Below are 461,373 nucleotides of genomic sequence, written 5' to 3'. Positions count from 1 at the left end.
GGCCATTGCTCTAGACAGTATCATCAACCAAAAAGATTCCGGAGTCATCTGTATTTACTGTGCCATAGGCAAGCAACGTGCTGAGGTGAACCGTGTGATTGCAGATCTGCAGAAATATGGTTCTATGGAGCATAGTATAGTAATGTCTGCCAGCAGCAGCGTTCCGGTTGGACTGCAGTACATAGCGCCTTATGCTGCAACCAGTATGGGTGAATACTTCATGGAAAAAGGAAGGGATGTACTGATTGTGTATGATGATTTGACCTGGCATGCCCGGGCATACCGGGAGTTGGCTCTTTTATTGCGCAGGCCGCCGGGGCGGGAAGCCTATCCCGGAGATATTTTTCATATCCACGCCCGACTGCTTGAGCGATCCACGCACTTAAAGAAAGAATTGGGAGGGGGCAGCCTCACGGCACTACCAATCATTGAAACACAGGCCCAGGATATTTCAGCCTTTATTCCCACAAACCTGATATCTATTACAGACGGTCAGATTTATCTTTCACCATCTTTATTTCGAAAAGACGTGCTGCCAGCTATCGATGTGGGTAAATCCGTGTCACGTGTGGGAGGCGCTGCCCAGCTGCCTGCCTACCGGATGGTTACGGGAGAATTGAGGCTGGCCTATTCCCAGTTTGAAGAATTGGAAGCATTCTCCAGGTTCAGCTCACGTCTTGATGAAGATACCAGGGAACAGATTCAAAGAGGCCGGAGAATCAGGGAAGTTCTCAAACAGGACCAATTCAATACCCTGGAGGTATTCGAACAGATCGGGCTGCTTGTTGCGGTAACGGAGGGATTGTTTGACAGGCTGGAACTACAGCAAGTTTCATCTGCGTGTGAAGTTATTCGCGAATATATGTCGCAAGAAATGGAACCGATCAGAATTAAAATCAGTGAGGGAAAGCAATTGAGCGAAGACGAGCAGCGAGAGTTGACGGAAAGCCTCAAAAATGTGCTGCAGCAAAACTTTCCCATTGAAAAATCTGAGGAGGTTACAGAAGATGCAGACCGTTGAACACTATAAAAGGAAAATAAGAAATGCTAAGGATCTACAATCCATCGTAAACACGATGAAAGTTCTGGCATCGGTTAGTATACGGCAGTTTGAAAAGGCATCAGAATCACTCGGAGAATATTACCGTACTGTTGAAATGGGTCTTCAAATTGTATTGGGGCGAACTCTTTTGGAAGAGATGCCTTATGTGAGATCAGGGAAAGAAAGCAGTTACATAGTGATTGCTGTCGGCTCGGGACAAGGGCTTTGCGGTTCATTCGATGAACGTATTATGGGCTTTATTGAACAGCAATTGCATGATGAAAATAATTCCGACTCCCGCTTCCTGGTTATGGGAGAAAGGTTGGCCTCGCAATTGGAACAGAGAGAGAATGTGGAAAAAGTGTTCAGTCTGCCGGGTTCGGTATCGGGTCTAAATCGTTTTGCCTTGCAATTGCTGGCATCTGTAGAGGAGTTACGAGAGAAACACGAAGCGGGGAAAGTGCTGATCATCCACAATAAACCGGTTGCGCGTGGCAGATATCAGCCCAGACTGCAATACCTGCTTCCGCTGGACAGGTACTGGCTAAACCGGCTTGCAAATAAAGAATGGCCTACCAATAATATACCTCAGTTTTCTATGGAGCCTACTGAATTGTTTTCCGAGCTGGTTCGCCAATATCTCCTGGTTTCTCTCTACAGAGCAATGGCTGAGTCATTGGCAGCTGAACATACCGGAAGGCTGAATTCCATGACAGTGGCGGAGCAGAAAATTGAGGAACGCCTACAGGAACTTAACAAACGTTATGCCGGTGAACGCCACAAGGCAATTACTGAGGAATTGTTGGATATTCAGTCAGGTTATAGGGCGGTGGCGGAGTAGCATTCATAAGTTAAAATTTCTACTTCCCCACTACAGCATCAAAAAAACAATAATAAGACCGGGAATAACGGATGCGACCAGCACTAAAAGTAATCGAAGACCTGTTCGCATACCGGCCACAAAGGAGAATAGGAGCCCCTTTACGATGGTATTCATAGCCGAGGCCAGTACGATTCCCGTTATGGCAACATCTTCACCAAGATCATTTTCCGCCATCCGTGAAAGGGAAAGGGTAATAGCATCCACATCAATTAATCCGGATACAAGAGATAATACATAGATACCCTGGTCTCCGAACCACTCTTTAGCAGCCGAGGAGAGCAATAGTATAAGTCCCAGCAAGAGTCCGAACTGCAGGGCGGTGGGGAGGTTAAAGGGGTTCTTTAGCTCAATCTCGGTACCGGTGTCTGAACCTGTGTGACGAAACCAGAGCCAGCTGCCGCCGGCTATCAGACAGACGAACATAACGGCTATGGGAATCCAGAGACGGTCTAGCAGGATCCTGTTTACAATAGCCACTTCTATGAATACCCGAATAAACATGATGGAAGATGCTACAACTACGCCACCCATGAATAGCGTTTTATTTTTATGCTGTTTGGCCAGCTGTGCCATACTGAGCGTGACAGCCGTTGAAGAAGCCAGTCCACCGGTAATGGCTGTTAGGAGAGTTCCAATTTTGTCACCTGCATATTTTATTGCGAAATAGCCGACAAATGATATTCCACTGATTAGAACCACCATCCACCATATCCAGTAGGGATTTAATGATTGCCAGGGACCGTAGCCTTTATCGGGTAAGAGCGGCAGCAATACCAGAGAGATAAGCAACAGTTTGATGCCGGAGTAGATCTCTTCGGTGCGAAGATTGCTGACCCATCTGTGCAAAATCGGTTTGATACCCAACAGGGCCACAACGATAGCAGTAGTAGAAAAGGCATAGATATAATACCCGAAGGCTGCCCATGCACCCAGTGAGAAGGTAAGCATCATGGCAAACTCTGTTGTTATCCCGACATCTTCGGTCTCACGTGTCCCGATGATGTGAGAAGTGACAATCAGTGCAACTACTGCGAGGAAGGCTACAACAAGTACCCATGCTTCCACAATCTCCGATAGCTGGGCCCAAACACCGCCCAATAAGCCAATCAGACTGAAAGTACGTAACCCGGCAACCCGGTCACCCTCATCTTCTTTACGTTCGCTCCAGCCGCGCTCTATACCAATCAACAAACCAACGGCTAGCGAGGCGAGTATCTGTAAGAGTACTTGGTAATCCAGGTTAGCCATCTCTTTATATTGATTCCGTTACAATTGAAAGCATCCTTAAGATGAAACTCTGTTAGGTTGATGACATAATGTAAAAATTTAATCACTTGAAAGAACAGCACTTCTATTTTTCACTGTTCGATAGGTGGTGCAGCCTTTAAGTTTCATATCATAGGCTTCTTTATAGATATTTTTAAACGATGAGTAGGAATAGCTTTCTGGCACATGTATAGTTTTTGAAATGGAGTTATCGACATGTCGTTGGAGAACGGCCTGCATTTTCAGGTGTTGTAAAGGGCTCAACTCCCTGGCCCGAACAAAAGCGTCGGGCAAATTATTGGCACTGCCATACTTTTCAACCCAGAGGCGATAGGCAAAATCCCTGACTCGGTAGTGGGAGACCGAACCATTTGGATTGAGCACATTGCGTGAATATTCGTAATCAAAAATCGGTTCAAGTCCGCTGGATACATTACCTGCCAGCAAACTGATACTCCCTGTAGGAGCAATAGAAAGCAGGTGGCTGTTCCGAATTCCGTATTTTTTAATACCCTGTTGGATAGAAGCCGGAAGCTGCTTAATAAAGGGACGTTTTAGGTACGCTTGTGCTTTGAAATCCGGAAAGCTTCCACGGGTCTTGGCAAGCTCTATGGACGAACGGTAGGCCTCGTGACTGATTTCCCTCATAATGTTTTCAGCCATTTCCCGTCCCTGATTCGATCCATAGTCTTTGTTCATCATGATCAGTGCATCAGCCAGACCGGTAATACCAACCCCAATTCGTCTTGAGCGATAAATTCGGATCTTCTGTTTCTCAAGGGGGAAATTAGAGATACTGATCACATTGTCGAGCATTCTGACGGCCAGCCTTGCTGTTTCTTTCACGCCTTCCATATCAATGGCAGCTTCTTTTGTAAACGGGCGTTTGATGAACTGAGTAAGGTTAATAGAACCCAGGTTGCATGCGCCGTAAGGGGGCAAGGGTACTTCTCCACAGGGATTGGTGCAAAAGATATCTTCCGTGTACTTCAGGTTATTTAACGCATTAATACGATCGATAAAAAGAACACCCGGTTCGGCGCAGTTATAATTGGCTTTCATTATTTCTGCCCAGAGTTTTTTGGCTTTCAATTTTCCAAAAACCCTGCATGGGACTTTTCCTTTAAATCCCGGCCATTTTCTGTAAACGGAATCCGTGTTTTGTATAGCGTCTTTATCTACTTGACCGCTTATTTCTTTCTCCGGGAAAACCAGCAGCCATTCTTCATCTTTGTTGACGGCATTTACAAAATCTTCGGTAATCAGTACCGAAAGATTGAAGTTGGTTAGAATGCCAGGCTCTTTTTTGACATCGATGAAGGACTGAATATCCGGATGATCGCAGCGCAACGTACCCATCATGGCGCCTCTTCTGGCACCGGTCGACAACATGGTATCGCACATGGCATCCCAGATCTTCATAAAAGAGACCGGACCGGATGAAATATTATTGGTACTCCTCGCCAGGCTTCCTTTGGGACGCAGCGTAGAAAAGTCACAACCGATCCCGCCACCCCACTGAAGTGTAAGAGCCCCTTCTTTAACATGATCGAATATGGAGCTGATGGAGTCATCAATAACCCCCATAACAAAACAGTTGAATAGGGTAACATTCCTTTCTGTGCCGGCACCGGCTATGATGCGCCCGCCCGGCAAAAATTTGAAGTTGCTGAGGGTTTCAAAGAATGCCTCTTCCCAGTCCACAGAATTTTGACATTCAGCTTTGGCCATTGCTGAAGCCACTCGCCTCCACGTATCCTCAATTGTTTTATCCTTTATCGATCCATTAATACTATAACGGTATTTATTCTCCCAGATATGGCGGGAAAGCTCTGTTTCTAGGTGTGCAATCTGATTTTCCACGGTAGTTTTCACTTATTTTTAATGGAATATCTGTTTTTTCGAGGGCTTAGCACAGCTGTCAAAGGAATAAAAGAATTGTAGGAAAATCTCTTACAGTGATCCTAAAGATTTTGTAGGTGTTTTAAGGGTATGGCACTACAACCTGTCTCAGATGACTTTATTAAGATTGGATTGTTATTGTCGGTTTCGTTTAGAATGAGTTGGGTCAACAATAAAGAGGTATATGATTGAATCGGCAGTTATTTGTCCTCAGAAATTACAGATGCTTCGCCGATATACTGGTGAATACAGGGTTAGCCGGTTAATCTTTTGTTATAACACAAAGGGCCAAAATGTTTAATGATATTACCGATACCCAGGTGTTGCTTAAGTTTGGATTGATCCTGCTTTTGGGATTCCTGGTTGGAATAGAGCGTGGCTGGAGTTTTAAAAAGAAAAAAGAGGGACAACGAACTGCCGGGATAAGAACCTTTACTTTAATTGCCCTTTCAGGCGGTTTATGGGGGTTACTACACAATGAGGTAGGTGATTTACTGCTGGGTATTGCATTCTTGGGATTTATTCTGATTGTTATGACAGGATATTACCAGCATGCCCGTAAAACCGGTAAATTGGGTCTTACCACTGAAATGGCAGCATTTCTTACTTTTTCATTGGGTATTGCTGTAATTAAGGGATACATCGTACTTCCTGTCAGTATTACCATTTTGATGGTGCTTCTGTTGAGTATCAAACCGGAATTGCACAAGTGGGTAAAAACCATCGAGCCAAGTGAGCTCTACTCAGGTATTGTATTTTTAATCATATCGGCCATTCTATTACCACTTTTGCCCAATCGCGGATTCGGTCCCTGGAAGGTTTGGAATCCTTTTGAACTCTGGGCTATGGTCGTGCTGATAGCAGGCATCTCATATGCGGGATATTTTTCCATGAAATATCTTGGCAGGAAAAAAGGACTGCTATTCACCTCTTTTACCGGTTCTCTGGTTTCTTCATTAGCCGTTACGGTGACCCTGGGTCGTTACGGTGAAAAAACCAAATCTACGGATATCCTGACTACCGGTATACTTATTGCGACATTTACGGCCCTTGGGAGAGTGCTTTTACTTGTGCTTTTGTTTAATCATCAGATATTTCCAATCGTAGCTCCATCGGTTGCCGCAATGGCAATTACCTCACTAATAGCTGCAGTTTGGCTGCAATTGAACAGTGAAGGTAAAACATCATCCGACCGTTTCACACTGAAAAATCCTTTGCAACTGAGTACCGCAATACAATTCGGTATTCTGCTGGCTGTGGTGATGTTTCTTTCTGAATTGAGCACTAAGTGGTTCGGTGAGCCGGGGATCTACGGCTTATCTATACTATCGGGGATGGTGGATATTGACTCTATTACCTTAACCTTATTGGATATGTCAGAAGAGAACCTGCCCGGGGAAATCGCAGCCTACGGATTGATATTAGCCACTATCACCAATACACTGGTGAAAGCAGGCATTTTCACCTATTTCATCGGTTATAAGAGGGCTAAAAAACTATTGGTTATTTGCCTGATCATTGCGCTCTCTTCCTTGCCGGGATTTTTAATCTGAATGGTTAGTATTCACAGAAATCATTGAGTCCTGCTAGCAAATAACATTAAGATGGCTAAGCTATCAGTTCATATCCTTTTTTCCGGGCATAATCCAGTAGCTGTTCTTTGAGTAGCAAACGTCCGCGGTGCAGACGAGATCGCACGGTGCCAATTGGCAGATCCAGCATGTTGGATATCTCTTCATAGGTAAAATCCTCAATATCACAGAGCACAACGACAGAGCGGTACTTTTCTTTGAGATTGGCCAGAGCATAAGAGATGTCATCATTCAACAGATCACGATAGATCATATCTTCGAGATCGGTAGTGTCTGTCCGCTGATCTCTTATAATTTCAAAAAAGGAGGATACTTCGTCATAATCTACAAAACCTGGCAGGTTAGACTTTCTGCGATAGTCATTGATATATGAGTTATTCAAAATACGAAACAGCCAGGATTTGGCATTAGTGCCCATCTCGTAGGAATCAAAGAACCGATATGCCTTCACAATTGTATCCTGTACCAAATCTTTGGCATCATTCGGGTCTGAGGTTAACTGCAAGGCAAAGTTATACAATGCATCCAGGTGAGGGTTCATTTCCTCGTTAAATCTCCTCTGCTTATCACTGTACTTATGAGCTATGTCATTCATCAGCTTGTTGTTTTTGCACTATTTACAGTAATGATGATTCTGACAGTAAGTAATAGATTTAAAGTTCATATAATCACGGGTAAACTATTGATCTGGTGTAATATAAAATCCCACATCATACCGCTATTGGTTGAGGGTGAGGCTGTTATTTATTCAACAGTTAGAGTTGTGCTGGCTAGTACCACCGATGAATTATCCGACATGGAGTCATAGTATTGAACAAAACTGTTGGTCTCCGGAGTGTCATAGGTATCCAGATTTTGTGCCCATCGATAGGCAATGGGTTGGTATATCAGCTCGGCAGTTACTGTATGCGAGCTGAAAGGCTCTTCTACCGGAATTCGGTAGGTTACAGTGTCCATGCCACCAATGAAGTCTCCATCTTTGTAAGCTGAACCCTGTACAGCGATATCTTCATCGGCCGTGGCTTTATCAAATCCACGTGGCAGAATACGGTTGTCTTTAATAAATCGAATGCCGGTTAACAGACCTGTGGTGACTTCATCATGCTGATCTGCCAGTATGGCTTCATAGATCTGGACCTGCTCTTCATTGGTAATATCGGCATAGTGCGGTTCATAGGCATTTGCCTCCCGATCATTATCGTTACCTGTTATGGAGCCGTCAGTATTCACGGCTCCTGATTCAAATACGGTGTTACCGTTTGCATCCTGTACCTTAAAGTGTATCCAGACTCTACGGGAGGGATAGGCAGTTGGGAGTTTGTGACCGGCCAAATTCTGTACAGCCAGGGCAACCAAAAGTTCACTCTCATTGATTTCCGCTTTCTCAATAAAGACCCTCGAAGATTTGGTTTGTAGATGATTGATGGTACGGTTTATTGCGGCATCCATCTCCTGGGGCAGGGCCAGCACTCCCAGTTCATCGCGATAGCGGTTTAACATACTCAACATAAAGAAATTTCCGCCTCTGAAAGAGTGTCTGGACAATTCAGCCCTTGGTTGTCCCCAGACCGAAGAAATCGGCATGCTATCTTTAACTACCGGCATATGGCAGGATTGACAGCTCTGCTCATCTACGAAACTGCTGTTCTTCCATTCCAGGTAGGGAACCTGTTCGGGCAGTTCACCGATCACTTCTCCATCAGGCCCGAGCGTATGGGTATATAGGGTGTGGCAGGTAGCGCATAATTCAGACTGCTGAATATGTTTTGACTGTGCTTGTCTAAATCCGGAGGACGAGTGCATGATCGTGGAACGCCCTACATCTACAGGGTAAGGTCCGTAAATTTTTCGCTCACCCATCGGGGTCAGTTTATCAATTCCGAAATTTCCTACAAAGCTTTCTTTTTCTCCAAAGTTTTCACCGGTGATCTGATGGCAGGTGGTGCAGGAGACCCCGTCAATAGCAAGCATGTTTTGCTGCGTGACCGCCTGGTTGGCAGGTAGGTTTGCAAAAACTTTTGCCATTTCACCATTGCTACTTACCTGATAATGCGCCATAGGCATATGACAGGTGGAGCATTCGTTTTCAATGAGAGCCTGTGATTCCGGGTGATCGGTCACCTCGCGTCGCACAGCGGCATGCCAGTAAGGGTCACGTGCAGAATTGGCCATCATGGAGGTGCGCCAGTCAATGCCAAAGGAAACATTCTCACCGGAGGGGGTAACAAGATTATTATGACAGCTCATGCATTTACCTGCCGACTGAAACAGTAACTGACGTGCCTGATTGAGGTTCATACCGTGAACTGTTTTAACCGGCAGAGGATCCGACATATTCAGGTTAAGAGTCAATCCCAGCAGTAGAACTGCTAAAGGTAAAACGGTAATGATGATCAGGTTCTTTTTCATAGTTTTATGCCTAAATTGAATCCTCGGTTATGATCTGTTTATTGAATTACCAACCTTCTAGCAGTCCCCCGTCAAACCAATCCCATAATAAATAGACCATCAGTCTCGTATCTCTTGATGGGTCATCGGCAGGGATGCGTACCCCGAAATTGAGCATAATATTTTGACGTCTGTTCAGGGTTACTTGCATTTGAGGAGCAATATCCCAATGGTTCACTGCTCCTGATTCCAGCTCTCTAGAACCTAAAAACTCAATCATCGGAGACCAGGTTGTACCCCATGGATTCGGATTGATGCGTTTACCCAATGCTGCCCTCCAAAAGGCCTCGTCACCTGCTTTATCGCGCAAGAGGGGATATTCAATGCCGGTCTGAACGTGAAGGAAGCCACCCATGGGCAGGATCTGTCCAAAAGAAGCAAATGGTTCCAGGATAGTGGTGCCGCTGCCAAAGCCGATACTTTCATCACCCGTAGGCAGGATCACTTCACCGGTAATACTGAAGATACTTCCGCTATTTATATTATGATAAAGGGTTCGTTTGACACCTATCGCCATATCTCCGAGATGTCCGCCGGTCCAGTTTCCATTCTGTTGCTCGCTGTAACCGAAAGGAAATACGATTTCAATTTGATTACGCGCTCCGAAACGGCGTTCGTAAACGATTTCATTAGTTACTGCACCTTCATTTTCTACATCAAATATGCTAGTAAGAACGGCTTCGTCTTCGGGGTAGGCTTTCTCAGTTACCAGGGGTCGTGGAAGATTCAGTTCACCCCGTGGCCAGTCTTTATCAGTACAAAAAGTGCGAATATGATTCATGATTTTTTGCAGATCTTCCCGGGAAAGGGCGTCACCAAAAGCCGGCATTTCTCTGGAAAAGCCTCGTGTAGGTCCGCCTTGATGCGCTATGGAAATCCAGTCACCATCCGGTTCACGAGTGGCAAATGAGCAGTCGGTGAAATCCGGCGGTGCGGTCTGCAAAGAAAGCTGGTTGACTGAAGCTCCTTTACCGTCAGCCCCATGGCAATTGGCGCAGGCCTGCATGTACAATTCTTTGCCGGTGACAGGAGGGATCAAATATTGAAAACCTTTTTCACTGACGTACACCGCACTGCCATACTTCGACTCTGTAACGACATTGAGGCTTTTATTTGCCGCAGTTACCGCAAAGAGAGTAAGCAATACGGCGATCGAAAATAGCCCCCTGTATGCATAATGTTCATTCTTCATATTCACAGATCGTGATTTTTAAAATGTTGTTAAGAAACAGTTAAGCGATAAAAATGGCGAACTACCCAAAAGGAAAACCCTAACTTTGTGTAAGGATTTTTCCCATAAAAGGTTTGGTCATATGAGGATAGTTAATCGATATCGAAGAACACGAAATCGAGGTTCCTGAGGAAGAGTAGGGAAACTGAAAAACTGAAGAGTATTGTCACATTCTTGGAAACTACCGGGAGGGAAAAAAGTATAAACGGTGCTCTTTCTATTTCACTTTCCGTATGAAAGTACCTTTCTCAATCCAGCTTAAAGCCTGCTCATCATTGAGATTTTTAAAATTCCTGTAGGCCTGAGAGACTGCGTGGTAAGAATCGGGTATTTCGAGGATAATCACCTCATCTGCCTTAGCTTCTATCGTTTCTAACACCCTTGACCCGGAAACCGGTGCGGCTACAATAATTTTTCCGGCTTGTTGTTTTTTACACAGTTCGATGGCAACCAAAACGGTGGAACCTGTAGCTATGCCATCATCAATTAGTATTACGGTTCTGTCTTTGAGAGGAGGAAGCGGTTCTCCTTTGCGGTAAACTTGAATGCGCCGCTTGATCTCTTTTTCCTCCTTTTTAATAACTTTTTCAATCATCTTTTTCGTGAGTACTTCCCTTACCATAGGGTTCAGGTACAGGCTCTTGTCTTCGGCAAGTGCTCCGAAAGCCGATTCCGGATGGGTTGGCAATCCCAGTTTCCTGGTAATAACAACTGAGAATTCAGCTTCGAGCTGACGGGCCACTATCACGCCCGGCACGATTCCTCCCCTGGGGATCGCCAGGATTACCGGATGCTCTTTTTTGTATTCTTTTAAAGCCTCTGCCAGTTGTAAACCGGCTTGGGTCCTGTTGTCAAACATGACTTGTATCGCTCAAATTGCGGGTTCACTACCAAAACGCAATTATCTCTAATCAAGTATAGTATCTATCTTATCAATAATTTTTTTAGCAGCTTCCCTGGATGTTTCACCGCTTTCTGTGACAGTTCGTCCGTCACTGTTTTTGACGGTTACACTTACACCGCCCCATTTCTTCTTACTCTGTTTCAGCTTGAACCCACGGTATCCTTCTTTTTCAAGCATCGATATGCGTTCGTGCAGGATGTTATCTCTTCCTTCTTCTTCCTGTGCCATACCTATCGGGTTAATTAATAATTGATATTGCTATTACACCTTGTTTGTAAATAATCATCTATTTTAAAAGTAATAATAATAGAACCCGTATATATTTTGTAGTGCAATGACTTACAAAGCAGTTGAAAAGGTTTAAAGTATTTGAACTTGTAGAAAGGTACTGCTTACCCTGTTGTTTTGACCTCTCTTATGCTGTTAAAGATGTAGAGGGTACAAATCATGGCAATAATTCCGAAGGATGGGATAATGAGAATGGCAGGCATAGTGTTCTGACCTTCTGATCCCATAATAATAATTTTAGCGGTCAGCGCAATCATTAGTAAAGAGAGAAATACATAGTAGACAGGAGTCAACAAATAGCCGAAGGGATTCTTGTTTATAAAGAGTACACCTGCGATGATGCCCAGAGGGAGTAGCAGTGCCAGGTCCAGGCCCTGAACAATGAGTGTGGTGTAATGTTCTACCTGCGGTGGTATAATTTCACCGCTGATCAGCGGCGGTATGACAACTCCAAGCCACATCAGGGAAATGGCAATACACTGGAAAATTAAAAACCCACCGGTCGACTTTACCGGCGTTTCTTCACTGAACCTTTCTGGTAGTTCGCGCGGTTCAAAAGATAGCATCGTAAGTGCAAACGCAAAGAATGACATCGACAGCAGGGCCACATAGACCAGGAATAAAGCATTGTACATGCCCATCACAAGGTAAAAAAGGTAGGTGACCAGAAAATATCCAAGTATGCCTGATAGAAAATACCGCCCTTTTAACGAGCCCTTTCGTGCCCAAATAAGAGCAATGAAAAGTAAGGGGATTGCCAGGTATAGAGTTACGTAATCCTGGGCGATGCCTTGAGGGGCTACTTCCTTAGACATATGCCGATACAACCCTTTACCGTAAATGATGACCGTTTCTCCGCGCACCGATTCAATGCTATGCGGCCCGGGTCCACCTTCTGAATAGATACCTGTATACGAAGCCAGGGCAGCAAGAACGGCAATCAAAATTGAAAGCTGGGTTACAGCAAAGGCATGTTTCATAGAATACTCTTTTTCGGCACTTTGTTGACATGATATACAAATTGAGCACGCATCAAGGGGAGGGGAAACCGTACTATCTTTGTAGGGAATAAACTTAGATTTGATTGTAGGCTGGATACTCTAGGTTAGAAGTTGGAAGTTGGAATACAAATAAATAGGCTGCCTTCTGCCTTCTGCCTTCTGCCTTCTGCCTTCTGCCTTCTGCCTTCTGCCTTCTGCCTCAAAAACCTATATGAAATTAATAGGAATTCCCCTACAATAGATCTTCAATCTGGTATGTATCATGTATGCCAACTAACCTGATTATTAAACTGATAGGGAGTTATTTATGAAGAATATATTAATAATTTTAGCATTTGCTCTCACATTAGCCGGCTGCACAAGTTCCGGAGCATTTATATCCTTTAACCAGACCAATGTGGAGCTTGGTGAGGGCAATTATTCACTGACTGCAACCGGGGTAGAGGGTCAGTCGGAAGCAGCTTATATCCTGGGATTGAGCTATTCAAACGGAGTGACAGCCAATACCTTGGCCCTGGCCAGGGTAAGCGGATCAGAAAAACTATATGCCGATGCGCTGGATGATCTGTGGCAAACCTACGAAAGTAACCACGGTGCCATAACCGATAAAAAACTGGCGCTTACAAATGTCCGCTATGATTCCGATATCATTAACCTGATCCTGTATACCAAAGTAACACTTACCGTAAGGGCAGATATCGTAGAGTTTCGGTAATTTCAAATAATCTCAGTAGGTCCCTTGATGCATCTATCGAGGGACTTACACATCAATGTCAGGCTGCTGGTTGCGCCATACTATTTGCCAGTGTTCGTTATGAAGATTAAGGACTAAGATTTCAACTCCTCCTTCGTCATAATTGGTGGTTTCTACCTTATATTTAATTCGAAAAGTGTAGAGTACTATAGCAGTATTTTCAAAGACATCTATTCGTAAGTCCTTGATGCGAAAATCAGACACATCCGCTTCTTCAATGAATTCTTGGTAGCTGTCAACCATGGCTTCTCTTCCTACTATTTTCTTTTGGGTGCCGGGCTGAATCATCACTACCTGCTTATGAAAATACCGGCTCAAGTTTTCAGTTCGATCATTCAGCCAGTCATCATTCATGCGATCGATAAACTGCTCAATATCCCTTATATGGTTATTCATGGCTTCAAATGTTGAGTTATACAGGCAAACAGTAATTAGCCTTTGTCTAATACTGCCTTCCGTGTGGTTACTGAAACGTGTAGGCTAATGCTACTGGATAATTATTTGGCCCGGAAGAAGGGTCTGCAAGGTTTAGGAATTAGGGAATTTCCTTACACAGGTATTATGTCGGTAACTAGGCTGACCTATTTTTTCCATTCCTGATCTACATAAATAACCTCTTGGTTGATAGCGGTGACTTAATTGGCAGCAGCCTGCAGGGAATCTATAACTGTTTTCGGAATTTCTATCGACCAGATACCTCGCAGATCACCTATTGAAAAGCCTGTGGCCTGATCTTCAGTATACAGCTTATTGATAAGTGCAAGATTCTGTTCTGATATATCGGTACCCGGTTGTCCATGACAGTTCAGGCAGAGACCGTTGTTGATCTTAATAGGGGCGTGATAGATATAAGTATTCTTTGAGCGGTAGGTTATGGGCTCGGGCTCCTCGTTCTGCTCAATACGTGCCATGAATTCTCTTATGCTTTTCATCTCCAGGGAATCAGCCCTATTCCGGGGATTTCGTGGCCGGTGTGAGGAGCGGCGTATCTCTATACCGGTATATTGCGACAAGGAGTCTGTCAATGGGATGGCTTTCACATTGCAGAATTCCAGGGCATAGGCAACGCCTCCTTCACTCATCGCCTGTTTCAGGTTACTGCTAAGCGTATTGAATGCCTGACCGGTAATTTCCGACCCCTTCTGTTTCACGGCCGGCAGATCTTTTCTTGCGAGAGTTTCCGTGCCGGTTTCACCGTTTGGATGACCACATCCAAACAAAAGCAGAAAGAAGAGTATGAAACAATTTCGCATAGTTTTAAACTTTATTCAGGATGTATTATTTACATAATGGGCAACGATGCGAATTAAAATACGCTCATTACTGATATTTCTGTGGTACAATTTACTACACTTGGTTATTTCAACTACCCGGAAAATGAACCAGTTAATACATATTATGGGTTCAAGACTCAAACAGGATACGAAGATCAAAAGCTGATTTATCCTCAAGAATCGGTTTTCTGTTTACTGTCATGATTCTCGCTGATTTCCCGAAAGAAATAGCCCATCAGCTTCACATAATCGTTTAGGGTAATGATTCCTACCAGCTTTGAATCTGTAACTACCGGCAGGCATCCCAGTTCATTTCTGTCCATAATTGAAAAGGCTTCGCGGGTACGGGTATCCGGGGAGACGTGCCTGATATTTGTATTCATGACTTCACCGGCCGTCAGGGTTTTGAACTCCTCATTCGACTTTGTACCGGCGATTTTGAGTATTTGATCAGCATTGAGCATCCCGATAAGTTTCCCGTTTTCGTCTTCAACCGGAATATGATGAATATCACTCCAGAGCATAATATTTTTCGCGAGTGCAACAAGATCGTCTTCCTGCAGGGTGATTAGATCTTTTGACATCAGCTGTTTCACATAGCGGAATCGGTTTCGCCACCCGCCGCCTTCCTCACGCCGCAGCTCCGACCATGTATGCACCGGATTACCGTTCTTTTGCCTTCGATAAATACCTTCCGTAAGGGTAACCGAAGCCTCTTCGGGTGAAACATTTTTTATGAGCTGGTTGTAGGAATCCATCATCCAGTGGGATCCCGTCTTCCCCTTTTTTACCCGATCTTTGATAATACCCAGGTACTTCTCAATATCCTGTTCGTTAATCTCTGCTTTTTGGAGACCGTTTTCGGCAATAGGAATCATTTCATCCAGTATGAGGTCCTGCGCGGTTACCAGGTGATCATCGAGCCAGGTGAATTGGGATTGCAAGCCCAGCTTAGCTGCCGAGAAAAAATTATTACGAACATCAGCAAAATGCATTTTCTGGTGGATATTCCGGTACCGATCGGGTATACCGTGCATAAGACCGGTCCAGAAAGCGGCATTGGCTGCCTCATCCACAATGGTTGGACCCGAAGGAAGATACCTGTTCTCAATTCGAAGGTGTGGTACACCGTCGGTAATGCCATAGCATAAGCGATTCCACTTATATACCGTACCGTTGTGGGTATTGAGGGCTTTTAAAGCTGGGATTTCTCCGTTTTTTAATACCTCCGGTGCATCTTCGGTGGTTTCGATAGGTAATAACACGGAGTGCCTGCTTACGATATCCTGGAATATATGCAGGGCCGATTCCTTTTCCCACTCTTTTCCAAAGGTAACACGTTCCTGTTCTTCGCGATAGGGACTAAGGGATTTTCGGGTATCAGCCGATTGCTGAAAAAGGGCTATACGTGTTTCCTTCCAAAGTCGCTTACCCATGAACAAGGGAGAATTAGTAGCTGCTGCTAAAACTGGGGCTGATACGGCATGAGCCCAATTATATAACATAGGTGCGTGTTCAGGCACAAGCTGGTAATGAATCTGGAAGCTGGTATTACACGATTCAAACAACACATTATCGTGACTGTCAATAAGTTCATCTATTCCGGATATATGGAATTTGAAATCGGACGCCCTGGCTGCCAATATTGCATCATTCAAACGCTTATAACGTTCTTTCGGGGAGATGTTTTCAAGCTCAATATCCCTCTTGGATATCGTAGGCAGAATGCCGGTGAGAATAATTTTAGCGCCCAATGAATGGGCTGTTTTATTTGCCTTGGTAAGCTTGCTGACGAGATTATTTTCAAGTTGTGATAGAGCGTCTTTCTGAAATTCCAGAGGATCAAGGTTTAATTCCAGGTTGAAACGGGCGAGCTCAGTTGTAAAATGATCATCATTGAGATGTTCCAGCATGTCCATGGCTTTCATGGCAGGGCGTAGGGAATATTTGATGAGGCAGAACTCCTGCTCAGCACCTATACGGGTGACATTTTTCTCAAAAAGATCCTTATCCAGCATTTCCTCCAATGCATCAAGATCCTTTAACAGGTGATCGGTAAATTGCTGCTTTAACCTAGTTTCTTCTGTCATCACAAATCCCTCTTACCAATTTTTTAAAGAATTTCACCTCTCTAAAAACCAATTAAAGAATAAAGTAAATAAGATGCGACCGGACGTAACGGAATTAAGAATCAGTTACCCCCGATGCATTTTGGAATGCCTGACCCGGTCACCGGTACTGGCATTAGTCTCTATCGTTCGCTGGTTGTTAAAGAATTTAACGTTGAAGAGCCTTTCTTCTGGTAGTGAGCCATTCTGTCTATACAGATTAACAAAGCAAAATGTACTTCAGTCTTCTCAGGGAATCTCCTACAGTATCAATGTCAGATTAATTGTATCTATCATAGAGATCTAACAAACAGGAGGTGTTATGATTGAAATAAGTGCAACTGCTATTTATTGGTTTATCACTTTGGGACTGGTAATTGGATTGACCGTTGGGGTCATAATGGGCAAGGAGGGTACCGGTGTACCCGTGAATATTATATGGGGTGTGGCAGCAGCTATATTAACAGGCGTAATAGGAATTAAGCTGAATTTCGGTGACGGGCTGCTCTTTTCAATGGCCGGCACCCTGGCAGTTCTGTTTTTGGTTAACGCATTTCACCAGCACCATGCCGAAGATATCTACGGCCATACCGACAGGGATATCCTTATAAAAAATCGTGAATAATAGCACATCAACGATTCCATTGGCTGGTATGAAAGTAATATTTGAGGTTAATTTTCCAATGACTATCTGAATCATAATAAGAGTTTATAAAGGCTTTAAAGTACTGGTAGCCAATAGTTAAAGCTTATCAGTTTAAGTAAATATTGTATCAGTTCATCCCATTAGGTTTAAGCATGTAATATATTCTCTCTCATGAGTTGTAGGTCTGACCTGTCCCAAAGTATTTGCTGTATTCCACATTATAAACCCGGAAGAGATAATCAATAACTCAAATGAGGAATAACATGGCCGTTAGAAAAATTGAAAAAAATGAGTGGCAAAGCTACTTCGACACCTTTTCAAAATTATTCCTGAAAGATGAACAGCCTGAATATATGGGTATTCAAATCCTTTCCGGTGAGTTCGGTTCCCAACCGGAGACATCATGGCTAGTCATGGAAGGTATCACCTATGATCCTAAAGGAAATTTACTGGATGTGAAGGTTGAAGACCTCAATCGCATGATTCTGAATCCCGTCGAGATTTATGTGGATGAGGACGAGGGAGGATGGATTAACAGTATGGAGATTATTGAAAAGGATGGTACTAAAGATATCATAGAGATCAGGTAACACCTCGATATCGGTTGAGCCGGTGGCGGCATATAAACCGGTTCAAAGTGCTTCAGCTGATCAAACATTAAGGGTATAGTCAAAACAAGGTTTAAATGGCACCGGAAACACAGGTACATTTTAATAAACAGTATTTGGAACAAGAGGTCAGGAAGTTGGCCTCTGATCAGGTTGTTACGCTTTCCAAAAAACCGCTTCAAAAAATCGATCCCATTCTTAGCTCTTCCCGTGAAGTACTCATTGATACTTATCGTGAACTGGCATCGGCTGCAAAAAAACAAAAAGAGCTCTCCACAGCAGGGGAATGGCTGATTGATAACTTCTACATCATCCAGGAACAAATTGTAGAGCTGAATGAGGATCTGCCATATACCTATTATGAAAAACTGCCAAGATTAAGCGAAGGAAACTTCAAAGGTTACCCTCGTATCTATGAATTGGTACAAAAGCTGGCGGCAATCAGTGATAATATTATCGATAAAGAAAATACGTTGACAGCCGTACAGGCCTATCAGAATGCCTTCACGCTAAAATTGGGTGAGCTTTGGGCGGTACCGATAATTGTTAGATTTGCACTGATTGTTCGTTTGGCAGAACGTTCGCGAGAGCTTTTGAAACAGAGAAAGCTCACTGAAAAAGCGAATAGCAGTCTTGAAGTAATTTTGAATAGCCGTTCGGATGAGCCCGGCTATGTGCTTAGGAAGCTCTCTGAACTGGACTTCGATGAATGCGATGACCGTCAGCTCTTTCTGACCATATTGGCCAGGAAACTGCAGGCAAGGGGATTATTTACGGATACCGAACGTCAATGGTTCGATTATCAATTCAGCAAGCTTGATACTACCCTTGAAAAATGCCTCCGTTCACTTGCCCAGAAAACCTCCCAGTTGCATTTGAGCATACAGAATGCCATCTCATCCCTTCGTAAGGTTTCTGAAAGCAGCTGGGCAGACTTTATTGAGCGCTGCTCAGTAGTAGAAAAAATTCTCAGGCTGGATCCTGCAGGCTATTACGCTGAGATGGACTTTAAAACAAGGGATACGTACCGCAAGAAGATTGAAAAATTGAGTTCTCACTCCAAGTTTACTGAAGATGAAGTGGCTGAAAAAATACTTCAGGTGGCAGAAAGCAGACTTGAGCCGAACACTGAGACTGCCAAGAAGGAGGCGCATGTAGGATATTACCTAATGGATGAAGGTTATGATGAAATCCTGGATGTGCTTCAATATAAAATGCCCTGGCTGGAACGTTTCCAGCGTTATATGGAGAGGCATAAATCAGGCTATTTCCTATTTATTTTTTTCCACCTGATCACGTTCCTGGCCATCGTAAGTATTTTTTCAAATTACATTGGAGCACCGTTATGGCTTACAGCTACAGCTTTGGTAGTTGCCTTTATGCCGGCTCTGGAGTTATCGGTGGTCTCCACAAATCGGATTTTGGCTTTCTTTATTCCACCCAGAATTTTGCCGAAGATGGAGTTTGCAGGTGAAATTCCTGACCGGCACCGTACCATGGTAGTAGTACCGACCCTGCTGGGCTCTGTGGAAGATGCATTGGATCAGATTGAAGCCCTTGAAATAAGAGCAATGGCAAATCCCGGTAGATGCCTTCAATTTGTTTTGCTATCCGACTATCATGATGCCCCGGAAGAGCACATGCCTAAAGATAAAGAGATATTAAACGCAGCCATAGAGCGTATTGAGGAGCTGAATCAACGCCATAACTGCAAGTACGGGTCTAAATTTCACCTTTTTCACAGAAACAGAAAATGGAATCCCGTACAAAATTCGTGGATGGGGTGGGAGCGTAAGAGAGGCAAGATTGAAGAGTTGAACCACCTATTACTGAATCCGGATGCCGAAACGGATTTTTTTCCGCTTCAGAAAGAATTCCTTGAGGGTCTCAAGCATGTCCCGGTGTCATATGTCATTACCCTGGATGCAGACACCAAGCTGCCACCGGATAGTGCAATAGACCTTGTCCGTACAGCGGCGCATCCATTAAATAGGGCAGAGATGAATGAAGCCGGAAATTTAGTGAAGCATGGATACGGTATTATCCAGCCAAGAATTTCAATTCCTCCCAAATCGGCAAATCGAACCTGGTTTTCTAAGGTTTTTTCCGGAAATGTCGGTATCGACCCATATACAACGGCTGTTTCCGATATCTACCAGGATCTGTTCGGGGAGGGGGTTTATACGGGCAAAGGACTCTACGATGTCAGGGCATTTCATGCAATTCTTGATGAACGATTCCCTGAAAACACGGTGCTTTCACACGACTTGCTGGAAAGTACCTATTTGCGGGCCGCACTGGTCACCGATATCGAGCTATTCGATGATTATCCATCCACCTATCTAAGCTTCAGCAGGCGCAATCACAGGTGGATAAGGGGAGACTGGCAAATTGCCCAGTGGCTGTTCTCGCGTGTTCCCGCCCAGGGATTGGAAAAGGACAAGAATCCAATAAATAGTATTTCTAAGTGGAAAATATTTGACAATTTAAGAAGATCACTTAATCCATTTTTTATACTGGTTTTCCTGTTGGCTGACTGGTTGTTTTTGCCGGGTTCGCCTCTGATAGGTACTATAGCTGCTCTCGGAATTATTGCCTTTCCTATCTACTCCAGTTTCTCAGTGCAGATATTCACCCGACCCACCAGGGTAGCATGGAAACTCTATTTTGAGAAAGTAAAAGCCGATATGAAGGTTAACACCCTTCAGGCCTTCACAACGCTGATGTTTATGCCTCATCAGGCATATGTGTCGCTTGACGCAATAGTACGAACAGTTTGGCGCATGGCAATTTCGAACAGGCTTCTTCTCGAATGGGTATCTGCTTCACAAACCGAGAAGCAATCCAATGCCGGAATGATTAAATATTATCGCAAGATGTGGCCTAACATATTCTGGTCATTACTCTGTGTTTCCATGGCTGTTCTATTTGCTACCCAAGTGTTGTATCTAATTATACCTTTTGCTTTGCTGTGGACATTCACTCCTTACTTTGCATGGTGGATGAGCAGAGAACTGAAATCAGAAAAGCCGGAATTAAGTAAGGAAGACCTCCGCGAACTTCGCATGTTTGGACGCAGAACCTGGCACTTTTTTGATCGATTTGTAACAGAAGAGCATTCCTGGCTACCACCCGATAACTTTCAGGAAGATCCTTACCTGGGCAGTGTTAATCGTACATCTCCTACCAATATCGGACTGTCTTTAACGGCACTGATAGCAGCTTATGATTCAGGCTATATAGCCTTAAAAGAGTTGCTAGATAAAATTGGAAATACATTGGGGAGCATGAAGTTTCTGGAAAAATATAATGGTCACTTTTATAACTGGTATGATATTGAAAAACGTGAAGTATTGCATCCAAGGTATATCTCCACCGTGGATTCAGGAAATTTGGCCGGTTCTTTGGTAGTGGTAAAGCAGGCCCTTCAACAACTCAAAAATGCTCAATGGCCCAATCCTGCATTTTGCCAGGGGCTTAGGGAAACTCTTTGGGTGCTGGAGGATATCTTAATCACCCTGCAGCAACATGTAACCTCTTCGGAGCTTTGGAAAGAGATAGAAATGACCCTTAAAGAACTCAAAGAGGCTCTACCGGGTGAAGGCGTAGAAAATATTGTCAGGTGGAAAGGAAAACTAAACCAGTTAAAAGCTATAGCGATTGAATTGGATGCCATTGAAATTAAGCAACTTATTGGTGAAAAGAGCAGTTCAAAGGTTACTGACATAGAATTTTGGTTCGGACGTCCTTTTAGCCAGATTCAGCTTATGCTTGACGAAATAAATGAAGTAGAAGATGGTGAGCACTTCGAGGGTTGGTCTGCTTATGAAGGAAAAGAGTTATTGCTAGAGGATTTAAAAGCAGAGCATGTTGTCAGTAATTGGCAGGCAAGATTACGTAAGTTTGCCGGTTGGTGTGACGAGATGATCTATGAAATGGATTTCAACCTTCTTTATAAGCGGGATCGCAAACTATTCAGCATAGGCTATAACGTTGATCGCGCTTCGCTTGATGAGTCGACATACGATCTCTTTGCAAGTGAAGCCCGAATGGCATCCTACCTCGCTATAGCAAAGGGGGAGGTGTCGCCGGAGCATTGGTTCAGTCTTAGCAGGAGGCTGACCAGTATCAACCGCAATGAGATTCTTCTTTCCTGGGGTGGTACAATGTTTGAGTACCTCATGCCACTACTCTATATGTCGCGATATGAAGATACCTTGCTTAGTAATACCTACGATAACGTTGTGAAATGGCAGGAGAATTACGGCAATTCCCGAAACTACCCATGGGGGTTTTCAGAAAGCGGATACGGTGTTCTGAACCTGGAGCTTCATTACCAGTACCGGTCATTTGGTGCACCCGGTTTGGGATTGAAACGCGGTTTGGCTGAAAATTACGTGGTTGCACCCTATGCCTCCATGTTAGCTCTGATGGTAGACCCCAAATCCTCTCTTAAAAATTTGAGAGAGTTAAAAAAAGAAGGAGCATTTAGTCTATACGGGTTCTATGAATCTATCGATTATTCAAACCGGGTAAACGAGTCAGAAGGCGACAAGACCATTGTGAAAATGTACATGGCTCATCACCAGGGAATGATTCTGCTATCACTATCTAATGTACTGAATAGCAATAGGATACAGAATTTATTTCATAATGATCCATTGGTTCAATCCTGTGATTTATTGCTGCAGGAACGCATACCCAGAGGAATACCCATTAAAGAGCCCAGACCCATTGATGTTGAGCTTGAACCCGGTAAGAAAAAAGAGGGTCAGGTGGAAGTGGAGCACGCCGGGCAGGAAAGCCTGACCGATGCACCACCCAGAACACATATTCTATCCAACGGCCACTACTCCACGGTCATCACGCATACCGGTTCCGGATATTCGTATTGCGGAAATCTTACCCTCACGAGATGGAGGCCTGACAAAGTTTATGATCCCTACGGTTTATTCTTTTACATCAAGGACCTCGAAACCAATGAATATTGGTCGATGGGCCACACCCCTGTAGGCAGAAAGGCCGATCGTTATGATTCCTGGTTTCATCCTGGTAAAGTGCAAATTGCACGTGTTGATGAATGGACGGAGTCATTTATGGAAGTTTGCGTATCTCCAGAAGACAATATTGAATTACGTAAACTTACTATTACCAATTATGCTGACCGTAAAAGAAAGTTTGAGATCTCAAGCTACACAGAGATTGTGATAAATGAACAGGAGACCGATCTGGCTCACCCGGCGTTTTCAAATCTGTTTGTTCAGACTGATCACATACCCGAACATCATGCGCTTGTTGCCCAGAGGAAACCTAGAAGTGAGGATGAAAAACCTGTCTGGCTCGTACATACCCTTGCTGCGGAAGAAAGCGACAATGGATCAGGTCCGATGCAGTTTGAAACCGATCGCGGTGCCTTTATAGGTAGGGGCAGAGATCTGAAAGAACCTGTGGCAATGGATATGGGGCATCGTTTTGAAGGGACTCTGGGCAATGTGCCGGATCCAATTTTTAGTATCAGAAAAACCATTGATTTGAAACCCGGTGAAAAAATCAGTCTGACATTTGGGCTTGGAAAGGTAAACAATAAGGAAGAGGCGATAGCTATTGCCGATCGCTACGATAACCCCTACGCCACTGATCGTGTGTTCGAGCTGGCTTCCCTTTATGGTAATGTTGAGCTTGATCACATCGGTTTGAATGGGCATCAGGCCAATTATTTCCAAAAGCTCTCCGGAGCCATGATCTATGGCTGTGAAAGGCTGAGAGCCGGTGAAAATATCTTGAAGAAGAACCGAAAGAAGCAGCCCGGCTTATGGTCTTACGGTATTTCCGGTGATTTGCCCATCATAATATACAGCATCCACGATACTGAGTATCTGCGTAATGTTGAATTGCTCTTGAAAGCTCATTCCCTCTGGCGCTTGAAAGGGTTTGATGTCGATTTGGTCATTATTAATGACCATCCGCCTTCGTACATCGATGAGTTGCAGGATTCTATCCATGACCATATACAGAAATCGATGGAGAGGCAGAGGGTTAATAAACGCGGAGGTATATTTGTCTTGCGCAGTGATGAGGTGCAGCCTGAGGACCGGGTATTACTCTTTAGCGTGGCCGAAGTAGTATTGGCAGGGCACTTGCCCAAACTGAAGTTTGGAGAGCTTCACGCTGAAAATATGGAGCGAGAATCCCCTCGGAAAACATTCAAGCCGATAGATCTTCGTGATAACGGCGGAAAGAGATTCACGGATCCCGACGAGTTGATGTTCTATAACGGGTATGGCGGCTTTACTCAAGACGGGAAAGAGTACGTCATACACCTGAACGCAAAGCGTAATGAAAAGGATCTGACCTATCCTCCGGCTCCATGGATTAACGTGATAGCTAACGAAGAGTTCGGATTTTTGTCATCTGAAACGGGCTCCGGTTATACCTGGAGCAGGAACAGCAGGGAAAACAGGCTAACTCCCTGGTCTAACGATGCGGTTATGGATCCGCCCGGAGAAGCACTATTTATCCGTGATGAAGAGAATGGCATCTATTGGTCACCGACTCCGAAACCCATACCGGGATCTGGCCACTATGAAGTGCGTCACGGGTTCGGATATTCAAAGTACAAAACCGAGACGCTGAATATCGAACAGGAGCTAACGGTATGGACAGCACCCGATGATCCGGTTAAAATCATCAGGCTTGAATTGAAAAACACCGGTTTGTACCAGCGAAAACTTAGACTCTTCCGATATCTGGATTGGGTACTCGGTGTATTTCGACACAGATCATCCAAATATGTTCATACGGAGTGGCATGGCAATACTGAAGGCATTCTTGCCAGAAATTATTACAATAACGAATTTGCCGAACAGGTGGCATTTACCGGTCAGTTTAGCTCTACGAAGCTACAGGAACTGCAATTCACTTCCGACAGGCTGCAATTCCTGGGTAAAAATCAAAGTCTTAAAAATCCGGTGGTACTTGGGCAAGATATACCTCTTAACGATAAATTCGGAATTGGATTTGATCCCTGCGCTGCAAGCAGTGCCGTAATAGACCTGGGTTCAGGGAAAAAGTGTTTGGTATACTATTTACTTGGAGAGGCCGAATCAGAGGATCAGGCCATAGAACTGCTTAAGAAGTATCATAATCAGACACAACTGGAGCAGAGCCTAACTCATGCCAAGGAGATGTGGGATACCAAGCTTAATGGCGTACAGATCGCTACCCCGGAGCTTGAATTCAATTTCCTTGCGAATGGCTGGCTTCAGTATCAAAATATTGCATGCCGTATGTGGGCACGAACGGGGTTCTACCAGTCAGGCGGGGCTTACGGTTTCCGGGATCAGCTGCAAGATTCATCCTCTGCTATATATATCGATAAACAATTGACGCGCAATCAAATAAAACTACATGCCTCACATCAGTTTGAAGAGGGAGATGTGCTGCACTGGTGGCATCCACCGACTGACAGGGGGACACGTACACGAATTTCGGATGACTTGCTATGGCTTCCTTATGTAACAGCACTCTATCTTAGAAGAACGAATGATATAAAACTGCTTAAGGAGAGAGTCCCCTTTGTTAGGACTCGATCCTTAAATGATGGGGAACAGGAAGCTTACCTGGAACCGGAGACTACTTCTCATAAGGCAAGTATATATGAACACTGCTGCAGGGCTATTGATAAATCCTTAACCAAAGGAAATCACGGGCTGCCTTTAATGGGAGCCGGTGACTGGAACGACAGTATGAACAGGGTCGGTGAAAATGGTCAGGGAGAAAGTGTCTGGTTGGGGTTCTTCTTGTACAAGATTCTTGATGACTTCCTGCCTATATGCAAAAAGCAGGGTGATGAGGATCGGGTTGAAACCTATAAATCCTTCAAAACAGAACTTAAAAAGCATTTAAACAGTGAAGGATGGGACGGAGAGTGGTATCGCCGCGCTTTTTATGACGACGGAACACCACTGGGTTCTTCAGAGAATGACGAGTGTATCATCGATGCTATTGCACAATCGTGGGCTGTAATTTCAGGAGCAGCAACGCCTGAAAAGGCAGCCAAAGCACTGGAATCAGCGGAAAAACACCTGATTTCTGAATCCGATGGTTTGATTAGGCTGCTGGTACCGCCTTTTGAAAGCACAGAAAAGAATCCCGGATATATCAAAGGCTATATGCCGGGTGTCAGGGAGAACGGCGGACAGTATACCCATGCTGCAGTCTGGCTGGTTAGAGCCTTGGCCGAAAGCGGGTACGGCAGGCGTGCGGTTGAATTGATGAAGATGCTTACCCCGGTAACACATAGTCTTAACAAGGAACAGGCTGATCGTTACAAGGTAGAGCCTTATGCTGTAGCGGCTGACATTTACGGAGAGCCTCCCTTGACAGGAATGGGGGGTTGGACCTGGTATACGGGTTCTGCAGGGTGGATGTATCGTGTGATCCTGGAATCTATACTCGGCTTAGAAATTGTAAATGAACATACCCTGTTGATTGATCCATCCATAAGTCCCGACTGGAAGGAGTTTTCGATATCGTTAAATAATCTCGAGAAAGGCACTCGCTATGATATTAAGGTCACAAATCCGGATGGGTTGGAAAAAGGAACACTGGAGGGCTCCGTAGATGGGAAACCGATACCGATTTCAGGCGGCAATTTTAAAATAAAACTTAAGCAAGACGGCAAAACCCATCACATTACCCTAAGTATTCAGAAAAAGGCCTAATGTAGGGGAATTCCTTACAGGAGGTTTATTGAGCACCGCACAGCAATTTCTTGTAGAATTCAGTACTGTTTAAGTAACAATATCATCAGGCTATTGCTTCTCAAATGTTAAGGATTAAACCGGGTAGGTAGCCATGAAACCGATCAACGTATTAATAATTGAACAGAATATTTTAGCACGACAGGCTATTAGAGGGACGCTACGCAAGTATTCCCAATTTAATGTCACAGGAGCCTTTGGCGATGTCGATCAGATTGAGAATAAAGTAAAAAATTTAAATCCGGATATTATTTTACTGGATATCGAAGCTAAAGAAGGCCTTGATTTACTGAAAAAACTGAAGACCTCTTTCCCAGATTGCCCGGTAATTGTTTTGAGTCGCCGTACTCGGGAAGGAGCAAAACTGGCTCTTGAGGCGCTCGAAATTGGGGCACTTGATTTTATTACCAAGCCGAGACTTGGGCAAAACCTACTCTTCGCCAGTGGTCATTTTAAAAAAAGGCTGGTACCCATTATAGAAATGACTGCCCGTTTGTATGCCGAGGAAGGCGAATCGGGACAAACGAGAAGAAAATTAATACAAGACTCAGGAAGAAAAAGCTTAAGAAGAAAGGATTTGAAAAGGCCAAAACCCAGGGTCCTGGTCATAGGGGCCTGCACAGGAGGTCCGGCGGCCCTATCCGAACTGATATCTCAACTGCCTGAGAATTTTGATATTCCCATTGTCATTGTTCAACACTTTCCCAAGTATTTTACTGCTGAGCTTGCAGAGATGCTCAACCGAAAGACCTCATTGGAAGTTAAAGAAGCAGTTGAAGGTGCTAAACTGGAGCCGGGCATAGTTTGGATTGCTCCGGGAGGCTACCATTGTGAAATTAGCGGATGGAGCTGCAAACCGGTCTTAACAGTTCATAAAGGTCCGCGTGAACTGGATGCACGCCCTTCAATTAATAATCTTTTCCGATCGGCAGTGAATATCTATGGTAAGGAGATTCTTGCTATTCTGTTAAGCGGCCATGGAGAAGATGGCTACGAAGGACTCAAATGCGTAAACAGGGCGGGGGGACTGGTTATGGTTCAGCACCCTGATTCCGCCTTAGTACCCGATCTACCCAGGCAGGCATTGAAATCCGGACTGGCTGATTACCAATTGAGTCCGGGCAGAATCGCGGAATTACTCACTGAGATATCAGGTGCCAAATCCTATTCCAGGGAAAAAAATGCAAATAATATAGATTCAACAGAAACACTAAATCCCCATAAAATTTCATAGAAATAATTATCAACTAAAATATAGGTGCTTACATGATTAGCAGAATTTTGGTTGCTTTGGATCTGGATATAGACACGCCCTTGGCAATGAAATATGCCTTAAAGCTGGCTAAGAAGTTTGAGGCTTCTGTATCGGGCCTGGCGGTGGTTGATACGGCCGACATAGCTGTACAGGTAGGTGGAGGGGCTATCGGCACCATCTATTATGCCGACGAAATGCGCAAGTATATGACCGAAGATTCAACCAGGGAAGCAGCTGAGCTCCTGAAGAAATTTGAAAAGCTGGCAAATAATGCCGGTGTGAAGCATAATCAACTGATGGAGGAAGGCGTACCGTACGAACGGATCATTGAAGACTTAAAATATCACGACTTGCTCGTTATAGGGAGGGAATCACATTTCTTCTACAATCGGCCGGCAAAGGAGACTGATACACTGGCAGATATCGTGAAAAAGAGTACGGCCCCCACACTGGTGGTCAATAAATCATACCGGGATGTGAACCGTGTGCTTATAGCCCATGACGGGAGCACGGCTTCGGCAAGGGCCCTTCAATGGTTTATTCAGCTGCAGCCTTTTGGAAAGGATCTGGAAATGGAAGTCGTCCATGTATGCGATCTTGATGACGAAACTACGGTTGACAAATCCAGAATGCTTTTACACCTGGTGAATGACTATTTGAAAGCACATGGCTATAAAAATATCCAGGAAAAATTACTCGAGAGAGGAGATACCGGTGAGAAGATCATCAGTCACGTTAAGGAATCCGGTGCTGACCTGGTTATCATGGGAGCCCATTCCATGAGTGCCATTCGCAGGCTGACTTTTGGGTCGACCACTCACGAGCTGGTCACTAATAGTCCTGTACCGTTGTTTTTGAGTAATTGAAACCCCATAAATATTGATTTCAACAAAAGAGGACACTACGGATACAGTAAAAGAGCAGACGGCCTCAGCAGAGTCGCTTAAACAACCTTGGGCATTACCTATTGAAGAGGTAGTAGACGGTTTGGAGGTACGCCCGGAAAAGGGTCTGAAAAAGGACCAGGTACAAAAGCGTCTCGATACGTACGGATACAATAAGCTCAGGCAACATCGCAAAAAAAGCTTATGGGCAATACTCTGGGACCAACTAAAAAGTCTGATCATACTTCTGCTCGTGGTCGCAGCGGTGGTTTCCTTCCTGTACCGTGAGATAATTGAGGCTTGGGCGATTATAGCCGTCATTATCATCAATACTGCAATAGGTTTCTTTACTGAGATCAGGGCAGTACGTTCCATGGAGGCTCTCCTGGAAATGGGCAAAGTAAAGACCCGGGTTCGCAGAAATGGCGAAATACGAGAGATTGATGCAGAGGGGTTGGTGCCGGGTGACATCGTGGTAGTTGAGGCCGGGGATATTATTACAGCGGATATCAGAATCACGGAGAGCTCAAAACTTCAGGCGGATGAATCAGCTCTTACCGGTGAGAGCATGCCGGTAACCAAAGATACGGAGCCTCTGGCAGACGAGACCATATTGGCCGAACGAAGAAATATGCTCTATAAAGGTACTGCCATAACACGCGGTTCCGGTGAAGGCGTGGTTGTATCAACAGGTTTGAATACAGAGCTGGGAGGAATCTCCTCATTGGTGGAAGAGGCCGAATCGGAACAGACTCCACTGGAAGAGAGGTTGGATAAACTCGGATATCGTCTGATTGCCCTAACGCTTCTTGTAGCCGTATTCGTGACACTGTCAGGAATTATTTCGGGCAAGGAGATCTATCTCATGATTGAGGTGGGAATTGCATTGGCGGTGGCCGCCATACCCGAGGGATTGCCCGTAGTTGCCACTATTGCGCTTGCCAGGGGAATGAAGCTCATGGCTGAAAGAAATGCACTTATCAATCGACTGTCTTCCGTTGAGACACTTGGGACTACCGGCATAATCTTTAGCGATAAGACCGGGACGCTTACCGAAAATCGCATGACGGTTACCCACTTTCTTTTCAGAGACCGTGAGATAGAACTGGAATCAGAGGGAGATAAACCTTTCAGGGAGGGAGCTGAGGCAGTTGATCCCATAGAGGATGAGCAATTGAGACTGGCTCTTATGACCGGCGCGCTCTGCAATAATGCGTCACTTACTAACAATAAATCGGAAGAGGCTTCGGGTGATCCTTTGGAAGTGGCACTGCTGAGGGCGGCAAGAAGGGCGGGGCTTGAGCGAAGTGATCTCACTTCCCGATACCCCGAGGAGCGGGAGGAAGCCTTCGATGCCGAAGTTAAAATGATGGCTACCTGGAACAAGATCGGTGAAGGTGAACATCGAATTTTTGTCAAGGGAGCACCCTCCGAAGTATGGCAGCATTGCCGTTATGTGCAGACTGCCGGCGGCAAAAAAGAGTTTGATGATGAGGAAAAGGAATACTGGCGATCCGTTAATAACCGGATGGCTGAGAACGGCCTCCGCATCATCGGTTTGGCATATCGCGATACGGATAGTACCAAAGATGATCCATATAAAGATCTGATTTTCATAGGTCTGATCACATTATTGGATCCGCCAAGGACGGATGTCAAGCCATCCATAAAAAAATGCCAGCAGGCAGGCATACGGGTGATTATGGTAACCGGAGACCAAAAGGAGACAGCCCGGTATATTGCTAAAAAAGTTGGCTTGGAAGACGATCATGAGGCCGTAGTAGTGCATGGCTCCGAACTGCCGGAGGAAGGAGACCTGGTAGATTCTATCGACGATGATCATTCTCTTAATCATGCCAATATTTTTGCCCGTATCAGTCCCGGGCAGAAACTGGATCTGATCCAGCTGTACCAGGATAAGGGAGAGGTAGTCGCAATGACCGGCGATGGTGTGAATGATGCTCCTGCTTTAAAAAAGGCAGATATCGGCATTGCAATGGGGCAGAGAGGCACACAGGTTGCAAAAGAAGCAGCTCATATGGTGCTAACTGATGATAAGTTCTCGACAATTGTTTCCGCTATTGAACAGGGACGTATAATATTCGGTAATATAAAACGATTTATTTTCTACCTGCTCTCCTGTAATGTTAGCGAGGTGCTTATTGTCGGACTTGCCACTATTGCCGGGGCTCCCTTGCCGTTGCTGCCTTTGCAAATTCTTTTCTTGAACCTGGTGACTGACGTATTTCCTGCCCTAGCCCTGGGTGTCGGAAAAGGAGAAGAGGGAGTGATGAATCGTCCTCCTCGTGAAGCGGACGAGCCCATATTGATTAATAAAGACTGGCTGGGTATTGGTGGATACGGACTATTGATTACAGCGGCTGTTCTCGGGGTTTTATTTTATGCTTTGGCTCATCCTGAGTTAAACCAAAGGGAGGCTGTCACCATGTCTTTTCTCACACTGGCATTTGCACAACTGTGGCATGTATTCAACATGAGGACGGATGGATCCGGTATTTTTGATAATACTATCACCCGGAATCCTTTCGTATGGGGAGCTTTAGCACTGTGTGTGGTTCTTATTCTTTCAGCCTTGTATATACCGATGCTTGCTGAGATTCTGCAGGTAGTACCTCCCAATTTGATAGAATGGATGATTGTTCTGGGTATGAGTATAACTCCTGTGATAATAGGTCAGTCCATAAAATGGTTATGGCATAGATCGTGATTCCTGATATATTTGTAATAGGTTTTTAGAAGGCAAATTCTAAAACAGGCTACGCTTATCTATGGATTCGAAGTTGCTTCAATTTCTGGAAAGTCCGGATTCCTACAGTCATGCTCCCGAAAGTGTCGAGCATGTGCAGACCCATATCTCCCACGTATTTATCGCAGATCCTTTTGTTTATAAATTTAAAAAGCCGGTTAATTTTGAATTCCTCGATTTCAGTACGCTTGAAAAAAGAAAGCATTACTGCCACCGGGAGGTAGAACTAAATAGGCGCTTATGTGATGATATTTATCTCGGAGTCGTTGAGATCAGAGAACAGGGAAACACGTTTATGATTGAGAGCAATGAGGAAGGGTCAATTGTTGATTATGCCGTTAAAATGAAGAAATTGAGGGAAGAATATTTTTTGCACTCACTCATTGACAGAAATGAACTTAACCGGACTCACCTAAACCGAATTACAGATAAACTTTCGGATTTCTATAATAGTCAGAATCCAGGGGAAGAGATCAGGCAGTGGGGTGAAATTGAGAAGATAAAATATAACACAGATGAAAACTTCCGGCAGACTAAGTCTTTTATTGGCGAAACCATAGATGAAAACAGCTACCGGTCTATACAGAAATATACCCGTGAATATTATGATAAATTTTCTGCACTGTTTGAAAGCAGGATCAAAAATAATTGCATCGTCGACGGACACGGGGATCTCCATCTGGAACATATCCATATAACGCCTGAGAAAGTCCGTATCTATGATTGCATAGAATTTAATGATCGATTCCGATACGGAGATACTGCTGCAGACCTGGCTTTTCTGGCAATGGATCTCGACTTCAACAGGTGTTCCGGGGAAGAACGCTATTTCATGAATCGAATGGCTGAGCTGCTGAATGATTCCGATCTGCTTGTTCATCTTGATTTCTATAAGTGCTACCGGGCTTATGTAAAGGGAAAAGTGAAAAGCCTGCAATCTACTGAAGAAGAGGTTGGGCGGGAGAACATGGAGAAAGCCCGAAACAGGGCGCGTGAATATTTTGATCTATCCCTGCATTATGCAACTTTGGGTTCAAGAGCAACAGTTCTGGTAATCATGGGACGGATTGCCTCCGGGAAAAGTACCATAGCATCAGCAATAAGTAATAAACTTAATATTGAACACTATTCTTCCGATCGCATTCGCAAAAGGATAATGGGAGTACCCCTTGAAGAGCGGGCAGATGCTTCAAAAAGAGAACAGCTTTATAGCAAAGAGATGTCCCTTAAAACCTATGAGCGGTTGCTTGAGGAAGCAAAAAAGCATCTGGAAAGCCGCGAGAGTGTAATACTTGATGCTACTTACAGCAGGAGGGAAGAACGGCAGAAATTTATTGAACAGATGGGTTCTCTAGGAGCTGACTACTGCTTCATCGAAGCCAGGGCAACCGATGAAGCCATTAAAAAACGGCTGAAGCTAAGAGAACAGGAGGAAGGGATTATCTCAGATGCTCGCCAGGAAGACTTTGAAGAGTTAAGTAAATACTATCAGTCACCTGATGAGATTGCAGAAAGCCATATCATCAGGATTGAAACAGAAAGTAGCTTGGATGAAACATTATTCAAGCTGTACGATAAGCTCATAACCCGGAACCTGAATAGCGTAATGAAAGAAATTGGGGAAAGGTTCTAATAAAAAAAAGAAACCGGAGCACACTTTAAAAATTCCTTGTTGGGAATTTATCAAAGTAACCAGCGGATCAGTTTTTCTGGTTTACCAGCTACCATACCGTAGTACAATTTCTAGCTGTGCTCTTGATAACCAATATGTCAAAACGTCTATAACCATTATAATGAAGCAAAGGGTATGCGTTTGTAGGTTTTCTCCCTGATGTGATGTAAGGTTTTACCCTAATTCAAACCCCGTAGGAAGGGTAGGCAAAACGTCCATCCGTATTGTTAAAGGCTTATTGATGGAAACCTGCGTAGAAGAAAATGCAATTTCATAAATAGAAATCATACTACAGATCCCGGAACACCAAGTAGGACGGTTTGCCAAACCGTCCCTGCCAAATTAAGGTAGTTTTGACCACCTACTCAGTCATAACTTTTCCCTTGGCCTCTTCTCAACACTTTTCTCAGGGCTCTTGGTACTGAATCGCTCCAAAATATGAATCAAGGCAGGAAGCACTATAAGAGAAGCCAGAAGAGATAGCATAATTCCCAATATGGCCAATTCCCCTATAGAACGCATTCCCGGGTGAATGGAAAAGAGAAGTCCCCCGAAACCAACTACGGTGGTCATGGCACTGACCGAAATGTGTTCTCCGGTAGACCTCAGCACTTTTTCAATCGAATCCTTTCCTTCTTCCAGATACCTGTGCACGATATGGATTCCGCTATCATCACCGATTCCAAGCACTGTCGGTAGTACCACCAGGTTATAAAAATTGAGTTTCCAGCCAAGGTCCGGCATGATACCGAACATCCATAAGAAACTGGCGCCTAGTGGAAACAAGGCAAGGAGCACCCACTTTACCTTGTGAAGAATGATCAGTTTAAAGAGAATAATTATTACTATTGTTAGCGTCACCATGAGTGGTGTTTCTTCGATCATCAGTTCCAGCATGTCCGAAGCGACGATGGAAGTCGAACCGGCATAATATACCTTCCCACCGGGCAGGGTAACTTTGCCGATATCATCCGCAAAATTCATTGAGTTCCTGCCGTCTGAGAGTCCCACAGAAGGGTAGATTATCACCAGGTTACCTACTTCCCCGTCTTTGGATGTGAACGGACTTTTAAGGAAATCGGGAACTTCTTCCAGGCTTATAATTTCCCTTGTGGTAGAGGCTTTTCTTAACCTGTCGAGCTGGTGATTTTTATTCTCCAGGAAGGGATCTGCCAGCAGATCACGAATGTCATCGATACGTTCGAGCTTTGCCCTCGCAGCTGAATCATTCATAGGGAACCGGTCCTGGAAAGTCTCAACTTCCCTCACTGTCGGACTCAGGGTATCTTCGCTTGCACGCTCTTTAAGTATCGATGCAACCAGAGGGGCGTCATCAGGTTTATCTACAATGATGTAAGCTGAGTTGCGGGTCTGTTTATTGCTGTAGGCAGTACGGGCTTTGCTGTTTACCTCGGTGAAACGTTTGTATTCGGGTTCCAGACTGCCGAAATGATACTCAAATTCGATATTCTTAACATTGTAACCGGCATATAAGATGCTGATAACCGCAAGTACCAACACGGTTACCGAGACGTAGAATGTGCGCCTGCTGCTACCCAGTTTCATTCGGTTATTTTGTGATTTTACATTATGTACCGGTGTCTTACTAAGATTCAATAGCCTCATCCTTTCGAACTGCACCAGCAGGGCAGGCAGTGAAACGATATAGGCAATAATAGCAAACAGGATACCTATGCCTGCAATGAAACCGAATTCACTGAACCCTTTAAACTCAGCTATCATCAATATGAAAAAAGCTGCTGCCGTAGTTATGCCTACTACCGTGATAGCCTGTCCCGTGGTCATGAATGTTTTGTAAGCTGAGTCCTCCACCGACTTACCATGGCCACGTTCCTCCATATACCGGGCAAAAAAATGAATGCCAAAATCAATGCCCATACCGAAAAGCAGAAGTCCCAGGGTGGAGGTCATTATATTCAGGTTGCCAAAGGTGAGATAGGCAATACCGAAGGTCCAGCAGATACTAAAGGTCAAGGGCAGGGCCATTATGATTGCGATGACGGGCATTCGCGGTAATTCCGAGACCATAAGTTTAAAAGAGATTTGAGAACCGGCCCTGATGCGATAATTACGATAAAAGAAGTAGGCGACGACTACACAAAGTAGCATGAGCACACCCGCCCCGAATGAGCTCTTTACATCGGCTGTTATGGTTTCCACTTCAATAAGGGTACGCAGGAAACGTCCTGCGAGCGTGATCTCCATTTCAGGATCATAGGTTGTTGGAGATAGGTCATCTACGACGTTTTGAAGCTCACCATAGGAACTGCGTATAAATCTGATATCCGTTTGCGACCCGTTGGGAAATAATTTAACGACCAGTGTCAGGGAATCTTCTGAGAGATAATACTCAGACCCAACCAGTTCGTCATACATCTGCTCAAGTTCCCGTCCAACTGAATCGGTTTCGCTTTCATCCTCTTCTTCAAGCTCGATATAAAAGGGATTTGCTTCTTCTTTGGCTTGTTGAGCAACATCTTTCAGATACTGTTCCAATTTATCCAGTTCTGATTCGGTTGCAAAGTATAGAGCATTATTCTGTAGGAAATTGATCTCTTTACGAAATTCAGCGCGGGTAAAATATGGCGCCGAGATCTTTGGCAGTTTGAGCTTCATCGCGCGATCAATCAAATCAGCCGCAAATTCTTTATTGGCTGGAAGAGAGGGACTCTTGATAGCCACGGCCACCTCATTCTCAGCACCGACCTGTTCGCGAAGTTTCTCAAGCGCCTGAACACTGGGGTAATCTTCCGGTATCAGTTTTGCCAGGTCATTATCAATACGGAGATTGTACGCCAACATAAATCCTACCAGCGCAGTAATAAAACTGACTGCCAGTATCCTGAGCGGGTACCTTGCAGTATACCTTATAAAAGGACCAAGGTATGCAAACAGGCGTTCAATCATGTCATTGTGCCGTACCGCTTGTTTTCTTACCGGTGCTTTCCAGCCATATGTAATAACTCAGGCTGCCCAGTCCGAAGAAGAGCAGCAAGGCATTTAGAACAAAACCGATAAACGGCAGGTTGGTAAGAATCGCAATGATGATCATTCCCAGGGCAAGTCCCCAGTAGTAGGTAGAAACCTTCGGTTCGCCCTTGAAGTATAGAATGGCCATAACGCCAAGAGTTAATGCCACGAGCAGATATCCGGTAAACAGAGCCAGGATGAAAACCAGCAATAGCAGGATAGAAAGCGGAATGGTTAGTACCGGAAGCATCAGCAGGGCCACGGCCAAGGGGACACCGATAAATGTGAGGAGACCGACCCCGGTATTTTTCCAGAATTTTTCTGTGGCAAATCGATGGATATCAATGGCCTTTTTCTGAAATATCCTAAGAAGAATCATACCGGTGATCAGCACTGATAAATAAAATATAATCTGAGATACGATGATAAATACAATGGGTGCTTCCTGAACATTCAAGGTGAGGTCGGCAGGAACTACGCCCAGATTTTCCCGGTATAACGTTTCCTCGCTGGTGATGGTTGTTCCCAAAGTAGCTTGGTACTCATCTCCAAAGGCAACATTATTGCTGTAGAGATCGGTAAATTGACCGACTTCCCCGTTTAGGGTCAGTTCTTCGCCGGCAGCCCTCAGCCACCCATCAATTTTGCCACCTTCAAGCACAATCGTTTCACCGGCTAAAGCCGCATTACCCTCGATACGGGCACCTTCGGTGATACGAATTTCTCGTGCAGCCAGAAAAGCATCTCCTTTTACAATACCGTTTATAATGATGGTTTCACCTGCAGCCATCAACAAATCACCGACTTCTCCGTCAATAATTACCTGTTGGCCTGCTATGATAGCATCGTCGCTTACCATGCCTTTCAGCATCATAAAGCGTCCGGCCGATAGAAAATCATTTCCCAGCCAACCTGACATTTCAACGGTTTCTCCGGCAGCAATCAATTGTTTTTGGATGGAATCAGCCTCCTGTACCTGCACGAGACTACCGCTCTTGTAAATACTACCCTGGGCTGATGCAAGAAACGGCATGATGATGAGTGATAACAGAACTAAACCCGACTTTTTCATAACAGATCTCTTTAAATTCGTGGAATATGAGCTGCTTAAATCCTTCCTTTGCAGGTATATATAAAAAAGCGGCAGATAGTATGGTGTAGCGATAGTGAGGGTTTTCTTGTAAGTAAATACCCTATAAAATCTTGAAACTGCATGTGACGGGGTAGAAGTGAAGAGAAATGATCAAACCTCGATAAATAAAAAAACCCCGGCCCTCTCACTGGCCGGGGTCACCCCTAACTGCTGATGCGTCTTCATCAGCACCCATGCACTCTATGCTTAATTATCCTGCATCTCTCTTATCATAAATTTTATTGAGTGCATGTACACTCATGCCTCCAATAATCATTAGTCCGATCAAAGAGATCAACATGATCTGGTCGACGTTTAAATTGATGAATAGCTCAGCCATGTATAATTCTCCTGATTATCAGATTAACGTTTCTATTTCATTTAATAACTCCGGTTGCGGTCAGGCATCCGGAATAAACCGGTATGGCAGCTCTCAATTTGCCATCAAGACCATACCTTTTTTCTTATGTGGGAATGTGACGACCGAAATCAAAAAGGTTTACATTAGAAGTTTTTTAATATCTGTAGTGGTTACGTCGTTTTGATATTTTGGCGGTATAGGAGCTTCTAGCTGCAGGGAATCAACATCCAGGGTCATGACCGCATGATGACCTAGGCAGGCATCTTGAGCAAACCCGGTGATGATTTCTAGAAATTTTCTAGCGCCAAATTCTCTCTGTTTACATATTTGCTCGATGCATCGAATCTCAGAGATCAGCTTATTGTAATCAATGCTGCCACGGGCAGCCCGTGTCTTAATGAGTGTACCCAGCTTTCGTTCAAAACGTGAACGAAAGGCAGGTTTCCCCAAACATTCCAGGTATATCCGCTTGATATCGTGTTTCATTCCAAACATATCTGAAGATAGGGAGGTAGGGTGACAGATCATGTCATCCGTATTGACATCGTTAGTGATATGAATGAATACGGTCACCGGTCGATGAAATGATGCCGTATAGCCATCATGTTTTAAATATGTATATTGTTGGCTTTGATAAACTTGTGTGCAACTAGAAACACGCGAATTGAGGGATGACAACGATCCAATGAAGGTTAATCATCATCCCTCATTATGTCTTGGTGAGGAGGGTTATTTTTATTTTGCGCTCTGTAGCACCGTCTCTTTTGATGATTCTGTTTTTCAGAATTTGAATCTATATTAATACAATTTTATTTGCATCGATAATTGATTTATGAACAGGTTCAGAACTTTTATGAACGCGATCAATCGCAGGTTGATTTTTGCTATACTGATTTGTGTTGCTTTACCTCTATTTCTCAATAGTTCCCATTCTTCCGCGCAACCATCACCTGAAATGAACGAGGGTCCTCAACTTATGAACCGTAGTCTCCTTTTTACGGATTTGGATACTACGCGAAATCGCATGTTTATTCTGCTGGAAGATGGACTTTGGGAATACCGATTAAACAACAAAACCTGGCGTTTCCAGGACTCTCTTTCTTCCTTGGCCCTTGAGATTGAGGATTATGAGTTTGGCTACGATACTGTTAATGATAAGATCAAGCTTTGGCACAGGGGTGTTGGTACTCTGTATGAAGTTGATCCGGATACTTACGAGATAACCCGTAGAGATGAATCGCATGTGCATCGGAATCAATTTTCACACCAGCCTTTTTTCAGGCATGGTACTGTTTATGCATTCGGTGGATACGGTTACTGGTTATGGAAAAATTATATAACCTATTTTAATAATGATCTTGAAGAATGGAATATCCAAAATGTACATCCTCAATCTGAGGTACCTGAGCCAAGAATACCGGAGACGGGTATTTATATTCCCTTTGAAGATGCCTTTTATTTCTTCGGGGGCTATATACCGGAAGACAAGGACCGGGCTGATGATCAATTTACGCGCAGGCTGGAACCTAATGATGTTTGGAAATTTTCATTCGAAGATGACAACTGGACAAAATTAGGATCGGTTCCTGCGGCCTATGAGTATTACCGTGGGTCAAAAAATCGCAGGTATGGACGCATTAATAAGGTGTCCGGTTCTTTTTACAGCGATTCAAGCAAAATCTGGTATATACCGACGGCATCCGAAGGTAGGGGAGATTTGGTAAATTTTGTGCCCGTTGACTTGAAAAGCGGAAAGATTTTAACCCCGATTGTATTGGATTCGGGTTTGAATTCAGATGAATTCCTTCCTGCAAATTTTCATTTTGATCAGCGAAATGGGAAGGTGATTATCGTGGGATTAAAAAAAATTACAAAGACGGATAGTTATCCCATTGAAATCGTTTCGTTCGCAGAAGATTCTATGCTCTCCGGGATTCAAGACCGGTCGGAGACATCAATCAGGTCTCAATTTCTTTATGCGGGCGGATTTATACTACTCTGTTTTGTGCTTTTGCTTTTGTATTGGAAACGAAGGAGCAGGGTGACAGTAAACCTTGATTCGATCAATAAGATGAGTGATGATTTTAAACATGAAGACTGGCTCAATAATCAAGAGAAAAAAATGCTGGATGTTCTTCTAAAATCGGACACCTTTATGGAAACCAGCGAACTGGAAGAACGAATCTGGGATGATATTGATAATTACGACTACCGGAGGAAGCTTAGAAATGAGACCATCAATGCCATTAATAGAAAATTCAAGGAGCACTATAATACCTCTGCGGACCTGATAAGCAGGATAAAAGATCCTGAAGACAACCGCAGGTTTTTGTATGGGGTCGACGAAGAGTTTATTAGAGATCGTTAATATTTTTACAATTCAATCATTGGTAAGAAGTAAAAATAATTGTTTCTTAGAGCACTACCTATCCTATAGGTAGTCTCTCTTGATGAATAGTCACCCCGGCCCAACTGATACTTGGACCGGGGTTTTTTATTTATGTTTATACAGCCTCTCTATAATTTAACCTTAAATCCTACACCTGTGATTCCAGCAGTGAATTTGAGCACCGGTTTAAAGGATCCCCTAAATTCTGAGTTCTTTATAGCGTTAACAGAATTATTATAAGTTTTTACTGCTGCTTGCCGCTTAAAATTGCCATTTATTAGAAGAGCGGAGCCTACAAAAGACAAGGGCAGACCAATGTAGGTCATCGCACTTGGAGTGAGGTCATCAAATGTTTCGGCCTGCGATATTCGTATTAATTCCCCTCCCAATAATAGTGTAGCCGGTATACTTAATGCAAGACCGGCTGTAAAGTTGTTTTGCGCTTTTCTCATTTGAGTATAGGCATCGGGATAAGGTTCCATGATGGTAAGTAGCTTGCGATTACCTAGTCTCTCACCATCCTGATAATATCCAAACACTTTTTGCTCAATAGGATTTTGAGCTAACGATACTGCACCGGAACTAATGACTAAAATTAGACTGAAAGCTAGAATTTTCATGGCAGTAAACCTGAATAAAATCTTATCTGTGCTACTTAAATGGTAACAAGCTGCCGGCTGACATGCACTCCATAACATTTCTGACTATTGTCTATATAGTTGGATAACTGCAGCCAAAAATTTCAAAAGGTCTGAGAATTTTATAGAAATCTTTATTTAGTGGAGAAGCGGACAAAGGGGGAAAATATATTTAACTCTTCTGACTTAGAGCTTTATTTACTATTCCCATCTGTAAGAAATTGCACACCAATAAAGCTATTTAGTCCGATATCTCTACCCGATTTCAGTCTTCTTTAGTTTAGGCATCCGGCATCATACGTAAGATTCTGGTTTCCGGAGGCTAGAATGAACAGAAGTAAGATGACTGATATGAGATACCTGCCGATAAACCTATTAGCTACGGGTTTTATGCTATTTCCGGTGTTATTCTTTAGTGGTTGCAACGTAAATGAAAGTGTAGAGAATGACTTCTACATAGATATAAATCTGCGCGGTAAGGTTATCAACGGGCAAACTGGAACAACTGTTACCGATGCTGTTATCTCCATTCATAAAACATTCAGAATTGGCAAAGCAAGAGATAACCCGAAAACTTTCAGCAGGTGATCATAACCATCGGTGACAATGGTGAGTATAGCATAAAAAGTCTCGTTAAAAATTGCCGGGAAAATGATAAGGCAGGTCAGATAAAGGCCGAGGCAATTGATTCAGTCGCAAGGTACCTGACTTATACCACCGTATTCAAATGCACCGAGAAGCTACAAACTATTAACCTGGTACTCCGCCGCCCGGATATTATGCGCAAGCTCATCATAAAGTAATGGCGCATTTACCCTGCAATTAGGTCCTTTATGCCTACCAATTAATCTTCATCTTGGAATTAAGACACTGGCCAAACTTGAAATCCCAAGTAGAGGCAACAGGTAAAAACAAAGAGAGGTAAACATTATGAAAAATCCAATCACTCTTAAAAAATGTACCGGCATATTCCTGGGTTTACTTATGATCTTAGGAGGATGCAACGTAAACGACGGTGTGACTGAAGTTAAAAACGTAAAAGTGAAGCTACGAGGTAAAGTATTTGACGGATCAACCGGGGAGGAAGTGCCTAATGCAATTGTGACAATCTATGAAAGCGTCCAAAACGGTGGCGGTGAATATCGTTTCAAAGATTTTGAACGCGCTACGGCTACCACCGATTCATACGGTAACTACAAACTTTCCGGCATCATAAGAAATTGCAACCTGGATGAGACAGGAGGGAGTATTATGGTCAGCAGACCCGAACATTCCGATGGATACATCTCCTACAAAGGATCATTCAGATGCACAGAACGACTTCAAGACCGAAACCTGATTATCAGGTAATCTAAAGGTTCGGAACTTAACAATCTATAAACATAGAAAGTCCCTGAAGAAAATTGCAGGGATTTTCTATGTTTTTGATATCTACTTTGAAGCGTTCAAATCATTTGGGGATTTCTTAAGGAAGCAGGAAAACCATACATGCCGGAATCATATAAACAGTGGGTGTAATCAAATTTGAAAATTACGATAAACAAGATGTAAGTCTTCAAAATGCCCTAATTGAACTGATTTGATCTTCCAAATAGAAAAAATAAGGAATTAAACCCCCGCCTTTTTCCTCAATTATTAGTAAACTTCTAATATCTAAAATGAAAAGAACCAATTTGATATGCTTTTCGGGTTCAAAAGGAGAGGGTTATGAGGTATGTTAAATAAATGTTTTTACCCCTTATTTATCAGTCTTTTTACACTATTGGTGGTTTCTTGTGGGACTGAAACTAATACTGCTACCTATACTCTTACCACTTCTGTAAATGGAGAAGGAACGGTCACTCCTTCAAGTGGTGAATATGATGAGGGCGAAACCGTAACTATCACTCCGACTCCAAGCGAAGGGTGGGTGATTCAGGAATGGAGTGGAGATGTGAGTGGAAATTCAAATCCTTTACTTATTCCAATGGGTAGAGACAAGCATATTGTTGGAAATTTCCAACCCGAAACGGATACAACACCAATATATTTAAGTGATAACGGAGTTACTATAATGTGTCCTGACGCAGAGGTTGGCGATTTCGGTATTGTAGATGGAGTAGTGTATGAGGTAGTGGATAGAAATCTACTTTTTACGAGAAGTAGAGAAGGAAAAGATTTAAATAAGCTTTGTGTTAGTCATGTTACGGACATGAAAGATATATTCTTTAATTTCCCCTTCAATCAACCCATCGGCAATTGGGATGTGAGTTCAGTTACGGATATGACCTCTATGTTTCAATATTCCAAATTCAATCAACCCATTGATAGCTGGGATGTGAGTTCGGTTACGAATATGGATTTCATGTTCGATAGTACTCCCTTCAATCAACCTATTGGAAGGTGGGATGTGAGATCAGTTACGGATATGGACTCTATGTTTCGAGTTTCCCCCTTCAATCAACCTATTGGAAGGTGGGATGTGAGATCAGTTACGGATATGGACTCTATGTTTCGAGTTTCCCCCTTCAATCAACCTATTGGAAGTTGGGATGTGAGATCAGTTACGGATATGGAATCTATGTTTCGAGTTTCCCCCTTCAATCAACCCATTGATAGCTGGGATGTGAGTTCGGTTACGAATATGGATTTCATGTTCGATAGTACTCCCTACAATCAACCTATTGGAAGTTGGGATGTGAGATCAGTTACGGATATGGACTCTATGTTTCGAGTTTCCCCCTTCAATCACCCCATTGATAGCTGGGATGTGAGTTCGGTTACGAATATGGAGTCGATGTTCGATGGTACCCCCTTCAATCAACCTATTGGAAGTTGCGATGTGAGTTCGGTTTCGGATATGTCATATATGTTCTGACGTACCCCATTTAATCAACACATGGGAAGCTGGGATGTGAGTTCGGTTACGAATATGGAGTCGAGGTTCGATGGTACCCCCTTCAATCACCCTATTGGAAGTTGGGATGTGAGTTCGGTTTCGGATATGACATATATGTTCAGACGTACCCCATTTAATCAACACATTGGAAGCTGGGATGTGAGTTCGGTTACGAATATGGAGTCGAGGTTCGATGGTACCCCCTTCAATCAACCTATTGGAAGTTGCGATGTGAGTTCGGTTTCGGATATGACATATAAGTTCAGACGTACCCCATTTAATCAACACATTGGAAGCTGGGAGGTGAGTTCGGTTACGAATATGTGGGCGATGTTCGGGGGTTCCGCATTCAATCAACCCATTGATAGCTGGGATGTGAGCTCGGTTAGTTTTATGGCATTTATGTTCTATGGTACCCCATTCAATCAATCTATTGGGAATTGGGATGTGAGTTCGGTTAGCTATATGGAGTCGATGTTCTATGAATCTCAATTCAATCAAGATATCAGCTCTTGGTGTGTAAGTCTCATTTCTTCAGAACCAGAAAAATTCTCTACGGGTTCTCCCCTAATTGAGCAAAATAAACCCATATGGGGAACGTGTCCATCAAACTAAGCTCTTTGTTAACTTTACCGAATTACTTTAATACATTAAATATCTCAATTAGACATACTAACGTAGGAAGGTTCAAGAAGCAGAGTATTTAAGCCTTCTTTAAGGACTTTTTTGGTAAAGGGCTTTGAAACAAAGGAATGCCTTTTTGTTAAAGCGAACTTAGATTTTTCAAACAAATCTTTACTTCCGGAAACGAATAAAATGGGCGTATCAGAATAGCTCCAAATTTCTTTCGCAGTATCCAGTCCATTAAGCTCACCTTCCAAAAGAATATCCATCAGAATGAAATTTGGATCCATATCTCTTTCTTTTATTTCCTGGATAGCATTTTCACCTGAAAGAAATTTATCTGAAACTCTATACCCAAGATTTTGAAGTAACCTCTCTTCCATAAGAGAGATTAGCATATCGTCTTCTACTATTATTGCGTTACCTTTCGTCACACTCATTACTACTATCCTAATATTTGTTTAGCCTAATTTGTTCTTATTGTGATTTTGTATTGCGGCTAAATTATAAGTTTGATTTGTATGTATGCTATCTATTCAAATGAAGTTTATAAGAACTCATGCTGCGTATTTAACAGCTGGAAGGTTGCCTAAGAAAGCAAACGTACGTTTATCTAACTTCCATTAGACAGATGAAAAACGAAATTGTTCCATAAAAAACCTGACCGCTCTCACAGAGGCCGGGGGTGCGTAGCAGTAAGCACGTACAGAAGAGAGGCGTATCTCGTTATGCGCCTAGTTATATTGGTTATTTAGCTCATGAAAACTTTTCAAAGTATCTAACGATCTTCAAAATTCACATTGTAATTTGCTTAAAAAACGGGATGAAATTACTTTTCCTAATTGGTAATAATAATAGGGGTGGTTGTAAACTGGTACTCATCTAAATCAAGACCATCCTGATAATAATTAATAGTAAACTGAAATATTTCTGCAGAGGTAGGGGCAGAATTTAGCAGAAAAATAATGTTATCAGGAACTGGGTTTTCATTTTCTATAAAATTCTTTAAAGCATATCGATGATAACCCGAGTCTCGATATAAGACAAAAATATCTACGATCCCTGCCAGATTATCCTCAGAAGAATAGTTGCTGTTATATGCTTTATCGCTAAAAATTTGAATATCTGTAATTGTTTCTTCAGAGGTCGGTGGATTGGGCGTACATCCAAAAGCAGGAGAAATAAAATTAAAAATGTTCTTCCTAGATAAATTCAATGAATAATATTCTTGACGTGGTTCCATTAGTATTGCGAAATCTTCATAGGAAATTGAGTCTTCCCTTAAAGATGTCAAACCAATAGATGAGGAGTCGATTTCAGATACTTTTCTTATGCTTGTGTAATAGTCGGTAACCTTAAAATGATCATAGAAGGGCGGGCAGTCAATATCATTAAAACCACAAGAGATAAAAAGTGTTAAAAACACTAGCAAAAAAATATATATAAAAGATATTCTCTTGAACATTTTTTTACTACCAAAAATCTGAAACAAAATTCAAACGATATTTTAAATGTAGATAATTCAGTAAATACTTGTGAGATATTATCTGGAAATTTCCTCTCGACCTTAACAGATGATAGCTAAGTCCATCTTTTGTTTAGCATTTCAACATTGGTATGGGATTCTAAAGATATACTATCCGTAAAGATCATTATTAACTTCAATTGGATTTAAAGAAATAGCTATTGAATATTTTCCTCTTTACAAATTGTAAGAGTGTCTACATCGATGTCTACAGGTATTAAATATTTTGACCATCCAGGTCTCGACAGAAAGAACGGATCATTATAGGGAGCATAGTAATAACTTAGCGTATAGGCATCATAAGAGGATGAGGGATGATACTTTTGTCTTGCAATACCCTTACGACTGCAATTGTCATCAACGTCACAAAAATCTAGCCAAGCCACGATTTGGCTATCATTTTTAATTACCTTCCCGTTTGAAAAACTTGTTGTACCATGGGTATAGCACTCATTTTCCGTCCAGGTATAGATGTCAGCAAACTGATAATGATAAATGCGATAATAGATCTCTCCGATCTTTTCCCCCTCTTCCCAAGAATTATCAGATGTCCTAACACCTTTAGAATCAGCGTATATCCCTTCATTAGCCTCAAAAAATGTTAGCGGTTTATTATAATCATCATTTGAAGCCACGCAAGAGGCCATAATTAAGCCAGTAATAAGAATTACATATTTCATAGTATCCTCCAAGATTTTGGTTCTACTCTAGGTTATACATCAAAGAGGTAGAATAAGCTGACATTTAGGTAGGTTATAACTGACGTTTATTTAGTCTGAAACCTGCCTGAAAAAAACGCACACCAATAAGCAGGAGCTAAACATTCAGAATAACTTTCTAAATAAAATTGAAGGTTTACTGGCGCATTTTTACCCAATACCTGTCCTTTTTGCCTACCAAAATCCATTTAAAATAGGGTACAGGTATATAAAGGAAGTCCTCATGGGAGTATCATTATAAATGGAAACACTAATTCGGATAATGGGGATTTTATGAAGGACAGAAAAATATATAGATGGAGCGATTTCTATTTAATTAAATGGTGGTAAAGAACTATTTGTGGCAATAATCATTAAAATGCTTTGAAAGATATACTCATCCATATCATTCTTATTCAACTTTTATCAAGCTGTACTGCTATAGGCATCACGATAGATTCTCGAGATAGAGCAAACAATTTAAAAGAAGCTTTAAAGGCTGATAAAATTGACAGGGAAGATCAACCTATTACAGTGATCAATAAAATGAATGGTAAAATTCAAGGATCATTCGAAGCCTTTATTTATAAATATGATTCTACTGAAAATGCTGTTAGTTCTTTAAGCAGATCAAACCCATACAATGGAATTAATTTCCCAGCTATAGGCGATTCAATTAGCGTTCAAATTGAAAATGTTGATTCACTTGAGGGAATTTTTTCTGGTATAAGTCATAAGGAAGGTACTTTTCATCTAATGGCTACTACAAAAGATTCTACTGTGGTCAAAGCCGTTCCAATTACTTCGATTACTAATATTGAGGGTAGTACAAGTAAATTTGTTTTAGAAAATCCGAAGCTTAATAACTTTTATTTAATTTGTAGCACTTCAAAAAATACCTATGAATTACCATTAACCCGCTTAAAGCATCTCAATTACAAAGAACCAAAGAGACATAGTTCAGCTACCGTAGCGGGTAAATTATTTGATCTTGGAACGATAATATATATGGGTTTGCAGGCACGTTTATGGTACAATAGGGCAAATGATAAATGAATAAGGCTTATCCCTAACTGGACTGAGACCTAAGAAATGCCAAAGATGTGGACACGAGGGGACCCGACCATGGGGCGGATGCGTGTCGGTATGGACTGCTAAGAAAGAAAAGTGTTTCGTTTAGCCCGAAGCTGGTTTAAAAAAATTTGTCGAATCTAAAATCTTATTCTATTTCCTTTAATCTAGATACCTAGTTTCAATTGCTACTTAATTTTCTTAAAAATCAGAACTGATAGCATTATTGAAAGTTTCAGCTAGTTCTAATGACACATACTCTATAACTTGACCTGTAACACCACTGTTTGACCTACCGATTCCAAATTGCACAAGAGTGTCTTCTGTTTTCCAAGATTTCGAAATAGTCACATCACCCATTCTTATTGCATAATCAAGTTCATTGTCATCATCCTTCCATGTGTCATCATGCCAGTTCTCATTTTCTTTATATGGAGAACCATATTTAGAGGTTATTTGATTTGAAATAGATTCAAATTCAGTAATAGTCATGGATGGATTCATGTATAAGACTCTAATCTTTGCTAGCTTATCATCTACGAAGTAGTATGCAACGTATGTTTCCTTACCAGCCGTTGTTTCTTGAGACGCAAGAAATACAATTTTGTCTGTTGATTTACGCTCTTCAAGATTAGGTTTTCCCAAAGCTTCTTTTACTTCTTCAACACTACTACCCCAAGTAGTATTTCTAACTTGAGCGGAAGCTGTATCATAAGATAGGTTAGTGAATACGAATAAATATAGTAGCACCTGTAAAAATAGAAAAGATGAATAATCACGTATCATATGAACACTTTTTATTTTGAATACAATAAATAAATACGCCCTCAAAGCAGATTAAATCAAGGTCGATGAATCTTTCTAATCTTGAAATAAAAGATTAATTAGACAGGGAATACTATATAAATGTTGGCTAATCAGTTAACCTTATCTTTGAAGTTCATAAAGATTGTATTCAGTGATTTCAATTAACTCTTGTATTGTCCATTCTCTAAAAATGACATCATTGCTATAATACAATTGAAGTCTAAATATCTGGTCTAAGTCATCCATATTTTTCCTTGCTACGAAAATCGCAGGACCGTTACCAAAATCTTTTACTTCACCTTGGAATAAAGGTTCACCATCATAAAAAGTATAAATATCATGAGAAGTGGTTTTTCTGGTGGCACTTCTTTTAAGATACTGCCTCTCATCCACAAACGGTGTGGGAACCTCAACTTCAACTTTGTAATCTTTTTCAATCGAGGAGCTGATATTTTCAATTATTAAGTCATATATAATTTTTACAGCGTATGTTTTTCCCTGGTCTTTTTTATCCATGGTCCTAAAATTGAAATACCAGAAATTTAATTCTGTTTTACTCTTTTGGTTATATATCCTGCGAACTTCGTACTCTTCAAGAGGTTCGGATTGAAAATTACGCCTCCCATAGTACTTGTTATCTTTAATCATGTGAGGAGCAATGCTACTAGGAGGGACCTTGACTACATAAACAGATTTAGCGATATCATCTTCAAACCTTATCGGATAAATTTCTACACCGCCAATCCTTCTGTTAATATTGGTTCCGATTATTTGTTCTAACCACTCCTTAGTAAACTCATTTCCATCAATATAAGATAGGCTATTGGCAGTATGCTCTTCTTCATTTATACCATAAATTACAATGCCACCATCAGAATTAGCGAAAGATGAGACTGTTTTAGCAATACCAAGTTTTTTACTGCTATCACTCTTTGAGAATGCACCTGAACTTTTAAATTCAAGGTGAATGTTCTCTTCTATATTGTTATCAATCAAGCTTTGGATGTCACTCTCTGAAAACTCTTCTTTTTCAAATAGATTGTTCATTTTACTTTCTTTTTATAGCGAAACCTGAAATTTCAACTCCTTGAACTCTCAGTGTGCCATTCAATCTGTCAGTAGGAGTTACATCAAAACGAGTTATTGCATCCGCTCCCATTTCGTTAGCCACTTTATAAATTTCGTCAATAGCTTTTTCAACATTTATATCTTTTGCAAAGTAGTCCTCTACTATTCGGTATCCTTTTGGAGTTTCAGAATCAGGAACTCTTCTTGTTTGTTCTCTAACGGCTGGCCATTGGGTTATAGTAATTAATCCGATTGATTGGTAGTCTCCTAGATATTGTTCTGGTGTTATTAAAAATCCTTGGTCGGTATATTCTGAAAAGTCATATCCAGTAACATTAATTACTTCGTCTCTAGCTACTGTTTGTGGTCCAGAACAAGAATAAATAAATGGTACTATGAATGATAATAGTAGTAATACTCTCATAACGTCTCTTATTTAACTAGATAGTTTAATTACTCTAAATAATTAAATGAAGGTAGGACTATCAAGTTATTTACTCTCAAGTCAAATTAAATTAAATGATGTGGGATTAGGCAAAAAAAACTCCATTGATTTAAGCCCAAAAAAAGGGCAAAAAAACCGAAAAAAAAGGTGAATTTGTGCTAATGTTGGTAACAGAAAAGCCAAACCATTGTCGCACAATAACTTAGGAAAGCAAAAGTGGGTGCTACTGGATTCGAACCAGTGACCTCTACCGTGTCGGGGTAGCGCTCTAAACCAACTGAGCTAAGCACCCAAGGGAATAAACTTCAAAACTCAAATGAACAAATACCAAATCACGACTCACGACTCACGACTAAATTCGACGTCAAATATAGCCAAATGCTTCGGTTGATAGCAACATAAACTTTAGGCCATTATACAATCCGTTGCATCTGTGGTTTCCGTGTTCTATCAAAGTACATTCTATTTTCGTTTAGGCTTTCGGCTCTAACCAAGGTTTTGTATTTTCAATTCTTTTTAAGAACGGTTTAAAACAATTGTAAATGACCCATCGACGCGAAATCAGGGAAACGGTGCTGCAGGCCTTATATGCTGAAGAATTAAGCCGTGATTCCTGGGAACACATTCTCAAGGTGATCATCAAGCCCGGGCTGAAATCAGAAAAAGATGCTCTCAAATTTGCCGAAAATCTTTTTCTGAGAACCCTGAATCATCAGGAAGAAATAGACGAGATCATCCAGAAGCATATTAAGAACTGGAAAATCGAACGTCTAACAACAATAGATAAGCTAATCCTGCGTATTGCACTGTGTGAGTTTCTGTATTTCGAGCAGATACCGACCAAGGTGACAATCAATGAAGCACTGGAGATTGCCAAAAAGTATTCAACTTCCAAGTCGAGCAATTTCGTGAACGGTATCCTGGATGCTGCACTCGAAGAGCTAAGGGAAGCCGACCGTATCAACAAAAAAGGACGCGGACTCATAGAATCTTCAATCAACTAGTTTATCAGTGTCAGAAAATAACTATGTAGCCATCGGTGACGTGCATGGCTGCCTGAAATCATTACAGGCTCTTACCGAAAAACTTGAAAAATACGGCGACCGGCAGTTTATCTTTCTGGGAGACTATATTGACCGCGGCCCCGACTCTAAAGGCGTGGTGGATTTCCTGCTGGAATACCGCGAGAAGCAAGATTGTATCTTTCTGCGAGGCAATCATGAGCAGATGCTGCTGGATGCCTATCAAAAGGATAATCTGGACCTTTGGCTAATGAACGGCGGTAGGTCTACGCTGGTCTCGTATGGGGCTAAGTACAACAAACTGGATATACCTGAGAGTCACATCGAATTCTATCAGGATACGCGAATGTATTACGATACACCGGAATTTTTCTTTGTCCATGCGGGACTTTCACCCGCCAAGACTATTGAGCAAAGCCTTGAAGATGAGGAGGAAATCGGAGATTTTCTATGGGAACGTTCCCATCTGAATGCATTTGAAACGCCCTGGGAAAAAACCGTGGTATTCGGTCACACACCGAGACCGCATCCGATTCGAAAGAAAAAAATGCTGGGTCTGGATACCGGCTGTGTTTATGAATCGGTGGGCTATGGAAAACTGACCGCTGCCGTCCTTCCCGAAAAGAAATTCGTCCAGCAGGTCTGTCTGGACAAATAATCAAATTGAAATAAGAACATCTTAAATCCGCAAAGTTAAAGGATTTTTGATTTAGCCATGACAGCTGATCATGTAAACTTTGCGAATTTTATAGAATAATAACTAAACAACCAAATGAGTCTTAAATGTGGAATCGTAGGTTTACCTAATGTTGGTAAATCAACTCTTTTTAACGCCTTAAGTGATGCCGGTGCTGAAGCGGCAAATTTTCCTTTCTGTACTATTGATCCCAATGTCGGTGTCGTCCCCGTCCCCGACGAGCGACTGGATCACCTTCATGAACTGGTGGAATCCAAGCAAAAAATTCCCACCAGCGTTGAGTTCGTAGATATTGCCGGATTGGTAAAAGGAGCTTCCGAAGGTAAAGGGAAGGGGAATGCCTTTCTATCCCATATTCGTGAAGTTGATCTTATTGTTCATGTGGTACGCTGTTTTGATGACCCGAATGTGATTCATGTGGAAGGGGATGTGGATCCTAAAAGAGATATTCGCATCATTGAGGATGAACTGATTCTAAAGGACCTGGAAACGGTTGAAAAAAAAGTGGAGAACCTGAAACGGGATGCCAAGGGAGGAGACAAGAAAGTGTTGCACAACCTGGAGGTAGTTCAGCAGTTAAAAGAACACCTGGAAGTTGGAAATGCGGCACGAACCTTTGAGGTAGACCCTGAAGACCGCCAAATCTTCCGAGAGCTTTTTCTGCTTTCTGACAAACCGGTACTTTTTGCCTGTAATGTGTCGGAAGATGATCTCGACTCTGGTAATGAGTGGGTAGATGAGGTGAAAGAGGTAGCGGCCGAATTTGAAGATGAGGTAGTCACTTTTTGTGCCAAAATAGAAGCTGAAATTGCAGAGCTTGATGAAGATGAAAAACAGGCCTTCCTGGAAGAATTGGGCGTTGAAAGCGCCGGGCTGGATCGACTGATTAAGGCAGCCTACGAGGAACTCGGACTTATTACCTATTTCACGGCCGGACCCAAAGAGACACGAGCATGGACCATTCGAAGGGGAACCAAAGCTCCGCAGGCTGCAGGTGTAATCCATTCCGATTTTGAAAAAGGCTTCATCCGTGCGGAAACAGTGAGTTATGCTACCTATGCCGAGTTAGGATCAGAAAAAGCAGTAAAAGACGCCGGTAAAATGCGGCAGGAAGGGAAAGATTATGTCGTACAGGATGGGGATGTAATGCTATTCCGCTTCAACGTCTGAGTGAAGAGAAGAACTTAGTGTAACTCAGGGTTTACTCTGAGTACCTCAGTGATATTTATATCTAATGATTTCTCTTCAGTAGTTTAATTATTTTCTTGAAGCTTTATCTTCACCGTATCTGCCGGTACATTACTTGGATCAATCCGGTCATGAACAACCCACGCTTCCGGATACTTATTCTTAATGATTCGTGAGAGATTATTTGCTTTGTCCCGATCCTGGAAGTCCCCTACGTGAACTTTATAATAGGGCTGCTTAAAAAACACATAAGCCTTGGGTGTGTACCCTGCCAGGGTAGTGTCGGCCCATAACCGGAACTGTGTGGATACTGAATCCGCAACATTCACTTCCCGGGAAGAAAGAATTTGAATGCGGTATCCCTCAAAGGGATTGTTGTAGGTGTTTTCAGTGGTATCCACCTTCAGGAAGGCTTCAGGTACATCGTGCTGTTGGGTAAAATGGATATCAGAAAGCCGGTTTCTTGTGCGCGTGAGTAGATCACTTAGGTTTTCGCGCGCGGTTTCTGCTAAATCAGGTGTAGTTTCTCTTTCAGGGCGTTCGTCTCCTCTTCGGGTTTGCTCGGTCGAGGAACAGGCCGAAATTAAAAGCAAAGCCATCATGGCTGTCACAAGGAAATAGAACGAAAATCGAAATGGGTTCATTTTATAAGGATTGATAAAACAAATTATTAAGTCTTTAGTTTTTAAAACCCAACAGGATGCCAGGTTGTCTTCGTTTCCTGTAATCCGGTGATAAGATACGGGTTTTGACTGTCATCATTGGTCCAGTCATCAATAGCTTCAAAGACGATGCGTTTGATATTTAAAGCTCCGTTCTCATCAATTTGTTTCGCATATTTTTCTTTAACGTGACTATCGGTATAGAAGAAGGCATTTACATCCATGTGAGAACTCATATGAGGGATCAACTCTTCTTTCATCCCGGTAAGAATATTAACGACACCGCCCGGAACATCCGAGGAATTCAAAACCTCACCGAGACTAACGGCACATAACGGTTTTTGTTCTGAGGCTAGAACCACGCAGGTATTTCCGCCGACAATTGCCGGGGCTATTACTGATATCAGTCCGAGCAAGGGATACTTTTCGGGAGCGAGTATACTGACGACGCCGGTAGGATCGGGTATGGAGAAATTAAAATGACTGCTAGCTACGGGATTAATCGTGCCAAAAACCTGCTGGTATTTGTCCGCCCAACCGGCATAATAGATGAGACGGTCAATAGCAGTATTGACTTCAAGCTTGGCCTGTTTGGTTTTACTTCCCATGGTTTCCAGCTCGTCGACAAACTGGGCTTTGCGGCCTTCCAGCATCTCAGCAATACGATAGAGAATCTGCCCGCGGTTATAGGCGGTTCTTCCTTTCCAGCCGGGAAGGGCGTTTCTGGCTGCTACCACAGCGTCGCGAACATCTTTTCGTGAGCACCGGCAGGCATTGGCCAACACCTTGTCATTTTCATCGTAAACCTTGTAATACCGTCCGGATTCCGTACGTGGAAACTTCCCGCCTACATAGGTTTTATAAGTTTTTAAAACATCTATTCTTTCTGCCATGGTATTATATTAATTAATGAAATCGATCTTTATTCCACTTCAAGGGATTTTCTATAATATATTTTTCAATTCTGTCAAGAGACTCTTGATTACGAACAATATGATCATAATAACCGGTATGCCAGCTAAAATCAGGATCTACTGCATTTCTGATTTGACGGGTACAAGCTCCTTTAAAACCCCTGATGATAGATGCAATATTATCCCGCTGGGGACCGAAGCTATTTTTATAATTCCAGGGAAAAGCTTTTTTACGCACAGACAGATCGCATCTGTATGTACTTTGTTCAAATCTATTTAAGCCAGCTTTAGACGCATGCGATGCGTCTGTATCAGGTTTCGGTTTAAGACCTATTAGCGCATGGAAGTGATTTGGCATCACAATCCACTCACCAAGCACGGCTCTATCCCTTTTTGTTTGTGTTCTGAGCCACTCATTGGCAACTATCTGTCCTGCAGCTGAAAGCTTCATTTTTGATTCAATGACAGATCCGAAATAATGAGTGCGATTCTTAGTACAAATCGTGATAAAATATATACCCTCACTGCTATAATCATAGCCTTTGAGTCGGATAGAGTCAGTTCGGTATTTATTCTTAAATTTTTTCAAATACTAACTAACTCCTTGGAGGGTTGGATAACCTCCAAGGAGTGTTTTATCTAATTCCTATTTCAATTTCACGTAACCTTGCAATCCCTGCAATCCGCCTTCACGGCCGACACCGCTTTCTTTGTAGCCGCCGAAAGGAGAGGTCGGATCGAACTGGTTGTATGTATTCGACCAAACCACACCGTTATCGATATTCTGGCCGACCTTGAATATTTTGGATCCTTTGTCGGTCCATACTCCGCCGGCGAGTCCGTAGGGGGTGTTATTGGCCTTCTCAATACCTTCCTCGGCGGTACGGAAGGTTTGTACCGTCAGTACCGGTCCGAATATTTCATCCTGCACAATTCGGTTTGACTGGGCCACATTGGTAAAGATAGTCGGCTTACAAAAGTAGCCTTTATCAGGAAGCTCTGAGGAGCTTTGAAAAATATCGGCGCCTTCTTCAACACCCAGTTCCAGGTAATCATTAATCTTATCATACTGCTGCTTGGAATTGATGGCCCCGACATCCGTATTCTTATCCAATGGGTCTGCTACAATAAGTGTCTCCATCCGGTCTCTGAGCTTGTCAATCACCTCATCGGCAATTCCCTCCTGAACCAGCAGTCGTGAGCCTGCACAACACACATGGCCCTGGTTAAAGAAAATAGCATTGATGATACCTTCCACAGCCTGCTCTATAGGTGCATCTTCAAATATGATGTTCGGACCTTTGCCACCCAGTTCCAGGGTGTATTTCTTATCAGTGCCTGCCAGGGTTTTCATGATTATTTTACCGACCTCCGTGGAGCCTGTGAAGGCTATTTTATCAATATCTTCATGACTCACTATATGAGATCCCGTTTGTCCTGCTCCCGTTACTATATTGACAACGCCTTCGGGCAAGCCGGCATCCTGACAAAGTTCGGCAAATTTCAGGGCAGTAATGGAAGTGGTTTCTGCCGGTTTCAGAACCACGGTATTGCCGGTCGCAAGGGCAGGGGCAATTTTCCAGGCGAGCATCAACAAGGGGAAATTCCAGGGAATGATCTGTCCGGCAACTCCTAGTGAGCTCACCTCTCTGCCCGGGAATGCATATTCAAGTTTATCCGCCCAGCCGGCATAATAAAAGAAGTGTGCCGCTGCCAGCGGTATGTCCACGTCCCGGGATTCCCGGATGGGCTTTCCGCCATCCATGGTTTCTATGACAGAAAATTCACGTGCACGTTCCTGTATCAAGCGGGCAATACGAAAGATATATTTTCCTCGTTCTTTAGCTTCCAGCTTTGACCAACTTTTCTCGTAGGCTTTGCGAGCAGCTTCAACAGCTTTGTTGACATCCTGCTGGGTAGCTTCAGCGATTTCAGCTAGGACTTCTTCGGTTGCCGGATTGACAGAAGTGAAATACCGGCCTTTTTCGGGTTCTACAAATTCACCATCGATAAAAAGTCCGTACTTGTCCGAAATGCTTACATGATCGGTGCTTTCCGGTGCCTCAGCATACTCCCAATCGGTTTTGAAATTCAACCTGTTTGTCGGTGAAGAGGGTTTAAATGGTTTTTCCTGGATGTCTATATTTTCTTCTTTCATAATATGATGACAATCAATTTGTAGTCACTAAAACCCCAAAATCAATTAGTGATTTCAGTGTCGTAGTGGTTATATCAATCGTTTGAAAAATAATTCAGACTCTGGTATACGCCGGTCTGCTGTTTTACAATTTGCATCAGAAGATCATTGGTCAGTGAACTGGCACCGAATCGAAAGTAATCAGGCGTCAACCATTCGTTGCCCAGCGTCTCTTTGACCAGCACCAGGTATTGAATAGCCTGCTTTGCCTTTCGAATCCCGCCGGCCGGTTTCATGCCGACCATCTGACCGGTTTGATAGTAATGGTCCCGGATGGCCTCTAACATAACCAGCGTTACAGGCTGTGTGGCTGCGGGCTGTATCTTTCCGGTAGAGGTTTTAATAAAATCTGCTCCGGCCTGCATAGCCAGGTCACTGGCTTTTCTGACATTTTCCAAAGTCTGCAGCTCACCGGTTTCAAGAATGACTTTCAGGTGTGCTTGGGCGCAAGCTTCTTTTACAGCCTTAATTTCATCAAATACATAGTTGTATTCACCCTTAAGAAATTTACCTCGAGATATTACCATATCCACTTCATCGGCACCTTGGTCTACGGCCTTTTTTGTCTCTTCGAGCTTTTCATCCAGTGTTGCCATTCCGCTGGGAAAAGCCGTTGCTACACTTGCCACATGGATGCCGCTTCCTTTCAGCCTTTCCTTGGCTACGCTGACCATGTTAGGGTAAACACAGACAGCCGCTACTTTCGGCAGATCGGGTAGGTTTGCATGAGGTTTTATGGCTTTCTGGCAAAGTTGAATGACTTTCCCTTCTGTATCCATCCCTTCAAGAGTGGTAAGGTCAATCATGCTCAGCGCCATCTTGAGAGCCTCGATCTTTGACTCTTTCTTAACGCTTCTGGAATTTAGCCGGGCTACCCTCGCTTCTACACCTACCTGATCGATGGGGTGCGGCTTGGATAGATCCAATGTTCTCGATGATTCTATCATGTTCCTATATAATTAGTTGATAAGAATCAAAGGTAAGCATTAGATCGTAATTACCCCAAAGCCTTCGCACTGTTTTCATTTTTTGTAGCCTGATTAACGAGTTAAAAAATCACCGTTTTTTATTTGAATAATTTTCTTAAATATAGTCTAACAGGGATGCTTTACGAAAACAATAACTTAGTCGGGGATTATTATGGATATGTCAACTCTCAACATTTGGGCAATATTAGTAGCTACACTTTCTACTTTTCTTGTTGGATGGCTTTGGTACGGACCACTATTTGGCAAATCATGGATGACAGCCACAGGCCTTAGCGAAGAGCAGCTCCAGCAGGGTAACATGGCAAAAATATTTGGTCTGGCCTTTGTTTTTGAACTCATAATGGCATTCAACCTGGCTATGTTCTTGAATGACCCTTCAATAGGCCTACAGGAAGGGACCTTATATGGATTCCTGACCGGTTTCGGCTGGGTCTTTTTTGCTCTTGCTGTCAATGCCCTTTATGAGCAAAAATCATGGAAATATATCCTGGTCAACGGCGGGTACTGGACCGTTACATTCACAGTTATGGGATTAATACTCGGCGCCTGGAAGTAGAAAACCTGACAAGTTTAGTAAAGCTTGTTTAATGAAACTACTGCAAGGTGAGGTTTACTAGCTTTACTAAACTTAAAAAATTAACCTTTTATTACTGCCGCGGGATGCATCTGGAGTACGCGTTTGGCAATGCCTGCTTTTTCTACCGTTTCTACCACCATGTCAACTTCTTTATAAGCCAGTGGCGCTTCTTCTGCGACACCGCTATGCGAAGCGGCTTGTATATGAATATCCTGCTCTTTTAGCCTGCGAATAAGCTTATTGGGATCAACCTGTTTCTTGGCTGCTGTACGAGACATATTACGCCCCGCACCATGGCAGGTGGAACCGAAAGTAGACTGCATGCCTTCAGTCGTACCCGTAAGTACATAGGAGCTGGTTCCCATACTGCCCGGTATGAAAACAGGCTGTCCGATGTCACGGTAGGCATCAGGAAGTTCTGGGTGGCCGGGACCAAATGCGCGAGTAGCACCTTTACGGTGAACCATTACTTTTTCCGAATTCCCATTGATCTCATGTACTTCCAGTTTGGCAATGTTGTGAGAGATGTCATACACAACATCAATTTTTCCGGCCTGTGTGCCCAGTACATTCCTGAAAGCCTTGCGCACCTCTGAAGTAATTACCTGGCGATTACACCACGCGAAATTAGCGCCCGCAGCCATTGCATGATAATAGTCCTTGCCATCCCGTGTATCCATTGGGGCACAGGCTAGTCCGCGATCGGGTAGATTAATTCCATATTCGTTCATTTTGCTCTGAAACTTTTTCACATAGTCGGTGGCTACTTGGTGACCAAAACCTCTGGAACCTGTGTGAATAAAGACAACGACCTGATTTTCATGCAATCCTAAGGCTTGCGCTGCCTTTTGGTTGAAAATTTTTGATACCCGGTCAACTTCCAGGAAGTGATTGCCGCCTCCCAGCGTACCGGCCTGATCTTGTCCTCGCTGTTTGGCTCTTTCAGATACAACATTAGGATCTGCATGATCCAGTCGGCCGTTGGCTTCAATGTATTCTAAATCCTCTGAGCCGCCATACCCATTTTCAACTGCCCATTCGGCTCCCCGTCGCAGCAAGCGATCAAAATCCTGTCGGTTTAAATTTACCGGACCGCTTTTTCCCGCACCGGCAGGAACATTATTGTACAGTTCAGTTGCGAGGTTCTCCATTTCGCCTTTAATCTCATTATAGTCGGCATCCGTGGCCAGCAGTCTTACCCCGCAATTAATATCGTAACCGATACCCCCGGGCGATATGACACCCTCAGGATACTTTGTTGCGGCTACGCCTCCGATAGGGAATCCATAGCCCTGGTGTGCATCCGGCATGGCAATAGCTGCTTTTTGTATCCCCGGTAGCGTGGATACGTTGATTAGTTGATCCAAAGAGTCGTCTTTGAGAATGGCCTCAAGTCCTTCTTCTGTAGCATAGACTCGGGCCGGAACCCGCATGTCTTCTCTGTAAGATTGGGGTATTTCCCAAAGAAAGTTCGTCATCTTGTTTAATTGCTCTTTCCTAATCATAATGGCAAATCAAGATTTAAGATCATTCAAAGAATACAACGAGAAAGGTGAATCGTTAAGGTTTAACTCTGTCAACCTTAGATATCAACGACAATATAGGTCTCGTATGTTTCGTCTTCCTTCTGGCGAATATCTGCCTTGTGGTATGTGACAGCCTTAATATCTTCATCAAAGTGGTCAACTTTCTGCCCGTAAACTTTGGCCCTGATGTTGGTTTCTTCCAGAAGGACAATATCTGCTTTTAGAAACACCATATGGTGTATATGGCTCAATGTTAGAACTTCGGATAGAAAATCAACCAGTAAACCTGTAACGTCTTCCGATTCCACTTCTACTATATATGATTCGGACGACGTTTCGGAGTCTTTAGCCAGATCTTCACGGGACATATGGGCTAAACCTACAACAGATGTTTCAAAAATATCCTGCAGACTTCCGCCTTCAATTTTAATACCTTTGTCCGCTGTGTGGTCGATTTCCTGAAAACTGCCCATTCTTGCTTATTACGTGATACTTGTTTCATCAAACACATCAGTAAAGACAGGTAAATAATTCCATCTCTATTCAGAGAAAAATTGCTTAACGGTTTCACGGTAGGTTGTTCCGATGGGTATAAATTGATCTCCCACTCTTACTGAGTTGCCCTCAAGATATTCTATGCTTGATACGGCAATGATATATGATTTATGAACCCTGATGAAGTCATCGGCTGGCAGTTTTGACTCCATATTTTTAAGCGTTTCATAGGTTGTAAGCCGTTGTTCTGTGGTATGGATGGTAACATAGTCACCGGCTGATTCGATATATCGTATATCCTGTGTTGCGATACGATAGGTTTTCTTGTCTGCTCTAATGGTCAAAACAGAAGTATCTTCATTGCTTGAATCAGCGTGTTTATCCAGCTTTTGAACAGCTTTTAAAAAACGTTCAAAAGAGAAGGGCTTAAGCAGGTAATCCAAGACATCCAGTTCATAACCTTCCAGTGCATAATCATCGTAGGCTGTGGTAAGGATGACGGGTGGAACTTCTGATTGGGATTTTAGGAAACTGATTCCGGACAGTTTGGGCATGTTAACATCCAGGAAGAGAAGATCAACATTGTTGTTCGCCAGAAACTCAGAAGCTGCCAGGGCATCCTCACAGCATCCTTTCAAAAACAGTTGAGGTGTATCGGCGATATACTGTTTCAATACTTCCTGCGCGGAAGGTTCGTCATCTACAACCAGGCAACCGATGGATTTATTCATGTCAACTCAATAGTTAAGCTAAGCTTAAAAAGATTTTCATCTGTATTTATGTCCAGCTGGTGACGTCCCGGATAAAGCAGCTGAAGCCTTTTATTAGCATTCTCTAGACCCAGCCCCGAGGCTTCTTCAGGCAGATCAGTAGCATCCTCCTTTGCGATATTGTTCTCGGTATGAAGGGAAAGGGTATTCCCGGATACATCTATTGATATAATAATTTTTTCACCCTCTTCGGAAATGCTGCCGTGTTTAAAGCAATTTTCAACGAATGTGAGTAACAGAAGAGGAGCTATGCTTAAATTATTGGTATCACCTTTTTGTCGAAAGTCAATTCGCTCAGGATGCTTTACTCTGTTCTTAAAAAGTTCGATATAAGTATTTATGTAGCCAATCTCCTGCTCAAGGGCTACCGTTGACTCATTGATGTTTCGGATGGTATAGCGAAGCAGATCGGAGAGTTTTAAGATCGCCGGTGCTGTTTTAGGCGATTGTTTAACCGCGAGTGAGTATACATGATTCAGGCTGTTAAACAGAAAGTGTGGATTTATTTGAGCTTTTAAAGCTCTCAACTCTGTCTCCGTCCGTGCCTGTTCGGTCTCAGCCAATTTCTGTTTAATTTCAGCCTCCCGGAACCAGCTACCGGATAACTGCAAAAGGGTCGTTACAATTAGATAAGTTGCGATGAATTGCGCGATTTCAAACCAGCCGTAATAACTGATGAAATAGTAATCAGGGAACAACCAATCTGCGAGGTATCGAAAGGTAATGATATTAAGAGCCGTACTGGTAATGAGTGTTACTATAAATAAGGCCCCAAACCGGAAATAGTTCTGTTTGGCGAGGTACTTGGGAATAAGATAGAAACTGTTAATAAGTACGGCGGCAAGAATACTGATATGGAATAGAAAAGTATAAATGAGATCTATTCTGCTGACCTCATTTTGATAGGCAAAATACCTGCTCAAAATAAAAAAAGAGAGTCCCCAGAATAATATATACTGCCCCCATCTCACAGGGGGCAGTTGCAGAAAGGTACGGTTGCGGTAATTCATAAAGTATTTTTAACCCGGTTGTACGTGTATTTATCACCATAGGCAGCTTCTTCACGTCCGTATTTCAGAATAAACTTCTTTAAATCTACACTGGGAGCCGTAAGTAAGAGGTTATCATCGGCATATTCATGCTTAATTCTAATCTGTTGATTCTCGATAAGCTCCCTGACAAAACTTTCTTTAAATTCTTGTAGCACCAATTTGTCGTCAAAAATTTCCAGTTTTGTGAAGAGATGAGTCGGAAATCGGAAAGCATCATCAATATAACTGACTTTATAAAAGTCAATGAAATATTGGGAATCTAATTGTACCAGCCCTGCGAAATAAAGGTCCAAAATTACATCATCAACTACATGGATGATATAGTATAGATTTTTAATACCCTCATCCTTTTTTTCTACTAGGTCATCTTCTATTTCATCTAGATTCAATGAAAAACTAGAAGTGCTATCATTGGTACTGGTAACAATGTTCTCGGGTAAGTTAACTCGGTTATTTTCCAGGTCATTTAAACTAAAGACATAAAATAACTCATCTTCTGAAGACCAAACTCCGGTGATATCATCATTAACGATAAGATCCTGGGGTTCATAAAGTGGGTGTACTGAAGGAATACCGCATCCTGTCAGTATAGCTCCGACAATGAGAAGGATTATATAGTTCGTTGTAGTTTTCATAGCATACAGTTTAGTTGATGTTAACTGTAACCAAAGTTATATCACCCCGTGCATTTTAAAATTTTTTTCGATGAATGCCCGATATTTTTCGATGAATACGTTCCTGGAGTAAGTTTCAGGTTCTAAACATAACTGCTTACCTTCCTCAAAAAGAAAATGTGAGTAGATTATGAAATACGTAGGAGCACATGTCAGTGCAGCAGGTGGCGTCGAAAATGCACCGGTAAGAGCTGATGAAATTGGAGCAAAAGCATTTGCACTGTTTACTAAAAACCAACGCCAGTGGGAGGGGCCACCGCTGAGTGACGAAAATATTGAGGGCTTCAAGAAAAATTGCGAAGAGCTCGGTTATTCCATGGACCACGTGATGCCGCATGACAGCTATTTGATCAATTTGGGGCACCCGGAAAAGGACAAGCTGCAAAAATCACGGGATGCTTTTCTGGATGAAATGCAGCGCTGCGAGCAGCTGGGAATCAAATTACTAAATTTTCATCCTGGCAGCCATTTGAAGAAGCATAGTCCAAAAGAGTGTCTGAAGACAATTGCAGATTCCATTAACTGGACCCTTGATAAAACTAAGGGAGTCACCGCTGTGATAGAGAATACGGCAGGTCAGGGTACCAATATGGGCTTTAAGTTCGAGCAGTTGGCCGAAATAATCGATATGGTGGATGATAAAAATCGGGTTGGTGTATGTGTTGATACCTGCCATGCTTTTGCGGCAGGCTATGATATCTCGACGGAAGATGGCTTTGATGCAACGTTCAAGGAATTTGAAGAAACCGTAGGGTTTGAATACCTAAAGGGCATGCATCTAAATGACTCCAAGAAGGAGCTGGGCAGCAGGGTCGATCGCCACGATAGCATAGGTGAGGGACTCATCGGTCTCAAAGCTTTTCAACTTCTGATGCAGGACGAACGTTTTGATGATATCCCAATGATTCTGGAAACGCCAAACACCGAAAACTGGCCCGAGGAGATCCGCATGCTTTACGACATGACCGGTAATTAATCATTTTTGCCGCAGATTTTCACAGATATAACTCTGTGTAACTTTGTGCTCCTTTGTGTATCTCAGTGGTACAACTGTAAAGCTCATACCTCTAAATCTAGGCTAACACTTTCATACTTCTTAAAAAATAACGGTACCGATAACGCCGCCAGATAACACAGCCCCCCGGTAATTACAAGTAGCACTCCGATGGTCATATCGCTCTCCAACATGCCCCAGCCGGAAAGCAGATTGTACCAATCATGAGACTCCTTTGAAAGTCCCCCAATAAGCGGCAGTTGACGCGCTCCACCATCGGCTGCATAAAAGGCAACCTGTAGAAAGGCAAAGCCTACCATGTAGAGCGAAAGCTGTATGCCTATTTTTTTCTTATTAAACCAGAAAAAGACAAATATGATAACCGGCAATAGTATTTCAAACAGAGAGCCACCCAATATTGTAATGGTGCGTATCCCAAACACAGAAAAGAAGGTATGGCCCGCCTCATGCACAATGAGCAGGAAATTATCCAGCATGAAATGAATAAAATTAACCGGAAAAGGGGTCTCATAGGTTATGGAGAAAAATATGTTGAAACGCAGCGCCCAGTATGCCTGGTGCAGGGAGTAAATGATAAAAGGGAGCAGGAGCAGGCTGCACCACCATTTCTTAAATAAGGGCAATAGAAACGATGTTATTCGGGAAATATCCATCCATAATTTGTTTAAAGCTAGTAAGTAGCTTTGCTGCTATTCAAACCATTTATAACCTAAACGGTTTATAAATGCAAAATATAACCAATTAGGTTAAAATGTAGTTAAATATGACTATTCCCATGGGTTTCATCAATCAACTCATTAAAATGCCGTTTACCTCGAAGAAAATAGTCCCAAATAAGGTTTATGGACAACATAGTCTCGGGATTGGTAGATATCTTTCTGGATTCAAGAAGCTTATTTCTCTTTTGTTGGGTTCGATGAAAATACTTCCAGAAATCTTTATGGGCACGTGCAATGGCTTTGAACTCTTCAATGTTACCGGTAAACAGGGATCGAAAAGCAGCTATGATATCCAGCTTGTACCTGATCGGAAAACGATAGGGAAGGGTCCCCGATGAAGCATTCTTCCAGATCATTCTCAGGTTATTCCGATAATTATAATAGACCTTTCGCGGTGAGCCCATGGGCATTGAACCGCCCCCGAGGTGGTAAACAACACTCTTGGGGCAATAACGTACTTTTAGGCCTTCGTTCCAGATACGCCAGCAGAGATCGATCTCTTCCATATGAAATTCAAAATCTTCATCGAAGCCTCCCATCTCCTCAAAAACTTCTTTTCTAATAGCAAGTGCCGCACCACTCCCCCAAAGTATATCGGAGGGCGAATCATATTGTCCTAAATCAGTCTCCAGAGTGTCGAAAATACGCCCCTTACAAAAAGGATAGCCGTATTTGTCCAGATATCCGCCTGCAGCTCCCGCATATTCAAAATATTCCGGATTTTCATATGACAGCATTTTGGGTTGAACCGCGGCTATTTTTTTATCTTCATCGAAAGTGTCATTGAGTCCTTGCAGCCAGTCCTGCTCAACTGCTACATCATTGTTTAAAAACAGCAATATGTCGCCATTGGCGTAAGGTACTGCCCGGTTATTGCCGCCACAGTAGCCATAGTTCTTGTCAAACGTTGCAATTTCCACCTCGGGAAACTGCCGTTCCACCCATTCTACTGAACCGTCGCTTGAGGCATTATTGGCAAGTATTATTTCATAGTTATCATAATGTGTTTTTGCCACGCTGGGCAAAAACTCCTGCAGATGATGCAAAGCATTCCATGAAACAATGATGATACTAAAACGATGCATTGGTGAATGGTTAACCGCTTTCGTGTTGTTTTAAAAGTCAAATATTTGTCATAGAAATGATTTAAAATTTGCATAAGCTTAAAACATCCCTATTATTTGAGCGAATTGTCGGCACAAAGATGTGAAAGATAAATTTATGATCAAAGTTGGACTAATAGCTGATACGCACAACTATCTTGATCCCCAGGTACACGAGTATTTCGAAGAATGTGATGAGATTTGGCATGCAGGTGATTTTGGCAATATCGGCATCGCCGACGAATTGAAGGAAATAGCTCCTCTAACAGGGGTATATGGTAACATTGACGGGCAGGATATTCGAAAGGAGTACCCGCTTCACCAACGATTTACACGAGATGGCATCAACATCTGGATGACTCATATCGGAGGTACCTTGGGTAGGTATTGTATACCGATTAGAGAAGAGATGGAAAATAATCCGCCGGATGTTTTCATCTGCGGACACTCGCATATTCTTAAAATTGGCCGGGACCAGGAGAAAAACCGGATGCTATTTATCAATCCGGGTGCCGCCGGAAAGCAGGGTTTCCAGGTATACCGAACCTGTGTTCGCTTCGACATAAGCGACGGCAAATTTCGAAATATGGAAGTCATTAATCTTGGTAAACTGGGGGAGTGAATTAGGACAGGCAGGAGTGAAAAGCAAGAAGTGAAAAGTGAAAGGAATTCTGCCACTATATTTTGTATCTAATATTATCTGGCATATTTCTCACAACTTGACCTCCGTTCGCTCCTCACTTCTCCCTTCTTACTTTTTACTTTTCACTCCTTACTCCTTACTCCTTACTCATACCTCCTAATAAGCTCCATTGCGTGAAAAGCAGACAGAATAACCAATGGAATACCCCCGCCGGGATGGGTGCTTCCACCGGTAAGATATAGGCCTTTAACTTCTCTCGACTTATTTCTGGGCCTCAGGAATGCCGCAAATCGACTGTTGGAAGAAGTGCCGTAAATGCTTCCACGGTTAGATCGATATTTTTCGCGGAAGTCTGCCGGTGTAATGTGGCTTTGATGTACAATTGAGCTACTTAGATTTTCCAGTCCGCGCTTTTCCAGTTCAGAGATTATAAAAGAGGCATACGCTTCACTGTGCTCATCCCAATTATAATTCTCACTCAGGTAGGGAGCATTTACTAATACAAAAAGATTGGAACCGCCCTCTATAGCATGTTCTGGATTTGAAGCAGAGGTATTGGCAATATAAATTGTGGGATCTTCAGGCATCACTTTTTCGCGGAATATCTTTTGAAATTCCAATTCGTAGTCCTCACTGAAGAAGATATTATGATGTCTTAGCTGCTCGTAACGTCTGTTGATACCCAACAGGAGAACGAAACCGGAGCATGAAGGCTCCAAATTTTCAATATTCTCTTTTTTGGATTCAGAGACTGCATCTTCCCCCAAAAGCTCAAGATAGGTTTCCGCTGCATCACTATTGGATACCACAAGGTCGGCGGTATGCTTTTCACCTTCACTATCTATAACAGATTCGACTTGTTTGTTAAGTACTTTAATACGCTTAATGTCAGAATTGAATCGAAATTCCACTCCCAGATCCATGGCAAGACGGTGAAGGGCGGTAACAATGGCGTACATCCCGCCGTCAACATAATAACCGCCCATGCTTAACTCTACGTAAGGTATTACATTTAGAGTTGCAGGAGCCTGATAGGGCGAAGAGCCATTATATGTAGTGAAACGTTTGAAAAATTTTCGCAGGTAAGGTGACTTAAAATATTCATCAACACGGTCCGATACCGTGTGAAATGCATCAATCCTGAAAAAGTCCAGCAGGTTCAAGTTGCCCAGATCTTTAAGTCCATATAGCGGATTAAACAGAAAAGCATCCTTTGTTCGTTGATACAGATTTGAAGAGTAGTCAAGAAATTTAATATAGTTATCTACATCTACCGGAGCTAGTTGACTTAACTCATCTAATGTATTATCAAGATCCTGATAACTGGTAAAAACTGTACCATCCTGATAGAAGTATCGGCAAATCGGTTCGACAGGTTTGAGATTGATGTAGTCTTCAGCGCGGAATCCGCATCGTTCGAATAATTCTTTCAATACAAAGGGCATTGTCATCAGGGAAGGTCCGGTATCAAAGCGAAAGCCATCAGCAATGACCTGGTTTATTTTTCCGCCGGGAGAATCGTTTTTTTCAAATACAGTGACACGGTGGCCATCTGATGCCAGCAGGCAGGAGATGGCCAGCCCACCAAGGCCGGCACCGATAACATGTATATTCTTAGCGTTCATCTTTTTTAACATGTTTTGATGAAAAGCGAGTCGGATCTTTTTGCAACTGCTCAAACCCCCGTTTATATTCGAATTTCAGATAAAGGTAGCCTAAATAGGTTCTGCTTACAAAATCATTCCACGGTAAAATAATTCTCGATATGAAAAAAGATCTAAAATATGCGAGTGTATTCTCTTCAATAATCTTGATACTCTTGATCTGCCCGCTTCTGACAACAGCTCAAGAGGTCACAATACCTGCCGATACCGCCATCAGTTCCAATCACGAAGTTACCATTAACGGTGATAATGTGCCCTATAGGGCTACCATAGGAAATCAACCGGTATGGGATGACGACGGCAAACCGATAGCCACTCTTTTTTATACCTATTATGAGCGTACGGATGTCGACGAACAGAGCAGCAGGCCCCTTGTGATATCCTTTAATGGTGGACCGGGCTCTGCATCCTTGTGGATGCACCTGGGCTATACAGGTCCTAAGAAGCTTCGGATCAGTGATGAGGGGTTTCCTATTCAGCCATACGGAATCGAAGATAATGAGCACTCCATTCTTGATGTTGCGGATATCGTCTACGTAAATCCCGTAAACACCGGCTTCTCCCGTATTTTGGATGATGAAGTGGAAAAAGAGACTTTTTTCGGAGTCAATGCCGATATTGAATATCTCGCAGACTGGATCGATACCTTTATTTCACGTCATAACCGCTGGGTTTCTCCTAAATTTCTTATTGGAGAAAGTTACGGTACCACCCGGGTGTCCGGCCTGGCAGGTGAATTGCAAAACCGAAACTGGATGTATCTAAATGGCGTAATCCTGGTTTCACCTACCGGTTTGGGAGTTGACAGAGACGGACCGGTCGGCGATGCCCTGACGCTTCCATATTTCACAGCTGCTGCATGGTATCATAACGCCCTTCCTTCTGAGTTGCAGCAACAAGACCTTTCCCAAATATTACCAGAAGTTGAAGAATACACTATCAATGAATTTATTCCCGCGCTGAGCCGGGGAGGAACGCTTACTGATGAAAAGAAGAGCGAAATTGCCGAACGGGCTGCCTATTACTCAGGACTTTCTGAAAAGGCATTTCTGAATCACAACCTGCGTGTCTCAACCTCATTTTTTTGGAAAGAACTGCTTAGGGATAAAGAGTTGACTATTGGTCGTCTGGATTCGCGCTATCGTGGCATAGATCGTGAAAATGCCGGAGATCGCTATGATTTTGATCCTGCGTTGACCGCCTGGAATCACGCTTTTGCCCCGGCTATCAACCATTATTTGCGAGATCAGCTGGGTTATGAAACCGATCTTCGGTACTGGCTTTTCGGACCGGTAAGACCCTGGGACCGATCGAACAACAATACCGGAGAGAATTTGCGGGAAGCTATGGCGCAAAATCCATTTCTGAATGTAATGGTACAATCCGGCTATTATGATGGCGGAACTCCCTATTTTGATGCTAAATATACGATGTGGAACCTGGATCCGTCCGGTAAACTACAGAACAGAATGAGCTTTAAAGGATACCGCAGCGGACACATGATGTACCTTCGTGATGAAGATATCAGTACATCGAATAATGATATCAGGGAGTTCATCAGGAGTTCCATTCCCGAAGACGGAATGCCGGCGAAGTACTAAAACCGTAATGTGAGTGCAAAATCGAAAATACGCAGGTTCTCCTATGAAATATCTCAAGTTTTTTATTCTGATTGCCCTGGTATCCACGAACGCTATTAGCTGTACACAGCAAACACAACAGAAAGAAGAATTCTATCTGTTTGTGGGTACCTATACCGGAGAGGGAAGTGAAGGCATATATTTGTATCGTTTCAATGCTGCGGACGGAACGGTTTCACCGGCAGATACCGTGTCCGGAATAGCTGACCCTTCCTACATTTATCTTTCACCGGATCATACCGCACTATATGCAGTAAATGAGCTTGCTGATTCTACTGACGCAACCGTCAGTGCCTTCTCTTTTGATGCTCAGAATGGCCAAATAAGCTTGCTAAACCGTCAATCAAGCAGGGGTGGGGCTCCGTGTTACATTAGTACCGATAAGAACGGAGAAGCGGTATTTGTAGCCAATTATCTCGGAGGGTCATTGGCTATGTTTCCTATAAATGAAGACGGTTCACTAGAAGAAGCAAAGACAGTCATAAAACATCAGGGAAGTAGTGTTAATGAAAACCGGCAGGAAAGTCCGCATGTGCACTGTACCATCATTTCACCGGATAACAGATTCTTATTTGCAGCTGACCTGGGAACCGATAAGCTGACTGGATATGCTTATGATTCCGCAAACAATAGTCTATCAAGTGAACCTGCTATTGTTTATGAGACCGAAAAGGGAGCCGGTCCGCGTCACCTGACCTTTCATCCTAGCGGGGAGTATGCTTACCTGGTCAACGAGCTAAACGGTAGCATCGTAGCTTTCAGCTACTTGGATGGAAATCTTGATGAGTTACAAACAATTAGCACGCTGCCGGAAAACTATGAAGGAGCGATCTCGGGCGCTGATATACGAATATCACCCGACGGGAAGTTTTTGTATGCTTCCAATCGTGAGGATCTGAATAACATTGTAATATACTCAGTAGACGAGAGTGGAATGCTCAGCAAAGTGGGAGAAGAGCCCTCAGGTGGGGTGCATCCAAGGAATTTTAGAATTGATCCTACCGGAAGATACCTTTTGGCTGCCAACAGGCACACTGATAATATCGTAGTCTTTGAACGGGATACAAATACCGGTCTGCTTAACAGAACAGGTACTGAAATAGAGGTTTCCCAGCCTGTCAGCCTACAGATGATCCCTGTACCGGGGAATTGAATAATTTTTCTGCTTCCGGCGTTCTGCTCCGGAAGCGAGAGGCACCGTCCATTCTGCAGCAGAGCGGCGGAATGAGAACGGGGTCGTTTAACCCATTCAATCAATTTTAATTTGGTACTTGTTTGTTATTTGACCACTGTTAATTGTTATTTTCCCTCAATCTGAGGTTAGCTACTGTCTCAATATGGTAGGTTTGTGGAAACATATCCACGGGCTGCACTTCCAGGATCTCATATACTTTATTAAGCTCTTTAAGATCTCTGGCCATGGTAGAGCTGTTGCAGCTCACATACACCAATTTGGGCACTTTTAATTCCATCAGGCGTTCGACTACATCGGGATGCATGCCTGAGCGTGGCGGATCGGTAATAATGCAGTCAGGCTCGCCATGTTCGGCTATCATGGCTTGGTTAAATTCATCTTTCATGTCGCCCAGTACAAAGTCTACATTCTGAACTTCATTTTCCTTGGCGTTCTGTATCGCATTCTCCAGGGCGACATCCACAATTTCCACTCCGACGACCTTCCGCGCAGCTTCGCTTAAATACAGGCTTAATGTTCCTACCCCGCAATAAAGATCATAAACTATTTCATCGGATTGGATATCTGCAAAATTCCTGGCTATGTCATAGAGTATCTCTGCCTGCTGGGTATTAGTCTGGAAAAATGCATTCGCGTGGATATTAAAGTGATAGGGACCGATGTATTCGGTTATATACCCCGGACCATACATTACCTTTTCGTATCGGCCTACAGCAGTCGGACTCTTGGTATCATTGATATTAACCACCAGGGTAGTGATTTCAGAAAACGCCTCGAGTAGGGCATCTGATAGTTTTTGAATGGTCTCTTCCTCGTCTTTATAGGTAACCAGGTTGACCATAAGGTCATCGGTATGATAAGAGTTTCGTACCACCACGTTGCGCATGAAGCCTTCGTTGTCGATGGTATTGTATGGTTCAATATCGTGTTCTCGGCAATAGGTGCGTACAAAGTCCAGGATTTTATAGGATATCGAATCCTGGAGATGACATTCCTGTATATTGAGTATTTTGTCGAAGCGTCCGGGTGCATGTAAACCTGCGGCAAAACAACGATCACTTACAAACTCATCCTTATTAATCTCCTCCCTGCTCAGCCATCGCTTATGCCCGATGGAATACTCCATCTTGTTCCGGTAGTGGTAGATGTCTTCACAGCCTACGGTGGGATTTACCTCCAGATGGCAAAGACCGCCGATGCGATGCATGTGATCTCTAACCTGATCTCTTTTGAACTGAAGCTGGTGCTCATAACGTACATGCTGCCAGTTACAGCCGCCGCACTCTTTGGCATGGCGGCATTTTGGTTCTATTCGATGTTCTCCTTCTTCCAGTACTTCCAGCAGCTTGGCTTCCCGGTAGCTTTTCTTCTTTTTAATAATGCGGGCCTTGACTTTGTCGCCGGGTGCCGTATTTGGTACAAACACGGCTAAGCCGTCAACTTTTGCCAACCCTTTTCCTTTAAAAGCAGCTGATTCAATTTCAAGCTCAACTTCCTGCCCTTTTTTTAAAGCCATGTAGATGTGTAAACTTAGATAGATTCTTTTTTAGAGTGATAATAACTCTGGAATTGCAGGCTGTAGGCCTCCACTTTGCCGGTGTGTTCTTGTAGTGTTTTGGTTGTAATATCCAGCTGTTTCATGGCGATCATAGCAAGCTTTTCCATGAACTTGAGTGCTATTGCCGGGTGTCTTTTCTTCAAGGTCTCAAAATCTGGTTTAAAAAATCCCAGTAAAATACAGTCGGTCATGCACTTAGCTGATGAGAACCTGCGCAGTTCATAACCGATGGAGAGCGCCCCGAAGCTTTCCGGGGATTCCAGCTTGAAGATAAAGTCATCTTTTTCAGAATCAGCCTCCGGTTCAATGATCAGTTGTACTTTTCCCTCTTCAATAAAGTACATACCGGTTCCGGGATCACCCTGGTAATAGATAAATTCTCCTTCTTTATACTTTCTGCGATGGCAAAGCTGTAGAAATTCGTATCGCTCAGCTGAAGAGAAGTTTTTCAGGAAGCGGGAGTTAAAAATAATCTTACCCTGGTTTTTAATGGATTCAAATCGTTTTGAACCTAGCATGGATTCAGATTTTGAAGGTTAAAGCGACATTTAGAAAGAATGACCGATACCAAAGCTAAAATATAGCTTTTTATTATTAAACCATCCTTGTTGCAAATCGTGTATCCGGAAGGCGAAATCAAAGCGAACCACAACGTATTCCCAGTCGAGACGCAATCCGAGCCCGGATCCTACGGCAATTTGTTTATAAAATTCATCAAAAAAGAATTTCCCCTGTTTTAATATGTTCCTGCGTTCTTCTATGGTTGCGGGATCGGTACCGGCTCCACCGCTGACTTGAGTGCGCGGGCCATACCAGATATTACCGGCATCGGTAAACCAGGCCCCGATCCAGTTAGCAGAAAGAAAGTTTTTTATTAAAGACTGACGCGTTTCTGTTTGTGCCAGCAGTTTTATTTGACCCCCGTTGATGGTTACGTCATCCAGTGGAATACCACCGGGCCCCAGGCTGTAAATGTCCCAGCCTCTGATATCATTGCTGCCACCGGCATAAAATCGCTGGTTCAAAGGAATGGAGGTGTTTTCTCCATAGGGCAGGGCAAAGCCACCGAAAGCTCGATAAGCAAAGACAGCATCATTTGAAATGGGTATATATCGCCTATAATCGGCAGTACCCTTTACAAAGCGGCTGTATGCCAGGCTATTTGAGCTGACGCTGACCGGAGAGGGCAAAGTACCTTCAATGGTGTTGGGTGTTACGATATACCGGTCTATTAGAAACGGTATGTTGCCGCCGACCGCTATCGAATATTCACTGAAATAACCATAGTTTCTTTGGATGATGTCTGTGCGCTGGCTGCGAAAGGTATAGCGAAGGATGGAGGACACTTGAGGGCGGAAATCTTCCAGTATGCGCTGCAGTTCAAATGAGTCCTCCCCAAACTCATCCTCCAATGACTGTCGAAACTGGGGGGACGGGTCGGTATCAAGCAGATCAAGTTCAAGCAAATCCAGAAAGCTTGAGAAGCGGTTGTTATGGTTTACCTCATATCTAAGATTGAAACGTGTATCCGAGTTGATATCAAAGAGCAACTGGTTAGATCTGCTGAACGAAAGCGTGTAACGCGTTCGGGCGTTTGTGAAAGAGGGCTGATCATCCAGGGATGCAAATGGAAAATTTAGCCTGGGCAGGGAGTACTCGAGTCGTGTTTCGAAACTCCTGAAAAAGCGGCTTTCAAACGAACGTTGGCTGGAATCAGGGGCTATATCGCGCAACGTTTCGGAGCTCACATATTCGAAACTACCGTTTACTCCGAGCTGAAGATTCTCCGCTTTACCAAACAGGTTGTTATTGTTATAGGTTACACCGGCACCTGAGCCGAAACCATATCTGCGCATCCCAAAGATGTTGAAATTCACCGAATGCTTTGGCAGAGTCTGCAGGGAGAACATGGTAGGAATTACATCACCGGAATAGTCAGGCTGTGAACCGTCTTCACTGAGACCGAACTGCCTGATATTCATCATACCAAGGTTCTGAAATTCATTGATCGATCTGATATAAAGCGAATTATTGAAGGTCTCGCCGGGCTTAAACAGTATCTGGTCGGTCAACAGGCTGAATTTAGTCTGTGCAGACTCCTCTTTTTGGAGATAAATTTTTGCCAATCCGAGAGTATATGGCTCTCCGCTGACCGTGTCCTGTTGCTGGTAGTTGATCTCTTCGTCAGGTCCTGCAAGACTAATGTAGAGATCACCGAATGTGTATTTCTTGCCCGGATCCACAGTAAAAAGTATATCGAGCTGTGTAGAATCCTGACCTGAACGTCTTACCTGGGCAAGTATGGAGTCACGGCCCACCGCTGCATGACCCTTGTTTTTTAAAAAGGTAATTATCCGATTTCTCTCAATAGAGAGTTCGTTCTCAATATAGGGTCGGTCGACCCGGTAGGTGGTATCGTTGATCTGTTCCCTCGTCAGTGCGCTTCTCCGGTAGAAATCAGTCAGTTCTCTCTCGGTTTCCATCTGCGGCATACCGGAATAGGCAATGGTTTCAATATGGGAACGGGGACCTTCCTCAATAAGAAATGATACTTCAATTTTGTCTTCTTTAAACTCAACGATATTGGTGTCAACCTCAGCCTCCAGGTAGCCGATGGTCTCGTAATATCTGCGAATACGCTCAACATCGGTTGCCACGGTTTGACGGTCGAGCAAGGTAGGAGGTTCACCGAATTTGCCTGTTAGCTTGTAGATAAAGTACCAGGGCGTGAAACGCGGTATCCCCAGAAATTCACGATTGGTGTGCGTTCGAACAAGGGTTTCAAGAGTATTGTGTTTGACGTGATCATTCCCTACAAAGCGAACAACCCGGATTACTTTATCAGTGGTGTCAGATTCAGCAACATTTTGAGCATGAGCAGGGGGTACTCCAGCAGAGAGTAGAATAAAGAAAGCTAGTAAACAAAATGCCGAAGATTTTTTAAGAAACAATATGCTGAGCCAAAATATTGGGAGATATTCATAAAAAACGGTTGCTCTGATTTATCAGAACAACCGAATATAATAACGCTTTTGCCGCCAATTTAATTATACATCGTCATAATCAAAGCCTTCATCTTCCTCATTATGGAAAAAGTCTTCTTTCCTGATATAGTCAGGCCAGATATCCTCTATACCTTCATAAATCATGTCTTCGCCTTCTTCAATCTCATCCAGTTCTTCGAGATTGCTTATTACTTGCTGCGAAAGACCGTTTCTTTCGGCCCATTCAATTAATTCTTCACGTGTAGCAGGGAATGGCGCATCGTCCAAAGCCGCTGCTAATTCAACAGTCCAGATCATAAAAAATGCTTCTAGTTTTTAAAGTTCTATTTTCGATTCTTAGGTTGTTATAAAAAGCTTTGTTTTATAAAATTCAAGTAATTATTCAATAAATATGAAATTATTTTGTTAACTATAACTCAAAGATCAATAAAATAATTCTTATCTTATTGTTTCTTCACTCATAAACCCAATTATAAAAGGATTATTATATGTTTGGTGGTATAGGCGTTCCCGAGGTCATGATTGTATTATTGGTTATTCTACTCTTTTTCGGGGCTAAACGAATTCCGGAACTTGCCAGGGGCATCGGTCAGGGAATCAACGAATTCAAAAAGGCTTCAGATGATATCAAAAAAGAGATAGAAAAAGGAGAGAAGGAGGGCTTCAGTTCTTCCGGAAAAACCCAGGCCAAGGACTCACAGGAACACGCAACTGAAAAATAAGTACACTCTTTGAATTTTCGAGATTTTACTGAGATTCGCGAATCCATTAAAACCGGCAATTTAACCCTTCCTGAATTAGCTCATCACTATATAAGTAACATTGATGAGACAAATAATGACATCAATGCTGTTGTCAATTACGACCGTGATGAGATTATACGTCAGGCAGAATCCATACAGAAGAAAATAGAGGATGATTCTGCCGGCCGTCTTGCCGGGATGGCTATAGGAATTAAAGACGTAATATGTGAGAAAAACAAGAAAGCCACCTGCGCATCAGCCATACTGGAAGATTTTGAAAGTACCTATGATGCTACAGTTATTGAGCGGTTAAAAAAAGAAGGTGCACTTCTGCTTGGCCGTCTGAATATGGATGAATTTGCGATGGGTTCCTCCAACGAGAATTCCATCTACGGTCCCGCAAAAAATCCTCATGATCCTGATAAAGTACCCGGAGGTTCCTCAGGTGGTAGCGCTGCGGCTGTAGCGGCCGAATACTGTACAGCGGCCTTAGGTTCAGATACCGGTGGCTCCATTCGGCAACCTGCCTCTTATTGCGGAGTCGTTGGCTTGAAACCAACATATGGACGTGTATCCAGACATGGACTGGTTGCTTTTGCCTCATCCTTCGATTGCATCGGTCCACTTGCAAATTCAGTGGCTGATGCTGCAACAATTCTTGAAGTATTGGCCGGCTACGATGATCATGATAACACCTCTTCCAGCCGGGCAGTGCCTGATTACCGTGAAGCAGTCAGTGATCCTACATCGAATATTAAAATAGGTGTACCAGAAGAGTATTTCGGAAAAGGATTGGATAAGGAGATTCGAGATGGAATACAGGAGCAGCTCAAAGATCTGGAAAACGAAGGTGCCGAATTGGTGCCCATACATTTGCCTCATATGAAGTATGGTATCGCCGCCTATTATATTCTGGCTACCGCCGAGGCTTCCAGTAACCTAGCACGCTATGACGGCATACGTTATGGGCACCGGGCGGATATCGATGAAGTGGAACAAGAGCTTCACCAGGAGAAAATGGCTATCCAGGAACAAATGGAACTGGCCACCGGTGATAAGAAGATGGAACTGAGCAAGGAATTGGAAACCACCGACTCGGCCTTGGTCAGGCTCTACAAGAAAAGCCGAACCGAAGGGTTTGGACAAGAGGTAAAACGCCGCATCATGCTGGGGACCTATGTGCTGAGTGCGGGTTATTATGATGCTTATTATGCGAAAGCACAAAAGGTTCGCCGGCTCATCAAGCAAGACTTTACACAGGCTTTTGATGATGTAGATGTTATCGTATCACCGACTGCACCTACTACGGCTTTCGATATTGGCTCTAAAATGGACGACCCGGTTCAGATGTATCTCAATGATGTATATACTATATCTGCTAATCTTGCTGGAATATGCGGTATAAACTTACCGGCCGGAAAACATTCGAATGGATTGCCTTACGGTCTTCAATTTATGGCTGATACTTTCGAAGAAGAGAAATTATTGAATGCCGCACGCCTCGTAGAACAGCTTCATGAATAATAAGGGGGCATATATCACTGGTAATTGATAGGTCCGGCCTTTGAATTAATAGTTAGATACTGACTACTCTTTTTTTAATCAATTTCACGATATGAAAAACAGACTTCAAGGTAAGTTGGTACTGGTAACCGGGGCCACTGCAGGTATTGGTGAGGCAACTGCAAAGCTTTTTGCTGAATCAAAATGTAACCTTGCCATATCCGGTCGGCGGGAAGAGCGCCTTCAAAGCTTAAAGAAAGAATTAGAAAAAGATTTTGATATTGAAGTGTTTACGGGTGCTTTTGACATTCGTGATCGGGATGCCTGCGGGGAATTTTTGGAATCACTCATCAGTCCGGTAGACATTCTGGTAAATAATGCCGGACTTGCTAAGGGCGTTGATGCGGTTTACGATGCCTCTTTTGATGACTGGGATACCATGATTGATACCAATATTAAGGGATTGTTGACCATGACTCGTCTTATTACTCCGTCAATGAAACAGCGCAATTCGGGACATGTTATCAATATCGGTTCCATTGCGGGACACGAGGCCTATCCCGGCGGATCTGTATATTGTGCCACCAAACATGCTGTTAAAGCTATTACAGAAGCGACAAAGAAGGATCTGCACGGCACCGAAATACGGGTCAGCATGGTTTCACCCGGACTGGTAGAAACGGAATTCAGTAATGTACGTTTTAAGGGAGACGAAGAACGTGCTGAAAAAGTATATAAAGGCTATAAAGCACTTACTGCTGTAGATATCGCGGAGATCGTTCATTTCATTGCCAACCGGCCGATGCATGTCAATATCATGGATACTATTGTTTTTCCTGTAGCACAATCCTCTGCCAGTATGGTTCATAAAGAAGCGTAGATGTTAGTTGGCAGGAAAAAGAGGAGAGCCAGTTCTTCGCTACTTGATTACTAAATGACTTATTATTGATGAAGATCCAAAGATTGTTTCGGTTTATCTGCATTATTTTTCCGGTTGGAGTGTTGTTGATAGCCTGCAGCAGTGAAGACACCGATAGATTGAATTTCAGGGAGAAAGGTAATGAAGTTCCGGTATTTAATGCCGACAGTGCCTATACATTTATTGATCAACAGGTTTCTTTTGGCCCCAGGCATCCCAATTCAAAAGGTCACCGGCAGACCAAGGAGTTTCTTTTGGATAAGCTTAAATCGTATGCCGGCGAACGAAGTGTATTTGCTCAAGAATTTACCGAAGCAGGGTACGATGGTGTTCAGCTGGAACTCACTAATATCATTGCATCATTTAATCCCCGGGCAGGCGACCGTATTATGCTCTGTGCTCATTGGGATACCCGTCCGCGGGCAGATGAAGATTCCCTTGCTACAGAGACACCGATACCGGGTGCTGATGACGGGGGCAGTGGGGTTGGTGTGTTGCTTGAGCTGGCTCGCATCATGAGCCATGAGCTTCCGGAAATAGGAGTAGATATCGTGCTCTTTGACGGTGAAGACTATGGAAAAAAAGGTAGTCTAGAGAAATATTTTCTAGGATCTCGTTACTGGGCCAACAATCCACCTGTTCAGAATTACAGTCCCAGATTTGGAATCTTACTGGACATGGTAGGAGGGATTAACGCCCAATTTCCCAAAGAGAAGTACTCATTGCAGTATGCCCCGGCTTTAGTAAATGAACTGTGGACTATAGCAGAAGAGAAAAATTACGGAAATTATTTCCTGGATCTACCTGGAAGTGCCATTAACGACGATCATGTGGTCATTAATCGCATTCTTAATATTCCCACCATCGATATCATCAGGCATCGGCCGGATACTGAAAATATCACCTTTGCCCCATACTGGCACACGCAGAATGATAATATGGACATCATTAGCCATGAAACGCTACAGGCTGTAGGAGACGTTTTGGTCGAACTGATCTACAATAGAATTTAAGGCTGGAAGATTGAAGTTGGAATTTAGAGGTTGGAAGCTAGAGATTGGATACACAATGATTTAGTAAAATTTATCAAACCAATTTTGAATGATGACTAAATGATTATTTTCCAGCATCCAGCATCCAGCATCCAGCATCCAGCATCCAGCATCCAGCACCTAACCTTCAACATCCAATATGAAATACATTAAGCTTGTAATATCAATACAAGATGAGTACCAGGAGACGTTAATATCCGAGCTGCTGGAGATGGAATTTGATGCCTTTGAACAGCAGGATGGCCGGATTATTACCTACGTACCCAAAGAACGATTCAGTGATGTTCATCGTGAACGAATTGAAGGGATATTAAGAGCTTATCCGGGTGACGGATTTATTGAAACAGAGGAGGTGGTAGCGGACCGGAATTGGAATGAAGAGTGGGAAAAAACCATCGTAGCACAGAATATCGGAAAATTTTATGTGAAACCTACTTGGCAGAGAGGAGAGCCTGACAACGATAGCATCCTTCTGGAGATTGACCCAAAAATGGCCTTCGGAACCGGGTACCATGAAACAACAAGACTGATGTTAAAGCTGCTGCCCTCCGTTATCGAGGGTGATGATATTGTGCTGGACGCAGGTACGGGAACCGGAATTCTTGCAATTGCAGCTATAAAGTTGGGTGCTGATAAAGCTTTTGCTTTCGATATTGATGAATGGAGTATTACCAATACCAGGGAAAATATTCTTTTGAATGGGGTTGAGAAAAAGGTTGCCGTACGGAAAGGTTCGCTGGAAACCATCCCAAGTGGTTCTCAGTACGATGTAATTTTAGCCAATATCGAACGGAATACTATTCTGGATATGCTCCCAAAGCTAAAAAGACTGCTTAAAGAAGAAGGGAGAATGCTGTTGTCAGGTTTACTTGAAAAGGATGAACCCTCCGTCACTCAAAAGCTGGAAGACCTTGAACTCAAAGTGAAAGAGATACGTCAAGAAAATGAGTGGATAGCATACTCTGTTGAAAACCGTATTGTATAATGCCTTCTGATTTGCATGCTGCCATTGATATTGGAACGAATACTGTACTTTTGCTGGTGGCAAAAAAGAATGGAGAAATTCTCACTCCGGTCAGGGAAGAGCAGCGCATTCCGCGTTTAGGGAATGGCGTGGATGCTTCCGGTAACCTTTCCGATGCCTCGATGAAGAGGGTACTGGATGCATTACAGGAATACAATGAGATTATCAGCTCCGATTATCCGCAAATTCAATCCCCGGTGGTAACGGCTACCAGTGCCGTAAGAGATGCCGCAAACAGAAGTTATTTTATTGATAAGGTACGTGAGGAAACAGGATTTGAAATTAGGTTACTGAGCGGTATTGAAGAAGCTGAATACACTTTTGCGGGTGCCCTGAGTATGCTTCCCAAGATTGATGAAGCAGTAGTCATTGATATAGGAGGGGGAAGTACTGAAATTGCTCACGGTATGAAAGGTGTGGTTAGGGAAAGCCATTCGTTTGATATGGGATCGGTACGTTTTACCGAACGATTTATTGGTAGTGATCCCCCTGAAGAATCTCAGATTAGAAACTGTAGAGAAGAGATTCGGAAAATACTGCATAACAGACCTTTTAAATTCCAAAAAGAGGATGTGCAGCCGGCGTTGGTCGGGGTAGCAGGTACGGTAACATCTCTTGCCTTTATGGATTCCGGCCTTTCTCAATATGATTCAGAACAAATTAATGACTACACGTTGTCAACCGAAAATATTTCATACTGGGTAGATAAGATTTCAAAAAATACGGTCAGGTCACTGGAAGAAACATATCCGGTGGTCATGAAGGGAAGAGCGGAAATAATACTGGCAGGATTATTAATACTGGATGAGTTTATGACGTTATATAATTTTCCAGAACTGGTTGTCTCAACAGGAGGGATCCGACATGGTGCTATTTTGAGTAAAAATTAAAAAGGGGATATCCTCCTGTTGAGAATATCCCCTCTGAAATGGTAAATATTTATCTAGTTGAGCGGAAAACGGACACCGGCTCCAATAACGAGCTGGTCAAAATCACCAATGATATATTTTAACTCTGTGAAAATCGAAAGGTTCTCCAGGTGATATTCTCCACCGCCACCTAAATTGATTCCGAGCTCTGAATTTGTATCACTGACTATATTTTTAGCAGTACTTACATTTAATCCAGCCAAACCGTAGAGGTGAAATTCATCTTCCAGCAAGAACAGATACTGCGCATTGGCATTGATTTCCCAAAAGCTGTCCAGACCGGTATCATCTCCGGGAAAATATATACCCAGATCAGCTTCACCGGCCCACTCTTCGGTGAATCTATAAACCCCATTAACCTGTAGGCCTACGCTTTCAACTTCTGTTCCATATAGTAATCCGCCTCCAAGTTTAAAATCTCCTGACTGGGCGTTAGCCGTGTTGTTCCCTAATGCTAGCAATCCTAATACGAGTACAGCTGATAATAATATTTTTTTCATGGTTATCTAATTGATTTTAAATGTTTAGAATTAAGCTGTTCGAATAAATAATCAGTTAACTTCTAATGATGACCTGTCAACGTATGTTCTCCCATTGTCATTAGTATGATAAAATGGGAAAGATGTTCCCTTGACCCGGTATTTGGTTTTCTAACTAGTAAGGTAGCAATTAACAGGTTTCGGATAATATTCATTTACTTGAATAATAAACAGCAAAATTTATTTGCCGAGGAACAAGCCTGACCGAGTGAACGGAAAACTAATTATAGGGTTAGCAGTAAACCACCGGTAATTCCGTAATCGGGAGCTGCATCATCAACACCAAGTTGCAGACCTGCCCTGAAACGCAGGTTGTCACCAAACCTGTAATCTAGTCCGCTGCTGAAAGCGGAATAATCAATGTCGGATTGAATAGTCAGTTCGCTGACAATACTAGCCCTGTCGCTAGCGGAATAAATGACTCCTGTGCCAAGATTTAGGGAGGCTTCCCGGTCTATGCCGGTTTCAAGGAAATCGATACCCAGGGTTCCTGTCAATACAATCTGTTCACTGGCAGGATGTCTCACAGCTGCGAATACTCCAAAATCAAGATCTCCTTCTGCAATAATTTCGTCACCGACTGGCAAGGTGGCGTAGGCACCTGCTGAAAATTTTGTCTCATCACTCAAAAAGTTATAGCGTCCGTAGACAGGGATATCTGCCAAGGAAGCTTCTGTTCCGGGTTCGCCGAAGTCTATGCTTTTATAATAGATTCCGGCAGCAATCTCGATATTATCGGTAAGACCGTAACCGCCTTGACCGCCCAAGGTCATGCGCTGATTGAAGTCAAAGTCCGAATAATTGAAAACCGCTTCCCCATATAAGCCGTTGGCAATAGGGGCATCTCTAAAATAGGACTGAAATAGATGCACGTCATCCATTGTGCTATTTTGTGCATTGAGATGGGAGACCGTTGAAAATATTAGTGCAATCAAAAGTGTGAGAGTAGAGAGAGAAAACTTCATGAGCGTGATATTTTGACGATTAATTACAATTTTGAATCATTGTGTTATTACCACTCAAGTTCAGCGAATATATACTACAATAACCATTCGAGGGTTTCCTTAAATGAATACGGTGCTATAACTAATAGAACAAGAGAGGTACATTTATGAATAGTTACAGTCTTCTTAATGAGAATCTTTTAACCTGATTCTATCAGCATTAATCTATTTACTATACCACGAATTATCTCTTGACGAGATATTTGATATTTTTACTTCAACTTTTGTTTCTACTGATACAATGAAAAGAGAAGACTTTAGGAATGGGAATAAAGCTTCACTTTCACTAAGTTTGAAGCCTGAAATAAATTCTGAAACGACTGACTGATACATTTGTATGTCCGGTTCGAATGATTCAAATACAGCGGCTTCCGATTCACCTAGGGAGAATGCATCGGAAAGCAGCAGGGAAGATGATGTGCTGGTTAAACGCGCCATGGGAGGGGATGAGCAAGCCTTCAGCGAATTGGTTGATAAATACCAGCGCGCGCTCTATTTCCATATCCTCAAGATGATTAAGGATAAAGAGCAGGTCAATGATCTGGTACAGGAGGCCTTTGTTAAAGCATTTGATAATCTGAATACCTACAGTACCAACTATGCTTTCTCCACCTGGCTGTACCGCATAGCCACCAATCACACCATTGATTACCTGCGTAAGAAGAAGCTGAAAACGCTCTCCATTGATGAACCGGTTAAAACACGGGACGGGGAGATGCAGATGCAGCTGGAAGATGAGTCAGCCGGTACCGATCGCAATATCATCCGCAAGCAGCGTCAGAATATTGTTCAGAATGCCATCGACGAGCTTCCTCCAAAATACCGCAAGGTCATTGAAATGCGTCACATGGAGGAAAAAAGCTACCAGGAAATTGCTGATGTACTCGATTTACCCCTTGGTACCGTAAAAGCCCATATCTTCCGCGCCCGGGAGCTGCTTTATAAGAGTCTTAAAGACAAAAGGGATAAGTTTTAGGGTTTCAAGTCTTGAGTCCTGAGTCTTGAGTCATGAGATTCATTCTTATCAGTTGGTTTTGAGCTCAACTAGAATTTCGGAAGCAGTAATATCCGATTAATGAGAGCCTAATAGCCTGAAGCTAGAAATAGAGAAAGGAATATCTCAAGACTCATGACTCAAGACTATTTCCCGCTACCGCAGCCACATTATCCTTAAATTTCTCAAACTTCGCCCGGCGGATGGCGCTGCCTTCGAATAGGGCATCGTACTGGGCATTGTCGAGCTCTTTCCAGAAATCGATATTGTGATTCAAGATCTTTTGTCGGGGCACCAGGTCATCCATTCGGGTGTAAGTAGCATCGCTATTCCAGGGGCATACATCCTGACAAATATCGCAGCCGTACATCCACTGTCCAAGATCATCACGATACTTTTCGGGAATCTGTTCTTTGAGTTCAATCGTCAGATAGGAGATGCATTTATTGGAATCGACTCGGTAGGGTTCGTAAATGGCGTTTGTTGGACAAGCATCGATACATCGGGTGCAGGTGCCACAATGATCGGTGACTTGTGTGCTATATGTGAATTCCGCATCGATAATCATCTCACCAATAAAAAAGAAAGATCCGATCTCTTTGTTCAGTAGGTTTGAGTTTTTTCCTATCCATCCAAGTCCGGAGCGTGCGGCCCATGCCTTATCCAACACGGGAGCAGAATCGACAAATATGCGCCCGTTAATGTCGCCGACCAGCTCTTTGGTAAAGTTAAACAGCTTCTTCAGCTTGCTTTTGTAGACTCTGTGGTAATCACGTCCCTGGGCGTATTTGGCAATTTTGGGTTTGTCGGATTCCTGCTGCTGTCGCTGGTGATCCGGGTGGTAGTAGCTACCGATTACCGAAACAACCGATTTGGAACCGGGGACCAGCTTGGTTGGATCAACACGCTTATCGAAATAGTTTTCCATCCAGCTCATGGTACCGTGACGCCCTTGGTTTAGCCACTCTTCCAGACGGCGCTCCTCTTTTTCCAAACGCTTTGCCTTTGAAAAACCGCAGCCGTCGAAGCCGAGCCGTAAGGCTTCTTCCCGAACTCTTTGAGTACGTTTGGCGAGATTCATTTTTGGACCAACGATTTCAGGATTTTTGCGAATTGACAAAGAAAGATAGGTAAGTAAAGCTTTTAATGTAAAAGCAGGTATTTAAACAACCAAGGTTCTATTTACCTAAAGGTTTTGTGCCTTAACTTCCTTAATGGTGCCATTATCCAGCTTAAGTGTTTTGTAGGGATACTGTTTTACTGTATCGTAATCATGAGTCACCATCAGGACAGCCATACCGCGGTTGTTTATCTGCTTCAGCAGATCCATTATTTCGGCTGAAGCACCGGGGTCAAGGTTTCCGGTTGGTTCATCGGCCAGCATGATACGGGGTTCATTGGCAAGGGCACGCGCAATAACTACTCGTTGCTGTTCACCGCCTGAAAGATCATCAGGCATGCTTTTTCTTTTATGACTTAACCCAACCATTCCCAAAACCTCTAAAGCTCGCTGCTTGATATAGCTTTTCTTTTCACCCGTAACCTGTAGAGCAAAGGCCACATTTTCGTAGACGGTCCTGTCGGGTAGCAACTGAAAGTCCTGGAATACGATGCCAAGCCTGCGTCGTAAAAGGGGAACTTTTTTATCAGGAAGATTACTGACATCCATACCGGCAACCTGAACAGAGCCGGAATCAGGTAGCAGGTCTCGGTAAATAAGTCGCAGAAAAGAACTTTTGCCGGCTCCGGTTTGGCCAATCAGGTAGACAAACTCACCGTTTCCAAGACTGAAATCTATACGGTCAAGTACAACCCGGTGATTGTAACTGACTGTAACATTGTTGAAAGCTATTACTGAATTGTCGGACATCGTAAAACCATAGTTATTCGTAAACTGTCATCATCGGCTTCGATAAGGTCGAAAGCATCGTATTTGGCAACAATCTCAAAGTCGGTTGCTTCAATAATATCCAGCATCTGCTGTAGCGTGTAGATGCGTTGTTTGTGTTGCTCAAAATGCCTTTCCGTTACCGTTTCATTGTCATCTGCCAGTTTTTCAATTTTGAAGTCATTATAATGAATTTGAAGCTCCTCATCATACCTGCTTTTTCGAAAAAAATGATAATTGTTCTCCGTGGTTCCCTCTTCATTGTCCAGGTACTCAATGGCCTGTATGGAGTTGCCCGGCGTGGTAAAGTCAAAGATGAAAAGGCTATTTCTATCAATAACCTTTTTAACTTCGTTCAATAGTTTCTTGATAGAACGTGATTTGTGCAGGTAATTGATACTGTCAAAAATGGAAACAACGGCGTCGAATTTACGGTCTAGAGAAATATCCAGAAAATCCATTTCCAGAAATCTGACAGAGGATGCCTGCTTCTGATTCTTATTACGGGCTTTTGAGATCATCGCCGGTGACTTATCGGTTCCCACAATTTCGTAGCACATAAGTTCTTCCAGGGAAAGTGAAAGAGAACCGGTTCCACAAGCCAGTTCCAGAATGCTTTGTGGATCGGGATGGTGCACCTGTATGATCTCATCAATGAAATCAGCCCACACATCGTAATCTACATTTTGCATGATGTGGTCATAGATTTCCGCAAGGGTGCTGTATTCCGGTTGATTGACTGCTTCCATATTAATTCCGTCTATTTCTCTGCTTGCGATTCTTGGCAAGTGTAAGCGCCAGATCCAAGGCAGCATTAAAAGAGGATGGATCTGCAATATTTTTCCCGGCAATATCAAATGCAGTACCGTGATCAGGAGAAGTTCTTATAATAGGCAAGCCCGCTGTGAAGTTAACGCCCGCTCCAAACGAAAGTGTCTTGAAAGGAATCAATCCCTGATCATGATACATGGCCAAAATCCCATCACAATCTTTATACTTTTTGTTGCCAAAAAAGCCGTCTGCCGGGTGAGGGCCGGACGTGCTGATACCTTCCGAATGTGCTTTTTTTATAGCAGGTTCAATTATTTCAATCTCTTCTCTGCCGATAATTCCGCCGTCTCCGGCATGTGGATTTAAAGCTAAGACTGCAATATCTGGTTCATTTATGTTAAAATCATTTACCAGGCTTCGATGCATTATTTTGATGTTGGTGTATACCGAAGATTGTGAAATCAACCCGGTAACTTTCGAGAGAGGGACATGTATACTTACCAGGCCAACTCGCAAATTTTCATTTACCAGCATCATCATATAATCGGAAGTGCCGGTATTATCTGCCAGAAATTCGGTATGCCCGGGAATATCATATCCGGCTTTATTAATAGCTTCTTTAGATATAGGAGCTGTAACGAGGGCATCTGTATGTTCCGAAAGGCATAGGTCGATGCCGGACTTTATAGCCATCATGGCAAGTTTACCTCCTTGCTCGGTAAGCTCTCCGGGATGCAAATGCACATTTTCGCCTTCATAGCAGTCCAGTACATTGATAAAACCGCTTTCAATTTCCTTCTCACTGCTAATGAAGCGAAAATTAAGTTTTGGCTCAATAAAATTAGAGTAATACTCAATGACCTGCCGGTTACCGAGCAAAACCGGAACCGTATGATTCAAATCTCTTCCAACCAGTGATTTTAGAGCTACTTCAGGTCCAATGCCATTAATATCTCCGATACTGATTGCGACTCTTATGGGCATCCGTGAAAAAACTTATAATGAATGATTCAACAATTCATAAAGGTAAAGCTATAGAGTATCAATTCCATATCGCCTGAAATCGATTATCCTGAATTCTGACTCCTGTACTCAGTATTCAGTATTCTGCCTTATCTACTTACCAGGCGAAAGTCGCCGAACCCACTCGTAGCCCTGAATACAAACTGACGATTTTCATAAGTCCAAATTTCTACTGCAGGCTCTCCTGTAGGAAACTTTCGTTCGATGTTTTTGGGCGGACCGTATTTGATATAAATTTCACCCTGGTCGCTCTCATAGCCGATATTATTTATGGTAGTAAAATGTTCGTAGGCATAATCGATTCTCCGGTAGTATTCTGCCATAAGTTCATTGTACTCGGTATTCGGGGTGGGATCCTTGCTTTCCCAGAATTCCCGGAATTTTTGCTCCCTCACTGCCTGGGAACCGGACTTAATCCGTTTTATTTCATCTTTACTCACGATAAACCGTAACATGTCAATGGCCACTTCCAGATTTAGAAGGCTGGTTGGCATCTCTATCCAAAGGGATCTGAACACCCTCTGAGCGACAGGTCGAGCTTGTCCCTCTCTCTTAACTGTGATGCTGTAGATAGAATTAGGAAAGGTGCTGTTAGGTACCTTCACTAAAGCATAGTTATGTGCATTCATTTGCTTATTCAGTGAAAGAGATATCTCATTTCCCTCTTCCTGGATTACAGGTTTAACACTATTCCGCAATTCTTCCTTAGAAATGTTTTTGGTGTAAACGTCCTGCAATCGTGTGGTATCTTCCCGGTTAATTTCAAGCTTATTAATGGTCAAGCTAAAATTTGAATCATTTTCAGAGTCCGGAAGGTGAATCAATGCATAAAAATCCTTACCGTAATACACATTTTGGGCAAAGTTCATCAATGTTAATTGTTCTTTACCATTTTCGGTTGAAACCGATTCAATAAGCAGTACATCACCCTTTTTTTGATTGTTGTACGGGTTGATCTCTATTTGACGTACCCTGGAAGTACGTTCACGGGTATCCTCTCCGGGGGTCAGCTGAAGCATGTAATTATATAGACCGGGATTAAGCTCTACCTTCATAAATCCGCTAATGAAGGATTTATTCGACTGGGTCTGTTCATAGGATTCTGCAAAAGCGGTATCACGCCATGCAGTACGAGATACTGATTCCAATCCTTCAACTTTTATGCGATCATCCGGTTTCTTTTTTTCGAGGGCTTTAAAGACCTCCATACTCAGTGCGAGTGGACTGTAGAATTGACGATTAGTACTACTTTGGTCAGATTTTTTAAAAGGCAGAAAATTGTAATCAATCCTAAAAGTCGTAACAAATTGGACGTTTCCCTCATCCTCGCTGGGTAGGGTGAAGAAATCAAAATAGAGATTCTGCTGCTGATTTCTTGCAGCAAGTTCCTGATAGGATACCCGTCCCTGTGCAAAAGAGAGGGTGGATCCCAAGGAAGTAAACAAAAGAACAAGTGTAAGTGTGGCTGATATTTTTTTTAGAATATTCACAGTGTCAGTCTCAATTTTTGATATTCGCAGTAAGGTATAATAGCCCAAATTGCATTGGGATTCGAATTTAAAGGATAAACACTTTTACGATTCCCAAAATTCTTTATTTTGCAACGCTTTAACATAGAAATCTATTACCATTTAATTTTACGGTTTTATGAACTCCCAAGGCAATGGAAATTTTGAAGTCACTCCTCTAAAAGAAATCATAAAAGAAATAAATGAAACAGAAGCTGAAATAAAAAAGGGCGGAGGAGAGAAGAGAATTGAGAAGCATCATAAAAAGGGGAAGTTGACGGCACGTGAGCGAATAGATAAGCTGATAGATGAAGAGAGCCGTTTTTATGAGCTCGGACTCTGGGCCGGCTATGAGATGTATGAAGAAGAGGGTGGGTGCCCATCAGGCGGCGTGGTAATAGGAATAGGTAAGGTTACGGGAAGAAGCTGTGTGATTGTAGCAAACGATGCAACCGTGAAAGCCGGAGCCTGGTTTCCCATTACGGCAAAAAAGAATTTGAGAGCGCAGGAGATTGCCATTGAGAATCACCTCCCTATTTTATACTTGGTTGATTCCGCAGGTGTTTATCTACCAATGCAGGATGAGATTTTTCCTGATAAAGAACACTTCGGACGTATCTTTCGGAATAACGCCGTCATCAGTGCTAAGGGCATACCACAGATTGCTGCGATTATGGGTAGTTGCGTAGCTGGTGGAGCCTATCTCCCGATAATGAGTGATGAAGCTTTGATTGTGGATGGAACAGGCAGCGTATTCCTCGCAGGAAGTTATCTTGTTAAAGCAGCCATTGGTGAGGATGTGGACAACGAGACCTTGGGAGGAGCCACTACCCATACCGAAATCAGTGGTGTTACGGATTATAAAATGGAAGATGACGAAACCTGCCTGGAAACTATTCGCGATTTGGTAGGAAAACTCGGACCCTTTGATACAGCGGGTTTCAACCGCATTGAAGCCAAAGACCCTGGTAGGGATCCGGTAGAATTACTCGATATTCTCCCGGACGATCGTACCAAAGCCTATGACATGCATGATATTCTGGAGTGTATCATTGATGAAGACAGTTTTACCGAGTTCAAGGATGGCTATGGTCAGACACTCATTACCGGTTATGCACGTATCGACGGTTGGAGTGTAGGTATCGTTGCCAACCAGCGAAAGATTACGAAGACCAAAAAAGGGGAGATGCAGATTGGTGGTGTGATCTATTCCGACAGCGCCGATAAAGCAGCCCGTTTTGTAATGAATTGCAATCAGAAAAAAATACCCATCATCTTTTTCCAGGATGTAACCGGATTTATGATTGGTAAACGAAGTGAACACGGTGGCATTATTAAGGATGGTGCCAAGATGGTAAATGCAGTGGCTAACAGTACGGTGCCCAAAATAACCATCGTGGTCGGTAACAGTTATGGAGCTGGTAACTATGCTATGTGTGGCAGAGCCTATGATCCCCGTTTTATGTATGCCTGGCCTTCTGCTCAAATTGCCGTTATGGGTGGAACCCAGGCTGCAAAAGTGCTTACACAGATCAGGGTTTCATCGCTGGAAAAGAAAGGCAAGGAAATTACGGAAGAAGAAAAACAGGAAATACTGAAAGAGATCAGGGATCGGTATGATCACCAGACGGATGTTCGTTATGCCGCAGCTCGCATGTGGGTGGATGCTATCATCAATCCGATTGAAACAAGAGAGCGAATATCACTTGCCATCGAAAATGCCGATCATAATCCCGACATTGAAGAGTTCAAAACCGGGGTTATCCAGGTTTAATAGAACAAAAATAAAACGGTTTCAGCTGATATACACAGATTAAAAAATAATCCCACATTTTATGTAAATCTGTGGCCTCCATATTCCTTTACTGTTTACATATTTTAGCTTTTACGTTCTTTAGAATGAATAACAAATTGCTCTTATTAAGTCTTCTAAACGTTAACCTATCAATTAATTAATCTATGAAGTTAGTTCGCAATCTTTCATCATGCATGCTGCTACTTCTGTTTGTTGTATCGACGTTGCCTGCTTCGGCCCAGACATCTCCGGCTCAGGCTTTTGATAATGTTATTATTCATACAGCAGACGGAGAGACGATCAACGACGGTACCGTAGTCTGGCGAAACGGTATTATTGAATCGGCAGGCAGTAATGTTACCATTCCATTTGACGCCTACGTTATTGACGGAGGAGACAGTCTTCATGTTTACCCCGGTTTTATTGACGGCTTGGCCCTCTGGGGAAGTCCTGATCTACCTGATCGCTATGAACGTCCCGATCGCCCCGGAGATCCCGGTTATGAGCGTGCTGGTATTCAGCCACAGCGTAAGCCGTCAGAATTATTAAAGAGTGATGACAAAAATTTTGAAGAGGCACAAAAGCATGGCTTCACCACTGCCGGTCTCGGTTTAAAAGGACAAATGTTACCCGGACAGGTTGATATTTTCTTTATCAATGGTGAAAAAACAGGTGATCATTTGATGAAATCATCCGCGGGCATATCAGCAAGCTTTGAGGATGCTCCAGGAGGTTTCGGTAGTGGAGCGTATCCATCTACCACTATGGGCGTATTAGCTCAGTATCGTCAGCTCTGGTACGATGCTGAAGCCCTGATGAATCAGCAGCAATATTTTGCATCTGCAGGGTCTAACTACCCGGCACCTGCAAAAGATGCTGTGCTAGAAGCTTTGTATCCGGTACTTGACATGAGCCAACCCCTTTATTTTACTGTTGATTCAAAAGAAAACATTGAGCTGTTATTGCGTCTTAAAGACGAAATAGGCTTCGATGCCGTCATTGTTTCCGGGAAGGAAGCTTACAAGATGGCTGACGAGATAAGTGATCGAGATATTCCGGTTCTCGCCAGTATTGATCTTCCCGATGAGCCTGAATGGAAAAAGAAGGAAAGAGAAGCTGAGGAAGATACTACGCAGGCTGGTGAAGAACTCGAAGAACTCACAGAAGAAATGCGGATTTTTAGAGATCGCCAACTTAGAAGCTATGAAGCCAGCATCATGAATATTAAAAGCCTTATGGATGCCGGTGTGACGGTTGGCTATGCATCCAACGGTATGAAACTCGGTGATCTTTCAGGGCATGTAAAAACACTTCTGGAAGAAGGAGGACTTGATCAGAACCAGCTTCTACGCATCATGTCTCAAAACACTGCTGAAATACTTGGCATCGGTAATCGTGTCGGAGAACTTGAGAACGGTAGAATTGCCAGCTTTAGCGTATTTACTAAGCCTTACACTGAAGAGAAGACGAAAGTTCTTTACTCAGTATCATCAGGCATGTTAACCGAATTTTAATGGATTGCTTTTCTAAGAAAAAACAAAGAAGAACAGATATGAAGAAATTACTTTTAATGCTATTAACCCTGGGTCTGGCTTCAGCTACCTATGCCCAGGAAAAAGGTTCCGTTTTGGTTAAGAACGGTACCGTTATTACGATAGCGAATGGCGATATGGAAAATACGGACGTGCTGATTCGCGACGGTGTGATAACGGAAATAGGACAAGATCTTAGGGCGCCACGGGGTGTTCAGACGATCGATGCCACCGGCAAGTTTGTAATGCCGGGTATCATCGATGCTCATTCTCATATCGCCGGGGTTGACATCAATGAAGCCACGAATCCGGTAACCGCTGAGGTTACGATGGAGGAGTCGGTAGATCCCAATGATATCAACATCTACTGGGCACTGGCAGGGGGAGTAACTTCCATTCACCTGATGCACGGTTCCGCTAATGTTATCGGGGGACAGAATGAAACCCTGAAATTACGGTACGGAGCTGGTATGGATGCCATGCGTTTCGAAGGTGCGCCCAGAACCATCAAGTTTGCCTTGGGTGAGAACCCGACGCGCGTACACGGTCAGGGCTATGATGTACAGCCTAGAACCCGGATGGGTGTTGAGCAGGTGGTACGTGATCATTTTGATGCAGCCATCGATTATAAACGTAATCGGGAGGCCTACCTGGAAGCAAAGGCAGCCTATGACAAAAACCAGCGGGGCACTCCTCCAGTACCGGTTGCAAAAAATCTCAGATTGGAGGTACTCTCGGATATCATTGACGGTGAAGTTTGGGTGCACTGTCACTCTTACAGAGCCGATGAGATCTTGATGCTGATGAGGGTGTTTAATGATTACGGAGTTGAAAACTTTACCTTTCAGCATGCTAATGAGGCCTTCAAGATTGCACCCGAGTTGCGAAAAAATGGAGCACGAACCTCTATTTTTGCTGACTGGTGGGCTTATAAATTTGAAGTTTACTATTCCACCGCATATAACGCATCGATCCTGAACGCAAATGGCGTAAATAACAGCATCAATTCAGATAGCGGCGAACTGATTCGACACCTTAATCACGAAGCTGCTAAAGCCGTGCATTACGGAGGCACATCAGAACAGGATGCCTTGAAAATGATCACCTTGAATCCTGCTATACAGCTGGGTATTGATGACAAGGTGGGTACCATTGAGGAAGGCAAGCATGGTGATATCGCCATTTGGAGCGGACATCCATTGAGCATTTACAGTATCTGTGAAAAAACCTTTGTGGATGGAAAGAAATATTTTGACCGCGAAGAAGATGCCGACGATATGCGGCTTGAAGTTAATCCCGAAGAGAATTTTGAAGAGACGTACACTCGATGGTATGAATCCGGTAAGGATGCAGACTCCTGTCTGCGAGGCGCCGAGATTTTATTCGACTCAAACGGAATGAGTTTAAACGGGGGCACTGAATAATGACAAATTTTAGATATTTACATACAATGAAGCGTTTAACAAGCATATTCATTAGCTGCCTGCTCTGTTTCTTGATAACAGACATGGTGCAGGCACAGATTACGGAGAAACCGGGTTTTGGGAAATTTGCCATAACCAATGCAACCGTCCATACGGTTACAAACGGAACTATTGAGAATGGAGTAGTACTTGTCAATGGTGAAAAAATTGAATTCGTAGGTGAGAATGCAAAAATCACCGCCGATTACCAACAGATCAATGCTGAAGGGAAGCATGTTTACCCCGGCTTCATGGATTCAGGTACTATCCTGGGTCTTCAGGAAGTGGGCGCCGTAGCGGTAACTAATGACCAGGCTGAACTGGGTGATTATAATCCTCATGTGAGGGCATTTACAGCAATTAATCCAAGCAGTGTCAGCATACCGGTTACCCGAGTGAATGGTGTGACTCATGTGATCTCAGTGCCTGTTTCAGGCAGAATAGCCGGAAAAGGAACATTAATAGATCTTTACGGGTATTCCCCGGATTCGATGGCCGTTCTTCCCAATGCCGCCTTGCATCTTACATTACCTAGCTCGCAGCAGCGAGGCTGGTGGGATGATCGCAGTGACGAAGAAATAAAAGAGGCCTATGAGAAAGGCATGAAAGAACTCAATGAGTTTTGGAAGAAAGCGGAGTTCTATAACCGAATGATGACGGCCTACGAAGAAAATCCAAGTGGCAAAAAGCAGCCTGATAAAGATGAAAAAATGGATGCCATGCGTGAAGTCGTCACCGGAGAGATTCCTATTATTATAACTGTCGACAAGAAGCAGGAAATTCTGGATGCTATTGAATGGACGAAAGATAGAGGTGATGCACGATTCATACTGGCCGGTGTTGAAGAAGGGTGGAGAGTTGCAGAAGAGATCGCTGAATCAGGACTTCCCTGTCTGGTCTCTACGCTTTACACACCTGAAAGAGATTACGACAACTATCAGCGACCTTATCAGAATCCCGGTAAGTTGCACGAAGCCGGTGTAAAAGTTGCGATTGCTACAGGAGAGTCGGAGAATGTTCGAAATGCCCCTTATCACGCGGGCTATGCCGCTGCCTATGGTATGGGTGTAGAGGAGGCCGTAAAGGCACTCACAATAAATCCTGCGGAGATATTCGGGGTGTCTGACAAACTTGGTAGCTTGGAAGCCGGGAAGCAGGCGAACCTATTCATTTCTGACGGCGATCCATTCGAACCGATGACGACAATCGAACAGGTATTTATTCGCGGATACAAGATTCCGATGGTAAGCCGCCATACACAGCTGTACGAGGAATACCTCAACAGGGATGCGGTACAAAATTAACAGTTAGTTCTTTAGGTTTAGTACACCTTGGAGGTGTACTAAACCTAATCTTTAAGGCTTTTGTCATCCTGCTCCGTCAGTTGGTGGAATAGATCATATCAGCATAATATAGTTGAATAAATACTAACGGATGCGTTCCCTTCTCTTTTTCCCGGCTGCCAACGACTGCACTGTTTAAAGCCATCCTGTGAATGTGTATGTTTAAATTAGGTTTCCATATTCTGTTTCCAACCAAATACAGTTCAATATGAAAGAGTACACAGTCGCAGCGGTACAGATGAACAGCCAGCCCGACCTGGACCTTAATCTGGAACAAGCGTACGGTTTCATTAAAGAAGCCGCCGGTAAAGAGGCTACACTGGTAGCTCTGCCGGAGAATTTTGCTTTCCTTGGAAAATTGGACGCCAGGCTGGAGGAGTCGGAAAAAATTTCAGTACAGGCGGAAAAGTTCTTAGCAGATACAGCCCGTGAATTCGGTATATACCTTCTGGGTGGTAGTTACCCCGTTCTCTCGGCTTCCGGTAAAGTATTCAACAGGAGCACGCTTATTTCACCAGATGGATCAACATTGGCGAGCTATGATAAAATTCACCTCTTTGATGTGGACCTGGAGGGAGGGGAGAGTTACAGGGAATCGGACTATGTGCAGCCCGGTGAAAATGAGCCCGTTACTTATAAATCTGAAGACCTTGGAATCATCGGACTTTCTGTTTGCTATGACCTACGATTTCCCGAACTCTACAGGGTGCTTTCAAAAAATGGGGCTGAGTTACTGGCGGTACCCTCCGCATTTACAAGAACAACCGGCAAAGATCACTGGCACCCCCTCCTCAGATCTAGAGCCATAGAAAATACCTGTTATGTTGTTGCCCCTGCCCAGACGGGTCTCCACGGGAAGAGCCGGAAAACCTACGGTCATTCCCTGGTTATAGATCCCTGGGGATCGGTTTTGGCAGATGCCGGAGAAGATACAGGGATAATTTATGGTAGATGTGATCCAAAACATCTCGAAGAAGTACGCCGGTCTATTCCTTCCTTGAAACACCGACAATTGTAGATTTCATCGCAAATAATTTATCAAAACTACATTTCATTCGTCACTACGGGACGTCCGAGAAGCCATCAATGTTGAACACGAAGCAATAAAGTGTCAACAACAAGAACCATCATCGTCATAATACCTAGGAATACTGAACTTAGAATAGGCTCCCAGATGACGAGTCCGCCTATCATACCCAACACCGCACCCAGGTACTGTATATAGTGCAGCTGCTCATTGGTGGCATTCTTGATGATATTGGAGATATGCTGCTCGTCGTAGCCTCTCAGGTTATCTTCAACGAGGGCGTGGACATCAAGTTGATTAATGAGCTTGTGCAGCAGGTTGGTGACAATATTTTCAATAGCCTCACTGTGCTTATCCAGCTTGGCCGGCAGCTGATCCAGAAGGCTGTCCATTTTATTCAGTCCGCTTTCTACAGATGTAGGAACCCTTGCCAGCGCCTCTTCAATGATATGCTGCATTTCCTGTCCCTTAATATAGGAATAGGCTTTCAGCGCCACCTTTTCAAAGGATTTCTCTTCGATGGATTCTTCAATTTCCAGGATAATTTTTTCCGCAAGGGCACCCCGAATCTCAGGGTCTGCTATCATTTCATCCACATACTGAACTACCCAACGTTTTAAATCGTACCGAAACTCAGGATCATCGATAATTCCCTTAATGTATCTGGTTCCTTGTTCCCGGTACTGCCCAATGATACCTGACTCATTGATTTTCTGCTTGATGATTTCAGGATTTATAAGATCCTCAGAAACTGCCTGCGCCATGCGAAAGGCTATGCGATCTTTTTGCGCCGGTATTAATCCATGTCCCAGGAGCGGTCTTTTTTGCGCCGGCTTAAATAACATGGTTATAGCCAGCCAGTTGGTCAGAAAGCCAATCAGTCCGCTAACACTTAGAATTTTAAGCAACCCTTCGAAGGATAGTGTATAACCATAAGCCTCCCAGTACATTCCGTTAAAATCCCAGAAAAAAGATGTAATGAAGAGCAGTGCTAGAAAATAGGGGATGATGGAGAGTACGCTAAGAAAGCCCCTGCTCTTAAATGTAAAAGTCTCCGGGGAAGCCGGTTTTACCTTGGTTTCTTCAGAAAAACGATTAGAGTTGCTGTGTTTGCTGATGATCTGCCATAAGGCCTTGGCATGATCCCTGGTTTTCTCTTTTGCAACCTCCAGGGCAGAATTGGTCTGTTCTTCTTTTTGCAAGGATTCCTCGTTCATATGCCTAATGTAGAATAATCTATTCGAAAATACAGTTCTCTTACGAAAGAATTGCAATTAGGTTGGATTGATTACTAGCGCAATCTAAATAACTCAAAAGAATTGCGACAGAACCTTTCTAGGAGGGGTAAGGCAAAGTCAGACCTTTTCCAGGTAAAAATTCTCTTTAACGCTCATTTTTTCTTTTGATTCGGCTGACTGATCATCATAACCGCAAAGATGCAGTAATCCGTGAATCAGAATGCGCTTGAACTCTGTTTCGGGATCTTCATTAAATTCAGATGACTGCTCATAAATCCTTTGTGCGCAACAATATAGTGTACCTTCGATATTATCATTAAATGTATCTTCATCATAGCGAAAGGTGATGATATCGGTTACATAATCCCTTTCGAGATACTCTTTATTGATTCCTATGATAGTTGATTCATCTACAAACACGACTTCGAGTAGGGCAAAATAACAGTTCTCGTGTTTGGCTACTTCTCCAGCACAATGGCGAACCGTTGAAAGATCTAAAGGTATTGATTCGTTTGATTCGTTAAAGAGCTGAATATCAGGTTCATTTTTTCCCATCACAAGGACTAGGCATCCTCATCAAAGGAGAAGTCATCTAAATCAACCGATTCTGTAAGCGAAAGTGCAATGGCACACATCATGAGATCTTCCGGTAACTGGGTAAAGTCACTGTTTAGAATAGTTTCGCTGACATTAGAATAGAGGCTGCAGCCTGCTCCCGTCTCAACTATTAAACCGGAAGTCCTTTCCCCTGATCGTCCAAAAAAGGTAACCTGCTTTAGCATGTCGCTGGCGATGAATGCAGTACAGTTATGTAATTGCAGAAAGGTATTTTGGGCGTACACAGAGACCATATTCATGGCTTCACCGTTAGCGTCAAGACCTAGGTGTATTTCCAGTGCCAGTTTTCGATTGTCTTCCTCATTGATTACCTCAAGTCGAAAAACATCATCGCCCAGTGGTTTTGCCTTCGTATTCAGTACTTCGGCAATTGCATCGATATTTTCTTTAGTAAACTGATGTACCATGCTTACAAATATTTGCAGCCGTTATTTGTTATTGTACCGTCAAATATACCACACCTAACTAAGAATTAGAAATAGGGAATGCCGCTATCGGTACTGATAACTTAATTAAGTCCAAATTGTTCAAACTGCTTTCTGTTTTCCTCTTCAGAAGCAGGTAAGCCAATACGCGATCCGGTTATTTGATCTACTTGCTCAACCAGGTTGGCAGCTTTCTCATCCTCATCAAACATGTAGTATATACGCTGTAAAATGGTCAGGTGGCTGATTGCAAAGTTGATGTCACGAGCCACATTATCACGCTGTGAAATCACCTGCTGAACGCGATTCCTGAGACTTTGCTGTCTACCCATATCTGCATTCATTCGGGCCTGTTTGATTTCCTCATTAAGCTCAACAATTCTGCCCTGAATAACATCATACTCATCTATCTGTTCCCGAAGCTCTTCAAGTAACTTGTCCCTGCCGGTATCCGAGAGTCGCAAGGCATTGGTGCTGTCATCGGCCCGGGCATAGCTGTAAGCATAGAGTATCATGGAGTTCATGAAAGAGTTTCCATCCACAAAATTGAATGGGATTTTTTCTTCTCCCCATCGCAGCCATTTCTGAGCACTGTCGGGTTTGCCGATAGCCATATATTTATCCGATAATTCTGTGATACTGTAACGGTAGTTACCAAGCATTCTGCGGATGTTTTCATCGAAATAGACGTCCGGGTTATTCCACTCCCGGAAACGGAAATTGCGAAGACGTTCGGCATGAATCTCTGGTTCAATCCAGCCGAATGAACCTGCTTCATGTCTTTGGGGTACTACTCGGAATGCCTTACCCTCAAATCGGAAATAAGGCTGAAGATTCAGTTGACTGGTCGTGGAAACAGTGTTGGCAAAGTAAACCGGACGCAACCAATTATTGGTTTTTAAAATATCCAGAATAACTTCGTCTTGTACCTGTGTGTAATATCGCTGGTTTCCTTGACCGTCTGCACCTGCTGATCTTCCTTCATAGTACCAGCTCACCTCATTATCCAATGAGTCAACCGGCATACCGAAGTCAACACCTTCACGAAAGAGTTCCAGTGAGGTATCAGGCTTAACCCCGATAGTCTCTTTATAGGTATTGTCACCGGAGAATGCACTTTTTAACAGGTCTTTATTAACGGGAATATTTATGGTTGTCGGCTGGTGCAGTGACAAGCTTGCCGTCATCTCTTCAATCTCCTCATCAGTTAAGGAGATGGGGAGGGGAGCTGATTCATGAGACCACTGATCACGCAGCTGCTTGATATACCAGTCGGTATTGAGAAGGCTAAGACAAACTATTCTGACATCTGTACGCACACCTTCTACTTCCTGCAAATACCATAAAGGGAAGGTATCGTTGTCACCATTCGTAAATATCAGGGCATTGGGTGCAACTGAATTTAGCAGGTTATAGGCATAGTCCGGAGCTACATAACGATTGCTGCGATCGTGATCGTCAAAATTTTGAAAGCCCATAAGAACCGGTATACTGACAAATAGTACTCCCAGAATGGCATAGGCAGCCGTTTTATTGGATTTCAAGTGTTCCTTCACAAGTTCAATCATACCTACTCCACCCATACCGATCCAGATCGCAAAAGCAAAGAACGATCCGACATAGGCGTAGTCACGCTCGCGAGGCTGAAGGGGGGTCTGATTGAGGAAAACGATAATGGCAAAGCCGGTCATGATGAACAGGGCCAGTACCGATAGCGCTCTTTTCCAGTCACGCTGAAAATGAAATATCAGGCCGAAGAGTCCCAATAGGAACGGCAGGTAAAAATAGCTGTTATGTGCCGGATTATTTTCATGCTCACTTTCCGTAAATCCTGCCTGCCAACCGGTATCCTGTATATCCGAATCCCTGCCTATGAAATTCCAGTTGAAATACCGGATATACATGTGGTTGACCTGGTAGTCGATAAAGAAGTCCCAGTCGCTGCTGTAATTGCTGTATTGCTGAAGGTGAGCGCCGCTTCCGGAATATCGACGCGGAAAGAACACTTCTTCCTGCTGATCGATGCCACCCATGGAATTGTCATAGGTATTGCCTGTTAACAGTGGGGTTTGTCCATACTGCTCACGTTCAAGGTAACTGATAAAAGCCTGAGTCGTTTCCGGATCATTTTCGTCAATGGGAGGATCAGCGATAGAACGAATGAAAATCAGGGAATAGGAGGAGTATCCTATCATTATCATAGCATAGCTCAGCATCACTATGTTGGCAACCCGCATGTTCTTCTTGTGGGTGTAATAGATCCCCCCGGCTATACTCAGTATAACCAAAACTATAAAAGTAACAGGACCGATCAAGCCGTAGGAAGCACGATTTATATTTTCCATGATTCCGGGAAGCATCTGCACCGTGAAAGGATAGATCACCAGGAAGGATGCAGAAGCTATGGCACCGGTCACCGCAAAAGAAAGCAGGGTAAAATCTCTTTTCTTGAAGTAGATGATAAGAGCAACAAAGAAAAGAGCAAGAAGATTAAGCAGGTGTACACCCAGAGCAAGGCCGAACATATACGCTATCAATACCAGCCAGCGCTCGTTATAGGGTTCGTCGTGATACTCAGACCATTTCAAAGCCAGCCAAACTACAATGGCGGTAAAAAACATGGACGGGGCATATACCTCTGCTTCAGAGGCATTGAACCAGAACGTATCGGTCACGGAGAAGGCGAAAGCACCTATAAGGGCTCCTCCGTACATACCTATTTTGTCAATAGAGGACATCTCATCGGCTGCTCCCCGAAACTCCTTAACCAGTCTTACGATAATAAGGTATAGAAGCATTACCGTAAGAGCGGATGCCAGGGCACTGATGAAATTGATACTCAAGGCTACATAAGAAGCCGGCATAAACATGGAGAAGAGTCTTCCAAGCAGGGAATAAAACGGAGCTCCGGGAGGGTGATTAACCTGCAGGCCGTGAGCTACTGCTATAAACTCTCCAGAATCCCAGAAGCTGGCCGTCGGAGCCATGGTTATCGAATAAAGAACTAGGGTGGCAAAAAAGGTAACTAAGGCTAAAGTACGATTGGTAGATTTATGATCCGAAAACATCCGAGGCCTTTTTAATTCTTACGTATTTCATATTTATAATTTAGCACGCAATAATAGCCATAGGTTCTATGGAATCAAAATAAGGAGATGCTAAATATTTCTTGATTAAGTAATTACAAGGGATGCTAACGAGCAGTTGTTAAAAGTTATTTTAAGGAAAGCTTTAGCTGCATAAAATGAACGGCAATCTTGCTCTTTGATATGATTCTATTATCTTCTGTTTTGCCTGAACAGGTGAGTCAAGTCTGCTAATCGTAATTCGTGAACTTTAGTGATGGATCAAAATAAATCCGGCGGCGATAATTTCTTTAACTCCCGACTGGGAATGATTTTAAGTGTTTTGGGAATAGCTGTTGGGACGGGTAATATTTGGCGATTTCCGCGCATCGCAGCCCAAAATGGAGGCGAGGAAGGAGCCGGGGCATTTCTTATAGCATGGATCAGCTGTCTGTTCCTGTTTTCCATTCCTTTGATTATTGCAGAATACGGAATCGGACGCAACGGTCGCAAAGGAGTCATCGGTTCTTTCATCAAATTGGTTGGGGAAAAGTTTGCCTGGATGGGAAGTTTTATCGGTTTTGTGGCAACTGCCATCATGTTCTACTACAGTGTGGTGGCCGGTTGGTGTTTATACTACCTGATTGAATCCTTGACATCGGCTCTTCCCGAAAACATGCAGCATGCAGAAACGATTTGGTACAGTTTCCAGGGTTCGGCATTGCCGTCGGTTTTTCATGCACTCATGATGGGCTTGGGCGGCATTATAGTTGTCAAAGGTATTTCATCTATTGAACGAATCAATAAGATTTTGATCCCATCCCTGCTGCTGGTAGTGGTTATTTCCCTTGTCAGAGCTGTCATGTTGCCGGGAAGCATGCAGGGAATTGAGTATTTATTTACACCCGACTGGTCAACGCTCACTCAACCGAGTGTCTGGCTGGAAGCCCTCACACAAAATGCCTGGGATACGGGAGCTGCATGGGGACTCATTCTTACTTATGCCGCATATATGCGTACTAAGGATGATATTACCATTAGTGCTTTTCAGACCGGTATCGGTAATAACATTGTATCTTTGTTAGCTGCAGCCACAATTTTTTCGACCGTTTTCGGAACCTTGGGCGCAACAATGACCAATGCCGAAGTCTTGGAGATAATGAAGACTTCGGGTCCGGCTTCTACCGGGCTGACATTTATGTGGATGCCGCAGCTCTTTAATGAGATGCCGGGAGGACAATTTTTTGCCATTCTCTTTTTCCTGGGGCTTACCTTCGCGGCATTCAGTTCACTGATCTCCATGATAGAGCTGGCCAGCCGGGTCTTTGTTGATATGGGAGTTTCCCGGAAAAAAGCAGCTGTCGGGGTATGCTTAGCCGGTTTTGCATTTGGGATGCCTTCAGCTATTTCAACAGATATTTTGGCCAACCAGGATTTTGTATGGGGCGTCGGACTTTTGGTTTCCGGGGCATTCATGTCATTTGCGATTATAAAATACGGCCCGGAAAAATTCAGATCTGAAATCGTAAATAATGAAGAGCGCACCTATACGCTTGGAAAATGGTGGGATATTATTATCAAATACGTCGTCCCGGTCGAGGTAATTTCACTATTGATCTGGTGGATGTATTTAAGTGCATCAGCCTATGCACCCGATACCTGGTATAATCCTCTGAGTCTCTATTCGGTAGCAACGGTGTTGGTACAGTGGGGAATAGCTATGGGACTGTTTATTTTTTATAACCGGAAGCTTGCAGACAAAACAAAAGGATAAGACGCTGGATTTTTTACAAATATAAATTCACATCTCTAATCATTTAATCAAAGGCTATGAAACAGTCATTATGGTATACCTTCATCATTTTGTTGAGCTGTACGTTCTTTGCCAATGCTCAATCCGGTGAGGAACCTACCACCCGGGATATGAACCTTATAAACTGGAAAGAGTTTCAAGCATATGTACCTTCACAAATTGAGACGGTATTGCTGCCGGTTGGCACGCTTGAACCTCACGGCGTGATTCCCAATGGATCTGATAACCTGGCGCCGCAGGCTATGGCTCGGGAGCTGGCTGCCGGTCTTGATGCTATGATTACCCCGACTTTGAATTATGGGGTTACCGGTGGGATGAAGGCTTTTCCGGGGGCTTTTGAAATTTCTGAGGAAGCTTATCGAATGTTTGTGACGGATATTATTAGTGGACTGGTGAAAAATAAATTTATCAATATTATTATTCTGAATGGACACGGCGGTCCTCAAACAGCTATTCTGCAAGATTTGGCCGGTCGGCTTTCAGAAAAGGAGAGGGTTCGTATTCTGGTTATTAACTGGTGGAGCCTGGCTTCTGATGATACATTTGCAGTATTTGATGAAAATGGAGGGCACGCCGGTAACAACGAAACTGCTTATGTGCAAGCTGTTGTACCTGAGCATATCCATCCCGAGTGGTATGACCCGAATATGGCAACAGCATATCCTTCCGGTACTTCATGGTCTGCTTATCCTTTTCCTTCATCCATCGGTTTGTACGAAGAAGGGCAGGGATATCCTACCTTTGATAGGGATCAGTCTCAAGAATATTACGAGAGGGTCAATAACAGGGTAGGAGACCTTATTCTGGAGGTAATCCAAAAATGGGATCTCGCCGGTTTGTATCGTGACTAAATAAGCCCGGGTGTTTGTTTAGAGCGGTTAACTTATCTAAGAAGGAGACAACCTTATATCTTTGCCTCAATATTCTTTAGCGAGTCACGTATCTCTTTTAACACTTCCAGGGTGTCCGGTTGGTCTGTGGTAGCCGTACCTCTATTCTCGGTAACATTATCTCTTTGATTCAACACCATGTTTCGGAAATTTGCTGCGTCGATGATTCCAATCAAGGTCAGATCACTCATACCCTGACCGGTGTTACCGGCTGTTTCTATTTTTAGAACATTGAGTCCAAAAGCTTTCAACAAAGGACCTTCTTTAAAGGTAAGGTCCTGAATCTTGTCTAATGGTATAGTGCGCTCCACATGAAAGATAAAACCCTTTTCAAAGCGCAGAGAACGAGTGGTTAACTCGCAATGGAGTCTGTCAAAATACTTTTGAATGAAGATGGGAGCAAGGATTGCCCAGATGGGAATGAGAACGATACCCACAATAGTGGCGACCAAAACTAAAATCCCATTGATCAGAAGATACCGCTTCATGTCCGGATTAAACTCAGCAGTAGCCAGTATCTTTGCTTTATTAGCCATAGTATTTGATTTCTATCCCTGTTTTAGCTTAAAAAATTTTAGCATTAAGCTACTTTATTTTGGGCATGAATCAAATACTCAAACCAGTGAACCCTGCAGTGAGTTTGCCGGATAAAGCCAAAGAATAAACAGTAGACTAATTTTCTTTTTCGGCAATTTGTCCGTCACCGTCTACATCAGCTTCTTCAAAATCAAGGGCAGCAGAGTTCATACAGTAGCGTAAACCGGTTGGTTCGGGACCATCTTCAAACACGTGACCGATATGAGAGCCGCATCGCGAGCATACTATTTCGGTTCGTGTCATCCAGAAACTGTTATCTACCTTTTCATCCACTACGCTATCGGCTACCGGTTTCCAGAAGGATGGCCAGCCCGTACCGGATCGATACTTAGTGGCTGAGCTATACAGTTTTTGGCCGCAAGCAGCACAGTAGTAGTAACCTTCTTTTTTGTTATCCCAATATTCGTTGATAAAGGGGATTTCAGTTCCTTTTTCGCGTAAAATACGATACTCTTTAGAAGTCAGTTCCTTTTTCCACTCTTCCGGACTTTTTTGTACTTCATATTCACTCATGGTGTCCTGTACAGTTTTAAAATGGATATCTTGGGTATGAAGTGTTGCCTTATCAATCGTGTGGAGATGCTGTTCATCACCGGTATTGCATGCCGTAGCAAATCCAAGGATGATCAAAGGAAGAATATACTTGATAGTATTCATCATCATAAGTTGTTTGTCTTTATCTGTTTTGCTGTACTAACAGATATACTATACGTAAAGTGCCCGGCACCGGATTGGTTTTCGTACTGTTGTCACATTAATATGATCTGAATAGGTCATGTACGAGGTTTGAAAGACCAGGTTATCAGAAATTCGGCAACTTTTTCACCGCTTTCATTTCTTCCTATGCTGGTATAGGTAATTTCTTGAGCTTGTTCACTAGATATACACTGCTCCAGGAGTTCATCCTGTTCTTGAGGCTTTTCACAAGTGAAAGAGATCTTTTGGGTAGCTTTTTTGGTGAATGTTGCCTCAAGACCTGTTACCAGCAATGATAAATCTGTTTCATAATTTTCTATGGTTTGAAGACAAATTATTGCAGATGAAAACTCTGCGGCCATCGCCTGGCAAGCAAAGTATATAGAACGAAATGGGTTCTTGGTGAGGTATGTAAAGGGTAAAGTAACTACTGCTTTATATTCACTAAATGCTTTGATCTTTAAACCGGATAGAAAGGCCATCGGTAAATGTCTTATGAAGAACAAACTGAGTTTCCATCTGCTCTTGAAAATGGCACTGATATTAGATGCTGCATTCAATTTCACAATGGTGACACAAATATTTTAGTTAAAAAATGGTAAGCGCAAGAAAGAAAAAACTGCTATCGATACCCGGATTTACCTGCCCGCGTTCTCCATTAGAGATGTGGAAATACTTATACCCGAATGAAAGAGATGACCTTGCGTTGAGCAGATATTCCAACCCTCCACCAATTCCTAGTGTGTAGTTAAACTTTTTTCCTCTTATGTCCGGGAATGGATCATTGAATACAATCATACCGCCACTTGCATCTAAAAAAGGCTGTAGTTTATTTCCGGCGAAAAAGTTGCTCCTTAATCCCAACGGGGTAATTCCAAATCCCGAAAGGGATGTACGATTTCTCCCGGGTTCAAATTCGGGGTAGGTAATTTTTGAGAACAAATTAAGTGTAAACCTGTATTTCAGTATCTGATTTCCAATTCGTAAAAATTTCCTGTTATATCCGATACCCAACTGACCAATGGTCGCATCCGGCGTTTTTCCCCAAAAGCGGTAGGAATCAAAGGCATATCCTCCCCATAAACTGAATTCATGTGCTTGAACTTCATCAAAACCAATCCATGAAACCCTGGTGGTTGTTTTAGCTGAATTAATAACCTCAGATTTAGATTGGGAGAAACCTAAGGAGGGTACCAGAAAAATCGTTATGAATAATAGTGGTTTAACTGTCAATTATTATACTGTTGGTAGTTTTACTCTGTTATTCTTCCGTAATCTTTAAGCAATTTAATGATTTTATCCTTCGGAATGGATTGTAATACATGACCGTCTCGCCCTTCCATGGTTTCGGCTGCAAATAAAGAATTTATGATTGCCTCCTCTGTGGCTTCGATGGCTGCCATGAAGAGGGGAGACATCCGTTCGTTTCGTAACAGTTCTACTGTTGTTATAGGTTGTTCTGCGCTATATGGAATTCTAACTGACTCGGATGTGGAAAAAGCTATTACGTAATCCCCGCTGCCATTGGATGCAATTCCGCCCGTTTTTGCCAATCCCATTACAGCTCGCTTGGCAAGTCGCTTTAGGTTCCTGGCATCTAAGGGAGCATCAGTTGCTAGTACCATCATACAGGATCCATCAGGAGACCCGTTAAGACTGTCGCTCAAATAATATTTGTTGAGTTCTTTCCCTACAGGCACACCGGCTATTTCCAGTACTCCGCCAAAATTGGTCTGCACAAGGGCGCCTACAGTATACCCGCCCAGCTTTTCGGGTAGAACCCGGGAAGAAGAGCCGATACCTCCCTTGAAGCCAAATGCACGGGTACCTGTTCCCGCTCCTACATTTCCCTGTTGTACTTTGTTGGAATCTGCTGCTTTAATAGCAGAGATTACGTGTTTTTTTGTGATATGCTGTCCACGAATATCATTGAGATACCCGTCATTGGTTTCACCCACAACGGGATTAACCGATCGAACATCCTCGTTCCCTTCCTGTGACAATGTATAATCAATAAGGGCGTCAGCAGCTGTAGGTACACTCAGTGTATTGGTCAATATGATAGGAGTTTCGATGTTCCCCAGCTCTTCTACCTGGCTGTAACCCGCTAATTTTCCAAAGCCATTACCGATATAAATCGCAGCTGGTACTTTTTGTTGAAATATATTCCCGTCATGGGCAAGTATAGCAGTAGCTCCGGTGCGTACATCACTTCCTTGAATTAGGGTATAATGGCCGACTTTTACACCATAAACATCGGTAATTGAATTCAACGGACCGGTATTTAGTACTCCAATCTCAACCCCTAAATCCCTAATAGTAGTGTCCTGAGCAATTGCAGAAATCACCGGAAGGGTCACCAATAGTAGAAAGGTGATTAATCTTTTTGTCATTCGGATGCAGATTTTGATTTCTCTGCTTCAATGAATACTCGTTTTATACTAGGATATTTCTCCTTGATCATTTTTGTTAAGTTAGATATTGCTTTTTCGATATGTTCGGCATCCAGATTGTTTTGGAAATCTACGCTCAGGTTTAAGAGCACATAATTAGGACCGACATGCATGGTTAAGGTCTCATTAACTGAACGAATGGAGTCCGTGGATTCCGCCATTTCTGAAATACCATTCACAATCTCCTTACTGGCACTCTCACCGATTAGCAGGCTTTTTGTCTCATAGGCCAACCACGCTGCAGTCACAGCCAGTATAATTCCGATTACTATAGAGGCGATACCATCCATCAGCAGGTTTCCGGTGATTTGTCCAATCCAGATTCCCAGAAATGCTACAATCAATCCGAGCATCGCTGCGGTATCCTCAAAAAGTACAACAAAGGTTGTGGGATCCTTCTCTTTTCGGACCGCTTCGTAATAGCTTCGCTCACCTTTTGCTTTTTGAAATTCTTTCCAGGCAAAATACCAGGCAAAGGCCTCAAAGATCATAGCCAGGCCCAATACAACATAATTGGTCATCGGATTCTGTATTGGATGCGGGTCCATTACACTATGAATGCCTTCATATATGGATATGCCTGCTCCAACTCCGAAAATCATTATGGCTACTATAAAACTCCAAAAATAGACTTCCTTTCCATGACCATATGGGAAACGTTCATCAGCCGGTTTCTTGGCGCGTTTCAATCCAAGAAGTAAGAGCAATTGATTCCCCGTATCAACACTTGAGTGAATGCCTTCCGAGAGCATTGCCGAACTGCCGGTAATAACAGAGGCAGCAAATTTAGTAATTGCGATTAGTCCGTTACCAATTAGCGCTGCATAAATAACTTTTTTGGAACCTGATGCCATTCGTCGAATTTTATGTGAAGTTTCCACAAATAGTACGAAAAGTGCATAGTTTTTTAAAAGTTAAATGGATGTACACAAAGCAAAGCATCTTCCGGTGTTGATAAATGGGAGGGAGAACAATAAAAAAAGCCCTAAACAGCGTTCGAGTCTGTTTAGGGCTTTATAATATGGGAATTTGTTACTCTCCGGTGCCGGTTTCTGAACCTGTATATACGACTCTCCAAACTTTTCCTTTCTGAGAATCGGTAATATAAAGTGTTCCGTCAGGTCCTTGTGCTAGTCCCATCGGGCGGTGTTCCGCAGAACCGGGCTGTGGAGATTCAGAACCCGGGAAACCTGTAGCAAATTCTTCATAATCACCCGAGGGTGTCTCGCCGCTGAAAGGTACGAATACTACCTTATACCCTTGCTGAGGCTCAGGTGCCCGGTTCCATGATCCGTGAAAGGCTATGAAAGCACCGTTCACGTAGCGTTCAGGGAAATGATTATGGGTATAAAATAACAGGTCATTAGGTGCCCAGTGACCGGGGAAAGCCATGATCGGGTCTTCATATTCGCCCTCTTCAACAGGAGTTTCTCCGTCACCGCCATATTCAGGCATCACCATTTTTTGGTCTTTTTGCCAGTCATAATAGGCATAAGGCCATCCAAAATTGTCTCCCTCGTTTACGAGAAAAAATTCTTCGGCAGGCAATGCGGCATTATCTTCGGCAGTATAATAATCAGGCCACAAAGTGTTCAATTGATCCCGGCCATGTTGCACAACATATAGATGATCTGTGGTTTCATTCCAATCCAGTGCTACGGCATTGCGAATCCCGGTAGCGTATCTCTGACCGTCTTCATTTTGTGTCTGATTCAAGCTATCAGCACTAAATTTCCAGATGCCCGCCTGTCTTTCAAGGTGTGGGCAAGGCTCCATACCCGGAGACCCTTTGGTTCTGCTCTCTTGCTGACAGGCATTGGATGGGGCACCGACATTAACATAGATATTGCCTGATTCATCAAAAGTAAATGACTTGGCAGCGTGTGAACTTTGGTCTGGGAAACCTGAAATCACGGTTTGAGGCTCGGCCGATGGAATGAGATCATCACCCGTCATTTGATACCGGTGCACAGAAGAATCGGTACTTACATATAGATATCCGTTGTGCAGCCTGATTCCGGTGTCGGTAAATTCACTGAAATACTCGATCTGCTCTGCATTTCCATCATTGTCCTGATCCCTGAGCGCTGCAATACCCTTTCCGTTTTGGGGTTCGCGTAAAACCACATAGATATCGCCGTCATCATCTACGGTTAAATGTCTTGCATAACCGATGCTGTCGGCAACAACCGATGCACGAAATCCATCAGGCAAGGTAAGACCGCCATTGTTTTCTGAAAATGTCACTGCATCAGCAGGAAAGGGAGGTTGTTGAGTACAGGAGGCTAAAATAAATAATGGTAGCAGTAAGAGGCTTAATTTTTTATGGTACATAGTTTAATAATTTCATTATCCCGATTGTTAAGAATAGATGAATGCAGAATTGCGTAAATACATTCCAATTTTGTTATGTATTTGCTTTGATCATTTATAAAAAGCTTAGATAAGCTGCATCAGAGAATAAAAGTCCCAAATAGACAGAAGAAGTTATTTGTTACCTCTTCTTGCTTCCAATTTTCTTTGTGTAAGGTATGAAAATATCCAAATCAAAGCCCAGCCTGCCGAAGCATACCACCAGGTGAAATATAGCAGCACCAGTGTATTTATGGCATAGAGTAGATGAGCAAACCAATCCGGTGCCTTATTTTTCGACTTGTTGACTATTTGCATGAAGTTGTCACTACTCAAGACAATAGTTTTTGTAAGCAGCATGATTCCGGTATAGGCCCAAACCACATATTTCATCCAGGGATCAGAGAGCAGAACTGCAGCAATAATAAACATGGTTACAGCAACATCAACAATAACATCCTTAAACCAACTCATCTATTGGATAATTTTATTAGTGGTTACAGGCTTCGAAATAACTAAAAATTATGACATAAAAAAAAGAGTTACGGATAAACCGCAACTCTTTTCATTTAAATCCGATAGGTATTACATGATATTAAAATCATTTATCCAGATTATTTCAGTCCCTTCTTTTCCGGAATCGGTACGTTTGGAAGAGCTTTTAATAGTCCATCCCTGAGTTGACTTAACATCCACGAGATACCCTTTAACCTGTATAACCTGTCCGATGCGTAAATTAGCCAGTCGGTCGGAGATTTCTTTATCTGGGGTGATGAATCTGATATTAGCTGTATGCGTACGTATTTCTTGAATGCCAATGGAGGGCTGAATCATCTCCCAGTAATAATAGCGGTCTGACTGTTTTATGAGTATCTGTTCAAGATTTCTTTCATCAGACATTGGTCCCCAACCGAGTACTATATCATACGGTGCAAATGTGGCTTCACGATCCTCATAATATTTTTTCTTCGACAGTACTCTTGCTTCTAGATCTATCTTAGCGAATGGACTTAGCTTTAAATCTTTAAAATCAATTTTCTTTACTCCATATGCCTGTTCCTGAAGTGGCTCATTGGGGGTTACTTCTCCGGGTCCGTGTACCACCGGCCTGGTGTTCCAGAAGTAATATCCCCCTGCAATCATCAGAAGTATAAAAAAGATATGCTTCACCATAATGTTCTTGCTAACCGTTAATTCAATCCTCTGTTGTTTATTTACAAGAACAAGTTAGGCTGAAATTGTTACAAAAATGCTGATATTAAGTTTAATTAATATGATTTCTTAAGTCTAGCATTAATAGAATGATATCGAGAGGCCAAACTGGAAATTTCTACCTGCAGCAGGTTCAAAATAACGATTACCGAAGGCATTTGGCACAATAGAGCCGTTATAGCGCTCATTGAATATATTGTTCACATTTAGAAAGGGTTGCAGGCGATAAAAACGGTCTCCCAGGGGACGTGCCAGGCTTATTTTAGCATCCAAAGTATTGTAAGCATTATTTTCAGCTGTATTTAAATTATCTGCAAAATATTGGCTTACATAGCTATAAGTAAGTTCACCTAAAATACTTTTATATTGATAAGAAATACTGGCATTCAGACGATGATCAGGAATTCCTGGTACATCATTGTCCTCAATTGAAGAGCCGCTGTCTGTATCTTCCCCTTGAAATGTAGCGTGGATATAATTATAAGTGGCATTAAATTGCAGCGCATCAATGGGATTAAGTGTTATACGCGTCTCGATACCGTTATGTATTGTATTCCCCTGATTACGATAAAATGTAGGCCCATTGGCCTGTAATTGATATGGAAACAGGATGTCAGTGATCCACATGCGATAGAGTGTCAACTCATAGCCCAGAATATTGTCTGCTGTCCGCCCCTTAGTTCCAATTTCAACACCTAAAGTGCGCTCAGGTTCTAGATTTGGGTTAAAACCGGATCCACCCTCAGGGCTGTTTACCAATTCAGTGGTAGTTGGGGCTTCGAAGGAAGTACTAAAATTGGCGAACCATTTGTTCGTGTTGGAGCGGTAGGTTACGCCGATACTGGGACTCAAAGCGTTAAAAGTCCGGCTGTTGGTTTGGGAAACAGAAGCAGAATCAACACTGAAGGTAAGCCAGTCGTATCGTAAACCGGCCAGCAGTTTCCAATTTCCTAATTCAACATCAGAAGTGACAAACAGGGCCTGATTAGTGACCTGCTCGAGTTGTTCAAGCGTAATGTTGCCTCTGATTCCTGTGTTGTTTTCAAATTCACTACGGTCATCGGACTGTATCTTACTGTCAAAGCCGAAATTTATATTGAGGTTGTCAAAGCTTTTTTCAAGTGTTCCTCTTAGACCACCGGCCCAGCGGTTGAGGTCAATCACTGCAAAGGGTAAAGGATTAGTGAGATCCCGGTATATACCATATCCCGTAAGAGTTATAAATCCCAGTGAAGAGTCCCTGTAATAATTTAAGCCCAGTTGACCCTGGTAAACCTGTTTTCCGGCATCATTGGTGATGGAAGAGGGGTTGGCCATTTTTGGACTATTAAGTGCATCCTCCTTGGTTAGACTGCTTGGATTCTTTGCTTCCGGCATGGCGACAAAAGCCCCTACATACTCTAATCTGCTTTTATTATTCAAATCTACCGATCCCTTTAAACCTGACCGGCTGAGTTTTACCGAACTGTGATCGCGAAAGCCATTCTGGCTTAAATAGGAACTGTAAGCTGACACAGAATGGCTGCCAAATGAGCCACTATACTGAACATCTTGCTTAAACAGGTTGTAAGATCCGGCTGTACTGCGCAGGCTCAGTGTGGGCGATTCTTGTTGTGATTGGAAGGTTGAGATATGAAGTACTCCGCCGCTACTGTTACCCCAAAAGGTAGAAGCAGGACCTCTGATCAATTCGAGCTTGTTTACAAAAGAAGGATCAACAGGGTTTAGCATAGTCTGTCCGTCTGCAACAGTAAGAGGGATACCATCCATAATCACCTGTATACCACGAACACCAAAAGAGGTACGCCATCCCACCCCTCTGATAGTGATGCGTTCACCGAGGGAGTAGTTCTCCCTGTCATTCACCCATATTCCGGGTAACTGCTCAGTTATTTTGTTCATTGTCAGTGAAGCCTCACTGTTTCTTTTAAAAACACTTCTATTATAAACAGAGAGCGACAGTGGAGCATTAGCCGGACTAATGGTGGAATAAATTGCTTCAATCCTGATGGGGTCCAACTCAGCCTTTAAGGTATCCCGTTGCTGGGCTACGGCAGGGATGGAAATAAGAACGAATAAAAACAAAAAGGCTGTAAAAAGTTTATATTGAATCTGCATGGTAATCTTAGTAATTAAAAGTAGAAAATTTGGACGGTTTTACTGATGTTGCTTGCTAATGCAATTTATATTTTTGTATTTCAAGAGCATTAAACATATGTATGGTTGAATTCATTCTTAAAAAGAACAGCATTTGATGTCAGAAAACTCAAAGGAAGCTTCTGTACTCATCGTTGATGATACAGAACCTAATGTACGTTTGCTTGCACATGTCGTAAAAAAGGAGGGGTATGAGGTGATGGCTGCATTTTCGGGCGGAGATGCACTATCATTAATTGAAAAACGTAAGCCTGATATCATTTTGTTAGACGTGATGATGCCTGAAATGAACGGTTTCGAAGTCTGTGAATACCTGAAGGATCATGAACAGTATAAAGATATTCCGGTTATCTTTTTAAGTGCCTTGTCAGAGACAGATTCAAAAGTGCAGGGATTTAATGTGGGAGGCGTAGACTACATCACCAAACCCTTTCAAAGAGAGGAGGTTCTTGCCCGCATTGATTTGCATGTGAAATTGAAAAAATTACAGGCTGAACTCAGCAATAAAGTGGAACAGCTCAAGCAGAGGGAAGAATCTCTTGAAAAACTCAATGCCGAAAAAGATGAGCTGATGCGAATTGTAGGTCACGATTTCAGGAATCCCGTAACAGGTATCATGGGGCTGGCAGGTTTTCTTGAAGACAACATTGAGAATATTGATGTTGCGGAGCAGTCCGATATATTGGGCATTATCAAAGGGAGCGGGCAAAAACTTTTGAACCTGGTTAATGGTCTATTGAACAAAGAGGAGAAAGCCAGTATCTCTGAATTGATTTTGCAAGAACTGGATCTAAAAACCACTATTTTAGACATAATCGACTTACATCGGCCTACTGCAGTTAATAAAGGAATTACGATTGAAAAAGAACTGCAGGAGATGTCCAAAAAGACGGTTGATAAGCATAAGCTTGAGCAAATATTGAGCAATCTTTTATCCAATGCTCTTAAGTTTACGCTTAAAGGCGGTACCATATGTGTGAGATTGCGAGAAGTTGAAGACAGCAACGGTGCAATAGACCTGACCGTGGAAGATTCGGGGATGGGTATACCGAAGGAACAGCTTGAAGACCTTTGGGACTCCGGAGAAAAGAAAATTCGATACGGTACTTCCGGCGAGAAGGGTTCGGGTATGGGTTTGGAACTGGTCAGGAAATTTACCAATCTGCACGGTGGTGATGTGACTGTGGATTCCGTGGAAGGAGAGGGAACCACCTTTACGGTACGCCTCTATGACCAAAAAATGAATGTGGCGAGCAACGTAACTTAATACACCTGCCTTCGTACAATTTTCAAAACGTGATCTATGCCAAGAGCATGAAAAAACTATTTAACAGACACTTTGAATGGGGAGCCTTGTCTGTCGGTCTATTACTGATGGCCCTGATGAATCCATATACCGATTATGAATCGTCTTGGTGTTTATTTGAAAAAATCGGTATTACCTTTTGCCCGGGGGAAGGATTAGGACATTCCATCGCTTTTCTGGCTAGAGGTGAATATATGAACTCATTAGAGGCTAATATAATGGGGCCCTTTGCATTAATAATTATTTCCTCACGTATAATTTACCTCTTAAACAATAAGTTTTTCAAAAGAAATAAAAAATCACTACACAATGGCTAAACTACTCGATTATTTACCCGAATTGGAAGGAGACGAGGCAGCATATATTTCTCAACTACTAAAATCAATGGATGAGGAAACCGCCGAAAAATTTTCAAAAGTATATCGTGCTCGGAGAAAAGATCCACAAATCATACTGTTCTCTGCACTTGCCGGGTTTCTTGGAGTAGCTGGAGTTCATCGACTCATCATCGGCCATATTGGAATGGGTGTACTCTATCTGCTTACCGGTGGTCTATGCCTTATCGGTACTATTGTAGATTTGATCAATTATAAGAACCTGGCTTTTGAATACAATCGAAGTGTTGCCCAGGAAGTACGCTCTCTAATCGATTAGTGGCAGGAATTACTTATTTAAAGACCAAAAATTCTGTTTACGTTGAATCCAAAACGGAAATCACCTGCCCAGAAATTCTCATCATTGTAGGAGATGATGTACTGTTCCGTATGCCAGCTTGAAGATGCAAAAAATAACTGAAATACATGTCCGCCGGTTTCGATGTTTAGACCCAATGCAAAAGCATTTATGGTATCCGGATTGCGATTTCCTAAAACCGGATAGTATTCTGCCGTAAGTGCATAACGCCGGGAAATACGAAATTCACTACCCAGCCCTAAAGCATATAAAGTGTTTTCAGTTTGTGAAATGCCGCTAACATGGTTGAAATGTGCAATCATGGGTGCAATTTGAATACTTAGGGCGTCACTCACTTTATTTGCGATAGGCAGGGAAAGCAAATAATTCATATCGTCTTTTATAGGACGATTGTTCTCTTGCGTAGTGATTCCAAGATCTCCTTTAATGGACATGCTAAATGGAACCGAGTTGTCTTTAGTCTGCCGAAATAAATTTAATTTGGATCTCAAATCTACGACTTTCCTATCGGTCATTCGTCCTATTCCAATGGACCAATTGTCGGTGATACCGTAATCTAAACCCAATCTAACATTCGGACCAATGTCGAGACCAAAGAAATTTTGAAGAGTTCTATTACTTACTATGCCAAAACTGTGCATGATAGTGACATTGAGATTCTTTGCAGAGATTTGCTCAGTAGTCTCAAGCCCGATCAGGTTGGGAGCCCAAAATGTTTCAGATATCGCTCCGCCGGGATTTACCCTTTCTCTCTCCATTTGTGCATAGGCTTGGTTTTGGTATAGCAAAAGCGATATCAGTAACAGCAAAAGTTTATTTATGCGCATAATATGTGTTAACTATTTTGAGGTTTTAGCAGCGCTTCAATCTGTATATCAATATTCTCTTCTACACGATAAAACAGTATGCCGGGGGGCTTGATATTATAATTTGTCATATTGAGTACCCAGTCGGCTTCAACGAGTAATCCTTCCGGTCTCATCTGAAGGGTACCGTTGATAGTAACCTCCCTTGAGACATCGTGTATAGTAAATGAACCTTGAACGGTTACATCCTGCTTGTTCGAAGAATCGGGATCGAAGCCTGAGATAACTTTTCCATAAAATTCGGCAAATGGATACTTGTCGGTCTCAAGCGTTTTTCTCATATCTTTGTCTCTTTTGCCGTTACCGGTGTCGAGGGTTGCCAGATCCAGGTAAAAATCTACTGTTGAATCCTGTAACGATATCCTGCCCACTAGGTTATCAGAGGTCCCCGCAAAGGAATGCAGCGGAACCGAAGATTTAAATTCAGCATTTCCTGATTCTGTTTTGAACGCTTGTGAGAGAGCGATATCGCTTGTTAAAAAACAGAATGTCAGTATGGTCAGCAGTAATCGTTTCATCGTCAGTAACTCTATTTTGATGAATTTAATTATTTGGTGCTCCATTATTAATCCATGCAACAACTGAGTCAATCTCCGCATCGCTCAGAGGCTGACGGTTTAGTGGCATTCTCTGACCAAACTGAGGATTCTCATTTGATATTTTATCAACAATCGGGCTGTTACTCGAACTACCGGGATCAATTATTTCCGTACCGTATTGAACACCTATACTGTTCAGTGCAGCATCGTAGGAAGTAAGATTAACGCCGCTTTCTTGGGTATTTGAATCATGGCAACCGCTGGTAGTACAATTTCCGCTAAAGATGGGCTGAATATCTTCAGAAAAGCTAACAGGCCTGTCCGGATTAGGTGTGGGATCGGGATCAGGGTCCGGCTCAGGGCCTGTTGAGCTTCCACCACCGCATGCCGTCATACCTGCAAGCAGCAGTATGAGCAATGAATGATGAATCCAACTGAAACGAGATCTATGATTGTGAGAGGAAGTACTTCTGTTGAAAAAGTTATCTAATAGATTATTCATAATATTATGCTATTGGTTATTGATAATATGTTACCGACACCAGATCTATTTTGCCGGCATTTTGTACTTACTTCCCTTTAGTTCCTCTGACTTATTATAGCTTATTTAAGCTGTAATTGATGGAAAAGAGGCTACCCACTGAGTATAGATCCACATTACCCCAGCCTATTTCCCTGATCGGAACCCTTAAAAACGGTTCCGCTCTTAAGCTCAAACTGTTTGTTAACTCATATTCATAACCGATAGCGATATTAGCATTGCTCATAAAATGTTTGGTACCGGTATTCTCCTTCCAGCGCTGCGGTAATTCTGGCTGTTCATAGGCATAGCTGAATCTATAATCTTCGTTTAGCATGATATAGGAAGAGAGTCCTGCACTGGCATATAATCGCGAGTGGTTTCGTCTAAAGAAACGGTAGGAAAGGTTAACAGGAATATCGATAAGAATGCAGGCCGCTCTTGTAAGGTCCGCTTCCACTCCGTTGTACCAATAGCCGGCAGGCGGGCTGTAGTCACTGCTACCTGCCTTGTAATTCACCTTAGAACGAATGGCTCCAATTGAAACCGCCCACTTTTCGCTTATGGAATAATCAACCGTTACTCCAATCTTAGAACCGGGGTTATAGAAATTGCTGAAATTACCGGCGGTACTCATATCAGGCCCTAAAACGAAGCCCAGGGTGATCCTGGATAAAGCACTTTTCGAGGAATTTATCCTTTGTGTTTCTTCCTGGGAGCTTTCCAGTCCTGTCAATTGGGCAATCGGAGTATTACGATCAGTTGCATACGTTTCGTTAGCACTGATAGAGTGAAATTCAGTCGGAGTTTGGGTAATGGTTTCCGATAAAATGCACTCTTCACAGTTGATCTCCGATATACTAATCGGGTTGGTTTTATTTCTTGCAATAGTTTGGTATTGATCAGAATTAATGTCAGTAGCTAATTCAGCTCCTGTTTCCCCTACGCGATTTTCCAACCGTTCATTCTGTGAGTTACCCTCTGACTTACCATTATTAGGATCTTCTTTTACATCTTTAAGATCAGGAACGGGTGTGCTATTTTCAGCCAGGGCATCTTCGGTTGCGCTATCAGGAACAGGATTTGTGATCGTTTGTGGCTGATCTTGTCGGCTTAGCTGTTCATTCAGTGAATTGATTTCCTGATTGTTCTGATAGATAAAGTAGGAGAGAAGAGAGATGATGATCAATACGGCAGCGGCTGCCAGTCTTCTCCTTCTTCGGGCTGCAATCTGGGCATCCAGAGCATCGAGCCGCCCCTCAAGTGATTTCCAGTCTTCTTCACGGTAAGATATGTCGTAGTCGCCCGACTTCTTTTGAAAAAACTCTTCTAATGGATCTTTGTTATTTGAATCAGACATAATATGGTTACATGAAATTCTTTTCCAAGATCGCCTGCAGGTTCCTTTTTGCCTTGGCAAGGTTTGATTTTGATGTCCCTACTGCGATACCCAGCATTTCGGCTATTTCACGGTGCTTAAATCCTTCGATGACATATAAATTAAAGACCGTGCGATAAGCGGGAGTAAGTTGTTGGACCATCTCGATAATTTCGTCGTATGAAATTCCGGGTAATATTTGCTCCCGGGTACTGAGTGATTGCTCCGCAAAATCTACATTGTCCATTTCCCGGTATTTCTTGGTTCTGTGATAATGATTGATGGCAGTGTTGATAATGATCCTTCTCAACCATGGTTTAAAGGGTTTATCTATATCGAAATCCTTGATGTTTGTGAATACTTTCATAAAGGCATCATTAAGGATTTCTGCAGCCTCTTCACGGGATTCAGCATATCTCAGGGTGATGCTCATGCCGTAGCCATAGAACATCTTATAAAGCTTCTTTTGGCTTTTTCGGCGTCTTTTGCAACACCCCTTTATGATTCTGTCTAATAAGACTTTTGATTCCAAAAGCTGAATCCCGATTTAATTACAGTGAAGCGATATTATTAGCTTCTATTTAACAATACAGAGAATTTAAGCAAAGGGTTGCCTTCGTTTTAAAATTAGTTAACTGAGATAAACCTCCATTACCATATATCTTATAATAGAACTCATTTTCATTTTGTCAGCTCTTATCATTGACAGATTCGCTAATAAATGATATTTCTTTTATCTAAATTGACTCAATATCTAATAAGTATCAGCAAGTATTATGGTTGAAAGAACAGAATCGGAAAAGCTGCTTCGAGAGTATATAGACAATGAAAATCTTAGACATCACTGCCACATGGTTGCCATGGCTACTGAAGCATATGCAAGAGATTTAAACAAATCAGAGGAAGAAATAGAGCAGTGGTGGACGGCCGGATTACTTCATGACCTGGATTGGGAGAAATTTCCTGAGGAACACCCAAATAAAGCCGTCAATGATATTTTACCGGAAAAAGGCTACAACGAGGTTATAATTAAAGCTATTGAGGCTCATGCGCCGGAAAGAACCGGAAGAGAGCCCGAAACCCAGATTGAGAGGTACCTTTTCGCTTGTGATGAGCTATCCGGGTTTATGAATGCCGTTTCTTTGATGCGTCCAAACGGTTTTCAGGATATGAAAGTGAAATCAGTGACCAAAAAGCTAAAAGATAAGAGATTTGCCGAGAGTGTACCGCGAGAAGACATCAGGAGAGGGGCAGAACTTATTGACATACCATTAAATGAACATATACGTTTCCTTATTGAAGTATTCAAAGATATCTAATTATCATCGTGTAACTTAATAAATCAATCATCGTAGACGCTGTAAGATTGTATCATCAAAGGCACAACAGCTTGAAAAAATCATTATCGGTATATCTTACGTACGCTGGTTTTTCATTGGCAGTCTTTTTTATTTCGCTATTCATGGGTGCTCCGGCTGATGCCAATCCCCTAAAATGCGACGGTGAAAAAGTGAAGGGTGAATTATGTGCTTTTGAGGCCAAACCCTATCTTACAAAAGAGTTTACACTGGACGGACCCGGAATTTTAAAAGCCTACACACTAGCCGGAAATATTGAGGTTCAAACCATTGAAGCATCCAGTAAGGTAAAAGTGGAATTGTATCTGGATAGGGGATACTCTTTCTGGTCGAACAGTAAGAATCTCGATAATTATCGCATTACAGTTATACAGCGGGGTAATGAAATCGTATCATCGGTTGAAAGGAAAAGTAAAGAGACCGGATTTTTTAGCGACCAGATGAGATTTTCTTTTAAGATCTATGTGCCCGAAGAGATGTCAACCGAACTTAAAACCTCGGGCGGGAATATTAGCGTCAGTGGGCTCAGTGGTCATCACATGATTAAAACGAGCGGCGGGAATATTGACCTGGACGAAATCAATGGCAAACTTGCTGCATATACCGCCGGTGGCAATATAAACGTCAACAAAAGCAGCGGTACTATTTACGGTAAAACCACAGGTGGCAACATCACTGTAGATCAGAGTAGCGGTGAGATCAGGTTGCTTTCTGATGGCGGACGCATAATAGCGGAACGAATATCTGGAACATTGCTGGCAAAACTGGGCGGCGGAGACATTAAAGCCCAGTTTCTAAGAGTGTCTGAAGGAATTAGCCTTGACACAGGAGCGGGTAATATTTTTCTGGAAATTCCGGAGATGGACGGTTTTGACTTAGTATTGAATGGAACAGAAATTAAGCTTCCTACCGATTTGTCAGTTGATGGGTATAGAAGCCTGCAAAGGGTGGAAGGTACGGTAAAACGTGGGGGAGCGCCTATCAATGTCAGCACCAACCACGGTAAAATTGAATTAAAAATAAATTAGGGAAAAATTGCCGGATTGTTGCACATATAAACAATCTTATCGGGTATTTGGGTTTGTGGTTATGCTAGCCGTTTTCTTACCCGGCACCATTCAGGGGCAGTTTACTGAAGAGGTGATTAATATTTCTGCATCCAATTTTTCGGTTGAAGACCAGACTATATACATCACCGATACCTGGAAATTTAAACCCGGTGACAATATTAACTGGGCTGACCCGGCACTGGAGGACAGCAGCTGGCAGCAGGTTAGCACTAAATTGGACCCATCGGAATTACCATTCATTGAATGGGAAGGCATAGGTTGGTTTCGCTTGCACATCAAACCCGATTCAAGCCTGGTTGATTATCCGCTGGCTTTGATTCCGGACCAGCACAATGGGGCATCTGAAATCTATCTCAATGGAGAAATGCTCTACCAGATGGGTCAGGTTTCCATCTTTGAAGAAGATTTTGTGCCATACAGAGATCACCAGCCACGATCCATCATTTTTAAGGATACAACCGAGCAGGTACTCGCGGTTCGTTTTGCCAATCATGATGCCCAATCCTACAACAACTATGGGTTTAACGCAGGCTTCCGTTTTCTTCTGGGTGATTTAAACTATCACGTTGAAAGTGCAATTGAAAAAGCAACAACAATCCCTTGGGCCCAAATGTTTTATGCGGGTGGCTTGCTTGCATTTACAATCATTCACTTCTTGCTGTTTGCATTTTATCCAGCTGAGAAGAGAAATCTCTATTTTGCCCTGTTCGCAGGCTTTTTGTCACTGCTTACATTTACGCTTATTAAAACAAACTTTTCCGAATCTCCTTTAATGGGAATTACCTATTTCAGGTTTTCACTGATTGCTTTGATGCTCACAGTGATTTATGCCCTTCGATTCGCCTATAGTCTATTTTACAAGAAAACACCAATTCAGTTTTGGTTCTTCCTGACAGCGGGTCTGGGTCTGGCAGTAGCAACCTGGTATAACGCATCCGGTTTGGGGATGTACCGTGATCTGTTCGTTATGCTCACTTTAGTGGAAATACTTCGGGTATTGACTATCTCATTCTACAAACGAAAAGAGGGTATATGGATCGTCGGGTTCGGGCTCATAGGTTTCGTGGGAGGGGTCTTGTTTACCATCTTAAGTAATATGGAGATTTACACGGGAAACCCGATTCTAGGTAATCTTTATGGTTCGGTGATTCTTATTCTTTCTATGTCAATTTATCTTTCCAGGGATTTTGCTAAAACTCATAAGCGCCTGGAATATAAACTGCTGGAAGTCAAACACCTTTCCGAACGTTCTCTTGAACAGGAGAGAATAAACAAAGAGAAGGAGATGGAGCGGAAACTCCTCGAGGCCGAGAATCAACGGAAATCCAGGGAACTGGAAGAAGCCCGTGCCTTACAGCTGTCTATGCTGCCTAAGCAAATACCGAATAACGATCATTGGGATATCGCCGTTTTTATGGAAACTGCGCAAGAGGTAGGAGGGGACTACTATGATTTCAGTATTTCAAAAAACGGTACGATGACTATAGCACTGGGTGATGCTACCGGACATGGTATGAAGGCCGGCATCATAGTGGCCACGGCCAAGAGCTATTTCCATACGCTGGCTAACGAACACGAAAATATGGAGATGATTCGCAGAATGTCTTCAGGAATTCGTAACATGGATCTAAAGATGATGTATATGGGAATGATGCTTCTGAAATGCGAGAAACACAAGATTAGATATACATCGGCAGGTATGCCGCCTTCCTTATATTATTGCAGTAAGAATAGGGAAGTTAAGCCAATGATCTTGAAAGGCATGCCGTTGGGAAGTAACGTCGAATATCCCTACGAGGAGAAAGAACTGAACATGAAGAATGAAGACGTTCTCTTGCTGATGAGTGACGGACTGATGGAGCTCTTTAACGAGGATAGGGAACTACTTGGTTTGGATCGAATATCCAGAACATTCCAGGAGTGTGCCGACTCTTCGGCATCCGATATCATGTCTCAGGTTACCAAACTTATTGATAAATGGTCAGGTAGCAAGGATCATGAGGATGACATTACCGTAATGATTTTAAAGGCAAAAAATTGATGAGATCATGCAACATCGTAACGTAGAATGCGTACATCGATCAGTAAATAAAGGTGTTCTATACGTATGAAATTAACCATAAAAACGATTCTGTTATTATTGTTCTCATCTTCTGTAGCTTTTGCCCAAAGCAGTGGAGATGATAAGGAGGACGAGCCTTTCAGAAATGAACCGTTCTTTTCTAAACCGGTGGAAGAACTGCTGAAGAGACCGGGAAAGGATACGTCGGGGACAGATTCTGAATCGCGAGAATACGAATACTATCTGAACAACCTGAATGAAGACGGCATAGATCTGAGTGGAGCCATAGAATCCGGGCCATACCGTTCAAATTCCCTCTATTCGGTTTATCCGAGCCTACCGATGATACACTTTAACAGGGTTGATGCACTGTTCTTAGGTTTAAAAAGAGAACGAATGCAGTGGTACAATGATGACAATTTCCTGGGAGTACCAGGCATCAACCCACATGGAATGATTGGTTATTCGTTTGGTCAGAGCGAATGGCAATATGTAGTGGGCCTTGAGAAATACCTGGGCAGAAATAACAGGGTTATTATTGGGGGTGAGTACCACAGCGCTACGACAACAGACGATTACTGGAGTGTAGGTCTTATTGAAACTTCATTAACTTCATTTATGGGGGGCTATGATTTCCAGGATTACTACAAGCAGCAGGGTTTGGGATTATATATGCTCTTTCGAACCAGGAGACTCTTTGAAGGAGGTATAGCCTACAATGACGATCGCTATAACAGCCAGCAAAGAGAAACGAACTGGGCACTGTTTGGAGCAGGAGATCGTTACCGACCCAATCCGCCGGTTGAGTTTATGAACGGAAGTGCTATTGATACAGTAAATCTTTCAAGTATTTCTATTAACGCATCTTTCAATCCGAAACGACTGGTACTCAGCAAATACTATACTTTTTCATTGAACGGTCATCTTGAATTTGGGGACTCCGGTATCGCTTCATCCGACTACTCCTACACCAAGTTTCTGGGAGAAATGATTAACTACTACAATTTCGAAAGGGGTGGCCTGTTAAAGCACAGGCTTAAAATAGGTTCTATATCGGGAAATGCACCGCTCTTCAAACAATTCCAGCTTGGAGGTATCGGTACAATGCGTGCTCTACCTTATAAGTCACTGCCGTTTGCTTCACCGCTTCAAGGCGGGAATCAGATGATTCTTAGCAATACTGAAGTTCACTTCGGTTCCCCTTCATGGAAGGGCGGTGACTGGATAGACTTTGATGATTTTTATATCAGCCTTTTCCTGGACTCAGGATGGGCTGCTTATGAATCAGAGCTGGAAGATGCTTCCGGTCCGTTTAACGGCTTCTCATCATTTAGTTTCTCAGACCTTAAGCATAATGGGGGCTTTGGTGTTGGTTCCAGCTCTATCCGGGCTGAACTGGCATGGGACCTGAATGATACCGGAAGGGCACCTGTGTTCTGGATCCGATTCAATCCTACCTTTTAGAGATATCTTAAAAAGTCTTTTGTGTCCAAACTTGTTAAGATATAACAATCTAAGAAGCACTTTTGCCAGTCATAATATTTTGAAATAAATAAAAGCTTCCGGCCGATCAGGGCCGGAAGCTTTTTCTTTAGGGCATTTGGTGCTTTGTGTAGCAACCAAATATTCTTGCTCTTCTTTCGTTGCTACGAATGATATTTTGTAAAGTTACAGGTGAATTTATTTCAGCTGAATTACTCGCTAAAATTGTTATTAAAATAGGTGTTTAACACCTATTTTTAGCTCCAATTAAATTCAATTAAACAAGTGGTATGTTTCAATCAGGGAATCCAGCTTTAAGTGAAGAGATATTTAAGAAAACGGGAGTCGCCAATTCTGCGGAAGGGACGATGACCGTTAGTAGCACCGTCAACAAAATTGGTATATTATTTTTACTGCTTCTGATAGGAGCAACCATAAGCTGGTATCAACCCTCGGAGCTTTTTATCTGGCTGGGTGCTTTGGGTGGTTTCGTTGTAGCTCTTGTAACCATATTTAAAAAAGAATGGGCACCGGTTACAGCGCCTATATATTCAGTATTGGAAGGATTATTTCTTGGGGCCATATCCATGGCATATGCAACCATGTACGACGGAATCATTTTCAATGCCGTTGCACTGACGCTTGGAATCTTTGCGGCAATGCTCATTACCTATCGATCGGGTCTGATTAAAGTTACCCAAAAGTTTCGTATGGGAATTGTGGCCGCGACAGGAGGTATTGCGATTGTATATGTAGCAAGTTTTATTCTTGGTTTCTTCGGAATCAATCTGAGCCTTGTAACGGGAACTGGGATGTTCGGGATAGGTTTCAGTCTGATTGTGGTTGTAGTAGCAGCTCTGAACCTTGTGCTTGATTTTGACCTCATTGAAAAAGGTGCAAAGGCAGGAGCTCCAAAATACTTTGAATGGTATACGGCTTTCGGGCTGATAATAACCCTTGTATGGTTATATCTTGAGATATTGAGGTTATTGTCTAAATTACAGCGTAGGTAAGCTTCCAGAGATAATTCGTCTTGATTAATAGCAAATATATACCACTGCGGGTAACAGAAGTTATATCAGGCTTGGGCCTAATGCTTTTGGTGATGGTTTTAATAGCCGGTTCAAGGCTAATGAGACTAGAGAGCGGAGATGCTATTTCTGCTGAAAAAGAGTATGAACTCTATCTGAATGACTCCATCAATCTTGAGGAGTTAACGGCTATATTTGCTGATTCAGGTATTGTTCAGGATACCTCAGAACTTAAATGGGCTGCCCGGTTATTAGGTTGGAACCGCTTCTCAAATGGTCATTACAAAATTGACGGTAACTATTCCTATGATTCACTCTTGTCAAAAATGGCAAGGGGTATTCAGGATCCGGTTACCGTGACATTGATTCCCGGATCTACAGAAGAGAGGCTTGCCGATCGGATGATTAATACCTTTCAGTTCGACTCCGCATCATTTTACAAAACGCTAAATGATTCCGTTTTCATTAAGGAGCTGAATATCGATAGAAAAGATCTGCTCGGTAGATTATTTCCCGATACCTATTCTCTCTACTGGACTACGACGCCTGAATCGGTTCTAAAACGAATATTAAATGAATTTCAGAACTCCGTCATTGAGCCCAACAAAGAGGCTTTCAGTGAAATCGATAAGACCGTAGATGAAATAGTGACTTTGGCTTCAATTATAGAGTGGGAGGCAACCAGGGATGAAGAGAAAAGAAAGATCAGCGGGCTATACTGGAACAGGCTCAATCGTGGTATGCGTCTACAGGCAGATCCGACAGTAAACTTCGTAGTTAATGAACGCAGAAGGCTGCTATACGAAGATTATGAAATTGACCATCCGTATAATACATACATGAATAGCGGACTTCCTCCCGGACCTATTACAAATCCGAGCCTAAGTAGTATTGAGGCGGCACTTGATCCGGCATCGCATGATTACTTATATATGGTTGCAAGTCCAGAAGGCACCCATGTATTTTCAGAAACTTTTGAAGAGCACAAGCGAGAAAGTGCAAAGTGGAGGAAATGGATTCGTGAACAGTATAGAGAGAAAAGAAGGAGAGAGGCTGAAGAGAACAGTCGTAACAGCCGCTAGTCTAAGCTACCTTGCATTTCACACCTGTTCTAAAATTACCGATCAAGATTCTTTTCAAGTAATTGCCCTCTTAATTAGCAGGTTGAATACCGTTATCAGCCGAGAGTCTGAAAATTTTGACCTCCTGATTAACATGGGTTCCATCGAAGCGAATATTACTTATCAACCCCTCATAAAGCGGTTGACGCGATAATGCATTTTTTAGCAAGTCAGGATTTTTAACCCTATCCAGTGTCTGAAGCAAATAGGTCGCTGCATCATAACCGATCATAGCAAACCTGTTGGCTTCAATTCCAAAACGACCACTGAAGTTCTGTCTGAACTGATCCACCTTATCGCTTTTGCTATTAATATAATAGCTCTCTGAGAAATAGATTCTGCGGTCACCAAGGCGATCTTCCGGAATAGGTGTTGCTCCCCACTCCTGAGATCCCAATACCGTTACAGGGCTATCTGTAGCTTCGAGGTCAATAAGTAAAAGATCAATTAACGTAGGTGCCGCCTGTCCGGTGAATGGGGCGTATACGGCATCAACATTATGGTAGTTACCCAATGAATCTATCTTAAGGCTGTCTGCAGTCAGGTATTTCGTGTATTCAGCTACTTCATAACCTTCAGACTCTAAATCTTCGACAAAAAAGTGGACGACTTTGCCCCCATTTTTCTCAGCTTCCTCCCGGAAGGCGAACGCAGAGGCTTCTCCCAGTGAATTGCGTTCGGCGAGAACGGCAAGGGTATCCATGTTCAATCGATTGACTGCGAAACGAGCCATCTTTTTTCCGTGAGAGGCGAAAGTGGGATTAGCCTGAAATAGGTAGGGATTATCTACATTCAGTGTATCGGAATTGGCCAGGGGCGCCAGCATGGGAATCTGGTACATCTCAGCAAGTCTTGACATTTCTCCGGCCGGTTCAGAAAATAAGGGTCCAAGAACCGCGTCTACATTATAATTCCAGGCAAAGTCAGTCATCACATATTCAGACGAATCAGTCTCAGCGCCCGTATTTTTATACCGGATGAAAGCCTTTTTGTCGTTATGATGTTGATTGTATTCTTCTGCTGCCAGCAAATAGCCGAAGTATAAACCCTGTGATATATCGAACTCACGGTCTCCGGTATCATATTCTGGAAGTGCCGCCCCGATATTATAAGTTATGCCCTCGGGTGCTTCCAACTGCCTGCCAAAGGCGATCTGCATGGCATAATTTAGTGAATCGGAGACCATGGATTGAAGCTCCTGAACTTCGGAAGACAGGCTATCTTCGGCAACTGTCTCTTTGTATTCATTTATCAGTAATCGTGCAGTGGAGTAGTTTACCTTGCCAAGTGCCGTTTTTACCAAATCAAATTTCAAGCGTTTAGATGTTACACTTTGATAAACATCCTTTCGTTGGTTCAGGGTCAGGAAATTCAAAATTTCATCATAAAGTTGAAGGGCATCAGTGACCAGCTGGGTTTTAACCTGTTCGTTCTCGAATTGCAAGAGTTTAGTTAAAGCCTGATCAAAATGGCCGAGCTGAAAATCACTCAGGGAAGAGGTATATAGAGCTTCCAGATAAATATCTTTAGGCGCATTTTGGGGAACCGAGTTCAGGTAGTCTTTAGCCCTGACGTATTTGCCCATGCTGAAATAGCTCTTCCCGGAAAATAGTTTAGCTTCCGGACTATTAAGTCTGTTAAATATAACAACCGCTTTGGTGTATTGGGCTTCTTCATACAAGGATAACCCGCCTTCAAAACTCTGAGCTTTCACTTCTACGGACACGAATGTTAATAGCGACAGGCAGATAGCGATGAAACTGGTCCGGTAAATTATTGTTGTCTTCTTATGCATGCGCTTTAAATTTTAGGGAAATTCTTTAAATATCTAACGGCAATTGGCAATAATTGTTCTCAAATAAAACTATTCCCACTCAATGGTGGAAGGGGGTTTTGAGCTTATGTCGTAGGCAACACGATTGATTCCACGAACTTCATTGATTATCCGGTTTGATACTTTAGCCAGAAAAGGGTGGGGAAGATGGGCCCAATCTGCAGTCATACCGTCCACACTTGTTACGGCTCTTAACGCTGCCGTATATTCATAAGTACGCTCGTCACCCATAACTCCCACACTTTGAACGGGTAATAATACAACGAGAGCCTGCCATACTTTATGGTACAGATCATTATTTCTCAATTCGGAGATAAAGATATCATCTGCTTCTCGCAGCATGTCCAACTTCTTTTTGGTGATATCTGAAATGACCCTGATTCCCAAGCCCGGTCCCGGGAAAGGATGTCTTTTGATGAAATGCTCTGGAATACCAAGTTTCCTGCCCACGTTTCTAACTTCATCCTTAAAAAGTTCACGTACCGGTTCCACAAGATCAAGATTCATCTCTTCCGGTAAACCACCAACATTGTGGTGCGATTTAATGGTGGCAGATGGACCTTTAAAAGAGATGCTTTCAATGACATCGGGATAAAGTGTGCCCTGAGCGAGATATTTGAAAGATTTATCTTCAGAAATTGCCTCATCAAAAACATCAATAAAGGTATTGCCGATAATTTTTCTTTTCTCCTCAGGATCAAAAATTCCTTTTAGCCTGGAAAGAAATAACTCGCTCGCATCAATACCCTTTACCGGAAGATTCAGATCCTTCTCATAAACATCGAGTACATCCCGGAATTCATTTTTCCTGAGGAGACCGTTATCCACAAAAATACATTGCAGCTGATCGCCAATTGCTTTATGTACCAGGGTTGCTACTACCGTAGAGTCCACCCCTCCGGATAACCCGCACAATACGCGGTCATCGCCGACACGGTCTCTAATCTCTTCTATGGTTGACTCAATAAAAGATTCAGCCGTCCAGCTACCGGGGAGATTGCATATATTCCGGACAAAATTTTCAACGATTTCCTTGCCATAAACAGTGTGAACAACTTCGGGATGAAACTGAACCCCGTAAATTTCTTTCTCTTTATGTCTTACAGCTGCTACCTTGGCATTGTCTGTGTGGCCGATTATCTCAAATTCATCCGGCAGCGTTATAATATGATCACCATGACTCATCCAGACGATAGATTCCTGAGGGATATTTTCGAAGAGGTCGGAACGATCATCGACGATAAGTTCTGCACGTCCGAATTCTCTACGCTCTGCTTTCTCAACACTGCCGGGGATGGAATTGTGTGCCAAAATCTGCAGCCCATAGCAGACACCAAGTATCGGGACATTATGGTTGAAGATATCCGTGTTTAAAGACGGGGCATCTTCATCGTTTACGCTTTTCGGACCTCCGGATAGTATAATTCCTTTAGGAGGATTTTCGAGAGTAGAGAGATCTTTATTGAAAGGATGAATTTCGCAATACACGTTCAGTTCACGTACCCGCCGGGCAATGAGCTGCGTATACTGGGAACCGAAATCAAGTATTAAGATCCAATCATCAGGTCGATGTTGCATGTAAGAAAGTAATTAAAAGAAGGGTGCTTGCCTAAGTAATTAGGATGGATAGTCAGGCGATAATCTCTTCGTACTCTTCCGGTGACATTAGCTCTTCCATTTCGGAGGTATCACTGATTTTCAACTTAATCATCCAACCGTCTCCATAGGGATCATCATTTACCAGTTCAGGTTCGTCCTCCAATTTGTCATTGATTTCGGTAAGTTCACCTGATACCGGTGCAAATAGTTCAGAGACGGTTTTTACAGCCTCAACGGTACCAAATGATTCGTCTTTATCAAATTCAAAACCGACTTCCTCAAGCTCAACAAATACGATATCTCCCAGTTCGCCCTGAGCAAAATCGGTAATACCTACGGTTGCTGTTCCATCGCCGTTATCGCGAATCCACTCATGTTCTTTGGTATATTTTAGTTCCTTGGGAATGCTCATATACTAAACTCAGATTTCGGGGTTAAATTTAAATTCATTTTCCAGATACTTGGTGTTGAAGGTACCTTTCTGGAAGTTTTCATCATCCATTAGCTGCAGATGATAAGGAATAGTTGTTTTGATACCTTCGACTATAAACTCTGATAATGCTCTTCTCATTCTTTTGATGGCATCTTCACGAGTCGGAGCGCTTACAATCAGTTTGGCAATCATTGAATCGTAGTGAGGAGGTATTTTGTATCCGGCGTAAGCATGAGTATCCACACGAACGCTGTGTCCTCCCGGAGTGTGAAATACGTTAATTGTTCCCGCTGATGGACGGAAATTATGAGCCGGGTCTTCAGCATTAATCCGACATTCAATCGCATGACCGCGCATTTTAAGCGGTTTGTCCTCAAGTTCTAATCCTGCTGCGGCCTTGATTTGCTCGGCAACCAGGTCATAATTGGTTATTTCTTCCGTAACCGGATGTTCAACCTGTATCCGGGTGTTCATCTCCATAAAGTAGAAGTTAAGATCATCATCAACTAAAAATTCCACGGTACCGGCACCTTCATAATTGACTGATTTGCCGGCATCAACGGCTGCCTGCCCCATCTCATTACGTAGTTCGGGAGTCATGAGGGGGGAGGGTGATTCTTCAAGAATTTTTTGATGTCGTCGCTGTAGAGAACAATCTCGCTCTCCCAAGTGTATGCAGTTGCCGTGTTGATCGGCCAGAATCTGAATTTCTACGTGGTGAGGATTCGTTACAAATTTTTCAATATAAACAGCCGGGTTATTGAATGCCGTCTCCGCTTCATTGCGACACGTATCCCAGGCCTGTTTCAGCTTTGATTCCTCCTCAACAATTCGCATGCCGCGGCCTCCACCGCCGGCAGATGCTTTAATAATTAGTGGATATCCAATGTCTTTGCATATTTCTTTGGCTTCTTCATAAGAATCAACTTCCCCGTCACTGCCAGGTACCACAGGAACTCCATTTTTAATCATGGTATCCTTGGCCACTGCTTTGTCACCCATCCGTGCAATGGAATCTGGGGAGGCACCAATAAATTTCAGATCGTGTTCTTCACATATCTTGGAAAATTCTGCATTTTCAGACAGAAATCCATAGCCCGGATGTATAGCCTCAGCATTGGTTATTTCAGCTGCTGCCAGGATGCTTGGAATTTTTAGATAACTTTCCTTGCTGGGAGGGGGACCGATACAGACGGCCTCATCGGCAAATTTAACATGCAGACTATCCTGATCGGCAGTTGAGTAGACAGCCACAGTGTTGATGCCCATCTCTTTACAAGTGCGAATTATACGAAGTGCAATTTCGCCCCGGTTGGCGATAAGAATTTTATTAAACATGAATTACAGTTGGATTAACCGATGATAAATAAGGGTTGTTCGAACTCGACAGCTTCACCGTTTTCAACCAGAATTTTCTTGACTTCACCAGAAAATTCAGATTCAATCTCATTCATAATTTTCATGGCTTCAACAATGCAGAGTGTTTGTCCTTTCTCTACCTGGTCGCCTACTTTTACGAAATCGTCAGCGTCAGGAGAGGGAGCCCGGTAGAACGTACCAACAATTGGTGAATTAACGACATTTCCATCTGTCTCGTCCTTTTCTTTGCTTTCCGTTCCGGTTGAGGCCTGTCCGCCTCCTGATGTTTGCTGTTGAGAGGCAGGCGCCTGAGCTTGAGGCGGCTGTTGTGGAGCTGCCGGCATCTGATACTGAACGGGAGCCGAGCTCTGCGTGAAATCAGGCGTTTTTTTAACCTTGATTTTAAAATCTCCTTCCTCGATAGTTACCTGATTAACTTCGCTCTCAGCTATCATATCGAGTATTTTCTTAATCTCTTTTAGATCCATGATATCAGTTAATTTGATTTTACGCGTTCAACATATTCAGCAGTTCGGGTATCGACTTTTATCTCTTCACCTTCATTGATAAATAAAGGTACTTGTACGGTAGCTCCTGATTCCAGGGTAGCGGGCTTACTGCCTCCCTGAGCCGTATCCCCCCGCAATCCGGGGTCAGTCTTTACAACCTTGGCTATGATGTGGTCAGGCGGTTCTGCATAGAGTATTCGTTCGTTGTCAACATCTACAACTAGTGTACAAATTTGTCCCTCTGTTATAAATTGGGGCTTTTCCACTTTAGATTCTTCTATCGGCGTCTGAACAAAGGTCTCCTGGTGCATAAAGTAATAGAGGTTGCCGTCTTTATACAAAAACTGATATGGCTGACGTTCTACCCGTACCTCCATTAGATTTTCGCCTGAACGGAAGGTCTTTTCAATAGTCTTCTCGTTTACAACTCCTTTTAATTTGGTCCTTAAAAAAGCACCACCCTTACCGGGTTTTACGTGTTGATAATCTACAATAGAGTAAAGTTCGTCATCTACCTCTATGACCATTCCCGTTCTAAAATCAGAAGTTGAAATTTTTGCCATAAATGATTTTCTAGTACTTCAAAAGTTTGTTGTCGAAAATACTATGCGTGAAATTGGATAACAAGGTTAATCAAAGAATAATGTAGACAGCAGATTGTAGAGTATCACAAGGGGGCAGAATATCATGATGAGGAATCTCCATACTTTAGCTAGCAATGAGTTCCCGATACCTGGATAACCGGAATCCATCTCTTCCAAGGCATTTTCAGTCTTCCATACGTAGCCTAAGAAAAGACAAATTAATATACCGCCAAGAGGCAGTCCAACCTGACTGAATATAAGATCTATTGTACCGATTAAACTGGTATTAAAAGAGATGATAAGTGATATGATCAAGATACTGCCTCCCACAACAAAAGAAGCTTTCTTCCGGGTAATTTTGTGTTCATCAATGGCATATGATACCGGAACCTCGAGCAGCGAGATTGTTGAGGTAAGGGCAGCCATACTCAGCAGTGCAAAAAACATCACTCCGAAAAACAGGCCAAGCATCCCGCCCATGCTGTGGAAAAGTTCAGGCAGTACTTGGAAAATAAGGGCAACACCGGCAATAAGGTTACCGCTTTCATCAAATATGGGAACTCCTTTTGCTTGGGCCATATACATAGCGGGCATGATCAAAAGTCCTGCAAGAAATGCTATGCCCACATCAGCAAAAGTTACATAAGCCGCCGCTTCCGGAATGTTCTCTTTTCGATCCAGGTAAGACCCATAGGTGATAAGTGCTCCCATACCTAGAGATAGGGAGAAGAAAGCCTGACCCATAGCGGCAAATACGAGACCGGGTGTTATCTGAGAGAAATCAGGATTCAGATATTCACTCAGCCCAACACCGCTTCCCGGTTGGGTCAGTGAGTATATTATCATACCTACCAATATTAAAATTAGAAGGGGCATCAATAGTTTGGTAGCCCGTTCAATGCCTTCGCTGACTCCTCCTACCACAATAGAAATGGTAGCCCCCATAAATAAGACGGCGAAGACGGCATTTATGACTCCGTTACCGGTATCCGCAATATAGGTTGACCACTCAGGCATACCCATAAAGAAAAACAGCTCTTCAAAAATATAACTTACGGTCCAGCCGGCAACAACCAGGTAAAAGGAAAGGATCATTACACCGCATAACACACCCCACATTCCGATGAGAGGGTAGAGCTTATTGTCGCTGAGCGCTCTGAATGCACCTACCGGATTTTTGCGTGTTCTTCGTCCTATACTGAGCTCAGCCATCATTACAGGAAAACCGACCAGGAAACAGCAAAGCAAGTAAATGATTAGAAAGGCGGCACCTCCGTTTGAAGCAACTTCCGTTGGGAAGCGCCAGATATTACCCAAGCCGACTGCAGAACCCGCAGCAGCCAGTATAAATCCCAATTTTGAATTCCAAGCCCCGCGTGTGTTCGATTCTAGTGCTGACAATATTCCACCTTTTTAGATAACCTGATTGTTATATTGAAACGGCCAAAATGTAATCCAAACCTATATTTTGCCAATCGAAATTCGCAAAAATATGTTAACTATATCTTAAACTTCCAATATTTAATTGATCGGACTTCCAGGTTCCGCATCCGATTCAATAAATTTTAGTGACCCGTCTTCCTCTTCCGCCATTAATATCATCCCATTGCTTTCAACTCCCATCAGGGCTTTGGGAGCCAGGTTGGCGACCACACAGACACGCTGTCCTGTCAGTTCGTCGGGCTTAAAATGATTTGCCACCCCGGATACAATAGTACGCTCTTCAAAGCCTAAGTCAACTGTTAGTTTTAGTAGTTTATCAGCTTTCGGAATCTCTTCGGCTTCGATAATTTTACCGGCCCTGATATCTATTTTAGTGAAATCTTTAAATTCAATCTCATCTTTGAGTGGTTCAAAATTCATTCCTGTTTGTGCAGCTTGTGATTTTTCTTTGAGTTTTTTCAGTTGTTCCTCGACTTCTTCGTCCTCTATCTTATCAAAAAGTATTTCTCCTTTTTGAATACTACTTCCCGCTTCAAGCATCTCGCCATTGATATCTTTCCAGTTTGGTATATCATCCAAACCAAGTTGTTTCCTCAGTTTTGGCATTCTGTGCGGAAGGATTGGTTCAAAGAGTCCTGAAAGGGCGGCTGTTATCTGCAGACAGACATGAAGCGTATTGCCGCAAATCACACGATCTTCTTTCCGTGTTTTCCATGGTTCCATTTCTGTAAAGTACTTATTCCCGATTCTGGCCAGATTCATGGTTTCCGAAATAGCATCGCGCAACCTAAAGCGTTCATAAGCTTCGGAAATTTTTTCTTTTTGTTCTGCAATCTCTTTAAGTGTACTAAGGTCTTTTTTAGATGGGTTTGTTAATTCGGGAACCTTTCCATCAAAATAGTTATCGGTAAATGATGTGGTGCGATAAATAAAATTCCCCAGTATATCTGCCAGCTCGCTGTTGACTTTATTCTGAAAATCACTCCATGAAAAATCGGAATCTTTAGTTTCCGGTAACATGGTACCAAGTACATAGCGGAGCAGATCGGGTTCGAAATCATCAAGATACTCATTAAGCCATACCGCCCATCCCCGAGAAGTAGATAGCTTTTTACCCTCAAGATTTAAAAATTCATTGGCCGGTACATTCTCAGGTAAAACATAATTGCCTTCAAGCATAAGCAGGAGTGGAAAGATAATGCAATGGAATACGATATTATCTTTACCGATAAAATGGAGCAACTCGGTTTCTTGATCCTGCCAATACTCCTTCCATTTATCCTGCTGTCCTTGTTCTTTGGCCCATTCTTTAGTAGCTGATATATAACCGATGGGTGCATCGAACCATACATAAAGCACTTTATCTTCAAACCCCTCAATTGGAACCGGTACACCCCATTTTAGATCTCTGGTCATAGCCCGGTCGCTAAGCCCGTCATTCAGCCAGCTTTTGACCTGACCCAATACATTCGGTTTCCAATCTTCATGTTTCTCCAACCATTCTTCAAGCTTCGGCTGGAAGGTGCCGAGTGGCAGGTAAAGGTGCTCTGTTTTCCTGCCAACGGGTTTATTTCCGGTAATAGCACTGATTGGATCAATCAATTCGGCAGGAGACAAAGAAGTACCACAGTTTTCACATTGATCTCCATAAGCCTCCTCATAACCACAATTCGGACAAGTTCCTTTTACATAACGGTCCGGCAGAAACATATCGGCTTCTTCATCATAAAGCTGCTCCTCGGTTTTTCGAACAAATACATTCTTATCATACAACTCTTTGAAAAACTCCTTAGCAGTCTCATAATGGGTAGTAGAACTGGTTCTACCATAATAGTCGAAGGAGATTCCGAACTTTTCGAAAGCCTCTTTGTTCATTTCATGAAACTTATTGACGACCTCCTGTGGAGTAATTCCTTCTTTCTCTGCAGCCATTGTGATCGCCACTCCGTGTTCATCCGATCCGCAAATATAGACTATGTCGTCGCCTTTGAGTCGTCGATACCTTACAAACAGGTCAGCAGGTAGATAGGCACCCGCAAGGTGTCCAAGATGCAGCGGTCCATTAGCGTAAGGGAGTGCAGAAGTAACAAGCGTGCGTTTCGACATGTACAAAAAATTTGTGGATTATAAGTAAACGACGAAAATACATGGTTGGAGGTAAAAATAATAATAAATGAGGAAGTATTTCAGCCCCAGTACTTTTGAAGAAATGCATACAGTGTGACACCGACTGTAACCGACACATTTAGCGAATGTTTATTGCCGTACTGAGGAATCTCCACAAATGTATCTATCATAGGAAGGAGGGACTCATCAAGTCCGGTGACCTCATTTCCAAATACCAGGCAGATATTCTTGATGGTCGGAGGTTGGTACTCAGTGATCATGACACTTTGATCGGTCTGTTCCAGTCCAACAACGTGATAACGTTCATTTTTTAATTCGCGTAATCTATCAGTGATTGAGTCAGTGGATTCCCATTCCACAAACTCTTCTGCTCCTATAGCAGTCTTGGTAATCTCAGGCCTCGGGGGACAGGGGCTGAACCCGGACAGGATTAGCTTTTTAATTCCAAAGGCATCGGCGTTGCGAAAAGCTGCACCAATATTGTGCATGCTGCGCACATCATGAAGTACCGCTACTAACTGCTGCATTTTTTCCGGGGCACTTCGCTTCTTATTTTGGGAAAGTATGTCTTTGGTAGTGAGTTTTCTTACGTCAGTCATTCGGATTTCATTATTTCGTTTTTCTACCTCACAAGATATTAAATTCGATTCTTTTTGTAAGAGAATTCCGGTATTCTTGTCCAGATTATCATCCATAGTTTACGCCATTCCAAACCTACTATGTAAATATTGAATAACTTTCCATTTTTAGGTTTTAATAATACAAGCAATAGTAAATTTAGAGTTGGTAAAAGAGTTAAAACCATAGTATTTTAGGACGCTTTATAGAAATGTATATCTGTCAGCCAAGTGCTGACATTTTTATTTAGTGAAAGAGTGATTTTGAATTAAATCAATGAAGCTGTGGAAAAGAATTATCTATCACGAGAAGGTTATGAAAAGCTCGATAAAGAGCTAAGGGATTTAAAGACAAGAGGTCGAAAGGAGATCGCAGAAGAGATTGCCGAAGCACGGGCTAAAGGCGATCTAAGTGAAAATGCCGAATATGATGCTGCCAAAGAGGCCCAAGGCATGCTTGAGAAACGTATTGCTGAACTTGAAAATGCTTTAGCTAATGCCCGCATCCTTGATGAGGATGATATCAATATTGATAAGGCTTATTTGCTCTCTACCGTTACGATTTACAATCACAAAGCGGATAAGGAGGTCAAGTATACGCTGGTTTCTAAAGACGAGGCAAATTTTAATAAGAATAAAATTTCTGTAGAATCACCGATTGGCAAAGCAATATTGGGCAGTGAAGTAGGAGAGATTGTAGAGGTCGAAGTCCCGGCTGGAAAATTAAAACTTGAAATCAAAAATATTGAGCGATAATGAATATTGCTGTTGTAGGAACAGGATATGTAGGACTTGTTTCCGGAACCTGCTTTGCAGACTCTGGAAACGACATCACCTGCGTGGATATAGATGAAAACAAAGTAAAGCAACTAAGGGATGGAGAAATTCCGATTTATGAGCCGGGCCTGAAGACTATTTTCGATCGCTCTATCCGTGAAGGACGGTTGCGATTCACAACCGACCTGGAAGAGGCAGTTAAAGATGCAGAAATTATCTTTTTGTGTTTGCCTACTCCTCCGGGAGCCGATGGCCAGGCGGACTTGTCAGCTGTTCTTAAGGTAGCCGGACAGCTTGGCAAAATGATTACCGACTACAAGGTAATCGTCAATAAAAGCACGGTTCCTGTTGGAACTGCTGATAGGGTTCGTGAGGCTGTGGCAGAAAATACCGATGCCGAATTTGATGTTGTTTCCAATCCTGAGTTTCTGCGTGAAGGTGCTGCTGTAGAAGACTTTATGAAGCCCGAGCGAGTTGTAATCGGTACTTCCAGTGAACGTGCTGCGGAACTGATGACAACGCTGTATGAACCATTCGTTAGAAGCGGTAATCCGATTATTGTCATGGATGAGCGAAGTTCAGAGCTCACCAAGTATGCAGCCAATGCCATGCTAGCAACGAAGATCACGTTTATGAATGAAATAGCTAATATCTGTGAAAAGGTTGGAGCTAATGTGGATAACATCAGGAGGGGAATAGGAACCGATTCCCGAATTGGAAAACGATTTTTATTTGCGGGTATCGGTTATGGCGGAAGCTGTTTCCCCAAAGATGTACAGGCCATACATTACACAGCCGGACAGAATGGCTATGATTTCAAAATTCTGGATTCGGTAATGAAAGTAAATGAAAAACAGAAAGTGTCTATCGTTAAGAAGATGGAAGACTATTACGGCACTTCTGACTTCAGCGGCAAAACATTCGGGATCTGGGGTTTGTCATTTAAACCTGAAACCGACGACATCAGGGAAGCCCCCGCTTTATACATTGCCGAGGAGCTTGTTGAACGTGGAGCTAAATTGATTGCCTACGATCCGGAAGCTATTGAGACTTTTAAAAAGGCCACGACAAAGGAAGTACTCGACAACACAACCTTTGTATTAAACCAGCAAGATGCACTTGTTGATGTCGATGCCTTGGTTATTTGTACGGAATGGAACGAATTCAGAAGACCGACGATCGACCGTTTCCAGGATCATATGAAAAAAGCTGTGATATTTGACGGAAGAAATCTCTATGATTTAAACCGGGCTAAAAAATCAAATATAACATACATTAGCGTGGGGCGCCCAAGTATAAATGTCTAAGAAAAGAGTATTAATAACCGGCGGTGCCGGATTTTTAGGCTCACACTTATGCGATCGTTACCTGAATGAAGGGTACGAAGTTATATGCATGGATAATCTGATTACCGGTTCAGCCAGGAATATTGAGCATCTGTTTGGAATTGAGGATTTCTCTTTCATCAAACATGATGTGACCAATTTTATACATGTTAATGGTGATCTCGATCTGATTCTGCATTTTGCCTCGCCTGCTTCGCCAATTGACTACCTGGAAATGCCCATACAGACTTTGAAGGTGGGATCTCTTGGAACACATAAAGCTCTCGGACTGGCTAAAGCCAAAAATGCCCGTTTCCTTCTTGCCTCTACCAGTGAAGTATATGGCGATCCGCTTACGCACCCCCAGAAAGAAGACTACTGGGGTAATGTAAATCCTATAGGTTTCCGCGGTGTTTACGATGAAGCCAAAAGGTTTGCCGAAGCTATGGCAATGGCATATCATCGCTATCATGGCATCGAAACCCGGATTGTACGTATTTTTAATACCTATGGTACCCGGATGCGACTAGAAGATGGTCGCGCGCTGCCAACCTTCATGACTCAAGCGCTCCAGGGTAAAGACCTCACCGTTTATGGTGACGGTTCACAAACCCGTTCTTTTACCTATGTTGATGATCTCGTGGAGGGAATATTCAGATTATCTCAATCCGACTTTGTGGAACCGGTTAATATCGGTAACCCCCAGGAAGTTACAATACTGGAGTTCGCTAAGGAGATCATTGAGCTTACGGGAAGTAAAAGCGGAATCATTTTTGAGGATCTGCCCAAAGATGATCCGCAGGTTCGTCAACCTGACATTTCCAGGGCTAAAAAAGTACTTGATTGGGAACCTAAATATGACCGGAAAGAAGGATTAAAGAAGACTCTGGACTATTTTAAACAACAAGTTTCTCAATCCGATTAGATCCACCAATGAGGCTTGTAGATGTATATCCATATCGAATGCAAGCCTCTGAAGTTGAATTTCTGATTCTAAAAAGATCTTCTCATAAGATTTATGCAGGGCAGTGGAGGATGATTGGCGGCAAAATAGAAGATAATGAGCAGGCGTGGGAAGCAGGATTGAGAGAACTAAAGGAAGAAACAACACTCTCACCTTTACTTTACTGGGTAATTCCCTCAATTAATCATTTCTACAATCATCGAAATAATGAGATTGAGTTGATCCCAGCTTTTGCCGCGGAACTTCAACCGGAATCAGAGATCAAACTCAATGAGGAACATTCCGAGTACAAGTGGATAGATAGTTGGGATGTCGATGATTATTTACCCTGGCCTGAGCAGAAAAGACTTTTAAAGCTGGCTCACGAAATAATAAGTAATCAAAAAATTTTAGAAGATTGGATAATTTCAATTTGAAAAACTTTTCTATAGGCTGGATTTCCCTGCTGATCGTGGCAATTTGTACCATCATGCCCCAAGAAGTTGCAGGTCAGGAATCAGGGAAAAGTTATGAATTATTACCGGCGCCTGATTTGTGGTATAATGACGTTGATGGTATTCGTGTTGGGTTTAGAGTTAAAGGACAGGTACCGGGCTCATTTGATGACGGTCCACATAGGTTGGATTTGGGTTTATGGCTTGCAACATGGTTCCCGGAAACTCCCGTATCGTATTTTGTATCATTCACCGAGCCTATCGCTTCTATTTCTGACTTTGGCAGTGAAGGTAATATCCAGCTCTTCAGTTCCATAAGAACCGGTTATCACCGACATGGGCTTTCATTTAATAAGCGTTGGCAGACAGGTTTTAACGAACAAAATTTTAAAGAGCTTTCGGTTTCTTTCAGTGCCGAAGATCGATTTGAGAGCGAATACCTTTTGTATCCTCAGCTGTGGCAAAATGATTGGCTCTATATGGTGGGTATTCAATTCAGTGTGCAGGATCAAAATAAACTCGGTAGATATGTGGCGGATTTGTCCAATTCGATCAACACTTTTGGCTCTGAGGCCTCATTTATCAGAAGCAGATTCCAATTTCAACAGTTGGTAGATATCGGTAAGGGATTCTCGATTCGGTCCCGCTTATTTGCTGGAATTTCCTCTAACAAAACTGCTAACCAGTATCTCTTTTCACACAGTTTTAAGCCTGCAATAGGGTGGATGGATAATGGACTGACAAGAGCCAAGGGAACCATCCCAACAAACTGGATGGAAGAGGGGGTGTTTCAGGTTTCAGGTGGAGCCAACCTAAGAGGTTACCTGAACCAGGATTTTGAAGCATTAAATCAGGGCAGTGCCCCGATATATACATCAATGGGTGCGATTAATCTTGAACTTGATTATCCTAATCCATTGGACAAAGCTATTGGAAATATACCCGTTGTCGGCAGTGTATTAAAATTACGTTCCTACCTGTTTTTTGATTCAGGTACTTCACTCGGGCTTACTGATTTTGAAGAAGATCGTATATTATCAGATGCAGGTCTTGGCTTTATGTTTTCCCTTAATATTCCGGATTATCTTGGTAAATCAAGAGGAATTCGAATTAGATATGATTTGCCGCTTTGGCTGTCCAATCCAGGTGACGAAAATCATATTAAATTCAGGAATATAATTGGTATCGGAGCTGTATTTTCACTTTAAAGGAACAAGCGTTTGAAAAGGTCATTCAATATTTTACTCATCTCGCTTATAGCATTTTCGGGATTGGCCTGTACCGGTGCTAGATGGACAGTAAAAGATAAATCGGCTGTTGACCGCGATGATTACAGTGTAATTAGTACAGAGGAAATCCTGGAAGTGAGTTCTCCGGTGACTCCCGAAAGTCCCAATCTTAAATTACAAATGCTCTCCAATACCAAATACGAATTTGCGGAAAAGGTATTGGTGCAACGTTCCATCCAAGACTATAAACTTAAGCCGGGCTTTGTTGCACTTGGTCTGATAGGTGCCTGTCTTGCAGCCTACGCAGCTAATTCAAACGCAATTAATGGGGGACAGTCTTCAGCTGCCTCACTTTCATTGAATTCAGCTGCCGTAATCATTGCCGGGGCTACAATAATGAATCTGAATCCTGCCGGTAATCCACGAGAGACAGGTGAAGAACGTTTCTTGAGAAAAACCGGATCATTCATTGAACAAGACACTCTGCAGGTAGAAAGCACTGAAGAAGATTCGGCATTAATCGATATTAGATATGGCGAAGAAATATTAGTACAAAATGAAAATCAGGAATTCCGAAACGGCGAGCTTTCTGTAAATTTAGGCAGCCTGCTAAGTTCCCTTGAACTTCAAGGTATAGATACGAAAGAGGTCAGGGTTGACGTCACCTATGCCGATTCCGTTTATACATTTAAATACCCTTTAAACCAGATACTTCAGCCTTTTGCAAGAATTACTTCACCTGTGGCTGAACTTCGTAGTAAACCGGACCAAGACCCCGGTAACATTCTTGCGGAACTTATTCAGGGCAGTCAGCTGCAGATATTGGAGAATGTTGAGCCGGATTGGTATAGAATACTATATGGTATTTCCGAGAATTATATAGCCAGGGAAGATGCGGAGTTAATTTGGCGTAACTCTGATTTTTCTAGAGAAAGTGAAGTGGTCGCCGTACCTATAGTACCTTTTGGGAATGTTGACGTAGAGAGCAATATTCCAATACTATCCGGCGTGAACCCCAATTCCAGGGCATTAGTGATCAGCAATGAAAACTATAGTGCACCATTTGAAAAAAGATCGCATGCCCATAGGGACGCGCGTCTGATTAAAACCTATTTGGAAAATGCAATTGGGCTGATTCCTTCAAATATCTATGAACTCAAGGATATCACCGATTGGCAAAGCGTTGAAAATATCCTATCAGAGATAAAATCCAGTACCGGAGACAGCACCGATGTTTATGTGTATTTGAACGGTTATGGAACGGTTGAGAAGCAGAATGATGAGTTTGACTTAGGCTTTAAAACTACAGGCAGTGAGTCAGATAAAATTAATATGGGCCGAATATTTAACGGCATATCGACATTGACAAACGATAAATTAATACTTCTGGCCGACATAGAATTCCGAGCATTAAATGAGGACTCACAAATTTCCGAGAGTGAGATTGATCTTAAGCAGCCTTTGCGTGGCATTTCTCAAGCAATAACCGGAATGAATTCAAATGCCACTGTAATTTTTGGCTCTCAAATTAACCAACAATCAGAACTGTATGTTTCTGATGCAGGAGAGGATAAGAAACATCATATTTTCCCCTATTTCTTTGCGAGGGCCTTACAGGAAAGAAGAACAGAGATGGGATCCATTTTTCAATTCCTTCAGAGAAATATTCCCTACACTTCACGGAGGTTGCATGACCGTTCACAGGATCCTCAAATGTACGGCAATACATCACAAGAGCTGATTCCTGAAAGGTAATGGCCTATCTTTTTATATTTTTAAGTGCTTTTTGTTCTCTTTTAATAGCTCATTTTCTAAAGGTTACCGAAGTAAAGCAGCTACGAACTCTAAATACGCTTACTGCAAATTATTTGGTGGCTGCATTATTTGCATTAGTCTGGGGTACATTGAAAGCAGGCTTCGGTTTTCTTAATACCGATCTACTCTTTTTTGGATTTTGCCTTGTGGTAGGCATCTTTTTTATTGCCAACTTTATTGCCTACAGCAAGTCAGTACATACCAATGGTGTGGGGGTCACGATAACGGCAATGAGACTATCACTTTTGGTACCAGTTTTACTATCTGTAATTCTTTATAGTGAATACCTGACATTTTTAAAAACTATCGGCGTAATATTGGTTTTTGCTTCTCTGATTTTGCTTAAACCCAAAAAAACCGAAGTCAAGGTAGGAACTATTAATGCAGGATGGTTACTACTGATTGTATTTGCATTATCAGGATTTGCGGACGCCTCACTTAAGGTCTATGAAGAGGAATTCAGTACTGAATTAAATGAATTGATATTTATGGGGTTGGTCTTTCTGGGGGCTTTTTTTATAGGCTTTATCTCCAGCATTTATAGAAAGGGACAGCTATTCACTCGTGAAGAGTTTAAGCTTGGTACGCTGATAGGGCTTCCTAATTTATATTCCTCGATTTTTTTAATTTATGCTCTTGCTGACATCTCAGGATCAATTGCTTATCCAATGGTAAATATGTTGAGTGTAGCAGGTGGAACGGCATTGGGATTATTGCGATGGAATGATTCTGTAAGCACTATGCAATGGATAGGACTATCTATAGCACTCGTTGCAATTTTAATATTACTATAATGGATCTGATAAAAGAGGTTACTAAAAGAGTAGGAAAAAACAGTGCAAGAATTGTATTTCCCGAGCCTGAAGACCGCCGGGTTTTAAAGGCAGCGGAGTTTCTAAGTCAAAAAGAAATCTGTTCTGTAATTCTTATTGGTCAAGAGGAAACTATAATATCGAATGCCAAGAATTTGGGCATTCATTTAGCTGAAGCTATTGAATTTATTGATCCGGCCTCTCTTCCTGAAAAAGCCCAGCTGGTATCGGCATATGTTGAACGAAATAAAACAAAAAATGTAACTGAGACAGATGCTGAAACGGCTTTAGAATCGCCTCTCTACATTGCGGCCTCTCTGGTAGCTGCTGGTCTTGCGGATGGATGTGTTGCAGGATCTGTTGCTACAACAGGTGATGTGATTCGGTCAGCATTAAAATGCATTGGTTTAGCCCCTCATTCTTCCATCGTGTCCAGCATATTTTTAATGAATTTGAAGGATGGAAAAACGATCACCTATGGTGATTGCGGTGTGGTGCCTTATCCTGACAGTGACCAGTTAGCTGATATTGCCATTGATTCGGCCCGAACACATACATTGTTGACCGGTGCAGAGCCAATTGTTGCCATGCTTTCATTTTCAACCAAAGGCAGTGCCAGTCACGAAAGTATTGAATTGGTCACCAGGGCACTAAGTAAGGTTAAAAAGAAAAATCCGGATCTAGTCATCGATGGAGAGCTGCAATTTGATGCAGCATTTGTACCTGATGTAGCTCAAAGAAAAGCGCCCGATTCCAAGGTTGCCGGAAAAGCCAATGTATTTATTTTCCCCAATCTTGATGCAGGAAATATCGCATATAAAATTACGGAGAGACTTGCAGGAGCAGAAGCAACTGGTCCTATTCTGCAGGGGCTCAATAAGCCTGTGATGGATCTCTCTCGAGGCTGTGATTGGAAGGATATTGTTAATGCCGCTTGTGTAGCAATTTTAAAGAGTGTCGGGTAAAACTAGTCTACCATAATAATTTCTGGTCCGCTCTTCTTGTACACATGGCACTTGTTCTGGGCAAATACAAAGTCTTCACGGAATGAATCCTGTTCTGTAATTCCGTTAACGGTAAAGGGTTCACCTTCAAAACTTACCTTCTCCATAAGGCCATCATGAAAGATGGTATAGTTGCCCATATCACCCTCTAAACACTCATAATTTTCACAGACTTGTAAAGTATCTCCGCTATTCGCATGAATCACATGGACAGTAGCATTATTAACGGGCTGTCTGCTTGCATCTGTTATTTTTAAATCTATCATTACAAACTCAGCTGTACACAAAGGAGGGTTTACAGGACTGTCCTTGCAACTTGTAATAAATAATACTAGGAATACCGAAAATAAATAGATCCAAGCTTTTGAAAACATAGGAAAAACTGATAATTATATCTTGAATACTACATTCGTCCATCCACAGTACTGATTGCCTATAATAGAATAAAACATCATACAAATCTTTGTGAAATGAATAAAGAGCGCGTAAAAGATGATTTTGCTGAATCAACGAAGAGTTTAATGAACATATTATCATCGGTATCCCAGGAGAAATTCAATAAGAAGCCAGAGGAAGGTGGATGGACGGTAGGTATGACAGTGGAACATTTGATCAAAGTTGAATACGGTACATTAAAACTTTTTTCGGGTCCGGTGGAAAAGTCAGGAAGGAATCCAAAACAGAAAATTGAAAAGATACAGGAAAGACTTCTCAATTTTGATACCGCAATGACTGCTTATGGACCTATTATTCCTGATGAGAAACCTAAAGATAAGTCGAAAGCTCTTGGCAAGATTCAGGATATACGACAGAAATTAACCGGATTAATAGAGATTGTGGATTTAGAAGAAATGTTACCGGTTTTGAACACCCGCTTTTTGGATATTTAACCCGCGTTGAATGGATTTACTTTAATATTTACCACAGCAGGCGTCATATTAATCAAATAGAGAGAGTTATTTCTTCTATTGAATAGTATGATATAGATAATCAACCTAAAGCTGCTTTTAAAGAAGGGGATATCTTGCATAAGCTAAATTTCAAATTCTCAATGAGAAAAACCAGGCAGGCAATGATAATCTGAGTATCAGAAAGAATAATTGCAGCAAGGATTGCGATATATTCATTTAATCTGTGCTTCATAATATACTGATACTTCAAATTTTATGTGAATAATATGAAGAATACTCTCATTATTATTGCAATAGCACTTTTGGCTATGCAATGCACTTCTCAATACGAAGATCAAAGCATCGCCTGGTTGATGGAATCAACCGAGTCTGCCGAAGGCAAAAGCGAGTACCTTGAAAGCCCCTATGTTACTGCCGGGGATAAACTTTATATGGTCGGACACCAGAATGGCAGCTTTCCGGATTTGGGATGGCATGTTGAAGGAGAAATGGGTGGAATTTGGAATCATCCCATCAAGTTAATGGATGGCTTCTCAATTTCTGTGACGGAAGAGGATAATGAAATAGTGTGCCTGGATGATGCCCATACCTTTATTAACCATCCTACCGGTAATCGCCATTTATTCACATATTCCGATAATATCAATATAACCCGCACTCAGTTTGTTCCTGACGGTGAAGAAGGAGTGGTCATAGAGCTTGCTATAGACAATAAATCCAATAGATCCAGAACATTGAATATCACTTTTAACGGGAAAACTGAATTACTGCCGGTTTGGTTATCGGATAGTCTCAATATTAAAGATGGCCCGGATAAGGTGGAATGGGATGAATCAAATCAATTCTACGCGGCAGTCGACAGCCTGAATTCCTGGCATGTAATCTTTGGAAGTAATCAAGAGAACTCAATACGATCACCGGAGGAAAATACATGTAATTTAGACACAATAGGTAGAGGGGATAATGCGGCTTTTACAAATCAGCTCTCCGTAGAACCTAATGCAACGAAAACAATTCAATATGTCATTGCGGGTTCATCTGATTCTAGAGAGGAGGCTCTTGAGACGTATAAATATATTTCAACTGAATCGAAATCTCTTCTAACAGAAAAAATGAACAGGTTTGCTGAGTTGAAGAATCAGTCCAGGTTAGAAATTCCTGATAAAGATATTGAAAAGATGTATACATGGATGAAATACAACACCGATTGGCTTATTAGGGATGTAGAAGGTGTAGGAAGAGGCCTTTCAGCCGGTATTCCCGATTATCCCTGGTGGTTTGCAGCCGATAATGCTTATGCTTTGCAGGGATGGCTGGCAACCGGTCGATTTGAAGATGTTCTCTCCACCATCGATCTGCTCTATAAATTGTCGGGAAAAGTGAATGGTAATGGACGGGTCATCCATGAAGCTTCAACAAACGGGGTGGTTTATAATAAAGGGAATACTAATGAGACACCTCATATCATTTACTTACTGTGGAAGTATTACGAATGGACCGGTAACAAAGATGTATTAGAACGATATTATGATCGGGTAAAAGCAGGACTCAATTATCTTCTGGAAGAGCGTGATCCCGATGGTAATAGGTATCCTAACGGACACGGAATGATGGAAATCAGAGGTCTGGATACGGAAATGATTGATGTAGCGGTCTATACTCAACAGGCTTTGGCGGCTGCTTCAAAAATGGCAGAAGTTTTGGGTTTTGAAACTGACCGACAGAGATATGCGAAACTTGCAAGAGACCTGGAACATAAAATTAACGAAGAGTGGTGGGTGCCGGAATCCAATTCATATGCAGATTTTAGAGCCACTAAATCGGAGACCCTAAGTCTCATTGAGGATGCCATCGTCAGGTCGGATACATTGGATAAACCGTGGGCTGTTGAAGAATTAGAGAAGATTCGCCAGCAGGTTTTCAGCGATAGTGAGAACGGTGTTAACCCCTATGTGGTGCACCATAACTGGGTGGTAAATACTCCTTTGGAAATGGGTATTGCTGATTCCGCAAAAGCCCAACATGCACTGGAAACTGCCAGAAACTATACGAGCCGTTTTGGAATGTATGTGACAGGTATTGACCGTGATGAAGACAGGGAGGAGTCTAACAAATGGGAAGTATTCAGTTATGTAGGTGCAGTGATGACACTTCCAACGGGGGTTCAGGCTATTTCTGAAGTCAATTATGGGAATATTGAAGAATCATATAACTATCTCCACATGCTTGAAAACTCCTTCGGTTACGCACTTCCCGGTTCTATGTATGAGGTGAGTCCCGATTATGGTATGATTGTTCAGGCCTGGAATATCTATTCAGTGTCGGTACCCATTGTTGAACACTATTTTGGCATTAAACCCAAGGCTTTTGATAAGGAGATTATAATAAGACCAAATATGCCGGACGGCTGGAAAAATGCATCACTTAAAGATGTCAGAGTTGGTGATAATTCAATTGGAATATCCAAAGTGACAGAATCAGATTCTGTTACCTATATTATCGAACAGGAAAAAGGTGAATGGAAACTGCGCCTGGAATTGTCATACAGAGATTCTATGCAAATAATGGTGAATGGCAGTGATGTTGAACCTGAGATTAAAAAAGGTTTATTTCAGGTGTCCTTGGAAGGAGAGAATAACAGGATTACTATAATAAACAGGAATAACTAAACATGCATACACATCTATGAAAGTAGCAGTTATTGGTGCCACGGGTACTATTGGACAAGCTGTTTCAACCTTATTAGAGAATGAAGGTCACGAAGTAATAAAGTCATCAAGAAATAATGAGCCTAAAATTAATATTGACAGGCCCGGTTCAATTGACGAATTCTATGATCAGATTGATAATGTTGATGCAGTGATATGTGCCGCGGGGATTGCCAATTTTGGTGCACTTCAGGAACTGACCGACCAGCAAATTCAACGGGGTATACAGAGCAAATTAATGGGTCAGGTGAATCTGGTACGTAAAGGAATTGAACACCTCAATGAAGGAGGTGTTTTTATTCTTACCAGTGGCATGCTGGCCTCTAAACCTTGGCCAAAGACATCAGCCGTGGCCATGGTGAATGCGGGCCTTGAAGGTTTTACCCGTGCAGCAGCGCTGGATTTGCCGGATAATAAACGTATATGTATTGTTTCGCCGCCTCTCATTAGTGAAACAGCAAAGAAAATGGGTAGAGATTCAGATCCATGGCCGGATGCGGATAAAGTTGCACAAACTTATTTGAGTACTCTAAACAGTGATGCCAACGGGGAGGTAATTTATGTACCCGGCTACGAATATTAGAATATATAGCATTCCAAAGTACAATCGGCCTGATATACGATCTCAATCTTCATCATAAGACCTATCGATTGGCAATAATCTTATGGAAATAAGACTTTAAGATTGATAAGTGATTGTTGTGAGGAGTCAGATTTATGACTCACAAATAAGTTTATCTTAGATCGAACTTTCCTTATATTTGCACCTAATGTAGATTTAGTCCAAGTTAGCATTGAACGGTTCTTTACAACCGCATGTTATTATTTTTGATACGAACTTTTTAAACAATACGGCAGAACACATTTATGAGTGAAACGCAAGCAATGGAGTCTATGATTGGAGGTGAATACAAGTATGGATTCACCACCGATATAGAGTATGAAGACTTTCCAAAAGGAATAAACGAAGACGTTATTCGCGAGATTTCCCGCCGAAAGAATGAACCGGAATGGGTTTTGAAATTTCGTCTGGAGGCCTATGAAAAATGGCTGGAGCTTGAAGAGCCGGACTGGGCAAATATTGAATACCCGAAACCCGATTTTCAGGATATTCAATACTATTCTGCAACCAAAAAGAAGAACGATAAAAAACCGGAAAGTCTGGATGACATTGATCCACAAATAAAAGAAACGTATGACAAGCTCGGTATTCCGTTGGAAGAGCAGAAGATGCTCTCCGGTGTTGCTGTTGATGCTGTATTCGATAGTGAGTCAATATTTACTACTTTCAAGGAAAAACTGGCAGAAGAGGGTGTTATATTTTGCTCCATTTCTGAGGCTATTCAAGATCATCCCGAGCTGGTAAAGAAATATCTTGGATCAGTTGTTCCAAAAGGGGATAATTTCTATGCCGCACTCAATAGCGCAGTATTCTCTGACGGTTCTTTTTGCTACGTACCGAAAGATACGATTTGCCCCATGGAACTCTCTACCTATTTCCGTATCAACAATATGCAGAGCGGCCAGTTCGAGAGGACATTGATCATATGTGAAGACAACAGTCAGGTGAGCTATCTCGAAGGTTGTACCGCACCGATGTTTTCAAAAACCCAGATGCATGCTGCAGTTGTTGAACTGGTAGCTCTTGAAAATGCGGAAATCAAGTATTCCACTATACAGAACTGGTATTCCGGTGATGATGAGGGAAATGGCGGTATCTATAACTTTGTGACGAAACGCGGACATTGTCGGGGAGACAACTCCAAGATTTCTTGGACCCAGGTTGAGACGGGCTCTGCAATCACGTGGAAATATCCGAGTGTAATTCTTGCCGGAGATAATTCAATAGGTGAGTTTTTCTCTGTTGCAGTTACTAACAAGCGGCAACAGGCGGATACCGGAACCAAAATGATTCATGTCGGAAAGAATACAAAGAGCACCATTATCTCAAAAGGTATTTCAGCCGGTGAATCAAATAATAGCTACAGAGGATTGGTGAAAATCAGTCCGCGTGCCGAGAATGCTCAAAATTATTCCGTTTGCGACTCCATGTTAATTGGTCAAACATGTGGTGCACATACGTTTCCCTACATCGAATCCGCAAATCCCACTGCAAAGGTTGAGCACGAAGCAACTACCAGCCGTATAGGTGAAGACCAGATATTTTACCTGCAACAAAGAGGAATGGATGAGGACGATGCCATTTCTATGGTAGTCAATGGTTTTGCCAAAGAAGTGCTAAAGGAATTGCCTATGGAATTTGCTGTTGAAGCCGACAAGCTTTTGGGTATTAAACTCGAGGGAAGCGTCGGTTAGAATATTACGCTCTTTCAACCATAAAGTGGATGAAGTGAGTTTGAACACGATGCAACTATACTTTTAAACATTATTAAAACATTTATTTAACGTGCTAGAGATCAAAGACTTACATGTTGTCGTTGAAGAGGATGGAACTGAAATCCTAAAAGGCGTCAACCTTACAATCAATAAAGGTGAGATCCATGCTATTATGGGTCCGAATGGAAGCGGAAAGTCAACACTTTCAAAAGTGGTTGCCGGTCACCCCGCATATGAAGTCACTTCAGGAGATATCTTGTTTGAAGATGAGAGCATCCTGGAGCTGGATCCTGAAGAACGTGCCCATTTGGGAATCTTTCTTGCCTTTCAATATCCCGTAGAAGTACCCGGGGTAACCAACAAAACGTTACTTCGACAGGCCTACAATACAATAGCCAAGGAACAGGGCAGGGAAGAACTTGATCCGCTAGAATTTGAAGATTATGTGGAAGATCGTCTCGAAATAGTTGAGATGAAAAAAGAGTTTCTTGACAGAAGTGTAAATGCCGGTTTCTCTGGCGGTGAAAAGAAACGCAATGAAATTTTTCAGATGGCAGTTCTGAATCCCAAGCTTTCATTTCTGGACGAAACTGACTCAGGTCTTGATATTGACGCTTTAAAAGTAGTTGCAAAAGGTATCAATCACCTTGCGGATGAAGATAAAGCAGTATGCCTGGTTACGCACTATCAGCGTATACTTGACTATATCGTGCCCGATCATGTTCACGTCATGCTAGACGGTAAAATTGTAAAGTCTGGCGACAAAGAACTGGCAGTCAAGCTCGAAGATAAAGGGTATGATTGGCTAACCGACCTGGCATCTGTATCAGTTAACGGAGAATCAAATTAAGTAATGGCTAAGATTAAGCATCAGACAAACGAATTTTTACCTGAACTGTTAAAATTTCAGGGTTCCCTGAACGGAAAATCTAAACTTTTGGATGATCTGCGTTTAAAGGGGGCAGAAGAAGTTAAGAATACGCCATTTCCAAAACCCAAAGATGAGGATTGGCGCTTCATCAGCTTAAAAGAGTTATATAAGGATAGCTACGTTCTCGCACGAAATCTCAAGGTTGATGTCCCGGATATCAGTGAGTATTTCATTCCAGAGAGCAGTGAAGCGAGATTGGTCTTCATTAACGGTCTCTTTTCCAAAAAGCACTCTTCCGTAAAAGGCCTGCCTGAAGGGGTCATCATCGGGAATCTTGCTGACCTGGCAGCCAATAATAATCCCCTAATAAAGAAACATCTCAACCAGTATGCAGATTTTCAGGGAGATGTGTTTACTTCTTTCAACAATGCTTTTCTGCAGGACGGCGCATTTATCTACGTGCCCAAAGATCTTCAAGTAGATACACCCGTGCAGCTGCTCAATATTCAAACAGATGCAGAAGAGACCTATTTTACCACCTCTCGATGTTTGGTAGTTGCTGATGAACGATCGGAAATAACTATAGTAGAAGAACATGTGGGTCTGGGCGATAACAAGTATTTCAATCTGCCCGTAGTGGAAGTAAATCTTGAAAGAGAGTCCCACGTAAAGCACACTAAAATTCAGCGTGACAGTAAGCAATCCATTCACATTGCGCGAACCGGGGCTCATGTTAAACAGCACGCTAATTACGAATCATATACCATAACCCTGGGAGCTAAACTATCGCGAAACGAACCGCGAATTACCCAGCTAGAAGAAGAGGTAGAATTCACTGTTGACGGTCTGGTACTCATTGACGGGGATCAAGTTTCTGATACACACTCTGTGATGGATCACAGATTTTCTCACTGTGAAAGCCACCAGCTTCACAAATGTGTGATAAACGGAAATGCGCACTCCGTGTTTAACGGTAAGATTTTTGTGCGTAAAGATGCTCAAAAGATTGACTCATTCCAGGAAAATCGAAACCTGCTTCTTTCTCGTAAAGGACTGGTAAATACCAAGCCGCAGCTTGAAATTTTTGCAGATGATGTGGTTTGTACCCATGGCGCAACAGTCGGTCAGTTAGAAGAAGACGAGGTCTTTTATCTTAAAAGTCGAGGGTTGAGTGAGAAACAGGCGAAAGAACTATTAGTTTATGCTTTTGCTCTGGAAACCATCGAGAACATTACGGTGGATTCCGTGCAAAAACTTCTAGTCGATGAGCTGCATGGGTTTACCAATCGAGAATTAGATTACGAGCTTATAGCTAAATAAATGCCAAATACCGTTGACACCATATCGGATAAGAAAGTCGACTTTGACTTGATCCGCAAAGATTTTCCGGTTCTCAAAAGAACCGTGAATGGCAACTTATTGGTGTATCTCGATAATGCGGCATCCAGCCAAATGCCTGAACAGGTAGCCGACCGTATTGACTATTATCACAGGCACGAACATGCTAATGTTCATCGTGGTATACACACGTTAAGCCAGGAGGGTACTGATTTTTACGAATCCACCCGTGAAAAAACACGGGCTTTTATCAATGCGAAAGAACAACGCGAAATCATCTATACCAGCGGAACTACAGATTCCATAAATCTGGTGGCAAGCAGCTTCGGTAAGAAGTTTATTGGCGAAGGTGATGAAATTTTGCTCTCCGAGATCGAACATCATGCCAATATTGTACCCTGGCAGATGATAGCAAAAGAAAAAAATGCCCATATCAGGGTTATTCCTGTTGATGACAAGGGAGAGTTGATTTGGGATGAATATCTGGATCTTTTGAATGAACGCACGGCAATTGTTGCTGTTGGACATGTCTCTAACGCACTTGGCTCGGTGCATCCTGTCAAAGAGATGATCGCTGAAGCTCATAAGCTTGATATACCGGTTCTAGTAGATGGGGCACAGGCTGTGCCTCACAGTGTGGTAGATGTGCAAGATTTAGATGCTGATTTTTATGCATTTTCATCCCATAAGATGTGTGGACCTACCGGTTTTGGCATTCTTTACGGTAAAGAAAAATACCTGGAAGAGATGCCACCATATCGCGGTGGAGGTGACATGATCGATAAAGTTTCTTTTGAGGAAACCACCTTTAACTCTTTGCCTCACAAGTTTGAAGCAGGTACGCCACCGATAGCTGCCGGTATTGGCCTTGGAGCAGCCATTGACTACCTGAATGGTATCGGTATGGAATCAATAGCGAAGAGGGAGCATGAATTACTTAACTATGCAACTGATGAACTTTTGAACATCGAAGGACTTAAAATAATCGGTACCGCTGAAAATAAGGCTTCGGTTATTTCATTCGTCTTCGATGATATTCATGCGACCGATATCGGTACCATATTAGACCAACAGGGAATTGCGATTCGAACCGGTCATCACTGTGCACAACCAACGATGAAGCGATTCGGTGTTCCCGGTACGGCACGAGCTTCCATTTCCTTCTACAACAATGAACATGATATTGACAGGCTTGTAGAAGGTGTCAAGGAGGCTAAGAAGTTCTTCTAGTGTATTGCTGACTAATAGTGATAACTTCTGAAATAGTTTGTTGTTCGGTCGGCATGAAAAGTAGGCAAGGGAAGTGATGTTTACTGGATACTATTAATTATTTATATTCGTTCTAAACAAAGAAAATAAGCACAAAGGTAATCAACTGATATTATGCCAAAGATTAAAGAAATTGAACGAACACCAAATCCCGATGCCATGCGGTTTGTACTGGGTGAACCGTTGACTAACGGTGTAACAAAATCGTTCGAAAATGCGGGTGAAGCTAAAGACGATGATTTGGCTTCAGCTTTATTTGCTATCGAAAATGTGATTAACGTCTATTACGTAGATAAATACGTCACTGTAACCCAGGATGGGGAAGCGGTATGGTCTGAACTCCTCCGTCAGCTGGCTCCTCCGATTCGAGAAGCCAAGCCCCAAACAGATGCCATGGAAGATGATGAAGTACATGCAACCAAAGAGGTGCAGGAGTCTGATGATCCCCGACTTGTCGAAATTAACAAAATGCTTGATGAACAGGTACGACCTTACCTGCTGGCAGACGGCGGAGGCCTCAAAATTCTTGGATTGGACGGAAACCGTCTTAAAGTACACTATCAAGGAGCTTGCGGAACCTGTCCAACGGCTACATCAGGGACACTTTATGCTATTGAAAGCATGGTGAAGCGTGTAGATCCTGAAATACAGGTCGTTTCTGTTTAATCTAGCTAAGGAAGTAAGATAATACATGTCCATAACTATCAGTGACAGGGCTGCCCAACGAATCAAAGAGATCAGGGATGAAAAACATCTTCCTGATGATACCGAACTACGGGTAGGAGTGGTCAGTGGAGGATGTTCGGGCTTGACCTACGAACTGGATTTTGATAATAATGATTCTGATGGATCGGATAAAGACCAGCTCTTCGAAGACAACGGAATAAAGTTAATCGTTGATATGAGAAGCTTTCTGTATTTATCCGGAACGGAGCTGGATTATACGGAGGGATTGGAAGGAGAGGGTTTCCATTTTCAAAATCCCAACGCTTCAAGAACCTGTTCTTGCGGAGAATCATTTTCAGTATAGAAGTCTATGTCTGAACAACAAGGTGAGATCGTAAATAAGGTAAAACAGTCGAATAAGCTGGTCACTCTGGACCTTCAAAAATATTTTGACGACACGCCCATCCTGGAGTTTGATATCAAAGATTATCTTTACGAAGGTCTTATACTGAAAGAAAAAGAGTTTCGCGCCCGTCTCGAAAATCATGACTGGGAGCAGTACGCCGGTAAGTATTTAGTAGTTTATTGCTCTTCTGACGCCATCATCTCAAAATGGGCTTATATGCTTATTGCGGGCCACGCATCCTCTTATGCAAAAGATATATTCAAAGGGACAAAAGAGGATTTTCTCTTCGAATTGTACCGCAGGAAACTTGAAAACGTAAATTGGAAGGATTATAAAGATAAATTTGTAATCTTAAAGGGTTGTAGCAGTAAGGATAAACCTGTCCCCGAAAGTGTTTATCTTTTTGCTGCCAAGAAGCTTGTTCCTTATGTCAAGAAATTGATGTATGGTGAAGCTTGCTCCAATGTACCCGTTTACCGCAGCTAATCCGGAAGCAATTTTGTTTCCTGCACCGCTCTTCCTTTTATTCAATATAGGTAAACCGGCATTCAATGTGACAAGATCAAACATACGGATGACCGGGTCATAATAAACATTCCCAAATATTTAGGTCTTATTTCATGAATGAGAATACCTATGCTCTCGTTACGGGAGCTTCACGAGGGATCGGAAAATCCATTACTGATAAATTGTTATCTCAGGGTGCACGTGTAATCGGTACCGCACGCAGTTCCGAGTTTGATCCTGAATTCCTATCCAGCGATAGATTTGAAGGACTTCATGTGGATCTTGAGTATCCGGAAGCAATTAAAGAAAAACTGGAGCCTATTTTTCAGCGTGATCATGCACCGAATGTGCTTATAAATAATGCCGGAATTTTTATTGAGAGCGGTTTCGACAAATCGGATGACTTTTGGCTGGATAGCTGGGACAAAACGATGCAGGTTAACTTGAGAGCTTCAGCAATACTTTCAAAATGGGCCTTAAAACGGTGGAAGGTCGATGAGGGTGGTATACTGATCAACGTCTCTTCAAGAGCAGCTTACCGGGGAGATACTCAGGAATACGCCGCCTACGCCGCTTCCAAAGGCGGGATGGTAGCCTTTACCAAGAGCATTGCCCGTGACTTCGGCAAACATAATATATCAGCTTATTCCATAGCTCCCGGATTTATTAAAACGGATATGGCTTTGGATTCCATAGAAGTGTACGGTGAAGACTATCTGACGGAGGGGATGGCGTTTGACGAGATTACCTCACCTGAGGAGGTTGGCGAGCTGGTTGCATTTCTGGCCTCCGGAAAAGTCAGGCATATGACCGGTGCCACATTTCACATTAACGGTGGATCCTACATGATTTAAATCAGTTATCGTGGGTAATATCAGCACTTAGTTATCACAATACAATGAAGGAGCATATCAGTACTTCAATACCTGAATTTTCCATTCGCTTTGCTTCTGATAATGATACAGGTTTGGTCCTGAGTTTTATCAAAGAGTTGGCTGCTTATGAAAAGCTGGAACATGAGGTTGAAGCTACGGAAGAAAACCTTGCGAAGTATCTTTTTGGAGATAATCCTAAAGCCGAAGTAATTTTTGGTGAGTATCAGAATGAGCCGGTAGGTTTTGCACTTTTCTTTCACAACTTTTCTACCTTCTTAGGTAAGCCCGGTATTTACCTGGAAGATTTATTCGTAAAACCCGATCAGCGTGGTAATGGTTATGGGAAAGTGATGCTCACATATTTGGCATACACGGCAGAGAAAAGAAACTGTGGCAGGCTGGAGTGGTCGGTCCTCGATTGGAATGAGCCGGCAATTGGTTTTTATGAAAAGCTTGGAGCTGTGCCGATGGATGAATGGACGGTTTACAGGGTGACGGGACTGTCACTAAAGAATCTTGCAAACGATTTCAGGAAATGATTATTCGTAACTCCCCAAATAATTCATGCAATTATGACCATCAAACAACGAAAAAAGGATCATGTTGACCTGACGATTTCCGGGGATACTTCCTACACCCAGCAAACCGGATTTGATCGGTATTATATGTGTCACAATGCCTTACCGGAGGTGAACTTTGATGAAATTGATACCCATGCTGAATTTCTGGGCCGGCAATTTTCATTTCCTCTTTTTATCTCATCCATGACTGGTGGTTACGCTGATGCAGGAGCGGTGAATGCCATTATTGCTTCTTTTTGCCAGGAGCATGACTTACCGTTTGGTGTAGGGAGTCAGAGGATTATGCTGGAAAATCAGGATGCTATAGCGACATTCTCTATAGTCAGGGAAAAAGCTCCGGATGCCTATATCGCATCCAATATTGGAGGCCAACAATTGATCGGAGGTTTGTCGGATGACCATTATGAGTCAATGGTAAATTGCATAGCTGCCGATGCTATCATTGTTCATCTGAATCCCCTACAAGAGTTGATGCAACCTGAGGGTGACCGGAATTTTAAAGGTATTCTGGATGGGATATACAAATTGGTAAATCGGTCGACTATACCCGTTATTGTTAAGGAAACTGGGGCAGGTATTACAAGTGAAACGGCCGATAAATTATTGAATGCCGGAGTTTCTGTGATTGACATCTCAGGAGCAGGAGGCACCAGTTGGTCAAAAGTGGAAAATGCCAGGCCTTCAAATTCAAATCCCGAATCTCTTTTTAATGATTGGGGAGTGCCCACCGAGCGATGTCTGCGAGAAGTTGTACAGCTAAAAGGCAGCTATGACTTTGAAATTATTGCCTCCGGGGGCATACGTAACGGACTTGATATGGCAAAAGCACTCTGTCTTGGGGCTGATTTTACAGCTTCGGCCCAGCCCGTTATCAAGGCAGTTGTTGAAAAAGGGCAGGAGGGGCTGGAAGAATTGTATCTGCAGTGGATCAAACAACTGAAAATTACTATGGTATTAACAGGCTGTGAACAGGTTTCTGATCTGGATATCAGTCATCTCAATCTAAAGGATTCTTAGTCATAACATCTTTGTGTAAAATGCTTATATTTGGCCTTTCTGAAAAGCAGCAAAGAGATTTTGAATATCACCGAAAGCCAAAAAGAGCTTAAATCGCTCATCCATAAAAAACTAAGGGAGCTTGAGTTTCCTGAGCGTCCGCACTCTCTATATGATCCGGTTCGCTATACCCTTTCTTTGGGTGGGAAACGTATTCGTCCCTACTTTGCACTGATTGGTTGTGGCTTATGTGGTGGAGAGCCTGAAAATGCTTTGCCTGCGGGGATGGCAATTGAACTGCTTCATAATTTTACCCTGCTTCATGATGATATCATGGACGCCGCTGATAAAAGAAGGGGTAAAGACAGTGTCTTCAAAAAATGGGACGCCTCAACAGCCATTCTTTCAGGAGATGCCATGTATGCCTGGGCATTTGAACAGCTGCAGTATTACGGTAACGATGATTCGTTTACCAAAAGGCAGTATGCTCTTATCATGGATATCTTTCTCGAAAGCGCACGTAACGTTTGTGAAGGGCAGGCATATGATCTTGAATTTGAGGAAGCCGAAATGGTTTCCATGCAGAATTATCTGAAAATGATACGAGGTAAAACTGCTGCTCTGATCAGTGCCTCATTTAAAATGGGGGGAGCAGTGGCAAGCGGTAATGACCGACAACTTCGCAATCTCCAGGAGTTTGGAACCGAAATAGGCACTGCTTTTCAAATTCAGGATGATCTATTGGATGTAATCGCAGACCCGGAGAAGTTCGGGAAGAAGCAAGGCGGAGATATTATTGAAGGCAAGAAAACATATTTGTCTATTCTGTCGTTAGAGAGTGGAAACAAGGAAGAGACAAAGATTCTAAAAAATGTATTGCAAAAACCGGTCTCCGGAAAAGAGGATGTAGATAAAATTATTGACATCTACACAAGCCTGGGTGTGATCGAAAAAACCAAGGCTACGATAAAGCATCATTATGAAAATGCATTAGAGCACCTGGAAGTTTTTGAAAGCTCGATTTATAAAGATGATATTATTGATTATTTAAACAAGCTAATTAATCGCGAATACTGAAATTTAAATTGAATGAATACTCATATATTGAAATACATTAAGTCAGGTTTTGTTCTCTTGATCATTGCGCTGGTCGGGATTTCCTGTGCACGAAAAGATTTAATTAAGCCTGGTGACACATTACCTCAGGCTTTTGGTAAAGCCAGCAATCTTTTTGACAATGGGAAGTACGGGGATGCTGTACAGGCTTTTGAAACGGTGATACGCATCGGAAGGGGAACAGAATATGCACAAGACGCACAGTTTCTACTGGCTGAATCTTATTTCAATGACGAGCGGTATCTATTGGCTGCTTCAGAATATGAGCGGTTCCAAACCTTGTATCCTAATTCTCCTAGAAGAGAGGAAGTAGATTTTAAAAACGCTTACTGCTACTACAAACTGAGTCCTCGATTTAAGCTTTCCCAGCAATATACACGCACAGCCATCGAAAAATTTCAGTTATTTAACAGTCGCTATCCCGATTCGGAAAGGGTTCAGGAATCAGCTGAATATATTACCGAAATGCGGTCCAAACTGGCCAGAAAGCTCTACAGTTCCGCTGATCTCTACATGCGCACCGACAGGTACGAGGCTGCAATTATCTATTATGACTTAACTATCGACCGTTACCCTGAAACGGAATGGGCTGAACGGGCGCTGGTAAATGAAATTAATGCTTATGTCATTTATGCCGATAACAGTGTCACTTCACGACAGCGTGAACGCTATACCATGGCCGTTGATAGCTATGAAAAATTCCTGCAGCTTTTTCCCGAAAGTGATCTGCGCAGCAGAGCTGAAGACTATGTGGACGAAGCACGCGTGGCACTTGCTGAAATGGGACCTGAACCTGATGATTCAACAGTTACAGCCTCCAAAGACGGCCGCTGATGTCTTCAGACAAACGGGGCATAGGTTTGCTTGGCGGTACGTTTGATCCGGTTCACAACGGGCATATTGCCATTTGCCGGTCTTATCTTGATTCTGGGTATATAGACAAGCTTTACGTTGTATTGACACCCAATCCGCCACATAAAACTGACAGGGAACTCACTGATTTCAATCACCGTCTCAATATGCTCAATTTAGCGTTGAATGATCTCTCTAATTTATGGGTATCGGCTATAGAGGATAAATTGTCTAGGCCATCCTATACGGTGAATACGGTTATGTACTTCAGGAATGAATTCCCGGATGAGCAGCTTTATCTATGCATTGGCGAGGATTCCTTTAACCATTTTACAGAATGGTATCACTGGGAAGAAATCATAGAAAACTGCACACTTTTGGTTGCCAGGCGACCCAATACTGATGACAGTAACTTGCCGGAAAAGCTGAAAAACAATGCCCGCTTTATTGGACATGAAGAAATTGGGATATCTTCAAGCGAAATAAGGGATCGGCTTAGTGATGGAGAAGATGTAGCACAAGAGTTGCCTGAAGAGGTCATGAATTATATTAACGATCACCACTTGTACCAAACCGCGACATAGGGAACAATGAATTGGAGTAGAAAGACATTTTTAAAAGCGTTGAGCTTGGGTGGAGTATCCACTGCGTTGAATCTGACTTCCGATTATTCACTGCGCTCTGCAAATTCTTTAGTAAAGCCTAAACGAATTATGCCGGGCGATACCATTGGTTTGATCAGTCCCGGAAGTATACTGCCTGAAAGTGAAAAATATGATGAAATTGTACAGACTATAACGAATCTCGGTTTTCATGTTGTCGAAGGGCCAAATGCAAGAAAAAGCTACGGTAATCTGGCAGGTCCCGATGAGGCAAGGGCATCTGATCTGAATGAAATGTTCCGAGATCCTGATATCGATGCCATCATCCCATTTCGTGGGGGGTGGGGTTCTAACAGGATTCTGGATTTGGTTGATTTTGACAGTATTAAAGAAAATCCCAAGGCTCTAATCGGTTTTAGCGACATTACCTCACTGTTGATCTCTATTTATGCCAAAACAGGACTCATTACCTTTCACGGACCGGTAGGAAAATCGGAATGGAATGAATTCACAGTTTCAAGCTTTAAAGATACCTTAATGAGTGGACAAAAGTCCGAATATCTTAATAAGCCGGATACTTCTATTGATTTCAATGTGATAACTCCTGGAACAGCTGAAGGTAGATTGATTGGAGGAAACCTAACAGTTTTGACATCCATGCTTGGATCTGATTACCTTCCGAACTGGGAAGGAGCCATATTGTTTGTTGAAGATGTGGGAGAAGAAGTTTACAGAATAGACAGGATGTTGACTCAGCTAAAGCTGAATGGAATCCTCAGTAAGCTATGCGGGTTTATATTTGGTACATGTGTAAATTGCGAAAAGGGAAATAAAAATAGTTTAAGTCTGGAACAAGTTTTAAAAGATCATATACAAGTACTGGGGGTACCATCGTATTATGGGTCTATGATCGGACACATTGATAATATGTTTACGCTTCCAATAGGAATTTCAGCCAAAATAAATTCACAAACTGGATCAATTAGATTACAGGAAATTCCAACTAAGTAACCATAACAAATAACGTCAATTAAATATATACGTAATATCATGAGAAAAGCTGCCAATATTTTATTATTAATGTTCACAATCACAGCATTTGTTGCCTGTTCCGGTGCAAACCAGTTGTCCACGAATCCGGCAGATCTTCAGGGTGACTGGCAACTGACTTCAATGGACGGTAGCCAGGTTCAAATGAGTGAAAATTATACCGTAAGTTTCAATACTGATGGAACCGTAGCCGGTAAAGCCGATTGTAATTATTTCACCGGTGAATACAGTGCAAGCGAAGGCGGTTCTGTAAGCATGAATGGTGTTTCAACTACAAAAGTAAACTGTAGCTCAAACTCCATGTCTAATTCTTATCTGAATGCTGTTTCCGGATCACAATCTTTTCAGGTTCGAGGAAAGAATACCTTGACCCTGAATACCGGTTCCGCACAATTAGTTTTCAGTAAAGTAATGTCTGAAGAAGGGTAGTACCTTATTTAGCACCTTAGGATAAGGCAAAATATTTTCTGGTAATCCATTCTGCAGTTAGCAGAGTGATTATCAGGATAAACCAAAAGGAATGTTGGTAAGGGAAGAATAAAGTGGTTTCAACTTTTTCTTCCCTGCTCAGCATTCCTTTTTCATTTAGGGAGTCATTGAAAGCAGCCAAATCAGCGAAGGTAAAATAGGAGCCACCTGTTCGTGAAGAAATTTGTTTAAGCAGATTATCATTTCTTTCCGTATTCACGAATTCTGTATTGGTGTTGCTTACCGATAACTCACCTTGTTGTGTATCAATGATTCTGTTTCCTTTCTTAGCAGTAGCCTCGTAGCGATAAATGCCCATTGGAAGAGCATTGATGGTAAGCTGATATTGTCCATCACCAATATTGGTCATCGAGTAAAATCTGGTTTCAATTCCTTCTCCTTCAAATTCAACATCAACAGTACCATCGGTAACTTTCTCCCCACTTTCATTGGTTAGAAATGCATTTAAAATAATCGGTTCAGTACCTGTAAATACTTTTTGACTCGGTTGTACTTTGAGTCTTCTGTTATCCGGCTTGGTAGCAGTCCAGCTTACAATATTATAAAATAGGTTTTCCCAGTACTGCCTGATACTTCGGTTACTGCTTTGGGCCAGGCGGTGCCAATTGTAGCCTGACAATTGACTCTGACGACTGTTTCCAAGCTCTTTAATGGTTATTAAAGGCTGATTGGTGTTTGCTCCCTGAAATTCACTGACAAACAAAATTGTACTGCCAGGGGTTGCGTCGACAATACTTCGAACTGGTGCTTTTAACGGGGGTAACAAGTCATAGGAGATTTCAGGTAATTCCATGATAGGATGATCGGTCGGCTCAGCATCGGGCAACAGACGAACAGTTTGTGCATTTGCATACCTACCCAGAGAAACCGGTAAAATGTTTTGGTTAGACTCCTGCAAAGATCTGAAGTCAGATAAAGGTGTAGCTATTATAATGGTGGGCACTTCAGTCAGCAAGTTGCCAACTTTTGTATCTACCTCTGCCGGCAAACCTCTGCCCGGATAGCCATGGAGTATGAGCAGTTCAAGAGTATCTGCCGAAAAGTCGAGGTCACCTTCTATAAATCTATCGCTACCAAGCCAGGTTCTCGGAATTAGCCGTGTATTTTCATCCTCAAGAAGTAGTGAACGAACGGCCTTAACATCCGGGTGAATCTCAAAAGCGAGGGAAAGTATCCGCTGCTTGTCGTTCAAAACATCAATAGCAAAGGGCTGTATATTATTAGTAGCTGTCCATTCTCCTTCAACGGAGGGTATTACTATCTCATATTGCTGTAGACCTTCTTCCTGCAGGTTGATATCAAAATTAAGGGTATGAGATGTTCTGTTTTTAGCCGGACTAATGCTCTGACGTTGCAGTATTTCAGAGCCTTTTCTTAGTTCTACCTGAAAATTTCTACCGGTAAAACCGTTGGTGGTTATTCTGGCCTCTAAGGGATGAAGTGTTTCCAGGTATCCGGTGTCGTTTGTTCTTACTTCTTCTACAATCAGATCCTTCTGGTCAACCGTATCGCCAAGTGCCACTGTCATCACCGGTACTGAAATATTTCCTGCTTCGAAAGCCGGATTACGCCCCTGATTGAAAATCCCGTCTGTAATCATAATAGCTCCGGAAATATCATCACCTTGGTTTTTAATTGCTTCGATGCCATTGTAAATATTGGTTCTGGAGTCGTTTAAAGGCAGAGAGTCGAGTGATGAAGGCTCCACTGCAGATCCCATAGAGTACAAGCGATAGGATGCAAGAGTCGTATCAGAAATACCAATTTCGCGGATCACATCCAGGTAGGTTTCACGCCCATTATAGCTGCCTTTTTCAATGGTTGCGCTTTCAGAGTTATCCCAGAGCACCATGATCTCCGGCTTTTCATAGCGAGTTTGTTCAGCTTTGTAATAAGGATTAACAAGCAAGGTCAGAAGTATCAAAAAAACGAGACTTCTGAGTGTAATTAAACTATATCGAACAAAAGGTGAGGTGGATCTCAGGTCACGATACGACCACCAGCTGAGTGCGGTGGTCAAAAAGAATAGAATCAGATATAGCCAGATTGGCAGATGCGATTGAAAGCCTTGAAAAATGAAATCCACAGCAAAACTTATCTATTTGTTATGATCTATAAGCATTTCAATTAGCTTGTCAGCCGTCAACCCTTCAGCCTCTGCTGCATAATTGTTCACCAACCGATGCCGTAACACGGGTTTCGCCAACTCTTTAATATCATCCTGGGTCACATTATACCTGCCATTCATAAGTGCCCGTGCTTTCCCACCCAATATCAGAAATTGGGATGCTCGCGGTCCGGCTCCCCAACTCATATATTTGTTTATGAAATCAGGTGCAATGTCAGATTTGGGACGTGTCATGCCCACCAATTTAACCGCATAGTTTAGTACATTTTCAGGAACCGGAACCTCGCGGACAAGTTCCTGCAGTTCCAAAATCTGCTTGGCATCAAGAACCGCCTCGACATTTACTTTTTGTCTGGAAGTAGTCTGGCTCACAATATCCATCTCTTCTTCAAGGCTAGGGTAGTCGAGCCAGAGATTGAACATGAATCGGTCGAGCTGTGCTTCCGGGAGGGGATAGGTTCCTTCCTGTTCAATTGGGTTCTGAGTGGCTAGTACAAAAAAGGGTAAGTCGAGATCGTATTGGTTCCCGGCAGCAGTGACATGATATTCCTGCATGGCTTCAAGTAGCGCTGCCTGTGTCTTTGGTGGTGTACGATTTATTTCATCCGCCAATATGATATTGGCAAATACAGGCCCCTTGACAAATTTAAACGCCTTCTTACCCGTTTGGTGGTCATCCTCAATTATTTCAGTACCCGTAATATCACCGGGCATCAAATCAGGAGTGAACTGGATGCGACTGAAACTCAGATTGAGAGTTTGAGCTACGGTTCTTATAAGCAAGGTTTTTGCCAGGCCCGGAACACCGATGAGCACACAATGTCCGCGTGAGAACAAACTGATGAGAAGGCGGTCAATGATCTGTTTTTGACCAACAACCATTTTGGAAATTTCACCTTTGATATTGTTTACCGAATCCTGAAAGAAGTCAACTGCCTCTACAGGTTCTTGAGGTATGGTGCTCATATTTTACACTGTTATGATTGTTCTACATTTTGAGGGATAGGAATTTTATATTCAATATAGACCTGATCCTTAAGGTTACTTATCCACTCCGCCAGAATGCGATACTGTTTCTGCTGTAAAGCCACTTCTTTTATACGCTCATAATCCTGGTCCAGATTGGCAATATGTTCAGGAACGCTTCTATCAAGACGTACAATACGGTAGGCTTTCTTGGAATTGTTCTGGCTGCCAATATTGAACTGTTTTGGTTCTGAGATATCACCTTCCTCCTCAAGCAGTAATACAATACGGTAAAGGGCAGGATCAAGTTGACTTAGCGCAATCAGACGCTCTCCGGTCTGTGGATTTAATATTCTTCCTCCTTGAGGTGCTGTATTTGGATCTTCGGAATGTTTTCTGGCCAGTTCGGCAAAGGTCACTTCATTGTTTGTCAGTACGCTGTCACGATACTGTTCAAGTTTGCTGATGGCTGCCTGATCATCATAACTCTCCTCATCTATGCTTATCAGAATATGGTTGGTATCAATTTGGTCACCCCTTCGTTCGTTCAATCGTATTACATGAAAACCAAAAGAGGTTTCAACTACTTTTGAGATTTCGCCCGGCTGAAGGGCAGAAGCAGCAGCTGAATACTCGGGAACCAAATCGTTAATGGGAATCATCCCTAACCTGCCTCCTGAGGGGGCAGAAGGTCCGTCACTGTGCCTGCGCGCAAGTTCTTCAAGCGTTTTACCGTGATTTAGCAGGGAGTCTCTGAGTTGTCTTGCAAGATTCAGCGCTTCCTCGCGAGCGTTCTCGAGGGGAGGAGGGGTCGCTACAATCTGTGAAACTGCTACTCGCTCAGGTATAGTTGGGAGAGAGTCGCGTGGTATTCTTTCAAAATACTCTCTCACCTCCGGACGTGTTATGTCTATATTGCCTATTCTATTTCTCCGGTATTCGCTTACAATCATCTCGGTACGGTAATCTTCACGCAATTCAGCTCGCAGCTGAACTATGCTTTTCCCAAGTTCGCGTTCAAGGGCTGCCTCAGAACCAACTTGACTTACATACTGGTTGATTCTGTTGTCAATGGCTTGGTTTACCTGCTCATCGGTCACTATTACCGAATCTTCTTTGGCTTTGTCCAGCAACACGTATCGCTCCACCATCTGTTTTAAGACCGAGTACCACATACCTTCATTAAAAGTAGGGGCCTGGTTATTCTGTTGTCTCATCTGCATCATGTAGTCTGTTACTTGCTGGTCGACATCGGATTTCAGTATTACATGATCATTAACTACTGCAACAATTTGATCTAAGGTTTCACCGCTCGATTGAATTTGTGCGAGCAATGGAGTTGAACTTATAAGTAAAAGAATCAGCAAAAATGATAGGCTGTAAATCTTATTCATTAGTTTCGGTGTTTTGAAGGGTATCAGTACGGTTGGGTTGTGTATTATAATTTGTTTGAAGAACGTTGAAGGTATCCACTTCATTATTCGATTGGGCTTTAAGATAAAGATTCTTTACGTATGAACTGAAATGTCTCCGTCGTTTATCCAACAGTAACCAATCTTTAATTTGTTCCATCAGCCAATCCAGGTCAGGATGTTCTCCTTCTGCTCTTGACTCCATGAGCTGAACAAAATGATAATTGCCGTTCACTCTTTGAATCGGTGATATTTCACTTTGTCCGATAATATTTAAATAACGATTCATAATCTCGATATCTGAAGCGGCCATGGAGATCGGCCAAAATTGTTCCGATTCCGTAATTTTTGCTTCTGCATTGATCGAATATTTCCTGGCCACTTCAGGCCATGGAACAGCCTGCATGAGCTCTCGTTTGGCAGCTCGAGCCGATTCAATATCTTCGGCAATAAGGTGGCGGAACTGTACGAAACGTTCATTTAATACAAATTGATCTTTGTGAGCCTGGTAGTAATTTCGAGCTTCTTCATCGGTTACTACCAGTTCTTCTTCGTAATCACTGATTACGGCATCTTTCAGTGCCTGCGTTAATACTTCCTGCTGAGCATGCTGTATTTTTGCCTGAACCTCATCGTCCTGTCTCAGTTGCAGTCGTTCTGCCTCCTGCAGCATCAGGCGATTCTCTATCCATCTTTCACGATACGTCTGTAATGCTCCGATGCTGTCTTGCTGAAGCATAAAATCAGGTATTTGGGTTCTGGCATGCTCAAGTGTCAAGTACTCATTGCCAACCCTGGCCAGTCTTTTGATTTCTTCGCCGTCTTGCGGTGACGTGCAAGCAGAGAATAAAAATATTGCAAGCAAGACGACAATGAATAGGTTAGAATATGTTGCATTTGAGTTGTTCATGAATAAGCGACAATCGGACTGAAAAATAACACCGGATGTAGATTTTAATTACGAATGGAAATTTAAATACTGCTTAAAGTAAGAAATTTACTCGTAATGATCGTAACAGCCGACAATTAGAATAACATGCCTGCAATAGTAGCAGTCATCAAGTTAGCCATGGTTCCGGCAATGACTGCTTTGAGTCCCAATTGGGCTAGGTCTGACTTGCGACTTGGTGCCAATCCCCCAATACCGCCGATCTGAATTGCTATAGAGGAAAAATTAGCAAAACCACAAAGGGCAAAAGTGGCCATGGTTATCGTTTTCTGTGAGATGATATTACTGCTCACCATATCCGAGAGCTGCAGATATGCCACAAATTCATTTAACACCACCTTGGTACCTAAGAGAGAGCCCATACTTGTTGCATCCGCCCAAGGTACTCCTACTATATAGGCAATGGGGGCTAGTATCCAACCCAGAATAGTTTCTATCCTCAGGTCGCCTCCAGGTATGAGGGTATTGATTCCGGTAATTCCGCCAAACCATTGAAAAAAGTAATTTCCCATGGCAAGTAATGCAATGAATGCCAATAACATAGCACCGACATTTGCTGCCAATTTTAATCCGGTACCGGCACCGCTCGCTGCAGCATCAATACCGTTTGCATCCGTTTTTTCAATTTCAATATTTACATTGCCTTTAGTAGCCGGTTCACCGATTTCCGGGAAAAACATCTTGGCAATAACCAAGGCTGCCGGTGCCGCCATGAGACTAGCTCCCAGAAGCTGTTCGGCAAACAATAACCTACCCACATCCAGGGCTACATCATTTGCCTGGGCATAAGCATTGCCCAACATCTGCACATATGCTGCCATAACACCGCCTGCTATGGTAGCCATGCCGCCGGTCATCACAGCCATTAACTCAGATCTGGTCATCTTTTTAATGTAGGGTTCCACTACTAGCGGAGCTTCAGTCTGTCCGACAAAAATATTTGAAATAACAGAAAGGGATTCAGCACCCGATGTTCCCATAAGTTTCTGCATCCCTTTGGCCATATACTCAACCACTCGCTGAAGGATGCCATAATGGTAGAGGATAGCGGTAAGTGAGGCAAAAAAGACAATGGTAGGCAGTACCTGGAAAGCAAAAAAGTTCCCCATACTACCTTCCATACCGGGACTCTTTGCAAGGTCGCCGAAGATAAATTCGGCTCCCTGGGTTGTAAAATCCAATACAATGACAAAAAAGGAGGATACCCAACTGAAAAAAGCTTTTGGCCAGCCGAGGGGAGTCCAGTACTCAGCCATATCCCTTCCTTTAAGAATAAAAACGGCAAGTATAAACTGTATACCCAGTCCGGTAGCCACCATTCTCCAGTTAATACGCTTCTTATTTGTACTGAAGGCATAGGCTATCCCAATGATGGCTGCCATGCCAATTAAACCGCGGATAATATCCATTAAAGCTCTGTATCTTTAGATTCTTCTTCCAGTTTGGGATGATGAAATTGTTCAATAGGTTTTCCTCTTCGCTTATCAACAGGTGGGCGGAAGCAATGCCGTGCCCGGGGCTCATAGGCCTCATTTTCACCGACCAATACCCTGTCAGTGCTTTCAATAACTCTTTGGGAATAATGGGCCATCATACCGCTCTCGGCGCAAATGGCATGTAGCTTAGTAACATATTCCGCTATTGCCAATAATTTAGGCATTGGTTCAAATGGGCGTCCCTCAAAATCCATATCCAGACCTGCACATATAACTCTCTTACCGTCATTGGCTAATGTATTAGCTACGTCGACCACACGCTCATCAAAAAATTGAGCTTCATCAATACAAACGACTTTAGCTCCGGAGGTCAGTAAAATAATTTGATCTGCTGTATCCACCACAATGCTGGGAAGGGCATTTTCATTGTGAGATACAATCTCATCCTCGCTGTATCGATTATCAATCGCGGGTTTTACAATAATGACTTTTTGTCCCGCAATGTGCGATCTTCTGGCCCTGCGAATCAACTCTTCGGTCTTGCCGCTAAACATACCGCCGCAGACTACCTCAATCCAACCGGTTTGCTGAGGTACAAATGAGGGTTCATTGAGCATATGTGTTTAGTAGAAATATTTATAACAGTTATTTATAAAACAGTGAATATATCTGTGTGGTATTTAAAATGAAAAGAAGAATTCTATTTAATCAGAAATAGAAAGCTAGGACTTCATCATGTTTACTGTTACTGGAGGAGGGTATCGTAAATAACCAGAGAAAGCTACTGGTTCTTCAAAAATTGGATGGAGAGACGGTTAAACACATTGGGTTGTTCGACATTACATACATGACCACACTCTTCAATCACTTGCAAAACGGATTGCTTGTGATCCGATACAATCTTTCTGACAGGTGGCAGAAACAGGTAATCTTCAGAGCCCATGACATATAGGGTAGGTATAGGAAGTTCCTTTTCCCTGAAATAGCGCAATAGGGGGTTGATATCTTTCGTCATATTGAACCATTTTAGAAATTCTTTTTGATAAAGCTTTTTGGCCTCACGGATGAACAGCAGTCTTGATTCTGAATGACGTTTTCTTGGTAAAATAATCCAGGCAAATAATTTGTAGAGCCACATAAATGGTACAACCTTTTTGAATAGGTGTCCGACCCAGACCAGGAATCGCGATCGGATATTAAGGCGCATTACGGCACCGCTCATGACCATTGACTCTACACGGTCGGGGTCGATCTCACCGATGGTGCGAATTATGATGGTACCCAGGGAAACTCCCACGAAGTGTGCTTTTTCTATTCCAACCTCATCAAGTACATTGAGAATGTCTTTGCTGATTAGCTGAAAAGTATATTGATCCTCATAATATTTCTGCATGAGGTCTTTTGACTTACCATGACCCCTGAGGTCCACAAGCAATACATTGAAGTGCTTTTTATAGGCTTTAATCTGCTTGAACCAAATAGAAGAACTCCCGCCTGCTCCGTGAACAAAAACCACCCAGTCCTTCTCAGGACCTAAATAATATGTTTGATAGTGTAACATTCTAGTAATTTGATTATATGGGTGTTAAACGCCTTAAGAACAAGGAAAGTTTCAACAACACAAAGTATTATTTTTGATAATAATCGCAAATAAGTATACAAAACCTTAACATTCGCCGATCTTTGCCCAATGGTTTATCTGATTAGCCTGATCGATCAACAATTTAACTAATCTTCCTTATGAATAAGTTAATATCGGTATTACTTCTCCTAGCTATATCTATCAATGTCCAAGCACAAGAGAGCGATGAAAAGTGGGACGTAAGCGATCCGGGCGGACCCTATAAAGAGTTCGGCCTCAAAACCGACGAGGGTACCTGGATGAATATTGATGTAAGTCCCGATGGTAGTAAAATCGTGTTTGATATGTTGGGTGATATTTTCATCATGCCGGCACAAGGCGGAAAGGCAAAGGTTCTGAGAAGCGGGATGGCTTATGAAATACAGCCCCGATTCAGTCCCGACGGTAATAGCATACTCTTCACCAGTGATGCGGGGGGCGGTGACAATATTTGGGTCATGAATAGTGATGGTTCCGATGCAAGACAAATAACCAAAGAGGATTTCAGATTGCTTAATAATGCATTTTGGTCTCCTGATGGCAACTATTTTGTAGCCAAGAAACATTTTAGCTCAACACGCTCTCTGGGATCCGGAGAGTTATGGCTTTATCATAAAAGTGGCGGATCAGGGATACAGCTGGTAGAGAAGCCTAATGAGCAGCAGGATTTGGGACAGCCTTTTATTTCACCGGATGGCAGATATGTATATTACAGCCAGGCGGTATACCCCGGCGGGTACTTTCAATATAATAAGGATCCCAATAGCCAGATATATGCTATCAATCGTTATGATAGGGAGACCGGGAAGATTGAACGAGTCACCGGAGGCCCGGGTGGAGCAATTAGTCCGACCATATCACCTGACGGTACGAGGATGGCCTTTATTCGCCGCGTAAGGACCAAAAGTGTTCTTTATGTACGAAACCTTGACACCGGGATTGAGAAGCCTGTATTCGAAAATCTCAGCAAGGATCAGCAGGAAGCGTGGGCAATATTTGGCCCTTATGTAAATATCGATTGGATGCCGGGTAATCAGCACTTGGTATTTTGGTCAAATGGTAAAATAAATAAATTGAATATTGAGACGCAGGAGACAGAATATATACCTTTTGAAGTTGAAGTAACCCATAAGCTTGCTGCTGCAGCAAATTTCAAACAGGATCCGGCCCCGGACACCTTTACAGCCAGAGCTATCCGTCATGCTGTAACTGCTCCCGGTGGAGATTATATGGTATTTAATGCTGTGGGTTATCTTTGGAAAAAAGAACTCCCGAATGGTGCACCTGTCCGGTTGACTAAAGGAGAAGCTTATGAGTATGAACCCTCTTTTTCACATGATGGCAATAAGTTAGTATATGTCACCTGGAGTGATTTAGAGAAAGGGACTATTAAAGTTTTGGATATGAATAGCGCTAATAGCGCTCCTAAAACTGTTACCACAGAGAAAGCAATTTATCGGGATCCTTCATTCTCTCCGGACGGTAACACCATTCTTTTTCGCAAGGAAGATGGAAATAACCATCAGGGCCATGTTTATACCACTGAACCCGGAATATATTCTATGCCGGCTGCCGGAGGAGTAGCTAAGCAAATAATCGAAGAAGGTACAAATCCAATATTCAATGCAGAAGGAAACAGGATCTACTTCCTTGGAGGCTCTTACCTGGATAATGCTTTCAAAAGCGTTGATCTGAGTGGGAATAATGAACGAACCCATTTCACGAGCAAATACGGAAACAATTATGTGGTCAGTCCCGATAACAAATGGGTCGCATTTAACGAGCTCTTCAAAGTGTATCTGGCCCCAATGCCAGAAGCAGGTACAGCTATTGCACTCAGTGCAGATACCAAGGCCATTCCGGTCACACATGTTGCCAAGGATGCCGGTATAAATCTTCACTGGTTGGATGACGGCAATAGTCTCGGCTGGACCCTAGGGGACAGATATTATACAGTGAAACTTAACGAGGCTTTTGATTTTCTTGATGGACAATCGGAAAAAGAACTTCCAATACCTACCCGGGAAGGCATTGAAATCGGACTTGAGCTGAAACAAGATAAGCCTAATAGCACCATAGCTTTAAAGGGTGGACATATAATCACAATGAATGATCAAAGAGAGGTAATTGAAGATGGCTTGATTTTGGTCAGGGAAAATAGAATTTCGTTTGTTGGAGATATGGATGAAAGTCAGATACCCCCGGAGGCCACGGTTATAGATCTTGATGGCAAGACAATAATGCCGGGCATTATAGATGTTCATGCCCATATTGGCAATTTCCGCGAGGGATTGGATCCACAGCAGCAATGGGAATACTTTGCGAATCTTGCATATGGCGTTACTACAGCTCATGACCCATCTTCCAATACAGAAATGGTATTTTCTCAAGCTGAAAAGATTAAGGCTGGGAATACAGTAGGACCTCGTTTGTTTTCAACCGGTAGAATTCTCTATGGGGCAGATGCAGATTTTAAAGCAGTTATAAACGACTATGAAGATGCCTTGTCAGCTATTAGGCGTACCAAAGCTTTCGGGGCCTTTTCTGTAAAAAGCTATAATCAACCTAGAAGGAACCAACGCCAGCAGGTAATGAAAGCTGCAAAAGAACTTGAGGTGTTGGTGATGCCTGAAGGAGGTTCTACCTATACGCATAATATGAGTATGATTTTCGACGGTCATACCGGCATTGAGCATAATATTCCTATATTTCCGGTGTATAACGATGTTAAGACGCTATGGAGCAACAGCAGTACAGGTTATACACCGACGCTGGTAGTGAATTACGGAAGTGTAAGTGGTGAATATTACTGGTATCAGAATACTAAAGTGTGGGAAAAGGAACACCTGTTGAAATATACCCCAAGATCAGTAATTGATCCCCGTTCCAGACATCGCACCATGATTCCACAAGAAGAGTATGAAATAGGTCACATCTCAAGTGCTTCAATGGCTAAAGATTTGCTACGAGAAGGCGTAAATGTAAATCTGGGAGCCCATGGTCAACTGCAAGGTCTTGGCGCCCATTGGGAACTCTGGATGTTTGAGCAGGGGGGAATGACAGAAATGGAAGCTTTACAAGTCGCTACGATAAATGGGGCCAAATACCTGGGTCTGGACCATGAACTGGGCTCAATTGAAACCGGTAAGCTTGCAGACCTCATTGTATTGGATGGAAATCCTCTTGAAAACATCCGGGAAACGGAAAACGTAATTCATACAATGGTCAACGGGCGATTTTATAATACGGCAACCATGAATGAAATGGCTAGCCGGGAAAAAGAACGTCTTCCTTTCTGGTGGGAATTAGAAGGGTACAGCGGTCAGTTTGATTGGCATGCTCAATCAGATGCACATGGTCATGTACAGTGCAGCTGCGGAATTCATATAGAGTGATAACTCATTTCTGAGAATAGAATATTAAGTGAGACCCGATTAATCTATAGGGTCTCACTTTTACACCTCATTTACCTAAACTGGGATAAACTCATTAAAGGCCATTCAAGGAAATGAACAAAGTATTTTGCACAGAGTTGTTATAATTGACATGATTTCATCAGTATCCCCAATAACATCCGAAATTGACATTTCTGATTTCAGGTCATTCTTCATTCATAAGGTCTTCAATTTCTTTCATCTTCTCACCGAATAGCTGCCAATTTCCATCCCTTAAAGCCCGTTGAGCTTCACTCCAAAGGGTTTTAAACTCTTCCAACTGGGGACCTGTCGGGGTCTGAGCCGGCCCCTGAACTTGGGCCTGCGAAGAATCTTGACTAATTACAGTTTCGGTAGCCGCCATAATTCGTTCTTCCGGTCTTTGGCCAAACAGTGATTCAAGTGCAAGTCCCAATGTGGGCTCCATAACAACTTTTTCACCAACCGTCACAATTACCCTTTGCAGTTGGGGTATATCTACTCCCTCCGCAATCAGGAATACGGGCTCTACATAAATGAAGGAATCTTCAATAGGAATAATCATCAGGTTACCCCTAATCACACGTGAACCCCGTTGATCCCAAAGAGCAAGCTGTCGTGATATTTCGGTATCCTGGTCTATTCTGGCCTCTATTTGGGCAGGACCAAGAATGAGCCGTTCTTTAGGCAGTTTGAAGACCTCCACTTCACCGTATTGAGGAAAATCAGATTTTGCAGTCATCCACGCTATCATATTATCCCGGTTATTGGGCGTCAGGGGACTGATAAGCATATATTGAAGATTATCATCACCCGGAAGCTTGCTTAACACATAGTATGGCTCCATTTTAATTTGCTGGCCGCCATATTTTTCATTCGGGCGCTCCCACAAGTCTTCGTTGTTATAAAATACCTGTGGATTCGTCATATGGTAGGTATTATAAATATCCATCTGTATTTCAAACAATGTTTGGGGATACTTGATATGTGCTTTTATAGCCTCCGGCATCTCATTCAAAGATTTGAACATATCAGGAAAGATATCCATGTACACGTCCAGAATGGGATCTTCCTCATCAATGGCATAAAAATCCACGGTGCCGTCATAGGCATCAACAACTACTTTAACGGAGTTCCGAATGTAGTTTAGTTGACCATTATAACGTTCAGAGTAGGGGTAGTGCGGGGAAGTAGTATATGCATCTTGAATCCACTTTAAATCACCGTTTACCAATATCATGTACGGGTCATCCTGAAACTGAAGGAAGGGGGCCGTTCTCCTGACTCTTTCACGAATACTTCTCCAAAACTGAATCTTACTACCTTCGCGAATATAATCGGTCAATAGTATATTTATATCACTAAACTCCCATGCAAAAAGCAATTTGGAGAAGAAACCATCAATGGAAACACCGCCATTACCATCGTAGTTATTGTAAACATTCTGATCGCCTCTCGGGTAATCCAATTCCTCAATATCGGTATTTACAATTTTATAGCTTGGATCATGATCCCCATAATAGATGCCGGCTTGGTCAACATTTAGACCCATTTCAGAAACAGGCGGTAGGTCTTTTATAGTAAAGATAGGATCGCCCTGTGTTCCGATTTGAGCCACCGGACTCATTACCATTCCATAACCATGTGTAAATTGAAGATGTCTGTTTACCCAGGTATCTGCCTGCTCGGGCATCTCCTCGGACAACTCCCTGGCTGATACCATCATCTGCATATAGCCTTCTTCAGTTTGATAGCGATCCAGACTTACATTGTAGAATTGATAATAAAGGCGAATTTCCTGCAGTTGCCGGTAGGTTTGAATAACAAGCCTAGGATCCCATAGCCTTATGTTCTGAAGGGTAGAGGTATTATTTTCCAGTTTCTCCCATGTAAGAGTGTCACGGGCATTATATTCACGCTCATTGATTCTGTTTAGCTTGTAAGCTTCCCTCGTCTGTGAAATATTATGCTCCAGAAAGGGAGTTTCCAGCTGTAACTCATTAGGTTCTACCTGAAATTTCTGAATTGCGGTTGGAAGTAATCCCTGACCAATGATACCCACTGCTGCAGTAGCAACACCTCCGATTATGAGCCATCTGAAGTTGGATATAAAATATTGCATAAACGCGAGTACAGAAAGTACCAGACAGAATATTACCATAATCCAGAGCACAGGGAGTACTACATGAACATCGGTATAACCTGCTCCAAATACCGTACCGTTCGGATTATATAATAGCTTATATCGCTCCAGGTAGTATCCCCAGGAGAGCAGAAGCAGCCAGACTCCCAGGTTAAGACTTAAATGTTTCTTTACTGAATCTCGTGCACTAATTCCAGATGATCCCTGCAGACTTAATGAACCTGAATACAGGTAAAAAACCAGCATGAGCAGGGTGACAAAGAAAACCAATATGGAAAGGCTATTTTGAATGGTCTCAATAAAAGGAAGCCGGAAGAGGTAGAACCCAATGTCCAGGCCAAATATGGGGTCTACTTTATCAAAAGTCTCATTCCAGTGGAATCGGAAATAGGAATCCCAACGCATATAATAGGCAAAGGCGAAAAAGAGACTGAATAAAACACCAAAAGAGTAAAATATAGTCTTAAACTGTTTATGGGTGAATTGCTCTAAATTCAACTGCCCCAAGGGACTTTGGCTGAAGTTAATCGTCTTTGATTGATTGGCCAAAAAGTGCATGTTGGGCAGAATGTATAACAATGCGACCAGTAGAGCTCCTCCTAAAAGAAGAAATTGTGTTCCTTTTATTGTCCAAAATACCTGCTCATAGCCCAGACTTCCCAGCCATAGCCATTCAATAATCCAGTCGGAAAATGCAGCAATTAAAAATCCGAATACCAGTATTATTCCAATCCAAAACCGTGATTTACCTTTACCTTGAAGTAATTTATTCATGAAGGATCTATAATTTTAAAGGATTATGGTCCGAAAGAAGGAACTGTAACCTAAGGAAAAAAGCGCTCAAATTTTATTGCTTTTCGACCAGATTGCAACAGCATCCAAATAACTATTGACAATCAGGGGTAAGCGATGAAGCTCTAAATCACGATATGCTGCTCGTACATTTTCCAGAGAATGCAGAGAGCTCTGTTGATCAGTTTCTTCGAAGGACATACTTTCTAAAGAAATACTATTTAGTGCCTGTGGTTCATAAATACAAGTCCACTCAACAAACGTTGAATCATTATTACTGTTTAATTTGCGGATTTCCCTTGTCTTTTCAACTTGAATGATCCGGCAACCGATTTCTCTGAGCCAAGCCAAGGTATCTTTGCTGCTATGAACTTTCGAGGGTATCGATTTAATTGGACCCAACTCCGATTCATTCAGAGTCTTTTGTAATAAATCCCGGGCACTAGTTGAAATAGGGAAGTCAAACAATTCGTCTTCGTACTCACTCCATAGCTCAAATTCTCCTTCATTTTTGTTGAATTGTTTAAATTTTAGTCCACTCTCTTCGCCATTTCGAATTTTAAGATTGGTTTTAAGCCCAGGTACATAAATATATTGATCCACCTGACGATGTACCTCGGAAACTATAGGGAGAGCACTATAACAATCCACAAATACTCCATCAACTCCGCCAAAACCTCTCCACTCCCAATGTGACCCGAATGCCATAGACTAGAAACTAATCAGCGATTAAATGCAAAGTCGCAAAGCGGGCATTTTCCTTGATATTACAACCATTAGTTGGAACCTGAAAATTGATTGATATTTCGTCCACGCTATGATCAGGTGTCAAAATGCGAGAATTGGCAATAATACCTGCTTTCGATGCATGCTCATGCAGTGAAATAGCCACAAGAGTATCTTCAAGGTTATGAAGGCTTTCATTAAATATTGCTTGATAGGTGCCTTCTTTCAGTATCCACCATCCGTAGTCGGCATTGGTAGACTGTTTGACCGGTTCAATATATTTACCTCCTGCTTCTTCAAACTCGCTTCCTCCGAAATCTAGAGAACCGGCCTCCGTAAAAGAAAAAATCTTTGATATGGTCAGGTCGAGATTCAGTTTTTGCTTTTGTGTATCCTCATGAACAATATTGGAAGTATGTTCAAGTAGTTCATCAGATTCCAATAAAAACACAATGCTCAGTTTTTGATTATATATAACAGTTGATAACAGTAGTCACACTACTATTCATTCAAAGAGGGAATGTTGCACCTCTTTCAAACCTTTAAAGGTTACTCATCGCTATAAAGTGATTGAGGTTTCATGTAATCCTGAACGTATTCACGTTTCCACCAGTTTCCGGTTTTCTTACGCTCTTTATGGCTGGTATATTCATATTTAAATAATCTAGCCCTGATGGAGAGAGGCGGGTCTTCTGGGAAAGGATTCTCTCTAAGTAAATTTAGAGTTGACTCGTCGTTTTGCAGTAATCTTGCTATTAAAGATTGAAACCATGGATGCCGTCTGGGACTTCTGCTCATTGCTGCAAACCACATTTGCCAATCCAGCCTTAGGTGGTACGGGGAAACAAGCGGTGGTCTGCGTGCAGGATTACCGGGTTTGCCTTTGAATTCGTATGCCTTCCAGGTTGCGTTTTCATCTGGAAACTTGTCATCGGTACCTTCAATAATAATTTCGTATCGCTCTTTAGTGACACTGCCAAAAGCTCCATATGTATTAACAAGATGAATGGGATTAAAACTAAAGTTCATTTTTTGGCTTTTTGAAAGCATATTTCTCACGGGATCGAAACTTAAATAGATCACAATTAGTGTCAGTAATACAACGAGGGTTTCAAAATAGAAAGGAACTGAAGTAACAGACGGCACGGCCATTCCTGTAAGTGAATTTAAAATCTCATCACTGAATCCACTGAATGCAAGTATAATAGTTAACCAGTTTAGCCAGGAATAGTTACCGCTTATAATAAGATAACCTTGGGACAGGATGATAAGCCCCGCTGCAATTGAAGCTACAGGTTGAGGGAAGAAAAGTCCCCAAACTATAACCAGCTGAACCAGATGATTAAAAAAGGTTTCAGCCTTGTGCAATGGCTCCGGAAGCTGGTGAAAAAACCAACTCAGGGAATTGGGTAAAGGCTGTGTTTCATGATGATAATTGAGGCATGTAAGATCTCTCCAGCATGAATCACCACGCATTTTAATCAGACCGGCTCCGAACTCCACCCGAAAAACCATCCATCTGAAAATCCAGATCATAAGTATTGGAGTAGACCAGGATAACGGGCCAAGAAAAATGGCGTAGAATCCTGCTTCCAACAGCATAGATTCCCATCCGAAACCGTAAAATATGTTTCCAACATTTACAATGGATAAGTAAATGATCCACAATAAAAACCAGACAACCATTGATGCCCAAACCGGACCCGAATCGGAAATACCAGAAAGTGCCAGTAGGGAGAGAAAAAAGCCAATGTATGCAACGGTCTTAAAGTACGTATCAGAATAGTGCCAGTGAAACAGACTGGGTTTCTTCTTAAAGCTCATCCGTTCGAGGAACTGTGGAACAGGTAATAAGCCTTTGCTACCCAATAATGGGATAAATTGATTCAGAGCATTAGTAAATGCCAGGAGATAAATAAGAGCCAACCCCCTTTGTAAAAGAAACTTGCTGAACCAATAATTTGAGGAGTAGAGACCTTCAAATAATTCTACCATTGGTTTATGAACCGTTTTATTACAGTTCCTGAATGGATAACGAATTGTACACTCTCAGCAATCCGAAAGAAAGCTACGGATTACTGTAGTAAGTGCGATCTTATTCTTTCATAAGCCTCTTTTGTCGATACATATCATAGAGTAACCAGAAGAAAGGAAAGGGAGGAAATAATGCGGAGACTACAAGTTTGAGATTTTTATTCTGTTCTTCAGGGAGCTGGGCAATACCGGCAATTCCCGCAATCCAGAAAATAAAGATAAGAAATACCAGGAAAGCCAGGCAGATTGAACCGAAAAATCCAAAATTGTTATAAAAGGTCTGAAGCATGTGAATTAATACTCTACTTTGAGCTTTATAATCGTTATTTTCATCGCTTTCGAATCAAAACAAAATAACAAGAATATAATCAACATGCTCCCCGTAGTTTCAATAGTAGGAAGGCCAAATGTAGGCAAGTCTACCATCTTTAACAGACTTATAGGAAGTCGCAAAGCCATTGTTGATGATCAGTACGGGGTTACCCGTGACCGTCATTATGGGGAGTCGCACTGGAACGGCCGAGAATTTACCGTAATTGATACAGGTGGATATCAACCGGATGCAACCGACGTTATGATTGAAGGTATCCGAGAGCAGGTGCACATTGCCCTTGACGAGTCGGATATTATTCTGTTCGTAGTTGATACCGAAGCGGGAATTACCAGCCTTGATATGTCGGTGGCAAATTTACTTCGTCAACAGGAAAAACCTGTTTTGTTAGTTGCGAATAAGTCTGATAACGAAGAGAGGGCATTAAATGCCACAGAATTTTACAGCTTGGGTTTTGAAGAACTTTTTCCTGTCTCAGCAATTAATGGCACAGGTACCGGTGATCTTTTAGATCGTCTCGTGGAACTACTTCCCGAAGAGACAGAAGAACCCGAAAGTAAATATCCAAAACTGGCAGTTGTCGGTCGGCCGAATGTAGGCAAAAGCAGTTTTGTGAATGCCATGCTGGATGATGAACGCTGCATCGTCACGGATATACCCGGTACTACGCGCGATTCCATTAACAGTAAGCTGGTTTATAACGATAAGACCTACATATTGGTGGATACGGCCGGGCTCAGAAAAAGAAGAAAAGTAGAGGAAAATGTTGAGTTTTATAGTGCTGTAAGAACCGACAGAGCTTTAAGGGATTGTGACGTGGCAATTATTATGCTCGACGCCATGAGGGGTTTTGAAGCACAGGACAAGCACATACTCAGTGAGGCAGAACGTTTTAACAAGGGAATTGTAATCGTTCTGAATAAATGGGATCTGGTTCCTGAAAAAGACACGAATCTGCTCAAAGAATTTGAAGAATATATCTATGCTGAAGTGCCCAATATGAAATGGGTACCCATTGTGAGCATATCAGCTACGAATAAAAAACGTATCGGTAAAGTTATTGAGGTAGCAGAAGAAGTGATCCAGGAACGAGAAAAAGTTATCAGTACACCCGACTTTAACGATTTCTTGCAGCGGATTGCTAAAGAACGTCCGCTTCCTATTAAAAGGGGACATGCCTTGAAGATCAAATATGCTACACAGGTAAAATCAGCTCCGCCTGTATTCAAATTCTTTATGAATACGCCATCTGAGCTTCCGGCCAATTATCGGCGTTTTATTGAGAAACGGATCAGGGAAGAGTTCGGTTTCAAGGGTGTACCTATTACCATGACGTTCAAACAGAAATAAAAATTTTTACTTTTGAAGTGAACCACTTAATAAGTTATTTTTAGCTGGTTCTTATTACCTCAAACTATTTAAAGCGGCTCAGAACTTACACATGGCTCAAATTGAGAATCTAGATAAACCACGTGCCAATGCGCTGAATCAGAATTACGAGCGGGAGCGTAAGCTATCCTTTTCAGAAAGTCTTTATTTGCCGGAAATTCTGAAGGCTCTTTGGTACTCTTTTAAACAAATATTTCAGCCCACCTTTACACTAAATTATCCGGAAGAAAAATGGGACCCTCCCGCAATTTTCAGAGGAAGACCGGTACTAGTAGAAGACGATGGTAAAGAACGCTGTGTGGCTTGCGGACTCTGCGCCCGTGCTTGCCCGCCGCTTGCTATTAGCATGCAGGCAAACGAAGATGCAGATGATCCTAAAGAACGATATCCCGACTTCTTTGAAATTAATATGTTACGCTGCATCTACTGCGGTTACTGTGAAGAGGTTTGTCCTGAAGAGGCAATAGTTATGTCCAAAGACTATGATATTGTCTTTGAAAGCAGGGAAGAAGCTATTTATGATAAACAACGTTTGTTGGTTCCTAAAGAAGATTTGAAGGAAAGACTTGATTTTCTGAGGGAATACAAAAACAGGCAATTCGGAAAGTTTTGGGATTTCCAGGAGGAGAACAACATACATTCTGTACGAGACCGGGATCGTGAATTCAATTCAGGCTTATCATTGGTCGAGATGCTGGAGCAACAGAAAAGTAACGATAAGACGAAAGCTGATTCTGATTGGGCCAGATAAACAAGATTTATAGATATTCATGACAGACCGGGAAATTACGCAGGAACAGCTTGACACACTGGTAGAAGATGCTGCATATCTTGAAGATGAAGCAGAGGCACTTAAATATGTTATAGAGAATGTGCCGTACACGGAAACACCACCCGACGGCAAATCCATTGCTGAAATGCTGCTGCTCATAGATCATGCACAGCTATCATACTACCGGCCAATCTTGGAACAGGCTTTTAAAAATCCAAGACCTACCAGACTTGGTGATTTTGAGCATTTTCGTGAAACATTTGAGGTAGATCAAGAGAAGCTAGACGATATACAAAAGTTGCTCAGCAAACTCGCCAAACATCGGGCGGGTGTTGTAAATGTCATAAAAAATATTCCGCTAATTGACTGGGAGATAGTTATTTATGACGACAATAAAGAAATTACCTTATACGATTTTATGCAGCAAATGATACGATTTGATCGATCTATGCTCAAGCAAATAGCAGATCTGGTCATGGTATTTGAACAAGAGAAGCAAACCCGCCGGGAAATTGAACAAAAACAGGCCGCCCGATCCAGACAAGAACCCGAAAATTCCTGAGATCCTAGTATTTTATGGCATGGGATGCATTACTACTTAGTTTCGTCGGTTTTTATTGCGGTTATAGGTGTTATAATTATGCAGAAGGTAGCGATAGATTAAAGTTTCTGGGATTGAGTATTGCGGCCCTGGTATTTGCCACTACCCAGGCTAGTGTAGTGGTTGATGGGTGGCTAGATGCCATTGATCTTACACTATATTCAGATATAGTTGTAGAATGGGGACATATTATTGCGCTGGCATTCGTTTTAAGCGCTTTGGCAGTGTTTATCCGACAGTCTAAGCCCGTATTTGCCCAATTTCCACTAGTTTATGCCGCTTTACCGCTTTTTATAGTCTTATCTTATGTATTGGTAGCCAACACCTATGCCTTGAAGGATTGGTTACTTAGTATTTACCAGGGAGGAGCCATTCTGGTTGCATTGCTGATGTATTCGGTTTATACCTACAGAGAAAAACGATATATGTACATCCTGGTGGGAATTATTTTATTCCTGATAACCTTCATCATCTATTGGTATATACCCGGAGTGAATGAGAATACAGGTTGGTTATGGAAAACTTTGCTTATTAGCAGCCTTCTCATGACTCTATACGGGTATGAATATGCCAGAAAAAAGAATCCTTCAAGCAAGGATACCATTCAAATATAAACCTTATACAACATATTATGTCTATAGATAGTGGGGATACTGCGCCCAATTTTGAATTGCAAAATACAGAAGGAGAACCTGTCGAGATATATAATTATCTAAATGGGTCTAAAGGCTTATTGCTATTTTTCCCATTAGCTTTTTCTAGTAAGTGCACAGAAGAACTTTGCACAGTAAGAGATAATATGAAACTATATAATTCATTGGATGCCAAAGTGATTGGCATTAGTGTAGACAGTTTCTTTACGTTAAAAGAGTTCAAGAAAGCCCAAAATTTGAACTTCACACTTTTAAGTGATTTCAACAGGGAAGTATCTGAAAAGTACGACGCTCTATATGATGATTTCTACGGAATGGTAGGTGTCGCCAAAAGAGCTGCCTTTGTAATAGGTGAGGATAAGCAAGTTGAATATGCAGAAGTTTTAGATGATGCTAGCCAGGTTCCTGATTTTCGTTCCATTAAGGAGGCATTACAGCAGTAACATTTTTAAAGTATTGTTTGATAGTGTAGTGAATAAGGGAATAGATAGATTTATTTAAACTTTACATAATATAAATTATACGACATATATATACTCATTAGGCCAAAATTGTCATTTCAATAATTAATAATGAATTCGGCGTTGTAATAAATAGTATGACAGGAATTACCCATTTATCTGCTTTAGATTTATTGAAAATGTATGTTTTTCCTACTTCCTCTCTATAAACAATTCCAGCATGTCGAATAATGTAGTGAACCATTCCCGAGTCATACATTGATGCCTTCTAGTTAATATTCCGTATTTGTAAACCTTTATAAAGTATTGTCGGTCATTAACTTACCTTGTATTTTTTAACAAATTTAGATTATTTGTGGAGAAATTAAATAGATTGGGCGCATATGAAGATTCTTATCATTGAGGATGACCGGCTTATATCCCTTATGCTTACAAAAATGGTCCAAAAAATGGGTCATGAGGTTCTTGGCGCCTATGCAAAAGGAGAAGCAGCGGTTTCAGCTATCGATGAAATGCATGTTGATCTTATCCTTATGGATATTATGCTTGAAGATAATATGGACGGGATCGAAGCTATGCAAAAGATCCAATCAAAGAATGACTCCATCCCGGTAATCTATATTACCGGTAATTCAGATGAATCCACAAAATTAAGGGCTTCTAAGACCAATTATGAAGCTTACCTGGTAAAGCCTGTCACCTTTTCTCAGTTGCAACAGATTATCGGTGCACTATAAAGCTATCTTGTTGCCTATTACATTTTTTTTTAGTTGGTTACAGCTAAGATTTATTTCATCTAAGTATCTACAGACAAATATTCGGCTTTATTCAACAGTAATTAAAGTCATCAATAAAATGAATATTAACAGAGGGATAGGCCTCCTTTTAGCTGCCTTTTTACTAATGGCGAATCCTGAATTGGCAAATTCCCAAAAAATCATGACGGTCATCAAGAATCATAGCAATCTCAGCTCCTTTGCAGCTGCTTTGGAAGCAAATGGGATTGATGAAGAACTATCAGGTAACGGCCCCTTCACCATATTTGCCCCAATTAACGAGTCATTTGATAGAGAAACTTCAGGTAAGAACATTACTTCATCATCAATCAGGAATCTTTTACTGAACCATATCATGACCGGTTATGCTACTGAAAGAAATATGAAAGTGATGGCCAGGGCTACTTCAATGGGTGGCGTAACACTTGTTTTAAAACCTGGCGAAAATCCGGTAAAGATAAACAATGCAGAAGTCTTGAAGATGAATATAAGAGCTCAAAATGGCGTACTGCACATAATAAAAGGCATTCTCAAGTAGCAGTTATTTTACCTGCATATCACTTCTAATGACTTGGGATATAGTGTAATATCAAACTTTGTATCGTTACTGGTGATTTGTTCACCGTCTGTATGGATGTAAACCGGCCTATTGAATTCCAAAAATGCCTTTTTAGCCTTACGGCACTCGTAATAAGGAAGCCATTCCTGCTTGCCAATTAGAAATAAGGGTAATAAGAAAGGCAAAAGTCCTTTTGAAATAGATCTGATCATTACAATCCGTAACAATTCATCAAAGGGATTAGCATCCTGTGCAATCACAAAATTACCTCCTTCTACCCTTCCATTGGCAGCTGTAATCATGATCCAGTCACTTTCATCCAACAAAGTTCCGTCAATAGAGATGTTTACCTTAAATGGACTACGCAGAAAATTTGCTTTTAAAGCGGACAGAGCATAGCGTAACGAGCCAAATCGTACTTTGCTCGCCATGGCATATCGGTTGGTTTGTCCGTCAAAACCAAAACCAAGAGTATTTATGAAATGAAAATCATTGCACTTACCGACTGAAATATAACGGGTTTTTCTTCTTTTCAGTACCTCGACGGATCTTTCAAGATCTTTGTCTAAACCAATACTCTTTGAAAAGTCATTACCACTGCCCAAAGGTATCACACCCAGGTTAGCCTCAGACTTTAACAAGGCTACGGCAACATCTCTGACGGTTCCATCACCACCGCAGGCAACTACGGTATCGTAACGAAGTGCTGCTTTTTTTGCTTCCGATTTTAGGTGCAAGCGCGATTCTGTGCTGATAAATCGTGTATCTCTCCAATCGGCAGTCAGCTCCTTTAGCTTCAGAAAACTATTATATGACCTATTTCTATTGGATGACGGATTGTATAAAAAACAGTAGCTCATTAAGCAACTGAATTTAGATAATCCGCTAATATGTTTAGAACTCGTTCAATGTCCTTCTTGTACACTTTTTCACCTTTTTGGTGATATGGATAGATGGCGGGTTCCAAAGCATTTGATACCACAGGTTTATCACTGTTGATATTAAATTCGTATCCATAGTGAAGGTAATCATTGGTGTTATTATCCAAATGTATCTTCGAATCGATCTCCTTAAATCTGTTTTCTGCTTGAGTGGTCTTGTTTTTGAGTTCTTTATTCGGATCCAGGTCATTTAATTCCCAATGTTTCGAATAGAGAGCCACGCCGGATTCTCCTTTAAAGAGCGGAGTGGTGTCTACAGTTATAATTTCATCAGGAATAAACTCATTTTGAAGACAAGTCTTAGATATGCGTTTGGCCCCGATCCCATGTTCATAACCTTTGCCTATATTCCGAAGTAGTTCCGGATGCTCTTTAAGGCCTTTGCTTTCCTCCATTTCTGAAAAGAAAAACAAAAAGTTGGGTACCTCACCTATCGAATCCAAGTGCTCGGCAATAGATAATATGATGCCTAAACCTGCACAATCGTCCATTGCTCCCTGAATATGTGATTCAGTGACTTTAACCGGCAGTTCAGCCGGGTGTTTGTTACCAAAGTGATTGATTTTATCCAGGTGAGCTGCAAGTGCTACTGTATAATTAGATTGGGCATTCGGAACGCTAAAGATAAGACTGTTTCCCGGTACACGGATCTCTTCAGCGTGTGGTATCGATTTAAATACACTTCTTATATAAGGATGTATTCTCTCTTCATAGGTGCTGAAGGAAGGAATTTTAGCCGTCTCGCATATATGATTTAAAGCAGCTTCAAATAATGTCATGTCTAATTCTCGGAAAAAGATATTTTATAACTTCCGTCATCTTCGCTTGCCAGTTCAATTTTATCAATTACAGCGTCCATATTCAAAGGCCCATAAATATGTGGGTATTTGATATCCGAATTTCCACAATTTTCATATCTTATTTCAGGATCAACCAGTGTAGTATTGATGATAATCAGCAGAATATCATCTTCTCCACTATACAATCTATTGGTAACTTCCTCAATATTTCTGCCTGTCGAACAATGTATAAACCCTTCGGTATCAATGGTTTCGGGGTGATATCTTGAGTCTTTTTTCTGTGTTTTCCAATCTTCTTTTTTTACAACGTGAAAGATTAAATCGTCTTTCATAACTATCTGTAGGTATTCTTATTTATTGAGATTATAAGCCAGATGAACCAGGGCATCCCCCTTATGTACCACCGGCGTATTGTTTAAGCCTATTACTCGTCCATTTTGGGGACTCATTGATTTGAACCATTCTTGCCCGAAGGGATCATTTATATGGCCCAAAACTTGTCTTTTATTAACTTTTTCACCCAATTCTATTTTAGAGCTGAATAGTCCGGCATATTTGGCCCGCACCCAGGTTGTTTTATAAAATACTTCGCTATCATTGGGATCAGGTGCCGAATCAATCATATCCAGGTGCTTCATCACGCGCATCGTACCGTTCATACCTTCTTCGATGCCAGATTCATCATATCTGAGCGACTCTCCCGATTCATACACCAGTATATGCTTACCTTTCTTCTTAGCGGCCTTTCTGAATGATTTATTTATGAGAGCAGAGTTAATAATGATAGGCGGAGCAAAAGCTTTGGCCAGCTCTTTGTTCTTTGGAATATTTAGGGTGCAACGTATTTGGGGAAAGTTGGCTCTTGCTGAACCTCCGGTATGAAAATCAATTCCGTAATCAATTTGCGGTATGATTTCATTCATTAACGTATAAGCCAACAATTTGGCTAGTGAGCCTCCTTTAGAACCCGGAAAACTGCGATTTATATCTTTACCGTCAGGTAATCCCCGCACATTTTGAATAAACCCATATACATTCACTACAGGCATAGCTATAACGGTACCTCGCTCAGGTACAATCTTTTCCCTGTCAATTAGCCTTCGGATAATTTCAATTCCGTTGATTTCATCCCCGTGCAACCCTCCTGTAAGAAGTAGCACCGGTCCGTCCTCTTCGGCCCGATACACATATACCGGTAAATCGATGTTGGTATAGGTTGGCAGCCGGGCGATGTTGAGAAAGATCTCAGCATGTTCTCCCAGCCCGATTTTTTTCTTATTGATCGTTATTGAATCAGGCATCGCTTTTAATCTTCCTGCGCGTACTTTTATTATCTCGTTGTTGTTGTACTTTTTTTTCAATGAAACGGATGATCTGACCGGCAATATCTTTTTGTGTTGCACGCTCAATTCCTTCAAGTCCCGGAGAAGAATTTACCTCAAGGATTAACGGTCCTCGATCGGACTGTAACATATCTACACCTGCAATAGATAGTCCCATTGACCTGGCGGCAACTAAAGCAGCTTTTCTCTGTTGTTTATTCAATTTGATGAGTTCCACGCTGCCGCCCCTGTGAACATTGGATCGAAATTCGCCGTCTTTCCCCTTGCGTTTCATTGCACCAACAACTTTTCCATCCACCACAAACGCTCGGATATCTTCGCCTTTGGCTTCCTCGATGAATTCCTGCACGATAACACGTGCCTTCATGCTGTGAAATGCCTGTATAATCGATTCTGCAGCTTTCTGAGTCGGTGCAAGGACTACACCCACCCCTTGTGTTCCCTCTAACAGTTTGACGATCAGAGGCGGACCTCCTACTGAAGCAATCACTTTTTTCACTTCCGAAGAGTAATTCGTGAACACTGTTTTGGGCATACCGACCCCTGCCCTTGCTAGAATTTGCAGACTTCTCAGTTTGTCACGAGACCTGACCAGTGCCTGGGATTCTACTGCTGTAAATATTTTCATCATTTCGAATTGACGTACAACGGCAGATCCGTAAAAAGTAACCGAAGCCCCTATTCTTGGAATCACTGCATCTACACCTTCAATCTTGGTACCACGGTAATAAATACTCGGGTTATCTTTTTCAGATACCAGATCACACTTCAAATGGTCAAGAACAGTTGCTTCGTGACCGGACTCTTCGATAGTTTCAACTAGTCTGCTTGTGGAATATAATTTTGAATTACGGGATAAAACTACAATGTGCATGTATAACTATTATTCTTGAATCAATTACGGTTCTGAAATTTCTTGGTAACATCAACAATGAAATGTCCCTTTATCAACTTACGGCCTATCAGAACGGGATATCTCATCTCTGATCTGTCTGTCAGCGATAGTTCCGCTTCCAGCGTTTTACCAAGTACAACGAGATTCGTTTTCACGATGAATCGTTCTTCTGATACCCCGTTGGAACTTTTTACAGTTTTGGATTTATGAATGGGCAGTTCAAAAAGTTTTTCATTATATGTTTCATGTGATGGGTCAAGCAAATTAAAACGAACGTACTTTTTTCCATCTTTATGAATACGTTCAATATGATGACAGTGAAGACTTGAGGTGTAAGCACCGGTATCAATTTTAGCATTTATATCGTAAAGGTCCCATTCAGGAAAGTCAACAACCTCTACCCTTCCGATAATGCTAAGATCGTCTGTCACAGTTATTTTTCATATGTTAAAACGCTTGATTAATGAGACCAATAATACAAGATATTCTTCACTCTATCATCCTGTAAATGAGTTAATAATCTAATTAATCGAATCAGAATATGATTTCTAAATTAAAGACATGTACAGACCCTTCATCTTCAAATAATAGGTATATCTGCAATTACGTATTACTTATATTGCTTTCTATATTATTTATTTCATGCGCTCCCGGAAAAGAGATTAGTGATCACCCTACAACTCAGGCTACTTTATGGGTACAAAATGCAGCTGAGTACCAGGCATTAACCACGATGGTCTATCAGACTGCTGCTTCCAATATTGCTCTGGCTAAGGAGGACTCCTACTGGTCTGCTATCCCATCCCAGGATAATAATTATCATAACCTCCCTCCTGCTGTAATCTTGGATGTAGATGAAACTGTTCTTGATAACTCAGCCTTTCAGGCAAGAATGATTAAACAGGGCGCAGAATTTGATTTAGCCCAATGGAATGAATGGGTGATGGAAGCACAAGCTGATCCGGTTCCGGGATCACTCAAATTTACTCAACAGGCTGCAAAAGAGGGAATAAAAGTCATTTATCTGACCAACAGGGAAGCCTCCGTTGAAGAAGGTACCCGGAAAAATTTACAAGAATTAGGTTATCCACTACCCGATAGCGGAGATGTTATACTCAGTAAAAACGAACGGAAAGAATGGACATCAGATAAGATAAACAGGCGAAATTTTGTTGCAGACAATTACCGGGTTCTTATGCTGTTCGGGGATGATTTGAATGATTTTATTCCTGCGAAGGAAATTAGTGAAAGTGAAAGAATGCGACTTATAAATGACAACCGGCAACGTTGGGGGCAAAAATGGTATATCCTGCCAAATCCTGTATATGGATCTTGGGAGCAAGCACTGTATAATTTTAACAGTTCGCTAACCGACGAAGAGAAAGAAGAGATCATTTTGCAAAAGCTGGAGACAAAGAATGTTAAAAAATAAACACGTAGTCGTTACTTTCGTCATTTCTATGGCATTTTTTCTCTATGCAAAGAGTATCGATGCCCAGAAACTTGATCGGAATATACATCTTCAGACTATTGTCAATGCACCAATACAAGATGTTTGGAAAGCCTGGACTACCGAAAGTGGGCTGGAATCATTTTTGGCACCTGACTGTGAGGTGGATCTGCGTGTAAACGGTTCAATGGATATCTTTTTTTATCCTGAAGCACCTGAGGGTCAGAGAGGAGCTGAAAATCTTCATATACTCGCAGTCGAAAATTACCGTCTGCTCTCGTTCACCTGGAATAATCCGGCTGAACTTCCCGGTATTGGAAACCAGCAGACCCATGTTTTACTAAAATTGTTTCCCGCGGGTAAATCCGCCAATAAAACCAAACTTGTATTGATACATGACGGATGGGGAGATGGAGAACTCTGGGATCAGGCTTACCGGTATTTCTCTAAAGAATGGCAAAATACCGTGCTGTTTCGACTTCACTACCGATTTGATAAAGGTCCGGTAAACTGGAGTTATCCACCTAAAAATACGGGTAAATACCATATCCTTGTTCAATAGCTCCTATTCATCACTTGCTTATCTATTTAGAAGTCCCGGTAATTATTACAAAATGATCAAATAATTAATATTTACTGTGCTTTTTGAATTTTATTTTCTATAGTTAATTAGATGTGAGAGTTCAGCAGTCGCATATCATAATAGTGTATCAGAGAGAGCGATATTTAAAATAGTATGAAAGCAAGGATCATTATATTAGGTCTATTTTTGTTGCTTGGGGTAAGTTCTACCTTATTCGCCCAACCTTTTGAAAAACCAAGCAATTATGAAATACCAAAGCAAAGTATTTACCTGGAATTGGGTGGAAACGGAATATTTTACTCACTTAACTATGATGTGCTATTTAAAAATGGCTATGGTATTCGCTTGGGTGGTTCTTATCTATATAGCAGTTTTGGAAGAACTATTGGTGGGGAAAGAGGCCCTTATTCTAGAATAGGAGAATCTAATGCACTTATTGGACTCGTCATGGGTCAGAAATTGATCGGCGAAAAAGCCAGTAAATTTGAGCTGGGGGCAGGTTTTATGTTTGGAACTATTTATGATGCGGAAAACTGGGATTATGTCAAGCCGCCCAGTTTGACCTTTTCAGCAGGTTATCGATTTTTTCCTGATGATCCGGGAAAGTTTACTTTTAAAGCAGCATTTACCCCAATCATTGATCGTAATGGGTTTCATCCGCGATTCGGCTTGAGTCTTGGAGTTACTTTGACTCCGGAAGGCAACACACGTTGAGATAATTTCTTTTTTATAGTCTACTTATCTGGCTATACTGAATTGCGATTCAACCCTATTTAAATTAACAGATATAAAAATGGACGTCAATGCTTCGGAAGATCAGATAACCCTTCAAAATATCTCTGTACTACAGGGTGAACTTCTATCCGATACGGTAAGTAATATGGCTTCAGATATGAAATTCTATGCGATATTTTATTTAATCGTAGGGATATTTTACTGTTTTACGATTTTTGGAGCTCTGTACGGAATACCTCTAATCATTTACTGCATCAAATTAAAAGACTCGGCAGATCAGTATAGAGAATTTGTCAGAGATAAAGATTTTACTCTATTACTTGAGGCTATGGAAAATCAACGTAAATTTTTCTTCTTTAATAAAATAGTAATTATCATTGGTATACTATTCACGCTTCTCTACGTGTTATTGATCTTTTGGTTCGGTTCTGCTCTATTTTTTGATATGCCATCCAGAAGTTTTGCCTAACTAAAAAAACCCTGCAAGAGTTTGACTTACAGGGTTTTGTTATAGTGACTTTAAAATAAAGTTTATTCTTTGGGATCCTTCTTTTCTCTTGCCAGCATAATTCCGAGTGCAACGATAGCTAAGATGCTGAATCCAAGAAGGTAGACCAGCAGGTTATTAGAGTCGGGTTCTGCATTTGACGCCCAAATTGATAATTGATTATCAATACTTGCCATCTGTTCATTACTCAATACATTAGCTTCTATAATATAAGGTGTCCAGTCCGCTTGTACCCTTCCTGACCAGAAGTTACTGAAAGCTTTGTAATTTTTTAATGAAGTTTCGCCACTACCCTTTTCGCTTGCCTTAATAGATTCGGCAAGATAGCTGTCTAAAGTCTGATAGAAGGTTTCATTGTCATTGAATTTGGGCAGGTCGATTCCTGCACTGTCAAAAGAAGCATTAATTGAAGTCCAGGTCTTTGCTGAAACCTCTTCATTCCACTTGGAAATCGCAGAACCAATATTTTCCCTGGCTTGTTGCTTATCGCCTTCCGCATAGATCTCCACCAGATTTTCCCCGACTTTATCCCACATATTCTCAAATTGCTGCTGCACGGCATTCATTCGCAGGTAGTCACCGGCGGTTAGATCTTGCCCGGAATTGAGAATAGTCAGGTTTTCATCGGCAATATTCATGACCATCTTCAAAGCATTACCATCAGCGTTAAACCTTGCACGTTTTTTGGCGTTTTCAAGATCCTGCATGGTTTCCACCTTAAGTTTCTGATAGGTAATCATTACCGAGTCAACAAAAGAAAGGATGAGCTCATCCCGCTGTTCCAGGCTTTCCCGATATCTTCGTACCATGCTTGTTAATTGCTTCTCGCTTTGGAGTGACTTCTGCATAGCCCTTCTCAATGAATCGGTGCGATCATTTAAATCATCGAGCCTGGTATCGTAGGAAGTCATCTGTTGGGTGAGTTCCTGCAGTTGTTCTTCCTGCTGTTCAATCGTGGTAATCTGATTTTTTGATGCCAACACGCGACGCTTAAGCCCATCCATTTTATCACTGAATGTTTCAGGATAAAGTGCAACATCTAACAGCTCCTCATGCTCACTAAAATTTTGTTCCAGTGTTTTAACCCTCTCAATTAATGCATTGACAGAATCTGTACTCTGGGTATTTGTAAGCTTGCTGTTTATGTCATTGTACTGATTTTTGAAGTTTTGCTGTATTTCGTAGTCGGACTTCACTTCCTGTCCCATTGCTGTGTAATTACAGCTTAATAAAATACCAACAAGTACGGCAAATAACGTTTTACGAACGGTTATCGAATTATTCATTAATCTCATAATTAACTGGCTTCCTCTTCAGTGTTTTCATTTGAATCGGGTTTCTGAATACCTTTTTCCGTCAGTGCATAGTTTTCCCCGGTTTCACGATTAAGCAGTTGCACATAAGGATTTCTCTGATTGAAGGCAGGTTTTGAAATTCCTCCCTCTTTTATCAGAATCTTATTCTTAAGTTTCAGAGTACTTTTTTCCGGTGCCATCACGTACACATTTTGATAGCCAGGTGAAGTGATGTAATAGTATCCTTCATTGCCACGTATCATTCGTACTTCCTCAGTTGTCACTGAACTGCTATCCTGAGTTTCTGCATATTGTAGAGGTAGAATATTAAAGGAAAGTCCGGTTCTAACATCATTGACCGTTCCATTTTCATCGGTCTCCAAAACCGATTCAATTGGCTGTGAATAATCAACGTCACTGATAACTAGTGTCTGTTTGCACCCCATGAAAACAGTAACACAAATAAGCAGCAGTGCTTTTAATAACTTGCTCAAACGCATCATTATGCCATCTTTTAATTAATTGTTAAATATCACTCTTCAATTAATTATAGATGTCAGATTAACAAATGTTCCCGCTGTTTTGCCTATATGCTTACTAATATGTCTATGTCGGTGTCAGGTTTTAGAATATCTTTACCTTGAAGCGCCGCCAGCTCAATAATGAATGAGTAGCCTACTACAACAGCTCCCAGCTTTTCAACCAGTTCTGTTGCCGCTTTCGCAGATCCGCCTGTAGCAATCAGATCATCATGAATAATGACGCGATCGCCTTCACTCAGAGCATCTGCATGCATTTCAATGGTATCTGTACCATATTCCAATTCATAACTGGAAGATATGACCTCGGCAGGGAGTTTATCAGGTTTTCGAATGGGCACAAATCCGGCATGAAGATCCTGAGCCAGATTTGTGCCGAACAAGAAACCCCTGGACTCCAGACCAATGACATGGTCAATGTTACTGTGCCTGAAGGGTCGGGCCAAGACCTGGGAAGTTAATTCCAGGGTGTCTGGATTCTTGAGCAGTGGAGTAATATCCTTAAATTGTATGCCCGTTTTGGGGAAATCGGGTACATTCCTGATATGTGATTCCAGCAGTTTTACAATACTTTCTTTTACAGCGTCCATTCTTGTATTTTTATGCTTTGAAATTTGCATCTGATTATAGCTATTAAAATTTATAAGAATCAAATGCCAACACTTATGAATATGATATTTAGAGTATGAAGAACATACCTCCTATGAAAAAGCATCAACAGCATATGCAAAAAGCATTTCTGCTGGCTGAACAGGCATATGAAGAAAAAGAAATTCCGGTAGGGGCTATTATTGTAAAACAAGACCGCATCATCGGAAAAGGATATAATCAAACAGAGCGATTGAAAGACGCTACGGCCCATGCTGAGATGCTGGCAATTTCAGCGGCATGCTCTACCCTCGACAATAAATACCTTGAGGGATGTACACTGTACGTAACTTTGGAGCCCTGCCCTATGTGTGCCGGTGCGCTGGTTTGGTCAAAAATTGACCGTATTGTATTTGGGGCAACAGATTCAAAAAGCGGTGCCTGCGGATCATTGTTTAACCTTGCCGCCAACAATAAACTCAACCATCAGGTTGAAGTAATACAGGGTATTATGGAACAGGATTGTGAATGGCTACTTAAGCAGTTTTTCCAAGAGCAACGATCTGACAATAACGGAAGTGATATCTAATTGATTATTAAAATCTTATGTATTATCAAGCTTACCCTGATTTATTATTCATATAGGGCGTAATAACTTGACTCACTTTCGCTTGCAATACTCATCAATGATACTCATAAGTAAATAAAATTCACCATTGCCTGGCAAAAAAGCCTACCACTCAACCTGTATCTCGGGTGGAGTGTCGCCTTCAACATACATACTATCAGCCAAAACAAATATGGCATATTCAATTACCCTGTATGGTGCAGTTCTTTTTACAACGAGTCTTAAAGAATCCCCGGCCTTTAAATACTTCAGATAACCATCCGTCAACTTGTCTTTTTGGTCATTTAATGGTTCTAAGAAACGACTTATATTTCCCGGGAACTGAAAACTCATGTCTGAGGAATCAGGTGCGACCCAAACCAATGTGTCCCCCCTTGTTACCCTTGGCTTTCTTACTTTCCATTTGTTTTGATCTTTTTTGAGAACCAATTCATGTTTTATCGGTGGTGCCGGCCGATCATCAGTGCCTTTCTTATAATCACTGCAGCTTATAAATAATAATATTGAAAGCAACAGCGTGAAGATTATTTTATATCGTAACATACCTATCCCTCCTTTTTTGTTTACTGCAATTGATGAGAACGTATCTCTCATATTTATTAGCTGTGATCTTCAATTATTTTTTTAAATTTAGGATCTTCAATCAGCTCCTCAAGCTCTGGTTGTGAAATAACATCTGCTAAAGGATACCCATTTTCCAGAGCACTTTTGATCCAGGCAATTGCCTCTCTTCGATCTCCCAGCCTCTCGTAAGCAGCACCGATCATAAATTGATTTGTCATAGTCAGGTCATCCCCCCCTTTTGAAACAGCCTTATTGAGATAGCTGACAGCTTGAACTGAGTCTCTTATTTCAGCATAGTAGTTGCCTAAAGATCTCAATGTTGTGACATCATTCGGATTAACATTCAAGGAATTTTCTGCTATTTCAATCGCTTTCCGGAAATATTTATTGGCTTCCTCGCGTTTTCCTGTACTCCAGTAATGAGCATTTCCCAAATTAGCCCATAAGCTGTATCTATTAGGTCTGAATTGAAGCGCTACTTTGTAGTTTTCAGCTGCCTTTTCGTAGTTCTTATTCATGTAATAAATAGTTCCCAGATTGGATGCCGCACTCCCGGTCTGTTTAATACTCATTGACTTTTCATAGTTCTTAGCTGCTTTTACTAACTCATTTTTCCGGTAAAAAGAATTACCCAGATTCAAATAGCCACGATAATTATCGGGTGACAGTTCTATCACCTGTTTGAATTGTGCAATGGCATCGTCATACCGGCCTGTCAATAAATAAAAATTTCCTAAATAGTTATAGTTTGCCCAATAGGCAGATTTTTGCTTAATGGCTTTCTTGAATGTTTTTTCAGCTTTATCCATTTCTCCCATAGCCATATAGGCTCTTGCAAGTTCTCGATAGGCACTATCATTGGTCGTATCGATTCTTATAACGTCCTCAAATTGGTTTACTGAAGCTTCATATTTCCCTGTACCCCTGTACAATATTCCCAAAGCTACTTTCACACCTTCCAGCTGATCATTTATTTGCAATGCTTTATTCATCGCCTTTCTTGCCTCAGAAACATAGGTAGTATCTCTGGTTAACTCATATTTTTTCCAGTAACTTTCTCCGATTTTAGCATAAGCAAGTGCATAAGATGAGTCCTCGGAAATCGCTTTGTTAAATTGCTGTATGGCAAGGTTAATCTTTTCCTCATCCTGATAGTCATGCAAATATCCCATTCCGCTGAGGTAATAATTCATTGCTTCCTGCTTCGTAGTACCTCCTTTAGTAATTGGTTCTTCCAATTCAGAATTGAATTCCTGACCTAACATGTTATATATATTTTCTACTGCTTTATTATGCAGCAATGCAAATTCATTTACTTCTGCATCAATAATACCTGCCTGTATTTGTTCCAGTTCGACAGCGTCCCAAAGATTAAGAGTAAGTCTTATATTGTCATCACCAAAGGGTTGAATACTGCCATCTAAAACTAGTGTTGCATTCAATTTATTTCTGGCTTCACGTGGATTACTGATATTTTGTTCTAAGATATCAGCCATTGGGAGTACAGAAAAAGATGGAATTTGATCAACATTAACTAAGGAACTTGTCAGCGTTTCGTATAAACCGTCAACCAATAACTGGTTCGTAGTATCTGCACCAATATTTCTAAAAGGTAAAACCACCAGTCGTATATCCTCGGGCAACTGGCGATTAGTAAACCACTCCCATCCATAAAATTTTGAAACCGGATAAAGTAATAGCAGGATAAGTACTACAACTACTGCAAATCGAGCAGGCGTGTAACTTCCTGACCCTAACAAATCCGGCCAAATTTTCAATGAACTGCGGCGCCTGTATTGAATTTCGGTATTCCGAAAGCTTTCCAATATATCGTCAATTGATTGAAACCTGTGCTGTGGTTCTTTTTCAAGACACCGGTGAATGATATCTTCTATATAATTGGGTATTCCCGGAACAAGTTCGGATACTTCAGCTGGTTGCTCATTCAATATTGCATAGCTTGCAGCCTCATCATATACAGCATTAAAAGGTAAGCTGCCGGTAAATAACTCATATAAAACAACTCCATAGGACCAAATGTCAGATCTTCTGTCAATTTCTTTTCCTAAGAGCATTTCCGGTGCCATATAAACTGTTGTGCCAAGAGTAACTCCGGTTTTTGTTATATGAACTGAGCCCTGAATTCGTGCCAGTCCGAAATCCATGATTTTAACGTTTCCCTTTTCATCAATCATGATGTTGTTAGACTTGATATCCCTGTGAATAATACCCTTGTCATGAGCAGCTTGCAGCCCTTCTGCTATCTGTCTGGCAATTTTAAGCTTATCATCCATGGACAAATTTTCATTACGGATGTGCTCAGAAAGTTCTTTGCCGTGCACATATTCCATAACGAGAAAGAGTTCATCATCGGATTCCTCAATGGCATAAATCTGTGCGGTGTTTGCGTGATTCAAAGCAGCGGCTGCCATAGCTTCGTTGCGAAATCGTTGTTGCACGGACTTATCATAGGTGGAGTAAGCCGGCAAAAATTTTAGAGCCACTTTGCGATTGAGCTTGGTATCCCTAGCGAGATAAACCACCCCCATTCCTCCCTCACCCAGTTTGTCAATGATCTCGTAATGTAGAAATGAAGACTTCATAACCTAATTTGCACCCCTGCATAATTGATTATTTACCTTCTATAGCAATTTCCCGGCTGGCTATAATACATAGTATGAATAATTATAATATATATACTAATAAATAATAAATATTTAGAGGTACATACTTTTACATGTGTGCTACTTATGGCTTTTAGAACAAAATATAACCTGCTGTTAAATAGCGGATGCAAATGCACTAAATAACAGTTCTTAGAAGCTTATATTTATTTCGGGATTCGTAAAAATATTACGATTCTGCTGATTTAGATAATGGGTAAGTTTAAATACTTCAAAAACAAGGCCATAATAAAAATTGAGCTCTGCAAATATTTCGGTAGATTAACGCCAACTCAAAAATTAATGATATGGATAACGAAACAACGCGAAAATTAGCGGTTTTAATTGATGCTGATAACGCTCAGCCTTCGATTATTGAAGGACTTCTTGCTGAAATTGCTAAGTACGGAACTGCAAATGTCAAACGTATTTATGGCGACTGGACATCTCCACATTTAAAAAGCTGGAAAGATGCTTTACTTCAACACTCTATTCAGCCTATTCAACAATTCGGCTATACCAGGGGTAAAAATGCAACTGACAGTGCCATGATTATTGATGCCATGGACCTTCTTTATACTGAAAAGTTTGACGGTTTCTGTCTTATATCGAGTGACAGTGACTTTACCAAGCTTGCAGCCCGCATAAGGGAATCGGGATTGGTTGTGTATGGTTTTGGGGAGCGTAAGACCCCTGAACCATTTGTCGCTGCCTGTGATAAGTTTATTTATACCGAAGTGTTGCGACAAGATGAAGATGAGGTAACAGGTTCTTTAGAAAGAAAAAACACCAATCAGCTTAAACAAGATACAAAACTGGTTAACCTGCTTCGCAATGCCGTCAAGGCTGCTTCTGATGAGAGCGGATGGGCTCACCTGGCACCAGTGGGAAGCTATATTGCTAAACAGTCTCCGGATTTCGATCCACGTAATTATGGCTATTCCAAGCTGGGTGAATTAGTAGAAGCAACTCATTTATTTGAAATGGAACATCGTCCGGTTGGCGAGGGGCAATCCAAAGCTATTTATATAAAAGATAAGCGCAAGTAATATTTCACAACATCTGGTTTATAATCATGGGATTTTATAATTGTCTCTCTAATTATTTTGGTGTCAGTACAATTAGTATCCATTTCTTTAAAAGTACTTTTAAAGAAACAATTAAACGCTAACTCAGCCATTTCTTAACCGAAGTACTCAGCTCTGCCCGCCTGATCCACAGAATTGCACAACATGAGATAAATACCGTCGTAGCCAGATAAAAGAGAGCCCCTCCATCCCCCATTACCTCAAAACCTAGTACAGTGATATGAAGTAATAGTGCTACAGTGATAATTGATAAACCCAATAGTGCTCCCAACCAAGATAAACCAGGTACCAAAAGTAATAGACCGGCGATAAACTCAACAATACCTGAGGCAAATCGTCCCCAAGGTTCCATACCGACAGTTTCAAATATTTGTACCGATTCTGGTGAGCCTGAAAATTTGAAATAAAGTGTCTGCAAAAGAATTATCGCAGAAAGAATCTGAAAAAGCCAGGAGATGAATCCGGCGGATCTGCTTATTTGTATATCCTCCATGTGAGATATATAAAGGGGAATGGTTTCCGTAAACTAGCTAGATTGAATTATAAATCATTTTTATATCACAATTTGGATATAATGATAAGAATCTAGCTGAAGCCTATAATTTCCTGATAAATAACTAAACTGTCTATGAAGTGAATTCTTTTTAAGACCAGGAGACTTGATTTTATTGAGATCCTAATTATGGGAGAGGAGATTTTTTTATAAATGATTTAGAATGAAAACCGTGTACTTAGTTATCTTCCGGGGGAAATTAATCGCAACCACGGCTTTCAAGCCATAAATAGATTGCATGATTTACCAAAGTGGAATAGTACATTTTTCGTTCTTCTGCTACTCTCTTTAGTCGATCAATGAGCGGTTTTTCCAAATAGTAACTTACTATTCGTTTTTCAACATCTTCAGTAGACTCTGAGGAATTAGTTGAGTGTACATTCCCGCTGTTTTGATTTTCGACAACCATTGAATCGGAGCTGAATGATTCTTTAGATGAGGATTCTTCCGATTTATTGATGGTCGGTATAAAACCAAAAGATTCTCTACCCAAACTGCTGTACCCTATCGGACTGCTTCCCAAGCTTTTCTTTTTTGACATAAAACTTCTTAGTGTCCGTTGCGGATCTCTTTAGAAAGAGCCAAATAGTCTTTGGCACCGTAGCTTTCTGAATCGTATTCAAAGATTGTTTTGTGATGGCTGGGTGCCTCTGCCAAAGCGACGTTATCCCTTATGATAGTTTTGAACACCTTATCACCAAAATAATCTTTAATGTGGTCCACCACTTCCCTATTCAAATTCTTGCGACTATCAAATAAGGTACAGATGATACCGCTTATGGCAATATCCGGGTTCAAACGTTCCTTAACTACCCGAATTACGTCCATCAATTTAGACAAGCCATGAAGCGCCAGGTATTCTGATTGTAACACAATGAAAATCTCTTTGACGGCAGTAAAGGCATTTAATGTCAGCAGACCTAAATTTGGAGGGCAATCAATCAGAATATAGTCATAACCGGTACCGAGCTTTTCCAAATTATTCTTAAGGAGTGTTTCTCTTGCCGGTTCATTGACAAACTCCATTTCAGCTCCGGATAAGTCGATTGATGAAGGCAATATATCAAATCCGTTATGACTGATAATAGCTTCATCAGGTGAAATCCTTCCTTTAAGCACATCATAGATAGTATTATCGATGCGTTGTGAATTCATTCGTAATGAATAGGTCAGATTTGCCTGTGGATCCAAATCCACCATCAAAACTTTTTTGCCTTGCAAACATAATCCTGCCCCGACATTTATTGTGGAGGTTGTTTTACCTACTCCGCCCTTTTGGTTAGTAAAAGCAATTGTTTTCATATTGATTTTTCCGCCTGCTAGATGTTTTAAGATGTACCCAGTATTCCTATGCTATGGGACAAAAGATGATATTTATTACATAGAGTAGCAGAAGAGTGTAATGTTACAATTTTTTAATAAAAAGAGGTGGAATATCAGTGCCACAAAAAAATACAAGAAGTGATGCTATCTAACCACAAGTGTGGCCTAAATTGGATTACTTTGAAAGCAACACATTAATACTTTTGGGTTTACAAGAAGGCTCTAAATTTCAAGAAATAAATATCCTTAAAGTAGGCCCGGGAAAAAGTATGAAATAACCAACTTTAACAAATAGCCTGCTGCAATAACACCTACAGTTAAGAGTAGGACTGAAAGTGCAATTGCTTTTCCTTCTGACATCTCTTTTTTAGGCGGGTTCGTTTTGGCTTTTCCCATGATGGCTAGGATTAGTTTGGGATTCATTAATTAATCTAGTTGATCAATTGCTATGTTGCAATTAACAATATCACATATTTAATGTTTACATCTTTTGCACTCAAGAATACATTTAATTAGTTATAATAAGTTGAATTACAAATTCCGATTAGTTATTTGTTTTGAATGGAAAATAGTCTGGTCTTAGAAGAAAAGTATTCCAGATATTGGAAACATGCTCTTGCCTTATCTTTAATTGTGTCATTAATTACGTTTCTTATTTATCTATATATAGATGATGCAGTTCTGGCCGGTATCTCCAGGCTTGTTGCCTTTATTTCTTTATCACTGGCCATATTTTGTTTACTTAAAGTAATGGAAGGTGCTAAAACCTTCGAAGTAACGATCTCTGACGGCTTACTCAGGGTTACCTATTTTAAAAATGAAAAAGCAATAGGAACTGATAAGTTGAACATCAACGACATTGAAACTATATACAGTGAACCCTATCAAATAGAATTACCAATTTCTGACTATAGAATTCAACTATCCAACAACAGAACCTTCCGGGTGAACTTTAAAGAAAATAACGAAAATGATATTTCTCTGTTTAAGTTTGGTGGCAGAGTATTGACATTAGATAAAAGCTCAAAAGAACGGCTAGAACATTTTCTTAGTCATCACGATCTTCTTTCATAATTCAAACTTCTTGTGAGGAAATTCTATGAAACGCAGTGATTTTATGAAACTTATGGCCGCAGGAGCCGGTATATTTGCACCTATCGGACTTACTGCGAAAACTTCTTTAAAACCATCCGGTAATTCATTCTCTTCTCCTCTTGTGGTTTCAAGCGGTAATGGGCTACCTGCCACTCAAAGAGCAATGGAGATGATCATGGAAGGTTCTGATGTGCTTGATGCCGTTATTTCCGGTGTAAATATCGTTGAGGATGATCCGGAAGATATGAGCGTAGGTTATGGCGGACTGCCCAATGAAGACGGCATCGTGGAACTTGATGCCTGCTGCATGCATGGACCAACACACAATGCGGGAGCTGTTGCATCACTTAGAAATATTAAGAATCCCTCAAAAGTTGCTCAACTTGTAATGGGACGTACTGACCATGTACTTCTAGTCGCAGAAGGTGCCCTGGAGTTTGCAAGGGCACATGGTTTCCAAGAAGAAGACTTACTTACCGATAAGGCCCGAGAATACTGGCTGAGATATAAAGAAAATCTCAGCGATAAGGATGACTGGTTTTCTGCCGAACAACAAAAAGAAATGTCGCTCAATGGACTGGAAGTCATAAAAAATGGTAAGAAAAAGAGGATCACAGGGACGATAAGTTGTCTCGGACTTGACAGCGATGGTAACATTTCAGGTGTCACTACCACGAGCGGACTATTTTTTAAAATTCCAGGTAGAGTAGGAGACAGCCCTATAATTGGAGCCGGCTTATACGTTGATAATGAAGTCGGAGCTTGCGGTTCTACGGGACGTGGTGAAGAAAACTTAAAAAACTTGAGCTCATTTCTTGCGGTAGAGTACATGCGTCAGGGAATGTCCCCAACGAATGCTTGCCTTGAAGTATGTAAAAGAATAGTAGATAAGGCCCGGTTACCCAACTTATTAGATGATAAAGGGATGCCTGATTTCAATGTGAATTTTTATGCCCTTAATAAGAAGGGTGAATACGGTTGCGCCAGCATTTATGGTCCGTCATCCTATGCTGTAAATGATGGGAAAGAGAATACAAGAAAAGAAGGGGCATATCTGTACAGTAGAAATTAGTATTTTTTTTAGGATTAACTCACAATCATAATAACAATATTTAAGGGGATTAGGATTATGAAAAAGTGGATCTGTGGTATATTTCTAATATTTATCAGCATAAGTGCTACTTGTACTACCCAAACAGACTATTCAGAAAAAGCGAGTGAACTGGTGCAAAACCTTATCATCGTCGATACGCATGTAGATGTTCCCTATCGCTTGAAAAACAGTTGGGCAAATATTTCAGAACAGACAGAAAGTGGTGATTTTGATTATGTAAGAGCAAAAAAAGGCGGACTCGATGCACCCTTCATGTCAATCTATATTCCCGCAGAATACCAGGAAACCGGTGGAGCAAAAGCTGTTGCTGATAGTCTTATTGATATGGTAAGAGGCATTGCAGAAGATAATCCGGAAAAATTTGCAATAGCTACCTCTCCTGAACAAATAAAAGAACAACATCAGAAGGATCTCATATCTCTACCAATGGGCATGGAAAACGGGGCTCCCATTGGTCAGGATTTAGAGAATATCTCATATTTTTTCGACCGTGGAATACGATATATAACCTTAACTCATTCTAAAGACAATCAAATAAGTGATTCTTCATACGATACCACCTATACTCATAACGGGTTAAGTGATTTTGGAGAAGAGGTCATAAAAGAGATGAATCGCATCGGGATGATGGTGGATATATCACACGTATCAGACAGTGCTTTTTTTGATGTAATGGATATTACCCGGGCTCCTGCCATAGCTTCACATTCTTCAGCAAGGCACTTTACTCCCGGATTTGAACGAAATATGAGTGATGCAATGATTGAAAAATTGGCCGAAAATGGCGGTGTTATCATGATCAATTTTGGTTCTACGTTTCTTGATTCTGAGTCCAGAGAGAGTTCATCAAATATAAGAGAACACATTGGTGATTGGTTGGAAGAAAATGATCTTGAACAAAGTGACTCAACCGCTCAGGCATATATTGAAACATACCGGGCAGAGCATTTTAAATACAGTAATGTCTCTAAAGTAGCCGATCATATTGATCATGTAGTAAATCTAGTCGGTATTGACCATGTCGGACTCGGTTCTGACTATGATGGAGTAGGTGATACTTTACCTGTAGGACTGAAAGATGTCTCTGAATATCCAAACTTAATCGAGGAGTTACTTAGAAGAGGTTATACTGAATCCGAAATCAGACAAATCTGTAGCGAAAATATCTTTAGGGTTTGGAATGAAGTCACCCGAGTCGCAACTGAAATGAATACTCAGTAGGTAAAGAAAATCATCCATGATAAATTCCCCTACCCTATTGGTTGATGAAGAAAAGTGCCGAGCAAATATAAAGCGGATGGTTCAGAAGTGCATCAAGCACAATTTAGAATTCAGACCTCATTTTAAGACGCATCAATCATCTGATATCGGGAGATGGTTTAAGGCAGAAGGTGTAACAGGCATTACGGTATCTTCAGTTAAGATGGCTAATTACTTTGCTGATAACGGTTGGAATGATATCACGATTGCTTTCCCTGTAAATATCCGAGAGGTTGATGCAATTAATGCACTATCAAATGAGATATCTCTTACCATTTTAATCAGTGATTCGGTAGCTCTTGAAAGCCTTAAAACTTCTATTACAAATCCGACCGGCGTTATGATTGAAATTGATACCGGTTCCAATAGAACTGGTTTTAACATAAATCATGAAGCTGAAATTAGTGATGTTATCACAGAGATTTCAGAGGTTAAAAATCTTCTTTTTAAAGGGTTTTATTCTCATCCCGGCCACTCCTATAAAGCCAGGTGTAAATCAGAAATTCACGAAATACACAAAGGAGTTTTATTAAGTATTTCAGACATAATTTCTGGTACCAACCTAAATAGAGAAGAATACAATATTTGTATTGGTGATACTCCATGTTCATCCGTAGCTGCAAATTTTACTGGAATAGATCAACTCAGTCCAGGGAATCTGGTTTTTTATGATCTGATGCAGGTACAAATCGGGGCATGTACCTTAAGTGATATCGCAGTTGCTTTAGCATGTCCGGTCGTTGCAAAATATCCCTCACGAAATGAAATCGTGATTCATGGAGGCGCCGTACATCTATCCAAGGATGTTATTGATCATGAAAGCATAAAGCACTATGGATATCCTGTAGAACTAACTAAAAATGGGTGGAATCCGACTAATAAGAATGGTTACGTTAAAGCCTTATCTCAAGAACATGGTATTGTAAAATGTACAAATGAGTTTATGAGATTTATTCATGTTGGTGACATAATTGGCGTATTACCTGTTCACTCCTGCCTCTGCGCTGATCTAATAGGCAGTTATCAGACCTTAAAAGGGAAATCTTTAAATCATATCAGAAGTAGCAGTATACAATATTATGGATAGTATTTTTGAAACAATTAAATTGGACGTCATTTCTCTAAGCGAAAAATTACCTTTGCTAATTTATGCCATCCTAATTTTTGCAGTATTTGTCATTTTGGGGAAGCTTGTTTCAAAGGGGATTAAGAAAGGTATAGAGCGTGGTGATTTTACAACTACCTACCAAACCTTTTTCCTTAAATTGGTAAGGGGATTATTTTACATATTCGGCTTTTTGATAGCTTTAAATACACTTGGTTTTACATCAATTGCCACCTCATTGTTAGCGGGTGGGGGTATAACAGCTGTAGTGATCGGTTTTGCTTTTCGCGAAATTGGTGAAAATATACTCGCAGGATTTTTTCTTGCTTTTAGTCGTCCATTCAGTATAGGAGATTTGATACAATCAGAAGGACTTCAAGGTCGTGTGAAAGGGGTTGAACTCAGACACACTCATATCCGTACAGCCGAAGGATGTGATATTTATATTCCCAGCTCTCAAATATTCAATAAACCACTGCACAATTATACAAGGGATGGACTGAGACGAGCAGGTTTTATTATCGGTGTAGATTATGAGGATAACATACAAAAAGCCCTTGAACTACTCGTAAACGAATTGGCATCTATTGAAGAAATACTTAAAAATCCGAAACCAACCCTTCTAATATCAAACTTCACCCCTAATTTCGTGGAGATTCAAATTTATTTTTGGATAGATACTTTCAATCAAGAGATTTCCTTAGGTAGAGTTCGGACTGAGGCTATGGAAGCCTGCCGCACCTTACTAATAGAGAATAATTTCACTTTAAGTTCAAGCGTCTCAACTTCTTTAGAAATGGATAAATTGAACATAGTGATGGAAAAGAAAGAGTAGTAACGAATCCATCCCATATGTGTTTTTCCTTTAGAAACTAAAGAAGAATTAAATAATTTCAGTATAAGTAAATATTAAATCGAAGTTAGAACAATTCTAAAGAAAAAGCCGCAACTATACATTGATAGTAGCGGCTTAATAATATTGTGATAAGGATACTTCAGTTTACTGCATCTTGTAAATCCAGGCGCCATCGTTTTCATTCTGAACAATATCGGCTAATGCTGCTTTAGCATGATTTAAATTGCTGAATCTGTCGTAGGCAACGAAGAAGAAATCAGAATCAGGTTTATTGAACAATACCGCAGGATAGTTATTTGTAGCAAGTCTATCCTTAAAATCAACCGCATTCTGCTCATTCTTAAACGAACCTGCAATTACATAATAGGTATCACCGTTAGTGTACTTTTTCTGATTTTTATTGGTCGTATTTTGAGTCGATTCATCCGATGAATTGGCGGCTCCGGAAACAGATGAACCTGAAGTATCACTTGTCATTTCAGCTGCTCCACCTTCTGAATCAGCGTCCTGGTCCTGATTTTGATCAGTAGCTTCCTCTTCATCATTTAAATCAAAATTCAGAGTAACCGGTTCGGTTTTTACTTCCGGATCAGTGTTCATATTCATCTGATTATTAGAAGTTTCCTGTGGCTCTTCAGGCTCTTCTGCCTCAGGTTCCTCCTGTTGTTCTGGTTCTTCTTCCATCATTGGTTGAGTGTCATTCATACCTGAACCTTCCTCTTCTTCTTGCATAGTTTCCGGAGGTGCGGGCTCTTCTTCCCGTTCAATGAGTTTATCGGTATTCATAGTACTCTTACGCAGTTCTTCTCTTATCCTTTCGCGCTCTTGCCCAAGAATTTCAAATTTATCCTTGTATTCCGTTTTAGCAAAGCGTTCAGGAATTGAAGGCTCAATGGAAGCCTGTATAAGAATAACCAATTCTCTCATTTGGTAATCAGTAGAATTGTATCCAAATAGATAGCGCAGACCGAAAAACCATGGTGGGAGATCCTTAAGTACCGGTATACCTCTTCTAACCTCGGAAGACTCCGTTCTATACAAACCTGCAATTACTGTAGCCTCTCCATCCATTAGTACAGACTGGGTTGTCGCCTGCTGTTTATTAATGACAGTACTTACCGGGTCGGGTTGAGCGGATGAGCGTTCAGCCTCAATGGTTAGGTGAATAAAAGTGGTATCCTGTTGTTCAATAATCTGGGGAGTCACCTGAAGGATAGTACCAACGCTAAAGAATTGATCGGTAACATTGCCGGCAAAATCACGCTGTTTGATAGAGAAGTCCTGACCTACCTGTATACGTCCTTCCTGACCATCTAATACCTTTACTGTTGGAGATGCTAAAATTTCACCCAAGTTATCAGCTTCAAATGCACTGAAAAGAGCTTGTACTCGTATACCGCTACCTCCTATCTCTCCAAAGTTTACAATAGAATTAAATACATTTTGAGATACACTTGAAGCACCCTTTGAGTTCACAGATACAAACTGATTTTCGAAAGTAGTTGATGGCAATTGACCTTCATTCTGTCCACCGGCTCCACCACCTCCTCCTCCTGAAGCGCCACCTTGTTGTGGATTTGCGAACTGGCTAATATTTTCGGGAACATTTTCAGTCAGTGTTGACCAATCAACCCCAATTTCCTGTAGGGCACGTTTATTACCTTCAAAGAATATAGCATTTATTCGAACTTCACGTGATCTAGTAGTTGCTGCAGGACCTTCTTCATCTCCCCCCGAACCTTGTTGGGCACCAGAGCTTTGTTGTGTGGTTGCTCCAGCTGTTTGAGCTTGTACAATTTCGAAGAATTTTTCTCTTTCAAGAAGTACCAAACCATTGACCCTAAGTATAAGATCTAAAGCATCTTCCCAGTGCATAGCAGGAACAGAAATACCAATTGATCCACTTTGCCCGGTCCTGTCAATAATAACTTTCCCTCTTGCTTCCTGAGAAAACTCATTAATAATATCCAAGGCACGTTCGAATGGAGTAGTCCTATCGAAAGTAACTACTTCTTCCGGGTTTGTGTATTCCCTGACAGGTATTTTATCCTGACTCACACCCTGAGCAGGCAGCAATAATAGCAGTGCTAATAGAGAGAATGTATAAATGATGATATTCTTATTAGTCATGTCTGTTAATTTATTGTTCCTCATTTTCATTGTTTACCTCCAGGGTAATACGCTCGATAATGCCACCTTTGTTCAACTGAAACGTAGCTGAACCCTCTGATAGATTAATATTGGTTAAGTTTCCTAGATATACTTCTTCTCCTAAGCGAATTTTCTGTAATTCACCATTCTGGTCAAGTAGAAATACTCTATTACTACTTAAAGCTAGTAATTCACTTGCTTCAATGTTTGTCAAGTCTTCTTCATTGGGCTCAATATCTCTAATAAGCGGGAAAAACGGATTATGCAAGGATGTATAAGTGGGACTAGAAATATCCATAGATGGCGATCCAAATTCGGTTCCACGGTTATAGTAACTCTGCAAACGATAACTGTAGCTTACCCTCCCGTAATTCTCGAGATCATTTATAGGAGTAACATCCAACTCAACTACCTTATTGAGAGGTTTGCTGTATTCAAGTTTGCGAATAAAATTAACCAGGTAACGATAATATCCTTCCCCTGAAATATTCATACTCATTATTCCGTATGGCCCCTGAGCAGTAGAATCATTAAATGAAAAAGCAAAGTCGGTATAAGAATTACCGGTATTCAAGGTATTCATAAAGTCAAATACCTTGTCCTCATTGCTGTCTGTGTATAAAGTCTTCTCAAAATTGTTAATAAAGAAGGTAGCATTTTCGAACTGTTCTAATACAATACTATAGCGATTTGCAATTGCCCGTTTTTCACGAAGTTCCTGACTTTTTTCACTAACCTGCTGTTCTAGTTTTTCTATTTCCGGATTTTGCACGAAATAGAAATATGACCATCCTCCTCCCACAAAGAGAATAAGGACCACAAGTAAAATTAATGAGTTTCTTACCGCGTATGACATAAATTATTGGTTTCCGCCCGTTAATATTTCTTTTAGCTCATCAGTTTTGGGTAATGAGTAAACGGAATCGTCTACGGCAAATTCATTAACCAAAATTGAAAATCTGAAGACTTCCTGTTCTCTTATGTCTTCTATGGTTACGTTTAATAATGTCGCATCAGCAAATATGTTGACTACTCTTGGTATACGATTTCGATACAGGGAATAACCCTCTACAAAAGTACCACTCTGTGCCTGGGTCATAGAAGTAATCCATGTATTCTCAATAGGACGCATGCCTTCGTTTAAAATATCCAATTTAGCCTGCCACTCTCTGCTGCCATTACTAAGGGTATCAAGTAGTACTAGTTTTTCCCTTAATTGAGCCAAATCATTACTAATTTCGTTAGTAGCCTGAACTGTTGGTTCTATTTGTGCAATTTGTGCATTAATAGTTTCTAGTTCAGAAGAGAGGTTTTCAATTTGCCTAGCCTTTTGCTGATAAAAATAATTGAAGGTGATAGGTGCCAGAAATATGAGTGCTAATAGAATCACACCATGCCATTGTAACTTAAATATCTTCTGTCGTTCAACAACATAAGATGGTAATAAGGAAAGATTCGGAAAACTTTTCTTCTCAAATTCTGAAGCAGCCCAAGCTAAACTGATTGCCGTTGTAAATGAATTTGCAAGAGACTCATCAACATCTTCATAATCAAATTTCTCTTCATTAAACCTGAAATTAGTGACAATTACATCACTAAAATTGTTTTGAAGGAAATCTATAGCATCATCACCGATAGTATTATTGGCTAAGATGATTCTATCAAGATTCGGAACTTCTCCGGTATCTAATTGAAATAGTATTTTACTGAAGAGTGTATTTAAAAATGATTTACTGTTGGTGCCTTCATTTATAATTGGTGAAACCTGCCAAATCTCATTACCGGTCATAAAAACAACGCGGCATTTTTTCGGACTAAACTGAATAATACCGGTAATTTCATCGGGTTGGAGGTTATAATTAGCCCTTACCAATCCAACCAAAGCCGCTTCATCAGGCAGTACTTCCCTTACTGTGAGCTTACCGGAATAAAGATCATCAGCACGGTTAACTAATTTCAATAATGCAGATTCTTCCTCAACAGATGCAAGAACCAAAGAACCGTCATCCCTTACCTCATAAGAATAATTGTCAGATGACTTAGCCTGACCATATATAGATTGGAGCTTGTTTTCCAGATCTTCTATTAAATCTTTTTTCTTTACATCTTTAAAATTAGTGTCACGAATAATCTGGAAAATAGTGTTACCGGCAGGTACATTTAAACCTACATTTACATTTTGGTTATCAATGCCGTTTAAAATATTATAAAGTAATATTTCATTGGACTGGGCTCCACCTGCATCAGCTTCCTCAACCATATCAAGAGACATCACATCCTCTTCAGACTCCTCTTCGTCATCCAGGTTGTCCAGATCCAAATCAGCTAGTTCATCCTCATTGTCATCCTCTTCTTCATCTTCGAACCCAAAAATAGAATCAGCATCCATTTCCTCTTCAAAAGAACCTGTTTCTTGTACAGATTCTCCCTGAGTAGGACTTTTCTCTTTTATGGGTTCAACTAATGAAAATTGGTCCAATTTTAACAACCGAAGCTTATTAGCTTCAACTTTGACTCTTGCCATTTTGATGGCATCGCCTTCTAAAACTAAACCGGTAAATTCTTTAGGTCCGAACATTATATACTGTTATTAGAAATAAGATTTCATCAAAGGTCAACGTCTGTAATAAGTTGCATCAATCGCTTCTTATTATTTGCGTTGTTAATCGCCTCTTCACGGGAAATTTTCCCTTCATCATAAAGTCTTTTGAGATCTTGCTCCATAGTGTTCATTCCCTTCTCTCCACCTTCCATTAGCATCTGATAGATCTCGCCAACATTGTTATTACGAATAGCTGCTTTCACGGCACTTGTTACTAAAAGAACCTCTTTGGCCAAAACCCTTTTACCATCGAGACTGGGAATCAGTTTTTGACTAATAACACAAGTTAAAACATCTGCAAGTCGGGTACGAACTCGATTTTGTTCATTTGGTGGTACCTCACCCAGAATACGTTCAATACTCTCCATGGCTGAAGAGGTATGGAGTGTACCAAAGGTTTTGTGACCTGAGTCAGTTATTTCGAGTGCAGTCATTATAGTTTCAGGATCACGAAGCTCACCAATAACGATAACGTCGGGATCCTGACGCAATGCCTGCACAGCACCGTTTTTAAATGAGGTTACATCCCTTCCTACTTCCCTATGTCTGATGACTGATCGTATGGGTTTATGAATCAATTCAACTGGTGAGGCAATAATCACTATGTGAGAATCAACAGTTCGGTTATTGGCATCAATAACAGTATCCAATGTAGAAGATTTACCTGATCCCGTAATTCCTGTTACTAAAGTAAGTCCGTATTTGTAATATTTAAGGCTTAATGCTTTAGCAACTTCAGGATGGAGCGCCAATGTTTTAAATGGTCGGATAGTATTATCGATCTTCCTCATGTTGAGGGCAAGATGTTCAAGATCGAAATAAAGGTCAGCCCGAAATCTTTTATCTAATTCGTCTTCGGCTGAGTCTATGCTGTAAGAAAAGTCAAGATTGAGATCCTCGAAAAGATGCTCCCGTTGACTTGGCATTAAGATATTATGCAGGAGGAAATCTGTTTCAAGCAAATTCATTTCAATATCATCAACCGGCGACTTATCGCCATGAATACGATACCAAATCTGATTGTCGCAACCTGGCCCACCCAAATCAATATCGGAGGCTTCGTTTCGATACATCTCGTGAAGAAATCCATCAAGAATGGATTTAAGTTCCAGGCGTACTTCTTTAGGTTGGTCTTCAATAATTTCACCGATCTCCCTATGTAACTCAATTCCCTTATTTGTAGAACTTAGCCGGTTGGCCATAGGTTCTATGAGTTCAGTAATTCTATTTGTTTGTACAGCCTGCATACCCCGTTTAATTAATGATATTTATATTTTAAGCAAGATTTTAAATTATCCTGTAGTGTATATAGATAGAACAAAGAGCCAATTGTTACGCAAATGAAGTAAATTTTACAGAATAATCGGTAAATATCTTGATTTAATATTATGAACTATTATAGAAAAAAAGAGAACTATTCAAAAGTTTTAATGCCAAATTGTAAAAATCAATTAAGCTTAGAGTACAGCTACTATAAAAGCCTTTTGATTACCATCCATTATCATTGAGAAGGCGCTTCTTTAGCTGCAGAAGCTGTACATTCATGTTACTTATTTTTTTCTGCTGTATCTCTATTATATTCCTAGTAAATATATTGAATAGTTTTTCCGGTTTTTTACGAAAGAAATTAAGTGCTTCATATCTCTCAAAACGAAGCAATAAACTGTCTCCCTCAGATACAACTTTGGCCATCCGGTTATTTTTACTAAATAGAAAGGTTTCACCTATAAAATTTCCATCCGATAATATCGCTAACTGTATGTTGTCCTTCCAGATAGCAACTTTCCCCTCACATATAAGAAAAGCGGAATTTACATACTCGGATTCATTTACAATGATGTCATCCTGGAGATATCGCTCTTCAACACCAAGATTTAAAAACTCCATGATGTCTTCATAGTGAAAATTTTTAAGCAAGAGCGGAGGCTCTTTTAAAAATCGCCGTATATATTCCGGCGTGGTCTCGTTTTCTGTCTGATTTTCATTAATCATAATTGAATACCAATTTACACTCCAGTTGTGAATTTACCCTTTTCTATTGCCTCTGTAATACTTTGTGTATATATGATGTCTATCAGAGGTTACCATACGTTCTTAGTCTTCAATAGTAATGGCAACAATCTCTTCTATGGTTGTAGTACCATTTTTTATACGTTCACGCCCCGATGCACGCAAGCTTAACATGCCTTGGCTGATGGCATGCTCTTTAATTCGTGCTTCATCAATTTCACTTCCGGATTCAAGTATCATTTTCCGGATTTCTTTATCAAAGTAAAGAGCCTCCATAATCGCAGTTCGCCCTTTATAACCGTTTGTGCACTTATCACAACCAACCGCCTTATAAAAGGTTGTCTCCTGGATCTCTTCTTCAGTGAAGCCAATTCCTTTCGCCACTTCCGGATGCGGCTCATATTCTTCCTTACAGTTCTTGCATAAACTTCGGACCAATCGCTGTGCCATAATAATATTTACGGCGTTTGCAATTAGGAATGGCTCAACACCCATTTTATAGAGTCGAGATACAGCACTGGGAGCATCGTTGGTATGAAGGGTTGAGAAGGTCAAGTGACCGGTATTAGCTAGCTTTATAGCAATTTCAGCAGTTTTAAGGTCTCGGATCTCACCTACAAGTACAATATCGGGGTCATGACGCAAAATACCTCGCATAGCTTGGTCAAAAGTCATATGATGACTAAGCTTAAGCTGTCTGGCTCCTTCAATGAGATATTCAACAGGTTCCTCAACCGTTAGGACATTAACTGATGGATCAATCACATAGTATAGAGCAGCAACAAGTGTAGTAGACTTACCACTACCAGTAGGCCCGGTAATAATTACAATACCCGATGGCTTTTCAATAGCTTTAACAAAGTCTGCTTTCGCTTTCTCTTGAAGACCGAGCACATTAAGATCTGTAATTACTTTTCGGTCATCAAGGACCCTAATTACAATAGACTCAAATTTTCGATCGAATTGTTTTCCGACCATTGGCATAATAGATACACGATAGCGGATACTGTGGTTATCAACCTGGCGTTGAATAAACCCATCCTGAGATGCATCCCTTTCAAAACGATCTACATTTCGAGTTTTATCTTTTACAACGGCCGATATAGCTTCAGGCTTTACATTCTGCTGTTGGTACCACAAATCTAATTTACCGTCAATACGAAATCTGATATCCGTTGTGGTTGGCCCACTTGGAACTATATGAACGTCACTTACACCCTGCCTGACGGCTTCAACGAGCATACCCTCAACGAGTGAATTAAGCATGCTCTGATTGATTTCTGCATCAATCTCGTCTTCGTCAATCTTTTCGTCGGTCTCTTCAAAATCAGGATCCTCGTAATCTATTTCATCTAAGAGATCCAAAAACTCATTCTTTTGCTCGTAAACCTGGGTAAGAATTTGTTCAACCAAGTCATATTTACAGTAAACGAGCTCGTAGTGTTTGAAATTGAGACCGGATATGATATTGGTTAACGTGGGATCGGATGGATCGGCAGCAGCAATCGTCAAGGAGTTGCCGTTGGAGCGAAAAGGAATGGCCTTTTGATGTACAAGGCTATCCACAGCTTCGTGTGGCAAATCATCAATGTTATTTTTTATTTCATCGATGATGCCTTGGTCTACCTTGTCGACATTAACCAGTACCTCATCGAAGGCATAGATACTGGCTATCTCTTTCATAATCTTATGGCGATCAAGTCCGAGATCCTGGTAAAGTATCTGACCGAGTCTTCGATTGGTAGATTCCGGTTCTTCCCGCAATATTGCCAAGGCCGTCTGAAGTTCACCGGCGGATATAATATCCCGATTTACCAGTATATCTCCTATATGCCTTCTCGTATTTACTTTACCCATTTTATGTTTTGTAAGAATTAAGCTAGAATCTACTCTAAGACTTTATAGCTTATGAAACCAATTACATCGTTGATTTAGGTTTAATAATAGCAGCTTCCGAAGATACAATTGTAATAGCAATCAAGGCGATCATAATAAACAAATTAATAAACAAGTTTATCATATCAATTACTGATTCCATCTTATAGGTCGTCTGAATTTCGTAATACTGGGCCAGTTGTTTGGCATTTTCACGCAATGCCCCAGACTCAGCACCTAATTTAAATCGACTTATTGCTGTATTGGTAAAAACGCCTGTAGCTTTTAATGATTCGATAAGACCGGCACCTTCTTTAAGCATCATCTTGATGGCCACCTCTTTAATCTGTTTCTCCATGTATTTATTCCGACATGCTTCAGCAGCGACTTTAATTACTTCAATATTCTGACCGGAACCGCTATATAAGGTATAGAAAACGCGAGAGAAAATTTCAATACTCGTTTTATGTAGCAAATCGCCAATAACCGGTACCTTAATAATATTTCTATCCAGCCACAGTGCCCCTTTTGGAGTTTTAATGAAATAAATGAAGGCTGCAATGGGTAAAACAAAAGAAAGAGTAATCGTAATCCAGTTTGCTTGCAGCCAGTAACTCAATTCCAGGGTTGCTGCCGTCATTGGGGGTAATTCAATATCAAACTCAACAAAAAGCTCAGCGGTCGCTGGGAAAATATAACCGACGTAAAATAGAATAACCCCTATTACAGCAAGTACAGTAATAGTAGGCATCATTAATGAGCGTCTTAAATTCTTCTTGAATTCTGCATCTCTTTCCAGAAACTTTGCCGTACTCTCAAATACCAAGGCCATGTTACCACTGGTCGATGCTACACTTAGCATATAAGCCGCAAACTTTCCAAATACATCTTCGTGCTTGCCATACACCTCATCACCTTCTTTACCATCCTTTAGGTCCTTTTGAATCTGCTTGATGACTTCTTTCATCTTCGCATTCTGGGTGTCCTCATATAATAAACCAAGAATCTCATCAAAACTTAGTTTTTGCTTAAGCAGGTCGGCCGACAAACGTATAAACGTTACAACCTCCTGCATGGGGACGCCGCCTTTAAAATCGAACCATTTTTTATTTACACTTATTACCTTGTATCCCAGCTTTACCAGAGCCTTTTCCACTTCCTCTTTACTATAAGCTTCCTGCTCCCCGGTAACAGGCTTCTTTGCTCCTTTTTTAACCTTATACTGGTAGGTTTCCTTTTTCTCAATGGCTTTTACCTGGAAACCATTCTTACGAGAGACTTTATCGACCTTTTTTTGGGCTTCCTTCTTTGAATCAGATTCAAACTCTGTTTGGATGAGCTTGCCCTGCGGCGATACGGCTTTAAGTCTGAATTGTGGCATGGGTAATATATACTAAATTAGTGTTGTCGTTACTGCAGATGATGAAATATAAAAGTAGATACTAATTATAAAGGAAAATAGCATCTCTTAATATTAAAGAGAGAAACTATTCCAATACGTTACGATTTAATTTATTCCCAAGTGATACTGTCTTCGTATACTACCAACACTATGGGATCTCCTCCACTCGTTGGTGTACCAGTTAGCTTAAATGAATTTTGTGATGGTTCACTGATCGCATATGTAGCATTTTCATTAGAAGCATTAAGTACCAAATCATCCATACCAATATTTGCAAAAGAGTTTCCCCCACCTCCTAACATAGTTGGCTTCCTGAAGTATGCACGAGCATCAGGTACAGCCGAAGTCATATCCAAAATAACTGCCTCCTGGTTTGATTGCTCCTGAGCTTCCGTGAAAACATTGATTGCAACTACCGTCGCAATGCCAACCAATATGGTTACCAGTATTATGAGTAATAATTGTTGTTGTCCCATAGCCTAAATTGTAGATAATTTGTTTTAACCAAGCTTAATAAAAATTATTTCCATTTGTGTGAAAATGAATTACTTCTAACCTAGTTAAGGAGATTCCAATAGTAGATCAGGGTGAACAGTATTCTGTGAAATAGCTGTTTATGCACTATAAAATATTATTCATCCCGACCATCTAAATATTTGCCTTCCCCTTCATTTTTTATGTCATTATCCTTTTCATAAATCATGCCTTGGTTCCAAAATCTGGGATAAAGGGTCAAAGAGCGATATTTTTCCATATAATCCGTTTGACGTTCACTAAGATGTGGAATGTCTGATATTACCTTATAAGCTACAAATGATGTATTTATAAAAAGTAAAATTATTAATGGATAAACCGACCAAGATATTTTCTTTCTTGTCTGAAATAGTTTTTTATTTGAGTTAAGAAAGTAATCTCCAAAAGCTGCACCAAGTATAATTACTCCTAACAACTGGCTTAATTGTGAATTAAAAATTCCCGAAAACATTGAGTGTACCAATGCAGCCGTTATAGAAGCAACTAATGCAATTCTCCAATTAATAGCGGTGACATTTTGATCCCGCTTTGAAATTGACTGAGATTGTTTTAAAAAGTGAAAGTAAGCATATACCGAAAAGCCAATAAATATTGTGATTGCCGGTATTCCCCATTCTGAAGCAGACTGTAGTATGAAGTTATGCGGAGTTGACCAGGGAGGATTGATACCCATATAAGAAAAATGCATAGGTCCCAAACCTAACCAAGGATTCTGGACAATTTGCTCCAAGCTGAATACCCAAACCTCTAATCTACCGCTGTCACCAAATCTTGTCAGAATTTCTCGAGATGATTCTTTGGGAAGCAAAAATAAAATAACATACAGCATCAAACCGGCTAATGCAGTAGTACTGTAAGTTTTAAAGAATGAGATTGCCTTCTTTCTGAACAATAGAAGTATAACTATAATACTTATGATTGAAGAAAGGATGGTTCCTCGAGCATCGGCTGCGAAAACCAGCATCCACCATGAAGCAATAAAAAATAATAAGAGATATTTAAGACCAGGTATTAGATTATTCTTAAAGTAGAGATAGGCGTAAACTAATAGCGGCAATGACCAAGTTTGTAGGTGGTTAAAAAAACGTACATGGCCGAACCCTAAAAACCCATTTGGAGTAATATCTTGCCCTTTATAAAAATATCGTACATTTAATTGCTCCGGCCATGTCGTCCATTCATCTTTAATTGTACCAACCAAGTAATCAGCAAATACTCTTGATGAGTATAGAACGCATAAAGCAATTAATCCAAACAACAGGGTCTTAATAAACTTTTCTTTTTCAACTATAAAGAAATATGCACATAGGATTAGTAATTCAGTAAGTAACAAGTACCATCCAATTTCAAGAAATGCCCAGGTACCCAATGGTGATAAAATGGCTGAAGTAATAAGTAAGCATAAGAAAACAGGGAAACCAGTTTTGACGAACTTATTTAGTCCAACTAATTTATTTTCATATAAAAAAGTCAAAAAAATTAATGAACTAAGAACAAGAACTGCGGACTGCACAATTCTTTTTTGATCAAAAAATCTATAATGAGATATGGAGAATATCGAAGTACTTACAACTACAAATAAAATTGATATAAGCAATCCCCAAATAATCTTATGTTTCTGCATCATGAAAACCTTAGGTAAAAAAAAGAGTCCTCACTTTTCAATGAGGACTCTAATTAATCAGCAACTAAAATTTAGAAGCTTAAGTTATCAGGTAATATCGTAGCTGTAAGTGTGTTGTCAGCATTACCAGTCTGACCTTCGATATACCCAGTTCCTGAAGCTGGATCAGCAGTTAATGATATGCTAGCAGCCGAACCAGTTCCAAGTTCATATGTTCCATTTTCATTGTAAGCTACAGTATTAGAAACAATAGTTCCACCAAATGCTAAATCATTAAATGACATATCTGCAAATGATTTTCCACCACCACCGAGCATCTCAGGCTTCATGTAGTAACCCTGAGCTGAAGCAGCAATAGAACCCATATCCTGACGAACAGCATCCAGGTTAGCGGAATCTGCGGCAGCGCCGAAGGTGTTAATAGCTACGACGGTTGCAATACCGACGATAATTGTTACAAGTATAACGAGAAGTAATTGTTGTTGACCCATAATAGATCTCCTTTATTGTGTTTTGTTTGTGTTAGATGATAAATCGTTTTGTTGTTTAGAACGAAAAAGCCGTCTGTAGTTTAGGTCTTTTCCAATTCCCTTTCGAAGTATAAGACTCTACGAAAGTTTGTTTGTTACAGTTTTTTTGTTTCAACAGAAGATTAGCAGTTCTGGAAGTTTCTTACAAGTTAAGTTTCCCTAACCACTATTAAAGAATCTTTAGGAAGTAAATGACTTCTCCTAAATTCTTTTTAAAGGTAATTCAACTACTATTTGAATTACAAGTTAGAGTTCCTTAACCATCCTAAAATATATTGCTAATAGATTAGGTATATAAATTTTAAAATGAAAGTTAAATATTAGCTTTCATTAATATTTCTTTGAATAATAACCTGCAATACTGTTAACAAGTTTGTGTAGACGAAATCGAAACATAAACACTTTCACGGTAACACAGAGGTTCACTAAGTAGCTCAGAGTTTCACAGAGAGGATCTCATAACTATAAGTAATTTTACTGTATTAATATTAAAGGTAACCGAAATCCCGTATCCCCTTTCCTGCTTTCATCTATATAAGTATATTCAACCGAAATTTTCCTCACACCTATTTATGATAATATATGGAAGCACCTTATATACCTGATAATTATGATGAGAAGCTAGATCGTATTAACTGGGTTAGCGGTAGCGGTTTTATTCTTTTGCATCTCTCCTGCATTTTGATTTTCTGGGCCGGGTTCAGCTGGATTGCTTTAGCAGCATTATTAATAAGCTACATCGTCAGGATGTTTGGCATAACAGCCGGTTTCCATCGCTATTTCTCACACCGCACTTTCAAGACCAGCCGGTGGTTTCAGTTTGTGTTGGCTTGGATTGCCACAACCTCTGCACAAAAAGGTCCACTTTGGTGGGCTGCCCATCACAGGCATCACCACAAATATTCTGACACCGAAAAAGATGTGCATTCACCAGTTAAAAGAAGCTTTTGGTGGTCACACGTTGGATGGATTCTTAGCGATCGTTTTAAGGATACCAATACCAAGATGGTAAGGGATCTATTGAAATTCCCCGAGCTTCGATTCCTGAACAACTACCACCTTCTCCCTCCTATCTTGCTTGCTGCAGCAACGTATGGCTTGGGAGAACTGCTTTATTACCTTTTTCCTGAATCGGGGACCTCAGGTTTTCAAATGCTGGTTTATGGTTTTATAATCAGTACAGTATTGCTTTATCACGGAACCTTTACAGTAAACTCATTGGCTCATGTATTTGGCAAGAGACGTTTTGAAACTAATGACGATAGCAGAAACAACTGGTTTATCTCTCTGATTACACTTGGTGAAGGTTGGCACAACAACCATCACCGGTTCCCTTCATCTGAACGACAAGGATTTTACTGGTGGGAGTTTGATCCATCACACTATACTTTAAAGATATTATCTTGGTTCAGGATAGTTTGGGACCTTCGCACTCCGCCGAAAAGAATCTATTCAGAAGCCAGAGTGTTTAAACGTCCTCCTAAACAGATTCGTCGTCCTCAAGACCGTTTTAATTAATAGTTTACACATTAACTGATTTTCAATTTTCACTTTAAAGTAACTTCTATGAAACGTTCATATGTTCTCATTACTATTTTAACTGTTCTCTTTCTAGGTAAATCAGCTATTGCTCAAAACACTTATTTACATTGCGGTAATGTGATAGATGGAGTACAGGATGAATTACTCGGAGAGCATACCCTGATCATTGAAAATCAAAAGATAACGGCCATTGAAAAAGGGTATCAGTCTCCTACTAATAATGCAACGGCTATCAACCTGCGCGATAAAACCTGCCTACCGGGACTCATTGATATGCATGTGCACTTGGAAGGACAAACTAGTCCTGATAACTACATCAAGCAGTTTACATTGAACACATCAGATGTTGCTTTTAATGCTATTGGTTATGCCAAGACCACACTTATGGCCGGATTTACGACCGTAAGGGATGTCGGTGGTTCAGGTGTAAACATATCTCTAAGGGATGCGATCAACGCAGGTAAGGTTGTAGGACCTAGAATATTTACTGCGGGCAAATCTATTGCTACAACCGGCGGTCATGCTGATCCGACTAACGGGTGGAAGAATGAGATTGAAGGAGATCCGGGTCCCAAAGAAGGCGTTGTCAATGGGGTCGCCGACTCAAGAAAGGCAGTTCGTCAGCGATATAAGGATGGGTCTGATCTAATCAAAATTACCGCTACCGGTGGTGTTTTAAGTATGGCAAAAAGCGGTACGGCTCCTCAGTTCAAGATGGATGAGCTTGAAGCCATCATTCAAACTGCCAATGACATAGGCTATCATGTTGCGGCTCATGCACACGGTGTTGAAGGTATGCAAAGGGCAATCAAAGCCGGAGTGACTACTATTGAGCACGGCACACTTATGGATGAAGAGACTATGAATATGATGAAAGAGTATGGCACCTACCTGGTTCCTACAATTACTGCCGGTAAATCGGTAGCTGATTCTGCCAAAATTCCCGGCTACTATCCGGAAGTGGTGGTACCCAAAGCCAAAGCTATCGGACCTGAAATTCAAAAAATGTTTTCAAGAGCCTATAAGAACGGGGTAAATGTTGCTTTTGGAACTGATGCCGGGGTATTTGCACATGGTAAAAATGCTAAAGAGTTTGGCTACATGGTAGAAGCGGGCATGCCGCCTATGAAAGCCATTCAGTCTGCAACACTTACGGCAGCTAAAATTTTAAAAATGGATACCCAAATAGGTACACTTGAAAGTGGTAAACTGGCTGACGTCATAGCAGTCAGTGGAAATCCAATAGAAAACATCAGTACACTTGAAAACGTATCTTTTGTTATGAAAGAAGGTGTTATTCATAAAAATCAATAATGTCACCAAATACAGTTTGTGATGAATAAATTACCCTCTTTATTAGAGAATAATCGTAATTGGGCTAAGCAAATAAAAGAAGAGCGCCCTGATTTTTTTGAGAATTTATCTCAAGGTCAACAACCGGAATACCTCTGGATCGGATGTTCCGATAGCCGTGTCCCGGCTACTGAGATTGTAGATCTTGCCCCGGGTGACTTATTTGTACACAGAAATATTGCAAACCAGATTGTGCACTCAGACCTGAATAGTCAGTCTGTGATACAATATGCTGTTTCCGTATTAAAAGTAAAGCATATTATAATTTGTGGGCACTACGGTTGTGGCGGTGTTAAAGCGTCTATGCAAGAAGAACGTTTGGGTTTGATCGATAACTGGCTTCTACACATCAAGGATACTTTCCGAAAATATGAAGAAGAGCTCTCTAACTATGAGTTCGAAAGTGAAAAGGTTAATAGGCTTTGTGAACTCAACGTAAAAGCTCAGGTTGAGAACGTATGCTATAATCCATTTGTACAGCAGGCATGGAATGATGGGCAATCTCTGACAGTGCACGGTTGGATTTATAACCTGGAAGACGGACTGCTAAATAATCTTGACATATGCATCGGTTCACTAAAAGAAGCGAAGGAAAACTTATAATTCATCATACCTGTTCAAATGCAGAGTATTTTTTATATTTAGTTTAATTTTTGAATCTACAATTCAATGTAATGGATATAGCAACGCCAGCGGAGAAGTATCAAAATCTGACTTATAAAGATGACACATTTGAGGATGTTGTTGAAGCATTGGTGCAAAGTAGTAATGAATCAGGCCATCATCTCTCGCTTTTTTTAGGGGTATACTTATCGGATAAGAAAAAAGCATTAGAAAAAATATCAAATGCCACCGGATTATCTGTAGAACACGTTGATTTCAATGATGTGGTTTCAAAATCGGAAGACGAGACATTTAAAAATATTGATGAGGTATTTGAGAAATACCAAAGCTCACATTCGATACTCTATTTTAAGAACGGCGACAAACTTTGCGGGGCATATACCGGCTTTACTCACTCAAGAGTTAAATACGCCACTCCCCAGGAACGTTACTTTCTAAAAAAGGTTCAGGAGTATGAGGGTGTCGTGATCGTTGATATTACCCAATATACAGCAGCCGATAAGACCTTGCGACGGGCTGCCAAATCAGTTATAAGTTTCCCCCTTCCTGACTCAACGATGAAACGTTTTTTCTGGCATCTCAAAAACTATACGCTGCATGGGTTCGAACTCCGTTCTAAAAGACCGGAAGCTTACGGGGAAGCTTCCTAAAATACCAAACTGTGTATTTAGAGTAATAAAGTAAGTAGTAAAGTTTTTTATAGGGATTAAATTTTGCCCAATAGAAGTAACAGGCAAATTGATATTCAGCAACTTTCTCCTATAAGTCTGATCTAATTTATGAAGAAGCCACTAAAACCATTGCCAACTGATTGTTGCGGTACCGGTTGCCGGCGATGCGTTTATGAGATTTACGAGGAACAGATGGAAAAATACAATCATTGGAAAGCAGAAAACGGTAAAGAGATATCTGAACAAGTATCAAATAAACACTAATAAACTTACTTATGGCGGTTCAAGTTAAGCTAGACAGAAGCGGAAGACGTGGTAAAGAGGTAACTATGATAACCAATATTCAACATAACCCTCAGGTAATTGAGGAGCTGGAAAGCAAACTAAAGCAACATTGTGGTGCCGGAGGTACCAGCTATGCAAAAACTATTGAGATACAGGGTAATCAGGTGGAGAAAATTAAGAAGTTTCTAAAAAAAGAAGGCTTTGATGTTAAGTAAGTTGCTGGTTGCTGGTTGCTGGTTGCTGGAAAATGACATTATATTTGAATTAAAAAAGTTTGTGAATCCGCGTTCAAAATCACCGACAAACTCTATATTTGAATGACAAATTTTAAAAGAGTGATATGAACCTAGAAATATCTGATAAGGAGTACGAAGAGTTATTGAATGAGATAAAAAGTGAGGATAGTCCGGTGGGCATTGATGCCGGAAAGACACATGTACTTATCCTTTATAAATTATTGCAGATTGAAAGCCGACTGGAACATTTAGAATCCTATTTCCATGATGAGGAAGAATGACTAAGAAATCTTTTTATTACACCGCCCTACTTTTATTCATCTCCCTCGCCTCTCTTGTAAATTGCAGCGATCAAAATTGGCAATTATCATCTTTCCAAAAGTACGATAAAAATCCCATAATCACTCCCAGAGGCAATAGCTGGGAATCTAAAGATGTGTTTAATCCTACGGCCTGGAGTGATGGCTCAACTATTTACCTGCTCTATCGTGCAGAAGATTCAACAGGCATAGGTCAATGGAATGGCACTTCTCGTCTGGGTTTGGCCACAAGCACGGACGGTATCAATTTTAAGCGTAATGAGAAACCGGTTCTGGAACCTACCGAGCCATGGGAATTGCCGGGCGGAGTAGAAGATCCACGGGTAGTAAAAATCGAGGATACTTTTTATCTGACTTATACAGCCTATGACGGTGAAACCGCCCGATTGGCGATGGCAACCTCGCCGGACTTAAAATCATGGAAGAAACTCGGACTAGTTTTTCCTGACAGCGGTTGGACAAAATCCGGAGCTATATTACCGCATAAAGTGAATGATAAATGGTGGATGTACTATGGCGACACCAATATCTGGGTTGCATATTCAGAAGATCTTATCCATTGGCAGCCCATTGAAGAACCGGTACTAAAGCCCCGTAAAAATTATTTTGACAGTCGTTTGGTAGAACCGGGTCCCCAACCCCTAATGACTAATCGCGGTATTTTGCTGCTATATAACGGTGCTAATGAAAATCTTGTTTATGAAACAGGCCAAGCACTCTTTGATGCCAATGACCCGTCAAAGTTGATTGCACGTTCAGATTCCTCTTTCCTGAAACCCAATACTCAACTTGAACAAGAAGGACAAGTACCCAATGTCGTTTTTATTGAAGGACTCGCCAGACTCGAAAATACCTGGTTCCTATATTATGGTATGGGAGATTCCGGAATTGGTGTTGCCTTTTCATCCGGGTGGTAAATAAGATTTTACTACAGCTATTAAAAAATTGCGTATTCCATATTCCGATTGTGAAATAGGAAATACGCAATACGGTTGCTGACCTACAAACTCACCTTGCTTTCTCTTTTTGGATCAAGGTCATACAAAGAAGAAACAGTCGCCTGTACCGTCTTATACCACTCATTGCCGTATTTGTCATTTATTTCATAATAATCAGCAAAGTCAGGACGACGTACTTTCATCTTCCATTCTTGGTTCTTGGCCTTGTAAACGGGATCTACATGCAATAGTTGATTAAAAACCACCATTTCCCGTGTCTTTTGATCAAGCATATCCCACATTTCGCCGGAGATTTCTATGAGATAATCATTACCGGAGTAGTACTTAACTTCTCTGGAGGCTTTTACACATTTCGCTGCTTTGTATTTGGATAAATTAGGATATACCAAGAAGTATCCAATTTCTGCAGGACCAAATTCGAGAGATTCTCGCTCGATGATCTGTCTGGCTATCTCTTCTACTTCCGGTGACTCCATAAGTTGTTTGTCACTATGACTAACAGTATCACCTGGTTTTAGGAAATCATTATCTTTCATCAAACTTAAACTAATCGTTAAATTTCTATTTCAAAGGGGCTAAAGGTATAGGTCTGTAAGGAGATTTTCAGCTTTCTTTTTCACTTAATATTCTCCGCAGATAATTAACCTGTCCAAGGTGATAGCTTAAGTGTCCATAAAGATGTATCAGAAATTTATGAATAGTGTAATCCATAGGTATATCCATCGGATACGAATCATTCAACTCTTTTTCTTTCAAACCATCAAATACCTTAACAATCATTTTTGAGGTCTCATTGACATCATCAATCAATTTATCAGCAGAGATACCGGTTTTGGTAAATTCCTTATCACGATTGCGGATATATTCTGTATTACCCAGTGCTGTACCGATAAAATGATTTAAATTTCCAACGATATGCTGAGCCAATACCCCTACACTGTTAACCACTCCTGGTATTGTTTTCCATATATCTTCTTTTGGTATGTTGGTCAACTCAGACTCCAGACGTTCTAAATCGCGGATGAATAATTCCTTAAGCTCATCAATATTTTTCGTCATAATAGATAAGGTATAGTTGTTAATTCAGACCATACAGCAGTATAAACAACATAACTATAGTAGATTCCAAACTGAAGTTTTTTGAACGACAAAATATATTATGAATGAAGTAAATTACGCAGTTGGCTTAATTTTAAATTGCGATTTTAACTGTCACAAAGTTATTTTTCCTGGCAGTTTGGACAGTAATAGACCTTTCTTCCTCCAGTTTTCACTTCCTGGATCTCGTTACCGCACTTATGGCAATAGCTACCCGTTCGGTTATACACAAAGTGACGAAACTCTTTTCTACTCGCTCCCTCCCTTTTTAAGGCTTCAACAATTTCGGGATCGTTTGTTATGCCTTTAGTTTCATAAGATCTTCTAGATAAGGTTAAGGTAGCATCTGCCAGTTTCTGGACCTGTTTATCTGTACAATCACGAAGTTTCAACGAAGGGTGAACACCTGAATAAAAGAGAATTTCACTTCGAAGATAATTGCCAATACCGCTGATAAATCCTTGGTCCAGTAACAACGTCGTCAGCTTTCTGTTTATAAACTTTTCATTTCTGTACCTATCAAGAATATCATTAGGAGTCGTTTCAGGATGAATGACATCAGGTCCGAGTTTTTGTATGTATTGGTGGTTTTCAACTTCCTCATCTTTTAGCATCTCTATATCGGAAGCAGAGTAAAGGAAAGCAGACTTCTTTTCATTGTGAATTGCCACTCTAAGCTGCCGATTATTATTGGGAACGTTGCCCCTGTTCCGTATCATCCACTTGCCATAAAGCTGGTTGTGTGAATACATGGTGAGATTATTACCAAAACTGGTTAAAATAGCTTTGCCACGCGGCTCTACCTTCTCAACAGTTAAACCAATCAGCTCTTTTTTAAACTCGTTCAGACTATCAAAGGCAAAAAAGAGATCATCAATTACCTCACCAGCAAGTGCAATATTAAGTTTGTCTGCGGCTCTCCAAATTTCCGGACCTTCAGGCATATTATTTTTTTACTTTATGATTCATCTGTTGTACAATAATTGTCCAGAACCCGTTCAGAAAAATCTATGATACGTAGTATATCAGCAATTTTTATTGGACAGCTTACAATCATTCTGCTTAACAGCATCGTCAGGATGGCGGTCGGACTTTACCTCGGTATTGAATTTACTCTATCAGGTATCACCTATCTGCCGGGATTCCCATGGGAGGTTTTGATAGTAGCACTTAGTGTAGTATATGGTTTTATTGCCGGCATCCTTCTTTGCCTGATATCTACGGATAACAGCAGATTAGAAATTTTAGGCTTAACTCTAATTATCACAGGTGTAGGCCTATTCGATTATTACTACCTTGGAGCTTCTGAACCGTTATGGTATTTTCTGATAAATACAGGACTTCTGATTGCAGGATTGTTTCTCAGTTATAGGTATATGAAGACGAATGATAATATTCTTGAACAAAAAATAAGTTAAGTATCTTGAAAAAATTAATTACGGTACTGTTCTCATTGATAATCACAGCTGTACTTATCTCTTGTAGCAGTCAAATCGATCGTGGACCTGTAATATTGGAGAGTCCGGCAAAAAGCCAGAGTGAATTACCATTTTTATTTGCTGATAACTCTGGAAAACTTTTTATGAGCTGGGTAGAAAAAGTTTCCGGATCTGAGCGATATCTATTGAAATATTCCACATGGAGTGATGAAAACTGGTCTGAAGCCAATGATATTACAAGTAGTGACAGCTGGTTTGTTAATTGGGCTGACTATCCTTCAGTAGTTGCTTATTCCGGTCAGGCCAAGGCAGCCCATATGTTAAATAAGATTCCCGGTAACACCTACTCGTATAATGTAAACATAGTACTTAATAAGGACGGTGAGTGGTCACAACCCTTCGCCCCTCACAACGACAGCACCGCTACCGAACACGGTTTTGCCTCCTTAATTCCGCTAAATGAACAAGAACTACTGGCTGCCTGGCTGGATGGAAGAAGAACCGAAGATCGAAAAGACGAAGAATATTTCGATTTAGACAAAGCAATGACATTACGATCTGCAGTTATTGAACAGTCCGGTGAAATCACAAATAGAAAACTGTTAGATGCCAGTGTATGTGACTGCTGCCAGACATCAATGACTTTGACTGATCAAGGCCCTTTTATAGCCTACAGGAACAGAACTTCAGAGGAAATAAGAGATATTTACTATTCCAGATATCAGTCGGGAGAATGGACAGAACCACAACCCGTATTTCGCGACAATTGGAAAATCGGGGCATGTCCGGTTAACGGTCCCAGGGTAGCTTCAAGAGACTCCCTGGTAGTTGTAGCCTGGTTTGCAGGTGCAGGTAGCATGGAAACCGTTAAAACAGCAGTATCAACCGACTATGGGGTTTCATTTAATGAACCGATAACGGTTAACCAATCAGGTACTTCAGGTAGAGTCGATGTGGAAATCGCTGAATCAGGACTTCTCTACATTAGTGAGCTGGTTAAGGAAGGTGACAATTATTACCTGAAGCTAAATGAAGTTAATTATAGAGATGAAACCGTAAATACTAAAAATGTTGCTGAAATGAGCGGCTCTAGAAGGAGCGGCTTTCCTCAAATGGAATTAACAGACGGGAGGTTATTTTTTGCCTGGACGGATGTCAAAGATGATACGCTAACGCAGATAAAAACGGCTTCATTAGAGCTGTGACTCAATCAGCTCTCAATCATTTTAGATTATCAATAATTTCAACAGGTTCGCCTCGCCATTCGGAAAGCTGCTGAAGAATACTGGTGCGAACAATTTCTTTTAGTTTCTGCGCATCCTCATCTGGAAATGACTCTATAGATACAGGTTCAAGTACCTTGAGCTTTATATGTTTGGCAGTACCAAATTTCCAACTCTTTTTAGGGAGGCATGTCTGTGTTCCCTCTATCACCAACGGTAAAATGGGTACTTTCTCCCTGATGGCCAGTTCAAAAGCTCCATTGGTAAACGAATTCAATTTACCGTTGCGGGATCGGGTTCCTTCCGGGAAAAATATGACTGAACATTTTTTTGATAGGTAATCGGCCGCAGCGTTCAGAGTTTTTCTGCGCCGGTTCAAAGCTTTTCGATCAACCGAGATATCTCCTGCAAGCTTCATCATCCAACCAATAACAGGTGTATCAAAGAGTTCCTTTTTTGCCACCCACTTCATCTCCCAGGGTAAGTTGGAAATCAAAGGAATATCAGCCTGTGACAGGTGGTTACAGACAATTACGTAGGGCATGCGATCATCTATATCTATCCGGCCTGAAATGGTGATCTTCCAGTTCGGATTAATGTTGGATATTGCTTTACCTAATAAGCGAAATAACCTCCCTGTCCTGTAATGAGCGGGATCCGTATCAAAGAACCTGCTCACCGCAAGTAATGGTAGCCAAATTAAAATTAAGACTGCTACCCCAAACCAGATAAGGATAGACTTGACAGAATCCATACTAGGAACTGAATATCTTTGGAATAAAACTTTTTATGATACCCCAATAGCCTTTTGCCGGTTTCAAAGATCTCTTATTTCTCTTAACTGCTTTCTGAATTATTTCAGGCTGAAATCGGTGTTCATCGTATTTGAAGACTGATCGATATGCTGACTTTCCAGCTGCAGTGGCTGACTTATCTTTTACGTAAACAATTTCCGGTTCCGGCTCTTTTTCTTTTTCTTTCTTTTGAGGTGCACCATTATCACGGCTTTTGTCAAGATCAGCTTCCTGTTTTTCGGGTTTAGATTTTTGTTTATCGGATCCGCCCCTCGGTTTTCGCTCTTTTTTTTCGGTTTCCTTTGGTTCAGCAGCTTTTGTTTCCTTTTTCTCCGGCTTTTCTTCTTTAGAAGGCCTGCTCTTCTTTTTCGAACTACTCCCTGACCTCATAGATTCAGGCAGCTCTTTTTCGGTAATCTGATTGCCGACAGCTCTGTGTATATCCCTGTAATAACTTTCCCCGGAATTGGTTACAAAAGTTATGGCCGTACCCTTCTTGTCATAACGGCCTGTCCTGCCGATCCTGTGGATATAATCGTCAGAATTGTTTGGGACATCATAGTTAATAATCAGTGAAACGTTATCGATATCAATACCTCGCGCCAATACATCGGTTGCCACCATGACCGGGTAAATCTTGTTCTTGAACAATCTAAGTGCTTCATTGCGCTCTTCCTGGGTACGATCACCATGCATACTTACAGCTTTGACACCTCGTTTTTTGAGCAACTTTTCAAGTTCATCAGTGCCGCGTTTAGTAGCAGTGAATATGATGGCAGTACTCCAGTCAAGATCGTCAAATAGTGCTTCAATCAGTTGTAAGCGTTTGTTGCCAGGTACACGATATACCTGCTGTTCGACATTGTCGGCAGGTTTTGACCCCTCAATTTCTACCCTTTTAGGGTCTTTCATGATCTTCTTTACCACTTTTTGAATAGCTTCCGGCATGGTGGCTGAGAATAAGAGTGTCTGACGTTCTTCGGGCAGCCCTTCCACAATCTTTGAAACATCCGGGAGGAATCCCATATCCAGCATTCGGTCTGCTTCATCAAGTACAAGGTATTTGAGATGACTGAAATCAAGATTCAATACGTTCATCTGATCAAGCAGTCGACCGGGAGTTGCTACAATAATATCTACTCCTGCCCTGATCGCTTTGACCTGCTCCGAAAAATCACTACCCCCGATTACGGTTGCCGATGAAATGCCGGCATGATAACCTATGGCAAAAATCTGTTCATCGATTTGACGGGCGAGTTCCCTGGTTGGTGTTAAAATTAGTGTCTGGGTGTGACCGGTACGGTCTCTGAGTATTTTATCCATCAATGGTATAACGAAGGCACCGGTTTTGCCTGTTCCCGTCTGGGCCGCACCTATAACGTCTTCTCCCTCAAGAATAAGAGGTATGCTTTTTTCTTGTATGGGAGTGGGTTCTTCGTATCCAATATCTCGTAAACCAAGATTCAGTTCCTGGCTCAAATTAAACTCTGTAAACTTCAAAGGGGTATCTGTTATGATTAATAAAAAGTTGGATTTAATATAAGGTAGTTCTGACTAATAAACGATTATTATACAACGAGCGGGAACAAATGAATATTTGTTTTCTATACCATTAAAAATTGAATACCTTCAACGGGTAATAACCATAAGTTCAAAGACACAAAGATATAATGATTAATAAGATTTCTACAACTGCTGCTGTATTATCTGTAGCATTAGCACTCATTCTTACCGCAGGTTGCAATAACGGTCAAGAATCCGGTTCCGATGCACCCGAGGCTAATTTATCAACTAATATTGATAGCGTTAGCTACGGAATAGGATATATGAACGGACAGAGCATGCGCCAGCAGGGAATGGATGACATTGAAGCTGAGGATTTTGTTGCAGGGCTCAGACAGGCCATGAATGAAGAAGATCCTCAAATATCTCAAAACGAGATCAATCAGCTGCTGCAGCAGTATCAAATGAAAGCACAACAAAAGGCACAACAAATGAAACAGGAAGAAGCACAATCCAACCGAGAGGAAGGAGAAAGTTTTCTAGCTGAGAACAGAAATAAAGAAGGCGTTCAGGTAACTGACAGCGGCCTGCAGTATAAGGTACTTGAAGAAGGCAGTGGAGAATCTCCAGCCGCAACTGATTCCGTTACGGTTCATTACGAAGGTACCTTAATCGACGGCACTGTATTTGACAGCTCCTACGAACGCGGAGAACCGGCCACATTTCCTCTGAATAGAGTGATTGAAGGATGGACTGAAGGTCTGCAGTTAATGAAGGAAGGTGCTACCTATCGGTTCTATATACCAGGAGATCTTGCCTATGGCATGAATCCTCGTCCGGGCGGACCTATAGGACCAAATGAAACACTTATTTTCAAAGTTGAACTCTTAGAAGTGAATTAAGTCAACTTAGAAGTAGATATTCCTACTGAAAAGCCGGTCGTCTTTATGACAACCGGCTTTTTTTAGTACGAAGCAGATGCATCAAGGTGGAGCACACGGAAGTAACAATTTCCAAAAATCAGGTCAAACCTTTTTGGATCATGGAAAACAGTTCTTGTTTGCTCTCATTGAAAGCATCTCGATAGTCTTCCATGCTGCGCTGTATTACCGAAAATGCTTCTTGCTTGTTATAGGTGTCGGTAATTTCTGAATTTCTGGACTCCTCTTCCCCTGGCATATCTTTGTAGGTCAGGAAATAGTGAAATAATCGCTCCACAATTTGTTCGGGTATGTCTGAAATATCCTCAGCACCACCATACAATGCATCCCCTTTCATTACAGCGATAATTTTATCATCGGCTTCATTACCGTCTATCATTCGGAAGCCCCCTACCGGAATCGCATCCAATATTAAATTACCGTGCGGTACATTTCTTTCGGTAATGACACAAATGTCCAAGGGATCACCATCACCTTTGATATCTGTCCTGCCGGTCTTGTCCATACAGTACTGCCCGACACGGTGTTCACAGAGCGTTTGTGGTACAAAACCATATGGCACGGGACTGATGCTTGAAAACCGCTGAGGGCGATCTACTTTCAGATAACCACTCTCCTTATCAAGCTCATATTTCATGGTATCACCCGGTACTATTTCTATATAAACTTTTATAATATCAGGAGCTTTTTGACCCACCGATATTCCGTGCCAGGGATGCGGTTTTGAAAATAGTTTACTAAGCTCCAGGAAGCGATGTATATTCTTATTCATATCTGTTGATTTAGGTCCCCATTTCTCGTGATTCTGTGCTAAATATAAACTAAATTATGATAGGATAGATACCGGGGCTTTTCAGGGTACAAAATAAAAGGAACCGGCTATCAACCGGCTCCTTCTGATACGTTGGCTTTTTCGGGGTACAACAAATTCTAAGAGGTAAAGAAGTCAATCGTAATCGGCGTTCACTTTTTTCAGATCTAAATTTAGAATCTTCGTTTGACTCCTTTCATTCTGCTTGTTTTTACTACAGCCTTTCAGGAAAGTTCCGAGAAAAATAGTGCTTCTTATGGACCTCCTGATTCAGATTATCAGAGTATCTTAATTTTGAGTCCAATGAGTAAAAGAATAGCTTACATCCGGGCTGCAATATTTTGGGTATCAATCCAAATCGGGCCAAAGTAGTTCTTTTAACCCTGATGATCGCATAATTTTAGCATTTATCATCTCTCTGAGTACCGTTTCTTTTCCAACAACGGTAACACTACTTCTGGAACGGGTTACAGCAGTATAAAGAAGTTCCCTTGTGAGAATGCCGGAGGACTTTTCGGGAAGGATTATTTTTATATGCTCAAATTCGGAGCCCTGACTTTTGTGTACCGTCAAAGCGTATGCGGGACTAAAGTCAGGCAAGCGAGAAGGTGCAAGGCTGTTAAAGCCGGAATCAGATTTAAATAGTACATGATACCCGTCATTTCCATCACGGACACAAATCCCGATGTCACCATTATTTAAGCCCAGGCTGTATTCATTTTGGTTGACAATTATAGGTTTGCCATGGTACCAGTGATCAAATTTTGAAATCAAGCCTTCTTTCAGCAGTATTGAGTTTACTTTTTGATTGAGGTATTCAACTCCAAGAGGACCCCTTCTGTGCGGTGACAAAAGCCTAAAGTGCTGAAATTTGTCAAACAGTTCATTGACGTCAGCGGTTTGCAATAGCGGTATGATGTATTGACGGACATCTTCTTTTAAATTTTCTTCAAATTGCTCAAATGATTTAAATTTCTGGAAAGAGATACCTGCCAGTTGTTCATCATTTAAAAGACTTAGAGCTTCATCCACGTTTCCATTGTTTATTGACGCTGAAAATGATGGAATACCACTCTCTTCCTTAAAACGGTAACTCTTTTCCAACAGAATGATTCCATCCGTAAGCTTGCCGGGATTGTTCTCAAGAATATTGTCCGGTACGTCCAACCCAAATTTGTTTAACCGTTTCGCGAATGATGGGGATATTTTATTGGTATCCATTGCACATATACTTCCAAGTACTGAACCGGCCTCAACAGAAGCAAGCTGATCCTTATCTCCAATCAGTATTAATTTCGCATCATCAAGCAGCGCATTCACCAGTCGACTCATCAGAGCCTGGTCAACCATAGAGGCTTCATCCACGATAACAATATCATATGGCAGCGGATTATCTTCGTTGAAACGAAAGGTCGAAGAGTTCCTACGGGCTCCCAGTAACTGGTGTAAAGTCCGGCCTTTAAGGGGGATTTTTTCTTTAATTATTTCTTTTGTATCAAGTGACGCAATCGAAGATGTTATAGAATCTTCCAGTCTTGCTGCTGCTTTTCCGGTAGGTGCACACAAAGCAATGGAAAGGTCATAGGAGCTATCTTCATGCTGTTCCAGAATCAAAGCCAGTATTTTCAGTACTGTAGTTGTTTTTCCGGTTCCCGGTCCCCCTGAAATCACGGTCAGATTGTTATAAATAGCCGCAATTGCTGCAACTGCCTGCCAGTTGATCTCCTCCTCTGTTAAGTCAAATAATCTTTTGATACCGCTACCAAGCAGTTTGATGTCAACATCCACGGATTTTTTTTGTGATCTGGCGATGATATTTTTTGCAAGTTCCTGTTCATAATTCCAGAGTTTGTGCAGGTAAAGCCGGTTGGATTCATCCAAAATCAGCGGCTTATATTCTCCGGGACGTCCAATGACTTTTGCATGTGCTAATTTATTTACCCAATCTTTCTGTTCAGGAAATTTCACATTGGAATCCAAAATGATCTGTTCCATGGATTCCTGATCCAGGGAGATGCAGATATTCCCCTGTCGATAGGCATAGCTGGTTAAGCCTGCAGCGAGGAGAACTTCAGTGTTAATTTCAGGGTCCACCTCTTCAAGAAAACGGCAAAATTCCAGATCAATATCGGAAAAAACATGCTCCTCTCTGAGTTTTTGGATAGGTGTCATTTGTTCTGACATTAAATAATTACCTCCTCAAATATTCATCAAGTTTATGTATCAAAGAAGAGTCAGGGTGATCGAAATAGATCCCTTCCCGGCCTTGCTTATTGATTCCCCTGATAAACAGATAAAAAGCTCCTCCTATGTGTGTATCATAGCTATATTGCTCTATTGATTTAGTCAGATACCTATGCAAGGCAAGGATATAGAGGTGATACTGCAGGTCATACATGGCTTCCTTGATTTCACTTTCCAGGGCCTCTCTTCGGTACTTATCCGTTTCATTACCTAAATGGTTTGTTTTGTAGTCAAGAATGTAGAATTTGTTATTGAATCGGAAAGTCAAATCAATAAAACCTTTGATATATCCCTCTTCTGACATTCCAGAAATTGTATCGGGTATATGATTGGTACCCCGTATGATCTTAAGTAAGTCCGGGAGTCTGGCATGCCCACTGCTGAAGAAAAACTCCATTTCAGGCATGATATATTCCGGTTCAATGTCCTCCAGATGTAGCGGTCCACCCTCCCCCAAAAGGTTTTTAGATAAGGTCTGTTTGATCATTTTGAAAACTACATCTCGCCACTTTGGATCTATGTCCTGCCGGTTCAGTGCCTCCTCAATGATATTTTCTGCATTCCCGAGATCACCAAAAGAAATTTCTTCGAAGATATGATGAATAGCTGTACCCGGGTTTGGACCCTTTGGAAAGTTAAATATTGTCAGTTCTATTTTTGCAGAACTTTCAGCCACCTCATCGGTTTCATTTTCTAATAAAATATCATAATCAATCTCAAAATCGTCATCACGGTTTTGTATCAGGGAAGAAAAACTTGAGATAGAGTACCCGGCCTTTAATGGAGCCTGGCGTTTAAATAGCCTGGCTTTATCCAGCTTTTCACTGCTAGTATCCAAGAAAAGTTGTTGTTGCCCTCCATCAGCTGAATGACGAAAACTGAAAAGATGATCATGCCTCCTCATTAATTCATTAATGGTGTTTTTAAACACAGTAGTCTCAACTGTTTTTTTACCATTCTTCTTAATGACCCCTTGCAAAGCACCAAAAGCCTTCTCCTGCCCAAGCAGTAAATAACCAAGAGGAGAAAATTCAGATTTTTTGGCATGCACCCAACTGATAAAACATTTTTGTTCCGCACGTGTGATGGCCACATAGGCAAGCCTGACGCTTTCAGCCAAATCTTCCTGTGCCATTTGGAACCGTTTAATGCCGCGATCAGGATCATCTTTACCGTAAAAGTCCAGGTTTACTTTCGTTTCGTTGTTCCGGTCATGATAAATAATAGGTCCACCCTTATCGTCGTATTCAGGACTATGCCATAGAAATGGACAAAAAACGATGGGATACTCAAGTCCTTTACTTCGATGCATGGTTACCACCTTTACGAGGTTTTCATCGCTTTCCAGCCTTAGCTGTTCTTCCTCCCGGTCTTTATCTGTCTCATTTCTTTTTCGTGCCAGCCACTGGAGAAGGCTACGGGTACCAGTCTTACCCTCTTCTTCTTTGTTTTGCAACAATTCTGAAAGATGAATAAGGTTTGTAAGTTTACGTTCACCATCCCCTCTTTTGATAACCTCTTCAGCAATGTTCTCCTCATGCACAAACTTTCTAAACATGTATCCGAATCCGTTATTCTTCCAAGCCTCATGCCACCCATTGAACTGATTCAGCTTTTCAACCCATAACGAATCATCGGCCTCAAATTGCAGCAATTCTTTAGCGTTGTAGCCCATGGCTTTGGTAGCCAATGCCGCACGTACAAACCCCTCCTGTGCCGGCTCAGCAATTGCTTTCAAAATAATTTGAAGATCTTCGGCCTCTTCACTCTTAAATACACTATCCTGACTGTATTGAACACTTTTAATGCCTCTTGTTTTTAATGAATCGCGAATCATATCAGCCTGATAGTGCTTACGTACCAACACAGCAATATCCGCTGCTTCAACAGGCTTCTCACCTATCACAGCACGACCTTCTTTTGACTGACGTAATAGCAACTCTATTCGGGAAGCGGTATCCTCAGCGCTTCTTTGTTCTGCAGTTTTTTTGTTGACGGGGGTATCATCCGTACTGCTATGCAATTCCCTGAATTCAATTGGGATTGCAGGTTCGTCGTCAATATTTAGCCGTTTGTATTTATCGCTCTGTTTTCCCGCTTTTACTGCTGAATAGGGAATATCATCTAGTATAAATGGGTTATCCCTGTAGCTGAATAAATGATTGGTAGCATCGATAAGCTCTGGTATGGATCGGAAATTGCGATTCAGACTATAAGTCCTATCAGAAGGAGCGTCTTTCTTTGCTTCCAAATATGAGTAGATGTCAGCTCCCCTAAAACTGTAAATAGACTGTTTGGGATCGCCGATCATAAATAGTGCAGCTTTTTTGCCTGATTCGCGATAAATGGTTTTAAATATATTATACTGGATTGGATCCGTATCCTGAAATTCATCCACCAGAGCTATCGGATAGGCTCTTCTAAGGCTCTGAGACAACCTTCTCCCCCTGTCACCATCGGTTAGTGCTTCATTCAGGCGTGTCAATAGGTCATCGTAACTAAGTTGTCTCAACTCTTCCTTCTTTCCAAAGAGTGACTTTTTTAGGTGTTTAAACAGATCCAGCCGGAAGGTGATATCGTATTTATTTAGCGTTTCTGCGATATCTTTAAATGAATCGGCTAACTCAAAAAAAGGATGATTGGGTGGGCTTTTTCCTTTTTTTATACTGGATTTCTTTAGACTATCATCAATGACTGACTGTGTAAACTTTCTAAACTGGTCAAACAGTTCAATGGGCGCAACTTCAGAACTTATCCATTGATCCATCTTAGCCACCCATCCCTCCAACCATCCGGTTCGGTAATTACTGAGATGTCCCTCATCCAGCATTTCAAAAATCTCTTTTCTGGATCCTTCCCACTCTTCTTTCATCTGCTCGAAAATTTCTGTTAAGCGAATCAGACTTTCTTCCAGGTTTTCAGGTTCGAACTCTTTGGGATAGACATTTAAATAGGGTTTTCCTACGTATGAAGAGAATTCCTGAGTTAGTACGTCGGGATTAAACCCTTTATCCATTACAAATTTCAGTAAGGGCCTATATTCCCTTTTATCAGTAGTTCTTCTGACGAACAACCGCCAGTAATCATCAATAACTTCACGTATAATCTCTTTATCGTCTCCTATGAGCTCTGCATCAAACATTGCTCTGCTCTCAAAAGCCTGTTCCTGCAAAGCCTGGAAACAAAATCCATGTATCGTATAGATGGCTGATTCATCAAAAGATCGAATGGCTTTCTTAAGCTTTTCTACTGCAGTCTCATGATCAACGACCGTTTCTTTTAAGTCAATTAAAAAATCATCGTTTAGAGGATTTTCATTTTCCAGAGCAAGCACAGATTCTCGAAGTCGCGACATGAGTCGCTCTCTTAGTTCCTTGGTTGCTGCCTCTGTGTAGGTAACGACCAGAATATCCTTGACTGCAAGGTCCATTTCAATAAGTGAACGAACATATATAGAGGCTATATTGTAGGTTTTTCCTGTACCGGCACTCGCTTCAATAAGATGAATTCCTTCAAGAGGGATATCAAAAACATGTAGTGGATTCTTGCCCATCATATTATGCATCTTCCGTTATCAGATATGAAAAGTAAGGCTTCCAAAAGCGTTCTGAATTATCCATGAATATATTGCTATCCAATGGATTAGCATCTTTCATCAAAAGCTTATTATAAGGGTCGTCTCCTTCTTTTGGATAAGGTGTATAGTTATTCTTCCACTCTTTTGAGGCGTTATCTAAAGCTTTTTCAGCATCGTTACCTGATACAAATAAATTATCCGCGTAGGTATAAGACGTATCCGGGAAAAAGAATATATTCGCTCGCAGTCCTTTGTGATATAATTCCAGCAGATCCGACAATGTACTTTTGTAATCCTCTACAACAGGCAAAAGCACGGATCTCACTCCTTCCTTATTACTGTATGCATACATTTTACTTGTGCCCTTATGATTCATCGGTATAGTTTCCTGGAGCACGAGATGTTTAATCCATAATTCTATCTGCTCTTTGGAACGCATTCTTCCGAACCGATAGAAAATCTGTTCTTCTTCATATACATCCTGCAATTTCCCGGTAATTCTGAAATCTCCAATTTCAAAATCAACTTCAATGGCTTCCAGTTTCTTCTGATCAAATATTTCTCCTATTTCATCAATGAAAAGTTTTACTTCAGACGATTTTTCATAATAGGCTTCTTCACCCGGAAACCCATCGGGAAGAAATGAAGTAGATTCCGCAACTTTTTTAAAAGCCTCCAGTGATTGGTTATTTATGTTCCGATTAAGCAACTCCTGTCCCAACTTGTACCCTTGTAACCCGTCCAGCTGAAATGGTTCTCGGTCTTCATCCAGGATGTTATCCCGTTCTAAATAGATTCCAAATCGATTCTGTAACAGGTATTTGGCAGGATGCTGGAAGAAACGCACTAACTCGGAAACCGACACTCTCAAATATTCTTCGCCCGGCTGAGGCAATTCAGTATCAATAAATGGCGGACTTTCACCATCTGAATGCAACAGTTGGTTAGCAACGGTACGGTTTGAGGAGGAATAGCTGAAAATTCCCGCTTTTCTTTCACTTCTAAAATATTTTGGACTAAAGGACTGTAGCGGATGCTTTGTGATAAATTCTTCTTTCTTGAGATCGTAAGCATCCTGGAAATAATCCTGCAATTCTCTCAGTACTACGGAGGGAGGAAACTCGGTATCTTGCAGATTGCTTTGTCCGGTATAACTGATGTACAACCAATTTCTTGCCGCCAATATAGTCTCCAGAAAAAGTTGACGGTCTTCATCACTATGCGAGCGATCACCAGGCCGGGGACTTTTATTTATAAGGTCAAATGCCATCGGCATTTTAGAGCGGGGAAATATTCCATCGTTCATCCCAAGCAGACATATGACCTTTGCGGGAATATTGCGAAACGGTATCATAGAGCTGAAAGTAACACCTTTACTACTTCTTCCTCCCCCACTCTTCTGTTCTTCCAATTCCGAAATGAGATAATCCTGAACAACTTTAAAAGGTATTGTTTCACTGAATCCGGAAAGAGTTTCCATTTCCTCTAATTTTTCCAGCTGATTTCGTATCCGCTGGGCAGCATGGAAGTAATCTTCATCCTCCGGGATAAAGTCAAATATCCATGATCTTATACGTTTTGCCCACTCTGAGACGGATTTAGCTTCCTTAATATCATCGTGAAATTTGAAAAACAGCGACATTAGCTTGCTGAACCTACCGGCCAAAAGGGCATCCTCTGATCTTTCTATTTCTCTATAAGGAAATATCCCTTCAAAAAGACGGTCATCATCTTCTTTCATAGCGTAACCGAGCATCATTCGATTAATTCCTGATCGCCATGTAAAACTTTCCGTTTCAGGAAGGCCAATTTTTCCTTTGGAACTTTTATCTATACCCCACCGAATGCGTGTATCATCAATCCAGCGTTCCAACGTATTTAGATCATCCTCGGTGAATTGAAACTTATGCTGCAGAGGTTTCGAATCCAGCAGATCTAAAATCTCAGTAACTTTGAAACGACTATTTACAAGCTCCAAAAGTTTGACCACAGTTTGGGCAACAGGATGTAACCGGCCAATATTCTTTTCGGTTAAATGGAAGGGTATTTCGGGTAAGGATTCTTCAACCGTATCAAAAACGGCTTTGATTTCGGAAGCATAGGATGCGAGGTCAGGAGTCAGAACCAATATTTCGGATGGATTCAGGTTTTCATCCTCTTCAAGCATACCAAGTAGTTGATCATAGAGTACCTCCACTTCTCTCCTTGCACTATGGCAAGAGTGAATACTTAGAATATGTTCATCAGTGCTATCGGCTTTATCTGTATCATATCCCAGCAGGGAGTTTTGAAAGCTAGCTAATAACGAATGGTGAGTGTCTCTTTTCTTCCTTCTGTCTAAAATTTTCGGTTCAATTTCATATTCGGTCATATAAGATTTTAATAGCGAACGAAACTCCTTACCTGTTTTCCCCATCGATTCATAAATGGGATGATCACCCCGCCCTGCAGGCTCCAGAACATAAAAGTAGACATCCGTTAGTCTTGAAAGTTTGACTAAAATTCTGAGGTAAATAGGCGGCATGGTGGAAACACCGAATACCGAGATGCGTTGTGGAAGCTTTTTTAAATCTATAATATCTGCCTTCAAGCCTTTCAAAAGCTGCTGCTGAAGTTTTGCACGATGCTTGTGCTCGGTTTTCGAAGAACTGCTCCAATATTCCATCAGATTACGCCACAAATGGGCTTGCCATCGCTCTTCCCGGTAATCGGTGACCGATCGCCCCTTCTCCCAAGAGGTAAGCATGGTAGGCCTATAAGTAAGGTACTGATCAAAGACGTCGGCAATACGCCCAGCCAGTTTCCATCTACGCATTTCTCGCTTTACAGGATCCTCTTCTTCTACATATTCATTTAAAATATCGAGTTCTTTATCATCCTCATTTCTCAGGATATTTAATAAAGACCACGTCATAGGAAGGCGATCTGAAGGCAAGGTATCGGGTATATCAGAATTCACCATTCTGATAAGATTCCAAATGCGTTCAGCCGGAAACTCAAAACTCATGTTAGCCGCTATGCCATTCTCTTCGGCCATATAGAGAGAAAGCCAATGAGCCATTCCGTGATTCTGTACAATAAATATCTCCGGTGAGAGGGGATTCTGCAGAGGATCGGCATCAAACTGTTTAAGCAGTTCATCTACAAGATCAAATAAATCAGTACCGCTGCAGTATGTAAGCATTGGTATTCGGGGTATACACTTTTGGAGTTAGTTCAACTTTTAGATTACTCTCTAAAGACAATTCATAGGAAAATAATCCAGGTGATTACCTTCCTCTCACTGAAAAAAAACGAGTAAGACTTATTCCTTTTCAATCTCTGCTAAATAGCTTTTTATCCTGTCGGCATTCACACCCAAGTCACCTCTGCCAACTCTTGAGACGGACCTAACATCGATTTTACTTCCGTTGTCAGTAGTATCCACCCTGATTACCACATCATCAATAAACCCAAACCAGGGTAATTTGTGAAAGGCTTCGATACGTAAATCTTCTTTACTTTGTGCTACAATTTCCCATGGCATCTGTTGTGCTGCTATGAGCGCCTTGTCATAAGCCTCAGCAGGTGCAACTTCCAATCTCATAGTCTCTAAGCCGTCATAAAATGCCTTTTGGGCTTCCGCTATTTCCTCTCCGCCATACTCTGTCTTGTTAGGAGCATCGGCACGTAATGGAACAATAGCTTCAAATTCGGGTGGGTTTTCTGTATCCGTTGTTATGTCGTGAATCGGAGGATACCCCTTCTGAATCTCCAGGTACCAGTACCCAAAATTTCCCAATACAGCGAGACAAAGAATGACCGATGCATAAATCATCCATGATCCTTTATAAGCTTTGCTCGATTTGCTTTTTCGAATGCCATATACAATAAGCAAGATAAGGCCCAGTAAAGCTGCCAAAGCAGCACCGGGAATCAATCTCTGAAATGCGAATCCCAATTCCCACCAGCCCCACTGGTACCCGTAACCCGAAAGCAGAAACATCAATGAAGCGATAATGGCAAGAATAAAAGAGGCGACTGATATTTTGGAGTAGGACTTCATATAAATGACTAAGATTATCTGTTGACAAATATGGTATGCAAATCACTTCTGTTTCACAAACCTTATGGCGTTCTCGCGACAGTTTTTCTCTTTTTACCTTTGATCTGCAATATAATGACGGCCGAAATAATCAGAAATATGCCCACTATTTGAAACCCGGTTAGAACTTCATTAAACATAAACACACCTAAGGCAGTGGCAATAACCGGTTCCATAGTAGCTGTAATAGATGCTTTTCCACTCTCTATCATAGACAAACCTATGGTATACAATAGATAAGCTAGTACAGTTGGAAAAAGTCCTAAGCCAAGAATTGTTATCAAAATGTTTGGTGAAAACAAAAGGGTACTATCTAATGTCAAACCGCTTGTCGGAAGTAACGCCAATGAGGCAAATACAAATGTATAGGTTATAATGGTGATCGGTGGATGTTTACGCAAGGCGACTTTACCGAAAATAGAATAGAGCGCATATCCAAATCCGGAACCCAGACCAACCAGTACGCCATAAAATGAAATGGTTTTGTTGCTCAGTGGAAATAGTTGAATTACCAGCATGCACCCTACTGCCGTAAAAAGTAAAGCAATAATTTTGGGGTAGTTAAAGTACTCTTTAAAAAAGATACGCGATAATAAGATGACAAAAGCCGGACCGGTATAGAGCAACATAACCGCAATAGACAACGAAACCTCCTGAATTGCTGTAAAATAACACCAATTGAAAAAAACAATGCTCATTATGCCGGTACCTGCAAAGACAGGGGTATCTTTCATGTTAATCTTAAGAAGTTGAGCATCTGAGATGAGTAAATAAGAGACCAACATTATGGCTGCCGATACGACTCTAAGAGTAACGATTTGAAGAGACGTGAAACCAGCATTCGATAATTCATGAATAAATATACCTATGATACCCCATAGTGAGGCTCCGATTACAACTAATACATATGCCAGCTTGTTTTTCAGAGTTGCAATAGGTTGAAGAATTGGATTTTAACAGTTCACATTGGCTCATGCACTGTCATAATGAAATATTGAAGAAACCTATATAATATCCTTTACAAAATTGGGCAGTGCAAAACAGCCACTATGTATCTCTTCGTTGTAATACCGAAGGTGAGAACCGAAGCGGTTCATACCACTTTTGACTCTTTCAATTACCTCCCCGTCTTTTGGTTCAATGCCTTTACTGGCGTATGCAAAAGACCACATCCCAGCCGGGTACAATGGTATAAATGCCAGATACATCTTAGATACTTCGTATATGGCGTCAAGAGCGGTAAATACGCGGTTCATGCTACTGTGGTAACCTTGTACCCAGGGGCTTTCGGTTTGAGCCGTTAGAATACCATTTTCGGCCAGCCCGTCATAACAAGCCTGAATAAAATCTTTCTTGAATAGGCCTTCAGCGGGACCAACCGGATCTGAACCATCAATGATAATTACATCATAAGGTTCCTCAATATTCTGAACAAACTTAATTCCATCCTCAAAAAGGACGTTGAGCTTTGGATTTTTCCAGTCACCGACTTCAGGAAGAAACTCTTTTGATGCTCTTACAACTGTCTCATCGATTTCAACCATATCAACCCTTCTTACAGAGTCGTGGCGAAGTACTTCCCTTGCAGTCCCCCCATCCCCACCCCCTATAACTAATACTTTCTGGGGATCAGGGAGCGCAAACATGCCCACATGGCTCAGCATTTCATGGTAAACAAATTCATCCTTTTCCGAGAGCATGACCATGCCATCAATGGTCATCAAATTTCCCCAGGTATCGGTCTCATATACCTCCACCTGTTGAAATTCAGATTGCTCTGAAAAAAGCAATCTATCAACACCTACCGTTAAGCCGGTTCGTTCGTTGTAGTATTCGTTATAGGATAAAGGCATGATGCTTTAATGCAATTTATTTGTAATCAGTGGTTTAGTTGGCTAACCTTTAAATTCAAGTCTCAAAATGCAGAAGGCAGAAGGTAAAGTTAAATTTAGACCTGCATCCTGCATCTTGAATCCTGATTTACTCATACCAGAGCACTGCTGCGGCAAAAGTCGCTCCACAGGTTTCCACACGGTGTTCTATTCCAATTGACTTGATCTCCCTTAGTTTCCTGTTCCTATAATCAAAAGCATCGACAACCATTTGACGAACAATATTCTCCACGTTATCCAACTTGCTGTGATCTTCAAACTCCATGATTACACCCGGTTCCGTTTCATCTTCGGGAATACCAACTGCGATGGCAGAAGAGATATATCGTCCCGGCGTGGTTGAGTCTATAGTAGCATAGGCTAAGGGTATAAGTCCACCTTTAGGCAGGTCAAGATCATCAATATTTTTTTGATTAGCACCCGGTGGCAGAATACTGCTCATACGCATAAGATTAGTGTCGCCTACCCCGGCATTTAATAATGAATTATCAAAAGCATTTAGCCTTGTTCTTCCCTCTGATGCCCCTCTTACTAATGCAAATACGTTAGGGGTATTAACCATCATAAATTCCTGCATACTTGTCTGTGGTGATTCTTTCATTGGCCTCAATTAGTTGGATGATACTTTTTGTGGTTTAAATAAAAGTCGCTGTCCCGGTTGTACTTTAAACAGTCCTCTTTTCATCTCCATAGAGGAAATATTTTTCGATTCAAAAGCCTCTTTGAGATATTCCTGTATCACCCATGGGTCTATGGTATCACCACAGGTGAAAATATCCACCGCTGCGTAGTTGTATTCGGGCCAGCTGTGAATGGTGACATGGGATTCGGCAATTACTACCACACCGCTGATCCCATGAGGACTGAACTTGTGAAAGTTGTGAGATATTATCGTTGCTTTTGACTTTCTGGTTGCTTCCAGAAAAGCCGATTCAACAAAAGAGACGTCATTTATTTTATCAGAGTCACAATCATAAAATTCAACGAGAATTTGACGACCAAGTGCTTCCATTTATTAGGTATTCCTCTACGGTATTAAGTGAAATTGAATTATCTGCTCAAAATTAAAAATGCGACCGAACCAACCATTATTTTAACGGTTAAGTTGATGTCGCATTTGCCAAATCATCAAAACATTCAGGCGATCTAAATATGAAGCAGCTAAGTGATCCAATGCATAAAGTTGATATAAAAAACGGTTACTACTTCTATGAAATTCCTTTTGGATACGATCTTTAAAAAAATGATTTTATCCATATTCTACAAGAACGCGCATATGAAAGTATCACAGAAATATAAATTACAACATTTTGCGAAATAATTAATGATTCAACCTCAAAAAAATATATCTGATAAAAAAGCTCTATCTCTATATCGTGATCTACTACTCCCCCGCCGCATCGAAGAAAAAATGTTGAATCTGCTTAGGCAGAATAAAATTAGCAAGTGGTTTTCAGGGATCGGACAGGAAGCAATTGCGGTGGGTATTGCCAACGTGCTTCATGATGAAGATTACATTTTACCCATGCACAGAAATCTTGGGATATTTACCACGCGTGGAGTGGATTTCTATAAACTATTTTGTCAGTTATTCGGTAAAGCCGATGGGTTTACAGGAGGGCGAGATCGCTCTTTTCATTTTGGGGATATGGAGCATCGCATTTCAGGAATGATATCGCACCTTGCCGCAACCATGCCGATTGCAGGCGGTCTCGGGTTGGCATCAAAACTAAAAGAGAACAATTTTGTTGCTTTAAGCTTTTGCGGTGACGGAGCTACCAGTGAAGGCGATTTTCATGAGGCATTGAATCTTGCCGCTGTATGGGAATTACCGGTCATATTTATTATTGAAAACAATGGCTATGGACTCTCCACGCCTACCAGGGAGCAGTTTGCCTGCGAGAGTCTGGCTGACCGTGCTGTGGGATACGGAATGAATGGAATCAGCATTGATGGCAATAACCTATTTGAAGTGATGGATACCGTGGCGCAGGCCCGTAAAGATGCCTTAAAAGGAAAACCCACACTGATCGAAGCAAAAACTTTCAGGATGCGAGGTCATGAGGAGGCATCAGGCACCTTCTATATACCTGATGAAAAATTTGAAAAGTGGAAAGAGAAAGATCCCATTTCCCGTTACGAAGAGTGGCTTTTAAAAAATGAAATAATTGAAAACAAGGAGCAATTTGAGGAGCTAAAGTCGGAAATCGATCAACTCATATCTGAGCCGCTTCAGAAGGCACTTGAAGCCGAAGAACCAAGGTTTGATCGTGATAAGGAACTGTCTGATGTTTATACCTCATTTAAACCCCAACCTTCTAATAAGAATAAGAGTACGGTTTCTGAGAAAAGATTTGTTGATGCCATCCAATTTTCCCTGAGAAAGGCTTTCGAGGAAGATGACAGTTATATCATGCTCGGGCAGGATATCGCTGAATATGGAGGAGTATTTAAGGTTACAGAAGGATTTGTTGATCAATTCGGCAAGCAACGAATACGTAACACGCCTATTATTGAGTCCGGTGCTATTGGTTGTGCTATCGGTCTTGCACTGGAAGGATTCAAGCCGATAGTTGAAATTCAGTTTGCTGATTTCATTTCCTGCGGCTACAATCAGATCGTTAATAACCTCGCCAAAGCTCATTATCGCTGGATGCCACCGCTGAATATTACCATCCGCGCTCCTCATGGTGCCGGTGTGGGTGCCGGGCCCTATCATTCAGAATCTACCGAGGGATGGTTCATGCAACATCCCGGCTTAAAGATTGTTGTTCCCTCCACTGTAAAAGACGCTCAAAATCTACTTTACAGTGCTCTTCAAGACCCAAATCCCGTACTGTTTTTTGAGCACAAGAAACTCTATCGCAGTATTCGTGAGACTACCCCTGATGATTGTAAGGTAGAAGAGCTCGGAAGAGCCCGGATCAGCAGAGAAGGCAACCGGGCCAGTATTATAAGCTATGGCATGGGTGTACACTGGGCTTTAGAAGTAGCTGAAAAGTACGCAGATAAAGGAATAGAATTGGAAGTGGTAGATCTAAGGAGCCTTGTTCCGCTTGATATGGAGACCATCAAAGAAACCGTTGCAAAAACACACAAGGTGTTGCTGCTGCAGGAACCATCTCAAACATTGGGACCGATGAGCGAGATATCCTCATTAATCGGAGAGGAGTGTTTCGAGGATCTGGATGCACCAATTATGCGCTGCTCATCATTAGATATGCCAATACCATTCAATACCGAACTGGAAAAAGGCTACCTGGCTAATTACAGGTTAGAGGAAAAGCTGGAAAATTTACTCGCTTATTGAGTCAGTTCGAGTTTCCGTAGCAGACTGTTGAATAATCTCTTGTTATTCTATTTCAATCAGGTTCTCTTTCTCTTGAGCTATTCGCTTGGCCAGTTTTTCTTCGAAGTCGTTAGCCGCTTCAACCTTATAATGATTTCTTAGAGACTGACGGCCTTTCTTTGCTTTAACAGCAAATGTCCTCACGGGATCAGAAAATTCCAGATATTCATTGAACACTAGAAGCTCAATCCCATCCAGATTGCCATCCGAGAAATCTATAATAAAATCGTTAAGCTGACGATCATGTGCGTAGTCAACGGTCTCCATTTGATAAAGGGTAATACATTAACAGGTAATTGTATACCCTCTTACTTCACTACGCGGAAATTGTTTCAGGATAAACGTAACTTTCCAATAAATCCTGCAATTGTGCCCTCCCACGGTTTATACGGGACTTTACCGTACCCATTGGCAGGTCGGTAATTTCGGCAATTTCGTCGTAAGCCAGCTGCTGCACATCACGAAGTACTACGACCTCTTTAAAATCATCACTGAGCTTATTGAGGGCTTTTTCAAGATGATCCATGCACATTTTCTCATGCAGAGAGTCATCTTGCAGAATATCGTTATCCTCCAGTTTCATCGGGCGGTCTTCCGGATCACTGTCATCCTTGTGGATGGTCACCGTCGTCATACGCTTTTTCTTTTTGTAAAGGCTTTTTGCCAGATTAAGCGCAATGGTATACATCCAGGTGGAGAATTTAGCTATTCGCTCGTAAGAATGGCGGCTCCTGTATACTCTTAGGAAGGTTTCCTGTACCAGATCCTCGCAATCCTGGTGATCGTGAGTATAACGGTATAGGAAGTTGTGAAGCCTGTCTTTGAAGCGTGAGACTAGAATATTAAATGCTTGTTCGTACCCTGCTTGAAAATATTCCATTAGATCTTCATCGGAACATTGTTGCAACTTTTTCTTGGAAATAGATTCCATCTGTGAGATTCCCTGATTAACATATTGCCGTTATAGTTAAACGGGGTCACCAACGTATTTTATTAATTCAGTTGATAATCCGTTTGATCATCAGGAGAAGAATCGTTGCGGGGTCCATTTTAGTAAAGCCTTTCGCAGCTCTGTCTGCATCAAGCAGTGCCTCAAAAACAACCGGCATATCATTAAGTCTGTAGTATGAAGCGTCTTCCCACAGCTTGTTGAAGTACCAGCTGTTGTTAATTCCCATGGAGTTTTTGACCTGTTGTTTTGTATTACCCTGGGAAATAAGACGGCGAATCTGCCAGATGTTTGAGAACATATTGTAAAAGAACCCCACGGATCGAATAATTTCTCCCGTGTCTGCTTTAGATTGTTGCAACATCTGTTCCGCAATGAAGAGGGAGTTTTCAAGATTGCGTTCAATGAGGGCGTCTTTTAGCTCAAACACCGAATATTCGCGATATAGGCCAATAACTTTTTTTATGTGGCTCTCTTTGATGGATTCAGAAGTGTCCACAAAAGTACACACTTTATCTATTTCTGTGGACAGTAGCTGTAGATTGCTGCCTACATACTGGGCCAGCATCTGTGCGGCAGCAGGCTCAATCTGTTGTTGATAATGGTCTTGCACCCATTCCAGGATCCAATCCGGAAGGCGATAGTCGGGCACTTCCTGGAACTCATAAAGCTTGGCTTGTTTGCTGCTATTGATAGCTTTGCCAAGCTTTGTTCGACCTGATGGTTTTTTTGAGTCAAAAAGTACCAGAAGGGTGTTCGGATTTGGCTGTTCAAAATAAGGCAGAAAATCATCCAGTCCCCCTCCTGTTCCGGTCTGGTTGTAGGAACTAATATTAAGGCTCAGAAAATCCCTGACAATGACGATGCGTTTGTCGGCCATCATCGGGTAGCTGCGTGCAATGCCTAGCACCTGTTCAGGTGTTTTATCACGCGCATAAATTATATCGAGATTGAAGTCTTTATGCTCAGGAGGCATTAATTCTTCAACATGTTCCTGCATTTTGGCCAGGAAGAACTCCTCTTCACCGCAATAGAAATAGATAGGCTTGCGGCTTTCAGACTTAAGGTCTTGCAAGGCCTCGTTATAAAGTTCTATGCTCGTTTTTTTAGCCAAATTGTTTAAATAGCAAAATTCAAATTACAAATGACAAACAAATCCTAAATTCCAATTTCTAAACCAAATTGTAATGATATACCTTTTAAAGCATTCAATATTGAAGCTTTGAATTTGTTTGTGCTTTCTCCAAAGGATTGCCTTCGGCAGGGTTTTGTTCTTTTGAAATTTCTTCTAGGGTGTTAGTCTTCCCATCATGCGGGGAAATGGAATAGTTTCTCGTACGTGGCTGATTCCGCATAACCAGGCAACGGTTCTCTCCAGGCCAAGTCCGAAACCGGAGTGCGGCACGGTGCCGTATTTGCGCAGATCCGTATACCAACTAAAAACATCCTCAGGAAGATTATGTCCTTTTATACGCTTTTTAAGGACTTCCAGGCTATCCTCGCGTTCACTACCACCGATGATCTCACCATACCCTTCCGGTGCAAGTACGTCCATAGCTAAGGCAAGCTTATTATCTTCAGGGTCCCGTTTCATGTAGAAGGCCTTAATCTCTGCCGGATACCTGTGAACTATAATTGGAGTCTCATATTTCATGGTGAGAATTGTTTCGTCACTTCCACCGAAATCCTCTCCCCATTCAAAGTTCAGGGCCGACTGTTTCCAGGTAGGGATATTTCGCAGATCTTCCTCAATCTGGTCAACCCTGCCTGCGATCTCCTTGATACGCTGATCTATCTGTGCTTTTCTCCACTTTTTCGCCGACCCATGTTCTTTCTCAATTTCCTCACGCTCTTCCATCAGTTCTTTGCGCTCTTGCTTTCTGGATTCCGCCATTTCATCCAGCATTTGGGCCGTTTCTTCACTTTTAAGGGTTTCTACGGCTTCACTGTACGATATGCGTGGGAAATCATCGGAAATGGTTTTCTCAAGATTTTCGGTATCCCGTTCCAAAATTTCCAGTTCTTCAGAACGGCGTTCCACTACCTGCTTTACAATAAATTTGATAAAATCTTCCGCGAGGTCCATATCCATGTTCAGGTCATAAAAAGCCATCTCAGGTTCTATCATCCAGAATTCTGTAAGATGCCGGCGTGTTTTGCTTTTTTCAGCCCGGAAGGTAGGACCAAACGTATAAATCAGTCCGTGAGCCATCGCCATTGCTTCACCATAAAGCTGCCCTGACTGAGTCAGATACGCTTTTTCATCAAAATATTCGGTTTCAAAAAGATTGGTGGTTCCTTCGGCCGCGTTTCCTGTAAAGATGGGAGCATCCATTTGAACAAAACCACGCTCCTGAAAAAAAGTATGGATGGCATATATAATCTCATTACGTACCCGCATTGCCGCCCACTGCTTCTGACTGCGTAGCCACAGGTGTCGATTCTCCATCAAGAATTCAACGCCGTGTTCCTTAGGGGTAATGGGATAATCTTCGGCGACCTGAATAACATTAATATCGGACACCTGGAGTTCATATCCCCCGATGCTGCGTTCGTCTTCAACGACCTTACCGGTAACTTCCAGCGAGCTTTCTTGGCGAAGGGTGTCGGCCGCTTCCCATGTATCTTCACTCACATCATCTTTTGAGACAACACACTGGCAGATTCCGGAACCGTCGCGAAGTTCCAAAAAGTATAGATTTTTACTGCTTCTGTAGTTATACACCCAGCCTTTTAGGGTTACCTCTTCATCGACATGCTCGGAAAGTTTGTTTATATAGATCATTTTAAATCAAAATATACTGTTGTACCACAGAGAACTACAGAGAAGTTCAATGTTTCGCAAAGAAATATTCTTCGTCGCTTATAACTTTTCTGTACCTCTGGGAAATAGTTAATTTTCTGGTAATAAAATTGCTTCTGAAAATTGGTCCTTATCAAAAAAGTTTTGGGCAAAAGATTGCACCTCCCCCGCCTCAACACCGTCAATATTCTGTGTAAGCTCATCGAGGGTAACAAAACGGTTAAAATACAATTCACTTTTGGCCAATCGGGACATGCGATTACTCATGCTTTCAAGTGATAGCATAAGTTTACCCTTTAATTGTGATTTGGCCTCCTGCAGCTCTTGTTCGGGAATCTCTTCTTGCTGCAGTTTTTGCAATTCATTCTCAATAAGCTTTCTCACATGTTTCACATAGTCCTTATCCGTTCCTACGTAAACACCGTAAACCCCGGTATCCTGATAAGACTGGTTAAATGTGTTAATAGAATAGCAATAACCGTATTTTTCCCGGACGTTTTGATGCAGCCTCGAACTCATACCACCGCCCAATACCGTATTGGCAAGCAACAGGCGGTACTTATCATCGTGATCATAATCCAGCCCCCTGCGACCCAATATGAGATGTGTCTGTTCAATATCTTTAGTGAGACGCTGGTTAGAGACCTTGTAAGGGGTTAAGCTCTCATTATCTGAATCTTCGCCTTTGGCCGGAAGATTGCCAAAATAGTCGGATACCATATCAACCACTTTCTCGTGATCGCTGTTACCTGCAACTGCTATAAGCAAGTTCCAAGGTTGGTACCGTTCTTCCATATACTCATACAGATCATCTCGTGTAAAAGCTGAAACCGTCTCCTCAAAACCGATGATAGGTCTACCCAGTGGATGCCCTTCAAATAGCTTGTTACTGAACTCCTCAAAGAGGTAGTCGTCAGGACTGTCGCGGTACATTTTCATCTCTTCGATGACCACTTTCTTCTCCTTCTCAACCTCTTCCTGCGGAAATGATGGGTGAAGAACCATGTCAGAAAGCACATCCAGGGCTTTATCCATTTGGGTATTCAGGCACCTGGAATAATAACATGTGTATTCTGAGGAGGTGAATGCATTCAGATAACCTCCTACCGATTCCATACTCATGGCTATGTCGTAGGATGAGCGCGTTTCGGTGCCTTTAAAGAGCATGTGTTCCAAAAAATGAGTAATGCCTGCCTGTTTGGCCGTTTCATTTCGACTGCCGGTCTTAACCCAGATACCGACTGATACACTTTTTACGCTTTCAACCTTCTCGGTGACTACCTTCAAGCCGTTATCCAGTTTTGTTTTTTCTACAAAATCAATTTCCCTAAGGTTCTGCATGTGTTTATGTTACAGTAATATATTAATCTAAATTTCAGATAAATTGGGTAAAGAGTTGACCTAAGATAGGTCCAAGACTCTTTAGCCAGTTACAAGGACTTAGCTATTGCTGTCAATTAAAAGCGCCACCTTGAATTAACAAGATGGCGCTAAATATACAAAGCTTACCTTGTATCTTGTAATGATTTCTATTCTTCTTCTCCGTTTTTAGGAATAAGTGCTTTTCTGGAGAGACGAAGCTTACCACCGTGTTCAACTTTCAGCAGCTTGACTTCAATTTCATCTCCAACGGAGAGCACATCACTAACATTCTTAACATGCTCGTGACTGATTTCCGAAACGTGAAGCAGTCCGTCTTTTCCGGGGACAATCTCAACGAAAGCTCCGTATTCCTTGATGGCTTTAACCACACCTTGATAGGTAGCTCCTTCATCAAGCTGTCCGACTATGCCCTGAATTCTCTTCTTGGCTTCTTCAGCTTTGGCAAGATCATTAGCTGTAATGGTAATTTTACCCTTACCGGTTTCATCATCTTCTTCAACCCAGATCTCCGTATCAGTCTCTTTCTGGAGAGTCTGAATAACTTTACCGCCAGGACCAATAACTGCACCGATTTGGTCACCGTCAATGGTCATATTGATGAACTGAGGAGCATATTCTGAAATGTTGTCTTTTGGTCGAGAGATTGTCTCGGCCATTTTTTCGAGGATATGCAAACGACCCTCGTGAGCTTGTTGCAATGCCTCTTCAAGTACTTCAAAGGAGATGCCTCTGACTTTCATATCCATCTGGCAGGCTGTCAATCCTTCGGAGCTTCCTGCAGTTTTGAAGTCCATGTCGCCCATGAAGTCTTCTTCCCCGCGGATGTCGGATAGTACAACCTGGTCATTTTCTCCTACAATCATACCCATTGCAATACCTGCAACAGGCTTTTTAAGAGGAACACCGGCATCCATAAGGGCCATTGAACCGCCACAAACAGAAGCCATGGAAGATGATCCGTTGGATTCGGTGATATCAGAGATCACACGAATAACGTAACCGAAATCCTCAAAGGACGGCATCAGTTTTTTGATAGCCCGTTCTGCAAGGTGTCCGTGACCGATTTCACGTCGTCCGGGTCCACGAAGGAATCCGGCTTCACCTACGCAATACGGGGGGAAATTATAGTGAAGGAAAAAGTTTTTATCCTCTTCCACCAGCAGCGTATCTACTGCCTGGGCGTCTTTCTTGGTACCCAGTGTTACAGAAACCAGAGCCTGTGTCTCGCCCCTGGTGAAGATTGCAGAACCATGAGTTCTGGCAAGATAGCCTACCTGGGTCCAGATATCACGGATATCTTCAGGTGAACGACCATCGATGCGACGTTTCTTTTCAAGTACCATGTTTCGAAGCTGATCGGTTTCAATATCACCGACAATTCCTTTAATGGTATCTCCTTCTTCTTCATACTCTTCAAGCTCGGTTAACTCTTCAGCTACCGAATCTTTGATATTCTTAAGGCCTTCATTGTATTCTTCTTTTCCAAGACCGGTATTGACCAGCTCACGTACCCGGTCTTCCGCTTTCTCATGAACTTTAGCTTTCAGATCCTCATCAACGGGCTCAGGTTCAAATACCCGCTTTTCTTTACCGAATTCTTCGCGAAGCTCTTCCTGGAATTCACAAAGCTTTATAATGGATTGGTGGGCCGCTTTTATGGCGTCCAGCATTTCGGCTTCAGATATCTCTTCCATCTCGCCTTCCATCATCAACACGCTTTCGGCAGTACCGCCAACAATCATGTCGATATCACTTTCCTTGAGTTCAGATACGGTAGGGTTGATGACGAATTCTCCGTCAACACGTCCTACTCTGACTTCAGCGGAGGGTCCGTCGAAAGGTGCATCTGAAATGTGCAATGCGGCTGAGGCGCCAAAACCTCCCAATACATCTCCGTCGTTTTCTCCATCGGAAGAAAGCACGGAACAGATAATTTGTGTTTCACATCTGTAATTTTTGGGAAACAACGGTCGGATGGTGCGGTCAATCAACCGACTTGACAAGATTTCCTTTTCCGAAGGACGTCCTTCCCGCTTAATAAAACCGCCTGGAAATTTACCGCCTGCAGAGAAACTCTCTCGCAAGTCTACGGTCAGAGGGAAAAAATCCTGTCCCGGTTTTGGTTCTTTTGCACTGACAGCGGTGCAAAGCACCATTGTATCGCCCATTCGAACGGTTACGCAACCGTCAGCTTGTTTTGCAATTCGTCCTGTTTCCACTGATAAGGTTTTACCAGGAGCGAATTCTACACTTTTAAATTCTTCTTTCATCGTATTTACCAATAACTTCTATTCTAATTTATGTTCTGTCTTGTTGACTGCGAGGTTTCAAACTGAAACCTTCTGCTACAATTGATTGAGGAAAATCAGAAAGGATAATATCCCTCAAACCATGCGATATGCCAGTGATGTACCAATATAAAAAAGGCACGTATTAAACGTGCCTCAAATAATTACTTCCTGATACCAAGATCACCAATAAGTTCACGATATTTCTCAATATCTTTTTTCTTGAGATAGTTGAGCAAACGGCGACGCTTCCCAACCATTTTCAGCAAACCTCTGCGAGAAGCATGATCCTGCTGATTATCTTTGAGGTGATCGGTCAAATCGTTGATTCTAGCCGTGAATATGGCTATTTGAGCTTCGGTAGATCCCGTATTTTCTTCGGATCCGCCGTATTTTTTAACAATTTCTTCTTTCTGTTCTTTAGTTATCGACATGTGTTATCTAAGTTCTGATTTTCTTTACGTAAACGACACGTTTCTATTATCATTATAGCGTGCAAAGATAAGATTTACCGGGCAGGTTTGCAATATTTTTAATGCCTCTCAAGTATTTCTTTTGCCTCTTTTTCATCCTTCTGCAACTGGCTTATAAGTTCGTCCACACTTGAGAATTTTTTTTCATCCCTGATCCTTTTAACGAACCGTACCTGCACTTCCTTACCATAGATTTCTTCATCAAAATCAAAGAGGTGAACCTCCAGGGAACGTACTTGTTCATCGAAGGTCGGTCGCGTACCTATATTCATCATACCGTGGTACCATTTTCCCTCATAGCGAACATCGACCGCATAGACTCCGTCTTTTGGTATAATCTTCCGGCTATCCTCAGGTTTGATATTGGCCGTTGGATATCCGATCTCCTTCCCTCTTTTGTCTCCATGAATAACTGTTCCGTTTAATCGGTAGAGCCTTTGCAGAAATTCTGCCGCTTCTTCAACATCCCCCTTCTCGCTTATTGCATTTCTGATTGCCGTACTGCTAACGGTTTTTGCTCCTACTTCTCTTTTTGATACAACATAGGTTTCAAAACCCAGCTCTTTGCCTAGTTGCTCCACCGTTTCGATAGACCCTTCCCTATCCTTGCCAAAATGATGGTCGTAACCGATAACAAATTCAGCGACACCAATTTTTCCATAGATGATATCCCTTATAAACTCTTCTGAGCTCAATAATGAAAAATCCCGATCAAAAGGAATTACCACCATTCGGTCGATACCCAGTTCTTCCAGTATTTCCCGGCGCTCCGGAAGTGTGGTAAGCAATTTTATCCCTGCATCTCCGGGATTGATAATCTCTCTGGGATGAGGATCAAAAGTTACGATAACGCTGCGGGCATTACGCTCCTCAGCTTTTCGAAGCACAGTATCCATAATTGCACGATGACCCGCGTGTACACCGTCAAAGGTGCCAACGGTAACCACAGAATTAGCATCATGCGTTACATCATTCAGGTAAACAAGATCTGCCATTTCTAACGATTAAATTCAGATGTTGATTTAATTTACTTATCCAGAAATATCGCATTTAATTTCTCTATGCTAAGTGCATCCTCATTTTGAAAATCACCGATGGAAGTACGTTTCAGACCGGTTAGATGAGCCAAGGAATCCACAGCTTTTCCCAGATCATATGCTAAGGTTCGAATATAGGTGCCTTTACTGCATTTTACATATAAGGTCAGTTGAGGGTTCCGGAATTCTAAAATCTTCGTTTCATAAATAATAACCTGCCTGGGAGTTCGCTTAACCTCTTTGCCTTTCCTGGCCAACTTGTACAAAGGCGTCCCATTATGCTTCAAAGCAGAGTACATGGGTGGAATTTGAATAATCTGTCCGCTAAAGCGGTTCTCCAGGGCTTTCTCAATCTGTTCCCTTGTTATGTGATCAAATTCTGCTCTATCCTCAATTTCTGTTTCGGCATCATGGCTGGGTGTTGAAGCGCCGAAAGTAATCTCACCGATGTATTCTTTAGGCTTCGATTGAATCTCTGATATCGATTTTGTGCCTTTACCTGTGCAAAGTATTAACAACCCGGTAGCCATTGGGTCAAGTGTTCCGGCATGGCCGATTTTTCTAAGATCCACACATTTGCGTAAATGTTTTACGACATCAAAACTGCTCCACTTTTTAGGCTTGCTAATAAGAAAGGCAGCACCTTGTGAATAATCAAAAGCAGGGTCCGGCAGGTTTTGTTTAGAATAGACCGGCAGTTTATCAATGGGAATGGCTCTTGCCATGCTGGTGGGTGAGAATATGGATTACTCTTCCTCTCCGGTTGAGCGCTGTTTTCTCTCCTCTCGGATCTGATCAAAGAGATTCTCCATTTTATCCACGTACTCGGCACTTTCATCCTTATTGAAATGCAGTTCCGGGATGCGGCGAACCTGGTGTCTTATTTTAGAGGCCAACTCTTTACGGATGGAGGCATTATGCTCAACCAGATTGGAGAAAATGGCGTCTTCATCTTTACCCGGTGCATAAATACTGAGAAATACTTTCGCGATAAGCAGATCCTGAGTCACCTCAACCTGGGTGACGGTAATAAATGACCCGCTCTTCTGATAGCTCTGTTGAATAATATTTCCAAGGTCACGCTGTATGACAGCAGCAAGCCGCTCAGTTCGAATACTCATATATATCTTAGGATTTAAACTTCAGCGTCATCGAAGCTTCGTGCATCTTCAAGCTTTCTCTTCTCTTCAACAACTTCGTAGTTTTCGATGACGTCTCCTACTTTCAAGTCGTTGTAGTTGACTATGCTGATACCGCACTCATATCCGGTTTGTACTTCTTTGACATCGTCTTTAAATCGCTTGAGGGCATCGATTTCCCCATCATAAATAACGACGCCATCTCTTACCACGCGTACAGGATTATTCCTGAGGACTTTACCGTCTGTTACATAGCAACCGGCAATGGTACCGACTTTGGAGACTTTGAATATTTCGCGGACTTCTGCATTACCGACCAGTTTTTCACTGATATCCGGTGACAAGAGTCCTTCCATAGCATCTTTCACTTCATCAACGGCATCATAGATTACGCTGAAGAGTCGAATATCAATCTCTTCTTCCTCGGCAACTTTACGGGCATTTGAGGTAGGCCGTACCTGGAAACCGATAATAATAGCATCGGAAGCGGAAGCAAGCAGCACATCGGATTCGGTTATGGCACCGGCACCGGTATGTATAATATTTACGCTGACCTCGTCGGTACTGATCTTCTGCAGTGCTCCGGAGAGTGCCTCAATAGATCCGTCTACATCGGCTTTAATAATAATATTCAACTCGGAAACTTCACCCAGTGCCATTCTGCGGGATAGGTCATCAAGGGTAAGGTGTTTGGTTCTTCTAAGTTCCTGCTCACGACGAATTTGCTGCCTTTGATTAGCAACTTCTTTGGCCATCTTTTCATCTTCTGTGACCACCAGCTTATCACCGGCTTGTGGAATATCATCAAAACCCATTAGCTGCACAGGTTGTGATGGACCGGCTTTCTCAATTCTTTCGCCATGCTCATTTTCCATGGCACGTACACGTCCGAAGCAAGGTCCCGCAACAAAAGGATCACCAATCTTAAGTGTTCCATTCTGAACAAGGATATTGGCAACCGTACCCTTTCCTTTGTCCACACGAGCCTCAAGTACCACACCATCAGCACGTCGGTTTGGATTGGCCTTCAATTCCATCAGTTCAGATTCTATGAGTACCTTTTCAAGCAGTTCCGGAATACCTTCACCGGTTTTTGCAGATACCTCAGCAACCTGATTGTTACCGCCATACTCCTCAACGATGACATCATGTTCAGTTAGTTGCTGCTTGATTTTGTCGGGATTTGCTCCCTCCTTGTCAATCTTGTTAATAGCTACAATAATGGAAACACCGGCTGCTTTGGCGTGGTTGATAGCCTCAACTGTCTGCGGCATCACCGCATCATCAGCTGCAACAACCAGTATTACAATATCCGTTGCCTGGGCACCGCGTGAACGCATTGCAGTAAAGGCCTCGTGACCCGGCGTATCGAGGAATGTTATGTTTCTACCATCATCAGTCTGAATTTCATAAGCTCCTACGTGCTGGGTAATACCTCCGGCCTCGCCTTCAGCAACCTGCGCTTTACGGATGTAATCGAGCAGGGAAGTTTTACCGTGGTCAACGTGACCCATGACTGTAATGATCGGTGCGCGAGGCTCTAGATCTTCCGGATCATCCTCTTCAAGCTCAATCTCTTCAATGGCTTCATCGGCATCGACAAACTCTACTTCAAAGCCGTACTCTTCGGCAACAAGTTCTATGGTACTGGCATCCAGACGCTGGTTGATGGATACCATCATGCCCAGATTCATGCAAGTTGTGATGACATCATTGGTCTTAACATCCATTATATCTGCCAGATCACTCACCGTAATAAACTCGGTAACTTCAATGATCTCATCTTCAAGCTCTTCCATTTCTGCCTGAAGCTGTTCTTCTTCCTCACGCTCTTCCTTACGCTGGCGTCTTCTTTTCTGGCGCCGGCTACCCACGGTTTCAGAAGACTTCATCTTCTGCATGGTTTCCTTAAGCTTTTGCTCGACGTCTTCTTCTTCTACCCGACTACCGCGTCCTTTTCTTTTCTTACGTTTCTTTTTCTCTTTCTTACTCTTTCTTTTACTCTTGGAAGAGTCATCATCACTTTCGTCTCGGTCCTTACGTCGCTTTCTTTTCTTCCGGCGCTTTGGCTGATTACCTACATCAACTTTACCGAGAACTTTTGTACCTTTAAGTCGACCGGCACGCCCTCTAATGACGTCTTCTTCGTCCTCGTCTTCATCATCTTCTTCATCCTCTTCGGGTACTTCGTCCTCTTGCTCGTCTTCATCATCTTCTTCATCCTCTTCGGGTACTTCGTCCTCTTGCTCGTCTTCATCATCTTCTTCATCCTCTTCGGGTACTTCGTCCTCTTGCTCGTCTTCATCATCTTCTTCATCGGCCTCAGCTGCAATCTCTTCAGCTTCTTCAGTATCTTCAGCATCTTCGATATCATCTTCCTCTGGAGTATCTTCTTCCTCTGATTCGGCTTCCGTTTCAACCTCTTCAGCAGTTTCAACTTCCTCTTTTTCTTTCTTTTTCTCTTCTGCTTCAGGTTCAGCTTCCTGGGTCTCTTCCGATTCTTCGGCTACTTCCTCTTCAGTTTCTTCAACCTCCTCTGTCTCTTCTGCTTCTACCGTAGCTTCCTCTTCTTCATCTTGCGGAATAAGACCTTCGATAGTGCCTTCGTCTTCTTCAAAATCATCCTGAGGCTCCAACGGCAGCTCTTCATCGAGGGGCTCCAGGTAGTCATCTATAGATACACTTTCATTTCTACTGGCGTGTATCTGATTACGCCTGTTTTCATACTCCTGGCGTGCTTTGATATGCTCTTGACTCTTAGCCTTGTCTACACCATAGGTTTCCTCGAGAACCTCGTACATTTCCGGGGTAATCTTGGAATTCGGCTTATTGGCTACATCAAAGCCTTCTTCTGCCAGCGCATCTACTATAGATTGTGTAGAGACGTTGTATTCAGATGCAACTTTGAAAAGTTTTTTTGGTCTATCGTTTGGCGACATAAATGTAATTAAATGGAACTAAGTATTTCTGACCGCAAATAGCGGCTACGCATTAAAATAAGAAGGTACTGTTTATTTTTGTAATGGGACAATTATTAAAGGTCCGGTTAAGTGACTTCTTATTGTTCGTCTTCAAATTCATACGCGATGATGTCGATGATTCGTTCGGCTTCTTCCGGATTAATCTTTCCTTCGGTTCTCCGAACAATTTCCTCTTCATCCAGCTCGAGGACCGCGCGTGCTGTATCGCAGCCGATTTCGTGGAGCATTTCGATGACATCCGCTCCAAAGTCTACTTCAAACTCCTTCAGGTCGATATCATCTTCCTCTTCAACTTCACGATAAACATCTATTTCACATTCAGTGAGTTTCGATGCAAGACGGATGTTAACCCCGCCTTTACCGATAGCTTTGGATACCTCATCGGCAGGAACAAGAACCTTGGCATGTTCTCCATCTTCACTCAACTCAACACTAAGTACTTTCGCAGGCTGAAGTGCACGCTTGATAAATTCAAATTTATCATCGCTGTAGTTAATGACATCGATATTCTCATTCTGAAGCTCTCTAACTATGGCATGAATGCGTATTCCTTTCATGCCGACACATGCACCAACCGGATCCACGCGCTCATCATGAGAAACTACAGCTACCTTCGAGCGATCTCCCGGTTCGCGGGCGATGCGCTCCAGATCAATGATTCCGTCGAATACTTCCGGAATCTCATTTTCAAAAAGTCTTTCCAGAAATAGCGGAGAAGTACGGGAAATAATCACCGATGGATTCCCATTGTAACGCTTAACCTCCTTGACAACGGCTCGTATGGTGTCTCCTTTGCGGTAGCGATCCTTGTAGATCTGTTCGCTTTTGGGCAGTACCAGCTCCACGCCATTATGGTTTACCAGCATGTCACGGCTGCGAATCTGGTAGACATCACCGAGAACTATTTCTCCAACGCGGTCGGAGTATTCTTCGAAAATATTGTCTTTCTCAATTTCACGAATGCGCTGAGCCAGTTGCTGACGGGCCATCATGACCGCACGGCGACCGAAATCCTGTATAGAAAGTTCCTGCGCATATTCATCATACAATTCGAGATCGGGATCATACTTCAGGGCTTCTTCCAGGGTAATTTCATTTACCTCATCGGTGAGCTCCTCTTTGGGAACCACTTCCCTGACGTGCAAAATCTGAATATCACCGCGGTCTGCATTGATGATCACTTCAAAGGCTTCATCATCACCATACTTCTTGCGAATCATCGTACGGAATACATCTTCCAGTATGGATAACAGTAAATCCTTATCAATGTCTTTGTCTTTTGCTATTTCGGCAAAAGACTGAATAATTTGTTTCGAAATATCTGTTTGCATCAGTTTACTCAGTTACTTTCTAAATTGTAGGTATTATTTTTGTTTCTACCAGCTGATCATAATGTAGCTTCAGGACCGATCCGTCTTCCTGCTCAATCGCAATATCATTATCATCGACATCCTGTAAAATACCCTCGATCTTGAGGTATTCACCGTCGACTTTATATTTTACCTTTGCCTTTCTTCCTTTATTCTTTGGATACTGCCTTTTATCTGAAAGCGGTCTGGTAACTCCTGGAGAAGATACATTGATACGATATCCACCCGGAAACATGTCGTGAGCGTCCATCAGGAAGCTCAGCTCCCTGCTTACTTCCGCACACTCGTCCATATTAACACCACGATCGTCGGCATCAATATACACCCAGATAACGGGCTCCTTGTTACCCTTAATTTCGACCTCGACGAGGAAGAAATCGGTGTTGGTAAGGACCGATTCTGCAAGTTCAGAAATCTTTTGTATTGCTTTGTTTTGCACGATTTTCCTGATTTTAGGTACAAAAAAAAGTGAGGACCTTTCGGCGCTCACTTAAACCATCTTAAGATACCGTTAATAGCACTAAAAAACAACTTGCCTGCCTGCATTAAAATACCTTCGCAAGATAGCTGAAATTCTTTATCATCAGATGACTTCAATCTTAAGGCAAGGGATTACTTTTTTAATTTTTAAGGAAAAATTGTAAAGTAATCCCTTGTTTTAGCTAAACCGGAAACTGAATAAAATCTATTCACCTATGAAACGAAAAGTCGGCCTGCTGTTTCTATTCTTATTTACCTTTATTGCGTTTAATGCCCATAGCCAATTGGTAGAGTCTACTACTACCGATCAAAGAGAGCAAACGGTGGAACAGTATCAGCAAATGAGACAAAACTCTATTTTCAAGGAGTATCCTGTCAGGAATGTCGGACCGGTCGTAATGAGTGGCAGGGTCACCGATATTGCCGTACACGAGCAGCGACCCAGTCACTTTTATGTTGCCTATGCTTCAGGCGGTGTTTTTGAAACAACCAACAGTGGTAATACCATGTCCCCTATTTTTGACAACCAGGGCTCATTGACAATTGGTGATATCGCTATTTCCGCAGCTAATGATGATATCCTTTGGGTGGGCACCGGTGAAAACAACAGCAGCCGTTCAAGTTATGCAGGAGCAGGTATATACAAGAGTACGGATGGAGGTAAAAATTGGAATTATGCCGGTTTGCGCGGTTCTCAACACATTGGACGGATCGTCACCCACCCTGACAATGAAGATGTTGCCTGGGTGGCAAGTATGGGTCCCCTTTACTCTATGAATGATGTACGGGGTATCTATAAAACTACGGACGGAGGTACCAACTGGCAGAAATCACTCACTCCACCCGACAGTACTGGGGTTATTGATTTGATCATTCATCCGGAAAACCCGGATATTCTTTGGGCAACCACCTGGCAGCGCTTTCGTCAGGCCTGGAATTTCCAGGAAGCCGGCGAAGGATCTGCCATCTACAAATCTACCGATGGCGGTGAGAGCTGGAACAAAGTAATGAATGGATTTCCGGAAGGAAATTTTGTGGGACGAATAGGCATTGACGTCAGTCATTCAAACCCTGACATACTCTATACTTTTTTAGACAATCAAAAAGAGACCAAAACGAAAGTCGAGGAAGAGCAAGAAGGTTTGACCCAGACTGATTTCCTGGAGATGGATAAGAAGGATTTTCAGCAGCTCGATGATGAAGAACTGGAAAAGTTTCTACGGGATAACGGTTTTCCTGAAAAGTATACGGCTGCCAGGGTAAAACTTGATGTACAGGAAGGGAAGTATGAGCCGAAAGCCTTGTCGGAATACTTGGGAGATGCCAATGCTGCACTGTTTGAAACCGATATCAACGGTGCCGAAGTATACAAGTCAACCGACGGCGGGGAGAGCTGGCAAATGGTTAATGAATATGCCCTTGATAATATTATTTTCACCTACGGCTACTATTTCGGTGAAGTCAGGGTATCACCCACTGACCCAGATGAATTGTATATAATGGGTGTTCCCGCTCTGAAATCGACAGATGGAGGTGCAACCTGGAAAACTATTGCCGAGAATCAGCCTGTACATGTCGACCATCATGCTATGTGGATTGATCCCTCCGACACTGACCACATTTTACTGGGTAATGACGGCGGGCTGTACGAGAGCCATGACGGGGGTATCAATTTCATTCACCATAATGTAACACCGGTTGGCCAGTTTTATACGGTTGACGTGGATATGGAGAAGCCATATAACATTTATGGAGGCTTGCAAGATAACGGAGTCTATACCGGGCCTTCCACAGGATCACCTGATGACAATAATTACTGGGAGCGACTTTTCGGCGGCGACGGAATGCACGTTCAGGTTGACCCGAGAAACAGTGATTTGGTTTATACCGGATTCCAGTTTGGCAATTATTTCAAAATTGATCGTTCGGCAAATGACTATACGCGTATCACGCCACGCCATGAGGTAGGCGAAGAACGCTACCGGTACAACTGGAACACACCTGTAGAACTGAGCAATCACAACGCGGATATTGTCTATTTCGGGACCCAAAAACTCAATAGAAGCTTTGACCAGGGTGAGACCTGGACTCCGATTAGTCCTGATTTAACCAATGAGAAAGCCGATCAGCAAGAAGGTGACGTCCCCTACTCTACCCTAACCACTATTGCTGAATCACCATTGAATTTCAACGTGATCTGGGTAGGTACCGATGACGGTAACGTTCAACTAACCAGAGATGGCGGTAACAGCTGGACTAATGTTTCCGGTAATCTTCCTGATCACCGTTGGGTCAGTGAGGTCCATGCCTCCAAGCATGATCAGGCCACAGCTTATGTTTCCCTGAATGGGTACCGATTCGACGAATTCAAAACCTATGTCTACAAAACAACCGATTATGGAAAAACCTGGCAATCAGTAAAAGGTGATCTACCGGAAGATGTTGCCAATATTATCATCCAGGATCCCGAGGTTTCGGATATCCTGTACGCCGGTTTGGATAACGGTACGTTTGTGAGCTTTAACGACGGAAAGAACTGGCATCTGTTGAGCGGTATTCCGAATGTGGCTTCTTATACCATGCTGGTCCACCCGCGGGATCTGGAACTGGTGGTGGCTACTCACGGACGCAGCATTTATGTTTCCGATGTGAAACCGCTTCATAAGGTTGCGGAAAACATCGAGGAGCCCATTTTAGGCTTAGAGGCAGCACCGGTTTCATTCTCCAATCGATGGGGAAGCCGCAGTGCCCCTTACCGGGATATCAATGAGCCTGAAGTAACATGGTTGTATTGGATAGGTAATGAAGATGTTCAGGACAATGAGGTAACCATAACTGTCAGAGACAGCGAGAATAATGTTGTCAAAGAGCTAAGCGATACCGGCAGCTATGGATTCAACTCCTTTTCCTGGAACCTCAGGACTCAGGATGCTGCAGAAGGTGCAGACAATGAATCCGACCTAAAATATCTTGGAAAAGGAAGCTATACGATATCATTTGAAGTAAACGGCAATAGCCATGAAATACCATTTGAAGTCAAGTAACCTATTACTTGTTTTTATCGGCATCCTGCTTTTGGTAGCAGGATGTTCCGGTAAGGAGAAGACCAATAGAGAAGAAAACAAAGGGCGCAGCATTGAGTTTACAAGAGAGCTGAGTTTTCTGAATCCAGAAGGAGAAATTATTAGCACGATTGAGGTTGCCATTGCCGATGACCAGGATGAACGGAATATGGGACTGATGGATGTGAATGAGCTTCCTTCGGATAAAGGAATGCTGTTCATATTTGACAGGCAACAGCCTTTAAGCTTTTGGATGGCCAATACTCCCCTCTCTCTGGATATCTTTTTCGTTAACGAATCAGGTGAGATTGTCCGGATTCATCAAAATACCCAGCCTTTTTCTGAGAATAATCTGACTTCCGGTGAGCCTGCTAAATACGTTATAGAAACCAACAACGGGTTCAGCATTTCACATGACATACAGGAAGGTATGAAAGTGGCACTGCCGGATACTTTGCCTTAGAGATAGGTATCTGAATTACGAGTAAGGATGCGTGGTGTCCGGAGCTACGTCAACTGCAGAGCAATAGACAAGTAAGTTCTAATTAGTTTTTTAAAACTGGTCTCTACCGTCCTTTTGCGACGCTAGCTTCTTCTGATCCGCGGTCAATCGAGCTATTCTGATAAGTCGTTATCTTGGTAGAATGCTACCTATAGCCTCTTCACCGTCTCCATCCAGGCGTTGGCCATTAAGCGGCTGCCGGCAATAGTGGGATGAACGCCGTCACCGGACCAGTAGGCAGCTCCGGTCTCTTCAGCGGCAAGGTCAAAGATTTCCTGGTAGGGTATGAAAGCAGCGCCAAACTCTTCAGCAATTCTCTTACTTGCTGCCCGGTATCGGGGAAATTTGGGGTACCAGTCGTCATTAATTGCTGTTCCACCCTTCAGTGCAAAGGGTTCACCAATAATGAGCTTTACTTTGGGTAAAGCCTTGAGAGTTCTATCAAGGAGACTACGGTAATCATTCTCATAAGTCTGTACATCACCCTTATAATTTAGATCAAGAGTATGCCAGAAGTCATTGACTCCTACTAATATACTAAGGATATCAGGTTGCAATTCGATGCAGTCTCTATCCCAGCGTTCAGCAAGCTGAAACACCTTATTGCCACTTATGCCCTTATTATAACATTTGATTTTTTTGGCGGGATAATCAGCTAACAACCCTGATGCAGCTAAGAACGCATACCCACTTCCCAGAGCGGATGCGGTATTGGGTGATTGATCGTTGCGATTTCTTCCTGCATCTGTGATTGAGTCTCCCTGAAACAGGATAACCGCCTCATTGGGTATCTCAAGGTCAGCGGACTCTGTTACAGCATATCGATCCGTCACATAATCCAGCAAAGAAAGGCCTCCGAATGATGCCAGCGTGGCACCGATGATGTTTTGTAAGAATTCTTCCCGCGTATACTGTTTTAGACTCATTGGTAAATATCAGCGGCTTCAGGCCTGTATGGGTTTTTCGGAATACTCCCTGATAAACTCACGTACCTTGAGCACGTTTTGCCTGGAACCTATATAAATCGGCGTTCTCTGGTGTATGGCATTAGGTTTGATCTCCAGTATCCTCCCTTCTCCATCAATAGCCATGCCTCCCGCCTGCTCTATTAAAAAGCTAAGCGGATTACACTCGTACATCAGGCGCAGCTTTCCACTTGGATATTGACTACTGTGAGGATAGATAAAGATCCCCCCCGTAATCAGTGTCCGATGAACATCAGCTACCATCGATCCGATATAACGTGCTTTATACGGGCGATTTGTTTGCGGATCTTCCACCTGGCAGTACTTAATGTACTTCTTAAGACCTAGGTCCCAGGAATTGTAACTGCCCTCATTAACACTATAGATGGTGCCCGTTTCAGGAATTTTAATATCATCATCAGAAAGAATGAATTCACCGATACTCGGATCAAGTGTAAATACGGATACGCCAAGACCGGTAGTGTAGGCCATCAGGGTACTTGAACCATACAGAACATACCCGGCTGCAACCTGCTTCAGGCCCGGCTGCAAAGCATCCGCCTTGCTAAGACCTTCATCAATATCTGACTGGCGCATGTAAATAGAAAAAATACTGCCAATAGATACATTGACATCAATATTGGATGAGCCGTCAAGCGGATCCAAATAGACAATATATTTACCTCCCTCGTTGTCAAGCTCGACAATACCATCATTCTCTTCCGAGATCACCATACAGGTAATATTCGAACGGTTTAGTGAGGATATCAGCTGCTTATCGGCAAAGAGGTCCAGTTTCTTTACGGTTTCCCCATGCACATTGGTAGATCCGTCCTCTCCCAGAATATTGGTAATACCGGCTTTATTGACTTCTCTGGAGATAATTTTTGCCGCCAGGCCGATATCACGAAGCAATTGGGACAGTTCTCCGGTAGCACCGGGAAACTTATTTTGTGCCTGGATGATGTACTCCTCTAAGGTAATTACCCGCTTATTTCTTCTGTCAACCATAGATCTCTTTTTGAAATTGCTTTCCCATTATTTTATAGATATATAAAAGTACCTATTTGTTCAACCTGAATGGCACTCATCCCGTTAGAATATCGTAATAAATGCGTTCCGCTTTCTCTTCAAGTTCCTGTAGGCTTCCGTTATTTTCAATAACGATATCAGCCAGGTGTTTCAAAGTTGAAAAGTCCTGCTGGTGCTCCATACGATCAACCACAAGCTCTTTATTAACCTTGTCTCTTTGCTGCACCCTTCCAATACGCTTCTCTTTGTCAGCGAGTAACAAAATGATGTAGTCTAGATGATTAGGACGCAGGTTTTGCAACAGCAGGGCCGCCTCGTACACAAAGACCTCATAACCGGCCTGCTCAGCCTTTTCCATGATTTCTTCAGTTTTAAGGGGTATACGAGGATGTACAATGTTGTTCAACTCCTCAACCCTGTCATTTTGAAAAGCCTGTTCAGCGAGATACTCACGGTTAAGCCTGCCGTCTTTCTTGTAAGAATCCCGTCCGAATGTATCCACCAATTCCTCTTTAACAGCAGGGTCTTCTGCCATTATTTTCTTTGCGAGGTCATCTGCGTTAAGCACATACGCCCCATGCTTTTTCAATATATTGCAGAAAGCTGTTTTTCCGCTGCCTATGCCTCCGGTGACCCCTACTCTTACCATGGTTTGTTACAAGGTTTCTGGCTGCCAGTTCTACGAATGATATGTTTAGCTTCTCTCTTATTCACCGACACCTGACATCAGGTAGGCTTTGATGAATTCATCCAGTTCTCCATCCATTACGGCATCAACATTTGAGGTTTCGTGCTCGGTTCTATGGTCTTTCACCATGTTATAGGGATGGAACACGTATGACCGAATCTGGGAGCCCCACTCAATACTGCTTTTGGAATCTTCGAGTTTTTGTTTCTGCTTTTCTTTAATCTGTTTTTCCAGTTCATATATCTTCGATTTCAGCAAAACCATTGCCTTTTCACGATTTTGCATCTGTGAACGCTCCTGTTGGCATTCGGCAACTACCCTCTCCTTGGAACCATCAGAAAGTTCTCCTTCCCAGATAAGACGTACCCCGGTTTCAACTTTGTTGACATTCTGGCCGCCGGCACCGCTGGCATGAAAACGCTGCAGTTCTACTTCACTTTCATTGATATCAATATCAATAGTGTCGTCAATCAATGGGGAGACAAATACCGAACAAAAAGAGGTATGACGACGGGAGTTACTGTCAAAGGGCGATATTCTCACCAGTCGATGTACTCCGCTTTCAGCTTTGAGAAAGCCATAGGCAAAATCACCGCTTATTTCGATGGTAGCGCTTTTCAGTCCGGCCACATCCCCTTGCTGATATTCTATTACCGAAACTTCGAAGTCCTGCTTTTTTGCCCAGCGTGTATACATACGATAGAGCATCTCAGCCCAGTCCTGGCTCTCTGTACCGCCCGCACCAGGGTTGAAGGTTACGATAGCATCGCGATGATCATCTTCACCCCGCAACATGTTTCGGAACTCTAACTCTTCGAGTCCTTTTTCCAGTTTTTTAAGCTCCTGTTTCAGTTCCTCTTCTACATCTTCTCCCTCCTCCTCAAACTGAAGATATACCTCAATGCTTTCTCTCAATCCGTTGAGTTCATCCCAGCTTTGCACCATGCTTTTCTCATGGTCCAGCTTCTTCATTATCTGCCGGGCATGATCCGGATCGTTCCAGAAATTTGGATCTTGCGTCTGCTCTTGAAGCTCTATGATTCGTACTTTGCGCTGATCGTAGTCAAAGATACCCCCTGAGCGCATCCACACGCTCAAAAAGTTCGTTCAAATAGTCGGTATTAACAGTAGTGCTGCTCATAAGTTGCCTGGTTTTTATAGCCTGTTTATAGTATGATATTATGAAAGTCCGAAAAGGAATTTCCTTAACAGAAAATATAGTAAGACAAGTTCTTAAATCACTATTTGGTAAGCCTTCCCAGAAGGATACCAATAGCAATGCCTCCGATTAATCCGATTAGTACACCTTCTTCAGGATGTGACCGAACGTATCTTCGACCTTCTTTGTAATCTCTGGTTATTTCATCGCTTAATTTTTCTCTTTCTTCCTGAAGCTTGTCAATCAGGTTAGTATACACTTTCCTTTTTTCTTTGGAAGCAGTCTCCTTTTTAGATTCTTTTTCTTCTTTCTTGGCCATAGTCAATCGGTTAATTAATCATTGCTCAAAGATACAAATTTAGCGGGGATTCCCAGTTTGTTTTTTTAGTTGAACTGACGAGAATCTTAACAATTAACTAACATTTGATTCACAGCAGGTACACAATCAATGCTTAGTTTCATTCAAGTTTATGAATCGTCTTCAAAATATTGTCCAAAACCTGCAGAGTAAACTTTTTGATACCGTGGTATCAAACCGTCTGGTTTACAATACCTGCTGGGAAGACCCGGAAATAGACAGAGAGCTTCTTGGTTTAGATTCCGAGAGCCAGGTCATTATGCTAAGCAGTGCCGGCTGCAATGCCCTCGATTATTTATTGGACGAACCGGAATCCATACACTGTATTGATGCTAATCCGGCCCAGAATGCCTTACTTGATCTAAAAAAAGCCCTATTTGAATATGGTAGTTATGAATTGCTCTGGAGACTATTTGGACAAGGCCATGATACTGAATTCCAAAACCTGTTCCGTGAGAATCTGGCGGAGCTACTCTCATCATCCTCCCGAAATTTTTGGCAGCGCCATATCAACTACTTTAGCCGGCCGGGAGTTGAAGGCTCATTCTATTACCGAGGAACATCCGGAAAAGTAGCCCTGATGATCCATAAACGAATCAAATACAAAGGTGTTTACGGACAGACGTTAAACCTGCTGGATTCAAAATCCCTTGAAGAGCAGCAGTATCACTATCAGGAAATAGAAAAGCACCTCTGGAGTGCGTTTTATAAATGGCTGTTCAAAAGAAATGCAACCATGGCCCTACTGGGTGTACCCGGCAGCCAGAGAGATATAATTGAAAATCAAACAGAAGGCGGGTTAATCAGCTATATCAATGAAGCGATGCGCACTGTCTTCACGCAAATACCCGTAGCCGAGAATTACTTCTGGAGAGTTTATCTTACCGGTTCCTATACCCAAGATTGCTGTCCCAATTATTTAAAAAAACAAAACTTCGATTTCTATAATCAGAGCAACCACCGAATTAAGACGTATAACTCCTATCTTCATGATTTCTTGGAAAAAAATCCCGGGTCGTATTCTCATTTTGTACTGCTGGATCACCAGGATTGGCTTGCTAATGCCAAACCTGAGTTATTGGCTAAAGAGTGGCAGCTGATACTCGACAATGCATGTCCGGGTGCTAAAATTTTATTCCGTTCGGCCGCTAGGGAGTGTGAGTTTCTACCTGAATTTACTCAAGACCGGTTAACCTTCAGACCGGAACTAACCGAACGACTCCATCCCAACGACCGGGTGGGTACATATGGCAATACATATCTGGCGGAGGTAAACAACTAACCATGCAAGATCAGACAGCGCACAGCATCAAATTACAGAGATATTACAAGTATCACTCAACTATTTATGATGCTACTCGCTGGAGTTTTCTTTTTGGCAGACAGCAATTCCTCTCCAGCCTTCCGGAGTTAATGTCCCAGCCCCGAATCCTGGAAATAGGCTGTGGGACCGGCAATAACCTTCAGTTACTGGAGTATTTTTACCCGGATGCAAGCATCACAGGTGTTGATCTATCTGAGGATATGCTGGAAAAGGCATCCCGAAAAGTCGGGAATTCGAAAGAACTCAATCTGATGCAATTTCGATACGGTTCGGAAGGACCTGATTGGGATCCCTTCGATCTTGTTGTACTTTCCTATTCTCTCACCATGATCGGTGAAAACATCGATACTATATTACAGCACGTTCATGAAGACCTCAATCCCAACGGGTATATTGCAGTGATCGACTTTCATGACACTCCATTTAAGTGGTTTCGACGCTGGATGTGGCATAACCATGTCAGCATGGACGGAACCATCCTGCCGATGCTAAAGAAGTATTTTACAGAAGAAAAAGTATCTCTAAATAAGGCGTACTTTGGTTTCTGGAAATATTTCACTTTTCTAGGAAAGAGAAGTTAATTTCAAGCAAACCGGAAACATGTATTGGCAGAAATACTGTAAGCCATAGCTTTATTTTACTCACGGATAAATCTAACTCTCAATTTAATCTTTCAGTTGGCAATCATTATCTTTGGCTTCATCCATAACAGTCAGACATGAAGCAGATACAACAAACCATAGAGGAAATTGAGAGCGAACTCCGAGAGTCGCCTGAAGAACCCGATTTGCACAATGAATTGGGCATTGGGTACCATATGCTTGGTGAGTATGAGGAGGCTATACAGAAGTTTAAAAAGGCTATCAAACTTTCACCGGAAACAGCTAAATATCACTTCAACCTGGCCAACAGCTATTATGAGTCTGAACAGGTAGAGCTGGCTATCAACTCATACATGGATGCTATTGACCTGAAACCGGATTATGTTCCTGCCATCAATAACCTGGCAGATATTTATGAGATTGCAGGTAAGCCTGAAAAAGCCAGAGAACTGTTTGAGTATATAACCCGGATACAACCGGACAATGCCCTTGGATTCTTGAATCTTGGCAATCACTTCCTACGTGACAACTATATTCAGGAGGCCGGCAAAAGTTTCAAGAAGGCTATCGAATTGGACCCTGATTGCTATGAAGCATACAATAATATTGGCTTCATATTAAAACATCTCAGAAAATATGAGAGAGCGATAGAATATTACGAACAATGCCTTAAGATCAACCCCGATTACCAGCCTGCTATTCAAGATCTAAAAATCTGCAAGAAGAACGTACAGAACTCTTGATATACTGAACCCACTAAAAAGCTATTTAACCTTCTGTAACTGCTAGTCTGTAACTATTAAAGAGTTATTGCTGGTAGGTAACCAGTTCCCAAACCTCCGTTTTTACCAGGTCACGCGTTTCGTAAATCGTATTAAGAAGGTCAGCCACGTCGGTCCCCGGCATTGTCTGCTTGATAAGCTCCTGGGTGAATCCGAATTCAATATCTTCAATATGATCAAAATAGTTGCCGGTAGCATAGTTATAGCCATATTCTGTGCCACCAGGCAGTATCAGTGAGTATACTTCCCAACCGGTCATATTGTCCTGATCAATACGCAGTTTGTGAAGAGGCATAGCCACCTCATCTTCAAGCATTAAATATTCAAGTCCCCTGCCTTGTGCCACGTCCATGAAGTCCATGGTCATGTAACGGCTTGGATTGACGGCATTACCGTTTTCCGGAGAGATCATGCTGCGAACTTTCCATATCTCAGAGGCTTGAAGTTCAACGATTTCATCCAGGTTATTGAGGCCGGAACCTTCATAAGAATTCGGAACGAAGAAAACGGATGAAATACTTGAAAAATTATCCTCAAACGAACGAATGTCTTCTGTGGTGACAATATTTACATAGTTGTATTTACTTTTATGCCCTCCGGGAAAGTTAACCTTATAGATCTGCCAGGACTTTATATCCCCTGATTCTATCAGGGCCTGGTAAGCGGAGCTCATTGCTCCTTTAACGGCGTTGAGAAATTCTTCATCATTACCGTTCTCTACCGAGATATAATCTATCTTTTTGTAATCCAGGCGTTCGGTTTGAGAAAAGGAAAAAGAGACAATAAAGAATAGAAAAAAACAGGTAGACAGGATTCGTTTCTTCATAATAACCTCCGCTTTTTAATTCAATAAGTATTCGTAAGTAATATAATTTTGAGGTTAAATGATAATCATCAAATAAAATTTGCCTGCATTTTTTATCTCCTTCAAGTATTTTATATTACTACCTTAATAGTATTATTCATTGGAACCATATATGAGACTACTTGTTTCAACTGTCATCTTATGTTATCTGCTCGTTTTCACACCCATACTTAAGGGCCAATCGCAGGCTGTCCTTTCGGGAACTGTAAGGAGTCTGGACGGTTCATCCCTGCCCCGTGCTCATGTCACCCTGGACCCCTACTCTGACAATCTGTTTTATAGTTCAGAGACAGTTGAGGTTCAATCAAACGGAAGCTTCCAAATAGTTGCACCCCGATCCGGAATATATCGTGTATCCATTACCGGAGCTATGCATAAAGGGTTGCAGTTTCCGGTTTGGATACGAGAACCCGGAACCATGCAGCTGGATATACAACTTGACCCTAAGAATCTGGATGATGGCGAGTACTTCAATAGCAACGAATACTTAAGCTGGATAAGAGTAACCGGAAACTTCAACGGGTATAACTATGATCGCGGTGTTCGTTTTGAGCGGATTGATTCAAACACCCTAAGGGCAACCATCAATACCAGCCTTGATACGCTTCATTACCAGATTACGGGACTGACCTCCGGTACCACTGTTTTGCCCGGAGCCGCAGACTACCGTTTGCGTGATTCCAGAAATTATGAAGCCATAGTACCGGTCAAAAACAACCGGGTAGTACTTATCTATAAAGCCGATTCGACATATTTCGATAATAAAAATCCTTTCGAGGGCTATCGCACTACCTGGGATTTTAACCAGTCGGGAGTCAAATTTATCGACGAAACTGAAGATCAGATTCAAAAGAACCTGAGAAAAGAGGATTTCTTTTCCCGGTTATTCAACTATGGAATGTTTGATACTGACTCCCTACCTGTGGAGCAGTTTAAATACACAATGCAACAGCATTACAGGGAGATGTGGAAACTAAACATCAGGGAAATCGATGCCCTGGAAAAACGCTTAAGCAGTTTGCCCGGGAGTACAAACGATTATGTACGGCAATCGATGTATTACAAATATCTTTTACTTAGTGAAGAAATACATGAATCCCATGATTCCAGATTGCTAGAATCAAGCGATACCGAGCCGAGTCTGTACATTGGTATCGATTTTTTGAATGCTTCCATGGATGTGATACCGCCGGAATCAAGCCTTTGGTCTCTACGCAGCGATTTACTATTCATTTTGCCGGAGATGCTGGGTTACACGAAACGGGTTACCGCCTATATGGAAGAGGTGGTAAAGAAGAACCGGGATACCGATATTACCGGCAGAGTACTCTTTGAACTCTTCACCAACTCTTATGACGACAGCGGCAGGTCAGAGCAAACGCAAGACTATTACCGGCTGATACTGGAAGCATTCGGGGATAATTATTATGCCAGAAAAGCCCGGGAATATGTACAGGCTGATAATAATTAGCGGCTGACTTTCATTCCCAACAGGTACATCAAGTTTCCTTATATTTCAGAAAATTGAATGCATACTAAAACTACGTCATGAATTTTTACAGCAGGAAGTTAATTAAACCACAGGACATGAATGCACACGGCACACTCTTCGGAGGTACCGTATTGAGTTGGATTGATGAAGAGGCCGCTATTTTTGTAAGCTGTCAGCTCGGAAAAGGAAACCTGGTTACCAAATTCATGTCCGAAATCGACTTTGTCAGCTCCGCTACCCTGGGCGACATCATCGAAATCGGCATGGAAACCGTCAAATTCGGCAAGAGTTCGATTACTGTTCGCTGTGTAGTACGTAACAAGTTTTCAAAAGAGGTGATTATCAAGATCGATCGCATAGTCTTTGTACACGTCGATGAAGAAGGCCGACCCTCCCCTCATAATATTGAAGAGCCGGCAAACAAATAACCGTTTTAAGTATGTTTCGCTAGCATAGCAATCCCCCCCACTCCAAATTTAGAAATAGATGGATCGGTGTCGGTTATCAGGTATATATTACTTACCAGCCCGGCGAAATATGAAAGCCTACGTAACCCGGTTGCTCCGGTCGCTGAAACGGTACGGCATAGATGATTAGCAGATTCTTTGTTTTAAAGGTATGATTCAACGTTGCTGAGTGACGTTGATACCACCGCTCTGAGAGCTTTCCCAGATCTTTTACCGCTTTCTCTTCTTGCGGATAGTGATAAATATCGAAGTGTTCGGTATGCAGAATTTGAAAATCAAAATCTTCATACTGCACTTGATTCCTGCCAAAATATTGTCCGGATGCAGCTTCAGGAATCGCGAAAAGTAATATTATTACCGCTAAATATAATTTCCTTAACTTATTGCGAGTCATAAAGTTAAATGAAACTTATTTATATAATAATATACGTTAGTTTAATGAATTCTAACGCTTTCGAGTTCCACAGATATATTTAAATTGTTATGTTTTAATTAATAGTATCATTTACCTTTTATTGTTCATCTACTTTGCAGACCCCGAACACTTTGTATATCGACATCGAAAAAATACGCAACTTGCTTTATGATGATGCGGGATTCATAAAAGAATTTACGGATGCGGCATCGGATTCTTTCAGTCAATTTGCAGAACGTTATGAGAAGTACCTTCTAGAGCGGAATGAGACCGAGTTCAGAAAAGCCGGACACAAGATTAAACCTGTTGCCCTAATGATTGGTGTCAATGAGGTTGTTGAAGAGTATGAGCACGCCAAAAAACTTCTTCATAACAATGAGCCTGACAGGAAGCTCCGGAAATCAGCCGAAAAGATCAGGAATATCACCGAGCACGTGATTTCTGAATTGCAGGATTTACAGGAGTAATACCCTGAACATCATCCACCGAAGCAAACTTGATACAAGCTTCCTGCAGCTTTAAATAATGGTCTGCCCTTAAAGCTTCATCTCTACGTAGTTTATATTCCCCTCATTGGTTCTTGCCCGGTAATTCTTTATCCTATTTAGGGTAAAAATAATTGAGAATGGAACCCGTAGAAAAACCAAATCAGAAAAGCCTTTTCAAAAGAATTGCCAGGCTGCTCACTGGATTCTTGATTGCCTTATTGTGCCTTTCCTTTGTAAGTGTACTTCTTCTTAAATGGATACACCCACCTACCTCAGCATTTATGCTGCAACGACAGCAAGAAATGTACTGGAATGACAACCAAGACCCGGAAATAAACTACGAATGGGCAGACTGGGAAGAGATATCTCCCTATATAAAAGTAGCAGCCATTACCAGTGAAGACCAGCGATTTGCAGAACACTGGGGACTAGATCTAGACGCCATTGAAAAAGCCATTGACGAGCATCAAAGAGGGGAATCACTTCGCGGGGCAAGCACCATTACCCAGCAGACGGCCAAAAACCTCTTCCTCTGGCCCGGACAGTCGTTCATTCGGAAAGGAATTGAAGCCTATTTATCCGTATTGATGGAAGCTCTGTTATCCAAAAAGAGAATCCTGGAGATTTATCTGAACATTGCTGAATTCGGTGACGGGGTGTATGGAGTGAAAGCTGCCAGCAAAATCTATTTCAATTCCGATCCTGCAAATCTTGATATGATACAGAGTGCGCTGCTGGTAACAGCCCTGCCAAGCCCAAGGCGATATAACCTGGCGAATCCATCTGCCTATATGATTGAACGAAGAAATTGGATACTGCAATATATGTTTTACTTGGGAAACACTGATTATTTGAAGAAACTGGAGTAAAAATCTATGATTGCTAAAACAGGTCAAAGAACGGATATTTAGTGCGATCACAATCAAGAATTTAAGAATAGATATATGAAGATACTTGTCACAGGAGGCGCCGGCTATATAGGGAGTCATACGTGTGTGGAATTACTGGAAGCAGGTTATGAGGTAATAGTGGTAGACAACCTGGCCAACAGTAAAAAGGAGGCCCTCAAAAGAGTGGAAGAAATCACCGGAAAGAAAGTAACCTTTTTTGAAGTGGACTTATTAGAACATGAAAAACTGGAGTTTATCTTTTCGGAGCATCCCATAGAGGCCGTTATCCATTTTGCGGGCTATAAAGCTGTAGGTGAATCGGTAAGCAAGCCTCTCTCCTATTATCATAACAACATCACCGGGACACTTCACTTATGTGAAGCTATGAAGAAATACGGAGTCAAAAATCTTGTCTTCAGCTCTTCTGCTACCGTGTATGGAGACCCAGAAACCGTTCCTATAAAGGAGGACTTTCCATTATCTGCAACCAATCCCTACGGCAGAACCAAACTATTTATTGAAGAAATACTTCGGGACCTCCACGTGTCTGACAGCAGCTGGAATCTTGCACTGCTCCGCTATTTCAACCCTGTTGGTGCGCACCCCAGTGGAAAAATTGGAGAAGATCCCAATGATATCCCCAACAATCTTATGCCCTACATCAGCCAGGTGGCTGTTGGAAAGCTTGAAAAATTATCAGTATTCGGGGACGATTACCCTACCGAAGACGGTACCGGTGTTCGCGATTATATCCATGTCGTTGACCTTGCAGTGGGTCACCTCATAGCACTGGAGGCCCTGGAAAAAAATCCCGGCTTACTCACCTACAATTTGGGGACCGGCAAGGGTTACAGTGTACTTGAAGTGGTCAATGCTTTTGAAGAGGCCACCGGTCAGGATGTACCCTATCAGATTACCGACCGGCGCCCGGGCGATATTGCAGCCTGCTATGCAGATCCACAGAAAGCAAGTGAAGAACTCGGTTGGGAAGCAGAAAGAGATCTGGTAGGTATGTGTCGTGATGTATGGAGATGGCAGTCGCAGAATCCGGAAGGTTATTAGTTAAGGAGTAAGGAGTAAGGAGTAGAAAGTCGTAAGGAGGAAGTGTTTGGGTTGAGGGAATTTATATAAGGTGTCTAATTGGCAAGTTTTATTAGAAAAATCCAATATTCAAATTGTAACGAAACAGCGTAAAGTTTATCTATTAGATAAGTGACTTAGTTTTGATACAGTGAATAAATGTTTTTCAAAAAGAGGATCAATTCCTTATAATTGATCTGCTTTTATTTATAATAATATAGGTACAGCAATAAAAATATCATTTATAAACAGCTAATTAATCTGCACATATCTTAGACGATTCCATATAAACGGCTGTAAATTTAAGGCTTTTGGGTGGTGTCGACAGGATCAGGGAAATTAGCTCTAAATTAAAAGAGAAGCCCCGGGAATACATGCTTAACAACGATGATAAGTCCAAAAAGGTACTAATTGTAGAAGACGACATCCTGCAGCAGATTATCCTGGAGCAGATGGTCACTTCGATGGGTCATACCGTTCTGGCAAAAGTTTCAAAAGGAACAGAGGCCATCAAATCGGCACTGAGACTGGATGCGGTTGACCTGATACTGATGGATATCAAACTCTCCGATAATATCGACGGTATTGAAGCCATGAGTAAAATCCGGAAATCATCCAATGTGAAGGTGATATATGTTACGGGCAATACGGAGCCTCAAAACGTTGAGAGAGCTAAAAAGACGGATTACGTTGCTTTTCTTTCAAAGCCGGTTGATAAAAATCTGCTGGCGAAGGCCCTTGAAGACGCTTTCTAGGAAAGATTGCCGGAAATCTTAGCCTGATACGTTTTTAATTCCATTTTGCCCCTCTTTTTGTGTATTCTTATTAACGGTTTATAATTTGAGAATTCATCAAATTGTTTAAAATTGTAGCAAAGCTATAGCACTACAGAAATCGGTATCAGTAGCCTTTAAACGAACAAATTATGGGTATATCCGAAAACTTCCTGGTAAATACCAAGTCTTTTGATCCTATCATCCAGGCGTTGATATCGAGATCGGAGCATCCCGACACTATTTCTGATACCACCCTTGAAAAAATGGGATATGACAATCCCAGTGATCTGCTGGTACTTCACGTACTCCGTGGGCTCGATATCATCCACCAGGATAAGACACCGTCGGACCTCTATTTTAAGATGGTTGATCCCGATCACACCAAAGAAGCCATTGCTGAGGGAGTCATCAACGGGTACATGGACCTGTTTCTGGAAAATCCTGACATCCACAAGAGGTTACCCGGAGAAATTCAGGAAGAACTCAAAGAATATTTTGAGGGAAAAAAAACAGATCTCATTGTCAAATACATTGCGAACACCTTTCACAAATTAGTCTCTTACGCCGGTATTGACGTTGTGGAGGAAGCAAGAGATCGCATGCTGGGCGAAGAACTGAAGACTGCCAGTGCTGATGCTGATGAAAACATTGAAATAGATAATGAAATCGAAGTTGAGGTTGAATCTGAAGCAACTACCGCGAAATCAGAAGGTGCTGATTCTGCTGTAAAAGAGACGAACAATAACGGCAAATCCGGACCTGACTTCCATGCCGCCTCCGAACAGGAAGAGATCAGCAGCCGAAGTGTTGAGGAGATTCTCTTTGGTGACAAACCAGATTCTAAAGAACAAGAAGAGTCTGACATCAAGGATGAAACTGATGCTTCTGATAAGGATAAAGCTGCTGCGGATCTCAGTAAAGCCGAACAGTCTGAAGAATGGGATGAGTCCGGTGAAGAAGACGGCTCCATTCAGGAATTTAAAGCATCCGATAGCAGCTATGATGACGATGATTTGGTTGGCGAAGAGACCGCCAAAAATGAACCGGCAGGTCGGAGTGATACCGGTGCCCTTCCCGGCAAATATGATATCAGTCTTTCACACCTGGATACCTCTGATGAACGAATACAAAAAGCGATTGTCAGACGAGCCGAGCTCCTCGATAAATTGGGTCACAACCGGGAAGCACTGGAGTCTTATGAAGACATGATCTCCTATTTTGATGATGCGGATGAATCATTTCTACAAGAAGCGGTATCCCAAGCTGTCATCCGCAGGGTTGAGCTTGTTAAGAAACTAAATCAGGAGCACAAGTTGCTGCCGGCCCTGAATGAAGTCATCCGGCGATTCAGCAGTTCAGATGACTCTGAGTACTATGAACGGGCCTCCAAGGCGATGCTTCAAAAAGCAGAGCTGCTGGAAACCAAAGATTATGACGGACAGGATCTCCTGCCCCTTTACAATCAGATTATCAACCGCCTGGAAGATGAGTCCGATCCCTATATACAGGAAAAGGTAAACGAGATTTTTATCAGGCGCCTGACACTGCTGAATCGAGCCGATGATAATTCTGAGCTGCTCAAAGCGCTAGACCAATCCATCACCCGATTCGGTGAGAACCCACGCTTCCGAAAGTACCTGGAAGAGACTATGTTCCGAAAAGCGGAAATCCTGGAGCATATGAACCGGATCGAAGATGCCCTGGATGCTTACACCTCTTTCCTGCAAGAGTTTGGAGAAACCGTCGACTCTTAATCTGGCCCTGCATTTAGCATACATTTTCCGGTATACGTACTCCTCTCCTTCCCTTCATCTTTCAGTTACTTTTCCCTTTTAAAAGAGATTGAGGATTGCTTATATTTGCTTTCTGTTTTTGCCCGAGTGGCGGAATTGGTAGACGCGTTGGTCTCAAACACCAATGGCTTCACGGCCGTATCGGTTCGAGTCCGATCTCGGGTACTTATTGCCTCGCAATGATTTATAGTTATTATAACTATGATTAATTGCGAGGCTTTTTTGTTTAAAATGCTTTTCGGGGTAACATTGGGGTAACAGAATAGGATGTGCCACCCCCATTTTTCCTCTCTTACAGGGCTTTTTTTGTGCGAAACTATTAGAATAAAAAAGCCCATCCGAAATGCCGTTTACAAGTCTTTAATTTATCAGTAACTAAATTCTTAACGATCTAAGTTTACTGATATGAGTCCCTCAACAAATACAAATGAAAAAGTAAAAGCTTTATACGATAAAGTTTTAAATGAAGAATTAGAACCTGTTGAATTGGGATCAGCTCTTTATGAAATTACAAATGCTGGAAAGTCTATATCCTTTGGTTACCGAGGAGTATTGGACGTAGTCTTTTTAAAAGAAAATTTAAAAACTAACCGAAAAGTAAAATCAATGACCAAGTACATTTTTTGGTGGACCATTACCAACGTTATTTTCGTTGCAATTCCCACTTATTTTGTTAACTCAATTCTAAGCCCCGATCCATACCCCGGGCATAGTAGGAACATTACCTAAATAACGGAGTTATTCCTTTCTCTTGACCAACCCCATTAAAATTAATTTACCTTATTGACACAATCCGTCATTCCGGGTTGTTATTCTCTTACCATGAACAAAAAGAAAGGACAATTCCCTGATGGGTTGGATTATGCAACCGTCCCGGACCATTACTATTACGGAGAAATCCTCGTCAAGCGGATCGACCGGGGCAATGGTATGATCGAGCTCGTTGCTCGAGATAAAAACCATTCCAGGCATTCGGTTTTAGCAAGAGATCTGAGAGAGGCGATGATGAAAATGAGAATAGAATTGAAGAGGGAGGCTAAATAATAACCTCCCCTTTCTGTCACTATCAATAACTTATAAACAGCTTACTGAAAAATTATCAACAGTTACATTAAAACTATTCTGATTTAATGTAATATGTAAAATAGATTTTAATAGAAGGGTTTCTCCACCTCCCCTAGGAACCAGTACCCAAGTTTGTCCACGGGTTTGGGTAGAAGCACCTGCTAATTTTAGATGAAAATTGATAGTATCATTCCAATTATAAACGGTCCCGGAGGTTTGTCCCACACCAGTTCCACGCGCGTTGATATGATCAAGCACTTGGAATCCTCCATTATCTCCGATCTTAAATACTGGATGGAATACTCCTTCAAAATCAACTAATTCCCCACATACATCGATTGTTGCGCCGAAAGGAAAAAATTGATTGCTTGATGATTGGGCATTTGATGTTAGAATTACACCAAATGTCATGATAAAAAAGCAGCTAGCTATTTTTATTAGTTTCATAGTACATACCCTCTAAATTAAATTTTTAGTAAGGGGTACCATCTTAGACTGATACTACTTTCTCCTTGAAGTTGACACACTATACTGCTTTGTACATTTACTGGCAATAGATTAGGATTATTTAATTTATTTGTAAGTAATTAATTTAATGTAAGTAATCACTTCCTCATTGGTCTTACATATAGATGCGTTAACTAACATTGGGTGTCCCGGCTTTTGTCCTTACCGGGGCTTTTATTATTAAATGAAAAGTGATTGAACAAATTACTTAATACCTGCAAGGGATATTTTCTAATAATCAGAGCATAGAAATTCGATTAGTCTTTAGGTTATCCAAAAATATATGCTCTGCGCTTATGTATACGCGCAGCTTATTTTCGGCTTAATTCTTATGCGTAAGACAATGTTCGTACTTTGATTTCAACTCCGCTTTATTCAAATTACTCTTATATTTTGTTAATAACGTGAACAAACATATGTACAAAGCAAAGATAGCATCAATTGCATTGCTTATAATCCGAGACCGTTGTTTTCCATGAGGTAATAATTTAAATGGTCAAAAGAGTACTGACAATATTGGTTTTATTTACTTCGGGATTCTTCTTTAAATCTTGCCAAGAAGATATGCCTGGTCCTTTTCAAATAGTGACAGGTGATCTGGCAACCGTCTCCGTATTTTTAAAATTTGATTCGGTAGAGTTGGAACAAAAGTACGAATATATAGAGGACGGTTATACCCAAAGAATCTATTCTAAATTGGTAGACCTTAATAATGATGGAGGTGATGATCTGAACTTTGTTTACGAGTATCATGACTTTGAAGGAGAAGAACCATTCTATTTTTCTTTTATCCAGTTCCACAATAAGTCTTTACAGCTTATCGGAGAAACCAAAACTCTTATTTGGGGAAATGACTTACTACCGAAACTCCTTAGTGAAGGCGAAGTAGTAAGAGAAACCTCTCAAGATTGGATGACTTTTGAAACAAATAATCCAACTCATATATACTATTCAGGAGTATTCAATACTTTTTCATCACCGCCAGAGGATAGATATTTACTCTTCAAATTGATCGGGGAAGCTCAGCAAACAACAATTGGATGGCTGCATCTTAAACAAACTTTAGACAATTGGGAGCTTCAAATCCTTGATCTAGGATACAAAACTGAAGATTGATAGGAAAATAACAGTACCGTATAAGGAATATTATTCGATTTGAAGTAAAAAAAGAGGGTACGATCAGACGTATCATTCCATTCCGACATATGAATCCTGAGTTGGAAGGGGAAGTTATTCTTACTCTTCGAAGGTGGAGATTCTCCAGGCTTCCCACCTGCGTCCTCCAGCAGTCACAGTGGGGCGCAATCACTTTTCGCTTTGGCTATGGACAACTTAATCACCCCGATATCATCAAATTCCAAGATGTCCCCTATGGCCCCTAGCTAGAGATGATATTCTGGCCCGAGTTTCTTCAACGAGCAGGTAATGAGCTTCCCATTTACCGCTTCAATAGTTTCTAAATCTCAGAATAACTATCAAAAAATTTGGAGGCAGTATTTGGTGCCTCAGCTACATCGCTTGAACGGATCTTACATTTTCCTGTAACCAAATAGTTTTTCAATAGTCTAAACAACAAGTGAGAAAATAGTAAGTTTGGCATGACTTACTATACTTAAGTCCCGGGTGTTTAGATGATTCGCCCGGGGCTTTTTTTAATTATATCCCCTACAACAAAAGTAAGTGATAGCACTACATAATTGTTATTCCGTTAGTACTACTTTTGGGCATGAATCTACAGTATAAAAAATTACCTGAAGGTTGGTTGAATCTCATTACACCCAATCTTTACAGGTACAAGGATTTTTATGTAAGGAAAATAGATCGCCTGGATGGAAAGGTTGAACTGATCACTAATGATTTCGCCGGTAAGCGGTGCGCTGTGGTATGTTCAGAACTTTCTACTGCCTTCAAAATGATGGAACAACAGCTTAGAGAAAGCTAATGTAACCGTTGTGACCTTAGGTAGTCTTATTGGCGAGAGTTAGCGAGAGTTTCTCGCTACGAACTATTCATTGCCTCGGTAGCTTGACCGCACCGGGGCATTTCTATTTATACGTTGAGATCTTGTCGTTGGCAATCATTACGTAGACTCTACAGTCAACTAGCCCTTGACCTTAACCCAGCTCTTTTTCCTTTACTGTGATCAGGGGTAATTCTTTCCCTAAGTAGGCATAAGCCTCTACCTTACCTACCTGGTACAATCCGTCATTATGGGTTTATCGAAGTGCTTTTCATCTTCAAGTCCGCTTAACTCTCAGTTAATATGCTTCGGCTGGAATATGAGGAGGGTCGTTTAATAATATGGGTGAGAAAGGTTCTAAATCTTGGTTGCCACCTTCCCCTTTTATAGTTACTCTGCTATTCAGAAATTCTCCGTTATTCCAGTGTCTGCTGCTTAGTCTGTCACTTTGTACAACTAAATTGTAATAACTTTCCTCAATAAAGTAGATATCATAATGAAAAAGCTAACCCTGTTATTTTTCGTTTTAATCCCTTTATCGATTAATGCACAAAGCTCTGATTACGATATTAGCTCATTTTTAGATAAAGGTGTCAAAGCTCCAAATACTCATCACCTGGGTGAGGCCTGGTTAAACTTTTTGGTAGAAGCGGGTGATGGTTTCGATTACAATATTACCCAGGCTACTTTTAGTCCAAACTCGACCTTAGATTGGCACAAACACACAACAGCCCAGGTACTCATTATTATTGAGGGTAAAGGTTATTATCAGGAGAGAGATGAGGACCCCATTATTATGAGAAAAGGTGATGTGATAATGTGTGCCAAAGATACAGAACATTGGCATACATCCTCTGCAGATAGTTCCGTGTCATACATTGCTGTTTACGGAAGTGAACCCACGATTTGGACAGAAAAATTAACCAGAGAATATTATGATAGCGTTGCAAAAGAACTGATGGAAAAATAAACCGAAGGTAGGGGCATGTATAAAGTATTTCAAGCAATCCCCTGCCTAATAGAAAAGGTTGCAACTTTAATTTATATACAAGAAACGTTTAATCGCCACGGCATTATTATCAACTCCTTCAAAAGGAAAGCTCTGTTCAAATATCAACCAAATACACAGAACAACCTACCGTAAGCATGAAAAAATTTCTTAAGGTCTTTAGCGTCATTTTGGGAGTACTCTTAGTAGCCGGAGTGAGTGCCTATTTTATCTGGTTCCATAATACTGAAGAACACACTCTGAAGCTTGATCCCAAAGAAGTCTATGCTACTCAAAATAGCCCTCGGTACCTGATTACGAATGCAAATGTTGTTGATGTTGAATCCGGCACTATTTTAGAAAATAAGCATCTGACGGTACGTAATGGTATTGTTGCGCGAATATTTGAGGGGTCCATACACGATAGCCTGAGGGAGAACTATACCATCGTAAACGCAGAAAACCGTTTTCTGATGCCGGGGATGATCGATATGCATGCACATCTGAACAGTGGCGGTTTGATTCCCCCGGACGAATCAACACGACCGATGGCGCTTGAACAATTTGCACGATACGGTGTCAGTACAATATTTACACTAGGCGGTCATGGGTTCAATCAAGAGATCACAGCGGACTTAATTGATAAACAGAAGAGTAATGAATTAATAGGTCCCCAAATATTTGCTACCGGTGATATCCTCACTGCTCCTGGCGGTTATCCTATACCTTTAGTCCCCATGATGACAGGAATCCCCGCAGATGAAATTGATCTGGATGAACAGGGAATTTTAACTGTAAGTGAAGAATCCGATTTTGACGCTATTTTTTCAAAGAAGAAAGAACTTGGTCTTAACGGTATCAAAATAATGGTTGAATCCGGTTTGGGTGGCGCCTCAGAAGAACCGAGAATATCGGATGCAACCCTCCAAAAAATAGTTCAAATCGCTTCCGAATATAATCTGTCTGTCTTTGCCCATGTTTCCCGGCAGGATGATCTGGAGGATGCCATCCACGCCGGTGTTGACGTTATTGTCCATACGGTGGCAGACCAGGTGCTTAAGGATGCAGAAACTTTGTTTGAGAAGATGAAGGAAGATTCGATTTATTATACTCCTACCTTATCCATTGCTTACATGTATCAATATGTGGCCTCTGCTGAGATTCTGGAAGACCCCTTTCTCATGCAATATAGTTCAGAAAGAACAAATCGCAGTCTTGAAAACTGGCCGGTGCGGCAGCTGATGGTACAAAGCTCAGGTGTTGATACTGACCAACATAAACAGAATATGATGCAGAACTTTTCCCTCTTCTATAAAGCGGGAGTTCCCATTCTAATGGGTTCGGATGCAGGTAATCCCTCAGTCATTCCGGGCTATAGCGCCCATAAAGAACTTGAATTCATGAGTGATGGTGGCATGTCGAATGCGGAAGTGCTTCGTGCAGCAACGATTATCCCTGCTCAATTTTTGGGAGTCGATGATATCACCGGAAGTATTGGTATAGGAAAAATGGCAAGTTTTATCATGCTGGACGATAACCCCTTGAAGGATGTTCGAAATTCCCGAAGTATCCACCGGGTTATGCTTGAAGGATATTGGATAGAGTAAGATTATGACTGGGAATATAAAGAGCTCCCACTAAATATCAGGAAAAACCCTACAAATTTCTTTGTGACAAATTGGTATCCTTGTTTTTAAGTGTACATACTTAATTACCATACTCATGACCACAAAGGAAAAATGGTTCCCTGAAGATTGGGAGTATTCCAGTGCCCCGAACTTATACTATTACAATGGGTTGAAGGTCAAGCGCGTCGAGCAAGATCAAGGTAAGGTTGAACTCATCACCAGGGATAGAAACCATACCCGGCATTCGGTATTGGCCGAAGGTCTCCGTGAAGCTATGAAAAAGATGGAAGCCAGGCTCTAGACACCTCTAGTCCAACCGGTATTCCACGTATACCTACCCTGAGTATTGACACTTTTACTACCCCGTAAAATTTTTCTGTAACCATTTTGATTTTCAGTAGTCTAAACACCACGTAGATGAAAGTAAGTCTCACTTAACTTACTTATCCAAAGCCCCGGTGGAGAACAACCCCTGCCGGGGTTTTTTTATTCAGCTATTGTTGCTTTCCCGTTCGGCTGAAACGCCATATTCAGAAATGCTACATGGAGAGTATTTATAGGAAGGCAAATTAAGAAGTCACGTTACACCTACCATCAGATATACATATTATAGAAAAGATTCGTACATACCCCGTGAATTCCGAAATGAGGTCAGGTTAATTTATATAGAGATATCTTGAAAAAAGTGTAAGGAATAGTCTCTCTGTCGGTCTTACATACAGGCAAGTTGACTAACATGGGTTCCCTCCGGATTTTGTCCTTTCCGGGGGGTATTTTTTAACAGGCCTACCGGTACTGGTGATTCCTTTCTTCCCTGCTGCTCCATCGATATATAAGACTGCCGGCAATTACAATGGATACCAATACCCAAGTGTTCGGATCAAACAGCGTTTGCATAAAACTGCTGATAAAAAAATCGAAATAAGACAACCCAATAAAAATTGCAGCAAAAGTCAGAAAAAACCACAATCCCTGTTTTTGGTTACAACACATAGTTACTTCGGTTGGTTAATATTTTAACTATATGTCGACTTTACGTAAGCTTCCTTAGGAATGTTTCACATCGTTAAATAGCCAATCTGTTTCAGGAGTAAAATTCACAGCCAATAAGATTATTTTAAAAATGTGATCTGAGGCGAAAAGCGCAATAATATTTTGTCGAGAAATTCAGGAAGGTTCTTGTATAATAATCATGATTGGGAAAAAGAAATAATTAAAAGAAAATAACTAGCTCCTATCCTGCCCTTTTCTTTTCTTTGAAATAACAAAACTACGTTGGCTAAATACATCTAAAACTCCACATCTAAGAGGTGAACCATGCATCGCTTTTATGGCATCCGTATAGGCATTTTCGGTATGTTATCCCTTCTACTTTTCTCGTCATGCAATGATTACAGCAGTACAGGAATTGAAGATTCCGTCGAATTTATTGAATCCACCGTACCCGTGGCTGAAGCCCAGGATGTTACCATGGATTTAAAGAGCGGAGCAAATTCTTTTGCACTCCATTTAATAGATCTCAGCAATATCGACCCCAACCCAATCATATCAAATGGCCAGAAGAGAGCCTGGTGTATTGAATGGGATGTGAGAGTTATACAAGGTTTGCAGAAGCATGTTAAGCTTCACTCCACCGAAGGTAAAGTGTACTGGAACAAGTTGAATTACCTATTAAATCGAATTGATCATTATAAGCAGAGTTATCCTCAGATCACTTACAAGGAGATCCAGGCTGCCATCTGGTCGATCGTGGACTATAAGCCCTTTTCAATTGATAAGATACCGGACTATCCGAACTTCCCTTCCAGTTTCTATGAAGACGGGGAATACCGGTTTGACGTCACACTCACTAAGGAGATAATTGAAGAGGTGAAAATTAAGGCATCAGGGAGCGTATTTGATAAGTTCGCACTGGTCATTGAGAACGAAGGACAAATCATAGTTACTACCAGCGAATAATTATTGTCGACTAGAGTTATTTTTGTCCTGTAACCATTTGGCTATTTAACAGTCATACTTAGGCTGAGAGGGAAAACTTTCAAAGCCAACTATTCTCTCCGGTATGTTCCCGGTTGCTTGATTGCAGCCGGGGCATTTCTTTTTATTCCCGGGAATCGATTTTACGTAATGTGTTTTTTTGCTTGGAGTCGATTATGGCTGCCGTGGCCATTACATGCAGAAGAGTATCCAACCGTGACAGAACCTCTCAGTTTACCGGAAGCACAATGACAAATTCCGTTCCGGTTTCTGCTTTCCCGTTTTGAGCAGTTTCGGTAATCATGGAGAGCTTACCGTTATGACCTTTGGTGACGATATCGTAGCTGATGCTTAAACCAAGACCCGTTCCTTTACCGGTAGGTTTGGTGGTAAAAAAGGGCTGGAAAATTTTATCGGCAACCTCTTCCGGGATACCGGGTCCGTTGTCTTTCACTCTTATTTCAATCCGCCGGTTTACATACTCTGTACTGAGCATAACAATAGGTTCATAATCTTCCCCATGTGTTCTTGCTTTTTCGCTAACGGCATAGAAAGCGTTGTTGATCAGGTTCAGCAATACCCTACTGATATCCTGGGCCACCACTTTAATTTTGGGAAGAGAAGGATCGAGATTAACGCTGATCTTTGCATTAAAAGATTTGTCCTTAGCCCGCAAACCGTGATAGGCCAGTCGCAGGTATTCATCTGCAAGATTATTGATGTCGCAGAACTCTTTTTCACGATTACCGTCCCTGGAGTGCTCAAGCATACCCTTCACGATACTGCTTGCCCTCTTGCCGTGTTCATTAATCTTTTCCAGATTCTTTCGAAGATCATTGGCAATGAATATGATTTCCCGGTAATTCTTATTTTCGATCTCCTCGTCCAGTTCGCTAATCATTTCGGTGCTGATCTCGGAAAAATTATTCACAAAATTCAGCGGGTTCTGGATTTCATGGGCGATACCTGCAGTGAGTTCTCCCAGTGATGCCATCTTCTCAGACAGAACCAATTGCGATTGGGCGGATTTCAATTCGGAGAGCGTCTCCTCAACGGCATTTTTCGCTCGCTCGAGTTTCTTAAAGTCTTCGTAGCGTGCAAAGGCCACCGAGAATACCTGCGCAAGGGAATCCACCAGTTCGAGGTTCTCTTCCTGCAAGGGATTCTTGTTGCCAACATATAGCAAGCCCTGTTCAAAGGGAACAAAGTGCAGGTCCAGAGATTTAGGTGGTTTAGCCGAACCCTGGTAGGTTTCCTGGTCGTCTATATGGTTTAACTCTATCAGACGATTTGTCCACTCAAGGAAGTTCTCTTCATTCCAGTGCTCGGTATAAATTTTTGATTCTTTCCACGATTCATACAAGCGGGAGGTGAGTGGAGTATCCTCTATACTCATCTCAAAAAACCCGAGCGCCTTTCCATCCGGCATTGAAAGAAAACAGGTAATGGTATGATCTTTTTCATGAATGATGAAGACCCCGCAACGTGTAAAGGGTACTTTCAGGGTAGTCAGCTCTCGCCAAACCAGAGGAATAATCTTATTAAGGTCGTCTCGCGACCGCATACTGGCCACCTCTCCCCTGATCCTATCGAGCGCAGCCTGTTTATGTGACTCAAGGGCCTGGGCTTCTGATTTTTCCAAATCAAGAAGCCGGGTGTGCGATTGATCCATTACCTCGGCAAGTCGCTGAAGAAGCTCCTGATTGGCAGATGACAAGTTATCCGCCCCGATGACTTCCAGCGCCCCCGAGGCAGTTTCGGCCATACCTACTGTTATGGATTCTTCAAGTTGGAGGTCGGGGGATTCATTATCTACAGCTTCCTTTAACTGATTTAAAAATTCCTGTTCCGAAGATATACCGGAATCAGGTGAAATCGTATACGCCACATATCCTTTTGGACTCTTCACCGAATTTCCGGATCCTGATAAATCCCCCATCCTCTCGTCAAGAGACGATTCCAATCGGGTAATTTGATTAGTGTCGGCATTATAAATCCAGTAATTCCATTTACCGGAATGCATATCCCATAATACCACGCGATAAGCAGGCGCCTCAAAACCCAGGTGTCGCATCTGTTTGAAAAATACCTGCATCACTTCCTGCCACTCACTTGACTCCTGCATGGCAATGGTCCGGGTTCGGATCTTTTCCATCGCGGCTTCCACATTCAGTTTCTTGACCATTTTGTTGAAAGCTACCGCCAGTTCACCGATTTCATCTGTAGACTTATTATCCACAGATTGAGAAAGGTCTCCCTCTCCTACTTTTTTAGCGGCATCCCTCAGCGCCAGTACCGGACCCGATATATTTCTGGCCAGCATAAAGCCGATACCAAGCCCTATTCCAAATACAATCAAGCTTGCCAAAATGGAGGTAAGGCGAATCTGCTCCATACTGGCAACGATCTCTTGGGTAGAAAAACTCAGCATGACCTCCCCGGTCATGATCGGAGTCGAAAAAGAGGAACTTTTGTAAATGAAATCCTCATTTGAACGGGCATTAACGTCAACCTTTACCCCTTCCGGGAAGGTTTTGAAGACTGTCTTTTGCACACTGTAAGAATCATCCGCAGCATTCCGGAGGGTATCAATTTGGATGAGGCTTACAAATTCAAGGCGATGGTCGTCCCTGACAAAATCAATTGCTGTTTCTACCCCTTCAAAATTCTGTTCCGTCAGGGCAATTTTGACACCAAGTGCTACTGAATTGGCAAAGTTCTCGATCTCTTCATTATAATTTTCAAGGAGCACTCTTTCTTGTCGGGAAGGAAAGTAAAAGAGAATGAAAAGGGTAAACATCAGCACTACCGAAAGTACCGTCATTAAAATTTTACTTTTGACAGTCAGCGCCATACCCAGCTAAATCTTTTGATTACGGATGTTTGATATGAATAGTGACCTTTACAACAGCTAAAGTTGCTTTTTGCCATCAATAACTACCAGTTTAATTTCACTACCTGACAGAGTGGTGTTTTGAGAAACGCCTATTGCTCCCGGGGTCCTTGCCACAAAGTCTTCAAGTTCGCTCTTGGATGTGAAAAAAGTCGGTGCCTTAACCTTACCCTGGAATACCTGGGCAAGAAAATATTTATTCAATTCATTAGTAGACATGTTATAGATACGTTCACAGGTATAAGAGCCGATGGTGGTATTTGTTTTCATCAGCGCAATTTTTACAGAGACCCCGTCGTCCCACCTCAGTCTTTCCCCCCTTAAGATGGTTCTTAGCTGGTCGATATTCATCTCTCCCGGCACCGATTGGGAATTGGCAATAACATTCAGCTGCTGATTCTGTGCAGAAACCGGCAGACTGCCTACAAAAAGTAAAACTGATAAAGCTACAAGTACTCTACAATTCATGTGATATATTGATTAAAATCCTATGGCTACTTGCGTATTCAATAAACCGGTGCTTCCGCTAATGTCGCGGTCGATGTATTGATACTCCATTTTCAAAACGATTAAATAGCTTACCTCGTATCTAAAACCGGCTATATATGAGTTAGTATCTTCATTGTTGAAAAATTGATCCTGGCTGTCGTACTGCAGATTGTCAAAACGAACATAGGGTACAACTTTATCATCGACCCGCAGACCGGCATAGGCATAGCTGGCATAAGAGGTACTGCTTCCGCTCCCATCCACATCATTATTGGCAATAGTGCTTTCAGCAAGCAACTCAAATTTCTTTCCGAAGTAAGCGACAGTTCCGTTATATAACATCTGTGTGGTACGATTTGATATTAGGTCGCCATGTACTATTGACCCGGCTGAAATCACATCACGATAGAGTGCTGCCCCAAAGTGCCACCCATTCCATGGTTGTATATTCAGTGAGGCTGTAATGGATTTCGCCTTGTTGTTTTCTGCAACATCCGTAGCACCCAAACCATTGCCTATCATCAGATTGTAACCAAAGCGCAAATCTCCCAGATTAAGTCCCTGAAATGCAATACCTGTGGTATGAATAGGAATGATGTTGGCACTGAACAACAAGGGCCGCCCGATAGTCGGGAAAAAGACACGGCCGTGGTGGTAAGAGTCATTCCAATAATTAATGGGGGTATGGTGTTTCCCAAAAAGGATATTGTGATTGCCTTTATAGTTGTAGGAAACGATGATGCGTTCGACGCTGACATTGAAATCAGTCGGAGAATTCGGGGAAAATTTAAAAACAGTTTCACCTAGAAAAGAAAAATTATCGTTCAGTTTGGAAGTGATAAACAGATCCTGTTCCCCTATACCAAAATTCAGGGCATCATCTTCATAATACATTTCTCCTGCAACGAAACCGAGAATTTGTGTATCCTGAGCAAGAAGGTCATCATAGGGACGCATTAACAGGATAAGAAAGAAAAGAAAAAGCCACCCGCTATTAGATATAGTCATATAAGTTTAACAATAAACCACTGTTTAATTTCAGTTAATGTACTTCCGAGAAATTAATTTTCCTAATATCAATAGGCAGGCTAACAGTACTACTTAAATCATCTAGGCTAAAAACGGTATGTCTTATAGATGTTTTGATAAGCGATAAATTCTTTGATACGTGAATCGATTTAGTCTATACAAATAGACACCTCTTCTTCCCTTTATAAATATTTCTTAACTCACATTCTTCCTCTGAGAATGTTACTTTGATTCAGAGTTAGCAATCACACTATTTCCCTGGAATAAATTATGGGAAAGAATTAAAATCTTGACATAAGATGAATAGTAATTCCAAGGAGTATAAAGGCAGTTTCACCAACCCACGAAGAAAACCTAATAAAAAATCATTATCTGTTTCGTTGAAAGATATGATACCTGATTACAGCGAATTGTTTGAGAATAAAAACAGCAGTAGTGAAAAAGCAGCTAAATAGTAATCGTATTGACAGGCACTCTATATTTAGTTTCAAACCGGGTATTCCCGGATAATTTTACAACGCCGCTGCTTCTAATTAAAGGAAGAGCTTACCCACTTATCGAAACGGATTTTCAACTTCGTACCGGTGTACTTCCGATACATCGTAACCCACCTCCATTAAACTATCCCTGACTACGGTGTAGTCTTTAATGGAATTGAGGTTGGAGTCCAGTGAGGTATAGTTCGTCTTGACCGATCTTACAACCTTATCCCACTCCTTTTTAAGATAAGCTACTGCCTGCTCCTGTTCCGTCATGCCCCGGCGCTGATTTTATTATTAGATATTGTAGTAACTGAAACCTATCTGATACTACCCAAGCGAATAATCAGCTGCAAGAGTACCCTATAAAATTCCTAGAAAATACGTATGCGCACTCCCGAATTTTACCAATCTCTTTTTCTCTCGATGGATTGAGTATAAAGAGCGTGATATTATGATCGTGATATTCAATTTCTTGATAACAAGGGGCAATTGGTTAATTATCGGTATAAAGATATCACTTATCACACCTTTCCTTAAGTAAATTCTAATTCGTTAATTCTCGAGGAAATCTTACCATTGTAGAGAGGGCTCAGGCTTTTGCAGAGAGAGTGTCCTGTTCATTAAAAAACCCTCATACAAGCTTAATTAGGGGTTTTTAATTTGGCCTTTGGTGCAAATATACTTAATTATGCTTGTACAAATAATATCATCTATACAGTACCTGTTTCAAAAAAACTACTATTTAAATAATCTACAAAATGGCCGTTACCGAAAGCTTCCTTGTGAATACAAATTCATTCAATGCTATCATTGAAGCTCTTATTGAATTGGATGAAGCCCCTGAAGAGATTACGGATGAGTTTCTCGTCTCTTTAGGATTTGAAAGTCCCAGTGATTTGCTGGTTGTTCATATGTTGAAAGAGTTGGATATGGTTACCGTCGACGGTGAACCTACCGAGCTCTATCATAAAATGACGAATCCGGATACCACGGATGAAGCCATCGCAAAAGGACTGGTTCATGCTTATACCGATTTATTTGAGCAAAACCGGGAATTCCACAAACTTCAAAAAGAAGATATTCACCGGGAATTGAACGAATATTTTGATGGGCGTAAAACCGATCTGATTATCAAATACATGACCAACACGCTTCACAAATTGGTCACTTATGCCGGTTTGAACAATGTACAGAAGGCTGTTGATGCTTATTTCAAAGATCAACCGGTTCCAGAACAAAAGTCCGATGATGAAGGAGTAACTCTGGACGACGAACCGGTACTCTCTGAAAACGGACAAGATATTTCTAAAGAGTCAGAAGAAAATATCGTAGAAGATGCTTCGACAGATACGGAAGATGCTGTTGAAGAAGATTCCGAACTTGATGATGTATTCTTCGGTGATGATTCAGATGAGGAAGAAGCTTATGAACACGAAGATAGTGCCGCGCTGGAAGATAAGGCGGAAGAGACAGAGGCTGAAACCGAAGGCAAAAGCTCGGAAGGAAGTATAAACTTCGATGAGCTGCCCAAGGTTCAGAAGGAAGAAAAAGGATCCAAAAATATCTTCGACTTTTTCGGCAGTAATAAAAAAAATAAAGTGGAAGAGGAAGAAGAGCCGGAAGAAGTTGAAGCTACCGGTGAAGAAGTTGCTTTTGAAACTGAAGTTTCTGACGAGGCCGACACTGAAGACAATGAAATCTTTGCCGAAACCGAAGATGAAATTGAGCTTCAAGACGAAGAAATAGAAGATATAGAAGAGACATCAGAGAGCAGCGAAGAAGCTCAGGAAGGTCAGGAATCACTTGAACAAGAACTGCTTGAAATTAATATGGAATCTAATAACGGATATCACACTAACGGAGCGGAAACTAAAGAGAACCCCATGGCGAATCTTACCAACATCCCAACGAACGAAAAAATTGAAAAGGCAATCATCAAAAAAGCAGAACTGCTTTACAAGCTGGAACGCTTTGAAGATGTTCTGCCTGCCTATAATGATGTCATATCCTACTTTGACGATGCAGATAAGGATCATCTGAAAGAGGCCGTGGCTAAAGCCGTGATCAATCGTGTAGCCGTACTCAACAAACTTGACCGTGAAGACGACCTCCTCCCTGCTCTTGACGAAGTAATAAAGCGTTTTGAAGATTCGTCCGTCACCGAGTATTATGAGCAAGCCTCTATGGCCATGCTACAGAAGTCACAACTGCTGGAAAACGGTTCACCCGAAGAGCTATTGTCGCTGTATAATGATATTATCGAGCGCCTGAGAAATGCCAGCAGCCCGAAGATCAAGAACCAGGTTGACGACATATTCATCAACAGAGTAGATGTTCTGAATGAAAACGGTTCCGATGAAGAGTTACTGGATGCTGTAGAAGATCTAATCGACCGTTTCAAAGATTCACAGCTGCAAAACGGACAGCTGGAGCAGGCCATGTATAAAAGAGCCGAAATTCTGGAGAATCTCAATCGTGATGAAGAGGCGCTTGAAGCATACTCCGAATTTATTGAGAAGTTTGGTAAAACAAAGGAAGCAGTTTAGATTAAACTGTAATATAGATAAAAGCACTGGCTGGATAAGTCAGTGCTTTTTTTATTTTAAGGAGTTATGATTTTAGATATAGCTACATTGCGCGGTGAAACTCCGGGCTGTGATCATGTAATTCACTTCAACAATGCCGGTGCATCCCTCCTGGCCCAACCTATTCTTGATGCTGTCACGGGCTACCTGCAAGAAGAAGCCCTATACGGAGGATATGAAACAGCAGCCAAAAGGAAAGACGAAATAGAGGCCACCTATGATTTGATAGGTGATCTTATAAACGCTGATGCTGCTGAGATTGCCCTGCTTGAAAATGCCACGGCAGCCTGGAACATGGCGTTCTATTCCATCAACTTTTCTTCCGGTGACCGAATTCTGACTTCCGTCTCTGAGTATGCCAGCAACTATCTCAATTATCTTAATCTTAAAAATAAGATCGATGTGTCTATTGATGTAATTCCCAATAACACATCCGGTCAAATTGATGTGACTGCCTTATCTGAGATGATAGATGAAGAAGTCAAACTGATCAGCATAAGTCATATACCTACAAATAACGGGCTCGTCAATCCCGCAGAGTCCGTTGGTAAAATTGCAAAAGAGCATAACGTACTCTACCTGCTGGATGCCTGCCAGTCGGTAGGCCACTATCCTATTGATGTTAGAAAGATAGGTTGTGACATACTTTCTGCGACCGGCAGAAAGTATATTCGGGCCCTAGAGGCACGGGCTTTTTGTATGTAAATAGTGAAAAGCTTGACGAACTACATCCACCCTTCCTTGATCTGCACTCCGCAGAATGGACCGGCCAAAATGAATACAAAGTTCGCAACGATGCACGGAAATTCGAAAACTGGGAAGCTAATTATGCGGGCATTATAGGCTTAAACAGAGCTGTCTCTTATATACTGGATCTTGGTATTGATTACATTTGGCAACGTATTCAGGAGCTGGCAAACAGCTTTCGATTAAAACTAAAGCAGATTCCAAAAGTAACCGTTCAAGATATCGGTAACACAAAATGTGGTATTGTAACCTTTACCGTAACCGGGAAAAGTGCAGAAGAGGTTAAGCGTTACCTGTCAGATAACGGTATTAATGTAAGCATCAGTACCAAAAGCAGTACCCTGCTGGATATGAATCGCCGAAACCTCGAAGAGACCGTTCGAGCTTCTGTACACTATTATAATACAGAAGAAGAGATTGAGACCTTTATAAATCTGATAGGCGAGCTCTAGGCTGATTTCGCAGCGGGCAACAACTGATCTTTGTACTGAAGCTCATAGAGCTTTCGGTAGATACCGTCGCCTTTTTTCAGCAGATGCTGGTGCGTACCCTTCTCACGAATTTCTCCTTTGTGCATCACCAAAATCTTATCCGCGCCTTGTATGGTAGATAGGCGATGGGCGATAACTATGGAAGTCCGCCCTTCCATCAGTTTATCACAGGCTTTATTAACAATTACTTCGGTTTCGGAATCCACGCTGGAGGTTGCTTCATCAAGAATCAAAATATTAGGGTCGTAGACCATAGCCCTGACAAAACAGATAAGCTGTCTCTGACCCATGGATATGGAAGCTCCCCGCTCACTCAGTTCGTAGTTGTAAGCACCGGGAAGTTTTTCAATAAACTTATGGGCCTCAATTTTCCTGGCAGTCTCTTTGACCAGCTCTTCTGAGATATTCTTATTGCCCAGGGTAATATTATCCATGATGGTGCCGGAAAAGAGTGTGTTATCCTGCAGCACTAATGCGAAGTTGGAACGCAGCTCTTCTATTTTCAGATCACGAATATCCACCCCATCCAGCTGAATGGAACCTTCGTTAATATCATAAAATCGCATCAGAAGGTTAATGATGGTGGTTTTTCCTGCACCGGTAGCTCCTACAATTGCCACTGTCTCTCCCGGTTTGGCCTCAAATGAGACATTTTTTAGAATAGTCTCGTCCTCATTGTATCCAAACCAGACATCCTTGAATGAGATGTGTCCCTTGGGCTCCTCGATATGTACCGGCTTTTCCGGATCCTTGACCCGGTTGGGCGTATCCAGTACCCCGAAAATCCGCTCGGAAGAAGCCAGGGCCGATTGAAGAGTGTTGAACTTTTCAGAAAGTCCCTGTATAGGCCGGAAAAACTGTCGTACATACTGAACGAAAGCAAGCAGGATACCGAAAGTAACCTGATCCATCAGCGCTCTACCGCCGCCGTACCAGATAACCAGTGCCATAGCCAGACTGGCTAATACCTCGACCAGTGGCCAGAAAATGGCAAAGTAGAATATCGTTTCTATGTAGGCTTCTTTGTGCGAATTGTTGATCGATTTGAATTTTTCACGCTCCTTCTCCTCTCGGTTAAAGAGTTGTACAATAGCCATCCCATTGATATGCTCCTGCACAAAAGAATTCAGGCGGGAAATCTGATCCCTGACATTCAAAAAGGCTACCCTAACCTTGGCCTTGAACAGGAAGGTACCGTAGAATAGAAGCGGCAGAACTGAAACGGACACCAGGGTCAGTTCCCAGCTCATGCTGAACATGAAATAGAGAATAAAAAAGATACGGAACATGTCTCCTATGATATTGACTACCCCATCACTGAGCAGCTCACTCAGTGCTTCAATATCACTGGTTGTTCGGGTAATGAGTCGACCAATAGGATTCTTATCAAAAAACTGGACATGCAGTGACTGAATTTTTTCGAACACGGCATTTCGCAAACTATAGAGCGTACCCTGTCCGAACCATCGTGTAAGGTAGGTATTGGCTACGAGTATGATGAATTCCCCTACCAGCGCTGCGGTAAGCAGTAGAATGATCCACAGCAGGCCCTGAAAGTCATTCTGAGCGATATAGTCATCAACCGCGAGTTGGGTAAGTTTTGGACGTATGGTACCCAGAAAAGATGCGCTAAGCGTCAGAACGATGCCCAGCAGAACGTACCATCGATAAGGTTTTATAAATTGATAAAGCCGTCGAAGGAGATCCGTATCAACGGCTTTATCACTATTAGATTGACTCACGGTGTAAAAGTAATTTAGAACCGGTTGAAATCGTCAAAGGGAGTACGCGGCGTAATCTGCTTTGGCTTTCTTTGATTTCCGTTATCGTCGTTTGAGCTTTGGTCGCTACGAGAGTTTCGATACTTGCCGCTGGTTCTTCTACTCTTTCCGGAATCGCTGCTGTTGCTGCTTCTGCTTCGCTTCTTATAGCTTTTTGAAGACTTGCTGCTCGAGCGGCTTTTTCTCTTCCGGAACCGTTTTTTCTTTCCACCACCCCTGTTGCTATTTGAACTCTTGTCGTTAGAACCGCCCTTATTTCCATTGATCTCCTTGAGATACACTTTAGGCTGAATGATGCCTTTTTCGTGTGCGGGATCTGTAAATATTGGACGCAGTTCGGTGGCCACCCATGTTGGGAAGAAATCATCCCTGGCTTCTCTCAACAGTACATATTCATTGGTATAACGTGCTGAGAAGTGGGTAATGACCAATAATTTGGTTTTGGCCTCATTGGCAACACGTGCGGCATCCTTTGCCGTAGAATGTCCTGTTTCTTCCGCTTTATCCGACAGGCTTTCACTGAAGGTTGCTTCATGGAATAGTACATTGGTGTTCATCCCCAATTTCACCGAATTGGGACAATATTTAGTGTCGGTTATATAAGCAAAACTGTCGCCGGGACGCGGATGTCCAACAATGTCGGCCGACTTAACGATGGTGCCGTCATCCAGTTCCACATCTTTTCCGGCTTTCAGGTCTTTATATTGCCAGTCTTCACTGATACCCTGTGCCTGTGCTTTATCGGCATCTACTTTGCCGGGTTTGTCTTTCTCCTGGAAGCGGAAACCCATGCAGAATTTCGAGTGATTCAGGGGACGGGCTTCTACATAAAACTCATCTTCATCCACTACCCTCTCCTCTTCAAAATCTTCGCTGACTTCAACGAATTCAATGGGATAGTTCAGGTTAATATTGGCAAAATCGAAATTCCACTCCACAAAATCCTGCAGGCCTTCCGGACCTACAATGGTCAATTTTTTATCTCTTCGCTGCAGCTGCAGGGTTGAGAGCAGACCGATTAAACCTGAATAGTGGTCGGTATCAAAATGCGAGATAAATATGCACTCAATCTGAGATCGTTTCAGACCTGCCTGAAGCATTCTCATCTGTGCATTTTCGCCACAGTCAAATAAGTATACACTTCCTTCTCTCCATAAAGCTACCGAAGACAGGTGACGGGTAGCGGTTGGGGTTGCGGAAGCAACACCTAATGGAACGATAATCATTGTTTTAATCCTCTGTATTTTTGTTCGGGAGATGTGCTTTCAAACAATCTTGCCCGGTATTAAGCTATGATTTACTATTTGATTTAAATTTCAGCCAACTCTTCTTCTATTAATTGTTTGTTATACATGGCTGAGTAATGGCCTTCTTTTTCGAGTAATTCGTCGTGCGTGCCTTTTTCTACAATGGTACCTTCTTTCACAAAATATATTATGTCGGCATCCTTTATGGTAGATATACGATGGCTTATCATTATTGTTGTCCTGCCTTTCAATTCTTTTCTGAGATGCTGCAGAATAGCTTCTTCGGTTTTTGTATCTACCGCACTCAATGAATCATCAAGGATTATAATTTTTGGATCCCTAATCAGTGCACGGGCTATAGCGGTTCTCTGTTTTTGACCGCCGGACAATGTAATACCCCGCTCACCTAACATAGTCTCAAATTTTTTCTCAAAATCCAAAATATTATCACGAACCTGGGCCTTTTCTGCGGCTTCCTCAATTTCTTTCTGGCTAGCATCAACCGTACCAAAAGAAATATTCTCACCTATGGTATCCGAAAAGAGAAAGGTATCCTGAGGTACCAGACCTATGTTCTTACGTAAAGTATCTAAAGGAATATCTTCAATATTGTTCCCATCAATCAGGATCTCCCCTTCCGTAGGTTCAAATAATCGGGGTATCAGTCTAATAATGGTTGTTTTACCGCTACCGGTACGACCAACGATTGCCGCATTTTCACCGGGTTCAATTACAAGGTTGAGATCCTTCAGGGCGTAACTGTCGGCACCGGGATACTTAAAGCTCACGTTCTTGAATTCAATTTTACCCTTAATCTCAACTATATCCTCGTCGGTTCCCGCCTTATCTTCAATATCTACATCCTCCGTCAATACTTCATCGATCCGTTTCCAGGATGCCATAGAACGCTGAAAACGATTTACGGTATATCCCAGTGAAGCTACCGGCCAGGTCAGGTAAGCTACATAAACGATGAATTCTAAAATATTACCCACCGTCAAGGTGTTCTCAATTACCAGCTGACCGGCTTTCCAAATAACGATGATCACTGAGACACCGATCAATAGATTCAAGGTCGGGTGGAATAGCGATTCCACAAGATCCAATTTCAGCTTCTTCTTTCGGTATGACTCACTCTCCTTCTCAAAGCGACCCTGCTCATATTCTTCCCGATTATAAGCCTTAATCAATCTTATGCTGGAAAATGACTCCTTAGCCCTACCTGCAATAGTAGAATACTGTTCCTGAATAATTCTTGAATAGTCGTTTATATACCCACTCACCCAGTACGCAAATGCCGATAGGAAAGGCAGTGGCAGCAGTGCCCAGAAAGTAAGCTCAGGACTTACAATGATCATCATGGTTATGATAAAACCGGCACGGGTAATGGTATTAACCGTATACATGTAGGCAGGTCCAAAATACTCCCTTACCTTGCCCACATCTTCCGTTGCCCTGATATAAACTTCACCTGAGGAGTACTTGCTGTAAAAACGCTGTGGTAGTTTTAGGAGCTTGTCGAAAATATCGTTGCGCAGATCAAATTCAATTTTCCGAGAGGTAACGATGAGGGTCTGCCGGGTTGCAAAAAGAAGTATTCCGTAGGCTAGAACCGTGCCTACCAGGAAGAGCGAGTTTTTAGCCAGTATCCATGAGGCCTGGCTGTCAAACAAAACATTATATAAGGAGGAAAAGTCGGTATCCAAACCTTTCTCGAAAGCACCGACTTCATCCATGGTTCTACGGATGAGTACCGGGATCCAGACAAGGAAAAAATTGGCTGCCGTCAGAAATATGGATCCCAGTATGATGGTACCCCTATACTTCTTAAAGTAGCTGTTAAGTTTTTTTAATGAACCTAGCAAAGCAGGTTGAATAAATTTTCGATTTAGAACGGAAAGGCGTACTAGACAGAAACTTCACTGTATTTATTTATCCAGTAATCTGCCAGATTGTATCCCGATAGGAATGCGCTTTGTACAGAGTTTCCATTCATATAGTCACCTACCAACGCAAGCGGAGCCTCTTCCATTTCCAGTTCCATAAAATAATCCTGAATCGGATTTCTGGCTTGATAGTATTTCCAATAGTGTAACGTTGTCCATTCCGGATTAATCAGCCAGGAATCTGATATGTCGGAAGCGCGCTCCAGCAGCAATCTTGTTATTTCTTCGGGGTCCGTTTGAGCATGTTTATGCGCAAATGAAGCACTTGAGCGAATAACTACCGAAGTTTTGCTAGGATTACTCAATTTTGCCGACTCATTTCCTATCCAGCCAAGGGTATGATCCTCGCATTCAATGCCCTTCCAGTCAGGCATTAGATCTTTTTTGTAGGAAGCCATCAGTGAAAAGCATGAATCGTAACGGACTTCATCAATATGACGGATAATTCGTCGTGCAGGTGTTTCATCCTGTGCTGTCTGCAAGACCCCGTAAGCCTGTGGAGCCGGAGTGGCGATAATTACGGCATCGCATTCAAAAACACTGATATCGGTTAGATTGATCATCCATGAGCGCTTCTTTCCCCTGTTGGCTCCGATGTGTGTGAGTCCGCCTGCTTTTTCTTCAGACTTGACGTCCACCCACCTGCTGAGATAATTGGCTACGGATGCCAGTCCCTGCTCGCTGACATGATAAGAATTTTTGGGACGATTGGGATTTACCTCATGAAGCTGTGTCCCGTCGTATAGGGCAAAATCACGTGACCATTCTTTGAGCGTATTCTTCTCTTTAAGCAGTTCAATGAATGATTCAAAAGTCGGATCGGAAGAAATGACTGAGGATACACCATAATCAAATATTTCACCGTCTCTTTTGAAGGTTGCCAGTCGCCCCCCAAGCTTGCGGCTTTTTTCAATAACTGTAACGTCATGTCCGGCTTGTGCGAGTCGCTTGCCTGCGATAAGTCCCGATAACCCTGCTCCGATAATACCTATTTTCATGGATCTGCTTATGTGAAGTTCTGTTTTAAATGAATCCCTTAAATAATTGTTCAGTAGCTAAAACGCTAAAATACGAAAAATGACTGATTATTTTGGGTGAAGCCGCACCCATTTCCTGTTGCTTTTGGATTATTCCAATCAGAAAATTCGTACTCTTGGCTCCACGGCCTCTTTATCTAGCAGCGCCGGCCAGTAGGCCACGATATCACTGGCTTTAGGCCTGCCGCCTGCAAAACCGGTCACGCCACTGGGACCCGTCAATATAAGGGGGGCAATTTCCCGCCCGAACCTGTTTAGATCCTCCTTGCTATGTCCGGATGCCGAAACCCTCATCTGCACCTCATTGTGCTCTTCAAGGTAATCATCCTCTGTAATTGGCTTTTCATTGCAGCCGTTAACACCTACGTATTCTACGCGATACTCGTCAAAATGGAGTCCGATTTTATCAGCTCTTCCTTTCAGAATATCCCCGGCTTTTTGAGCTTTTTTCAGAGCATCCGGCCAGGAGTAAACTAGAGTTGAAGAAATCTTGTAGCCGTCATTATAGCTGGCTGATATTTTATAGGTATCGGTTTCCGGTCGACCTTTGATGCCAAATACTCTAACTCGGTCTTTGGCATCTTGCTCAAGATTTATAGAGCTGAAGTCAGCGATGACATCCGGCGTAATGTACTCAGTCGGATCACCTATCTCATACATCAACTGCTCTTTCACAGTCATTTCGCTAATCAAACCGCCCGTTCCTTTGTGCTTGGTAACAAAAAACTCCCCATTTGGCAGGGCTTCAATAATCGGGAAACCGATGTCCACAAAATCATCCACCTCCTCCCAGTCCGTAAAGTTCCCTCCGGAAACTTGTGCGCCACATTCAATAATGTGGCCTGCAATTGTCCCCGCTGACATCTTATCATAATCGTCAAATTGCCAGTTGAATTCATACACCATAGGTGCAAGAGTCAAACCCGTATCGGTTACTCGCCCGGTAATAACGATATCCGCTTCTTTTTTAAGTGCTTCCACCACCGGCTTGCAGCCAAAATATACATTTGCACTGAGCAGCTTGTCTTTCACCGTGGTGACGGCTTCACCAGTTTCCATGTTATTCAGCATGTGTCCTTCACCAATCAGCTGATCAATGTTGCTTAAGATGTCATCACCATCAACTACAGCCACTTTGATGTCTTCATAGCCTTGATCTTTAATTATCTTCAACAAGGCATTTTTACAGGCTTCTGGATTTACTCCACCCGCATTAGATATAACTTTAATACCCTTTTTGGCAATATCCGGAAGAATGGCTTCGATAACCTCCACAAAATCTCTGGCGTACCCGTAATTTTCGTTCCTCATTTTCTGCTTCTGCATGATAGACATGGTGACCTCGGCCAGATAGTCCATCACCAAGTAATCTATAGGCCCGTTTTTCACCTGTTCAATAGGAGCGTTGGGCAAATCTCCCCAGAAGCCTTGTCCGGAAGCGATACGTATTTTCTCTTTCATAATTACTCAATTTTCTACTGAAGAAGAACTAAATCAAGCGAGTATTTATTCTTCCATTAGGTATTTCATATTCTCGAATGGAGCGCTAAGATAAGACTTGCTAATACACTATGAAAATCATAACTACAGCATAATTGCAAAGCAGACCGGTAACATAATTTTAGAATGAAGGGTACAAAAACAAGAGAAACAAAATACGATGCAGTCGTAATAGGCTCAGGTCCAAACGGACTCGCAGCGGCCATTACCATGGCCCGGGAAGGACTGTCGGTAAAAGTTTTCGAAGCCGCCGATACCGTGGGTGGCGGCACCCGAACCAAAGAGCTTACCTTGCCCGGTTTTAAGCATGATATTTGTTCCGCAATCCACCCAATGGCCAAAACCTCCCCTTTTCTCCGCTCACTGCCTTTAGAAGAGTATGGATTGGAATGGATATACCCGGAATACCCCTTGGCCCACCCGCTGGATAATGAACCTGCAGCAGTACTCTACAGATCATTATCCGAAACGGTTAAATCACTGGGTAATGACGGCAGATCTTACCAAAAACTGTTTGAACCGCTGGTACAAAACTGGAATAAACTGGCTCCTCAGCTGCTGGGCCCATTATCGCTTCTCCCGGATACCCCGCTGCTAATGGCAAGGTTTGGACTGAAAGCCTTACAGTCTGCAGAATCCCTCGCAGGATCTTATTTTTCGACCCCAAGAGCTCAAGCACTCTTTGCCGGCCTGGCCGCCCACAGTATTCTGCCATTGGATAAACTGTCTACTTCAGCTATCGGATTGGTACTTGGCGCTGTGGGACACGTTGAAAACTGGCCCTACCCGAAAGGAGGATCCCAAGCCATTACAAATACTATGGCTGATTATTTTAAGGACCTGGGAGGAGAAATTGAGACCGGCAGACGTATAAACTCTCTTGCAGAGTTACCTACTTCCAAAACCATCTTATTTAACACCACCCCGGCTCAACTGCTGGATATTGCCGGTGACTATGTTCCATCAGGATATGCCGGGAAGCTAAAGAAATTCAAATACGGGGCCGGTGTTTTCAAGATCGATCTCGCCTTAAGCGAACCCATTCCCTGGAAGGATGAAGCCTGCAGGAAAGCAGGAACGGTTCATGCTGGGGGTACTCTCGAAGAAATTGTCAACTCCGAGCAGTGTCTTGAGAACAACAGCCACCCCGAAAAACCATATGTACTGGTAGCCCAGCAAAGCCTGTTTGATGAGACCCGTGCACCGAAGGGCAAACATACCTGCTGGGCCTATTGCCATGTACCCTCCGGCTCTACCAAAGACATGACCGAGCCCATATTAAACCAGATTGAACGATTTGCTCCCGGTTTCAGGGATCTCATCATCGGACAACACACCATGAACACACAAGCCATGCAAAATTATAATCCCAATTATATCGGAGGTGATATCAATGGTGGCAAGCAGGATATTACCCAACTCTTTACCCGTCCTGCCGGTTTGTTTGATCCCTATCATGTACCGGATACCAATATGTACCTTAGCTCCTCTTCTACGCCACCGGGCGGCGGGGTTCATGGTATGTGCGGATATCATGCAGCACAATCGGCGTTGAAGCAATTTAGGTAGAGGGACTAAGTTTAGGTGATATAAAATTTTGTAAATCCCTTCGTGTCGCTCTGTGATCCTCAATTTTTTCTTAGTGGTAAGCTACAAGGGAACAATTTCAGTAGTTTAATTTTATGGTAGCGAAGGCCGGTTAAATGAATAAATTAATACTGATTTAGATCCTGAAAACCCACAAAGTTACCAATTGTAAAGTTCAGAATAACAACATATTTCTGTATTTGAGTTAAAATTCTATATACCCCGGTTCAGTTTCTCCTCTCCGCAAACGATTTACCAGAGCATGTGCCTTACGGGTTGTTTCCGGGAGTTTGTACCTGCTCAGGCAGCGCATGACAATTTCACGGGAATCCTCAAATGAGACCTTGTGACCGGGTGATACAAAAATTGGATTTACATTTGTACGGCTGCGTAATACTATGCCGATGCGCTCACCGTCATCAATAATGTAGCGGTAGCTCCCTTTTTCTGATCGTGGCTGCTCAAAGTTACCGGTCAGGTTATTTTTGGCACACCCAATGGTGGGATGATCCATGAGAATGCCAAAGTGAGTTGCTAATCCCAACCTACGGGGATGGGCAATTCCATGGCCATCGAGTATTAACACATCAGGTTTTATTTTGAGCAGCTTCCAGGCCTTTTTCAGCGGAGGGAGCTCTCGAAATGCCAACAGACCCGGTATATATGTGAAGTCTACTTCGGTAGTCACTGCGGATCTTGCCACAACCTTCAAGCCGGGCAAGCGCAGTATTACAATGCCCGCTTGGACCTTATCAGAGTTCTTGTCGAATGACAGGTCGGCCCCGGCAACTGTCGATATCTCTTTCTCAAGGGGCTTTATAACAACCTGTTCACGCATTTTTTCCTGTTTAGCTTTTGCCTCTTTAACAGATATGTACATTTTTACTTCAGCTGAATTAATACCGTTTTGCATGGTGTCCTGTGCTAAGCTAAATTAAGTATTTTATATAAGCAGCCAATTGAATTAAGCAGAGAACCAGATGAACTCCGAGCAATTCCGAGAAGAAGCACACAAAATGGTAGACTGGATGGCAGACTACCTGGAGCATGTTGAAGAATATCCTGTAAGGGCCCAGGTTAAACCCGGCGAAACAATGAAACAGATTCCCAAAGAAGCACCTGTGCAGGCGGAAGATTTTGAAGATATTTTTAAAGACTTCAAGGAAATCATCATGCCCGGAATGACGCATTGGGAGAGTCCAAAATTTATGGCCTATTTCCCTGCTAACAAGAGCTACCCCTCAATTTTGGGTGAAATGCTTACAGCCACCCTGGGCGCTCAATGTATGAGTTGGATTACCTCCCCGGCAGCTACGGAGCTGGAAGAAGCGGTAATGGGATGGCTGGGATCAATGACAGGCATACCCGATCATTTCTCCGGGGTAATACAAGACACGGCCTCTACTGCTACCCTGACTGCCCTGCTGATGGCACGTGAAAAGGTTTCGGGATTTGAAATTAATGAACAAGGATTTGAAGCAGGAAACGAGTATACCGTTTACTGTTCTTCCGAGACTCATTCTTCCATTGAAAAAGATGTGAAAATTGCCGGCTTTGGTAAAAATAACCTGCGCAAAATCGCCTATGACGATAGTTATGCCATGCGGCCCGAAAAGCTCGAAGAAGCGATACGCAAGGATCTGGAGAACGGACTTAAACCTGCCTGTGTGATAGCAACCATCGGTACAACCGGTTCTACGGCCATAGATCCCCTGCGGGAGATCGCCGATATCTGCAATCGCTATGAAGTGTTTCTTCATGTAGATGCAGCTTTTGCCGGAACTGCCATGATCCTGCCTGAATTGCGCTGGATGATCGAGGGTATTGAACGGGTTGATTCATATGTGTTCAATCCACACAAATGGATGTTTACCAATTTTGACTGCTCTGCTTTTTATGTAAAAGACGAGGCTCAGCTGGTTAAGACCTTTGAGATTACACCGGAATACCTGAAGACCCCCGAAGATGAACGGGTTAAAAATTACAGGGACTGGGGCATTCCGCTGGGTCGCCGTTTTCGGGCACTGAAACTATGGTTTGTCATCCGCAATTTTGGTATTGAAGGACTTCGCAATAAAATCAGAAAGCATCTGGAACTTGCAGAGAAACAAAAAGCGGTAATAGAACAGGATCCTGATTTTGAACTTCTGGCACCCGTGCCACTTAATACCATATGCTTTCGATACCATCCTTCATATATTGATGATGATAACAAGCTTAATGAATTGAACAGCATACTCTTAGAACACATTAATGATAGCGGCAAACTGTTTATTACCCATACTAAACTGAACGGCAGATTTACCCTGCGTATGGTTATAGGCAATACCAATGTGGAACAGCGACATGTAGATGAAGCCTGGAGTTTAATTAAAGAAAAATCATCCAAACTGATTTGAACGTTGTAAACATCATTTATTTTACATTCAATAGGTAATAGACATACAAATAATTAGTGGAGTTAATTATGGATTTAAAGGATGCAAAAGCAATCGTTACAGGAGGCAGCTCAGGAATTGGTAAAGAGACAGCCAGGCATATTGCCAAAGCCGGGGGTAAAGTAGTCATCGCTGCCCGTGGCAAAGACAAACTGAATCATGCTGCCAATGAAATTGGGGCGATTCCCATCCCCTGTGATGTGGGAAAAGAGAAACAAGTCATTGATCTGGTGCTGGAAGCCATCGACGAGATGGACGGTTACAACGTACTGATAAATAATGCCGGTTACGGTCACTTCTCAAAATTGGTAAACCTTTCGGCAAGTGAATTCGAAGAACAACTTCGCGTCAATACCATCGGCGCCATGATGGTAGCACGGGAGTCAGCCAAGCACTTTATCCGACAGGATTACGGTAATATCATCAATGTCTCTTCCACGGCGGGGAAACGCGGTTTTGAAGGCGGCACAGCCTATGTTGCCAGTAAGTTTGCCCTTGGCGGAATGACCGAATGCTGGCGTTCTGAACTCCGCTCTCATAATATCAGGGTAATGCAGATCAATCCGAGTGAAGTTCAAACCAGTTTCGCTGAAAATGCGGGAATGGGTGAACGAAAATTTAATGAAACCAAACTGATTGCTGAAGATATTGGGAAAACCATCTGTGACTTGTTATCCCTGCCCGATCGGGGTTTCATTCCTGAGACCAGCGTCTGGGCTACCAATCCAAAATAAACGACTTTGAACAGACAACCCGACATTGATCCGGCCGATTTAGAACAAGAGCCGCTGCCGAGGGCCCAAACCCTCCCCTCGCATTGGTACCACTCCGATGAGATACTGAATTTTGAGAAGGAACACCTCTTTTCAAAGTTCTGGCAGCTGGCCTGCCATGAGAATCAGCTACCGGAATCAGGGGATATGTATACACTGGAAGTCGCAGGTAATCCCATTTTGATCGTGCGAGATCGTGAGCATAACCTCAGTGCATTCTATAACGTATGCAAACACCGGGGGGGACCGGTAGCCGTGCGAAAAGGTACTACTTCAGTCTTGCAGTGCAAATACCACGGGTGGACCTATATGCTGGACGGTTCCCTCAGGGGGGTTCCACAATTCAATAAAGTGGATCTGTTTGATAAGAAAGATTTCGGATTAGAGCCCATAGAACTAAAATTATGGCAAGGTTTTGTTTTTATTAATCTTGCGCATAACAAACAACCATTAAATTATTTCTTGGATGGGATATCTAAACGTATACACCCCTTGCGTTTAGATGGTTTCAAACATTATACCGACCAATCTTATAAAATTAAGTGTAACTGGAAGGTTTATGTAGACAACTTCCTGGAAGGGTACCACATCCCTATTGTTCATCCTGAACTCGCAAAATTACTCGACTATCGAAATTACACCGTAGAGACCAAACCCTGGTATTCCCTGCAACATAGCCCGCTTAAGGAAGAGGATAATATTTACGGGTCAGGGAAAGGGGAAGCCTACTATTACTTTATCTTTCCCAACATAATGCTGAATATCCTTCCGGGAAGAGTACAAACAAATGTCATTCGCCCTCTCTCTGCCGGTAAAACCGAAGTGCTATTCAGCTACTACTACGAGGATTTAGACTCTCAAGAGGCACTGGATACCATCAAGGATGATATTGACTATAGTCACGAAATTCAGCTGGAGGACATAGAAATATGTGAGCAGGTGCAAAAGGGACTGCAATCTAAAGCCTATCATAAAGGCAGATTCTCCGTGGAACGGGAAGAAGGTGTTTATCACTTTCAATCGCTGTTGAAGAAGGTATTTAAAGAAGCTACTGAGTGTTAAAGAATTCACGCTTCATACACTCCTCACAGGGGCAAAGCTTGCGAAGGGTTTCCCACTGGTACATTCCGCTGCTGTGACCATCACTCCAGTGGATGCGAATAGCATGATTGCCTACCTGATCGATATTCTCTACTTCAAAATGTTGAGTGGGGTTAACGTGGAAAAGCGATTTGTCGAAGGATCCCATCTGACCATGCCCTCCCCTGCATTCCACACAGGGACAGTTTTTTCGCAGACCGAACAGAGAGTAGAGCGATTCGTGCCCGTCAGACCATTTGATATAAAATTCACCGTCGGAATTCCGGACTTCAACTTCTGACGGTTTTGTGTTGAGATTCATGGTTCCTCGGTTGTTTAAAATTATATTTGCTTCATAGTATTAATACAATAGATTCATATCCAATTGCATTTCATTTTTTTATATTTGATCCATGATTTTAGTAGCACTCATACTGACTGTTATATTTACCCTTTCCTGCTGGGTAGGCTTTCGCCGCATCTTTCGACTCGATCAGTTAAACCAGCGTCGCGTAATCAATAGTTTTCTGGTCATCATGGGTATCCTAACCCTCATGACGATTGCCAACTGGCTGGGATTTTTTACCCAGCAAATCGCTGCTCATATAACGATGGGCTTCTATATCATCGCCGGAGGATTTTTCTTCGGGTATGGCAGTAAGCTTATCACCCTTCGCAGAAATTCAGGCAATATCGAATATATGTATCGTTCGTTCTGGACCGATATCGCACCAAACCTTATTGCCGTTTTACTTGTTGCTTTTGGGTTGTACCGAACAGGCATCATTACCCTCGGACCTTTTACCGGAATTGGCATTACCTCGGGTATATCATTGGTAGCCTTCGGTTACTGGGGCTGGACCATTCCTGTGGTACCTGAGTTCCGAGACAAGGGACTATTATTCCTAGACCAATATATTGCCTGGGGTCAACTGGTAGCCTACCAGTGGGTAGCCGAAGAGACTCTTGAAGTGGATTATATGACTGAGGATGAAAGCCTAACCTCCTTCAGAACTTATATACCTTCCGAAGATAAAAGCATCGTAGAGCGAGTTCTCAATCGCAAACACCAGGATTTCCGGGATGAGAAAGAAGGAGAACTTACGAAGTCTGATACAACGTAGCATTCCCATAGCAAATTAAACCAAACAATACCTATGCCCTCTTTTGATATCGTTAATAAGGTAGATGCCCAGGAAGTTGATAATGCCGTGAATAATACACGTAAAGAAGTGGAAAACCGCTATGATTTCAGGGGGCTCCACACGGAAATCACTTTTAACAGGAAGGAGAACAACATACAGTTAGTGGCAGCAGAAGAAATGAAGTTGAATGCCATCAAAGAGATGCTGAGCAGGAATTTTGTTAAAAGAAAAATCAGTCCTAAAGTTCTTGATTTCCAAAAACCTGAAGGAACCTCGCAGGGACATCTTAAAATGACTGTTAAGCTTCAGGAAGGTATCAGCAAGGAGAAGGCCAAGGAGATAGTAAAAGAAATCAAAAACCTGAAGCTAAAAGTACAGCCTGCAATACAGGACAACCAGGTCAGGGTTACCGCCAAGAAAATTGATGACCTTCAGCAAGTTATCAAACACCTGAAAAGCAAAGAGTTCGGTATACCATTACAGTTTGTGAATATGAAGTAGTGATAGTTATTGATTTACTGATTTATTGAGTTTTTGAATTCCTAATTTTTAATTCCTAATTCTAAAGTAAAGGATTAAAAATTTTGTATCTGATAATTGTTGATTTGTTCTAAAAAGCTGCTTTAGCTCTTCAAACGCTTGTGTTCTACCATCAGGCATTTCTCTTCTACGTAAGACAAGCCGGCATTCGCTGCTTTTTCTTTGGCCTCTTCTGATGAAACACCGAGCTGAGTCCATACTACCGGCTTCTGCCCGGCCTTATTGCTCCATTCGATGATTTCGTCAACCATTTCGGCTGTATGAGCAGGGTCCCGGAATATATCCACGATATCTACGGTGGTTTCTCCGGGAAGATCTTTTATAGATGCATAGGTATTCTCGCCCAGGACTTCATCATATTCGGGATGGATGGGAATAATGTTAAATCCTTGCTCCTGCAGGTATGATGCTATATGATAGCTTGTTCGGTACTTATTGTTTGAGCACCCGATGATTGCTACCGTTTCAGCGTCTTTCAGTATATCCTTAATGTCCGGCTCCATATGTTTGTGTTTTAAAGGCTTTGATGCGTTATTGTTTTCAGGTGATAAACGTCTTCTTTCTGTACCCTTTATAATCAAAGTTTTAACTGTATCATTTCTACATGTTTTTGGCGATCAAAACATTTTTAGAAGAACATAAGAAATATGTTCCTGTCATTTTTTTTATGGGAGGTTTTATCTGGGACAGCCTTACGCTAGGGCGCATTGACGGTTGGTACAGCAACACTGTGCTTTTTGTTTACCTGGTCTCTCTAACCCTATTACTCTATGTTTTCAATCTCGCCAAAGACGGATACTGGGAAGACACATTTCTGGAGCCATACCTGGAATATGCTCCCTATGCCATCCAATTTTTTCTCGGCGGACTCAGCAGCGCCTATGTTATATTCTTTTTTCAGAGTGTCTCATTCACAAAAACTCTGGTATTCTTTGCCATATTGCTGCTCCTGCTTTTGGGAAATGAGTTTCTAAAGCACCGCATCTCCAATAAATACTTACAATTCGGAGCCTATTTCTTTGTCACCTTTACCTTTTTCATATTCTTTCTTCCCATCTTATTCGGTGCTATGAATACTTTCCTGTTCATTCTCTCAGGACTGGCAGGTTTATCTGTAACGGTATACCTACTGAAACTGATTTACCATAAAAGTCCCTCGACCAGGAAAGATGTGAATAAGAAAAAACTTTTCTCCCTGATTTTTGGTATCTATTTATTCATGAATGGGTGCTACTATTTCAACCTTATTCCTCCAGTCCCTTTGTCCCTTCAAAGAGGTCTGGTAGCATACGACGTTTCAAAGTCCGGGAATACGTTTGAGGTCACTTACGAACAGTCGCGCTTCCCAAAATTCTGGAAAAGTTTCCATCCAACCTTTTATTACTCCGATTCCGACTCCGTATTTATCTACACTTCCATATTTGCACCCACCGATTTATCCCAGACTGTTCAACATCGCTGGAAGTGGTATGACCCTGAAAAGGATCAATGGAATATTACAGATACTATCAACTATGAGGTCACAGGAGGGAGAGAGGGCGGTTACCGCGGGTATACGTTCAAAAGAAATATATGGCCGGGATCGTGGGTAGTGGACGTGACAACAGCCAACGGACTTGTTCTCGGTGCCATTGAATTCAATATTGTGCCTGATTCCACAAAAAATGCTTCTCGCTTGAGTACTCGCATTTTCCGGTAGCATTCGCACTCAAAATTGTGCTAAATAAACCTTATATTGCGGCGCATTTAAGGAAAACACTAAAGAAAAGAACATATTTTGTCTAAAGTTAAAGAAGGCGATACCGTAAAAGTACATTACACAGGAAAACTTAACGATGGTTCGGTTTTCGATACCTCTCGTGAACGAGAAGAACCGCTTGAATTCACACTGGGAAAAGGTCAACTTATTCCAGGGTTTGAAAAAGCGGTAGAAGGAATGGAAATTGGTGATTCAACCACTGTAGAAATTCCTACCGATGAAGCATATGGCGAACGCCGTGATGATCTGGAACTTGAAGTTTCAATAGACGAGCTGCCCGATAACATTGAACCTGAAGTTGGTATGCAGCTTCAGATGCAGCAGCAAGAGAATGGCAAAGCCATTCCGGTACAAATCACGGAAGTAACCGACGAAAAGGTCAAGCTGGATGCCAATCATCCACTTGCGGGTAAAGATTTAACCTTCGATATCGAACTGGTAGAAAAAAGTTAATAGCTTTACCACAGTTTAGTGAAAAGGGACGCAATGCGCGTCCCTTTTTTATTTGTACTTATTATAATTTTATAGATACAATGGCCGATTTCCAGGAAGCAAGCAACATCTCCATTACCTGTCCGAAACGAATTACCCCCTTTCTAAAAGAAGAACTGAAAGAGCAGCAGTTTCCTATCAAAAAAGTGCGAAAAGCAGGAGTAGAAACAGAAGGTTCGCTTCAGGACTGTATGAAGCTTGTTCTGACACTAAGAACCGCGCATCGTGTTCACTATCTGCTGGATGAGTTCACGGCTTCCGACTCCGACGAAATGTACAAGCAGGTACAACAGATACCCTGGGAAGAATACATAGAACCGCATGGCTATGTCAGTGTTACCTCCTTTATTGACAATCCTACCATATCCAATACGCAATATGCCAACCTAACGTGTAAGGATGCCATTGTAGACAGGATACGAACCACAACAGGCACTCGACCAGACTCCGGGCCCGACCTGCAGCATACCGTAGTCTTTCTTTACTGGCGAAACAGCAAGTGTCGTGTTTTCCTGGATGCCTCAGGGGAATCGCTTTCCCGACGAGGCTACCGTACCGAATCACATACGGCACCGCTGCAGGAGTCCCTCGCAGCAGCGATCGTCAAAGATACCCGATGGAAACCGGGAGCTCATTTTGTTAATCCCATGTGTGGAAGCGGTACTATTGCCATTGAGGCCACGCTTATGGCCCTGAATCGACCTGCCGGGTCACTGAGACCCAATTTTGGAATCAAACATATCAAAGGATTCGACCAGGAATACTGGGATCAGCTGCGAGGAGAGCTGAAGTTGGCTTCTACCAAGGATACCGAAGGTAAAATTGTTGCCACCGACAGGGATCCACGAGCGATCAAGGCTGCAAGAAAAAATGCCAAGACGGCAGGTGTAGACCACTTGATTGACTTTGAAGTCTGCGATTTCAATGATACGCCCCTTCCAAAAGGCAATGGTGTGGTAGTCTTAAATCCACCTTATGGCGAGAGACTTGGGGAAAGAGAACAGCTTAAGGAGCTGTATTCTGATATCGGGGATTTTTTCAAGCAAAAGTGCACTGACTACACAGGATATGTGTTTACTGGGAATATGGAGCTGGCGAAACATATCGGACTGCGGACTAATCGTCGGACGGAGTTTTATAATTCGACCATTGATTGTAGGTTACTGGAGTTTGAATTATATGAGGGGAGTCGAGAATAAAAGCTTAGTAATGTAGTAATAGCTCGCTGTTTTGTTTCACAGAGTGGCACAGAGAAGAACAGAGTTTCACGAAGGGTTAACTAATATAATTGAAAGAAACTATTTTTTCTTACCAGGGTAAGGCCGTCGCGGATGGTTAGCATGACTTGCTCAACCTGTTCCTCATTGCGAATCATCCCATTCAGTTCGTCTATGGCCTTGGCTTTTTCGTCATCAGGGTGTAAAACCGAGCCGCTCCACAGAACATTGTCTATGGCCATTAAACCGTTCACTTCGAGCATAGGCAACAGTTTCTTAAAATACGCAGGGTAGTTCACTTTATCGGCATCCAGGAAGATAAAATCGAAGCTGCCATTCAGCTGCTCGATGGTATCCAGCGCTTTTCCCATCCTGAGAGTAATTTTATGACTGTGTTCGCTTTTTTGGAAAAAAGATCTGGCCAGCTTCTCGTAACGCTCATTGTATTCACAGGTAATCAACTCTCCGTCTGCGGGCAGGGCTTCAGCCATGCTCAGTGCCGAATACCCGGAAAAAGTACCGATTTCCAGCACTCTTTTTGCCCCGCTGATTTTAATCAGTATCGCAAGCAATCTTCCCACTACCCTGCCGCTGATCATGTCAACATATTCCAGGTTCTCATTAGAAACCTCAACCAATTCCTGTACCAGTTCTGATTCAGGAGTTGTGGCCTCGGTGGCATACTCTTCAATTTCGGATTTTATGAAATTCATTATCAATTTTCGTATTCATATTGGCAACTTACAGCTAGCCTAAAGATATTCAGTCATCACAATCACTACAAACAGTAGCACTCTTGGATTTTATACCTGCTCAGGAATCATCGCTATTTATCAAGGTCTTTCGAATATATGTGCGATTGCTCTTTAAACGGAGATTCAAGAATGTCTGGATCAAACAGGAGTATGTTCCGGGAGATCAAAGTCGTACTATTTATTACCTGAATCATCACTCTTGGTGGGATGGTATTATACCTCTGCTGCTCAACGAGTATCTGCTTAAGCAAAAGGCACGTGCTCTGATGGAAGACAAACAGATGCGTCAGTATTCCTTTTTCAAAAGAATAGGTGCGTTTTCTATCGATAGGAACGACCCCCGTAAAACAGTGACCTCCCTTCGCTATGCCGTTCAGTCTATGAAAAGAGACAAATCAAGTCTATTTATCTACCCTGAGGGAAAGATCACCCCTACCGGAAGTTCGATGGATTTCGAGGGTGGCTTGGCCTGGCTGCATTCAAAATTACCGGAAGTCGATATAGTTCCTGTCGGCATTTACATGCATACTATCCGAAATGATAAACCGGAGCTGCATGTACAGATCGGAAAACCGGTAAGGCTTCACAAAGAATTTAAAAACAAAGAAATGACAAGAGTTTACGAGGATGAGTTAAATCAAATTTTAGGTCAACTAAGGTCTACGGCAGGATTTACTGATGAGCCTTTCCGAAAATTCCTTTGAGTTAACTTATCCGGTACTAAGTCTATTTTCGTATTAAGTCAAATCCGACATAACCTGCCTTTTTTAAAATAGATCACCAGGTCCAGCGATAGAGCCTCCCTGACTTTTGCACCCAGTGCGGCTTCTCCTTCTTGTATCGAATTCTCATGTCAACGAGGGGCCAAAGAAATCTCCAATAAATGCGTGAGGGATAGATATACTCTGAGAACCCGGTGCTTCTCTCGACACTCTCCCCCAAAGATAAAAAAGCTTCACTCATGAATCGGCGGTAAAAAGGTCCGTTATCCAGTGAATAGCTTTGTTGTATCACTGCCCAGGTAGACCCGTTTCCGAGCACCAGTTTTCGGGCAACATGCAGTCCAAATATCGAGAGTCCCTTATCTCTCAGTTCAATATCTTCGAACCTCTTCAATATCTCTCCTTTCTCATTTCCTATCAGCCAGCCCCGATACTGTTGCAAATTCTGCCTGTTCATCACGTAATATACCAATGTAGCCGACTTAAAATGATACCTCCCCCAGTACCAATCCCTGAATTCATCCTTCATGGGTTCGTATCCGGTGTTGTGATCGTGATACCCCACTCCATCGAACATGGCGGAATGCGTAACTTCCTCATTACGGTATACTCTTAAGGAACCTTCTACATCTGCCAAGGGCATGACCAGATTCCAGGTGTGACCTCCCCCGCTATTTTCTTTTTCTTCCTGAAAATCGCCGGATAACTTCAGACTGCTGCTGAAAGTAAGATCCGCATTCAATTTATCTCCCGATGGCAGTTCTTCATCAAGTGATAGTGAGTATTTCAAATCAGAGCCGGTAGATTCAGCTTCAAAAGTATTGTACCCTACTGATGCCTTAGCTTTGTCAGAATCAAATATAGCTTCATTCTCAGGATACTCAGTAAAACTGTAGTAAACAGGTTCCTGATTTTTGTACAATGAGATACTTATAGCCGGAAATTGGGAAGGCCTGGCATCTTCGCTTCTGCTATTATCTTCCAGTTCCCTGATATACCTGTTTGAGAAAGGGTTGCCCTGATAGAAAATAACAACCAAAGCATAACCGGTGGATTTATCTATGGCATCAAAATACCACCATTCATATCCCCCCGCTGGTTTCGAGGGAGTTGCACAATCTTTATCTGGATTTGAGATTATCTGCATAGGTGAGCTAATAAAATACTTGAACAGTTCAGCTACAAATCAATTTTTGTTTTTTTGAGTCCGTCCGAAACCCTTTTATAATTTGCACGGTTCACCCTACTTTATCTTGATGATCTATTTACTCTACATAGCGGTTATATACCTTGCAATAACTTCGATGATATTCTTTCTGAATCGCAGGGATTTTGGTCCGCTGCTGCCGGCTCAAAGTAAAAGCTTTGACAAGGAGTCGCCTAAAGTGAGCATCCTTATCCCCGCAAGAAACGAGGAGAACGTCATTCAGAAATGCCTGGAATCTGCACTGATACAGAGCTACCCCAATTTTGAAGTGATTGTACTGGATGATGAATCCACTGACAATACCCCCCTAATTCTAAAGGAACTTGTAGACTCAAAACCTCACACTCTGAAAGTGATCAAGGGCAGGCCGAAACCTAAAAACTGGCTCGGTAAACCATGGGCATGCCAGCAGCTTTCTGAAGAGGCAGAAGGTAATATACTGATATTTATTGATGCCGATACCTGGCTTGAGGAGGATATGGTATCAAAGATTGTGCGGTCGATGGGTCGCGATGTGGTTGATTTCCTGACTGTTTGGCCCAAGCAAAAACTGGGCACTTTCTGGGAAAAAACCGTAATTCCACTTGTCTACTATGCCCTTTTAAGTCTCCTACCCGCCCGATATGTACACAAGGTACCGGCTTGGGTGCCGGACATATTAAAACCCAATGTGCGTCCACTTTTCGCAGCTGCATGCGGTCAATGCATGGCGTTCAAGAGATCGGCCTACAAAAGCATCGGTGGTCATGCTGCAGTAAAGGATGAGGTCGTGGAAGATGTTGCCTTAGCGAAAAGAATCAAAGAAAAAGGTCTGAAGATGAAAATGTATCACGGTGAAGCTTCCATCAGCTGCCGCATGTATACCTCCGGGAAAGAGCTGGAAAGTGGATTTTCTAAAAACTTTCTTGCCGGATTCGACTACAACATAGCTCTTTTCCTATTTATGGCACTCCTTCATATCGTAGTTTTTGTACTGCCTTTTGTTGCCCTGCCGATAGGAATAATTACAAACAATATAATACTTGTCCTGCTTTCCGGAATATGCATTGCCGTCATCCTTCTTCACAGGTTTTTATTAGCCCGCTGGTTCGATTGGAAACCCATCTATGCTTTCCTGCATCCATTGGCCGTGCTTTGGTTTCAAAGACTGGGAATAAAGCTGGTTATCAATCATTTTTCCGGAAAAAAAAGCTCCTGGAAAGGACGCACGATAAATTAGTGTAATTTCATTTCCGGTTTTATTTTTTCTGCAGAAGTATCCATATTAGAGCTAATGAAATCAGCTATTGACAAATATCTCAAATACCTCAGGATAGAGCGAAATGCTTCCAAACATACCATAACGTCTTACAAGAATGATTTAAATCAATTTCTGGAATTTCTTTCACAGCATTTCGGTTTAGAAAGTTCAGAAACCGACATCAATAGCATTGAACGATTGACTATTCGATTGTGGCTTGGAGAGCTAACAGAGCAGGATTATGCAAAGAGTTCCATTGCCCGAAAGGTTGCTGCTCTGAGATCATTTTTTAAATACGCATTCAAACGCGGTTTAATCGAAAGAAATCCGGCCCATTTGCTTATTGTACCTAAAAAAAATAAATCTCTACCGGTAACGGCGACGCCTGAAGATCTGGACCGAATGATGGAACAGGCAGAAGGCGACAACCCGCGAAGCGCTCAGGATCGTGCCATACTTGAGCTGTTTTATAGTACAGGTATTCGTCTGAGCGAAATGGTTGGGCTAAATACCGGGGATGTTAACATTGAGCTCAAGCAGATTAAGGTTCTGGGTAAAGGATCCAAACAGCGAATAGTACCGGTCGGCAAGAGCGCCCTTGAAGCATTAATGAATCATCTTCGCAGCCGAACCGAACTTTTTGGAGACAGATCCGATGCCGATGCCCGGAAAGCACTCTTTCTTGCTTCAGGAGGACAACGTATCTATGATCGTGCGGTGCAGCGGCTAGTCAAGGATTACCTGATGAAAACCAGTGAGGTTACTCAGAAAAGTCCGCACGTGCTGCGTCACAGCTTTGCCACGCACCTGCTGGATAAAGGAGCTGACATCCGAGTAATTAAGGAATTGCTCGGACATGCCAACCTGGCTGCTACGCAAGTTTATACACATACTAGCGTTGAACGATTGAAGAATGTTTACGAACTAGCACACCCTAGAGCTAATCAATAAAATAAGAGGAAACTTATGAAGACTACATTCACGGCAAGACACTTTGATGCAAGTAAAGAACTTCACACCTATGCTGTTGATGCAGTACAAAAGCTGGACCAGTTCTATGATCGTATCGTTACCTGTGATATCATACTTCAACCGGTCCCCGATGATGAGAATCCCCAACAAGCCGAACTGAATGTGAAAGTACCCCAGAAGCTTATCAATGCTAAAGAAAAAGCTTCAAGTTATGAGAAAGCTATTAATGACGTGGTTGATAACGTCAGCCGGCAGCTCAAAAAATATAAGGATAAAAATTTAGCCAACTACTAATACCCTCTCTATGCCCTTTGGTAATCACGAGCCGATACCCAAGAAAAAAGAGATCAGCGTAAGCTATCTTGTTGAAAAGGTGCAGGAACAAGTTCACATTGAGCTGGAGGCTTGTGTTGCCGAAGATTGCTGTGACGATCGCAGCGTAACCGAGGCGGACCTGCACCGCCCCGGATTGGCATTGGCCGGTTATATTGAATTGTTTACCCATCAGAGAATACAGGTCATAGGCAATACCGAAAGCAGGTACTTGGAGTACCTTTCCAGGGAGAAACAAAAAGAGGCTTTTGCTAATATCGTCCAATTCAATTTGCCGGTCATATTTCTCACCGACAGCAACAAACTACCCGTTTATCTGCTGGATATGGCGAAAAAGGAAGGTATTCCTGTTTTTCGCACACCTGTGGAGACCACTCAATTCATGGCCCTCATTCGTGATTTTCTGGAAGACCAGTTTGCCCTGCAAACGATGGTTCACGGTTCCATGGTTGATGTCTACGGAATCGGCATTTTGATTGCCGGTAAGTCAGGTATCGGTAAAAGCGAAGTGGCACTTGACCTAGTAGAACGCGGTCACCGCCTTGTGGCCGACGATGTGGTGATGCTGACGAAAAAGCACAACGTACTCATGACCTCAGCCTCCGAAATGAATAAACACTTTATGGAGATTCGCGGTTTGGGCATCATTGACATCATGTCGATGTTTGGTATTCGTGCCATTCGCTACCAGAAGCGCCTGGAAATCGTGCTCGAACTTTCCCTTTGGGATGAGTCAGAGGATATTGAAAGAACCGGGTTAAATCGTGATAAGACATCCGTCCTAGGTGTTGATATTCCCCTGATCAACCTGCCAATTACACCGGGAAAAAATATCACCGTAATCGCCGAAGTTATAGCAATGAACTATTTGCTGCGCCATTACGGTTATGATGCCGCAGAAGCCTTCCAGGAAAAGGTGAAAAAATCCATTGCCACCAAGAAAGGTGAAGGCAATATTCCGACTCGTGCGGTCGAGTATTTTGAAGGAGATATAGAATAAATTGTACGTGACTTAAACTTTATAATAGATAATTTTATGAGTATTTTAGGTCGCATTTGTAACATTTATACAACTACGCTCTCTTGTAACTAAAAACAGATGGCTTTGAAAAATTATTTTTACTACGACGGGGACAACTGTGAATTCGTTCCAATAGAGTACAATACTCTGGAGCGAATAATCTATACAGCCTGTGTATGGATACTTTGCGGTGTAGTATTAACTGGTGTAGGTATTTCCATTCTCTCATTTTCAGTAGGTACACCGGCAGAAATAGCTTTAAAAGCTGAAAATCAGGCCCTCATCGATCAGCTTCAGCAAACAAAAGTTTCCATTAAAAATCTTGATTCCGAAGTAAAGCAGCTTGCCCGTGCCGATAATGAAATGTATCGATCCGTGTTAGGCATGGAACCCATCCCCTATGATGAACGGAAAGCTGGTACCGGTGGTGCCGATGTTTATTCCGATATGGATGTTTACAGCAAGGAGACTGCTGAAATACTGAAATGGACCGAAGAAAATCTGGAGAGCCTGGAACGCAGCATCAATATTCAGAAGCTGAGTTTCAATGAGATTAAGAGTTACTACAACGACAATCAGAGCAAAATGAAGCACGTTCCCGCCATCAAGCCCACTAAGGGAATCATTCTGAGCGGTTACGGAATGCGGCTTCATCCTATGCTGGGATATCGTCGCATGCATGAGGGACTTGATTTCCGTGCCAACGTCGGGGATGAGATTTACGCAACCGGTGACGGGGTTATTAAACTGGCTCGCAGAAAAGGAACATACGGACAGCTGGTTATTATCGATCACGGATTCGGCTATGAATCCAGGTATGCTCACCTATCCGCCTTCGGGAAAGGCATCAAACCCGGCAGTAAGGTTAAACGCGGCGATGTAATTGGTTACTCAGGCAGCAGCGGACTTGCAGAAGGCCCTCACCTACACTATGAAGTTTACAAAGACAATAAAGCTATCGATCCCATCAATTACCTGTTTGCGGATACTTCTCCTCAGGAATTTGTGATGTACAAAGAAATTGCAGAAACAAGCACCAAATCACTGGATTAATATTTTAGCTGATTTTAATATTTTACACGAAAGGCCTGTTTCATCAGGCCTTTTTTATTTTGTACAATTTTTCTTAGACATTTTAATCAATTTTTATTTTTCTTCAACTGAACATTCCAATCAATTATAAGAAAGCATGAAATCTATAAGACTTATTTGCTTTACCCTCCTCTTCCTGTTTAGCGCTACCGGTTTCAACAGTACAGTCTATGCCCAAGAACATGTTGACATAGAGGCTTATCGTGATGATGCAGAAAAGATTATTAACGCTGCGATGAAGGATAATCAAAAGTTTGAATATCTCACACAGTTCGCTGATCGATTCGGACATCGCTTCAGCGGGTCCGAGAGCCTTGAGAATTCAATCGACTGGATTGTTAATGAAATGAAGAAAGACGGTTTTGACCGGGTATTCACTCAGGATGTGAAGGTGCCATACTGGGTTCGCGGCGAAGAGTCAGCAACACTTATGAGTCCCCGCAAAAAAAATCTACCCATGCTCGGATTGGGCGGAAGCGTAGCCACTCCTGAAGAAGGCATTGAAGCCGAGGTACTGGTCGTGAGCAGTTTCGAGGATTTAAAAGAGAAAGCCGATCAGGCGGAAGGGAAAATTGTACTCTATGATGTTCCTTTCACGACCTATGGCCAAACCGTTCAATACCGGCTTCGCGGAGCCGTTGAAGCTGCAAAAGTCGGTGCTGTGGCCAGTCTTATCAGATCAGTCGGACCGTATTCCATGCAAACTCCCCATACCGGTACATCCCGTTATGAAGATGGGGTCAAAAAGATCCCACATGCGGCGATAACCCTTGAAGACGCCGCGATGATCCATCGTATGAGCGACCGGGGTGAAACCATTCGAATACTTTTGGAAATGGACGCCAAAACCCTTCCCAATGCTACATCACGCAATATTATTGCCGAAATGAAAGGATCAGAAAATCCCGAAGAAATTGTTGTCTTTGGAGGGCATATTGATTCGTGGGATGTCGGACAAGGCGTTATGGATGATGCCGGCGGATGCTTCGCCGCCTGGGAAGCCCTCCGAATTATGAAAGAACTTGGCCTTAGGCCGAAACGAACGATTAGGGTTGTGATGTGGACCAATGAAGAAAATGGCCTGCGAGGTGGAAATGCTTACCGCGATATGGTTATGGGAAACGGTTCCCTGGAAAATCATATTCTTGCCATGGAGTCAGACGGAGGGGTATTTGAGCCCAAAGGCTTTGGATTCAGCGGTTCGGATGAAGCTTTTGCCATGATTAAAGAAATCGGAAAGCTTCTTGAGCCCATCGGATCGAATAACATCACCCGTGGCGGCGGTGGTGCCGATATTGGTCCTATTATGAGAGAAGGCGTGCCGGGTATGGGACTCGTAGTCGACGGGTCGCGCTATTTCTGGTACCATCACACGGCTGCTGATACTATAGACAAGCTGAGTGCCGAAGAGTACAACAAGTGCATAGCCACCATGGCGGTTATGGCTTATGTGGCTGCAGATGCGGAGAAGACGCTTCCGAGATAAATGCTGGATGCTGGATGCTGGATGCTGGATGCTGGATGCTGGATGCTGGAACAGCATGGTTTTTATTTTTAATAATTCAAACCGAAATCTGCATCTACGTTTCACGTCTCACATTGAAATTTGAAGTTTTTGGCTCTAAGGGAGTTTTACTCCCGTTGTAGGCTTACTATTGTCAGGATTGAAAACACCTCTGAATTCAATTTAAAAGTGATGGACGTGGAGCGTCCGGTTCAACATTGACCGCAGAGCGATCGATGAGATAAGTGATGAGATGAATTAAAAAATCAAATAGCCTTTGTCGTCCACCCTGTAGCGGCGCAGGCAGCTCTCGCTCCGCTCTGAACCGTGCCAGTTCCCCTGACTCATATTAACTGATATCTGATAACTTGAAACACTGCTAACTGTCCTTCTCCCTTCTCCCTTCTTAACTTTCACGTTCCTTCAAAAACTTCTGCTTCAGCTGTTCAGAAGCTCTGATAGACTTTTCCAGCCAGTCGAGTCTCAAGTCGGTCTTTTCTTTTTCGTTAAGTTGCCAGTAATCAGGATCCTCGTTTTGACGCATCCTTTTGGTGAGCTCATATAGGCAAAGTGCAGCACTTACCGATACATTATAACTTTCACTAAAACCGTAAATAGGTATTTTAACAAAGCCGTCGGCATTCTGTTTTGCCCGTTCTGATAATCCCGGCAGTTCTGCTCCAAAAACGAGAGCCGTTTTGGAATCTACCGGAAGTTGATCGATCGTGACGTCTTCTTCATGTGGCGTGGTTGCTATAATACGGTAGCCCTGATTCCGAAGGTCTTCAAAACAGTTCAGCGTATTATCTCTCCCCTCTGCACGATATTTATGCAAACTTAGCCACCGGTCAGAACCGATGGTCACTCCTTTGCTGAGGCTAAAATCATGGTCATTTTCAATGATATAGACATCCTGTATGCCAAAACAGTCACAGCTTCTCAATACGGCACTTGCGTTATGTGATTGATAAATATCCTCCAGAACCACCGTAATATGCCGGGTACGCTCACTAAGGACTCCATTGAGGGTATCCCATCTTTCCTCGGTGACAAAATCCCTCAAATAATCTATCAGCTCTTCTTTAAGCGTCATTTCCATGAGTCAGGCTGTTTTATTTCTGATTTATTTATCGTTATATAGTATAATATATGTTCGTATGTATCATTTCACTAAAAAGGGGGGCTTATGCTGATACGAAATATCCTAAATGAAAAGGGAACCAAAGTCTTTGATATCGAACCGGAAGATACCGTATACGATGCTATAAAGAAAATGGCGGATAAAGACATAGGTGCCCTGCTGGTTATGGAAGGTGAAAAACTAAAAGGCATTATTACAGAGCGGGATTATCGCAATAAGGTAATTCTAAAAGGTCGCCGATCAAAAACGACTGCTGTCAGAGAAATCATGACCTCCGACCTGTATACCGTACAGCCAACAGATACTGTAGATACCTGTATGGCCCTCATGACGGATCGAAAATTCCGTCACCTGCCGGTTGTAGAAAATGGGAAGGTCGTTGGCGTTATCTCCATCGGTGATTTAGTAAAAGCCGTGATAACCAAGCAAAAGGTAGAGATTCACAACCTAAGAGATTATATCTCCGGCGGTTCCTATCCCGGATAAGAATCAAACTATATTAGATCAGTCTTCGCAGCGCAGAACGAATCCTTTCTTTCGTACGGTCTCAATATAATCGTTTTCCGTATGATCGCGGATTTTCTTGCGCAGGTAGCTGATATATACGTTGATATAGTTTGTTTGGGTATCAAAGTGGATGTCCCATACCTTTTCGGCAATCTCTTCCTGGCTGATGATGCGGTTCTTATTTTTGAGTAGATATACCAGCAAGTTGAATTCGTTGTTGGTAAGATCTACCTCAGTACCATCGACATAGAATTCACGCTCCAGCAGCTTGACCTGCAGCTCTCCGCAATTCAGAACCTGTTCACCGGAAGCATCCGTGCTTCTGCGGGTTATTGCCTCTACCCTGGCCATAAGCTCTTCAGGATTGAATGGCTTAGTGAGATAGTCATCAGCCCCGACCTTCAAACACTTGACTTTGACATCGGTTTCCTGTTCGGCTGAAAGAATTAGCACCGGTGTGGTAATGTCCTGATCCCGTATGTTCTTACAGATGTCATAGCCGTTTCCATCCGGCAAACCGAGATCCAGAATAATTATATCATACTCATTATTGAATGCAAGTTCCTGTCCCTCAGCAGCATTGTCGGCCTGGGCCACCGAATTTCCATTCTTCTCCAACACCGCCCGTACAAGTACCCGTACTGATTGATCGTCTTCTATGACTAATACATCCATTGCCTGCTATGGTTAAGTTATACTGTATCTTGATTAACACACTTTTACTAAAATCAATAGATTATAAACATATCACTATTAACATGCCAAAGTAAAAGAAACTATTCATAATTAAATATCCGATCCTTCTTTATACCCTAAAGATTTCATCCATTCTTTCGTCTCTGTAATATAAGCATTGTTCAATTTATGGCCTTCATCCAGCTCTTTAAAGGTGACTTTTGCACCCATATTTTTCAACTCTTCAGCAGAATTTTGCTGGGGTTCGCTTTTCACGCTTTCGTCTTTGGAACCGTGAAGAGCCAGAACATTCATATGGTCGTAATTACCTGCTTTCTGTTCAAATACCTCCGTTTTAATTCTTCCCCCGATGACTACCAGATCATTGACATGCTTCCAACGTGACAAGGCAAAATATCCGGCGAGATATCCGCCCATGGAATAACCTACCATAGCCAGCCGGTTTACATCAATGTGATTTAGGATATTGTCAATGACCTCCTGAACAAACTCGGAAGCCAGTTCCAGTGATTTGATAAACTGTTGCTGATCTCCGTCATACAAATACCAGGCCCGTCCCCATTCCGGTACTTTTCTTTTATGTTCTCGATCATATATGGGATAGGGTGCCTGAATAAAGAGATGATAGGCCCGGAGATCAGTCAGGGCTTCCACCTTTTGCCTGAAATATTTGATGTTTTGATTGAAGCCATGCAGGTAAACTATCAGCGGTTTCTTCCCTTTTTCACCCGTCTCGATCAGCTTATAGGGTACCTCAATCTTAAATGAACTTTTACCGGTAGACAAAACTTCTGACATTCAAACAGAGATCTATGATTTAAATAGTTGTTGGCACTGTAGGACCTTGTAAACAGAATATAGAAAATTTTTGATTGCTCCCTAACAGGAAATGCCGGAAGCTGGAAGTTAGAGATTGGATGCTGGATGCTGGATGCTGGATGCTGGATGCTGGATGCTGGATGCTGGATGCTGGAACAAGCTGATGATTTTGCTTTACAGTTCCCAAATTCTTTCAAAAGTACATTTTGAATCCATGCACTACTTACATTCTTGAATTTATTCTGGATGCCATCTTCTGCCTTTTCATTTATTACTCCTTACTCCTTACAAAAAATCATATTGGGATTTACGCCTCTTCACTATTACTTTTGGGATGACTTTTAAAATTTGATACAAGCAAACATACCTACTCTTATGGCAGAGCTCAGAACCGACTGGACTAAAGAAGAAATTTCCGACCTGTACCACTCCCCTTTGATGGATCTTATCTACCGGGCTGCAACCGTGCACCGCGAACATCATGATACCGGCGAAGTTCAGGTCTGTACTTTGCTATCTATAAAAACCGGCGGATGTCCCGAAGACTGTGCCTACTGTCCTCAATCAGCCCGCTACAACACCGATGTTGAGCCAGGAAAAATGCTTGACTCCGAGGAGATCCTGGGTGCGGCACAAAAAGCCAAGGAAGCCGGCAGCACACGATTTTGCATGGGAGCTGCCTGGCGAAATGCACGCAAGACGAAAGATTTTGACAAGGTATTGGATATGGTGCGTGAGATAACCGACATGGATATGGAAGTCTGCTGCACCTTGGGTATGCTGACCGACGAACAGGCTGCCAAATTGAAAGAAGCCGGCTTGTACGCCTACAATCACAATCTCGATACCAGCGAAGATTTCTATAATCGCATCATTTCAACCAGAAGCTATGAAGACCGGCTGGAAACTTTGGAGACGGTCCGCAATAATAACATAAGTGTTTGCTGTGGTGGCATTGTCGGTATGGGCGAAACGGACGAAGATCGCATTGAACTGATTCACAACCTATCTACCATGCCACAACATCCCGAATCGGTGCCCATCAATGCACTGATTGCTGTGGAAGGCACCCCTATGGAAAACCAGCCCAAAGTTCCCTGGTATGATATGGCACGTATGATTGCCACAGCCCGTATCACCATGCCCGATTCCATGGTTCGCCTGTCAGCCGGACGTGTAAACATGAGTATGGAAGAGCAGGCACATTGCTTTATGGCGGGTGCCAACTCTATCTTTACCGGAGAGAAGCTGCTGACAACCGAAAACAATGAGCTTGAAGAAGACAAGCGCATGTTTGAGATTCTGGGACTTACTCCTCGAGAGGCTTTCAAAAATGCCAAGAAGGAACATGTGCCCGAGAAAGTTGAAGCTGCTGAGTAGGCAGTGGTCAGTTGTCAGTGAACAGTGGGTCAGAAGGCAGAAGGCAGAAGGCAAATTTATCAATAGTATTTAAGAAAAAGTATTTGAGAAAATTCAGTCTGCCTATTTTAAGATTTGTATCTGTGAATCTCTTTGATGTTAACTTGTTTACACTTTGGTTATTCAGTACTCTTCTTACAGCATAAACAGGTTGCATTTGTAACTTTATTTTATTGAGATACTCAAAAGCCATTCAACAAGAGCTGTATATCTATTTGTAATTAACCGGTATAAGTAGATGCAAAAAGTCTGCATTATTGGAGCTTCAGGAAAGCTGGGACAGTATATGGTTCAGCATTCACTGGATCGCGGATATGATATCGTGGGCGTCTGCAGGAAGCAGAGCGTTTCCAAGCTGGATCGATTCAAAGATCGAATTTCGATTGTGCCGGGTATGACCAATGATAGAGAGGTGATACAAAAAGCAGTGCAAGGTTGTGATGGCGTTCTCACTGTTCTGGTGCCCTGGGGAGTCAATGACTATGCTTCCGGCACGGCCCGGGCTGTGCTGGACTTTGCCGATCCCCATGCCCGACTTATCTTTTCCTGCGGATGGCATATCAGTAGAGATGGCAAAGACGTCTACTCATGGAAGCTAAAATTCCTGGTTCCTATCGGTGCATGGATAGCCAAAAAACTTGGATATTCCGATATTGATGACCAGGTAAAAGCGACCGATTTAATTTTCAATAGTGACAAGCTATGGACCGTGGTTCGAGCCAGTGACCTGGAAGAAGGTCCAAGCCAAGGATTACCGGTCTGGAGCGAGCATGTAGGTGATCCCCTCCTGGAAAGCAACCTGACAAGGAGAATTGATTTTGCCTTGTTCATGGTAGAAGCACTTGAAAACGATGCACTCATACAGAAAGCTCCTGCCATCGTAGGATGCCAAAGTCCCTCCGCCCTTGCGCATAAATCAGTGGTATAGTTTAGACTGACTAGCAATATTACCTGTTCAAGTCTCAAGAATTCTCACATAAAGAGCTAGGCATCATGGCTAAATCTCAAGAGCTATTTGCAACACCCTTATCTTCATATCTCTGATTAGTGCTCCACACCGCTAGTTAGATTGGCAAAAAAATATTTAATGAAGCTCTTGTAACTGATACTCAATTCATATACTTTGAAATAAAAAGTACTTTGTATGAAAAGAGAACGAGACTATATACAAGACATAGCTGAGATACGCTCGATGATGGAGCGGTCTTCCAAATTTCTCTCATTATCCGGGTGGGCAGGAATTATGGCCGGCATCTATGCCCTTGCCGGTGCCTATATAGCGAGCGTTGTTTACGATTTCAGTCCGGACCGCATCACTTATAGCGTAAGCCTGCCGGCGGGTTTATCCGAAATTATTCTGTTGGCTTTAGGGGTACTTATACTGGCCATTGGCACAGCTGTTTTCCTCTCCTATAGCAAAGCTCACAAAAGAGGTGAACAGGTATGGAACACCACGTCAAGGCGAATGATTATTCATATGTCGGTTCCACTGGCAGCAGGCGGAATATTTATGATAATACTACTTTCTAAAAGTCTCATCGGGCTCCTGGCCCCGACCTCTCTGGTCTTCTATGGGCTTGCACTGTATAATGCAGGCAATTTCACCTATCCTGAAATCAAGTACCTGGGCATCATCCAGATTGGTTTGGGATTGATAAGCTGTTATTTCATTGAATATAGCCTCATGCTTTGGGCACTGGGCTTTGGAGTTGTTCATATCGTGTATGGAATAGTCATGCATTTTAAGTACGAGCGCTAAAAAGGAACCGGCAATGAAGCTATCAATTGATGATTTACATAAGGCCTTCGAGAGCCGTGTCAGGCTTGGCATCATGTCGGCTTTAGCAGTCAATGATGCTCTGGATTTTACGTCGCTAAGGGACTTCCTGAACGTGACCGATGGCAACCTTGCAACCCACATTAAAAAACTGGAGAAGGAAGAATTTATCGGTGTGGAGAAATCTTTCGTAGATAACAAACCCAATACCACTTACTATATGACTGACGAAGGAAGAAAAGCTTTTGAGGAACACCTTAAAGTGCTTGAAAAAATCATTAAGTCTCAAAAATGATCAACTATATCAAACGATAAATTCAGCAAATACAGCATCATTTTTTTTACTTACTTACTTTTTATTTAAAAGTACTTTTATAATAAAATAAGAAAACGAATAATCATGAATAACCGGACTGATTTAATACGACCTATCACCGAACCTGCCTTAATCACACTTTTATTATTATCTGTGCCTTTTATTGCAAGTTACTATACCGATGAAGTGTTATGGAGCGCAGGTGATTATCTGTTGGCAGGAATTCTTTTGTTCGGTACCGGTCTCACCTACAAATTGGTGACCAATCATTCGTCCGGTACAGCATACAAAGTTGCATTCGGATTTGCTCTATTATCCGGACTTTTTCTTATCTGGGCAAATCTTGCGGTAGGCATCATAGGATCGGAGGATAATTACTTTAACCTGATCTATTTTGGTATACCGCTCGTTGGTATCATCGGAGCTTTTACCGTCCGTTTTTCAGCAGTTGGACTGGCCAAAACCATGATCACACTATCTATTCTGCTAGTGATGGTCACCGTTATTGCCATAATTAGCGGTATGTATCGGGTAACCGGCAGTTCAATTATAGAGGTTCTCGGTGTCAATAGTTTATTCATTTTTCTATTCAGTATATCCGCCCTGCTGTTTCGCTATGCAGCTCAACAGGAAGCAACAAGCAGTGAAAATGAATCTTGATATTCAAACAAAATAAATTAACTCAGTGACGTCATGATCAATCTAAAAAAATCCCTGGGAATACGATTGTTCGTCATCGCATTCCTGGCACTGGCTCTTCTTATTCCCTCCGTGCTGATTCAAGAATTGATTTCTGAACGGGAAAACAGGAGAAATTCCGTTGTAGACGAAATCAGTCAAAAATGGGGAAAGAAACAAACCGTGGTTGGCCCGGTACTTAGCATCCCTTACAAACATTATTTCAGCGTCGACGATAAAGTAGAACATACTATCCGATATGCACATTTTTTACCGGAGAAATTAAATATAAAAGGCTCTATTGTACCAGAAGTTCGTTATCGGGGTATTTATAAAGTCATCGTTTATAACGGAAAATTGATGTTTTCTGGAAACTTCCATTCTCTTGACCTATCGGTTCTGAATATATCTCCGGAAGATTATTTATTAGATGAAGCCTTTATTTCTGTAGGTATCTCCGATATGACCGGGATCAAAGATTTTATCAGCATCAATTGGGATGGACAGGATTATCCGGCGAATCCCGGAATAGAGACGAATGATGTCTTGCAATCAGGTATTTCCATTGCACCGGTAATTGCAGCAAACAAAGAGTACCGGTTTGCTTTTGATCTGAACCTGAACGGAAGCGGTGGCATGCTCTTTTCACCAGTTGGCAAACAGACTGTTGTTGAGCTCAACTCTGAATGGGCCAATCCAAGCTTTACCGGAAACTTTCTGCCTGTTGAGAGAGAGGTCAACTCATCCGGTTTTCGAGCAAACTGGGAGATTCTGCACCTTAATCGAAATTTTTCGCAGCAATGGACAGGTCCAAACCAGGAGGTATCCGGTACAGCATTTGGCGTGGACCTACTGCTTCCTGTTGATGGATATCAGAAAACGATGCGGACCGCAAAATATGCGATCATGTTCATAGCCCTTACATTTATGACCTTTTTCATGATAGAATTGCTGGGTAAAAAAGTGATCCATCCCGTTCAGTACCTGCTGATAGGTTTTGCATTGCTGCTTTTCTATACACTGTTGCTCTCGATTTCTGAATACCTATCCTTCAACCTCGCATATGTTATAGCTGCTTCGTCCATTATTGCCCTCATTACGGTCTACTCCTTTCGTGTACTTTCAGATATGCGTAAGACCGGTATCATTCTAGGTGTACTGATCCTACTCTATGGGTTTCTCTATATCTTGTTACAACTTCAGGATTATGCCCTGCTTATGGGAAGTATAGGACTCTTTATTGTCCTCTCCCTGGTGATGTACCTTACCAGAGAAATTGACTGGTTTGAAATACTCGATGGTCCGAAAAGAGCATCCGGAAATGTGCAAATAGAGAACTGAAATATTTCTGTTGAAGGTGTCGCATTTACCGGATCAGAAACCTATAATTGTAGATATGCATGTAAATTATTACCTATAATTAGATTGAAACTTGAAGCTGTCTGAAAATGGGTACTACTATTGTAACTTACGCACAATGAATAAAAAATCCTTTTTTGAAATAGCTTTTGGAGCAGCTCTTGGGATAGTACTATATCAGTTAATCTTTCAACTAATTGAAGCTGAAGGTATACTGGAAGAAAATTTTATTGTAGAAGTTATTATAATGGCCGCTTTTGCTTTTTCCGGTATTCTGCTTGTCCAATGGATCTCCTCAAAATTTTTTAGAAGCAAGGAATAAAAATTTAGGTTCGGCAGTAGACAAGAGAAAAGCAGTGTGTATCCGAATTAGCAGGTTTACATCTTAAATCTATAAACTCATGAACGAAGTGAACCACCTCTCTCAGGCAGTTCTGGATACCTGGCAAACCGGCAATAGAATTACCTGCTACCTTATCGAAAATATATCCGACGAATTGTGGGTATCAAAAGTCCCGGGATACCAACAGAAGACCATCCGCATGATTGGCGGCCATTTGCATAATACGCGCTGCATGTGGCTGAAAACCGTAGCTAAAAAAAACGTGCTGACAGTGCCGGACCCTGTTGACCGATATGGAGTCACACAAACAGAACTATTATCCTCGCTAGCTTTCAGTTCCGATTCCGTATATGAACTGCTTCAACAAAGCCTGGAAAATGCCTCTACCCTGCCGGGATTTTCCCTTGATGTGGTGCACTTCATGAACTATTTGACCTCACACGAAGCTCATCATCGGGGTCAAATCATTATGGCTGCCCGGCAACTTAATCAGAAGCTTCCGGAGGATGTCACCTACGGTGTATGGAAATGGAGTATAAGAGCCAAGGAAATATAAATCTTTAACCTGAGTGATTACACTTTCCGATAAAGGATCTCTTCTTGACAATGAATAATTGCTCCGGCTAATGAAAAGAGATGTGAACTATTCTAGTTTAAATTAAAGATGCCAAATTATATAAACTCTCAATTACCTGATTTTTATTTACTTATTGCAAGTAAATTTCTTCGGACAACTACCGGTCAGAATATCTTATGCACTTTGGATACATAGGTTTTTAATCTTTTGGCTTGTGTTGTATCGGGAGAGGCGTATTGGTGAAGCAACAGGAATGCTCAGTCATTTATGACCATGACCGGTTTTATCACTTGATTCTTGTCCGATATTCTTCAAAAGCTTGCCCAAATATTTACAATGGTTGTAATACATCATCCTACAGCTTCAGTGGAACATGAACCACAGTCACTTCAGTAATTAGCACGTGTTTGCTGACTCTTGTAATTGCTATCGTACCATTATAGTCAAACCTTTAAACCAAGTACTCAATAAGGAGATTTATTATGAAAACAACAATCAATATGCTGATTTCTTTTTTGATGCTTTCATTGTTGTCAACCGGTGCTTTAGCCCAACAAACAGGACAACAGCAGCAACAAAAACAGCAACAGATGATGCAGCAGCAAATGCAGCAGATGCAGCAAATGATGCAACGTGTTAATCAACTCCAGGAACGCACCCACACTATGAACCAGGAGATGAATCGTAAAATGCAGGCTGCCCAAAACGAACAGATGCGAAATCAATATCGAAACATGTATCGCTTCGGTGAACAACTAGGTTTAACTCTCGGAACCCTAAAAAATGCTGCCGAACAGTGCAACCTAATGTTACAAGATAGAGACATGTTAAGAGACCGCGATATGCAGCGTGATATGGACCGACTCCGTCAGCGTTTACATGATATGACCGGTGATGCTGAAGAGGCCGTACAGGCTATGGATCGCATCCGACTCCGTCTGCAAGACCGAGATCAAGATCAAACCCAATCTCAATAGATACTAACGTACCTGTAATCTTTAACGCACAAAATTAGGTGCCAATATGGATATCACAATAAAATCTTTGACCATGTCCATAGTGATTACCGGTCTTCTGTTAGGGGCCGGTTGCGTGAAGGCGCAACAAGTTTCCTATTCGGGAAGCATCCAATACGCAACCGGTTCTTACTTTTTTGATGAAAGTACACAGAGTTTCTCCCTGGCAAACGGGTTAAATATTTCAGGAGATAATATTACGGTTTCCTTTAATGTGCCCTTCATAGTTCAAAACTCACCCTGGCTTTCGTACGGAGTGGCCGGATATATACCTACCGGGGGACCGGATCATAAAACAGTGCGGGATTCCTCAGGTCATGGTCAAGGACAAGGCGGTCAGGACGGCAGAAACAAACTGTTTTCAACTGCCAAAGAGCCCAATAACATGAGGAATAAGATGAGTGACGATCCTGTGGTTTTGCCAGATACCAGCAATTACAAGCAATCAAGCTTTGGCGATCCCAACGTCTATATGAATCTCAAATTATATTCTTCCGCTTCGGAAGCCACTTCCCTTCAATTGAATTCCGGATTGAAAATTCCGCTGGCAGATCCAACCAATGGATTCGGCACCGGGGAATGGGATTATGGACTTGGCTTATCCCTCTCCCAGCGACTGGGTAATTTCTTTGTCCTTGCGGATTTTATGAAGTGGTGGTTTGGGGACCTTCCCGATCTTGAGCTGAAAGATCCGCTCACCTATACAGTTGGTGTAAGTAAAATGTTAGGTACCGGAAAATGGATGATAAATACAACCTACAGCGGCTACACTGAAATTATTTCGGGCTATGAGCCTCCCAGAACTTTAAACCTTGGACTCGGTTATTTCCTATCTCAAAGAGTTTCCCTGAATGGCACTATGGGAGTAGGTCTCAGTGAATCGTCATCTGACTTCTCACTGGGTTTGGGATGGATGATACGGCTCTAGAATTACACTGAATCATTTAATGCCACGGGCAAACAACTCTTAATTCCGTTATAGATTTATTTTCGTAAAATATGTCCATACCTACATTTGTGCTTTAGAAATCCCGTCTCTATAATGATTTCATAAAATTACTTTTACATCAATTGAGACCTGGTTCAAATTTTAAAAGTGCCATCACTATCTAATCACTATTGTGCCTTCTTGCTTTTAATTGCCATTGTAATCTCAGGCTGTTCCAACAGTATCTACAACCGGGTCAGGTCTAATCTGCCTTCATACGATAATGGAACTGTAATCGTAGAACCCGATGCGGCAATATTCATTTTTAAACCTGAGCCCAGGTCCGAATGGCAATGGTATCAGAAAACAACGGGCATAAGTGAGCTTGAATATAGCTTTGGCGTTCAGTTTGAACTAGATGGGGTAGAATACCAATGCGGATACAGCCTTTTTAAGCATCCCTTTGCACGTCCCGACGATGGATCTTTTAAGGAACTGATAGATGCCGGACAAGTTGACTTATGGAAGGAAGAGTCAACTTCAGGGGGACCCATTGGAGGAAATAGGGCGATCGTAGCAGTATCAAATCGGAGGATGGAATATGTACGTATGCGGACCCTTGTGGATGACAATTCTTTAGCTATTGTTCTTAAGGAGAAAGATATTGTTGAACAGTTTAACAGTGCCCGTCCGGATAGCATCTTTTTCAGGCAAATCCTTCCATCTGAAATGACTCAAAGAAAATCTGTAAAGGTTACCTACCGAAATCCCGAAGGTTTGAATAACTAAGTTTCTGCTTCTTTAAACATTATCCTAATAATGGTGATGCTGATTTATCAATAATTTGAATCGTACACCGGACTTATTTCATTATACCATTGCTAAACCGGGTCTGGCATCACTTCTCATCTATTCAGTACTACAATTCCTACAGGAATTTCCTTACACACAGAGATGCATGCTTTTGCTATTGTTTTAGCATGAAGAAGGGTACATCAAAACAATATACGTTAAGATTTCAGCTGCTAATTTTTTTCTGCTTGGCATATGGCATCTCATGGCTTTTGTGGGCCCCGCTCTGGCTACCTGCATTCGGAATGGACGGATGGCCGATTCTAAGCTTTCAACATACCTTAGGGGCCTTTGGACCGATGGCAGCGGCTTTCATCGTTTCAGCTGCATTTATGGGTAAACAAGGAGTAGTTGCCCTCTCTTCTCGCCTTTTACTCTGGCGTAATCGAACTCATTGGATCGCTATTGCCCTACTCGGTCCGTTTGTATTATATCTTCTGGCGGTTGCAGGTGGCAGGATAATTACCGGAGAATCTATTTCCCTTGAGAGCTTAGGCACAACCTCTGAATTTCCAATAAGGAGTTTAATCGGGATCTTTTTATATAACATATTCACATTTGGGTATGGTGAGGAGACCGGGTGGCGAGGTTTTGCCCTGCCCCGCCTCCAGCAGTATTATTCGGCTTTTACTTCCACCCTCATGCTCACCTTTTTTTGGGCTTTGTGGCACCTTCCGCTCTTTTTTTACCGACCGGGTTATACGGATATGAATCCGGCGGAAATAGCCGGCTGGTTTTTCAGTTTGCTTACCGGGGCATTACTGCTCACATGGCTCTACAACAGCAGCAAAGGTAGTGTGCTAGTTGTTACCGTTTTTCATGCATCCGTAAATGTGATCTTCACTTCGGATGTTCAATCAGATCTGGTAATTAATTCACTTGGTATTCTTATTACCGTCTGGGGAATTGGTGTATTATTGATTGCCGGTCCAAAATATCTTTCAAAAAAAGGAAAGATGATTGCCAGTGGAAAACATAAACAAAGATTATTCCGGAATTAGTAATTCAGCTTTGATGTTATCACTGTTTCCAAAGCAGTAGAGAAGAACTGAAAATTCTGCTTATTTTCATTGAGCCGTAATAAGTACCGTTGCGCTTACAAAGATGGGCAAATAAAAAAATAACCGGAACACATTTGTAATTCCTTTCGGTCTGAAAGTCAAAACAAATAAGCCGCGGTTAATTTTTCGGCTTTTTACTGATTCTGCCGTAGCAGTCTCAGTAATTGTGTTCATTAGTAAGTAGCACATTTCCGGTATAATTGTCAATAGTCTTCAAGTATTACTTTCCCACAACTTTTCCACAAAGTTATCCACATTTACCTATTTGTGTCATCTCCCAATTGCTACAGTACTGTATTTTTTTACAGGCAAAAACCCGCGAATCTATCACCGTAAAATTACCTAAATAACGCTTTTTGATTGCTTAGATGGCAACAATTTGTAAATTGTCGGTATCGGTATAGTATTAGTGACAACCAATCCCACAGCCATGAGTGCCTTAAAAACACGGCAAAATGATGGAAATGTAATTGCCTTTCTGAATGAAGTTGAAGATTTGCAGAAAAAAGAAGATAGTCTGTTATTGCTGGATATTATGAAAGAGGCTACCGGTGAAGAGCCTAAAATGTGGGGGCCTAGTATCATCGGTTTTGGTAAATATCATTACAAATATGAAAGCGGACGCGAAGGCAACTGGTTCCTGACCGGGTTCTCACCAAGGAAGCAGAATATGAGCGTGTACATTATGCCAGGTTTTGAACACTTCCATCATCTCACCGAGCAATTGGGTAAACATTCTACAGGTAAATCCTGTCTCTACTTCAAACGGCTTTCTGACATCAATCAAGAAATACTTCGCCTGTTGATTAAAGAATCCGTCGATTACATGAAAAAGAAATATTCTTGAATTACTGTTTCTGATTCATCTAAACAGCTTCATTGACTTTCAAGCAGCTCATCCAGATAAACCTCTTCTTTCATTATCTTAGCTTTCCACTCGGTATCTAGCCTATCCAATAACTCAGCTTGTGCCCAGCCGGTATAGTAAAACATAGACTCTGAAAATTGCAGATCACTCCGCAGCTGACTGATTTCACGGTTTCGATAATCAGGTGCTTCCTGATATCGGTCGAATTCGGAATCCTGCAACATACCCTGCACCGGTTCATAATCTTCTGACTCGTAGGCTGCCTGCCAAATAGCAATCTCCGCATATTTGGCCAGACCCTCCAGCCATTCACGACGTTGTTCATAGTGTACCAGATTTTCAGGCAGCTCTTCCCTCCTTTCCTTTCTAAAGGCCGACCACTCGACTACTTTTTTCTTCAGGTCCAGACTATCTTTTGTTTCCAGGGCCTCTGCAAGTATTTGTCTCTCCTTAAGCCACTGTTCTCTGAAGCGATCATCCCCCCATGGATACTCTGTTTCTAACGCTGTTGACTGTTCTGACTCCACCAACCTATTGTAGGCAACACGCGCCTGTAAGACATGAAACGACTCATGCAGTACAGCTGAAATATACCAGTCGCTGTTAAAATGGTTGGTAAAAAGGAAATAGGGAAAGACAGGCTTTGAGACTGCCGGTAACTCACTTTTTATAAGTTGCACCATACGGATGGAGGTCCACGCTTTTGTAGTCATACTTGCAGCATAGGTATTCCCAATTCGAACTATGAAAGCCTGAGGAGTGCTGCCGTCTTCGGGCAACTGTTGACGGTAATATGATGCGTCCGGTACAGGATCCCATTTGCCACCCCCTTCAACGCCATAAGGAATCCGCTCCCAACCCGGGGATGGGTTCTCTATTCCGGTCAGAAATGCATAATCCTCATTGTATAGCAGTATAGGGATATCCTGCTTCGACCACCCGGGCCAAACCTCATCTCCCAGTGTGTTTCTCAAATGAGTAATCTCACGAATGCGAGTCAGTTCCTCTTTACTTAACCGTGCTAAAACAGGGGAAGAGTCAGGTAGGGTTTGATTGTACACGGCAATTCCACCGAGGAGCAGAATCAGCAGGATCAAGAGTCCGCCCAACATCTTTAAAAACAGGGAGAGACAACCGCCTTTCTTCATGATCTTTTTCTATTTTGCTTGCTTGTCAGATGTGATCTACTTCTCAGGCATCTCAGTTGAATAAAAGTTGGATAAAAATACATTAAAGACAAGTTGAAATATTATAAGGGTGTTACCTACAAGGTATCGTGTAAAGGTATTATCAAAGATTTAAAAGCAGTATTTGCAGTTTAGCTACAGGCTATTAACTTAGAAAACAATACATCCAATTTAACCAGGTAAATTATGCAACAACGTATTAATCTCTTAGCTGTAGCTATTCTAACCATAGGAATATTTGTAACTGCAAACTTGGGCAATGCCGTTGCTCAGTCGGATGGAGAGTGGATTTCCCTATTTGACGGGGAGTCACTGGACGGTTGGAGAGCTAGTGAAAATACGGAAACATTTAGCGTGCAAGATGGAAGGATTGTGGCAGACGGGCCTCGTTCTCATCTCTTTTATGCAGGCGAGGTTCAAAATCACAACTTTACAAATTTTGAATTCAAAGCTGATGTCATGACAACCCCTGGATCTAACTCGGGTATCTATTTCCATACGGAATACCAGGATTCAGGCTGGCCTGCCAAAGGCTATGAAGCCCAGGTAAACAACTCCGGTTCCGACCCGCGTAAGACAGGCAGTCTTTATGCCATAAAAGATGTATCTGAAGCTCCTGCTAAAGACAATGAGTGGTTTACTATGTATATAAAGGTTCAGGGAAGCCGGATCACGATCAAAGTTAACGGAAAAACCATGGTTGAGTACACCGAACCAGATAATGCCGAACGGCCCGAAAACATGTCAGAAAGGTTACTTTCCAGCGGTACCTTTGCCTTGCAAGGGCATGATCCGGAGAGCACGGTTTACTACAAAAATATCATGGTAAGGCCGCTACCAGAGAAGTAATTCAAAATTTTGGATATTCATTTATAGCGACAATAAAATATTACTGGTTGAATAGGTCTTTTACAGCATCTTTTGCTTTATTTTTTAGACCTTCAATTTGTCCGCTTAGGGCCGAATTAAGTGCCTCATTGATAATTCTGGAAGTGATTTGACGAATCACCCCAAAGGCTGAGGTGTTGCCACTCTTGCCAAGATTTTCTAATTCTATATCCCCCATGTTAACCACAGCTGCCTGTTCTCCTCCAACGTTTGGTGTTACGGAGACCCGTCCGTTTCTTACCAGGAGTAGCTCGATGACCAATCCTCCGGAAGATGAGCTCTCCTCTTCTGAGGATTGCTCCATATTTTTCATCAGCATGCGAAGATTGTTTTCGGGTACTTTTTGAATGACCGAAAGAGCCGGTTCATCAATCAGTATGCGGTTAATTACCAATGTATCGGCGAGTAGGGTGCCTACATCCATCGTGATCTCAAAGCGCTGCATAACCATCGCATAATCACTGTCAAAACCTTCCGGATTTCTGACGCGAAGCCCTTCAATAGTACCTGATCCGGAAAAAAGTGAAATGGAAACATTTTCGACCGTGACTTCGGTCTTTAGCATTTTGGAGCCTGTTGACTCAATACCTGATTGAACAATGTAATCCAGTGAAAAGGTAAGGACTACGAAAGCCAGAAGTACAATTCCAACAATACCGGTAATTGAATATTTTAAACTTTTACTCATAAAACTCTATTTTAGGGCTGATTTAAATTTAATTGGTACTGATTTTATTTTAAGTCTGGTAATACCGCATAAGTAATTGCACATCAGCAATTTAACATTATTACACTTTAACTACATGCTTTGTTCCCATGCCCCGTTGCGCCTTTTTAACCATGGATAACCTTGATGAGTTTGAGGTATATGATGATTTGCTCCTAGAACCTCTTTCAAAGTTCGGATGGTCGGTCGATATGGTCTCCTGGCGCAATCGAAAGGCCCGATGGGATCAGTATGAAGCTGTGATTATTCGATCGCCTTGGGATTACCAGCAAGATGCCGAACTTTTTATGCACGTGCTGGAAGAAATTGATCGCTCACCGGCACTGCTTGAGAATCCCCTTGAGCTGGTTACATGGAATATCGATAAAATCTATTTAAGAGAATTACAGGAGAAAGGAGTATTAATTGTTCCTACACTCTGGAGTAAAAACTTCCACATAAGAGACCTTGAATCTGCTTTTGAAAAACTAAATACCTGTGAGCTGGTTATCAAGCCAACCGTTAGTGCCAATGCAGATAACACTTTTTGGCTGGATAGGCAGTCCCTTTCAAAAAAAGCTGATGAGTTAGTGGAAGTCTTTTCAAGTCGACCCTTCATGATCCAACCCTTTATGGAAAACATTGTCAGCGAAGGTGAGTTTTCTCTTTTTTATTTTGGCGGAGAATACAGTCACACTATCCTTAAGACACCGGCCAAAGGTGATTTCAGGGTTCAGGAGGAGCATGGCGGTATCCTGGCTTCGGCAGATCCCGAAAAAAAGTTATTACAAAGAGCAGAGCAGACTATGCAATTTTTGGAACCGCAGCCTCTTTATGCAAGAGCCGACTATGTGAGAACCGAAGACAATGACTTTGCACTTATGGAACTTGAACTCATTGAACCTTCGCTCTATTTTAATATGGATCCAGAGTCACCGGAGCGTTTTGCCAGAATTTTTGATCACTGGATGAAAAAGAAGAAAAATAGCCTATAAGAATCTTTGTCTTAGTAGATAGATTTGCCAAATCGACCTATAATTATTTAATCTCCCATGTTTCAGGGCCACGCAGCAGTTCATCCAGGTCGCCCTCCCCTTTTCTCCGGAAGGTTTCTTCAATTTGAAGGTTAACTCCTTCGTCATAACGGGGCCGATCAACGGCAAATAAAACTCCAAAAGGTCGCGGCATATGTTGCGGGGTCTCAGCTCTCGGATCGGGTTCATCAAAGAAACGCGACAGCAGATGAGCTTTCGTGGCATCCTTTTCGTCATGTATCCAGAGGTCATCCTTGGTATAATTGCTTTCTTCCAGGGAAACGATCTCGGGTTTTAATCCATCTAGGCGAATGCCTTTTGTATTTTCCTCCCCGAAAATAAGCGGCTCTCCATCTTCGAGGTATATGGCCTCCTTGGGACGGGACTTTTTATCAGTGAAGAGCTCGAATGCCCCATCGTTGAATACGATACAGTTCTGATAGATCTCCAGCATGGAGGTTCCTTTGTGATCGTTGGCACGTTTGAGCATAGCCTGCAGGTGCCTCGGATCCCGGTCCATGGTTCTGGCTACGAATGTACCGTCGGCACCAAGACTTAAAGCTACAGGATTGAAAGGGTGATCCACAGAACCGTAAGGTGTCGATTTGGTAACCGTACCCTCATGAGAAGTTGGGGAGTACTGCCCCTTCGTAAGACCGTAAATCTTGTTATTAAAAAGCAGCAAATTCACGTCTACATTGCGACGGAGGAGCTGCACAAAGTGGTTGGCTCCTATGGAGAGGGAATCCCCGTCACCGGTGATAATCCAAACGCTTAGCTCCGGACGAGTTACTTTGAGTCCGGTGGCAATAGCCGGAGCACGCCCGTGAATAGAATGCATGCCGAAGGTATCCATGTAATAGGGAAAACGGGCTGCACAGCCAATACCTGAAATAAATACGATATCTTTTTTAGGCACCCCGATATCCGGCATAATATTCTGTACCTGTTTTAAAATGGTATAATCGCCGCATCCAGGACACCAGCGCACGTCCTGATCCGAAGAAAAATCTTTTCCGCTGTATTCAGGCAGGTTGCCATTTTCATTCCGGTTTTTGTTTATATGTTCCTGAATCTTCGTATTAATTGTCATAACAATCGATTTTATACTATAGGCCTCTAACTGTTCACTTTTGCTGATGCCGCTTTCCTGATTTCCTGCTTTAGCTCTTCCACACCAAACGGACGGCCTTTGATCTTATTGATACCCCTGGCAGCAATCATGAACCTGTCACGAATCAAACTTACCAGCTGACCGTTATTGATCTCCGGAACCAGCACTTGCTTGAATCCTTTTAGCAGGTCCCCAAGATTTTTTGGAAAAGGAGCAAGATACCTGATGTGAATATGCGAAACGTCCATTCCCTCTTCCCTCAGTTCATGGACCGCCGTACTGAGACTGCCATAGGTAGATCCCCAACCCACCACAACGATTTCTCCCTCCTCATTTCCGGAATCAACCTGCTGAAGCGGAATATAATCGGCAATTTTGTCACGTTTAGCCTGTCTCATTTTAACCATCTTCTGGTGATTATCGGGGTCGTATGACACATCACCGGTCTCATCTTCCTTCTCAAGCCCGCCAACGCGGTGTTCCAGGCCTTCTGTGCCGGGAATGGACCAATGCCTCACAAAGCGTTCATCCCGTACATAGGGAAGAAATTTGGCCGCATTTTCGTCTCGAGCCGGCTCAAACTCTACCTGGATATCCTTTAAATCGCCGGATTGAGGAAACTTCCAGGGCTCGGACCCGTTAGCCAGGAATCCATCGGAGAGGTACATGACCGGAATCATATGTTCCAGTGCAATACGGCAAGCTTCGAAGACCGTATCAAAACAGTCAGCCGGTGTTTTGGGAGCCACGATAGCAATCGGGCTCTCCCCGTTTCTGCCGTGCATTGCCTGCATAAGGTCAGCCTGTTCAGTTTTGGTTGGCATACCTGTTGAGGGACCGGCACGCTGAATGTTGAGAATCACAAGAGGCAGTTCCAGCATGACTGCAAGTCCGATTGCCTCACCCTTGAGTGCAATACCGGGTCCGGAAGAACTGGTGACACCCAGTGAACCGCCGAAAGCTGCTCCGATTGCCGAAGAGACGGCCGCGATTTCATCTTCCGCCTGGAAAGTGGTAATTCCGAAATTTTTTAGTTTAGACATACCGTGTAGTACATCAGAGGCAGGAGTTATCGGATAGGATCCAAAAAACAGCGGAAGCCTGCTTTTTCTGGCTGCAGCAGCAAGACCCAGAACGGTAGATTCATTGCCGGTTATATTTCTATAGGTACCCGGTTCAAGGGAGGCTTCCTTAACCGTATAACGTGCAGATACCACTTCGGTGGTCTCGCCGTAGTTATAACCTGCTTTGAGTACGGTAACATTGGCCTCCGCTATTTCAGGACTTCCAGAAAATTTGTCCTTTAAATATCTTATGGTTGAATCCAGCGGCCGTTCGTACATCCAATATAGAAATCCAAGTACGAACATATTTTTGCAGCGATCGATTTCTTTGAAAGTGAGTTCTGAATCGGATAAGGCTTCACGGGTGATCTTGGTGACATCGATTTCAATGAGCGAGTATTCAGATAGGGTATCATCCTCAAGGGGGCTGACTTCATTATTCTCATATTTGGCTAGATTCAGGTTTTTTTTATCAAATCCTGATGTATTAGCGATGACAATTCCGCCTTTTCTGAGCAAATCAAGGTTGGCCTTTAAAGCCGCTGCATTCATGGCAACCAGGACGTCGCATATATCTCCCGGTGTAAGTATCTCCTTGCTGCCAAAGTGAAGCTGGAAAGAGGATACTCCGGGTACCGTACCTGCGGGCGCCCTGATCTCAGCAGGAAATTCCGGCAACGTTCTTAAATCATTTCCCTGAAGTGCCGCTGTGTTTGTGAATAATGAACCGGTGAGCTGCATGCCGTCGCCCGAATCGCCGGCAAATCGAATGGTTACTTCTTCCTTTACTTGCTTTTTTGCAGCCATAATGGTTTGATTTTAACATAATGGTCAAAATCAATGTAATACAAAATTTGCAATCTAAGGAATAGAACTTCTTACGGGACGCTGCTTAGGCCACTTCATCAATCAGCGAAACAATACCTTCGTACATCTGTGCCAGCTGCTTCTTAGTAGTGCAGTAGGGAGGCATCAAGTAGAGCACATTGCCCAGCGGACGTAGCAAGAGGCCTTTATCCACACACTGCTCTTTAATATGATTGGCTATAGGATTGAGGTAACCCTCCTCTCCTTCGGCAGAAATATCCATGGCAGCAATGGTCCCGCAAACTCTAAGCTTCTTCAATTTCGGATGATTTTTCAGCTTCTCCAGATGTCCCAGATGCCACTCTTCCATATTGCTGAATATCGATTCATTTTCGACCATCAGGTCATAGGAGGCCAGTGCCGCAGCACAACCGATGGGATTTGCCGTATAGCTGTGCCCATGCCAGAATGTTTTTATTGGATCCGAGCTGTTGAAGGCCTCATAGATACGGTCGGAACAGACCGTCACTGAGAGTGGAAGGAATCCACCTGTCAATCCCTTTGCGAGGCAGATAATATCGGGTTCTACCTGTGCTCTCTTGCAGGCAAACCAGTCGCCGGTTCGTCCGAATCCGGTCATTACCTCATCGAAAATAAGCAGAGTATTGAACTGGCGGTTGACCCAGTGCAGCTCCTGCAGAAACTCCTTACTGCACATATTCATGCCACCTGCCCCCTGCACCAGAGGCTCGATCATAATTCCTGCATATTTTTCAGGGTTCTCCTTCAGCAATTCCTCTACCTTCTCGATCACCTTGCTCTCTTTCTCGGTCCTATCCGGGTCTCCGATCCATGTCGCCGGATAGGGTACAAATTCTACATCAAATAACAGATCTTTAAATACTTCTGTGAACACAGATCGCTCCCCAGCTGACATGGCGCCAAAGGTATCACCGTGATAGGCTCCCTCAAAACAGATAAAAGTTTTTCTCTCCTGCCCGATATTTCTCCAGTACTGGTAAGCCATCTTCATGGCAACTTCAACAGCCGTGGATCCATCATCCGAGAAAAACATCCTGTTTAGTGTTCCCGGCAGTTTTTGCGTTACCTTTTCGGCCAGCTTTTCCGCGGGATCATGGCTGAAATTGGCAAATATTACCTGTTCCAACTTTGAGGCCTGATCGGCTATGGCCTTTGCAATTTGAGGATGGGCATGACCGTGCAGATTCACCCACCAGCTGGATATGCAATCCATAATGCGTCGCCCGTCTTCCAGTTCCAGCCACAAGCCATCCCCCTTTTGAACCTTTATGGGCTCGGGTGCATCTTCAATAATTGTGAAGGGATACCAGATATTTCTATGCATAGAATACTTTCAAGACGAGAACAATATGTCTCAGGATTTAAAAATTTTGTTGAATTCGTTTTTCAGGGTTTTGGGATCAAGCGTTTGCAAAGGTTCAATTTCACCCAGCACTTCTACCCGGCCGTACTTTTCAATAGCTTTTCTGTTACTTTCGTTTTTAGGCCCATTCATGACAACCCCTATAATAGGTATGTTCCTATTGCGCAAAGCCTCTAGGGAGAGAAAGGTGTGATTGAGTGTACCCAATTCACTGCGAACAACCAGTAAGACAGGCAGGCGGAACTTCTCAATGAGATCAATAATCATATCATCGTCATTTAAAGGCACCAGCAAGCCGCCGGCTCCTTCAACCACCAGGTTGTTTGATCCGGTATCGGGTAGTTGAAAATCATCCAAAGAGATCGATACCCCGTCTATGGCTGCAGAGGCGTGCGGAGAAAGCGGTTCCTGAAGTCGATACCGCTCGGGTTTGAAATGTGTATCGGGCAGACCCGTAACTCTTTTAACAAATTCAGTATCGGTTTCCTCCTCAAGTCCGGACTGTACAGGTTTCCAGTAAGTTGCCGACAGACCAAGGGTCACCATAGCAGAAACGACCGTTTTTCCGATCCCCGTATCTGTACCACTGATAAATATATTGGATGGGAATTCTTCTAATCTCATGAGACATGATCTCTTTTTACCGCCAGGAACACAACATGATAACTTACTGTGATATCCTCTTCGTTTTGACTGTCCCAGTGCCTGATAAGCATTTTCATCTCGGAAGGAGTCAATGAGCGACCCTTTCTATGGGTCCCAGCACCTATATTTTTTAAATGCCTGAAAAAATGAAGGGCGGATGGATATGATTCTGTTACGGTGTCTTCATAGTAGTCAACCTGTACCGGACCGGTGGACATTTTGATGACTATCTCTTCGGTATCCGGCAAGTCATTGCCGGTGAAAGGAAGCCCAAGATCTTCACAGCATTTCTTCCATTCAGGGAAACTTTCATTCCCCGGGAATGATGCCAATAATAAGCCCCCCGGCCTGGTAGCTTCCATCAATTTTCCAAGCGTAAGCGCCGGATCTTTGAACCATTGCGCAGCAAATCCGCATACGGTCATACCGTATTTCGGCTCCTCTGTTTGAAGCTGCTCTGCATCCAACTGTTGAAATGAGATATTTTTAGCAGATTGGAACCGGTCCCTGCAAAAATCGACCATTTCTTCCGATAAATCTGTTATGACCTTTTCTCTTTTAGGGTATAGATCTACAATCCCGTTGGTCACGAAGCCTGTTCCGCAACCTACTTCAAGTATGGGTCCCGGTGGCAGGATATCACGCCATGGTTTTAATGAAGCAATCAGCCGGTTGGCTACCTCCTTTTGAACCGTAGCATGTTCATTGTAGTCAGTTACCGAACTGCCGAAACTTTCGGCTATTTTCCGGTTCATTTTTGGTACTTCAGAAATTGTGCTACCCATTAAGAAGTAAGATTTTGTATCTCAGGTTCAATAAACTGCCAACATTGTTGATTATGCGTATAGGGCAATGCATGTCCGGCATCTTTTACTTCAAAATATTTTGCCTGTTTTGAATAGGTATCGTACAAGCTTCTGCCCTTTCTGCGATGAACAATGGCATCTTCAAAGCCATGAAGGATACAGATATTATCGACACTTTTCAGTAAGGAAACTTCAAATGTTTGAGTGTTGAGGCGCTCAAGATCTTCGACAAGGAGATCCAGGTTCGGGGTACCTTCAGGCAGTTTGCGGGGTTCGTCCGGTTTGTATGTATTTGTATAAAACTCCTTTAACACCTGTTCCGGATGTCCCTGCAGAGCATTTAGCATCTGTTTAATAATGAGTTTTGATCTTCTGCGATACTGTGCGGCTACCGGATGAAAATCAATAAACCCGCTGCAGATTACGACCAAATCAGCTTGTCTATAGAGATCATCCGGACAAAGATGTAATCCGAATGAATGCGTCAAAATTACATTTTTCCTTTCGCTACCTGTGAAAACGGGTGTACTTTTAGGTTTCCCAATATAGCCTCGCTCAAATACGGTAAACTCTATGTTTTCAGGTAGTAAATCCTCCCATCCTGCCCAAAAAGAGCTGTCAAAACCCCACCCATGAAATGCTACAATTTCAGCTTCCCGCATTACTCCACTCCTTCATCTTATTCAACAAGTAATCAATTTGTGCATCGGTATGCGCTAGTGATATTGTCAGGCGTATGCGTGAGCTGTTCTCCGGAACTGTTGGCGGGCGTATGGCCGTTGCAAGGATGCCCTGCTCTTCAAGCCATTCTGCCAACTCCAGCGTTTCGACTTCATCGCCGATGATTACAGGGATAATTTGAGTGCTAGATGGACCTGTATCGAATCCGTAGCCTTGCAAACGGTCACGCACTTTCTCAATAGTTTTATGATAGCGGGAACGTTGTTTTTCCATATATGGAATCAAATCCAGTGCAGAATCAATAGCACCGATTACCGCGGGCGGAAGCGCCGTAGTATAAATAAAACCCGGACAATAGTTGATGAGATACTCTTTCATTTTTGTCGAACAAGCTACATAGGCACCAAAAGAACCGAATGCCTTACCACAGGTTCCCAGTAGAATATCAATTCCTTCCACATCATAACCAAGCCCCAAGCCTTTTTCACCCCACACTCCTACGGCATGGGCATCATCTACAAACAATAAGGCATTATGCGCATTTGCTAATGCGGCTATCTCCTTTACATCACTTCGATCACCATCCATACTGAAAACGGTTTCGGTAATGATTAAAATGCGATTGTAATTTTCTCCTTTGGCCCTGACTAATAGTTTTTCAAGATGTGTCAGGTCATTATGATTAAATCGCTGGAGATCTGCCCTGCTTGCGAGTCCGCCTTTCAACAAACTGTTATGACTAAGCCTGTCTGCAAGCACCAGGGAATGCCGGTCGGTCAAGGTATCAATTAAAGTACTGTTTGCCTGAAAACCGGAATTAAAGATCAATGCCGCCTCCTTTTTAAGGATTTCAGCAAGCTTTGTTTCCAGTTCCTCGTGGATATCAAAGGTACCGGAAATAAGACGGGAAGCCGTAGAACCGGCGCCATATTTTTCAGTATAATTCCTGGATTTCCGGATTACCTCAGGATGTTTTGATAAACCCAGGTAATCGTTCGAACAGAAGTTTATCAGCTCTCGACCTTTTTTAGTGACGGTCAGTCCATCACCGGAGGGTATAAGGGTCTGAAGGGACCGAAATAAGTTATCTGCCTTTCGGTTTTCCAGGTCATCATCTATAAATTGCTGCTTTGGTTTGGAGGGCACGTATTAGCGGGTAACCATATTTTGTTCCATAGTATTTCCGGTACTCCATGCGGAATCACTTTCAAAGGTCCTGAGCATCGCTCTGAATTGCCGTACAAATCTTCGCTTGTTATAACGGGGCGCAAACTGACCGAACTCCAGAATAAACAACCGATCTGTTTCCTCGTCATAGATGGTCATATTTGCAAAGGGACCACCCATGGCATCATTGGTCATGCGCCAGGTACCCAGTGTTTCAAAAGCAAGATGACCGTTTACACGGAGTGTATCCGTTTCAACCGGACGGCGGTACTCGGTAGTAACGTATGAGCTATCCCTGGTACCTCTTATCCACTTCTCCATGAGTGAATCTCTTTTGGTATTGATCCAGTCGGCATCGATATAATCTGCGGTTCTAACACTGTCTTGCCACCAGGCCCAAAACCACCTATCGTTATCTGGTAACGGGCGACGCATGGTTACAAGATTATTCAGGGAACCGTTGGCTACATATGAGGTGTCGATATTTTTTCTCCAGTCATGCTGAACCCTGACTTTCCAGCCGTGATTTTCCCAAAGAGTATCTTCCAGCGCATAGTTTTCACCGCGATCATAGATATCATACTGCCAGCGCCTGAACTCCTTCTCCATCAGGCTTTCAACCAGCGACTCCTTGGTGTTTCTGATATTTTCTGCTAAAGCAGAATCGCTGGTAGAAGTCAGAATGATTGACCACTGATTACGATACCACTGATCCTCTAAGGGGAAAGCAAAACTTTGTCCTTCCCTGACCCTGCTCTCTACCTGGTCATCCAGAAGTGCACGCACAAAACGTCCGACATTTGAACTGTCATCAATAGTTGCCGCGATAATCAAGTTCTTATTCTTTTTAATTACTTCCAGCTGTTCGTTATTGCGGAAGTCCACAAATCTAAGATCAAAAAGCGCTTCATAGTTGGGCAGAGTTTGTATGCCTTGCCCATAGGTTCGTCGAATTGCTTCAGCCGTCTGGCTATCGTGTTCGGTAGAATCCATCAGAACCACAGCGTCTCCAAAGGCACCTACTGCCTGCTGGCGGTAATCTCCGTCGCAGGCAAAGGCAAATAAGACAACAATGACCATTAAAAGTATCTTATTGAAAGCGTTCATAAATAGACTGTTAATTGAATTTAGTTGTTACCATACTTCAAGCCCCGAACAAAAGCAAATACTTCATCCATCCAACCTTCATCAGGGTAGTTACTACGAATGGTTTCAATTAAAGCACTTCCTACTATAAAACCATCCATGTCGCGGGCGATCTTTTCAGCATCTTCATGTGATTTAATTCCGAAACCTACCATAGTAGAATTTTTGGTAATGTTTTGTTTCACCCGTTCGATAAAACGAGCTACGGATTTTGAAACCTCCTCCCCATCCCTGGCCCCGGTCACACCGGTCACGGAGACGCAATAGACGAAACCTTCTGACTTTTCATCGATCAGACGCATTCTTTCATCAGATGTATTCGGGGCTACCAGATAGATAATAGGCAATTCATAATGATCTGCTTTCTCCTCCAGAATGCCGGACTCTTCCACCGGCAGATCCGGTATGATCAGTCCGTCAACTCCTGCATCAGAAGCTTCTTTACAGAAATCTTCGACACCGTACCGCATCACCGGATTCACATAGCCCATAAGAATAATCGGAATTTCCGATTGCTTCCTGACCCCCCGAACCATTTCAAAGATACCATCCATGGTGATGCCGCTCTCGATGGCCTTGTTGCTTGAATATTGGATAGTTGGCCCATCGGCAAGAGGATCGCTGAACGGCATTCCCAGCTCAATCATGTCTGTACCGTTCTGCTCAAATCCTAAAATCAGATCTACTGTGGATTCGAGATCAGGGTAACCGGCGGTGAGAAAAAGACTCATTATCTTTGAATCCTCATTCTTTTTCCGGAATAACTGGGTAATTCTGTGCGCGCTTTTTTCTTTGATCATTAAGTCTTTTTGGGTGGCTTCAATAGTTTATTTTAACTGTGAAAACAGTTGAATTATTATCGCAATATGTTCTAATCAGGACTATCTTTTCAAACTTTAACCGGTATTCAAAGAGCTACAAGTGTTCTGCTATGGTACCCATATCCTTGTCACCCCTACCCGAGCAGTTTATCACCACAATCTCATCTTCGCTTGTCTTTGGCATCAGTTCATCCAGATATGCAATGGCGTGTGCGGTTTCAAGTGCGGGAATAATACCTTCCAGTTCAGACAGTAGCTTCACTCCCTCCATGGCTTGAGCATCGGTAATAGCTTTATATGTCACTCTTTTGGAATCGTGAAGGTAAGAGTGTTCAGGACCTATTCCGGGATAGTCAAGCCCCGCGCTAATGGAGTGGGCCAAATGAATTTGCCCTTCATTGCTTTGCAGCAGGTAGCTGAGCGATCCATGAAGTACTCCCGGAGAACCAATACTGAGCGTTGCAGCCGTTTTGTCGGTTTCAGCACCATGTCCGGCAGCTTCAAGACCGTACATGCGTACAGATTCGTTTTCAATAAATGGATGAAAAAATCCGATGGCGTTTGAGCCCCCACCTACACAAGCCAGCAGATAATCCGGATCCTTTCCTTCAACTTCCTTGAGCTGGTATTTGGTCTCTTCCCCAATCACCCGGTGAAAGTTTCTCACCATCTTCGGGTAGGGGTGTGGGCCGACGACAGAACCGATGATATAGAAAGTATCTTCCACATTTGTTACCCAATCACGGATCGCTTCATTGGTTGCATCTTTCAATGTCTTCGAACCGCTCTCCACCGAGCGGACTTCGGTTCCCAGCAAGCGCATACGGTCTACATTCAGTTTTTGCCGCCACATATCCTCGGCCCCCATATAGACAATACACTTCATCCCAAACTTTGCACAGGCAGTAGCTGTTGCCACCCCGTGCTGACCGGCTCCGGTTTCTGCTATGATACGTTCTTTGCCCATCCTTCGTGCCAGCAATATCTGACCGATCGCATTATTGATCTTATGTGCACCTGTATGACAAAGATCTTCTCTTTTGAGGTAAATTCTGGCTTTGCCATAATGTTCAGTCAGGCGATTTGCATAGGTCAATTCTGTTGGCCTGCCGACGTACTCTTTCAATAGTCTCTTAAACTCGTCAAGAAAATCCTGGTCTTTCCATGCAGCTTCGTAGGCTTCTTCAAGTTCTTCCAATGCAGGAATGAGAATCTCAGGTACGAATTTACCTCCGAATTTACCAAAATAGCCGGTTTTAGTGGGCAGATCGTATGTTGCCATCAGTCAGTTTGTTGTTTGATAATATCTGTTAACAAATGTTTTCAGTAATACAGTGAATACAGTTAAAAGAAATGGTTCATTCCATAAATCCGCTAGACGGTTGGTTATAAAATGGCTTATAACTCCCCCATTTCCTGCTCTTCCCAGATCTCACGCATCTCCTCCATGAATGTTTCCACCTTGTCAAAGTCTTTTACTCCCGGTTCACTCTCCAGACTGCTGGAAAGATCGACAGCATAGGGTTGTACTTCCTTACAAGCTTTGCGGATATTATGCTCATTGATACCGCCTGAGAGAAAAAAAGGTTTACCGCCGCTTACTTCATCGACCAGAGACCAGTCAAATGTTTTACCCGTACCGCCCCATTGATCACCAAGTTTGGTATCAAACATCAGGTACTCAACGTGTGATAGATACGGTTCCACGGCAGCCTTAAGTTCCTCGGCATCAGTGGATGGTTCTACATGGATCACTTTTATAACGGGCTTTTCCACCATGGCAGTATATTCGGGCGATTCGTTTCCGTGGAGCTGTACCAGGTCAATGCCGGTCTGCCGGATTATCATATTGACATCATCCAGGGGCTGGTTGACAAATACTCCCACACACTCCGGCCCTTCAATCCAGTTGATGATCGCACCGGCTTCGGCATGGGTGATATATCTTGGACTCTCCTCATAGAATATGAATCCCAAGTAATGAGCCAGAGCCCCTGATACAAATCGTGCATCTTCCAGGGATGTGAGTCCGCATATTTTTACTTTGGTACGCTCTTCCTCGTTTGCAAACATTTTTTTCGGATTAACTCATATTTTTTTCAGATTCCTGATCTTCAGTAACAACCGCATTTTCTTCAACCAGCTGCTTCAATTCTCCGAGCATCTTTTCCACTGCTTTTCCAGGATCTGGCTGACGCATAAAATACTCCCCGATCAGCGCAGCATCAATATTATTATCATAGAGAAATTTCAGATCACCGGCACTGCTTAAACCGCTTTCAGAAACCAACACGGTCTCTTCCGGGGCCCTGTTCAGAAGCTCGATTCCCCGATGTAGATCGACATCAAAAGTCTTGAGGTCGCGGTTGTTAACGCCGAGAATGTTAATATATTCAAAATTAAGCCGATTTAGGTCATCCTCTGAATAACACTCAACAAGGCATTCCAAGCCATATTCGGTGGAGGCATGCAGCAGCTCATTGAGCTGGTTCCCTTCCGTTATGGTGGCAATTAACAGCACCGCATCAGCCCCATAGGCACGTGCTTCCTTAACCTGGTATGGATCGATGATAAAATCTTTTCTCAATACGGGGATGTCCACTTCCGTCGAAGCCGCACTAAGGTAATCCAGGCTTCCCTGGAAGGCAGGCTCATCAGTGAGAACGGACAACGCGCTCGCCCCTCCCTCAAAATATTGTGATGCAATTTTTTGTGGATTGAAATCTTTTCGAATGATCCCCTTGGATGGAGACGCCTTTTTAATTTCAGCAATTACCGAGACAGTACCTTTATTTCTCAAATTATCCCCAAACGGTCGCCTCGGGCGCTCGTACCATTCAAACGACTCAAAATCCATGAAACTGACTTTGCGTTTCCGTTTGACAAGGTCGGTTGCAGTCTGCTCTACGATTTGTTCCAAGATAGTAGCCATGTCAGTCAGAAACTTTCATTACATCGTTGGTAGCTTCGCTCAATCTTTTCAGGGCTTTCAAGGCTGATCCTGAATCAATACTCTCCTCGGCTAGCTTTTTGGCCTCATCCAGGCTCCCGGTTTTTCCCGATACATGAATTCCGAAGGTTGCGTTTAGAACCACGATATTTCGCTGAGCATTGGTCGCTTCGCCTTTGAGTATCGACCGGATAATGTCGGCGTTATAAAAAGCGTCGCCTCCCTGCAGCTGCTGAAGACTGACAGGTTCAAATCCCAGACTCGCCGGATCAAAAGGTGGGTGTTCCGTAACCACTTCTCCATCCAGCTCAAATACAAAGGTAGGTGCGCTCAGGCTCAACTCGTCCAGACCGTCACGGGCGTGAACACTGAAAACATGTTCGGTATTCAGATTGGAGAGTATTTCTGCTATTTGCCGTGAAGTTCGCTTGTCAAAAGCCCCGACTACCTGTCTTTTTACCTCCGCCGGATTCAAGAGCGGACCCATAGTATTAAAAAATGAACGGATACCCAGTACCTGCCGGGCAGGCATGACGTGCTTCATAGCCGGGTGAAAATGAGGAGCAAACATGAAAGCCATTTCGGTTTCGTGAAATACTTTTTCAACCTGTTCTTTGTGTAGGGTTGCAACGATATCCAGAGCTTCCAGCACATCAGCACTACCGCTTTTACTGGATACGCTCCGGTTGCCATGTTTCAGCACCGGAACTCCGGCACCGGCTACCACAAACATAGCGGCAGTCGAGATATTAAAGGTACCGGAATTATCACCTCCTGTCCCGCAAAGGTCAACGGCATTGGTAATGTCTACCTTGGGAGTAATGGCAGCTTCCCTCATCACCCTCACAAAAGTGGTAAGTTCTTCAATGGTTTCACCCTTTGCACGCATAGCGATTAGGAAAGCAGTGGTTTGTTCTACACCCACTTCACCCTCTATAATGGATTGAAGGGCACTTTTCGCCTCTTCCGGGCTTAAATCCCGGCGATCGGCCAGCTTCTCAAGTATATGCTTGATATCGGTCATAAAAATTGTTGAAAATTGCAGGTTTTAATTCTGTTTGAGCCAGTTTTCAATGATTTTAGGCCCTTCCGTGGTCAGGATACTTTCCGGGTGAAACTGAATGCCTTCTATAGGAAAATCACGGTGACGAAGTCCCATAATAACATCATCGTCACTGCGGGCTGTAATTTGTAATACATCAGGAATCTTATCCGGATTCAAAACCAGGGAGTGATAACGTGTAGCATCAAAAGGTTCTTCCACATTCCTAAACACGCTTTTCCCGTCATGATGCACCTTTGAGGTCTTACCATGCATCAGCTTGGGAGCATGAATAACCTCGCCGCCAAATACCTCTCCGATGGCTTGATGCCCAAGGCAGACGCCCAGTATCGGGGTCTTCTCCCCCATCTCCCGGATCAGCGCTTCCGTAATACCCGCCTCGTCCGGCCTTCCGGGTCCCGGTGAAATCAAAATCTTGTCAGGGTTCAATTCTTTTACTTCCTCAACCGTCATGGCATCATTACGAATAACCTTGTACTCATCGGTATGCACTGCCACCAGGTGCACAAGGTTGTACGTAAATGAGTCGTAATTGTCTATTATCAGTACCATACGCTTGGATAAGGTCTTAAAATTTTATTACTCAAATGAGACCGAACCATTAGTTCTCATATTAATTTAAAAATTATAATTGCGTATGATGCCGGTAGCTTCGCGAACCGGACCCATAACTGTCTCGGCCCTTTCACGCGCTGTCTTACTGCCTTCCCTGAGAACATCCATAACATAATCCTCGTTCTTTTGCAGTTCCTTGCGTCGTTCGCGGGCCTCTGCAAAATAATCGGTAATCATGCCCAGCAGTTCCTTCTTGGCATGACCGTAGCCATAACCACCTGCACGGTACTTATCTGCTATCTCCTTACGTTTCTTTTTATTGGCAAATAGTTTTATCAGGGCAAACACATTACAGGTATCCGGATCCTTCGGTTCGTCAAGTGGCGTAGAATCCGTTTCAATGGACATTACCTTTTTCTTGAGTTTCTTGCCCTCATCAAAAATCCCTATGGTATTGCCATACGATTTGCTCATCTTGCGCCCGTCAATGCCGGGAACAACAGCAACCGACTCTACAATATATTCTTCAGGCAGTTTAAGCAGTTCCTTATCGTACACATGATTCAGTTTGCCGGCGAGATCTCTGCAAATCTCGATATTTTGTTTTTGATCCTGTCCTACGGGAACCAGGTCAGAATTATATATTAAAATATCCGCAGCCTGCAGTATCGGGTAGGTAAACAGTCCGATATTCGGGCTCAATCCCTGAGCCACTTTATCCTTATAGGCAACTCCTTTTTCCATCAGGCTTACCGGACAAAAAGTTCCCAGTATCCACGCCAGTTCGGTTACCTGGGGTACATCGCTCTGGGCAAAGAAGGTACACTTCTCTGGATCCAGACCGAGTGCAAGGTAATCCAGTGCTATATCCAGGGTATTCTCCCTGATTTCCTTACCGTCGTTAATAGAGGTCAGGGAGTGATAATTGGCGATAAAATAGAAGGCATCACCTTTCTCCTGCATCTCAATATGCTGGCGTATTGCACCAAAATAGTTGCCTAAATGCAGTTTGCCGGAAGGCGTAATACCTGATAAAATCGTTTTCATTATTTGTTTTGTAGAATTATTTGGAACTCAGATTAAAAAAATTATGCAGATTCAAGCAGAAAGAAATAAAAGTAATATTAAAACCGTGATATCAGCTGCATCCGTTTAATCCTCGTTTAATTTATTGTTCAATTTCAAGCGCCACGCTAAGTGCTTCAACCAGCGCGCCTGCTTTATTTCTTGTTTCTTCGAATTCCTTTGTAGGATCACTGTCGGCTACAATTCCTGCACCGGCCTGTATATAAACCTTGTCTTCTGTAACCACCATCGTTCTGATTGCAATACAGGTATCCATATTGCCTGAGAAATCAAAATAACCTACCGCTCCCGCATAGGGTCCCCTCTTGTCTGGTTCCAGTTGATCAATAATCTCCATGGCCCTGATCTTTGGAGCGCCGCTTACCGTTCCCGCGGGAAAACACTGCATGAGTGCGTCAACAGCGGTCTTAGATTCGGCCAGTTCACCTTTAAGATCCGAAACGATATGCATCACATGAGAATAGCGTTCAATAACCTGACTGCGAACCGGTTTTATCGTTCCGGATTTGCAGACTCTGGAAAGATCATTTCTTCCCAGATCCACCAGCATCACATGTTCAGCTATCTCTTTGGGATCATTCTTAAGATCTTCTTCCAGTGCCAAATCTTCTTCGGGAGTATCTCCTCGAGGCCTGGTACCCGCAATGGGCAGGAGTTCGGCTGTTCCTTCCTGAACCCTCACCAAAACCTCAGGTGAGGAACCCACAAAAGAAAATTTTCCGAAATCCAGGAAAAAGAGATAGGGTGATGGATTAACCATTCTGAGCGCTCTGTACAGCATAAAGCGGTCACCCTCAAAATCTGTTTCAAAACGCTGGGACAAAACAACCTGGAAAATGTCCCCTTCATAAATATGCTCCTTGGCCGTTTCGACCATTGCTTCAAAAGTTTCTTGCTCCATATTGCTTTTCAATCGCTCAGGATAAATGGTAAAGGAATCCTTACCGCGTGTTGAATCATATACCAGTTTTTCCATGGCATCGAGAGCTTCCTGAGATTCCCCGTAAAGTTCTTCCAGGTTGGATTCTTCCTCAATGAAAGCTGTTTTGATAATCACCACCTGCTGCTTCACATGGTCAAAAGCAAAGATCTCATTGTAAAATGCCCAAATGGCTTCCGGTAGATTCAATTCATCTTCAGGAACATCAGGAAGTTCTTCCACTTCCCGAACGGTATCATACGAAGAGTAACCTACAGCACCACCCGTCAATCGCGGGAGATCCGCCAGTTTAGGTTCAGAATAGGCAGTGGTTAACTCTTTAAGTACATCAAAATAGGGGCGATCCATTTCTTCACGGGTACCATCTTCCTTCTTGAGGCTAACTGATTCACCGTCAAACTCAAGTAGCTTGTAGGGATTCCGTCCCAGGAATGAATACCTGGCCAGTTGTTCCCCGCCCTCTACCGATTCGAGTAAAAAAGGATATAGAGCTCCTTTGCGGATGTTTAGAAACAGAGATACCGGCGTCAGTACATCAGCCATTAACCTGCGATACACAGGAATGGCTGTGAAGTCTTGGGCCAGTGATTTAAACTGCTCAAAATTCATAGCTTACCTAAATAAAAAAACCCACTTCAGTTTCCATCAGTGGGTTTAGAAATCCTAAAATTTGTTGTCAATTTCCTATAACCTGCCCACTGCTTCTGTAATAAGAAGCCATCGCCAAGAATTGTATGTATGGACGTTGGGCATTTGCATGACGCAACGAAGATAATGGCCCGCGGCTCTAAAATCAACAAGTTTATTTACTTGCAATAAAGAGTATATTTAAATTCATCAATGAGCCTACTAACCCTGAATGAAGGTGATGCCCAAACAACCTCTGTTATCTATTCTGATCGGTATAGTTGCCTCATTGATAGTAGTAGGAAGTGTGAGAGCCCAGGTGTATGGGCCTGTTCCTTCACCCTATGAATCGATCCAGGAGAATACCGTTTCGGTTATGGCTGCCTATGGGGAAACGCTTTGGATTGGCCCCGGTTTGAACCGTAATATTGCCAACGCTCCCTCCTGGCACTATCCCGAAGGAGCTACTAAAGTGACTGACGGACCGGCACGCGTTTTTTCACTAACGCTGGGCCGAGATACGGTTATTGCAGGATTGGGTTATTCAAAGGAAACGGCTGATGGAGAGGTAAAAACAGGAGATGGTTTCCACCTCTCCTTTGATGGCGGACAAACCTGGCTCTACAGTCCACAATATGTTGAACAGGAAGATGATACTGTTATTATATACGGTGGCCAGTCTTATTCCAAACTGCCAATAACCGTGCCGCAGCAATCTCCCCCCTTCGAGATTGATCATTTTGGGGATACCATCCTTTCGGCAAATTGGGCATCAGGCTTGATTCGCAGCAGGGATTTAGGTGAGAGCTGGGAACGGCTTATCCTGCCGCCACAGTCGGCCGATCGTCTGGTACCTGAGCAGAGCTATACCTTTACCTCAAGTAGCGGAAACAGTTATGATCCCAGGTTTGATCAGAACCTCCTGGGTTTTGCTGTGCTGGTTGATGATGATCAAATAGTTTGGGCAGGTACGGCAGGCGGGCTTAATATTTCTGAAAATGCACTGAAGGCCTCAATTGATAGCATTCGATGGGAACACGTGCAGGTAACCGGTGACAACAACGGACTGATTAGCAACTGGATAATAGATATTAAGCAACAGCCGGGTACGGGTGACATCTGGATGACCAACTGGCCTTCCGGTCTGCAACCTAGTGAACAGTATGGAATTGTACGCACCGCCGACGGAGGTAACACTTTTGACCGTTATCTGCTGGATGAAAAAATTAATGACCTGGGTTTCAACGGTTCTTTCATTTATGCTGCAGGCGATGACGGTTTATTCATAAGCCCGGATAACGGTCTTAACTGGAATCAATATGAACAAATTGAAAGCGTAAATACCTTTATCAAAAAGGAGGCACAATACCTATGTGTAGCCACAACCTTGGAGAGGGTTTTTGTAGGTACAACAGACGGAATAGCCTCAACTGCCAATAATGGAGAAAGCTGGCAGATTACTAGGGTCAACTTCCCACTGGCAGGCGGTAACCGGTACCAGCAAGAAGCTCCCGATGTGGAAGCCTATGCCTATCCGAGTCCATTTTCTCCCACAAGGCACGGTGTTGTACGCATCAAATTTGAAGTGGAGCAACAAGGTGATGTAAAAGTCCGGCTCTTTGATTTTGGGATGAACCTTATCCGTGAAATTGAGAACGGCTCATTCAATTCAGGTACATACGAAGCGGTATGGGACGGTATCAGTTCGGGCGGGCGTAAGGTTGCCAATGGACCGGTTTTTTACCTGATAGAGACTCCCCGCAATGTGATCAAGGGTAAATTTTTGGTGATTGATTGATGAACTCTATAAACGTATATAAACTTAATTTAAGAGACCTTTTCGTGATACGCTTAGCCGGTTTATCGTGTATACTGGTACTTATAGTATTTCTATCACTTTTTCCTTTCAATGCCGTTGGACAACCCGCGGGCTATGCCGGTTCGTTCTCTCGCATAGGATTCGGTCCCAGGGGTATTGCTATGGGAAATGCATTGACGGCTACGCATACAGAGGGAGTTTATGCCTACTACAACCCGGCTCATGCGGCCTTTTCCGATGGCGGGAATCAGATTGACCTGTCCACTGCACTGATGAGTTTTGATCGTAGGTTTAATAGCCTGAATGCAACATTTAAACTGCCACCTTCCGCCGGTCTGACTATCTCCCTGCTCAATGCAAATGTAAAGGACATCGATGGTCGAACTGCCAGCGGATACTACACATCTGATCTTAAAACCAGTGAATTCCAGTTGTCAACTTCCTTTGGAATCAATATTAGCACGAAATTAGCTTTGGGGGTTGGGGTAAAACTCAACCTGGCCGATTACCATCCCGAAGTCTCTCCGGCCCGGGGAGTCGCTTTTGATATCGGGGCGCTATTCCGGCTATCCAACAAGCTCTCACTGGGCTTTACAGCCCAGGATCTCCTGGCATCATATAGCTGGAATTCTTCTGACTTATACGGTGACGAGTCACTAGGTGACCGTACCGAAACCTTTCCAACCCGTTTAAATCTTGGAGCTGCTTATTATCTCAAATCAGTGCTTATTGCTTCAAGTTTCGGGTATTTAATACATGATGAGGAACATTTTGAGCAGGCAAAGGTAGGAGTTTCCTGGCTGGTGCATCAACGAATAAGCCTGAGAGGCGGTTGGCAAATCGATGATCTCAACAATATTACAGATGCTCAACGTCCGGGTGCCGGGTTTTCCATCCATCTTCCTTTTGACATTTTGGAACCATCTGTAGATTATGCCTACCTGAAAGAACCCAGCGGCGTTTCTTCCATGCATGTATTCGGACTAAGATTGAATTTATGAACTTGAAAATAATATTCTTTATTACCCTTCTTTTTACGCTGGGGCATATTTTTGCTTCAGCCCAAAGTACCGGATTTGAACTGTTGACTACCGGCCCCAATACCGAAGCCCTTGGTTTGGGTGAGACTACCACAGCCTATCTTTTGGGAGCTTCAAACCTGTATACCAACCCGGCGAATCTGGCCTTTGAACCGTCTTCCGGATTCAATGCCGATTATTCACTATGGATTGGCGGACTCACCAATACCCATGCAGCGGTGAATTTTAAAAGAAATAGAAGCGCCATAGCTTTTGGACTTTTAGCTTCACAGGCAGATGACTTCGAATTAAGAAGCCGCCCGGGCCCTTCACAGGGATCCTTCAGTATCAGTTACCTTTCCCTATCGGGAGCTTATGCCTTAAACTATAGAAATCTAGCCATAGGTGCTTCGTTTCAGTATCTAAGGGAAGAACTCTACATCTATAATGCATCGGGGTATGCTATAAATGCCGGTATCTCGAGCCACTGGTTCAACCGGAAACTTTATGTTTCAGCTGCATTGCAAAATGCCGGTAAAATGGATGAGTTGAATACAGAAGCTACACGGCTACCTGCTTTAGTCCGTGTCGGTATCAATGCGCGTATTTATGAACTCGGGACTGGGGAAAACGATTTCCCTGTCTCAATTTCTGTTCTCTCGGATGTTGTAATTCCCGTAAACAATGACCCGATGAACAATACAACTAATACCCATGAGCAAGACGAAGCTTACCTAAACTTTGGAATATCTGTCACTGCGGCAGATATCTTAACTTTGAGAGGTGGCTATAAAACAGGGGAAACAACCCGGCCCTTGAGTTTTGGTACCGGGATTATATTAAATAATATAACGGCCAACTATGCCCTGGTACCTTTTGAAACCGGCTTTGGAACCGTGCATTCTATAGGAATCGGTTTTACTTTCTAAAAATCCAAGAGACTACATACGATTGGTTTTACCTAGCCTTCCTGAAACTCTTCTTCCTCACCGTTATCACCAAATGCTTCCTTCCAGAAGGTTATGGCTCCCAAGGCGATTCCTTTCAGGATGAATGCAGAAAATACAATCATGAGTCCGATTTCCTGCAGAAAAACAATCAGTATACCGTAGAAAATAAAAAGAAACAGGCGCCCTTTGTATTTCTTTATCGATTTCTTATCAAAACTGGGCATTTTATCAAAGGGTATGGTACTGACCATAATAAAAGAGAGCAGGACAATTAGCGGGATCAACACGGTATTAATCCCATTTTTGAAGTCCATGAATAGTTCCATCCGGTCGAAAAAGGTCAGGTAAAAAGAAGAAATCATGATGGCCTGTGCCGGAATAGGCAGACCCTTGAAATAATCCGGACGACTTTCCTGGGCATCGACATTATAACGTGCCAGTCTAACGGCCCCACAGAGTGGTGGTAAGGCACTTAGTATGATCCCTACAAAAGGGAGGCTGTTGAGACCAAAGGTATAGAGGAGAAAACCCGGTGCTACACCGAAGGAAACCACATCACTTATTGAATCCAGTTCTATACCGAATTGGCTGGTGGCATTGGATAGGCGTGCCATAAAGCCGTCAAGTGCATCAAAAAGTCCTGCGAAGACGATCAGCCAGGCTCCGAAAAACAGTCGGCCTTCCGCGATACTGATAATTGCGAGAAATCCGCAGAACAGATTCATTAAGGTGAAGAAACTGGGAACAACAATTCGTGGTATCTGCTTTCTTTTCCCGCCGTTTTTCTTTTTACGGCGCTGCCTGAAACGCTTCCACTTTTGTATGGGATATTTCATTCGCTGGAGACTGATGTCTGCGATTGCGATTCTGTGTGTTGCGCCTCAGCTTTGTCCGACTTTATTATCTTTCCCAAAACAGATTCGCCTGCTACCGTCCGGTCGCCCTCTTTAACCGAAATCTCTACATCGTCGGGAAGCAGTACATCCATCCTGGAACCGAATTTCATAATGCCAAATCGGCTGCCGGCCTTCACTTCATCCTGTTCACTGATGCTGTACACAATACGTCGAGCCAGAAATCCGGTAATTTGGCGAAAAAATATTTTGATTCCGTTATTCATCTTCAAACCGAAATCCGCCCGTTCATTCATGCTTGAAGCCCGCTCATCCCACGCCATAAGGTACACCCCGGGATGATATTTTACATACTCTATAGTACCCGATGCAGGAACACGATTTACGTGAACATTGAGAGGTGAAAGAAAGATACTGATTTGGGTAGCTTTGCTGTTCATGTAAATCTCTTCCTCTACCTCTTTGACCATCACAACTTTGCCATCCGCCGGTGATATTATCAGGCTATCGTCTTCCGGTGTAATACGATCAGGATCACGAAAGAAAAACAGTATAAACAGTGACAGAATTAATGAGAGGGCATAAATACCGTAAACCAACCAGTGATCAATGTACAAACCGCCAAGTATACTTATAGCAATGCCAAACACCAGCACAAATGCAATGTTTGAATACCCTTCTCTGGCAATCATATATTAACCGAATTGTCTGAGTATGTCGTTAAATGTCACAAAAATGAACAGTGCAATGATAAGCAAGAAGCCTATTTGCTGCAAAGCCATCCGTACTTTGGGTGACGGTTCTTTTCGTGTGATCCCTTCATAAAGGAGAAACATCACGTGACCGCCATCCAGTACCGGAATCGGCAGAATATTCATAATCGCAAGTGTGACGCTTAGAAGGGCCGTAATGTTCCAAAAGCCGTTCCAGCCTCCTCTATCGGTGGCTTCTTTGGTGATGCTGGCAATAGCAACAGGACCTCCGAGGTTGTCCCTTACTGAAATGGAACCGGAAAACATCTTTCCAAAACCCTGAATAATTCCGGTAAATACTTCTTCGGTCTTTTCCACACCAACACCTAAAGATTCAAATACCCCATACCTGAATCGCTGAATATCAAACTCATTATTGGGGTCTGGGGCATAGATGCCAATCGTATTGTCGCTGCTTAAAGCAACGCTATACTCCAGTGTCTCCCCATTTCTTGCAACAGTTAGATTAACAGAATCTTCTGATGTCTGAATTTTCTGTGTCAGCTGAAGCCAATAATCGATCGGTTCTCCGTTTATGGCTGTAATGCGGTCACCCGCTTGAAGACCTGCTTCGGCTGCCGGGGTACCTTCAGCTACATCACTGATCCGGCTGGGCAGGGCATTCCCAAGCGTTATAAAACCTTCCTGATTAATCTGATCGAGTGCGCTGTCAGGCAGAGCAACGGTCACTTGACTGCCATTTCTCATTACCGTGTAAGTTACATTCGATTCGGTGAGCTGGGCCGGCGAGAATAACTCATTGAAAAAAGTCACATTCTGATTGTTTACACCTACAATGCGGTCACCTGTTCGAAACCCAATATTATGTGCCAGTGTACTTTCAGCAACATAGATTCCCTGCACGCTGTCATTAGCCACTTTCGTTTCGCCGCTGGTAAAGGCGATTCCGCCAAAAATCAGAACGGCCAATATCATATTGAAAATTACACCGGCAGTAATTACAATCATGCGTTGCCATACCGGTTTGCTACGGTATTCCCAAGGTTTCGGCTCTTCATCCAGATGCTCGGTATCCATGCTTTCATCAATCATACCGGATATTTTTACATACCCGCCAAGCGGTGTGGCGCCGATACAGTAATCGGTATCACCTTTTTTAAAACCCCACACTCTGGGTGGAAAACCCAGTGAAAAGCGCTCTACCCGCATGCCGAATAGCTTGGCAGCGAGAAAATGTCCCAGCTCATGAAAAAATACCAGTATGAGCAGGGCCAAGGCAAATATGCCTATTGTCGTACTTATGTCAATAATCCATTCCATAGGGTAAATCTTGCTTCTTTAGATGGTTAAAGCCAGTTCTCTGGCTTCTCTATCAATTTCTTTTAAAGATTGTATGGTTAACTCCGCCTTCGAGTGTAAACGTTCAAGACAGGTTTCAATTATGCGAGATATGCCAATATAAGGAATTTCTTCATTTAGAAAGCGATCCACAGCTATCTCATTGGCGGCATTCAAGACAGCCGGCTTGAATCCCCCCTCCTCGATGGCATTAATTGCCAGCTTTATACAGGGGAATTTATCATAATCTACAGGCTCAAAATTAAGATCAAATGCTGCTGTCCAGTCTAATGTCGGTGCCTCCAATGATATGCGATCGGGATAGGTCAACGCATACAGTATTGGTACTTTCATCGTCGGGGGACCAAGCTGGGCTTTACTTGATCCGTCCACAAATTCAATAACCGAATGAACAATGCTCTGTGGATGAACGACTGCTTCAATCTTAGACAGCGGTAAATCAAAGAGCCAGTGAGCTTCGATAATTTCCAACCCCTTGTTCATCATGGTTGCAGAATCTATTGTGATTTTTGACCCCATAGACCAGTTCGGGTGATTAAGGGCATCACTAACAGTGATATCTTTCATTTGTGCCATCGTCCATTCCCTGAACGGACCACCACTTGCCGTAATGATCAATTTACTAATGGTATCGTTGCTCTCACCCACCAGGCACTGCAGCATAGCACTGTGCTCAGAATCGACCGGTACAAGCTTGCCTGTATTCTCTTTCAACAAACGGTTTATAATAGCTCCACCTACAACAAGTGACTCTTTATTGGCAAGTGCCACCTTCTTTCCTGCTTTAAGAGCTCTGCATGTGGGTTCAAATCCTGAAAAACCGACCAGGCTGTTTAAGATAACATCGGCCTGTTCCAGGGCAGCCAGGTCTCCCAGAGCTTCGGCACCGGCTATGATTTCAACATCCGTGGTAAGAGCTGCTTTAAAATCATCCAGATGGTCGGCATCGCACACCAAAGCATATTTAGGATGGAATTCATTTACCTGCTCTGCGAGTTTGCGCCAGTTGGTGTTGCAACTCAGCGCCAGAACATTAAACCGGTCGGAATGCTCATCAACGATTTCCAGGGCTTGTTCTCCAATAGACCCTGTTGATCCAAGTATGACCAGATTTTGTTCTTTCAAATGCATTACCTCTGTTTAAAAATACCTGTGAAGATCGGAATTAACTTCGAAGAATTAAAAAAGAATTGTCACCTGACAAACGGACCTTTTATTGAGTCAGAATGATTATCGACCAAGAAAGAACGGAATGTTTACTTCCACAATTCCAGTGCCGCTTTATACATCAATGCATGAGCTTGTACTGTGTCCTTGAGCGTTGGACCATATCCACCGGAAAGCAGCAAGACCAGGGGTATATCTTCACTGATGACTTTCTTGATTACTATTCGATCCCGGTTATAAAGCCCGTTTAAGGTGAGTGATAGCCTTCCGAAATGGTCTGACTCCAGGGGATCTATACCACCAAGATAAAAGACCAAATCAGGTTCAAAGTCGTTGAATATGTCATCCAAAGCATCACCCAGCGTATCCAGATAGTGCGAATCGAGTGTCCCGTCAGGCATACCGATATCCAGGCTAGACGGCGGTTTCTTGAAGGGATAGTTCTTTTCACCGTGGATGGAAAAAGTAAAAACATTCTCATTCTCTTTCAGAATTTCTGCTGTTCCATTACCCTGATGCACATCGCAGTCAATTACTAATATCTTTCTCGCCCACATGGTTTGCTGCAATACCTTAATGGCCACTGCCACGTCGTTAAATACGCAGAACCCCTCTCCGTGATCTGCCATTGCGTGATGCGTCCCTCCTGCCAGGTTCCCGGCGATCCCATCCTGTAGTGCCATAAGCGCCGCATTGATCGTACCCTGCACTGCCAGACGTGATCGTATGGCCAGCTTCCTAGACCAGGGCAAACCCAATCTTCGCAATTCTTTGCTTTCCAGATTTCCTGTCATAATGCCGTTGGCATAGCGAGGAGTGTGTACCGAAAGGAGATTGGCCATATCCACCATCGACGGGGCAATGATATCGGAATCCGATATCAGATCCTGCTCCAGTACATAGCGATACAATCCTTCAAACTTCCTCATGGGAAAGATATGCTCATGGGGTATCGGAGCGTAATAGCCCGGACTGTAGGAGACTCTCATTTGGCTTATTAGTTACTGCTTTCCTTGAATTTGGTGTTAGATTCTATTTGACGACTTAGGTATAGGGTATAAGGTATAAGTGGAGGTCATTTCCTCTGTGAAACTCTGAGGTTTCTCTGTGTAACTCTGTGATATAGCCACTGTTTAAAAGAATTAAGCAGTTCCTTATACCCTATACCTTATTCCTTATTCCTTAAATCTAATAACCCCTAACATCCTGCCACTCTTTTCCTGTTCCCGCCGGTAGGAATAAAAGCGATCAGCATCATCCACGGTGCATCCTTCATCTATCTCTATGTTACCGGCTTGAAGTCCGAGTTCATTAAGCTGATCGGTCAGAAATACTTTTAAATTGACGTGGGGCTTCCTGTAGTTAGTATAGTCTACATGTTCGCGCGGAAATTGTTCGGCTACTTCCTCTCCTACTTCAAAGTTTTTTTGCGATATACACGGACTAATGAAGGCTTTTATTTGCGAGACTTTAGCACCCAGAGAGTTCATAACAGAGACGGTTTTGGGTACTATGTCACCTGCCGCACCCCGCCACCCGGCATGTACTGCAGCAATGATTCCCTGTTCAGAATCTGCCAGCAGAACCGCGGCACAATCAGCAACCTGAATAGCCAGACTTAGTCCTTTTACGTTTGTTACCAGAGCGTCAACGTTACCATAGGTGCCCCCGCTTTCTACCATCTGTACCCTATTGCCATGCACCTGCTCAGCAAAAGCAATGTTATCCGGATCTATTCCCAGGGTATTCAAAAGCTCGCTACGATTTTCATTAACCACCTCCTTCTCCTCCCGGGTATTAAACCCAAGATTCAGTCCCGAGATATTCCGAGCGTCATTGTATAACTCTGCATTTTTGCAGGTAAACCAGGCATAGATGGAACCCGTATCCTTAAAAATTTCAGGCCTTATCAGCTCAGGCTCACGTTTTGATTGCATCATGTAATTTCTTTCTTATTTCCTTAATGGGAAATGACTTTCCGGTCCACAATTCAAACGACCGGCTTCCCTGATACATCAGCATCTCGAGTCCCCCTATAGTTCTTGCCCCGGCTTCTTCAGCCAGGCTCAGAAATCTGGTTTTCAATGGTGAGTATACGATATCGTAACAGAGCTTGCCGGAGAGGATATCCATCTCTTCCTCCAGAATAGGTGCTTCATCCGCTTTCGGAGACATACCGATAGGTGTAGCATTAACTATCAGAGCAGCTTCTTCACCAAAGGCAGTCCAGGAATCATATCCTTCAACACGTACACTCTCTTTATCAAAGGAGCCTTTATTTGTTGAAGGATTGCGGGAGATCAAAACAATCTCAATGAAGCCTAGATTATCCAGGGCATGTATAATCGCTTTTGTCGCCCCGCCGGTGCCGAATACGATGGCCCTGCCCTCTTCCAGTTCTTCTGCATAAGGTTCCAAAGGCACAGAAAATCCATAGCTATCGGTGTTATAGCCAGCCAATGAATAAGAATCCTTGACAATGGTATTGATCGCCCCTATATCAGAGGCTGTTTCATCAAGCCTGTCCACAAAATCCATTAAAACCTGTTTATACGGAATCGTTATGTTGGCACCTTTAAACGATGTATCATTTAGGTGTGCTGCCAAAGTCGACAATTCATGCTGTTCCAGCCGAATCGCGTGATAAGTTATATCGATATCGTAATAAGCGGCTGCAGTATTATGCATCAACGGCGATAAGCTGTGTGACACCGGATTACCAAATAACAGAAAATGCGGACGTGAACTGAATTCGGAATTTCTAAACTCGGTTAAATTCACAAAAAATTTGATCTTATAACTTTATTAAATCTATTTATTAGATATAACTTCCTAATCAAGCAATCAGGTTTAGTAAAGTTTAATCAGGATTGAATTATAAAAAAAATGCGCACCGGCAAGTGCGCATTTTAAAATCAATATGTGAAGGTGGAATGACCGTTAGACGGTTACCTCGTCTTCTTCCTCTTCGTTTTCCTCGGCTGCTGCAATAGTTTCTTCAGCTTTCTGTTTAAAGGTTTTGCTCTCAACCTCTTCTTTGAAACGCTGAAGATCTTTCTTTAATTGAGCAGGCAGGCCCTGGATGTATTTGGCCAGTTCTTCTTCGGGTTCTCCGAAAAATGTACGGCAGTCAAGGCTGAAGTCAACACGAGTTCGTTCCCCGTTGTCAAGCGGAGTGAATCGAATAGTACCGGTCTGATTTAAATTGCCGTTTATGGTTATCCAGGCAAACCTTGTATTTCTGAGATCATCAATGACATTGGTAGTCCATTGATAATCAACACCGCCGATTTTGGCTGAAAATTCAAACGTTTGGGAATTGATTTTGGTTACGTTGTCAATTCGTTCGAAAAAGTGTGGAAAATAGGAAGGGTCGCTTAGATGTTCATAAACTTTGGCAAGTGGCAGATCAACTTCAATTCTTTCGTGCGCCATAATTATTTATACTTCTATATTGAAAGGTTAGGATTACGTATTTAACGATGGAAAAGGCCCATTGTATTCTGAAAGTAGGAATAACCCACAATGCAATTAAAATAAACATATTTTACTTCATCAGCAATTAAATTACCGATCATCTTTGAGCTTTTTAAAATCTTGCTACACATCGATGGCAGCATTTATCCAATCGAGTCTCATACGTAAAATTCTTTGCCGGCTATGCCCGCTTGCTATACTGCTTATATCTGTTTTAGCCACTCCTGTCAACGGTCAGGTCGATATTACCGGATTCATAAGAAACTATAATGCTATTCAACATTCGCAGGATAATGAGATACTGATCGGAAGAAATCGAGTGCGTCTGGATCTCGGAAAGTCTTTCTCTATGGGCGATATCTCCATATCGGGCGATGTGCAAAATCTCTACAGTGCTTCATCCGACTCATTGCGCTTCACATTGCGAGAGGCCTATGTAGATCTATATTTTAAAAACAGCGATTTGCGGCTCGGCAAGCAGATGCTGGTCTGGGGAAGAGCCGAAGGCACATTCATCACGGACCTGTTGACTCCTGTAGATCTGAGTGAGTTCCTCACGCAAGATTTTGCCGATATCCGGCAGGGAGTTACTGCACTCAATTATACCTATTATCTAGGCAGTGATTTTGTTCAGTTGGTGGTGAATCCTGTTTTTAATCCCAACCCAATCCCCGCCCCCGATAGCCGCTGGTTTCCCCGGCAGATCATTCCTACGACTATCAACACCCGGTACACGGAACGCGATGATGAGGCTGGTTTAAGTGATGTTCAGTTGGCCGCAAGGTACGGATTTCGTTCGAATCTAAATTTTGATCTCGACCTTAACCTTCTTTATTGGCATTACCCAAATCCGACATATGCAAAAGATCTTAGTATTAGCATTAACCAACCGGGTGGTGTACTGGAACTGACGGAGACTTATTCTCAAAGCTTTATTGCTGCTTACTCAGGAACGCTTCAACTTTTTGATAAGCTGCTGGTCACTTCAGAAAGTGCCTATTATCAACGGCGAAGTTTTGACTACTTATCTTCCGAATTGCGCGATTTGAACATACAGGACCCGACCCTGTTTGAACAGCTTCAGATCGCACAGATTTTTGCCCAGATTGAGGATGGTTTTATTAAGGAGAAGCCTTTTCTGGTATCTATGATCGGTTTACAATACGAACTGTTTGATTTCACTATAAGTACACAGTTTGTAAATGAACATATCTTAAAGTTCGATTCCGAGATACTTCAGGAGCAAAACTATTACTACAGCACCTTGTTGCTGCAGCGTAGTCTGCAACGGGATAAATTTCTCTTCCGCTTTTTTGGCAGGTACAACTACAATAACGACGATTTCTGGCTCAACCCGGAATTGACCTACTCCGGAATCGACTCATTTGAAGCAACCATTGGATCCCAGCTTTTTGGAGGCAAAGAATCTGATCCGTTTTACGGGCACCTTTCGTTCAGTTCTTTTGAATCCAACAGCTTCAGCTATCTGAAACTATCTGCCTATTTCTAATTGGTTTACCTGCCGGGTGAAATATTTTTAACACTATTCCACTGTTCTGCGGAATTTCTTTTCGTTTCTTGTAGTTATGAGTGCTCTGAAAAACAAGCATAAATACTACAGTGAATAGACTGGCTGAAATAATTTTAAAACACCCTAAAAGCTTTTTAGGGATATTCTTTATTCTTACCCTATCTGCATTTTACCCTGCCCTGCAGATTACCACGGACTTTAATCTTGAAAATTTCTTCCCAAAGAATGATCCTACCATTAAAGATTATCAATACCTGGAGGAAGAATTTGGCCGCGATGATAATGTTATAATGGTCGGCTTTGAATCAGACTCCCTGCTGACTAAGGATGTACTGAGGGATCTTAAAACAATTACCGATTCGGCTTCCAATATATCCAACATCAAGGAAGTGAGAAGCATACTCTCCGCCCAGCAAATAAATAAAAGCGGGCAACGGCTTAGTTTCGATGACTACTTCGATACAGAGAACCTAAATACACTTTCAGATTCCACCAAATCAGCCTTGCTTACCGATCCCTTTGCAGAAGGGTTTTTGATCAATAAAGAAGGTAATGTTACGGCATTTTATCTTGAGATAGAGAGCGGTAAAAATAACTACAGTTCAAGGGAACAGATTATAAGCGAACTTCATGATGTACTGCAGCCTTATCAGAATAGTTATGAGTTCAAAATCAGCGGTATACCCTACTACAGGAACCAATATGTGCAGTACCTTAATGAAGAAATCTTGTTTTATATATCCATTTCGTCAGTACTGATTATACTGTTGCTTTGGGTACTTTACCGGAGTGTGACCGGTATCATCATACCTATGCTCATTGTATGGCTCACCATCCTGTTCACGCTTGCCGTGATGCAGGTGACCGGTGGATACTTTGAAATTATGACCAGCACGATTGCTCCGATTCTGCTGTGTGTAGGGATTGCTGATTCCATCCACATGATCTCGAAGTATGACGATGCCAGGTTGCAAGGTATGGATAAGCCCCGCTCGATCAAGGAAACGCTCATAACGCTGGGTAATGCAACTTTTCTGACCAGCATCACAACTGCCATCGGTTTTGGTACCCTCATGACCTCTGATATCGTGCCTATGAAACGCTTCGGTATCTATACAGCTGTCGGGGTTATGATCGCTTTTCTGGTTACCATATTCTTTGTGCCATCCAGTCTGCGTATTATTAACGTTAAGCACATTTTTAAAGATAAAAGCGCTGGGATTTTTAATTTCTTCAGCCGGTCCCTCAAGAAACTCTCCCAGTTCAATCAGAGAAATTATCGTAAAGTTACGTTCTGGTTCCTGTTGGGGACTATTGTAATTGGAAGCGGTTCTACATTTCTAAGGGTTAACGGCAAAGTATTCGATGAACTGGGAGAAGAGACAGAGCCTATTCAACATGCCCGCTTTTTTTCTGAAAATCTCTCCCCCCCTTTCCCAATGGAGTTCATCATTGATACTGGGCAGGAAAACGGTATAATGAGTCCAGATTTTCTACGAAGAATAGAAGCCTTTGATTCCTATATGTATTCTTTTCCCGAAGTGGAGCGCACCATCACCTTCAACACCCTGTTGAAAGAGGTCCATCAAACGATGGCTCCGGAGCAATCAGCTATAAATGAAATTCCGGATAACGAGCAATTGATTGCCCAATATCTACTCCTGCTTGAAGTGAGTGATACCGAGTTTTTGGATCGGGTTACTGATTTTTCCTATCAAAAAATTAGGGTAGCGGCGCAAATTAGAGATGCGGGATCTTTTCGGGTGACACAAATGAGGGATTCGCTCTCTGCTTACCTAAATGATCAATTCCCCGAATCTAAAATCACTATTACCGGTTCAACCATTTTGAGTGCCGATTTGAATGGCAAGATCGTCAACTCCCTCTTTAAAAGCATTGCCCTAGCATTTGTTTTGATTTCAGCTATCATGGCGTTTCTGTTTAGAAATGTGAGGATGATTATCCTTTCACTGGTGCCAAATATTCTTCCTCTTATCATGGTGGCCGGCATAATGGGCTTTACCGGTATAGACATTAAATCGTCAACAGCTGTCATATTTACTATTGCCTTTGGAATAGCTGTAGATGACTCCATCCACTATTTGGCGCGCCTCAGGGTTGAAATGAAAAGGGGTGCCTCGCTGGATGAAGCGCTCAGCATTGCCACAGAAAAAACCGGAAAAGCCATCATCGTAACGAGTCTCATACTTCTGGCAGGCTTCGGAACCCTGATGACCAGTGTATTTACTTCCACAGTCTACATGGGTCTGCTGGTCTGCCTCACCGTATTCGGTGCCTTGCTGGCCGACCTGGTACTGCTGCCTTCACTCTTTTACTGGATTCGTCCTCAATTCTCGTTTATGAAAGACGGCCAGCAACCTGCTCCCAAATTAGAGCATGTACCTTCTGAGCGGGAGCCGTTGCATCAAGAGTGACAAATCGTTCTTCTGATACAGCCAGAGAGTCAAATCCTTTGATGACATTTCGGTAAAACTCATCACCTGAGAGTTCCATCCTGTCTTTCTGTTTATCCTTGTTGCGCTTTTCAGCTTCTTCAAGACTAATTTCCATGTAGAACGTGAGATCAGGTTCGTGGTGGTGGCTGGCAATTTCATTTATCTCACGGATATTTTTTATAGGGAGAGACTTCCTGCCGTATCCCTGGTAAGCGGTTGTGGAATCGTAAAAACGATCGAGGATGACGATGGTACCGGATTCCTGGAGCGGCACTACCTTTTCGGCTACCAGCTGCGAACGGGCTGCTGAGAAGAGTAATAGTTCGGTAACCGGATTTATGTTATGATTGGCATCCAGAAGAATTTCACGAATTTTTTCGGATATATCAGTCCCGCCCGGTTCACGGAATACCTCTACGCTATGCCCTTCTTCCGTCAGTTTTTCTTTTAACAGTCTGATCTGTGTGGTCTTCCCGCTGCCGTCTATACCCTCGAATGTTATAAACACTGGTGAAATTAATTTTTTCGTTTAATTTTCGACCAATATAACAATCCTTAGACCTATTTCTGAAAGGCAATAATTTACCACTAAGTGCACTGAGTGGTAAAAAATAAGGGCTATAATCTAGAAATTGAAATCATCCATTAACTCGGGGGGCTCCTTGTCGAGGGCTATAGCCAGGGCTATGTATACCAGCAAGGAAGTACCGGAACCGGCAAAAAAGGTAATCACGAAAAGCAGGCGAACTACGGTCGCGCTGATTCCAAAATACTTGGCCAGTCCTCCGCAAACTCCGGCCCATTTCTTATTGCTGCGGGACTTATAAAGTTTCTTGGACTGCCGCAGGGCAAAAGAATCATAGCTTTGACTGCCTCGGGATGAGCGTTTCTTACCGGAAAATTTACTGTCAAGATCATTCTTCAAGTTGAACTCCTCCTGAACATCGTCATCAAAATCAAAATCGAATTTCTGTTTTTTCTTCTTTTTCTTTTCGCTCTTCTCTTTTTTGCGGTCACCTACAAGGAATCCGAAACCAACAAGTGTTACCAGAATTCCGCCGATCAAAGGCATCACTTCTACTATCCCCGACAGATCCGGACCGATTCCCAATCCAATTGATTGAACAAGGTATACCATACCAACAAAAAACATTGCTATACCGGCAATCGTGGCAAAATTCCAAATGTTGGTATTTGCTTTCTTCTCCTCTTCCAAAAATTCCTGCATGGTAGTGCGAAGCTCATGATCTTCGAACTCCATCATGGTGTCCAGCGTTTGATGAGGTATCTTTTCCTTGGTTTTATCAGCCATAATCTTTTCTTCTTTTGTTTAGAAAACCGATACGAATACCTGGATAATATGTTACACTAAATCAGTGACTAAATAAAGATTAGGAAATAATTTTACTCTCTGTGATACATTTATCGAGGGCTACATCAAAAGACTCTACCGGAACCGACTCAACCAGGCACCTGTCAAAGAGTAGTCCGATTGCCGGACAGCTTACCTCCCGGAGAAAGCGATCGTAGAACCCTTTCCCGTAACCGATCCTGTTCTTCTTCCTATCACCTCCAACCATGGGCACGATCACAAGCTCGAATTCATCCAGGGCTGCTACTTCTCCTCTCACAGGTTCCAAAACGCCCCATTTGTTCTCCTTAAGATCATCCATCGACTCCAGATACCTGTGAGAAAGCGTACCGTCGTCAAAATGGGTAATGGAGACTACCGGCTTTTTCTTGCTATTGACTAGGTTCTCGAGCAATCCGTGCGTATTCACTTCCCTGCGTTCGTTCATGGAGACGTAGCAGTGGATTACCTCTGCTGATTTGAACTCGGCTTCGGTTTTCAGGCGTGTTATTATTTGATCTGATTTTTCCCTGTATTCAGCTGTACCCAGTTCAGACCGAACTTTCAGAAGCTGCTCCCGCATTGCCTGCTTTCGTTGTGATAAATCCAAACTATAGGGAAATTAATTTATGCGAATTGAAGTGCTCATCCTCATCCAGGCTTCCCAGCAGTTCATCCCAGATAGAAATCCCATATTTGTTCATGAAATATATGCTTGCAACAACGCGCTCCTGCGGGGCACCATTAGGAAACAGCTGCGACTTAATTTTTTTGATACGATTTAACTGGGTCTGCTCTTGCTGTTTTACTGCGCGGTACACTTTTCCCTTCAGTTTATCTAACTCGCCCATATACACTGAGGATGCCTTTCCTGCTGCGCCTTCCAGAGTAGGATCAATCTCTTTGATGCTTTCCGTTTTTTCACTGCTTATTGATTCTACTTTTTCTTTCCAATCAGAAAAAATGGCTTCGATATCAACCTGTTCGGTACGGTCTACAAATTCCGATTCGAGATCTTCAATGCGGCTGTCATATTCATAGAGATCGAATGGCAGCTCGTCCAGAATGCGGTCAATAGCCGGCTCAATGAAAGTTGCACTCAAACGCGGAAAAATAACCGGCATTCTGAGCCCGAAGTTTTGATAAAAAAGCTTCATCTGTCCATAGTATGCCGTCTCCCCGGGTCCGGCCACATAGCCAAGGGTAGGTAGGAAATAATCCTGAAGAATAGGTCGCAGGAATACATTTGGTGAGAACTTTTCGGGATCAGTATCTATTTCATTAACCAGTTCTTGCGTTTGCCACTCTTTTCCTGAATCCGTTTTCCAACCGTCACCATTTCTGCTGATCTTCTGTCTGCCGTCTTCCTCATGAAGGTAAAAGAGGTTCGAATCATAAAGAGTAACCTGTTGGTGATAGTCTCTATTTAGTTTGTTGCTCTGCTTTTCGAGAGCTTCACGCATCTCATCGGCATTGCTTATGGCATCCTTCATGCACTGTTTTGTGTGCTCCTTGACTGCCGGATGATTACTGCCGGCCAATACCAGGCCGTATTTCGAGAAGAGTTTGGCTACAAAATCACCGAATGCATAATCAAATCGTTTGCCGGCCTGAAATGCATGATCCAAAACATCCCATAGTTCATCTGAGAAATCGGTTTCATAGAGACACTCTCTAACATTCTTTTTCAAGGATTCCAGCTCATCAGGAAATTTCAGTTCTGCCACCGGGGGCAGGTTTCCGCTTTTATCAGGCAGCGAAAATGTTTCAATATCATCTCCATTGATGATATTTACACTCTGTACTTCCTCATAATCGTGGTCTTCATCGGCTAGCCAAAAGACAGGAACAACCGGCTTCTGAAGTTGACGTTCAAACCTCTTGGCAAGATGTATCGTCCCAAGAATCTTGAAGACCGTGTAGAGAGGTCCGCCAAAAACCCCAAGCTGCTGACCGGTAACTATGGCGAGGGTATCTTTACGGGCAAGTTTGTCAATGTTATCGAATACCTTATGGTTAGGCTGGTACCTCTCGTTGATCTCTTTAAGAATTTCGGAAGATCGATGCCTGTCTCCTATGAAATCAAGTTGTTGGGCGTGAGATACAATATCGCCCTCATTAAAAGGATTGGTCTCAAAGTATGATTCCAGTTTACTGAAATCAGAAGTGTAGGTCTGAAATAAATTTGAGAATGGCAGTTTGCTGAAAGGATAGTCTTTTATTTGCAAACCCTTACCCTTTTAGCTTCTGTATTTCATCCCGTAAGCGGGCGGCCTTTTCGTAGTTCTCTGTATCAATGGCCGTTTGTAATTCCTTCTCAAGTTTTTCGAGCTTGCTCATCTCAGCTGGTTTATCTTTCGCGCCTTCACCTGTAGTCACTTCCGTACCTCCTTCTTGTTCTTCCGATACAATTCCGGCTTCGTTGAGAATTTCATCAGCAACATAAATCGGAGCATTAAACCTTACAGCCAGGGCTATCGCATCGCTGGGTCTGGCATCCTGCTCCATCTGGTCACCATTGTTACTATATATAATACGTGCAAAAAACGTTCCCTCACTGAGATCATTGATGAAAACTTGTTTGATCTCAGCACCAAAGGTTTGAATGACATTCTTCAGCAAATCGTGAGTCATTGGCCGGGGCGGCTTGATGTGTTCGAGCTCGAGGGCTATGGCCTGTGCTTCAAATGTACCTATTATAATAGGCAGTCTGCGATTGCCTTCAACTTCGTTTAATATCAGTGCATAGGCACCGCCGCTGCTTGGGCTCGTTGAAAGCCCGAGAATGTCCATTTTTACTTTACTCAATGGTCACAATTTTATTTTAGGTGTCAGTTAATTTCACCGTTAAAGGTACTGATTTTTGTTGTTGTCGTAAACTTTAAACGGGCAAAGGATAAACGTAATATCTGCAAATATTGTAGTAAATATAAAGAAGTGAATAAAATGAAATGTTATGAACAATAAAACCAAATCTCCGAAAATTACTTCTTTCAGCTGGGGACACCTGGAAACCTCTGACGGGAACAGTTACAAGGATGCCAAACTCTATCCCGGTGGATCCGAAGAGTGGGACTGGAATGAAACAGGCACCAGCCACGTGCCCGGTATACAACCGGCCGATGTGCAGGCACTTTTGGATCATGACTGCGAGGTTATCATACTTTCCAAAGGGGTCAACGAACGATTGCGAACCAAAGAGGAAACCCGCCTGCTCCTGGAAGAGAAGCAGCTTGAATACAAAATACTTCAAACAGAAAAAGCAATTTCTGAATACAATGACCTTGCAGAGACTAAGAAGGTTGGCGCACTAATCCACTCAACCTGCTGAAATAAATACAGCGACATATAGTTTTTAATCAATACTTTATATAACATAGTATAGTTGTCGAGAGAAAACCGGCTGTTTAATGATCCGGTGACTGATTGCTGTTAATACGTCCTGCATCCCACCGGTAAAAATCTGCTGTCCAAAAACCACTATTCTAGGAGAACCACCCGATGATCCATCCTCATACCGAACTAAGACAAGTCAATAAAACCAAAGGTCGGGGTATTTTCGCTACCAAAGGAATTCCCATAGGTACCATCACCTATGTCAAAGATCCCCTGGAAATTGAGATCGCACCCGATGATCCTCGAATGGAACATCCGGAATTGAGTACTATTATCGAAACATATAGCTATATGGATGAGGACGGCGTGCGCATTTTAAGCTGGGACAATGCAAAGTATGTGAACCACTGCTGTTGCTGCAATACCATGAGTACCGGTTATGGATTTGAAATTGCTATCCGCAATATAGCTGCAGGGGAAGAAATTACTGATGAGTACGGAATGTTCAATATTGAGTATGCCATGGAGCTCAGCTGCGATAAGTCAAACTGTAGAAAAACGGTAAGCGATCACGACCTCGATGTACATTACCGGGAATGGGATCAGATAGTCTGTAATTCCCTGCAGCATCTGAATAATGTCGAACAGCCTTTGCTCTCCTTTTTGGATAATGACACTCGCAATGCACTTCAGCAATTTCTGGATACCGGGGAGGGATATCAGTCGGTTCTGAATCTGAGACTAAATAAGGATGAGTAACTTAGGTAAATCCCGGAATTTATACTCATTTTAAATAGTAAAAGCCACAGACTTTCATATGTTTTGTGGCTCAGAAATTCTATATTCCCTGCCTTATTTTCATTGACATTGCTAGCAATTGACCCTAATTTCTTGCTCAAATCAGAACACGGTTAAATTCAGATGCTCACTAATTATCTACCAATACTTATAACGGCAGGCGTCGCTATTGTACTTGCCATTTTGTTGATGACGCTTTCCCGCATACTTGGCCCCTACCGTCCGAATACCAACAAGCTGAATCCCTATGAAAGCGGCATGGACCCGGTAGGTGAAGCCGACGAACGATACTCAATCAGTTTTTACCTGGTAGCAATGGAATTTATCGTGTTCGACCTTGAGGTCGTATTTATTTATCCCTGGGCCGTTCAGTACCTCGAACTTGGTGTCGGAACGCTTATAGCAATGATTTTCTTTATAACTGTACTCTTTATCGGTCTGCTTTACACCCTTAAAAAAGGAACTGTTGACTGGGACATCAAAAGACAACTTTTAGAAAACTAACCGAGATAATTATGGGTCTTGAAAGTGCACTTGGTGAGGGATACCTCACTACTAAAATTGACACGCTGGTTAACTGGGCACGATCTAATGCCGCATGGCCGATGCCTATGGGACTGGCTTGTTGCGCCATTGAGATGATGGCTTTCGCCGGTCCCCGCTACGATGTTTCGCGTTTCGGATCAGAGGTTTTTCGTTTCTCACCGAGACAAAGTGACGTGATGATCGTCGCCGGTTGGGTCAACTACAAGATGGCTCATGCTATCCGCCGCATCTGGGACCAAATGCCTGATCCAAAATGGTGTATAGCTATGGGGGCTTGTGCATCAACAGGTGGCATGCACCGTTGCTATGGTGTGGTTCAGGGTTGTGATAACTTTCTTCCCGTAGATGCCTACATCTCCGGCTGCCCTCCCCGTCCGGATGCTGTGATACATGCACTGATGAAAATACAGGACAAGATTCGAACCGAACACTCCGTAATGCTGGATACTTAATATGGCTTTAGAACTATCTGAAAAACACCAAGAGGTAATCGATAAACTTTCGGAAGCTTTTCCTGATTCCTTTATCGAAGCGTACCAGTCATCCGGGGATACATTTGTTCGGGTGGAAGCAGATGCCATCGTTGATATCTGTTCATTTCTTAAAAAGGAGTGCCACTTCAGCTATCTGGGTGATGTATTTGGGGCTGACAATTTCACTTCCAAACAGCGCTTTGAAGTGGTTTACAACATGGTTTCCCTGAAAGATCAGATTCGCCTGTTTGTAAAGGTACACCTGGAAGAGAGCAATCCTGTCATTCAATCGGTAACCGGCGTCTGGAAATCCGCCAACTGGCCGGAGCGTGAAGTGTACGACATGTTCGGCATTCAGTTTACCGGTCACCCGGATATGCGAAGAATATTTATGCCTCAGGACTTTGACTACTACCCAATGCGCAAAGAATTTCCTCTGCTGGGTATCCCGGGTTCCATAGAATTGCCAAATACAACTCCCGATACAGAATAGATTCATGAAGAATCAAAATATTTTAGATAAGGTAAAACCGAAGTTTTTCAAGGAGCACCAGGAGTCTATATACCAGGCGCTTGAGGATAAACATACCACTATTGAAAGTATTGAGGATGAAGATCCGCTCAATACCAAAATGGTACTCAATATGGGTCCCCAGCACCCCGCGACTCACGGTGTGTTGCGTTTGATACTTCAGCTCAACGGTGAAGTTATCGAAAAGACGAAGGTGGATATCGGATACCTACATCGCGGGGTTGAAAAAATTGCCGAAAACAAGACCTACCAGGAGTTCATGCCTTATACCGATCGCATGGACTACCTTTCGCCATACAGCAACAACGTTGCATTGTGTACGGCGGTTGAAAAAATTGCAAATGTAGAAGTTCCCGAGCGAGCCCATTATATACGTATGATCGGATGTGAGCTTGCTCGAATCTCCTCCCACCTGCTGTGGCTTGGAACTATGGTGATGGATGCCGGAGCTATTTCCTTCTTTATTTGGACTTTCCGGGAAAGAGAAAAACTATATGATATTTTTGATAACCTGGGCGGCCACCGTTTCACTATTTCGCATTCTCGTATCGGCGGAGTAGCCAATGATATGACGGATGACTGTATTGCCATGATCAAGGAATTTGTCAATACATTCCCACAGGAATTGAAAGACTGGCATGGCCTGCTGGATCGAAACAGGATTTTCATTGACCGTAATGAAAATGTCGGCGTGCTACATACCGAGGATGCACTGGAGTACGGTGCTGCCGGGCCTAGCCTTCGCGCTTCCGGTTATGCTTATGATATTCGTAAGATAGAACCCTATGCCCGTTATGACGAGGTAGAATTTGAAGTGCCTACACGCCTGGAAGGTGATAACCTGGCTCGCTACTATGTGCGGATGGAAGAAATGCATGAAAGCATCCGCATTATCCGTCAATGTCTGGATAAGCTGCCCAAAGGTCCGGTTCGTACCGATAACGCCAAGCAAGCTTATCCGTCGAAAGACGAGGTATACTACTCTATGGAAGGTATGATTCATGACTTTATGATGACCGATACCGGAATCTGTCCTCCAGAAGGAGCAGAATGCTATCACGCTGTTGAAGGTCCGAAAGGTGAACTTGGATATTATATCAAAAGCGACGGGACGGGACACCCCTGGCGCATGAAAATTAAAACCGGCTCATTTGCCAATCTCCAGATACTTGAAAATGTACTGGATGGTGAAATGGTAGCCGACACCGTAGTTATCATCGGTGGTCTGGATCCCGTAATGGGCGAAGCAGATAAGTGATTTAATTATTGAATTGCCGAATTATTGATTTACTGAATGAAAAACAGTTTTAAAAAAATCAATAATTCAAGAACTCAACAACTCAAAACTAGATTTGATGGCTGAATTGTCATTCACACAAGAAGAACTCGATGAGATCGAGAAGATCAAAGCAAAGTTTCCTACAGTAAAGGCTGCAACATTGCAGGTGCTATGGGTAGCCCAAAGAAAGTACGGGCATGTAGAACCGGAAGTACAGCAGTTAGTCGCAGAGACTCTGGATTTGCCGGCCGCTCATGTTCATGGCGTAGCAAGTTTTTATACACAATACTATAAAGAAGAGATGGGCAAATTTGTGCTGGATGTCTGCACCTGTCTTAGCTGTCAGCTTTGCGGAGGCTATGAGATTCTTCACCACCTCGAGGACGAGCTTGGCATCAAAGCCGGTGAAACAACTGATGACGGTATGTTCAGCATACAGGAAGTTGAGTGTCTGGGTGCTTGCGGTTACGCTCCCATGCTACAGGTGACCAATGGTGTCTATGTGAATAACCTGACCGAAGAAAAAGCCGACGAACTGATCAAGAACCTCCGGGAAGGAAGGATGCCGGAGTTTGAATCGATGCAAATGCCGAAACTGGAAAAACGAAATCAAGCAGCTTCTTAACCATGGCTAACGACTGGAGATCTTTTGAACCGCTTCTTATTCCTGACATCCCAAATCTGCAAAAGATTGATGTCTACGAAGAAAACGGAGGTTACGGAGCGCTACGGAAAATATTGAACGACACGGAAAAGTGGTCGCGTGAAAATGTAACCAACGAGGTAAAGCAAGCCAATATCCGGGGTCGCGGCGGTGCCGGTTTTAATGCCGGTCTAAAATGGAGCTTTATGCCCAAGCCTGATGGCGGTCCTCGTTACCTGGCATGCAATGGTGACGAATCGGAACCGGGCACTTTTAAAGACCGCAAAATCTTTGAATATAACCCTCACCTTTTTATTGAGGGAGCACTTATTGCAGCTTATGCAATGACAGTAGATACTATCTATGTCTATATACGCGGTGAGTATATAGACTGGGTTCACATGCTACAGAAAGCCGTTGATGATGCTTATGAGAAAGGATATCTCGGCAAAGACATTCTTGGAAAAGGTGTAGATATTGACATGCACCTCACTTATGGAGCAGGTGCCTACATTTGCGGTGAAGAGACCTCCATGCTTGAATCTCTGGAGGGTAAACGAGGATACCCCCGCGTAAAGCCTCCCTTCCCCGCACAGAAAGGTTTATGGGGAAGACCTACAACTATTAACAACATTGAGACCCTTGCCAATGTACCTCTCGTGATTAATAACGGAGCGGAATGGTACGGTAACATCGGGGCCGAAGGTCATCCCGGACCGGTGCTCTATGGCATTTCCGGTCACGTAGAAAACCCTGGAGTGTATGAATTACCCTCAGGCGTACCTGTAATGGACCTAATCAATGAAGTGGCGGGCGGTATTCGCGGTGGAAAAAATCTTAAGGCATTAATTCCAGGCGGATCATCAACACCGGTACTGCGAGCCGACCAGTTGGAAGGAGTTACTATGAACGCTGACTCCCTTAGAGATGCCGGATCCATGATGGGAACGGCCGGTATGGTTGTGATGGATGAAGATACCGACATGGTTGATGTCCTATGGCGCATTGCTCATTTCTACCATCACGAGTCATGCGGACAATGTACCCCATGCCGAGACGGGACAGGATGGCTTGAAAAGATTTTATTGAAAATTAAGAACGGTGAAGGTGAAGTCAAGGATCTTGACCTGCTGCTCGACCTGACCACCCAGATGGAAGGTCGAACCATATGTGCCCTGGCGGACGCCGCGGCGTGGCCTGTCAGACACACCATCAACCGTTTCAGAGATGAATTTGAAGCACGCTGCAAGAAATCGGTACACGCAGTAGCCTAAAACAACAAAAAGCCAAACTACAAATGACAAACAAGTTTCAATTTTTAAATATCTAAGTATTTAAAAATTGTTATTTGAAAGTTGTCTGTTATTTGCAATTTGATATTTAAAAAATATGCCCGAAGTATTTATAGACGGTAAACGTTACGAGTTTGAAGGAGACCACATGGCTCTCCAGTACATGCTGGATCAGGGGCTAGAAGTACCTTTCTTCTGTTACCATCCTTCCATGTCCATCCCGGCAAATTGTCGGCAGTGCATGGTTAAGGCCGGCCAGTATATGAAGAATGATGAAACCGGTGAGTACGAATTGGATGAAGAGGGAGAACGCAAAATCAGGTGGTTCCCCAAGCTTCAAACTTCCTGTGCATTAAAACTGTCTGACGGTATGGTCATTCAGACCCAGGAAACATCCGATGAAGCTGAACGGGCACAAAAGGATACTCTTGAATTTATTCTTGCCAACCACCCTCTCGACTGTCCGATATGTGATCAGGCCGGTGAGTGCCCGCTTCAAATTCAGACCTATAAATATGGACCTGAAGGAAGCCGTTTCGAGGTCAAGAAAGTACATAAACCCAAGCGAGTTGAACTCGGACCGCGCGTTACACTGGATGCCGAACGTTGCATCAACTGTACACGCTGTGTTCGATTTACCGAAGAGATCAGTGAATCACACCAGCTCACTATTGTGTCGCGTGGTGACAAAAACTACCCGATAACCGCACCTTCAGAAACTTTTGACGATCCATATTCTTTGAATACGGTCGATATCTGTCCGGTCGGTGCACTTACCTCAACCGATTTCCGTTTCAAGGCACGTGTCTGGGAAATGAATCAGACACCCAGCATTGATATTTCAAATGGCAAGGGTTGTAATGTGGATCTCTGGACACGGGATAATGAAGTATTGCGTATTACCCCCCGCCAGAACGACCACGTAAATGACTACTGGATGCCGGATGAAAGCCGCAATGCCTATAAACTCTTCAATGAAAACCGGGTATCGCGTCCATTCATCAAACTGGATGGCGATAACCAGAGCAATTCTTCCTGGAATAACGCTATTGAAACTTTTGCTGAGGTACTAGAAGCCAATGATTCTTCCGATATTCTATTAATCGGAAGTCCGCACGCATCGGTAGAAGAAAATTACACGTTCAACAAATTTTTCAATTTACTCGGTGCACCTAACGCTCGGTTTGCTACACATATAATAGACGGGTACGGCGATGATTTTCTGATTACCGACGACCAGGCACCCAATACTTCGGGCTGCCGACTGCTGAATCTGGATGAAAGCTCTTCATCTGAACTTAAAACAGCCGTATCACAGGCAAAAGTAGTTATCACATTAGGAGATGATCTCATTGACCGGGATGTACTCAGCGTTTCAGATCTGGAAGATCCGTACGTTGTTTCTTTAGCTACCAATCATAATGAGATGACCAAAGCTTCTGACTTGGTGATACCTATCACCTGCGTTGCAGAACATGCTGCAAGTTATGTCAATATTGATGGCAGAATTCAAAGATCTTTCCCGGCTAAAGAGACCAAGTACAGCAACCGTCGACTAAACCTTGAAATGTCGGAAGGTCGCCTTGACCGCTTCGGCACCAATTTTGACAACTGGGTTAATGAAGATAACAAGGTCGACTGTCTGCCTGTATGGGAATTCTTAAATAAGCTTGCCGAACGTCTCGGACTGGAATTTGAGTACCGGCACTCGCGTGAAATCATGACAGAAATCTCAGAAAAGCTGGACACATTCGCTGATGTAAGTTTTGAAAGAATGGATGAAGAGAAAGGCATTCAACTGCCTATTAAGCAGAGCAAGGTTGAACAAAAGTAATCAACACATTAATCAATAATTTTATCTGAATTATTCAGATAGCGATAACAAATAAAGACTGAATGGAGCCGGTAACAAGTACTTCTTATATAGTTTTAGGAACTGCACTTTTTATGCTGCTAAACTCAGCTGCACTTGCAGTATATGCCGAACGCCGTGTTGCAGCATTTATACAAAACAGGGTTGGTCCTAACCGGGTTGGTCCCTTGGGTCTGTTACAGCCTATTGCTGATGTTGTCAAACTTATTCTTAAAGAGGATGTCACACCTGCACAGGGTTATAAAACACTCCATGCCATAGCACCTATCATTCCCGTAGTTACAGCTTTGATGACTGCGGCCGTTATCCCCTTCGGAGAAGGCCTCTATGCAACCGATATCAATGCCGGCGTTTTGTACCTGCTGGCTATGACCTCCCTCGGTGTATACGGGGTAACATTGGCGGGGTGGTCCTCGAACAGTAAGTATTCACTGCTCGGAGGTCTAAGGGCAGCAGCACAAATGATCAGTTATGAACTGCCCCTTGGAATGGCTATTGCTTCCTGTATTCTATTTTCTAACTCCCTTAGCCTCGTTGATGTAGTTGACTCCCAGGAGTACTGGTGGAATATTTTTCGCAATCCCATAGGTGCCGTGATATTTATTGTTGCCGCATTTGCCGAAGCCAACCGTACACCTTTTGACCTTGTCGAGGCTGAACAGGAGCTTGTAGGCGGTTTTCACACCGAATACAGTTCGATGAAATTCGGAATGTTCTTCCTGGCCGAATACATGCACGTAGTCATCGGAAGTATGCTCATTACAACCTTCTTTTTTGGAAGCTACCATCTGCCTTTCGCCGGATACTGGCTGCCGGAATTGAGCTCTACCTGGCAAAGCGTACTTGATGTATCTGTATTTGTGACGAAAACCCTCCTCTGGGTCTTCATTTATATCTGGGTGCGGTGGACGATTCCACGCTTTAAATATAACCAGGTAATGAAGCTTGGCTGGAAGAGATTGCTACCATTGAGTATTATCAACTTCATTGTATTAGCAGTTATTATTTATGCCTGGAATGCTTTCTTAGGGTAATATTGTGAATATTTGGCTGTCGGTCATGTCATAAATCCGGCAGCCTTTTTTATTCCGGATTCCCGTTCTTTTTCCAACTTCCCTCCTCTTTCCTTATCTTTTCGTCTGCATAAAATTTGATACTCTAATAATAGCAAACACACTATATGAAACGTGTTGCACTCACAACACTGGGCTGCAAGCTTAACTACTCGGAAACGCTTACGATACAGCGAGATTTTGAGAAAGCCGGCTATGATGTTACCGATTTCGAGGAAGAAGCGGATATTTATGTAATCAATACCTGCTCGGTAACCCAGAGTGCCAACAGTACCTGCAGAAGAACTGTACGTAAAGCCTTAAGGAAAAATGCCGATGCTTTTGTCGCCGTGGTGGGTTGCTATGCCCAGCTTGAACCCGATGAAATTGCAGAAATTGACGGTGTTGATACTGTTTTAGGGGCTAAGAACAAGTTTCGTCTGCTTGAACTATTCGATGATTTTGAAAAACGCAGTGAGCCCATTGTCTATAACAGTGACGTAAATGAAGCGGTTGATTTCCATAATGCATTCTCTGCCGATGACCGAACCCGCGCTTTTCTCAAGGTGCAAGATGGCTGCAGCTATAATTGTTCGTTCTGCACGATTCCTTTAGCCCGTGGGAAAAGCCGAAGCCCTGAGATAGCCTCGGTAATCAAAAATGCTGAGCTGCTTGTAAAAGACGGATTTAAGGAGATAGTAGTTACCGGCGTCAATGCAGGAGATTTCGGTCGGGGAACCGACGAGGATTTCTTCATGCTCATTAAGGAACTGGACCGGGTCAAGGGGCTTGAACGCATCCGATTTTCTTCGGTGGAACCAAATCTGATGCACGAGGATATTATCCGGTATGTGGCCGATTCCAACAAAATTCAACCTCACTTTCATATGCCCTTACAGAGCGGCAGCGATAAAATGCTTGGGTTGATGCGCAGAAGATATCAATCGGATCTCTATAAAAGCCGGGTAGAACTCATTAAAAGACTGATGCCTGATGCTGCAATCGGTGTCGACGTGATCACGGGACATCCGGGAGAAACTGATGAGCTTTTCAGGGAATCTTATGACTTTATCGATTCCCTGCCTATCTCCTATCTGCACGTCTTCACGTATTCCGAACGCCCGAATACCCATGCTCTAACCATTGAACCCTCAGTTCAAAACAGTGTCCGTAAAGAGCGAACTCACAAGCTTAGAAAGCTCTCAAATAAAAAGCGATTTGAGTTTGATTCCGGTTTTAGGGGTACGGTAAGAAAGGTTCTTTTTGAAGAACCGCAAAGCAACGGTATCATGTACGGCTGGACAGATAATTACGTTCGAGTTGGTATTCCCGCCAACCCTCGTTATGAAAATAAGATTCTTCCTGTGAATCTTGGGGAACGCGCCAAAGGTGAGTATCTGATTGGTACACTCACTGATGAAGCCAGTGAAGAACAGCAGGTTATTGCGGAATTGGTAGGCTAATGTAATGCGCAAGTGATGTCAGATAAAACCCCGGAAGAGCTAATAGATGAAATTGTACATTTTCTGAAAAATGAACGGGAGATCTACGGTGACTTTTCTGTAAGCGATACTATTCATAAGGATAATTCGAAAGATCAGATAGAAACAGTCAAGCACGATTTACAACAGGAATCGCAGAAAAGCTCGGTTCAGGATCCGGCACTGCAAAAGGAGGATGATTCCAAGACTTCAAAGACTTCGCGCCCTATGAAGGATTTTGAATCACAGGAAGGCCTTTTCAATAAGGACGAGAGCCGTAAGGTGTATTATCAACTGGATAAATGCAACACCCTGACTGAACTCGAAGAGCTTTGTAAAGAGGCTGATGTACTGAGAACCGATCTCGAAGATACCAACCTGGTGTTCGGAGTCGGTAATCCTGATGCCGACCTGATGCTAATTGGTGAAGCACCCGGTGCCGAGGAGGATAAACAGGGCGAGCCATTTGTGGGTGCTGCTGGACAGCTGCTAGATAAAATCATGGAAGCCATAAACTTTAAACGGGAAGACGTTTATATAGCAAATATACTCAAGCACCGTCCGCCTAATAATCGTAATCCCCTGCCCGAAGAACGCAAGCGAAGTCTCCCTTTCCTACTCAGGCAAATTGATCTTGTTGAGCCTAAACTCATACTCTGCCTGGGAAAAGTTTCTGCCCAAACACTATTGAACAATGACGACTCACTCCGAAGCATGCGGGGCAAGTTTCATTCTTTCAGAGGTAAATACGAATTGATGGCCACCTATCATCCCGCCGCTTTGCTGCGAAACCAAAAATGGAAACGACCGACTTGGGAAGATGTTCAGCTTCTAAGAGATCGCTACGACGATCTTGGCTGTAAACCGTAGATAAAGTTTATTCAATTCGTAACACGGAGATAAACTGAGACACTCTGTGAAACTCTGTGCCTCCTCTGTTCAACTCTTTGAAACATTATTTATAAACCACTATCCTAATGTCCGCTTTTATACAATTTTGTCTTGATTATTAACTCCCTCACTCTTTACTTAATTGGCAAAGAAAAAAATACTTTTCCATGCAAAGAGTCGCTAATTCATCCTTCCTCTTATTGTTCTCTCTTCTATTCCTGTTCTCTCATGTATCAGCTCAAAAGAGTGCCTCTGATCCTGTAGATGAATACGAGCTGGTTTGGTCGGATGAATTCGAATATACCGGCTTGCCGCACTCATCAAAATGGACCTATGACGTCGGAGACGGTTGTCCGGATATATGTGGTTGGGGCAATAATGAATTGCAATTTTATACTGAAGATCGTCTTAAAAATGCCAGGGTTGAAAATGGAAACCTGATTATTGAAGCCCATAAGGAAGCCTATGAAGATCGGGATTATACCTCTGCCCGGTTGCTCACAAGAAACCGGGATGCCTGGAAGTATGGCAGGTTTGAGATAAGGGCTAAATTGCCGTCCGGTAAGGGTACCTGGCCGGCAATATGGTTGCTGCCGGAAGAGTGGGAATATGGAGGGTGGCCTGAAAGCGGTGAGATAGATCTCATGGAACATGTAGGTCATGAACCAAACCGGGTCTATGCAACCGTTCATACCCAAGCATTCAATCATGTCAATGGCACCCAGGATACCGACACGTTGAGAGTCCCCGATGCAGAAGAAAATTTCCATGTGTATGTCTTGGAGTGGACCCCGGAACAAATCAGCTGGTCGGTTGATGGTCAGCAATATTCAACTTTTGAAAACCGACATGCCACCTACAAAGAATGGCCTTTCGATCAACCTTTCCACCTTATTTTAAATATTGCCGTTGGTGGCAACTGGGGTGGCGCACAGGGAGTGGACGATAGTATTTGGCCTCAGAAAATGATAATCGATTACGTTCGCGTCTATCAGAATTAATAATTGATCTAACTTAATTTTATTTAAAAACTGCTCACGCACGCAACTAAAATTTATACAGTCATGAATACACATCGGACCTTTTCAACCATCCTTACATGCTTAATTGCCATGTTATTCTTCAACACTGCCTATAGCCAGCAATCTTCTCCCTATGATGAGGAGGAAATTGCTGAAAAAGTAGATTCGGTAATGCAAAAAATGACGCTTACCGACAAGGTTGGGGAGATGACCCAGCTTTCAATCGATATGATTTCTGAGGGTCAGCCCTACAACCTGGATGAGCCACATCAGCTGAGCGATGAAAAACTTAAGGAAGTACTGGTAGAGAACCGCGTCGGTTCTATTCTTAATGTGGGCGGACATGCCTACACTGCTGAACACTGGCGAGAAATCATCCGGAAGATACAAGAAGTGGCGATGAACGAGAAGCCAACAGGTATTCCGGTCATTTACGGTATTGATACCATTCACGGAGCGAATTATACGCTGGGCTCCACGCTTTTCCCGCAGCAGATTGCAATTGCAGCTACCTGGGACCCACAATTTGCCTATCGCGGTGCAGAAGTCGGGGCTTATGAAACTCGTGCTTCCTACATTCCCTGGGCCTTCTCACCGGTTCTTGATATCGGCCGGGATGCGCGCTGGCCCAGACTCTGGGAAACATTTGGTGAAGATGTACACCTTGCTAAACAAATGGGCGCTGCCATGGTGGAAGGATACCAGGGCGAAGATGCAGGCGGCCCTTATCATGTTGCGGCTACCATGAAGCACTTTCTGGGTTATAGTCTGCCGATTACCGGGAAAGATCGTACTCAGGCCTGGATACCGGAACGGCAGCTACGCGAATACGTTCTTCCCACTTTTAAAGCAGCTGTCGAATCCGGAGCCCTTACTGTGATGATCAACTCCGGTGAAATGAATGGCATACCCGTTCACACCAACAAAGATATTCTTACCGGGCTGCTTAGAGATGAATTAGGCTTTGAAGGCATTGCAGTAAGCGATTGGGAAGATATCATCTACCTACAGTCGCGCCACAAAGTAGCTAAAACGTATAAGGAAGCAATAGAGTTGGCGGTTAATGCAGGCGTCGATATGAGCATGGTGCCTCTTGACCTGCAGTTTCCTAAATTGTTGAAAGAACTGGTTGAAGAAGGAAGGGTTTCCATGGACCGGATTGACGAAGCGGTTCGCAGAATTCTAACTGTTAAATTCAAGCTCAATCTCTTTGATACCCCCTATTACGATGAGGGAATGTATGATAAATTCGGTTCAGAGGAATTTGCCAAAGACAGCTATGACGCAGCAGTTGAAGCCGTTACCCTGCTAAAAAATAATAATGACATACTGCCACTTTCTAAAGACTCTAGGATACTAGTGACAGGTCCTAATGCCCATTCACTGACGGCACTAAACGGTGGTTGGTCTCGCACCTGGCAGGGTACCGATCCCCAATACGATACCGAAGGTAAGCCTACCGTTTTGGAGGCTCTTCGTTCACGGATGGGTGAATCGTCAGTTTCCTACGTAGAAGGCACTTCTATTGACAGCGTAATCAATATTGATGAAGCCGTCACTGCAGCCGGGAACAACGATGTAGCAGTGGTAGTGGTGGGTGAATCACCTTATACTGAGAAGCCCGGTGACCTGACGGATCTCTGGCTCCCGGAAGCACAGCGTAATTTGGTTGAAGCTATTGCCGAAACCGGTACTCCGGTCATTATGGTATTAGTGGAAGGTCGTCCACGAATTGTCAGTGATATCGAACCCAAAACAGAAGCGGTGCTTATGGGCTATCTTCCGGGTGACGAAGGCGGTAATGCCATTGCCGATATCTTGCTGGGTGATGCCAATCCAAGCGGCAAACTACCTATTACCTACCCGCGGTATCCAAATGACCTGGTTACCTACGATCATAACTACACCGACCAAATTGATCCCTTCTTTGGTACCAACGCCTTCAACCCGCAGTGGGAATTTGGCCACGGACTCAGCTACACAACCTTTGAATACAGCAATATGCAAATTGAGAGCAGTGAGTTTGACGCAGCCGGACAAACGACGGTCAGCGTAGATGTCACCAATACCGGTGAGCATAGCGGCAAGGAAGTGGTCCAGCTCTATGCCAGTGATCTCGTTGCCAGCATAACTCCTGCCGTAAAACGACTGCGAAAATTTGAAAAGATCCAACTGGATGCCGGCGAAACAAAGACCGTTACTTTCACCCTGATGCCGGAAGACCTGGCATTCGTTGGGAGAGATAATGAGTGGATAACCGAAGCGGGGGAATTCGCTCTTCATATAGGTCCACTTAGCGAGACAATTGTTTATAAATACTGATTAAACCCTGAATGAGCCGACGTAAAATTATTTTCCTGGCAGGACTGTTGATCATACAGCTGAGCCTGATTTGGCCGGTATACCCTGTTTTCTCGGATATCTATCCCCTGATCCTGGGTTTACCGCTCTCTTTTGCATGGGTGATTTTTGTCCTGCTGTCGGCTTTTTCTTTACTCCTCTGGTACTATCTCACGGAACCCAAAGATAGTGAGCACCCGCTGAACTCCGGAGGCCGCTAAGCATGGAAAGCTGGGTAATTATTTTAATAGTTTGTGGGATCTATCTTGCCCTGACGCTTGCTATGGGTATCATTCCCGGATTGAAAGTCAGTGACAGCGTAACAGGATTTGTGGCCGGCGATCGGAGCATGAATTTGCTGATCCTCTATTTTGTGATGGGGGCATCGATATTCTCATCCTTCGCTTTCCTGGGAGGTCCAGGGTGGGCTTACTCAAGAGGCGCTGCAGCGTTCTACATCATTGCCTATGGAATTACAGGTATGATCCCGCTTTATTTCTTCGGGCCAAAGGTAAGACGACTCGGAGAAAAATTCGGTTTCGTTACCCAGGCCGAAATTTTGGAAGACCGTTTTAACAGCCGGGCCTTATCCGTAATACTAGCACTTGTGAGTATCATTGTTTTTATCCCTTATCTCACCCTGCAGATGAAAGGAGCCGGCTTTGTACTCACCACTATAAGCGAAGGTGCCATTCCCGAATGGCTTGGGGCGGGAATCGCATATCTGGTGGTACTCGCCTATGTCTATTTTAGCGGTGTTATGGGAGTTGGCTGGACCAATACCTTCCAAGGCCTGTTTATGATGGCTATAGCGTGGTTTATCGGCCTTTATCTGCCTATCAAGCTATTTGGCGGTGTCGGAGAAATGTTCAGCCAAATTGCAGCCAGTGATTTCAGTTCCATGCTGACTGCTCCCGGATTGGGAGGTGATGGAAGACCATGGGATTGGTGGGGGTTCAGCTCGGCAGTGCTGGTTTCCGCAATTGGCTTTTCGGTCTGGCCGCATTTTTTTATGAGAGCCTTTGCAGCAAACAGTGACCGTACTATGAAACTTACGGTAGTACTCTACCCTACCTTCCAGCTTTTCATGATCCCCATCCTGATTATAGGCTTCACTGCGATATTGGCTTTTCCCGGTGTGGAACCGGCTGATACGATATTGCCTTATGTGCTGACACAGCTTGACCTGCCTATTATCATCATCGGACTGGTATGCGCCGGTACATTAGCTGCTTCTATGTCGTCAGGCGATGCTATTCTTCATTCTGCGGCTTCAATCGGTGTACGCGACGGATTATCAAAATTTCTCCCGGAGCGATTTCAAACAGACCGGAAACAACGACATTTGATTCGTTGGTTCGTAGTAATCATAAGCCTGATAGCTTACTATTTTGCCATCATCTCGGATATCCCGATTGTTAACCTTCTTCTGGGTGCCTATGGCGGAGTGGCACAGATTTTCCCGCTGGTCTTCTGTATGTTTTACTGGAAACGTGCCAACCGTGCAGGAGCACTCTCCGGACTGATGGGTGGTATCGCTGTCACCCTGCTTTTTCTATTTTACCCAGAGTGGCGTCCCTTTCCTATACATGAGGGCATTTACGGATTGATCGTCAACATACTTCTGTTGGTTGGGGTAAGCCTGACTACAGAGCCAGAATCGGAGCAGATATTGAATCGATACGAAAATGCCTGATGGAACATACTGAAACAGATCCTGATATTCCTATTGTCTATGAAGACCGGCACTTACTGATAATAGACAAACCCCACAACCTGTTGTCGCAGGAAGATCATACCGGAGATGCCGATGTACTGCGGTTATGCAAGGAATACCTGAATAAACAGAGTTCCGCTTCGGGAGGAAGCTATCTGGGGCTTGTACAGAGATTAGATCGGCCGGTAGGCGGCTTAATGGTACTGGCTAAAGACTCAGCCACAGCCCGATCGCTCTCAAAGCAAATTAGTGATAGACTGGTGCAGAAAACATACCTGGCAGTGGTATATGGCTCACCTCCTGCAAACGGTGTCCTGACTCATTACCTGCTAAAAGATCAACAAAAAAATGTTGTGGAAACAGCTTCCGAAAAGAACAAAAATGCAAAAAAGGCAGTACTATCGTTTGCAAAGCTTCTAGAGGTTGATCATCTAAGCCTTCTTTCCATTCACCTCCAGACAGGCCGTCCGCATCAGATACGGGTTCAGCTCTCCGAGGAAGGTTATCCTATTTGGGGAGATTACAAGTATGGAACACAAAACAAACCGGATGGCAGAACCATAGCACTACGTGCCTCAGAGCTTATATTTAAACATCCTAAAACGCAAAAAGAGATGCACTTCGAGTTACCGCCACCTGAGGAACATCCCTGGAATCGCTTTAGCAACTGAATAATCTGTCGAAAATTAGATTTCCATGAATTCCGGACGTTTTAGTAAAACAGCCGCTTATGTTGCTATAAAGTTCTATGGGTTGACTCAGATTGAACTTTACCGGAAGCTATTCGACGAAGAGGTTATCACCTTCTATGATCGCATTGTCGCCGCTCTTCCCTTACCGCTCAAACGTTATCATTCATTTTTAAAACAGGCGTGGTTCCGTTCTCTATGCATTTTTCTGGAAGAGTCACTGCTGCCCGGGGATTTGATGCATATACTCATGCGTAAATTCTACATTTCTTCGAGCATTGACCGGTTAATAACACAAGGGTATTCCCAAATAATCATACTGGGAGCCGGTTTTGATCATATCGGAGTTACATATTCCCGGAAAGGCATCTCCTGCTTGGAACTAGATACAGCCTCTGTCATAGAAATAAAGAAGCATTTTCTGGAACTCCATGCCTATTCCAATTCCAAATTGAACTCTTACCCGGTAAATATATACCGAACCGGTCTTTCTGATCTATTGCCCGGGATACCAAGTATTGATCCCGATGCCAGGACAATAGTAATCGCAGAAGGATTCTTTGATTATCTGACTCCTCAGAAATGCTCTGAAACGTTAAATGCCCTGACTCATTTTTTTAGAAGCGATCTGAAATTTATCAGTACCGTATTTTCTTTAGAGCAACTGACTTCTTTTCATGCATTCGTGTTTGAAAATGCCGTAAAAGCAGTTGGCGAAAAACTGCAGTTGCACGCAAGTATTGAGGAATTCAGGAATATTTTGATGAAAAATAATTTCCAGATCAAACACATTTTGCAAAACAATGAGATGTATAATGAAAATAATGTACTTAAAAACTCTAATTTGGCTATTTTGCCCGGTTTTTATCTATTAGAGGCCGGTAAAAGCAAGTGAAATTTATTTGTCAATATTGGAACAATGGCTTATCGGCTTGTGTTAGGTGTCGTAGAAAGAACCATACCCACGAAAAAACTACGAATGGCACATACCGGACATGTCTGACGAACGGCTAACAAAAGAAAGAGCGATAAAGCTGATAACATCAGTTGTTGACGGCGAAGTTGATCAAAAAACTCGCTCCTCTTTTCTAAATTATATTGAAGACGATAGTGAAGTTCGCAACCAGTATGAATCTATCAAAAGAATAAAGAAACTGGTTGCCGAAAGATGCCCCAGTCATAAAGCCCCTGACTCACTAAAACTGCGCGTCCAGCAGTTTTTGCTACAGGAGCAAGGCAAACTGAAGGATCTGCAGAATGACACCACTAAAAATGAAGCAGTTGATAAGCCTTCACGCATACCCGGTGATACACAGAGTGGGGTTACCAGAGACGCATCCGGTCCCGGTGCAAATAGCAGTTCTACATATAAAAAATGGATGTATGCAGCTGCGGCATCATTCCTAATCATTGCGGCATTCTGGGGATTAGTGTACAATAACCAGTCTCCTTCGCAAGCATATAATATCGAAGAATACGTATACAGGCATTTTGATAATCATAAAGGGCAGTTAATTAAACCCACTATTGAAACTGAAAACCTGGCCGAAGCCGAAGTGCAGCTGGCTAGTACCTTCGATATGACCATGACCGTCCCTTCCCTTTCAAATGCAGAATTTAAAGGAGTTGCTATCAATGAATTCGTCCCGGGATATCAGGCTCCTTTACTGGAATATTACCTGCCGGAGGAAGACCAGTATATCTACATATTTGCCTTTGATATGAAAAAGCTTGATCAGTTCGGCAGTTTGAATAGGAGTCAGGAGGCAGTAAAGAAATGTGTCAAACCTAAAGATTTTCACATTAAAAATGTGAATGGCAAGCATGTGGTTTCCTGGCGTTGGAACGGTGTCTGGTATGCAGCAATTTCAAATCACCATGGTGAAACACTTGCTTCTCTCGTCGATCCGCTCGATTACGAAACCGAAGCCTCTGACTAGAATTGTACGCTTGCTGTTAAGGCCGGGTATATATTTTTTCCTACCTGTTCCCCCGTCAGCTCAACCTGGTATCCTTTTGACCGGTTAAACTCATTGACGGATGCTTTTGATGAGATAATATTGTAAACGATGGTTCCGACAAATACTCCGGTTCCTATCAAAATTTTCGTGTCTGTTATCTTAACATCCTCATTGTCCCATGTCATTGTTTTTGCCACCTCTTTTCCCATCAGTTCCCTAGTGGCGTCCAGCAGCATAAAATAACCGATGCCCGCCCGTGCCGCTACACCCAGCCCGCCACGCAGGTAGTCTTCTGCATAAAAGTTACCTCCGGATGGCCCCATCACCAATCCATAGATAGCCAGAGCAGATCCCAGGGTCTGTATAGTGTTGTTCTCAAAAACATTGGCAGCCGTGATACCGGTGACAATAGGCAGAAAAGTGTTAGTCAAAGCACGGTTTCGTGCTTCGGATACATTTTTTAAATAGCGACTCCTTCCCAGCTCAGGCTGAGCCATCACCGAATTGGAAAACCAGGTAAATAAAAAGAGTATGCCTAACAAGTATTTGCAAAGTCTCATGGTCGAATATGTCAATGAATTCACAGAAATAAAAGCATGCTGGATGCTGGATGCTGGATGCTGGATGCTGGATGCTGGATGCTGGATGCTGGATGCTGGATGCTGGAACAAGGTTTTTTATTTAATAAAATTATTCAACTTTATTTGTTGTCTATGTGAATTTAACGTGCTCAACCTTTATTACCCAGAACCTTATACCTTATACCAAAAGACCACCACTACTCATCTTCATCCCCTTCTTCCAAACCTTCACCATCTGAAAGGGTATTGCGGTCGGCAAGCTCGCCGGGCAAGCTTTTACCCGCTTTGGCTCCCAGTTCTTTAAGCATTTCAACCTGACGAATCACATTACCCTGTCCGGTAGAAAGACGAGTCATTGCCTGATCGTAGCTCTCCTGGGTTTGCCGGATACGCTGCCCTATATCCTGCATGCTTTCCACAAAGAGAACGAATTTGTCGTAGAGAGCTCCTCCCCGCTCGGCTATCTCCATAGCATTTTTATTCTGGTATTCCTGTTTCCAGACGCTGTCAATCGTGGCAAGTGTAGCCAGCAAGGTTGAAGGACTTACTATGACAATGTTCTTCTCAAAAGCCTCATAGTAAAGATCGGTATCAAATTGAAGAGCCAATCCGAAGGCCGACTCTATTGGAACAAACATTAGCACAAAATCGGGACTGTTCCCTCCATAGATATCGTGGTAATTCTTGCCGCTAAGGCCTTTTACATGACTGCGAAGGGAGTTGACGTGCTGCTTGAGAGCCGACCGTCGCTCTGCGTCATCATCAGCCGAGACATACCGTTCATAGGCGGTCAGTGATACTTTTGAGTCAATAACAAGCCGCTTCTCATCCGGCAGATGTACCACCACATCGGGCTGTAGGCGCCTTCCGTCATCCGTCGTATGATGTTCCTGAATTTCGTATTCCCTCCCCTTGCTAAGACCGGACTTTTCCAGAATTCTCTGCAGTATGACCTCTCCCCAGCTACCCTGCGTCTTTGCTTCACCCTTCAACGCTTTGGTTAGATCTTTTGCCTCCTTAGCCATCTGTTGATTTAACTCCTGCAGGTGTTTTAGGTGCTGTTCAAGAGAGCTTCTTCCCCTGATATCCTCTTTATGAGTCTCCTCTACTTTCTTCTTAAACTCTTCCATCTTCTCCCCTAGCGGTTTCAACAGCTGGTCGAGTTTCTCTTTATTTTGTTCGGTGAATTTCTTGCTCTTTTCCTCCAGTATTTTATTGGCAAGGTTTTCAAACTCATCCTTAAATCGTTTCTGAAGATTTTGAAGTTCTTCTTTCTGTTCGTCCAGTTTTTCTCTCAAATTATCGTTTACAGATTTGAGACGAACATTCTCCTTCTCTGCCTCATTTGCACGACTCTGCTCTCTGAGCATATCGTTTTTATTCTGCTGTGCTTCGGCATCCAATCGTTCATTACGCTCCTCAAGCCTGCTGATAGTCCGCAGTGCCTCCTCTCGTTCCGTCTCCAGTACCTCCGCTTCCTCCCTGCTTAAAGCCTGACTGCTTTTAAATTTAAAATGTGCTACCAGGTAACCGAGGATTAATCCGACAATAATGAATAGAATTGAAATCAGTTCCATGAATTCGTTTGCGTGAATTTTGCTTTTATTTGTTGGAAGGTAGAAAGTATTTGGTAGAATATATAAACTGAGAGTGACAGGGTATGTCACCAATCTTTCAATATTTTTCTTTAAGCCAATCTGGAACTTTTTAAATAGGACGACGCCTTTACAAAATCTGAAAAACAATCAGGATGACAATCATTTTTTTTATGCCCAAGGTATTGTTTTATATCAATTTTTAATACATTGCTTAAGTACATCTGCTCGTCTGTTACCCGTATTCATAAAATGGATATACAATCCATTTCCAACCATAATTTTACGGGATAATATTATGTCACCTCTCAAAAAAACCCATGTAGAAGGCCTTAAGAAATCCATAACCGGAAGAGTTATTTCACCACAGGATAAAGATTACGATGAAGCCAGGACAATTTGGAACAGCATGATTGATAAAAAACCTGCCGTTATTGTCCAGGTTGCCAAAGCCGGGGATGTCCCCCACGCCGTGCGATTTGCCCGCGAGCATCAACTGGAGTTATCGGTTTTAGGAGGCGGGCATCATATAGCAGGTAATTCACTTGCCGAAAACGGTCTTACCATTGACTTCTCAAATATGCGAAAGGTTACTGTTGATACACAATCAAAACGAGCTCGTGTGGAACCGGGAGCAACCCTGGCTGATTTTGATAAAGCAACCCTGGCTCATGGACTTGCAACCCCAACTGGCATAAACTCAACAACGGGAATTGCGGGACTGACACTGGGTGGTGGTTTTGGCTGGTTGACTCGGCAGTATGGTATGACCATAGACAACCTGTTATCTGCAAGGATAGTGACCGCTGAAGGTAAGACACTTAAAGTCTCTGAAAATGAAAACAGTGATCTTTTTTGGGCTATTAGAGGTGGCGGTGGCAACTTTGGTGTGGTAACAGAGTTCGAGTATCAACTCCATAATATGAATCCGGAGGTCTACGCGGGACTTATTGTATTCCCGTTTATAGAGGCTAAAAATATCATGAAGCAGTACCGCGAATTCTCAAAATCGGCACCAAAGGAGCTCAACGTGTGGATTGTTATACGCCATGCTCCCCCGCTTCCATTCCTCCCGGAAGATCAACACGGCAAAATGGTTATCGTTTTGGCGGTATTCTTTAACGGATCGGCAGATAAAGGAGAAAGCTTAACAGAGTTCCTGAAAGGATTTGGTAATCCGATTGGAGATCACATTGGAATGCAGCCCTATACGCAATGGCAGCAGGCCTTTGACCCATTGTTAACTCCCGGCATGAGGAATTATTGGAAATCCCACAATTTCAGGAGTATAGAAAACGAGTTGATTGATACCGTCAATAAGCATGCCGCTACTATTCCTACGCCACATACGGAAATATTCTTGGGATCTATTTCAGGTGTACAAAATGATATTCCTGCCAATGCCACTGCCTATTCAGCACGCGACGCACGGTATATCGTAAATGTGCACGGAAGGTGGGAAAAACCGGAGGACGACAAGAGATGCATCAGCTGGTGCAGGAAGTTTTTCGATGCTACTAAACCCTTTGCGTCAGGCGGTGCATACGTGAATTTTATGACGGAAGATGAAAGTGAGCGCGTACCCTCTGCATACGGTGCAAACTATGAGCGGCTCGTCTCACTGAAACAGAAGTACGATCCTGATAATCTCTTCCATATGAACCAGAATATTGTACCTGAACCGCTAGCACGAAAATAATTAGGTTAGAAACTTAGATCAGGAGAAGAGCAGCCAATGTACAAAAGAGGCAAGATTGGCTTGCTCTTCTCTATCATTATAAGATGAACCTCCTATTGCAGGAATTCAGGTCATCGGTTTATTTTTTATGATCCAGTGAATATTTGCCTGGACCTAGTAAAAAGACCGTACTGAATATCAGTAAAAAGAGCAGTGATTTCTCCATATCTCCAAATGGATCATTGATATGTACAAACAGAAAGGCCACGCTCATATTAATCATCAGCACTAAGGAAGCGGCCCGGGTATAAAGACCGATAATTACCAGTATGGCACATATACCCTCTGCAAATGCCGACAAAATAAGGGAAAGTTCCGGTCCCAGCCCTATAGGATCGGCAAAACGGAAGTCACCGTTAAACACTCTCATCACTTTACCCCATCCGTGACCGTATAGCATAAAAAATGAACCAAATACACGCAGTATCAATAGGGTAACCCCTGTATTAACAAATTCCGTCAACCCGGAAGATTTAAGTCTTTTTAGCATAATTGCCTAATTAATTTAGCCATAAATAGATATTAGTAAACAAATTTATTGTATAATAATCCAATAGGATTTTAAAATCCCAAAATTTATTTATGAAATAAGCTGTGAAATAAGCCAATTAGAAGTGCACGATAATTATATGGATAAGCAATTTAGCATAGCTAAAACAGTAATCCCGGATTCATCTGAATAACCGATCCTAACTTATTTTCCGTAAGAAATGGTGACCATATAAATAAAAAAACCCGGCTGTTAACCGGGTTTTTTTATTTCGCGTAATTGGTGAAGACCTTATACACTCCAATTGCTTAATTACTTGGTGGTATAATGACTCTATCGATAACATGAACTACCCCATTCGTCCCAACCAAATCAGACATGGTTATGGTAGCTTCGCCGTTAATGGTAATAGTATCCCCAACTTTGGTAATAGTCAGCTGCTCTCCCTGCCAGGTGGTATAGGACTGGTTGTGCTGAAGTTGTTCCGCTGTGACTTTCTCCAATAGCACATGGTATTTCAGAATATTCGCAAGTCCTTGCTCATCTGTGGGCAAATTATTTAATCCAGCAGCATTATTTTTCAGTGCAAATATGGTGAATTTCTCGTCAGCGTTATTAAGTGAATTGTACAGCCTCCCGGTCATTTTTGCAACCGCCATTGCACTCCTGACTGTATTAAAATAGAATCGTTTATCCATCAAAGAAAGTATGCCAAGGTGCTTATCCGGTAGAGCAAACCCATCCTCAAAAAGGATAGTACCGTTTGAGGATTTAAGTAAGTTAAGAGGAACCTCAAAATTGTTAAACTTGTAAGTTCCTGACTCCAACACTTCCAGATAAACTGAATCACCTGCCATGGTAGCTAAAGCCGTCCGTGTACCAGGACCAAAACCGGTTATATCAGTATCCAGAATGTGGTGTTTCATGATTTCCTGCCACTGTTCTTCAGTAAAGGTCGTATTCAAATAATCTTCAATACCAAGTGTACTATTTCGTGAAGCTAAAAGCGTTCTATGTCCGGTCTCTTCAAGAGTTGCAAGCATTCCTGTATGTTCCATTCGCTCATACAACAACCGATAATCGAATCTCTTGTATATATTATCAGCCAGTGTACCGAATTTGTCAGGTACTAGTACAACATCCACTATATGGATCATTCCATTATTAGCTTCAATGTTTTTACTGACAAATTTTGCCTGGCCATTGAGCAAATCTCCGTGAGTCTGCCCGATCTCCATAAAGAGCGGATCTCCGTGCAGGGAGATGATAGCTTCTTGTTTGATTTCGTTGATCAACGGGTAATTGCCGGAATACACGTGATACTTCAGTATATCAAGTTTTTGCTGTTCAGTCAGGCTTTCCAGATAACCCTGCGGAAGCTTGGCAAACGCTTCATCGTTTGGTGCAAAAATAGTAACGGAACCCGAACCGGATAGCGTTTGGGAAAGAGAAGTTCCATCCAATAGAGCAGCAAGGGTTTCGAGATTGCTGTTTGATTGAATCAGATCCAGAACCCCGGGCTCTTCTATTGGAGTTACTGTGTTATCATTGTCTTTACAGCTGACAATAATTATTACTAAAGCAAGAAAAAGAACAGTATAACTGTTCCTGATCCCTGCAATATCTAGTGTTTTCATAATGTTTATTCTCCCGTCAGTTTTTCTGACAAAAGGTTAAGTTAAATTGGATCAGGATATCCGAACTTGAACGGCTTGGAAATGCGAAGCACCATCCACTCTTGAGTACTGTCTTATAATGATATTATCACTATTGCTATTTATTTCAAATAGTTAGGTAAAATATTTTTTCATGGATAATATATCTTCTATTCTATTGTCTTAGTAACTAATTGTACCTATTAAATGTGAGAACGTATCTAATCTTAAAATAAAAAAACCCGGCTATAAACCGGGTTTTTTAATAGAGTAGATGCTGAAGACTAGTAGCTTCCGCTTGACTCCTTTTTGGGAGGCATAATTACTGTATCAATCACATGCACGACGCCGTTTGAAGCTTCAATATCGGCATTGACGACAGTGGCGTTGTTAATCATAACCGTCTCACCCAGGTTTACCTCTATTTCGGAACCTTCGGCGGTAGTTGCCGTCATTCCGTCTTCAAGATCGGTAGACTGAACGTTACCGGGTACAACATGGTAAGTAAGAATGCGAACCAGTTGATCTTTGTTTTCAGGCTTCAGTAAGGTTTCCAGCGTACCGTCCGGCAACTTTGAGAACGCTTCGTTTGTAGGTGCAAAAACGGTATAGGGACCTTCACCTTTAAGCGTTTCTACCAGCCCGGCAGCTTTTACAGCTTGAACCAAAGTAGACAGTGATTCAGTCTGCACAGCCAGATCGACTATGTCAGATGAATTGTCTTGGGCTTTAGCGGTTGACGTGAATGCGAATAGAGCAACGCTTAAAGCTATTACAGCCAGATAAGTTGTTGCTGATTTCATAAGAACCTCTTATTTTTATGTTGGTGTTAGGCTCATTTAGATGTTCTAAATGAGTTTATTGAGTCGGCAGATCTTGCAGGGTCTGCCGACTTTCATATTTTAATGAGGCAGGAATTTAATCTTCCTGCCTCAATATGAAAATCTTACTCTGTTTCCTTTTTGATATTCATGTCTTTGTTCTTGTAGTCTCTTTGCTTGTCTTCGTTGATGTTTTGAAACTCTTTGATCGTGAAGGCAACGCCGGCAAGAAAAATCAACACTACAAAAACTCCGAATCCAAAAACTGCTGAATCACCCATTTTTGGCCTCACTAATCCTTTGTTTAAAATAGTTTCCAAAACTTAGCAGCGAAGGGACCCAAATACCTACAAACAACCCGGCATCTTTATTTCCGGAGAACCAAAGATAGATGGAGATAGCCATAGATATTAGCGCCGAACTCAGTATCAAGTAATCAGATTTCTCTAGCATAACTGTTTTGTGTTGATATTAAAGATTATGGAAAGGAAATAAATTCTTCGTTCGTTCGATATTCATTGCGATTTTTTTTCAAATCCTGTCGTTCCTTCAAATTTTTTACACGCTCTTTATGCGACATCCATATGCCAATCAGAAAAAGAGTTGTAATCAGCACACCGGCTATAAATATGTAAGTTTCCATAATATCGTAATTGATTAGGCTGTCTAACACACTGCTATACATTTTCGTTTATTGACTCGGATAAATTCTTTGATCTTCTTCAATATCCAGCCAGCTGAAGTATCGAAATACAACCTGTACTATAATTCCTGTTAAGACGGCACCGATCGCAATTATCGGCCCGTAAATAGTATCAAGAGTCAGGGAAATTCGTATCAGGATAGTGGAAGCCACATACCCTGCATTTCTAAAGAGCACTTCATACCTCTTGGTATACAGAAAGGAAGCAATAAAGATAAGGACGTCGGCAAAAATCATCACCGAAAACAGGTCATCGAAGAAAATAGTATGCAACTCAAGGCTGTATACCTTTTCAGTATATGCCGATAAATAAACCTCCCGCAGCCATTCTCCGAAGGCATAAATTGCCAACACAAAAAGCAAAGCGGCCAAAGCAATGGTCACAATCTCCTTAAAACGAATAAAATTCTGCAGCTTGTCTGATTTAGATGTCGGCTTCCTGTTTTTACTGATATGATAGAATACCGCAACCAGGGCAAACAAAACCAGACCTGCCCCAAGATCAGCTATGATTTGAAGAAAATCCTGACTGTTCTGAAGTATCGCATCAAAAGATTCGAAATCAGATATATCCTTGAAAACTCTACGAATAATAATCAGTGAAATAATTTCATACTGCTTTTTGATGGATTCCGTAAAAGAAAGGGGAATCGACAAAATCATGAAGTACACCTCATACACCAAAATCACACTAAATGGTGTATAGAGCGCGGAAAGGTAGTTGGGGTGTACATTCCTGAAAAGGCGTGGCAAGTACTCCGTTTCATTGGCCAGGAAAATGATAAACAAGTGTAATAGAAATAAAGCAAAAGCGGAGTAGACGAAAACTTTCTCAACATAGGCTTTGCTCTCTTCCCTGCTGATATACTGATATAAACGATGCATTACGCTGCTACTTGCAATTTCTGAATCGACTCTTTAAAAAAATAACGCACCGTATCATTCCGCCCGAGGTGAATTTAATACCAGAAATATTTTAGTTTCATTAATTATTGAAAATCGGAACTCAGGGTTTTGCATTTCAGTTATCTAAGCAGTTCGGCAATATATCGGAGTCTAAATGCAAGACATTCTGCAAAATTTCTTGCATGCTGTTGCCATCTAAATGATAACCTAACACCATATAATCATGGAATTATCAAGTCTAACACTGGGAGAATATTCCCTCGTTTATAATCTCTTTTCCTTTACCATAGCTTCCATGCTTGCTGCCGGCCTGTTCTTTATACTGGCCCAGCCGCGGGTTGCTCCCAAGTACCGCATCTCGCTAATTGTTTCCACACTGGTAGTCGGTATAGCAGCCTATCATTATTTTCGCATTACAGGAAGCTGGGTGGATGCTTACACACTATCCGAAGCCGGTAACTATGTTGCCAGCGGCAAACCCTTTAATGACGCTTACAGATATGTGGACTGGTTACTGACAGTACCCCTGCTGCTAGTAGAACTGGTACTGGTTTTGAACCTGTCCAGGGAGAAAAGCAGCTCAATGCTTACCAAACTGGTAATTGCAGCTGGTGCTATGATAATACTCGGTTATCCCGGCGAAATAGCCATGGATAACGGAACCCGTGCTCTCTGGGGCTTTCTGAGTACTATACCTTTTGTCTATATAGTATGGGTATTGTGGAAGCAGTTGGGTGATACCATGGGAGACCAGCCGGAACGTGTACGTATATTGTTCCGAAATATTCGACTGCTTTTACTCGGTACCTGGGGGTTCTATCCGATAGTATACATGGCACCATTTCTCGGTCTGACAGGTGCTGAGTCTCAGGTTGCTATTCAGGTAGGTTACTCTATTGCAGACGTCCTTGCCAAGGCGGGTTATGGTGTAATGATCTACGCCATTGCCAGAGAAAAATCACTCGCCGAAGGATATAGTCTTGAAAAAGCAGCTGCCTGACAGCAGAACACATTTATCCCTATACGATTACACTGCATCTGACATCCCCAGGTGCAGGTATCTGATCCTCCGGTGTGAAGGCCGGAGGATTGCTATTAATGAGCATTATGAGGCACGGAACAACAAAATTAGATCTCTATGTTTTGGCGGTAGTATTATCAGTCACTGCTTGTTCTATGCTATTTACCCAAACGATGGTATCCTTAAGATACTATTTTCTGGCTTTAAGCATGCTGCTCATAGGCATACCGCACGGAGCCATAGACCATATCATCAGCTCACGTTTATATGATCTGAAAGGAAGCATCTCCGATCAGCTCAAATTCTACATCCCCTACCTACTTCTGATGTTTCTTATGGCGCTGGTTTGGATACTCAGCGGCATTGCTGGTTTTATTCTCTTTGTGATAATTACCATATATCATTTCGGTCAGGCAGATATTGAACATCTAGACCTGCCGGATTCATCAAAAAGAGTGCTTACGATCTCACGAGGTCTGATGATTCTTTCCCTGGTAATATTTGTTGATTTCAACTATACCTTACCGGTAATTGGAGAAGCAACCGGTGTTGCCTTACAGGAGATAGAATGGCTCTACAACAACAGTTACCTGTTAGCAATACTTCTGGGTCTGCAACATCCCTTCTTGATGTCATTTCTAACATACCAAAACAAGGAGAGGTTTGAATTGTCCTGGTGGTATCCTGTTCTGGATTCCATAGTCATTCTTTTCCTTTTTTTATTCAACGATCCTATAATCGGATTTTCGCTTTATTTTGCGTTATGGCATTCGATGGGACATTTCCTGGAGATGAAGGATTTCTTTAACAAGATGGGAGAATCACTTTCTGTATGGAAATTCTATAAACTTGCTCTTCCATTTTCGTCAATAAGCCTGTTTGGATTGGCCTTCATTTACCTAATCAACAATTCCTTCGGGCTGGAAGAGAAGATGGTTTCACTGCTTTTTATCCTCATAAGTGTGCTCACCCTGCCCCATGTATTGGTAGTTGAAAAGATGCTGAAAACCAAACGTTAAGTGAATAGCTTCCCTCCTAAATTAAAAGTCCTTAAGGTAGGTTAGATACTCTTCATAAGCCCACATCGTGTCTTATTTTTTTTCATCTTTGGTCAAAGTTTAAGATCAAAATCAAAAGAGTAGCATCTATGGACAATACGAAATCAATTTACGACAATGACGTTTATGAGCAGGCAGGGTTGACACTGAGACTGGATTATATGGTAGAAGACTTTATGGAGCTTATTCAGAAAGAAGAGAGTGAAAACCTGGTTTCGGAAGAGAGTTAGTCAGAGTATAAGAACCTTTTCCGGTATTGATATTATCAATACGAATCATAGAAAGTTTCAAAATCTTATTTTAGAATTTGGTTTAGCTTAGGAGGAATAGTCCGTACCTTGGGAGATTCTTAAAAACTCAAAATCCAACTACCTAAAGAATCTCCCCGGATTATTCATGAGGCAGTACCTCCAATTTGTTGTTAACGAACGGCGGCTTTTATCCTTTGGCCTAACCTTCACCTTCTTTTCTAGCTTTGGCCAGACTTTTCTGATCTCCCTTTTTGTACCATTTTTTCTAACCAACTTTAACCTTTCAAATGCCGGTTTCGGCTCTCTATACTCGCTGGCAACCTTAACGAGTGCCATTTCACTGCCCTGGTTGGGAAAATGGATCGATCATCTCCCCCTAAAACGATTTAGCCTGATGGTAGCCATGGGTCTGATGCTGGCGGCCTTCACCGTATCAATTTCCTGGCACGTAAGCATACTGTTTCTTGGATTATTACTACTTCGGTTATCAGGTCAGGGACTGAGCGGCCATACCGCACAAACAGCAATGGCTAAATTCTTTCACTTTCAGCGCGGAAAAGCCTTGAGTATTGCGAGTCTCGGTTATCCACTTGGAGAAGCCGTACTGCCTTTGATAATAACAGCACTGCTCCCCCTGTTAACGTGGAGAGGCACTTGGGGTAGCATTTCCATAGTAATCGGCCTTCTGTTAATTCCATTTGTCATTCAAATTTTGAGCGGTGAGACCGGTGAAATGACAACTCCCAGCCAAACTGATAAGGAAAGTTCACGCAATCAGTCCGGTGATTACAGCATTGTGTTAAACGATCTTAGGTTCTACCTGCTGCTACCGGCAGTACTGCTCCCTGCCTTTTGGGTAACCGGTCTGTTTTTATACCAGGTTAGTATAGCAGAGCAACTGGGATGGTCAGCCACTCTGATTGCTTCTGCCTTCATTGCCCATGCCATCTCACGAATATTCAGTTCGGTTATGGTCGGACCATTAATTGACCGATTCAGCGCCCGCTCGTTGTTTCCTTATCACCTCATCCCCATCGGATTGGGTTTTGTGGTAGCTTTATTGCATCCCGGAAACTGGTCGGCCTTTTTGTACATGTTTCTACTGGGGATGACTCTTGGTGTAAGTGGGAATATTAAAACAGCACTCTGGACCGAAATGTATGGATCGGAGACGGTTGGAACCATCCGAAGTCTTTTCTCTTCCCTGATGGTATTCAGTACCGCACTTAGTCCCTTTATGATGGGATGGCTGATTGACAACGGCACAACGATAAGCAGCATCTTACTATGGGCTATTATAAGCGTGGTATTTGCAAGCTTGCTGGCACTACTGGCATTTCGCGGTGCGCTATGGGACAATGAAACGGATTAGCAGCTGTTAGCTACTTGATTGCCCTTTGAACCAAGCCAGGCACTGTTTTACAAAGCAACATGGGTGCTCAGAATACCTTCTCTTTTCTTTTATGTAACAAACCCATTGAAATTTTCTCCTTTTCATAAACAGAGAAACAATATCATCATTTATGATCAGGCAACTTACCCAAAAATTGAATTCCGGCTACGGACAGCTGGCTGATTTTATCAGGGAAGAGAATCTGAAGACCGAAGCATATCTTACCTTTGCGGTTATTGCGATTCTATTGTTCATGCTCTACGCATGAATGCTCGCTTAAAAAAGCTAAATTACCAGAACTGCCTTTACAAAGTATCCTACCGCCATAGCTAGTAAGGTAGAAAGCAATGTGCCGATTAGAACATATTCGGCAAATGTGCGGCTTTTAAAATCCTGAAAACGTGCTACTCCTTTGGCTGCCAGGATAAATCCTATAGCCGCATACTGTCCGAGCAGTACAAAGATGAAGACGAATATTCTTTCCAGTATCCCGATGAGCCTGCCGGTGTTATACTCTTTTTGATCGGTCTCTGCGCCCTTCTCGCTGATAGGTTTCAATCGGAATACATTAAGCAGGTAACGCAGAAGGATGTTGGTTTCATTGATCACTAATAAAAAACCGAATAATACAAGTTGTATACTCATAAAATTCAATTCCTCAACCCGGTTGAGAAGCAGTACATCAATGATAAAATGCTCTATACCATCCGCCAGGCTATTCAATTGTAGGTTAAACAAAGGGCTTACAAGTATGACAAGCACCACCACATGAAGCATCAATAGTAACATCCTACTCCTATTCAATTTGACTGCTCTACTCTCAAAAAGAAGAAAAAGCCAGGGATAGACAGCCAACCAAATTAACAACAGGAACCAACCGAGAGAGATTTGCAAAAAGGGAAGCACGAGGCACGGGAACACCGCCATGATTAAGGCATCTTTTCTATTGGCACCTCCATCCTTGAACAACAGCCTAAGCCGTGAAATCAGTATCAGATTCAGCAGCGTAAGAAATATCATGTAGTTCATTAGCAACCCACTTGTTAATAATTTCTGATATGTCCTTGAATAGATCGATGACAACATCCAAAGAAGCGGCATCAATATTCTTGTAGAATGCAGGTTCGGAAATACCCAGCACTTTGGTAATCTGTTTATAATTCTTACCGGTTTCTAGCATATACAGGATATTGAGCCGGTTTTTATTCCATGAGCGAACTTGATTTGAAAAGAGATACAAACTGTTATTTATTGAACGTACCCAGGCATTGCTGGTTTCCTGAACCGCAATATTAAACAGGTAGCCACTCTCTTTAAGCTGTTCTACTCCATCTCTGGCTAGATGAAAAGCCGGCCCATCCATGCCTAATGCCTGCTCCCTGTTCAGAGAGGTAGTTATCTGCCCAACCCCGATAGAAAAGCGAACCCTAACCGGATGCAAAGCAGCTAAAATTTTCCAGGCATGGACAAAAAGATCATCTGCCTGTGAAAATACAGCCTGAAATTCATCTCCAAGTGTTACCGTATAGGGTGATACCAACGAAGAGCAAGAGTCGTTGATTTCTTCAAATGCATCTTTTAGGGCTTTCTGAACCTGATGTCTCTTACTCTCTTCCAGTTCTTTGGAAGCCTCGATATCGCCGATAAGTACAATGTAAGTTTTCATAGTAGTTCCTCCTCTATTATATAACCATTTTAGTTTAGTTTATCAAATTTAAACTATAACGGTTTAATTTTTGGCGGATGAACTACTTTATGTACAGACTAATTATTTTGATACATTTCAACTACGGCAGGAAATGAGAGATCACCTAGTAAATCTCTTTCTTGAAGTTCATTTAAAAACTCGATGCTTACGCCATTCTGAAAATAGGCTACGATAGCTGGGAAAGAGAACTCATCAAGATATCCTGCTTCATCAAAGCTTGTCAAATAATCCAGGCTAACGTTGTTTTCATAGAAGGCAACAACGGCCGGAAATGATAATTCATCCAGCAAGTTTGCATCCTTTAAACTGCCTAAGTAGTCAAATGGAACCTGGTTTTGAAAGAAAGCTATTATAGCAGGAAATGAGAACTCATCTACAAGCCCGGCCTCGTTAAGATCAATCAGATAGCTTACAGGCACGTCATTTTCATAAAAGGCATTTACCGCAGGAGATGAATAAGAGTCAAGCAGGCCGGCTTCTTTAAGGGCAGACGTGTAGTCAAGAAGGCTACCGTCAAAGGAGGATACTACAGGAACATCAGGGGCAGGCGGTAATGGAGCAACACCATCTTGCACCACTTCGGTACCGGTAACCGTACCAGAGGTGTTATCTGCGAACGCAGATATATTCCAGTCAAAATACCACAATACCGGGATTATCAGACAGAGAACAATAGCCAAAAAACTTCGGAAACCTCTGCTCAATGATTCTTTGAGGGTCTCGGGTTTCTTATAGGTTATATCATCCTCCTCATGAACTAATTCCTGGTCCGGATCAAGCCATTTTAATTCCCTTTTCAACTGCTTAACGCGATCTCTTTTTTTGCTCTTCATAATCTGATACAGTTTATGGTTTAATCTGTATACGAAAATTGTAACAAAAGTTACACCACCCGAGATTGCACTCACCAGGCACACAAAAACTGGTTAGAAACCCCAAAGTTTATTTCATTATAAATAAATTCACATTAACAATGGCGGAAAATAAAGTATCAGCATGAGTTTAGAAGTATTTTCAGAATCTTGGGCCGAACATTGGAAAGAAAATCTGAATGTCAATAGTGATTACGAAAATGCGGCCAGTAAGTGGGAATGGACCATAATGCTGGTCATGAAGATCGAAAGAGGAAACGATAAGTGCCTCTTTCTGGATTTATGGCACGGAAAATGTCGAGAGATACGAGAGTGTCTAAACGGTGACAGAGAAAAGGCTGACTATGTAATTTCGGGTAATAAGAGCGAGTGGAAAGACATTTTTGATCGCAAAACCGAACCCATGATGGCCTTTATTCAAGGAAAGCTCACATTGAAAAAAGGAAGCCTTCTCTCCCTTTCCGGCTATACTAAAGCGGCTCAAGAGCTGTTGAAATCTGCTATCTCCATACCATCCTATTTTCCCGGTGAAAATGATAACGGGCAACAATCTTCAGGGCCATCTGAAAAACCAATTTTTAAACAGTCGGAGGAAGCATCAACGCAGGTTAAATCTTATGCAAAAAGAGGTCGAAAACTTAATCGGGAGAGCTTTCCGATGAAGTTATTCGAAAAAGCAAAAACGTTGGGTATATGGAATCCCTCGGAAATCGATTTTAAAGAAGACCGTAAAGATTGGCTGCAGCTTAATGAAATTGAAAAAGAAGTATTGCTTCATCTCACCTCCCTCTTCTTGGCCGGCGAAGAATCGGTTACCGAGGACATCCTTCCGCTAATCTCGGTCATTTCCAATGAGCAGAGACTGGAGGAAGAACTCTACCTCACTACCTTTCTCTGGGAGGAAGCCAAACATACCGATTTCTTCAATAGCTTTATTGAACAGGTGGTACAGGAAGAGATAAATTATTCACGTTTTCATACTCAAGGATATAAAAAGCTGTTCTATGAAGAGCTTCCAAAATCCTTGAATCGTCTCTTACATGATACCTCTGCTGCCGCGCAGATCAATGCTTCAGTTACCTACAACATGATTGTAGAAGGTACACTTGCCGAAACCGGGTATCACGCATATCACAAGGCACTGGAACAACATGGTTTGATGCCCGGTCTTCGAAAAGGTATTGGCTATCTGAAGAAAGACGAATCCCGGCATATCGCCTATGGCATTTACTTGCTAAGCAGGCTTGTAGCGCAAAATCCGGAACTTTGGTCAGCATTACAGCAGCGAATGGAAGAATTACTTGATGTTGCGCTTTCCGTAATAGATGAAATTTTTAAACCCTATGATCCAATGCCTTTCGGACTGAATAAAGAAGAATTCATAGGCTATGCCCTAAATCAGTTCAAAAAGAGAATAGACAAGCTGGAAATAGCAAAAGAAGACGGTTTTGGGCCGGTATAGACAAACGGCAACTATTAAATATTCATAACACTGAAACCGAGGAATTAGAAGATTCTCATTGGCAAAAGCCTCCACAAGCCTTAATTTAGCGCAAAAGGACAAAATAGACGGGATATGTCGTACAACAGTAAACTTGAAGATCGTATCGACCATTTCTTTATAGACAATGAACTGCTTGAAAAAAAGAAGCAGATGGGAGGTGTGGGCTGGCTGATCAACGGCAACATGTGCTTCGGAATATTTGAAGATCTGCTGGTGGTAAGGTTTGAGGAATCTATTGCCCGATCTTTAGTATCCAAGAAAGGTGTTTCACTGTTTGAACAGGAACAGGATGACCTTAACGGATTCATTTCTCTGGAGCCTATCATTTACAATAACAATAAAGCTTTCCGTAAGTTCTTGACTCATAGTTTTGATTATACCTCTACCCTTCCGGCCAAGGAACATGATGATACCCGGAACCTGGATTTGGATCTTTAAGGTGTTCTTGATTTTTACATTAACGATGAATTGAAAGATTATAAAAGGACTTTTACCCTGACCTTACCGCATTTCTATAATCATTTGCCAATTCTTCATCGGTGAAACAGGGCCACGAATTGATACTTTATCAAAATTGGAATGAAATACCTGGCATCGCTGTATATAATTTCGTGTGAAATTAGATGCAAAATATGAATACAGTTAAAAAATTTAGTGGTCTTGCCGGCTGGATAATAGTCTGTTTTATTGCAGCTGCCATAGGCGCATACTTTGAACCGGGTCAATGGTATGAGGCTCTGAATAAACCTTCCTGGACCCCGCCTAATTGGGTATTCCCAATTGTCTGGCCAATTTTATATACCATGATGGCTGTTTCCGCATGGCTTGTTTGGCAAAAATACGGTTTTAGTCAGGCACGTCAGGCTCTGAACTGGTTCGGGTTTCAGCTGATCTTGAATGCGGCCTGGTCGTGGCTGTTCTTTGGTGAGCATCTGATAGGCACCGCTCTTGCCGAAATACTGCTGCTGTGGATAGCCATACTTTTTACAACAATGCTTTTTTGGAAAAAAAGGAAATCGGCCGGTTGGCTGATGGTCCCATATCTGCTTTGGGTAAGCTATGCCTCTGCCCTTAATTTCTCTCTTTTTCAACTGAACTGAGGCAGTTAATGACTAACACCAATCACTATGACTATATCATTGCAGGTGCGGGGGCTTCGGGCTTAAGCCTGGCATGGCACATAAGTAACTCGCCTCTTAGCAAGAAAAGAATTCTTGTTGTTGACTCCGATTTTTCGATCAGTAATGAAAAAACCTGGTGTTTCTGGCACCGTGATACACCCGAATTCAGCGATTTGATATTTAAGTCATGGTCAACTGCTGAGGTAGGCATCAAAGATGAAGTACTCTCCCAACCATTAGAGCAATACCCCTATTATTGTATCAGAAGCGGTGATTACCGAGAATTCATACTTTCAAAGTTGCGGGCTCATCCTTCATTTGATTTGATCGAATCTGATATAGCTGATATCAAAGGAGATAAGAATCGTCCCTTACTGGAAACAGAAGATTCAACTTTTTCAGCCGATTATATTTTTCAAAGCTGTTTCATACCTCCCGAATTCCGCAGTACGAATATAAAATACCCATTGATACAGAGTTTTCTGGGTTACGAGATTGAAACGCCTGATACGGTATTCAATAGTGACTCTTTCATGCTGATGGATTTTGATAATACCTATGAGACAGGTCTGGCTTTTATGTATGTGCTTCCATGGACAGATAAAAGTGCTTTGGTAGAGTATACCCTGTTTGATTCCCGCATCCGGAAGAAAGATTTTTTTGAAAAGAAAGTTGAGGTATACCTGAGCAATAAATACGGACTAAAACGTATAGATTACCGGGTTGTCAGAAAAGAGTATGGGGAAATTCCCATGCAGGATCTGCCTTATGTTCCCTGGTACTCAGAAAGGGTTTTAAATTTGGGACGATCAGGTGGACTCACCAAACCCACGACCGGCTATACTTTTACCAATATTCATGAGCACTCTAAAGAAATTGTCGCGGAACTGCTGAATTCGGGACAACCGGCCCTGCCGGGTAGGTCTTCTTTTCGTTACAGGGCCTATGATTTATGGCTGCTACATATCCTTCATGAAAACCCTTACGATGCCCTGCGAATTTTTGAAATCTTATTCTCGAAAAATAAGATTGACCAAATATTCAAATTCCTTGACGAGGAAAATGCACTGTTTGAGGATTTCAAAATTATGGGAAGCCTACCCTATACTCCCTTCTTCAAGGCAATATGGAAGTCCGGCGACAGGCTATTTCAGATTTAATCGGAACCTGAATTAAACTTATACCGGATATTGTTACCCAGCAGGTAACCATATGGTCGAAGGTCATCCACTTCTACCAATACGCAGCGCAGGATACCCAAAAAGGGTACGAAAAGAATCATCCCAGCAATTCCCCAGACTTCACCGCCAATGATTAAGGCGATAAGGGCCATGAATGGATTTATACTTACCTGTGATCCGATAATATTGGGCGTAATGAAATTGCCTTCCAGAAATTGAACAATGGAAAAAACCCCAATTACGCCAAGCGGGGTGAGCAAGGAATCGGTGAAAAGAAGGGCAAAAAGAATGGCCGGCAAACTGCCGATTATAATTCCGATGTAGGGTATCACAGCTAATATTGCTGCAAAAGCAGAAAAGAACAGGGCATGTTCCAGACCTATGAGCCAAAGACCAATAAAGTTAAGTATACCCAATATACCGATAACACTGATCATGCCTACAATATAATTCTGTGTCACTGCCTGTACTTCCTCGATAACCGAATCAATAGCACGGGTTTCTTCACCCTTGAAAGCCTGATGAATAAATGTTTGATACATCTCTTTATAATACATCATAAAGAAGACAAAGAACGGGAGGATGGTGAGGGTAGTGAACACACTGGTAGTGGCTCCTACCGCAGTACTCAGGTATTCACCGCTTCTGTCAATAACATTGCTTAGTCCCTGCTGCAGAAAATCTACCTGCTGTTCGGGAGCTATTCCGAAAATATCCTGGAAAAAGGTTAGAAGATTACTGCTGATAACCTGCAATTTTTCATTTGCTTCCGGAAGTCTATCGGCAAATTGTACGAACTGGATGGATAGTAGTGAAAATATGCCAATGGTTACAATGATGACCAATAAGAGACTTAATAAAATGGCAGCCATACGGCCTATTTTAAGTTTTTCAAGCACTCCGCTCAACGGTTCCAGCAGCATGGCCAGCAGCGCAGACATCGCAATGGGCATGAGTATGAATTTGCCATATACCAATACAATGTAAAATAGGATGAGACCCAGAAGAATGATGGTAAACTTTAACCAGAAAGGATATTTTTTCATGATTCAATAATACTTATAGGATGTTTGCTTATTCCTCTTCTTCCTGTTAGCAGTGTTCTTGAATACCTGTTGTAATCATAACTCATACCTTAATTACGAAGCAATAGTGACTGCTTTATGGTAACCGGTCAGTTATCTGCTCCAGCGGTGGATCAAAGTCCTCTCCGAAAATTTCAAAGGGTACACTTTCTCCCACTGCCTGCTTTACCCCGCTATCTTCGATGACCTGCTGATAGGTCTCATAACAGTCGAGTGCATCCAGAAAGGCTTGACGATCTGTATTATCCGTTTCAACCCAGCAGTCGATCTCCTCTTTTTTGGATGATTTCAGGTTGAATTTGCTCTCCACCTCTTTTTCCGTGTAATGAGTAAAGAGAGCCAGCCTTTTGGGATATCCTGATCCATTCTCCCTCATTTTGCAAAATACCCTTTTAACCACGGCATGTGTGACCAGGTGATCTTCAAAACCACTTACCCCATGAACTGCGTAGGTAACCAGCACCTCAGGTTTTATCTCATCGATGTGATCACGAATCACCTTTTCAATATCTATCGGATTCATCTCCTTGAGTCCGCTATCCGGCAGATCCAGGACCTCCATGCCTGATAAATTCAGTACCTTCTCCACACACTGCATCTCTTTAAAACGGATCTCCCCCATTTCTTCTTTGCTGACATTCAGTCGATGTCGCTGTTTGGTAGCTTCCCCTTTGGTTAACGTCAATAGGTAGACTTCATGCCCCTGCCGGATTTGTGAAGATATGGCCGGCGCCGGACCGAATGATTCGTCATCGGGATGAGGAAAGATATAGAGGATCTTCATGCTGCAGTGTTACCTGTTCGTTAGGATTCATTTCTAAACAGGACGATAACCAAAAATAAGTAACTTAAAAAATCACGCTTCCGTCTGGTTTATCCAGAATATATAGAAAAGGCCTGCCTCCTATAATGTGAAGTACAGGCCTCGTCTCCCTTAAACTTTTAGGGTTCTAACCCACAATAATTCTGTTATTAACGGTTATCACTCCGGGCGTATAGAGTGCGGAATCAAAGGCAGCATTCTTGGCAGTATAGGTTTTTACAGTACCGTCAAGAGTAACCTTTCCGTCCTCAACCTTCACATCAATATCATCGGCGTTGACATGAACATTTCGTTCAAGAGCACTGATAATATCTTCCGCTATATTTTCATCCAGATAACTCTCAGTGGGTACCACGCCCAGATTATTACTTACACCGAGTACTCCGTTAATATCCAATACTTCATTCTCAGCGGAGACTTTTTCCCAGTAAGCATTGACGGTGCCTTCCAGTGTGACCCAGCCTTTATCAACTGTGACGTCAATTTTGTAGGATTCTACGTCAGAGTTTATGCTAAGGGCTGTTACCACATTGTCTCTGATTTCTGAATCGGTAGGTGTGGATTTAACTGAGGGTATCTCAACATCCAATTTGTTGTCAACCGATAGAACTCCGTCTACCAGGTAGGCATCATCGAATGCTGCGGATTTTGCCGTCATGGTCGGTACATTGCCTTCCAGTTCGACTTTTCCATTGTTTACCTTGATACTTACCTCGGATGCGTCTATTCGGGCATCCCATTTTAATTGCTTTGCTATATCGACTTTAACATCTTCGTCGTTTCTCATAATATATACCTATTTTAACTTTTTTATTTTTCTATTCTATTTTTAAAAGCATACTTTAGGCATTTAACATTCCATTATAGTATTTATAATTGATTCAAATTAAAGTATTCTCCGACTTCCCTGTTCCTTTTTTATACTCACAATTTTCGGAACAGGTAATTACTATAAGGAACCTATTCCCACGCGCTGATTTAAGTGTAAAAGATTGGCCAAAATAAGAAAGCCTGCCGGATATCATCCGACAGGCTTGATGTTGTTCTCATGGGAAATGAATTATTAGGAACAGCCCGTGGTTGAGCCGCATGTGATACATTTTTGACATGTACCATTGCGAACCATAGTCATGCTCCCGCATTCAGGGCAAGAGTCGCCGGTATAGCCTAATTCTTTCGCCCGTTCATAATCACTTTCATAACTTCCTTTGGTTTGCCTCTCACTGCCGGTTTGTGTGGTATCGCCCACCGTCTCCGGCTGTGGCTGAGGTTGTCCTTTTGCTTCTACATCCTGCCCGTTTCGGGAAGCTTCTTCCTTCGTCTTCTTTTCCTGCTCGGAAGGACGTAGCTTTCGGGTAAGTATCTCTTCGGCAGGAACATGAGCCAGGTCATCCCGGCCAAGATAGGTTACTGCCAATTCACGGAAGATGAAGTCAATAACCGATGTGGTCATTTTAATATGCGGACTTCCATTGACCATACCGCTTGGCTCAAACTTGGTGAAGGTAAAGGCATCAACAAATTCTTCAAGCGGTACGCCGTGCTGTAATCCCAGCGAAATGGCGATAGCAAAGCAGTTAGTGAGGCTTCTGAAAGCGGCGCCTTCACGGTGCATATCAATAAATATTTCACCGAGTTGTCCGTTTTCATATTCACCTGTACGCAAGTAGACGCTTTGACCCCCAATCTTAACCTTCTGGGTATACCCGCTTCTTCGGTTTGGCATACGCTGACGCTTGGCTACGTATTTATGGATGATGCGTTCGGCGGATTCTACCACTTTGTCCTGTGCTGCTGCGGTCTCTTCGTCCAGATCTTCATCATCCAATTCCTCAAAGACATCGCTCAAACTGTTAAGCGGTTGACTGAGCTTTGAACCGTCTCGATAAAGTGCATTGGCTTTAAGCATCAGCTCCCACGATAACATGTAAGCATCCTTGAAGTCATCAATGGTTGCTTCATTGGGAAGGTTGATGGTTTTAGAGATAGCACCTGAAATAAAGGGCTGTGCAGCGGCCATCATGCGAATGTGTCCGCCGGGCTTGATATAACGAGTCCCGGTGCGACCGCAGCGGTTGGCACAGTCGAATACAGGCAGGTGCTCATCCTTGATGTGGGGAGCTCCCTCTATCGTCATTGTACCGCAAACATAATCGTTTGCTTCCTGAATCTCCTGGATACTGAAACCAAGATGCTTCAGCATATCGAACTGGGGGTTCGACAGTTGCTCTTCGCTGAGATCCAATACCTCTTTGCAAAACTCTTCACCCAGTGTCCACTGGTTGAAGGCAAATTTGATATCGAAAGTGCTGGGCAGTGCTTCCTCGATGGAATCCAGCTGCTCATCATCGAATCCCATCTCCCGGAGAGTTTCCTCATTGATGTGCGGGCAACCTTCCAGAGTAGCATGACCCTTTGCGTACTTGATAATCTCTTCACTCTCTTTTGGAGAATACCCGAGATTATCCAGCGCTCTAGGCACGCTCTGATTGATAATCTTAAAATACCCGCCGCCGGCCAATTTCTTAAACTTGACCAGTGCAAAGTCTGGTTCAATACCGGTTGTATCACAGTCCATAACGAGTCCGATAGTACCGGTGGGTGCCAACACGGTAACCTGCGCATTTCGGAAGCCATGCTTCTCTCCCATCTCAACAGCCCGGTCAGCTTCTTCGCGTGCTGCTTTGAGCAGGTAATCCGGTGCAATATTTGCATCGATACCCATCGGCTTGACAGTTAGACCTTCGTACTTCTCGGGATCCACGTTATAAGCTGCACGACGGTGATTTCTGAGCACCCGCTGCATATGTTCTTCGTTTCTTTCGTATCCTTCAAAAGTACCCAGCTCTTTAGCCAGTTCTGCACTGGTAGCATAGGCACCCATATGGATGATGCTGGTCAGTGACCCTGCAATAGCACAACCTTCGGGACTATCATACGGTACGCCTTGTACCATCAGGGCAGCTCCTAGATTTGCATATCCGAGACCGAGAGTCCGGAATTTATAAGATAGGTCGGCAATTTCCTTGGAAGGAAACTGGGCCATCAATACAGAGATTTCAAGCACTGTAGTCCAGATACGGGAAGCAAACTTAAGAGATTCGACATCAAATTCCTTGCATTCATCAGTCTTGAAATACTTCATGAGATTTAACGAAGCCAAATTGCAGGCCGTGTTGTCCAGGAACATATACTCTGAACAAGGATTGCTGGCATTGATCGGTCCGTCTTCGGGACAGGTATGCCACTCGTTGATTGTATCATGATACTGGGCACCGGGATCTGCACAAGACCAAGCAGCATAGGAAATATCATCCCAAAGTTCGCGCGCCTTCATTGTCTTGTGGGCTTCGGGTTCTCGGCCTTCCTCTTTAGCATCGCGGAGCTCGGTTCTATAATACAGGTTCCACTCCTTGTCTTCCTTAACCGCTTTCATAAAGCTGTTGGGCACGCGGACGGAGTTATTGGAATTCTGACCGCTTACCGTATTATAGGCTTCGGAATCCCAATCCGTATCGTAGGTGTCAAATTTAAGATCGGTGAAACCCTGGGCAGCCAGCTGAACAACCCGCTCTATATAGTTAAGAGGAACCTGGTCCTGTTTTGCTTCTTTAATCGCCTGGCCCAGCTCTTTGTTTTTGAGTGGATCACGGCTGACAGCTCCGTTAAAGGTTCTGCCTTCAATCTCAACAGGTTTATTGCAAAGCTTGATAATTTTTCTGAGGTGCTGCTCCAGAATTTTGGAACCTGTTACAATGGAAGCCACTTTCTGCTCTTCCCGAACTTTCCAATTGACATACTCTTCAATATCCGGGTGATCCAGATCCAAAGTCACCATTTTGGCAGCACGCCGGGTGGTTCCGCCTGATTTAATAGCACCGGCTGCTTTATCACCTATCTTCAGGAAACTCATCAATCCGGAAGACCTGCCGCCACCGCTCAGCGGTTCGCCTTCACCGCGAATTTTTGAGAAGTTGCTGCCTGTCCCGGAACCATACTTAAAGAGGCGCGCCTCACGAACCCATAGGTCCATGATACCGCCTTCATTTACAAGATTGTCGTCAATACTTTGTATAAAGCAGGCATGTGGCTGCGGATGGGTATAGGCATCTTCCGATTTCTTTAGTTCTCCGGTCTTTCCATCTACATAATAGTGTCCCTGCGCAGGACCATTAATGCCATAGGCCCAATTCAATCCGGTGTTGAACCATTGAGGACTGTTCGGTGCCGCCATCTGGTTGGCCAGCATATAACACAGTTCGTCATAAAAAATCTTGGCATCTTTTTCAGAATCAAAGTAATCGTGTTTCCATGCCCAATAGGTCCAGCATCCCGCGAGACGATGAAAAACCTGGCGGCTATCGGTTTCGGAACCGTAGCGGTCTTCTTCTTCCAATTTTTTTAGAGCTTTCTCATCAGCAACGGATTGTTGCAGCCATTTAGGGACGCCTTTCTCCGACTTCTTCTTGATTTTTGCAGGGACTCCGGCTTTCCTGAAATATTTCTGGGCGATAATATCTGTTGACATTTGTGACCAGGATTTCGGTACGGTCACCTCATCCATCTGAAATACAATGGAACCGTCCGGATTCTTAATTTCTGATTTCCTGGTAACGAACTTCATGTCTCCGAAAGGGGTATCCCATTCGTCCTTGGTGTAATAGCGTGTAAATTTCATAGATAAACTCCTGTAACTTAACTTTGATTCTGTCTTAGAAAATAAACTTGAGAAGAAGAAAGGCTTGCCCTATTCAAGCCGTTTCGTGTCTGATAATATACAGGACTCAGGCAGGTGTGCAAGTTAAAATTGGAATACTTTTCCACAAATATGGGTAGTTATCCACAATTGATTTTTAGAGACTTAGGAGATATTTCGCAATAACAATTTTGTAATAATTTTATCATTGAAATACTCGAATATAGAAACCGTCAAGTCACGAAATATTGCTATGAAAAGTACGTCCAATAGCCTGATTAGTACTTTTTAGAAATCGTATTTTCGACTAAATGTAGCTGTGGATAATTATCCACAATAATAATTGGCGATTAATTTATCTTACTTATTGTCTATCGCAATAAATATTGTTACTAAACATATTCAGTCATTATTTAATAATTTAATATGTATTTAAATAATATATAATATATACATCTTATTATTTTATATTTGTATTAAATATTCATGTAAGAAAGTAAAATAGTTACCACTCACAGGTATTTTTTGATTGATTGGTAAAGAAATAAAGTGGCTTTATAGAATTATATTTTGCAATATCTATTTTTAAAATGAACCGAAATCAACCTTCGCTCTGACCATTACCCCCCTGCCGCGGGTTTGAAATCCATTAATTTCAATATAATCTGTATCGAATAGGTTGCTTACTTTTGCAGTCAGGGATAAATTTTTAGTCAGCCGGTAACCCACCGTTAGATCAGTAATATTGTATCCCGCTACACGTCCCCTATCCTGAGCTCCGAAAGGTCCCAGGCCGGCACTATAGAAAACATCATCACGTGAACCTATAAACTGGGTAGTTGCCATCACTCTTAGCTTTGTAAGAGGTCTATACGTTACCTTGAGTGTAGAGGATACCTGCGGACGTCGGGTTAGCCCATCAATCTCCTGCGATTCATTTACGAACGCTCCGCTTTCAAAAATCTGAACATGATTGCCACCGGTATACGATTGATTGATGTCCTCCGGAGAAAAGAACAGAGTAGCATCTGTCAGGCTTAGATTCCCACTGAACTCCAGGTTTGATGCCGGCCTTATATCAAGACCCATTTCAAAACCATTGATCTCCTGACGGGAAATATTCAAATAAGTATCACCCAGATACTCGTTAGCAGTTAGATTATTGATCGCACTGTTGCCTTCCCAGAGATAAACATATTCGATAACATCACTGACAACCGTTCTGAACAGGGATATATTGAGATTCATGAAATCACCGAACTCCTGTTTCCAACCCAACTCATAAGAGACCGATTTTTCGGGTTCAAGGTTCGGATTACCCCTATTAGTGAAAGCACCAAAACCCTGCTCAGGTGAATTCAACTGGTACAATGAAGGAGCATTGTACCCCGTCGTCAGGGCTGCATACACAAGAGAAGAATTTGAGAGCCTCAGTTTTGGATTAACCTCGTAAGTTAGGTGCCCTCCGAATTTGTTATGGTGCGAGTAGCGAGTTCCCAGAACTAATGAAAAAGGTTCCATTGACCTCCCAATCACACCTCCGTTAATTTCCGAATGGATAAAAGCCGAATTGATAGATTCTTTTAGATTTAAAGAATCCAGATCAGTCACTTGCTCAAATACACCAAAGGGACTTCTGCTGAAAACGTAATTCCTTGAACTCATGGTCTGGACGGAGGATTCAACTCCCAGAATTGATTTTAGGTGATCGGTTCTCAAAGTGGTCGTCAGGGCATTTTCCCAAAGCGTTCCCTCTGCATTGGTCTCTACATAGGTACCGTCAAAATCACCGGCTGCATTAATTCGGGAAGAGTCGTTGACAAAGTCTCTACCCAAATCGGAATAGGCTCCTTCATAACCAACCTCAAGCTTGTTATTGAAAGAATAAGAAGCGCCGTAAGAAAAAAGGTCACGATAGAAATCTACCTTTGCGTTGTCGTCATCATTAAAGGCACCCTGATCTACCTCATTGCTCTGATTTTCATTGCGGTACGATATGAAGATATCTGATTTATCCGTCTTATATCCCACCTTTCCAATCAGGTCAAGTTTTCTGAATTCATCACGGTCCTGGGGATTGTATGAGTTCGGAGCGTTAACGGTGTCTATGGTAGCATCCATACCGTTGGAGTATTGATGGGAAAATCCGGCATCGGCATAAAAGCCACCGGGTGACGTCATATTGACCATCATATTATTCCTGGTCGACCATGATTGCCGGTTAAAAAGACTTTGGTCGGTCGTGAAATCAAGATTAAAGCCTTCCGCGCCTTTTTTCTTTGTGATAATATTAATTACACCTCCTATTGCCGATGAGCCATAAAGCGTACTGTGAGAGCCTCGTACTATTTCAATACGCTCCACCCCGGCAAGGGAAAGCTCCGAGAGGTCGGCACTGTTGTTGACCGTAGAGGGATCGCTGATGCGAACCCCGTCTACCATAATCACTGAATGACGGCTGTTAGAGTTGCGTATAAAACCCTGTTGCAGCGAACCCGGTGTCTGGTTGTTACCGATCATATGAATGCTCTCCTGTTCGGCAAGCAAATCGGCTATATTAAATGCAAGAGACTTTTCTATGTCTTCCCTGCTAATGACCGTTACATTACGCCCAACCATGGATGGATTCTCCTCAATGCGGCTGGCACTGATAATGACTTCATCCAGGGTGTAGACTTTTGCGGTATCAATTTGTGTAGTTTCAGATTGGGCCGCCGCATCGATCGGCAGGAATAGCGGTATCGCTAAAACGGCTGAAACCGTTAGAAGTGGTTTAAATATATTCATTCTTGTGTGTTAGGTTACAAATGATGATGAAACATCATTCGCACCTTTGGGAAACCTTAAAAGGGCTAAATACAGTAATAGGGACTGCATCTACTCTTCGCTTTTCTCCCGAAAGCTACGAATGTACATGCAGAGGCAGGTCTTCTGGCTCGTTCTCCTTTTGACAGCCTTCCCCTCACAGATAAATAAAAATTTATATGCAAGAGTGGTTCTTGGTTGGTATCAAAAGTTACGCACATAAACTTGTCTTGTAAGATTTATATGCGGAGAACTTACAGCATCGGGGAATGCTCCGGACTTCATCTAACCATGTAAATGGAAATGTCACCGGATTCCCTTTTAATCCGACCCGCTAAGACGGGGCGAAACCAATGCACGACCGAAAATAAAGTGAGTAATTAAACTTTCAAAACGGATATTGCAGAATGGTCAAATCGGAGGTCTAATTTATTTCTGTTCCTTCTTTTAGTACCGCCCGTTAACTGCAGCTATTAACTAAGATTCTCTTTACGCAAGGCTGAAAGAAGTTCATAGACTGATCTTGCATTAATGATTGAAAGTTTGTCATTGATCTGCCATCTATAACTCTCCTTTGTTGTTTGCGCAGTTATCGTAAGTGAAGCACCCTCTCCTTCCACAACACGATATCCTTCTCTTTCCAATGCCCGTCGCGTCCAGAAGACCGGAACCGGATCTCCATTAACTGAAACAATTTTATCTTTATGCCGGTGGATCTTGAATGACCCGGTCTCTATATCAAAATCAAAACTGTCTTTTTTAAATACCTCCTCGAATGTACCGTTGAGCACCAGATCTTCGGGTACCCCTTTGAATAACTCTTTTTCCCTATTCATCAACCATATGCGGTCACCGGCCTTCAAAGCGAGATCAAGTTCATGTGTAGAAAGTAGGATGCCTTTCCCTGTTTCATGCGCCAGCTTACGCAATAGGCGAATAATTTCGACACGGTTCGGCAGGTCCAGATGGGCCGTAGGTTCGTCCAGCAGAATGACTGATGTATCCTGCGCGAGTGCCCTAGCTATCATTACCTTTTGTAATTCTCCGTCACTTAGTTTGTTGATATCCCTATTTACAAATTCTTTTAATCCTGTTGCCTCTATCGCCCAACGTACTTTCTCCTCGTCCTCTTTGCTCAGGGAACCCAGCCACCCGGTGTAGGGAGAACGTCCAAATGCAACGAGGTTATACACAGAAAGGTTACCTACCGTCACCCGATCTGTCAGTACAGTGCTTAGTCGATGGGCAATCTCTTTTCTTGACAACAAATCAATTGATTCATTAAAGACGGTGATCTGTCCCCCGAGCTTGCTATGAACTCCGGCCAGCGTTTTAATCAGCGTGGATTTTCCGGAACCGTTAGGTCCTAACAGGCAAATAAGCTCCCCGGAATGAAGGTCCACATCTATATGCTCAGCTACGATGGTCTCCTGCCCTCCTTTGGCTTTGTAACCTATCTTCAGGTCTTCGGTATGTAAGACGACGTTTTTCTCGGTCATGAAAAGGAAGCCTGAAGGTTTTTTCGTTTGATAATTACCCAAATTACCACCGGTGAGCCCACCATTGAAGTTACCGCGCTGATAGGCAGGGTTGTTGAACTACCGGGAACCTGGGCAACTATGTCACAGGCGAGCATCAGCATGGCTCCCATCAGAAAGGTTGCAGGTATTAGAATGCGATGCTCATTGGTATTCAGCAGGGATCTGGTCAGGTGAGGCACCGCAACCCCGACAAAGCCAATAGGACCGCAAAATGCAGTAACTCCTCCTGCAAGCAAACTTGTACTTAGGATAATCCAAATTCTGGATCGCTGTACCGAAAGCCCCATGCTTCGGGCATAATTCTCTCCCAGCAACATTCCATTGAGATTTTTTGAAAGGCCAAAAGCAATAAATGATCCGACGACCACCACCGGAGTTAAAAGCCAAAGCTGTCCTGATGTAACCCCGCCCAGGCTGCCGAAGGTCCAGATCAGATAATCACGAATCTGCTCAGGATTACTGAAATATTGCCAGATACTCACCAGGGCAATAGTCATGTTTCCTATCATGAGCCCTATTATCAACAGCGTTACACTGTCACGGATACGCATAGATATCAACAGTATCAATAGCAGTACTGCAGCCGAGCCGATACTGGCAGCAACGATTATCATCCAGCTTCCCAGACTTCCAAGCTGCTGAATTGCAAAAATACTGGTGATGGTACCTGCCGTTAACATCACTATGGCTACACCCAAACTGGCACCTGCGGTAATGCCAAGTACCGAGGGTCCTGCCAGTGGATTACGAAACAAGGTCTGCATCAACAATCCGCCCACAGAAAGGGCACTTCCTGCCAGAATAGCCGTAAAAGCACGTGGAATACGGATATTTTCAATAATCTTAACCCAGGCCGCATTATCGGATTCTCCCCTGAATAATATGTTTATGATATCCCCAATGGGTATGGATACCGACCCAAGTGCTATGTTGCCAAGAAATAGTACTGCCACCCCCGCAACCAACAGCAATAGATAACCGGTATTGATGGTAGTATCAGGCCATTTATGTTTGGTATGGACTTCACTACTACTCATCAGCACCCACATCAAGTTTTTTGTAGTAGTATAGTTCTCTTTCCGAGAGAATTTCAGGATGAAAAATATGTATCAAATCGGCAAGTACGCGTTCCGGATGTACCACTCCCGACTCCCAGTAGTCATTTCCACCTGAATCACTCATGCGCCTATTGTTATTGTAGATTCTTCCGCTTTTTAAAGGCTTGAAATCCCGGAATCGAGAATCCTTTTCAATGATTTCGTCCAGTGAATTGGCAGCTCCCGGATTGATCCACACATCTGCCTTTAACCCCACTTCATAGACCGCTTCGAAGTCTTTTCGCAGTCCGCCGGTAGATGAGTTTCCATACCATGGATAATCAGCCCCGGCATCTTTTAGGTAACGGGCGGTAAAACTATCGCCTCCAGAAACAAACCACGCACCTTTGTAAGGCAAATTATTAATCACGAGAGGCTTCTCCTTCGCTTCCGCAACTTTTCCCTTTAGGTTGTGATACTGAGTGGCAACTTTTCCAAACTGTTCATTGGCCATATCTTCGCGGTTCAATAATGCCCCCATCATCTTCACCCATTCAGCTTTTCCCAATGGCGTTGTCTCAAGCCACTCGGAATTTAATAATACATTAATCCCCGAATCCATAAGAACGCGATAATCATCAAATTGGGAGGATTGACCGGCTGAAACCATTATCAGGTCGGGTTGCAAGGCTAAGGCCTGCTCTTTGTTGAATTCACCCTGGTTGAATCCTGTAATTTTTCCTTCGTCCAACATTTTTTTGATTTCAGAACTGTAGGCATATTCAGCACCGACCATGCCGGTGATAATTTCGTTAGCCTCCAGCATCTCTGTCAGTGCTATATGCGTTGTCGATGTGGCGATCATTGTCCGAACCGGAATATCTATCACCTGTGCATCGGTAAATGCCGTATCAAGCACTATTCCCCGCGGCTTTAGGATATAACGAAGTGTATCTGTAAGATCCTGATAGGGGTTTCGTATTTCGAGCAGCTTGTAGTTCTCTTTATATTCGATGTGGAATCCGCTGGCATACTTAACCGTAGCCGTATCCCTAAATGTATAAGTAGTCTGACTCACCCGGTTTGCTTTGGATTCGCGGCTTCCATCAGAAGTACAAGATATGAAGCTCAACCAGGCGACAAATGATAATAAGCAAGCGTAGCGAAGAGATGTTTCAGGCATAGGTTCAGCTTTTCTCCCGAAAGCATTTCCTTCATCAACACAGGCAGGTCTTCTGGCTTGTTCCACTTCTGAGAACCTTCCCCTTGCACAAACATAAAAAGCAGGCAAGAGTGGTATATGGTTGGTATCAAAAGATACGCACAAAAACAGCTCCGATGAGCTCTATGTGCGTGAAACTTACAGCAGCGGGGACTGCTCCGGACTTTCCCATTCATTATGAAATCACCGGATTCCCTATTCACCCTGCACTCAATTCATTAAGAGACAGGGACCCATATCAAATCAGTAATTGAAAGTTTAAGAATGTACCCGCCATAATAATGGTAATTCATCCAAGAAGCCAATCAGAAGAAGATGTTCATTTTAAAACGGCCTGATTAAGTTATCAGGTTGTGTGGGTTAGTAACGACAAGAAATCTGAAATTAATTACACTTTTTATCCAATAAAGAAGCAGCCTCTTCGTTAGTGTTAGGTATTCTAAAAGATGATTGTAAAAGAGCTGGTAACATCGGCTCATTTACAATACTTCTAAAGTGAGCTGATCACTTTTAGATAGATTTTTTTAGTTGTTAAAGAGTATATCCCAATATCCCTTAGGGGCGTCATCCTGATCGGTGGCGCCCTTATTTTATTTTCAAGCTATAGTCTGACTTTACCTTCCCCGGCATCTTAGAATGCTCATTGTTAAAGACTGTGAATTCCCTTCTATTTTCTTCGCAGGCTATTATATTGGCAGATACATTTACAACTTATTTCACTGATAATCATGAAACAATCTGTTACTCTTGCCCTGGGCATCTCACTGGGCTTCATCCTCGCCTTCACCTCAATTTCTGTGATCAATAGCGATATTACCTCCACAGTGGTGACTGAGGCTTCTAAAATCATAGGATTGGAATTTACCGAAGCCGAACGCGACTCCATGCTCGAGGATTTAGAAAGTGCCCGGGAAGATTATCAGTCTATTCGTGAACTCAATCTGCCGAATTCGTTACCCCCTTCTCTTATTTTTAATCCCATCCCTCCGGGTAAAACCTTCAACCATGAGCAGGAACCTATCCACTGGGATATACCGGAGGATGTACCGATGCCTGAAAACCGTTCGGAACTCGCCTTCTACACAGTCAAGGAACTGGCTTCCCTGATAAAACAGAGAGAGATTACCTCCGTAGAACTCACTGAATTTTTTATCGACAGGCTGCACAGATTTGATGACACCTTGCATGCAGTGGTCACATTGACCGAAGAAAGAGCACTCGAACAGGCCCGAAAACGTGATGAAGAACTGGACACCGGTACTTATCGAGGACCGCTGCATGGAATCCCATATGGGCTGAAGGATCTTTTTGCGGTAAAAGGTTATAAAACAACCTGGGGAGCCATGCCATTCAAGGAGCAAACTTTTAATTTGACCTCGACCGTGGCCCGGAGGCTGGATGAAGCAGGTGCCATTTTGGTAGCCAAGACTACCCTTGGTGCCCTTGCCTGGGGCGATGTATGGTTCGGGGGTAGAACTCGAAGTCCATGGAACCTTGAGCGAGGATCCAGCGGTTCCTCAGCGGGTTCAGCCGCTACCACAGCCGCAGGACTGGTCCCCTTCGCCATCGGTACAGAGACCCTGGGTTCTATAGTTTCTCCCTCATCCCGTACCGGGACTACGGGGCTGAGACCTACCTTCGGACGAGTCAGTCGCCATGGAGCGATGGCTTTAAGCTGGACTATGGACAAAGTCGGTCCCATAACACGATCGGTTGAGGATGCTGCGATAGTATTTGACGCTATTTATGGTCCGGACGGCCACGATCAAAGCGTTATTGACCTTCCATTCAATTACAAGCAAGAAACGGACCTCAGCAAACTGCGTATCGGTTACCTCAAATCGGCTTTCAATAGGGATTATTATAACCATGATAATGACAGTCTCACCCTCGCCACACTTCGAGATCTTGGAGCCAAACTGATTCCAATAGAACTTCCTGATTATCCCTCCGGAGCATTGAGCTTTATCTTATCAGCTGAGGGAGCTGCGGCTTTCGATGAACTGACACGCAGTGGAAAGGATGATGAGATGGTGCGGCAGGGACAAAATGCCTGGCCCAACGTCTTTCGGGCCTCCCGTTTTATCCCGGCCGTGGAGTATATTCAGGCGAACCGGGCCAGGGAAGTACTGATCCAAAAAATGGATTCGGTGATGCAGAATGTGGATGTATACGTCTCTCCAGCTTTTGGTGGGAGCAATCTCGTGCTGACCAACCTTACAGGTCACCCGTCAGTTGTGTTGCCCAACGGCTTCAATGATAACCGAGAGCCCACCAGTATTACCTTCATGGGCAACCTGTTTGATGAGGCTACCCTGTTAGGTGTTGCCAAAACATACCAACAGGCCACAGATTTCCATAAACAGCACCCTGAAATGTTCAAAAAATAATAAGGGAAGGCTGCCTAAAACCGTTTTTAAATCAGGCAATTATGACCATTACCTAGAATGAAGTCTTAAGGATCCGGTTAAGGCAGTTAGCTGAACTTTCTATCTTAATTATTCTTTAGTAAGGTTTTCATTTACTCCAACAATCCATTTCTGTCGCCAGCTGAATTTTGGACTATATCCTACCACTAATTCATAATTGCCCGGCTCGGTTGCCGTAAATAAAAAATCAGCCGTCTCGCCAACTCCAAAACGCGGACTCTCTTCAATTTGAACCTGCTGACTTTCCGGAAGGTCCGCGCCGTCCTTTGCCAGGGCCATGATGGGATATGATTCTTCACCTTTCAACATTCGTACAGAAATATTCCCTGCCGGAGCGATATTTATCACACGTATTCTGTGTAATTCTCCTGCCTTTATCTGAATATCCGGCTGTTGCACTCTGCCATTGAGTTCCACATCACTAAAAGCTTGAGGATTTGGGGTTCTCCACTGAACGATGTAGACATGATCGGTATCAGGATCATACGTTTTGCCCTCCGGCAACACTACAAGACCACCGTACAGTCCGCCGGTAAGCTGATGTATATCGTCAAGATGACTATGGTAAATAAAAGTTCCGGACCTCATATGGGATAGCTTATAAGTGAATTCTTTGCCCGGAGCAATGATGGGAGAAACTTTTCCATCCGATGCACTCCAATTCGGAACACCGTCTGCCCAGCTGTCAAGCTCCAGCCCGTGCCAGTGAACTCCGGTGGGTATAGACATGCGGTTAGATACCGTGACATTCGTACTTTGGTATTGCTTCATTATCAATAATGGTCCCGGGGCTGTTAATTTAACAGAATCCGGTTTGTAGTACGGATCAAGTGAAAAACCAAACCGGGAAAGCGAATCAGTTTTATACTCATTGGCATATAATTTCAACTCCCTCGGCTCTCCCCTTGAAATCAAATCCGTCGGTCCCGGAGAAACTTCAATACCCATAACCAGTCCTGCCATATGAACATGATCTTCATCCAATTCCCCGGCACCGGGCAGTCGTATTTCGGGGGACACGTGAAATGACAAATGGCAATGAAACAGCCAATTTCCGGGCCTCTTTGGTACCCATTCCATCATCATGGTCTCTCTCCTCCTCATAAATTCAGTAACAACAGTTCTAATCTCATTGTCATTATAATGTCGATCTTTAAGCCAATCGCCTCTAGAGGTTATATCGTAGTAGAACCCATGAAGGTGCATAGGGTGATTCCTGTTTGAAGCGTTGATCACTCTCCACCTGAGGGTATCTCCTACCGATGGACGTATCCGTTCCGTATAAGGCCAGGAGAGTCCATTGATAGTCAGAGATTCAAACCAGGGCACATCATATTTGAGAGTGTCGGCTCTTTCGCTAAAAATATTAATCACCATTATCCTGTCTTCCGGTGAACCTCCTTTAGGATCAATAACTAATGCTCCCGCAAGCTGATCCATTTCTCCCATATCCGGTAAAATCCCCATTCCGACACGTATCCAGTACAAATAAGTGCCAGGCTCTCCGACACCGAACTCAATTAATTTTGACTGCCCCGGCTCTATTAACAAACTATCCGACAACTCCGAAGGTCGCGTGTGTAAACCAAAAACAGTTATCGAGGAATCGGGAAGTTTATTATGGATTTTTGCCTTTATGACAGTTCCCGCTTCTACCCTGAGTAACGGGCCGGGTATTTGTGGTGCCTTTCCCTTTTCACCTATAGCCCTCACCCTAAGACCGGGGCGATCTTCCGTCTCCATTCGGAAAGCTGCCCAACTGACCTCCAGTTCTACTGATAAAACGTTTCCGGTAAGCTTACCGGCAGTAATTGTATTATCGTTTGCAGAGACTCTGGGTAGAGTCACATCAGTACCGGGGCGAATTAATCGCTCTGTTGTTTGAGAAATAGCAACATTTAGCGTTAGAAATAACAGGCATAACAACAAGAAAAACCGGTTTGTTAGACAACACATACACCATCCCCTTTTATTTTATGAAAGGCCGCCCTTCTATTATCCCGAATTAAATTATTTAGGCCTAATTAATTGATATTTTTTCATTTATATAATTGAAGAATGTAAACCTAATAGGTTTTACTTCCTAAGGGTTATGGTTATGAAATCCTAATATTTCGATACCCTTTATGATAAGTGTTTTTCAAAGTTTACCGATTAAGTGAAGTTAACTATAAATCGAATAATTATTCACTCTTTGGGAAAGTCTACTCGTCGGACGTACTGTTTAAAATAGGCTATACGTCTTCTAATCTATACTGAACATACTCCCGGCCCTATTGAAATACTTTTAACCCAATTTCCTGACCATTACGTAATGCTTAGAGCTTAAATTTGTTTCCGAAAATAACTCTGAATAAAATATTTTATCCGGGAATAGTTATTCTTAAAAGCCGGTGTGTCCTTATAGTTGAACGACAGGAATATACATGCCTACAATACAGCTAAATCATGAGGATTCCCTGTAGCAATCTTATTAATGAAATGTGTAAGATTTTATCGCCGGTCGATTACATCAATTACTTGAAAATATATATGAAATCATTATTACTACTTTTAACCCTTATTTTCCTTTTGTTAGCCGGCTGTTCGGACAATACCATACAGGTTGAAGAAGATCGAATAATTGGTACAGTCAATCAGAATCAATTGACTGTATTCAACAGCAGTGACCAGGACATTTATTATGCCGTGTTTGATCAGTCCATTCTGCCGTTTATTCTCTGGGCTCCTATTTCATCAGAGGAGAACAGAATTGCCGGTTTCCATAAAAAAACCTTTGAAGTCAGTGATATTTTAAGCGGAGACAAAACAGCCGGGACTATCGTTTTTTATTTCTGGGTGGAAGAAAAATCGGAAGATGCCAACATAAAGTTTGTAAGCTTTGAAGTCACCGAATAACAGCGTTCTCTTTTAAAATCTTATGTTAGATATGGGATACTAAGGTGCAATCCAGTCCCCTTGCCATTCTTCTTCAGGATTGTCTCTTTTAAATTTTAGTCGAAGGTGCTCTTTGCCCGCCAGTTGCAGAATCTCCATTTCGAATGGTACACATTTCAAAACGCAGAAGTATTCAGATGTAAACTCTTTTGGCCAATTGTGGGCATCGGATGGATTTTCAATACGCTCGCCCGGTGCTACCAGTGGCGTATAGGCTTTTTGGGCGGCTCCGTGCACATCACTCTTCCAGTACTCTTCGGCAACCTCGTCATCGTTGTGGATAGCTACCTCGGCTTTTAATGTAACCTGCACCTTATGGTGATCATGCCAGAATAAGAGCGCTGCATTCCCAATCGATTTAAGCTCATTGACTTTATGTGTACGGGCATCGGTATAGAGAGTCACGGTGCCATCTTTGTTTATCTCCCGGTTAATCAGCATCCGGATATTTGGTTCCTCGGCGGCAGGGTCAAAAGTGGCGAGGGATACATACCGGTAGGGATGCCTGCTGTCTCGTGAGCCTTTTTTGATTTCATTAATAACTGTGGATAAAGCCTGGCTAGGTTTGTTCTTCGCTTTTATAAGCATATGGAGATAAAATTTGCGATTAGATAGTACCATGCTAATTAAGAAATGAACGGGCAAATCTTAACAGCGCGATAATATAACAAGAGTTTTGCCATGAAGTGCCACTGATTTCACGGATTTCGATAAGAACTGAATTGAGAATCTAATTTCTACACTCTATAGCTATTCCTTACCATTTAGTATCGATACTAATGCTCTTAGAGCATTTTTAGCTATTTAAAATACCCATTCATCACAAAAACATGGCTACTTGCCAATGTTTTGCAACATATTCCAATCATTCCTCGTATCGGCATTCAGTAAACAAAAAATTCTAATGAGATATATACAAACAACCGGTTAGGGATTATGAAACGAACAAAAAATATTTTTCTGATGAGTCTGATTGGGGCTCTCGCCGTTCTTAATTATTCTTGCAGCTCTGAAACCCAGTCAAAAGACGTGGAAGATAAGGACTCTACTGCCGCCATTCCCGTCGAGATGGCATCCGCCCAGCGAGGCACTATTTCGGCCTACTACTCCACCACCGCCACCCTGGAAGCCGAAGAAGAGGCTATGGTTGTAGCTAAAGTGCGTGGTGTAGTGCAGCAGTTGAATGTAGAAGAAGGTGATTTTATTGAGAAGGGAGATATTATGGCTCGCCTTGAAGACGAACAGCTGGAAATCGAAGCTACTCGTGCCAAAGCTACCATGGACCGGCTGTATAATGACTACCAGAGAAATAAGGAGCTTTTTGAAAGAAAGCTTATCAGTGCCGAGCAGTATGAAAATTCAAAATTTGAGTACGAATCCCAGAAAGCCGAATACGAATTGACCAAACTGAAACTGGAATATACACAGATTAAGGCACCGATCAGCGGGGTGGTTTCGCAACGGATGGTGAAGGTTGGAAACATGGTAAACACCGACCAGGAAGCATTCAAGATAACCGATTTTGATCCCCTGTTGGCAGTACTGCATGTCCCCGAGCACGAGATGAACAAGCTCAGAAAAAATCAGACTTCCGTCATTCAGGTGGATGCCATCAAAGGCGAAACCTTTACAGGTAAGGTTCTCAGAATAAGTCCGGTAGTAAACCCCGAAACCGGGACATTTAAGGTAACTATAGCTATCAAAGACGAATCCGGGAAACTAAAACCGGGGATGTTTGGAAGGGTTCGCATTGTATATGACACCCGTGAAAATGCGCTCATGATCCCAAAAGAAGCGGTGATGAATGAGGATGGTGCAAGCAGCGTATATGTACTGAATGATAAGCTGGTATTCCGCAGAGCTATTGAAACCGGGTACGTAAACGGCTCCAACATAGAAGTACTTACCGGCCTTCAGGATGGTGATTCTGTGGTAACCATAGGGCAAAGCAGCCTTCAAGACAGTGCCCTGGTACAGATTGTCTCCTATTAAATACCAACTGATGTCAGACTGAACCCATGGCCGTCAATCGACGCCTGTATTTGAGAACCTTAACCGGTTTAACGGACAGAAGTCCGCACATTCTGATCTTAATTTGACACTCCAAAGAAGATGAAAATCATAGACTTTTCCATACGCCGCAAAGTGACAATAGCGATGTTTACGCTTGGGATTATCCTGTTCGGATTCGTCTCACTCAGCCGGCTGAAAATTAACCTGTTGCCTGAGTTAAGCTACCCTACTCTTACCGTTCGTACCGAGTATGAAGGTGCTGCTCCGGCAGAGATTGAAAACCTGATCACCAAACCTATTGAAGAGGCTTTGGGTGTCGTCAAAAATGTTGAGCGGGTCAGATCCATTTCACGGACCGGCCAGTCTGACGTGACCCTTGAGTTCGCCTGGGGTACGGAAATGGATTTTTCAAGTATTGACGTTCGCGAGAAGCTGGATGCCCTTCAGCTCCCCCTGGAAGCCGATCGACCGGTCATCCTTCGATTTGATCCTACGCTCGATCCTATCATGCGCTATGCTTTCTTTATTGAAGAGAAAGAACCGGATGAACGGGATGTCAATTTTGCTTCGCTAAACGAGCAGAATGAGGTTTCTGATATCAGCAACCTGAAGAAGCTGCGCCGTTTTGCAGACGAGCAGATCAAGAAAGAGCTTGAGTCATCCACAGGGGTGGCCTCTGTTAAAATAAGCGGTGGACTTGAAGAAGAAATTCAGGTAGCCATCGACCAGGAGCGACTATCACACCTGGGCATTTCTCTAGACCGGGTAACTCAGATACTGGGAGCTGAGAATATCAACCTTTCAGGCGGTAAGCTCGAAGAGGGAACCCAGCAATACCTGGTGAGAACCCTAAACCAGTTTCAGAATGTCGACCAGATACAAAACGTAGTTGTTACCATTCAGGAAGGTACCCCGGTCTATCTCAAGGACATTGCAGAGGTATCCCAGGGCTATAAAGAGCGGGAAGCCATCACACGTTTAAACGGACAGGAAGCGGTAGAAATAGCGATCTATAAAGAAGGTGACGCCAACACCGTGAATGTAGCGCAGGCTGTTGAGCGAAATATTAACAACTCCCGCAATAACCTTCCGGAAGGTACCAGCATCCAGAAAGTTTATGACCAGTCAACATTTATTTCCTCGGCTGTTGATGAGGTTGTGAATGCCGGTATTATAGGAGGTATACTTGCCATCATAGTGCTCTACCTCTTCTTGCGCAATTTCTGGGCCACCGTGATCATCTCGTTATCCATACCTGTTTCAGTGATTGCCACTTTCAATCTCATGTACGGCAATGACATTACACTTAATATCATGTCGCTGGGCGGTATAGCGCTGGGTATTGGACTACTCGTTGACAACTCCATCGTGGTTTTGGAGAATATCTCCAGACATAAAGCAATGGGTAAAAATATGCTCAAGGCTGCACAGGATGGTGCCGGCGAAGTCGGTACGGCCGTTGTTGCCTCTACCCTTACCACCATCGCGGTGTTCTTCCCATTGGTATTTGTTCAGGGTATAGCCGGGCAACTGTTCCGCGATCAGGCCCTGACCGTTACCTTTTCCCTGCTTGCATCACTGGTGGTTGCCGTGACCCTGATCCCAATGCTCTCCTCTTTGGCAGGACGGGAGAAAAAGAAAATTGAGGAACCGGAACTAAGGGAGCCTAAAACCAAAGTGGGACGATGGATGCGTGCCGCACGGCTCTTCCTGTTCGTCACAATCCCCACGTTTATTATGAAAATCATCAAAACGATTTTCCGAAAAACAAGCCGGGGATTGATGTTCCTTATAAATCCGGTTCTGAACCTTTTTGAAAGCGGGTATATGGCTATAGAAAACCGGTATCCAGCAGTACTGAAATGGGCTGTGGAAAGACGTTTTATAGTAGTCACTTTGGCATTCCTGACACTTCTGGGTTCCCTGACACTGGTACCTAAGCTGGGTATGGAATTGATCCCATCCCTTTCACAGGGTGAATTCAAAGTGGAATTTCAGCTTCCCCCGGGTACTCCAATTGAGAACACTGATAAAGCTCTAAAGACCGTTCAGAAGGCTGCCGGTGATTTAAACAGGGTACAATCTTCATTCGCCGTTGCAGGTTCCGGAAATAAAATGGACGCCAACCCCAATCAGGGTGGCGAAAACTGGGGTGAACTGGATGTGGTTCTTACATCAGGCGCCGGCAGAGACGAAGAGGAACTGGCTATGGACCGTTTGAGAGATGACCTCCAAATGGTACCCGGTCTTAAATATAAATTTTCACGCCCTGCCCTCTTTACCTTCAAAACACCCGTAGAAATTGAAATATCGGGTTACGACCTGGATAAGCTCAAAAAAGTGAGCGACCTTCTTGCGCGAAAGCTCTCAGGTAATGACCGGTATACTGATGTGAAGTCAACCATGGAGCTGGGTAGCCCGGAAATACAGATACAGTTTGATCGTGCAAAAGCAGCTGCACTTGGGTTACAGGTGTACGAAATTGCAGACCTTGTGGTTGGCAAGGTACGAGGAGATGTCGCCACGCGATATTCCTGGAGAGATCGAAAAATTGACGTACTGGTACGTGCCCGTGAAGAAGACCGATCGTCTATTGATAAAATCCGCAACCTCATTATCAATCCGAACAGTAATCAACCGGTTACACTGGCAAGTGTGGCTGAGATAAATGTAGCCACCGGACCAAGTGAAATACGTCGTGTTTCCCAGCAGCGGGTAGCGCTGGTCACAGCTAACCTCAGCTATGGTGACCTGGCAACAGCAGCTGAAGAGATACAATCTATCTTAGACGAAACAGCTATTCCACCAGGATTAACGGCACGCGTAGCCGGACAGAATGAAGAGATGTCCAATTCATTCCAGTCTTTGCTTTTTGCCTTGTCATTGGCTGTCTTCCTTGTGTACCTGGTGATGGCATCGCAGTTTGAGTCACTGCTGCACCCCTTTATAATTCTCTTTACCATACCGCTTGCCCTGGTTGGAGTTATCCTTGGTTTGTGGATCACCGGATCCACAATTAGCGTGGTCGTATTTATAGGACTCATTTTACTGGCAGGCATTGTGGTAAATAATGCGATCGTGCTGATTGATTTGATTAACCAGTATCGTGAAAGAGGCATGGAAAAGATGCAGGCCGTTATTGAAGGCGGTAAGTCTCGTTTGCGTCCTATCCTTATGACTACCCTTACTACTACCCTTGGCTTGTTGCCACTGGCCATAGGTTTTGGCGACGGGGCGGAACTTCGGGCACCAATGGCCATCACTGTCATATTCGGATTGGTGGTATCGACCCTTCTGACTTTGGTAGTGATTCCTGCCATGTACGCTATCATGGATCGAAAGAATTACGACACAGTAGCTCTTAACACCGAGGGGGAATAATTATGAATTTCACTGAGCTTTCCCTTAAGCGTCCGGTTACAAGCATAATGATATTCATATCATTTGTAGTAATCGGTATCATTTCAAGCCGCATGGTGCCGCTGGAATATTTCCCGGATATCTCCTTCCCCGGTGCCTACATATCCATACCATACCCGAACTCCACCCCGGAAGAGGTAGAACGAAACATCACCCGTCCGGTCGAAGAGGCCATATCGACGATCAGCGGACTAGAAGAGATCAGTTCCACATCCAGTGAAGATCAGGCCGGAATCTTTGTTCGCTTTAAAATGGGGTCAGATATCGGGCTGAAAGCCATGGAAGTAAAAGAGAAAATTGACGGGGTACGCAACCAGCTCCCCGATGATATGGAGCGCGTCTTTATCAACAAGTTCTCCGCGCAGGATAATCCCATGATGAACCTGCGAATATCCAGTGAACGGGATCTTTCTAATGCCTATGATCTGCTTGACCGAAACCTCAAACAGCGCATAGAACGCATTAACGGGGTTGCCAAAGTGGATCTGTATGGGGTAGAAAAGAAACAGATTCGTATTGAGTTGATTCCTGAGAGAATCGAAGCACATAACGTCAACCTGAATGAATTGGCCGGCAAACTTCAGCAGAGCAACTTTTCAATGACTGCCGGTAAAGTAGATGAATCAGGGAAACGTTACCTGGTCCGCCCCATCGGTGAAATTACCACTGTCGAAGGTTTTGAAAACCTTGTCATTGGTCCAAACAATCTCCGGGTACATGATATTGCTACTGTAAACTATGAGACACCGGAAGTAAATTATGGAAGGCACTTGGACCGGAAATACGCTATCGGCCTGGATGTATTCAAAGAGTCAGGTGCCAATACCGTTGCCGTCGGTGACAGGGTTATGGAGGAGATCGCTGTTATCAATCGCCTGCCTGAGATGAGGGGCATCAATATTTATGAAATGCACAACCAGGCAACCGGTATCATCAGTTCATTGACGGAGCTGTTAAATGCAGGCTTGCTGGGCGGACTTTTCTCAATAATGATTCTATTCTTTTTCCTGCGGCAGATCAGTACTACGCTGATTGTAGCACTGGCAGTACCTTTCTCACTTATTGTAACCCTGGGCTTCCTCTACTTTCTGGATCTGTCACTTAACATCCTGTCGATGATGGGTCTGATGCTAGCCATCGGTATGTTGGTGGATAATGCTGTAGTAGTCACAGAAAGCATTCATCGTACTCAGCTTGATAACAAAGATCCCAAGGATGCCACTATTAAGGGTGTTAAAAAAGTAGCTATGGCGGTGACAGCAGGAACCTTGACAACGATCATCGTCTTTCTTCCAAACATCATCAGTGAACTGTCGATGATTGCCGTACAGCTCTACCATGTCGCCATAAGCATCATCATAGCCCTGGTGGCCTCCCTGTTTATTTCTCTTACGGTCATCCCTATGCTGACCTCCAAGATCAAACCTCCCAAGAAAAAAGAGAAGAAATATTTTGTAGATAAACTGGAGGTGAAGTACGAAAAAATGCTTGGTTGGCTGATGAAGCACAGGTACTCCTCGTCAGCTCTGATTATGCTTACTATTTTCAGTGCTGCCATACCCCTGGGCATGGTCAATGTTGATATGTTCCCCCGTGAATCTTCCAGGGAACTGTACCTGCACTACAATCTAAATGATACATACACGCTGGATACCGTGGAAGAATCAGTTTTCGTAATTGAAGATTACCTCTACGAAAACAAAGAGAATTTCGAAATCGAATCGGTTTATACCTATTACCAGGGTGAATATGCACAGTCAACCATACTTCTCACAGAAGAAGATGATGCAAAAAAAGACGTGACCCTGATTAAAGAAGAGATCGAAGAGGGACTCCCTCCTATCAGTATCGGTGCTCCTTCATTCGAATATGCAAGCCGAAACAACAGCGAACAGGTACAGGTCTATCTAATTGGTGAATCTTCTGAAGAACTTATCGCTCTATCTGAGGAGGTTATTCGTAGGCTCGAATCGAATCCCGGATTTGCAGATGTCCGTTCTGAAGCTGAAGCCGGAACCGAAGAAGTACAGCTGGTAGTGGATCGACAACGGGCACAGAATTTCGGATTGAACAGTCAGCAAATTGCCGGTATGGTTTCCAACTCCATGCGAGGTATGAATCTGAGACGTGTTCGCGGCAATAGCGGTGAAATTGACGTAGTATTGGCCATGCAGGATTCAGACCGGCAAACGATCACCGACCTCAAGAATCTTCCTATAAATATCAGTGAAGACCAGACGGTAAAGCTCGCATCACTGGCTGACTTTCAAATTAGCAGCGGTCCGCGAAGTATCCAACGTCAGGACCGTCAGACTTCGCTTGGCATTAATATCAACCTGGACGATATCAACATGGATGAAGCCCGGCAAGAGATTGCCAGGGTAATGGATCAAATCAACTATCCTGCCGGTTACGGATGGAGCTACGGTCGCAGCTTCAACAATGACCAGGAAGCCATGGATGAAATGATTATCAACATGCTGTTGGCCATGTTCCTTATTTACCTGGTTATGGCCTCACTGTTTGAATCCATACTCTTTCCTTCAAGTATCATCAGTTCCATATTCTTTGCTATAATCGGGGTATTCTGGTTCTTCTTCATAACCGGTACGACTTTCTCCTTCATGGCCATGATCGGTATACTCATATTAATGGGTATCGTGGTAAACAATGGTATTGTACTGATTGATCATATTACGCAGTTGCGTAATGAAGGCTATTCCCGTTTTGACGCCGTAACCAAAGGAGGACGAGATCGCATGCGTCCTATATTAATGACTGCCGGCACCACGGTTCTCGGATTGATTCCGTTGTGTATAGGTACTACACAGATCGGTGGGGACGGGCCTCCCTACTTCCCCATGGCCAGAGCTATCGTGGGCGGATTGACGTTCTCAACTGTTATCACTCTGGTGATACTTCCCAGCATCTATATCATTCTTGATGATATTAAACTATGGGCAGGCCGCGTCTGGCAAAAAGCCGACGCCTAGTTTAGTATAATTTTTCTAAGGGTGTGTTCCTCTTTCATTAAAGCAGAAACACACCCTTTTCTATTCTGTCATTTGTTATTTCATTGCGGCAAGTAATCTCATCAAAGCTTTTTTAAGCGAGTCAATCATCAAGTCGATGCCCATAGTTGACCCATAATCACCTTTCTTTGATATTCGCCTTCGCCTTTACTAAACTGCCGCCTTCATCTCAACTTATTAAACGATAAGACCTTGCAAACAAACAATACCTACCGGGAAAAGTACACCATCCGTTCATCGGAAGTAGCCCCGGATGGAAGAGCAAAATTGCAATCCATTTGTGATCTGCTTCAGGAAACGGCAGGAAATCAGGCCTTGAAACTGAATTTTGATATTTCTCAATTGAGAGAGCAAAATCTGACCTGGATGCTGCATCGTCTTCATGTTAAAATGGATGCGTTTCCTTACTGGCGGGATGAGATTAGTATCAAGACCTGGCCCTCCAGCGGTGATACATTACGGGCATATCGTGATTTTGAAATAATGGTTTCAAATGACCAGCGAATCGGAAAGTGCCTAAGCTACTGGTTAATGATAAATGTTGAATCCAGAAGGCCCGTGCGCATTCCGGAGGACGTCCTGAAAATGGCGCCGGCTGATGTGGAACACGTTCTTGAGGTGCAGAAAGGGAGAATTGATTTTGATGAGGAACCATCCGGATCAGAACAATTTCGCGTCAGGCGCAGTGATCTGGATATGAACGAGCACGTAAATAACGTAAAATACATTGAGTGGGCACTCGATGCTTTACCGTCCGATCATCGATGCAGTGAAATCGATATAGAATTCTTAGCAGAGTGCACTGAGGGTGATGAGCTATTGTCAGAGTTTGCAGGTACCGAAACAAATGGCTTCAGCAGATGTCATCGTATCATCCGGAAGAGTGACGGAAAAATCGTGGCAAGAGCACTTAGCTCATAGCTGCTTCAGCTATTCTTCTTTATATCCATCCCGGCATCGCCTTTCCTGCTGTACTTATCGGGGTTATCAGTCATCTCCCTAAATTCCGTAATGGATAAGAAGACACCTGTAAAAAATAAAACAACTACTAATAGTCCGAAAAGTAGAAGATAATCAGTCATATTAGTTACCCGTACCTGAACGTTTCAGATAACTGCCGAAACCAAGAATACTCGGCACCCACACACCTACAAATACAGCACTTTCGCTCTCTCCCTGCATCCATAGGTATACCGACAGTGCCAAAGAAACCACTGCTGCGGAAATGATAAAGTAATCCGATTTGCTAAAAATCATCTCTCTGTGACTCTGTTTCAATTCAATTTTAAAAAAACAGAATCGCCTTTATCGTTCCGCTAACCTTTATTGTGCCTAGTCCCAGTTTGGAGCAAAACTCGGATTTACAAGCCTTTCTGACTTCTCTAGTCGGTCGATGCGGTCGAATTCCTCATCACTAAGCTCGAAATCAAAGATGTCGATATTGGCTTCCAGGTGCTCCCGACTGCTAGCTTTGGGTATAGCTACTACATTCTCTTGTTCGATGAGCCAGCGCAGTGAAATCTGGGCGGGACTCTTTCCATGTGTCTCACCGATTTCCTGCAATACCTCATTTTCCATTACCTTGCCCTGGGCAAGTGGACTGTAAGCTGTCAAGAGGATGTCCTTTTCCATAGCATAATCCAGCAGATCAAGTTGATCTAGGAAGGGATGAAATTCTACCTGATTGCAAAAGATAGGCGCCCTTATCTCATCATTGACCTCTTTCAACATGGAAAGTGGAAAATTACTCACTCCGATATTCATCGCCTTTCCCTGGTCACGCAGTACCAACATGGATTCAATGGTTTTACGCAAATCATACTGGTCATTCGGCCAGTGAATAAGTAACAAGTCAACATAAGGCGTGTCCAGATTCCTTAGGGTCTCTTCCGTAGTCTGGAGTACATCTTCAGAATCAAGATTGGTATGCCAGATTTTTGTGGTGAGAAAAATATCTTCGCGTGAGACATTCGAGACGCCCAAGGCCTCTCCAATCTCTCTTTCATTTTTGTACATTTGTGCGGTATCAATATGACGATACCCCATTTCAAGCGCCATTCTAACAGCATTTGAACATTCCCGGTCATGTAATTTATAAGTTCCTAAACCTATCTCAGGAATGTCGATGCCTTGTACATTTTTATATTGCATGTGCTAAGTAAGTGTGCTCCTCCTTTAATTATTGGTTAAATGTATGATGATAACAGTATAAATACGGCTATGATTTCAATAAAGATAGTAGCATAAGAGAGGGAATCAAAAATGATCATGCAAACAAGTCTTTATTCGGCAGAGCATTACTTGATAAGAGTCATCTTTCTGATGAATACTTGTCCGCCGACTTCCAGCTGGGCAATATAGATACCGCTGGGCATCTCACTGGCATTCCAGTTGGCTGTATGTTGCCCTGCTTCTTGCATACCGTCAACCAGCGTTACCACGCGCTGTCCTACGATATTCCAGATGCTGAGCAGTACTTCCGAATCTTCTTTTAATTCATAGCTGATCGTAGTTGCCGGATTGAAAGGGTTAGGGTAATTGGGATTCAATTTCACGGATTCCGGTATATCCGGGTTGTTTACCGGTCCGGTGTTCCCCGGTCGTACTGTCAGAATAAATCTTGGTTCTTCACTATCTAAGCTTGCCCTACTGAATGGTAACCCCGCATTATCATCTTCAATGTTGCTGGGGCTATCATCCGAAGTAACAGTAAAACGATAATCGCTGGAAGAGCGTAAGTTGATTTCCTTGTTCAGCTCCCTGTCTGTTAATGTAATGTTCCAATTATCCGGTATATCATCCAGCCTGCCCCATTCGAATCTCAGCTCCTCCCTCCCATTGGCATCAAAATCAATAGGTATTTCCATAGTGCCGTCAAGATCATAGGGAAGTACATTCTTCATGAGCTTGTCCTGTCCGGAAAGACTGTATAGAGTGATTGAGTTAGTATTTATTGAGTGCAACTTAAACGCATCATGAATATCAGTATCTACGGTTCCCTCACTGTTAAAAGAGAGCTGGTAATCATCATAAAGAGTACCATCGCCTAGGGTCAGGTTTAGGCTGAATTCTTCCCTATTGCTATCTTTAAAGCGGCTTGAATTGACAAACCTAATCTCATCTCTTTCTAGTGTTGCACTGATAGAAATATCTTCACTGCCTTCCGCATTATCAATTTTAACCCAAAAAGCCTGAAAGGGCAGAATTTTATTGCTTTCATTTTCTTCTAAAACAAGATAATCACCGTTGCCGGCATTGGCTGAAGGATCCCAAACATAGACATTGCCATTTAGCTGCATTTCAGGATGTTCAATTTGCAGTGCTCTTCTAAGGGTGCCAAGTAGAGCTTCAACAGATATTTCGGTACCAAAAGGATTTCCCATCAGATTCCATCCCTTGCTGCCATTGAACTCTGCCGTAGATAATGTAACAGGCACCGGTCCACTGTTCTCAGGGTTATCGGTAGTAATGACTTTCGGGAAGCCGCCCTGCACGCCCGGGATACCGGTATTATCATCCCGACTGAAGTAAACTGCATACCCTTTGCCTGCTTCCAATTCGTTCTCAAGATTTTCAACGGGTTGAAATCTGCCTTCTCTCCATTCATAAAGAGTTGCCACCTGATCAGACCGGTTTGAGATGGAGGTGGTATTCATTTGAAAATCACCCAAAAGCTCTTTGAATGTAGTATTGCGGGTTGGGGATGAAAGCAGACGCCAGCCCTCGCCTCCACCCAGTCTCAAGGCATAGCGAGAACCGAAAGAGGTCCCGTCAATCCTGGTTCCCGGAGAAAAAAGCTTGTTTGGGTCCTCAGATGCCTCAGAATGACGCACGTAAAAGTTTCCGTTATCTTCTCGCCCTCTATTGAGTGACTCACTTTCATTTGGACTTAAGGTATATTCCGCCTCTTCAACTATAATATCCTGATTGTCTCTTAATATGAGCTTATCCCCGGAATTATCGATTCCCAGATTGTCGGCTGTAAATACTGTAGCCCCTCCAAAATTACCGGCAGGTTCTCCACCGCCAAAAACGACACTAGCTCTTCCGGGTTGCAGCACCGTTCCACTTGGAAAGGTAAATCGAGTGCTCAAATCGTCTGATAGAGTCCATCCGCTAATATCAACGGCTTCCCCTTCCGTGTTGACCAACTCTACAAACTGATCCTCAGTACTAGAAACTACCCCGTCTCCGTTGGCGTCTCCGATACCTTCCATCGGATTCGCAAAAATCTCGTTTATAATAATGCTGGGTGTATCATCATCCTGAATTACCAATGTGAGAAGTGACGGTTCTGCAATGCTAACAGATGAATTGCTTTGAAGACGAAACACCGCAGTTTCACTCTGTTCATACTCGCTGTCGTTAGTTATGGGAATTCTTAAGGTCTTCACCGTTCCGGCCACATCAGATTCATTAAAGTAGATACTTTCACTACGAAAATCAGAGAGATCGGAAGACGTTGCACTGCTTGATCCCTGCAGAAAAATTATCTCTACTTCCACTCCGGTGTTCTCGGTTTGAAGTAATTCTACATTAAGATTAACCGTACCAATATTTTCTTTAACTGTCAGAGATGAAACGGTAAAAGAGATCACCGGTGCAACTTGCTGTTCCAGGTCATTACTTTTGTCGGGTTCAGGTACAGCTTCGGGTAAATCGTCAGGAGATGCGTAATTAATATAAGATTCCGGTTGAGTGGTTTCATTTGAAACAAATTCACTCTGCTGATAGGAAGGCGACTCAGAGCTTTGTGCAGGACATAAAACGGGAATCACGGCCACTATCAGTGACAGCACAAAAGAGATAAATCCTTTTCCGGTTTTAGTGCGCGGCAGCGTATAACCCATTTCGAAGTAGCAGTAACGTTAATCTATACGATAGATGTCTGTTTTGATTCACATTTACATATAATTAATTAAGCCATTTTTATACTTAAATCAAACATTTATAAGGATATTGGGCATTAATTTTCAACCATTAAAAACTTATAAATTTCGGATTTTTTCTTTGCTCTGTTCCTTCAGTGTATCCAAATGGCTATTCTGAAGCTCAACCACCGTTCTGTAGGCTGCTTTTGCCTCTTCCTGTCGGTTGCTTTTTTCAAGAATCTCAGCATAGTTGAATTGAAAAATGATATTCTCTTCATATCTATAGCACAGATCTTCAATATGCGTCAGCGCTTTATCATACATACCTTCCGTCTTATAGAGGTATGAAAGTATCATTTTGGCATCGTTACTGACATAGCTTTCTGATGTAGCCGCGTGCTCCAGTATGCTAAGACCCTCCTGTTTATCCCCTCTGATTCCCATCAGATTCGTTGCCCAGCGCAACTCTTTAGGCACGGTACCTACCATATAATAAAAAATCCCCTTACCAATCAGTGCTTTCGGATCGTCATCATCAAGAGCAAGAAGCTGCCGTGTGTACCTGAATCCGGTCATTCCGCTTTCTATCGCTGTCTGATAGTTTTTTTCGCTGGCAGCCACCAGACTTCTGTATCCATACAGTCCGCTCAGCATCAATACCATGGTGGTATCATGAGGGTTTTCATTAAGTCTCTCTGAACTGATATCTATAGCACTTTGTGATCGCTCCAGAAAATCTTGAGCTACCTTAGGTGAATTGCCTCCGAAAAAGTATTCCCAGAAAGGAATCATGGCATGAAAGAAATAAGCTCGGGGATCTTCCCTGTCACGTGATTTTAACTCGTTGAATATGACAGCTGCCTTATCCCAGTCTGTCTGGTAAAAGTACTCAATACCCTCTTCCAATTTTTGATCATAGATGTCACCGGAATTCGAAAATGCAGTTGTACTCCCGGCAGCGACCAGGCAGAGCAAACAGGTTAGTAATAGCTTTCGCACATGCATTCGGTTTTGTTGAGTTAAATCGTATTGAATCTGATATGATTTATATGCATTTAGCGGTAAAACGTTTCCGTTTTTCGGGTATTATAAAATATTTCCTCAATGGGCTATTACCCAAATACATTTGGAATCAATCTTCCAGATGCATTTCACCCAGAAGACCCTCGGTGTGGGCAACAGCAACAGAAACAGCTGCGTCTCCGGTAATATTGACAGCTGTTCGGCACATGTCGAGTAATCTGTCAACCCCAAGTATCAGTGCAATACCCTCAACGGGCACTTCAATAGCCTGCAGTACAATAACCAGCATGATAATACCGGCACCAGGCACTCCTGCAGCACCAATAGAAGCCAGCGTAGCGGTCAGCACAATGGTTAGCTGTTGCGCAATGGAAAGATCAAGTCCCAAAGCCTGAGCTATAAACACGGCTGCAACGGCCTGATACAGACTGGTTCCGTCCATATTGATAGTAGCGCCGATAGGCAGAACAAAACTTGCAACCTCCTCATCAACCCCGACATTTTTCTCAACTCTTTCCATGGTTACAGGCAGTGTGGCTGAACTTGAGCTGGTAGAGAATCCCAGTAATATAGCAGGCTGTATGGCTTTGAAGAAATCTTTGATCTTCATCTTGCTGAACATCTTAAAGAGGCTGGAATATACAATCAGTACATGCAGGATCAGGCCAAGCAGAACGGCAATGCAATACCAGCCAAGAGCGCCCAGCAGATCTAGTGCCTTCGTCAGGTCGTCACCCGCCAGGTCTACAATCACACCGGCCATTAGGGCAAAAACTCCATAGGGTGCCGTAAGCATAATAAAATCCACCAGCTTGATGATGACATCATTCAGCGAGTCGAAAAACTTGATCAGTATCCTTCCCTTTTCTTTTGGTATCTGGATAATACCGATGCCCAACAGAATTGCCACAAATACAATCTGTAGCATATTACCATTATCCGAGGCCGACTGAACCACGTTTTGCGGAACTATATCCACGATAAAATCCAGTGGCCCTCTCTCCTTGAATTCCATCGCCGACTCTTCCGAGCCTTCGATATTTTGACTGTAGCTGGCCTGCAGTTCAGCCTGTGTCTCCTGCGGTAGGGCCTTGCCCGGTTGCATGACATTAACAACCGTAAGACCGATGGTAATGGCACATACGGTAGTAAACATATAGAATAGAATGGTCTTGCCACCCATCCGGGATAGCTTTGTGACATCGTTGAGATTGGTAACCCCAACGATCAGGGAGGCTAATACAAGAGGTACTGCGATTAGCTTCAACAGATTGACAAAGATGGTACCGAATGGCTTAACATAGTCAATAGTGAATGACGATAATCCCGCTACACTGGCAATCAAACCCCATATAAGTCCAAGAACCAAACCGATCAATATTTGCCAGTGTAACTGCTTATACCATTTCTTCATATCAAAATGAGTTTAAGAATTATCGCTATAAGTGCACCGAATCCCGACGAGATCCAGTTTATCATGTTATTATCCAGTTTCATGTTGAGTCCTTTCAAAATACCCGGCCAGTTTTTGGCAGGCTCTTTCTGCTGAAAGATCGCACCAAAATAAGAATCTGCCAGACATCCCAAAAATCCCGCTACTAAAATGGGTATTATTAGTACTCCCATCAGTGAAAAAACGTAAATTGATATCAATGAGATACTCAGGCTACCGATCATAGCGGCAAGTGTTCCGGGTACACTAATACCGCCGTCAGTACCGGGTGCTACTTTACTGAAACCGCTTATCAAATACGTTTGTGAGGAAAATCGTCTGCTGCCCAGTTCAGTAGCCCAGGTATCGGCCGTGGCGGTGGCTATAGCTCCCAAGGCACCTAAAAGCATTGCATCGTTGTGAAAAACAAACCAGAGAAGTAAAAATAACGTAAACCAGAATCCATTGCTCCACACCTGTAATCCGTCACGCCGTATTTTCTCAGAATAAGCATGTGATGTTTCATCTAAAGAGCGCGTATACTTTTTTGAGATCAGTGTACTGCTGATAAAAAAAGCCAGCAGTATAGCCGTGGAGGAAATTCCTCCTAATCCGAATACTATGGTTCCTGAAATGATGGCCGCATAGGTACCGCTGAGGCTTAACCAGCGAAAAAGAAAGGCTGCCGCACAAAATATTACCGCTAGAATGGCACCGGTGATGATACGGATGTGTTCCCCGGCATTTGCCTCTAAAACAAACACTGAAATTAAGGAGAGCAAAAAAAAGTAGTTCGCTTTACGATCCACTTTTCATTAACCTGATGTGTGTTCCGGAGTCTGACCGTTTTGCCTGTCATGTTTCATGATTGCAAAAATAACGGTGATATACCCCGCCATGATTACTATCGGCGACACGAACAGGGATATAAAGCCTTCAACCTCATTCTCAATATACATGGCTACAAAACCGGTAATCACCAATAACAGCCCAATTGCAAGTGCTTTATAGTTCCAGGCATTGAACAACATGTTATTGTTTTCTGATTTATATTCCTGCTGTCTTGCCATTTTGAATAAATTTGGATTTTGAATCGAGATTCTCAGTAAGCGAAAGGATAACAAATCTTATCTTAATAATTAACTCTAATTTGTAAGTATCAGCAGATTGATTGTATTAGCCTCCCGGAGTCCGCGACGTAAATATTTGCTGGAACTCCTGAATCTGAAATTTAGCATTGAATCAAGTTCCTGTGATGAAACCTACAGTAATAACGAACAGCCTTCCGATATCGTACAAAATCTTGCTCTTCACAAAGCGATGGATGTATCTGAAGGAAAATTTTCCAGTCTGGTTATCGGTGCAGATACACTGGTAGTTGACAATGAAAAAATATTGGGGAAACCGAACTCTGCTGATGAAGCCAAATCAATGCTTGCCAAACTAAGTGATGACCGGCATAAGGTGCTAACCGGTGTTGCCCTGGTTAAAACAGATAGTGAGGGTAACATATTGCAGAAAGAAACGTTCGTTGAAGAAACGATCGTTTATTTTGGAAAGTTAACTTCAGAAGAAATAAATGACTACGTGCAAGATGGCAGTCCCATGGACAAGGCAGGAAGTTACGGCATCCAGGATGACTGGGGTGCCATCTTTGTAAAAAGAATTGAGGGTGATTATTATAATGTTGTTGGACTGCCACTTTACGCGTTATATCAACACCTAAAAGAATTTGCCCCTGAATTCTTATCACATAACAGCGATCCACCAAAAGATGAATAAACAGGTTTACTCTTCCATATTGGCATTTATTATGCTTTTTATGAGCTGCGCTATAGCAGTTCATCCGGTTCAGGCCCAGAATAGCAATGCCTATTTTATTGCCAACCAGATGCTGCAAAATCAGCAGTATGAAAGGGCCTATGATATGTTTTATAACCTCCACGAAGAGAATCCGGAGAATTATTTATTCCTGGAAAAAGCAACGGAAAGTCTGATCAACCTCAAACGGTATGAAACAGCTATTGAAATAACAACAGAAGCCCGTAATCAGGCTTATTATCCGGCTCGAGCTGGTATACGTTTGGGCGAGATTTATCATATTAGCGGAGATACGCAAAAGGCTTTCTCCATTTGGGAAGAGGTGAAAAGGGAGAACCCGGGAAATATGGAAATCTTTCTCACCATGGCCCGGGCAATGCGTGACAGAAGAGCTTTTGATGCTGCCATTGACACCTATAAAGCCGCAGCCCGTTTGTTTTCCGACAGCACTGTTCTCTCAAGTGAACTGGCCAGCACCTACATGCGGGCCGGCAAATATGAAGAATCTGTTCGGGAGTACCTGGACCTGATCAAAGAGAATCCTGATCGCATTAACTACGTGCAGTCTACACTATTGCGTTTCAATGACGATTATCTATACGACATTGCCATATTGGAGATTGGAGATTTTCTGGAAGACCTGCCTGCTACACATCCCAGTTACAGGGACCTGCATCAGCTCGAATTGTGGCTATTGCTGGAGCGGGAACTCTATGAAAGAGCACTGGCTACTGCCCGGGAATTTGAAGAGTCTCAATCGTATACCTCGTATAGTCTTTATGGACTGGGAGCAAAATTACTTTCAGACCGTCAATTCAAACTCGCAGAAGAGGCTTACCGGTATTACGTTGATAATAATATCGAAGTCGCCAAGTATCAGAGCCTTGAAGAAATTGCCAATATCTACATAGAGTGGGCCGACTACCTTTCTGATTTCAACCTCTCCAGTGGACAAAAAAGGGATTCCCTATACAAGAAAGCCTTTGAAACGCTTTCGCAGCTCGAACGTCAGGAACCGGGCTACAGAAATATGGATAGGGTTTATATTACCCAGGCCGAACTGGCGCTGGAGCATTTACATGATCCCCGTGATGCCAAAAGATATTTAGCCAAGCTGGAGCAACGGGCTGACAGTTCGAATTTGGCCCAGCGTAGCTATATTCAGGGTAGAATATATCTTTATGATCGTAATTACAGCCGAGCCCGCATCGCATTCACGAAGAGCAATAAAGATATTCGCCTGGGTGATCTGGCGGAAAAAACAAGATACTACCTTGCACTCACGGACTTTTATTCAGGAGATTATGAATTTGCAAAGATTCAATTAAATGCCCTGGAACGACAGACCACTTCCTATTTTGCCAATGATGCCGTACAGCTTAGGGTATGGATTCAGGATGGATTACAAGCCGACAGCACGGGCGAGCTGCTTCGGCCCTTTGCCAAAGCCGTAGAATACTTTGCCCAGGGAGCCAGGGACAGCGCTATTTCTGCCCTTGAACCGTTGATTTCAGAAAATTCAATTAACCCACTGTCTGATGAAGCCCTGCTGGAGCTGAGTTCCCATATCAGCCCGGACATATTAACCTTTGCCTATGGGCGAATCGCCCGTTACCTGGATTCATCCGGAAGAAGCTCCCCCCTTCGTGAACGACTGATGTGGGAGAAAGCGCGCATTGGTGACCGGATCTATAGTGAAAAAGCAACAGTTTCACAGGCAGATACCGGTAATTCGGCTTCATCAAGTATTGCTTTCCCTAAGAATACGGGAGAGATTATATCGCTATATGAGGATATAATACTAGAATATCCCCAAGGCTTCTACGCCTCGTTTGCTCGATCCAGAATTGAAGAACTTCAAAATATTGAAACCTGATATGTTCCGACATCTCCTCGCTACCTTATTATTAATAACGAGCCTGTCAGCTGCTGCTTTCGCTCAACAGCAAATCTTCATACCCATGGATGCCACCCAGTCCAACCACCTAAAGGCTTACGGTGTCATCTTCAACAATCTTCAACAGGGAAATTCTGCTGAGTGGCTCCTGAACTATAGGGGCGGCAGCTTTATGACGAACTTCTCAAAAGAGCTGCTTCAAACCTGTCGCTTGAAAAATGTAAAAGCAGAAGTGATCAGCGGTGCTCGGGCAGCTCAAATTATTGCCGAGGTTGAAAAACCGGATGTAAACACAGCTGTCGTAAAACTTGATAAGGCTCCAAAAATTGCTGTTTACACACCAAAACAGGCACTTCCCTGGGATGATGCTGTTACTCTTGCCCTGACCTATGCCGAAGTGGAATACGATCAAGTGTGGGACCCGGAGGTATTGAATGGCAAGCTCTCGGAATATGACTGGCTGCACTTGCATCACGAAGATTTTACAGGTCAATATGGAAAATTTTGGGTCAGTTCCAGAAACCGCCCCTGGTACATTCAGCAGGTCAATCAGATGGAGGCTATGGCTCGCGAATTGGGCTTCAATAAGGTAAGCAATGAGAAGAAAGCGGTGGCGCGACAAATCAAAGAGTACGTGGGTAACGGAGGATTCTTATTTGCCATGTGCTCGGGAACCGATACCTTCGATATTGCACTTGCCGCGGAAGGAGTTGATATCGCTCCCCCACAGTTTGATGGAGATCCGATGGATCCGGATGCCCAGCAGCGGCTGGATTATTCGAAGACCCTTGCATTTACAGATTTTTCCGTCAGTAAAGACCCCGCTGAATACGAACATGCGGATATCGACGTACCGGTTCAGATTAACGAAGTGGATCAGAGTCTGGACTTTTTCACGCTTTTCGAGTTCTCCGCAAAATGGGATCCCGTTCCAACCATGCTCACGCAGAATCATGTGAGCAGCGTCAGGGGCTTTTACGGACAGACTACTGCTTTTCAGAAGGATAAGATCAAAGAATCGGTCATCGAACTGGGTGAAAGTCCGGGCAGAAATATGGTGAAGTATATACACGGAAATTACGGGCGCGGAACTTTCACCTTTTATGCCGGACACGACCCGGAGGATTATACTCATCGCGTTAACGATCCGCCGACAGATCTAAGCCTGCACACCAATAGTCCGGGTTATCGCCTTATTTTGAACAACATCCTCTTCCCTGCCGCTAAGAAGAAAAAAAGAAAGACCTAAGGTTAGAGTTAAAAGTTGGAGGTTGGAAATTCACTGATAGCTGATAGCTGATAGCTGAAACTAGTTATGAAAGTATAGTTCTCAAATTCTAAATTCCGCTTTGGAATCTAATTATTACCTAAGAATGCAAGCATCAAATAAATTTGAAGATCTCGTTGAAATCGTCAAAATACTACGTAAAGAGTGTCCATGGGATCGCAAGCAAACCCATCAGAGCATTAAAGATAACCTGATCGAGGAGGCCTATGAAGCCGTTGAGGCTATCGACCAGGAGGATTTTGAGGAACTGAAAAAAGAACTGGGAGATCTTTTGCTGCACGTGGTATTTCATAGCAGGATGGCCGATGAGACCGAAGACTTCAAAATAGATGATGTTATTTTTTCAATACAGGAAAAGCTTATACGCCGGCATCCGCATGTATTTGGAGACACTGAGGCATTGGACGAGCAACAGGTAGCCGAAAACTGGGAAGCGATAAAACTCAAAGAAGGAAAAGATTCGGTGCTCGACGGTCTACCCGCCCATCTGCCGGCTCTCATAAAAGCTCAGCGAATGCAGGAAAAGGCTGCAAATGTCGGTTTCGACTGGCCGGAGTGGCGGCAAGTGTGGGAAAAGCTGGAAGAAGAGTTGGGAGAATTCAAAGAAGTACTGGAGGAAGAAAATCAACAAAAGAGTAAAGAAGAATTTGGTGACCTGCTATTTTCACTGGTCAATGTCGGCAGATTCTTTAATCTGAATGCCGAAGACAGCCTAAGAATGACCAACAACAAATTTATCAGACGATTTCGGTATATAGAAAGACAGATTCAGGAGTCCGACCGAAGTCTGAACGATGTGTCACTGGAAGAGATGGATGGTTTTTGGGAGGAAGCAAAAACCAAGGCCTAAGACCAACAAAACTGTAATAAGTTATTAAGTCGCAGATATCTTTTTCAATTGGCAAACGATGGAATAGGTTATTGCGTTAGCATACTGTTAACATCGCGGATAATTATTGGCACGCTTGCGTTTAGGCCTGAATTTTATACATCTCGATGTTATATTAGATATAATTTGCAGCAGAAAAGTAACTATAAAATTCGGAGTAAAAGAATGGCTGAAAGCTTAACAAAAGAGAAGGAGAAAGAAGTAGATTTAAGTGAGTTTCCACATATTAATCAGGGATTGGCAGGGATTGTAGCCTTTTCAACGACCAAAAGTTTTATAGACGGTCAAAAAGGCGAACTGATATATGCCGGTTACGATATAGATACATTGGCAGAAAATGCCACTTTTGAAGAGGTGTGCTTTCTGCTTTGGAATGACCGCCTGCCTGATCAACAAGAATTGGACAGCCTCAACAAGCAACTCCGATCTGAACGTGGGCTGCCGGAACCCGTACTAAATTATATAAAATCGACTTCCGAAAGCGCCGAGCCTATGGCGGTTCTGCGCACCAGCGTTTCAATGCTTGCTGATTTCCACGATAAAGAAACCGGTGA

429 protein-coding genes, 2 tRNA genes, 2 pseudogenes and 2 riboswitches (2 of these 435 cut by a window edge) are annotated in these 461,373 nt (G+C 42.6%); of the genes and pseudogenes, 207 read left to right on the top strand and 226 right to left on the bottom strand.

Annotated features, from left to right (window positions below):
• Together G3570_RS08015 and G3570_RS08010 are read left to right on the top strand one after the other, a co-directional pair.
• Positions 1–1,021 carry the 3' portion of an alternate F1F0 ATPase, F1 subunit alpha gene (locus G3570_RS08015; protein WP_165141021.1) on the top strand. Its footprint begins 542 nt before the window's first position, so 1,021 of the gene's 1,563 nt are visible here — the last part of the coding sequence; its start codon lies beyond the left edge, outside the window; it ends in the stop codon at positions 1,019–1,021.
• On the top strand, positions 1,008–1,883 hold the full coding sequence (locus G3570_RS08010) for a F0F1 ATP synthase subunit gamma (protein WP_165141019.1): 876 nt from the start codon (positions 1,008–1,010) through the stop codon (positions 1,881–1,883). Before G3570_RS08015 ends, G3570_RS08010 begins: the two co-directional genes overlap by 14 nt.
• Positions 1,884–1,913: 30 nt before the next feature.
• Here G3570_RS08010 and G3570_RS08005 read toward each other — a convergent pair whose 3' ends face one another.
• Both G3570_RS08005 and G3570_RS08000 read right to left on the bottom strand, forming a co-directional pair.
• Positions 1,914–3,173: an MgtC/SapB family protein gene (locus tag G3570_RS08005; RefSeq protein WP_249066800.1), complete on the bottom strand. Its 1,260-nt coding sequence runs from the start codon at positions 3,171–3,173 to the stop codon at positions 1,914–1,916.
• A gap of 78 nt (positions 3,174–3,251) precedes the next feature.
• Positions 3,252–5,054 carry an adenosylcobalamin-dependent ribonucleoside-diphosphate reductase gene (locus G3570_RS08000; RefSeq protein WP_165141017.1) on the bottom strand — a complete coding sequence of 601 codons (1,803 nt, stop codon included), beginning with the start codon at positions 5,052–5,054 and terminating at the stop codon, positions 3,252–3,254.
• 332 nt (positions 5,055–5,386) lie between these two features.
• Between G3570_RS08000 and G3570_RS07995 the strand changes: the two genes are divergently transcribed.
• Positions 5,387–6,646 carry an MgtC/SapB family protein gene (locus G3570_RS07995; RefSeq protein WP_165141015.1) on the top strand — a complete coding sequence of 420 codons (1,260 nt, stop codon included), beginning with the start codon at positions 5,387–5,389 and terminating at the stop codon, positions 6,644–6,646.
• A 55-nt stretch (positions 6,647–6,701) separates the two neighbouring features.
• Here the strand turns inward: G3570_RS07995 and G3570_RS07990 are convergent, their stop codons facing one another.
• The 6 genes from G3570_RS07990 to G3570_RS07965 form a co-directional block, all read right to left on the bottom strand.
• Complete coding sequence (locus G3570_RS07990) at positions 6,702–7,280, bottom strand: sigma-70 family RNA polymerase sigma factor (RefSeq protein ID WP_165141013.1); 579 nt, start codon at positions 7,278–7,280, stop codon at positions 6,702–6,704.
• 149 nt (positions 7,281–7,429) lie between these two features.
• Entirely contained in the window at positions 7,430–9,094 is a 1,665-nt protein-coding gene (locus G3570_RS07985; RefSeq protein ID WP_165141011.1) for a hypothetical protein, read from the bottom strand.
• A 46-nt stretch (positions 9,095–9,140) separates the two neighbouring features.
• Positions 9,141–10,325 (bottom strand): c-type cytochrome, encoded by a 1,185-nt coding sequence (locus G3570_RS07980; RefSeq protein WP_165141009.1) that lies wholly within the window; start codon positions 10,323–10,325, stop codon positions 9,141–9,143.
• A gap of 256 nt (positions 10,326–10,581) precedes the next feature.
• Positions 10,582–11,223 carry a phosphoribosyltransferase gene (locus G3570_RS07975; protein ID WP_165141007.1) on the bottom strand — a complete coding sequence of 214 codons (642 nt, stop codon included), beginning with the start codon at positions 11,221–11,223 and terminating at the stop codon, positions 10,582–10,584.
• Between the two features lie 48 nt (positions 11,224–11,271).
• Positions 11,272–11,496, bottom strand: a complete 225-nt coding sequence (locus tag G3570_RS07970; protein ID WP_165141005.1) for a hypothetical protein — start codon at positions 11,494–11,496, stop codon at positions 11,272–11,274.
• 164 nt (positions 11,497–11,660) lie between these two features.
• Positions 11,661–12,536, bottom strand: a complete 876-nt coding sequence (locus G3570_RS07965; protein ID WP_165141003.1) for a hypothetical protein — start codon at positions 12,534–12,536, stop codon at positions 11,661–11,663.
• A gap of 328 nt (positions 12,537–12,864) precedes the next feature.
• Here G3570_RS07965 and G3570_RS07960 point away from each other — a divergent pair, with 328 nt between their 5' ends.
• Positions 12,865–13,272, top strand: coding sequence for a DUF6567 family protein (locus tag G3570_RS07960; protein WP_165141001.1), 408 nt, complete (start codon positions 12,865–12,867; stop codon positions 13,270–13,272).
• A gap of 45 nt (positions 13,273–13,317) precedes the next feature.
• On the opposite strand, the gene G3570_RS07955 is transcribed toward G3570_RS07960, so the two are convergent.
• The 3 genes from G3570_RS07955 to G3570_RS07945 all read right to left on the bottom strand — a co-directional run bounded on the left by G3570_RS07955 (position 13,318) and on the right by G3570_RS07945 (position 16,675).
• Entirely contained in the window at positions 13,318–13,707 is a 390-nt protein-coding gene (locus tag G3570_RS07955) for a nuclear transport factor 2 family protein (RefSeq protein ID WP_165140999.1), read from the bottom strand.
• A gap of 239 nt (positions 13,708–13,946) precedes the next feature.
• Complete coding sequence (locus G3570_RS07950; RefSeq protein WP_165140997.1) at positions 13,947–14,564, bottom strand: Tll0287-like domain-containing protein; 618 nt, start codon at positions 14,562–14,564, stop codon at positions 13,947–13,949.
• Between the two features lie 194 nt (positions 14,565–14,758).
• Positions 14,759–16,675 (bottom strand): CBS domain-containing protein, encoded by a 1,917-nt coding sequence (locus G3570_RS07945; protein ID WP_165140995.1) that lies wholly within the window; start codon positions 16,673–16,675, stop codon positions 14,759–14,761.
• A 340-nt stretch (positions 16,676–17,015) separates the two neighbouring features.
• Between G3570_RS07945 and G3570_RS07940 the strand changes: the two genes are divergently transcribed.
• The 7 genes from G3570_RS07940 to G3570_RS07910 all read left to right on the top strand — a co-directional run bounded on the left by G3570_RS07940 (position 17,016) and on the right by G3570_RS07910 (position 33,248).
• The gene (locus G3570_RS07940) at positions 17,016–17,318 is read left to right on the top strand and encodes a GlsB/YeaQ/YmgE family stress response membrane protein (RefSeq protein ID WP_165140993.1); all 303 of its coding nucleotides are present in this window, start codon (positions 17,016–17,018) and stop codon (positions 17,316–17,318) included.
• 284 nt (positions 17,319–17,602) lie between these two features.
• Positions 17,603–17,929, top strand: coding sequence for a DUF5335 family protein (locus tag G3570_RS07935; RefSeq protein WP_165140991.1), 327 nt, complete (start codon positions 17,603–17,605; stop codon positions 17,927–17,929).
• Between the two features lie 95 nt (positions 17,930–18,024).
• Positions 18,025–26,670: a GH36-type glycosyl hydrolase domain-containing protein gene (locus G3570_RS07930; RefSeq protein WP_165140989.1), complete on the top strand. Its 8,646-nt coding sequence runs from the start codon at positions 18,025–18,027 to the stop codon at positions 26,668–26,670.
• Positions 26,671–26,803: 133 nt separating this feature from the next.
• On the top strand, positions 26,804–27,943 hold the full coding sequence (locus G3570_RS07925) for a chemotaxis protein CheB (protein WP_165140987.1): 1,140 nt from the start codon (positions 26,804–26,806) through the stop codon (positions 27,941–27,943).
• A 32-nt stretch (positions 27,944–27,975) separates the two neighbouring features.
• Positions 27,976–28,830 (top strand): universal stress protein, encoded by an 855-nt coding sequence (locus G3570_RS07920; protein ID WP_165140985.1) that lies wholly within the window; start codon positions 27,976–27,978, stop codon positions 28,828–28,830.
• A gap of 13 nt (positions 28,831–28,843) precedes the next feature.
• Positions 28,844–31,576: a cation-translocating P-type ATPase gene (locus G3570_RS07915; RefSeq protein WP_249066799.1), complete on the top strand. Its 2,733-nt coding sequence runs from the start codon at positions 28,844–28,846 to the stop codon at positions 31,574–31,576.
• A gap of 61 nt (positions 31,577–31,637) precedes the next feature.
• The gene (locus G3570_RS07910; protein ID WP_165140983.1) at positions 31,638–33,248 is read left to right on the top strand and encodes a bifunctional aminoglycoside phosphotransferase/ATP-binding protein; all 1,611 of its coding nucleotides are present in this window, start codon (positions 31,638–31,640) and stop codon (positions 33,246–33,248) included.
• Positions 33,249–33,656: 408 nt separating this feature from the next.
• Here G3570_RS07910 and G3570_RS07905 read toward each other — a convergent pair whose 3' ends face one another.
• The 4 genes from G3570_RS07905 to G3570_RS07895 form a co-directional block, all read right to left on the bottom strand.
• Positions 33,657–36,215: an efflux RND transporter permease subunit gene (locus G3570_RS07905; protein ID WP_165140982.1), complete on the bottom strand. Its 2,559-nt coding sequence runs from the start codon at positions 36,213–36,215 to the stop codon at positions 33,657–33,659.
• Position 36,216: 1 nt separating this feature from the next.
• Entirely contained in the window at positions 36,217–37,350 is a 1,134-nt protein-coding gene (locus tag G3570_RS07900) for a bactofilin family protein (protein ID WP_165140980.1), read from the bottom strand.
• Positions 37,351–37,621: 271 nt separating this feature from the next.
• A complete protein-coding gene (locus tag G3570_RS16485; RefSeq protein ID WP_282958225.1) occupies positions 37,622–37,750 on the bottom strand; it encodes a hypothetical protein in 129 nt (42 codons plus the stop codon).
• Positions 37,751–37,909: 159 nt separating this feature from the next.
• Complete coding sequence (locus G3570_RS07895) at positions 37,910–38,344, bottom strand: hypothetical protein (protein WP_165140978.1); 435 nt, start codon at positions 38,342–38,344, stop codon at positions 37,910–37,912.
• 403 nt (positions 38,345–38,747) lie between these two features.
• Here G3570_RS07895 and G3570_RS07890 point away from each other — a divergent pair, with 403 nt between their 5' ends.
• Entirely contained in the window at positions 38,748–40,139 is a 1,392-nt protein-coding gene (locus tag G3570_RS07890) for a Kelch repeat-containing protein (protein ID WP_165140976.1), read from the top strand.
• 149 nt (positions 40,140–40,288) lie between these two features.
• Here G3570_RS07890 and G3570_RS07885 read toward each other — a convergent pair whose 3' ends face one another.
• A complete protein-coding gene (locus tag G3570_RS07885; RefSeq protein ID WP_165140974.1) occupies positions 40,289–40,780 on the bottom strand; it encodes a hypothetical protein in 492 nt (163 codons plus the stop codon).
• A 345-nt stretch (positions 40,781–41,125) separates the two neighbouring features.
• Here G3570_RS07885 and G3570_RS07880 point away from each other — a divergent pair, with 345 nt between their 5' ends.
• The 6 genes and pseudogenes from G3570_RS07880 (at position 41,126) to G3570_RS16545 (ending at position 44,291) form a co-directional block, all read left to right on the top strand.
• Positions 41,126–41,386, top strand: a complete 261-nt coding sequence (locus G3570_RS07880; protein WP_165140972.1) for a hypothetical protein — start codon at positions 41,126–41,128, stop codon at positions 41,384–41,386.
• Positions 41,383–41,601, top strand: coding sequence for a hypothetical protein (locus G3570_RS07875; RefSeq protein ID WP_165140970.1), 219 nt, complete (start codon positions 41,383–41,385; stop codon positions 41,599–41,601). Before G3570_RS07880 ends, G3570_RS07875 begins: the two co-directional genes overlap by 4 nt.
• 127 nt (positions 41,602–41,728) lie before the next feature.
• Positions 41,729–42,148 (top strand): peptidase associated/transthyretin-like domain-containing protein, encoded by a 420-nt coding sequence (locus tag G3570_RS07870; RefSeq protein ID WP_165140968.1) that lies wholly within the window; start codon positions 41,729–41,731, stop codon positions 42,146–42,148.
• A 364-nt stretch (positions 42,149–42,512) separates the two neighbouring features.
• Positions 42,513–43,655: a BspA family leucine-rich repeat surface protein gene (locus G3570_RS07865; RefSeq protein ID WP_165140966.1), complete on the top strand. Its 1,143-nt coding sequence runs from the start codon at positions 42,513–42,515 to the stop codon at positions 43,653–43,655.
• 18 nt (positions 43,656–43,673) lie between these two features.
• A pseudogene (locus tag G3570_RS16550) lies at positions 43,674–43,949 on the top strand (BspA family leucine-rich repeat surface protein); the annotation flags it as partial.
• Entirely contained in the window at positions 43,926–44,291 is a 366-nt protein-coding gene (locus G3570_RS16545; protein ID WP_346267245.1) for a BspA family leucine-rich repeat surface protein, read from the top strand. The pseudogene G3570_RS16550 and the gene G3570_RS16545, both read left to right, overlap by 24 nt.
• A 44-nt stretch (positions 44,292–44,335) precedes the next feature.
• On the opposite strand, the gene G3570_RS07855 is transcribed toward G3570_RS16545, so the two are convergent.
• The 3 genes from G3570_RS07855 to G3570_RS07845 form a co-directional block, all read right to left on the bottom strand.
• Positions 44,336–44,740 carry a response regulator gene (locus G3570_RS07855; RefSeq protein ID WP_165140962.1) on the bottom strand — a complete coding sequence of 135 codons (405 nt, stop codon included), beginning with the start codon at positions 44,738–44,740 and terminating at the stop codon, positions 44,336–44,338.
• 398 nt (positions 44,741–45,138) lie between these two features.
• Entirely contained in the window at positions 45,139–45,543 is a 405-nt protein-coding gene (locus tag G3570_RS07850; protein ID WP_165140960.1) for a hypothetical protein, read from the bottom strand.
• Positions 45,544–45,983: 440 nt separating this feature from the next.
• The gene (locus G3570_RS07845) at positions 45,984–46,505 is read right to left on the bottom strand and encodes a hypothetical protein (protein ID WP_165140958.1); all 522 of its coding nucleotides are present in this window, start codon (positions 46,503–46,505) and stop codon (positions 45,984–45,986) included.
• 402 nt (positions 46,506–46,907) lie between these two features.
• On the opposite strand from G3570_RS07845, the gene G3570_RS07840 reads away from it, so the two are divergent.
• Complete coding sequence (locus tag G3570_RS07840; RefSeq protein ID WP_165140956.1) at positions 46,908–47,579, top strand: hypothetical protein; 672 nt, start codon at positions 46,908–46,910, stop codon at positions 47,577–47,579.
• A 216-nt stretch (positions 47,580–47,795) separates the two neighbouring features.
• Here G3570_RS07840 and G3570_RS07835 read toward each other — a convergent pair whose 3' ends face one another.
• The 4 genes from G3570_RS07835 to G3570_RS07820 form a co-directional block, all read right to left on the bottom strand.
• Complete coding sequence (locus tag G3570_RS07835) at positions 47,796–48,380, bottom strand: hypothetical protein (RefSeq protein ID WP_165140954.1); 585 nt, start codon at positions 48,378–48,380, stop codon at positions 47,796–47,798.
• 141 nt (positions 48,381–48,521) lie between these two features.
• Positions 48,522–49,448: an AlbA family DNA-binding domain-containing protein gene (locus G3570_RS07830; RefSeq protein ID WP_165140952.1), complete on the bottom strand. Its 927-nt coding sequence runs from the start codon at positions 49,446–49,448 to the stop codon at positions 48,522–48,524.
• A gap of 1 nt (position 49,449) precedes the next feature.
• Positions 49,450–49,893: a hypothetical protein gene (locus G3570_RS07825; RefSeq protein WP_165140950.1), complete on the bottom strand. Its 444-nt coding sequence runs from the start codon at positions 49,891–49,893 to the stop codon at positions 49,450–49,452.
• A 238-nt stretch (positions 49,894–50,131) separates the two neighbouring features.
• A tRNA-Val gene (locus G3570_RS07820) sits at positions 50,132–50,206 on the bottom strand.
• Positions 50,207–50,456: 250 nt separating this feature from the next.
• Here G3570_RS07820 and nusB point away from each other — a divergent pair.
• From nusB to ychF, 3 genes are all read left to right on the top strand, one after another.
• Complete coding sequence (gene nusB, locus G3570_RS07815) at positions 50,457–50,918, top strand: transcription antitermination factor NusB (protein ID WP_165140948.1); 462 nt, start codon at positions 50,457–50,459, stop codon at positions 50,916–50,918.
• A 7-nt stretch (positions 50,919–50,925) separates the two neighbouring features.
• Positions 50,926–51,594 carry a metallophosphoesterase gene (locus G3570_RS07810; protein WP_165140946.1) on the top strand — a complete coding sequence of 223 codons (669 nt, stop codon included), beginning with the start codon at positions 50,926–50,928 and terminating at the stop codon, positions 51,592–51,594.
• A gap of 114 nt (positions 51,595–51,708) precedes the next feature.
• Positions 51,709–52,803 (top strand): redox-regulated ATPase YchF, encoded by a 1,095-nt coding sequence (ychF, locus tag G3570_RS07805; protein ID WP_165140944.1) that lies wholly within the window; start codon positions 51,709–51,711, stop codon positions 52,801–52,803.
• A gap of 83 nt (positions 52,804–52,886) precedes the next feature.
• Here the strand turns inward: ychF and G3570_RS07800 are convergent, their stop codons facing one another.
• The 5 genes from G3570_RS07800 to deoC form a co-directional block, all read right to left on the bottom strand.
• A complete protein-coding gene (locus tag G3570_RS07800) occupies positions 52,887–53,465 on the bottom strand; it encodes an SPOR domain-containing protein (protein ID WP_165140942.1) in 579 nt (192 codons plus the stop codon).
• Positions 53,466–53,506: 41 nt separating this feature from the next.
• Positions 53,507–54,376 carry an aldehyde dehydrogenase family protein gene (locus tag G3570_RS07795; protein ID WP_165140941.1) on the bottom strand — a complete coding sequence of 290 codons (870 nt, stop codon included), beginning with the start codon at positions 54,374–54,376 and terminating at the stop codon, positions 53,507–53,509.
• Positions 54,377–54,389: 13 nt separating this feature from the next.
• Positions 54,390–54,986 carry a transposase gene (locus G3570_RS07790; protein ID WP_165140939.1) on the bottom strand — a complete coding sequence of 199 codons (597 nt, stop codon included), beginning with the start codon at positions 54,984–54,986 and terminating at the stop codon, positions 54,390–54,392.
• A gap of 57 nt (positions 54,987–55,043) precedes the next feature.
• Positions 55,044–56,555, bottom strand: a complete 1,512-nt coding sequence (locus G3570_RS07785; RefSeq protein WP_165140937.1) for an aldehyde dehydrogenase family protein — start codon at positions 56,553–56,555, stop codon at positions 55,044–55,046.
• A gap of 74 nt (positions 56,556–56,629) precedes the next feature.
• Positions 56,630–57,541 carry a deoxyribose-phosphate aldolase gene (gene deoC, locus G3570_RS07780; protein WP_165140935.1) on the bottom strand — a complete coding sequence of 304 codons (912 nt, stop codon included), beginning with the start codon at positions 57,539–57,541 and terminating at the stop codon, positions 56,630–56,632.
• 193 nt (positions 57,542–57,734) lie between these two features.
• Here deoC and G3570_RS07775 point away from each other — a divergent pair, with 193 nt between their 5' ends.
• On the top strand, positions 57,735–58,139 hold the full coding sequence (locus tag G3570_RS07775; protein ID WP_165140933.1) for a DUF1761 domain-containing protein: 405 nt from the start codon (positions 57,735–57,737) through the stop codon (positions 58,137–58,139).
• Positions 58,140–58,219: 80 nt separating this feature from the next.
• Here the strand turns inward: G3570_RS07775 and G3570_RS07770 are convergent, their stop codons facing one another.
• From G3570_RS07770 to G3570_RS07750, 5 genes are all read right to left on the bottom strand, one after another.
• Positions 58,220–59,665 (bottom strand): RtcB family protein, encoded by a 1,446-nt coding sequence (locus G3570_RS07770; protein ID WP_165140931.1) that lies wholly within the window; start codon positions 59,663–59,665, stop codon positions 58,220–58,222.
• Positions 59,666–59,742: 77 nt separating this feature from the next.
• Entirely contained in the window at positions 59,743–60,159 is a 417-nt protein-coding gene (locus tag G3570_RS07765; protein ID WP_165140929.1) for an archease, read from the bottom strand.
• A 66-nt stretch (positions 60,160–60,225) separates the two neighbouring features.
• Positions 60,226–60,912: a LytR/AlgR family response regulator transcription factor gene (locus G3570_RS07760; RefSeq protein WP_249066796.1), complete on the bottom strand. Its 687-nt coding sequence runs from the start codon at positions 60,910–60,912 to the stop codon at positions 60,226–60,228.
• Positions 60,909–61,961 (bottom strand): sensor histidine kinase, encoded by a 1,053-nt coding sequence (locus G3570_RS07755; protein ID WP_165140927.1) that lies wholly within the window; start codon positions 61,959–61,961, stop codon positions 60,909–60,911. The genes G3570_RS07760 and G3570_RS07755 overlap by 4 nt, the downstream gene beginning before the upstream one ends.
• Positions 61,958–62,638, bottom strand: a complete 681-nt coding sequence (locus G3570_RS07750; RefSeq protein ID WP_165140925.1) for a hypothetical protein — start codon at positions 62,636–62,638, stop codon at positions 61,958–61,960. The genes G3570_RS07755 and G3570_RS07750 overlap by 4 nt, the downstream gene beginning before the upstream one ends.
• 169 nt (positions 62,639–62,807) lie before the next feature.
• On the opposite strand from G3570_RS07750, the gene nfo reads away from it, so the two are divergent.
• The gene (gene nfo, locus G3570_RS07745) at positions 62,808–63,653 is read left to right on the top strand and encodes a deoxyribonuclease IV (protein ID WP_165140923.1); all 846 of its coding nucleotides are present in this window, start codon (positions 62,808–62,810) and stop codon (positions 63,651–63,653) included.
• Between the two features lie 83 nt (positions 63,654–63,736).
• Here the strand turns inward: nfo and G3570_RS07740 are convergent, their stop codons facing one another.
• Both G3570_RS07740 and G3570_RS07735 read right to left on the bottom strand, forming a co-directional pair.
• Positions 63,737–64,315 (bottom strand): hypothetical protein, encoded by a 579-nt coding sequence (locus G3570_RS07740; RefSeq protein ID WP_249066794.1) that lies wholly within the window; start codon positions 64,313–64,315, stop codon positions 63,737–63,739.
• Positions 64,316–64,449: 134 nt separating this feature from the next.
• Entirely contained in the window at positions 64,450–65,496 is a 1,047-nt protein-coding gene (locus G3570_RS07735; protein ID WP_165140919.1) for a glycosyltransferase family 2 protein, read from the bottom strand.
• 136 nt (positions 65,497–65,632) lie between these two features.
• Here G3570_RS07735 and G3570_RS07730 point away from each other — a divergent pair, with 136 nt between their 5' ends.
• Entirely contained in the window at positions 65,633–66,136 is a 504-nt protein-coding gene (locus G3570_RS07730) for a metallophosphoesterase family protein (RefSeq protein WP_165141296.1), read from the top strand.
• A 164-nt stretch (positions 66,137–66,300) separates the two neighbouring features.
• Here G3570_RS07730 and G3570_RS07725 read toward each other — a convergent pair whose 3' ends face one another.
• Positions 66,301–67,782, bottom strand: a complete 1,482-nt coding sequence (locus G3570_RS07725) for a phytoene desaturase family protein (protein ID WP_165140917.1) — start codon at positions 67,780–67,782, stop codon at positions 66,301–66,303.
• 140 nt (positions 67,783–67,922) lie between these two features.
• Here G3570_RS07725 and G3570_RS07720 point away from each other — a divergent pair, with 140 nt between their 5' ends.
• Both G3570_RS07720 and G3570_RS07715 read left to right on the top strand, forming a co-directional pair.
• Entirely contained in the window at positions 67,923–69,422 is a 1,500-nt protein-coding gene (locus tag G3570_RS07720; protein WP_165140915.1) for a S10 family peptidase, read from the top strand.
• A 43-nt stretch (positions 69,423–69,465) separates the two neighbouring features.
• Complete coding sequence (locus G3570_RS07715) at positions 69,466–70,614, top strand: lactonase family protein (RefSeq protein WP_165140913.1); 1,149 nt, start codon at positions 69,466–69,468, stop codon at positions 70,612–70,614.
• Between the two features lie 139 nt (positions 70,615–70,753).
• Here the strand turns inward: G3570_RS07715 and rlmD are convergent, their stop codons facing one another.
• The 4 genes from rlmD to G3570_RS07695 all read right to left on the bottom strand — a co-directional run bounded on the left by rlmD (position 70,754) and on the right by G3570_RS07695 (position 75,516).
• Positions 70,754–72,172: a 23S rRNA (uracil(1939)-C(5))-methyltransferase RlmD gene (gene rlmD, locus G3570_RS07710; protein WP_165140911.1), complete on the bottom strand. Its 1,419-nt coding sequence runs from the start codon at positions 72,170–72,172 to the stop codon at positions 70,754–70,756.
• Positions 72,173–72,186: 14 nt separating this feature from the next.
• A complete protein-coding gene (locus tag G3570_RS07705; RefSeq protein WP_165140909.1) occupies positions 72,187–72,732 on the bottom strand; it encodes a cyclic nucleotide-binding domain-containing protein in 546 nt (181 codons plus the stop codon).
• 30 nt (positions 72,733–72,762) lie between these two features.
• A complete protein-coding gene (locus tag G3570_RS07700; RefSeq protein WP_249066792.1) occupies positions 72,763–75,165 on the bottom strand; it encodes a BamA/TamA family outer membrane protein in 2,403 nt (800 codons plus the stop codon).
• 96 nt (positions 75,166–75,261) lie between these two features.
• Positions 75,262–75,516, bottom strand: a complete 255-nt coding sequence (locus tag G3570_RS07695; protein WP_165140907.1) for a DUF2795 domain-containing protein — start codon at positions 75,514–75,516, stop codon at positions 75,262–75,264.
• Positions 75,517–75,707: 191 nt separating this feature from the next.
• Here G3570_RS07695 and G3570_RS07690 point away from each other — a divergent pair, with 191 nt between their 5' ends.
• The 6 genes from G3570_RS07690 to G3570_RS07665 all read left to right on the top strand — a co-directional run bounded on the left by G3570_RS07690 (position 75,708) and on the right by G3570_RS07665 (position 81,350).
• Positions 75,708–75,941, top strand: a complete 234-nt coding sequence (locus tag G3570_RS07690) for a Sec-independent protein translocase subunit TatA/TatB (protein ID WP_165140905.1) — start codon at positions 75,708–75,710, stop codon at positions 75,939–75,941.
• Positions 75,942–75,950: 9 nt separating this feature from the next.
• Positions 75,951–77,486, top strand: coding sequence for an amidase family protein (locus tag G3570_RS07685; RefSeq protein ID WP_165140903.1), 1,536 nt, complete (start codon positions 75,951–75,953; stop codon positions 77,484–77,486).
• A gap of 91 nt (positions 77,487–77,577) precedes the next feature.
• A complete protein-coding gene (locus G3570_RS07680; RefSeq protein ID WP_165140901.1) occupies positions 77,578–78,345 on the top strand; it encodes an SDR family NAD(P)-dependent oxidoreductase in 768 nt (255 codons plus the stop codon).
• A 68-nt stretch (positions 78,346–78,413) separates the two neighbouring features.
• Positions 78,414–79,397: a M28 family peptidase gene (locus G3570_RS07675; RefSeq protein ID WP_165140899.1), complete on the top strand. Its 984-nt coding sequence runs from the start codon at positions 78,414–78,416 to the stop codon at positions 79,395–79,397.
• Positions 79,398–79,575: 178 nt separating this feature from the next.
• Positions 79,576–80,421, top strand: a complete 846-nt coding sequence (gene prmA / locus G3570_RS07670; protein ID WP_165140897.1) for a 50S ribosomal protein L11 methyltransferase — start codon at positions 79,576–79,578, stop codon at positions 80,419–80,421.
• The gene (locus G3570_RS07665) at positions 80,421–81,350 is read left to right on the top strand and encodes a Ppx/GppA phosphatase family protein (RefSeq protein WP_249066790.1); all 930 of its coding nucleotides are present in this window, start codon (positions 80,421–80,423) and stop codon (positions 81,348–81,350) included. The genes prmA and G3570_RS07665 overlap by 1 nt, the downstream gene beginning before the upstream one ends.
• Positions 81,351–81,403: 53 nt before the next feature.
• On the opposite strand, the gene G3570_RS07660 is transcribed toward G3570_RS07665, so the two are convergent.
• Positions 81,404–81,889 (bottom strand): outer membrane beta-barrel protein, encoded by a 486-nt coding sequence (locus G3570_RS07660; protein ID WP_165140895.1) that lies wholly within the window; start codon positions 81,887–81,889, stop codon positions 81,404–81,406.
• Positions 81,890–82,152: 263 nt separating this feature from the next.
• Entirely contained in the window at positions 82,153–82,809 is a 657-nt protein-coding gene (locus G3570_RS07655; protein ID WP_165140893.1) for a hypothetical protein, read from the bottom strand.
• A 460-nt stretch (positions 82,810–83,269) separates the two neighbouring features.
• On the opposite strand from G3570_RS07655, the gene G3570_RS07650 reads away from it, so the two are divergent.
• Entirely contained in the window at positions 83,270–83,908 is a 639-nt protein-coding gene (locus tag G3570_RS07650) for an RNA polymerase sigma factor (protein ID WP_165140891.1), read from the top strand.
• A 151-nt stretch (positions 83,909–84,059) separates the two neighbouring features.
• Here the strand turns inward: G3570_RS07650 and queG are convergent, their stop codons facing one another.
• The 5 genes from queG to G3570_RS16540 all read right to left on the bottom strand — a co-directional run bounded on the left by queG (position 84,060) and on the right by G3570_RS16540 (position 89,098).
• Positions 84,060–85,046: a tRNA epoxyqueuosine(34) reductase QueG gene (queG, locus tag G3570_RS07645; RefSeq protein ID WP_249066788.1), complete on the bottom strand. Its 987-nt coding sequence runs from the start codon at positions 85,044–85,046 to the stop codon at positions 84,060–84,062.
• 66 nt (positions 85,047–85,112) lie between these two features.
• Complete coding sequence (ftsE, locus tag G3570_RS07640) at positions 85,113–85,796, bottom strand: cell division ATP-binding protein FtsE (protein ID WP_165140889.1); 684 nt, start codon at positions 85,794–85,796, stop codon at positions 85,113–85,115.
• Positions 85,778–86,563 (bottom strand): class I SAM-dependent DNA methyltransferase, encoded by a 786-nt coding sequence (locus tag G3570_RS07635; RefSeq protein ID WP_165140887.1) that lies wholly within the window; start codon positions 86,561–86,563, stop codon positions 85,778–85,780. Before G3570_RS07635 ends, ftsE begins: the two co-directional genes overlap by 19 nt.
• Position 86,564: 1 nt before the next feature.
• Positions 86,565–87,569 (bottom strand): 4-hydroxythreonine-4-phosphate dehydrogenase PdxA, encoded by a 1,005-nt coding sequence (pdxA, locus tag G3570_RS07630; protein ID WP_165140885.1) that lies wholly within the window; start codon positions 87,567–87,569, stop codon positions 86,565–86,567.
• 128 nt (positions 87,570–87,697) lie between these two features.
• Positions 87,698–89,098 (bottom strand): GWxTD domain-containing protein, encoded by a 1,401-nt coding sequence (locus tag G3570_RS16540; RefSeq protein WP_165140883.1) that lies wholly within the window; start codon positions 89,096–89,098, stop codon positions 87,698–87,700.
• 157 nt (positions 89,099–89,255) lie between these two features.
• Between G3570_RS16540 and G3570_RS07620 the strand changes: the two genes are divergently transcribed.
• The 5 genes from G3570_RS07620 to G3570_RS07600 all read left to right on the top strand — a co-directional run bounded on the left by G3570_RS07620 (position 89,256) and on the right by G3570_RS07600 (position 96,267).
• Positions 89,256–90,890 (top strand): acyl-CoA carboxylase subunit beta, encoded by a 1,635-nt coding sequence (locus G3570_RS07620; RefSeq protein ID WP_165140881.1) that lies wholly within the window; start codon positions 89,256–89,258, stop codon positions 90,888–90,890.
• A gap of 185 nt (positions 90,891–91,075) precedes the next feature.
• On the top strand, positions 91,076–92,425 hold the full coding sequence (locus G3570_RS07615; RefSeq protein WP_165140879.1) for an amidohydrolase family protein: 1,350 nt from the start codon (positions 91,076–91,078) through the stop codon (positions 92,423–92,425).
• A 38-nt stretch (positions 92,426–92,463) separates the two neighbouring features.
• Entirely contained in the window at positions 92,464–93,867 is a 1,404-nt protein-coding gene (locus G3570_RS07610) for an amidohydrolase family protein (protein ID WP_165140877.1), read from the top strand.
• 26 nt (positions 93,868–93,893) lie between these two features.
• The gene (locus G3570_RS07605; RefSeq protein ID WP_165140875.1) at positions 93,894–95,210 is read left to right on the top strand and encodes an amidohydrolase family protein; all 1,317 of its coding nucleotides are present in this window, start codon (positions 93,894–93,896) and stop codon (positions 95,208–95,210) included.
• A 247-nt stretch (positions 95,211–95,457) separates the two neighbouring features.
• Entirely contained in the window at positions 95,458–96,267 is an 810-nt protein-coding gene (locus G3570_RS07600; RefSeq protein ID WP_165140873.1) for a carbon-nitrogen hydrolase family protein, read from the top strand.
• A 65-nt stretch (positions 96,268–96,332) separates the two neighbouring features.
• Here the strand turns inward: G3570_RS07600 and G3570_RS07595 are convergent, their stop codons facing one another.
• From G3570_RS07595 to G3570_RS07580, 4 genes are all read right to left on the bottom strand, one after another.
• Positions 96,333–97,493: a DUF445 domain-containing protein gene (locus G3570_RS07595; RefSeq protein WP_165140871.1), complete on the bottom strand. Its 1,161-nt coding sequence runs from the start codon at positions 97,491–97,493 to the stop codon at positions 96,333–96,335.
• Positions 97,494–97,631: 138 nt separating this feature from the next.
• On the bottom strand, positions 97,632–98,069 hold the full coding sequence (ybeY, locus tag G3570_RS07590; protein ID WP_165140869.1) for an rRNA maturation RNase YbeY: 438 nt from the start codon (positions 98,067–98,069) through the stop codon (positions 97,632–97,634).
• Positions 98,070–98,077: 8 nt separating this feature from the next.
• Positions 98,078–98,539, bottom strand: a complete 462-nt coding sequence (locus G3570_RS07585) for a hypothetical protein (protein ID WP_165140867.1) — start codon at positions 98,537–98,539, stop codon at positions 98,078–98,080.
• A gap of 101 nt (positions 98,540–98,640) precedes the next feature.
• A complete protein-coding gene (locus tag G3570_RS07580; RefSeq protein ID WP_165140865.1) occupies positions 98,641–101,625 on the bottom strand; it encodes a glycosyltransferase family 117 protein in 2,985 nt (994 codons plus the stop codon).
• Positions 101,626–101,899: 274 nt separating this feature from the next.
• Here G3570_RS07580 and G3570_RS07575 point away from each other — a divergent pair, with 274 nt between their 5' ends.
• Positions 101,900–103,396: a sodium-dependent transporter gene (locus tag G3570_RS07575; RefSeq protein ID WP_165140863.1), complete on the top strand. Its 1,497-nt coding sequence runs from the start codon at positions 101,900–101,902 to the stop codon at positions 103,394–103,396.
• A 56-nt stretch (positions 103,397–103,452) separates the two neighbouring features.
• The gene (locus G3570_RS07570) at positions 103,453–104,286 is read left to right on the top strand and encodes a creatininase family protein (protein WP_165140861.1); all 834 of its coding nucleotides are present in this window, start codon (positions 103,453–103,455) and stop codon (positions 104,284–104,286) included.
• Positions 104,287–104,339: 53 nt separating this feature from the next.
• On the opposite strand, the gene G3570_RS07565 is transcribed toward G3570_RS07570, so the two are convergent.
• The 10 genes from G3570_RS07565 to G3570_RS07520 all read right to left on the bottom strand — a co-directional run bounded on the left by G3570_RS07565 (position 104,340) and on the right by G3570_RS07520 (position 113,753).
• Complete coding sequence (locus tag G3570_RS07565; protein ID WP_165140859.1) at positions 104,340–104,861, bottom strand: PH domain-containing protein; 522 nt, start codon at positions 104,859–104,861, stop codon at positions 104,340–104,342.
• A gap of 136 nt (positions 104,862–104,997) precedes the next feature.
• Positions 104,998–105,585 carry a peptide-methionine (R)-S-oxide reductase MsrB gene (gene msrB / locus G3570_RS07560; RefSeq protein WP_249066786.1) on the bottom strand — a complete coding sequence of 196 codons (588 nt, stop codon included), beginning with the start codon at positions 105,583–105,585 and terminating at the stop codon, positions 104,998–105,000.
• A 110-nt stretch (positions 105,586–105,695) separates the two neighbouring features.
• A complete protein-coding gene (locus G3570_RS07555; RefSeq protein ID WP_346267234.1) occupies positions 105,696–106,184 on the bottom strand; it encodes a DUF4442 domain-containing protein in 489 nt (162 codons plus the stop codon).
• A 22-nt stretch (positions 106,185–106,206) separates the two neighbouring features.
• On the bottom strand, positions 106,207–106,851 hold the full coding sequence (locus G3570_RS07550; protein WP_165140855.1) for an acyloxyacyl hydrolase: 645 nt from the start codon (positions 106,849–106,851) through the stop codon (positions 106,207–106,209).
• 20 nt (positions 106,852–106,871) lie between these two features.
• Positions 106,872–108,011, bottom strand: coding sequence for a DmpA family aminopeptidase (locus G3570_RS07545; RefSeq protein WP_165140853.1), 1,140 nt, complete (start codon positions 108,009–108,011; stop codon positions 106,872–106,874).
• On the bottom strand, positions 108,008–108,925 hold the full coding sequence (locus tag G3570_RS07540) for a cation diffusion facilitator family transporter (RefSeq protein ID WP_165140851.1): 918 nt from the start codon (positions 108,923–108,925) through the stop codon (positions 108,008–108,010). Before G3570_RS07540 ends, G3570_RS07545 begins: the two co-directional genes overlap by 4 nt.
• A 178-nt stretch (positions 108,926–109,103) precedes the next feature.
• Positions 109,104–110,405 carry a PQQ-dependent sugar dehydrogenase gene (locus G3570_RS07535; protein ID WP_165140849.1) on the bottom strand — a complete coding sequence of 434 codons (1,302 nt, stop codon included), beginning with the start codon at positions 110,403–110,405 and terminating at the stop codon, positions 109,104–109,106.
• 153 nt (positions 110,406–110,558) lie between these two features.
• A complete protein-coding gene (locus G3570_RS07530) occupies positions 110,559–110,897 on the bottom strand; it encodes a hypothetical protein (protein ID WP_165140847.1) in 339 nt (112 codons plus the stop codon).
• Positions 110,898–111,008: 111 nt separating this feature from the next.
• Positions 111,009–111,596, bottom strand: coding sequence for a hypothetical protein (locus G3570_RS07525; protein ID WP_165140845.1), 588 nt, complete (start codon positions 111,594–111,596; stop codon positions 111,009–111,011).
• Between the two features lie 120 nt (positions 111,597–111,716).
• Complete coding sequence (locus tag G3570_RS07520) at positions 111,717–113,753, bottom strand: TonB-dependent receptor family protein (RefSeq protein WP_165140843.1); 2,037 nt, start codon at positions 113,751–113,753, stop codon at positions 111,717–111,719.
• Positions 113,754–113,889: 136 nt separating this feature from the next.
• On the opposite strand from G3570_RS07520, the gene G3570_RS07515 reads away from it, so the two are divergent.
• Genes G3570_RS07515 through G3570_RS07505 form a run of 3 tightly spaced genes read left to right on the top strand, consistent with a single transcriptional unit; the run spans position 113,890 to position 115,752 of the window.
• Positions 113,890–115,059 carry an ATP-binding response regulator gene (locus tag G3570_RS07515; protein WP_165140841.1) on the top strand — a complete coding sequence of 390 codons (1,170 nt, stop codon included), beginning with the start codon at positions 113,890–113,892 and terminating at the stop codon, positions 115,057–115,059.
• A 47-nt stretch (positions 115,060–115,106) separates the two neighbouring features.
• A complete protein-coding gene (locus G3570_RS07510; RefSeq protein ID WP_165140839.1) occupies positions 115,107–115,415 on the top strand; it encodes a DUF2752 domain-containing protein in 309 nt (102 codons plus the stop codon).
• A complete protein-coding gene (locus G3570_RS07505) occupies positions 115,408–115,752 on the top strand; it encodes a TM2 domain-containing protein (RefSeq protein ID WP_165140837.1) in 345 nt (114 codons plus the stop codon). The genes G3570_RS07510 and G3570_RS07505 overlap by 8 nt, the downstream gene beginning before the upstream one ends.
• A gap of 17 nt (positions 115,753–115,769) precedes the next feature.
• Here G3570_RS07505 and G3570_RS07500 read toward each other — a convergent pair whose 3' ends face one another.
• The 5 genes from G3570_RS07500 to G3570_RS07480 all read right to left on the bottom strand — a co-directional run bounded on the left by G3570_RS07500 (position 115,770) and on the right by G3570_RS07480 (position 119,545).
• On the bottom strand, positions 115,770–116,618 hold the full coding sequence (locus tag G3570_RS07500) for a DUF5777 family beta-barrel protein (RefSeq protein ID WP_165140836.1): 849 nt from the start codon (positions 116,616–116,618) through the stop codon (positions 115,770–115,772).
• A gap of 8 nt (positions 116,619–116,626) precedes the next feature.
• Entirely contained in the window at positions 116,627–117,175 is a 549-nt protein-coding gene (locus tag G3570_RS07495; protein WP_165140834.1) for a YceI family protein, read from the bottom strand.
• 25 nt (positions 117,176–117,200) lie between these two features.
• A complete protein-coding gene (locus tag G3570_RS07490) occupies positions 117,201–117,698 on the bottom strand; it encodes a c-type cytochrome domain-containing protein (protein ID WP_165140832.1) in 498 nt (165 codons plus the stop codon).
• A gap of 94 nt (positions 117,699–117,792) precedes the next feature.
• Positions 117,793–119,076 (bottom strand): outer membrane beta-barrel protein, encoded by a 1,284-nt coding sequence (locus tag G3570_RS07485; RefSeq protein WP_165140830.1) that lies wholly within the window; start codon positions 119,074–119,076, stop codon positions 117,793–117,795.
• Between the two features lie 7 nt (positions 119,077–119,083).
• Positions 119,084–119,545: an RNA polymerase sigma factor gene (locus G3570_RS07480; protein WP_249066783.1), complete on the bottom strand. Its 462-nt coding sequence runs from the start codon at positions 119,543–119,545 to the stop codon at positions 119,084–119,086.
• A gap of 325 nt (positions 119,546–119,870) precedes the next feature.
• On the opposite strand from G3570_RS07480, the gene G3570_RS07475 reads away from it, so the two are divergent.
• The 6 genes from G3570_RS07475 (at position 119,871) to mltG (ending at position 127,179) form a co-directional block, all read left to right on the top strand.
• Positions 119,871–120,413, top strand: a complete 543-nt coding sequence (locus G3570_RS07475) for an HD domain-containing protein (protein ID WP_165140828.1) — start codon at positions 119,871–119,873, stop codon at positions 120,411–120,413.
• Between the two features lie 71 nt (positions 120,414–120,484).
• On the top strand, positions 120,485–121,480 hold the full coding sequence (locus G3570_RS07470) for a DUF4097 family beta strand repeat-containing protein (RefSeq protein ID WP_165140826.1): 996 nt from the start codon (positions 120,485–120,487) through the stop codon (positions 121,478–121,480).
• A 61-nt stretch (positions 121,481–121,541) separates the two neighbouring features.
• Entirely contained in the window at positions 121,542–123,563 is a 2,022-nt protein-coding gene (locus G3570_RS07465) for a SpoIIE family protein phosphatase (protein WP_165140824.1), read from the top strand.
• Positions 123,564–123,629: 66 nt separating this feature from the next.
• Complete coding sequence (locus tag G3570_RS07460) at positions 123,630–125,048, top strand: BamA/TamA family outer membrane protein (protein ID WP_165140822.1); 1,419 nt, start codon at positions 123,630–123,632, stop codon at positions 125,046–125,048.
• A gap of 308 nt (positions 125,049–125,356) precedes the next feature.
• A complete protein-coding gene (locus G3570_RS07455) occupies positions 125,357–126,079 on the top strand; it encodes a Bax inhibitor-1/YccA family protein (RefSeq protein WP_165140820.1) in 723 nt (240 codons plus the stop codon).
• A gap of 80 nt (positions 126,080–126,159) precedes the next feature.
• Positions 126,160–127,179: an endolytic transglycosylase MltG gene (gene mltG / locus G3570_RS07450; RefSeq protein WP_165141284.1), complete on the top strand. Its 1,020-nt coding sequence runs from the start codon at positions 126,160–126,162 to the stop codon at positions 127,177–127,179.
• A gap of 70 nt (positions 127,180–127,249) precedes the next feature.
• Here the strand turns inward: mltG and G3570_RS07445 are convergent, their stop codons facing one another.
• The 9 genes from G3570_RS07445 to G3570_RS07405 form a co-directional block, all read right to left on the bottom strand.
• On the bottom strand, positions 127,250–129,013 hold the full coding sequence (locus G3570_RS07445; RefSeq protein WP_165140818.1) for an ABC transporter substrate-binding protein: 1,764 nt from the start codon (positions 129,011–129,013) through the stop codon (positions 127,250–127,252).
• A gap of 69 nt (positions 129,014–129,082) precedes the next feature.
• A complete protein-coding gene (guaA, locus tag G3570_RS07440; RefSeq protein ID WP_165140816.1) occupies positions 129,083–130,630 on the bottom strand; it encodes a glutamine-hydrolyzing GMP synthase in 1,548 nt (515 codons plus the stop codon).
• Positions 130,631–130,682: 52 nt separating this feature from the next.
• Complete coding sequence (gene gcvH / locus G3570_RS07435) at positions 130,683–131,063, bottom strand: glycine cleavage system protein GcvH (RefSeq protein ID WP_165140815.1); 381 nt, start codon at positions 131,061–131,063, stop codon at positions 130,683–130,685.
• 9 nt (positions 131,064–131,072) lie between these two features.
• Complete coding sequence (gene accC, locus G3570_RS07430) at positions 131,073–132,422, bottom strand: acetyl-CoA carboxylase biotin carboxylase subunit (protein ID WP_165140813.1); 1,350 nt, start codon at positions 132,420–132,422, stop codon at positions 131,073–131,075.
• Between the two features lie 14 nt (positions 132,423–132,436).
• On the bottom strand, positions 132,437–132,931 hold the full coding sequence (gene accB / locus G3570_RS07425; RefSeq protein ID WP_165140811.1) for an acetyl-CoA carboxylase biotin carboxyl carrier protein: 495 nt from the start codon (positions 132,929–132,931) through the stop codon (positions 132,437–132,439).
• 8 nt (positions 132,932–132,939) lie between these two features.
• The gene (gene efp / locus G3570_RS07420; protein WP_165140809.1) at positions 132,940–133,515 is read right to left on the bottom strand and encodes an elongation factor P; all 576 of its coding nucleotides are present in this window, start codon (positions 133,513–133,515) and stop codon (positions 132,940–132,942) included.
• Between the two features lie 66 nt (positions 133,516–133,581).
• Positions 133,582–134,937 carry a sodium-dependent transporter gene (locus G3570_RS07415; protein WP_165140807.1) on the bottom strand — a complete coding sequence of 452 codons (1,356 nt, stop codon included), beginning with the start codon at positions 134,935–134,937 and terminating at the stop codon, positions 133,582–133,584.
• A 120-nt stretch (positions 134,938–135,057) separates the two neighbouring features.
• The gene (metG, locus tag G3570_RS07410; RefSeq protein WP_165140805.1) at positions 135,058–137,085 is read right to left on the bottom strand and encodes a methionine--tRNA ligase; all 2,028 of its coding nucleotides are present in this window, start codon (positions 137,083–137,085) and stop codon (positions 135,058–135,060) included.
• Positions 137,086–137,165: 80 nt separating this feature from the next.
• Complete coding sequence (locus G3570_RS07405; protein WP_165140803.1) at positions 137,166–137,705, bottom strand: TrmH family RNA methyltransferase; 540 nt, start codon at positions 137,703–137,705, stop codon at positions 137,166–137,168.
• Positions 137,706–138,008: 303 nt separating this feature from the next.
• Between G3570_RS07405 and greA the strand changes: the two genes are divergently transcribed.
• The 8 genes from greA to pta are packed head-to-tail and all read left to right on the top strand — an operon-like array spanning position 138,009 to position 146,044.
• Positions 138,009–138,479, top strand: a complete 471-nt coding sequence (greA, locus tag G3570_RS07400) for a transcription elongation factor GreA (protein ID WP_346267233.1) — start codon at positions 138,009–138,011, stop codon at positions 138,477–138,479.
• On the top strand, positions 138,479–139,807 hold the full coding sequence (locus tag G3570_RS07395) for a UDP-glucose dehydrogenase family protein (RefSeq protein WP_165140801.1): 1,329 nt from the start codon (positions 138,479–138,481) through the stop codon (positions 139,805–139,807). The genes greA and G3570_RS07395 overlap by 1 nt, the downstream gene beginning before the upstream one ends.
• Positions 139,800–140,750, top strand: a complete 951-nt coding sequence (locus G3570_RS07390; RefSeq protein ID WP_165140799.1) for a UDP-glucuronic acid decarboxylase family protein — start codon at positions 139,800–139,802, stop codon at positions 140,748–140,750. Before G3570_RS07395 ends, G3570_RS07390 begins: the two co-directional genes overlap by 8 nt.
• 8 nt (positions 140,751–140,758) lie before the next feature.
• Positions 140,759–141,205, top strand: a complete 447-nt coding sequence (locus tag G3570_RS07385) for an NUDIX domain-containing protein (protein ID WP_165140797.1) — start codon at positions 140,759–140,761, stop codon at positions 141,203–141,205.
• A complete protein-coding gene (locus G3570_RS07380) occupies positions 141,187–142,431 on the top strand; it encodes a BamA/TamA family outer membrane protein (RefSeq protein WP_165140795.1) in 1,245 nt (414 codons plus the stop codon). The genes G3570_RS07385 and G3570_RS07380 overlap by 19 nt, the downstream gene beginning before the upstream one ends.
• A gap of 12 nt (positions 142,432–142,443) precedes the next feature.
• On the top strand, positions 142,444–144,207 hold the full coding sequence (locus G3570_RS07375; RefSeq protein ID WP_165140793.1) for an SH3 domain-containing protein: 1,764 nt from the start codon (positions 142,444–142,446) through the stop codon (positions 144,205–144,207).
• A complete protein-coding gene (locus G3570_RS07370) occupies positions 144,207–145,061 on the top strand; it encodes a hypothetical protein (protein ID WP_165140791.1) in 855 nt (284 codons plus the stop codon). Before G3570_RS07375 ends, G3570_RS07370 begins: the two co-directional genes overlap by 1 nt.
• Complete coding sequence (gene pta, locus G3570_RS07365; protein ID WP_165140789.1) at positions 145,061–146,044, top strand: phosphate acetyltransferase; 984 nt, start codon at positions 145,061–145,063, stop codon at positions 146,042–146,044. The genes G3570_RS07370 and pta overlap by 1 nt, the downstream gene beginning before the upstream one ends.
• 2 nt (positions 146,045–146,046) lie before the next feature.
• Here pta and G3570_RS07360 read toward each other — a convergent pair whose 3' ends face one another.
• A complete protein-coding gene (locus tag G3570_RS07360) occupies positions 146,047–146,349 on the bottom strand; it encodes a hypothetical protein (protein WP_165140787.1) in 303 nt (100 codons plus the stop codon).
• Between the two features lie 204 nt (positions 146,350–146,553).
• On the opposite strand from G3570_RS07360, the gene G3570_RS07355 reads away from it, so the two are divergent.
• The 18 genes from G3570_RS07355 (at position 146,554) to G3570_RS07270 (ending at position 163,597) form a co-directional block, all read left to right on the top strand.
• Positions 146,554–146,973 (top strand): DinB family protein, encoded by a 420-nt coding sequence (locus G3570_RS07355; RefSeq protein ID WP_282958223.1) that lies wholly within the window; start codon positions 146,554–146,556, stop codon positions 146,971–146,973.
• 287 nt (positions 146,974–147,260) lie between these two features.
• Complete coding sequence (locus G3570_RS07350; protein WP_165140783.1) at positions 147,261–149,663, top strand: alpha-L-rhamnosidase-related protein; 2,403 nt, start codon at positions 147,261–147,263, stop codon at positions 149,661–149,663.
• Positions 149,664–149,679: 16 nt separating this feature from the next.
• Positions 149,680–150,285, top strand: a complete 606-nt coding sequence (locus G3570_RS07345) for a short chain dehydrogenase (protein ID WP_165140781.1) — start codon at positions 149,680–149,682, stop codon at positions 150,283–150,285.
• Between the two features lie 284 nt (positions 150,286–150,569).
• Positions 150,570–152,018 carry a Fe-S cluster assembly protein SufB gene (gene sufB, locus G3570_RS07340; protein WP_165140779.1) on the top strand — a complete coding sequence of 483 codons (1,449 nt, stop codon included), beginning with the start codon at positions 150,570–150,572 and terminating at the stop codon, positions 152,016–152,018.
• 91 nt (positions 152,019–152,109) lie between these two features.
• Positions 152,110–152,889 (top strand): Fe-S cluster assembly ATPase SufC, encoded by a 780-nt coding sequence (sufC, locus tag G3570_RS07335; RefSeq protein WP_165140777.1) that lies wholly within the window; start codon positions 152,110–152,112, stop codon positions 152,887–152,889.
• 3 nt (positions 152,890–152,892) lie between these two features.
• Entirely contained in the window at positions 152,893–154,230 is a 1,338-nt protein-coding gene (gene sufD, locus G3570_RS07330) for a Fe-S cluster assembly protein SufD (protein WP_165140775.1), read from the top strand.
• Positions 154,231–155,478 (top strand): cysteine desulfurase, encoded by a 1,248-nt coding sequence (locus G3570_RS07325; protein WP_165140773.1) that lies wholly within the window; start codon positions 154,231–154,233, stop codon positions 155,476–155,478.
• A 153-nt stretch (positions 155,479–155,631) separates the two neighbouring features.
• Complete coding sequence (locus G3570_RS07320; RefSeq protein WP_165140771.1) at positions 155,632–156,183, top strand: NifU family protein; 552 nt, start codon at positions 155,632–155,634, stop codon at positions 156,181–156,183.
• A 25-nt stretch (positions 156,184–156,208) separates the two neighbouring features.
• Entirely contained in the window at positions 156,209–156,547 is a 339-nt protein-coding gene (locus G3570_RS07315) for a HesB/IscA family protein (RefSeq protein ID WP_165140769.1), read from the top strand.
• Positions 156,548–156,553: 6 nt separating this feature from the next.
• Positions 156,554–157,075, top strand: coding sequence for a DUF2480 family protein (locus G3570_RS07310; RefSeq protein WP_165140767.1), 522 nt, complete (start codon positions 156,554–156,556; stop codon positions 157,073–157,075).
• A 134-nt stretch (positions 157,076–157,209) separates the two neighbouring features.
• Positions 157,210–157,950, top strand: a complete 741-nt coding sequence (locus tag G3570_RS07305; RefSeq protein WP_165140765.1) for an SDR family NAD(P)-dependent oxidoreductase — start codon at positions 157,210–157,212, stop codon at positions 157,948–157,950.
• 44 nt (positions 157,951–157,994) lie between these two features.
• Complete coding sequence (locus G3570_RS07300; RefSeq protein WP_165140763.1) at positions 157,995–158,510, top strand: GNAT family N-acetyltransferase; 516 nt, start codon at positions 157,995–157,997, stop codon at positions 158,508–158,510.
• 33 nt (positions 158,511–158,543) lie between these two features.
• The gene (gene fni, locus G3570_RS07295; protein ID WP_249066777.1) at positions 158,544–159,569 is read left to right on the top strand and encodes a type 2 isopentenyl-diphosphate Delta-isomerase; all 1,026 of its coding nucleotides are present in this window, start codon (positions 158,544–158,546) and stop codon (positions 159,567–159,569) included.
• Between the two features lie 30 nt (positions 159,570–159,599).
• Positions 159,600–160,625 carry a polyprenyl synthetase family protein gene (locus tag G3570_RS07290; RefSeq protein WP_249066775.1) on the top strand — a complete coding sequence of 342 codons (1,026 nt, stop codon included), beginning with the start codon at positions 159,600–159,602 and terminating at the stop codon, positions 160,623–160,625.
• Positions 160,626–160,637: 12 nt separating this feature from the next.
• The gene (locus tag G3570_RS07285) at positions 160,638–161,498 is read left to right on the top strand and encodes an outer membrane protein assembly factor BamD (RefSeq protein WP_165140761.1); all 861 of its coding nucleotides are present in this window, start codon (positions 160,638–160,640) and stop codon (positions 161,496–161,498) included.
• Positions 161,498–162,100 (top strand): nicotinate (nicotinamide) nucleotide adenylyltransferase, encoded by a 603-nt coding sequence (gene nadD / locus G3570_RS07280; protein ID WP_165140759.1) that lies wholly within the window; start codon positions 161,498–161,500, stop codon positions 162,098–162,100. The genes G3570_RS07285 and nadD overlap by 1 nt, the downstream gene beginning before the upstream one ends.
• Positions 162,101–162,106: 6 nt before the next feature.
• A complete protein-coding gene (locus G3570_RS07275) occupies positions 162,107–163,129 on the top strand; it encodes a S66 peptidase family protein (RefSeq protein ID WP_165140757.1) in 1,023 nt (340 codons plus the stop codon).
• A 69-nt stretch (positions 163,130–163,198) separates the two neighbouring features.
• On the top strand, positions 163,199–163,597 hold the full coding sequence (locus G3570_RS07270) for an META domain-containing protein (RefSeq protein ID WP_165140755.1): 399 nt from the start codon (positions 163,199–163,201) through the stop codon (positions 163,595–163,597).
• Positions 163,598–163,613: 16 nt separating this feature from the next.
• Here G3570_RS07270 and G3570_RS07265 read toward each other — a convergent pair whose 3' ends face one another.
• From G3570_RS07265 to G3570_RS07235, 7 genes are all read right to left on the bottom strand, one after another.
• Positions 163,614–165,743 (bottom strand): hypothetical protein, encoded by a 2,130-nt coding sequence (locus G3570_RS07265; protein ID WP_165140753.1) that lies wholly within the window; start codon positions 165,741–165,743, stop codon positions 163,614–163,616.
• A 12-nt stretch (positions 165,744–165,755) separates the two neighbouring features.
• The gene (locus tag G3570_RS07260; RefSeq protein WP_165140751.1) at positions 165,756–166,751 is read right to left on the bottom strand and encodes an AAA family ATPase; all 996 of its coding nucleotides are present in this window, start codon (positions 166,749–166,751) and stop codon (positions 165,756–165,758) included.
• Between the two features lie 11 nt (positions 166,752–166,762).
• Positions 166,763–168,145, bottom strand: a complete 1,383-nt coding sequence (locus G3570_RS07255; protein WP_165140749.1) for a peptidylprolyl isomerase — start codon at positions 168,143–168,145, stop codon at positions 166,763–166,765.
• The gene (locus tag G3570_RS07250; protein ID WP_165140747.1) at positions 168,138–169,073 is read right to left on the bottom strand and encodes a peptidyl-prolyl cis-trans isomerase; all 936 of its coding nucleotides are present in this window, start codon (positions 169,071–169,073) and stop codon (positions 168,138–168,140) included. The genes G3570_RS07255 and G3570_RS07250 overlap by 8 nt, the downstream gene beginning before the upstream one ends.
• A gap of 116 nt (positions 169,074–169,189) precedes the next feature.
• Complete coding sequence (locus G3570_RS07245; RefSeq protein WP_165140745.1) at positions 169,190–170,521, bottom strand: NupC/NupG family nucleoside CNT transporter; 1,332 nt, start codon at positions 170,519–170,521, stop codon at positions 169,190–169,192.
• The gene (locus G3570_RS07240) at positions 170,521–171,165 is read right to left on the bottom strand and encodes a thymidine kinase (protein WP_165140743.1); all 645 of its coding nucleotides are present in this window, start codon (positions 171,163–171,165) and stop codon (positions 170,521–170,523) included. Before G3570_RS07240 ends, G3570_RS07245 begins: the two co-directional genes overlap by 1 nt.
• A gap of 164 nt (positions 171,166–171,329) precedes the next feature.
• On the bottom strand, positions 171,330–172,109 hold the full coding sequence (locus tag G3570_RS07235) for an alpha/beta fold hydrolase (protein WP_165140741.1): 780 nt from the start codon (positions 172,107–172,109) through the stop codon (positions 171,330–171,332).
• A gap of 179 nt (positions 172,110–172,288) precedes the next feature.
• Here G3570_RS07235 and G3570_RS07230 point away from each other — a divergent pair, with 179 nt between their 5' ends.
• The gene (locus tag G3570_RS07230) at positions 172,289–175,564 is read left to right on the top strand and encodes an amidohydrolase family protein (RefSeq protein ID WP_165140739.1); all 3,276 of its coding nucleotides are present in this window, start codon (positions 172,289–172,291) and stop codon (positions 175,562–175,564) included.
• Between the two features lie 205 nt (positions 175,565–175,769).
• Here G3570_RS07230 and G3570_RS07225 read toward each other — a convergent pair whose 3' ends face one another.
• The 5 genes from G3570_RS07225 to G3570_RS07205 form a co-directional block, all read right to left on the bottom strand.
• Entirely contained in the window at positions 175,770–178,499 is a 2,730-nt protein-coding gene (locus G3570_RS07225; protein WP_165140737.1) for a UPF0182 family membrane protein, read from the bottom strand.
• Between the two features lie 66 nt (positions 178,500–178,565).
• Positions 178,566–179,225, bottom strand: a complete 660-nt coding sequence (locus G3570_RS07220; RefSeq protein ID WP_165140735.1) for a hypothetical protein — start codon at positions 179,223–179,225, stop codon at positions 178,566–178,568.
• Positions 179,226–179,235: 10 nt separating this feature from the next.
• On the bottom strand, positions 179,236–179,694 hold the full coding sequence (locus G3570_RS07215; RefSeq protein WP_165140733.1) for a dCTP deaminase/dUTPase family protein: 459 nt from the start codon (positions 179,692–179,694) through the stop codon (positions 179,236–179,238).
• Between the two features lie 98 nt (positions 179,695–179,792).
• Positions 179,793–181,238 (bottom strand): lipase maturation factor family protein, encoded by a 1,446-nt coding sequence (locus G3570_RS07210; RefSeq protein WP_165140731.1) that lies wholly within the window; start codon positions 181,236–181,238, stop codon positions 179,793–179,795.
• Positions 181,239–181,338: 100 nt separating this feature from the next.
• Positions 181,339–181,566: a hypothetical protein gene (locus G3570_RS07205; RefSeq protein WP_165140729.1), complete on the bottom strand. Its 228-nt coding sequence runs from the start codon at positions 181,564–181,566 to the stop codon at positions 181,339–181,341.
• Positions 181,567–181,650: 84 nt separating this feature from the next.
• Between G3570_RS07205 and der the strand changes: the two genes are divergently transcribed.
• The 7 genes from der to G3570_RS07170 all read left to right on the top strand — a co-directional run bounded on the left by der (position 181,651) and on the right by G3570_RS07170 (position 186,798).
• Positions 181,651–182,958, top strand: a complete 1,308-nt coding sequence (gene der / locus G3570_RS07200) for a ribosome biogenesis GTPase Der (RefSeq protein WP_165140727.1) — start codon at positions 181,651–181,653, stop codon at positions 182,956–182,958.
• A gap of 91 nt (positions 182,959–183,049) precedes the next feature.
• A complete protein-coding gene (locus G3570_RS07195; RefSeq protein WP_165140725.1) occupies positions 183,050–183,748 on the top strand; it encodes a NuoI/complex I 23 kDa subunit family protein in 699 nt (232 codons plus the stop codon).
• A 19-nt stretch (positions 183,749–183,767) separates the two neighbouring features.
• On the top strand, positions 183,768–184,331 hold the full coding sequence (locus G3570_RS07190) for a hypothetical protein (protein WP_165140723.1): 564 nt from the start codon (positions 183,768–183,770) through the stop codon (positions 184,329–184,331).
• Positions 184,332–184,345: 14 nt separating this feature from the next.
• Positions 184,346–184,984 carry a hypothetical protein gene (locus tag G3570_RS07185; protein WP_165140721.1) on the top strand — a complete coding sequence of 213 codons (639 nt, stop codon included), beginning with the start codon at positions 184,346–184,348 and terminating at the stop codon, positions 184,982–184,984.
• Between the two features lie 17 nt (positions 184,985–185,001).
• Positions 185,002–185,466 carry a redoxin domain-containing protein gene (locus G3570_RS07180; protein WP_165140719.1) on the top strand — a complete coding sequence of 155 codons (465 nt, stop codon included), beginning with the start codon at positions 185,002–185,004 and terminating at the stop codon, positions 185,464–185,466.
• 401 nt (positions 185,467–185,867) lie between these two features.
• A complete protein-coding gene (locus tag G3570_RS07175) occupies positions 185,868–186,221 on the top strand; it encodes a response regulator (RefSeq protein ID WP_165140717.1) in 354 nt (117 codons plus the stop codon).
• A gap of 118 nt (positions 186,222–186,339) precedes the next feature.
• Positions 186,340–186,798 (top strand): fasciclin domain-containing protein, encoded by a 459-nt coding sequence (locus G3570_RS07170; protein WP_165140716.1) that lies wholly within the window; start codon positions 186,340–186,342, stop codon positions 186,796–186,798.
• A gap of 8 nt (positions 186,799–186,806) precedes the next feature.
• Here the strand turns inward: G3570_RS07170 and G3570_RS07165 are convergent, their stop codons facing one another.
• The 6 genes from G3570_RS07165 to G3570_RS07140 are packed head-to-tail and all read right to left on the bottom strand — an operon-like array spanning position 186,807 to position 191,229.
• Entirely contained in the window at positions 186,807–187,679 is an 873-nt protein-coding gene (locus tag G3570_RS07165) for a diacylglycerol/lipid kinase family protein (RefSeq protein WP_165140714.1), read from the bottom strand.
• Positions 187,679–188,539, bottom strand: a complete 861-nt coding sequence (locus G3570_RS07160) for a succinyl-diaminopimelate desuccinylase (protein ID WP_165140712.1) — start codon at positions 188,537–188,539, stop codon at positions 187,679–187,681. Before G3570_RS07160 ends, G3570_RS07165 begins: the two co-directional genes overlap by 1 nt.
• 2 nt (positions 188,540–188,541) lie before the next feature.
• Entirely contained in the window at positions 188,542–188,892 is a 351-nt protein-coding gene (locus G3570_RS07155; protein WP_165140710.1) for a DUF952 domain-containing protein, read from the bottom strand.
• Positions 188,893–188,910: 18 nt separating this feature from the next.
• A complete protein-coding gene (locus G3570_RS07150; RefSeq protein ID WP_165140708.1) occupies positions 188,911–189,861 on the bottom strand; it encodes a succinylglutamate desuccinylase/aspartoacylase family protein in 951 nt (316 codons plus the stop codon).
• Entirely contained in the window at positions 189,854–190,777 is a 924-nt protein-coding gene (gene rimK / locus G3570_RS07145) for a 30S ribosomal protein S6--L-glutamate ligase (protein WP_165140706.1), read from the bottom strand. Before rimK ends, G3570_RS07150 begins: the two co-directional genes overlap by 8 nt.
• Before the next feature lie 20 nt (positions 190,778–190,797).
• Entirely contained in the window at positions 190,798–191,229 is a 432-nt protein-coding gene (locus G3570_RS07140; RefSeq protein WP_165140704.1) for a putative ATP-dependent zinc protease, read from the bottom strand.
• A 188-nt stretch (positions 191,230–191,417) separates the two neighbouring features.
• Between G3570_RS07140 and G3570_RS07135 the strand changes: the two genes are divergently transcribed.
• The 4 genes from G3570_RS07135 to G3570_RS07120 all read left to right on the top strand — a co-directional run bounded on the left by G3570_RS07135 (position 191,418) and on the right by G3570_RS07120 (position 194,035).
• A complete protein-coding gene (locus tag G3570_RS07135; protein ID WP_165140702.1) occupies positions 191,418–192,230 on the top strand; it encodes a 5'-nucleotidase, lipoprotein e(P4) family in 813 nt (270 codons plus the stop codon).
• Positions 192,217–192,810: an SRPBCC family protein gene (locus G3570_RS07130; RefSeq protein ID WP_165140700.1), complete on the top strand. Its 594-nt coding sequence runs from the start codon at positions 192,217–192,219 to the stop codon at positions 192,808–192,810. Before G3570_RS07135 ends, G3570_RS07130 begins: the two co-directional genes overlap by 14 nt.
• A gap of 174 nt (positions 192,811–192,984) precedes the next feature.
• Complete coding sequence (locus G3570_RS07125; RefSeq protein ID WP_165140698.1) at positions 192,985–193,545, top strand: hypothetical protein; 561 nt, start codon at positions 192,985–192,987, stop codon at positions 193,543–193,545.
• Between the two features lie 79 nt (positions 193,546–193,624).
• Positions 193,625–194,035, top strand: coding sequence for a DUF5362 family protein (locus tag G3570_RS07120; protein ID WP_165140696.1), 411 nt, complete (start codon positions 193,625–193,627; stop codon positions 194,033–194,035).
• A gap of 62 nt (positions 194,036–194,097) precedes the next feature.
• On the opposite strand, the gene G3570_RS07115 is transcribed toward G3570_RS07120, so the two are convergent.
• The 3 genes from G3570_RS07115 to G3570_RS07105 all read right to left on the bottom strand — a co-directional run bounded on the left by G3570_RS07115 (position 194,098) and on the right by G3570_RS07105 (position 196,498).
• Positions 194,098–195,360, bottom strand: coding sequence for a hypothetical protein (locus tag G3570_RS07115; RefSeq protein WP_165140694.1), 1,263 nt, complete (start codon positions 195,358–195,360; stop codon positions 194,098–194,100).
• Between the two features lie 11 nt (positions 195,361–195,371).
• The gene (locus G3570_RS07110; protein WP_428841714.1) at positions 195,372–195,863 is read right to left on the bottom strand and encodes a hypothetical protein; all 492 of its coding nucleotides are present in this window, start codon (positions 195,861–195,863) and stop codon (positions 195,372–195,374) included.
• A 92-nt stretch (positions 195,864–195,955) separates the two neighbouring features.
• Positions 195,956–196,498: an adenine phosphoribosyltransferase gene (locus G3570_RS07105; protein WP_165140693.1), complete on the bottom strand. Its 543-nt coding sequence runs from the start codon at positions 196,496–196,498 to the stop codon at positions 195,956–195,958.
• A gap of 113 nt (positions 196,499–196,611) precedes the next feature.
• Here G3570_RS07105 and tadA point away from each other — a divergent pair, with 113 nt between their 5' ends.
• Positions 196,612–197,085 (top strand): tRNA adenosine(34) deaminase TadA, encoded by a 474-nt coding sequence (gene tadA / locus G3570_RS07100; protein ID WP_428841713.1) that lies wholly within the window; start codon positions 196,612–196,614, stop codon positions 197,083–197,085.
• 144 nt (positions 197,086–197,229) lie between these two features.
• Here the strand turns inward: tadA and G3570_RS07095 are convergent, their stop codons facing one another.
• Positions 197,230–197,718 (bottom strand): hypothetical protein, encoded by a 489-nt coding sequence (locus G3570_RS07095; RefSeq protein ID WP_165140689.1) that lies wholly within the window; start codon positions 197,716–197,718, stop codon positions 197,230–197,232.
• Between the two features lie 5 nt (positions 197,719–197,723).
• Entirely contained in the window at positions 197,724–200,291 is a 2,568-nt protein-coding gene (locus tag G3570_RS07090; RefSeq protein ID WP_165140687.1) for a serine/threonine-protein kinase, read from the bottom strand.
• Between the two features lie 368 nt (positions 200,292–200,659).
• On the opposite strand from G3570_RS07090, the gene G3570_RS07085 reads away from it, so the two are divergent.
• Complete coding sequence (locus tag G3570_RS07085) at positions 200,660–201,400, top strand: NYN domain-containing protein (protein ID WP_165140685.1); 741 nt, start codon at positions 200,660–200,662, stop codon at positions 201,398–201,400.
• A gap of 118 nt (positions 201,401–201,518) precedes the next feature.
• On the opposite strand, the gene G3570_RS07080 is transcribed toward G3570_RS07085, so the two are convergent.
• The 4 genes from G3570_RS07080 to G3570_RS07065 form a co-directional block, all read right to left on the bottom strand.
• Positions 201,519–201,857 carry a DoxX family protein gene (locus G3570_RS07080; RefSeq protein ID WP_249066771.1) on the bottom strand — a complete coding sequence of 113 codons (339 nt, stop codon included), beginning with the start codon at positions 201,855–201,857 and terminating at the stop codon, positions 201,519–201,521.
• A gap of 334 nt (positions 201,858–202,191) precedes the next feature.
• On the bottom strand, positions 202,192–202,533 hold the full coding sequence (locus G3570_RS07075) for a hypothetical protein (RefSeq protein WP_165140681.1): 342 nt from the start codon (positions 202,531–202,533) through the stop codon (positions 202,192–202,194).
• Positions 202,534–202,541: 8 nt separating this feature from the next.
• Positions 202,542–203,294, bottom strand: coding sequence for a ParA family protein (locus G3570_RS07070; protein WP_165140679.1), 753 nt, complete (start codon positions 203,292–203,294; stop codon positions 202,542–202,544).
• Positions 203,295–203,561: 267 nt separating this feature from the next.
• Positions 203,562–203,711 (bottom strand): hypothetical protein, encoded by a 150-nt coding sequence (locus tag G3570_RS07065; protein WP_165140677.1) that lies wholly within the window; start codon positions 203,709–203,711, stop codon positions 203,562–203,564.
• A gap of 165 nt (positions 203,712–203,876) precedes the next feature.
• Between G3570_RS07065 and G3570_RS07060 the strand changes: the two genes are divergently transcribed.
• From G3570_RS07060 to G3570_RS07040, 5 genes are read left to right on the top strand one after another with little or no spacing between them, the layout of a single operon-like run.
• Complete coding sequence (locus tag G3570_RS07060) at positions 203,877–204,389, top strand: hypothetical protein (protein ID WP_165140675.1); 513 nt, start codon at positions 203,877–203,879, stop codon at positions 204,387–204,389.
• A 25-nt stretch (positions 204,390–204,414) separates the two neighbouring features.
• Positions 204,415–205,482: a glycosylasparaginase gene (locus G3570_RS07055; protein ID WP_165140673.1), complete on the top strand. Its 1,068-nt coding sequence runs from the start codon at positions 204,415–204,417 to the stop codon at positions 205,480–205,482.
• A 57-nt stretch (positions 205,483–205,539) separates the two neighbouring features.
• Complete coding sequence (locus G3570_RS07050; protein ID WP_165140672.1) at positions 205,540–206,745, top strand: dipeptidase; 1,206 nt, start codon at positions 205,540–205,542, stop codon at positions 206,743–206,745.
• A gap of 37 nt (positions 206,746–206,782) precedes the next feature.
• Complete coding sequence (locus tag G3570_RS07045) at positions 206,783–207,871, top strand: alanine racemase (protein ID WP_165140670.1); 1,089 nt, start codon at positions 206,783–206,785, stop codon at positions 207,869–207,871.
• Positions 207,864–208,724 (top strand): mechanosensitive ion channel family protein, encoded by an 861-nt coding sequence (locus G3570_RS07040; RefSeq protein ID WP_165140668.1) that lies wholly within the window; start codon positions 207,864–207,866, stop codon positions 208,722–208,724. Before G3570_RS07045 ends, G3570_RS07040 begins: the two co-directional genes overlap by 8 nt.
• Positions 208,725–208,889: 165 nt before the next feature.
• Here the strand turns inward: G3570_RS07040 and G3570_RS07035 are convergent, their stop codons facing one another.
• The 10 genes from G3570_RS07035 to G3570_RS16395 all read right to left on the bottom strand — a co-directional run bounded on the left by G3570_RS07035 (position 208,890) and on the right by G3570_RS16395 (position 221,434).
• Positions 208,890–210,875, bottom strand: coding sequence for an SPOR domain-containing protein (locus G3570_RS07035; RefSeq protein WP_165140666.1), 1,986 nt, complete (start codon positions 210,873–210,875; stop codon positions 208,890–208,892).
• Between the two features lie 10 nt (positions 210,876–210,885).
• Positions 210,886–211,716, bottom strand: a complete 831-nt coding sequence (locus tag G3570_RS07030; protein ID WP_165140664.1) for a hypothetical protein — start codon at positions 211,714–211,716, stop codon at positions 210,886–210,888.
• Positions 211,717–211,755: 39 nt separating this feature from the next.
• The gene (locus G3570_RS07025) at positions 211,756–213,474 is read right to left on the bottom strand and encodes a PilN domain-containing protein (RefSeq protein WP_165140662.1); all 1,719 of its coding nucleotides are present in this window, start codon (positions 213,472–213,474) and stop codon (positions 211,756–211,758) included.
• A gap of 29 nt (positions 213,475–213,503) precedes the next feature.
• Complete coding sequence (locus G3570_RS07020) at positions 213,504–214,745, bottom strand: type IV pilus twitching motility protein PilT (RefSeq protein ID WP_165140660.1); 1,242 nt, start codon at positions 214,743–214,745, stop codon at positions 213,504–213,506.
• A 241-nt stretch (positions 214,746–214,986) separates the two neighbouring features.
• Positions 214,987–215,490, bottom strand: a complete 504-nt coding sequence (locus G3570_RS07015) for a Crp/Fnr family transcriptional regulator (protein WP_165140658.1) — start codon at positions 215,488–215,490, stop codon at positions 214,987–214,989.
• A gap of 102 nt (positions 215,491–215,592) precedes the next feature.
• Entirely contained in the window at positions 215,593–217,365 is a 1,773-nt protein-coding gene (locus tag G3570_RS07010) for a GspE/PulE family protein (RefSeq protein ID WP_165140656.1), read from the bottom strand.
• 61 nt (positions 217,366–217,426) lie between these two features.
• Positions 217,427–218,764, bottom strand: a complete 1,338-nt coding sequence (locus G3570_RS07005; RefSeq protein ID WP_165140654.1) for a type II secretion system F family protein — start codon at positions 218,762–218,764, stop codon at positions 217,427–217,429.
• Between the two features lie 131 nt (positions 218,765–218,895).
• Positions 218,896–219,261: a hypothetical protein gene (locus tag G3570_RS07000; protein WP_165140652.1), complete on the bottom strand. Its 366-nt coding sequence runs from the start codon at positions 219,259–219,261 to the stop codon at positions 218,896–218,898.
• 155 nt (positions 219,262–219,416) lie between these two features.
• Complete coding sequence (locus tag G3570_RS06995) at positions 219,417–220,946, bottom strand: O-antigen ligase family protein (protein ID WP_165140650.1); 1,530 nt, start codon at positions 220,944–220,946, stop codon at positions 219,417–219,419.
• Positions 220,947–221,014: 68 nt separating this feature from the next.
• A complete protein-coding gene (locus tag G3570_RS16395) occupies positions 221,015–221,434 on the bottom strand; it encodes a hypothetical protein (protein ID WP_249066769.1) in 420 nt (139 codons plus the stop codon).
• Positions 221,435–222,055: 621 nt separating this feature from the next.
• Between G3570_RS16395 and G3570_RS06985 the strand changes: the two genes are divergently transcribed.
• The 8 genes from G3570_RS06985 to G3570_RS06950 all read left to right on the top strand — a co-directional run bounded on the left by G3570_RS06985 (position 222,056) and on the right by G3570_RS06950 (position 227,421).
• On the top strand, positions 222,056–222,991 hold the full coding sequence (locus G3570_RS06985; protein WP_165140648.1) for an acyl-CoA desaturase: 936 nt from the start codon (positions 222,056–222,058) through the stop codon (positions 222,989–222,991).
• A 48-nt stretch (positions 222,992–223,039) separates the two neighbouring features.
• Positions 223,040–224,329, top strand: a complete 1,290-nt coding sequence (locus tag G3570_RS06980) for a metal-dependent hydrolase family protein (protein WP_165140646.1) — start codon at positions 223,040–223,042, stop codon at positions 224,327–224,329.
• Positions 224,330–224,350: 21 nt separating this feature from the next.
• Positions 224,351–224,971 carry a carbonate dehydratase gene (gene can / locus G3570_RS06975; protein WP_165140644.1) on the top strand — a complete coding sequence of 207 codons (621 nt, stop codon included), beginning with the start codon at positions 224,351–224,353 and terminating at the stop codon, positions 224,969–224,971.
• Positions 224,972–225,042: 71 nt separating this feature from the next.
• On the top strand, positions 225,043–225,642 hold the full coding sequence (locus G3570_RS06970) for an ATP-binding protein (RefSeq protein WP_165140642.1): 600 nt from the start codon (positions 225,043–225,045) through the stop codon (positions 225,640–225,642).
• Between the two features lie 129 nt (positions 225,643–225,771).
• Positions 225,772–225,927: an oxidoreductase-like domain-containing protein gene (locus tag G3570_RS06965; protein ID WP_165140640.1), complete on the top strand. Its 156-nt coding sequence runs from the start codon at positions 225,772–225,774 to the stop codon at positions 225,925–225,927.
• Between the two features lie 11 nt (positions 225,928–225,938).
• On the top strand, positions 225,939–226,163 hold the full coding sequence (locus G3570_RS06960) for a translation initiation factor (protein ID WP_165140638.1): 225 nt from the start codon (positions 225,939–225,941) through the stop codon (positions 226,161–226,163).
• A gap of 125 nt (positions 226,164–226,288) precedes the next feature.
• Complete coding sequence (locus tag G3570_RS06955) at positions 226,289–226,465, top strand: hypothetical protein (RefSeq protein ID WP_165139554.1); 177 nt, start codon at positions 226,289–226,291, stop codon at positions 226,463–226,465.
• Positions 226,462–227,421 carry a glycoside hydrolase family 130 protein gene (locus tag G3570_RS06950; RefSeq protein WP_165140636.1) on the top strand — a complete coding sequence of 320 codons (960 nt, stop codon included), beginning with the start codon at positions 226,462–226,464 and terminating at the stop codon, positions 227,419–227,421. The genes G3570_RS06955 and G3570_RS06950 overlap by 4 nt, the downstream gene beginning before the upstream one ends.
• 83 nt (positions 227,422–227,504) lie before the next feature.
• On the opposite strand, the gene G3570_RS06945 is transcribed toward G3570_RS06950, so the two are convergent.
• The 3 genes from G3570_RS06945 to nei form a co-directional block, all read right to left on the bottom strand.
• Positions 227,505–227,999, bottom strand: coding sequence for a putative metallopeptidase (locus G3570_RS06945; RefSeq protein WP_165140634.1), 495 nt, complete (start codon positions 227,997–227,999; stop codon positions 227,505–227,507).
• Between the two features lie 67 nt (positions 228,000–228,066).
• Positions 228,067–228,522 carry a DinB family protein gene (locus tag G3570_RS06940; RefSeq protein WP_165140632.1) on the bottom strand — a complete coding sequence of 152 codons (456 nt, stop codon included), beginning with the start codon at positions 228,520–228,522 and terminating at the stop codon, positions 228,067–228,069.
• Positions 228,523–228,683: 161 nt separating this feature from the next.
• Positions 228,684–229,505: an endonuclease VIII gene (gene nei / locus G3570_RS06935; RefSeq protein WP_165140630.1), complete on the bottom strand. Its 822-nt coding sequence runs from the start codon at positions 229,503–229,505 to the stop codon at positions 228,684–228,686.
• A gap of 66 nt (positions 229,506–229,571) precedes the next feature.
• Here nei and G3570_RS06930 point away from each other — a divergent pair, with 66 nt between their 5' ends.
• On the top strand, positions 229,572–229,979 hold the full coding sequence (locus tag G3570_RS06930; RefSeq protein WP_165140628.1) for a hypothetical protein: 408 nt from the start codon (positions 229,572–229,574) through the stop codon (positions 229,977–229,979).
• A 164-nt stretch (positions 229,980–230,143) separates the two neighbouring features.
• Entirely contained in the window at positions 230,144–231,205 is a 1,062-nt protein-coding gene (locus G3570_RS06925) for a hypothetical protein (protein ID WP_165140626.1), read from the top strand.
• A gap of 16 nt (positions 231,206–231,221) precedes the next feature.
• Here the strand turns inward: G3570_RS06925 and G3570_RS06920 are convergent, their stop codons facing one another.
• Positions 231,222–231,977, bottom strand: a complete 756-nt coding sequence (locus tag G3570_RS06920; protein ID WP_165140624.1) for a lysophospholipid acyltransferase family protein — start codon at positions 231,975–231,977, stop codon at positions 231,222–231,224.
• A 1-nt stretch (position 231,978) separates the two neighbouring features.
• A complete protein-coding gene (locus G3570_RS06915; RefSeq protein ID WP_165140622.1) occupies positions 231,979–233,517 on the bottom strand; it encodes a DEAD/DEAH box helicase in 1,539 nt (512 codons plus the stop codon).
• A gap of 170 nt (positions 233,518–233,687) precedes the next feature.
• Here G3570_RS06915 and bamJ point away from each other — a divergent pair, with 170 nt between their 5' ends.
• A complete protein-coding gene (gene bamJ, locus G3570_RS06910) occupies positions 233,688–234,422 on the top strand; it encodes a BamJ family beta-barrel-assembly machinery protein (protein ID WP_165140620.1) in 735 nt (244 codons plus the stop codon).
• A 118-nt stretch (positions 234,423–234,540) separates the two neighbouring features.
• On the opposite strand, the gene G3570_RS06905 is transcribed toward bamJ, so the two are convergent.
• The 9 genes from G3570_RS06905 to speD all read right to left on the bottom strand — a co-directional run bounded on the left by G3570_RS06905 (position 234,541) and on the right by speD (position 248,081).
• Positions 234,541–235,233, bottom strand: coding sequence for an inorganic pyrophosphatase (locus G3570_RS06905; RefSeq protein ID WP_165140618.1), 693 nt, complete (start codon positions 235,231–235,233; stop codon positions 234,541–234,543).
• A 387-nt stretch (positions 235,234–235,620) separates the two neighbouring features.
• Positions 235,621–237,456 carry an exodeoxyribonuclease V subunit alpha gene (gene recD, locus G3570_RS06900; RefSeq protein WP_165140616.1) on the bottom strand — a complete coding sequence of 612 codons (1,836 nt, stop codon included), beginning with the start codon at positions 237,454–237,456 and terminating at the stop codon, positions 235,621–235,623.
• A gap of 7 nt (positions 237,457–237,463) precedes the next feature.
• Entirely contained in the window at positions 237,464–241,081 is a 3,618-nt protein-coding gene (gene recB / locus G3570_RS06895; protein WP_165140614.1) for an exodeoxyribonuclease V subunit beta, read from the bottom strand.
• Positions 241,074–244,277, bottom strand: a complete 3,204-nt coding sequence (gene recC / locus G3570_RS06890) for an exodeoxyribonuclease V subunit gamma (RefSeq protein ID WP_165140612.1) — start codon at positions 244,275–244,277, stop codon at positions 241,074–241,076. The genes recB and recC overlap by 8 nt, the downstream gene beginning before the upstream one ends.
• A gap of 120 nt (positions 244,278–244,397) precedes the next feature.
• Positions 244,398–245,138, bottom strand: a complete 741-nt coding sequence (locus G3570_RS06885; protein ID WP_165140610.1) for a DUF1499 domain-containing protein — start codon at positions 245,136–245,138, stop codon at positions 244,398–244,400.
• A 62-nt stretch (positions 245,139–245,200) separates the two neighbouring features.
• On the bottom strand, positions 245,201–246,091 hold the full coding sequence (locus G3570_RS06880; RefSeq protein ID WP_249066880.1) for an EamA family transporter: 891 nt from the start codon (positions 246,089–246,091) through the stop codon (positions 245,201–245,203).
• Between the two features lie 90 nt (positions 246,092–246,181).
• Complete coding sequence (gene speE, locus G3570_RS06875) at positions 246,182–247,030, bottom strand: polyamine aminopropyltransferase (RefSeq protein WP_165140608.1); 849 nt, start codon at positions 247,028–247,030, stop codon at positions 246,182–246,184.
• 127 nt (positions 247,031–247,157) lie between these two features.
• Entirely contained in the window at positions 247,158–247,670 is a 513-nt protein-coding gene (locus G3570_RS06870; protein ID WP_249066767.1) for a pyruvoyl-dependent arginine decarboxylase, read from the bottom strand.
• 9 nt (positions 247,671–247,679) lie between these two features.
• Positions 247,680–248,081 (bottom strand): adenosylmethionine decarboxylase, encoded by a 402-nt coding sequence (gene speD / locus G3570_RS06865; RefSeq protein ID WP_165140606.1) that lies wholly within the window; start codon positions 248,079–248,081, stop codon positions 247,680–247,682.
• A gap of 312 nt (positions 248,082–248,393) precedes the next feature.
• Here speD and G3570_RS06860 point away from each other — a divergent pair, with 312 nt between their 5' ends.
• Positions 248,394–250,379, top strand: coding sequence for an alpha-ketoacid dehydrogenase subunit alpha/beta (locus G3570_RS06860; RefSeq protein ID WP_165140604.1), 1,986 nt, complete (start codon positions 248,394–248,396; stop codon positions 250,377–250,379).
• A gap of 42 nt (positions 250,380–250,421) precedes the next feature.
• On the opposite strand, the gene G3570_RS06855 is transcribed toward G3570_RS06860, so the two are convergent.
• From G3570_RS06855 to G3570_RS16480, 13 genes are all read right to left on the bottom strand, one after another.
• On the bottom strand, positions 250,422–250,685 hold the full coding sequence (locus tag G3570_RS06855; RefSeq protein ID WP_165140602.1) for a hypothetical protein: 264 nt from the start codon (positions 250,683–250,685) through the stop codon (positions 250,422–250,424).
• Positions 250,686–250,734: 49 nt separating this feature from the next.
• The gene (locus G3570_RS06850) at positions 250,735–251,349 is read right to left on the bottom strand and encodes a sigma-70 family RNA polymerase sigma factor (protein ID WP_165140600.1); all 615 of its coding nucleotides are present in this window, start codon (positions 251,347–251,349) and stop codon (positions 250,735–250,737) included.
• Between the two features lie 67 nt (positions 251,350–251,416).
• A complete protein-coding gene (gene holA, locus G3570_RS06845) occupies positions 251,417–252,481 on the bottom strand; it encodes a DNA polymerase III subunit delta (protein WP_165140598.1) in 1,065 nt (354 codons plus the stop codon).
• Between the two features lie 174 nt (positions 252,482–252,655).
• Positions 252,656–254,152 carry an asparagine--tRNA ligase gene (locus tag G3570_RS06840; protein ID WP_165140596.1) on the bottom strand — a complete coding sequence of 499 codons (1,497 nt, stop codon included), beginning with the start codon at positions 254,150–254,152 and terminating at the stop codon, positions 252,656–252,658.
• A gap of 108 nt (positions 254,153–254,260) precedes the next feature.
• Positions 254,261–255,511, bottom strand: coding sequence for a M16 family metallopeptidase (locus G3570_RS06835; protein ID WP_165140594.1), 1,251 nt, complete (start codon positions 255,509–255,511; stop codon positions 254,261–254,263).
• A 188-nt stretch (positions 255,512–255,699) separates the two neighbouring features.
• Entirely contained in the window at positions 255,700–257,823 is a 2,124-nt protein-coding gene (pnp, locus tag G3570_RS06830) for a polyribonucleotide nucleotidyltransferase (RefSeq protein ID WP_165140592.1), read from the bottom strand.
• Between the two features lie 182 nt (positions 257,824–258,005).
• The gene (gene rpsO, locus G3570_RS06825; RefSeq protein ID WP_165140590.1) at positions 258,006–258,275 is read right to left on the bottom strand and encodes a 30S ribosomal protein S15; all 270 of its coding nucleotides are present in this window, start codon (positions 258,273–258,275) and stop codon (positions 258,006–258,008) included.
• Between the two features lie 98 nt (positions 258,276–258,373).
• A complete protein-coding gene (locus G3570_RS06820; RefSeq protein ID WP_165140588.1) occupies positions 258,374–259,309 on the bottom strand; it encodes a bifunctional riboflavin kinase/FAD synthetase in 936 nt (311 codons plus the stop codon).
• 32 nt (positions 259,310–259,341) lie between these two features.
• Entirely contained in the window at positions 259,342–260,076 is a 735-nt protein-coding gene (gene truB / locus G3570_RS06815) for a tRNA pseudouridine(55) synthase TruB (RefSeq protein WP_165140586.1), read from the bottom strand.
• Between the two features lie 21 nt (positions 260,077–260,097).
• Positions 260,098–260,472: a 30S ribosome-binding factor RbfA gene (rbfA, locus tag G3570_RS06810; RefSeq protein ID WP_165140584.1), complete on the bottom strand. Its 375-nt coding sequence runs from the start codon at positions 260,470–260,472 to the stop codon at positions 260,098–260,100.
• A 14-nt stretch (positions 260,473–260,486) separates the two neighbouring features.
• Entirely contained in the window at positions 260,487–263,429 is a 2,943-nt protein-coding gene (infB, locus tag G3570_RS06805) for a translation initiation factor IF-2 (protein WP_165140582.1), read from the bottom strand.
• Between the two features lie 119 nt (positions 263,430–263,548).
• A complete protein-coding gene (gene nusA, locus G3570_RS06800) occupies positions 263,549–264,802 on the bottom strand; it encodes a transcription termination factor NusA (protein WP_165140580.1) in 1,254 nt (417 codons plus the stop codon).
• A 19-nt stretch (positions 264,803–264,821) separates the two neighbouring features.
• Positions 264,822–265,280 carry a ribosome maturation factor RimP gene (locus G3570_RS16480; RefSeq protein ID WP_165140578.1) on the bottom strand — a complete coding sequence of 153 codons (459 nt, stop codon included), beginning with the start codon at positions 265,278–265,280 and terminating at the stop codon, positions 264,822–264,824.
• Positions 265,281–265,536: 256 nt separating this feature from the next.
• Here G3570_RS16480 and G3570_RS06790 point away from each other — a divergent pair, with 256 nt between their 5' ends.
• Both G3570_RS06790 and G3570_RS06785 read left to right on the top strand, forming a co-directional pair.
• Positions 265,537–268,365: a WD40/YVTN/BNR-like repeat-containing protein gene (locus G3570_RS06790; RefSeq protein WP_165140576.1), complete on the top strand. Its 2,829-nt coding sequence runs from the start codon at positions 265,537–265,539 to the stop codon at positions 268,363–268,365.
• Positions 268,340–268,846, top strand: a complete 507-nt coding sequence (locus G3570_RS06785; RefSeq protein WP_165140574.1) for a DUF192 domain-containing protein — start codon at positions 268,340–268,342, stop codon at positions 268,844–268,846. Before G3570_RS06790 ends, G3570_RS06785 begins: the two co-directional genes overlap by 26 nt.
• A gap of 188 nt (positions 268,847–269,034) precedes the next feature.
• Here the strand turns inward: G3570_RS06785 and G3570_RS06780 are convergent, their stop codons facing one another.
• The 5 genes from G3570_RS06780 to G3570_RS06760 form a co-directional block, all read right to left on the bottom strand.
• Positions 269,035–269,811 (bottom strand): SGNH/GDSL hydrolase family protein, encoded by a 777-nt coding sequence (locus G3570_RS06780; protein ID WP_165140572.1) that lies wholly within the window; start codon positions 269,809–269,811, stop codon positions 269,035–269,037.
• Positions 269,812–269,829: 18 nt separating this feature from the next.
• Positions 269,830–270,861: a class 1 fructose-bisphosphatase gene (gene fbp / locus G3570_RS06775; protein ID WP_165140570.1), complete on the bottom strand. Its 1,032-nt coding sequence runs from the start codon at positions 270,859–270,861 to the stop codon at positions 269,830–269,832.
• 76 nt (positions 270,862–270,937) lie between these two features.
• Complete coding sequence (coaE, locus tag G3570_RS06770; RefSeq protein WP_165140568.1) at positions 270,938–271,531, bottom strand: dephospho-CoA kinase; 594 nt, start codon at positions 271,529–271,531, stop codon at positions 270,938–270,940.
• Between the two features lie 57 nt (positions 271,532–271,588).
• A protein-coding gene (prfB, locus tag G3570_RS06765; RefSeq protein ID WP_165140566.1) for a peptide chain release factor 2 occupies positions 271,589–272,711 on the bottom strand; the annotation gives its coding sequence in 2 pieces (ribosomal slippage) (positions 271,589–272,635 and positions 272,637–272,711; 1,122 coding nt in all).
• A gap of 100 nt (positions 272,712–272,811) precedes the next feature.
• Positions 272,812–273,048 (bottom strand): hypothetical protein, encoded by a 237-nt coding sequence (locus G3570_RS06760; RefSeq protein ID WP_165140564.1) that lies wholly within the window; start codon positions 273,046–273,048, stop codon positions 272,812–272,814.
• A 151-nt stretch (positions 273,049–273,199) separates the two neighbouring features.
• On the opposite strand from G3570_RS06760, the gene G3570_RS06755 reads away from it, so the two are divergent.
• The 3 genes from G3570_RS06755 to G3570_RS06745 all read left to right on the top strand — a co-directional run bounded on the left by G3570_RS06755 (position 273,200) and on the right by G3570_RS06745 (position 275,756).
• Positions 273,200–274,369, top strand: a complete 1,170-nt coding sequence (locus tag G3570_RS06755; protein ID WP_165140562.1) for a BtaA family protein — start codon at positions 273,200–273,202, stop codon at positions 274,367–274,369.
• A gap of 2 nt (positions 274,370–274,371) precedes the next feature.
• Positions 274,372–274,992, top strand: a complete 621-nt coding sequence (locus G3570_RS06750; RefSeq protein ID WP_165140560.1) for a class I SAM-dependent methyltransferase — start codon at positions 274,372–274,374, stop codon at positions 274,990–274,992.
• 137 nt (positions 274,993–275,129) lie between these two features.
• The gene (locus G3570_RS06745) at positions 275,130–275,756 is read left to right on the top strand and encodes a tetratricopeptide repeat protein (protein ID WP_165140558.1); all 627 of its coding nucleotides are present in this window, start codon (positions 275,130–275,132) and stop codon (positions 275,754–275,756) included.
• 64 nt (positions 275,757–275,820) lie between these two features.
• Here G3570_RS06745 and G3570_RS06740 read toward each other — a convergent pair whose 3' ends face one another.
• The gene (locus G3570_RS06740) at positions 275,821–276,621 is read right to left on the bottom strand and encodes a hypothetical protein (protein WP_165140556.1); all 801 of its coding nucleotides are present in this window, start codon (positions 276,619–276,621) and stop codon (positions 275,821–275,823) included.
• Positions 276,622–276,772: 151 nt separating this feature from the next.
• Here G3570_RS06740 and G3570_RS06735 point away from each other — a divergent pair, with 151 nt between their 5' ends.
• Both G3570_RS06735 and G3570_RS06730 read left to right on the top strand, forming a co-directional pair.
• Positions 276,773–278,131: a carboxypeptidase-like regulatory domain-containing protein gene (locus G3570_RS06735; protein ID WP_165140554.1), complete on the top strand. Its 1,359-nt coding sequence runs from the start codon at positions 276,773–276,775 to the stop codon at positions 278,129–278,131.
• Between the two features lie 77 nt (positions 278,132–278,208).
• On the top strand, positions 278,209–278,580 hold the full coding sequence (locus tag G3570_RS06730) for a hotdog domain-containing protein (RefSeq protein WP_165140552.1): 372 nt from the start codon (positions 278,209–278,211) through the stop codon (positions 278,578–278,580).
• A gap of 91 nt (positions 278,581–278,671) precedes the next feature.
• Here the strand turns inward: G3570_RS06730 and G3570_RS06725 are convergent, their stop codons facing one another.
• Entirely contained in the window at positions 278,672–279,013 is a 342-nt protein-coding gene (locus G3570_RS06725; protein WP_165140550.1) for a hypothetical protein, read from the bottom strand.
• Positions 279,014–279,147: 134 nt separating this feature from the next.
• Between G3570_RS06725 and G3570_RS06720 the strand changes: the two genes are divergently transcribed.
• The 8 genes from G3570_RS06720 to G3570_RS06685 all read left to right on the top strand — a co-directional run bounded on the left by G3570_RS06720 (position 279,148) and on the right by G3570_RS06685 (position 285,105).
• Complete coding sequence (locus G3570_RS06720) at positions 279,148–279,501, top strand: taurine dioxygenase (RefSeq protein WP_249066764.1); 354 nt, start codon at positions 279,148–279,150, stop codon at positions 279,499–279,501.
• A gap of 158 nt (positions 279,502–279,659) precedes the next feature.
• Positions 279,660–280,391 carry a monofunctional biosynthetic peptidoglycan transglycosylase gene (gene mtgA, locus G3570_RS06715; RefSeq protein ID WP_165140548.1) on the top strand — a complete coding sequence of 244 codons (732 nt, stop codon included), beginning with the start codon at positions 279,660–279,662 and terminating at the stop codon, positions 280,389–280,391.
• A gap of 75 nt (positions 280,392–280,466) precedes the next feature.
• On the top strand, positions 280,467–281,474 hold the full coding sequence (gene galE, locus G3570_RS06710; protein WP_165140547.1) for a UDP-glucose 4-epimerase GalE: 1,008 nt from the start codon (positions 280,467–280,469) through the stop codon (positions 281,472–281,474).
• Positions 281,475–281,866: 392 nt separating this feature from the next.
• The gene (locus G3570_RS06705) at positions 281,867–282,247 is read left to right on the top strand and encodes a response regulator (RefSeq protein ID WP_165140545.1); all 381 of its coding nucleotides are present in this window, start codon (positions 281,867–281,869) and stop codon (positions 282,245–282,247) included.
• A 170-nt stretch (positions 282,248–282,417) separates the two neighbouring features.
• Positions 282,418–284,022, top strand: coding sequence for a DUF5343 domain-containing protein (locus G3570_RS06700; RefSeq protein ID WP_165140543.1), 1,605 nt, complete (start codon positions 282,418–282,420; stop codon positions 284,020–284,022).
• A 120-nt stretch (positions 284,023–284,142) separates the two neighbouring features.
• Positions 284,143–284,226, top strand: a tRNA-Leu gene (locus tag G3570_RS06695).
• 240 nt (positions 284,227–284,466) lie between these two features.
• Positions 284,467–284,790, top strand: a complete 324-nt coding sequence (locus G3570_RS06690; protein ID WP_165140541.1) for a hypothetical protein — start codon at positions 284,467–284,469, stop codon at positions 284,788–284,790.
• A gap of 93 nt (positions 284,791–284,883) precedes the next feature.
• On the top strand, positions 284,884–285,105 hold the full coding sequence (locus tag G3570_RS06685; protein WP_165140539.1) for a hypothetical protein: 222 nt from the start codon (positions 284,884–284,886) through the stop codon (positions 285,103–285,105).
• Between the two features lie 30 nt (positions 285,106–285,135).
• Here the strand turns inward: G3570_RS06685 and G3570_RS06680 are convergent, their stop codons facing one another.
• The gene (locus tag G3570_RS06680) at positions 285,136–285,573 is read right to left on the bottom strand and encodes a hypothetical protein (RefSeq protein WP_165140537.1); all 438 of its coding nucleotides are present in this window, start codon (positions 285,571–285,573) and stop codon (positions 285,136–285,138) included.
• A 552-nt stretch (positions 285,574–286,125) separates the two neighbouring features.
• Here G3570_RS06680 and G3570_RS06675 point away from each other — a divergent pair.
• From G3570_RS06675 to G3570_RS06645, 6 genes are all read left to right on the top strand, one after another.
• Entirely contained in the window at positions 286,126–286,749 is a 624-nt protein-coding gene (locus G3570_RS06675; RefSeq protein ID WP_165140535.1) for a hypothetical protein, read from the top strand.
• Between the two features lie 610 nt (positions 286,750–287,359).
• A complete protein-coding gene (locus tag G3570_RS06670; RefSeq protein WP_165140533.1) occupies positions 287,360–287,575 on the top strand; it encodes a hypothetical protein in 216 nt (71 codons plus the stop codon).
• Positions 287,576–288,089: 514 nt separating this feature from the next.
• Entirely contained in the window at positions 288,090–288,563 is a 474-nt protein-coding gene (locus G3570_RS06665; protein WP_165140531.1) for a cupin domain-containing protein, read from the top strand.
• Positions 288,564–288,739: 176 nt separating this feature from the next.
• Positions 288,740–290,188, top strand: a complete 1,449-nt coding sequence (locus tag G3570_RS06660) for an amidohydrolase family protein (RefSeq protein ID WP_165140529.1) — start codon at positions 288,740–288,742, stop codon at positions 290,186–290,188.
• A gap of 115 nt (positions 290,189–290,303) precedes the next feature.
• A complete protein-coding gene (locus G3570_RS06655) occupies positions 290,304–290,510 on the top strand; it encodes a hypothetical protein (protein ID WP_165140527.1) in 207 nt (68 codons plus the stop codon).
• Between the two features lie 1,016 nt (positions 290,511–291,526).
• Complete coding sequence (locus tag G3570_RS06645) at positions 291,527–292,168, top strand: hypothetical protein (RefSeq protein ID WP_165140523.1); 642 nt, start codon at positions 291,527–291,529, stop codon at positions 292,166–292,168.
• Positions 292,169–292,415: 247 nt separating this feature from the next.
• Here G3570_RS06645 and G3570_RS06640 read toward each other — a convergent pair whose 3' ends face one another.
• The 4 genes from G3570_RS06640 to G3570_RS06625 form a co-directional block, all read right to left on the bottom strand.
• Complete coding sequence (locus tag G3570_RS06640) at positions 292,416–295,040, bottom strand: HAMP domain-containing sensor histidine kinase (protein ID WP_165140521.1); 2,625 nt, start codon at positions 295,038–295,040, stop codon at positions 292,416–292,418.
• 57 nt (positions 295,041–295,097) lie between these two features.
• Positions 295,098–295,547, bottom strand: a complete 450-nt coding sequence (locus G3570_RS06635) for a type 2 periplasmic-binding domain-containing protein (protein WP_165140519.1) — start codon at positions 295,545–295,547, stop codon at positions 295,098–295,100.
• Between the two features lie 12 nt (positions 295,548–295,559).
• Entirely contained in the window at positions 295,560–296,576 is a 1,017-nt protein-coding gene (locus G3570_RS06630) for a hypothetical protein (RefSeq protein ID WP_165140517.1), read from the bottom strand.
• 575 nt (positions 296,577–297,151) lie between these two features.
• Positions 297,152–297,352 (bottom strand): hypothetical protein, encoded by a 201-nt coding sequence (locus G3570_RS06625; RefSeq protein WP_165140515.1) that lies wholly within the window; start codon positions 297,350–297,352, stop codon positions 297,152–297,154.
• A 485-nt stretch (positions 297,353–297,837) separates the two neighbouring features.
• On the opposite strand from G3570_RS06625, the gene G3570_RS06620 reads away from it, so the two are divergent.
• Positions 297,838–299,625, top strand: coding sequence for a DUF5343 domain-containing protein (locus tag G3570_RS06620; RefSeq protein WP_165140513.1), 1,788 nt, complete (start codon positions 297,838–297,840; stop codon positions 299,623–299,625).
• Positions 299,626–299,691: 66 nt separating this feature from the next.
• Positions 299,692–300,863, top strand: a pseudogene (locus G3570_RS16585) (aminotransferase class V-fold PLP-dependent enzyme).
• On the opposite strand, the gene G3570_RS06610 reads toward G3570_RS16585, so the two are convergent.
• From G3570_RS06610 to G3570_RS06590, 5 genes are all read right to left on the bottom strand, one after another.
• A complete protein-coding gene (locus G3570_RS06610) occupies positions 300,860–302,644 on the bottom strand; it encodes an ABC transporter transmembrane domain-containing protein (protein ID WP_165140511.1) in 1,785 nt (594 codons plus the stop codon). The pseudogene G3570_RS16585 and the gene G3570_RS06610 overlap by 4 nt on opposite strands.
• Positions 302,645–302,658: 14 nt before the next feature.
• Positions 302,659–303,909 carry a ribonuclease Z gene (gene rnz / locus G3570_RS06605; protein WP_165140509.1) on the bottom strand — a complete coding sequence of 417 codons (1,251 nt, stop codon included), beginning with the start codon at positions 303,907–303,909 and terminating at the stop codon, positions 302,659–302,661.
• A gap of 83 nt (positions 303,910–303,992) precedes the next feature.
• Entirely contained in the window at positions 303,993–305,795 is a 1,803-nt protein-coding gene (locus G3570_RS06600; protein ID WP_249066758.1) for an ABC transporter ATP-binding protein, read from the bottom strand.
• A 41-nt stretch (positions 305,796–305,836) separates the two neighbouring features.
• Entirely contained in the window at positions 305,837–306,874 is a 1,038-nt protein-coding gene (locus G3570_RS06595; RefSeq protein WP_165140507.1) for an NAD(P)/FAD-dependent oxidoreductase, read from the bottom strand.
• Between the two features lie 138 nt (positions 306,875–307,012).
• Positions 307,013–308,374: an acyclic terpene utilization AtuA family protein gene (locus tag G3570_RS06590; RefSeq protein WP_165140505.1), complete on the bottom strand. Its 1,362-nt coding sequence runs from the start codon at positions 308,372–308,374 to the stop codon at positions 307,013–307,015.
• 165 nt (positions 308,375–308,539) lie between these two features.
• Here G3570_RS06590 and G3570_RS06585 point away from each other — a divergent pair, with 165 nt between their 5' ends.
• Positions 308,540–309,982: a phytoene desaturase family protein gene (locus G3570_RS06585; RefSeq protein WP_165140503.1), complete on the top strand. Its 1,443-nt coding sequence runs from the start codon at positions 308,540–308,542 to the stop codon at positions 309,980–309,982.
• A gap of 223 nt (positions 309,983–310,205) precedes the next feature.
• On the opposite strand, the gene nfi is transcribed toward G3570_RS06585, so the two are convergent.
• Complete coding sequence (gene nfi / locus G3570_RS06580) at positions 310,206–310,913, bottom strand: deoxyribonuclease V (protein ID WP_249066756.1); 708 nt, start codon at positions 310,911–310,913, stop codon at positions 310,206–310,208.
• A gap of 67 nt (positions 310,914–310,980) precedes the next feature.
• Between nfi and G3570_RS06575 the strand changes: the two genes are divergently transcribed.
• The 3 genes from G3570_RS06575 to G3570_RS06565 all read left to right on the top strand — a co-directional run bounded on the left by G3570_RS06575 (position 310,981) and on the right by G3570_RS06565 (position 314,273).
• Positions 310,981–312,399, top strand: coding sequence for a pyridoxal phosphate-dependent decarboxylase family protein (locus G3570_RS06575; RefSeq protein WP_165140501.1), 1,419 nt, complete (start codon positions 310,981–310,983; stop codon positions 312,397–312,399).
• A 68-nt stretch (positions 312,400–312,467) separates the two neighbouring features.
• On the top strand, positions 312,468–313,172 hold the full coding sequence (locus G3570_RS06570) for an SDR family oxidoreductase (RefSeq protein WP_165140499.1): 705 nt from the start codon (positions 312,468–312,470) through the stop codon (positions 313,170–313,172).
• 6 nt (positions 313,173–313,178) lie between these two features.
• Complete coding sequence (locus G3570_RS06565) at positions 313,179–314,273, top strand: aromatic ring-hydroxylating oxygenase subunit alpha (protein ID WP_165140497.1); 1,095 nt, start codon at positions 313,179–313,181, stop codon at positions 314,271–314,273.
• On the opposite strand, the gene G3570_RS06560 is transcribed toward G3570_RS06565, so the two are convergent.
• A complete protein-coding gene (locus tag G3570_RS06560; RefSeq protein ID WP_165140495.1) occupies positions 314,260–314,613 on the bottom strand; it encodes a gamma-butyrobetaine hydroxylase-like domain-containing protein in 354 nt (117 codons plus the stop codon). The two genes, G3570_RS06565 and G3570_RS06560, sit on opposite strands and share 14 nt — an antisense overlap.
• A gap of 91 nt (positions 314,614–314,704) precedes the next feature.
• Here G3570_RS06560 and G3570_RS06555 point away from each other — a divergent pair, with 91 nt between their 5' ends.
• Positions 314,705–315,415, top strand: coding sequence for a DUF5673 domain-containing protein (locus tag G3570_RS06555; RefSeq protein ID WP_165140493.1), 711 nt, complete (start codon positions 314,705–314,707; stop codon positions 315,413–315,415).
• Between the two features lie 33 nt (positions 315,416–315,448).
• Positions 315,449–315,937 carry a YajQ family cyclic di-GMP-binding protein gene (locus G3570_RS06550; protein ID WP_165140491.1) on the top strand — a complete coding sequence of 163 codons (489 nt, stop codon included), beginning with the start codon at positions 315,449–315,451 and terminating at the stop codon, positions 315,935–315,937.
• 122 nt (positions 315,938–316,059) lie between these two features.
• Here G3570_RS06550 and G3570_RS06545 read toward each other — a convergent pair whose 3' ends face one another.
• Complete coding sequence (locus G3570_RS06545; RefSeq protein WP_165140489.1) at positions 316,060–316,479, bottom strand: CoA-binding protein; 420 nt, start codon at positions 316,477–316,479, stop codon at positions 316,060–316,062.
• Positions 316,480–316,580: 101 nt separating this feature from the next.
• On the opposite strand from G3570_RS06545, the gene G3570_RS06540 reads away from it, so the two are divergent.
• The 3 genes from G3570_RS06540 (at position 316,581) to G3570_RS06530 (ending at position 319,426) form a co-directional block, all read left to right on the top strand.
• Positions 316,581–317,675, top strand: a complete 1,095-nt coding sequence (locus G3570_RS06540; protein ID WP_165140487.1) for a DUF2914 domain-containing protein — start codon at positions 316,581–316,583, stop codon at positions 317,673–317,675.
• 78 nt (positions 317,676–317,753) lie between these two features.
• A complete protein-coding gene (locus G3570_RS06535) occupies positions 317,754–318,188 on the top strand; it encodes an FKBP-type peptidyl-prolyl cis-trans isomerase (RefSeq protein ID WP_165140485.1) in 435 nt (144 codons plus the stop codon).
• A gap of 80 nt (positions 318,189–318,268) precedes the next feature.
• On the top strand, positions 318,269–319,426 hold the full coding sequence (locus G3570_RS06530; RefSeq protein ID WP_165140483.1) for a THUMP domain-containing class I SAM-dependent RNA methyltransferase: 1,158 nt from the start codon (positions 318,269–318,271) through the stop codon (positions 319,424–319,426).
• Between the two features lie 80 nt (positions 319,427–319,506).
• Here the strand turns inward: G3570_RS06530 and G3570_RS06525 are convergent, their stop codons facing one another.
• Positions 319,507–320,157, bottom strand: a complete 651-nt coding sequence (locus G3570_RS06525) for an O-methyltransferase (protein ID WP_165140481.1) — start codon at positions 320,155–320,157, stop codon at positions 319,507–319,509.
• An 83-nt stretch (positions 320,158–320,240) separates the two neighbouring features.
• Between G3570_RS06525 and G3570_RS06520 the strand changes: the two genes are divergently transcribed.
• The gene (locus G3570_RS06520) at positions 320,241–320,903 is read left to right on the top strand and encodes a lysophospholipid acyltransferase family protein (RefSeq protein WP_165140479.1); all 663 of its coding nucleotides are present in this window, start codon (positions 320,241–320,243) and stop codon (positions 320,901–320,903) included.
• A gap of 73 nt (positions 320,904–320,976) precedes the next feature.
• On the opposite strand, the gene G3570_RS06515 is transcribed toward G3570_RS06520, so the two are convergent.
• A complete protein-coding gene (locus tag G3570_RS06515) occupies positions 320,977–322,068 on the bottom strand; it encodes a hypothetical protein (protein WP_165140477.1) in 1,092 nt (363 codons plus the stop codon).
• 109 nt (positions 322,069–322,177) lie between these two features.
• On the opposite strand from G3570_RS06515, the gene G3570_RS06510 reads away from it, so the two are divergent.
• The 6 genes from G3570_RS06510 (at position 322,178) to G3570_RS06485 (ending at position 328,272) form a co-directional block, all read left to right on the top strand.
• Complete coding sequence (locus G3570_RS06510; RefSeq protein WP_249066876.1) at positions 322,178–323,347, top strand: glycosyltransferase family 2 protein; 1,170 nt, start codon at positions 322,178–322,180, stop codon at positions 323,345–323,347.
• 54 nt (positions 323,348–323,401) lie between these two features.
• Complete coding sequence (xerA, locus tag G3570_RS06505; RefSeq protein WP_165140473.1) at positions 323,402–324,319, top strand: site-specific tyrosine recombinase/integron integrase; 918 nt, start codon at positions 323,402–323,404, stop codon at positions 324,317–324,319.
• A 15-nt stretch (positions 324,320–324,334) separates the two neighbouring features.
• Positions 324,335–324,634: a ribosome hibernation-promoting factor, HPF/YfiA family gene (hpf, locus tag G3570_RS06500; protein WP_165140471.1), complete on the top strand. Its 300-nt coding sequence runs from the start codon at positions 324,335–324,337 to the stop codon at positions 324,632–324,634.
• A 10-nt stretch (positions 324,635–324,644) separates the two neighbouring features.
• Positions 324,645–325,673 (top strand): HPr(Ser) kinase/phosphatase, encoded by a 1,029-nt coding sequence (hprK, locus tag G3570_RS06495; protein ID WP_165140469.1) that lies wholly within the window; start codon positions 324,645–324,647, stop codon positions 325,671–325,673.
• A gap of 99 nt (positions 325,674–325,772) precedes the next feature.
• Positions 325,773–326,747, top strand: coding sequence for a M23 family metallopeptidase (locus G3570_RS06490; RefSeq protein ID WP_165140467.1), 975 nt, complete (start codon positions 325,773–325,775; stop codon positions 326,745–326,747).
• A 136-nt stretch (positions 326,748–326,883) separates the two neighbouring features.
• Positions 326,884–328,272, top strand: a complete 1,389-nt coding sequence (locus G3570_RS06485) for a M28 family metallopeptidase (protein WP_165140465.1) — start codon at positions 326,884–326,886, stop codon at positions 328,270–328,272.
• A 424-nt stretch (positions 328,273–328,696) separates the two neighbouring features.
• Here the strand turns inward: G3570_RS06485 and G3570_RS06480 are convergent, their stop codons facing one another.
• Positions 328,697–329,389 (bottom strand): TrmH family RNA methyltransferase, encoded by a 693-nt coding sequence (locus G3570_RS06480; RefSeq protein WP_165140463.1) that lies wholly within the window; start codon positions 329,387–329,389, stop codon positions 328,697–328,699.
• An 87-nt stretch (positions 329,390–329,476) separates the two neighbouring features.
• Between G3570_RS06480 and G3570_RS06475 the strand changes: the two genes are divergently transcribed.
• On the top strand, positions 329,477–329,917 hold the full coding sequence (locus tag G3570_RS06475) for a CBS domain-containing protein (protein WP_165140461.1): 441 nt from the start codon (positions 329,477–329,479) through the stop codon (positions 329,915–329,917).
• 18 nt (positions 329,918–329,935) lie between these two features.
• Here G3570_RS06475 and G3570_RS06470 read toward each other — a convergent pair whose 3' ends face one another.
• The gene (locus G3570_RS06470) at positions 329,936–330,613 is read right to left on the bottom strand and encodes a response regulator transcription factor (protein WP_165140459.1); all 678 of its coding nucleotides are present in this window, start codon (positions 330,611–330,613) and stop codon (positions 329,936–329,938) included.
• A gap of 111 nt (positions 330,614–330,724) precedes the next feature.
• Complete coding sequence (locus tag G3570_RS06465) at positions 330,725–331,432, bottom strand: alpha/beta hydrolase (protein ID WP_165140457.1); 708 nt, start codon at positions 331,430–331,432, stop codon at positions 330,725–330,727.
• Positions 331,433–331,828: 396 nt separating this feature from the next.
• Here G3570_RS06465 and bioB point away from each other — a divergent pair, with 396 nt between their 5' ends.
• The 13 genes from bioB (at position 331,829) to G3570_RS06400 (ending at position 342,626) form a co-directional block, all read left to right on the top strand.
• Positions 331,829–332,833, top strand: coding sequence for a biotin synthase BioB (bioB, locus tag G3570_RS06460; RefSeq protein ID WP_165140455.1), 1,005 nt, complete (start codon positions 331,829–331,831; stop codon positions 332,831–332,833).
• Between the two features lie 277 nt (positions 332,834–333,110).
• The gene (locus G3570_RS06455; RefSeq protein ID WP_165140453.1) at positions 333,111–333,800 is read left to right on the top strand and encodes an NAD(P)-dependent oxidoreductase; all 690 of its coding nucleotides are present in this window, start codon (positions 333,111–333,113) and stop codon (positions 333,798–333,800) included.
• 216 nt (positions 333,801–334,016) lie between these two features.
• Complete coding sequence (locus G3570_RS06450; RefSeq protein ID WP_165140451.1) at positions 334,017–334,631, top strand: hypothetical protein; 615 nt, start codon at positions 334,017–334,019, stop codon at positions 334,629–334,631.
• Between the two features lie 13 nt (positions 334,632–334,644).
• Positions 334,645–334,944: a winged helix-turn-helix domain-containing protein gene (locus G3570_RS06445; protein WP_165140449.1), complete on the top strand. Its 300-nt coding sequence runs from the start codon at positions 334,645–334,647 to the stop codon at positions 334,942–334,944.
• A 105-nt stretch (positions 334,945–335,049) separates the two neighbouring features.
• Positions 335,050–335,625: a hypothetical protein gene (locus tag G3570_RS06440; RefSeq protein WP_165140447.1), complete on the top strand. Its 576-nt coding sequence runs from the start codon at positions 335,050–335,052 to the stop codon at positions 335,623–335,625.
• 33 nt (positions 335,626–335,658) lie between these two features.
• Complete coding sequence (creD, locus tag G3570_RS06435) at positions 335,659–336,984, top strand: cell envelope integrity protein CreD (RefSeq protein WP_165140445.1); 1,326 nt, start codon at positions 335,659–335,661, stop codon at positions 336,982–336,984.
• Positions 336,985–337,120: 136 nt separating this feature from the next.
• Entirely contained in the window at positions 337,121–337,324 is a 204-nt protein-coding gene (locus tag G3570_RS06430; RefSeq protein ID WP_165140443.1) for a hypothetical protein, read from the top strand.
• A 79-nt stretch (positions 337,325–337,403) separates the two neighbouring features.
• Positions 337,404–337,901, top strand: a complete 498-nt coding sequence (locus G3570_RS06425) for a DinB family protein (RefSeq protein WP_165140441.1) — start codon at positions 337,404–337,406, stop codon at positions 337,899–337,901.
• A 521-nt stretch (positions 337,902–338,422) separates the two neighbouring features.
• Complete coding sequence (locus G3570_RS06420; protein WP_249066754.1) at positions 338,423–338,899, top strand: hypothetical protein; 477 nt, start codon at positions 338,423–338,425, stop codon at positions 338,897–338,899.
• A gap of 46 nt (positions 338,900–338,945) precedes the next feature.
• Positions 338,946–339,866, top strand: coding sequence for a transporter (locus tag G3570_RS06415; RefSeq protein WP_165140437.1), 921 nt, complete (start codon positions 338,946–338,948; stop codon positions 339,864–339,866).
• Between the two features lie 168 nt (positions 339,867–340,034).
• Positions 340,035–340,655 (top strand): hypothetical protein, encoded by a 621-nt coding sequence (locus tag G3570_RS06410; RefSeq protein WP_165140435.1) that lies wholly within the window; start codon positions 340,035–340,037, stop codon positions 340,653–340,655.
• Positions 340,656–340,906: 251 nt separating this feature from the next.
• The gene (locus G3570_RS06405) at positions 340,907–341,719 is read left to right on the top strand and encodes a CPBP family intramembrane glutamic endopeptidase (protein WP_249066752.1); all 813 of its coding nucleotides are present in this window, start codon (positions 340,907–340,909) and stop codon (positions 341,717–341,719) included.
• A 490-nt stretch (positions 341,720–342,209) separates the two neighbouring features.
• Positions 342,210–342,626, top strand: coding sequence for a DUF1801 domain-containing protein (locus G3570_RS06400; RefSeq protein ID WP_165140431.1), 417 nt, complete (start codon positions 342,210–342,212; stop codon positions 342,624–342,626).
• Between the two features lie 29 nt (positions 342,627–342,655).
• Here the strand turns inward: G3570_RS06400 and G3570_RS06395 are convergent, their stop codons facing one another.
• Positions 342,656–343,795, bottom strand: a complete 1,140-nt coding sequence (locus G3570_RS06395; RefSeq protein WP_165140429.1) for a hypothetical protein — start codon at positions 343,793–343,795, stop codon at positions 342,656–342,658.
• Positions 343,796–344,020: 225 nt separating this feature from the next.
• Here G3570_RS06395 and G3570_RS06390 point away from each other — a divergent pair, with 225 nt between their 5' ends.
• Complete coding sequence (locus tag G3570_RS06390; protein ID WP_165140427.1) at positions 344,021–344,683, top strand: 3-keto-disaccharide hydrolase; 663 nt, start codon at positions 344,021–344,023, stop codon at positions 344,681–344,683.
• 40 nt (positions 344,684–344,723) lie between these two features.
• On the opposite strand, the gene G3570_RS06385 is transcribed toward G3570_RS06390, so the two are convergent.
• Entirely contained in the window at positions 344,724–345,410 is a 687-nt protein-coding gene (locus G3570_RS06385) for a DUF748 domain-containing protein (protein WP_165140425.1), read from the bottom strand.
• Positions 345,411–345,538: 128 nt separating this feature from the next.
• Here G3570_RS06385 and G3570_RS06380 point away from each other — a divergent pair, with 128 nt between their 5' ends.
• Positions 345,539–346,423, top strand: coding sequence for an ATP-grasp domain-containing protein (locus G3570_RS06380; RefSeq protein WP_165140423.1), 885 nt, complete (start codon positions 345,539–345,541; stop codon positions 346,421–346,423).
• Between the two features lie 43 nt (positions 346,424–346,466).
• Here the strand turns inward: G3570_RS06380 and G3570_RS06375 are convergent, their stop codons facing one another.
• The 16 genes from G3570_RS06375 to trpE form a co-directional block, all read right to left on the bottom strand.
• The gene (locus G3570_RS06375; RefSeq protein WP_165140421.1) at positions 346,467–347,555 is read right to left on the bottom strand and encodes a 2-oxoacid:ferredoxin oxidoreductase subunit beta; all 1,089 of its coding nucleotides are present in this window, start codon (positions 347,553–347,555) and stop codon (positions 346,467–346,469) included.
• Positions 347,556–347,581: 26 nt separating this feature from the next.
• Positions 347,582–349,447, bottom strand: a complete 1,866-nt coding sequence (locus G3570_RS06370) for a 2-oxoacid:acceptor oxidoreductase subunit alpha (protein ID WP_165140419.1) — start codon at positions 349,445–349,447, stop codon at positions 347,582–347,584.
• 85 nt (positions 349,448–349,532) lie between these two features.
• Positions 349,533–350,813 (bottom strand): adenosylmethionine--8-amino-7-oxononanoate transaminase, encoded by a 1,281-nt coding sequence (bioA, locus tag G3570_RS06365; protein ID WP_165140417.1) that lies wholly within the window; start codon positions 350,811–350,813, stop codon positions 349,533–349,535.
• A gap of 30 nt (positions 350,814–350,843) precedes the next feature.
• Positions 350,844–351,476, bottom strand: coding sequence for a dethiobiotin synthase (bioD, locus tag G3570_RS06360; protein ID WP_165140415.1), 633 nt, complete (start codon positions 351,474–351,476; stop codon positions 350,844–350,846).
• Positions 351,473–352,282 carry a methyltransferase domain-containing protein gene (locus G3570_RS06355; RefSeq protein ID WP_165140413.1) on the bottom strand — a complete coding sequence of 270 codons (810 nt, stop codon included), beginning with the start codon at positions 352,280–352,282 and terminating at the stop codon, positions 351,473–351,475. The genes bioD and G3570_RS06355 overlap by 4 nt, the downstream gene beginning before the upstream one ends.
• Positions 352,282–352,965 (bottom strand): alpha/beta hydrolase, encoded by a 684-nt coding sequence (locus G3570_RS06350; RefSeq protein ID WP_165140411.1) that lies wholly within the window; start codon positions 352,963–352,965, stop codon positions 352,282–352,284. The genes G3570_RS06355 and G3570_RS06350 overlap by 1 nt, the downstream gene beginning before the upstream one ends.
• Positions 352,952–354,130 (bottom strand): 8-amino-7-oxononanoate synthase, encoded by a 1,179-nt coding sequence (gene bioF, locus G3570_RS06345; RefSeq protein WP_165140409.1) that lies wholly within the window; start codon positions 354,128–354,130, stop codon positions 352,952–352,954. Before bioF ends, G3570_RS06350 begins: the two co-directional genes overlap by 14 nt.
• Before the next feature lie 3 nt (positions 354,131–354,133).
• Positions 354,134–355,258 carry a DUF4837 family protein gene (locus G3570_RS06340; protein ID WP_165140407.1) on the bottom strand — a complete coding sequence of 375 codons (1,125 nt, stop codon included), beginning with the start codon at positions 355,256–355,258 and terminating at the stop codon, positions 354,134–354,136.
• A 20-nt stretch (positions 355,259–355,278) separates the two neighbouring features.
• Positions 355,279–356,097, bottom strand: coding sequence for a tryptophan synthase subunit alpha (gene trpA, locus G3570_RS06335; RefSeq protein ID WP_165140405.1), 819 nt, complete (start codon positions 356,095–356,097; stop codon positions 355,279–355,281).
• A 115-nt stretch (positions 356,098–356,212) separates the two neighbouring features.
• A complete protein-coding gene (gene trpB / locus G3570_RS06330; protein ID WP_165140403.1) occupies positions 356,213–357,400 on the bottom strand; it encodes a tryptophan synthase subunit beta in 1,188 nt (395 codons plus the stop codon).
• 116 nt (positions 357,401–357,516) lie between these two features.
• Complete coding sequence (locus tag G3570_RS06325) at positions 357,517–358,191, bottom strand: phosphoribosylanthranilate isomerase (RefSeq protein ID WP_165140401.1); 675 nt, start codon at positions 358,189–358,191, stop codon at positions 357,517–357,519.
• A gap of 10 nt (positions 358,192–358,201) precedes the next feature.
• The gene (gene trpC / locus G3570_RS06320; protein WP_165140399.1) at positions 358,202–359,050 is read right to left on the bottom strand and encodes an indole-3-glycerol phosphate synthase TrpC; all 849 of its coding nucleotides are present in this window, start codon (positions 359,048–359,050) and stop codon (positions 358,202–358,204) included.
• Position 359,051: 1 nt separating this feature from the next.
• Positions 359,052–360,092: an anthranilate phosphoribosyltransferase gene (gene trpD / locus G3570_RS06315; RefSeq protein WP_165140397.1), complete on the bottom strand. Its 1,041-nt coding sequence runs from the start codon at positions 360,090–360,092 to the stop codon at positions 359,052–359,054.
• Positions 360,093–360,116: 24 nt separating this feature from the next.
• Positions 360,117–360,683: an anthranilate synthase component II gene (locus G3570_RS06310; protein WP_165140395.1), complete on the bottom strand. Its 567-nt coding sequence runs from the start codon at positions 360,681–360,683 to the stop codon at positions 360,117–360,119.
• A 66-nt stretch (positions 360,684–360,749) separates the two neighbouring features.
• Positions 360,750–361,733: a tryptophan--tRNA ligase gene (trpS, locus tag G3570_RS06305; RefSeq protein WP_165140393.1), complete on the bottom strand. Its 984-nt coding sequence runs from the start codon at positions 361,731–361,733 to the stop codon at positions 360,750–360,752.
• Between the two features lie 121 nt (positions 361,734–361,854).
• Positions 361,855–363,321 (bottom strand): anthranilate synthase component I, encoded by a 1,467-nt coding sequence (gene trpE, locus G3570_RS06300; protein ID WP_165140391.1) that lies wholly within the window; start codon positions 363,319–363,321, stop codon positions 361,855–361,857.
• 259 nt (positions 363,322–363,580) lie between these two features.
• On the opposite strand from trpE, the gene G3570_RS06295 reads away from it, so the two are divergent.
• From G3570_RS06295 to G3570_RS06285, 3 genes are read left to right on the top strand one after another with little or no spacing between them, the layout of a single operon-like run.
• Entirely contained in the window at positions 363,581–365,137 is a 1,557-nt protein-coding gene (locus tag G3570_RS06295; RefSeq protein WP_165140389.1) for a flagellar hook assembly protein FlgD, read from the top strand.
• Positions 365,138–365,181: 44 nt separating this feature from the next.
• On the top strand, positions 365,182–366,159 hold the full coding sequence (locus tag G3570_RS06290; protein ID WP_165140387.1) for a PorV/PorQ family protein: 978 nt from the start codon (positions 365,182–365,184) through the stop codon (positions 366,157–366,159).
• On the top strand, positions 366,156–367,106 hold the full coding sequence (locus G3570_RS06285; protein WP_165140385.1) for a PorV/PorQ family protein: 951 nt from the start codon (positions 366,156–366,158) through the stop codon (positions 367,104–367,106). Before G3570_RS06290 ends, G3570_RS06285 begins: the two co-directional genes overlap by 4 nt.
• Before the next feature lie 32 nt (positions 367,107–367,138).
• On the opposite strand, the gene pssA is transcribed toward G3570_RS06285, so the two are convergent.
• From pssA to G3570_RS06245, 8 genes are all read right to left on the bottom strand, one after another.
• Entirely contained in the window at positions 367,139–367,963 is an 825-nt protein-coding gene (pssA, locus tag G3570_RS06280) for a CDP-diacylglycerol--serine O-phosphatidyltransferase (protein ID WP_165140383.1), read from the bottom strand.
• Complete coding sequence (locus tag G3570_RS06275; RefSeq protein WP_165140381.1) at positions 367,960–368,673, bottom strand: phosphatidylserine decarboxylase family protein; 714 nt, start codon at positions 368,671–368,673, stop codon at positions 367,960–367,962. Before G3570_RS06275 ends, pssA begins: the two co-directional genes overlap by 4 nt.
• Before the next feature lie 3 nt (positions 368,674–368,676).
• On the bottom strand, positions 368,677–370,014 hold the full coding sequence (gene rseP / locus G3570_RS06270; protein WP_165140379.1) for an RIP metalloprotease RseP: 1,338 nt from the start codon (positions 370,012–370,014) through the stop codon (positions 368,677–368,679).
• Between the two features lie 18 nt (positions 370,015–370,032).
• Positions 370,033–371,178 carry a 1-deoxy-D-xylulose-5-phosphate reductoisomerase gene (locus G3570_RS06265; RefSeq protein WP_165140377.1) on the bottom strand — a complete coding sequence of 382 codons (1,146 nt, stop codon included), beginning with the start codon at positions 371,176–371,178 and terminating at the stop codon, positions 370,033–370,035.
• Between the two features lie 131 nt (positions 371,179–371,309).
• Complete coding sequence (locus G3570_RS06260) at positions 371,310–372,209, bottom strand: histone deacetylase family protein (RefSeq protein WP_165140375.1); 900 nt, start codon at positions 372,207–372,209, stop codon at positions 371,310–371,312.
• A 186-nt stretch (positions 372,210–372,395) separates the two neighbouring features.
• The gene (gene pgeF, locus G3570_RS06255) at positions 372,396–373,160 is read right to left on the bottom strand and encodes a peptidoglycan editing factor PgeF (RefSeq protein ID WP_165140373.1); all 765 of its coding nucleotides are present in this window, start codon (positions 373,158–373,160) and stop codon (positions 372,396–372,398) included.
• Entirely contained in the window at positions 373,141–374,001 is an 861-nt protein-coding gene (gene aroE / locus G3570_RS06250; protein WP_346267227.1) for a shikimate dehydrogenase, read from the bottom strand. The genes pgeF and aroE overlap by 20 nt, the downstream gene beginning before the upstream one ends.
• Before the next feature lie 159 nt (positions 374,002–374,160).
• Positions 374,161–374,655 carry an SRPBCC family protein gene (locus G3570_RS06245; protein WP_165140369.1) on the bottom strand — a complete coding sequence of 165 codons (495 nt, stop codon included), beginning with the start codon at positions 374,653–374,655 and terminating at the stop codon, positions 374,161–374,163.
• A 175-nt stretch (positions 374,656–374,830) separates the two neighbouring features.
• Between G3570_RS06245 and G3570_RS06240 the strand changes: the two genes are divergently transcribed.
• Together G3570_RS06240 and G3570_RS06235 are read left to right on the top strand one after the other, a co-directional pair.
• The gene (locus tag G3570_RS06240) at positions 374,831–376,207 is read left to right on the top strand and encodes a DUF1302 family protein (RefSeq protein ID WP_165140367.1); all 1,377 of its coding nucleotides are present in this window, start codon (positions 374,831–374,833) and stop codon (positions 376,205–376,207) included.
• 110 nt (positions 376,208–376,317) lie between these two features.
• The gene (locus G3570_RS06235) at positions 376,318–378,663 is read left to right on the top strand and encodes an MMPL family transporter (RefSeq protein ID WP_165140365.1); all 2,346 of its coding nucleotides are present in this window, start codon (positions 376,318–376,320) and stop codon (positions 378,661–378,663) included.
• On the opposite strand, the gene tmk is transcribed toward G3570_RS06235, so the two are convergent.
• From tmk to G3570_RS06210, 5 genes are all read right to left on the bottom strand, one after another.
• Complete coding sequence (gene tmk / locus G3570_RS06230; RefSeq protein WP_165140363.1) at positions 378,587–379,192, bottom strand: dTMP kinase; 606 nt, start codon at positions 379,190–379,192, stop codon at positions 378,587–378,589. The genes G3570_RS06235 and tmk overlap by 77 nt on opposite strands.
• A gap of 117 nt (positions 379,193–379,309) precedes the next feature.
• Complete coding sequence (locus G3570_RS06225) at positions 379,310–379,996, bottom strand: PspC domain-containing protein (RefSeq protein ID WP_165140361.1); 687 nt, start codon at positions 379,994–379,996, stop codon at positions 379,310–379,312.
• Positions 379,997–380,075: 79 nt separating this feature from the next.
• Positions 380,076–380,645 carry a 5-formyltetrahydrofolate cyclo-ligase gene (locus tag G3570_RS06220; RefSeq protein ID WP_165140359.1) on the bottom strand — a complete coding sequence of 190 codons (570 nt, stop codon included), beginning with the start codon at positions 380,643–380,645 and terminating at the stop codon, positions 380,076–380,078.
• Position 380,646: 1 nt separating this feature from the next.
• Entirely contained in the window at positions 380,647–382,263 is a 1,617-nt protein-coding gene (gene bshC, locus G3570_RS06215) for a bacillithiol biosynthesis cysteine-adding enzyme BshC (RefSeq protein WP_165140357.1), read from the bottom strand.
• A gap of 4 nt (positions 382,264–382,267) precedes the next feature.
• A complete protein-coding gene (locus G3570_RS06210) occupies positions 382,268–382,843 on the bottom strand; it encodes a bifunctional nuclease family protein (protein WP_165140355.1) in 576 nt (191 codons plus the stop codon).
• Positions 382,844–382,991: 148 nt separating this feature from the next.
• Between G3570_RS06210 and G3570_RS06205 the strand changes: the two genes are divergently transcribed.
• The 19 genes from G3570_RS06205 (at position 382,992) to G3570_RS06115 (ending at position 401,939) form a co-directional block, all read left to right on the top strand.
• A complete protein-coding gene (locus tag G3570_RS06205; protein ID WP_165140353.1) occupies positions 382,992–383,366 on the top strand; it encodes an Mth938-like domain-containing protein in 375 nt (124 codons plus the stop codon).
• 170 nt (positions 383,367–383,536) lie between these two features.
• Positions 383,537–384,130: an SET domain-containing protein gene (locus tag G3570_RS06200; RefSeq protein WP_165140351.1), complete on the top strand. Its 594-nt coding sequence runs from the start codon at positions 383,537–383,539 to the stop codon at positions 384,128–384,130.
• A 162-nt stretch (positions 384,131–384,292) separates the two neighbouring features.
• Positions 384,293–384,673, top strand: a complete 381-nt coding sequence (locus tag G3570_RS06195; RefSeq protein ID WP_165140349.1) for an NADH-quinone oxidoreductase subunit A — start codon at positions 384,293–384,295, stop codon at positions 384,671–384,673.
• An 11-nt stretch (positions 384,674–384,684) separates the two neighbouring features.
• Positions 384,685–385,167, top strand: a complete 483-nt coding sequence (locus G3570_RS06190) for an NADH-quinone oxidoreductase subunit B (protein ID WP_165140347.1) — start codon at positions 384,685–384,687, stop codon at positions 385,165–385,167.
• A 1-nt stretch (position 385,168) separates the two neighbouring features.
• Positions 385,169–385,681, top strand: coding sequence for an NADH-quinone oxidoreductase subunit C (locus G3570_RS06185; protein WP_165140345.1), 513 nt, complete (start codon positions 385,169–385,171; stop codon positions 385,679–385,681).
• A 4-nt stretch (positions 385,682–385,685) separates the two neighbouring features.
• Positions 385,686–386,978, top strand: coding sequence for an NADH dehydrogenase (quinone) subunit D (gene nuoD / locus G3570_RS06180; protein ID WP_165140343.1), 1,293 nt, complete (start codon positions 385,686–385,688; stop codon positions 386,976–386,978).
• 97 nt (positions 386,979–387,075) lie between these two features.
• A complete protein-coding gene (locus G3570_RS06175) occupies positions 387,076–387,624 on the top strand; it encodes an NADH-quinone oxidoreductase subunit NuoE family protein (protein WP_165140341.1) in 549 nt (182 codons plus the stop codon).
• Between the two features lie 2 nt (positions 387,625–387,626).
• Positions 387,627–388,916, top strand: coding sequence for an NADH-quinone oxidoreductase subunit NuoF (nuoF, locus tag G3570_RS06170; RefSeq protein ID WP_165140339.1), 1,290 nt, complete (start codon positions 387,627–387,629; stop codon positions 388,914–388,916).
• 115 nt (positions 388,917–389,031) lie between these two features.
• A complete protein-coding gene (locus G3570_RS06165) occupies positions 389,032–390,768 on the top strand; it encodes an NADH-quinone oxidoreductase subunit G (protein WP_165140337.1) in 1,737 nt (578 codons plus the stop codon).
• 62 nt (positions 390,769–390,830) lie between these two features.
• Positions 390,831–391,841: an NADH-quinone oxidoreductase subunit NuoH gene (nuoH, locus tag G3570_RS06160; RefSeq protein WP_165140335.1), complete on the top strand. Its 1,011-nt coding sequence runs from the start codon at positions 390,831–390,833 to the stop codon at positions 391,839–391,841.
• A 146-nt stretch (positions 391,842–391,987) separates the two neighbouring features.
• Positions 391,988–393,322 carry a tRNA (N(6)-L-threonylcarbamoyladenosine(37)-C(2))-methylthiotransferase MtaB gene (gene mtaB / locus G3570_RS06155; protein ID WP_165140333.1) on the top strand — a complete coding sequence of 445 codons (1,335 nt, stop codon included), beginning with the start codon at positions 391,988–391,990 and terminating at the stop codon, positions 393,320–393,322.
• 15 nt (positions 393,323–393,337) lie between these two features.
• Positions 393,338–394,210: a uracil-DNA glycosylase gene (locus G3570_RS06150; RefSeq protein ID WP_165140331.1), complete on the top strand. Its 873-nt coding sequence runs from the start codon at positions 393,338–393,340 to the stop codon at positions 394,208–394,210.
• Between the two features lie 188 nt (positions 394,211–394,398).
• Positions 394,399–395,232: a glycoside hydrolase family 16 protein gene (locus G3570_RS06145; RefSeq protein ID WP_165140329.1), complete on the top strand. Its 834-nt coding sequence runs from the start codon at positions 394,399–394,401 to the stop codon at positions 395,230–395,232.
• 63 nt (positions 395,233–395,295) lie between these two features.
• Positions 395,296–397,575 carry a glycoside hydrolase family 3 N-terminal domain-containing protein gene (locus G3570_RS06140; protein WP_249066747.1) on the top strand — a complete coding sequence of 760 codons (2,280 nt, stop codon included), beginning with the start codon at positions 395,296–395,298 and terminating at the stop codon, positions 397,573–397,575.
• A gap of 11 nt (positions 397,576–397,586) precedes the next feature.
• Entirely contained in the window at positions 397,587–397,814 is a 228-nt protein-coding gene (locus G3570_RS06135; RefSeq protein WP_165140327.1) for a hypothetical protein, read from the top strand.
• 2 nt (positions 397,815–397,816) lie between these two features.
• Entirely contained in the window at positions 397,817–399,289 is a 1,473-nt protein-coding gene (locus tag G3570_RS06130) for a sodium:solute symporter family protein (protein WP_165140325.1), read from the top strand.
• Positions 399,289–399,981: an RluA family pseudouridine synthase gene (locus tag G3570_RS06125; protein WP_165140323.1), complete on the top strand. Its 693-nt coding sequence runs from the start codon at positions 399,289–399,291 to the stop codon at positions 399,979–399,981. Before G3570_RS06130 ends, G3570_RS06125 begins: the two co-directional genes overlap by 1 nt.
• A 25-nt stretch (positions 399,982–400,006) precedes the next feature.
• On the top strand, positions 400,007–400,894 hold the full coding sequence (locus G3570_RS06120; protein WP_165140321.1) for a class I SAM-dependent methyltransferase: 888 nt from the start codon (positions 400,007–400,009) through the stop codon (positions 400,892–400,894).
• A 100-nt stretch (positions 400,895–400,994) separates the two neighbouring features.
• Complete coding sequence (locus G3570_RS06115; RefSeq protein WP_165140319.1) at positions 400,995–401,939, top strand: hypothetical protein; 945 nt, start codon at positions 400,995–400,997, stop codon at positions 401,937–401,939.
• On the opposite strand, the gene G3570_RS06110 is transcribed toward G3570_RS06115, so the two are convergent.
• Both G3570_RS06110 and G3570_RS06105 read right to left on the bottom strand, forming a co-directional pair.
• Complete coding sequence (locus tag G3570_RS06110) at positions 401,936–402,520, bottom strand: hypothetical protein (protein WP_165140317.1); 585 nt, start codon at positions 402,518–402,520, stop codon at positions 401,936–401,938. The two genes, G3570_RS06115 and G3570_RS06110, sit on opposite strands and share 4 nt — an antisense overlap.
• A gap of 218 nt (positions 402,521–402,738) precedes the next feature.
• Complete coding sequence (locus G3570_RS06105) at positions 402,739–404,118, bottom strand: DNA recombination protein RmuC (RefSeq protein ID WP_165140315.1); 1,380 nt, start codon at positions 404,116–404,118, stop codon at positions 402,739–402,741.
• A gap of 316 nt (positions 404,119–404,434) precedes the next feature.
• Here G3570_RS06105 and G3570_RS06100 point away from each other — a divergent pair, with 316 nt between their 5' ends.
• Positions 404,435–405,835 carry an FAD-binding oxidoreductase gene (locus G3570_RS06100; RefSeq protein ID WP_165140313.1) on the top strand — a complete coding sequence of 467 codons (1,401 nt, stop codon included), beginning with the start codon at positions 404,435–404,437 and terminating at the stop codon, positions 405,833–405,835.
• 118 nt (positions 405,836–405,953) lie between these two features.
• Here the strand turns inward: G3570_RS06100 and G3570_RS06095 are convergent, their stop codons facing one another.
• The 7 genes from G3570_RS06095 to G3570_RS06065 all read right to left on the bottom strand — a co-directional run bounded on the left by G3570_RS06095 (position 405,954) and on the right by G3570_RS06065 (position 410,428).
• Positions 405,954–406,364, bottom strand: a complete 411-nt coding sequence (locus G3570_RS06095; protein WP_165140311.1) for a DoxX family protein — start codon at positions 406,362–406,364, stop codon at positions 405,954–405,956.
• Positions 406,365–406,672: 308 nt separating this feature from the next.
• Positions 406,673–408,001, bottom strand: a complete 1,329-nt coding sequence (locus G3570_RS06090) for a fasciclin domain-containing protein (RefSeq protein WP_165140309.1) — start codon at positions 407,999–408,001, stop codon at positions 406,673–406,675.
• Between the two features lie 302 nt (positions 408,002–408,303).
• Positions 408,304–408,822, bottom strand: coding sequence for a fasciclin domain-containing protein (locus G3570_RS06085; protein WP_165140307.1), 519 nt, complete (start codon positions 408,820–408,822; stop codon positions 408,304–408,306).
• A gap of 143 nt (positions 408,823–408,965) precedes the next feature.
• A complete protein-coding gene (locus G3570_RS06080; protein ID WP_165140305.1) occupies positions 408,966–409,121 on the bottom strand; it encodes a hypothetical protein in 156 nt (51 codons plus the stop codon).
• Entirely contained in the window at positions 409,114–409,293 is a 180-nt protein-coding gene (locus tag G3570_RS06075) for a hypothetical protein (protein WP_165140303.1), read from the bottom strand. Before G3570_RS06075 ends, G3570_RS06080 begins: the two co-directional genes overlap by 8 nt.
• Before the next feature lie 25 nt (positions 409,294–409,318).
• Entirely contained in the window at positions 409,319–409,483 is a 165-nt protein-coding gene (locus tag G3570_RS06070; protein ID WP_165140301.1) for a hypothetical protein, read from the bottom strand.
• Between the two features lie 48 nt (positions 409,484–409,531).
• Positions 409,532–410,428: a hypothetical protein gene (locus G3570_RS06065; protein ID WP_165140299.1), complete on the bottom strand. Its 897-nt coding sequence runs from the start codon at positions 410,426–410,428 to the stop codon at positions 409,532–409,534.
• A gap of 244 nt (positions 410,429–410,672) precedes the next feature.
• Here G3570_RS06065 and G3570_RS06060 point away from each other — a divergent pair, with 244 nt between their 5' ends.
• The 5 genes from G3570_RS06060 to G3570_RS06040 all read left to right on the top strand — a co-directional run bounded on the left by G3570_RS06060 (position 410,673) and on the right by G3570_RS06040 (position 414,440).
• Positions 410,673–411,449, top strand: coding sequence for a bacteriorhodopsin-like (locus G3570_RS06060; protein ID WP_249066744.1), 777 nt, complete (start codon positions 410,673–410,675; stop codon positions 411,447–411,449).
• A 176-nt stretch (positions 411,450–411,625) separates the two neighbouring features.
• A complete protein-coding gene (locus tag G3570_RS06055; RefSeq protein ID WP_165140297.1) occupies positions 411,626–412,489 on the top strand; it encodes a Brp/Blh family beta-carotene 15,15'-dioxygenase in 864 nt (287 codons plus the stop codon).
• A 128-nt stretch (positions 412,490–412,617) separates the two neighbouring features.
• Positions 412,618–412,758 (top strand): hypothetical protein, encoded by a 141-nt coding sequence (locus G3570_RS06050; RefSeq protein WP_165140295.1) that lies wholly within the window; start codon positions 412,618–412,620, stop codon positions 412,756–412,758.
• A 166-nt stretch (positions 412,759–412,924) separates the two neighbouring features.
• Complete coding sequence (locus G3570_RS06045) at positions 412,925–414,151, top strand: MFS transporter (protein WP_165140294.1); 1,227 nt, start codon at positions 412,925–412,927, stop codon at positions 414,149–414,151.
• Positions 414,152–414,302: 151 nt separating this feature from the next.
• A complete protein-coding gene (locus tag G3570_RS06040) occupies positions 414,303–414,440 on the top strand; it encodes a hypothetical protein (protein ID WP_165140292.1) in 138 nt (45 codons plus the stop codon).
• A 17-nt stretch (positions 414,441–414,457) separates the two neighbouring features.
• On the opposite strand, the gene G3570_RS06035 is transcribed toward G3570_RS06040, so the two are convergent.
• The 3 genes from G3570_RS06035 to G3570_RS06025 all read right to left on the bottom strand — a co-directional run bounded on the left by G3570_RS06035 (position 414,458) and on the right by G3570_RS06025 (position 416,713).
• Positions 414,458–415,201: a hypothetical protein gene (locus tag G3570_RS06035; protein WP_165140290.1), complete on the bottom strand. Its 744-nt coding sequence runs from the start codon at positions 415,199–415,201 to the stop codon at positions 414,458–414,460.
• Entirely contained in the window at positions 415,146–415,838 is a 693-nt protein-coding gene (locus G3570_RS06030; protein WP_165140288.1) for a SatD family protein, read from the bottom strand. The genes G3570_RS06035 and G3570_RS06030 overlap by 56 nt, the downstream gene beginning before the upstream one ends.
• Before the next feature lie 98 nt (positions 415,839–415,936).
• Positions 415,937–416,713 carry a hypothetical protein gene (locus G3570_RS06025; protein ID WP_165140286.1) on the bottom strand — a complete coding sequence of 259 codons (777 nt, stop codon included), beginning with the start codon at positions 416,711–416,713 and terminating at the stop codon, positions 415,937–415,939.
• 163 nt (positions 416,714–416,876) lie between these two features.
• Between G3570_RS06025 and G3570_RS06020 the strand changes: the two genes are divergently transcribed.
• The 4 genes from G3570_RS06020 (at position 416,877) to G3570_RS06005 (ending at position 420,537) form a co-directional block, all read left to right on the top strand.
• Complete coding sequence (locus G3570_RS06020) at positions 416,877–418,214, top strand: R2-like ligand-binding oxidase (protein WP_165140284.1); 1,338 nt, start codon at positions 416,877–416,879, stop codon at positions 418,212–418,214.
• A 114-nt stretch (positions 418,215–418,328) separates the two neighbouring features.
• A complete protein-coding gene (locus tag G3570_RS06015) occupies positions 418,329–418,694 on the top strand; it encodes a hypothetical protein (protein WP_165140282.1) in 366 nt (121 codons plus the stop codon).
• A gap of 194 nt (positions 418,695–418,888) precedes the next feature.
• Positions 418,889–419,356, top strand: coding sequence for a TspO/MBR family protein (locus G3570_RS06010; RefSeq protein ID WP_249066742.1), 468 nt, complete (start codon positions 418,889–418,891; stop codon positions 419,354–419,356).
• 8 nt (positions 419,357–419,364) lie between these two features.
• The gene (locus G3570_RS06005; protein ID WP_165140278.1) at positions 419,365–420,537 is read left to right on the top strand and encodes a lycopene cyclase family protein; all 1,173 of its coding nucleotides are present in this window, start codon (positions 419,365–419,367) and stop codon (positions 420,535–420,537) included.
• Here the strand turns inward: G3570_RS06005 and G3570_RS06000 are convergent.
• The 8 genes from G3570_RS06000 to G3570_RS16535 all read right to left on the bottom strand — a co-directional run bounded on the left by G3570_RS06000 (position 420,534) and on the right by G3570_RS16535 (position 433,794).
• Positions 420,534–421,604 (bottom strand): AI-2E family transporter, encoded by a 1,071-nt coding sequence (locus tag G3570_RS06000; protein ID WP_165140276.1) that lies wholly within the window; start codon positions 421,602–421,604, stop codon positions 420,534–420,536. The two genes, G3570_RS06005 and G3570_RS06000, sit on opposite strands and share 4 nt — an antisense overlap.
• 115 nt (positions 421,605–421,719) lie before the next feature.
• Positions 421,720–422,427: a PIG-L family deacetylase gene (locus tag G3570_RS05995; RefSeq protein ID WP_165140274.1), complete on the bottom strand. Its 708-nt coding sequence runs from the start codon at positions 422,425–422,427 to the stop codon at positions 421,720–421,722.
• A 166-nt stretch (positions 422,428–422,593) separates the two neighbouring features.
• Positions 422,594–423,253, bottom strand: coding sequence for a BON domain-containing protein (locus G3570_RS05990; RefSeq protein WP_165140272.1), 660 nt, complete (start codon positions 423,251–423,253; stop codon positions 422,594–422,596).
• Between the two features lie 276 nt (positions 423,254–423,529).
• The gene (locus G3570_RS05985; RefSeq protein ID WP_165140270.1) at positions 423,530–427,144 is read right to left on the bottom strand and encodes a vitamin B12-dependent ribonucleotide reductase; all 3,615 of its coding nucleotides are present in this window, start codon (positions 427,142–427,144) and stop codon (positions 423,530–423,532) included.
• Positions 427,145–427,747: 603 nt separating this feature from the next.
• Complete coding sequence (locus G3570_RS05980; RefSeq protein WP_165140268.1) at positions 427,748–429,949, bottom strand: TonB-dependent receptor plug domain-containing protein; 2,202 nt, start codon at positions 429,947–429,949, stop codon at positions 427,748–427,750.
• Between the two features lie 117 nt (positions 429,950–430,066).
• A riboswitch (cobalamin riboswitch) is annotated at positions 430,067–430,337 on the bottom strand.
• Positions 430,338–430,440: 103 nt separating this feature from the next.
• On the bottom strand, positions 430,441–431,466 hold the full coding sequence (locus G3570_RS05975) for an ABC transporter ATP-binding protein (RefSeq protein WP_165140266.1): 1,026 nt from the start codon (positions 431,464–431,466) through the stop codon (positions 430,441–430,443).
• The gene (locus G3570_RS05970) at positions 431,463–432,545 is read right to left on the bottom strand and encodes a FecCD family ABC transporter permease (protein WP_249066740.1); all 1,083 of its coding nucleotides are present in this window, start codon (positions 432,543–432,545) and stop codon (positions 431,463–431,465) included. Before G3570_RS05970 ends, G3570_RS05975 begins: the two co-directional genes overlap by 4 nt.
• On the bottom strand, positions 432,538–433,794 hold the full coding sequence (locus tag G3570_RS16535) for an ABC transporter substrate-binding protein (RefSeq protein WP_165140262.1): 1,257 nt from the start codon (positions 433,792–433,794) through the stop codon (positions 432,538–432,540). The genes G3570_RS05970 and G3570_RS16535 overlap by 8 nt, the downstream gene beginning before the upstream one ends.
• A riboswitch (cobalamin riboswitch) is annotated at positions 433,754–434,019 on the bottom strand. Its footprint overlaps the gene before it by 41 nt.
• 476 nt (positions 434,020–434,495) lie before the next feature.
• Between G3570_RS16535 and G3570_RS05960 the strand changes: the two genes are divergently transcribed.
• Positions 434,496–436,157 (top strand): amidase, encoded by a 1,662-nt coding sequence (locus G3570_RS05960; protein WP_165140260.1) that lies wholly within the window; start codon positions 434,496–434,498, stop codon positions 436,155–436,157.
• Between the two features lie 108 nt (positions 436,158–436,265).
• Here the strand turns inward: G3570_RS05960 and G3570_RS05955 are convergent, their stop codons facing one another.
• Positions 436,266–438,044, bottom strand: coding sequence for a multicopper oxidase domain-containing protein (locus tag G3570_RS05955; RefSeq protein WP_346267224.1), 1,779 nt, complete (start codon positions 438,042–438,044; stop codon positions 436,266–436,268).
• 684 nt (positions 438,045–438,728) lie between these two features.
• On the opposite strand from G3570_RS05955, the gene G3570_RS05950 reads away from it, so the two are divergent.
• The gene (locus G3570_RS05950) at positions 438,729–439,094 is read left to right on the top strand and encodes a hypothetical protein (protein ID WP_165140256.1); all 366 of its coding nucleotides are present in this window, start codon (positions 438,729–438,731) and stop codon (positions 439,092–439,094) included.
• 39 nt (positions 439,095–439,133) lie between these two features.
• Here G3570_RS05950 and G3570_RS05945 read toward each other — a convergent pair whose 3' ends face one another.
• Positions 439,134–439,721, bottom strand: coding sequence for a pyridoxamine 5'-phosphate oxidase family protein (locus G3570_RS05945; RefSeq protein ID WP_165140254.1), 588 nt, complete (start codon positions 439,719–439,721; stop codon positions 439,134–439,136).
• Positions 439,722–440,069: 348 nt separating this feature from the next.
• Here G3570_RS05945 and G3570_RS05940 point away from each other — a divergent pair, with 348 nt between their 5' ends.
• The 4 genes from G3570_RS05940 (at position 440,070) to G3570_RS05925 (ending at position 448,519) form a co-directional block, all read left to right on the top strand.
• The gene (locus tag G3570_RS05940) at positions 440,070–441,125 is read left to right on the top strand and encodes an efflux RND transporter periplasmic adaptor subunit (RefSeq protein WP_249066739.1); all 1,056 of its coding nucleotides are present in this window, start codon (positions 440,070–440,072) and stop codon (positions 441,123–441,125) included.
• A gap of 120 nt (positions 441,126–441,245) precedes the next feature.
• The gene (locus tag G3570_RS05935) at positions 441,246–444,527 is read left to right on the top strand and encodes an efflux RND transporter permease subunit (RefSeq protein ID WP_165140252.1); all 3,282 of its coding nucleotides are present in this window, start codon (positions 441,246–441,248) and stop codon (positions 444,525–444,527) included.
• 2 nt (positions 444,528–444,529) lie between these two features.
• Complete coding sequence (locus G3570_RS05930; protein ID WP_165140250.1) at positions 444,530–447,559, top strand: efflux RND transporter permease subunit; 3,030 nt, start codon at positions 444,530–444,532, stop codon at positions 447,557–447,559.
• 231 nt (positions 447,560–447,790) lie between these two features.
• Positions 447,791–448,519, top strand: a complete 729-nt coding sequence (locus G3570_RS05925; protein WP_165140248.1) for an acyl-[acyl-carrier-protein] thioesterase — start codon at positions 447,791–447,793, stop codon at positions 448,517–448,519.
• 5 nt (positions 448,520–448,524) lie between these two features.
• On the opposite strand, the gene G3570_RS05920 is transcribed toward G3570_RS05925, so the two are convergent.
• The 8 genes from G3570_RS05920 to G3570_RS05885 all read right to left on the bottom strand — a co-directional run bounded on the left by G3570_RS05920 (position 448,525) and on the right by G3570_RS05885 (position 455,994).
• Positions 448,525–448,680 (bottom strand): hypothetical protein, encoded by a 156-nt coding sequence (locus G3570_RS05920; RefSeq protein ID WP_165140246.1) that lies wholly within the window; start codon positions 448,678–448,680, stop codon positions 448,525–448,527.
• A 1-nt stretch (position 448,681) separates the two neighbouring features.
• Positions 448,682–448,855, bottom strand: a complete 174-nt coding sequence (locus G3570_RS05915; protein WP_165139551.1) for a hypothetical protein — start codon at positions 448,853–448,855, stop codon at positions 448,682–448,684.
• A gap of 75 nt (positions 448,856–448,930) precedes the next feature.
• Positions 448,931–449,749, bottom strand: a complete 819-nt coding sequence (locus tag G3570_RS05910; protein ID WP_165140244.1) for an aldo/keto reductase — start codon at positions 449,747–449,749, stop codon at positions 448,931–448,933.
• 146 nt (positions 449,750–449,895) lie between these two features.
• The gene (locus G3570_RS05905) at positions 449,896–452,448 is read right to left on the bottom strand and encodes a lamin tail domain-containing protein (RefSeq protein ID WP_165140242.1); all 2,553 of its coding nucleotides are present in this window, start codon (positions 452,446–452,448) and stop codon (positions 449,896–449,898) included.
• Between the two features lie 138 nt (positions 452,449–452,586).
• Positions 452,587–453,468: a tetratricopeptide repeat protein gene (locus G3570_RS05900; RefSeq protein ID WP_165140240.1), complete on the bottom strand. Its 882-nt coding sequence runs from the start codon at positions 453,466–453,468 to the stop codon at positions 452,587–452,589.
• 133 nt (positions 453,469–453,601) lie between these two features.
• Positions 453,602–454,906: a dicarboxylate/amino acid:cation symporter gene (locus G3570_RS05895; RefSeq protein WP_165140238.1), complete on the bottom strand. Its 1,305-nt coding sequence runs from the start codon at positions 454,904–454,906 to the stop codon at positions 453,602–453,604.
• Positions 454,903–455,706, bottom strand: coding sequence for a DUF92 domain-containing protein (locus G3570_RS05890; RefSeq protein ID WP_249066737.1), 804 nt, complete (start codon positions 455,704–455,706; stop codon positions 454,903–454,905). Before G3570_RS05890 ends, G3570_RS05895 begins: the two co-directional genes overlap by 4 nt.
• A 33-nt stretch (positions 455,707–455,739) precedes the next feature.
• The gene (locus G3570_RS05885) at positions 455,740–455,994 is read right to left on the bottom strand and encodes a DUF3098 domain-containing protein (RefSeq protein ID WP_249066735.1); all 255 of its coding nucleotides are present in this window, start codon (positions 455,992–455,994) and stop codon (positions 455,740–455,742) included.
• An 88-nt stretch (positions 455,995–456,082) separates the two neighbouring features.
• Between G3570_RS05885 and G3570_RS05880 the strand changes: the two genes are divergently transcribed.
• The 5 genes from G3570_RS05880 to G3570_RS05860 all read left to right on the top strand — a co-directional run.
• Positions 456,083–456,706 carry a Maf family nucleotide pyrophosphatase gene (locus tag G3570_RS05880; protein ID WP_165141257.1) on the top strand — a complete coding sequence of 208 codons (624 nt, stop codon included), beginning with the start codon at positions 456,083–456,085 and terminating at the stop codon, positions 456,704–456,706.
• A complete protein-coding gene (locus tag G3570_RS05875; protein ID WP_165140234.1) occupies positions 456,699–458,621 on the top strand; it encodes a tetratricopeptide repeat protein in 1,923 nt (640 codons plus the stop codon). The genes G3570_RS05880 and G3570_RS05875 overlap by 8 nt, the downstream gene beginning before the upstream one ends.
• Before the next feature lies 1 nt (position 458,622).
• Positions 458,623–459,891, top strand: coding sequence for an asparagine synthetase B (locus tag G3570_RS05870; protein WP_165140232.1), 1,269 nt, complete (start codon positions 458,623–458,625; stop codon positions 459,889–459,891).
• Positions 459,892–460,015: 124 nt separating this feature from the next.
• Positions 460,016–460,780, top strand: coding sequence for a nucleoside triphosphate pyrophosphohydrolase (mazG, locus tag G3570_RS05865; RefSeq protein WP_165140230.1), 765 nt, complete (start codon positions 460,016–460,018; stop codon positions 460,778–460,780).
• A gap of 204 nt (positions 460,781–460,984) precedes the next feature.
• On the top strand, positions 460,985–461,373 hold the start of the coding sequence (locus tag G3570_RS05860; RefSeq protein WP_165140228.1) for a citrate/2-methylcitrate synthase. Its footprint extends 787 nt past the window's final position; 389 of the gene's 1,176 nt are visible here — the first part of the coding sequence; it begins with the start codon at positions 460,985–460,987; its stop codon lies off the right edge, out of view.

It is taken from the genome of Halalkalibaculum roseum, assembly GCF_011059145.1.
GTDB classification, from domain to species: Bacteria; Bacteroidota; Rhodothermia; order Balneolales; family Balneolaceae; genus Halalkalibaculum; species Halalkalibaculum roseum.
This window is presented reverse-complemented; position numbering and strand designations above follow the sequence as displayed.

Coding starts and splice junctions, on each gene's coding strand:
- G3570_RS07530 (WP_165140847.1), bottom strand. CDS start 110,897: ATGAGTTGGTTTAAGGATGTTATTGTTGATGTTGCTGTAACCATGTTT.
- G3570_RS06110 (WP_165140317.1), bottom strand. CDS start 402,520: ATGAGACTTTGCAAATACTTGTTAGGCATACTCTTTTTATTTACCTGG.
- mltG (WP_165141284.1), top strand. CDS start 126,160: ATGCTTTTGGTGATGGTTTTAATAGCCGGTTCAAGGCTAATGAGACTA.
- G3570_RS06690 (WP_165140541.1), top strand. CDS start 284,467: ATGAGTCCCTCAACAAATACAAATGAAAAAGTAAAAGCTTTATACGAT.
- fni (WP_249066777.1), top strand. CDS start 158,544: ATGACCATCAAACAACGAAAAAAGGATCATGTTGACCTGACGATTTCC.
- G3570_RS07765 (WP_165140929.1), bottom strand. CDS start 60,159: ATGGGCAGTTTTCAGGAAATCGACCACACAGCGGACAAAGGTATTAAA.
- bioA (WP_165140417.1), bottom strand. CDS start 350,813: ATGCATAGAAATATCTGGTATCCCTTCACAATTATTGAAGATGCACCC.
- G3570_RS06655 (WP_165140527.1), top strand. CDS start 290,304: ATGACCACAAAGGAAAAATGGTTCCCTGAAGATTGGGAGTATTCCAGT.
- G3570_RS07750 (WP_165140925.1), bottom strand. CDS start 62,638: ATGAAAACTACAACGAACTATATAATCCTTCTCATTGTCGGAGCTATA.
- G3570_RS07890 (WP_165140976.1), top strand. CDS start 38,748: ATGAACCGTAGTCTCCTTTTTACGGATTTGGATACTACGCGAAATCGC.
- G3570_RS06325 (WP_165140401.1), bottom strand. CDS start 358,191: ATGTTTGCAAACGAGGAAGAGCGTACCAAAGTAAAAATATGCGGACTC.
- rpsO (WP_165140590.1), bottom strand. CDS start 258,275: ATGTCGATAACTAAAGAACAGAAAGAAGAAATTGTTAAAAAATACGGC.
- G3570_RS07000 (WP_165140652.1), bottom strand. CDS start 219,261: ATGGGACAACAACAATTATTACTCATAATACTGGTAACCATATTGGTT.
- G3570_RS07480 (WP_249066783.1), bottom strand. CDS start 119,545: ATGTTCTATGGCTACGGCATGAGCATCACCCTGAGATATGCTGAATCC.
- G3570_RS06070 (WP_165140301.1), bottom strand. CDS start 409,483: ATGGAAACTTACATATTTATAGCCGGTGTGCTGATTACAACTCTTTTT.
- pdxA (WP_165140885.1), bottom strand. CDS start 87,569: ATGCCCATAAGAGTCGCAATCAGTATCGGAGATATTAATGGCATTGGA.
- G3570_RS06835 (WP_165140594.1), bottom strand. CDS start 255,511: ATGCAGAACCTTAGGGAAATTGATTTTGTAGAAAAAACAAAACTGGAT.
- G3570_RS06075 (WP_165140303.1), bottom strand. CDS start 409,293: ATGCTAGAGAAATCTGATTACTTGATACTGAGTTCGGCGCTAATATCT.
- G3570_RS07965 (WP_165141003.1), bottom strand. CDS start 12,536: ATGAAACATGCCTTTGCTGTAACCCAGCTTTCAATTTTGATTGCCGTT.
- ftsE (WP_165140889.1), bottom strand. CDS start 85,796: ATGTCCGACAATTCAGTAATAGCTTTCAACAATGTTACAGTCAGTTAC.
- nusB (WP_165140948.1), top strand. CDS start 50,457: ATGACCCATCGACGCGAAATCAGGGAAACGGTGCTGCAGGCCTTATAT.
- G3570_RS06860 (WP_165140604.1), top strand. CDS start 248,394: ATGATTCAACCTCAAAAAAATATATCTGATAAAAAAGCTCTATCTCTA.
- G3570_RS06980 (WP_165140646.1), top strand. CDS start 223,040: ATGAAACGTTCATATGTTCTCATTACTATTTTAACTGTTCTCTTTCTA.
- G3570_RS06415 (WP_165140437.1), top strand. CDS start 338,946: ATGGATATCACAATAAAATCTTTGACCATGTCCATAGTGATTACCGGT.
- G3570_RS07395 (WP_165140801.1), top strand. CDS start 138,479: ATGAATATTGCTGTTGTAGGAACAGGATATGTAGGACTTGTTTCCGGA.
- G3570_RS06665 (WP_165140531.1), top strand. CDS start 288,090: ATGAAAAAGCTAACCCTGTTATTTTTCGTTTTAATCCCTTTATCGATT.
- G3570_RS07910 (WP_165140983.1), top strand. CDS start 31,638: ATGGATTCGAAGTTGCTTCAATTTCTGGAAAGTCCGGATTCCTACAGT.
- G3570_RS06245 (WP_165140369.1), bottom strand. CDS start 374,655: ATGGCGCACGAAAGAATTGAAGTTGATCTGCCACTTGCCAAAGTTTAT.
- G3570_RS06020 (WP_165140284.1), top strand. CDS start 416,877: ATGAGTTTAGAAGTATTTTCAGAATCTTGGGCCGAACATTGGAAAGAA.
- G3570_RS06040 (WP_165140292.1), top strand. CDS start 414,303: ATGATCAGGCAACTTACCCAAAAATTGAATTCCGGCTACGGACAGCTG.
- G3570_RS07220 (WP_165140735.1), bottom strand. CDS start 179,225: ATGGCATTCGGGTCACATTGGGAGTGGAGAGGTTTTGGCGGAGTTGAT.
- fbp (WP_165140570.1), bottom strand. CDS start 270,861: ATGGTTGACAGAAGAAATAAGCGGGTAATTACCTTAGAGGAGTACATC.
- G3570_RS07010 (WP_165140656.1), bottom strand. CDS start 217,365: ATGGGTAAAGTAAATACGAGAAGGCATATAGGAGATATACTGGTAAAT.
- G3570_RS07060 (WP_165140675.1), top strand. CDS start 203,877: ATGGAAAATAGTCTGGTCTTAGAAGAAAAGTATTCCAGATATTGGAAA.
- G3570_RS07715 (WP_165140913.1), top strand. CDS start 69,466: ATGAAATATCTCAAGTTTTTTATTCTGATTGCCCTGGTATCCACGAAC.
- G3570_RS07855 (WP_165140962.1), bottom strand. CDS start 44,740: ATGAGTGTGACGAAAGGTAACGCAATAATAGTAGAAGACGATATGCTA.
- G3570_RS05990 (WP_165140272.1), bottom strand. CDS start 423,253: ATGAGAAACGACGAAGATGTTAAAGTCGATATAGCAAAGCAATTAAAA.
- G3570_RS08010 (WP_165141019.1), top strand. CDS start 1,008: ATGCAGACCGTTGAACACTATAAAAGGAAAATAAGAAATGCTAAGGAT.
- recB (WP_165140614.1), bottom strand. CDS start 241,081: ATGCATAATATGATGGGCAAGAATCCACTACATGTTTTTGATATCCCT.
- G3570_RS06165 (WP_165140337.1), top strand. CDS start 389,032: ATGCCCGAAGTATTTATAGACGGTAAACGTTACGAGTTTGAAGGAGAC.
- G3570_RS07830 (WP_165140952.1), bottom strand. CDS start 49,448: ATGAACAATCTATTTGAAAAAGAAGAGTTTTCAGAGAGTGACATCCAA.
- G3570_RS16485 (WP_282958225.1), bottom strand. CDS start 37,750: ATGGCTGAGCTATTCATCAATTTAAACGTCGACCAGATCATGTTGATC.
- G3570_RS07095 (WP_165140689.1), bottom strand. CDS start 197,718: ATGAGAGATACGTTCTCATCAATTGCAGTAAACAAAAAAGGAGGGATA.
- G3570_RS06055 (WP_165140297.1), top strand. CDS start 411,626: ATGCTATTTACCCAAACGATGGTATCCTTAAGATACTATTTTCTGGCT.
- G3570_RS07015 (WP_165140658.1), bottom strand. CDS start 215,490: ATGATTAATGAAAATCAGACAGAAAACGAGACCACGCCGGAATATATA.
- G3570_RS07580 (WP_165140865.1), bottom strand. CDS start 101,625: ATGTTTTCGGATCATAAATCTACCAATCGTACTTTAGCCTTAGTTACC.
- G3570_RS06115 (WP_165140319.1), top strand. CDS start 400,995: ATGTCTGACGAACGGCTAACAAAAGAAAGAGCGATAAAGCTGATAACA.
- rnz (WP_165140509.1), bottom strand. CDS start 303,909: ATGATTATCGTTCCATTAGGTGTTGCTTCCGCAACCCCAACCGCTACC.
- G3570_RS07535 (WP_165140849.1), bottom strand. CDS start 110,405: ATGTACCATAAAAAATTAAGCCTCTTACTGCTACCATTATTTATTTTA.
- G3570_RS05950 (WP_165140256.1), top strand. CDS start 438,729: ATGAAATCATTATTACTACTTTTAACCCTTATTTTCCTTTTGTTAGCC.
- G3570_RS06355 (WP_165140413.1), bottom strand. CDS start 352,282: ATGGGTAGCACAATTTCTGAAGTACCAAAAATGAACCGGAAAATAGCC.
- G3570_RS07725 (WP_165140917.1), bottom strand. CDS start 67,782: ATGAACGCTAAGAATATACATGTTATCGGTGCCGGCCTTGGTGGGCTG.
- G3570_RS06820 (WP_165140588.1), bottom strand. CDS start 259,309: ATGGCAGATCTTGTTTACCTGAATGATGTAACGCATGATGCTAATTCT.
- G3570_RS07180 (WP_165140719.1), top strand. CDS start 185,002: ATGTCTATAGATAGTGGGGATACTGCGCCCAATTTTGAATTGCAAAAT.
- G3570_RS07070 (WP_165140679.1), bottom strand. CDS start 203,294: ATGAAAACAATTGCTTTTACTAACCAAAAGGGCGGAGTAGGTAAAACA.
- creD (WP_165140445.1), top strand. CDS start 335,659: ATGATCAATCTAAAAAAATCCCTGGGAATACGATTGTTCGTCATCGCA.
- rimK (WP_165140706.1), bottom strand. CDS start 190,777: ATGCACATTGTAGTTTTATCCCGTAATTCAAAATTATATTCCACAAGC.
- G3570_RS06475 (WP_165140461.1), top strand. CDS start 329,477: ATGCTGATACGAAATATCCTAAATGAAAAGGGAACCAAAGTCTTTGAT.
- G3570_RS06240 (WP_165140367.1), top strand. CDS start 374,831: ATGGCAGCATTTATCCAATCGAGTCTCATACGTAAAATTCTTTGCCGG.
- G3570_RS07545 (WP_165140853.1), bottom strand. CDS start 108,011: ATGACAAAAAGATTAATCACCTTTCTACTATTGGTGACCCTTCCGGTG.
- G3570_RS06960 (WP_165140638.1), top strand. CDS start 225,939: ATGGCGGTTCAAGTTAAGCTAGACAGAAGCGGAAGACGTGGTAAAGAG.
- G3570_RS06930 (WP_165140628.1), top strand. CDS start 229,572: ATGATACGTAGTATATCAGCAATTTTTATTGGACAGCTTACAATCATT.
- G3570_RS06375 (WP_165140421.1), bottom strand. CDS start 347,555: ATGACAATTAATACGAAGATTCAGGAACATATAAACAAAAACCGGAAT.
- G3570_RS07925 (WP_165140987.1), top strand. CDS start 26,804: ATGAAACCGATCAACGTATTAATAATTGAACAGAATATTTTAGCACGA.
- G3570_RS07880 (WP_165140972.1), top strand. CDS start 41,126: ATGAACAGAAGTAAGATGACTGATATGAGATACCTGCCGATAAACCTA.
- G3570_RS06445 (WP_165140449.1), top strand. CDS start 334,645: ATGAAGCTATCAATTGATGATTTACATAAGGCCTTCGAGAGCCGTGTC.
- G3570_RS07275 (WP_165140757.1), top strand. CDS start 162,107: ATGAATTGGAGTAGAAAGACATTTTTAAAAGCGTTGAGCTTGGGTGGA.
- G3570_RS07930 (WP_165140989.1), top strand. CDS start 18,025: ATGGCACCGGAAACACAGGTACATTTTAATAAACAGTATTTGGAACAA.
- G3570_RS06570 (WP_165140499.1), top strand. CDS start 312,468: ATGGATTTAAAGGATGCAAAAGCAATCGTTACAGGAGGCAGCTCAGGA.
- guaA (WP_165140816.1), bottom strand. CDS start 130,630: ATGCAACATCGACCTGATGATTGGATCTTAATACTTGATTTCGGTTCC.
- G3570_RS05930 (WP_165140250.1), top strand. CDS start 444,530: ATGAATTTCACTGAGCTTTCCCTTAAGCGTCCGGTTACAAGCATAATG.
- G3570_RS07115 (WP_165140694.1), bottom strand. CDS start 195,360: ATGAATAATTCGATAACCGTTCGTAAAACGTTATTTGCCGTACTTGTT.
- G3570_RS06350 (WP_165140411.1), bottom strand. CDS start 352,965: ATGCGGGAAGCTGAAATTGTAGCATTTCATGGGTGGGGTTTTGACAGC.
- mazG (WP_165140230.1), top strand. CDS start 460,016: ATGCAAGCATCAAATAAATTTGAAGATCTCGTTGAAATCGTCAAAATA.
- G3570_RS07675 (WP_165140899.1), top strand. CDS start 78,414: ATGAAGATCCAAAGATTGTTTCGGTTTATCTGCATTATTTTTCCGGTT.
- infB (WP_165140582.1), bottom strand. CDS start 263,429: ATGTCGCCAAACGATAGACCAAAAAAACTTTTCAAAGTTGCATCTGAA.
- G3570_RS07595 (WP_165140871.1), bottom strand. CDS start 97,493: ATGAACGAGGAATCCTTGCAAAAAGAAGAACAGACCAATTCTGCCCTG.
- G3570_RS07225 (WP_165140737.1), bottom strand. CDS start 178,499: ATGAATAAATTACTTCAAGGTAAAGGTAAATCACGGTTTTGGATTGGA.
- nuoD (WP_165140343.1), top strand. CDS start 385,686: ATGAAGAATCAAAATATTTTAGATAAGGTAAAACCGAAGTTTTTCAAG.
- G3570_RS07825 (WP_165140950.1), bottom strand. CDS start 49,893: ATGAGAGTATTACTACTATTATCATTCATAGTACCATTTATTTATTCT.
- G3570_RS07195 (WP_165140725.1), top strand. CDS start 183,050: ATGGCTCAAATTGAGAATCTAGATAAACCACGTGCCAATGCGCTGAAT.
- G3570_RS07505 (WP_165140837.1), top strand. CDS start 115,408: ATGGCTAAACTACTCGATTATTTACCCGAATTGGAAGGAGACGAGGCA.
- G3570_RS06390 (WP_165140427.1), top strand. CDS start 344,021: ATGCAACAACGTATTAATCTCTTAGCTGTAGCTATTCTAACCATAGGA.
- G3570_RS07105 (WP_165140693.1), bottom strand. CDS start 196,498: ATGGACGCTGTAAAAGAAAGTATTGTAAAACTGCTGGAATCACATATC.
- G3570_RS06530 (WP_165140483.1), top strand. CDS start 318,269: ATGGCCGATTTCCAGGAAGCAAGCAACATCTCCATTACCTGTCCGAAA.
- G3570_RS06190 (WP_165140347.1), top strand. CDS start 384,685: ATGGGTCTTGAAAGTGCACTTGGTGAGGGATACCTCACTACTAAAATT.
- metG (WP_165140805.1), bottom strand. CDS start 137,085: ATGTCGAAACGCACGCTTGTTACTTCTGCACTCCCTTACGCTAATGGA.
- G3570_RS06850 (WP_165140600.1), bottom strand. CDS start 251,349: ATGGAATCTATTTCCAAGAAAAAGTTGCAACAATGTTCCGATGAAGAT.
- G3570_RS06995 (WP_165140650.1), bottom strand. CDS start 220,946: ATGATGCAGAAACATAAGATTATTTGGGGATTGCTTATATCAATTTTA.
- G3570_RS06685 (WP_165140539.1), top strand. CDS start 284,884: ATGAACAAAAAGAAAGGACAATTCCCTGATGGGTTGGATTATGCAACC.
- G3570_RS06490 (WP_165140467.1), top strand. CDS start 325,773: ATGGCTTTGAAAAATTATTTTTACTACGACGGGGACAACTGTGAATTC.
- G3570_RS06625 (WP_165140515.1), bottom strand. CDS start 297,352: ATGACGGAACAGGAGCAGGCAGTAGCTTATCTTAAAAAGGAGTGGGAT.
- G3570_RS07085 (WP_165140685.1), top strand. CDS start 200,660: ATGGATAACGAAACAACGCGAAAATTAGCGGTTTTAATTGATGCTGAT.
- G3570_RS07655 (WP_165140893.1), bottom strand. CDS start 82,809: ATGGATGACGTGCATCTATTTCAGTCCTATTTTAGAGATGCCCCTATT.
- G3570_RS06550 (WP_165140491.1), top strand. CDS start 315,449: ATGCCCTCTTTTGATATCGTTAATAAGGTAGATGCCCAGGAAGTTGAT.
- G3570_RS07800 (WP_165140942.1), bottom strand. CDS start 53,465: ATGAACCCATTTCGATTTTCGTTCTATTTCCTTGTGACAGCCATGATG.
- G3570_RS06080 (WP_165140305.1), bottom strand. CDS start 409,121: ATGGGTGATTCAGCAGTTTTTGGATTCGGAGTTTTTGTAGTGTTGATT.
- G3570_RS07325 (WP_165140773.1), top strand. CDS start 154,231: ATGCCAAATACCGTTGACACCATATCGGATAAGAAAGTCGACTTTGAC.
- G3570_RS07775 (WP_165140933.1), top strand. CDS start 57,735: ATGGATATGTCAACTCTCAACATTTGGGCAATATTAGTAGCTACACTT.
- G3570_RS06095 (WP_165140311.1), bottom strand. CDS start 406,364: ATGCTAAAAAGACTTAAATCTTCCGGGTTGACGGAATTTGTTAATACA.
- G3570_RS06420 (WP_249066754.1), top strand. CDS start 338,423: ATGCTGATTTCTTTTTTGATGCTTTCATTGTTGTCAACCGGTGCTTTA.
- G3570_RS06050 (WP_165140295.1), top strand. CDS start 412,618: ATGGACAATACGAAATCAATTTACGACAATGACGTTTATGAGCAGGCA.
- G3570_RS06955 (WP_165139554.1), top strand. CDS start 226,289: ATGAACCTAGAAATATCTGATAAGGAGTACGAAGAGTTATTGAATGAG.
- speD (WP_165140606.1), bottom strand. CDS start 248,081: ATGGAAGCACTTGGTCGTCAAATTCTCGTTGAATTTTATGATTGTGAC.
- der (WP_165140727.1), top strand. CDS start 181,651: ATGCTCCCCGTAGTTTCAATAGTAGGAAGGCCAAATGTAGGCAAGTCT.
- G3570_RS07760 (WP_249066796.1), bottom strand. CDS start 60,912: ATGAATAAATCCATCGGTTGCCTGGTTGTAGATGACGAACCTTCCGCG.
- G3570_RS05970 (WP_249066740.1), bottom strand. CDS start 432,545: ATGAGTAGTAGTGAAGTCCATACCAAACATAAATGGCCTGATACTACC.
- G3570_RS06840 (WP_165140596.1), bottom strand. CDS start 254,152: ATGATCTATATAAACAAACTTTCCGAGCATGTCGATGAAGAGGTAACC.
- sufD (WP_165140775.1), top strand. CDS start 152,893: ATGGCTAAGATTAAGCATCAGACAAACGAATTTTTACCTGAACTGTTA.
- nfi (WP_249066756.1), bottom strand. CDS start 310,913: ATGCAAAACGGTATTAATTCAGCTGAAGTAAAAATGTACATATCTGTT.
- G3570_RS07600 (WP_165140873.1), top strand. CDS start 95,458: ATGAAAGAGTACACAGTCGCAGCGGTACAGATGAACAGCCAGCCCGAC.
- G3570_RS06950 (WP_165140636.1), top strand. CDS start 226,462: ATGACTAAGAAATCTTTTTATTACACCGCCCTACTTTTATTCATCTCC.
- G3570_RS07055 (WP_165140673.1), top strand. CDS start 204,415: ATGAAACGCAGTGATTTTATGAAACTTATGGCCGCAGGAGCCGGTATA.
- pssA (WP_165140383.1), bottom strand. CDS start 367,963: ATGAAATATCCCATACAAAAGTGGAAGCGTTTCAGGCAGCGCCGTAAA.
- G3570_RS05870 (WP_165140232.1), top strand. CDS start 458,623: ATGTTCCGACATCTCCTCGCTACCTTATTATTAATAACGAGCCTGTCA.
- G3570_RS06590 (WP_165140505.1), bottom strand. CDS start 308,374: ATGAAAGAGAAAATACGTATCGCTTCCGGACAAGGCTTCTGGGGAGAT.
- G3570_RS06135 (WP_165140327.1), top strand. CDS start 397,587: ATGAGCCGACGTAAAATTATTTTCCTGGCAGGACTGTTGATCATACAG.
- G3570_RS06380 (WP_165140423.1), top strand. CDS start 345,539: ATGCCCCGTTGCGCCTTTTTAACCATGGATAACCTTGATGAGTTTGAG.
- G3570_RS06670 (WP_165140533.1), top strand. CDS start 287,360: ATGAATCTACAGTATAAAAAATTACCTGAAGGTTGGTTGAATCTCATT.
- G3570_RS06575 (WP_165140501.1), top strand. CDS start 310,981: ATGAACTCCGAGCAATTCCGAGAAGAAGCACACAAAATGGTAGACTGG.
- G3570_RS05945 (WP_165140254.1), bottom strand. CDS start 439,721: ATGCTTATAAAAGCGAAGAACAAACCTAGCCAGGCTTTATCCACAGTT.
- G3570_RS05940 (WP_249066739.1), top strand. CDS start 440,070: ATGAAACGAACAAAAAATATTTTTCTGATGAGTCTGATTGGGGCTCTC.
- G3570_RS07305 (WP_165140765.1), top strand. CDS start 157,210: ATGAATGAGAATACCTATGCTCTCGTTACGGGAGCTTCACGAGGGATC.
- G3570_RS06125 (WP_165140323.1), top strand. CDS start 399,289: ATGGAACATACTGAAACAGATCCTGATATTCCTATTGTCTATGAAGAC.
- hpf (WP_165140471.1), top strand. CDS start 324,335: ATGAAGACTACATTCACGGCAAGACACTTTGATGCAAGTAAAGAACTT.
- G3570_RS06545 (WP_165140489.1), bottom strand. CDS start 316,479: ATGGAGCCGGACATTAAGGATATACTGAAAGACGCTGAAACGGTAGCA.
- G3570_RS07835 (WP_165140954.1), bottom strand. CDS start 48,380: ATGATACGTGATTATTCATCTTTTCTATTTTTACAGGTGCTACTATAT.
- G3570_RS07735 (WP_165140919.1), bottom strand. CDS start 65,496: ATGCATCGTTTTAGTATCATCATTGTTTCATGGAATGCTTTGCATCAT.
- G3570_RS07720 (WP_165140915.1), top strand. CDS start 67,923: ATGAAAAAAGATCTAAAATATGCGAGTGTATTCTCTTCAATAATCTTG.
- G3570_RS05985 (WP_165140270.1), bottom strand. CDS start 427,144: ATGAAATTTACACGCTATTACACCAAGGACGAATGGGATACCCCTTTC.
- nfo (WP_165140923.1), top strand. CDS start 62,808: ATGAAATACGTAGGAGCACATGTCAGTGCAGCAGGTGGCGTCGAAAAT.
- pta (WP_165140789.1), top strand. CDS start 145,061: ATGGATCTGATAAAAGAGGTTACTAAAAGAGTAGGAAAAAACAGTGCA.
- G3570_RS07660 (WP_165140895.1), bottom strand. CDS start 81,889: ATGAAAAAAATATTATTATCAGCTGTACTCGTATTAGGATTGCTAGCA.
- G3570_RS06200 (WP_165140351.1), top strand. CDS start 383,537: ATGATCCATCCTCATACCGAACTAAGACAAGTCAATAAAACCAAAGGT.
- galE (WP_165140547.1), top strand. CDS start 280,467: ATGAAGATACTTGTCACAGGAGGCGCCGGCTATATAGGGAGTCATACG.
- G3570_RS06745 (WP_165140558.1), top strand. CDS start 275,130: ATGAAGCAGATACAACAAACCATAGAGGAAATTGAGAGCGAACTCCGA.
- efp (WP_165140809.1), bottom strand. CDS start 133,515: ATGGCAAAAATTTCAACTTCTGATTTTAGAACGGGAATGGTCATAGAG.
- G3570_RS07310 (WP_165140767.1), top strand. CDS start 156,554: ATGTCTGAACAACAAGGTGAGATCGTAAATAAGGTAAAACAGTCGAAT.
- xerA (WP_165140473.1), top strand. CDS start 323,402: ATGAAATCAGCTATTGACAAATATCTCAAATACCTCAGGATAGAGCGA.
- G3570_RS07770 (WP_165140931.1), bottom strand. CDS start 59,665: ATGATTAGGAAAGAGCAATTAAACAAGATGACGAACTTTCTTTGGGAA.
- G3570_RS06755 (WP_165140562.1), top strand. CDS start 273,200: ATGAATCGTCTTCAAAATATTGTCCAAAACCTGCAGAGTAAACTTTTT.
- G3570_RS06515 (WP_165140477.1), bottom strand. CDS start 322,068: ATGCAGATAATCTCAAATCCAGATAAAGATTGTGCAACTCCCTCGAAA.
- coaE (WP_165140568.1), bottom strand. CDS start 271,531: ATGGTAAGAGTAGGGGTCACCGGAGGCATAGGCAGCGGAAAAACAGCT.
- rlmD (WP_165140911.1), bottom strand. CDS start 72,172: ATGGCTTTAAAAAAAGGGCAGGAAGTTGAGCTTGAAATTGAATCAGCT.
- G3570_RS06660 (WP_165140529.1), top strand. CDS start 288,740: ATGAAAAAATTTCTTAAGGTCTTTAGCGTCATTTTGGGAGTACTCTTA.
- G3570_RS07040 (WP_165140668.1), top strand. CDS start 207,864: ATGGATAGTATTTTTGAAACAATTAAATTGGACGTCATTTCTCTAAGC.
- G3570_RS07500 (WP_165140836.1), bottom strand. CDS start 116,618: ATGCGCATAAATAAACTTTTGCTGTTACTGATATCGCTTTTGCTATAC.
- G3570_RS07270 (WP_165140755.1), top strand. CDS start 163,199: ATGTTCACAATCACAGCATTTGTTGCCTGTTCCGGTGCAAACCAGTTG.
- G3570_RS06465 (WP_165140457.1), bottom strand. CDS start 331,432: ATGTCAGAAGTTTTGTCTACCGGTAAAAGTTCATTTAAGATTGAGGTA.
- G3570_RS06455 (WP_165140453.1), top strand. CDS start 333,111: ATGCAAAAAGTCTGCATTATTGGAGCTTCAGGAAAGCTGGGACAGTAT.
- G3570_RS07885 (WP_165140974.1), bottom strand. CDS start 40,780: ATGAAAATTCTAGCTTTCAGTCTAATTTTAGTCATTAGTTCCGGTGCA.
- G3570_RS07300 (WP_165140763.1), top strand. CDS start 157,995: ATGAAGGAGCATATCAGTACTTCAATACCTGAATTTTCCATTCGCTTT.
- accB (WP_165140811.1), bottom strand. CDS start 132,931: ATGGATCTAAAAGAGATTAAGAAAATACTCGATATGATAGCTGAGAGC.
- G3570_RS07540 (WP_165140851.1), bottom strand. CDS start 108,925: ATGGCATCAGGTTCCAAAAAAGTTATTTATGCAGCGCTAATTGGTAAC.
- G3570_RS07355 (WP_282958223.1), top strand. CDS start 146,554: ATGAATAAAGAGCGCGTAAAAGATGATTTTGCTGAATCAACGAAGAGT.
- nusA (WP_165140580.1), bottom strand. CDS start 264,802: ATGCAAACAGATATTTCGAAACAAATTATTCAGTCTTTTGCCGAAATA.
- G3570_RS06140 (WP_249066747.1), top strand. CDS start 395,296: ATGAATACACATCGGACCTTTTCAACCATCCTTACATGCTTAATTGCC.
- G3570_RS06855 (WP_165140602.1), bottom strand. CDS start 250,685: ATGGAGACCGTTGACTACGCACATGATCGTCAGCTTAACGATTTTATT.
- G3570_RS07990 (WP_165141013.1), bottom strand. CDS start 7,280: ATGAATGACATAGCTCATAAGTACAGTGATAAGCAGAGGAGATTTAAC.
- G3570_RS08005 (WP_249066800.1), bottom strand. CDS start 3,173: ATGGCTAACCTGGATTACCAAGTACTCTTACAGATACTCGCCTCGCTA.
- G3570_RS07960 (WP_165141001.1), top strand. CDS start 12,865: ATGAAGAATATATTAATAATTTTAGCATTTGCTCTCACATTAGCCGGC.
- G3570_RS07510 (WP_165140839.1), top strand. CDS start 115,107: ATGAAAAAACTATTTAACAGACACTTTGAATGGGGAGCCTTGTCTGTC.
- G3570_RS07730 (WP_165141296.1), top strand. CDS start 65,633: ATGATCAAAGTTGGACTAATAGCTGATACGCACAACTATCTTGATCCC.
- G3570_RS06275 (WP_165140381.1), bottom strand. CDS start 368,673: ATGATTGCCAGAGAAGGGTATTCAAACATTGCATTTGTGCTGGTGTTT.
- G3570_RS06905 (WP_165140618.1), bottom strand. CDS start 235,233: ATGAATAAGAATATACATCGCTTCCTGGAGCTTAGTAAACTATTTTCA.
- G3570_RS06510 (WP_249066876.1), top strand. CDS start 322,178: ATGATCTATTTACTCTACATAGCGGTTATATACCTTGCAATAACTTCG.
- G3570_RS07495 (WP_165140834.1), bottom strand. CDS start 117,175: ATGAAACGATTACTGCTGACCATACTGACATTCTGTTTTTTAACAAGC.
- G3570_RS06970 (WP_165140642.1), top strand. CDS start 225,043: ATGGATATAGCAACGCCAGCGGAGAAGTATCAAAATCTGACTTATAAA.
- G3570_RS07975 (WP_165141007.1), bottom strand. CDS start 11,223: ATGTTTGACAACAGGACCCAAGCCGGTTTACAACTGGCAGAGGCTTTA.
- G3570_RS07680 (WP_165140901.1), top strand. CDS start 77,578: ATGAAAAACAGACTTCAAGGTAAGTTGGTACTGGTAACCGGGGCCACT.
- G3570_RS06870 (WP_249066767.1), bottom strand. CDS start 247,670: ATGAAAGAATCACCACAGACAAGTATGCAGGAATTTATGATGGTTAAT.
- recD (WP_165140616.1), bottom strand. CDS start 237,456: ATGTCAGAACAAATGACACCTATCCAAAAACTCAGAGAGGAGCATGTT.
- G3570_RS07475 (WP_165140828.1), top strand. CDS start 119,871: ATGGTTGAAAGAACAGAATCGGAAAAGCTGCTTCGAGAGTATATAGAC.
- prmA (WP_165140897.1), top strand. CDS start 79,576: ATGAAATACATTAAGCTTGTAATATCAATACAAGATGAGTACCAGGAG.
- nei (WP_165140630.1), bottom strand. CDS start 229,505: ATGCCTGAAGGTCCGGAAATTTGGAGAGCCGCAGACAAACTTAATATT.
- G3570_RS06035 (WP_165140290.1), bottom strand. CDS start 415,201: ATGAACTACATGATATTTCTTACGCTGCTGAATCTGATACTGATTTCA.
- G3570_RS06015 (WP_165140282.1), top strand. CDS start 418,329: ATGTCGTACAACAGTAAACTTGAAGATCGTATCGACCATTTCTTTATA.
- G3570_RS06680 (WP_165140537.1), bottom strand. CDS start 285,573: ATGAAACTAATAAAAATAGCTAGCTGCTTTTTTATCATGACATTTGGT.
- G3570_RS07020 (WP_165140660.1), bottom strand. CDS start 214,745: ATGCAGGCTGTACAAACAAATAGAATTACTGAACTCATAGAACCTATG.
- G3570_RS06010 (WP_249066742.1), top strand. CDS start 418,889: ATGAATACAGTTAAAAAATTTAGTGGTCTTGCCGGCTGGATAATAGTC.
- G3570_RS07120 (WP_165140696.1), top strand. CDS start 193,625: ATGGACGTCAATGCTTCGGAAGATCAGATAACCCTTCAAAATATCTCT.
- G3570_RS06630 (WP_165140517.1), bottom strand. CDS start 296,576: ATGACTATATCTAATAGCGGGTGGCTTTTTCTTTTCTTTCTTATCCTG.
- G3570_RS06740 (WP_165140556.1), bottom strand. CDS start 276,621: ATGAAGAAACGAATCCTGTCTACCTGTTTTTTTCTATTCTTTATTGTC.
- G3570_RS05895 (WP_165140238.1), bottom strand. CDS start 454,906: ATGAAGAAATGGTATAAGCAGTTACACTGGCAAATATTGATCGGTTTG.
- G3570_RS05885 (WP_249066735.1), bottom strand. CDS start 455,994: ATGGCAAGACAGCAGGAATATAAATCAGAAAACAATAACATGTTGTTC.
- G3570_RS06945 (WP_165140634.1), bottom strand. CDS start 227,999: ATGAAAGATAATGATTTCCTAAAACCAGGTGATACTGTTAGTCATAGT.
- G3570_RS07160 (WP_165140712.1), bottom strand. CDS start 188,539: ATGACATTATTTGAAGCTGCTTTAAATCATATATGCGAGACGGCTAAA.
- G3570_RS06285 (WP_165140385.1), top strand. CDS start 366,156: ATGAACTTGAAAATAATATTCTTTATTACCCTTCTTTTTACGCTGGGG.
- nuoF (WP_165140339.1), top strand. CDS start 387,627: ATGGCTAACGACTGGAGATCTTTTGAACCGCTTCTTATTCCTGACATC.
- G3570_RS05975 (WP_165140266.1), bottom strand. CDS start 431,466: ATGACCGAGAAAAACGTCGTCTTACATACCGAAGACCTGAAGATAGGT.
- G3570_RS06470 (WP_165140459.1), bottom strand. CDS start 330,613: ATGGATGTATTAGTCATAGAAGACGATCAATCAGTACGGGTACTTGTA.
- trpS (WP_165140393.1), bottom strand. CDS start 361,733: ATGAAAACGATTTTATCAGGTATTACGCCTTCCGGCAAACTGCATTTA.
- G3570_RS07155 (WP_165140710.1), bottom strand. CDS start 188,892: ATGAAAGACGATTTAATCTTTCACGTTGTAAAAAAAGAAGATTGGAAA.
- G3570_RS06760 (WP_165140564.1), bottom strand. CDS start 273,048: ATGGCCAAGAAAGAAGAAAAAGAATCTAAAAAGGAGACTGCTTCCAAA.
- G3570_RS07570 (WP_165140861.1), top strand. CDS start 103,453: ATGAAACAGTCATTATGGTATACCTTCATCATTTTGTTGAGCTGTACG.
- G3570_RS07620 (WP_165140881.1), top strand. CDS start 89,256: ATGAACTCCCAAGGCAATGGAAATTTTGAAGTCACTCCTCTAAAAGAA.
- G3570_RS06145 (WP_165140329.1), top strand. CDS start 394,399: ATGCAAAGAGTCGCTAATTCATCCTTCCTCTTATTGTTCTCTCTTCTA.
- G3570_RS07025 (WP_165140662.1), bottom strand. CDS start 213,474: ATGTTCGGACCTAAAGAATTTACCGGTTTAGTTTTAGAAGGCGATGCC.
- G3570_RS07345 (WP_165140781.1), top strand. CDS start 149,680: ATGAAAGTAGCAGTTATTGGTGCCACGGGTACTATTGGACAAGCTGTT.
- G3570_RS07315 (WP_165140769.1), top strand. CDS start 156,209: ATGTCCATAACTATCAGTGACAGGGCTGCCCAACGAATCAAAGAGATC.
- G3570_RS07845 (WP_165140958.1), bottom strand. CDS start 46,505: ATGAAATATGTAATTCTTATTACTGGCTTAATTATGGCCTCTTGCGTG.
- G3570_RS06635 (WP_165140519.1), bottom strand. CDS start 295,547: ATGAATTGTAGAGTACTTGTAGCTTTATCAGTTTTACTTTTTGTAGGC.
- G3570_RS07185 (WP_165140721.1), top strand. CDS start 184,346: ATGGCATGGGATGCATTACTACTTAGTTTCGTCGGTTTTTATTGCGGT.
- G3570_RS07240 (WP_165140743.1), bottom strand. CDS start 171,165: ATGCTCAATGAACCCTCATTTGTACCTCAGCAAACCGGTTGGATTGAG.
- G3570_RS07405 (WP_165140803.1), bottom strand. CDS start 137,705: ATGACTGACGTAAGAAAACTCACTACCAAAGACATACTTTCCCAAAAT.
- G3570_RS07150 (WP_165140708.1), bottom strand. CDS start 189,861: ATGCCTGATTCAATAACGATCAATAAGAAAAAAATCGGGCTGGGAGAA.
- G3570_RS06595 (WP_165140507.1), bottom strand. CDS start 306,874: ATGAAAATAGGTATTATCGGAGCAGGGTTATCGGGACTTATCGCAGGC.
- G3570_RS06225 (WP_165140361.1), bottom strand. CDS start 379,996: ATGGCTGATAAAACCAAGGAAAAGATACCTCATCAAACGCTGGACACC.
- G3570_RS07945 (WP_165140995.1), bottom strand. CDS start 16,675: ATGACAGAAGAAACTAGGTTAAAGCAGCAATTTACCGATCACCTGTTA.
- G3570_RS07125 (WP_165140698.1), top strand. CDS start 192,985: ATGAAAGCAAGGATCATTATATTAGGTCTATTTTTGTTGCTTGGGGTA.
- G3570_RS07485 (WP_165140830.1), bottom strand. CDS start 119,076: ATGTCTGATTCAAATAACAAAGATCCATTAGAAGAGTTTTTTCAAAAG.
- G3570_RS07995 (WP_165141015.1), top strand. CDS start 5,387: ATGTTTAATGATATTACCGATACCCAGGTGTTGCTTAAGTTTGGATTG.
- G3570_RS07635 (WP_165140887.1), bottom strand. CDS start 86,563: ATGGAAGCAGTCAATCAACCGGAATACAGCACCCTTGCGGAAATCTAT.
- G3570_RS06060 (WP_249066744.1), top strand. CDS start 410,673: ATGGAATTATCAAGTCTAACACTGGGAGAATATTCCCTCGTTTATAAT.
- G3570_RS06025 (WP_165140286.1), bottom strand. CDS start 416,713: ATGAAGAGCAAAAAAAGAGATCGCGTTAAGCAGTTGAAAAGGGAATTA.
- accC (WP_165140813.1), bottom strand. CDS start 132,422: ATGTTTAATAAAATTCTTATCGCCAACCGGGGCGAAATTGCACTTCGT.
- G3570_RS05905 (WP_165140242.1), bottom strand. CDS start 452,448: ATGGGTTATACGCTGCCGCGCACTAAAACCGGAAAAGGATTTATCTCT.
- G3570_RS06585 (WP_165140503.1), top strand. CDS start 308,540: ATGAAGGGTACAAAAACAAGAGAAACAAAATACGATGCAGTCGTAATA.
- G3570_RS07255 (WP_165140749.1), bottom strand. CDS start 168,145: ATGAATAAGATTTACAGCCTATCATTTTTGCTGATTCTTTTACTTATA.
- G3570_RS07005 (WP_165140654.1), bottom strand. CDS start 218,764: ATGCCACAATTCAGACTTAAAGCCGTATCGCCGCAGGGCAAGCTCATC.
- G3570_RS07795 (WP_165140941.1), bottom strand. CDS start 54,376: ATGGCAGAAAGAATAGATGTTTTAAAAACTTATAAAACCTATGTAGGC.
- G3570_RS06920 (WP_165140624.1), bottom strand. CDS start 231,977: ATGGATTCTGTCAAGTCTATCCTTATCTGGTTTGGGGTAGCAGTCTTA.
- bamJ (WP_165140620.1), top strand. CDS start 233,688: ATGATTAATAAGATTTCTACAACTGCTGCTGTATTATCTGTAGCATTA.
- ychF (WP_165140944.1), top strand. CDS start 51,709: ATGAGTCTTAAATGTGGAATCGTAGGTTTACCTAATGTTGGTAAATCA.
- msrB (WP_249066786.1), bottom strand. CDS start 105,585: ATGATGATGAATACTATCAAGTATATTCTTCCTTTGATCATCCTTGGA.
- G3570_RS07705 (WP_165140909.1), bottom strand. CDS start 72,732: ATGCTAGGTTCAAAACGATTTGAATCCATTAAAAACCAGGGTAAGATT.
- G3570_RS06105 (WP_165140315.1), bottom strand. CDS start 404,118: ATGGAACTGATTTCAATTCTATTCATTATTGTCGGATTAATCCTCGGT.
- G3570_RS07985 (WP_165141011.1), bottom strand. CDS start 9,094: ATGAAAAAGAACCTGATCATCATTACCGTTTTACCTTTAGCAGTTCTA.
- mtgA (WP_165140548.1), top strand. CDS start 279,660: ATGGAACCCGTAGAAAAACCAAATCAGAAAAGCCTTTTCAAAAGAATT.
- G3570_RS07370 (WP_165140791.1), top strand. CDS start 144,207: ATGGCCTATCTTTTTATATTTTTAAGTGCTTTTTGTTCTCTTTTAATA.
- G3570_RS07865 (WP_165140966.1), top strand. CDS start 42,513: ATGTTAAATAAATGTTTTTACCCCTTATTTATCAGTCTTTTTACACTA.
- G3570_RS07090 (WP_165140687.1), bottom strand. CDS start 200,291: ATGAAGTCTTCATTTCTACATTACGAGATCATTGACAAACTGGGTGAG.
- G3570_RS06645 (WP_165140523.1), top strand. CDS start 291,527: ATGCATCGCTTTTATGGCATCCGTATAGGCATTTTCGGTATGTTATCC.
- G3570_RS07525 (WP_165140845.1), bottom strand. CDS start 111,596: ATGGTGAAGCATATCTTTTTTATACTTCTGATGATTGCAGGGGGATAT.
- G3570_RS07695 (WP_165140907.1), bottom strand. CDS start 75,516: ATGATCTGGACTGTTGAATTAGCAGCGGCTTTGGACGATGCGCCATTC.
- G3570_RS06700 (WP_165140543.1), top strand. CDS start 282,418: ATGGGTATATCCGAAAACTTCCTGGTAAATACCAAGTCTTTTGATCCT.
- G3570_RS07920 (WP_165140985.1), top strand. CDS start 27,976: ATGATTAGCAGAATTTTGGTTGCTTTGGATCTGGATATAGACACGCCC.
- G3570_RS06130 (WP_165140325.1), top strand. CDS start 397,817: ATGGAAAGCTGGGTAATTATTTTAATAGTTTGTGGGATCTATCTTGCC.
- G3570_RS07360 (WP_165140787.1), bottom strand. CDS start 146,349: ATGATAGATTTAAAAATAACAGATGCAAGCAGACAGCCCGTTAATAAT.
- truB (WP_165140586.1), bottom strand. CDS start 260,076: ATGGCAAGAGCCATTCCCATTGATAAACTGCCGGTCTATTCTAAACAA.
- G3570_RS07850 (WP_165140960.1), bottom strand. CDS start 45,543: ATGGAACCACGTCAAGAATATTATTCATTGAATTTATCTAGGAAGAAC.
- G3570_RS06785 (WP_165140574.1), top strand. CDS start 268,340: ATGAAATACCATTTGAAGTCAAGTAACCTATTACTTGTTTTTATCGGC.
- G3570_RS16545 (WP_346267245.1), top strand. CDS start 43,926: ATGACATATAAGTTCAGACGTACCCCATTTAATCAACACATTGGAAGC.
- mtaB (WP_165140333.1), top strand. CDS start 391,988: ATGAAACGTGTTGCACTCACAACACTGGGCTGCAAGCTTAACTACTCG.
- G3570_RS06150 (WP_165140331.1), top strand. CDS start 393,338: ATGTCAGATAAAACCCCGGAAGAGCTAATAGATGAAATTGTACATTTT.
- G3570_RS07520 (WP_165140843.1), bottom strand. CDS start 113,753: ATGCAGATTCAATATAAACTTTTTACAGCCTTTTTGTTTTTATTCGTT.
- G3570_RS06370 (WP_165140419.1), bottom strand. CDS start 349,447: ATGGCTGCAAAAAAGCAAGTAAAGGAAGAAGTAACCATTCGATTTGCC.
- G3570_RS06925 (WP_165140626.1), top strand. CDS start 230,144: ATGAGCTGGGTAGAAAAAGTTTCCGGATCTGAGCGATATCTATTGAAA.
- G3570_RS06385 (WP_165140425.1), bottom strand. CDS start 345,410: ATGAGTAAAAGTTTAAAATATTCAATTACCGGTATTGTTGGAATTGTA.
- G3570_RS07390 (WP_165140799.1), top strand. CDS start 139,800: ATGTCTAAGAAAAGAGTATTAATAACCGGCGGTGCCGGATTTTTAGGC.
- G3570_RS06260 (WP_165140375.1), bottom strand. CDS start 372,209: ATGAGAGTCTCCTACAGTCCGGGCTATTACGCTCCGATACCCCATGAG.
- G3570_RS06185 (WP_165140345.1), top strand. CDS start 385,169: ATGGCTTTAGAACTATCTGAAAAACACCAAGAGGTAATCGATAAACTT.
- G3570_RS07585 (WP_165140867.1), bottom strand. CDS start 98,539: ATGGTACATCAGTTTACTAAAGAAAATATCGATGCAATTGCCGAAGTA.
- trpB (WP_165140403.1), bottom strand. CDS start 357,400: ATGGCAACATACGATCTGCCCACTAAAACCGGCTATTTTGGTAAATTC.
- G3570_RS07665 (WP_249066790.1), top strand. CDS start 80,421: ATGCCTTCTGATTTGCATGCTGCCATTGATATTGGAACGAATACTGTA.
- G3570_RS07320 (WP_165140771.1), top strand. CDS start 155,632: ATGCCAAAGATTAAAGAAATTGAACGAACACCAAATCCCGATGCCATG.
- G3570_RS07075 (WP_165140681.1), bottom strand. CDS start 202,533: ATGTCAAAAAAGAAAAGCTTGGGAAGCAGTCCGATAGGGTACAGCAGT.
- G3570_RS07385 (WP_165140797.1), top strand. CDS start 140,759: ATGAGGCTTGTAGATGTATATCCATATCGAATGCAAGCCTCTGAAGTT.
- G3570_RS06085 (WP_165140307.1), bottom strand. CDS start 408,822: ATGAAATCAGCAACAACTTATCTGGCTGTAATAGCTTTAAGCGTTGCT.
- speE (WP_165140608.1), bottom strand. CDS start 247,030: ATGCCTTTATCCTATAACGAATACTACAACGAACGAACCGGCTTAACG.
- G3570_RS07515 (WP_165140841.1), top strand. CDS start 113,890: ATGTCAGAAAACTCAAAGGAAGCTTCTGTACTCATCGTTGATGATACA.
- G3570_RS06005 (WP_165140278.1), top strand. CDS start 419,365: ATGACTAACACCAATCACTATGACTATATCATTGCAGGTGCGGGGGCT.
- G3570_RS07980 (WP_165141009.1), bottom strand. CDS start 10,325: ATGAAGAATGAACATTATGCATACAGGGGGCTATTTTCGATCGCCGTA.
- G3570_RS07935 (WP_165140991.1), top strand. CDS start 17,603: ATGGCCGTTAGAAAAATTGAAAAAAATGAGTGGCAAAGCTACTTCGAC.
- G3570_RS06555 (WP_165140493.1), top strand. CDS start 314,705: ATGATTTTAGTAGCACTCATACTGACTGTTATATTTACCCTTTCCTGC.
- tadA (WP_428841713.1), top strand. CDS start 196,612: ATGAAAAAGCATCAACAGCATATGCAAAAAGCATTTCTGCTGGCTGAA.
- hprK (WP_165140469.1), top strand. CDS start 324,645: ATGCCCTTTGGTAATCACGAGCCGATACCCAAGAAAAAAGAGATCAGC.
- G3570_RS06090 (WP_165140309.1), bottom strand. CDS start 408,001: ATGAAAACACTAGATATTGCAGGGATCAGGAACAGTTATACTGTTCTT.
- G3570_RS06780 (WP_165140572.1), bottom strand. CDS start 269,811: ATGAGTCTAAAACAGTATACGCGGGAAGAATTCTTACAAAACATCATC.
- G3570_RS06620 (WP_165140513.1), top strand. CDS start 297,838: ATGGCCGTTACCGAAAGCTTCCTTGTGAATACAAATTCATTCAATGCT.
- trpA (WP_165140405.1), bottom strand. CDS start 356,097: ATGATCAAAGAAAAAAGCGCGCACAGAATTACCCAGTTATTCCGGAAA.
- G3570_RS06045 (WP_165140294.1), top strand. CDS start 412,925: ATGAGGCAGTACCTCCAATTTGTTGTTAACGAACGGCGGCTTTTATCC.
- G3570_RS07690 (WP_165140905.1), top strand. CDS start 75,708: ATGTTTGGTGGTATAGGCGTTCCCGAGGTCATGATTGTATTATTGGTT.
- G3570_RS06430 (WP_165140443.1), top strand. CDS start 337,121: ATGAATAAAAAATCCTTTTTTGAAATAGCTTTTGGAGCAGCTCTTGGG.
- trpD (WP_165140397.1), bottom strand. CDS start 360,092: ATGACCGATATCAAGCATATACTTGAGAAGCTGGCCGATCGCCGGGAT.
- G3570_RS06560 (WP_165140495.1), bottom strand. CDS start 314,613: ATGAATCTCAACACAAAACCGTCAGAAGTTGAAGTCCGGAATTCCGAC.
- G3570_RS07650 (WP_165140891.1), top strand. CDS start 83,270: ATGTCCGGTTCGAATGATTCAAATACAGCGGCTTCCGATTCACCTAGG.
- G3570_RS06525 (WP_165140481.1), bottom strand. CDS start 320,157: ATGAATTTCATAAAATCCGAAATTGAAGAGTATGCCACCGAGGCCACA.
- G3570_RS07350 (WP_165140783.1), top strand. CDS start 147,261: ATGAAGAATACTCTCATTATTATTGCAATAGCACTTTTGGCTATGCAA.
- G3570_RS07285 (WP_165140761.1), top strand. CDS start 160,638: ATGAATACTCATATATTGAAATACATTAAGTCAGGTTTTGTTCTCTTG.
- G3570_RS07870 (WP_165140968.1), top strand. CDS start 41,729: ATGAAAAATCCAATCACTCTTAAAAAATGTACCGGCATATTCCTGGGT.
- G3570_RS05915 (WP_165139551.1), bottom strand. CDS start 448,855: ATGATTTTTAGCAAATCGGATTACTTTATCATTTCCGCAGCAGTGGTT.
- G3570_RS07455 (WP_165140820.1), top strand. CDS start 125,357: ATGTTTCAATCAGGGAATCCAGCTTTAAGTGAAGAGATATTTAAGAAA.
- G3570_RS07605 (WP_165140875.1), top strand. CDS start 93,894: ATGAAGCGTTTAACAAGCATATTCATTAGCTGCCTGCTCTGTTTCTTG.
- trpC (WP_165140399.1), bottom strand. CDS start 359,050: ATGGCTACTATCTTGGAACAAATCGTAGAGCAGACTGCAACCGACCTT.
- G3570_RS06395 (WP_165140429.1), bottom strand. CDS start 343,795: ATGAAGAAAGGCGGTTGTCTCTCCCTGTTTTTAAAGATGTTGGGCGGA.
- G3570_RS07190 (WP_165140723.1), top strand. CDS start 183,768: ATGACAGACCGGGAAATTACGCAGGAACAGCTTGACACACTGGTAGAA.
- G3570_RS05910 (WP_165140244.1), bottom strand. CDS start 449,749: ATGCAATATAAAAATGTACAAGGCATCGACATTCCTGAGATAGGTTTA.
- G3570_RS06310 (WP_165140395.1), bottom strand. CDS start 360,683: ATGGTACTGATAATAGACAATTACGACTCATTTACGTACAACCTTGTG.
- trpE (WP_165140391.1), bottom strand. CDS start 363,321: ATGAATTTTGAGCAGTTTAAATCACTGGCCCAAGACTTCACAGCCATT.
- rbfA (WP_165140584.1), bottom strand. CDS start 260,472: ATGAGTATTCGAACTGAGCGGCTTGCTGCTGTCATACAGCGTGACCTT.
- nadD (WP_165140759.1), top strand. CDS start 161,498: ATGTCTTCAGACAAACGGGGCATAGGTTTGCTTGGCGGTACGTTTGAT.
- G3570_RS07250 (WP_165140747.1), bottom strand. CDS start 169,073: ATGAACAACTCAAATGCAACATATTCTAACCTATTCATTGTCGTCTTG.
- G3570_RS07970 (WP_165141005.1), bottom strand. CDS start 11,496: ATGGCACAGGAAGAAGAAGGAAGAGATAACATCCTGCACGAACGCATA.
- G3570_RS06400 (WP_165140431.1), top strand. CDS start 342,210: ATGAGTGCCTTAAAAACACGGCAAAATGATGGAAATGTAATTGCCTTT.
- G3570_RS06100 (WP_165140313.1), top strand. CDS start 404,435: ATGTCACCTCTCAAAAAAACCCATGTAGAAGGCCTTAAGAAATCCATA.
- G3570_RS06120 (WP_165140321.1), top strand. CDS start 400,007: ATGAATTCCGGACGTTTTAGTAAAACAGCCGCTTATGTTGCTATAAAG.
- G3570_RS07785 (WP_165140937.1), bottom strand. CDS start 56,555: ATGAAAGAAGAAAATATAGACATCCAGGAAAAACCATTTAAACCCTCT.
- G3570_RS06425 (WP_165140441.1), top strand. CDS start 337,404: ATGAACGAAGTGAACCACCTCTCTCAGGCAGTTCTGGATACCTGGCAA.
- G3570_RS06640 (WP_165140521.1), bottom strand. CDS start 295,040: ATGGCGCTGACTGTCAAAAGTAAAATTTTAATGACGGTACTTTCGGTA.
- G3570_RS06205 (WP_165140353.1), top strand. CDS start 382,992: ATGAACAATAAAACCAAATCTCCGAAAATTACTTCTTTCAGCTGGGGA.
- recC (WP_165140612.1), bottom strand. CDS start 244,277: ATGCTTACATACTGCAGCGGTACTGATTTATTTGATCTTGTAGATGAA.
- G3570_RS07565 (WP_165140859.1), bottom strand. CDS start 104,861: ATGGCTAATAAAGCAAAGATACTGGCTACTGCTGAGTTTAATCCGGAC.
- G3570_RS06440 (WP_165140447.1), top strand. CDS start 335,050: ATGAATAACCGGACTGATTTAATACGACCTATCACCGAACCTGCCTTA.
- G3570_RS06030 (WP_165140288.1), bottom strand. CDS start 415,838: ATGAAAACTTACATTGTACTTATCGGCGATATCGAGGCTTCCAAAGAA.
- G3570_RS07165 (WP_165140714.1), bottom strand. CDS start 187,679: ATGAGCTACTGTTTTTTATACAATCCGTCATCCAATAGAAATAGGTCA.
- pgeF (WP_165140373.1), bottom strand. CDS start 373,160: ATGATGCAATCAAAACGTGAGCCTGAGCTGATAAGGCCTGAAATTTTT.
- nuoH (WP_165140335.1), top strand. CDS start 390,831: ATGGAGCCGGTAACAAGTACTTCTTATATAGTTTTAGGAACTGCACTT.
- G3570_RS07610 (WP_165140877.1), top strand. CDS start 92,464: ATGAAGAAATTACTTTTAATGCTATTAACCCTGGGTCTGGCTTCAGCT.
- G3570_RS07755 (WP_165140927.1), bottom strand. CDS start 61,961: ATGAATTACCGCAACCGTACCTTTCTGCAACTGCCCCCTGTGAGATGG.
- G3570_RS06790 (WP_165140576.1), top strand. CDS start 265,537: ATGAAACGAAAAGTCGGCCTGCTGTTTCTATTCTTATTTACCTTTATT.
- G3570_RS07940 (WP_165140993.1), top strand. CDS start 17,016: ATGATTGAAATAAGTGCAACTGCTATTTATTGGTTTATCACTTTGGGA.
- G3570_RS07065 (WP_165140677.1), bottom strand. CDS start 203,711: ATGGGAAAAGCCAAAACGAACCCGCCTAAAAAAGAGATGTCAGAAGGA.
- G3570_RS05935 (WP_165140252.1), top strand. CDS start 441,246: ATGAAAATCATAGACTTTTCCATACGCCGCAAAGTGACAATAGCGATG.
- G3570_RS06985 (WP_165140648.1), top strand. CDS start 222,056: ATGGAAGCACCTTATATACCTGATAATTATGATGAGAAGCTAGATCGT.
- bioD (WP_165140415.1), bottom strand. CDS start 351,476: ATGAGATTAGAAGAATTCCCATCCAATATATTTATCAGTGGTACAGAT.
- deoC (WP_165140935.1), bottom strand. CDS start 57,541: ATGATAGAATCATCGAGAACATTGGATCTATCCAAGCCGCACCCCATC.
- G3570_RS07050 (WP_165140672.1), top strand. CDS start 205,540: ATGAAAAAGTGGATCTGTGGTATATTTCTAATATTTATCAGCATAAGT.
- G3570_RS05920 (WP_165140246.1), bottom strand. CDS start 448,680: ATGACTGATTATCTTCTACTTTTCGGACTATTAGTAGTTGTTTTATTT.
- G3570_RS07175 (WP_165140717.1), top strand. CDS start 185,868: ATGAAGATTCTTATCATTGAGGATGACCGGCTTATATCCCTTATGCTT.
- G3570_RS07245 (WP_165140745.1), bottom strand. CDS start 170,521: ATGGATATTATCCGCGGTTTAATTGGCATGGCAGCCATCATTGGGATA.
- G3570_RS06750 (WP_165140560.1), top strand. CDS start 274,372: ATGCAAGATCAGACAGCGCACAGCATCAAATTACAGAGATATTACAAG.
- G3570_RS16395 (WP_249066769.1), bottom strand. CDS start 221,434: ATGGGTCAACAACAATTACTTCTCGTTATACTTGTAACAATTATCGTC.
- rseP (WP_165140379.1), bottom strand. CDS start 370,014: ATGGAATGGATTATTGACATAAGTACGACAATAGGCATATTTGCCTTG.
- bioB (WP_165140455.1), top strand. CDS start 331,829: ATGGCAGAGCTCAGAACCGACTGGACTAAAGAAGAAATTTCCGACCTG.
- G3570_RS07445 (WP_165140818.1), bottom strand. CDS start 129,013: ATGCATAAGAAGACAACAATAATTTACCGGACCAGTTTCATCGCTATC.
- G3570_RS07235 (WP_165140741.1), bottom strand. CDS start 172,109: ATGTTACACTATCAAACATATTATTTAGGTCCTGAGAAGGACTGGGTG.
- G3570_RS07575 (WP_165140863.1), top strand. CDS start 101,900: ATGGATCAAAATAAATCCGGCGGCGATAATTTCTTTAACTCCCGACTG.
- G3570_RS07170 (WP_165140716.1), top strand. CDS start 186,340: ATGAATATTAACAGAGGGATAGGCCTCCTTTTAGCTGCCTTTTTACTA.
- G3570_RS05980 (WP_165140268.1), bottom strand. CDS start 429,949: ATGAATATATTTAAACCACTTCTAACGGTTTCAGCCGTTTTAGCGATA.
- G3570_RS06485 (WP_165140465.1), top strand. CDS start 326,884: ATGAAATCTATAAGACTTATTTGCTTTACCCTCCTCTTCCTGTTTAGC.
- G3570_RS07950 (WP_165140997.1), bottom strand. CDS start 14,564: ATGCGAAATTGTTTCATACTCTTCTTTCTGCTTTTGTTTGGATGTGGT.
- G3570_RS06965 (WP_165140640.1), top strand. CDS start 225,772: ATGAAGAAGCCACTAAAACCATTGCCAACTGATTGTTGCGGTACCGGT.
- gcvH (WP_165140815.1), bottom strand. CDS start 131,063: ATGAGCATTCCCAAGGAACTAAAATATACCAAAGAACATGAGTGGATT.
- G3570_RS06725 (WP_165140550.1), bottom strand. CDS start 279,013: ATGACTCGCAATAAGTTAAGGAAATTATATTTAGCGGTAATAATATTA.
- G3570_RS07205 (WP_165140729.1), bottom strand. CDS start 181,566: ATGCTTCAGACCTTTTATAACAATTTTGGATTTTTCGGTTCAATCTGC.
- G3570_RS07460 (WP_165140822.1), top strand. CDS start 123,630: ATGAAATTAACCATAAAAACGATTCTGTTATTATTGTTCTCATCTTCT.
- G3570_RS07905 (WP_165140982.1), bottom strand. CDS start 36,215: ATGATTGAACGCCTGTTTGCATACCTTGGTCCTTTTATAAGGTATACT.
- G3570_RS06730 (WP_165140552.1), top strand. CDS start 278,209: ATGAATTTTTACAGCAGGAAGTTAATTAAACCACAGGACATGAATGCA.
- G3570_RS06195 (WP_165140349.1), top strand. CDS start 384,293: ATGCTCACTAATTATCTACCAATACTTATAACGGCAGGCGTCGCTATT.
- G3570_RS06065 (WP_165140299.1), bottom strand. CDS start 410,428: ATGCATCGTTTATATCAGTATATCAGCAGGGAAGAGAGCAAAGCCTAT.
- G3570_RS06885 (WP_165140610.1), bottom strand. CDS start 245,138: ATGAAGTCCTACTCCAAAATATCAGTCGCCTCTTTTATTCTTGCCATT.
- G3570_RS06175 (WP_165140341.1), top strand. CDS start 387,076: ATGGCTGAATTGTCATTCACACAAGAAGAACTCGATGAGATCGAGAAG.
- G3570_RS06540 (WP_165140487.1), top strand. CDS start 316,581: ATGTTTTTGGCGATCAAAACATTTTTAGAAGAACATAAGAAATATGTT.
- G3570_RS05875 (WP_165140234.1), top strand. CDS start 456,699: ATGAATAAACAGGTTTACTCTTCCATATTGGCATTTATTATGCTTTTT.
- G3570_RS07615 (WP_165140879.1), top strand. CDS start 91,076: ATGAAGTTAGTTCGCAATCTTTCATCATGCATGCTGCTACTTCTGTTT.
- G3570_RS06340 (WP_165140407.1), bottom strand. CDS start 355,258: ATGAACGCTTTCAATAAGATACTTTTAATGGTCATTGTTGTCTTATTT.
- G3570_RS06735 (WP_165140554.1), top strand. CDS start 276,773: ATGAGACTACTTGTTTCAACTGTCATCTTATGTTATCTGCTCGTTTTC.
- G3570_RS07955 (WP_165140999.1), bottom strand. CDS start 13,707: ATGAATAACCATATAAGGGATATTGAGCAGTTTATCGATCGCATGAAT.
- can (WP_165140644.1), top strand. CDS start 224,351: ATGAATAAATTACCCTCTTTATTAGAGAATAATCGTAATTGGGCTAAG.
- G3570_RS06295 (WP_165140389.1), top strand. CDS start 363,581: ATGCCCAAACAACCTCTGTTATCTATTCTGATCGGTATAGTTGCCTCA.
- G3570_RS05995 (WP_165140274.1), bottom strand. CDS start 422,427: ATGAAGATCCTCTATATCTTTCCTCATCCCGATGACGAATCATTCGGT.
- ybeY (WP_165140869.1), bottom strand. CDS start 98,069: ATGGGAAAAAATGAACCTGATATTCAGCTCTTTAACGAATCAAACGAA.
- G3570_RS06675 (WP_165140535.1), top strand. CDS start 286,126: ATGGTCAAAAGAGTACTGACAATATTGGTTTTATTTACTTCGGGATTC.
- G3570_RS07900 (WP_165140980.1), bottom strand. CDS start 37,350: ATGAAAAAGTCGGGTTTAGTTCTGTTATCACTCATCATCATGCCGTTT.
- G3570_RS05960 (WP_165140260.1), top strand. CDS start 434,496: ATGAAACAATCTGTTACTCTTGCCCTGGGCATCTCACTGGGCTTCATC.
- G3570_RS07490 (WP_165140832.1), bottom strand. CDS start 117,698: ATGAATAATCTATTAGATAACTTTTTCAACAGAAGTACTTCCTCTCAC.
- G3570_RS06705 (WP_165140545.1), top strand. CDS start 281,867: ATGCTTAACAACGATGATAAGTCCAAAAAGGTACTAATTGTAGAAGAC.
- pnp (WP_165140592.1), bottom strand. CDS start 257,823: ATGAAAGAAGAATTTAAAAGTGTAGAATTCGCTCCTGGTAAAACCTTA.
- G3570_RS07210 (WP_165140731.1), bottom strand. CDS start 181,238: ATGGTAGAATTATTTGAAGGTCTCTACTCCTCAAATTATTGGTTCAGC.
- G3570_RS07465 (WP_165140824.1), top strand. CDS start 121,542: ATGCTAGCCGTTTTCTTACCCGGCACCATTCAGGGGCAGTTTACTGAA.
- G3570_RS07130 (WP_165140700.1), top strand. CDS start 192,217: ATGTTAAAAAATAAACACGTAGTCGTTACTTTCGTCATTTCTATGGCA.
- sufB (WP_165140779.1), top strand. CDS start 150,570: ATGAGTGAAACGCAAGCAATGGAGTCTATGATTGGAGGTGAATACAAG.
- G3570_RS07230 (WP_165140739.1), top strand. CDS start 172,289: ATGAATAAGTTAATATCGGTATTACTTCTCCTAGCTATATCTATCAAT.
- G3570_RS07035 (WP_165140666.1), bottom strand. CDS start 210,875: ATGACTAATAAGAATATCATCATTTATACATTCTCTCTATTAGCACTG.
- G3570_RS06450 (WP_165140451.1), top strand. CDS start 334,017: ATGAAAAGAGAACGAGACTATATACAAGACATAGCTGAGATACGCTCG.
- G3570_RS06940 (WP_165140632.1), bottom strand. CDS start 228,522: ATGACGAAAAATATTGATGAGCTTAAGGAATTATTCATCCGCGATTTA.
- G3570_RS06000 (WP_165140276.1), bottom strand. CDS start 421,604: ATGAAAAAATATCCTTTCTGGTTAAAGTTTACCATCATTCTTCTGGGT.
- G3570_RS07260 (WP_165140751.1), bottom strand. CDS start 166,751: ATGAGCACCATACCTCAAGAACCTGTAGAGGCAGTTGACTTCTTTCAG.
- G3570_RS06480 (WP_165140463.1), bottom strand. CDS start 329,389: ATGGAAATGACGCTTAAAGAAGAGCTGATAGATTATTTGAGGGATTTT.